We start from the raw sequence: 461,373 nt of genomic DNA, 5'->3' as shown, positions 1-461,373 counted from the left end.
TATCGCTCATCAAGAAAAAGCACCTGCTGATGCCTGCAAAGCATGCCATTAACTCACTAAAAATCTAAAGCCAAAAGCCGAAGAATAACTTGTTTTGAATGGAACCATTTGGCAGGATGCCACTTGACCCACCTCCAAGGGTGTTTGCCATCTATTGCTCACAGGTGGCATTTTTTATCCCCGTTTGTATCGCCTTAATGTATATCTAACAACTGAATTCTTCGCTCATATTCCATAAAAATAAAAAAATTTAAGCATCCCAAGTAAACCATAAGACGAGTGTCAAGGTATTGTTCTCAAGAACGCCAAGGCTTTATCTAAATCACGGGTGCGCGCCATCGGCGGCAGGGAGTTTAAAAATGCCTGTCCGTAGGCGCGATTCACAATCCGATTATCACACAGGATTAATACGCCGCAGTCCTTTTCGTCACGGATCAAACGTCCAACCCCTTGTTTGAGCGCAATAATCGCCTGAGGTAATGACACTTGAGTAAAAGGATCGCCGCCCTGACGGCTAATATTGTCGGCGCGGGCACGGTAAAGCGGCTCATCGGGCGAGACAAACGGCAATTTATCAATAATCACGCAGCTTAATAACTTGCCACGCACATCTACCCCCTCCCAAAAACTGCTGGTGCCAAGTAATACCGCATTGCCCAGTTGGCGAAACTTTGTGAGCAAACTCTGTTTACCCGCTTGGCCCTGCACCAGCAACGGATATTGAGTCCGAGTTCGCAATGCCAACGCCGTTTGCTCAAGCATTTTATGGCTGGTAAACAAAATAAAGGTTCGCCCCTGCGCTGCCTCAATCGCTTTGACACATACATCGACTAACTGTTTGACTGCTTGCTGCTGATTCGCCACATTGCCCAGTTGCCTTGGCACACAAAATAACGCCTGACGCGGATAATCAAAGGGACTATCCAAAATATGCGCCTTGGCCTCACTGATCCCTAACTCCTTGGCAAAATGCCCTAGGCTACGGTTCACTTGTAAGGTTGCCGAGGTAAAAATCCAGCTAGTATTGGCCACAAATAACTGCTGACATTCGCGGGCAATATTAATCGGTGAAATCCGTAGCATCACAAAACGGCTACCAAATTCAACACTATAGGCAGCCTGTGGATTGTCACATTGGAAAAACTGATTGAGCTTATGGTTAAGGTCCGCCAGTTTAACGGCAATATCATCTAATAACTCACTGCGCCCCACATGGGCGAGCAAGAGTTTTTGCAGCGCGGTCAACTCTGCGAGTAAATCCCATGATGCTAGCGCAATTGACTTATTGCCAAGCAGCATACGCCAATCCGGCTCGGCAATCGAAAACAATCCATTATGCCAGTCACTCAATTTGGCTAAACAACGCTGACAAAATTGGGCAATCTGCCCCGTATCGCTGAGCTCAGTTTGATAAATCTGCAATAACTTTTGCAGGTAGTCATCAATAGTGCGACTCGAGGATTGCTGGCCAAAATAACTGACGCAGATATCCGGCAGTAAATGCGCTTCATCGAAGATCACCACATCGGGATCGGGTAATAATTCAGCAAAGCCTGTGTCCTTTAACACACTGTCTGCAAAGAATAAGTGATGATTTACGACAATGATTTTCGCATCCATGGCGCGGCTGCGAGCCTTACGGGTAAAACAGGCATCATAAAATTCGCAGCGCTGGCCAAGACAGGTCTCTTTGGTACTGACGACTAAGGGAAGCGCGGGAGAATGTTCAGGCACTGAAGTTAAGCCACCAATATCGCCGTCTTTACTCATGCCCGCCCATTGATTGATTTTGAGTAAATCATCCAACAATCGCGCCTCAATATGGCTGGCCTCCTGCATCTGCCTATCGAGTCGATATTGGCATAAATAGTTATTGCGGCCTTTTAATAGCGCAAGCTTGGGCGCAATTCCAAGCATAGATGTCAATGCGGGTAAATCCTTTAGAAACAATTGCTCCTGCAGGTTTTTACTGCCAGTACTGACAATCACTTGCTTGCCACTTAACATAGCGGGAATTAAATAGGCGAAGGTTTTACCGACCCCTGTACCCGCTTCGATCAGTGCATTGCCCTTACTCGCAATCGCTTCACTGATGATTTGCGCCATCTCAACCTGACTCTGACGCGCACTGTACCCCTGAATATGCGTAGCGAGCACGCCATCGTTGGCAAAAGCGCGCAGCACCTCATTCGTCAATCTGCTCATCGAACGAGGAGCATCAAGCGACTGCTGATTTGATTGCTGATGTTTAGCTTGCCGCGGAGCTGAGCGTCGAGAGTGAGTCAATGGCGAGCGAGTTCCTATAAAAACGATTCAAAAAAGCGGGTTGTGGGTTAAGGCGTTAGCCTTCGCTAAGGAGCATAACGCTGTTGCCGCAGTGTAATTAAGCCCGCCTGATAATACCAATAGTTTTAATCTAGCACCGAGCTTCTTGAGCTAAAACATGGAGTAGCGTAGTTTAAATGATTTAACAACCAAAGGCTTAACTCAACTTTTCCCCGATTGCTTGCTAAGTGATAAGCTGCTAAGTTGCGTTAATGATTGTGCTAATGACTTAATTTTGCACGAAGCTTCAATTATGGATATATAACTCAATTAGGTTTACGTTTATAAACGTTGAGATGATTAAGGATATAAAATGAAAAAGTTCCAATTATTACCGTTAATGTTATTTATTTTATCTACTCCCGTAGTAGCGCAAGTAGCACCAATAGATGAAATGTTTAGAGTGATGTCAATCGATAAACAAATGGCTGGTGGATTTGAAGCTATGTTACCAATAGTAGACCAAATAGCCACTAACTATAAATTAGATAATAAGGCTAAAGAAGAACTTAAGGGTATTTATAGAGCATGGTTTAATGAAGATGTTGATCGTCCCTGAGTGATAAACGAATTAAAAAAACAGTACTCTGAAGCTTTCACAAATGAAGAAATCATTAAAATAACCCAATTTTATCAAACTTCCACAGGTAAAAAACTCTTAGAAAAAACGCCACAATTGATGCAAACTGGAGCACAAATCGCCATGCAAGAAGCACAAGCAAAACAATCTAAATTAATTGAGCGTATTAGACCTTTTCTCGCAAAGCATGGAATTAAAGAATAAAGCTATAACAATTACCTGAACATGAGGTCTGATATTACGACTACGCACTCAGTGGTAAGCATTAGGCGGAGATTAACCATGCCAACGACCTTATCCTTGTCACAATATGTGAAAAAGCGAAATGGTGTTCCACTGGGTGCAAGTCACTCGATGAGGAATATGCTATCACGCGCCCTGGGTGCTAAGTCATTCCCCATTTTTTGGCATTATTGGAATCCGATTTGGGGTTATTATTTATCACGTAATGTCATGCGTCCTAGCAGTCAGTTTCTGCCCATGTGGCTCGCCGTACTCGTCACTTTTTTGATCAGCGGTGCGCTACATGATCTCGCTGTCGCTCTGATTAAATGGTAAGCCATGTTCTTTTTTACCCCCTGGTTCGGCATCATGGGGATTATGGTAATTGCCTCAAATAAATATGGCCTTTCCTACGGCGTATTACCTTGGATTATGCGGGCCTTGATTAATTTACTGTTTATTTTCTCATCATTTGCGTTAACCGAATTCATGCTGGGTCTGTTGAATCCTTAACCCTAATGAACTCGTCCTAATGATGTAAATGATGCTCGCTCAAAAGGATATTTCATGCGATTAACATTAACCTTGGAAACCCTATTATCCCAACTTGGTTCTTTTTCGTGGCACTTGGATGTGTACAAAGCCCTAGAACAACCATTAAGTCCCACAATGTCGGTGTTAATCATTGACGATGAACTTGAAGAGGAGCGCGACCAACAGGATGAACCTCTCTACCCACAAACCCAAAGCTATCAATACGTTTTGAGCATTGCGGACTTACAAAGTATCAAGGCTAATTTAGTGCAACAGCTGCCAAATGCTACCTTGCATGACTTAATTCATGCCGTCAGTTATTACTATCAAAACGATGCTTATATAAATGTAGAGTGTTAACCGCTTTAATTGAGATTTTATAAGATAAATTAAACCCAGTTATTTAAGATAAAAAAGAATCAGATATGGATAAAAAAGCAAAAAGGATTTTATTCTCCACCTATTGGAAGAATGGTTGGATTGACGCCAAAAATAGAAGTCTCCCCGAGTCCGACTTTAACTACGCCAAATCGAAAGGATTAATGTTTGATCCTTTAACTATCTCCCACGATGAATGCATCCTTGCCATCACGGCGCTAGTGAAAGGCATATCGCAAACACAAGTAACAAAAGGATTTTTAAGCAGTCTAACCTCTAGGCGATTGGATTGGCGCTCATCCCTTGCATCCTATGCGATCGCCCAAAAAATCCCATCACACCAATATGCGCCCATCATTTCAGGCACTTCTTATACGGATGGCAAACCAACGGCACACTCCTATACCTGTGGCATTTGCCGAGACAGTCAATATGGCATCCGAGGAAGTGAATCCTATAACGAGATGGATATTAACGTATTCAATTTCGAGCGCATTAAATGGGGCGGCGTGCGCCATGGGGATATTTTGTATACCTATTTTGATTTAAACCAATTTATCAAGGCCGATATTCCAGAGCCGACGTCTGAAGATATTGTCTGTTTCAGGGAGATATTAACGATTATCGAAACATCTGAGCCGAACGATTATCCCAGCGCATTGGAGAAAAGATTAGCGAGTGTAATAAAATCGAGCAAAGCTGAACGACAAATATTAATCGAAATATTAGCCAGTCTGGGAATATTAAAATCCAATACTGTCGATAGACAACGGCAAGGCAAAAATGACTGGGTATTTGCCGAATATTGGCGTGGTGAAGATAAATATTGCCAACAGACAGTTGAACATCTGTTTGGAAAATATTTAGCACAATAAAAAGGATGTCACAGCACTAATCCTGCATTAGCGCTGTGACTGACACTCATCCGCACTCGCCAGTCTAGAGAATACTACTAGATAAAATCTGCCATCCTTGCCGCTATTCTAGCTGCCGAACGGTTCTAAACGTAGAGTCAGTTTTCTGTCCATCCCTAGCAAACCTCAAGTCGTCCCCTCTTGCAATCGGTTGATTTACCTCCAGCGATCATCAAGATGAAACATTTTCATAAAGCGCATAAATATTCTTATTTAGTTAAAATTAGCTGTTGCAAACGGCACAGAAAGCGGTTAGCTTAAAAAAACGTTCGATGGATAAGTATCCATCAGCACCGAATTCAACAGAATACAGAGTATAGAGAGTCATATGAGCCCATTACTGAACGCTATCCACCATCATCACCACCATATGCGGTAGCCTTCGGACGCTCACTGCCGGAGGACTGTATCCTTCTGGCGGACTGATTCAAAGATGATCACTAACCCCTGGAAGGAATTCCGGGGGTTTTTGCTTTTAGGCTTTTTAACTTACAACTTAACCCGTGTTTAGTATGTAATTTCAATATGTTAGCTAGATAAATACCGGCCAAACATAGAAACCAGTTAAACCATGCGACAAAAGAATATCATTTTGAATTTGTTAACTTTGAGCGAGACAAGACTATGACTGAATCAAACCGTTTACGCATCGCCATCCAAAAATCTGGCCGTTTATCCACCGACTCACAGCAATTACTCAAGAGCTGCGGCGTTAAGTTTTCCATTAACGAACAACGTCTTATCTCGCACGCAGACAACATGCCTATCGATTTACTCAGAGTGCGTGACGATGATATTCCAGGGCTGGTGATGGATGGCGTGGTCGATTTAGGCATTATTGGTGAGAACGTGCTCGAAGAAGAGCAGATTGAGCGTCAAACCTTAAATAAACCCGCCGAGTTTGTGAAATTACGCCAACTGGATTTCGGTGCCTGTCGCCTGTCGTTAGCTGTGCCAACCGAATTTAGCTATGCCGATGCCTCATCCTTGGAAGGCTTGCGAATTGCCACCTCCTACCCCAACCTACTGCGCCGTTTTATGCAACAAAAAGGCATAAGTTATCGCGACTGTATGTTAAAAGGCTCAGTTGAAGTCGCGCCGCGTGCCGGGCTTGCCGATGGCATTTGTGACTTAGTCTCCACCGGCGCCACCCTTGAGGCCAACGGTTTATACGAGACCGAAGTCATCTACCGCTCCATGGCCTGTATTATTCAATCGACCCAAACCCAAACGCCGAGCAAACAAGCGCTAATCGACAGAATTTTATCCCGCGTAAACGGCGTGATCCGCGCCCGTGAAAGTAAATATATTTTGCTGCACGCGCCCACTGAAACCTTAGATCAAATTGTCGCCCTGCTGCCCGGCGCCGAAAACCCGACTGTGCTGCCATTAAACGACGATACTAATCGAGTGGCCATCCACGCCGTCAGTACTGAAGATTTATTCTGGGACACCATGGAGCAGCTCACCGCGCTAGGTGCCAGCTCTATCCTCGTAATGCCAATTGAAAAAATGATGGGGTGATCTATGGATATTTTGACTTGGGCAGCATTATCCACCGATGAACAAAAAGCCGCGCTCCAACGCTCACCTTTAATTGGTGACAGCGGCTTAGAACAAAGTGTTCGGGCGATTGTTGATGCCGTGGCTAGCCGTGGCGATGCGGCGCTGAAAGAGTTTAATCAAAAGTTTGATGGCGCCAAGCTTGTAAATATCAGTAGCGCCAATATCGACAGTCTGCGCTTAAGTGAAAGTGAGATTAGCGCCGCCAGTACGCGAGTCTCGTCAGAACTTAAAGCCGCCATTGCCCAAGCGATGGCCAATATTGATGTGTTCCACAGCGCGCAGCAATTTCGCCCCATAGAGATTGAAACACAAGCGTGTGTTCGCTGCGAGCTTCGTAGCGAACCGATTGAAAAAGTCGGTTTATATATTCCCGGCGGCAGCGCGCCCCTCATTTCGACCGTGATGATGTTGGCTCTGCCAGCCAAAATCGCCGGCTGTGAAAAACGCGTATTGGTGAGTCCGCCGCCGATTAACGATGCGATTGTGTATGCGGCAAACGCCTGTGGGATCACTGAAATTTATCAAGTGGGCGGCGCGCAAGCCATTGCCGCACTCGCTTTTGGTACTGAAACGATTCCTAGCGTCGATAAGATTTTTGGCCCGGGTAATCGTTATGTCACCGAAGCCAAACGCTTAGTCTCTCAAGATAGTCGCTGCACTGTGTCTATCGATATGCCAGCGGGACCCTCCGAGGTGTTGGTGATAGCAGATAGCGATGCCAATAGCGCATTTATTGCTGCGGATTTACTCTCACAAGCGGAGCATGGCCCAGATTCGCAGGTCATTTTAGTCACAGATTCTGAGCCATTAGCACAAGCAGTCAATCAAGCGCTCGATTCACAACTGGCCGCCCTGCCGCGCCAAGAGATTGCCGCAACCGCCCTAAAAGGCAGCCGCACCATTTTGGTAAAAGATATGCAAGAAGCGGCGCTCGTTTCAAATCGCTATGGGCCAGAACACTTAATTATTCATACCCGTTTCCCACGGGACGTGCTAAATCATATTCGCGCCGCAGGCTCAGTGTTTCTAGGGGCCTATACACCTGAATCGGTTGGGGATTATGCCAGTGGGACTAACCATGTATTGCCAACTTACGGTTATAGCCGCGCGGTATCTAGCCTCTCCTTGGCAGACTTTAGCCGCCGCTTTACGGTGCAAGAGCTCAGTGCCAAGGGTCTACTCGGACTCGGGCAAGCGGTAATGACCCTTGCCAGCAATGAGTTACTCGATGCCCATAAAAATGCGGTCGCGATACGCTTAGCCAGTCTTAAGGACTGATGGAAAGAAGTAACGCAATCAACAGTACGCTTAATTAAAGCCATAGCAAGACTTAGGACGAATAGGATGAGCCAAGTGCCAACTAGCCAAGCACCAACGAGTAATGTGCCTGTGACAAACATTCCGAGCGCCAATTGCGCCAGCAATACTCTCGATAACAATACTCTCGAAAACATAAGCATCGAGCCAACAAGCCTTGCCACCCGTCTTGCACGGCCCGAACTGCTCGAGTTAACGCCTTACCAAAGTGCTCGCAGGCTGGGTGGTCGTGGGGATATTTGGATCAACGCTAACGAATCGCCCTTCAATAATGTGGCTGTTGCCGAACTCGATTTATCTAAGTTAAATCGTTACCCCGAGTGCCAACCGCCCGCGTTAATCAATGCCTATAGCCAATATAGCGGTGTTGCGGAGAGCAAAATTGTCGCCAGCCGCGGCGCCGATGAGGCCATCGAGCTACTTATTCGTGCTTTTTGTATCCCAGGTATCGACTCAATTGCCACCTTTGGGCCCACTTACGGCATGTACGCCATTAGCGCGCAAACCTTTAATGTGGGCGTTAAGGCATTAAGCTTAACGGCTGAGTACGGTCTCCCAGCCGACTTTGCGACAGCCGCACGCAGCGCTAAGTTAGTGTTTATCTGCAATCCCAATAACCCAACCGGCACTGTGATTGACAAGGCGCGCATAGAGCAAGCCATCCAAGCCCTGCCCGATGCCATTGTTGTCGTCGATGAGGCTTATATCGAGTTTTGCCCAGAATATAGCGTCGCCAATTTACTCGAGTCTTACCCAAACCTTGTGGTGCTGCGCACCCTTTCAAAGGCCTTTGCCTTAGCGGGCGCACGCTGCGGCTTTTTGCTCGCCAATGAAGAAATTATCGAAATCATCATGCGGGTTATTGCGCCCTATCCAGTGCCACTGCCCGTGAGTGAAGTGGCCGTGCAAGCTCTATCACCTGCAGGAATTGCGCGAATGAAAACCCAAGTCAAAGCGCTCAATGCGCAGGGCGAGCGACTCGCGGCGGCGCTGAATTTGTACTGCGAGCAATGGGGCGGCGCCGTACTAACACCCAATGGTAACTATGTGCTCGCCGAATTTGACGATGTGGCCAAAGTGGCACAGCTGCTTATCGACAATGGCATTGTCGCGCGGGCCTATAAGGACCCTAGATTGGCTAAAGCCATTCGTTTTAGCTTTAGCTCTGAGGCTGACACCGACCGCTTAGTGTCGCTATTTGAATCGCAAAAGCTGTGAGCATTTAGCGCAAGTATAAACGCAGCATTGGCCTAATAGACTGATTTTATAAAGATAACAAACTGAATTGAAAGGTAGCAGCATGAACCCAGTATTTACCCCAAATGTCGCCCAGAAAATACTTTTTATCGACCGCGATGGCACCTTGATTGAAGAGCCCATCACCGACAAACAGGTCGATAGCCTCGCCAAACTGGTATTCGAGCCCCAAGTGATCCCCGCCTTACTGCGCCTGCAAAAAGCTGGGTTTAGGTTGGTTATGGTCAGCAATCAGGATGGACTCGGTACCCCTTCCTTTCCGCAGGAAGATTTTGATGCGCCGCACAATATGATGATGCAAATCCTCTCCAGCCAAGGGGTTAAGTTTGAAGATGTACTCATCTGCCCGCACTTTAACGATGAAAACTGCAGCTGCCGCAAACCTAAACTTGGGCTGGTAAAAGACTTTTTGACCCAAGGCACCATCGATTTTACTCAGTCTGCCGTGATTGGTGACAGACACACAGATGTGGAACTGGGCAATGCCATGGGGATTAAAAGCTTTCAATATCAGCGTGGCAGTCTTGGCTGGGACACGATTGCCGATGCCTTACTCAACAAGGGCCGCACCGCGACTGTGGTACGCACCACCAAGGAAACCGATATTCGCGTGACTGTCGATCTCGACAATGCCAGCAAAGGCGTCATCAACACTGGCATTGGTTTCTTCGACCATATGCTGGATCAAATCGCCACCCACGGAAACTTCAAAATGGAGGTGAATGTCGATGGTGATCTGGAGATAGACGATCACCACAGCGTTGAAGACACGGCATTGGCGATTGGGGATGCACTGCGCCAAGCGCTTGGCGATAAACGCGGTATTGCCCGTTTTGGTTTTAGTTTGCCGATGGATGAGGCCAAGGGCGAATGCTTACTCGATCTCTCCGGCAGGCCGTTTATTAAATTCGCCGCCCAATTTGAACGGGAAAAAGTCGGTGAAATGGCCACCGAAATGGTACCGCACTTTTTCCGATCTTTTGCCGATGGCCTACGCTGCACCCTGCATGTAGCCGCCGAGGGAGACAACGATCACCACAAGGTCGAAGCACTATTTAAAGTGCTGGGCCGCGCGCTGCGTCAGGCAGTCAAAGTTGAAGGTGATGTGTTGCCATCGAGTAAAGGCGTGCTCTAACACCGTACTCAACCTGAGTTAGGTGCTTAATGACCTAATACAGATTGATTAGCGAATAATACAAAGCCTGATGATTTTAACGAGGGGCAGTTTCGGGAATGTGGCGAAAAACCACTTCCCCACTGACCCATCAATAGGAAAACCCAATGTCAGCAAACATAGATGAATTTGATGTTGTCATCATAGACACAGGTTGCGCCAACTTAAGCTCGGTCCGGTTCGCCTTTGAGCGCCTCGGCGCTAAGGTGTTAGTCACCGATGACAAGGCCAGCATTAAAGCCGCCAAACGTGTAGTACTGCCAGGTGTCGGCAGCGCTGGCGCCGCGATGGCTTCATTATCTGAAAAAGCCTTAGTCGAATTAATTCAAGGGTTAACTCAACCCGTGCTGGGTGTCTGTTTAGGGATGCAAATGCTCACGCTGCTCTCTAAAGAACGCGGCGGCCAAGCGCTGGATTGCCAAACTTTAGACTGTAAGTGCTTAGGCATTATTCCAACTGAGATTGACGAGCTAGACCGTCAAATACTTAAGGTCGAAGATTTACCTCTGCCGCACATGGGCTGGAACCAACTGACCTTTAGCAATCCGTCTCAGGTTCACCCGTTGTTTGCCGGTGTTCCGTCCGGCAGTTATGTGTATTTTGTGCACAGCTACCGCGCGCCATTAAGCGACTACACCTTGGCACAATGCCGTTATGGTGAAGACTTTAGCGCCGCCATCGGTAAAGACAACTTTATGGGCGTGCAATTTCACCCCGAGAAGAGCGCCGCCGTGGGCGCACAAATCCTAGGTAACTTTTTAAAAATGCAGTAAATGCAATCGCTTATTAGCTTTTGACTGAGCTAAGTGTGTGGAAGCTAAGTTTCTGGAACCTAAGTTTGGCTGAGCCAGCTTTTTTCAGCCACAACATTCAGCAATAAGGCGCGGCAGCAAATACGCCAAAGAATTTAAGGACAACAGATGATCATTCCAGCAATTGATTTAATTGATGGCAAGGTAGTTAGGCTCTACCAAGGGGATTATGGGCAGCAAACTACCTTCGATTTAAGCCCGCTGGCCCAGTTGCAATCCTACCAAGACCAAGGGGCAAACTGGCTGCATATCGTAGATTTAACTGGCGCTAAAGATCCTACAAAACGCCAAACGGCTTTGATTGCTAAGCTGACTGCGGGGCTTAACGCCAATATTCAAGTGGGCGGCGGGATCCGCACTGAAGAGCAAGTCGCCGAGTTATTATCCCTTGGGGTTAAACGCGTGGTGATAGGCTCGCTCGCCGTCAAAGAGCCCGAGTTAGTCAAAGGCTGGTTTAACAAGTTTGGCAGCGAGGCCATTTGCCTCGCACTGGATGTGAATATCAATCAGAGCGGCGAGAAAATCGTTGCGGTTTCTGGCTGGCAAAGCGGTGGAGGTAAGAGTTTAGAATCTATCGTTGAAGACTTTAGCCAAGTGGGACTTAAACATGCGCTAGTAACTGACATCAGCCGTGATGGCACCCTCACAGGCGCCAATACCGCACTCTACCGTGAGCTATCCAGCCGCTATCCCGATATCGCGTGGCAAGCCTCTGGCGGCATTGCCACCCTTGAGGATGTTGCCGCCGTCAGAGACAGTGGCGCCGCGGGGATCATTATCGGTAAAGCTTTACTTATCAATCAGTTTAATGTGGCGGAGGCAATCCAATGCTGGCCAAACGAATAGTCCCCTGTTTAGATGTGAAAGATGGCTGCGTGGTCAAGGGCGTACAGTTTCGCAACCATGAAATTGTTGGCGATATAGTGCCACTCGCGGCGCGTTATGCCGCTGAGGGCGCCGACGAACTGGTGTTTTACGATATCACCGCCAGTGCCCACGACCGAGTAGTCGATAAGTCTTGGGTGAGCCGAGTGGCGGAGCAAATCGATATCCCCTTCTGCGTCGCCGGCGGCATTAAAACCATCAGTCAGGCCCGGGAGTTACTGGCCTTTGGCGCGGATAAGATTTCGGTCAACTCTCCTGCCCTTAGCGATCCGAGTTTAATCTCACGCCTGCAGGATGAATTTGGTCGCCAATGCATAGTGATCGGCATAGACTCGTTTTATGATGCGGCAAGCGACAGTTATAAAGTGAAGCAATTCACCGGCGATGAAGCAGCCACCAAAGAAACCGCTTGGTACACCCAAGACTGGGTTGAGGAAGTACAAAAACGCGGCTGCGGCGAAATCGTGCTCAACGTGATGAACCAAGATGGCGTGCGCGGTGGTTATGATATCAAACAGTTAAGCCTAATACGCCAGCTGTGCGACGTGCCTTTAATCGCCTCGGGCGGCGCGGGTACGATGGCCCATTTTCGCGATGTGTTTATCGAGGCTAAGGTGGATGCAGCGCTGGCGGCCAGCGTGTTCCATAAAGCCATTATCAATATCGTCGAGTTAAAACAGTATTTAGCGGCCGAAGGCATCGCGATTAGACGCTAGAGCGGTTCTAGGTTCTAGGTTCTAGGTTCTAGGTTCTAGGTTCTAGGTTCTAGGTTCTACAAATAGATTAAGAGTGAATACTATGTCAACGCAAACAAACACTAAGTCAGATTTGAGCGAGCTGGATTGGGACAAACAGGATGGGCTTATCCCTGCTGTTATCCAAAACCACTTATCAGGCAAGGTATTAATGCTCGGGTATATGGATAAAGCCGCGCTGGAACAAACTCTGGCAACAGGTGATGTGACGTTTTTTAGCCGCTCTAAGCAACGTTTATGGACCAAGGGAGAAACCTCAGGTCATACCCTCAAATTGGTTGCCATCGATAAAGACTGTGATAACGACAGCCTGTTGGTACAGGTGTTGCCCAATGGCCCAACCTGCCATAAAGGCACCGAAAGCTGCTGGCTCGATGGCCAAGCTCACCCGTTTTTAAACAATCTGGCCGAGCTTATCGCCTCACGTAAAGGGCAAAGTCCAGAATCGAGCTACACCGCCTCCTTATTTGCCCGTGGCACCAAACGCATCGCCCAAAAAGTCGGTGAAGAAGGACTAGAAACCGCGCTGGCCGCTGCGACTCACGATAAAGAAGAGCTGATTAATGAGGCATCAGATCTCATGTACCACTTATTAGTGCTGCTTGAAGATCAACAACTGAGCTTAAGTGATATCACGGCTAATCTACTCGCTCGCCATCAAAAAGCACTGCGAAAATAACCCTGAAACGTCAACACGCCCTAAGCACTACTGCACCCGTATCTGCCGCAAGCCTTTTTGGTCTGCGGCAGACAACCTTCTATTTACGCAGTGTTAGCCAACACCACATCCCCCCCCTATCATGCGCCTTACAACCCTTCCCCCCCCAAATAGTGAATCCTAAAACCGTATACCTTCTCATCAGCCATCACATCGTAATTGACAAAAAATCAGCAAAATACTGTTGTAATGGTTGACAAGTACACCTTAACTGCCTATCGTAGCCAGCGTACTCGATATTGGCATCGAGGCGTTGACTCAACTTATTAACATTTAAGACAAATTTTAAAAACAGGCCGAATTGCCTTCGTTATGTGATGTGACCAAGCAATTAGATGTGATGAAGTCATTAGATGTAATTTAAGTGTCGAATTAAACCCAATCAAAGGCGCGTTTTATGTGTATTACAACAACAGCTTATTATCCCTATCTGTAGCCGCAATGGCATAGATAGGCACACTCGCCAGACCTTCCATTGTGGCCATATCCCCAACGATCCGCAGATTGCGCCACGATCCCAATGCTTTGTACGGGTACAAGTACAGTTCTCAGCCGCCGTATCGCGCCGCCATTCTGCTTAAGCCTTTATCTCTTTTAACTGAGATATTCGAGCCATTCATTAAGACGTTTGAGCGTAAGTTATGACACAAAATAAATTTTTCGGCAGTTTACTGCTGATCGCAGGCACCACCATTGGCGCGGGCATGCTCGCGCTCCCCATCGCCTCAGCAGGACTCGGTTTTGGTGTATCGAGCATGATTATGCTAATCCTCTGGGCATTGATGGCCTACACCGCTCTACTTATGGTCGAAATCCATCAATTTGCCCCGAGTGATGCCAGCCTCAACCAATTAGCCCGCACGCTTTTGGGCGCTAAGGGCCAAGTGGTTGCCAGTATCGCGTTAATGTTTTTACTCTACGCGCTGTGCGCCGCCTATATCGCGGGTGGCGGCGAGCAAGTCAATCAAAAGCTCAATGCTTGGTTAGGATTAAATCTGCCGCCACAGGCGGGCGCCATCTTATTTACCCTCCTAGTTGGTACGATTGTGGGTTTAGGCACCCACTGCGTCGATTTAATTAACCGCCTGCTCTTTAGCTTAAAAATCATTGCGTTGATCTTGATGCTGGCGTTATTACTGCCGCAGGTGGAAGGCACACATTTACTCGAATTGCCGCTGGAGCAAGGGCTTATTGTGTCGGCCATCCCAGTGATTTTTACCTCGTTTGGTTTTCATGGTTCGATTCCATCCGTGGTGCGCTACTTAGGCGTTGAGGTTAACAGCCTGCGCAAAATCATGTTGCTCGGCTCGGCATTACCGCTGCTGATTTACCTGCTGTGGCAACTGGGCAGCCAAGGCGTGCTCAGCCAAAGCCAACTGATGACAAATCAGAGTCTTTCAGGCTTTATCAATCAGTTAGCCAGTGTACTGCACAGTCAATCCTTAAGCTCAGCGATCAGTGTGTTTGCCGATCTGGCGCTGGCAACCTCCTTTTTAGGGGTGAGCCTAGGTCTATTTGACTTTATAGCCGCCAACTTAAGGCAAGAAGATAATGCGACGGGTCGCAGTATTACCGCGGCGATCACTTTTGTGCCGCCATTAGGCTTTGCCCTTTTTTACCCACAGGGATTTATTACCGCACTAGGTTATGCGGCAATTGCCCTAGTGATCCTCGCGATTTTTTTACCTGTTTCCATCGTATGGGTACAAAGAAAACAACGGGATAACGCCAATCTTCCCCAAGGCTACCGCGTCGCAGGGGGAACATTAGGCTTAGTGCTTGCACTCGTGTCAGGCCTTGCCGTCATTGGCGCCCAATTATTAGGTTAACATCAGTTTAGGTCACTACAGAATAAGTGCCTGTAAAATCAAGATGATTGAGTAGGCACTCAACCTCATTTGCCCATAGCAAGACCCATCGCAAAATTAGTCAGCCACGTAGTGGAGTGTTAAACTGGCGTTCATCCCACGCCCCTTTATCGCTGGTATTCAATCGCCAGCACTAGAGTGAACGACAGCGCATTGATGATAAGGATGATATTCGACTCACATGGTTAAGACGCCAATACCACTGAAAAAGGCTAGCGCCGAACGCGCACCGCAGGCGAGCTCGGCTGCTACGTCACATTCCCAAGCGGTAGAAACTGGCGTGCCTAGACGCAAAACAACAATCAAAAAGCGCGTCAAACAAAGCCTTATCGCCACCACAGTGGCAGGTATGTTAGTGGGTATTGCGCTTACTGTATGGATTGTCAATAGTGAGACCGAAACCCTTATTCTGCGTGCCGCCAATTATGCCTTAAGCGGCATGGACAGTGAGCTAACCGATATTCGCTTAGGAAAAATGGGCTTAGCACATTGGCAAGTCAGTTCAGCTAACCTGCGCGTGCATGACTCGCACTTAGTGGTAAAAAATCTGGATATTCAACTGGCATTAAGCTGGCCCCAAAGTATTGCAGAACTACTCCAGTTGGCCCAGCTTGATGTCTTGAGCCAAAAAATCAAACGCATTAGTACAGGTGAGATTGAAGTGGAGCTCGGTCAATCACTCTTTGAGCGAAGCCCCAACATTGCCGATGAACAAACGCCCGCAATACCATTAAATATCAACTCATTACCCTTAATTGAGATAGGTAAAACCACACTGAAGCTAAAGGCACAAGCCAATCACAGCGCCTATCAACTGGTGATGGAAAAACTTAGCCTTAATCATTATGGACAATTAACCACCGCCTTTAGCCATGAAGACGAGCCTCTTATCAGCTTAGCTGCAACACTCGGCAGCGATGAATGGACGTTAAAAAGTGAACTGAACATCGCGCCGCTGCTGGAGAGCCTGCATCAAATTAGCCTGCGCCAAACGCCAACCAGTATTCTTAGCCAATTGATACAATGGGATCAACAATGGCAAGCGCTTGGCATGACACTGAGTGGTCAGTTATTCTCGCAAAGTACTTTCAAGCTCACGACGGGCGATATAAAGAGTGAGCACCAGTTTATCCAGCCGAGTGTCACTTTGGCGCATTTTGCAGACTTCACCTTAGCACCACAACCAACACTGGCGTTTAATGTCAGTGGTCCATTAGCAGCACTGAATCTAACACTCGAGCCTTTTAGCCTTGCGTTAACGCCCAATGCCGAGCAACAAGCGCTGTTATTAGATGCCCTAAATCACTCTTTGCAGTTAAATGATACTGACTATCAAGCGCTTAACACTTTACTCTCAGGGCTTAAAAGCACCCAGTCCCCCATTGGACTGGCATTCTTGATGACTGAGCCGCTGCATTATGCATTAGCAAAATCAGATGAGCCGTTAACCTTACCCACGGTGGAATTATCCACCTTAGGCAGTAAACTCGAGACGCACATTCGCCTAACAAACACTCGCTTAAATAACAAGCACTTAACCAAAGAGTCGGATACATGGATGTTGCAAACGCAGTGGCACATCGCGCTTAAACAAAATACTCCGCTCAACTTACGTGACCTTGACTTACACAAGCGCTGGCAAGATGCACCTCAAGCGTTAAATTGGGGCTCTGGCGCTTTGCAAACTGCCGGAACGATGGCTCTTAAACAGTCAGTCCAAGGCATCGATTGGCAACTTAAGACAGCGCCCTTCTCTACTGAGTCAACGGATACACTGCAATTAACACTTAGGGATATTCAGCTAGATAAGGCAACACGTGCATCTGATCCTCAAAATAAACAAACCCAGTTGGGTTTAGGCAATATTGAACTAAACGCCAAGGCTCCACTCACATTTAGTTCAACATCATTTTCAGCACAGGATGCGACTACCACGGCGGGGAGTCAATTTGCGCTTAACTTGCCCCCAGTGTCACTCGCGCTGGCACAACTGCGTTTTAGCCAAGCGGTAGAAACACTTGCAATAACCAATACCCATGCACAACACCAAACGCAGGCCTCAAATAACAGCATGAAAACCAGTCTGAGTAGCCGCAGCGATATAACAGTGCAGGATTTTTCCCTTGGAGTATCACAGGGGGTAGCAGTGAATTTCTCGAGCCAAGCCCCTTTTTTAACAGCGATTCAATCGAGCCAAATCAAAAATACACTCCACTGGCAAGCCAAACAGTTATCAATTGAAAAGCAGCTCTCGACGAAGGGACGTACACGTAAACAAACCGTGCTTAAGCTGGATAACTTAGCCCTAGTGCAAGATTTACATTGGAAAAATAGCACGCTTATCGGCGATGAACACTGGCAAGTCGGCAATGTTCAACTACAAAGCCATCACCAATTGCAGTTCGCCAATGCAAACTTGCCGCTGCTGTTAACTGGCCAGTGGGTTGTCGATACCAGCATGACAGAGGCACTATCTTTGCTTAATCAAACCCAGCCGTTACCCGCTGAGTTTAATATGACCGGGCATAACCAATTACAGGCACAATTTAAACTGACACATCAGCCCGAACAAACCCAATTTGCGATGCAAATTACCCAATCGATGACCGAGCTTGAAGGTTTTTACAAAGACACCCTCTTCGAGGGCGGTAAATTACAGGCCCAATGCGAGTTCACTTGGGGACAATCCTATAAAACGCCGCAAGCGCCAGGCTATTTCAGCAGTTTAAGTCGACTGAACTGCCCGCAGAACATGATAAACTTTAACTTGTTTGATCCCGGCTTCCCCTTGACCGATATCGAAGTAGAAGCCGATATTGTCCTAGGCAAAGATGCAGAGAAGCTTCCCGATAATTGGTTGCAACAACTCACGGGTTTAAGTGATACCGACGTGTCGATGACCGCCAAGGGTAAAGTATTGAACGGCCAATTTTTACTACCGGATTTTAATTTAAAACTACAGGATAAATCCCACGCCTATCTATTATTGCAGGGCATGAATCTTGAAGAAGTACTGCGGATCCAACCCCAAATAGGCATTTATGCCGATGGCATATTCGATGGTGTGTTACCCGTGGACTTAGTCGATGGTAAAGTGTCGATCAGCGGCGGCCAATTAGCGGCCCGCGCGCCTGGCGGTTTAATTGCCATATCTGGCAATCCGGCTGTCGATCAAATGCGCCAATCACAACCTTATCTCGACTTTGTATTTTCGGCACTCGAACACTTAGAATACAGCCAGTTATCCAGTAGTTTCGATATGGATCAAACTGGTGATGCCAACCTATTAGTGGAAGTCAAAGGTCGCAGCAAAGGGATTGAACGCCCTATCCACTTGAATTACTCTCATGAAGAGAACATGCTGCAATTATTCAGGAGCCTTCAGATTGGTAACAATCTGCAGGATAGAATCGAAAAATCCGTGAAGTAAAAGGAACCCTCAGTGAAGATCATTCAATTACAGCAAGTTAGTTTAGGTGCATTGCTGCTACTGGGCACATTGCAAGGCTGTGCGCCTACAGTAAAAATTGAACCGCCGGATAAACCGATTGTGATTAATCTCAATGTGAAAATTGAACACGAGATAAAAATCAAAGTGGACAAGGAGCTAGACCAGCTTCTGTCAGATGATAAGTTGTTCTAATCACAAAGAATTAAGGAATATACGATGAAATCAATGTCACTCAAGACCCTGCTACAAAAGCCAACATTACTCCTGTTGCTCGGCCTAGGTTTATTCAGCTTAAACGCCTTTGCCATGTCATTGCAGGAAGCCAAATCCCAAGGTTACTTAGGTGAGCAACTCAATGGCTATTTAGGTCTAGTGCAAAATAATAGCGATGCCAAAGCCGTAATGGATGAAGTCAACAACAAGCGCCGCGCCCACTACGAAACCATCGCCAAAAAGAATAATATTTCTGCCGCAGATGTCGCCAAATTAGCAGGTGAAAAAGCCATCGCGGCTACAGACAAAGGCAACTATGTGCAAAATGCTCAAGGCAAATGGGTTAAGAAATAGCCTGTTTTAATGACAATTGAGCACCGACTAAACCCATCGAAGAACGCCTGCAATTGCAGGCGTTTTGTTTATCGAGATCGACCGCCACGTCCATGGTAATCCTCCTGATGGCTTTGCTCCCTCAAACTAACAGTACTGGTGTTATTTCTGCTCTTTTTCTTGACGTAACAAAGCTATAGCTGACTCAAACTCCACAATCACACCACCCGCTGTTGTTTTGGCAGTATAGGCATCATTAGTCTCTAGACTTCACTTAAGCTCGAATTTGTCATCAAGGAACGGACGTAAATGCACTGAAATTTCCTTACGGATTTTCCAGATCCCAGACTTTAGATCGCGGTATGGTTGAGTCATAAATGCATCGTTTTGTACCACCCTTTTGTACCACCTTAAGGTGCCAAAGGTTGGTGAGCCATTGGATTTAGCAACTATAATTCATAGGTTATGATAGAAAAGAAAAACCCGACCATGTGATCGGGTTCTTAGAATGTGGCGGTGAGAGAGGGAGTCTACTTCATGAGATAACGTATTGAAAAATATAATTAACACATACCTAAAACAGGGCTGCATTACTTTTTGCATTACTTCCGATTTTTGATATTTTTTTCAATTAGACCAATGACTTACCCTGAGAATTCGACTCCTCAATTTCAGTTCAAAATAACAGCGTAAGCATTTGTATTTAAAGGTTTTTGATTAATCTATAAAAAGTCAACAGAAATTTACCACAAATAACGCTGGTCGTCATTTTTAACCAATATTCGCACATCTGTGACTTATTTTGATAGCTTTAATATCTAGATCAGACATCGTTTCAGTAACGACATTATCACTAACAGGCAAGCGTTAAGCTTAAGAAACAATCTCAAACGGTGAAAATAACTAGCCTCTGAACGGCCTCTTTATTTTGAGCCAACACACTTAAGCTACTATACCTGTACGCCTAGCTATACCACCGGATAACATGCATCTCCCCAAAGTGTTTCAGGATGAGTCATCATTATTTCTATAATCAATGGTACAAGTTTGCTGAGTAAACTAGCAGAATCTTTAAGTTGCTTGCGATTAACAGAGCTATTCCATGTTGCGCCACCATGGATTAATTGGTTGCGCATCGTATAGAGGCGGTTAAAAATAACACCAAGCAAAATAGGAGTATTACCACTCGACAAGGCGTGGCTCGCCATCTTTTTACCTTGTTGAAGCCGCTCTTTCCATTTGTCTTCAGTTATTTTACCACTATGAAAATCCCAAAAACTTTGTAGCACAAACGGGGTATCAAGTAAGATACGGATACTGCCTGAAAATTCCCGCCAAACTAACAGATCTATCAGTTTTTGTTTATCTAACTCGCACAGCTTCTCTAAAAAACCTTTAAAAGATTCTTGTTCTGACAACTTAAATCGTTCATCAATCTCAGTGGCATAAGCAGCATTAAATGCTATCCAGAGAAAGATAAAACGACCATCGTCATCATCCGCCATTTCAGCTCGTTGCAACCAGCTTAACGCTCGATGAACTCGCAAGTTGAGATTGGTCGGAGACTGTTCACGTAATATCCTTTGTTGATTTTTTAGCTGTACAAAATCCATTGCTATTGATCCTTAACGATCTTTACCTTATTACCAAGCTTATATAGGATCCAATTTGGTCATAAATAAGCCGTAACATGTCGAAATTACGATTTTAATCAAACACACCGTTACGAGGTTATCAATCCCGTTTCAAGATCCAGTTTCATACGACTAATAATATCTGATTCAAGCAAAGCCTCTTCGCTTACCGCTGCTAATTCCACAATACAGGGATGAATTGCACGGACAAAAAGTTTCGTTCCAGATGGCGCTGCAGGAAAATCAAGTCTGTGGATCAATAACTCAGGATCCCCTTCTTGCATGCCCACTTTAGCTTTCGGACTCACACTGTAACACAGCTTAAAAACCTGCTGAGGCATACTACCCAACAATTGCCACTGTTGATAATCACTAAAGGGGGCCAACTGCGGCGTAAATTGTCCACGACGAATACCGCCCAAATAATAGCGAAATGGCGCTTCATCATGGCTTTCTGTTCTAATCTTATTAATAAGTTTTACTTTCTCACCAGGGCAAAGTCGCAACAAACCGAGTGCAACCCCAGTTTTAGCCGTTGGTGCATGCAAATTATCTTGGTTTACCGCCAAAGGAGGATGAATAACTAATGTTGGACTTCTGCCTTGAAATACCTCTTCAAGCAATGCGTCCCATTCATCACTTTCATTCTCAACCAACGCGGTAATATACCTTGACCGGCTACCATTCCCTGCCAATAGTAAATGTATAGGCCTTGGACCTAATTGTTCAACCACATGGTCTAATTCTACTAAAAAGGCACGTAAACCTTCTTTAATTCGATTAAATAACAAGACATCTAACTTTTGAACATCAAAACTAATCTCACTCTTAACTTTCTGCCCATCCATATTAAGCAAATCTATGGAAGCTTGAGATTGAAGTTGGCTATCAGCATTCTCCATAAATGGGCGTAACTTTGTTCCGAGTAATACAGAGTTAGTTTGCGCCGCTTGAGTTTGTTGGACAAAAACTTCATCGCCGCTAAAGGATTTGCCATCAAGGGGCCGAGTGAAGGGGATCTTATGTTCACGGCAAATGTCTAAATTGTCTTTAAAGGTCTCATAAACAAGGTGTTCGAGTAAATTTTCGCCACCTAAAAAATTATCCCCAGATGAATGAAGCGATTCGAATACTTGCTCATAACCTTCATCCTCCTCGTCAGCCGTTGCCCAGCGCCAAAGACCAAAATCAAAGTCAGTTGTACCACCGCCAAAATCAAATACTGCATACGCAACGCCATCTTCGGTTAACTTAGGCTTGATGCTGCGGCTGTTGCCATTTATCACTGTGCTAGTATCCACAGCGTCTTGAGAGGCTAAATGATGTAACGCCGCTGCGGCATAAGCTGCCGGCTCTGATGCTAATTCTTTTACCTCAAAGTCCCGAAAAACCTCATTTTGAGACACTAACGTGCTTGGTAAGCTACGCTGTAAGCCTCGGCGGAAACTAGCAAGGATTTTATCTTTAGTAGCACGTTCATATTTTGCTGGGAACGTCAGGTGGTATTTAAGATATAAGCCACGTTCACGCCAATTGATGGTCATCCCCAGATACCAAGCATAAAGCTCAACAGGATCAAAGGGATCTGTATCGCTCACTTCCATAGGCTGACCACGCACAGGGTTACGTTCTGTTAATGCCGCGAGGGTGAATTCATAGCCTTGGTAGTCAGTTAACTGTAGTTGTTGCTTCTCGGAGCGCATAGCCCACTGCTTTATACGCGGTAAAATTCTGGCCAGTACTCTAGTATCACCAGGGTTATTTCTAAAGTTTTCCTGAGCCTCGTGGGAAGTATGTAACCAGTTCCAATCAAGCTCTGGCCGGTAAGTTTGGCGTTGCCAGATTGCCCTGAAGCGCTCAAAATCCAATATTTCTAGTACTGTCGGGTTTTCATAGTGGGTGGCTTCTGGTTGCTGGTAAAAATCCCGCACGCCAATGCGCAGTAACTGCCGAGCGCCATGTTGGTCGCAATAGGCAACCACAGTGCTACTCGTACCAAAATCGATAGCCACATTGTGCAACTTAACATCCTGCTTAGGATTACGAGCTACCAACTTAAGCTTAGCCAGTCCTGCGGGTTCGCAACCCCATAGTTCCCACAATCCCTTATTAAGGTCGGTTAACCTCGCCTTTTCTAGTTGAGGTAGCCGACAAGAACGCCAATCCAAGTTACTTAGAATAGTTATCGGATTAACTAAAGAATTCTGCTGATTAACACCTCGTAAATAACATGATTGTTCATTGAGGGTAAGCAACAATTGTTCATGAGAAAAATTCTGCCAACTTGTATCAATAGAAGGATGTATAGTTTTTTGCTTATTAGCAGAAGATAATTTGTATGAATTTTCACCGATCGAAGCTACAATTTCAGCAAAAGTTATCGAATACCAAGCAGAATTGTTTACTATTAGAAATCCAGTATGCTGCGTTGAAGATATTGTCCAATTATCTAAATCAATCAAATTCTCTTGGGTCATCCAAGCAAAATGGTTCAGAATTCGATTCCCTATAATCTCTGGGTTAGCTTTGTTTTGTGCAAATTTTTTAAAATCTAGCATCTTTGGCACATTCCAGCCATTTAGTCCAAGAATGCGAAACTTTGCTGCTGCAATGTTAAGCTTATCTAAGTTACCTTGTATTAGATTGGAGCTTTTCCCCCATGACCATAATAACTTTTGCTTAGTATCAAATATTACATGATGCTCTTGTTTGTCCGTTACCAAGAAAAAAGGATTCGTGTTAAAAAACTCTTGGTAAGTTGAAATTGGCGGGTGTTGCAAACCAGTTTTCGTATCAAATAAACCACATGGTTCTTTGCTACCTAACGGACAAACATGCCAAAATCGCTCGCTAGCCAGAGATTCCATAAAATCGGCCAGCTCATCGTTAAAACGTTGAATAAAATTCGTCACAGCTTTTGGTCTTGAAGATGTGCCAAACGGTAAGCTATTTTTAGTTTCTATCGACCGATAATATTTCTTAGATAGGTTTTGAGTCATATTGCTTTTATCCGTAATAAAATCTAGCAGTGAAAACTAGCAAAAGACTGTAATACTGCATTATATATTGCGAATATTTCAGCCAAATACAGCTATGAGCGTCTGTCTGCTATATCAAAAACGCTAGGGTGTAGTGATAACTAAGGCTTTTTTAAGTAATCGCCCCGCATAATCTCTTATCCCTGGAAGTACCACCGCCTTTATTGTTTCTCCAATCGGTTGGCTGAAGGCTGCGCGCTGCTGTTGGTTAAAATCAAAACTCTGTCCCATCGTTGGCTCAAAGAGCTGATAGGGCTTTTGCTGCCAGTTGTGGTTATGCCAGCCAAGTGCGGTCGCAAGCAATTGGGCCTCGGCTTGGCTGGCGGCTCTATTTTGCTGTTCGCAGCGATCTTTCAGTAAGTCCCATAAGCGTTTAACACTATCGAGTTGGGACATTACCGCAACTGTGCTAATTAAATCTGTACTTGAAGGCTCTTCGCCGCCGGATGCATTAAGTCCCAAATCGGTACTTAAGCTTAAGTCTTGCCTGAGGATATTTTGCACCGGGTGGCTTAATGCTTTGGAAGCAGCCGTTAAGGCCTGTTGGGCTTGTTGATATTGAGCTTCTAACTGCTTTAGTTTTGCGGTAGCCGACGTTAACGCATTTTCTAATGTGAGATTTTTATTCTGCTGCTCGTTAAGCTCCGATTGAAGTTGTTGCAACTGCTGCACGAGTTGGCTATTGGCCCCATGTGCCTGCGATAACTGTTGCTCAAGTGCTTGTAGCTCAACCAAGGCAGTAGGCAAACTGTGCGCCGCTGTTAAGGAAGCATCTGCGGCTAATGTGCTATTAGCAGTAAAGCTGCTGCCGGCATCAGTATTATCGGATGTGTTGCTATGTTTCTGGTGGGCAAGCTGCTGGATCAAACTTTTTAAGGGCACAAAATGTAACAGCAGCAGCTTTAAGTCAAACACGCTTAACTTCGAGCTGCCTGAAAAAAAGCTTATATCCTCTTTAGCCCAGTTGTGACTGAGTTCATCTAAGCGTTTTTGTTCATCAACGGTTAAATGCTTAAAAGAGTTTTCTTCTTGGTGATCAGGCATGTTTATCCGCCTCTAGTTGCTCTATCACACTACGCATTTCAGGGCGCGGCGTTAATTGCTGCCGCTGCGGTAATTCTGAAACAAAACCGACAATTTGGCGTTGATTGTCTATTGGCAGTTTTTTAAATTGTCGCTGCAGCTGGTAGAGAGTTTCTGAACTCGGTTCAGGGTAAGGGTTTGCGATTTTAAAGGGCTCTATCCGTCCGGCTAATAAAGCCAGCTCATTCCCGTCGATAACGGTAAATACCCGAGGAAATAATGCAGGTAGATAACTCATCAACTGCTCTGTATCTACACGACGTAGTATGGCATTTTGAGCCACTAACCGTTCATTCTCCTTCATGATTTGTTCTCTATCACACTGTAATTGCTGTGTTAGTGCTTCATGTTCGCGATGAGTCGCCTCCTGTAATCTCTGGCGCTCAGTAGCGTTATCAGCAGCAAGCAACATGGGCAGGAGCAGCTCAGCGACCAAGCTTTTTTTGGGTAGCTCGGCATTAACAGTCAAAGCACAACGCTTGGCTAAGTGCTCAAAGGAAAGAACCTGCCAACCTCGTTTAGACAATTGAACTAGCAACTTAGGTAGCGCAGCCTCTAGGTTTGGCTGACTCTTTGCATCGTAAATTAGTTGTAACGGATAATCTCCGACAAGACGTGAATCTATATCGGCAAGCGCTTGGCAAAGCCGCTCCCCTTTAATACAAGCTAACCATTGCTTTTCCCCCTCGATGGGGAGTTCAACTGGAACTTGATTAGCGCTTAGCGCCCAAGCGGCAAGGTGGTCTTGTACCCAAAAGATGATCACAGATGTTAACTGGCTGAATTGATGAGATGTCATTGGCCTATTCTTTCATTCTTGATTGGGATTCTGGCAAGCATGGTTTGTCATTGTTATTGTCCTCAAAGGCTTCAAGATCAAATTGCTAAATCTTTTCGACAGTTTCTTCAAAGTCTGCAAACAGTGCGTCTTTTTGGCTTTCAGATTTGTCCGCTGCATTTATTTATCTGCGAAAGCGCGCTGGAAATTGAGCTAAAAAATCCCATTTTTTATTCCTTGTCGATATTATCTGCACTGTTTTTTATGCTGTGCCAGTTATCACTAGCTTTATCAAGAGCTGCAAATAGCGATTGTTTACTCTCAACCACACTGCTATTGACTAAGGCATCTGCCATACCTTCTTCCATGCGGTAAGCATCGCCCGCACTAAGTTTACGTTCAAGATAGCCAAAAATATCACCGCTTAACTTACCTTGCTGAAGTAGCGAATCCATTCGATTAACAGTAAAAAATTCTGGGTTTGCCACAGGTAAAAGCCAGATAGCAGACAATGAGCCAGGTGCTGCCTCAAACTTTTGCTCTAGTCCAAAGGAGCCTACGCCAAGGCCCACAACGAGCCTTTCGACATCATTGCGTTTTTTGGCTTTATCAGGATCAATTTCAAAATTACGCAGTGCTTGAACATAATCGTCAAAATCATCAAACTTTTCAGGTGTAATCCCATCCTGCGCGGCTTGCAGCGCGCGCTCACCCAATTGCTTAACGTCTTCGTCTGGCTTTAAAATCCCTACTGCTTGTAAAAAGTTGTTTGCAAACTGTCCTAGTGCCTCGCCTAGTTTGGGTAAATGAGTCGCGATAGTGCTTAGTACTGGACCTAAACTACTAGCAAACGAACTCAAGGCACTGCCAATAGTGCTGCAGGCTGAACTAATGGCAGTGCTAATGATGCTTAAAAATCCCATAATGACGCTCCTATTAATTAAAATTTTTGATAATTAGATAATTGGTGAAGAACCTTTTTACATTCTCTACTGCTAGATTTTGCCACGTTGAGCTTATTTATCACCTCAGTAGCAGAACTGGTTGCTAGTGTATTAAGCATCGCTGACAGACCCTCACTCCAGATTGCAAAATCGGTTACAGGGAAAGGCCAAATTGCATTTGTTTTCGATTTTGTACGCAGGGTTGGATGACAATCTTGCATCAATGCGAGTAGCAGCACCGTAAAAGGATGAGTTGGCAATGGTAAATTTGCCCCCCTCCTCCATTCATCTTGATTGACGGGATTTTGCGCTGCAAATGGCTGCCATTTCTCTAGCCACTGTATCAATGCCTCAGAAAGTTTTAGCTGTTTTAACTCGGTTATACTCGACGTCCCCAAAATCGATGGCGTTATTTCTAATAAAATATTCAATGCCTTGCGGCCAGAGTGTACAAAATCTGCAAAAGATAATTTTTGTTCATCTTGGGTAAGCCAGCCCAGGTGAGTAAGTGTAGGATAATATCTGGTTCTCTCTTGCCAAAGCTGACTGATTGCCAGTTGATTAATATCATCCTCGGATAATGGATCTCCATCAGTTTGCGCTAGATCTGCGCGGATAGCCCCATGGGCTGGTCCATGCCATCCTCCACAAAAAATAACCGCCTCACCAGTAGCTAAGTTAGGTAAATAATCACGCTGTGCCTCATCCATCATCATGGATTCGCCCATTGCGCGCCTATCGTCCTCAGCAAACAAACGATGGACGATCTTGGTATGAGTATTTTTAATCACATCCGCCACTAACTTGGCAGGGATTTGATCTGCAATGATCAATCCTTCACCGTATTTTCGTACCTCGGCAAGTAAGTCAGCAAAGGCATCAACGGCCATTGCGCGTGCCTTATCGCCAGGCTCTGGTTTCGCCAATAAACGATGGGCTTCTTCTATCAATGTTAAATGGCGAAATTTACTATCTTTTCCATGTCGGTAGCGAATGGCTTCGCTGACCGCGCCCAACAACAGCGCCATCATTAGCGCCTTACCTTCGCCATCTTTAATTTCTTCTAATTCAATAACGACCTTGTTATCAAGTAGCGCATCGACATTCAGCGATTGTGGCACATTGAGAATATCCCCGAGTACGCCATGAGTAAGACTGGTCAAACGTGAAACCAGAGAGCCGCGATATTTTTCTTCAAACTCTTTACCCATTCCTTGTTCAGGGATCAACAGGTCAAGTTGACGGATCATATCTCCCATAGTTGGCCAGACCTGCGCCGCTGGGTCAAAAGGATCATCGCAACAAAAACAAGTGTTATCCGTTAGATCCCAGCCCTTTTCCTCGTAGGCACGCAGAATCGCTTGCTCAACTAAAAAGGGCATAGATGCTTCCATCGGGAAAATCGCAGCAAATACATTTCGTAAAAATGAAGCGTGACTTCGAATATGTTGCTTCGGGTGCACCAATGCGAATGGATTGAGCCGCAAACTACGGTGTTGATCGCCATTAGGACGATAATACGCCACCTGATTAGGCATATGTTGATGTAAAACGCGGTACTCAGTTTTGGCGGGTTCAATCACTAAAAAAGGCAAAGCCGATTCAATTAATAAATTAAGGCAGGTTGTAGTTTTACCCGCTCCAGTGACCCCAGTCACAAAGATATGTTTATTAAAATCAGCCTTGTTGAGGTTGATTGAATTAGTGTGTTGCTTACGACCTCGATCAATAACAGCCCCTAACTTAAGAGCGTCATCAGCCTTAACTCTTGGTAAATCAACAATAAATTCTACTGTTTTGCGTCGGCGCAGCCCTGGTAACTCATGTCGAGGTAATCCAGCAACCATAGCGAGTTCATCAGCTGTCAATAACGTCGCAAACAGGGATTCATGACTGCTAGTGATACTGTGAAACAATGAGTTTCTATATTTAAGTGATTGCTTTAACGTTGGTAACTGTAATAGTTGTGCGGCAGAGGTTTCATAAAGATCGACTACTTCGAGTGGGCTGACAGTGATTTCTCCCCCTTGATAGGTGGAACAAATGGTATTTTTTAAGCGGCGATAACTGGATGGCGTATCTGCCGCAAGGTAAATGGCCGTGCCAAATAAACCTTTAGTCACGCCCTTTTGCAACCTAGGAATAAGGGATTTTTCAATATGATCGAGCAGATGCTGGGCGCGTTTATCGGTCACTTCTTTAGTTAAACCTATATTGTTCCCTGCAGAGCGATTTAGATTATAGGTCTCATTAACACTCGTTGAGTGGCTACTACCTTTAGTATCAGCAATACTGGTACTTGTTCCCCAATTTTTGCCTTGAGTTTCGCCACTAGAGGTACCTGACGAGTAGTTGGATGATGGATTATCACTGGAGTTCTTTCCGGTATTTCTAGTCTGCGAAACACTGTCATTTTTACTGCGAGTATCAGTGCGACCAGTATTGGTACTATCCGATGTCCCCTCGCTGAAACTATTGCCTTTTTGCTCATTGTTATTACTACCCGCTTGAACACTGGTTTTCACCTGAATGGATAGTTCGCTTGCCAGTTCATAGGCACCATCTAGATAAACTCTTGCATCTTTACGAGTTAAAGGTTGCGTCACCACAACCATTTGCCAATTAGCAGAATTGATACTGTCTGAATCACTGCCGCTACCAGAAAGCAAAGTTCTAACAAGTCTTTCAATACCCTGATAGTCTTCTTCGTCACTGTCTTGCTCTTGACTCTTTCCTGTTGGAATACCAAGTACAACACCTTTATGCTTACTTTCTTTTAGACGAGCCATCAAGGGCTCAATGTTTTCTAGCTTAGAAAGATTAATCCCTGGTAATTGGCCCTCAAGCGCCCCGCGTAAATTTTTAAGCGCTTCATGCCCAGGCCCATCAATTGCAGAGGTTAACTGGTTAACCCCAAAATAAAGGGCAACCCCTTCTAAACTAACATCAAGCAAATAAACAAACTGAATTTGATCTTCATGCTCTAATGCAGCATAAACATTAGCCAACGCCAGCCTATATGCGCTTGGATTTTCATCATTAATTCCTTCTACACGTAACAGTTTTAACGATGAATTGGGTAAGGATAATGGCAGCTGAGCAAATTGAGGGGTGGGCATGCAGGCTATGTGCTGCAAAATATTGCTGCGACCCACAACAGAATCAGAAAATTTGGTGATGACTTCTTGAGACATGCAACAATCCTTATCACAAAGCCAGAAATGTAGACTTAGTCAATCCCTGACAAAAAATTAAAAGTACTGATTATCTTACGAAGATATTGGTCAATTTCGATAAACCAGTCTCAATCATCTTTGCAGGACGTTTTTCAAGCGCCCCACCACACTTAGGACATACATCAAACCAGCTGTAGCCACGCGTAATAACATCACTTTTGAACACTACTGTTTTGTGCCAGTCGCAATTAGAACAAATAAATGTCGTGCAAGGGGGAGGAACAGGCATGGTAATCCTTACGCAAGCTTGAATGTGACACATGCTACACGATAAGACTCAACCTTTTCTACTCACTAAGATCATATTTTTAATAAATATTTGCACTATAAATTACGGCGTTTTCACCTTTGCTGTATATGCATTACTCAGCAATACATCTGCAACCACATTGCAGTAAACACATATACCTAACCATCGATTTCATTCGCTTTGGCTATCACCTCTTTTTGTTTTTGAATCGCCTCTTCGATAACTTTTGCAAAAAACTTTCTTTTCTCCCTGGATGATGCGTTGCGCACAAAATCAGAGAATACTGTGGATTTGACTTTGCGACGCTTGGTAATCATTAATACCTCCCAAACCTGCAGCAAGCAGAACAGCCCATATAAGATGAAAAATCGAAAAATTAACTTTTTGTAATAATTGCATAATTTTAAATATATCGTTTATCAGCACAGTTTAAATCACTGTCTCTCACCGATAGTCACTTTGTACATTTATATCAATGATGACTTCTGGATGCGGTCTCAAGGTTTTAAAAATTGTTTATAATCCTTCACAAGCCAGCCACCGGTATCTGAGCGCCCTGGCTTTTAATATAATCCAAGTCAGCTTGGTCTAAATCGAACCACTCACCTTCCCGTCTTTTATTCGCAAATCGGACGTGTAAATCCCGTTCCGCTTTGGAGTAACTATCAAACCAGCTGTAATTGATAAGCTTAATCGGAAACGGCAACTTCACTTCGAATAGACGAGTACGAGATTTTATATTGACCGTCTTACCTATTTTGTAACCGTATTCCGATTCAATCAAGTACACGTAACCGGGTATATCGAGATACTGACCACTATTACCCGCCGATTTAAGGCCAAGGGTTTTACTAAACTCCATGTCATCCAGTTCGGGGAAGTGTTCGGCGAATAAATCTGCAAGCATATAGCGCACGCATACATCGTCAGCGAATTTAAAAAATGGTTTGTTTCGCCAAAACTGCCTGCCGCTTGGATTCGGTTTAAGGGTGATGTCAGCTCGAGCCCAAGAGACTTTGGCACTGCCGTCTTGAACATTAACAGATAGCACTACGCCTAAAGCAACGACATGTCCGACCGTTTCAACTTCGTTCCACTGTGCTAACACCACACAGTGCCGTGGACGCAGTTTTGAATAAAGTTCCGCTGGCGACAACAGACAGCCTTCAAGAATCATAGTGTCTGCTTCTGATTCAGAGTTAGCGGCTAATCTCCAATAGTGGTTCATAAAGTATCCCCATAAACTGTAAGTCAATTGGCCAGTTCGAATATCTAGAAACTGCAAACGCAAGATTGGATGCAATGTACAACTATATTCTCTATAGACAGAACACTCTCATGACCCAGTGCGACATCCAAAGCGCCAGGTCATCATAATTAAGTGCTGTTACCTTTTCTTTGCTATCAATGAAATTAGACCACAGTCATTTGGCTTATCAAACGAAGCGCTTCCACTAATATATTCAGCTATTAGTTTTCCAATTTTGGCAACGGTAGCGGAATCAGTTGAGATAAATCCCAAAGGCAAGGTTACAGGTAAAGACTTTGGTTGAGTGAAATGATAAATAACCGCTACCAATTCATCTTCAAGGTGAAGGATCTCGACATTGCCATCCAAGAAGCCTTCAACAAGCCCTTTAATCTCACCATTAAACTGGCCGAGTTCTGTCTCCCATTGCCTAGCTGCACGGTAATTCCCCTCATCAGATATTGGTAAATACAGGGTCGGCTTATAAAGGCTTTTGTGTTTTGTACTCGACTTGTTGCCAAAATCACTTAAGCAAGAAGTGAAACTCTCACTCTTTGCCCAGTATGGATCTGAAGGCGCAATCCAACGAAATCGAGTACCGCCAGTATCTACTTTTGTCTTGATCCGCTTTGCAAGCACTGGTGCCAGTGCCTTCAGGAGCATATCCCAATTGCTTGTCGAATAAATAGGACCTAGCAAGGTTACTCTTGCTGATTTGGTATGCTCCTCCAACATCTTCAAATCCTCAACAAAGTTAGGATTGACAAGGTTTGTCTTGCTATCAAATACCTTCAAGGTGTCTTCATCACCGAGTGTGACCATTGCCTTAAAAAGGCTCATCATGTTATCAGGTCTTGATAAACGAGATAACTCTATAGTCACCAGCTCATGAACATACTCAGAGCTATTTAGCTCTTCAAAGTCTTCACGTTCGACAGCTTTGCCATCGTTGTCCATCTGAAATTTAGATTTCAAACGCAACGGTAGCTGGCGCAGCTTATTGACCGAGTTGACAGTGTATACAGAAGGGCGTTGATTGCCCGCCAGCGTCAATAGGTTAGGTAGATAGTCCTTATCAAGGATCTGGTTAAACTGATGCTGAAAGTGCTTTTCCACCAGCTTTTCGCTTTGAGATACCGTACTATCGTCAATTTTCAGAAATATACCTGCTTTCCACTTGTCCTGAATATTCTGATTACTAAAGCAGCTGAACGTCGCTAGATCAAATGATAACGAGGCGCCACTATCCTGTATGGTAGAAAGCAATGGGATCTCACCGACATCAGAAAAGTAACCTCTTGATTTTTCAGTTAAAGAAAGCCTGCCATCCGACGACAGTTCCAACTCTCCACGCTGAACAAGATCAGAAACAGCTTCTTCAGTCTCAAGCCGACTTAGTCCAAAATAGTTTGCTACATGTGACTTACTCATTGGAGCAACATGTATAAGCCTCAGCACAAACTCTCTTATAAAAGGCAACCCTTTTTGCGAAATATATGAGAACTGAATATTAAACCTTTGAGCTGGCAGTAAAAAATCAACCTCATGATAAGTAAAAGCATTTTCCGGACTCATTTCAGTTACCTCCCTGCTTAGCTGCAATAAACTTGTACCCAGCTTGCTGACCACCCTCATTCATATAGCGGATAACGGAACCTAACGGAAGTTCCTTGTTAACACCCTTCCAAAGGTCCGCATTACCAACAATTAACAAACGGTCCATGGCTCGAGACATGGCAACGTTAATTCGATTTGGTGCTCGCAGGAAGCCTGGAGAATGTCGCTTATCAGACCGTGTCAATGACAAGACAATTATTCTGTTTTCCTTTCCTTGGTAGCTATCAACTGTGTCAATTTTGACAAGATCCTTAAAGCCATCACTCCAAATTTCTTGATTGAATTTCTGACGAATTAGCCTTTTTTGTTCGGCATACATGCAAATTACACCGATTGCTGCTTCATCTTTATGTATTAGCTTTAAGAGTTCAGCGACGAGCTCAGTATTCTCTGATACCTGTTTGAGCACATTAATAATTTGATCAGCTTCGCAGCGGTTGTAGATACTCATCCCACGGTCTTCTGAATGATGCGACCTCTGCCCCAAGCTAGATGTGTCAAGCCAGGTCACGACACTGCGAATGGCTTGTGGCGCATTCTTATAGACATCTGGTACAACTCGCTCCCCATTTCGCAGTTTTCCGTCGTAAAAGGTCTTGGATACCAAATCACCAATTGGTGGGGCCATACGGTACTGCGTCAGCAACGCTGCGCTGGCCTGCCTACCATAAACAGAGTTAAACGCACGAGCAAAATCACTTTGTAATACTTCATCAATATCTGTTCGCGAATTGTTTATCCCTAATTTCCTTGCCAACGCAGCTTTATGCGCATCGGAATATAACGGAGGAAGCTGCAGGTGATCTCCCACCAATAGAATGCGTCTAGCAGACTGCATCGCAATGGCTAATTCACTCGCAATTGAACGCGCAGCTTCATCAATGATAACCCAGTCATAAATGTTGTCCTGTATACCAATGTGCCCCTGCCCAATACCAACACATGTGCCAACCACCAGCTGTCTGGAGCGTGCATAAAACTCATCAATGTTAACTCGCTCTCCCGACAAGGCATCCTGCATATCCCTTGATATTTTTGCTATCGCTTTGACACGACGAGCCTCATCAGGCCTTACCCCATAATCGGTACACAGCTTGGAAATCAGTAAGTCTTTGGCATCAGAGACCTTAGCTTCAGAATCTAAGCTAATGCCATACGCTGAACTCAGTTTGGAGCGGATAGAAGAGTCGAGTTCTATTGCAACATCCTTCAACTTTCTTCTGTCCGTCTCATCAACCAAGTCATTGACTTGGTATAGCAATGACTCGAGATGGTCAATTTGCTTAAAAAGCTTAAGCTCTGCTAACACAACACTCGAGATAAACTCTGATTCCAGACCAATCGCATCGCTCAAGGCTTCAACTCGGTACTTACTTTCAGCATTGAACAGTTCACGCTTCTCCGTTGTAATCGCATTTGAGTAAACGTCTTTCAGGCCTGGCGATACAGCGCCTTCGCGGTTACTAAATCTAACAACTTCCAAAGGTGTATTCAGGCGAGCACAATGCTTTCTGATCCGCTCTGCCGCAGTATTCACGGCTTCATGTGACTGGCTAACAAGCAAAATTCTTTGGGTGTTCTGCTTTTCTACCAAATAGTGCACAAAAGCGGCAATAAATTCTGTTTTACCAGTCCCTGGTGGTCCCTGTAATAAAGAGAGTGGGCCATTATTGACCAACTTCGCAAAAGCGTCCCGTTGCTGCTCATTCAAACTAATCCTATTTCCGTATTGGTCCTCTCGGTCATACCTGGAGAAATCTGAATCGCTTAAGGTGATACCATAATTTTGAGCAGTAGTTTCACAAGAGGGATCGAAAAGATCGATTAAGTCAGGCATTACTCCTTCACGATCGAGTAGTCGCTCCAAAGCTCGTTTGCGCTTCTGGTACGATGCGCGATCCTGCTTGGTACGAAAAAACACAATATCTGAGTCAGTCAACGTGTAGGCTGCTTGACGGGTTTTGACCAGACGGATCTCCTTTAGCGCAGATTTCTTAAGTGACACTTCGCCAATGAATCGCTCTGTCCCATCTTGATCAACCACTAATGCTTCGACTTCATCGCTACTGCTGAATCCACCAAGAGGGTCTATATCCGTTGAATAAGGGAGCAACAATTCGCCTTTGGCTTCTGCAACAGGAACAATTTCACCGCTGACTTCAATATTGGGATAAGATTCTGTCTCAGTATCCAAAATTGATCGCCAGAGTTTCGTTGTCGAAATTTGTAGCCTTTTTGCCGAAGAAGGTTCCAAAGCTTGTTCGTCTAGCCTTGCGAAAGCTTCCTTTAGCTGAGTAGTAAGGTCGTCTTGTTGTTCTTGCTCGTCTTCAGGTTCTAACTTATCTTCCGGTGCAGTAGCCAGTTCAATCGCACGAGCAAACGACTCTTGATCATTAAGTAGCTTAGTTAAAGCAGACATATCTTGCGGCCGACCGGGAATAATCCTTATTCCCGTATCAATTTCAAACTGACTTTCATCTATATCCTGCTTTCGAATCGATGTACGTGGCCATGGCTTTAACCCAACTTGCAGTACTCTCTGCTTTTTACAGTAAAATGCGGAAAAACTACCACCAATCCCAGAAAAGGTTACTTTGACTTCATTTAGATTCTTCTTACTTGGCTCAACTTTGACGTAAAGGTGTCCATTATCAGGTAAGAGAGTAATAGCTTCATCGGCAAGGCTTACTGTAATCTCTATTATTGATTGCTCTGAAGAACAGATGCCACTGGATATCGCCTTCTTAAAGCGACCCAATCCCCTGAAACCAAATTGAAAGTCCTCCAATTCAGCCCTTATTGCCGTCGCCAAGGCTGGGTAAGTTTCAGACTCGTGCCCCCACGGCAGCCCTAACAACTCACAAGACATCTTCATTACGGCAAAATTATCACGCTCAAAAGATGTGCATCCATCAATACATTCGGGGCTGTAGAGGTGATTTTTCTTATCCTCGCCTGACAGTGAAAAATCTGGAATATCGACCAGGTAAAGAGAGCGGCTTTCAGTCTCAAGCATCACATTACCTGGATGGATATCGCCATGAGATATTCCAAGACCGTGTAAATGCTCTACGGCCGCAACAAACTTACTAATTATCTCAATTTTTTCATCATCAGCAATTTGCGCTTTATCCCAAGTTTCTCCTTGAATTTGATCTGTGACCAGGTACAGACTCGAGGACTTAGACGCAATACCATACTCACGGATTTGCGGCAGATACGTCGGTTTTACTGAGGATAACTTGTCCAAAAGCTTAAGAAACTTCAGAACCAGGAAGTTTGTTGTCGGCTGTTCTCCCAGCCCACCAACATTCAACCATGCCTTTACAAGTCTTCCGTCCGATACATAGACTTCCTTTTCGCCGGTTTCAACTAAAAAATCATCATCTTCGCGATACTGACGCGAGTGGTTGATGGGATGTCGAAAGGGGTCAAGCTCTGCGTCATCAAACGTTGGAAAAGCGTCGCTTTCTGGTTCTGCTTGCTTCAAAGCATCAAATAACTCTGTCGCAGACGTATATCTTGCAGCAACAGCATCCAGCAAGACTTCAGAGTACCATCTATCACTGTTTAGCATATCCTCGTGAATTGTTTCTAAGCTCTTGGGAGACATGCGCTTTGCACTTAGCAAGTGCCATGCAACAAGCCCCAAGGTATGCACATCCTGCTGAAAGGGCGTCAAATCGGTCTGGGCAAGCATGTCTAGTGCTTCAACAGCACCAACAGAAAGACTTTTACGATAATCGCCAACGGTGCCGATAGGTTGGTGGTACGCTGAAATAAAGTTTGAAAGCGCGACTTCTTTTGAAGGAGAGAGCCACAGACTATGATCCGCAATATCTCTGTGAGCGATTTTCATCTCATGCAGATCACCAAACTTGGCAATCAAAAGCTTAGTGATGTTTAAGCGGTCCAAGTCAGAAAATGCATTACCATATTTTCCGATGAATTCGTTAAAGCGGACATGGCCAGGTGGAAGTTCGTATACTTCACAGTATTCCGCGGTAACCGCATCTTTTTGGACGCTTGTCAGCGACCGCAAGCAGTGGTTGTAAAGGTCCCGGTTTTGGTGATTGATATAGTGCAATACTTCACGTTCCCGTGAAACAATCTCAACTCTTCCTTCAGGCGTGTATCCTTTACTTCCAGGGACATTTTTAAAGTTCCAGACACGCAGTAATACATCTGAGCCAGATGATATCTCAGACTTAGCAAGGTACTCCCGATAAACATTTTTCGGATGATCGAAAATTTTTTCTTTGGCTTCATAGCCATCGACTCTGAGCGCTTTGGGTGCAGTTTGAACACCTAAGAATAACGTATCAAAGATAGGAAAATCTTTGTTCAAATTCTGTGCGTTAGGGTGTGGCCTGAATTGGTTATTAAAAACATTTCGATCAGCAAATTTAAGAAAATCGTTCAATGAGACAGTATGAAGGAGCTGATCCGCTGGCAACTGACTAAAATCGGCATTCCCAGTCATCACAACGAAAAAATGCACAAAAGGAGGATAACCTTTGTTTGTAAATTGGTTAGCAAGGCGCTTCAACTTTTTGTCGAGCATGAACTTTTTGTTACGCGTCACACTGACCGGCGAGCGTCCCATATTTTGCTCACCTTTGTACCAATTATCACCTCGTTGCGTCACCGGCAGATGATTCCAGTTTTTCAACTCAACGATGATAACATTGCAGTGAGTGACAATAACTAAATCGAATTCACCTTCTTTTTTCGCCTCAACAAAACGAAATCCTGCGTATCCCTTCCAAGGGAACATTCCATTGCTGCCATTTCCTTTGCGCTGGTCCTTTCCAAATCCAAGGTTTTGCAGTTGATCGCCAAGTGAACCCCCGGCACGTTCCTTTGCCGCCTGAGCATCATTGCCCGAAAAGACGTTTCTAATTTTTTCAATGGCTTCAACTTCGTGTTCTTGAAGACCGCCGTCCCAAATTTCTACTTCCAACGTAAATTCCTTTTAGTATTAACCAAATCGCAAAGAGCCCGGCCGCTGCGAATGAGGGCCCCGCGACTAAAAAAATAAAGCAACGTCTCTTCTGAATGACACCTGTCGCATGCAAACAGACAGATTGGCACCTCTACAGGAAAACATGATGTGCATTGGCATGGGTTTCGTCCTGGAGGCCTGCAGGTGAGCGTTACTCGGGTTGGACGGGTTGCACCACAATCAACCCGAGTCGCTCTCACCTTCCAGAAGGATGCGACAGATGACGTCGCACCTAATCTTTTCAGCGCACCAAGTCCATCAAGCTTTTGAAATTGTTCACCACGTTGTAAGTCACATTCTTTGAGGCAATCTCAGCATTGAGCTTGTTGAAAAAACGCTGAGCACATTCAATCTTTGCTTCTTCCATTCCTTTCAACTGGAGCGATGCCATAGACCCTTTCGTTTCCGCAACGAAGTAGACATGTTTCACAGCGCCCTCTTCGAATGCGATGGCCCAATCCGGGTTATAGTTACCAACGGGGGTTGGAATGAAGAACCCTTTGGGTAACTTGGCGTAAACACTGACCTCTTTTGCCAGCTCCAATCCACCTTGCTCATCTGATTTGGTATCACCAAACACAAACTTCCGCTCAACCTCAGAGTCCGTCACCAGATAATCATAAATATGTTTTTTCAGCGGGTTACCTGCATTAGTGAAGTCTTGCTTAACCTGGCCAGCGGTAAAGATTGAGGTATCAAACCTTTCTTCCAGCAGGTCATAGGTCAAATGCTCGACAACCATAGTCGCTTTCTGCTCATTGATGAGCACAGCCGCCTTACTGATAAAATCTTCCGGATTGTGTTTGAATTGGGCAAACACCGAGGGTTCAATCTGCTGAAGAATCGCGGCTACCGTACTGCGTTTGAGTTTAGTCAGCTCACTTATCTTACCCAGCAGATCATATTTCACTGACGAGTGGACCGAGTGATGGTACTCCTCACGCTCAGTCTCTGAAACCATAAAGCCCTGCCCTGCTTTCAGTTGCTCGGCGGTCGCCCCGTCAACCTGTTCACCGCGAACAATGTTGAAGTGCAATTTTTCCACCCGCAGCTTGGCATCCAGCGCACGACTCGCTTTATTAACCAATTCATTCGAGTCGAATTCAACCTGATAAATGGCTTTGTGGTTTATCCGAGACCAGAGCTCCTGAAACTCTTTTTTATCGAAATTACTGTTAAGTGGATTGATCTTACCTTTGCGGTCATCAGCCACATCAGGCAAACGCTTATCGCTATACACAGCATCAAGGATGTCCACAAGCTGGCTAGCATAAGGCTGCAGCTCCTCAGGCCAAGGGGCCAGAGTGCCAGCTTCTTTTGCTTTCAAATAGGTATCGGTAATCCTGTCCTGCTCATCGGTGTAATCATGCTTAACGAGATAACGTTCAATTTTCCGGGCCATCTCATCAGTGATCTTGATATCGCCTTGCTCTGTATGCAGCACCAACCCCGTAAAATACTTAGCATCCGCTTTTTGCGGCCTGGCAGAGAGCGATTCACTGATGTCTTTTTGCAAGGCTGCAACGAAGTCCTTATAACTCTCGCTCGCCACCACAGTTAAGCGGTTAATATCATGGACTCGCAGAGGATCATCCATGCGGTCACCAAACTGGTTCACGGCCAAACGTAAACCACGCCCTACTTCCTGACGCCGAGAAATCGTATTGTCACTGTGCTTGAGCGTGCAAATTACAAACACGTTGGGGTTATCCCAGCCTTCACGCAGTGCCGAGTGAGAGAAGATAAAACGAGTTGGTTCAGCAAAGCTCAGCAGCTTCTCTTTGTCTTTGAGGATCAGATCATAGGCATAAACATCGTCTGTTTCTGTCGCCTTTTTGCCGACAACTGGGTCAACCAGGCGTTTTGACTTTTTGTCGATAGAGAAATAGCCATTATGGGTTTTCTCAACCGCGATTTCTTTCAGATAGGCCTGATATTCGCCGTCAAATAACCCAAGGTGATTATCTCGCTCTTGCAGGTACTCTTCTTCGAACATCCGGGCGTATTCACCCTTCTCATCCGCCGCTGAATAGTCACGATACTTGGCCACTTCATCGATAAAGAACAGGCTCAACACCTTGATGCCTTGTCCAAACAACTGACGCTCTTTTTCAAAGTGTGCTTTAACCGCCTCACGGATCTGCATCCGGCGCAGCGCCGACTCACTGACATCACCACAGGCATCACCGGCAGTGAGCTCGACACCATTGGTAAAACTGATGGTATCGGTATTGGCGTTAATGTCAGAGACGACAAATCCCTGGTACTGTTCAAGTCCGTTGGACTGCTCAAACAAGTTATAACCCTTGTTGACCTTGCGGATCTCACGTTTTATCCCACCACTGGCGAGGCGAACTTCAAACTCGAGGCGTGCGACTGGTGCTTTTTTCGCTGAAACCTCTATCTGTTCCAAATAGAGGTAGGCATTGGTACCGGCAAGCCCTTTGGTTGTAATCCCACGCACAGCGATTTTCTTTACCAGCTTTTGGTTGTAGGCATCCAGCGCGTCGAGTCGAAAAATTTTGTTATGCTCGGTCTTGTGAGTCGCGGAATAGCGCAGCATAAACAGCGGGTTAAACTCAGCAAAAGAATCGAGCGTTTTAGCCCCTTCCATCTTCTGCGGCTCATCGAGGATCATAATCGGGCGATTGGCCTTAATGATATCGATGGGCTTTCGCGACCGAAAACTGTCAAGCCCTTCAAGCACCTTGGTGCCATCGGCAAGCGTGCGCTCCTGACCATAAATCCTGCGAGCATCGGCACCCCGGGCATTGAAGGCTTGCACGTTGATAACCATCACGTTGATGCCACCATCAGAAGAGAAAGTCTCAAGCTCATGCAATTGCTTGGAGTTGTAAATAAAAAAGCGGGCCTTTTTGTGGTAATCCTCAAGGAAATGCTCAGCGGTAATCTGCAGCGACTTATACACGCCCTCGCGGATCGCAATGCTGGGCACAACGATAATAAACTTGCTCCAGCCAAACTGCTTATTGAGCTCGAAAATGGTTTTCACATAGCAGTAAGTTTTACCCGTGCCGGTTTCCATTTCGATATCCAGGTTCAGCGGGCTTGCTTTACTCGCCACCAGTTTAGTGGATTGCGGCAAATACTGCCGGGCCTGCACCGCCTGAATATTGGCCAAAAGCTGCTCGCCACTTAATTGCAAGTCCGCATTTTTAAAGCCTTCATCAACCACAACCGTGGAACCAATTTGCCCTTTGGGGTCCGAGCCAGGATCGATTCTGTACCGGCGCGCCGCGTCATCATGCCGCTGCCCTTTAAAGCAATCAACGACAGCCTGGACCGAGTTTGCCTGATAGGCCTGGTGTTTAAACTTCAGTTTCATCCCCTCACCCCGTTAGATAGTCTTAACATCGGTGGTAGGGCTTAACTGCTTAAGCAACTGCTCCACATTGATTTTAGCTGCATCGGAAGCAAAGCCTGCATCGCGGAATACCAGTCTAAGTGGTGAAAACGCAGCCAACGCTTTGATAAAGGTCTCATCCACCGCGCCAGTTTTATCAAAACAGGCGACCAGAGCGCCGTGACAATTTTTCGCATCGGCATCGACAAAAAATACTGTCCTACCGGCAAGGGTTTCACGACGAATGGGCAAGGTAAGATCGACTCCCCAGTCCAACATCACCTGAAACAGCAGATCTTCTTCTGTGCGATCGTCTTTAACATTTTCGACTTGAGCAAACAGATCGGTTTGCGTAATCGCATCAGGAGTGTAATAAACATCAGACATATTTGAACTATCAACTTTAAGGGCTCTGAATCCAACATCAATAATGCATTTGCCATTACTTTTTTCTAGAATTTTCTGTCCTGCGCGCTTAATACGCTCTTTTGCGATATCAGCTATATGAGAAAATCCTGCATTAAATATTTCAGATTTTTCATTAAGTTGTTCTGGAAGTTGTACTAAAATCCATTTTATGCTTTGACCTTTTTCGTAATTAAAGTCCATCACAGCGTGTGCAGACGTCCCTGAACCAGCAAAGAAGTCTAATACAATGTCATCACGTTCTACGGAGTGCTCTAGACAATACTTTACGAGACCTGTCGGCTTAGGGGTGTCAAATACCCTCTCGTTAAACAAACTCTTTAATTCAAGAGTCCCAGCTTCATTAGCAAACTCACTTCCCATCCAGATAGACTTTGGCTTAATTCGTTTTTCACCATCGACCCCCTCAGCATAATCGACTTGAAAAATGTCATACCTATCTTCTGCCCCAACTTTTCTGCAGGTTAACTCACTTATACGTTCTTTTGACGTTTCAATCCCCCACCTCCATCGGCCTTCTTCACCATCTGAAAGATATGGAAATACTTCCTCTGAAAAGCCTTCTGTTTTTTCTACAGAAACTTCTAGTGTCGCCGGGTTAACAAAGAATGGGTAAAACATATTGGGCCGGTCAACACGTCGAGCGCTATTTCCCCTTTTTCTTAGTCCTTGCAGCCTATATTTCCGTCCTTGGCTGTCAGTTTCTTTGTAATCTTTTACATATTCTGCTGGTAAAGGTACTCCATAACTAATGAAGTTTGATTTTTTATAGACGATGAGATTGTTATGTGCTGTCGCGTAATATTTATCGTCACTTCGCCCTTTGAGGTTGCTTACAATGCTAAGAATGCCCACTCTATTTGCATCTCCAAAAACCTCATCACACAAAGATATAAGATTAGATAGTTCGTTATCATCTATGCTAATGAATATAATTCCATCATCGCGCAACATGTTTGCTGCCAGCTTCAGCCTCGAATAAATCATACTCAGCCAATCTGAATGAAAGCGTCCATTTGATTCAGTATTAGCAACTAATCGATTCCCGGTTTCGTCTTTTTGATTGGATCTCTCCACATAAGAATCCACATCTTCGGCAAAATCATCGTTATAAATAAAATCATTACCCGTGTTATATGGCGGGTCGATATAGATCATCTTAACCTTACCCAGATAGGTTTCTTGCAGCAGCTTCAGCGCATCCAGATTATCGCCTTCGATAAACAGGTTCTTGGTTGTATCGAAATCCACACTCTCATCACGGCATGGGCGCAACGTTTTGGCAATCGGCGCATTGGCCGTCAGCAGCGCTTCGCGCTTACCGGGCCAGTTGAGCTCGTAACGCTCTTGTGGCCCCTCGACGATATGGGAGGAAAGCTCCTGTTTAAGCAGATCAAAATCGATGGCCTGTTTGAGTTTGCCATCTTTGCCGCGTGATTCGGTTACGCAGCTTGGAAACAAGGCCGCCAATTGCTCGATATTCTGTGCCACCAGGTTGGGGCTATGCATTTTCAGTTTTTCCATTATTGGTTCCATTAATTCTTTCTGCTACTTGGGCAGTGCAGAGCCTCTGCTCTTTGCCACAACTACTCTTTGCAACAGCTAAAAAATACTGACCTATTGCGCCTCAGACGCAGTATCATGTTTGAGTTCGGCAAACTTTGCCGCCATGGTTGGGTTGCCCCGCGTCAGCTTCTTCACTGTGAGGTCTTCAGCCTTGTCATTGGCAAGCCGCAGGTTGTTGGCCGATTTATGCAGCGCTTCTTTGGTTTTTTCCAAATCCTTGATGGCTTCATCGATACGCTTGATCGCCTCTACAAAGCCCTCTGACGCAAGACGCCAGTTACGCCCGAACGCAGATTTAAAGTCGTCAAGCTGGCTTTCGAAATTGGTAATGTCAATGTTCTGCGCCTTCACCAGGGCCAGCTCCGATTTATATTGAAGCGATTTCATCGCTGCGTTACGCAGCAAGGTGATGATCGGGATAAAAAACTGCGGTCGAACCACATACATCTTGGGGTAACGGTGCGACACATCCACTATGCCAGTGTTGTAGAGCTCATTGTCGGGCTCCAGCAGCGATACCAACACCGCATATTCACAGCCTTTTTCGTTACGGTCTTTGTCCAGCTCCTTGAGGAAGTCTTCATTCTTCTTTTTGGTCGCTGTTTCATCGTTCTCGTTTTTCATCTCGAACATGATCGAGACAATTTCCGTGCCGGCTTCATCCAGGTCGCGGAAGATATAGTCGCCCTTGCTGCCAGTGCGCGCATCATTGTCTTTCTCGAAGTAAGCCAACGGAAATGCCGTGGCTCTGAGACGGTTAAACTCAATCTCGCAGTGCTGCTCAAGGGTTTCGCCCACCATTTTGGTCGATAGCTTCGCTTTTAGATCCTTCAAACGCTCGATGGCATCGTCGCGATCCTTAAGCTGGGTCTCGTATTTATCTTTAAGTGCCGTTTCGGCGAGCTGCTTTTCAAGCGCACTTCGCTCAAGCCCGGTTTTCAGTTCGTCGCGCTCCTTTTCGACCACACTGAGCGCTTGAGTGAGAGCAAGCTGCTGCGCGACATCACTTGCATCGAGCTTGGCTTGCAGACTCTGGATTTCGGCATCTTTGATGGCAACAGCATGCTGCAAGTCGCTCAGGCGCTTTGCTTCGGCCAGCTGAGCGGCGGCCTCCTGCTCGTGCTTAAGCTTCTCCAACATGCTCGCCAGTGCATCACGATCCCTTTCAACAGCACTCAGAGCCTCGCTGACGGCGAGTTGCTTAGCGACCTCGCTAGCATCAAGCTTACTCTTGAGCTCCTGAAGTTCAGCGTCTTTGGTTGCGGCCGCTTTTTGCAGCTCGTTCAGGAGTTTAGCCTCCGCCAGTTGAGCGGCTGAATCCTTTTCTTGCTTAATCTTCTCCAAGGCACTTGCCAGCGCATCACGCTCCTTTTCGACTGCTCCCAACGCCTCGCTGACAGCCAGTTTCTGGGCAACCGCACCGGCTTCAAGGTCGGCCTTTAGCTTCTGGATTTCGGAATCCTTTACCGTAGCTGCTTTTTGCAATTCGCCAGTAATCTTGGCCTCTGCCAGGGCAACGGCTTTAAGCTTATCCTGCTCGGCCAACTCTAAGCGCTCATGCAACTGCTGTTCAAAATCGCTATCACGCACTTGCTTTAGGATGTCTGCATAGCCGGCCTCGTCGATCTTGAATGCCTTCTTGCAGTGTGGGCAGATAATTTCATGCATGAATTTTTCCTCTTGCACATTGTCCGTGTGAAATCTACCTAGTCAGCTCATTGCCAGTCTTGACAAAAATGCGAACGCAAACTGTCAATCGCAGAGGGCAATTTCTCCTGACATGTTATCCCCAAATAAGTGGCAGCTCGGGTTGTTCCTACATACAGGTACTTGTCAAACAAGGCCGGTTGCTCGGCTGCGAGCTGGTCAATGCCGATAAAAAATACCGCTTCAAACTCCAACCCTTTGATATGCTGGATATCAAAAACCCGCACACTGCTCTCCTGTCCTACGGCCTGGCCCTCATGACAGGCAACCACCTGAATGTTGTGCTCCGCCAGCACCTGGTCCAGTGCTGCGGCGACAGGTGATACCTCACTCTCGCTGTTAACAAAGATTGCGGTTGACGGTAACTCGCCAACAAACTGCTCGATTTCACGGATACGATCCGCAAGCCAGTTAACGACGCTGTCTGTCGTCCCGGCGTCTTCCAGAAGCGCTGGCGCCACCCCGGTGTTATCCATGTGTGCAGGTAAACTGGCATGTTGCTCGTTACCGCCCATCACCCGGATCATGGCATGAGCTAAATCGTTCAATTGCTGGCTTTGGCGGTAGGTTATTAACACCTCTTTGATGTCAATGTCAGGGAATACCCACTTTAACTCGTCAACTGAGCGTGCCCCCCAGGTGGTGAGACGTTGGTTAAAATCGCCACAGGCAAAGAATGAACGCAGCTGAGGGTGTGTCAGTGCGGCCATACTGGCTAGTTGTACAGGCGAGAAATCCGTCGCTTCATCAACCAGAATTTGGTTGCGATAGTGCCCAAAGATAGGCTTGAGCGCTGACCATGCAGGCTCATCAATATCCCGCTGCACATTAGGGCGACTCAACAATTCCCATGCGGCCCTGAGGCTTGCAAGCAAGACGATGTCGAGCTCCAAAGGATGGATATCACGTGCATCAAAACTGCCTTCCTGATACCAGCGGTTTGCTGGCTGACTTTCTCGCCGGAAAGAGCGATAACGTTTGGGAATACCGTCAAGATAACGTTTAACCGGATTAACGAATCGACGCGCACTGGTCTGTATCAGAAGGCTTGCACCGACTTCAACACTCTCGGCCTGCATTAGGCCCCGCTCCCCCAGCCACTCAATTATCTTGCCATTGCGCGAGTTCTTACTTAGTGCACGTTTTGATGCTGTAGCCTTGGCATGAGCACTGACCGCTGCGTTGTATGCAGCGACAATTTTTTCTATCGGGGTTTTCTGCGTTAAGACTTCCTCTTCCTCTTCGTCCGGGTCTTCATCAAACTCACCGGCGTTGGCTTGCTGTTGCAGACTGTCAACTAAGACACCAAGATTGGTGATAAAGCTTTTGTCACTGTTTAACTGGCGATTTAAAGACCCTTTTATCTTCTTATCGGAAACTTCTTTCAACTGACTGACAATATTCTGTATTTTAGGGATTTCTTGGACCAACATGCTCAACATGGCCGCCATTGAACCTTCAGCCTCTTTTGACACTATGTCTTGAAGGCGCGATCCCAGTCGGTTAACGTCGGAGAGTTGGGTGCCAATCAGCTGCTTCGCGGCATCACGCAACTCCTGTACGAAAGTGTTAAGCTGCCAGGTATTGAACTCATTAAACCACTGAATAGGTTGTTCAATTGCTGGTTGCTGCAGATTGTTCAAATTCTCTCTGAGAATAAAACCGCTACCTGAGGTGCCCCGAAGAACACCGAATGTGTTCCGGGCCAGTTCTCGTTGGTAATCGCGCCATGTTTTAATGTTTGGATCCGGAGCGGCAACACCTTCTCGGGCAAAGGCTTCTTTGAGGTACTGCTTGAGTAGCACTGTCGGGGTAAACATGAGCCAACTGTGAGCATGTGCTGCCCCTTGCTTGGAGGCGACGGTGTCAACCAAGCGTTGTTCTGACTCATCCAGAAAGGCAGTATCGAGCTTTTGGCCCAGACGACGGATCAACGTTGTGGTTTTACCCGTCCCCGGTGGACCTATAATCAGCAAGCGTTGGTCTAATGGAAGACGAAAAATCTCATCCTGGTATTGATCGAGGATAGGCTGATCCCTTAACCCCATTTTGGTAATAACACTACGACGGAGACCCTCTACAATATTGTCTTTGAGGCTTTCATCGGCAAGTAACTGACTCAGAAGGTCTTCTGTAGCCTCTTCACCAATCGTTCTTACGAACAAAGCTCTGATGGATTTAACGGTGGTTGGGCTGAATTCATCCGTTTCAAAAACCGTATTCAACGAATCCCAACCATCGGCGCTCAAAGTTGGGTAAAGTCGCGTTCGCTCTATAACCGTCAAATAGCTTCCATCTTTAAGCTCTAATTCCTCACCTACAGGCAAAGCAGCAAGCCGTCCCTTCTCTGTCAGGTACCCTGTATGGTTAAGAAAGCCTGATAGTGCGGCCGCACGGCAGATATAGTAAGTCTGTCGATGCCCATCTTCATCTTCTGCTACGACTCGAGCAATAGCTGGCTCTTTAACTAGTGTTTGGAAACTCTCACGATTTGCCGCGCTAATCTGTTCAAGGTTTTGGATTGCGTCGGTGCCCATCAAGGTGTTAACACTGGCAAAAGAGTCTGAGCCCACAGTAGACCCACCTTGCAGTTTGCTCTTTGCTTTGTCAGCAATGCGGTCCATCTGATCTAACGCTTCGTCAGAAACAAATTCAATATGTTGCATAGGCTCAGCTTTTAGGTCCAGTGTCATACGTCCTTCCTGTCAGTCAATTGTTCAAGCTCATTTGTCAGCTGCCGCAACAATGAATTCATCTCCACCCTGCGGTTGAATTGCCTTTCTTTGGCAAGTTTACTGGCAACCTTTTCCATCTCACGCTGCTTTGCCTTTACCTGAACGACCCTTTCAAGCAGTTCAGCGAGGGGTTCATATGGTCTTGCTACTATCGGGAGTAGTCGCATCAGGAGTTGTTCGTACAGCAATCCTAAATTGAGTGTCGTCGGCATAGGAGCCCTGACACTGTCGCTTGGTAACCAAGCAGTGGCGAAGTAATCCGACACGACCCAACGATTGGCGTCTGCGTCATGTGTGCGTTTGTACGCAGCAACCACTTGTGTTCTACCTGCAAAACTCAGCTCAAAGATAATCGGATACGGTACTGCGCCATCGATGCAGCGCAGCACATCCCAATTGAGCTCAGGCGTTTTTAGCTGAATGCTAAAAATTTGCAGTTCTGGCACGTCTGGTTTAGCTGGCAGGTTGATGGTTTCCGGCGCAAGTTTGTATTGCCAGACTATCTGTTCAACCTGTTCAATAAACAGCTCTTTTTGCTTCGTATTGGCACCGCTGTGCTCATAAATTTTGTTCTTGGGCACCACACGGCCAAACTCAGCCTGTTTGGGATAGCTAATCAAGGCAGTCTTAGTGACTGCCGCCAGAGCATTACTCATTCAGTCTCCTGAATAACCAAAAAGGTAATAAGCTCAAAATCATCCAATCCAGCGATGGTGTTGGTCAGCGCTGTGGTTTTTCCAACGTTGAAGAGGCTATCGAGATCTTTTTCTGCTTTGACTTCAATCATCGAGCGGATTGCCATGCCAAGTAGCTCAGAGTATGGCTGCATGTCTCTGCCATCATTGGTTTGTTTGTTGAAGAACTGACAGGCAACAGAGATTGGTGCTACTTGCCCCTTGCAGCCACTGCGTATCAGGTCAAGCAGACGCTTTACCTGTGTATGATCGCTGATAATCTTACCATCACGCGCAATGTAGACAAGGTAATAAGGATGTAACCTGTTGTGTTGGTTCACATTCACATCAGGGTTGCGATTTCTAAGAGTAAAAATAACCCCTGGCTCAAGACCTAACGCCGGGTTTGCTGACACAACAGCATGCATGCCATTAGGGATGTGCTTGGGCTCACCATGTGCTTTCACATAGTTGAGTAAATCCATCCTGAAGTCGTTGAGTCCAAGGTCAGTTATTGATACACCGGTTTTAAGATCTTCGAGCTCGATGACCTCTTCCTGAAGGCGTCGCAGTTGTTCTTTGCGATAAGTAACATCATTTGCCTGTGCTGAGAGCACATTATCATCCCCAGTTGCTGTGACGTCGGCAATCATCATCCGGCTCTCAACCCTTTCTTTCAAGTTGATATACTCGTCAAGAGTGATATCCGGCCAATAGTTCACCAGTTGAATACTGGTGTTTAACGAACCAATACGATCTACTCGCCCAAACCGCTGGATAATGCGAACGGGATTCCAGTGGATGTCATAGTTAATCAGGTAATCACAATCCTGAAGGTTCTGACCTTCTGAAATACAGTCGGTACCAATAAGCAAGTCGATTTCGGCGGGTTCGTTGGGCAATACAACGGCCTTTTCTTTGGAGCGCGGTGAGAAAAGCGTTAGCAACTCCTGGAAATCATAACTTTTCTTTAACTGACTGTTCTTTAGCGTTGATTGTGGCGCTCCTTTCCCTGTGACTTTGGCGCTGTGCAAACCCTGATTTGCCAACAACTCAGGCGCCAAATTGGCATAGAGATAGTCTGCGGTGTCTGCAAACGCGGTAAAAATCAATATCTTCTTATTGCCGGGGTTCAAAGGTGTGTTTATTTTACTTAACACCAAGGTCTTTAAGTGTTGTAGCTTAGCATCATCGATTGGTGTAATTTTGTACATCGATGTCAACAGAGCATCAATAATTTCCAAGTCAACTTTCAGCTCATGTTCCCACGAAGGCAAGTCCATGTCTGCCAGACTGATTTTGATCTTTCCGCCAATCTCGGTATCACCAGTCAAAGGCAGATCGTCATCGTCCGCATCCAAGTTCTCCAGCTGATCAGTCAGGTCTCCCACGCTATAGCCGGTCCCAGAAGCTTCTGAGCTCTGATTGTAGGCGCTAATCTTATCTAAGATATTTACATGGTTTGAACGCAAGGACTTGAGCGTTAACCTGAATGACTCAATTGAGCTCTCTAAGCGCTTTAATAGGTTGGTGGTCATCAACGCCTGCAAACTCTTTTCGCGATCCGCTTGCCTGAGTTTACCCTTGCCCCCACTCACCTGGGTGTCGTACATCTCTTCGTATTTTCTGAGTCGACTTGGCAGGACGTAACTAATCGGTGCATACACTGCGAGTTTGAGCTGAGATAATTGCCCAAAAATCTCATTAAAACTCATCACATCAGTTCGATTAGTGAGTGGGCTGTGAAATGATAATGGTTTGCGGCGCTCAGGGAATTGCCCTATGTCCTTGGTATCGTAAAAAGTCTGGATGTGCTTTCGTGATCGTGCAATCGTGACGCTATCGAGCAACTCAAAGAAATCAAAGTCCAAAGAGCCAAGAATCGCCCTAGCTGTACGCTCTTCAGCTGGTAATTTTACCCAAGCATTAAAACTCGCTTGAGCACCACGAAATATCTCTTCTACCGTCTTTTCGGTACGTAGCTTCTTGGTGAGATTTTCGGACTCTCCCTCGTAAGCCAGCGCCAATTGATTACGCAAATCATTAAAGCGGTTATTCACGGGTGTAGCAGAAAGCATCAGCACCTTGGTTTTAACACCCTCCCTGATAACCTTGTTCATTAGCTTTTGGTAACGGGTTTCTTTGTCTTTGTAGGCATCGTTATTACGAAAGTTATGCGACTCATCTATCACCACCAGGTCATAGTTGCCCCAGTTGATACGGTTGAGCGGTGTCCCAAAGGATTCTCCGCTGGTACGACTTAAGTCAGTATGGCAAAGCACATCATAGTTGAATCGGTCACGCGCAAAGATATTGGTTTTAAGGTTACGATTGTAATTCAGCCAGTTGTCTGCAAGTTTTTTGGGACACAACACCAACACCGACTTGTTGCGCAATTCGTAATACTTGACGACTGCCAAGGCAGTAAAGGTTTTGCCCAAACCAACACTGTCGGCCAGAATGCAGCCACTGTAGGTCTCAAGTTTGTTGATGATGCCTGTTGCAGCATCTTTCTGATAGTTAAAGAGCTTGTTCCATATGAGCGTTTCTTGGTAACCAGTACGATCATTGGGTAACACATCTTCATTGATATCATCCAAAAACTCACTAAAGATGTTGTAGAGCATTAAAAAGTAAATGCTCTCCGGTGAGTTCTCCTGATATACCGACTCTATGTGTTCGCATATCTGCGCGGTCACATCCTCCAGTTTCTCTGGATCTTGCCATATCTGGTTAAAAAGATTGACGTAAGTAGCTGTAAACGCTGGTTCGTCCATTTTATTGACGAAGTTGGAAACTGCATTGCCAGGCTGATAACCAAGGTCTACGGCGGTAAATCCATGTAATGGCATGTACGCCGTTAATTCATCACTGGTTTGAACACTCGCAAACTGCTGCATCGGGGCTTTACTGCGATTTGACCTGAACGAAGCCTTACGCCTCATCCAGTCCGCACACTCTTTGGCAATCGCTCGTTGGGTGAGCTTATTCCGCAGTTGGATCTCGAATTCGCTCCCATATAAGCTGCGTTCCCGATCAGCTTTGGGAATGTGAAATTCTCGGCGCTCCTTACGGATCTTGTCTGTCACCTCATTGGCGGTAAACGTCGGTGAAGTAAAGATAAATTGAAGCTCATCAATTTTCTCCAGTTCAGCCTTCAATGCTTCGAACGCATACATAGAAAAACAAGAAGCGGCGATTTTCAGTCGAGCACCCGGTTTAAGGGTCAGCCTTAGGTCATCTCCAAGTAGCCGATTAATGTTATCTATCAGTTCCATTCAGACCTTGCCTCTCTTATTCGACTATTTGTTGACCGCCACTCGTAGTGGTAACTATTAAGATGCAGATTTACTATGCAATAAGATGTGCCCATAACAAGGCTGCATCACTCTTCCAAAAAATAATCTGAATCGATTGCCTTAACGGCGTAAAGCTCACGGGTAGAAACCCCAACATTGTGCTCTATCATGAGCGCCGCGAGTTCACGGCCATCGATGAGCACGATGCGCTTTTCAATTAATGAGACGAACTTGCGGGCGTCTTTACTGAAGCTGGAGGTGGTAATAAATACCCCTTTGCGGGCACGGTGCATATCAAGCGCCCCGGCAAATGCTTGGATGTCCGCCCTACCGACGGTGTTGTCACAATAGCGCTTGGCTTGCAGGTAGATGGAATCGAGTCCGAGTTTATCCTCTTTGATGATGCCATCGATACCACCATCGTTACTGTATTGGGTTGCTTGACCAGCATCCTTTTGACTGCCGCCGTACCCCATGGCTAACATTAAATCAACCACCAACTGCTCGAAAAACTTAGGCGATAGAGTGTGGATTTGTTCAATTAATTCATCGGAAAGTGCTGAGTTTAAGGCGGCAAAGGCTTGCGACATTAACTCTGTTGGGGTTTGAGTATTATCGTTATGACTGATACTGGCATAACGCTCTACTTTGCCTTGTTCTGTTGATTGCTCTTGGTGGGCACTTCTAAAGTCATTAAAGGTATCAAACAGAGATAAGTAATCGTTATTAATAAGCTGACCACTCGCCAGAGCTTCCCTTCCCCTGCTAGTTATCTCGCAGATACCACGCTTAGGTTGATGGATAAGTCCCGCTTTAACCAGGTAGGTTTTAGCCCAACCAACCCTGCTACGAATGTAGGTTTGTTTACCACTGGGCAAGGTGAGCGCAAACTGCTCTTCTGAAAAGCCATATAGGACTGTAACGTCATCATAAACCTGCTTCAGTGGTTTTTGTTGCCCGTCAGCTAGCACCTTAAGCACCGCTGGCATCATCTCTTCATAGCTTGGAATTGTATCGACCATCCCTGTGCCTCACCTTTTATTATTCTTGTGGCAAAAACTGCAATCGTAATCGCCTAATAGCTATTCAATATCATGCACAACAGAGATCAATTAAACCTATTAGATTGATATACATAATTTTAAGATTTTGTCAGAAAAGTTCTATCTAATCCAGAGAGATAGCACACAGTCTTTGTAAAAACACTATTAACGTTAAATTCAGTAAAATGTTGGTCATCTAAGAAGCGATAAGGCAAAAATTACAATACATATATCAAATGTCATTTAGTTCCGCCTTCAATTCATTTTCACGCTGTATCAAAACATCGATGTAGGACATTGCACCTCGGCTAAGTACAAGTCGAAAGTCTGAAACTTTGAAGGCAAATCCCCTTTTTCGAAGGAACTCAACTGCATCTGTCGGTGACTTCAATTTTAATGAGGAAAGAATGGCACTACATTTATCATCGTTCGCCATTGAGTCCAAGTCCTGCGAAGTTAGTCCAACAACTGGATTCTCAAGCAGCTCTAATCGTTGACCTCGGGTGACGATTTCCTTGGATATCAGAGTGAGGATTGCGACAATTTTGATTGATGTTTCGTCAATCTGATCTTCATCACTATCAAAGTCCTTCAGTGGTCGTAACGAATAAAACTCACCGTTGTTATCGTGCAAAAGCTCATATCCTAGATGACGATAGAGTAGCTTGTAATGGTCAAATCTAGACAGCAGTTCTAGGTAAAAAGGTGATTCAGTAATTCTTCCCGTATTCATCATGTATTGGCATTTGTTTATTACTGAACCAGTAGTAAACAACCGGAAAATCTCCTGTGAATACTCTTCCTTTACCTCATAAAACGTGTTGCTCATTTCCATCTTCATGGTCTCTTAATTCACGAGTGACAATTGCCTTACTCGGTAGTTAATTTTGTATTCGTTGTCGGAAACGGTCTTGAACTCGTTGGTGACGAGAATTTTGAACCTAGGATCAGATTGGAGGCTTGAAAGCACTTCAAGCAGATCCGGCATTTTGAAATCTGGAACATGCTTTGAAGCTTCATTCAGAGCAATCTGAAGGCAATCTTCCCCTAGTGGCCAGTGATGGTTCTTCGACCATTTATGTACCGCCAGTGAATGCTGTATCTCCAAAACATTCTTTCTATCGATTAACTCGGACAATAGGATCTCGCCATCTAAAAATTCATTGCTTCGATGTGCTCTTTGCTCAATCTCAATGAATACGTTGTTAAGGTAAGATGGTTCCTTATCGATGCGCAAAGGCATTGGCTTGTTAATTGCGGGCAAGCGGGTAGGCATTGAAAGTTGTTTAAGCTTGCGCAAATCGATGTACTTGTTTCGCATGTCCGTGGAAAGTGTTTGCTGATATGCAGCTTCAAGATCAGCAAATGCCTTCTCAATACCTGACTGTTCAATTAACGCCTCACGGCTCTTCTTGAGGAAAACGCTTATTTCATCAGCGATTTGCTTAATCGGAGTATGCATATCGCAAAACTGTACATGGTAGGTCAGCATCATATCCGCGAGCACACTATCGTCGATTGATTTGAATATCGACGCAAACAACTCTAGGCACTTTGTTATCCCGCTCCCCTGGTCATAATTTGCGTGCCGGCCAAGAAATGTCACAAGAGGCTTTATCTCACGGCGATATATCGAAGATGCGCGCTTAAATATTTCTTTCTTAAGTTCAAATTGTCGTGATATCTCAGTAGATGAACAAGCCTGTTGTTCAATCAACATGCTCATGTTTTGAAGCTTATCGATGTTAGATTTGATCCTGCCGATAAGGTCACTTAGATGGTTAATCAACTCATCTGTCCATTCTTGATAGTCTTCACAGCCCTTCACCAAGGACAACTTGCCTTCAGTATGAGACTTCATCATTGCCCAAATCGGACTCATCGCGTTGTTAAGCGCTTGTACGTTCAGAGAACGGATTAAGCTGGTTTCACAGAGACGAAATAGGCCAATCACATGAGGGTTAAACATAATCACGGAATGACCATCGAGCATTTTCTGATCGGTTAATATTCTTGATTGCTTTAAGTTCTCGATGTCGAACACAGCTAAGAGTTCCTTTGCTGCTTCTTTTATGCTCGACGCGGGCATCCGAAGTACATACTTTTGGAACTCGAACTCGGGTATAGATGATGTTCGATTCACATCCATGTACTTGATCACATCAAACAATACGTCTCGATAGACTAATAATTTTTGAATTGTTTCTACGCAGCCAAATTGCTTTTTAACTTCGGCCATACTAGAACCCCAATTCATCTTGTGTCGAATGGAGCACTCGCCTTAAGTATTCTTGGACTCGGGGGAAACTGACCTTAGCTCTACTCGGATGATATGGTTTGCCGGATGTCATCTCATCCAAAATTTGGAAGTTACCGAATTCAGCAATCATGCCGCCACTTTTACCATGAGTGGTAATCCCAATAATGCTTTGGTCATCTTCGTACAGTAGGTCGATAATCGGTCTGAATTGCTCTGAAGACACCTGACCACATTCATCCATGATAAGTGGCAATGCTAAAGTATAAGCTGATGGCGTGAGTCTATTGAGAAATATCTTGCAGAAATGGATTGACGTGAGAAGCTGTGTGGAGGTTGACTGGGTTTTCTTTTCCCACAGATTTCCAGGCTTTTTACTCTCATAGCCGGCAGACATGATCAGGTTATCTATCAGAAGCTTTCCGTCTAGGGTTACAGCTTCAGATGACATAAACTCCTGCAATCGATTGTACCAAGATGTTGGCAAAGAGTTATTTGGGTCCAAGTCGTCAAACTCAATCCAGGATTTAACTAGGTCCTCAAATGGGCCATTGAGCACAACACTTAGTCTTACACCCTCTAAATCATTGATTGATGCTTCGGCCAGCTCCTGATTAATCCCGTCGACAGTGGACTTAATGGTTTCCTGGGCAAGCTTCATTCTATCTAATCGATTACGGATGTATTTATTGTGGATCTCCGTATCACGCCGCAATTGGTCTTCGTTATCTTCCAACAGATTAAATAAGGTTTCTAGCTCAGTGAAAGTGTTGTGGATTGCTGAGGCCGTTGTTTCTTGTTCTCCTTTCAAGATGCCTTGAGTATCTTCAATTACTCTTTGGGCGCACATGTTCACCAGCGCTTTTATGACAAAATCCCTTGCTTCTTTGGCTTTCTCAATAGCAGTTCTCATGCTTTCAATTTGACAGATTTCTGCTGGCTCAATGGCTGCGATCTCGTGTTCAATGTCTGGTGAGGATAGCTCAATGATTTTTTCAACTCTTGGGTACCGAGGTAGAAACGCATTGATCATCTCAAGCGCACGTTCAAATTTTGCACAAGAGGCTTCCACCTTCTCCTTAGCAACTTGATGTTTTGCTAATTCACTTTTTTGATGCTCAATACTTTTTATCACTTCAGATAATTGGGTAGTCAGCTTTTCATTTTTCTGCATGTAGTTAGAAATTTTCTCATTGGTTTCAGTTAGAGCCTCCCGGTCTGAATCTAGGCGTTTGACTGATTTAAGCTCTCGCTCAGCACTTTCAATGTTTTGTTCCAAGCGCTTAATCTGAGATAGATCATGTAATGTCTGTTTGTCGTTCTGGCAACAGAGGTCATAGAGCTTGTCTTTGAGTTCTTCAATCTGTTGGCTCTCGTTATCAATACGGTCCTGAAGGCTATCTTGCTCTGACAAAAATAAGGCAGAGTGAAGCAGATCGACGTTGAAGAACTTAAAGCCGTTATCCAGAGGGGTAAACAACCCATACATCGAATCGAAAGCTTTCAACTCCGATTCTGAGAGAGTTCTGAGAGGGTTAGCATCAAATAACTTCGGATTAAGGGTCATTAGTAGTTCAAGCTGCTCATCGGGCAGTTGCGACACTAAGCTAAACCCGAAGTTATCTCGCTTCTCAATCAGTATTTTTAGCGATGATTCTCTTGCTTCAATTTTCTCTTTAATATCTCTGACTTTTCTATTTCGAGTGTCGACATCGATGATGATTTGAAGATCCTCCCGGTGTTGCAGAAGTTCCTCTTCAATTATCACTTTAACGGTATCCGCATCTAAACTTGGATAGCGAAGTAGATAGTCTTCAGCGTGTTTTATTCGCTTTTTTATTTTTTCTAAATCCGTATTTGCACCATCAATAAGGGCATCATTAATCCTGATTTCACCTTCTCGCTGAGATTTCATCTCCACATACTCTCGGAGGTGGCTTTGGCGCGGAGTCATTTCACTTATTACCGATGATAGAGAACGGTTGCTTAGCTCAGCCCCTGCACGCTGCTCAATGATCAGCCTTGCCAAAGATATGTCCAGCTCATGCTCTGTTCTCAGTTCTTGGTACTTGGATTTTAGCGCTTCGAACTCCGGTTTAAGGCTTTTGAGATGCCTGATATGTTGCTTTTTATTTTCGATGTCAGTGTGCTCGTGAATTAACTTCTGTACATCAACCATGAATTTATTATCGTTGTTTTGATTGCGCTGATTGACCGCGGCACCCGTCATCATAGTTATCGAGTGGCTATCTTGGTTGAAGATAAGTTTAACCAGCGAACGTACAGACTCAACGGCTGTATCGGAGAGGTCTTTCAAAGGAAATATGACGTAACACGGTTCATGCTTGTTCATGAAGTTCCCAGCGTCATATAGGTGGCGGATCAGGCTTTCTGTTTGTTTAACTTGGATTGCTGAACGGTCCACTTCTTTTAGTGCTGAAAGTAGGTTTCTGCCTGAGATGTTTTTCGGCCGTTCGCCTGCCCCTTCGTCCGTTTTATCCCAAAACAGATGCTGAATATCATCATACGGCTGATTGATGAAATAACGATTGATTTGGTAGTCATTACCACCAGCAATTATCTGACAATGTCGGCGACGGGTGCCATCACTCAACCGATGTTCAACTTCAAGAATTAATCTGCTATGTTCAGATGGAAAATAATGATCCCGAACTTCATCTTTGCTGTAGTAAGCACCCTTCTGGCTAGTGTCCTTTGAAGAAAGAAACGCAAACTTAGTAGCGCAGTTGGCCAACGTCGTTTCGGGGAGCAAGAAAAAGCGCATTGCATTAATCAAGCTGCTTTTGCCCCAGTTGCCAGTGCCAAGAAGAATAATCGTTTCGTCGATAGGAACTTCGATATAAGCGATGGATGCAGAGTCTACGGCAATGAGTTTAGTGGGTTTGACTACAAACAAGTTATTCATGCTTTTACCATCCCGTTTAAGAAAACTTCTTGCTCGACGAAACTAAGGTTTTTTGTGAAAAAATTGGCCATATCATCTAAACCGGCTTCAACGCATAAGCTGTGAGCAGTGAAAAGATCTTCTTGAGATTTCGGCGGAGATGCTCCAATGGTCGATGCACCTGGCAGGTATCTTTGTGGGTGCGATAAAAGCTCATCTGGCAGTACAAATTTTACTTTGTTACCAAGGGCGGATTTGAGCGTTAGAAATATCCTGATCCCCTCAAGGTCGTAATCAGGACAGTAGTAAACAGATTCAAAGTTATTGGCTAAGAATCTCAAAGTTTCGGAGTGGGTAACGCCCTTGCCTTGAGACCAAATAACCACTGCAGGCTTGGTGTTTTCTAACCCCATAGCCCGTAGAAAGTCGTCAGCGTAAGTAAAACACTCACTGTTTTCGATAAGGACCGCATCGGTACAGTCACTAAATTGATGATTTTGACTATAATCAGAATCGGGCGCACACGCTATGGCCACTAATTCACGATTAGGGCGCTTTGCAAACAAATACGACGTCGTTGTACCGACTCTATGTGAATTACCTTTTACGGCAGCTTCTACGCGGTTTACTGGTGGCTTAAATTGAAGCAGCAGTATATTAAACAGGGAACCGTTTATTACATCTACTTTATAGGTGTCGCCCTTTATGTGACGTAACTTACCAAGAGCCTCTAAACTAACATCCTGAGCTTCGAGCATATGCTTAAAACGAGGGCCATTAACGGGCTTGTTTCTAGCGATGGCATCCAAATAACCATACAAGTTCATAATTTATTCATCCTTGAATAGGTACGGTTCAATTTCATGGTAATTTTGCACTACCAATGGGTTTTCCAGCGGTGATGTCTTCGCTTGGTCTTTCCCTATCCGGTAATACTGCAATGTGTAGTCGAGCATGGCTCCACGAACTTTAAATGTAAATGTACCAGACTGGCCATAATCACTTAGCACCAATTCACGAACTGCCGGGTCTAGCTTTGGGTGCGCCTCAACTGTGACTTCAACTTCAGTATGCCAAGCACTATCGTCTGTGGTATCTATCTCGGCCCGCTCACCTAATGTGATGGATTCGATACGAGACAGATTGAAGTCCGAAAATCGATATCTCAAATGGCAATAGGCTCGGCAATGCCATCGGATGCCATCCGAGGCAATAGCATGCGGGGTAATCCGCCTTGTTTGACCTTTAGGTTCAGAACGGCTTCTGTAAAATATCTTTACGTCGCGATGAGTACGGATTGCTTTGAGCAATATGGATGTCGTTTCATGTGATACTTGCGTAACGGCTGGTGGAGCAACGAAGAATGCATTCGAAGAATAAGTCTGTGAAGTGTGCTCTGTACTAACTAGGAGTATTTCCTTTACGTATTCCTCCCAACTTCCCGAAATATACTGCGGCACAAACTCAGAGGTAATGACAAAGAGCTTTTCTGGATCTTTCCCGTTATAAGCCAGATTAAATGGATGTAGCTTTCGGTACCTGACAAGTGCAGCGTTAATTACATTCGACCCAATGGAAAAAATTCGAGATAGTCGAGTCGCATTTACGCCACCTTCCCAAAAGGAAAGTAGCTCTATACATTTGAATCGTTGTAATAGTTGAGGTGTTAAGTCCAATTTGTACCTATTATTATCGTGTATACGTTTTTAAGATATAGATTAATGCTTACTTATTAGACATGTAAAGATGTTTTTTTAAACAGTGGTTTTACAGTCAAAAAACGAACGCTCCAATAGAACAGGGATATATGCCAAATCACCACAGATTTCCTAGACACATTTAATTAGCGAGATTTCCAAAAGTGTCGAATCCGACAATGAATCTTCAAACCAAATTGCATAGACACCGAAGCTCGCGGAACTGAGTCACCTATTCGTCATCACGTTCATTCATTAGTTCTAATTCCTCTCTTCAATCTCATGATGTACCTAAGCTACTGCGCATCAAGTAATATCCCGCAGTACTCCAATCTCGAAATCATTTCAGATATATATCACTCCTGTGCATAAGCCCATTAATGCTTTCAAGGAGTCTGATATGCCAACAAAAGCGACGCACACCAAAACTGAACCAAACCACTCGATAGACCAGCCGATCAACCAATGGCCGCAGACTCCCGATGAGGTTCTCGCCTCTGCCGCCAATATTATTGCCGAACGCTATGTGAAGAAGGACGCCTATACCAACCCTCAAGCCACTAAGGATTTTTTAACTTACAAACTCGGTGGTTATGAGCGGGAAGTGTTTGCGGTAATGCTGCTCGATAATCAGCATCAATTACTCGAGTTTAAAGAGTTGTTCTTTGGCACTTTAGATGCTGCCAGTGTTTATCCACGGGAGGTGGTTAAGGCTGTGTTGGCTGTCAATGCCGCTGCGGTGATTTTTGCCCATAACCATCCCTCCGGGGAGTCTGAGCCTTCAGCAGCAGATAAGCACATCACTCAACGGTTAACCGATGCATTAGCGCTTATCGATGTGCGCGTGCTTGATCATATCGTGGTTGGCCGCACGCCAGTGTCCTTTGCTGAGTGCGGCTTACTCTAGCCAGCGTTTAAACCTATAACGCCAAATCAAGGAGTTCATCATGATTGAATTTACCGATAGCTTTTCACAGGCCTGTGTTGCCGAAGCCTGCGCCGCATTTCCTGAACTGCGTAACCGCTTAGCGGTTGAGCTCATTTTGCCTATGTTTGTGCGGCCACTTAATGCCATGGGTCAAGTGATTGGCAAGCCGATTGTGGCACCGAATCCAAAGCTACATAAAACCGTATTGAGTGTGTTTCACCGTGATGTGGTTGAACACTTGCCCAAGGAGATCAGCTTTTGCCGCTATGTTTGCCCCTGTGATAGTTATGGTGTGCCAACAGGCGAATGGCAAAGGGTGATCAACGGGGTGTACTTTAACCATGGCAGTAATGAACAGCCTAATTGGAGTGTGCATACCTAAAAACGATTACCTGCCCGATATCCAGCTACCTAGCCAGCTGTATTCAGCGTTTGTACTCGCCTTGGCATTTATCACCGCTCTCGCTAGTCCGCTAACAAGCAAGCCATTCCCTTAGTTTCATCGTTCAACCATTGAGGTCACTATGACAACCCTAAAACTTTTCGATATTGAGCACGCCTGGGGCTTGCCCCGTAAAGTGTCCCCCCGCTTTGGTGCGAGACTGATTTTACGCGGTCTACACTTGGATTATCTCCATGACCGCGCCAGTTTTGTTGGTGAATTTCCACCAGCAATTAAACAACAATTTGTCGAGGCCTTTCCCGCTATGGTTAAAGAGCTTGAACGGCTGGTGGCCGAAGGCGAGATTGATGCCACCAAGCAGCACTGCGTGAGCATTGAACACGCTGGCTTTACCTGTGAGGCCGACACACTTGGCAGTCACGGTTATTTGTATATTGCGATTTATCAAACCGAAGATAAGCCACTGACCACCAGCAACCTCGCCCTGACTCGATAACTTGTTCTAACTCGTGAGCCAGTACTAATCCCCTTACTGTAAGCACCTAGCCCTCCCCCCCAGCTTAATAACCCTAACAAGTAGCCCATAGCGACTCACGTTAAACGGCTCGACCAACAACTGTTTTCAAACCGCATAGACAGCAAGAGCTAAGGCGTAACTGCGCCTTAGCTCTTGCTTATGCCCGTTTTTAAATAAGGAATATCCCATGACATTAACCATCAAGCGTAATCAACAGCCAGCGATGCCCGATCGTTTTTACCAAGTGATTGAAAAGGAACTGGCTGAAGTCACACCAAAAGACGCCAACGCCATCACCCTTAATTTTCGAGACCCAGACTACAGCGCCGAAGCGGGTGGCTTTCATCCCGTCGAAGTCAGGCTTGAGAAACAGCAAGATCACTGGCGTTTAGTCTACGTCACCGACTTTGCTTTTCGTGGTCATCCCTTCCCAGAACTGGTTAAAGACATCGATATCTGCTTTAACAGCAACCAGGTTTATAGCCTGTTTAGCGGTTGGATTGGGGAGCGGGAATCACAGGGGCTGATTAAGTTGTTCAGCGATAACTTTGTTAGTTACTACCACATGGAAGTCTATCAAGTGCAGGTGAGTTTGGATTAACTAGCCTCGCCCTCATTTCGCGCGAACATCCTAATCATATCTACCGGTTTCAGTTCTATCGCTATCAACAGGCCAAGCGCATCACTCCCGCGCTAATCAGTCTAATTCATTGCGACAAGCCCCTGTCGTTAACAACCTACCCTGCCCGCAACGCCTGTCGTTCGCGGGCTTTTTTGTTTGGAGTCCACCATGAAAATACATCGCGAAACTATCCTGCCACTGCCAGAGCCTTTTTATGAATTGTTAGAACGGCAACTGGCAGCCCTCAATAACCCTAACCTCAACATCGTCACCCTAAACTACCGGGATCCTGACTACAGCTATGAGAGCGGCGGTTATCACCCCGTCGAAATCAATCTCTACCGCCAAGGTGATTGCTGGTATCTCAATTACTTCACTGACTTTGCCTACTGCGGCGGGCCCTTCCCGGAGCTTGAGAAAGAAATGGAAGTGCTGTTTCAGGAGAAGCAGGTCTACAACAGCTTCTTTGGTCGTTGCTACCTCGAACATGCCGACAGCCTAGTACGGCTGCTGCTGGAGAACTTTTGCAACTACCTCGAGATGGAGGTTTACCAGGTTCAGGTTAGCGCCGACTGAACTTGGTGCCCACAAAGGTATTTTGGGAACCAAGCAATGCAGGCCCGATGCGGGTTGGCGATGTGCTGGTGCCCACATTCATCACATAGCTAATTGAGGGAACCCAGCATGAACGAAGTCGAAGCGGTCAAGAACCGCGACACCATCAAGCTTATCAGTTACCTGCTCGAACGTCACTTTGGTCAGCAGATGGCCGATGTCTGGAATATCGGCCTTAACCTGGCCCTTAGGATCTCGGACTTACTGGCCATCAAGTTCAGCGATATCAACGGCGACCGCTTAAATATCATTGAGCAGAAGACCGGTAAACGCGCCAGCATCAAGCTCAACCCGAAGACGCTGGCATTGATTGAGGCGATCCACCAGCGTCACCCTGAGCATATCTACCTGTTCCAATCCCACCGCTCGAGCCAAGCCAAAGACCTGCAGGCCCCCGCGAAACCCCTGACACGGCGCGCGGTCGCCAAAGCGTTTGCCTTTGTCGGTGACGATATCAAGTTAGCCCTGGGCACCCACTCGATGCGTAAAACCCGCGGCTATCACCTGTATCAAGCCTGCAAAGACATTGGCCGGGTGATGCGCATGCTGCGGCATCAATCAGAAGCGGTCACCCTGCGTTATATCGGCATTACTCAGCAGCAAATCGATAAGGACTTTGTCGAGCTGGAAATCTGAGTCAATCAGCACGTCCATTTCACCCGATGCAACCCATTAGCAGATGCGTCCTAAGGTTATCTGCGTTATTTTACTTGGAGTCCATACCATGTATACATTTCAACCCGGTGATCATCTGGTCACCAATATCGATCCGCTTGGCTTAACCGAACACCACGGCCTGTATGTGGGCCATGGCCATGTGATCCACTTATCTAAACAGGGCATCATCGAAGAAATCGATCTGCAGCAATTTGCTGGTGGTCATAGCGTTAGAGTGAAAAAGTCCAGCCTGTTTCCCCATCAAGCCATTGAGCTTGCACGCAGTCAGCTGGGTCACAGTCCATACGGCGTAGCTACCAACAATTGTGAGCACTTCGTTAATGAATGCTTAGCGGGGAGCAGTACCTCTAACCAAGTGAGTAATCTCACTCACATGGCGCTGCAAGGCTCAGCCAGAGCAGGCTTACTGGGGAGTACCGCTTCAAGGCTGGCAGCGGGGACTGTCGCAAACGTCGTATTAGCCTCTACCGCCATCAAAATGACCGGCGAATACCTTGGGCTACCCGATAACGTTAACACGCTACTAGGGACGCCTGGAGATCTTGTGGCTAAACCTGCTGAATGCCTACTAAAAGGCACTAGCGAAACTCTGGGTGAGAGTTATGCTTGTTTACGCCAAGGTGAAATAACTGATCCGGGGATCAAACTCGTCACTGGCAGTGTAGAAACTGGCTTAAACACCGTGTTGACGACAGCAGAAGTGGGCATCAATGGCGTAAAAGCCGGTGCTGGGCTGATAGCCGATGCATGGCATTGGTTAAGGTCATGATACTTCACCTGCAATATTGAGAATACTCAGTCACACATTAGCCAAACCCTATAAACGAAGCGGCATGTCGCCGCTATCGTTTTTATCCTTATTGCGATTACGTTGAAGATTAGCGTGATGACGGCGTAACATTAGTGCCCAGTTAAGCGATACAAACTATCTTCTATCATCCTTGAGCTTTATGGCGTTGCTCGAGCAGACGAGTAAACCGAGTAATCATTATTTTTTTGTACCACGTTATGCTAAGGTATTACCTAGTAGTACTAAGGATTACCTCTGGAGTAACAGATGAGCACAATCAAACCCGTGTCGGTAAAATTAGATGCCGATATTAAAGCCAGAGTCGAGCATTTAGCCGAAACCCGTAAACGTTCATCACACTGGATGATGCGTGAAGCGATCCGTGAATACGTTGAGAGAGAAGAGAAACGCGAAGCTTTGCAGCAAGAAGCGTTACGCGCATGGGAAGAACACCAGACATCAGGCTTGCATGTCACCGGTGACGAAGTGGTGAGTTGGCTGGAGTCCTGGGGAAGTGAAAATGAACAGGCAGCCCCTACATGCCACAAATAGTCTTCACTGCCACTGCATTACGTGATTTAGAACGCTTACGTGAGTTTCTTCGCAGTAAAAATCCCCCTGCCGCACAACGGGCTGCCAGCGCCATAATCAATACCATTAGAAAACTGGAAAGCTATCCAGACATTGGCCGGCCTATCGATGACAATGACTTTAGCTTTAGGGAACTACTGATCGACTTTGGTGATACGGGTTATCTGGCAATGTACCAGTATGATGGCGGCGAACGATTGACCGTGTTGTGTATCCGCCACCAAAAAGAAGCCGGATATTGATAGAGATGCATCAGCAAAGAGGTTTTCTCATGGATGTGCAATTATGAATATACTGCTGCTCTCTATAAAGACAAAAGCAAGGGATTTGAGCCCCTTGCCCTTTACGTCCCTATTTGTACTAGCAGCAATCATGCTAAGTAAGTTAATCACCAACTTTGTAACCGACCCGAGACACGACTACAACCAAAGTTGTGATTGCCATTCCCATAAATTTTCGTGTCAGTTTTAGCAAAATAACTTAATCTTTTAAACAAGTCTTGGTAAATGTAAGTGAAATCAGCTTGGTTACGGCACAGTAAATATTGAGCATTTTCTGGGAAATGGATCAACCCTTGAACATGGGAAATATCTAACCTTAGTGCACTCGCCCAAGCTTTGTGTATGCGGTTATACATATTAGCCCGACCCAATTCAAACTTTCCTAAACTTTTATACGCATGACCATTGAAGAACAAACAGACATGGTAATGACACTTATCCCTTCCGCTGATCTCTTTAACCCAGATGTAAAATAACTCACTAGCATGAACCTGACCGTCAGTTGTGTTTCGCAGTTTCGCCTGATAATCCGCTTTTAACTGGGCTTTCAATGATTCGAAGAAACGGGTGATCACTGCTGTATCACCCGATTCAAACATATCAGGAAATCGTAGATCAACTCTTACCGCAAATACCTTTGAATAATTCTGCACAACGCAATCCATAACTGAGCGAATGTTAAATAAATACTCTTCAATTGTACCATGCTTAAGTGAAAGTGTGTGTAATCCATCATATTGAGGTGTTGTTAGCACCGTTAAATTTCTATTAAAATCAGTACCCATTTCTAACTCTCCTTTCCCAATCACTATTTTAAGGGTGTAGTTAACCACTCGAAATTAATAAACTAATTCCGATGAATAAAAACACCCATGTAGCACACCAGACAACTAAATTAAAAAATTAAGCAAACAACATATAAAACACAGATATAATACTATTAACACCCTAAATGAAAGCTATCTAAAACAAACCAGATTAAAACAACATTTTAAACTTATGCAATAAAACTAACCGTAACCAACAGTTATAGTCACTCTGAATTAATATGCATAGTATAATAAAAATTAAAGCGATATATTATGATTTAAACAGTACAGCTCATGAATAGCGCGCCAGATTTTCAGCTAGTTGACCATTGTCAGGTTCTAGATCGAAAAATAAATCTATTACCCTAGTCTTACCTATCATAATTTCCTCCATTTTGTTACTTTGCTTTAGATAATCTAATGCGGCTTGTAATTCGGCTTTTTTACGAATACAGTATGGACCGCATTGTAAAAAATAATTTTTCCTCATGTATCTTATTCCAGAAGCAATAAATGGCTTCAGCCATTCGCACAGCGCAAATGCATTTAGCACATATTTAGGTGGAGGACAAAAGACTCACATAAAATCTCTTGAGAAATAACTTAACAACTCAACGGCTAACCACAAGGATTCTACAGATATTTTAAAATCACCCGGATGTTCGAAACAATGGATCAAGGCTGCAACCCTGGCAATGTTCTCTGGCACCTTGGATGCATGGTCTTTTACACATTCATACATGCCACCAGGGCCCATTTTAATTTCGATGTCATTAGCAATATCTAGCCACACATTTTTAGCATCATTTGAGAATGTGACAGTGACCCTGTTCCTATAATCTTCCATAGCAATGACATTTAATAGTAACTGCTTTATTCTATCGTTAAATTTTTCAGTCGCTTTCTTAGAAAACTCAAATCCACTAACTTGTCGGTAACCACATAAAGAGATAGGGCAAGTCACTATTGCTCGAGCAAAAAAAACATTTCCCCTCAAATCATCTTTCGACCGACCAAGAAAATCTTGCAATGCACTCCATTGAGTCATGATATGCATCGTTAGTCTTGCATCAGACACCACAAAAGACTCTAATGTTTTTCTATCTATATTGACATCCCCTCCACTCCAGAATGAATTAATAACTGGGGAATTTCGCATAATAGAACTTTTAAATAAAACCCCACCTTCATCCGAACCTAGAAATGCATTTGGTAAGTTTTCATATAATCCTAAAAGCAATGCTTCTTTGGTTATATCCTGATAAAGAAATTTGGGTGCTCTTGGTTTTATCGGTTCAGCATCACGATGTGCTTGCAATTCATTAAGTGCTAATTCATATTTTTCATCATCTTTTTCCTTTGATAGGCGTCTTCTTAGCCTCACCGTTTCTTCATCATGAATTTCCTTTTCTATTTTATATTTATTAAGTATGCTTCGGAATTCTATCAGTAATTCCTTTTGTGCTGCCTTAAGCCCTTCCATATATTGGCTTTCAACAGTTGATTTTCGCTCACCAGATTCGGCTATCGTAATTGCCAATATTGACACAGGACATATTTTATTAATTGGGAGCAGCACTTAAATTTGGAAAATTTCCATCCGAGATAGGAAAATAATTGGGATATCGGGAATAATTCATAAACCACCTTTATTTTAAAAGTTAATTACTCGTAAGGTCAGAAAAATCTTCTACCTTGCAGCCACTGTTCGACTTCTTGCATGTACCAGCCTACGGCACGAGCGCCAAGACAAACTTTTCGCGGAAAAAGTGGATCAAACCTGGGGGATTTGGGATTGAGTTTATCGAAGATAGTTGAACGCGAAAGCCCTGTAAGCTGAACCAAGGTCTTCAGTCTAATAATGGAATTGCTTGTGAGAGTTGTGTTCATAATCGTCCTCAGAGTTGTGAATAAACGTCTACAACCCTGAGATTAGATGGTTATCAAGCATGAATAAACGGGGTAAAAACGGTCCATTTTGCTCACCTAAAGTGTATTGTTCATTGTATTATATACGTTTTTTTGCCCCCTAAGAAATTTACTCGGTCTTAAAATTAATTCTGCGTATTTAGCATTATCACTCGAAAAACCTTCTTCTTCTCCTTCTTTTCTCTCTAAAAACGCTATAATTTCAGCTGTAATATTTTTATTGTATTTTTCCTGATTATGCCAAAAACGCTCGAGGCAGTAAGTTAAGTATGGAAACTGGCAACCATCTGCAATGGTTTTATCTTTACCGCATAGGCCATCGGGATTAGGGTTGAGAAAAAAAGCCGCCGCTTCTGCCTTTTTTTGAGCATAACCGAGTTGATTCATAATCAACTCTACCAATCCTTTAACTTTGGGCGGATTAGCCGTTTTCCCCCAATAGTAACGGAAGCCTAAGATAGATAATTGGTCCAGATCGGATTTATTACTTAGGAAATCTTTAACATAGTAAGGACTTGTTTCGGGAATGTCAGGAATATCTATCTCTCGTTCGAAAGATTGATTAACAAATGAAAGAATATCACATTCAAAAACATAAACTGAATCTATTTTAGTTGGTAAGTCTTCTAGCTCATTTACAATAAAATGTGTATTGGATAAAAATTTAAAGCTTTTTCTTGTAAAGAAAAATTTAATATTGTAATTATAGTCATAGAAATAAGACTGAGAATTTATCCGCAAATCTTTTGCATTAATAGGTGTTTTGTTTTTCTATATACTGTTCACCACTCATCAATTCAAGTTCAAATTTTTCAGTATAAAAATAGAATTCAGTGATGAATTTCAAATTAACGATTCCGTTTTTTATTAATACGATTAAGTCATCACTCCCTAATCTTAGATATTCTGTTTTCGGAACCAATGTCGCCGGAGTAAATGATTCAGTCTTTTTTTCTCTCTCTGGTAAAATCCTTCCTTGCTTAGAATCCTTTATTGTCCGCATTATAGAGTTTCTAATATTAAGTGAATGCCTTTCATAGACAGCCCAAACATTAATATTAACAGGAGAAAAAATTAAGACAGGTTTATTTTCTTTCAAAAGGTACTGTATAACATCTTCTCGGCTAGCATTTAAGTTCACCTTCGATAACTCTACAATTTTTTGCATTGACACATCCATTTTATCTGCTATTTCTGCTACTAATAGCAGAAATGGCAGATAAAAGGAATTTGTTTGTTAAACTTTTCCTCATCAATTAGCTTAACCTATGAAAATTTTCAACCTGTTATTGTTACTATGTGTAAAAATATACTTAAAGTGGGTTTTCGTAAGTGCCAAAGGTTAGCACTCTACACCTTGGAAGTTTAAGCAAACAAATGCATTTTAGTGATTTCCACTTCAATATAAGAGTCTGGAGGCCTATCACTTTACGCCAGTAACTCAATCCAACTCCTTAATTTGCATCCCAAACTGATCCACTATTTGCATAGAAATGTGAGCCACTGTTCGAAGTCTAAACAGTCGACTATCCTTGATAAATTTCAGACAATTCGGGGCAGTATAAAATGCAAATCATGAACTGAAATGGATCACTTAAGATGCAAGCCAACAATGCGTGATATTGTTGTTCTATTTGGTCTTCCATGACCACTTCGTTAGTCCTTACTTAAGCGGCGCATTTCGATGCAGAAATCTGCAAATGCTTTGCTAGATATCAACAGATTTTGCATCTCAGACATCTTTGAAAAATAGGTAGCCGTTTGTTGATCAATAGTGGATGTTTCGCCGAGAAAGCTTATGAGGCTACGATAGATAATAAGCGGATGCCATGGATTAAGTTTCTTACTCACCCTAGTTCTATCACTCAATATCCAGTCTTTCGATAAAGCTTCCATCAACTCACCAACGAGCAAGTCATAACACCCGTTAGATTTAAGCTGCGGCTGCAATTTAGGATTAACGCTAACAATACAAACGGCTATTGGCCCGTCGATAAGAAGATCGGGGACTTGGTGATCATTTCCATCAATCACAAATCCACAAAATACTCCTGGAGTCCAACCGCTTTCTTCGCTATCAGGATCAGTGTATGAAAATTCCAAGCCTATGCGTCCATAGGCATCATAGCGCCCTCTTGCAGTTTTATTCCTTGGCGGATGACGGTACTGCACATCACGGTTTATTGATTGGCATAAAGGCCATGCCAACTGCTCGCATCGGCGTACCATCTCATATAGCTGCTTATCAATGTTTTTAACGTCGTTATAGTAAGAAATCGCCAAGGGGTTTAAGGGGGTAGAGTTAACTAGGCCGTTACTTTTTAATAAATGCACAAATTCAGTTCTTAGCCATACTGTTTTCTCATCAGCATCACTAACCGAACCAAACAGTTCAACAATCTCATACCAACAAAGCGCTATATTTGGAGATTGCCGATGTTGACCAGAGTGAGCTGTAATCAAAACTATCTGAAAAGGCTTATTGAAATGTTCTTTGGCATAGTCGCGATAATTATCTAATTGGTTGTGATGTAACTCAGACCATACTTTATGCTCAAATATCAAGCAGAAGTCATCATCAGCTGACGTCCACATTAAGTCCGGGAACTTACTGCCAAAATTAACTTGAGTTTCAATATCAACGGATTGAAACATCGATGAAATCTCTTGAGCGTAATTCACTGCCTTCTTCGCCAGCAATTCGCTGAACGCTTTACGTACAGCATCATCATGTTTAAGCAACCAAGCGAACGCTTCGGTGATAAAATTTTCAATCGGTGAATTCTGGTGACTTGCGGCGTACTTACTTACGTTAACTAACAAACTATCCAGCATACAGTTTCATCCTTGTTTTTAATTTAAACGTTACTGCTAACGCAACTTCCCGAGCATGAATTACTAGATGAGCGTTAACTTAATCGCCTTCCAATTATGTCGAGCTTTTGATTTATCCCAACTCAAAATTCTCACAGCACTCACCTGTGACTCATTTTGAATATCTCCGATCAAAAATGCCGGTACAAAGGAATCCTCCACGAATCCAAATCCCTTAGGCGCAATGCGGAGTTGCCCTTCGACATGAGAAACGTCTGCAATCTGACACGACTGACAAGGTATGCACATAACTACCTCTTTTTCGCCATTGGTTTTTGATATCGACAGTTCAACATAATCACCGACCTGTGGTCGTTTACCTTTATAAATCCCCATACGAACAGATAAAGAGGTCGATTTGTTCACAAACACCTGAAATCCCTTACCTGATTTATGAATACTCTCGATAACAGCAGTGATTTTATCCACTGGTCCATGCAAATAATCCAGCGCATCGACAGCCAAGCTTCTTAAATATTCCTTCAGGGATTTTTCGTTAACGCTGGCGTCATACCAAGGCTGCATTGCTAGCTGATTTAGCTCGGGTTTCACTTTCCAACCGTGATTTTGATAGGCCAAAATAGCAGTTTTCAAGCACATCGAAGCCTCTAACCAACGCTGCGTTTGAAGCAGCAAAGGGACTACTTCCTGCAGAAGAGGTAAACTAAATGTCACTTCATGAGCAGAAATGATGCCCTTAGCAAAAAATTTAATGGCTAAATCTACATTTTCATGAAGGAAAGTCTCTGCAAGAACGCTCCATGCCCATGGTTCCTGCTGTTTCTTACGTAAAATGGGTAGAATAAGGGTACGAGCTTGTTCGAATTCTCCTGCAGTGATAAAGCACTTAGCCTGATCGTAATCAAGCCACATCAGATGCTGAGTATCTAAAACCTGCTGTCGGGTGGTGTTGATGAACTCATTTACAAATTTTATGTCGATTCGCCACAATTCACGGTAATTAAGGCATGCGCTCGCCACTTGTCTTGCAGATGAAAGCATTAAACTCGGTAATTCACCTTTTTCAGTCTGAAATGGGGTTTTAGCCTCTTCATCAAACAGCGCAGTTTGATGTAAAAGCACAAAATGGATCAGCGTTGGAAACCATTCGAGGTTTTTCTTAAATTGCACCAACAACATCTTGTACTCTAAACCGCCTAGAGGGATTTTAAAGCTGATGATGGTGCTCAATAGCCGCTCAACTTGCTCGAACTCATAATTGCTTGGACGATAATTCTTCGAAGATGCTCCACGTTTAGCAATCTTTTCTTGATATTGTTTAATGTACTCGTAGCAAACCCAAAATAATGCCCCCTTCAAGTAATTATCTTGCGGAGCATTTTCCAGAGCTTTAAAGCCAAACTCCCACGCGCCTTTTAAATCACCACTCTTTCTCAAATTTGTGACCGTACGATTCACGGACTCGTTCATGACAAGGCTCCGACCTGGCTTAATATCTCATCAATCAAGCTTGCCGAGTTACTCAACTTAGGCATCGGCTGCGCTTTGGTAAACTGACTGTCTTTGTTGTACCAAAACTCAATAACCGCCAACTCTCCCTGCTTCACAATGGAATAGCGTTCACAAAACTCCCTTGGCTCAATCTTATGAATGTCTGCCCCAACAAGGTCAATCTGCGCTTTGACATTGTGATAAAACTCTTCTAAAAAGGGTTCCGCAAAAGTAAATTGTGAAATTTCAGACGAGTCAGGGATATCGAGCAAAGTTCCTTCAACTGGGCCGAGTAGTGCAGTTAGCTCAGCATCAAATCCACTTTGACCAATGCTTTTAATACTTGAAACTTTCCAGTTGCCTTTGTAATTGATACTTATCGAGGCTAGCTCATTCCCACGCTTGAATTGGTAACGTTCTTGGTAGTTATAGTGGAGCACATCTGTTATCGATATCCCGGTGCCCTCAATACATCCACAAACAAGCTGCAGCAATCGTTGCAGTTGTGGTATCTCGACTTTTAAGTCACTCGGCTCAACGTTTTGATAGGTCTCTATATTGTGCGAAGGCATTGGAACAGGATCGGACTGATAACCACCAGCAATAATTAACCCATCCCCCAGTTTTAGTTGAGGCGGGTTCATTACATACAACTTGTCTGAGGCCCGTGTAATCGCCGTATATAGCCATCTAAAGTAGTTTTTGGTTAATACCTTTTGATGTGTTTCGCACTGCAGGAACACATTCTTCCATTCACTTCCTTGTGCTTTATGAGCCGTAATCGCATAACCAAATTTAATTTTAAACGCGTTAAAATAAGGGTCTTGCATCAATGCAACTCTGAGTTTTTTCTCATTACCTTTACGCCGCAGTTCTGGGTGCCGATTCAAAAAATGAACATAAATCGCTTTATGTTCATCCGATGATAAGGAGGGGTGATCGTTATACAGCAGGTTTTCGATAATTTTGGCTTCAAAGAAAAATGGTTCGCCGTAATCATTACGAAAAGCAAGCACAACATCACGAAAACTCAGTTCGACTCTGACTTTCACCATATGGCCGTCGTCACCTTTGTTAGTAATAAACACAGTGACAACTTCAGGTGCAGGAGAGAGTACCTCCTTAATCATGCCAAATTCACCGTTAGTAATAGTGGCATCAGTTCGATAATGGTTTGCCACTGAAATGATTTTATCCCCGCCAACCATTTCCAGTTGACCATTAAAAAAGTGCTCTCTCACCAACCGGTTATACTCACCTACTTGCCGATTTGAGCCAGCTACAATAATGTTTTCACCGGTCTTACTCACTTTGCCAGCACAGGACGATAAGTATGTCTGTAGCAACGCATTTGACGACAGCTTACACACATCATCGCCATTAACATCGAATTGCAACTTATTGAAAATATTCTTGGATAACCCGTCACGCAACATGGCCGCATTGGTTAAAATACCACTTTCACCTTTTTGTCTTACTACTTCAGTCAACGAACCAGACGATATGGTTACTTGATATTTTTCACTTAGATACTGCTCATCTAACGCTGGTGAAGTGCTCATGCCGACTGGTGGTAACTGAGCGTTATCACCGATAAAAATCACCTTTTTGTTATGATCGTTATGGTCAAAATTGATGTACTTCAGCAAATCTCTTAAAAGATACCCAGAGCCAAACCGGAAAAATTCACCATCTGAATATTTATCAGACACCATTGATGCTTCATCAATAATGTAAACCGCTTCTGCAGTGTCAGCGTTGACTTTAAGTTCTGCGTAACAGCGGTAAGTTTCTGAGCCTTCAATCCCATCCACCGCATATTCTTTAACGTTGTCGTAGTTATAAATCATCCGATGAATAGTACAGGCGGTTTGTCCAGTTTTATCCCCAATGACCTTGGCAGCTTTGCCAGTCGGCGCCATGATTGCGAACTGCCGTCCGATTCTATCTAGGTACTGAGTAATTCCCTTGGTCACAAAGGTCTTCCCTGTTCCCGCATAGCCGTTAAGCAAAAACACGTTTTGACTTGTGTCTTTCAGAAAAGTGTCTATCTGTTTAACGATCTGTACTTGCCCATCAGTAAGCACTACATCCTCGAAGCAATCAAAAATATCGATGTTGCGACGGGTCAAATTCATATCAAGATCAAAGCTGGAGGCAGACGCCATACTTGCTACTTTGAAATCTTCGCGAATGCGCGCTACCGATACCTCGTGCTCCACCACGAATAATGCTTGTTGCTTGAGTTCAAGCTCAATTTGCAATAACGCTAGCTCTTTTTTAACGTTGGTAAGTGCATCGTCTTTTGTCGTTAACTCGGCTAAAACCGATTGATGCTCTATAACAGTAGTTAATAGCTCATGTTCGCGCGCATTAATTTCCTGTCGTTGCCGTGCTATCTCTGCCTCTAAGCGAGCCGTATGATCTACTGGTTTTACGGGTTCAACAAACTCAGGAGGAGTAATAGGGTGATTCAGTATCACTTGCGCGTACCAGCGCCCCACCAAATAAGCTTCTTTGATTAGCCAATGCACTTCATTAATTGACACATCAGCTGTACCACTCAACGAATGTGCAGCCTTATTGCCCTTACGGCGCAACACATCCAATTTGGCCAAAATGCCTTTATCACCCACAGCATCAGCGAACTCATAACTTTGCAACCGATTAAATAAATCGTCTTTTTCAGGGGCAATAAGCGACAGTCTGGTGTAAATATCCCCAACAACGAATTCGGTAAAACACCTAAGTTTCACCAACGCCGCCTGCCGATCATCATGACAATAGAGCTCTGCACCTTTACCGAATTCCGCCAATTCAGGCCTTATATCGGTTAAAAAGTTAAAATTACTCATTTGCATCCCTTCTTCATTCCAGTTGCTGAAATTTTTAACCTCAACGCAATGTTACCAGTTCAATATCAACGTAACTAACACTTGGATATGTTTACCACACCCCAGCGCGATAATTGTTAATTTGCATCAAAAACTGATCAACTATTTGCATAGAAATGTGAGCCAAGATTTGAGGTTTAAACCGTCGACTATCCTTGATAAATTTCCGGCAATTCAGGGCAGTATTAAATGCAAATAATGAGCTGAAATGGATCACTACAGGATACAAATCAAAAACAACTAGCAAGATCTATTAAAAACCACCTTGATATGCATCACTGAATTCTTTTCTTTATCTAAGGCAACATTTGGCAATTAGCTGTTTTCTTAGAATGAACAGGCTGACTCTAGTCGACTCATCAATTCAATCTTTAGGAGAGCCTGTGAAAGTCAATCAGACTTTAGTTATTCTTCAAAGATAACCATTCCAACCCCTGCTCTGCAAAGACAAATAAACTATCGCTATAACCTTGAGAGACCACACTACGGATGATCTCAGGGTCAATATTCAAATGATCATGCACCAATGCATTACGCAGGCCTATCACTTTACGCCAGTCATTAAATTCATCGGCTGGTTGTATACCTCGTTGACACAGGATCTCAAATGCTTGGTAGGCATCCTGCGGACTATGCCCAGCCAGTGCCTTAGCCCAATGTTTGGCAATACCAATGCAAGCTTCAATAGAGACCTGTAGTGTTCGCTCTGCGGAGCGATCTTCAAGATTAGATAGGGGACGCTGACTGAGCAATTGGCGCAATTCTCCAAGCTCGGCTTGGTACTGGCTAAGGCTTAAACGCAATGACGTGATATAGGCATTATCCAAAATAATAAAGTGGTTTTGGGCTGAATAATCGAGTTCCAATTGCGACATAATGCGAGACTCTTCTTGCATTCTTCGGCCTTCATCTCGACTAAAGATAAGTTTGTTAGCATTAATGATACTGAAGGCCAGAGGGATTGGTGCTAGATTGATATCGACAACAGAAAGCTTCCCTTCGGCTAGCCCTAATGTTCTTTGCCAATCCATAGCAAGTAGTTCAGCTCTAATTCGAGTATCAAGCACACTGTCCGCCTTTACCGGGTCGAATGCGACGGCTAAATCCCAATCGCTATGCTCGCTAGCATTTCCTTTCGCCTGCGAACCATACAGCCATAATACTGCCACCTCAGAATGGCTTGCAGCTAAAACGTTTAGTTGGTGCAAATGCTGGCTCTGCTCAATAGTCATTGGCTTGGCTTTAAGTTTGTCATGATGTAAGAGTAACAACCCTGAGTCGGAGTTAACAGGTTAGATTCTTGTGTCACGTCCCCTAACCTTTTGACTCATGAAGATAATCTCTATTCGGCCTTACAGGTCATGCCCCTAATTTTCTTGAACCCGCTGTGACTGACAAAGAGCCCACTGCTGCAGTGGCAATATGGTTGCTCCACCACTCTATTAACTTGGTCCGTCGCTCTAGGTAGGTAGTGCGATTATAGGCACTGCGGATTTGGTTTTTATCAACATGGGCTAACGCTGCCTCAATAACATCACCATCAAAGCCTTGTTCATTTAAGGTAGTGCTCGCCAGTGAGCGTAAACCATGCCCCGTTGTTCTTCCCTTTAATCCCATTCGCCCTAATGCTTTGTTGATGGTTTCAGGATCTGTGTGCTTTTTAGGATCTTTAGATGATGGAAAGACAAATTGGCTCTGCTCACTAATCGGCTTAACAGTTTCGATTATCGCGAGCGTATGCGCTGTGAGCGGGATAATATGCTCACGATTCATTTTCATGCGTGATTCAGGAATCGTCCAAAGTTTGGCATCAAAATCGATTTCTTCCCAACGGGCTCCAGCCGCTTCATTTGGCCTGGTCATTGTGTACAATTGCCATTCAATCAAACACCGGGTCGTTAACAATAAATTGGCGTTTGCAATAGTCTGCAGCAACTCAGCTAGCTCTGCTGGTTTTAATGCTTTCAGATGTTCTACTTTGCTCTTTCTAAAAACTTCTCGAATACCTGACAACGGATTAGCATGAATGTAACCAGAGTTAACTGAAAAGTTTCAGCAACTGAGCGGTACGTTTAACCGTTTCAAGATGCCCCTTCTGCTCTAGGGGCTTGAGCGCGGCAATGGCTATGGGAGCCGTGAGTCTGCTAATCGCAATACTCCCCAGTTTAGGGAAGGCATACAGCTCAAGCTTACGCCAATTGCCTTCGATGGTTTTAGGCTTAATGCTTCCCTGCTTAGAGTCCAGCCACATTTGCGCAATATGCTTGAGAGTTTGAGCGTTCTCTGTTGCCGCTTTTAATTTGTTTTCAACTTTAAGTAATTGAGGGTCGATGCCTTCGGCCAAGTTTTTTCGCGCTTCTAGCGCTTTATCTCGCGCCTCAGCTAAGGATACGTCAGGATATGAGCCTAAACCAAAATAGGTGGGTTTGCTGGTGGAGGGACGTATGTATCTAAATTCCCACGTTTTCCCTGCAGTGCGCACATAGAGATAGAGATTGCCACCATCAGACAATCGATAGGGCTTTGCTTCCGCTTTAGCATTGAGCACCGCTTTTGCAGTCAGCTTATTTGTACTCCTTCCCATACAGTTTTACCCTCTCAAATTAAACCCAAAAGTAATGCTTGATTTTGGCATCATTTTTCACTCGAAAATCAAGCATTACTTATCACTGAATAAATTCAGATAAATCAGGATATTGCAAAGTTAAATCTGGACCATAAAATAGAGAAAATCAAGTAAAACAACGGCATAAAAAAAGGGTGTTTTTGAAGCCAAAAGTAATGCCAAAATTTACCAAATTTCCTTGGCATTACTTTTGGCATTACTAAAGATTTCGGATGCAGTAGGATGTCATCAAACAATATAGGATGATAAGTTATTGATTTTAATGAAATACAGATAAGAAAAAAGACGCCCTAGGACGTCTTTAAACTTGAATTTGGCGGTGAGAGAGGGAGTCGAACCCTCGATACGTTTCCGTATACACACTTTCCAGGCGTGCTCCTTCGGCCACTCGGACATCTCACCAGATTGTTATCATTAACTTTTACGTGCCAATGAACACGGTTAATCGAGTTAAATAGTGCTTAACGTGTAAGCTTTCATCGTTAACGGAGCGGTACTGTACGCAAAAGCCTTTGTATGGTCAAGTAAAAAAGAATCAATTTCAGGCGGTTGCACAATTGCTAGACAAACCGCCCTCGTTCAAGGCGCTAAAATTAACCAACGCACTATTTTACAGTAAATTTATGGACTTCTTTAGACATGAGTTCGGAGTCATAGGTCAATGCTTTAGTCAATTCCCTTAGCTCATCGGAGATACGTTGAGTGTTTAAGTAAATATCGCTGATCTTTAACGCATTACGATTTACATCTTCAGACACTGCGGATTGTTCATGGGTGGCTGTCGCAATTTGCTCATTCATGCGGTTAATGATATCGACTTGTTCAACAATACGTTTAAGTTCAATGCCTGCTTGCTCCGCTTCTTGGACGCTGGTATTGGCCTGTGCTAATCCGCGATCCATGGCTTTTACCGCTAAATTAGCGCTGGACTTTAATCTGTCAGTCATATTCTTAATGTCAGACGTCGATGTCTGCGAACGCTGCGCTAAGCTTCTGACCTCATCGGCTACCACGGCAAATCCCCTACCCATCTCACCAGCTCTGGCGGCCTCAATTGCGGCGTTAAGTGCTAACAGATTAGTTTGTTCTGCAATGCTGTTAATTACATCTAATACCACCACAATACCGTGAATTTCTCTATCGAGTTCATTGATGGCCTGTGAGGCACCATTAATATCATCCGCTAGTGCTTTTATTGCTTTGCTGGTTCTGCCAACTTCAAGGTTACCGGTTTTGGCCTCTTGGTTAGCCGAATTTGATGCTTCTGATGCCTGTACAGCATTACTCGCAATTTCGGCAACGGTCGCACTCATTTCGGTCATTGCCGATGCCACTTGCTCAGCCTCACTGTGGCCTGCCATCACATCTTGCTCCATGGCATGGGTGCAAACATCCATTTGTTCAACCGCCTGCTGTAATTTGCTAGCACTGGCACGCACTTGTAAGATAACGTTTTCAAAATCACTCATCATCTCGTTGAAAGCTAAGGCAAGTTCACCAAATTCATCTTGGCTGCTGTGGTTTAACCGAACACTGAGGTCGTAGTGTTTTCTTGCTTGTGTAACCGTGGAATAAAGATGATGCACACTCGTATGTAAGTATCGGATCACCGATAAACTGAGCAAAAGCACAATGATCAGCACCAAGCTTAACGTCGCCAACACAAAAAACATTTGTTGATTGGCAGATGCAAGACGTTCATGGGTGATATTCAAAAGATCAGCTGAAACTTGCTGCTCAAAATCCCGCAAGCTGTCAATCCGAGCTGAAGATTTAGCAAACCAGTCTTCTGGATTTTGTTGTTGAATTTTCTGGTTATCTTGGTCAAATGCAATTTGTCTTAGCGATTCAACGTCTTTAACTTCATTAGAATTTTGAATGCGGTTAATGGCATCAACCAAATTAGGTGTTGCCAATGCAATAAAACGCTCTAAATAGCTATTTTGCTCAGAAACTAGGGTAATAAACTTTGCGTAAACCTTAGGCTTAAACCCTGCTTGTCCAAATGTCGAACTTAATACTGCCCTCTCAATCCCTGCCCGTTCTTTCATTTGTAGGAAGGCACTAAATGCCGCCGCTTTGATGGCAATTTCTTGATTAGCACCCGTTTTAGCAGTCTCATCAACAATCGCAAGTAGCTCTCGGTTGAGCGCCGTATAATAGGCTACTTCATCGGCAACACTGATTGACAGGTTATCAACCTGCGAGCGAATTGAAGCTAATTTACTGAGTTGAGTATTTAGATCGCGCAGTTTCGGTGCAAACACTGCGGGTAAATTGTGGTTTTCAATAAAAGATTGGAAATATTTGAGCTGAGTATCTGTCAATTGCCTTTGACTGGGTATTTTGCCTGCGAATGCCTTGCCCGCTGAGCCTATAAATCCGGCACTCATGCCCCGTTCTTTTTGCAACTCATGGACAAAGTTACTGTTTGTCACCGCCAATTCGCTTAGCTGCACGACGACTTTCAGCTCTTGACGATATTCATACTTTTCGATGAGAAATAGCGCACCATATAAAAAACACGCGAATAAAGGGGGCAATACAACCATGAGTAATTTTTGCTTTAAGCTGAGGTTGCCAATCCATTGCCATTTCATAGGGATATCCTTAATCGACTTAGGGCTAAATTGTTAACCTATTATATAGCACAGGATGTTAATGATAACGATAGAATAACGCTAATTTAGAAAATACTAATTATTATAAAAACAAATGGTTGCAACAATACAAGGCTACAACCGCTTTTCGAGATAAGGCTATAAATAGGCCAACGGAGAAAATTTCGTGTGATAAAAGCAAATGAAAACTGCAACCGCAACAGCGGGAGGAAATGGCCTCCCGCATTCCGATTTTTAGCTAAAAAGTTGTGGGAATAAGCCTTTAATCCCAGCGGCAATGACTTCGATACCAATCGAGAGCATTAATAATCCCATAAGACGGGTAATCACGTTAATTCCTGTTTTACCTAGAATTTTATAGATAATAGATGCCATTCGAAACAGGCCAAAACTCACCAAACCAAAAATAATCACGGTAATAAACATCGCAATAAAATTGGATAATGAATTATGCTCAGCGGCAAACACAATCACCGAGCTAATCGCCCCTGGACCAGCCATTAACGGTAACGCTAGCGGCACAACCGCCACTGACTCCATAGCCGAAGATTCGCGGTCTTCCTCTTGGTTACGTTTTACTTCGCCCAATTTACCCTGCAACATCGACATCGCAATAATCGCGATCAGCGTGCCGCCAGCGATCCTGAAAGCCGAAAGTGAAATGCTAAACATATTCAAAATATGTTGTCCCGCGACTATGGTCACCAACAGGATCACCACCACCGCAAAGTTAGCCACTTTACCCGTATGGTTACGCTCGGCTTCAGTTTGATGGCTGGTTAAGCTCACAAACACTGGCAACAAACCAATAGGGTTGATAATGGCAACCAAGCCAAGAAAAAATTTAACGTAAAGTGTTAACTCCAAGTGACTATCCTTATTGAGCGTGTCACGCCAATTTCATCAAACTAAACTTAAGGGCAAGTATAGTAGCTTAAGCACAGATGACTGAAAAATGAGATTTTTGAGGTTAAATCACAAGTTTGAGTAATATCTGTTTACTGTACTCGGCTTATTTTAGACAAAAAAGACATATAAGATCGCAACTGACGTATTTTTATTACATAAAAACCCTAAATTGACCGCAAGATCACACTTTAGCTTAGGCTTTAGGTGTAATTTTTCACCATAAAGAAGAGTTAGCGAATCGTGCATTCCCTAAATCTTTTTAGGAGTCTTAATCATGACAGTAACCAACGCCCAAGAACTGGATCTCATGGTCGAGCGCGTCGCCAAAGCGCAAGCCGAATATGCCAGTTACAGTCAAGCCCAAGTCGATGGGATTTTCCGCGCTGCCGCACTCGCCGCTGCCGATGCGCGTATATCGCTTGCGAAAATGGCCGCCGCCGAAACCCGAATGGGGGTGATTGAAGACAAAGTGATTAAAAACCACTTTGCCTCCGAGTACATTTATAACAAGTACAAAGATGAAAAGACCTGCGGAATTTTATCCGAGGACCCCACCTTCGGCACCATCACTATCGCCGAGCCCGTGGGCATTATCTGTGGGATTGTCCCCACCACCAATCCCACCTCCACCGCCATTTTCAAAGCATTAATTAGTCTTAAAACCCGTAATGCGATTATTTTCTCCCCTCACCCAAGGGCAAAAGTCTCGACCACCACAGCGGCTAAACTGGTGTTAGATGCCGCCATTGCTGCAGGCGCGCCCAAGGACATTATCGGTTGGATTGATGAGCCCAGTGTGGCGCTCTCAAACCAGTTAATGACGCACCCCAAAGTGAATCTTATCCTCGCTACGGGCGGCCCTGGCATGGTGAAAGCCGCCTATTCTTCAGGCAAACCCGCCATTGGCGTAGGCGCAGGTAACACCCCAATTGTTATCGATGAAACCGCCGATATAAAACGTGCGGTTAGCTCGATTCTGATGTCTAAAACCTTCGATAACGGTGTGGTGTGTGCCTCAGAGCAAGCGGTGATTGTGGTCGATAGCATCTACGAGCAAGTCAAAGAGCGCTTTGCCACCCATGGTGGTTATCTCTTAAATGCGGCGCAAACCGCTGCGATGCAACAAGTCATTCTTAAAAATGGCGGCTTAAATGCCGATATCGTCGGCCAAAGCGCCGCGACCATAGCGCAAATGGCGGGCATTGATGTCCCCCACACCACTAAGGTCTTGATTGGTGAAGTCACCGATATCACTGAGGCAGAAGCCTTTGCCCACGAAAAACTCTCTCCTTTACTTGGCATGTACCGCGCAGCCGATTTTAATGACGCCGTCGATAAGGCTGAAGCTTTGGTCGCCTTAGGCGGGATTGGCCACACATCAGGCTTATATACCGACCAAGATACCCAAACCGAGCGGGTGAAAACCTTTGGTTTTAGAATGAAAACCGCGCGAATTCTAATCAACACTCCAGCCTCACAAGGCGGAATTGGCGACCTGTACAACTTTAAACTCGCCCCCTCACTCACCTTAGGTTGTGGCTCTTGGGGTGGAAACTCGATTTCTGAAAACGTCGGCCCAAGCCATTTAATCAATAAAAAAACCGTCGCTAAGAGGGCTGAAAACATGCTGTGGCACAAGCTTCCTTCATCTATCTACTTCCGCCGCGGCAGCTTACCTATTGCGCTTGAAGAATTGAGTGATAAAAAGCGCGCCCTCATTGTGACCGACAGATTCCTGTTTAACCAAGGTTATTGCGACGAAACCTTAAAGATTTTAAAAGCCCAAGGTCTTGAAACCGAAGTCTTTTACGAAGTGGAAGCCGACCCCACACTAGCCACAGTGCGCCAAGGTGCCAAAGTGGCCAATAGCTTTAAACCCGATGTGATTATTGCCTTAGGCGGTGGCTCCCCCATGGATGCAGCCAAGATTATTTGGGTGATGTACGAGCATCCAGATGTCGACTTTGCCGATTTAGCACTGCGTTTTATGGATATCCGTAAACGTATCTATAAATTCCCTAAAATGGGCGTCAAAGCCACTATGGTGGCGATACCGACCACTTCCGGTACTGGCTCTGAAGTCACACCTTTTGCCGTGGTCACCGATGAACAAACCGGCAAAAAATATCCCATTGCCGACTATCAACTCACCCCTAATATGGCGATTGTTGACCCGAATCTGGTGATGGATATGCCGAAATCCTTAACCGCTTTCGGCGGAATCGATGCGATCACCCACGCGCTCGAAGCCTATGTCAGCGTGATGGCGAACGAGTACAGCGATGGTCAAGCCCTGCAAGCTCTTGACCTGCTGTGCAAATATCTGCCTGATGCTTATCAGCTTGGCGCCGCATCCCCCATTGCCCGTGAAAAAGTGCATAATGGCGCCACCATAGCCGGTATCGCCTTTGCCAACGCCTTCCTTGGGATCTGCCACTCTATGGCTCACAAGCTGGGCGCCGAGTTTCACTTAGCCCACGGGCTGGCGAACGCGCTGCTGATCAGTAACGTTATCCGCTTTAATGCGACGGACTTACCGACTAAGCAAGCTGCATTCAGCCAATACGACAGACCAAAAGCTCTGTGTCGTTACTCGGCCATTGCCGATCATTTAGCCCTAGGTGGCAACTCAGATGCGCAAAAAGTTGAAAAATTGCTGGAGAAAATCGAGCAGCTCAAGAAGACGCTGGGCATTCCTGCGTCAATCCAAGAAGCCGGAGTTAACGAAGCCGACTTCCTCGCCAAAGTAGATATGCTTGCCGAGGATGCCTTCGATGACCAATGTACTGGTGCCAACCCTCGCTATCCGCTAATTAGCGAGCTAAAACAGCTACTACTCGACAGCTACTATGGCCGCCCCTTCACCGAGCAATAGTGCTTAATATAATGTCTAGGCAAGAAAAATCGTTAAATGCAAAAGCCCTCGTTTGAGGGCTTTTATCGTTTTAACTTAAGCAAAATCAATTGATGACGCAGTACACAACGTTACGATTGACTTGCGAGCTTGATATCAAATAAGTAACAAACTCAATTAATTCAGTGCTAACACATAGTCGATGGCACTGGTAATCGCCGCAACTTGAGCTAAATTGCACTCAGCAGGCGTGGCCGATGGGCTGTCGGGATACACTTCCGTTGTCGTGTTATAAATACAGCCCGTCACACTGCTGCATAAACCTAGCGCTTTCAATGGGTAATTGATCACCCCGTGTTGCACTACCGTTGAGCCGATAATCTCGCCCTTGTCATCGGCAGGCGCGATGTGAGTCACTTTGCTCACGCCATCGATAATCGCCTTTTGAAAAGCATCCTGCGGATTTTCGGTATCGCCTACAGCATAAAAACCATCAGGAATGGTGCCGGGGATAAAGTCTTTGCCGTCACGCGCGGCCAAGGCTGGACGAAATTCATCTTCATCCGAGTCAGTGGTTTCATGTAAATCCACATGCACATCAAAACCTTGTGGGACACTTGCCATCAGTGCCATCAATGCTGCCGACTCTTCTGCTGGGCTATTGGCATAAAACGAGCGGTTTGGATCGATAGCTTTCGGGTTCCAGCGATTAATGGTCTCATAACCCCAAGGGCTTACACACACTGCCACCACTAAGTTTACGTGCTCAGCATAGTGAGCCGCGTTGTTAGCCAAAAAAGCCAAGGCGCCATGCACGCCACTGGTTTCGTAGCCGTGTACGCCCCCTGTGACTAATACCGTTATCTTTTTCGGATCAAAGCTTGCTGATTTGACCGCAAATAACGGGTAACGCGCTGGATCAATCGATAAAGCGCCATATTGCACCACATTCAGCCCTAATTCGGCCAGTTGTGACTCCATCGCTTTTAGTGGCGTGACAACATTGTCTTGGTAAGAACGTTTAATTTGCGTGCTAGCAAACCATGCGGCCTTTTCTTCATCGCCCCATTTTTCACCGACTGTCCCGATTGGGTAAAAACTCACATTCGCCATAGGTTCTCTTCTTCTGATTTTATGTTTTGGTCTTATGGTTAAAAATAATATGTATCAAAGCACTAGCTGCATCGGAATATCGCGGATCCCACCGCGCTCGCGAATATCACCTAAGGCGATAAAGCCAAAGCGCTGATAGACAGGTAGCGCATTCACCGCCGAGTTCACGGTAAACGTGCCGGGATTCCCCTTCGCTAGACACTCAGCTTTAGCATGCTCCCACAGCTGACGCGACAGGCCTTGTCCCTTGGCAATATCCGCCACAAATAGATGATAAAGATGACTGTTATCCTTCATACCCACCACACCGACAAGTTCGCCAGTCTCATTCATTGCAACATGATATTGATAACCTAAGGCAAAATAATGAGCCACCGACTCAACCGACATGGCGTTGACTAAGGTTTCTGCGCCCATATTAGTGCACGTGGGAGCGATATAAACTTGTGTAAGCTGCGTGATTAATACGCTTATTGCCTCAATATCTGTTGTACTCGCCGCTCTGATCAGCATCTTCATTCCTTGATAGATAACAGTAGCCAGTATTTAACCCCATTCGTTCAAGGGTGTGATTAGCTGGATACAAACAATCCGATTATTAAAAAGCCAGAACAGGGTTCTGGCTTTGGCAACAAGTTAATGGGACTTAGTACACAGTGGATTTAAGTCCATCATCCTCGATTACTTTTTCGTCCAGCTGTCCATCCAACGGAACACATTCGCATACCATTGTTCTAGATTTTCTGGCTTTAAGATCCAATGGTTTTCATCAGGGAAAATCAGCAATTCAGATGGAATCCCCTTACGCTGCATAAAGCTAAATGCTGCTAATCCTTGACCATAAGGCACACGGAAATCCTTCTCGCCATGGATAACCAGCATCGGGGTTTTCCAGTTTTCGACATAGTTAACGGGGTTGAACTGCTCATATAACGCTTTGTTATCCTGATAAGTGCCGCCAAACTCATGCTCTGGGAACCAGACTTCTTCGGTCACATAGTACATGGAGCGCATATCGAACAGACCCGCGTGGTTAACGAGGCACTTAAAGCCATCGTTCCAGTTACCTTGGATCCAGTTCATCATGTAGCCGCCGTAAGAGCCACCTAAGGCACAGGCATTTTGTGGATCGAGCCATTTTTGTTGTTGGCTCACCGCAGCCAGACCTTTTTGTAAGTCTTCTAATGGCTTACCGCCCCAATCTTGGCTAATAGAATCGGTAAAGGCTTGGCCGTAACCGGTTGAACCGTGGAAATCCACCATCACAACGCCGTACCCCGCACCGGCCCATAACTGGGCGTTCCAACGGCCACTGAAACCGTTACCAAATGAACCTTGTGGACCGCCGTGAACGAGGTATGCAATCGGATACTTTTTGCCTTCTTGGTAGTTGGCAGGTTTGATCCAGTAGCCGTAAACATCTTCGTTATTCCAACCCTTAAAGCTAAATTGTTGGAACTCACCGAATTTAATTTCGGCCAGTTTGTCTTTGTTGACTTCGGTTAGACGTTTCAGGCCTTGGCCGTCGGTGTTGATGCGATACAGATCGCCCGGCTCAACTAAGGTTTTGCTGTCGAAGATCAGTTGATCATCGGCGATCGCAATCAGGCTATTACTTCCGTCGCTGTAGACAGACTGCACATCGCCAAACTGAGTATTCACTTTGAAAATAGACACTTGACCAATGTCCTGCGCCGTCACATACAGAGTGCGGTTATCCGGTGCAAACATCAGCGAGCTTGGGCTTCTATCCCACAGCGGTGCCACTTCCTTCGACTGTCCAGTGCTAGTATCACGCAGCATGATGCGGTAACGATCAGCTTCGAAGCCGGGTTTAGTCATCGCGAGGTACGCCATGTAACGACCATCGCTTGAGAATGTTGGTTGAGCGTCCCAAGCAATGTTATCGGCGGTTAAGTTAGTGGCTTTGCCACCGTTCACACTCACCTGCCACAAATCGTAATTGGTGGTCCAAGCTTGATCTTTGCTTGGCGCCTTGGCGCTGTACACCACATATTGGCCATCTGGGGTGAAAGTCACTTCTTCCATGCCGGAGAATGGTTTAGGCGGCGTTTCGGTGTCTAAGCCTTGAGTGATATCCACCACTTTGGTCAGCTTCTCGCCGTTGAGGGCGCCGACAAATAAGTGGTTACGGGCATGGTCTTCCCACGTATCCCAGTGACGTACCATCAACTGCTTGTATTCACGGCCCGTCGATTTACGCTCTTCTTCAGCCTTAAACTTGTCTTTTGAGCACGCTAAGTCTTTACACTCTGGAAAGACGCGCATACTGAGCACGATTTGCTTGCCATCGTTAGAGAGTTTGTAACCATCAATATCCAATGGCAGATCAGAAACTTGCTGCGCTTCACCACCGGTTAATGGCAGTTGAAACAGTTGGCTTGAACCACTGCGGCTGGCAAGAAAATAAATCGATTTGTCATCGTTTGCGAAGCTGACATCGTGCTCTGTACCCGCAGCGGAGGTGAGCTGCAGCGGTTTCGCATCTGCTTGCGTCAGATCGAGAAGATATAAATCCGAGCTTGCCTCTCCCTTGTTATTAACGGTTTTCAGGCCGTAGACCAGTTTTGTACCGTCGTGAGATACCACGGCCGAATGCAATTTGTTGAGTTTAACCAGCTGTTGCACAGTAAAAGGCTTAGGTTCGGCCGCGTGGGCAGAGCAGGCCAAACCTGCCACGCCAAGCGCCAATAGGAGAGGAGCTATTTTCATTGTTATATCCATCTTTTGTTAAACACATTCGGTAGTTGTACCGAATGAACGGTCAAAACGAACATCAATCGTCTCTATGAAGATAAGTTTGCCACACTAACGAAACAAAAACGCTCAAGCAAGCCAAAAGGCGTACTTGAGCGGATTTTTTTGTGACAAATTGTCAGTCAATCAAGAATAGTCTGATTGAGTACCACTCGCCTCGCTATCTTGCTCAAATCCCGCTTAAAAAAACGACACTTTTGCAAGGATGACATTCGCTTACGCTTTGGCGTTAGCAATATTGACTTTCCAAATTGCAGGACCGGTTTCATGGGCATTCACGCCATTAGAGTCCACCGCCACAGTGACTGGCATATCTTCAACGTCGAACTCGTAAATCGCTTCCATACCTAAATCGGCAAAAGCTACCACGCGGGATTTCTTAATGGCTTTTGACACTAAGTAAGCCGCGCCGCCAACGGCCATCAGGTAAACAGCTTTGTGTTTCTTGATAGATTCAACAGTCGCAGGACCACGCTCAGCCTTACCAATCATGCCCATCAAGCCAGTTTTTTCTAGCATCAGATCGGTGAATTTGTCCATACGGGTCGCGGTTGTCGGTCCTGCAGGACCGACAACTTCATTACCGACGGGGTCAACTGGGCCAACGTAGTAGATAAACTTGCCAGTAAAGTCGACGCCTTCAGGTAAACCTTCGCCGCTTTCAATCAGGCTTTGGATACGCTTATGGGCAGCGTCACGTCCGGTGAGCATTTTACCGCTTAACAGAATGGTTTCACCGCTCTTCCACTGCTCAATATCCGCTTGTGTGACAGTGTCTAAGTTAACACGGCGCACATCGCTGCCCACTTCACGGGTGATTTCTGGCCAGTCGCTGAGTGATGGAGGGGCAAGATCAGCAGGACCTGTACCATCTAAATGGAAATGAACGTGGCGCGTTGCCGCGCAGTTAGGGATCATCACCACAGGTTTGGATGCTGCGTGGGTCGGTGCTGATTTGATTTTCACGTCTAACACTGTGGTTAACCCGCCAAGACCTTGAGCACCAATACCTAAGTTGTTAGCACGTTCGAAAATGTCTAAACGCAGTTTTTCTTCGGTAGTTTGTGCGCCGCGCGCCATTAACTCATGGATATCCACGCTTTCCATTAAAGCTTCTTTGGCGAGCACTGCGGCTTTTTCAGCGGTGCCGCCAATACCGATGCCGAGCATGCCAGGAGGACACCAACCCGCGCCCATCGTTGGCAGCGTTTTTTCAACCCAAGCGGCGATATCGTCAGATGGGTTTAACATCACCATCTTGGCTTTGTTTTCACTGCCGCCGCCTTTGGCGGCGATAGCGACTTCAACATGGTTACCAGGCACCATATCGATATGCACCACAGATGGGGTGTTGTCTTTAGTGTTTTTACGGCTACCGGCAGGATCGGCCACAATCGATGCTCGCAGTGGATTATCTGGGTTGGTATAAGCGCGACGAACACCTTCATCGACCATTTGTTGCACGGTCATATCGGTTTTGTCCCACTTAACCCCCATACCAATCTTAACGAAGGTGGTCACGATACCCGTGTCTTGGCACAATGGACGTTTGCCTTCGGCAGACATACGCGAGTTAATCAAAATTTGGGCAATCGCATCCTTCGCCGCCGCACTTTGCTCACGCTCATAAGCTTCGCTCATGGCATCGACAAAATCTTTGGGATGGTAATAGGAGATGTATTGCAGGGCATCCGCCACACTTTCAATGAAGTCGGCTTGTTTAATCACTACATTTTCAGACGTTTCATGGTGAGATGACATAGTAGGTGCGCTCCAGCAGCCTTTAGGGCCTTACTTGTTTTTTGTGTAATTCTTTCTGGGCCAATATGATACTCTTTCCCATCTTTTTGGGCTACATCACATTTTTAGATAGGGTTAATAGATGGCAAATAGGGCGGCATTACCGCTGGCAGTACGCCAACTTGACTGGACATTCAGCACAGCAGCAATCTTCGAACACTTTGCAGCCGAGCCTTGGGCCATCGTGCTCGACTCCGCCAATGCGCCCCATCAGGACGCTAAATTCGATATTATTTGCGCAAATCCTATTGCCACCCTGATCACCCATGGTGAACTGACCGATATCCTAATTCAGTTGCCCGAATTAACCATACCCACCCAAATGAGTGCAACTGATGATCCCTTTACGCTGGTCAATCAACTATTGCGCCATTGGTACCCACAATCCTTTGCCTGCGATTTGCCCTTTAGTGGCGGCGCTATGGGCAGTTTTAGTTATGATTTAGGCCGCCGAATTGAGCAGTTACCCAGCACAGCGGCTAAGGATATTCACCTCGGCGAGATGAATATTGGCTTTTACGACTGGGCATTGATTTTTGACTATCAGCAGCAAAGCTGGTTTATGGTGCACTATTTAGGCGATGCCGCCCTCGATACTCAATTGAACATAATTGAAGCAAAAATAGCCAACACCGCAAAACAGGCTGAGTTTAGTCTCACAAGCCCTTGGTCGGCGCAACTCACCAAAGCCCAGTACACCTCAAAATTTAATCAAGTACAGGCATATCTACAAAGCGGTGATTGCTATCAAATTAATTTAACTCAGCGATTTGAAGCTGAGTATCAAGGCGATGAATGGCTCGCCTACTGCAAACTGCGCAGTGCCAATCAGGCGCCCTTCTCTGCCTTTATGCGGCTTGAGGCCAACGCGATTTTATCGATTTCGCCTGAGCGTTTTATTCAGCTGCGCGGGGATGATATTCAAACCAAACCGATTAAAGGCACCTTGCCACGTCATGCCGATCCGGAGCGGGATAAACAGGTGGCACAAACACTCGCCAACTCCCCTAAAGATCGCGCCGAAAACGTGATGATTGTGGATTTGCTACGTAATGATATCGGCAAAGTCGCGGCGCCCGGGTCAGTGCAAGTACCACACTTATTTGCCATAGAAAGTTTTCCGGCTGTGCATCATTTAGTGAGTACCGTCACCGCTAAACTCGATCCACAATACCACGCCAGTGACTTACTGCGGGCAGCCTTTCCCGGCGGTTCAATTACCGGCGCCCCCAAAATTCGCGCCATGGAAATTATTGAAGAACTGGAACCCTCACGCCGCAGTCTGTATTGTGGTTCAATAGGCTATATCAGCCAAGATGGGCAAATGGATACGAGCATTACCATCCGCACTATTGTTGCCGAGCGCGGCAAGCTCTATTGTTGGGCTGGCGGAGGGATCGTCGCCGACTCCAATGTCGATGCCGAATATCAAGAAAGCTTCGATAAAGTCAGTCGAATCTTACCCTTGTTAGATAGCCCTCAATAATCGACAGGAATGAGTGGGAAACCTATGGATCAAGCGGAATTTAGACTCAGATTCAATCTACACCCATTAGCTAAGCAAGATCCGGCGGCGCTCCCTCACCAAGGACTGCGAAAAGCGGCGGTGTTAATTCCCTTGCAGGAAATCCGTGGCGAGCTCAATCTGATTTTAACCCAAAGATCCATGCATCTTCGGGCGCACCCAGGGCAAATCAGTTTTCCGGGAGGAAAGATTGAACCCAGTGATCCAAGTGCGATTATGGCGGCATTACGAGAAGCCGAAGAGGAAATTGGTCTTTGCCGAGAAAATGTGGATGTGATAGGTACTTTCCCTGCCCACAATACCTTTACTGGGTTTGAAATTACTCCAGTGGTCGGGATCATCAAGCAAGATTTTACCTTAAGGCTCGATCCGGGCGAGGTTGCCGATTGTTTTACCGTGCCTTTAAGTTTTTTTATCGAACCAAGCCATCGGCATCGTAACGCATTCTTACGCAAAGGCCGTTATTACAGCGTACACTTTATCCCGTATCAACAGCGTTTTATCTGGGGAGCGACAGCGGCGATCATCGATCACCTCTGTCGGCATGTGAGTCTGCCCGAGGAGATGCTGTAAAGCCGCATTGCTCTTTTGGATAATTTAAATCACAAAATGTACATATAAGCCCGCCACTAACGACGTTAACAGCAGCAAGGGAATATTAAACCAATAACCCAGTTTACTGTGGTGGGCAACATAGTAGTTAAACGCCAGACTTATCAGACTGATCGCACCACAGCCCCAGATGATATATTGCAGTAATTCGGTTTCGCTTGGGTCCCAATAGTGCCTGAAGGTTTCACCGCGACTCAAGTAGGACCCGACCTCTCGTTCGGGGCGAGCCTCGCCAAACACCATCAGCGCGTACACCGCCAATGTCCAACCCAAAATAGATAATGTCGCGAGGATGAGCTGGAATATTTTAACTTTTCTCATATCGCCTCCAAACGTTTAACGCACGATAACCAAACAATCTAAAGATGTCGGATTGTGGTTGATTGGGTATATATTGCTTAATAGCGGTAATATTCACCTCAGGATACCTTTTTCAGCTTGAGAAAAGCCACCAGCAAGGTAATATAAACCTCCAAAATTTTCATATAAAACGTTTCGTTGGAGAACTAAGCAACAATGAGTATTGCATCAGTCGCTTCTGTATTTAAAGGTGAGCACGCAGTCGGTTCTACAGTCACCGTACGTGGATGGGTAAGAACTCGTCGTGACTCTAAAGCTGGCATCTCTTTTTTGGCAGTCTATGACGGCTCCTGCTTCAATCCTATTCAAGGTGTCGTGCCAAATAGCTTAGAAAATTACGACAACGAAGTGTTAAAGCTAACTGCTGGCTGCTCGGTGATCGTAACCGGTGAGATTGTTGAATCTCCAGGCGCGGGCCAAGCCTATGAGCTGCAAGTGACTCAAGTTGAAGTGACTGGCTGGGTAGAAGATCCAGACACTTATCCAATGGCGGCTAAACGTCATTCTATTGAGCATTTACGTGAATTGGCGCACTTACGCCCTCGTACCAACATCATTGGTGCCGTTGCTCGCGTACGTAACTGTTTATCTCAAGCCATTCACCGTTTCTACCACGAAAATGGCTTCGTATGGGTATCTACACCGCTGATCACCGCATCTGACTGTGAAGGCGCGGGTGAAATGTTCCGTGTATCCACACTGGATATGGAAAACCTGCCACGCACCAGTGATGGCAAAGTAGACTACGACAAAGATTTCTTCGGTAAAGAGGCTTTCTTAACCGTATCGGGCCAATTAAACGGCGAAACCTACGCCTGCGCCCTGTCAAAAATCTATACCTTTGGCCCGACTTTCCGTGCTGAAAACTCAAACACTAGCCGTCACTTAGCGGAATTCTGGATGGTTGAGCCCGAAGTGGCCTTCGCCACCTTAAGCGATATCGCCAGTCTCGCTGAAGGCATGCTGAAATACGCCTTCAACGCGGTATTAGCTGAGCGTATGGACGATTTGCAATTCTTCGCCCAACACGTGGATAAAACCGTAATTGAGCGTCTGCAATCCTTCGTCTCGAGCGATTTCGCCCAAGTGGATTACACCGATGCAGTAGATATTCTGCAAAAATGTGGCCGTGAGTTCGAATTCCCAGTGTCTTGGGGTATCGACTTATCCTCTGAGCACGAGCGTTATCTGGCCGAAGAGCACTTTAAAGCCCCAGTGGTTGTGAAGAACTATCCAAAAGATATCAAAGCCTTCTACATGCGCCTCAACAAAGACGGTAAAACTGTCGCCGCGATGGACGTATTGGCTCCAGGCATTGGTGAAATCATCGGTGGTTCACAACGTGAAGAGCGTTTAGACGTGCTGGATATGCGTTTAGAAGAAATGGATCTCAACAAAGAGGATTACTGGTGGTACCGCGATCTTCGTCGTTATGGCACAGTGCCACACGCAGGTTTTGGTCTAGGCTTTGAGCGTTTAGTGTCTTACGTGACTGGCGTATCGAACATCCGTGACGTCATCCCCTTCCCACGTGCACCACGTACCGCGAACTTCTAATATCGTTTCTTAGAAAGTTATCCTTAAAACGCGCTAACAGCGCGTTTTTTATTGCTGCCAAACTGCGCTAAAATTCATCACTCAATCAAACAGCTTAGCCAGAGTCCTTGCGCTTTAGGGGCGAAGAAATCTAAGATGGCAGCGGCTAATACAGTGTCGTTATTTTTTAGCCCAGTTGCATGTTAGTGGCGTAGTTGCACGAAGCAACTCAACAGCATTTTGCTCAATCGAGGAATCATAATGTCAAAGATCAATTTACTTTTGCTGTGCGGCGGTGGAAGTGCGGAACACGATATTTCCCTACTGTCGGCTAATTATTTTGAAACCTCGTTAGCAAAATCAGAACAGTTCAACGTACTACGTGTGGTACTGGATAAATTTGGCCAATACCAAACCGCCGCAGGCGATGACTGCGAGCTGACCAATAACCGTGAGATCCGCTTTCGTGACGAGAGCAAAGCCCCTTGGCCCGTGGATTATGTGATCCCTTGTATTCACGGTTACCCAGGTGAGACAGGCGACATTCAGTCTTACTTTAATCTTATCCAACTGCCCTACTTTGGTTGCGAATCCGAAGCGAGCAGTAACTGCTTTAACAAGATCACCGCCAAAATGTGGTTCAGCGCCTTAGGCATTCCCAACACGCCTTATATCTTTTTAAATCAATACGATGATGAAGCCATTGCTCAAACTCTAGCGGCACTTGAAAATTGGGGGTCAATTTTCGTCAAGGCTGCGTCTCAAGGCTCATCGGTCGGTTGCTATAAGGTGGATGAGGCTAGCAAAGTGAGCGAAGTACTCAAAGATGCCTTTGGTTATGCGCCCTACGTGATTGTTGAAAAAACCATTAAAGCCCGTGAACTTGAAGTCGCCGTTTACGAATATCAAGGTGAAGTGATCGCCACCCTACCCGGCGAAATCATCTGCGATAGCAATACCTTCTACACCTTCGATGAAAAGTACGCGAAAAACAGTAAGGCGCGAACCGATGTCGTCGCGCAAAATGTACCGACTGAAATCAGCGATCAGATCCGAGCCTATGCGATTAAAGCCTTTAAAGGCATGAAGTTACGTCACCTGTCCCGTATCGACTTTTTCTTAACCGCGGACAATGAAATCCTGCTGAACGAAATCAATACCTTCCCTGGTTCGACGCCCATTTCGATGTTCCCTAAGATGCTGCAAAATCATGGGCATGATTTCACCCAATACTTAAGTTTAGTGATTAACAGCCAGTTAGCGGCAAAGTAACCACCTTAATCAGACAATAAGAGCGCCAATGGCGCTCTTATTGTTTGAGATGATGCATAGCGATGATGATCAACGCGGCGACATGGCCGCTTGTTTCGCCAGTAATTCAAAAAACGCGGCCTTGGGCATGGGTTTATAAAATAGATAACCCTGAATTTCTTGAATATGGTTATCCATCATTACCTTAAGCTGTTCTTGAGTTTCAACCCCTTCCGCCGTGACTCGCAGATTAAGTGCATGACTTAAGCGTACTATCGCTTCAATCAAGGCAAGATGTCGCTCACCTTCCGCGAGCCTGTCAATAAAGCTCTTGTCGATCTTAATTTGATCAATAGGGAAATTCGCTAAATATGACAACGAAGAATAACCCGTGCCAAAATCATCGAGGGAAATGTTAATACCTCGACCACGTAACTCATTAAGCACTTGAATTAAATGAGTATGTTTTTTCATTAACAGGGATTCGGTGATCTCCAAGGTGATCAACTCATAGGGAAAATCCTCTATCCCTAAACCTTCAATAATATCGGCGAACGAATCACAAAACTCATCCTGCAACTCATGGGACCAAAATTCAAAGGTCGATACGTTAATCGCTAAACTCATCGGCCAACCGAGCGCTTGCATTTCAATAATGGTTTGCATCACCGCTTGGCGTACACAACGGCCAATATTGACAATTAAACCACTGTTTTCAGCAATGGGGATAAACTCATCGGGGGAAATAAACTGTCCTTCATGCTGCCAGCGCAGTAGCACCTCAGCACGCACAATGAGCCCCGTTGTCGCATCGACTATCGGTTGAAAGTACAACTCGAAAGCTTTTTGCTCTAATGCTTGCTTAAGTAGCGTGTGTAAATTAGCAATACGCTCTGCATTTTGTTGCATTTGTTCGGTAAAAAAATGATATCTATTACGGCCATTCGCCTTAGAGATATACATCGCTTGGTCAGCGCAGTTTAACAGTTGCTCTAAATCGAGGGCATCTTCTGGGAATCGCGCAATACCAATACTCACTGAGCTATAAACGCCTTTATCGAGGGATAATTCATAACGTCGATAAACTTGCTTATTGATCTTATCAGCGAGTTGCGACAGTTCTCTTTGAGTCACAACCCCTGGCAGTAGGATGGCAAACTCATCACCACCTAAGCGTGCAAACACCGCCTGCTCGTTCAAACAAGTTTTAACCTGTTCCACCATCTGCACTAAGAGGACATCGCCTTTGTCGTGACCGTAGGTATCGTTTACTTGTTTAAAGTTATCCAAATCCATCAACATAAAGCTAAAGCCAGGCGTTAGGCTATCGGCACAAATAAGCTCTTGGATTTGTCTAAACAGGGCATTACGGTTAGCAAGTCCCGTCAGGGAATCATTATTCGCTTGATATTTGATTAACTGAGCCGCTTTTTTACGCTCACTGACGTCAGAAAATAACCACGCAAACCCATTATCTGTACTATGGGGTTCACGAAAAACCGTTACGGTTAAATCGAGATAAAAGGTTTCACCATTATTCCGCAGACCGACCAGTTCACCCTGCCACATCTTCCCCTCAGCAAGATGCTTAAACAGTGAAGCGATTTCGTGAGGTTCGGAGGGAGAAAAAAATTGCTCAGGATTAAACTCAATACTTTCAGATGGTTGAGAATAAACCATCTGAGTAAAAGCATCGTTTGCATAAAGGACAGAATGGCTAGCATTGGTGATAACGAGAGCAAGGGGCAGCCGATCAAATATTTTCACAGCAAGTCGCTGAAACTCTAACGAACGACTGCGTTCTATGGCTAAACTCGCCAGTCTTGCCGCTTCCGCGATTAAGATTAAATCCGCGGATGTAGGAGATTTAGCCTCTTTGTAATACATGGCAAAGGTACCGAGCACCTTGCCTTGAGTGTCTTTGATAGGCTCAGACCAACAAGCTCTTAATCCATGAACAAGTGCATAGGATTTATACAAGGCCCAATAAGGATGATGTTCGATATCCTCAACAATCACCCTTTCCCCCGTATAGGCCGCGGTACCACAGGAACCGGCCTCAGGGCCAATTTCGACGCCATGGATAGCTTGATTATAACTATCAGGTAAATGGGGTGCGGCCCCCATGAGCACTCTTTTACCGTCCTCACTGAGCAATAAGACCGAGGCGTGGGTACCAAGGCGTTGATCTTCAATTTTTAACACTAAGGCATGGAGAATTTCTGCCAATGGTGCACCATTGAGCAGCATTGAAAGAATACCGTTGTAACACTCGAGGCTAACGTTTTGATTAAACGGGGCACTTAACTTACCAACCGCACCTACAACCTGCATTCCTTCGTCCATAGTACCCTTGTCAGTTAGCGTGTAAGTTAACGACATTACTAAGGTGATTAACCTTTGTAAATTAGAAGTGAATTTTAGGAGTATAAACAAGCTAAAGCAACCTTTCGATGTGTAACCAAAGGTTGCTTTAGTCTAAGGAATATTGACGTTAAAGGATTATTTTTGCCGCAATTGGGTTGCAAGTCCCTACACTAAAAGTCTTTTAAAACCACTCGACCTCCCATAAGAACAACCATACATCACAGTGCATTTCGCGAGCATGCTCTAGCAAGGGCACACTTCATGTAATCTCGAAGCGTCAACCCTCTAGGAAATTAGGCGAATATACTGCGGTTTATTCTTGAATGCGTTCAAGCTTTGCGAGATAAAAACCATCAAAACCAGTATCGGCTGGACTGATCGTTTCATCCTCGAGTAAACGGAAATTGGGATTTTCAGCTAAAAAGGCATCCACTTGACCGCGGTTTTCGCAGGGGAAAATCGAGCAAGTCGCGTACACCACAATGCCACCGACCTTCACCATGCGACTGTAACTGCTGAGAATATGCTTTTGCAGTTCCATCAACACAGGTAAACGTTCAGCGGTATCACGCCATTTGGCGTCGGGATTACGCTTTAATACCCCAAGGCCAGAACAGGGCACATCGAGCAGGACGCGATCGGCGCTAAGTTTTAAGCGTTTAATGGTTTTAGAACCGACAATTAACCGTGTTTCGATATTGTGGGCACCATTACGACGGGCGCGCTCTTTCAGATTGTCGAGTTTCCATTGCTCCACATCCATCGCTAACAAACGCCCTTTACCTTGCATTTGTGCAGCAATATGCAAGGTTTTTCCGCCAGCACCGGCGCAGGCATCAATCACTCGCATACCCGGTTTGGCATCGAGCGCTGCGGCTACCCGTTGTGAGCCCGCATCTTGCTGCTCAAATAAGCCATCTTTAAAGCTATTGGTACGAAACAGTGCCGAATCCGATGTCACTTCAAGGGCAGAATCAACGCTTTCGACCGCTTGAGTTGAGACAAATTCGGCCGCTAATTTTTGCGTTAATTCATCACGGGTGACTTTTAAACCATTAACCCGCAGGAAACGTTTAGGTGGCGTGCTTAAGGCCGCGCGCTCTTTTTCCCACGAAGCCCCCAACTGCTCATGTCCCATGGTATCTAACCATTCCGGGCAACCGTCCCAAAGTACGGGGTTAGTTTTAGCCTGTTCAATACGCGTGGCTAAATCATCAGTATCCACTGGTAGTGAGTACTGCATTTTAGGCAGTTCCAGCACGTGAAATAAGTGCCACACATTAAGTAGCTTTGAGCCTAAACGCGCCATTTCTTCCGGCTTGATGTCGGCTAAGAAACAGTAAAGATTTAAGCGGCGTAGAATATCGCCCGTTACAGTCGCGATCCGCGCCTGCTCGGCGGGTACTAACTTTAATCCTGAAAAATGCTGAGAATAAGCCCGGTCTAAGGGTTTTCCTTCGCTTAGCACCATAGCTAAGATATTGATCACTAATTCATTCGAGCTGGCAGAAAGCGGAGAATTCAACATTTACAGGTCACCGTGAGTAATAAAACCGAGGGATCATAGGAGGTCAGGCACGAATACGCAAGTAAACAGATGCTCAGTTGCTATTAAGCACCGCAAAAGCCCAATAAAAAAGCGATCCACAGGGATCGCTTTCATAAAACACTCAAATGCTATTACATTTTAGAGCCCCGAGCACCATAGAATAGAATAAAACCGTAGCACACCACAGGCAGAATAAATGCCAGTTGGATGCCTAAGTTATCGGCTAACACGCCCTGCAATAATGGCACAATCGCTCCCCCCACAATGGCCAAACAGAGGATACCGCTGCCCTGAGAAGTATGGGGACCTAAATCTCGCAGTGCTAAGCTGAAAATGGTCGGAAACATGATTGAGTTAAATAATCCCACGCCCAAAATCGCCCACATGGCAATGCTGCCACTGGTTGTCATGGCCACCAACACTAACAATGCCGCCATAAAGGCATTGAAGGCAAGCACTGTGCCTGCGGGGATTTTTTGCATCACAGCCGAGCCGATAAAACGTCCGACCATCGCGCCGCCCCAGTAATAGGCGATGTAATGGGCCGCTTGTTCTTCTGGCATACCGACTATGTGTGATTCACCAAGGAAGTTGACTAAGAAGCTACCGATAGAAACCTCAGCGCCCACATAGACAAAAATCCCCACTGCGCCCAGCACTAAATGCGTGCTTTGTAGTGCGCTGGTTTTACCTAAATGGGTTTGAACCCCACCAGTTGTTTCAGTATGTTCACGGATCACCGGCAAATCTAACTTAGCAAAAATGATGGCAAGTACGGCAAGAGCTGCGGCGAGTAACAAGTAAGGCAGTTTAACGACTTCCGCCTCGGCATTGGCTTGCGCTAATTCAGAAGACGCCGTTGCCGCCACCGATAAAATCAAAATAGACCCAAAAAACGGCGCAACTGTGGTGCCAAGTGAGTTAAAAGCTTGTGTCAGGTTTAAACGACTCGATGCAGTTTCTGCGCTACCAAGGGCGTTGACATAGGGGTTGGCTGCCACCTGTAAAATGGTGATGCCTGAGGCAAGCACAAAAAGTGCGCCGAGAAATAAACCGTAGGTTGCAAGGGATGCGGCAGGGTAAAACAAGCCACAGCCGATACTGGCAATCACTAAGCCTGTGACAATCCCTTTTTGGTAGCCAAGTCGTTTAACAAGTTGACCTGCGGGAATAGACACCAAGAAATAAGCCCCAAAGAAACAAAACTGGATCAACATCGCTTGGGTGTAATTGAGTGAAAAAACAGCTTTTAGGTGGGGGATCAGAATATCGTTTAAACAAGTGATAAATCCCCACATAAAAAACAGTGAAGTCAGTGATACTAGCGCAAAACGGTAGTTGCCATTATCCGATCCGCTGACGCTGGTCGTGTGGCTGCTGGTGTTAATAGATGACGCCATAGTTGTGCTCTCTAATCATGTTTTTATTATCTAAAGGGTATGTCCCTTAGGCGTTTGCGTAAAACAACAAGCAGTAACAATCGAGTTGTCACTGCTTGTTTGAGGCCATAGCAGGAAGACCGCTAACTTATACAACCAACTAGACCAATAGTGCATAGAAGCTGGCATAGGCTGAAAATATCAAGTTATCACCCTGTAAGAGTGCGGTTTTTAAACCATGTCCGGTTAATTCTTGCTGTAACTTAAGCCCTGCTAGCGACAACTGAGTCTCAGTGTCTAATAGGTTGAAGCAAACCAATAGCTTCTGTTCCCCAAGTTTGCGCACAAACACTAATAACGGCTCTGGCGCATCGAGAAACTCAATCTCCCCTTCAATCAAAATAGGATAACCTTTGCGCCATGCAAGGAACTGACGATAGCCATGTAACATAGATGCGGGGTCAGCTTCTTGTACATCAACTGCCAGAGCTCGATGCTCGCTCGTCACTGGTAACCAAGGGGTTACTTGACTAAAGCCTGCAAAATCTGCATGTTGCTCCCATGGCATGGGAGTACGGCAACCATCTCGCCCCTTAAACATCGGCCAGAAGGTTTTGCCGAAAGGGTCTTGTAACTCGTGAAATTCAATTGGTGCTTCGGTTAAGCCAAGCTCTTCCCCTTGATAACTACAGACACTGCCACGCAGCGAACAAAGCATAGCATTAAGCATTTTCACCATATCGGGTATTTGCTTACCGCGCCCCCAACGGCTCGCTACCCGCTGCACATCATGGTTACCGATTGCCCAGCAGGGCCAGCCATCGCCAATACTGCCTTCCAGCGCTTCTACCGTTTGGCGAATATAAGTGGCACTGTAGTCATCGGTCAGCAACTCAAAACTGTAAGCCATGTGTAACCGATCTTCGCCCTTGGTATAGGCAGCCATTACAGCGAGTGAGTCTTCAGCAGAAACTTCACCTAAGGTCACAGCGCCTGGATAACGATTGATAAGTTGGCGTAATTCTTCAATAAACTGAATCGTTTGTGGGCGATCGTTATTGTAGTAATGGTACTGATAGGCATAGGGATTATCTTCACTAAATCCCCGCCCTTGGCGTTTATCCTTGGGTTTTGCCGGATTATCTCGAAGCAGCTCATCGTGATAACAGAAGGTAATGGCATCTAAGCGGAAACCATCGACGCCCTTCTTCAGCCAAAACTCCACATTATCTAACACGGCTTGACGTACTTCAGGATTGTGGAAGTTTATGTCGGGTTGGCTGCGTAAAAAGTTGTGCAGATAATATTGTTGCCTGCGCGGTTCCCACTCCCAAGCGCAACCACCAAAGATCGCTAACCAATTATTGGGTGCGGTACCATCTTCCTTCGGATCGGCCCACACATACCAATCGGCCTTAGGATTGGTACGGTTCTCACGACTCTCGATAAACCACGCATGTTGATCCGAGGTATGGCTTAACACTTGGTCGATAATGACTTTAATACCGCGTTGATGGGCTTTTTCAATCAGCTCATCGAAATCCTGCATCGAACCGAATAAGGGATCGACCTCGCGATAATCACTGATATCGTAACCAAAGTCGGCCATAGGGGATTTAAAGAAGGGTGAAATCCAAATGGCATCCACATTCAGGCTGGCAATATAATCCAACTTAGTGATGATCCCGCGAAGATCGCCTACGCCATCACCATTGGTATCTAAAAGGCTGCGTGGATAGACTTGATAAATTACGGCGCCACGCCACCAGGTTAACTCACTCATAATGCCCCTTTATCCTTATTCTTCAGCGAGCTAACCCAAGAACTCACTAACAGGCAGTTACAGTAATGTTACTGCGGAGTAAAGGCGCTACGGCTTGTATTTGTGACAGCGAGCATACGTGAAGAAGGAAATAAGGTTCAATACACCTGCATACGTATGCAAAGGAGATAAGAGATACTAAGCTTCAATCAGGTAAGAATTTAATTTTTATTAACATAGAGTTACGCATATCCATTTATGATTTAGCTAATACATTTTTTATACAAAATCCGACTTTGATCCTGTCTTCAGCCTATTGAATACGTATGCACAATATTGTGAGGCCAAGATTCTCGGGAGTAGTATCTTCACCGTTGCATAACAATTTGGTCATAAACGCAGCACTTATGCAGTCAATTAAGCGCCGAAATACCAAAAAAGGCCGCATAAACAATGCGGTAATAACGATAAAACGCTCTACATAAGCGGTAAAAAGCGACTTCAAGGGGAAGATAGAAATGATGCGATTTAAACCCAGCTTGCTGACCTTAGCACTTGTTGCTGCAGGCGCCAGTATGCACTCCTACGCAGCAGATGCGGTAACAGATAAAGATGTAAAAGCTAAAAAAGATGCAGAAATTGAAGTAATCCAAGTTAAAGGCTTCAGAACCAGTGTAATCAAATCGCTCAATGATAAACGTTTTGGCGATACCGTCGCTGAATCTATCTCTGCCGATGATCTCGGCGCTCTGCCCGACCAATCTATCGCCGATGCGTTAACCCGTTTACCAGGCGTCACAGCGGTTCGTACTGGCGGTCAAGCCAGTGGTCTGAACATCCGTGGTCTCGATGGCGATTTCGTGTTTGCTACTCTAAATGGTCATGAACAAGTCACCACTGGCGGTAAACGTGCCATTGAGTTTGACCAATATCCATCCGAATTAATCAGTCAAGCGGCTGTTTATAAATCTCCAAAAGCCTCGCTGATCGAAGGCGGTGTTGCTGGTACAGTTGAATTAAAAACCACCGACCCGCTTAAAAGTGACAAAGACCAATCATTCAATATCAACACCCGTGGCAGTTTTAACGATCGTGCTGATGAAATCTCTGATGCAGAGCAATACGGCAATCGGTTAAGCCTTGCTTATCAAGGTAAATTCCTCGAAGACACCTTAGGGGTTGCAGTGGGTTATGCCCACCTGTATCAGCCTTACGTTGCGAGTCAGTTCATTGGTTTACGTTTTAATGATGATAAAAAAGACGTTAACGCTGACGGTATCAAGGAAGCAATTAGCGAAGGTTTTGAACTACAACAAAAAGGCGGCGACGATACCCGTGATGGCTATATGGCTGCTATCCATTGGCAACCGACCGATAATCTGAGCCTGAAAGGTGATCTGTTCCACTCTAAATTTACCTCAGAAAACTTTGCCCGTGGTTTCCGCGTTAAATCATTGAAAAATGGCACCATCAGTGATGCCGTTGTCGAAAATGGTTCTATGACAGGTGGTACCGTCTCTACCGACGGCACGGATAACTTTGCGGTTTTCGTGATCAACGATAATGACTCCAAATACTCAGAGCTGACCTCTGGCTCTTTTAATGTTGAATGGAACAACGGCGGCGCACTGACAGTTGCAGCTGATGTGAGCTATTCAAAAGCCGATGGTGAATTCGTTAACGGCGGCACCCGCGCCGTGTTGTATGATGACATTGGTAATGAAGTACGCTCAGCAGAATCGATAACATACCAACTTAATGGTTTAAGTCCTGCCGATATTAGTTTTGACAACGACTATACCAATACTGCCTCTTTGGGCTTAAAAGAAGTGGGAATGTGGCCTTATAATCAGCAAAACGATCTGGTTGCCTACAAACTCGACTTTAACTATGTCTTAGACATGGGCGTTGTGTCTTCTGTTGATTTTGGTGTGCGCTATGCTGAGCGTGAGTTTAACGCTCAACGCTCACAAGCAGGCTACGGCTTTGAATTTGGTAAAAACCCAAGCAACCAACCGGTGCTTAGCCTCAACGGCGATATGGCAAAAGTGGTTGATTTTGGAGGAGAACTCTCAGGTTACCCAAGTTTCCTCGCTATTGACTTTAACAAAGCTGTCGAGCTGGTCAATGCGCAGTTAGCCGCAACGGGTCAATCACCCTTTACTCCAACAGCTAACTGGTCAAATAACTGGACCATGATCCAAAGCGGCGCGGTCAATGAAGATGTATTGGCAGGCTACGTGCAAGCTAACTTGGACTTTGATATCGCTGATATTAAGGTAACTGGTAACGTAGGTGTTCGTGTTGTTAATACCGATCAAAGCAGTACCGGCTTACAGCAAGTAGGTTATGGTTTAGGTGAGGCCATTACCGATGAACTGGGTGTTGTCAGCACAGATTATATCCGTAACAAGGTCGGCAAAACTTATACTGATTACCTGCCATCATTAAACTTAACCTTCCACCTGACAGAAAACGATCAACTGCGTTTTGCTGCGGCATCTGTAATGTCACGTCCACCTATCGATAAGTTAAAGTCTGGTATGGGTTCTTGGTACGACGATTCAGCAACACCAGGATATAAAAAGTACAATGCGTGGGGTAACACCAGTCCGTTATTAGATCCTTTCTATGCGGATCAATATGACTTGTCCTACGAGCACTACTTTGAAGAATCTGAAGGTGCGGTCGTTGTAGCCTTGTTCTATAAAGATATTAAATCTTTCATCAACAACTTCACTATTCAACCGTTTGATTTTGAAGCGAATGGATTTATCGTACCTGATACCATTATCGATAATGGTGTTGAATTCCCAGTTGTAAAAAATGAAGGTCAATATCAAACAGCCATCAACAACGATAAAGGCGGCTATATCCGTGGTATCGAGTTAGGCTATACCCAAGTGTTTGATTTCCTACCATCACCATTGGATGGCTTAGGCTTCACGGGTAGCTACTCTTACTCCGATAGTGAAGTGGAATTTACCACCGATTTAAGTGGTTCAAACCTGACCATTCCATTGCCAGGACTTTCAGAAGATGTGTTGAATACCACATTATTCTACACCCTAGATGGCTTCGATACTCGAGTCAGCATGAGATATCGTAGTGGCTATGTTTCAGAACAAGTTGCTGTTGAATCTCAATTGGCATTCTTCGATGCGGAAACAGTTGTGGATTATCAGGCCTCTTACGCGCTGGATAACGGCCTTAAATTCCTATTCCAAATCAATAACCTCACTGATGAACCAAGCAAAACCTATTTTGGTGAAGAACATCAAACCGGGACGATTCAATACTTCGGTAGACAATATTTCCTTGGTTTAACCTACTCTCTGTAAGACAGAGTAAAAAAAGCCTGCTTCACACTGAAGCAGGCTTTTCATTTTTTATGTATAACAAAAGTGAGATGACACGCCGACATTGATTTCAAAAGTCACTCTTAAAACCTCACCCGATAAAAGGCCCATAGTATGATACGTCACAGTCTACTCTTCGCCCTTGTGTTAACCGCCTCTTCTCCCTTATGTGCTCTAGCACAGACCAGCCATAGCCCCGTCAGCAGTACAGCATCTTTGCATCTTGAGCCGCTCTCTTGGTGGGCGGGCATGCATAATCCTAAGTTGCAATTAATGCTACACAGCAGCGCCCTACCCGCGGATGTAACGCAGCTTAAGGTTGAGATAGTTGGCCAAGATGTGGTGTTTGAAGGGATTGAGCAGACGGATAATCCCCATTATTTGTTTATCAATTTAGACTTGCGCCAAGCCAAACCGCAGACCTTTGACATCCGCATTCTCACTGGCGACAAGCAGCTCTTCCAACTGCCCTACACTTTAGCTGCGCGGGCAGATGGCAGCCGAGAGCGCCAAGGTTTTAGCAATAAAGATGTGATTTACCTTATCACCCCAGACCGATTCGCCAATGGCAACCCAAGCAATGATAATCAAGCCAATATGCTCGAGCATGCGGCGCCAGAAAATTCCGATGGTCGCCATGGCGGCGATATCGAAGGTATTCGCCGGCACTTAGATTACTTAGCCAAACTGGGCGTCACTCAGCTGTGGATCAACCCACTGCTTGAAAATAACCAAGCCCAGTACTCCTATCATGGTTACGCCATTACTAATCTTTATCGGGTCGACCCGCGTTTTGGCAACAATCAGGATTACCAAAGGTTAGTCACGGAGGCCAAACAACGTGGCCTAGGCGTAATTAAAGACGTTGTGCTTAACCATATTGGCTCAAATCATTGGTGGCTAAAGGATTTACCGAGCAGTGACTGGCTCAATTACCCACAGCAAACCAATGTCACTGACACCCAAACGGCTCCTGCGGCCAGTTCTACTAGCCCGAACTTTACCAGTCATAGACGCACCACAGTGCAAGATCCCTACGCCGACACGCAGGATAAACAGGATTTTGTCGACGGTTGGTTTGTCGATTCGATGCCCGATCTCAATCAGCGCAACCCGAAGCTTGCCACTTATCTTATTCAAAACAGCATTTGGTGGGTGGAATACGCGGGGCTTTCGGGCATTCGCGAAGACACCTACTCCTACGCCGATAAAGCCTTTTTAGCCCAATGGTCAAAAGCCTTAATGGCCGAATACCCGCATTTTAATATTGTCGGCGAAGAATGGACCGCCAATCCCATTACCGTCGCCTATTGGCAAAAAGGCAAAATCAATGCCGATGGCTATACCTCAGATTTGCCGAGCCTGATGGATTTTCCACTTTATGAAAAGCTGGTTGAAAGCCTGAACGAACCCGAAGGCTGGGATACTGGTTTTATCAAGCTTTACGAGATGTTAGCGAATGATGTGGTGTATGCAAATCCAAGCCAGTTAGTCCTCTTTGAAGGCAACCACGATACCAATCGGATTTATAGTCTGCTTAAAGAAAACCTGCCGCTGTATCAAATGGCCCTCACCTATGTGTTAACGGCCAAACGCATTCCACAGCTGTTTTACGGTACCGAAGTATTGATGACCAGCCCGACCGAAGGCCGCCACGACGGTGTAGTGCGTAGCGATTTTCCGGGTGGCTTTGCCAATAGCAAGGTCAACGGTTTTAGCGGTAAAGGACTAAACGCAAAACAGCAGCAAGCACTTGCGTTTGTGCGCACCCTACTCAATTACCGTAAACATTCAGCCGTGCTGCAAACGGGCGATTTACTGCACTTTGTGCCGCAAAACGGCATTTATGTGCAATTTCGATGCGTCGCTAAACATGCCACAGTGGAAAATGCCTGCTACCAAGCCGATACGGATAAAGTGATGGTGATTTACAACAAGAATGACCAAGCACAAACGCTGGATTTAAGCCGCTTTAGTAAGGTATTGGCGGGTAATAGCTCTGCTATTTCTGTCTTTTCGGAGGACAAGTTCGAGCTGAATCAATCACTTGTTCTGCCCCATGCTGGCGTTATGCTGCTTGAACTCAATCATCAATAACCCATACTCAATGAAGCAGCTAAGCATGCTTAGCTAACAACGCGGCCAAACTACAGTTTGGCCGCCAAGTCAGTAAAGGAACCTAGGTTGAATTTTCTATTATCTAACAGCAGCAAACGTCGCGCTTATCGCTGGCAACAGGGATTAAGCGTACTGGCCCTCAGCAGCATTAGCACCTTTTGCGCCATGGCTGCACCAGCAATCAGCACTCAAGCAACGGAGTTACAAGCTGTGGCGGCTAAAACCCTGCCTGCCAATCTCAATGTGGCCGAAGGTGAAATCCTGTCAGCCCATCACAATGTCGAGCAAGTAAAAAAGTTTAAACCCGTTGTTTATCAAATTTTTACCCGACTCTATGGCAATAAAAACACCACCAATAAACCTTGGGGCACGATTAGCGAAAACGGTGTGGGTAAATTTAATGATATTGATGACACAGCGCTCAAAAGTATCAAAGACTTAGGCGTTACCCATGTGTGGTATACGGGTGTACCCCACCACGCCTTAATTGGCGATTGCAGTGCAATTGGCGTAAGTCACGATGATCCCGATGTGGTTAAGGGCCGCGCCGGTTCGCCCTATGCGGTTAAAGATTATTACAACGTAAACCCCGATTTAGCTGTCGATCCCGCAAAGCGTTTACAGGAGTTTCAGGCACTTATCGAGCGCACCCACAAGCAAGGCTTAAAGGTGATTATCGATATAGTGCCCAACCATGTGGCACGTAATTACCATTCCATCACTAAGCCCGAGGGCGTGCGTGATTTTGGTGAAGAAGATAATCAAGCCCTTGAATATGCAAAGCATAATAACTTTTACTATGTGACTGATAAAAAGCAATCCTCTGGCTTTCAAGTGCCCGATTTGCCTGATAGCCTCAAACCGTTAGGTGGCGAATCGCATCCCCTAAGTGATGGTCAATTTAAGGAAATCCCCGCCAAATGGACGGGCAACGGCTCACGCCTTGCCAAGCCGGATATGAACGACTGGTATGAAACCGTTAAAATCAATTACGGTGTCCGCCCCGATGGCAGTCATGATTTCCCCGCACTGCCGCCAGGTTATGCTACTCTCGGCGCCGAGCAGCACTATGCTTTTTGGCAGCAACATAGTCATGAATTACCTAACTCTTGGATCAAGTTCAATCAAATTGCCCAGTATTGGTTAGCGATGGGAGTCGATGGATTTCGTTACGATATGGCCGAAATGGTGCCCGTCGAGTTTTGGAGCTATTTAAATAGTCATATAAAACATAGCCATTCCGAAGCTTTTATCTTAGCTGAGGTCTACAACCCCGCGCTGTATCGCGACTATATTCAGCTCGGCAAAATGGACTACCTCTACGACAAGGTCGATCTTTACGACACCCTCAAAGCCATTATGGCAGGGCAAAAAAGTACCGCGCAGATCGCCGCAGATCAGGCCAAAGTGCAAGATATTGACTCGCATATGCTGCATTTTTTAGAAAACCACGACGAACAGCGCATCGCCAATGCCGCCTTTTTAGGTAGCTTAAGTGGTAATGCCTCAACGGATGCGGTCGATCCCCGCTACGCCCTGCCCGCCATGGTGGTGTCAGCAACCTTAAGTACATCACCCACCTTGATTTATTTCGGCCAAGAAGTGGGAGAAGCGGCGACGCAAAACCTAGGCTTTGGCCATGCTTCGCGCACCAGTATTTTTGATTATGCGGGCGTCCCCGCCCATCAGCGCTGGATGAATCAAGGTAAATTTGATGGCGGCCAATCGACAACAACAGAAGCCGCGCTGCGCACCTACTATCAAAAACTATTGAACCTCAGCACGGGGAAAAATGCGCCCGCGCTCTTGGGGCAATATTACTCGCTAGATGCAGCCAACCGTAGCGCGGTATCGGCCGCAAAGCCTAGCAATAAGGCAAACAATGGCAGCGCAACGGGTTATGATGACGCAACCTTCGCTTTTGTCCGCTTTGAGGCTTATTCCGCCGATAGCAAAGGCCAAAAGCTGATTATTGTCAGTAACTTTAGTCAAACCCAAGCCAAGTTATTTTCACTTAAACTGCCCCAATCTCTGATTGCGCAATGGCAGTTAACCGATGCAACCTATCCGCTTAAGGATTTGCTGGAAGACTATGAAGCGCAGTTGGTTGTCGAGCGAGGTGAAGGACAAGTTAAATTGCAGCTAGCACCTCTCTCCTCTGCGATATTTGAACTCGTCCATTAGCCAGATAGCAAAGTAAGATAAAAATCTTAGGTTAGCGCCAGAGTCACACTTAGTTGTGACTCTGGCTTTTTTAAAACACACTAGCGTAAACATCACAGAGGCAAGCCATGTTACTCGGCATTCACCATGCAGCGATTATTTGCAGTGATTATCAAAAGTCCAAACATTTTTATGTGACTATTCTTGGCCTTAGTGTGCTTGCAGAGCATTATCGTGAGGCGCGCCAGTCCTACAAACTCGATTTACAACTACCGGATAAGAGTCAAATCGAGTTGTTTTCCTTCGACAATCCTCCCAAGCGCCCTAGCTATCCCGAAGCCTGCGGCCTTAGGCATCTCGCCTTTCGCGTCGCATCGATTGAAACGGCGATCGAGCATCTTACGGCCCATGATATCGCCGTCGAACCCGTCCGCATCGACGAATACACAGGCAAAAAGTTCACCTTCTTTAGCGATCCAGACGACTTACCCCTAGAGTTATATGAGCTATAACCTGAATCCTCGCTGTATTAAAATGTAAATAAAACAGCGCACTAAAATAGCGGATTCACACAACGATTAAGATGAATAAAGCTTAATTACGCCAAGGGATATTTAGCAGTAGACTCAATTCAGCAGCGCAGCACTAGCTCATCGTTTGACCAAAATGGCACAGTAACAGGTCGGCGCTAAACACTAATCACAGAGGAACTCGAGGTGTTTGATAATCCAGCTTTATTGTTATGGAGTGTCTCGTCCTGAAATACGTTGACATAAAGAGGATTTCTTTATGACAACATCAATTAACTCAAGCCGTAAGCGCACACAACGAGATTACACCTTAGCCTTTAAATTAGGCGTTGTAGAGCGTGTTGAAAAAGGCGAAATGACGTACAAACAAGCCCAAGCCCGTTTTGGTATTCAAGGCCGTTCAACGGTACTCGTTTGGCTTAGAAAACATTGCAGACTCGATTGGTCGAAACCTTTTCAACATCCCCTTATGCCTAAGTCAAAAGAAACCCCTGCCGAAACGATCAAGCGCCTTGAACGTGAGTTAACAGAAGAGAAACTGCGTAACCAAATCCTCAATGGCATGGTTGATATCATGGACAATGAATATGGAGCAGGCCTCAGAAAAAAGTACTTATCCGGTACGTCTGGCAAGCAAAAGGCAACGGAGAAATAAACCTCGCAGCCGCATGTCGTGCTGCGGGTATGTCGAGGCAAGGTATTTATCAGGCAGTTGCGCGAATGGAAAGTCGTAGAGCTGAGCTATCGATCATCAAAGACTGGGTTCAGTACTGGCGTAAATATATGCCAAGGTTAGGGGCCCGTAAGCTCTACACGTTGATAAAATCCAAGCTGGTTGAGCACGATATTAAACTTGGGCGAGATGGGTTCTTTACCTATTTGAGAAGTGAAGATTTACTGGTTAAACCGAAGAAAAGCTACACAAAAACCACGTTCAGCAAACACTGGATGAAGAAGTATCCTAATTTGCTGAAAGAGGAAGGACTGCATGATGCAGAGCATGTACTGGTCAGCGATATCACCTATCTTGAGTCAGACCAAGGTGTGCACTACCTGTCATTGGTCACCGATGCCAGTTCGCGTAAGATAGTCGGTCATCACGTGAGTAAAGACATGAAAGCCGAGAGTGTGGTGAAAGCGTTAAAAATGGCCATAAAAGATAAGCGCTATATCGGCAACGCAGTGCATCACTCAGACAGAGGCTTACAATACTGCTCAGCCGTTTATCAGAATGCGCTTCAGGCGAGCCAAATCCAGCCGTCAATGACGGATGGTTATGATTGCTACCAAAATGCATTAGCAGAAAGAGTGAATGGCATACTGAAGCAGGAGTTTTTACTGCACCGATGTAGGACATTTGCGGAGCTGAAGATACTTGTTAGAGAATCGATAGCAATATACAACGATATGAGACCGCATCTGAGTTTGAATATGGCCTCTCCTAATCAGGTGCACAATAGAAAAGGCCAGCTACTGGAGCTGGCCTAAAAACTGTCAACCTATCTTAGGACGGGACAAGTAGAATAACTACACGTCATGTCTCATTTTGTGAGCATAGGTGTACCGGAGCGAATACATTTTCATCTCGAAACGTTAACTCGCTCTGGTTAATTTACAACTTACTCCTAAATTTAGTGCAATAAAAAGGCCTGCAATGCAGGCCTTTTCAGTATTAATGCTAAGTTAACGATAAATCGTTAAGCAAGTAATAGCTTGTTCAGTGTCTCGCTTGGGCGCATGGCTTTTTCAGCTTTTGCGGCGTCTAAACGATAGTAACCGCCTAAATCCACTGGTGCACCTTGCGCATTGTTGAGTTCAGCCACAATCACTTGCTCATTGGCGCTTAAAGCGTGCGCTAATGGAATAAAGTGAGCTTGTAACTGCTCGTCTTTGGTTTGAGCGGCTAATGCTTGTGCCCAGTACATGGCCAGATAGAAATGGCTACCACGGTTATCTAGCTCTCCAACGCGTCTTGATGGCGACTTGTTGCTATCTAAGAACTGACCGATGGCTTGATCTAAGGTATCCGCCAGTACTTGCGCTTTAGGGTTACCCACAGTTTGGCTTAAATGCTCTAAAGAAGCCGCTAATGCCAGGAATTCACCTAGAGAGTCCCAACGTAAGTGACCTTCTTTTTCAACTTGTTGTACGTGTTTAGGCGCACTACCGCCCGCACCCGTTTCAAACAGGCCGCCACCATTCATTAATGGCACGATAGATAGCATCTTAGCACTGGTACCCAGTTCGAGGATTGGGAACAAATCAGTCAGGTAGTCACGCAGTACGTTACCAGTAACAGAAATAGTATCTTTACCTTCTTTGATGCGCGCTAAAGAGAAACGTGTTGCTTCTTCTGGTGACATGATGCTGATGTCTAAACCGCTGGTTTCATGCTCAGGCAGATATTGCTTCACTTTAACAATCAATTGCGCATCGTGGGCACGATTTGCATCTAACCAGAATACCGCAGGAGTGTTGCTTAAACGTGCGCGGCGAACGGCAAGTTTGACCCAGTCACGGATAGGTGCGTCTTTAACTTGGCACATTCTCCAAATATCGCCCGCTTCGACGTTGTGGCTCATTAACATTTTGCCACTGGCATCAATCACGTTAACTACGCCATCAGCTGGGATTTCGAAGGTTTTATCGTGGCTGCCATATTCTTCGGCTTTTTGCGCCATCAGGCCCACGTTTGGCACACTGCCCATAGTGCTTGGATCGAATGCACCGTGTTCTTTACAGAAAGCGATAGTTTCTTGATACACACCTGCGTAGCAACGGTCTGGGATCAGCGCTTTAGTGTCGTGCAACTTGCCATCTGGACCCCACATTTGGCCAGATGAACGAATAGCCGCTGGCATAGAAGCATCGATAATAATGTCGCTTGGGACGTGTAAGTTGGTGATGCCTTTGTCAGAATCCACCATCGCCAGCGCAGGACGCTCAGCGTAGACCGCCGCGATATCGGCTTCAATTTGGCTACGTACATCGGCAGGTAAGCTGGCGATTTTCGCATATACGTCGCCAAAACCGTTGTTCACATCAACGCCTAATTCAGCAAATAATGCTGCATGTTTATCAAATACCGGTTTGAAGAACACTTTCACGGCATGACCAAACATGATGGGATCAGACACTTTCATCATGGTGGCTTTAAGGTGCAGCGATAACAACACGTTTTCAGCCTTGGCATTGGCAATTTCACGCTCAAAGAAGCTGACTAAGGCTTTTTTGCTCATCACTGACGCGTCGATGATTTCACCCGCGAGCAGTTTCAGACCTGATTTAAGGACGACTTCTTGACCGTCTTTTTGCGCCAGAACGATGTTAACCGTGTCTGCGTTAGCCAAAGTCACTGACTGCTCGCTACCGTAAAAATCACCTTCGCTCATATGAGCAACGTGTGACTTAGAGTCTTTCACCCATTTACCCATAGAGTGTGGGTTCTTTTTCGCGAAGTTTTTCACTGACAGTGGCGCGCGGCGATCAGAGTTACCTTCACGCAGGACGGGGTTTACCGCACTGCCCTTGATCTTGTCATAACGCGCTTTAATTGACTTTTCTTCGTCAGTTTTTGGCTCGTCAGGATAGTTTGGAATGTCATAACCTTTCTGTTGCAGCTCTAAAATACAGGCTTTTAACTGTGGGATTGACGCACTGATATTAGGCAGCTTGATGATATTAGCTTCTGGTTGATTCGCTAGATCGCCAAGCTCAGCTAAGTGATCGCCAATTTTTTGCGCGTCAGTCAGTTTTTCTGGGAAGTTAGCAATCACACGGCCTGATAAAGAAATGTCACGGGTTTCAACCGCCACACCCGCCGCATTGGTAAAGGTCTTGATGATAGGTAACAGAGAAAGCGTTGCCAGTGCTGGCGCTTCATCGGTTTCGGTATAAATAATTGTTGGTGAGTTATCTTTCATGTTACATCCTACATTATTGTAAAATTTAGTATTTTTATAATAATTTTATATCATGACGAACAAACATTGGCACGAAGGAATTCTCTATCGAGGCAATCGTAAACGCCCCTATAAACCTATAAACCCGCTGCAACATCCTCTTTGCGTTCGCCAACGTGGGTAAATCGACTCATTAATACCTAACAAACATTTAGGCGTAGATCACATTTTCAGGCCGACATCATAGAGCATTCACAATAATATTCAAATTCCACTAACGGCGAATGCCAAGTACACTGTGTGCAGATAAATAACACGTCTTCTTTCTGACGTCTGCTAACGGATAGGTTCAGTCGCATATCATCGGCGACAACGTATCTTAAGCGACTATTCGCCACGGTATGAACAACAATTAGTTACTGCATGAACAAAAATAACCCGCTAACCTCTCAGGCAACGCCTCGCACTCGCGGCCAGAACGCATCCACCACGCACCCGCAGCATAGGGCAGATAACCGCAGTAAAGGAAGTAAACCAAGCTCCTTCGCCAAATCTGCCAAAGCAAGTTTGCAGCGCGATACAGGGTCACAACAAAATAGTCCCAAAACACGGCTTCAAAAACACTCATCGGCCTCACGCGTCAAGCCTCAAACTGCGCCTATCATCGTCTTATTTAACAAGCCCTTCGATGTTCTGTGCCAATTTACCGATGAGCAAGGCCGTAAAACCTTAAAAGATTACATCCCTATTCCGGGCGTTTATGCTGCTGGGCGATTAGATCGCGACAGCGAGGGACTGTTGCTGTTAACCAATGACGGTCGACTCCAAGCCAAACTGACTGAGCCAAAAAAGAAAACCTTTAAAACCTATTGGGTGCAAGTCGAGGGGGAACCCACGGAAGCCGATTTAGCCAAACTGCGCCAAGGGGTTGAATTAAAAGATGGTATGACACTGCCCGCGAAGGTCAGCATCATGGCGACGCCGAATGTGTGGCCGCGTAATCCACCAATCCGTGAGCGAAAAAACATCCCAACAACTTGGCTGGAAATTCAAATCCACGAAGGACGCAATCGCCAAGTTCGGCGGATGACGGCCCATATTGGTTTTCCGACCTTAAGACTTATTCGCTATAAAATAGGCCAATGGAGTCTAGATGATTTAGCGACAGGTGAGCATAAATGCATACTGGTGGCTCAAAAGACCGAATAGTCTTGCGCCAACAAGCAATCCAACATCCCTAATCTAGCCGCTCAAAGGTAATCACTGTGACAGTAAAAGTAAGATATAAACCCAATGTAACAGTTGCTTGTATTATCCATGCCCCGACCGAGGACAAGTATCTATTAGTGGAAGAGTGGATTGATGGTGAGCAGCGTTTTAATCAACCAGCAGGACATTTGGAAGCGAATGAAAGTCTTATCCAAGCCTGTGAACGCGAAGTCTTTGAGGAAACAGGCCTTCAACTCAAGCCACAGGGATTGGTCGGGATTTATCAATTTAGCGCCAATCAGGACCTCGCTTTTGTGCGTTTTACCTTTTTGGTGCAAGTCGATACGCTACTCACACCTAAGCCACAGGATGCGGATATTTATGCCGCCCATTGGTTGAGCTTTGAGCAGATCGCAGCTAAAGCTCATCAACTGCGCAGTCCATTAGTGCTCGATTGCCTCAACGATTACCGCAAACAGTTGCAACAAGGGCAAATTCATTCGCTCGAATTACTCAATAGTCAGCGTCTGTAGGGATGTCAAAGATAGCCCCAAGCAACAAGGCGTGATAGAATACGCCCCCGCGTAAATGCGCGATTCGATAAGGCATTTAACTGCGCTTTTGGGTTAAAAATTTGGGGTATTTTAGCATCATGCATCTTGTGCTAATGATGTTGGGCTGATGTATCTCAGATGCTAAACGGATCACCAATAAGCCTGCCCTAACTACGCAGCTAAATAAACGCAGATTTAAAAGTGAGTCATGCACTAATGACAACGGTTCAAGCCACGACTCGCTAACACATATACTCAATGGTTTTAGGATCTATGACATCAATCGAACCCACTCATACAGGTAAAAAAGTCATTGTCGGCATGTCCGGCGGTGTTGATTCATCCGTTTCAGCCTATTTGCTTATGCAGCAAGGCTATCAGGTTGAAGGCCTTTTCATGAAGAACTGGGAAGAAGATGACAACGATGAGTACTGTGCGGCCGCCGAAGATTTAAAAGATGCTCAAGCCGTTTGCGATAAGCTTGGGATCACACTCCACACGGTCAACTTTGCTGCCGAATATTGGGACAATGTATTTGAGTATTTTCTTGCCGAATACAAAGCGGGGCGTACCCCCAATCCCGATATCATGTGCAACAAAGAAATCAAATTTAAGGCCTTTTTAGAGTTTGCCGACGATATTCTCGATGCCGACTACATCGCCATGGGTCACTATGTGCGCCGCCGCGACAATGCCGATGGCACAACGCAAATGCTGCGTGGGGTCGACAATAATAAAGATCAAAGCTACTTCCTATACACCTTAAGCCATGAACAAGTGGCACGCAGCCTGTTTCCGGTTGGTGAACTCGAAAAACACGAAGTGCGAGAAATCGCCAAACAGATGGGATTAATTACCCATGATAAGAAAGACAGCACCGGCATTTGCTTTATCGGCGAGCGAAAATTTACTGAATTCTTAGGTAATTACTTACCCGCACAGCCTGGCAACATCGAAACCGCCGAAGGCGAAGTCATTGGCAAGCACCAAGGTTTGATGTACCACACCTTAGGCCAACGTAAAGGTCTGGGGATTGGTGGCATGAAAAATAGCAATGATGACCCATGGTACGTGGTGGATAAAGATCTCAAACGTAACGTGCTTGTTGTTGGCCAAGGTGGTCACCATCCGCGATTGATGTCCAATGGCATGTTTGTCAATCAACTACACTGGGTCGACCGCAAAGGTCCCGCCGATGGCAGCCAAATTGTGGTGAAAACCCGTTACCGCCAGCAGGATATCCCTTGCACCCTCACCTATCTTGATGACAATACCCTCAAAGTGGTGTTTGATGAGCCCGTTGCCGCCGTGACGCCTGGCCAATCAGCGGTATTTTACGATGGCGAAGTGTGCCTCGGTGGCGGAATTATCGATCAACTGATCAGAGGATAAACCGTGAACGAACAGCTCCATGATCGTACTATGGCCTTTGCAGGAATACTGCAGGCCATTGCACAAGTTCAGTATTTAGCCCGTCATGGTGAAAGCGACACCGATGAGCTAGCTGCCAGTTTACACACCATTTTAGTGACTAATCCAGAAACCCCCGCCGATGTCTACCAAGATAAGACTGGCCTGCACAAAGGCTACCAATTGGTGTTAAATCAACTGGGGGATAGCAGTCAAAAAGATGTGGAAATAACTCGCTATCTGGTGGGAATTTTAGCCCTTGAACGTAAATTAACCCGTTCGAACACCGGGTTAGCTATGCTTGCTGAGCGCATCAATCAAGTGAATCGTCAGCTACATCATTTTGCGATCACCGACGAACAAGTCATTGCCAATCTGGCCAGTATTTATAGCGACATTATCAGTAATCTTGGACCTAAGATTCAGATCTCAGGCAATCCAGTGTGTCTGCAACGTCCAATCGTGCAACAAAAAATCCGCGCCTTGCTGCTTGCAGCCATGCGCAGCGCAGTGTTATGGCGACAACTAGGCGGCAAACGTCGACACTTAGTCTTTGCCCGTAAAGCCATCTTAGACACAGCTAAGAAAAGTCTTACCCTATAATAAAATAAGTTTTCATCAAGGAGCTTCACATGGATCTTTCCGCACTAACTGCTATCTCTCCGGTAGACGGCCGTTACGGTAGTAAAACAGCGTCATTGCGAGGGATTTTCAGCGAGTTCGGTCTTACTAAGTACCGTGTTCAAGTTGAAATCAACTGGTTAAAGTTACTCGCTGATTGCCCAGAAATCACCGAAGTGCCACCATTAAGCGAGTCAGCGATCGCGCTTCTCGATGCCATTAAAGACAATTTCAGTGAGCAAGATGCGCTTCGCGTGAAAGCCATTGAAAGCACCACCAACCACGACGTGAAAGCAGTTGAATACTTTATCAAAGAAAAAATCGCAGACAACGCTGAACTCGCCGCTGTCGGTGAATTTGTTCACTTCGCCTGTACTTCTGAAGATATCAACAACTTAAGCCATGGCTTAATGTTAACTGAAGCCCGCGAGCAAGTGGTACTGCCTTATTGCAATGAACTGCTCAGCGCCATCAAAAAACTGGCCGTTGAATACCGCTCAGTACCTTTGATGTCACGTACCCACGGTCAGCCAGCCTCGCCTTCAACCTTAGGCAAGGAAATGGCTAACGTAGCCGTGCGTTTAGAGCGCCAAATCAAGCAAATCGCGGCCGTTGAAATCATGGGGAAAATTAACGGCGCCGTAGGTAACTACAACGCGCACATATCTGCATACCCAGAAGTGAACTGGCATGCACTGTCTGAACGTTTTGTGACGAGCTTAGGCCTGCACTGGAACGCATACACCACTCAAATCGAACCGCATGATTACATTGCTGAGCTCTTTGATGCGATTGCGCGTTTCAACACTATTCTGCTCGATTTCGACCGTGACGTTTGGGGTTATATTGCCTTAGGTCACTTCAAGCAACGTACCATTGCAGGTGAAATTGGCTCATCAACCATGCCACACAAGGTCAACCCTATCGACTTTGAAAACTCAGAGGGTAACTTAGGTATTGCCAATGCGTTGATGCAACATTTAGCCGCAAAACTGCCCGTTTCAAGATGGCAACGTGACTTAACCGATTCCACCGTACTGCGTAACTTAGGTGTGGGTATCGCCCACTCGCTGATCGCCTACCAAGCGACCTTAAAAGGCATCAGCAAGTTACAAGTGAATGAAGAGCATTTACGTGCCGAGCTCGATCAAAACTGGGAAGTATTGGCTGAGCCAGTACAAACCGTGATGCGTCGCTATGGTATTGAAAAGCCATACGAGAAGTTAAAAGAATTGACACGTGGTAAACGCATCGACGCCAAGCAACTTGCCGAATTTATCGACGGTTTAGCCCTGCCTGAAGAAGTGAAAGCAGAGCTGAAGAAGATGACGCCAGCCAACTATATTGGCCGTGCAGAAGCATTCGTTGACGAACTTAACTAAAGTTCAGTTTACGGCTAACGCTTCGTTTAACGCTAAGCTGACATGCTTAGCTTATTATCTAGCCTAAATAAGGATTGAGGCGGTTACATTGTTAAGGATGTAGTCGCCTTTTTTGACACTATGTATAAACTCAATCTCGATATTGCCCAGTTCCTCAAGGATTACTGGCAACAAAAACCTGTGGTCATCAAAGGCGCTTTTCCTCACTTTGAAGATCCAATCAGTGCCGATGAGCTGGCCGGCCTGGCCTGCGAAGAAGAAATCACTTCGCGCATCGTCGTCACGCAAAAAGATAACTGGGAAGTGATCCAAGGCCCCTTTGAGGATTACGACAATTACGGTGAAACCCACTGGCAATTATTGGTGCAAGCGGTTAACCATTGGTATCCCGACTCACAACCCCTCGTTGAGGCCTTTCGTTTTCTCCCCGATTGGCGATTCGATGATTTGATGGTGTCATTTGCCACTCCAAATGGCGGTGTCGGTCCCCATATCGACAATTACGATGTGTTTATTATTCAAGGCGAAGGTCAGCGCCGCTGGACCGTAGGTGACAACACCCCACAACAACGTCGTGGCGGTAATCCTAATTCACCTCTGGTGGAAGACTTTGACCCCATCATTGATATGGTGTTAGAGAAAGGCGATATGCTTTATATTCCGCCAGGATTCCCACACTGCGGTGAAACCTTAACCTTAGCCTTGAGCTATTCGATTGGTTACCGCGCACCCAGTCAGCAAGAATTAGTCAGCGAAGTGGCCGACTATTTACTCGACAAAAATTTGGGTCAACAGCGTTTTACCTCCGCATCCGAGCCAACAAATCCGGGCATTATTAGCCAAGATCATCAACTCGGCATTATGTCGCTGTTAAGCCAGCTTGCCCAAGATCCTGCGAGTTATCAGGTTGTGCTAGGTAAACTGCTAAGCCAAAACCGATTCGAATTAGATATTTGTGAAGGCGAAGAAGCCTATAGCATCGACGATCTGCAAGATGCCTTTGAACAAGGCGCTGGTGTAAATCGCATTGGCGGTTTAAAAGTACTACGTTTAGAGAATGATGCTCACTCGCGCTTATTCATTAATGGCGAAATCTATGATCTGCCCAATACACCCGAAGCGGTGCTTGTACAGTTAAGCGATCATGTCAGCTTTGATTGCGAAACAGCTCTCGCGTTATGCGAACATGATGAAGTACAACAGCTATTGCTGGAACTGATTAATCAAGGTTTATACTATTTAAGTGATGAAGAAGCGTAATCCTTTAATATGGAATGAAACCGTCGGTATGCTCAACGTAGAACACAACGCTTGAGACAGACTTAAACAACAAAGGCACTCAATCGAGTGCCTTTGGTTTTATGACTCAACACAAGGAAATCTAGCTATTCCACAGTTTTTCATCATTGTGCATACGATATAAACTCTCTGCACGGGAGACTAATAACTGGGCAAATTTTGCCTGGGTTGCATCACGTCTGGTTGCGCCTGAACGGATCAAATTTTCAGCCTGCATTTGCCACATCATCGAGAAATGACGAACCGCATCACGCGCCGTTTTAGCCACTTTGACATCCACAAAATCCGATGGTAAATCGCCTGACATCACCCAATAGGTTTTGGTCGTAGGACGTTTGGATTCCATCTTCCAAATCGCTAAATAAGGTGCAAGATAACGGCTCTCATCGGCTAAAACCTTGCTGGGGATGACCCCTTTTTCCGCTAAAAAACGGTTCGCTTTTTGGAATTGTGTTCTGACCCACTCTTGGCGCAATTTCTCCATTTCTTCAGGAGAGATTGTTGGTTGAGCTTGATCGACAGCTTGTTCAGTCATACTTCCGTCCTATCTTATTGTTATAGCGCGGCTCTCATTCTTGGGACAGCACGCGAATCATACTAATGTCTGAGAATATCATCAGTTAAAACTGGTTTAGCATCTCTAAGCTTACGTTTACGTAAAGTGGAAAGCTAGATTGCCACAAATAATCTATTTATTCGGTCATTATGCATGGTTGAGAGTATCGCTAAATGCTATGGTTCTGCAATAAATATAACGAGCTGTCGATGGGAAGTCGTTCCATCGACGTTTTATTGTGTATAGCGGAGAACTTCACGTGGCTGTATTTAATCATGTATCCTTTGATGAACATGAACAGGTCGTATTCTGTCATGATAAAGAAAGTGGCTTAAAAGCCATTGTTGCCATCCATAACACCAACTTAGGTCCAGCTGTGGGTGGATGCCGGATGTGGAATTATCAATCCGATGATGAAGCCCTGACAGACGTATTACGCCTCTCCCGTGGTATGACTTACAAAAATGCCCTCGCAGGTTTAACCATGGGCGGTGGTAAGTCTGTGATTATTGCCGATCCTAAGCGTCCTGATCGCGAAGCCCTTTTCCGTGCCTTTGGCCGTTTTATCAATAGCCTCGGTGGACGTTACTATTCTGCTGAAGACGTGGGCACCACGACCGCTGATATTATGATTGCCCATCAAGAAACACCTTACATGGCAGGCCTTGAGGGCAAGAGTGGCGATCCATCGCCATTTACAGCATTAGGCACCTATTTAGGGATCAAGGCTGCAGTTAAACATAAACTCGATTTAGACAGCTTAAAAGGCCTTAAGATCGCCGTTCAAGGTGTTGGCCATGTCGGTTACTACCTGTGTAAACATTTGCATGAAGAAGGTGCACAGCTGATTGTTACCGATATTCACCAAGCATCACTGGATAAAGTGGCTACCGACTTTGGTGCCATCGTTGTTGCTCCACAGGATATCTATGCCCAAGACGTGGATGTCTATGCGCCATGTGCACTAGGTGCAACTCTAAACGATGTTACCCTACCACAACTCAAAGCTAAGATTGTTGCGGGTTGCGCCAACAACCAATTAGCCGAAGTCCGCCATGGCGAGCAGTTAAAAGAAATGGGCATTCTGTATGCGCCAGATTATGTGATTAACGCTGGCGGCATTATCAACGTGTCATTTGAAAAAGATTATGACGCAGCAAAATCAGAAGCTAAGGTCAGAGAAATCTACAACACGCTGCTGAAGATTTTTGCTAAGGCCGATGCTGAAAACCGCACGACAGGTGCAGTAGCTGACGAAATGGCCCGTGCCATTTACCAAGCGGCCAAAGCCTAATCATGCAGTAGGCGGACAACGAGTCGTTGTCCGCCTCAACCACTTCCCTCGCTCCACTTATCTATCTAAAAAATAAATTCCTCTCAATACCAATCAGATACCAAAACGCCACGTAAAATTCACTTTTCTGTAGTGGAAAACCCTATATGTCTCTGCTTGAATTAACTACTCGTCAGTCACGGAGAAGGTGCCACTATGGTCAGTTTCAAATATGAGCTTGGGAAAGATTCACTTGAATTACAAGCAAGTGATTGGTCGGGTTTGGAGAGAGTCTATATCAATGGCCAAATGGTTTCGCGCAAACTCAATTTTAGCCATCAAAGTGAACATTTGATCAAATTGAAAGATGGTGGGCAATGCCTATGTAAGTTGTTTATTGACCCCTTCACAAATGAGTTAACTTGCCGTATTTATAAGCGTAATCAGCTAATCACTAGTCTGAAACAGGGAAAAAATAGCTTAATGCAGCGACAACGATTACTACAACAAGGGTTATTACTGGGGTCAAGTTTAGTGTTACTTTTTATGCTACTCCCACTGTAAATAACCGAAAGAAGCACAATAAAACTTACGGATTAGATGACAGTTTATTTATTTTATTCAAAAGCTTAATAAAATAACTTCGTTCATCTTCAGTAAGATTAGCAAGAAACTTTTCATTGACGCGCTCGGCCTCACGGATCAAATCCTGCTCCAGCGCCTTGGCCTCATCGGTGAGAAAAATCTGGAAAGCTCGGCGATTATCGAGTTCTTGATGGCGGGTGATGAGGCCTTGCACCTGCAACTGATCGAGCAAACGGGTCATGGTATAGTTCGCTACATCACAACGTTTTGACAACTCGGTCTGAGTAATCCCCTCCTCCTGCCAAAGCGCGAATAATACTGGCCACAACTTAATGTCGAGCTGATAGCGTTTCAACTGCAAATCGAGTTCATTTTGCAGCTCAATATTTAAGTGCGAAACAAGATAGCCTAAGCTTTCATAACGGTTCAAACAGCACCTCCGAAAACAACATTTAGACCCATCGACAGAGACCTAAACCCGAGTAGGATTGGCTAAGGTTAGTTTTAATACTATCACTTAACCCATAATAAACTAGTCAGCCTCCCCAAGTTATTACAATCAAAATCTTTAAGCACTGAGGCCACCTTCATCGGTTAAATTGAATTCATTCACAAAATTGTAGTAGCAGGCACGGCTCAATTTTCCCCATAGGCCGCGCTCTAGCGGCAGATAAATCCCAAAGTCGGTGAGCTTTAAATGATGGAGTGTCGCCAGAGAATGCTCGGTGCCAATACTACTGTGCAGCGTTAAACCCGATGCTGTCTCATCCTTCATATAATCGACAATCAACAGTGGCGCATCATCCACCTCGACTCGCACCTTTTCGACTGGTGTGATCAGAAAATGTTCGCCATCAATGCCATGTAAAATACTGGCAAATAACTTGGCAAACTTCGTCGGCAATGGGCTGCCCTGATATAACCAGTCACCGGAGAGTTGAATACAAAATAACGTTGTTTGACTACATAGCTCAGTTTGCTGTGCTAAGTCATCATTCTGTTTTGTCTTGCTGGTAAATGCCTGTAGCGTGTCAATAACATTGTCCGTGTGTTTTTCCATAGCGTCCCCTCAATAAAAAAACCAGCCTGACGACTGGTTTAGTGTGGCATTGCCTTAGGGATTATCCAATCCCTAATAAAAAATTGCGTTAAGCCTTAACGAGCTCCAATAAAGCCTCTAATGGATGTTTTGGCTTGTAACCGGCGAAACGTTTCACTTGGCTGCGGCATGAGTAGCCAGAGACTAGCACCTGTGATGCATCCATCTTGCTTAAGGTGTCTTTCCATGACATATCAAACAAGGTCTTAGAACGCTCAAGATTCTCAGCCTCATGGCCGTAGGTACCCGCCATGCCGCAACAGCCCAGATTCACTGCCGTTAATTTAGCGCCAAAGTGAGTGAAGATTTTGCTCCACTCATTGGCGGTATTAGGCTTCGCCGTAGACTCAGTACAATGGCTAAACCAAGTAAATTGTTTATCTTGCATGGCCTTAGTAGGAATATCCTGCAGTATGCCAAGCAGCCATTCGTTAGCCAGTTTAACCTCAAACGCGCCGCGGTTAGCCCCTAAAATTTCTTTATATTCATCGCGATAACAGAGCACTAAGGCGGGATCGATCCCAACCATTGGCATGCCTAACTTATGCACTTGGTTTAAGAAATCCGCACTCGACTGCGCCGTTTTAGCAAATTTACCCAAGAAGCCCTTGATATGGGTCGGTTTACCGTTGGGCTTAAATGGCAGTAGAACGGGTTTTAATCCTAAGGTTTCAATCAATTGGATAAAGCGATACACCAAGCCCGCATCGTAGAAACTGTTGAAGGGATCTTGTACAACTAATACAAATTTTGCCCTCTCATCGGCAGGGATGGCCTGCAATGCCGCCAAATCATAGCCGCGGCTCGCATGGCCATCGAGTCGTTGTTTTAAGGTTGGCACCGACAGCGCTGGCGCATCCACATAGCCAATAGCCTTTTTGATGACCCATTGGCTGAGTGGGTTTTGCGAGGCGAAATTAGTCAGTCTTGGCGCAGCAGCCATCAGAGGTAAGCTGTCTTCTATGCCCGCAACTAGGTAATCCTTGGCCGGACGCAGATAACGTTGATAGTAAATATTAAAGAATTGCGCCCTAAACTTAGGTACATCCACTTTAACCGGGCACTGACTCGAACACGCCTTACACGCAAGACAGCCCTTCAGTGATTCCATCACTTCATGGGAATAATCATAATCACGTTTGGCATTGATGGTGTTTTGCATCCGCTGCAAAATGCCTAAGGGTTTGGCTTTCGCCAGCGCGTTCACATCCACCCCTTCCGACTCAAGCAAACGCAGCCATTCACGCATCAGACCCGCACGGCCTTTGGGGGATTGCACCCTATCGCCAGTCACCTTAAATGACGGACACATAGGCGAGTAGCTACTGTAATTAAAGCACAGTCCGTTACCGTTACAGTTCATCACATCGGGATAGGCATCGCGTACTTCAACGGGAATTTGTCTGTCAAACTTGCCGCGCTTGGTACTATCCACATCAAATGCCAAGCTGCCGACTTGCTTGGGTGCCACTAACTTGCTGGGATTAAGCCTGTTATCAGGGTCAAATAGACCTTTAATGTCTTGCAATACGCCATAAAGTTCATCGCCAAATACCGATGGGCCGTATTCGCCACGCACGCCCTTACCATGCTCGCCCCACATCAGGCCGCCGTATTTGAGCGTCAGTGCTGCAACTTGATCAGAAATCACCCTCAGCAGTTTTTCATCTTCGACATCGCACATATCCAGTGCAGGCCTTACGTGTAATACGCCCGCATCCACATGGCCAAACATACCGTATTGCAAATTGTGACTATCGAGTAGCGCACGAAACTCCATAATATAATCGGCAAGTTTTTCAGGTGGCACAGCAGTATCTTCGGCAAATGCAATGGGTTTGCGACGTCCCTTGGTAGCACCGAGCAATCCAACGGCCTTTTTACGCATGCCATAGATTTTCTCAATACTGGCCTTATCTTGAGTGACTTGATAACCCACGACACCACATTCACCGCGACCAATTTGCTCGGTCAATACAGCCTCAAGATTCGCAAGCTTTTGCTCAACTTCTGCCGTATCACCAGCAAACTCGACCATATTCAGGCCATCGATGACTTTACCCGGCACTTCTTGAATAAGGTCGGAAACCGAATGCCAAACAATGTCCTCGCGGGCAAGATTAAGCACTTTAGAATCCACGGTTTCGACAACCGTTGCCCGCGCAGCCACTAAGGAAGGAGCATGACGCAGCGCAGACTGGAAGGAATCGTACTTAATATTCACCATCGCCCGCTCACTGGGCAGTGGTGTAATGTTGAGTTTCGCTTCGGTGATAACCGCCAGCGTGCCTTCAGAGCCTGTTAAAATGCGTGAAAGGTCGAACTGAGTTAAGCCTTCATTCCAGACATTCTTTAAGTCATATCCGGTTAAAAATCGATTGAGTTTTGGGAATTGTTGCTCAATGAGCGCGCGCTTCTCACGGCATACCTTTGCAATTGCCGAAATCAGTTTTTGTCCAAGCGGATTTTCACTCACGTTATCGGGATTACATAAGAGACCCGCATCGAGGGGACGAGTATCTAACACACTGCCATCTATCAATACGCTACGCAGCGCCAGTACATGGTCGGAAGTTTTACCATACACCAAAGAGCCTGCGCCCGAGGCGTCGGTGTTGATCATACCGCCAATAGTGGCGCGGTTTGAAGTTGAGAGATCGGGACTAAAGAAGAATCCATGGGGACGCAGCGTATCATTTAGCGCATCTTTAATGACCCCTGCTTCAACCCTAACCCAGCCCTGCTCAGGATTCACTTCCAACACACGATTCATATAACGAGACACATCGAGGATCAAACCGTGGGTCAGCGACTGCCCATTAGTGCCTGTTCCGCCACCTCTAGCACTAAAAGTCACACCCACAAACTCTGCTTTCGTAGCAAGTTTAAGCGCTATCTCGATATCCTTTTGGTGTTTAGGATAAAGCACCGCCTGGGGCAAAAATTGATAGACAGAGTTATCCGTGGCTTGCACTAAGCGCGCGCTGTAGCGCTTATCAATATCACCTTCATAGGCACTTTGTTCTAAAGCATCAAGATAGGCCAGATAAACAGGTTCTAAGGTTTGTTGATGTGATAACAGAGGTAACATGGGCGGCTTCAGTCAATTATTGTTATGCGGCCCATTATAAACAAAAAAAAGCCGCTAAAAAGCGGCTTTTTTAACACCTTGATAAAATTACGGCCTAGATCAAGCGTGCGCTTCGGCTAAATATAACCAAGTATCAATTACGGTATCAGGGTTTAACGATACGGTATCGATGCCTTGTTCAACTAACCAAGCCGCGAAATCGGCGTGATCTGAAGGTCCTTGACCACAAATACCGATATAAGCACCCTTGGCCTTAGCCGCTTTAATGGCCATAGACAGCAGGATCTTCACCGCTTCGTTACGCTCATCAAACAAGTGGCTGATGATGCCTGAGTCACGGTCAAGACCGAGTGTTAACTGTGTTAAGTCATTTGAGCCGATAGAGAAACCATCGAAGTGCTCAAGGAACTGATCCGCTAACAGCGCATTTGACGGTACTTCGCACATCATGATGACGCGTAGACCATCTTTACCACGCTCTAAGCCCTGCTCTTTCAGCAGTTCAATCACTTGCTCAGCTTCTTTCACGGTACGGACGAATGGGATCATGACTTCAACGTTCTTCAGACCCATTTCATTACGCACGCGCTTAATCGCTTCACATTCAAGTGCGAAACAATCGCGGAATGATTCAGAGATATAACGGCTCGCACCACGGAAGCCCAACATTGGGTTTTCTTCGTCAGGTTCGTAACGATCACCGCCGACTAAGTTAGCGTATTCGTTAGACTTAAAGTCTGACATACGTACGATCACTTTCTTCGGATAGAAAGCCGAACCAATAGATGCGATACCTTCGACTAAGCGAGCGATGTAGAACTCAACTGGAGAGTCGTAACCGGCGATCATCTCGTTGATTTCTTCCTGCAATGCAGCATCTTGTTGGTTGAATTCAAGCAACGCTTTCGGGTGAATACCGATCATGCGGTTGATGATGAATTCTAAACGCGCTAGACCCACACCTTCGTTAGGTAAACGGGCAAAATCAAATGCACGATCTGGGTTACCCACGTTCATCATGATCTTCATCGGTAATGCTGGCAGTGAGTCAACGCGGTTTGAAATCACTTCAAACTCTTGTTTACCTTCGTAGATGTAACCTGTGTCACCTTCGGCACAAGATACAGTCACTAACTGACCATTTTTGATACGGTCAGTCACATCACCACAACCGACTACCGCAGGTACGCCTAATTCACGGGCAATAATCGCCGCATGACAGGTACGACCGCCACGGTTAGTCACGATGGCGCTGGCGCGCTTCATGATAGGTTCCCAATCTGGGTCAGTCATGTCGGTCACTAACACATCGCCTGGTTGGATTTGATCCATGTCAGCGATAGAGGTTAATACCTTAGCCACACCTGAACCCACTTTATGACCGATAGCACGACCTTCAGAGATCACTGCGCCACGGCTCTTTAAGTGGTAACGTTCAATTAATTGTACGTCTTCACGGCTACGAACCGTTTCTGGACGCGCTTGAACGATATAGAGTTTGCCATCGTTACCGTCTTTCGCCCACTCGATGTCCATTGGACGACCGTAGTGTTTTTCGATAACCATTGCTTGTTTAGCCAGTTCCATCACTTCGGCGTCGTTGATGGAGAATTGACGACGTTTTTCAGCAGCAACGTCTTCAATTTTCACTTGTTTGCCGTGAGCAGCATCATCGGAATACACCATCTGGATGAGCTTACTACCGATATTACGGCGAACAACGGCTTTATGTCCTTGAGAAAGGATAGGTTTGTGGACATAGAATTCGTCAGGGTTTACCGCACCTTGAACAACCATTTCACCCAGACCAAAAGATGAAGTGATAAACACCACATCGTTGTTGCCTGATTCAGTGTCCATGGTGAACATAACACCTGATGCCGCTTTGTCTGAACGAACCATGCGTTGTACGCCGGCAGACAGGGCAACACCGTGGTGCTCATAACCTTGGTGAACACGGTATGAAATTGCACGGTCGTTAAAGAGTGACGCAAACACGTGCTTAATCGCCACGAGTACAGAGTCAAATCCTTTCACGTTTAAGAAGGTTTCTTGCTGACCAGCAAAAGAAGCATCTGGCATATCTTCTGCGGTAGCAGAAGAACGTACTGCAAATGATGCATCGCTAGTTTCAGCGGCAAGTTTATCGTAAGCTTCACGAATGGCTTGCTCTAAAGCTGGTTGGAATGGGGTGTCAATCACCCATTGTCTGATCTGTGCACCTACTTTTGCCAGTGCATTGACATCATCTACATCCAGTGTGGCTAGAATGTCATAAATCTTCTGGTTTACTCCACTTTGTTCAAGGAACTCATTGAACGCATAAGAAGTAGTCGCAAATCCGCCAGGTACTTGAACACCGGCATTAGCTAGATTGCTGATCATCTCGCCAAGAGAAGCATTTTTACCGCCAACCAAGTTGACGTCACCCATGCCTAATTCCTGATACCAGAGTACGTATTGCTGCACAGTTCTATCTCCGCAAGTTTATTTCAGTGGCCCCTTCACACGAGGGCAGCGGCATTTTACACTCCCGCTGAAGAAGCGTAAATCTATAATTTTATTTGTAATTTTATTACTACAAGAGGTCAGTATGGCACCAAAGGTATTTTACATCTCCGACGGCACAGCGATCACAGCAGAGGTTTTTGGGCATGCAGTTCTCTCGCAATTTCCATTAGAATTTGAGTCACTTACAATTCCATTTGTTGAAACATTGGCAAAAGCTGAAAACGTTAAACGACAAATTAATGATTGTTTTATTACAACAGGCGAACGCCCCTTAGTGTTCCATTCAATCGTTAAACCGGAAATTCGGGACATCATTTATTCGAGTGAAGGTCTCGATTACGATTTTTTAAATACCTTCGTCGCTCCACTTGAACAACATTTAGGCGTAAGTGCATCGCCTGTATTACACCGCACCCACGGTAAAGCCAATCAGGGTTATGAAGCCCGTATCGATGCCATCAATTTTGCGATGGATAATGATGATGGCCAAACCATGAAGCATATGGATCAGGCCGATTTGATCCTGCTGGGCGTGTCTCGCTGCGGTAAAACCCCGTCCAGCCTCTATTTATCGATGCAGTTTGGTATTAAAGCGGCTAACTACCCGTTCACCGAAGACGATATGGATAACCTTAAACTGCCCGAAGCCTTAAAACGCAATAAGAAAAAATTGTTTGGGTTGACCATCGATCCGGTACGCTTACATGAAATCCGCCAAAGTCGGATGGAAAACAGTCGCTACTCTTCCTTAAAGCAGTGTCGTTTAGAGGTAAAAGAAGTCGAGATGATGTTCAAACGTGAACGTATTCCCTATATCGACACCACCAACCACTCGGTCGAAGAAATCGCCACTAAGATTTTGGATGTCACCGGCTTAGAACGTCATATGTTCTAATCTTGATGATTTCGAACGAGACAATCGAGTCCCTCGATTTAGGCTAAATAGGTCTAACTTAAATCAAATTCATTGCACAGTTGCCGACAATTAACACAATTGGCACTGTGCAATGCTGTTCGATTCGTTATAATCCGAGGCAATCTGGCGAAAAGCGCCGCACGCAAGCTCGGTATTTTGAATGACCATTAAAACAGACGAATTACGCACTTCCTTATTAGCTAAAGTCATCTCACCTGCACAACTGGCATCTGAGTACCCGTTAACCCAAGATGCAGCCGATTACCTCGTTCAGCAACGTCGTGAAGTTGAAGCCATTATTATGGGCGAAGATCATCGTCTACTGGTGATCATTGGCCCTTGCTCTATCCATGATACGCAAGCTGCCCTCGACTACGCCCGCCGTTTAGCTGTGCTGCATCAAGAGTTAAAGGACGATCTCTGTATTTTAATGCGGGTGTACTTTGAAAAGCCGCGCACCATTGTTGGCTGGAAAGGGTTAATTTCCGATCCTGACTTAGATGGCAGCTTTGAACCCAATAAAGGATTGCGTATTGCCCGTCAGCTACTACAGCAAATCACTGAGCTGAAATTGCCGATTGCCACCGAGTTTTTAGATATGGTGAACGGTCAATATATTGCTGATTTAATCACCTGGGGCGCTATCGGCGCTCGCACCACTGAAAGCCAAGTCCACCGCGAAATGGCCTCGGCACTCTCCTGCCCTGTGGGTTTTAAAAATGGAACCGATGGCAATATCAATATCGCCGTTGATGCCGTTCGTGCCGCCAAAGTGCCGCATATTTTCTATTCACCAGATAAAGATGGCGCCATGTCTGTCTATCGTACCCATGGCAATCCTTATGGGCACATTATTTTACGCGGTGGTAAAAAACCTAATTACTTTGAGCAGGATATTGAACAAGCAAGATTAAAACTTGAGTCTGTCAATGTAACGCCGCGTGTAGTGGTTGATTTTAGCCACGGTAACAGTGAAAAAAATCACCTAAAACAACTGGTCGTTGCTGAAAATATCATGGCGCAAATGCGCGCGGGCAGTACGGCCATTGCCGGCATCATGGCAGAAAGTTTCTTACATGAAGGCAATCAAAAAGTGATTGAGGGTCAACCTTTATGCTATGGCCAAAGCATTACCGATGCCTGCTTACATTGGGATGACTCAGAAAAATTACTGCGAGATCTGGCTAAAGCCTCACGCGATAGGCGTGAACTTCTCGGTAAATAAGTCGATTACCAAACACTAAAGGCTTCCACTGGAAGCCTTTTTACTTTTCGTTTTGTCTTAAAACCTAACGATATAGTCGTTTTATATCATTCAAATTGAAAACTCACTATAATCGCGCCTCTTGAAAATGCATAACCTCAGGTTGCCGTATGCCACATTCACTCGACTCTACTCGCCCTGCTTTTTCCGATGCCATTGAACAACGAATCAATCAATCCGAAGCGCGTGTAATCAAAGCCGTATTTCCTTCTATCACCAATCACCACAATACCTTATTTGGTGGTGAAGCCTTAGCATGGATGGATGAAACCGCTTTTATTGCTGCGACTCGTTTCTGCCGTAAAGCCTTAGTTACAGTCAGCTCTGATCGAATCGACTTTAAAAAACCTATTCCAGCGGGTACCTTAGCAGAGCTTATCGCCCGCGTGATCCATGTAGGTAATACCTCGTTAAAGGTCGAAGTCAATATTTTTGTCGAAGACATGTACCAAGATCACCGTGAGCATGCGATCCGTGGCGTATTCACCTTTGTTGCGGTAGACGAACAACGCCATCCAACCCAAGTGTGGACGGCTGAATAAGATTTATACTACGTAATAACGTACTCTAGCCCTTTAACAGCAAGGTTTTAGGGCTAATTTATTCGTTCATTTAAGCAAGACAAAAGTATAACAACCAGAAACATATAAAAATTTTGTCCTTCTTGCTGCATAAACCAATAGGATCCTCGATTACTTTTCTGTTACATTGGGTTTAATCTTCACGCGCCACGAACATAATCAAAAAAGCCATGAAGCTAGAAAACTTAAATATAATTATTGCCGACGACCATCCATTGTTTCGAAATGCACTACGTCAAGCACTCAGTAGTGCCTTTGAGCGCACCCAGTGGTTTGAGGCTGACAGTGCCGATGCGTTGCAGTCTGTGTTAGATTCACAAAGTGTCAGCTACGATTTGGTTTTACTGGATTTGCAGATGCCAGGTTCCCACGGCTATTCGACGCTTATCCATCTGCGCTCTCACTACCCTGAGCTGCCTGTTATTGTGATTTCGGCCCACGAGGATATCAATACCATTAGCCGTGCTATTCACTATGGTGGTAGTGGTTTTATCCCTAAATCGGCGTCGATGGAAACCTTGAAAGAAGCCCTAACCGCTGTTTTATGTGGGGATTTATGGCTACCTAAAGGTGCTGATATTATACCTATCGAAGATGACAGCACTGATAAAATGGCCAGTAAGCTCTCAGATCTCACGCCGCAGCAATATAAAGTACTGCAAATGTTTGCTGAGGGCTTGCTCAATAAACAAATCGCCTATGACTTAGGGGTTTCTGAAGCAACAATAAAAGCGCACGCCACTGCCATTTTTAGAAAACTAGGCGTTCGTAATCGCACTCAAGCGGTTATTGCTTTAAGTCAGCTTGAAATGGATAAAGTCGATTTGTCATAGTCGTACGTGTCATTTCAATTCTCAACACAATAAAAATGCCGCAATTGATGCGGCATTTTTATTAATTTCACCAATAGTGTAGCTTAATCAACGCATAGGCAGATTTTTATCTGCAAACATCTCATCAATTAATTGCTGATCACGCAATGCGACGGCCTTCTCAACCACATCACGAGTTAAATGTGGCGCAAAGTGTTGAATAAAATCATACATATAACTTCGTAAGAAACTACCCTTCCTGAAACCAATTTTAGTGGTGCTATGGGCAAATAAATGGCCAGCATCGATGGCAACTAAATCTTTATCAATATTTGGATCAATCGCCATAGAGGCAATCACTCCTACACCTAAGCCTAAGCGCACATAGGTTTTCAGCACATCAGCGCTGGTAGCACTAAAGACAACCCGCGGCTCAAGGTTTGCACGATTAAACGCTTTCTCAATTTCCGATGCCCGATCAAACCCAAACACATAAGTCACTAATGGAAAACGAGCTAAATCTTCAATACTAATATGAGTCCGTGTCGCCAAGGGATGATCTTTTGGCACAACGACGGAGCGATTCCAGTGATAACAAGGCAACATAATCAAATCGGAATACAAATGCATCGCTTCGGTTGCAATCGCAAAATCAGCATCACCTCGGGCTGCCTGCTCACTGATCTGCGATGGCGTCCCCTGATGCATATGTAGGTTAACTTTGGGATAACGGTCGATAAACTGGCGAATGATATGGGGTAAAGCATAGCGAGCTTGGGTATCCGTTGTCGCAATATTCAATTCACCTTGATCCGGTTTTGTATATTCCTCAGATACTTTTTTAATACTTTCAACTTTACCTAAGATGTCATTGGCGATATTAATCACCTGCTGTCCAGCTGGCGTCACATGGGTCAAATGTTTACCACTGCGACCAAATATTTGAATACCTAATTCATCTTCCAACATGCGAACTTGCTTACTGATCCCAGGCTGTGATGTGTATAAATTTTCAGCTGTGGCCGATACGTTAAGGTTATGCTTTACGACCTCAGCAATATACCTGAGCTGTTGCAGTTTCATCTTATGTCCTTGTCTCAAACAGGCTGAAATGGATTGGTTAAAATAGCACCACTCAGTATCAGCTATAATCAATCGTTATAGTATATAGTAAAAATTAAAGCAAATAGGAATATAGAGCACAAGTCTTATGTTTCAAACGACAGAAATGATAACCTAGGCTAAGATAACTATGCTAGTTTATTGATTTATTGTAGCATTAGCTCAATTGGATAAATAATGGAACAGCTATGACATTCACCTTGGTTCTGATCCTCATCGGTGCACTATTACTGCTTGTTATCGGAATTAACGTAATACAACAACAAAAAGAACGTGCAGAGGCTGAACGTAGGATTGAATTTGCCCGCCAACGTGCGATTCTTGATGAAACAGAAACCGTATTATCCAATACAGGGATGATACCTTGTAGTACACATATAATGTTAGTGCTCTATCGCCGTGTTCAAGATGCTTTGGAAATGGCAACATCACTGAGCACAAGCCAACAACAAGCTGATTTTCAACGTCGACTTGCCGATATCAAAAATCAAATTGATTCATTACAAGCTAACCCACCTCAAGTCCCGCCGATTGAGAATTTTAGATTGCCTGATAACGACAAACAAACTTTGGTGTTAGTACAAACGTTAAAGAAACTAAAAGCCATTTTGCGTGCAGAGCATAACAAAGGGAGAGTCGACCCAGCGGTGTTTGGTCAGGAAGAAAATCGTATTGATAGTTTACAGCTCAGAATTAACGTTGACTCTATGTTGTCACGTGCTCGCGCCGCAAGTTTTATGAAGCAATACGGATCTTCAAAGCAAATGGTGACTAAAGCATTAGCCACTTTGCATGCGATTAAAGCGCAGACGCCAAACGATCCCTTCATCGCTCGTAAAGTCGATGAAGCCAAAATGCTATTAGATGAAATTATGGGCGCACAAAAACTCACTGCACCCAGTGCACCTAAACCCAAGAATGAAGAAGACGATATCGATATGCTGTTTCAACCGAAAAAGAAATGGTGATCAATCTTTAAAACACAAAAGCCAAGTCAGTGACTTGGCTTTTTTATTGGTTGAAATCTGACTTAAGCAATAACACAACCTAGAGCATATTCACAAAGCGTTCATCCTCAATCAATGACGATTTGTGAACATGCCCATAAGCGCATGTTTATTTCTTCGCTTTCTTCGCTGATGATTCACTTACCCATTTACCATTAACGTAATGGGCAGACCATCCAGTGGCTTTACCGTCGACTTCAGTCGCCACATATTGCTCTTTGGTTTTACGGCTAAACTTCACCGCAGCCTTATTGCCTTCATCATCGGCGATAGGTGCATCTGCAAGATACTGATACTTAGGCCATAAGAGTTCACGGTATTTCACTAATTCTTCAACCAGTGGCGCCCGGGTTTCCCTCGATTTAGGGAAGGTACTGGCCGCTAAGAAAATCCCTGCCGCCCCATCACGCAGCACAAAGTGCGCATCCGACTTACTGCATTTAAGCTCTGGTAAGTAAATAGGATCTTCTTTTGGTGGCGCCGCTTCACCGTTTTTCAGTAATTTACGGGTATTCTTGCATTCCGCATTCGTACAACCGAAGTACTTACCAAAACGACCGTTTTTCAGTTCCATATCATGACCACAGCGGTCACATTCGATTAATGGGCCTTCGTAACCTTTAATCTTAAATTGCCCTTCTTCGACTTCATACCCCTCACAAACAGGGTTATTACCACAAACATGCAGTTTGCGTTTTTCGTCGATAAGATAACTGTCCATCGCCGTGCCGCAGATACCACAGCGGTGCTTGGCACGCAATGCATCGGTTTCGGCATCTTCACTATCGCTGATCGCTTCAATGCCTGGCGTTAAGTTCATGGTGGTTTTGCAGCGCTCTTTTGGTGGCAACTCGTAACCAGAACAACCGAGGAATACCCCTGTTGTGCCGGTACGGATCCCCATTGGGCGACCGCAAGTCGGGCACTTAATATTGGTCATCACCATTTGATTGAGGCGCATACCGCCCTCTTCCGGTGCTAATTCTGCTTTCTCGAGTTGTTTAGTGAAGTCGGCATAGAAACCATCGAGAACTTTTTTCCAATCCAGCTCACCACTGGCAACATCGTCGAGGGTCTGTTCCATGCTGGCGGTAAAGTCGTAGCTCATCAGTTCGGCAAAACTACCGACTAAACGCTCACTGACAATCTCGCCCATTTTCTCAGCGTAGAAACGGCGGTTTTCAACTTTGACATAACCCCGTTCTTGAATCGTCGAAATAATGGTGGCGTAGGTTGACGGACGGCCAATACCGCGCTTCTCTAACTCTTTAACCAATGACGCTTCACTGTATCGCGCTGGAGGCTTAGTAAAATGTTGTTTAGGTTCGAGTTCAACGAGAGATAATACATCCCCTTCGTTCACCGAAGGCAAGGTATTGTCTTCTTCATTTTTCTTTTTCAATGCGGTTTGCACACGAGTCCAACCGTCAAAGCGCAGGATACGCCCTGTTGCTTTCAGCTCGTAGTCACCCGCCTTCACCGTGAGTTTAGTCGCATCGTATTGGGCAGGTGTCATCTGACAGGAGACAAACTGACGCCAAATTAACTCGTAAAGGCGCTGTGCATCACGCTCCATATCGGTTAATGCCGCCGCTTCTACGTGCACGTTTGAAGGACGAATCGCTTCGTGCGCCTCTTGTGCGCCCTCCTTAGAGCCGTAGCGAATAGGTTCGGCAGGTAAATACTTGGCGCCGTATTCCTTGCCGATCATCTCACGCACGCTGTCTAAGGCTTCTTGGCTTAAGTTTGTCGAATCGGTACGCATATAAGTGATGTGACCCGCTTCGTACAAGCGCTGCGCCATCATCATGGTTTTCTTCACCCCAAAGCCTAAACGAGTACTGGCCGCTTGTTGCAGGGTAGAGGTAATAAAGGGTGCAGAAGGTTTACTTTGAGTCGCTTTGTCTTCACGGGCAATCACTTTAAAGCTGGCCGAAGATAAGGCCTGCACCGCAGCTAACGCTTGTTGCTCGTTGGTTGGCTCAAAAGCTGAATCTAAATACTTAACCACTTCCATGCGCAGTGCTTCGCTGGCTGGCGTATTAAGCTCAGCATGCACATCCCAAAACTCTTCTGGCACAAAGGCTTTGATTTCGCTTTCACGTTCCACCACGAGACGCACTGCCACAGATTGTACCCGTCCTGCGGATAAACCACGGGCAACCTTCTTCCACAACAGTGGTGACACCATAAAGCCGACGACACGGTCTAAAAAGCGTCGTGCCTGTTGGGCATTAACCATATTGGTGTCGAGGGAAGAAGGCTTACTAAAGGCTTCTTGAATCGCAGATTTGGTGATTTCGTTAAACACCACGCGCTGATAACGTGAAGGATCGCCACCAATCACCTCTTGCAAATGCCAGGCGATGGCTTCCCCTTCACGGTCTAAGTCCGTTGCGAGATAAATTTGGTCAGCAGAATCGGCTAAGGCTTGCAGCTCTTTAACCACTTTCTCTTTACCCGGTAGAATTTGATATTTAGCCGCCCAGCCCTTTTCAGGGTTAACGCCCATACGCGATACCAGCGCTTGATGATCTTTCATCTTTTTGTATCGCGCCTTTTCTTCTGGCGACATCTTCTTTACTTCGGCGGCAGGTTTCACCTTATCGGTGCCGTCAGATATAGAAGATGTAGGCAGATCACGGATATGACCTACGCTCGATTTAACGATGAATTCTTTGCCAAGATATTTATTAATGGTCTTAGCTTTGGCCGGTGATTCGACAATAACTAGCGATTTACCCATAGTTTGATTTGCGCCAAAAAATCTCAAGAAGGTGGAAATTGGCTCCATATATAGAGGGTTGCATTGAGAGTTTCAAGCTAATCCCTCTTTTATATGTACCAGCGAGTCACTTTTTAATCAAAGTTGAAAAAATGTAAAAAAATAATATTGCGTAATTAAAAACTAATATTTCATTATTTGCCAGCAAGCAAGAAATAGTTATGCATTTATCACGAAAAAGTCGCTTTGAGCACAAAACCGTGCGCTTGTGCCCACAAAAACCTTCAGTATACTGGGTCGCTTCAGGGACCATTTGAATAAATAATAACCTTCCCTATCACAAGGATATGCAATGAAGCACTTTGAAGCGAATTTCGACGGACTCGTTGGGCCAACCCACAATTATGCCGGTTTGTCTTTTGGCAATGTGGCCTCACTCAACAACGCCGCTTTAGTCTCTAATCCTAAAGCCGCCGCTAAACAAGGTTTGCAAAAAGCCAAAGCACTCGCTGATTTAGGGATGATCCAAGGCATGTTAGCGCCACAAGAGCGCCCCGACCTTAACACGCTGCGCCGAATTGGTTTTTCTGGCAGCGATGCCCAAGTTTTACAACAAGCCGCTAAAACCGCGCCTGCACTACTTAATGCCTGTTGCAGTGCTTCAAGCATGTGGACGGCTAATGCGGCTACCGTGTCACCCAGTGCCGACACCCGTGACGGTAAACTGCATTTCACGCCCGCTAATCTAGTCGATAAGTTGCATCGCAGCATCGAGCCCATCACAACGGGGCGCATCTTAACAGCAACTTTCAATGATCCCCACTATTTTCATCACCATAATCATTTACCTGAGCATAATAGCTTCGGTGATGAGGGCGCAGCGAACCACACTCGCCTGTGTCAGGAATACGGCCATGCTGGGGTTGAACTCTTTGTTTATGGACAAGAGGCGACAAATCCTCATGCTCCTAAACCACTGAAATATCCGGCAAGACAAACCCTCGAGGCCTCGATGGCGATAGCAAGATTGCATCAACTCGAAGAGGATAACTGCGTTTTTATTCAACAAAATCCCGACGTGATTGATCAAGGCGTATTTCACAATGATGTGATTGCCGTGGGTAACCAAAATGTGCTTTTTTACCACGAGCAAGCATTTTTAAATACGCAGACAAAATTGGATGAAATAAAACGCAAACTCGATACCGAGTTATATTTTATCGAAGTTCCAACCGCCAAAGTGGCGATTAACGATGCGGTGAAAAGTTATCTATTTAATACCCAAATCATCACTCTCCCCTCAGGAGAGATGGCGATTATTGCCCCAACCGACTGCCAAGAAAACCCCGCTGTTTATGCTTATTTAAATGAGCTACTCACCTTAAATACGCCAATCAAACAAGTGCTGTATTTCGATGTGAAACAAAGCATGCAAAATGGCGGCGGCCCAGCCTGCTTACGTTTACGGGTTGCCATGAATGAGCGCGAAGTTGCCGCAGTAAATCAGCACACTTTACTTAATGATGCTTTATTTGCACGTTTAAACGCTTGGGTAGATAAGCACTATCGCGACCGTTTATCAACTCAGGATTTAGCCGATCCACAACTCGTTATCGAATCACGCACCGCGCTAGATGAGCTCACTCAAATTATGAAACTCGGGAGCGTATATCCATTCCAGCGATAGTGTTTCAGTAAAAAGTAACGTTAGTTAATCGTATAATGAGGCCCCCAATGTTGGGGCCTCATTTTTTGAGTGCTTCGAATTTATCAGGAAAATAATTCAACTGGGGGGTCATTAGGCGTTAGCTGCAACTCGGTTTCAAACGACATGCCTAATTTATTCAACAGCGACTTAGAGGCCTGATTATGTGGGCTGACAATCGCGACAATCCGTTCAATCCCTAAGGTTTTACCGAATTCCAGTGATGCCCTAGCGGCTTCAAACGCGTAGCCTTTGCCCCAATATTGAGGCAAAAAAGCATAACCTAAATCCACATCCTTCAGCGTGGGTCTTTTAATTAACCCGCAGATCCCAATCGGAAAACCATTTTCGGCCAGTACCACGGCAAATAACCCAAAACCATGCTCGCGATAGCTGATAGCAGGCCCATTAGCGATATAATCCTTGGCGTCCTGCAAGCTACGCACTCCTTTATCGCCGATATTGTCGATAAATCCTTGGGTGTTGAGTAGCACCAAAATAAATGACGCATCATCGGGCGTTAACTGCCGCAGCAGTAATCTTGGGGTTTGGGCAACTTGCATACTAAGGACTCCCATTCAGAGGGGATAAACTAGGTTATAGGTAACGGGCGTACTGGCTGCCATCCTTTTGCGGTTTTTTCGGTGCGGCTACCGCTGGGGTGCCAACATATAAAAAGCCGACGATTTGATCCTCTGGCGCTAAGCCTAACGCCGCATTCACATTGGCATCAAAGGCAAAATCTCCCGTGCGCCACACTGCGCCTAATCCTAAGGCAAACGCGGCCTGCTGCATGGCCATCGTAGCGCAGCCCGCTGCAATTTGCTGCTCGAGCACTGGCACTTTAGGATGTTGTTGGGTTTTCGCTACAACCGTAATCACCATGGGCGCACGCATCGGCATCCCTTTGGATTTGTTGATAAAATCTTCATCGGCGCCGCTGGCTTTGGCGGCATTAACATAGATATCCGCTAAGGTGTCTAATCCCTTCCCCGTGGCAATAATAAATTCCCACGGCGCTAACGCGCCATGATCCGGCACTCGAATCGCCGCATCTAAAATGATTTTAAGCTCATGCTCATTGGGTGCTGGCGCGGTTAATCTTGGAGTAGATTGGCGGGTGAGTAAAAGTTCGATAGCGTCCAAGTGATTATCCCTGTTCTTATAAATGGGTGCGTATAAATTGGCTCAAGCATAGCAAATTGCGGCTAAAGAGGTACAAAAAATCCCACGTAAAAGTGGGATTGAAAGCGTTTACAGGCAAGGTCGCTCGGCTTACTTTATGCCATAACGCTTAGCGATAACGTAATCAAGACTGGTATAACGCCCACCACCTAGGCTTAAGAGTGCCAGCAACATAATGAAATAGGTCACCGCAAACTCAATTCCATTATTCAATACAACCAAGTTACCTGAACTGGTTAACCAATCGTAATTGCCGTATTGCTGCAACAGGGATTTGGCCTTATCCAGCTTGTCACCCGCTTCGAGCACCCGCTCATTTGCCAGCCATGAACTGCCATCGGCAATTGCCAGCCAACCATTAGGCCAATGCACGGTAAAAGCGGCCACCAGCATAGTGATCATCAAAGGGATAGAAATCAGTCGCGTGGCTAATCCGAGTAATAACAAAATCGCCCCAAAAAACTCAGTGCCCGCCGCAAGCGCAGCCATTAATGTCGGCATTGGTAGACCCAGCCCCCAGTCGGGATTCGCAAACCAAGCGACGGTGTCTTCAAAATGTGCGAGTTTGTTATACCCCGCCTGCATCAGTACAGGTGCAAGATAGAGCCTAAGGGCTAAGGGTGCGAGTCCATCAAACAGACGGCTAGCATTGAGTGATTTTTGATAAAAAGAAACGAGGGACATGGGCTATATCTTCAACAAAATGACGTTGCTCAATAGACCTTGTCACCAGGATTAATCTTTCATAGTCTAAACAGCCTTTTCGATTCCCTCTTGATTTAATTCGCGAAGATCTTGAATAAGCTTGTTCAGCTTCTTATAAAAATGTTTCGACTGCTTAGGTGTCAAACTAGCATTAATGGCCAGCAATAACGCCCCAAAGGCCTCGGTGTTTTGCCTTAAAATAGCGCGGTGTTTTTCTGATTTAAGCTCGTCTGGCTGTGTCATCAGCAACGTCAAACGCTCGGTCAACAGCGGAATATCGCTGCGCTGCCCGAGGGCTATCTCAAACTGGCGTAGCCATTCATGGCGGTAGTCGAGCCACATATCTAGGGTGGATAACCGCTGTTGATTATATTGATGGATAAGCGCTTTTTGCTCATCCGTTACGCTCCCCAGCCAGTCATCGAATTGCTCGATAAGATTCTCATCGGCCTCTTGTTGTAACTGCTCTGGAGTTTTACCGGCAAATTCCTTAATTAATTCCTGCTCGTCTTTTCGAGACTGGGTAAGAATTTGCTTTACCTGAGAATCCGTTAATGATGCGATGATCGGCAGCATGTCAGGTAGCGCAAACTCAAATAACCTAAACCAATGCCGCTTGGCGAGTGTGACATGCTCAGCCCAAAGCGCAGGGGTTAAGGTATTGGTTTGAATGAGATGTTCAACTTCGGTTAACTGCGACACATAGTGAGCAAGCTCTTCAGATTGATGCCAACGCACAAACTTTTCGATAAGCCGATCCATATTCTTTTGCTGAGTTTTATCTAAAGTGACATAGTCATCTAATTCCCAACCGATAGCCCAATCCAGAAAATGGTAACTAAACTTAGTCGAACACGCGGATACCCCAAACACCAATACCAACAGCAACAAGGTTTTTTTCATCAATTTGCGTCCTTTCTCTCTTTGTCATCCTACGACACCCAAGTTAACAAAAAGTTGCACCAATAACATAGCAGTAAACATCACGCAGTGTTTGACCTTAACTGTTTTGCTTAAGTGGTTTTACAGAGGATAATTGGTGCAAGCATCTTTGACTAAGTGTGGAAGCGTAAAGATGTGTTTAAGCGTCTTAGCTTACCAGCGGCCAAAAGCTATCAAACCAAGCAAGATACGCCTGCTGACGCTCTACATCGGTTTGCGCCGCCATCAGTAGCGCCCAGTAAAGCGCAAACACCCAATACATTTCAATTGCAGCTGGAATCGCCGTTATTGCTGTGGATGTGAGGCCTGGATGTTTTGCAAGATATTGCTGCACTAAAATATGCCGCTGTGCAGGCGTTAATCTGTGGGTCGCCAGCACAGCGGCCAGCTCACATAAAGGATGAGAGGCAGTGGCGTATTCAAAGTCGATACAATACAGCCGGTTATCCTTTATCAGTAGATTATGCGGATTTAAGTCTCGATGGCAAAATTGCGCCGCCACCAAACAATCGGCTAACGCTTTTGTCCAACGATGAATTTGCGGTTGTAAGCCCAACAATGAGTCCAACCGCGTCTGCCAAGCGCTGCCTTTATCGGTTGCAGCAAAGGCTAATAACTGCTGATGATATTGCTGCCACTGCTCAGTCACGCTGATGTGATAAGGCCCAGCGGATTGCAAGCGTAGCTGTTGCAATAATTGCTGCAATAGAGCATGTGCATAATTTGGGCACTGGGATTCAAGTAATGTCAGCGGTGTGAACTCTGCGGCGAAAGACTGAGGTGTGGGAGTCTCGTATAATGCGCACTCAAGATTTTCAGCATGCGCTTGCAGCCACCTTTGCACCCACAATTCTCCATGGGTGAATTCGGCCGCACTACACTGATATTCCAAGTCGTTCCAGTTAACCACGTGATAAAAATCAGCCCCGTCGCCGAGCATTTCCGGCGTCCGAGAAACGTTAACTCGACAGGCAATCTCCTGTGATTCGATAAATGCACTTACATAGTAACGATGATCGCAACTTGCCCATATCAGCTCAGGCGCAAGCTTTGCCTTAGCCAGATTACGCCAATAAAACAACTCCTGCTCTCGAGAACAAAACCGGTCGGCGGCATCGGCATTAAGACGTAATACGTATTGTGCCGCAGATGTTTGGATATGATAGTTATGATTACTTAATCCACCCGCCAACTCGTGGATATGCGTGATATGGCTTAGCCCTGCCTGGCGTAATATCGGAACCAGCCTTGCAAACGCCTCAGCAGATAACGGCTGCATTAACGGCTTACCACTGATGTTGCAGTTAAGATCTTAGGTGTTGGCAGTTGGTCCATATCGGTATTTGTCATCACTTAACCAAGTAACTTAGCGGCACGTTCGCCATTAAGATTGAGACGACTCTCAGCCAGTGCGGTGCGCCATAGGAAATAGCCCACAACCGCTAACCCCACATAAAGCACAAATAATAATGAGGTCAGCATAAGGCCTTTACTCAAGTAGAGGTAAATAGACACCAGATCGATAACGACCCAATACAGCCAGTTCTCCAATACTTTTTTGGCGACTAAATAGGTGGTCATCACCGCAAAACAGGTGGTCGCAGCATCGAGATAAGGAAAAGAAGCTTGAGTAAAGGTCGCCATACCATGACCAATACCAAGGGAAACTAGCGCCGTAGCTGCAATCAACTTTAAATGGGTTTTCAGCGGCCAAGTGGTCACCTTAACACCTTGATGTTTATCACCACCTTGAGTCCAGAGCCAATATCCATAAAGTGCCATGCCCATATAATAGATATTGAGCATCGACTCCATCAGCAATGCTACTTTCCAAAACAACACAGTGTAAATGGCCGTGCTGGTAAATGCCGCCGCCCAGCACCATACGCTTGCTTTCATTGCCAGTAGCAAATACGCCATGGCTAATACCACAGCAAGTGCTTCCCACGCGGTCATCACATGGACTTCCCCAAGGGCGGCATTAACACTACTGACTAGCGTTAACCATAAATCTGTCATTGCCTTACTCTCACGATAAATCGCATTCTAAAAACCTGTAGGCTTGAGCCGTAACTGTATGAACGAGCCTTAAATTAACCACTGATATCGCGCAATGGCTTAGCTCATTAAAGGCGTTACTCGCTGTGGGCTAAATTTAGCTCGCCACCAATAAACTTACACACAAACACGGCTTTGCCCCACTTCTCATGGGCGGCTTGCATTTCGGTGGCCAGCATCGCCATCACGTCAGAATAGTCGCCGCACACTTGGGTCGCCATCGCATTGGTAACACGTTGAATCGTTGGATAACTGTCTAAACGATGAATAAACCATTTAATTGGATCGAGGTAGTTTTCATTAAAAGGATACATGCTAATTTCGGCGGTCAGTTTCATCTTCAATCCTTATTTCAAATACTTATCATAAAAATAGCCGCACCGTGAAACGGTATAGCATGAAGCCTCAAGTCTCTCTCCACAGCGCGGCTAGCTTGGGCACTACATAAACTTAACGTTCAGTGTTACCCCTATTTGGCGTGGATCGCCGTAACGGATATATTGTTTTTCCGCCCAGCCATTATCGGGCTCATTACCAAAATAGAAGCCACGAACGCCATATTCTTCATCAAATAGGTTGCGGCCCCATAAATACGCTGACCACGCACTTGCCTCATAACCTAAACGCGCATTCACAACAGTATATGGCTCGGAGCGCGAATCGTTACTGTCTGAGTAGTAAAACTCGCTCTTACCACTCATATTCAAGTTGGCAAACCAACCCGAATTCGCACGATAAGTGCCGCCTAGGCTATAGGTTAAGTGCGGTGAATGGGCCAGATCGCGCCCCGTTAAATCCACATCAGTACCGTATTTATCTTGATATTGGTAATTACCGTAAGCAGTCTGTAACCAACCAAGGCTTGAGTAAAACTGGAGATTATCCGTGGCATACCAAGTTGCATCTAGCTCGGCACCGTAGTTGTTTGAGCTACCCGCATTTTCAGTGTAGAGAATAAACCGTTGTGGCTTATTAGGATCTTGCTGGGAAGCCGCCACTTGCTGATCCTGTCTATCCATATAGAACAGCGCCAGATTAGTATCGATAAGCCCTTCAAACCAATGGGATTTTAAACCGATTTCGTAGTTGTATAAGGTTTCGGTATCAAACTCTTTTTTATCATTGAGTTCGACTGGCAAGGTCATATTAAAACCGCCCGCCTTGTAACCGCGCGCCACACGGGCGTAGACATTGTGGGACTCATTGAGCACTTTACTCAGCGCAATATGGCCGCCCCACATGGTTTCACTCGGGTCAAAATTATCATTGTTAGTGTCGGAGTAATGACTATTACGACGCTCCACACGCAGCCCAACAGACAAGGCATAGTCAGCACCTAAATCTGTGTCCAGCTGACCAAATACGGCGTAATTGGTTGCTTCATATTTAGAATCTAACACCTCATCAGGCCAGGTATTATATTCAGAATACAATTGGTTATCTTCTTTAAGGTTCATCGCATAAACCCCAATCAACCAATCCGTTGAGTCTGCAAAAATACGGCCTTGGTCGGTCGAGCTTAAGCGGAACTCTTGGGATAAGGTTTTACGCTGACCGGTTTTGTCCCAAAAGTAATCGTACTGACAAGGCGATACATTACCGCCCTCTTCACATTGTTTAGATGCCCAATACTCAGGGTTTGCCCAATCACCATCGTAACTATAGTGGTGATCGGTATTGGCAAATGACGTCAGCGAGGTCAACTCAAACTGCTCTGCCCCCGAATATGTCGCTTTAAAACCTGCGCCCGTGGTGCGCTGGCTATCGACACCCGGTTGATCAGATAGAGTGTTTGTCGGATCGTTGGTCAAACTCCACACATCATAACCGTTATCAAAATCGGCATGCAGCAGAGTTAAATCCAGTTGCAGATCATCGGTGGCATACCAGCGTAATTTCGCGCGGCCAGTAAATTCATCACGGCCATTAGTATCTTCTTTATTTAAATACAGATTATCGCGATAACCGTTTTGCTGATGTTGCTGCAGTGCCACACGGTACAGCAATTTGCCGGAATCGCTTAACGGCCCAGAGCTAAAACCACTGAAGGTTTGTAGATCGTCATTACCTAAAGAAACCTCGGCGCCATGTTCAAACACATCGGTTGGGTCATTACTCTTAAGGTAAATTAAGCCCGCTAACGCATTGGCGCCATAGCGGGTTCCCTGCGGGCCGCGTAACACTTCGACCTGTTGCAGATCGTACATGCTCGACACCATGCCGATACCGGATAAATCAATATCATCAACAATATAACCAACGGATGAGTTAGGTGCGCCTTGATATTGCTCCTGCTCACCCACGCCACGGATCTGAAAATACTTGGGGCGAGAACTACCACCTGACCAGTTAAAGTTGGCGATGGAGTTCATCACATCTTCAAAGTGCTGGGCGCTTTCATCTTGAATTTGCTGGGCATCGATAACGGTAATGCTTGAAGGCATTTTTTCTAGACTGGCACTGCGAAAATCCGCCGTAACCACCATGATTTCCATATCATTATTGGGATCAGGTTTGTCGATAGCATCGGTTTGCGCCCATGGCGACGCACTTAACGCCGCAGAGACGGCCAGCGCTAATGGTGCACGAGTTAACGATATCGTGAAGATTGAAGATTGGTTGTTAGACTTTTTGTTAGACATAGGACCTCAAATACATGTTTGAGATCCGGCAACGAATAAGCGATTCAGAAGTGTGCTGTTGATTGGCCCATTCCTACGCCGGTATTAGCCGGATCAGGTTCTAAGGGTTCGTCTGATGACATCTCAGTCTGCCGAATGTTGGCAAACACCCCTTGGCGGCGCTTAGTATACATGACGAAAATAATAAAGTAGACACACTTGTGCCGGCGATATCCTTAAATATCACTAAAACCTTGTCTTTCTACACAATGTTAAAAATCTTATGCCAAACGCCCGCAATCCCAATGCCTAAAATCGCCAGTCAACTCCTTTGGCCCATTTGACCGTTTATCACGATAATGTTATAGAAGGCCGCCATTTTACATAGGATGAGAGGATCATACTCAATGCAGCTAAAACCGTTAGCCAAAGGACGTTATAGCCAGCGATGGGAGCAAGACTATCCCCTTATTGAAGCGGTGATACTCAGCTGTATCAGCGAAGTTAAAATGCTTAAAAAAGGCGCCCATCTAATGACACAAGGTGAAGCCATGACCTCACTGGTGTTGGTAAAACAAGGGCGCGTGTCGCTTGGCCATACCGCCAGAAATGGTCGATGTTTTCAATTGGGGACTATCGATTGTGATTCGCAACTCTTTGGTGAAATGGAGTTTTTTACTCAGTATCACTGCCAGTTGGATATTATTGCTAATGAAGCCTTAGAAATCATGGTCATTAGCGCCGAAAAACTACAACATTCCCTCGGCCAGCACCCACAGCTAGCGTTATTTTTTGCCAGCGCCATTGCCATTGACTACCAAGACACCGTCGATATTTTTACCCGGCGCCTGCTGTATCCCATCAGCTATAACGTGGCATATGATATTTACCACGAATATTTAAATGATTTACCCGTTGATGGCTTTAGTAAGCGTTATTTAGAAGCGGAGCGATTTGGTACAACCGATCGCGTTTACCGACGGGCACTACAGTTGCTTGAAGAACGTGGCCTGATTGAACGCAATAAAGAAGGCATAAGGATTAAAGATCTCAATGCCCTTAAACAATTTGTTGAAGCTGCGATATAACCAAATTAAAAAAGCCCACTCTCAAGATTATTCATTAGCAATGAGTGGGCCAAATCAATTAACGTCGCAAATGGACTTTAGGCCGCAGCAGGTTTCATTCGGCCTGAAACAATCAGCATGATAAATATCGCAACATAAAGTAGCGGGATAACATACATCACCGTTTGCAATCCAATAATACGTTCAAAGAATGAGCTAATGGCGGGACTAAACATCGCCCCCGTGCTGCCACTGATCAAAATATAAGACACATTTTTACTGCTCGCCTTTTTAACAAAAGACACACCATAAGCAATAAATGCGTTGTAAAGAGCTGCGCACACAAAGCCATAACCATAGGTTAAATAACCTATCCAATTAAGCTTATCAGTTGTCACAATCATAAAGGTGATGACCATAGCAAGGCCGATAATTGCGACTAGAAAATGGTGGATTTTTACCCGAGTCACAATCAGCGTCGAAATTAACGCACCAATCAGTGCGGCTGACCAATATTGAGTAATAATATTGCCCGCGTCTTCAAATGGAATATCAAATTTTTGCTTAACAAATAAAGGGGCCCAGGTTAAAAACGTATACAGCGCCAACATGCCTAAAAATAACCCAATGCCACCGCTAATAATGCCGAAATTCCATTCAGATTGTTGCTTATCTTCCGTATTCGATGATTGCTCACATAGCGAAAAATTAGTGAACAAAGTAATAATCACGGTTCCTAACGCGACTAAACCTACGGCTAAGTAACTGTAACTCCATGACAATGAACTTGTGAGTGCGTAAGTTGTGATTAAAGGGAAAATAACCCCCGCAATATTAAATGTGGCATCTTGCACGACGAGCATGGTGCTTTGTAATTTCTCTTGCCACACTGATACCACTATCGTACCCGCAATACATAGCCCCACACCGCCACAAAAACCAATCAAGGTCATGGCTATCATCACCACTTGTAGCGAAGTGGTAAGATGTAACGCGACAGCACACAATGCCACTAGGCTGTAACTAATTAAGGTAATTCGCTTGATACCCAATTTTTCAATAAAGAAAAAAGCGGCAATAGTCCCCGCCAGTGCGCCGCCATTAAGCAAGGAGAATATTGAAGCAACGTCATTCACGTTTGCTGCAAATTTATCCGCTATGGGTTCAATCAGCATCCCAAATTGAGTGGCAAAGCCCGCCATTATAAAATTAGCGAGAAAACTAATTGCGGTTAAGGTGATTTTATTATTCATGTTGTCATTCCATCAGTGAAATGCTAAGGGTACAAAGGATAGCGTTAACCCTAATTAAGCGCGGTTTCTAAAGCGAGCTCGATCATATTATTAAAGGATAATTGACGCTCTTGCGCCGTGGTTTCTTCACCAGTTAAACAGTGGTCCGACACGGTCAAAATGGCTAAGGATTCAATTCCCTGTTGATGTGCCAAGCCATAAAGTCCTGCCACTTCCATATCAATACCTAACACCCCGAAACGCTCAAGCGCCGGGATCATATCTTCGTCAGGATCATAGTAAAGATCGCCACTAAATACGTTGCCAACTTTCACGCTAATGCCTTTTTCATTGGCTTTGGTATAGGCTTTGTGAAGTAAGGAAAAGGTGGCTGAGGTCGCCATTTGGTAGCCACTGCTGCGTTTAGCATTCGTTGGGGAATCCGTGCCAGCGGCTTGAGCTAAAATCACATCGCGCATTTCGACATGCTGTTGGGTCGCCCCTAAACTGCCGATACGAATAATACGTTTAACGCCGAAAAAATTAATCAACTCATGGCCATAGAGCACCATAGATGAAATACCCATACCATGGCCCATCACCGAAATGCGTTGCCCTTGGTAATAACCTGTGTAACCCAACATATTGCGAACGTTAGTCACTTCTACGGCATCGGTAAGATAGGTTTCTGCAATATATTTAGCCCGCAGCGGATCGCCGGGCATAATAACAGTTTCTGCAAAATCAGTAGGTTGCGCATTAATATGAGCCGTCATAGATCTATCCTCATGTGGTAATATGCAGATAGTAGTGCTCAACCGCGAAATATTTTTAGGACTAAAGTCCGGATCTTCTGTTGCAATCCCCCTTTTTTGTTAAAAGTGGATGATTTATCGCAACGTTTACACTTAGCATCATAAAACTTAATAACAAAATCTCATTTAACACATTGTATTTGATACAAATAAAAAGACTTACTCCCAAAAGAGTAAGTCTTTTTAAATATAGAGAACCCGGCACAGACTCTACTAAAACAAACACCAATCTAGTTTGAATGGGTCTCGCGCACATAAACGTCAAATTTTACCACTTGGGCATTTGGTGCCACAGCCGACACTTGTAACTGTTGTTTGCCGTGTAATTTCACCGATTTCCAACTGGTGGCTTCATCTTCAATGGTAAAACCGCTGGCATCATACCAAGTGAACTTATATTGCACTCGCATATCGCTTGAGGACTTGCTGACGATCAGCGCCGAACCTTGGATAAGATCGCCAACACGGCGCGCCTCAACCCCTTCGACACTGATATCACGGGCAAAACTCTTACTATCGACACGGGTTTCTCCCAGTGAGTTCACCGAAATGCCCGCCGTATTAGTGCAGGCGCCGAGTGTCAGTGCTGCTGCCAAGATTAATCCACTGTAAATTGCTTTCATTTTGTTTTCCCTCACTCACAAAAACCTAGGTGCCGAACAACGGATGGGCAATGACACTACGCGACGCCAGCTGAACTTATGCTTAACGTGCTCATCATGCCCCGCGCTCGCGATTAATCGATCAAAAAGTGCGCCCTTGCGGTAGCGATAAGCTGCTTACGATTGGTTTGCCAACAATTGATATTCACATTGGCGACCCGTCGCCCCTGACGGGTGATACGACATTCGGCGAAGCTGTCTTTATGCAGGCCTGCTCGCAGGTAATCAATCGAGAAATCGACCACTTTTGGCACTTTTGCCGTTTGCATAAACACCATTAATTGCACTATGGCTGACATTTCCATAAAACCAGCAATTACCCCACCATGAATCGCGGGCAGGATGGGATTACCGATATTGTCGTCCTTAGCGGGGAGTTTGAAAATCAGCTCATCGCCAAAGCGCTCGACCTTCATGCCAATAAACTTAGCATAAGGCACATGTTCGAGCAGATGACCAAAGTCGTTCAACTCGGTAGCGCGTTTTACAATTCCCTGCACATCGAGGGTTTTCGGCTCGGCCGGCTTATTTGAGTTCATCTGTCTCTCCTAAAGACGGTACGGCTTCTCCCATCAAGGCTTGTCTAAAGGCATCGCCGACCATTTCTGGGCTGATACGCATAAAGGAGCCCACCGCATGGGCGATAGGATCATCAATGCTGTCCTGATAGGCGATAGCGCGGGTAAAGGCGATATTGGATGACAATTTATAGCACTCGGCAAAGCCATAAACCGGTTTATGGGGCTGCGCGGGCTTCATATAATCGACGCGTAAGTCGAGGGTGGGCGAAATCTCTAAGGATTGATATTTTTGAAAAATCGCACTCACCACCGCGCTGCCACAGGCGGTGTCCATCAGGGTGGTGATCACCCCGCCGTGGATAACGCCAGTATCGGGATAACCAATTAACTCAGTGCTGTAGGGCAACTCAATCAGTACATGGTGCTCACTGGCTTCGAGCACGGTTAACCCTAAGCGACGGCACTGGGCGAGCTGATCGACAAATCGCTGCGCCATTTGAGTCAGCGGAAAAAACTCAGGATTTACCTTCATTGACCTTGGCTCAACATAGGTCCCAGTGGCTCTCCGCCGACGAGATGAATGTGGATATGGTACACTTCCTGTCCGCCATGTTTATTGCAGTTCATGATCAAACGATAACCGTCTTTGGCAATCCCCGCCTCTGCTGCCAGTTTGGCTGCCACAGTCATCATCCGGCCGAGTGCCGGTTCATCCGAGGCTTTCATATCATTTGCGGTTGGGATCAAATGATTCGGCACAATCAGAATATGGGTTGGCGCCTTTGGCGAGATGTCTCTAAAAGCAGTCACCAGCTCGTCTTGATACAGAATGTCGGCGGGAATTTCGCGGCGGATAATTTTGCTGAAAATGGTTTCTTCGGCCATGGGGAGTCCTCCTTGGGTTAATTGGGATAGTATACTAGCAATTCAACGCTTTGTGTCTCCAGATATTTTGCGTTTCATTTGCCTGTTGTGCGCATTTTTGGCAGCATGACGCCCATTAAAACGCAGCGGTTTTACAGGATAAATTATGATCCACTATCACATCATTCCCGTCGATCCCAAGGCGCACTTGTTCGCCGTTACCATGACGGTACAAAAGCCTCACCCTAAGCAAGTTTTTAGCCTTCCCGCGTGGCTTCCCGGCAGTTATATGGTGCGGGATTTTGCTAAGAATATTATCGACCTTAAAGCCACTGGCGATAATGGTGAGACGCTCCACCTCACTCAGCTTGATAAACAAACCTGGTCGGTCGAACATCAGTCCACCCAACTGACCTTAACCTATCAAGTTTATGCTTGGGACCTGTCGGTACGCACCGCGCATCTGGATATGACCCACGGTTTCTTTAACGGCAGCAGTGTATTTTTAGCCGCCCACGGCTTTGAGGCAGGCTTACACACAGTGACGATGGCGGCGCCGACCGAGCCGAGCCTAAATGAATGGCGCCTTGCCACCAGCATGACACGCAAAAGCGGTGATGAATTTGCCTTTGGTGAGTTTTGCGCGCAAAGCTATGACGAACTTATCGATCATCCAGTTGAGATGGGGCTATTCACCCACGCCAGTTTTGAAGCCTGCGGCGTAAGACACGATATCGTGTTAAACGGTCGCCACCGCGCCCATATGCCTAGACTCTGCCAAGATTTAAAGGCGATTTGCGAGTATCAAATCAAGCTGTTTGGCACACCAGCGCCCTTTGAGCGTTATCTGTTTATGACGACAGTACTCGACAATGGCTTTGGTGGTTTGGAACATAGGGCATCGACAGCACTCATGTGCTCACGCAAAGATTTACCGCTGTCGATGGATGCGCCGATAAATAACGACTACCGCACTTATTTATCGCTCTGCAGCCATGAATATTTCCACAGCTGGAACGTTAAGCGCATCAAGCCGGAATGCTTCTTGCCCTATCAACTCGAGGCGGAAACCTATACGCCGCAGCTGTGGGCCTATGAGGGCATCACCTCCTATTATGATGACTTCCTTACCTATCGCGCAGGCTTAGTGGATGAACAAAGCTACTTAGATATGCTGAGCGAAACCTTTACAAGGGTGTATCGCAGTCAAGGCCGCTTTAAACAAAGCATTAAGGACTCGAGCTTTAACGCTTGGACTAAGTTCTACAAGCAGGATGAGAACGCCCAAAACGCCATTATCAGCTATTACACTAAGGGAGCCCTGTTTGCCTTGTATCTCGATTTAACCCTCAGAAGCGAGACTCAAGGAAAATACAATCTCGACGATCTAATGACCATTCTGTGGCAGGAATATGCCCTGCAAAATCGCGGCACCACAGATGAAAGCCATCAAAGGATTGTTGAACGCTTATTGGGGCGTGATTGCCAAGATCTCTTCGCCTATTTAGACAATACCGACGATATCCCGCTGGCACCACTACTGGCCGAGTTTGGGGTTGAGTTGACCTTACGCGCGAGCAATGGTGCGCAGGATGTCGGCGGTGGCACGGCCAAAGGGTATGAGATTGCCTTTGGCGCTAAGACGCAAGCCGCACCAATCGGCCTTAGAGTAACCACTGTCGCCCAAGGCAGCCCTGCGCACCTTGCGGGCTTAAGTGCCGGAGACATCTTAATTGCGGCGGATAATCTACAGGTAACAGCCCAATTTGAAGCGCAGCTTCAACAATACCCACTCGGACAACGCTTAAGCCTGCATTGGTTTAGACGCGATGAATTGATGACGGGAGAACTGATTATTGCAGAGGCGCCTAAGGATACGGTTGCCTTAAGTATCACAGATAAAAACAAACTGCAGGCTTGGTTAGGTCGTTGATCTTTAATGTATTAGTCCTTAATCCATAAAGCACAAAAGGGGCAATCGTATCGACGATTGCCCCTTTTTCATTTGATTCTTAAGTTGTTCAATTGAATATTGGCTCAGCGGCCCCATCAACAACGCGTTACACCACCACATCGTGTAAGTAGGTTTGCGCCCATGCAATGGCTTGCCCACGGCTTGACACACCAATCTTACGGAACACACGGTACAAGTGAGTCTTAATGGTGCTCTCACTCACAAACAATTGATTCGCGATATCGAGGTTAGTGCTGCCAGACAACAGGGCTTGTAACACTTCGCGCTCACGGATGGTTAATGGCTCGGTATCTTCGAACAGTCCAAAGTCATCATTTACCCCATTCACCAATTGGATGGGGATCACTCTGTGTCCACGCAGGATGTTAGACAGGCCAAGGCTGATTTCAGTCAGTCCTGCATCCAGATAAAACACCCCTGCCGTAGTCGAGGCTTGCATTAAAAAACGGGCATCAACCTGTTTAGGGAATTGAATGTAGACGACTCGCACACTCGGGTGTTCACGGGCAAGCAAGCGTTGAAATTGATAGGCTTTTTGAAGATCGACGGTGGAAAGGTCAATCACCACCATAGAGGCTTGGTTATCTTTGATTTGATCGCACATTTCATCTGGACTGACTTGCGACAGCTTCACCAGAAACTCCTGCGGCCAGCGGCCTGCAAGCAATTCCATCAGAACTTGCGATCTTGACACTACAATCCAATGTAATATTTTGAACATCCTGCTCACTCCCTGTCTGGTTAACGATTATTTATTTTGAGAGGAGAAACATCTCTCAATACCACTTCAACATCCGTTCAATAGACTTCCAAGTCTATCGTGCACACGATATTAGCATTAGATAAAACAGATTCAAAAGACTTACGTAAAAAATATTTACCGTACGCAAATCAAAAACTTCTACAACTTTAGGACAAATCATTGTCAAGCAGAAGGCTTAATTTAAACTGAAAATAATGCGCTATTTTTAACAGAAAGGCGTAAGATCAAATCAATACAAAACATAAGGAAATACCATGTCCAGCCAGCAACCAAGCCCTATTGAAATACAATCCTACCCCGTCTGGGACAGACCTACGCGTCTGTTCCACTGGATTAATGTCATCCTCGTACTCTCCCTGCTTATCGTGGGCGGTATAATGATGTTTCGCAGCGACTTAGGTATAACCGAACTCTCCGGTAAAATCGGGCTTAAGACCCTGCACGTCATCATTGGCTATGGCTTTGCGATTAATTTACTGATCCGCTTAGTGTGGGGTTTTATGGGCAATAAATACGCCCGCTTTAGCCATATGTTCCCCAATGCCAATAGCAAGGCCGAGTTACAAACCTATAAAGCAGAACTTGCCGCGGGTAAAAATCCCCAGTATCTAGGCCACAATCCTAAGGGGAAATTCGCCGTACTCGCTATCATGCTCTTATTAGTCACAATTATGATTACTGGGCTGATCCGCGCCGGTACCGATATTTACTATCCACCCCTGGGAAGTGCAGTCCAACAGTACCTTGCGGCCACCAATGTTGATCCGAGTAGCCTACAACCCTACGATGCTACGGGCGTCGATACCGATAAAGCTAACGTGATAAAACCCATAAAAGGTCTTGTAGGAGAGGTACATGTGTATGCAGTGTATTTATTGATACTGTTGATCATGCTGCATGTTTTTGCCGTAATCTACACCGAAGTCAAACGCCAACCTGGCATTATCTCAGCCATGTTTTCAGGCAAAAAGCTTATTCAAGGACAACCGAAGGACGAATGAGGTCAACTCAATGAGCATAAAAAACGCCAGCATTTGCTGGCGTTTTATCAAGCTCAATCTGAAGTCAAACTTACTTCTTCAGAATAGATGCAGGAGTACGGCCATCGTCGTGACAGCTTTCACAGGTAGGTTTTTGACCTACGTTCATATCGTGTGGCGCATGGCAGTCAGCACAGACTAAATTACCATCGTGTGGCTTATGTACTGCGTCCATTTCAGAAAGCTTACCATGGCAGCTTTGGCATTGTTCAAACTCATAGGCACCATCAGCAGATGGCGTACCATCTTTATGACAGCTTTCACAACCACCAGATTCAGCGTGGAAGTCAGATAATTTTTGATCCGCGGCAAATGCGGTTGGCGACAGCGCTAGCGCTGCAAGACTTGCCCCGAAAAGCACACTTAATAGTTTTTTGCTCACAATTGTATCCTCCAATGGTGATTGACAGTGGAAATTCTTGTCAGGGGTGACTTCCATCTTGCAACCAATGTAAATAGCACGACTCGATTTAACTTAGCTAAGGATTGAGTAATAAGCAACACAATCTTATGCAAAGTAACTTTATCAATATACTCAAGGGTAAAATGTGCGCTGCATCATGTAACCACATGCTTATATAAGAGTTTTACATTGTCACAACCTACCAATTACAACTAAAAGCCTCCCTAGCTTAATCATCAGCAAAAGAAAAGCCCTAATAAAAAAGGAGACCCTAGGTCTCCTTTTGGTGAACGTTTGGACTCAATTAACGAGTTTGTAAAGCCGCAATACGCTTCTCTAGAGGTGGATGGCTCATCATTAACTCAGCCATTGAACGCTTGCCGTTAATACCAAAAGCAGACATTTGTGCTGGCATTGCTGAGCTTTCTGGGCCTTGGCGTAAACGCTCAAGAGCTGCAATCATCTTATGCTTGCCCGCTAAGCGAGCTGCACCTTCGTCGGCACGGTATTCACGGATACGTGAGAAGTAAGCCACGATAATTGAAGCCAAAATACCAAACAACATATCAAGAACAAATACCACTGCCATATAAGCAAACATGCCCAAACCTTCGCCTTCTTCATCATTGCTCGAGACGAAGTTGTTGATAATGCCTGCTACAACACGCGCCGCGAAGATCACAAAGGTGTTCACCACGCCTTGGATTAAGGTCAAAGTGACCATATCGCCGTTAGCGACGTGGCTTACTTCGTGGGCAAGTACGCCTTCGACTTCGTCTTGACTCATGCCATACAACAGACCTGTACTTACGGCAACTAATGAGTTGTCCTTACTTGGGCCAGTTGCAAATGCATTCATCTCCGGCGATTGGTAAATTGCCACTTCTGGCATTTTAATCCCAGCTTGCTGGGCTTGGCGGGCAACCGTCTCCACTAACCAACGCTCAGTGCTATCACGTGGGGTGGTGATTACTTCACAACCCATGGTCTTTTTCGCCATCCATTTTGAAATCGCTAAGCTGATGAAGGCTCCGCCGAATCCAAAAATCGCAGCGAACACTAAGAGTCCACCCATAGTAGACGTATTCACGCCTAGAATAGACATTACAATTGAGGCTACTAGCAACACGGCTAGGTTAGTCGCAATCAATAAAAATATACGCTTCATATCAGCTCCTTTACGGCACAAAGGTGCCATTTATTTTGTTCAAAGACATAATATGTCCAATTAATCGAAATTCAAGGGGTAAAGGTAAGAGTTTTTCTAATCGCTAATTTTTCTCTCAATTTAGACACAGCCTTTCATGGCTCGTGAGTCTAGGGACAGTCTATTAAGCCAAACTTAAATCTAGGCGCTGTCAGTGTTACAGCCAAATTCATGTGTGTTTATCTATGTTTATCGTAATTAAACTTTGTTAACATGCCTGCACATTCTGAGATTTAAGGATAAAAAAATGACCGTTAATGCCCTACTGCTAAGCAGTTCACGTGTTGGTGACACGCCTTATCTTTCCCATGCGCTGCCTTTTATCAAACCACTCACCGCTCACGCACAAAAATGGATTTTTATTCCTTATGCAGGGGTAAGCATGAGCTACGACACCTACTTAGCCTCAGTGGTGACGGGACTCAGTGAGCTTAAACTCGATATTAGTGGTATTCATCAACACCCTGATCCGCGCCAAGCGATTAAAGATGCCGACGGTATTTTAATTGGTGGCGGCAACACTTTTCATCTTTTGCATGAGTTGTATAAGTACGATCTTGTGCAGCTTATTCGTAATGAAGTCCTTAGCGGTAAGCCTTACATTGGTTGGAGCGCAGGGTCAAATGTATCTGGATTAAGCATTCGTACAACTAACGATATGCCGATCATTGAACCGCCATCATTCGCGGCCCTAAACATAGTGCCTTTTCAGGTAAATCCACATTATTCAAACTACCGTGCACCAGGACATAACGGTGAAACTCGAGCTCAGCGATTACTCGAATTTACCCGTGTCGATCCGATCACGCCCGTCATTGGCATTGTTGAAGGCAGTGCGCTATGGCGACAGGGAGACACTTTATCACTGTTGGGTGATAACCCTGCCTATTTATTCTGTGGCGAACAGCAGGAGCTCCCAATTCCCGTAGGTAGCGATTTATCTCATTTGCTAAAATAAGATCTCGTTAGCGGCATTCATCGTGGTAAATAGGGTAACATTCACACTAAGCTAACCACTTAACATGCAAATGCCGCTCCTTTAAGAGTTGAACGCGACAAAAGACTACACTGATTATTGGCCTTGCACGCTATCAATATCCTTTCATCATGCAAGGATCGGCATATCTCCCGCAGGAGAAAAAACTTGCACCACTTAAGTATCTGCACTAATTTCGTTGTCGAACACCTTGATAAACAAGATTAATTTTTGCATTTACCCCTAGCTACATTCTGAAACAAATTTTCTAAGTTATTTAAAATTAGGGAGTTATGACCAAGGCACAGGAGTATTTTTTTACCCTTGGTCCATCCAAGTGAGGAGTTTTCATTTTGCGACTGCATTCAACATTGAACCATTCAACCCCGATGAACGGTCATAAAAAGACCAAATTAACACTTTTTTTTGGGTCTATACTGGCCGGCATAATGAGCATCAGTAGTTTAGCCCCCGCCTATGCCGCCACTGCAAGCGATGATAAAAAAGCTAAGGCATTCTCCCATGACACCGTCGTTGAGTTAGCACAGCAACTGGCTCAAAAACCATTCAAAGAAGCTAGAAAGGCTCCAAAGGAACTGATCGACTTAGATTACGCCACTTATGGCAAGATCAATTATCAAGAAAACGCTGCGATTTGGGGCGGAACACCCACTAAATTTTCAGTGCAACTTTTTGCGCCCGGTTTTTTATACAAAAATTTGGTGGATATTGATGTCGTTGAAAACAGCCGAGCTTTTCCTATCGAGTTAACAGAATCTTCCTTTAGTGTGCCCAATGATACCATTGAGAAATTGCTCACGCAGGTAGGACAATATGCAGGCGTTCGACTTCATTACCCTATCAATGACGATGAAGTCAAAGACGAGTTTATTATGTTTCAAGGGGCAAGCTATTTTCGTGCATTATCCAAGGGCCAAACCTATGGATTATCAAACCGCGGGCTAGCCATTGATGTTGCCCAACCTAAAGGTGAAGAATATCCCTTATTTAAACGTTTTTGGATAGAGCGGCCCTCTAAATATCAAACAGCGATTGTGGTACACGCATTGCTAGATAGTCAGAGTGTTACAGGTGCCTATCGCTTTGGTATTTATCCCGGAGCACCGACACGTGTTGACGTCGATGTCACCCTCTTTCCGCGCCGAGATATCGCCCACGTTGGCCTAGCACCACTGACTTCCATGTTTCTTTATGGTGGTTTAGATACGCCTGACAAACCCGATTATCGTCCTGCTGTACATAACTCTGAAGGATTACAAATTGATCGAGGTAACGGTGAGCGTTTATGGCGACCACTCAATAATCCAAACAAACTGCAAATCAGTGCCTTTGGTGACGAAGATATTAAGGGTTTTGGCTTAATCCAACGCCATCGTAACTTCGACTACTATCAAGATCTTGGTGCGAACTACCAACAACGTCCTTCCGCATGGATTGAACCATTAAACGATTGGGGTAAAGGGCAATTAATACTGCTTGAAATTCCATCAAGTGCCGAAACCAATGATAATATCGTCGCCTATTGGGAACCTCAGGTGGGATTAAAGCAGGCTGAGCCCTATCGCTATTCCTACCGCATTACAGCGTCTAATGACAGCCCAAGTTTTACAAACAAAGCACGGGTAATTCGTAGCTCTAAGGGACAAAAACAGGCCAAAGGTAAAGAACTCCTTATCGACTACAGCAATATCAAGCCACAAGATATTGAAAAAATTACAATTGATGCCAGTATCAGTAAGGGTAAAATCCTCTCATCTCGGATAGTAGCTCACCCTGAAATTAATGGTGCTCGGATCTTCATTACGTTTGAGCCTGAAAGTACCAATGTGGCAGAATTGCGCATTCAATTGCGTAAAGATGAAAAACCTGTCGCCGCTACTTGGCTATATCGCTGGAACAGTGATGATTGGCCCTAGGCCGATAAACTAAGACTTTTGCTTAACACCATAAAAATCGCCGGAAATCCGGCGTTTTTTATGGGTAAAATCAATATTTCCACACTCACATTAATAACCTTACAGTTAAGCAGTTTAATATTTCCGATGACTTACCACAGTATTTTTCGGAATAAGTAGGATTATTTTTCTCTAACAAAAATAGGGATTTTCAGTTCCAGTTTTTGAATCCTATTTAGCGTCTCATAACATTTACACCCCAATCCTACGGCGTTATATTAGCCTCTCAAAAAAAGCTGAATATTCACACAAGCTACGTTTTTATAAGATATCTACCTGTTGTGCTCATCCTATTCAGTGTTTAGTTATTTTTCGCATCATCAATATGTTAGAGAAAAAATGAAGTTACCTACATTAAATGCTGCGTATTTTCGTAAGCCAACGACAATATTCTTAATTATAAGTACGTTACTTATCTTATATTATTTATTACCAATGATTGGACGAGCATTTTGGCTAGCCTTAGTGTTACTCAGCTATTTGCTGATTTAACTTGTAAACAAGATGCTAATATGGCGATAAAGGTTAACATTTATCTTAATGTTATCCATTAATCTCGCTTGATCATGCTAAGTTTCTTCAACCTATCAAATCTAGCTGACTCATCATCTAGACGGATATTTATGTTATGCCATTTTCACACTTGAAATCAGTTCTCACGCTTTCGTTACTGTTTCCCCCGAATGTCTTGGCAACTGCCGTCGATTTTAGTGACTATGGTCCTTTACGCACCTATGCGCAATCACCGGCCCAAGCAGGCAGTTTAACACCGATGTTAAGATCAGGGTTTTCGTTACCAGAAGGTCAAAAAGAGCTGCACTTATCCGCAAGTGCAGCCAGTGTTTGGGCTGAAACCGATGACTATTTTGCCGATTACTATCACAACACCCTTGAAGGGGGACTGACTTGGCAAGTCAATGATAAATGGATGATAGATACCAGTTATCACTGGCGTTTTAGTGGCGATAATCACTTAGACTCAGTAACGATGTGGTTTCATGATGCATTTGGTTTTAGTCAAAATGGTCGTGAAGATGCCGCTAAACATAAAAATCAAATATTTTCTAAAGATGGCGTTAATCAGCAAAATATCTCAGGCGAAAACCTCAATAATGTCGTCATACTTTATGTTGGCTACCAATTGTTTGAAAACCAATATCAGGGCTTATCTTTAGGAGGCAGCCTATATTATAACTATGTCGACTCAGGCCCCTTTGAAGATGAAAGCTTTGAACAAGCGTTACAGCTTAATTACAGCTTTCGTTATGAAAAACATCATATTCATTCTACCGCAGCTGTTAGTTTTAGGCAGGGTAATGAGGTTCTTTCGGGGATAAGCTACGATAATCATGCTTATTCCGTCAATCTCGGTTATGAATATTTAACGGGCCGCCATGGCTGGTTGCTTGAATTACATCACTATCAGGGCTTACTCGAAACCGAAAATGATTTTTCAAAAGCCTCTAACGAAATATTACTCGGCTACCGTTACTATTTAGATACCAGTGCAATAGAGTTCTCTATTGTTGAAAACTATTTCAATATGGATAACAGCACTGATATTGCCTTTAATATTGGCTATCGCGTTAAGTTATAATCACAATATTTTGAAACTATGCCAACAAAAACAGAGGCGACATAGCCTCTGTTTTTATATCAAACTTATTATTTGAATAAGCTTATTTCAGCAATAAGGATTGGATATCGATAAAGTTGGCGGCATGCTCCGCATCCGCCTGCTTAAGATGAGGAATACACCCGAGGAAAGGCGATACCATCATCTCTTTAAGCGACGCTAAGTTTTCATCGAACACACTCATATTGGGATCGACACAGTTTGCCACCCAACCTGCGACCGTTAAGCCATCGGCTAATATCGCCTCTTGAGTTAATACCGCATGATTTAGACAACCGAGCTTCATTCCCACCACAAGAATGACGGGTAAATTAAGCTGTTGTACCAACTCAGATAAGTAGCGCCCTTCCCCTAAAGGCAAACGCCAACCGCCAGCTCCTTCGATCAAACAAAAATCCGCCTGCGCAAACGCCGCACGATCAAGCTTGGCCAAAATTGCCTCAGGGGATAAATTAACTCCCTGCTGTTTTGCTGCAATATGCGGTGCAATCGCAGGTTCAAAACTAATCGAATTCACCTGCTCATAGCTCAGTTTAAGGGATGAAGCCGACATCAGTTTTAATGCATCACTGTTACGCAAGCCCTTTTCAGTGATTTCACAGCCTGAGGCAACAGGCTTTACCCCAAGACTTGAGCGCGAAAACCCTGCGCGCAGAGCTTCACGATTGAATGCGGTCAAGAGTGCAGTCGATACTAAGGTTTTACCGCTATCGGTATCTGTTCCTGTTACAAAAAACATGCCTTTTACCTGTTAATCTGTTGGCCAACTATGCGCCAAACCGTTGCTAGAGATTTATACCGAGCCGCCTTGCCGACGCACACGAAATTGGGCGATCTGATAGGTTAAAGGCAGGCCCTGTGCCTCACGAAATTGCTCTGCGCGTTGTTGTAAAGCCTGCCAATCGTGGCGGCCACGCAATTTACCTAAATGGGCATCGGATTCAGAAGAAGTTAGGCTCTGTACTGAGGATTGCACCGATGCGCCCACGCCTTTAATGGAATAGAGTAAGGCTTTAAGATCTTGAAAATAGACGGTCATTGGCATGAGCTTCACATCAAGAAATTGCCAATCTGTGTCGTCAAATGCCGCTTGTAAGCTTTCAAGGGATAAGAAACTGTTGACCCTCAAACCAAGATTGGATAACTGCTCAAGGCTACCTGCCGCTACGATACTCAGATGAGCTTCTCCACCCGATGTTAAGACTCTGGCCATTTCACTGGTTGCCGCCGAAAAATCATGGCACCACTGCAGAGCTAAATTGGAGTAAATATTATCGATGCACGCATCGGCAAAGGGTAATTGCTCGGCATTACCGCACACGCATAGGTAGCTAGGGAAAGTCGCTTGAAGTTGTTGCAGCATCCCTAGGGCGATATCGAGGGCATAAACCCTGATATCTGTGCCTGTGGCATTATGATCAAAATTGGTTCCCGGCCCTGCGCCAATATCAAGAATTGCGCCCTTGGCTACAAATCCCTGCAACAAACTCGCACCGCTTAAACGCTGCAAACAGTTATGCTCTTGATAGCTCTTGGCTGCTGCTGAAAACCGCTCGGCAATATGCGAGAGCTGATCTGCGGGCTCATGAGGATTAAGGCTAACGCCAAGCGGCATGGACATCTCTGGTTATTCTCACTTTTAAATCAAACTCTGATCTTTCAACTCTCAAGATTAAGGCATCGAATCGTCGGCCATAAGCAGTATCGAAAACATTAGCTTATCGCGCAGGACGCTCAGATACCCTAGGTAGTGCAACTTCGGCCAGCACTTGCGCAATGCCCTTAACACAGCACCGAATTGCCGCCTCGCTATGGCATGCACTCAAAGTAATACGTAATCTTGCTGAGCCTACGGGCACGGTTGGTGGACGAATTGCCCCAACCCAAATCCCCATGGCTTTTAGCTTTTGCGCAACCAATAAGGTTTGCTCGGCATCACCGATGATCAGAGGTTGAATCGCGGTATTACTACCAAGAAGTGGAATATCTGCATCTTGGCATAACTGTTTAAAAATCGAGATATTACGCTGCAAATTTTGCATAAGTTCAGGATGAGCTTCACAGTGTTCAACTGCGGCCAAAGCTAGCGCAGCATTGGCCGGTGACAGTGCAGTGGAATAAATATATTCCCGCGCATTACTCACTAAAAACGCAATCAACTCTCGACTACCCAGAATTGCTGCGCCTTGACAGCCTAATGCCTTGCCAAAAGTCACTATCTGGATATCGATAAGGTTGGCAGCTGGCTGATTAAAAATATCAGACACGCCAAAACCATGGGCATCATCGACAATCAACCACGCATTATGCGCGCGGCAAAGTGCAGATAACGCCGAAATCGGCGCAATATCGCCATCCATGCTAAACACACTTTCAGTGATCAGCGCTGAAACCGTGTTTTTGGCTAACAGCCGCTCCGCACTCTCAGTTGAGTTGTGCAAAAAGCGTTTAAAATCTGCGCCACTATCGCGTAAACCATCGATAATAGACGCGTGAACCAGCTTATCCGCCAGCACAACATCTTGCTTATCGAACAGGGTTTTACAGAGCGTACTATTAGCGCTAAACCCTGAGCTAAACAGTAACGCTGACTCAAATCCGGTTATCTGGCACAGCTTGGTTTCCAGCGCTAAATGCGCCTCATTGTAGCCCGTCACCAGTGGCGATGCCCCGCTGCCGACACCATATTGCTGTGCACCGCGGTGTAGCGCCGCAATTAATTCGGGCGCACGGCAAAGCCCTAAGTAGTCGTTACTGCTGAAGTTAAGATAAGTTTGCCCCTCAAAGCAAAACTGCGGCTCAGCGTCGCTTAGCTCGGCATCGGTTGATAATGCTTGACGCTGCCTTAGCAAACCTTGCCCTGCTAAGGCTTGCTGACGGGCGCGGATTTTTGAAGCCAGTTTTGACGCGAGTGGTGAACTCATATTCTCTTGCTCAGGATTTTCTTGCTAAACGTAAGCGCCATAAATCCTTTAGAAGGTAAAGCGCTCCAACGCTTAATGAAGCGCATTTATACACTGTGGTTATAGCGCAGCCGCATCATAAAACTGAGACGCAGCTTTATCTTGGTGAGCCGCAGCTTTAGCTAATACTGCTTGCTCATCATCGATAGTCGCGGCTGCGCCCTGCTCAGGGCGTAAGCCCAGACGACGGAACAGCCCCATATCGTCACTTTCTTCAGGGTTTGGCGTAGTCAGTAACTTGCAGCCGTAAAAAATCGAGTTCGCGCCCGCAAAGAAACACATGGCCTGCAGTTCGTCAGTCATGTTTTCACGGCCCGCCGATAAACGCACACGGGACTTAGGCATTAAAATACGCGCCACGGCGATGGTACGGACAAACTCCAGCGGATCTAAATCATCGAGTTTTTCGAAGGGAGTACCGGCCACTTTAACTAGCATATTGATCGGCACAGAATCCGGATGCTGGGGTAAATTCGCCAGTTGTTGCAATAAACCCGCCCGGTCTGTGGCCTTTTCGCCCATGCCAACAATACCGCCAGAGCAGACTTTCATGCCCGATGCGCGCACATGGCTTAAGGTATCTAAGCGGTTTTGATAGGTACGGGTGGTGATCACATCGCCGTAGTATTCAGGCGAGGTATCTAAATTGTGGTTGTAATAATCAAGGCCCGCATCGGCCAACTCGTTGGCTTGCTCGGCGCTTAACATTCCTAAGGTCATGCAGGTTTCCATGCCGAGGGCTTTCACCTCTTGCACCATTTGCTTAAGGTATGGCATGTCTTTATCTTTCGGGTTACGCCAGGCGGCGCCCATACAGAAACGCGAAGCCCCCGCGGCTTTGGCACTGCGCGCTTCGGTGAGCACGGTTTCCATCGCTAATAGACGCTCTTTTTCAAGGCCAGTGTCGTAACGCGCACTCTGCGGACAATATTTACAATCCTCAGGACAAGCACCGGTTTTGATCGACAATAAGCGACTGATCTGCACTTCGTTAGGATCGTACACTTCACGGTGGATACTGTGTGCTTTAAATAATAAGTCATTCATCGGCAGCGCAAATAAGGCTTCGATTTCTTCCCGCTTCCAATCATGACGAACTTGCAACTGCGACATTGAACACCCTTTTATTTTTGTATTTTACCTTGGCTAGGATAACCTCAGCCCTTAAACTGTCAACGCCAACCAGTGATATAGGTTTACCACTGATTAATTTTCAATCAACACTGTGAGCTTTTATGCGCAATTTACTCGATTTTGATTTTGATAGCGCCCATATTTGGCATCCTTATACTTCCATGACCCGCGCACTTCCTGTTTTTGGGGTACACAGTGCCCAAGGCTGCGAGCTGGAATTGGTCGATGGCCGTAAGCTTATCGATGGCACCAGTTCATGGTGGGCTTGCGTACATGGCTACGGACACCCGGCGATATTAACGGCCATGGAGCGGCAACTGCACCAACTCAGCCATGTCATGTTTGGCGGCATCACCCACGAGCCTGCCATTACACTCTGTAAAAAACTGCTGGCGATGACCTGCGAGCCCCTCACTAAAGTCTTCCTGTGCGACTCAGGCTCAATTGCCGTCGAAGTTGCCATCAAGATGGCGCTGCAATATTGGCAGGGGCAAGATTTGCCTTTAGCGCAAAAGGCCCAAAAACAGCGCATTCTCACGGTGAAGAAGGGATACCATGGCGATACCTTTGCCGCCATGAGTGTCTGCGATCCCGAAGGGGGTATGCATACCATGTTTGGCGAGGCCGTCACGAAACAGTGTTTTGTCGACGCGCCGCAAACGCCCTTCGGTGAACCATTACGCCAAGATGATTTAGCGCCAATGCAGCGCATTTTTCGCGAGCAACATCAAGAGATTGCCGCCGTAATTATCGAGCCGATTATGCAGGGCGCTGGGGGAATGCGATTCTACAGCAGCGAGTATTTACGTGGCCTACGTACCCTGTGTGATGAATATAATGTGTTGCTTATTCTCGATGAAATTGCCACGGGTTTTGGCCGAACCGGTAAGTTATTTGCCTATGAACATGCCGACATCACGCCCGACATTCTCTGCCTAGGCAAAGCCTTAACGGGGGGTTATATCAGTCTTGCCGCCACCTTATGCACAGATAACGTCGCCCAAGGCATTAGCCAATCACCCGCAGGTGTCTTTATGCATGGCCCGACATTTATGGGCAATCCCCTCGCCTGCGCTGCCGCCTGCGCAAGCTTAGATCTGATCAATCAACAGGAGTGGCCAGCGCAGGTTGCCGCCATCGAACAACAAATGCAGCGCGAGCTTGCCGATGCCATCGATATTCCCAGCGTGAAAGAGGTGCGCGTGCTCGGCGCGGTCGGCGTGCTTGAAATGCACCAAGCGGTCAATACCGCGGCGCTGCAGCAGCAATTTGTTGACTTAGGTGTATGGGTTCGCCCCTTTGCCAACCTGATTTATATTATGCCGCCTTATGTGATAAGCCCCGAGCAGCTGACACAACTGACTCGGGCGATGAAGCAAGTGGCAGCGACGATTACGCCGCCACAGGCCGCTCAAACCGAGGCGCTTGCGAATGAAAGCATCACCATCAGTCACGGTTAAATGTGGCTAACACATTGGTCACTAAGCCTTTTTGACAAGACTTGAGATCAAGGCTCGCAGCGCCGCCGGTTTAATCATTTTCGCCATGTAGTGATAACCGCGGCGCTGCACATCCTCCACCAGTTCTTTACGAGTATTGGCGGTGATTAAAATCCCCGGTAACTCTTTGCCATAGAGCGCGCGGATCCCGTCCATCGCATCGACGCCGTTTTGGCCATCGTCCAAGTGGAAATCCGCTAACACTATGTCCGGCGCCACCCCTTTTAGGCCTAACTTTATGCGTGCATCGGCTAAATCCTTGGCACAAATCACCTCACACTGCCAGCGGCTGAGTAGACTCTCAAGCCCCGCCAGAATGGCTTCTTCATTGTCGATACACAGAACTTTAATCCCTGACAAAGGTTGCAATAAGGATGGCAATGCTTTCACTTGCGGCTGACGCACGGTTTCCCCTAGGGGCACGCAGATAGAAAACACTGAGCCTCGTCCCAATTGCGACGACACTTGGATCCCGTGATTCAGCACTCGGCTGATCCTATCGGCAATCGCCAGCCCGAGGCCGAGGCCGCTGACGCTTTTACTACGTGGATTATTTAAGCGCTTAAACTCTTTGAAAATTTCGCGGGTTTCGTGCTCATCAATCCCGCAGCCCGTGTCCAATACTTGGATCTCTAACTCACTGCCACGATGGCGACAGCCAAACAGCACCCGTCCACCACGGGCATAACGGTAAGCATTGGTTAAGAAGTTTTGCAGCACGCGCCGCAGTAGCGAAGGATCGGAGTTAACCGTCGCGCTACAGGGGATCATCTGAAAGCGAATTTGATTGTCCGCCGCCATCGCCTCAAATTCGACTGACAGACCATTGAGCAGCTCGGATATGGCAAAATCGCGGCGATTGACTTCCACCATGCCGGAATCCAGCTTCGAAATATCCAATAAGTCGGTGAGTAACTCGCCAGCGGTTTTGAGCGAGCTATTCACATGGGATAAGGTGGTGCGCGCCTCACGGTCCAAATTAGGATACTGGGACAAGGATGCGGTAAACAATCTCGCCGCATTCAGTGGCTGCATTAAATCGTGCCCCACCGCCGCTAAAAAGCGACTCTTAGAGGCGTTAGCCATTTCTTCCTGTGCTTTGGCCTCAAGTAACTCACTATTTAGCAGAGCTAGTTCGTAGGTACGTTCTTTAACACGCGACTCGAGCGTTTCATTGGCTTCGAGCAACGCCCGTTCTTGCTCTCGATATTGGGTAATGTCGGTAAAGGTCATCACAAAACCACCATCGGGCATGGGATTACCTTGAATTTTAATCACTTTACCGTCTTTACGTTGCCGCTCTGAAGTATGCGGCGTGCCATTACGCATATGCTGCACACGTTTTTCAACCTGTTGCTCTATATCGCCATCGCCACAATAACCTCTGGCGGCATTAAAGCGGATCACTTCACTGATAGGCATTCCTTGCTGTAAAAAGCCTTCAGGATATTGATATAACTCGACATATTTGTAGTTCCATGCAACCAAGTTAAGGTCGCTGTCGATCACGCTCATCCCTTCGTAGGCATGCTCGATAGCGCCGCGCAGCATATCTTGACTAAGCATGATTTTGGATGAGGCTTCATCCACAAGGCTAAAGACTTCATCTAAGGCCAAGTCACGACCTTGTAAAACCGAATCCATAACTAAAGAAGCACTTGAAGCGCCGAGCACGCCAGCGAGTAAACGCTCGGTATGAGCAATCAGTTCTGGAGTCGCGGCCTTATGCCAACTGTCACTTTTAACCGCTTCGGTAGAGAATCGACTAAAACTTTCATAGGCACGGGTTGGACTCACAAAGCGGCTAGCTAAAATCAATAAATCCTGCTGCGAGATAGGGCCGCTTTTCTTATTGGCATTATTTTTAAGCTTACCAGGGCTGACAAAAGCACTGGCCTGAATACGCTCGGCCACCCCGGCCCTGAACCAAATCGAGCCCAACACATAACAGGCAATATTGGCAAATAACGCCGTAAGCGCATCACGCACATTCGGTGTAATAGCATCTAATAGGTCGAAATTACTAGACATTAATGTCGCTGGGCTTTGGTTACCCGTCATACCACTGAGCATGATGTAAAACCACAAGCTAAAACCCACACTGAGTCCTAAAAACACCCCTGCCCGATTGCCGTGTTTCCAGTAGAGTCCACCCACTAACGCGGGTGCAAGTTGGGCAAAAGCACCAAAGGACAGCATCCCCAGATGCGATAGCGAGTCGCTGTCAGCCAGCGCCAGATAACTGCCGTAACCCAACCCAAGGATGATGATAATCGCGAGGCGGCGGGCATTTAATAGCATCTGCGAAAACTGGCTGAAGTTTTTCTCGCGGATATTGCCAGTACGTAACATCACAGGGACGAGCCATTCGTTACTCACCATAACACTGATTGTCACCACGGCCACAATCACCATCCCCGTCGCCGCAGATAAGGTGCCTAACAGCGCAATCACCGCCAGCAGCGGATGATCTAACGCAAGCGGTAAATTAATCACATAGGTATCAGCGGCAACGCTATCGCCCAAGATCAATTTACCCGCTAATGCCAGTGGCCCGACAAATAGACCAAATAAGGCCAAATACAGCGGAAACAACCAACGTCCCTTAGAAAGAACCGACTCATCGGCACATTCCACCACCATCACATGGAATTGGCGCGGCATACACAAAAATGCCGCCATGCCGACAAGCAGTTCAGGCATCAAAGTTTCAATACGGGGGTTTGGGTTATGAATTAACGCTTTATCACTCGCCTGCTGCCAAATATCGCCAAACCCGTCAAATACGCCAAAGCTAATCACCATCCCCACCAGCAAAAATGCTGCCAGTTTCACTAAGGATTCGAATGCGATAGCCAGCATCATCCCGGGATTATGCTCGGTAGCATCGAGCTTACGAGTGCCAAAAAGAATGGCAAAAATGGCTAACAGCGCGGTGATCAGTAGCGCAATCATAATGCCATTTAAGGGGTCATCCGCGGGTTGAAATAGATTTAGGCTGAACACCATCGCCTTAAGTTGCAGCGCAATATAAGGCATGATGCCAAACAACGCTATCAGGGTAACAATGGCCGCCAAGGTTTGCGATTTACCGTAACGGGCGGCGATAAAGTCGGCGACCGAGGTAATATTTTGCGCCTTGGACACGAGGACCATCTTGCGCAACATGCCAAACCCTAAGGTGAAGATAAGAATTGGGCCGATAAAAATCGGAATGAACGACCAAAAATCCTTAGCCGACTGTCCAACCGTGCCTAAAAAACTCCAAGAAGAACAATAAACCGCCAAGCTTAAGCCATAAATGACCACTTGCAGCTTCTTGGTCACGCCGCTAAACCAGCGCTCCGCCCCCCAGGCTAAAAGGAATAAAAGTGATACATAACAAATAGCAATAACGGCGACGACTAAGGTGAGATTCATATTTTTGCTCTTTTTTCCATTATTGTGCGATAAATAATGGCTGAAATCTAGCCAGATTTTCGAGTGCAACAGCCTAAATATAAAGGAAATTTTAAAACTAGACCAAGGTCTAATGGAGTTGACTCCCTCTTGCATACCATACTCAGACCACGCAATTTTTAGAAAGGGAAGCCCTATGAGCTCGCAGTCTCTCTACAAAGTCTCCGGCAATATCGCTGCCAATGCACTTGTAAATAACGATCAATATAAAAAAATGTACCAAGAGTCGATTGTCAATCCAGAGGGTTTCTGGAGAGAGCACGGCAAACGGATCGATTGGATAAAGCCATACACTAAAATCAAAAAAACCACTTTTGACGATCATAATTTATCGATTAACTGGTTCTACGACGGCACCCTAAACGCCTCAGCCAACTGCTTAGATCGCCATCTAGCAGAGCACAGCGACCGCGTTGCCATCATTTGGGAAGGCGATAACGCCAGCGAACAACGTAAAATCACCTACGGTGAGCTGCACACACAAGTGTGTAAGTTTGCCAACGCCCTACGCAGCCAAGGCGTACGCCGTGGGGATATTGTGACCATTTATATGCCAATGGTGCCAGAAGCAGCAGTCGCTATGCTGGCCTGTGCCCGCATCGGTGCCGTACACTCGGTGGTCTTTGGTGGCTTCTCACCCGACTCCATCGCTTCACGGGTCATCGACGGTAAATCAAAAGTGGTTATCACCGCCGATGAAGGTATGCGTGGTGGCCGTGCGATTCCACTCAAACGCAACATCGACGATGCGCTGAAACATCCCGATGTCACCAGCGTTGAGAAGGTGATTGTGCTTAAACGTACTGGCGGCAAGGTTGACTGGGTCGAAGGCCGCGATGTGTGGTGGCACTCTCTGGTTGAAACCGCATCCGAGCACTGCGCCATCGAAGAAATGGGCGCTGAAGATCCGCTGTTCTTACTTTATACCTCAGGTTCAACCGGCAATCCCAAGGGCGTATTGCACACCACCGGTGGTTATATGGTGTATGCCTCTATGACCCACGAGTATGTGTTCGATTACAAACCCGGTGAGATTTACTGGTGTACCGCCGACGTGGGTTGGATCACAGGTCATTCCTACATGGTGTATGGCCCACTCGCGAACGGTGCGACCGTGCTTATCCACGAAGGGATCCCTAATTACCCAAGTCCAGCGCGTTTAGGCGAAATGATTGACCGTCACAAGGTGAATATTCTCTATACGGCACCGACACTTATCCGTGCACTGATGGCCGAAGGTAAACAGCATTTCGACCAGTATGATGGCAGCTCGCTGCGCATCATGGGCTCAGTGGGAGAACCTATCAACCCTGAAGCTTGGCGCTGGTACCACGAAGTTATCGGCCATGAACATTGCCCAATTGTCGATACTTGGTGGCAAACCGAAACCGGCGGCATTTTGATTACGCCATTACCCGGCGCAACCGATACCAAACCCGGCTCAGCGACTCGCCCCTTCTTTGGTGTACAACCGGCGCTCGTGGACAACATGGGTAACATTTTAGAAGGCGCAACTGAAGGTAACTTAGTGCTGCTCGACTCATGGCCAGGCCAAATGCGTACCGTGTATGGCGACCATGAACGCTTCGTGCTGACCTACTTCAAAACCTTCCGTGGCATGTACTTTACCGGTGACGGCGCGCGCCGCGATGAAGACGGTTACTACTGGATCACCGGCCGTGTAGACGACGTGATTAACGTCTCAGGTCACAGATTAGGTACTGCAGAGGTAGAAAGTGCACTGGTATCGCACGAACTGGTCGCTGAAGCCGCTGTTGTGGGCTACCCCCATGATATTAAAGGCCAAGGTATTTACGCTTATGTGACCTTAACCCGCGGCACAGAAGAAAGCGAAGAACTTCGCCAAGAGCTGCGCCAATGGGTTCGCAAGGAAATTGGCGCCTTAGCAACACCAGATCTTATCCAGTGGGCAACAGGATTGCCTAAGACCCGTTCTGGCAAAATCATGCGCCGCTTCCTGCGTAAGATTGCCGCGAACGAAGTGACCAATTTAGGGGATGCATCAACACTGGCCGACCCAGCCGTGATTGAAACCTTGATTGAAACTCGCTTGAATCGCAACGAGTAATCGTTGTCCAACACTTAATCGTGATTTATCACGATTAAGTGTTGCTTTAGCTCCTGTTCATTTGAACACCTGTCCGTTTTAGCAAGTGTTCCTTTCAATCAAGTAAACCCTGTTGAGAAAGTGCCTGATTGCCCCTTTCTCTTAGTTGCCCCTCCAACCAAGGGGCATTTTTTTGGTTCTGTGTTAAGCTTGGCGCTAAACTCAGTCGACCAAGAATATCTAGCAGCGTGTCAGTTAATTCCAGCCCAAGCGTTACCCTCAGGGATTATCAGCAACAAGCAGTCGATGCCGCCATCGCGCATTTCAAAAAAAGCACCGATTCCGCCGTGTTAGTCCTACCCACGGGTGCGGGGAAAAGTATCGTTATTGCCGAGCTTGCCCGCATCGCCAGAGGACGCGTGCTGGTTTTAACCCATGTGAAGGAACTGGTTGCCCAAAACGCGCAAAAGGTGGGATTACTGACGACTGAGGCCAGCATTTACTCCGCAGGGTTAAATCAAAAATCTACTGACGGCAAAACCGTCGTGGCCAGTATCCAGTCCGCCGTGCGCGCCTTAACTCAATTCGATGAGCCCTTCTCGCTGGTGATTATCGATGAATGCCACAGAGTCAGCCTCGAAAAAACCAGCCAATATCAGCAGATATTAAGTCATTTACAGCTGCGTAATCCCAAGCTGAGGTTATTAGGCCTGACTGCCACCCCTTATCGACTGGGCACTGGCTGGATTTACAAACACCACTACCACGGCAAAGTGGGCTCGCCTGAACTTGGGATCTTCGAGCAATGTATTTTTGAGCTCCCCATTAGGCCGCTGATTAAACAAGGCTATTTAACCGCGCCAACCTTGTTCGATGGTTTAAGCGCTCAATATGACTTCAGCCAAATCAAGCCCAATGACAATGGCGAATATCCCGAGGCCCAAGTCAATGCGCTGCTGAATCACGCTGGGCGAGCAACTACGGCGATTGTGAAGCAACTGATTGAACTGAGTCATCAACGCCAGGGGATCATTATTTTTGCGGCGACGGTTCGCCATGCGGAAGAAATTGTTAGCCAGCTCAACAAGCAGCACAGCGAGCAAACGGCAATCGTCACGGCGCAAACGCCAGATAATGAACGTGATGAGCTTATCGGGCGCTTTAAAGCGAGGAAGCTTAAGTTCCTCGCCAACGTCGCGGTACTGACCACGGGATTCGATGCGCCCCATGTGGATTTGATTGCGATTTTACGCCCCACCGCATCGGTGAGTTTGTTTCAACAAATGATTGGCCGCGGTCTTAGGATCTGTGAAGGTAAAAAAGATTGTTTAGTGATTGATTACGCGGCCAATGGTTATGATTTGTATTTTCCAGAAATCGGCCAAGCTAAGCCCAATAGCAAATCTGTTCCGGTCCAAGTGCATTGCCCTGTCTGCCAGTTTGCCAATATCTTTTGGGGATTAACCGACAAGGATGGCGATATTATCGAGCACTTTGGCCGTCGCTGTCAGGGCATTGTCGAGCATCATGGGCAAAAGCAGCAATGTGACTTTCGATTTAGGTCTAAATCCTGTCCCGATTGCGGACAAGAGAACGACATTGCGGCGCGTATTTGCCAGCATTGCCAGTCGACCTTAATCGACCCCGATAAACGCCTTAAGCAAGTATTGAATAAGCAACACCATCATCTGTTCCGCTGCCAGCATATGACGTTAATGGATGATGCGGGCGATCTTAAGGTGCAATATCTAGACATTGACGGAAATGAGTTTAATCGGCACTTTAAGCTGCAAACGCCCGCCCAATGGCGTGCCTTGTATGCGCTGTTTATTTTCCCCCATAGTCGCACGCCAGGCATTAAACCTAAGCAATACAAAAAAGTGTCTGAGCTGATTGCCGATAGTGCCGCCTTTCGGATGCCAGATCTGTTACTGCTGAAAAAGCACAAAAAAGGTTGGGATCTGCTCGAAAGCTATTTCGATTACCAAGGGCGCTATCAAACTGAAAATAAACACATCTGACATTATCAATTCGGTTAGCGCTATGGTATAAAACGCTTAAAGTAATCCTAAGGAGCTATTATGTACGTTGTTATTTTTGGCCGTCCTGGCTGTCCTTATTGCGTGCGAGCAGTACAACTGTCAGAGCAACTCGTTGAAAAACGTGATGACTTTAAATTTAGATATGTAGATATCCACGCCGAAGGGATTTCTAAAGCGGATCTCGAGAAGACTGTCGGCAAGCCAGTCGAAACTGTGCCCCAGATATTCGTTGATGAAAAACACGTAGGTGGTTGCACCGATTTCGAACAATATGTTCGTGATAACAATCTGTTAGGTTAACCCTAATACGAGATAACAAGGAGACCTGAGGTCTCCTTTTTTACTTTTGCATCAGTTGTTACATCAATAATGTTGCAGAGTAAAACAACCTCAATTTTACTTGTTCCATTTTGTGTTTCCCCAGTTGTTATTATTTATCTGCAGCCAATATGGACCATTTAACACGTGAGAAAAACTGACAATAAGTCTATGAGCAAAGTAGAAAATGCAGTGAAATTAATTAAGATTTTTAGTGATGAGTAGCGAAAGAAGATTTTTACTAGTAGAGATAAAGAGTGGTGGGTCGTGAAGGATTCGAACCTTCGACCAATTGGTTAAAAGCCAACTGCTCTACCGACTGAGCTAACGACCCATCGAGTGAACGCTGATTTTACACTTCAGTAAGTGGTGGGTCGTGAAGGATTCGAACCTTCGACCAATTGGTTAAAAGCCAACTGCTCTACCGACTGAGCTAACGACCCATCTAGTGAACGCTGATTTTACACTTCAGTAAGTGGTGAATCATGAAGGATTTAAACCATTCGATTGATTGGTTAAAAGCCAACTGCCCTAGCTTTATAACATAAGCGACTGAACTAACGACCCATCTATTGGATTCTGAATTTTACACTTTCAGAAAAGTGGTGGGTCGTGAAGGATTCGAACCTTCGACCAATTGGTTAAAAGCCAACTGCTCTACCGACTGAGCTAACGACCCATCTAGTGAATGCTGATTTTACACTTCAGTAAGTGGTGAATCATGAAGGATTTAAACCATTCGATTGATTGGTTAAAAGCCAACTGCCCTAGCTTTATAACATAAGCGACTGAGCTAACGACTCATCTAAGAATTCTGAATTTTACACTTCCAGAAAAGTGGTGGGTCGTGAAGGATTCGAACCTTCGACCAATTGGTTAAAAGCCAACTGCTCTACCGACTGAGCTAACGACCCATCTAAAGACTCTGAGTTTTACACTTTCAGAAAAGTGGTGGGTCGTGAAGGATTCGAACCTTCGACCAATTGGTTAAAAGCCAACTGCTCTACCGACTGAGCTAACGACCCATCTAAGGATTCTGAATTTTACACTTCCAGAAAAGTGGTGGGTCGTGAAGGATTCGAACCTTCGACCAATTGGTTAAAAGCCAACTGCTCTACCGACTGAGCTAACGACCCATCTAATCTACAACACTTCAAATACCGTTAACTTATTCTATTTACTAGAGTAAGTGGTGGGTCGTGAAGGATTCGAACCTTCGACCAATTGGTTAAAAGCCAACTGCTCTACCGACTGAGCTAACGACCCATATACTGGTATTTTGCGCCCCGAACGACCTCGCCGTTCCGAGGGCGCCTATAATACCTTTTTCATTTCCCCATGCAAGCGTAAATTCCCAATTTTTTGTCGTTTGCATGAAAAACAGACTAAGAGTATGTTTTTTAGTTAATTACGCTTTAATTGCAGCCAGTTGTTGCTGGGCAATGCGTGCTGCAGCGCTGTTGGCGTAGTCTTTTACTACCTGTTGGTAATATTGAGTTGCACCAGCTTTATCGCCCATTTTCTCTGCGATCATGCCAAGCTTCACTAAACTGTCACCACGTTTGTTGGAATCACTAAAACGGGTCACGACCGTATTGAAAACTTGCTTAGCTTCAGCAAACTCACTTTTATTAAACAGCAATTGTCCTAACCAATAATTAGCATTGGCGGCGTAAACTGAATCTGGATATTGTTTAATGAAAGCGCGAAAGGCTGGGATTGCATCATCATACTTACGCTCTTTCAGCACGAGATTAACTGCGCTTTCGTAGCTAGCCGTTTCACTTAAACTACTGGCGGCCGCATTCGCGGTTGCTGCTGCAGCGGCAGGAGTGGAAGGCACTGAAGCGGCTGGAGTCGCTGCTTTAGAAGATAAATTAGCAATTTCATCATAAAGCTGACGCTGGCGTTGCTGCATCTGCTCTATTTGATAATTTTGTTGTTCAGTCAAACCACGTAAGTCGAGAACTTCTTGCTGCAAAGTATCCAGACGGCGCTGCATATCAATTTCGCTTTGTTGTCTCGATTTTACAATGCGCTCTAAACGAGCAAGTCTGTCATCACCTGAACCACCAGCAAGGTCTTCAACAGGAGCAGGAGCTGCAATTGCAGCTCCTGCGCCGAAGAACATTGCCGTAATTAAGACGGCACGTTTCATCTCGTTACTCTCCGTAATTCAATCTTAGTAAACTAAAACTGCACGACGGTTTTTAGCAAAACCTTCATCGGTACGAGTGAAGTCAAGTGGCTTCTCTTCGCCGTAGCTTACGATGCTCATTTGGCTAGGTTGTACACCCATGCCTTGTAAGTATTTAGCAACAGCTTTAGCACGACGCTCACCCAGTGCGATGTTGTATTCTGGCGTGCCACGCTCGTCGGCATGACCTTCAATCAATACACGAACACTTGGGTGCTCAACTAAATAAGTACCATGGGCTTCGAGGACAGCTGCATATTCAGTTTGAACTTCACTGCGGTCGAAATCGAAGTAAATAATGTGCTCTTTTCTCAACTGCTCGAGTTGCTGACGTTGTTGCTCTTCAGGCGACAACATTCCACCAATACCGCCCGTTTGAACACCACCATTGAGTTCACTACCAGAACCGCTTGTAGAGCCCATAGCATCAGTTTCTGATTCAGAAGTTGAGCTACACGCACTAATAGCCATAATTGGAAGTGCTACCAACATAGCTTTTAACAACTTGTTCAGATCCATTACTTGTTCCTTATAAAATTAAATGTTAATAAATCAAACTAATACACTAGAGAAACGGAGACCAAGAAGGTGATTTCACCTCGCCCTGACCTACCGGTAATCTCGCTTTAAAGCGTCCGTCCGTAGAAACAGCTGCTAAAACTTGCTTGCCTTGATACGTAGTGCCATAAATCACCATAGTACCATTAGGGGCCACACTTGGAGACTCGTCCAAACGTGTCGATGTCAGCACCTGCATAAAGCGCGTACTTAAATCCATACGTGCAATATTAAATTTACCATTTGTGCGATTCACAAAAATCATGCTGCGACCATCAGGGGTAATTGAACCACCTAAATTCCATTCACCTTCAAAGGTTTCACGGGTCACTTTGCCTGAATTTAAATCTACACGATATAACTGTGGTCTACCACCACGCTCGGAGGTAAACAACAATGACTTGCCATCAGGATACCAAGAAGGCTCAGTATCGATGGAATAGTGGTTGGTAATACGTTTAATCGCCTTAGTGGCAATATCAATGACATAAATCTCAGGTTGACCATCCTTAGAGAGGGTCACGGCCAATGATTTACCATCGGGCGAGAAAGAAGGCGCACCGTTAATGCCAGGGAAACTACTCACCTTCGTACGCACTTGAGTGTATAGGTCCTGAACAAAAATCTCGGCTTTTTTGTTTTCAAAACTCACATAAGCTAAACGACGGCCATCGGGTGACCACGCGGGTGACATCAAAGGCTCAGGAGAGCGCAATAACATCTGCTCATTGTAACCATCATAGTCAGCAATCATTAATGAATAAGCCGCTTTTTGACTGTGGTTAACCAATACATAAGAAATACGCGTTAAAAACGCACCACGAATACCGGTCAATTTTTCATAAACGATATCGCTTATACGGTGGCCATACTGACGAAACTGGGTCGCAGAAATCACGGTCTGACGACTATCCATCAAAAATTCAGTTGGACTTGCAGGACCTTTTAGTGCTTGGTTTTGTGCTTTAACCAAATCAATAAGATCAAAGCTCACCAAAAACTGATCCGTGCCGTAAGGCTTAACCGAACCAACCACAACGGCTTCAGCACTAACATTAGCCCAAGCATTGGCATCAAACTGTGCTAAGGCTCCAATACCACGTTGAGGTAACCCTAATTCATCTAAAGGTTTAAACGTACCGCTGCGCACTAAGTCAGACATAACCACATCGGCAATCGCCTGTGGTGGCGCACCAGCACCTTGCCATTGGAATGGCATCACAGCGATTGGTCGCGCCGCATCCACACCTTCGGTAATCACAATATCCAGCGCCGCTTTTGCCGGCATAGTGCAAAGCAGAACTGCCAATGCTAACCATTTTGCCAAAATTTTCATGGGACTCCTTTAATTAAACGTTGGTTCAACGATTAAGTTAATTTCTTTCATCAAGTTATATACCGCAGGGTCTGGAGACACTGGTAACTTACCCGCTTTTAAAATCGCCGCTTTAGCTGCACGACACACATTCGGATCACCACCTTGTGTCTGACTGCTAATCACAAATCCATCATTCGCTAAACGCACAGAAACGGTACACGTTTTACCACGCATCGATTCATCAACCACAAGGTTACGCTGAATCGTTGATTTAATCATCGCGGTATACTTACCGACTTCCGTTTGCATCTGCTTATTCATGGTTTGCGATAAGGCTGCCTGCTCGGCGGCTAACGCATCAGCCATTTCCTGCTCCTGCTGAGCACGGGCTTCAGCATCCGCTTTCGCCTTAGCATCTGCTTTTGCCTTAGCTTCGGCTTTTGCTTTCGCCTCTGCATCAGCCTTGGCTTTTGCCTCTGCTTTGGCTTTAGCGTCTGCCTCAGCTTTTGCCTTGGCTTCGGTTTCTTTCTGCTTACGGTCTGCCTCAGCTTTCGCGGCAGCGGCCTCTTCTACTTTACGTTTTTCCGCGGCTTTTTGGGCTGCATCTTCAGCAAGTTTACGTTCTTGCTCCTTCTGCTTGCGATCGGCTTCGGCTTTTTGTGCTTTTTCCTTTTCCTGTTGCTGCTTCACCTGCGCGGCTTTCGCGGCATCATTGGCCTTTTGGGTCTCAATTTCTTGCTGCTTACGTTCTTCCGCCAGTTTCTTCAACTGTGCTTGTTCACGCTCACGGGCTTGCTTTGCTTCCTGTGCTTTGCGTTCAAGTTCGGCTTGGCGCTCACGTTCTCGGCGCTCTGCATCGCGCTTTTCCTGCTTTAGCTTTTCAACTTGATTAGCGACTTGTTGCTGATCAACCATAACAGCTTTTACTGCAGGGGCGCTAACTTGTTGCACAGGTTCAGGTTTATGGGTGAAATCTATGCCAATGGCCAGAATAATTATCACGCCAATATGAATACCTGCTGAAATTGACAGAGGTAATGCAACATTTGAATTATCCGCCACCTATTTCTCCTTGGGTGAATCCGTCATCAAACCGACTGAGGGAACGCCTGCCTGTTGCAAGGTCACCATCAATTGGATCACGTTATCGTAAGGAATAGTTCTATCGGCTTTAACCACCACAGGACGTTCAGGCTCAGTCACCATAATCGCCGCCACGGCGGTGGCTAACTCTTCCAATTCCATTTCTTCGTTATTGGAACCGCCCTGATTAAGAAAATAAGTACCGTCGGCATCAATAGACGCCACAACCGGCGGCTTACTATCCGCGGGTAGTACTTCGGCCGCACCTTGCGGCAGCTCCACTTTCACCCCTTGGGTCACAATCGGCGCTGTTACCATGAAAATAATCAGCAACACGAGCATGACGTCGATGTAAGGCACCACGTTGATTTCGGCAACAGGGCGACGACGTTTACGCTGATAACCGACTTGCATTATACGCCTTCCTTCTCACTGTATGCTTGGCGATGCAGGATGCTAGAAAACTCTTCCATAAAGTTAGCGTAACCGATTTCCAGCTTTTCAACCTGAGTCGCAAAACGGTTATAAGCGATAACTGCTGGAATTGCCGCAAACAGACCCATAGCGGTAGCAATCAGTGCTTCTGCAATACCTGGCGCTACCATGGCTAATGTTGCGTTTTCCATCGAGCCAATTGCGATAAATGAATTCATAATACCCCATACCGTACCAAACAAACCGATATAAGGGCTAGTCGAACCAATGGTTGCCAATAACGGTAAGTTAGCTTCTAACTTTTCTAATTCACGGGATAAGGTCACACGCATCGCCCGCGAAGTACCATCCATAACCGCATCAGGCACTTTGCTATTTAATTTATTCAGACGTGAATATTCTTTAAAACCCGTCACAAATAATGACTCTAAGCCCGTATTATCTGGACGAGCCGATAATTCTTTATACAGACGATTTAAATCGACGCCTGACCAAAATTTATCTTCAAATTTTGCCGATTTATTTTTTGCAGATGTCAATAAACTACGGCGTTGTAAGATCACCGTCCAAGACATTACAGACAAGCAAAGTAAAGTGAACATAACAAATTTCACTAATAAACTGGCTTGTAAAAATAACCCGACAATCGACATATCAGCTTGCACTGTCAAACTCCTGCACAATATTTAAGGGGATAGCTCGGGGCCGCATACGTGATAAGGCTACACAGGCTACTAGCACTGTGCCTTCACAATAACAGTCTCCCAGATGATCAACCAAACGTTGATGAAATACCAACGAGGCCTTTTTCAACTCTATGACCTTAGTTTCTACAATAAGGTTCTGTTCAAAACGTGCGGCTTTTTTAAAATCCAATTCCGCCCGCTTAACTACAAACGCCGTGTCATCGGCCAACAGTGCAGTCTGACTTACGCCTAAGGCTTTTAACCATTCGGTTCGCGCTCGCTCAAAAAAATTGAGATAGTTCGAATGATAGACAACGCCACCTGCGTCGGTATCTTCGTAATAGACTGAAATGGGCCAATTAAACGTCATGCGAAATCAGTAGATTTTGGTTGAAAAATTGACGCTACTATACCTAGGGAAACAAGACTTGTGAATGACCCGATGAAGATATAGATAGGGATGGCAGGGGTTTCAACGCAATTGAGGGATTTGTAAATAACAATGGGGTCAAACGACCCCATTTAATTAACATAGTTAGCTATTTTGCAAGGGTTTGCGGTAGTGCCAAACCAAAGCTTTGCCACAGGAAGCTATAAATATCGGCAAACTCGTCGATCTTCATCGCGGTTGGTTTACCCGCACCATGTCCAGCATTAGACTCAATGCGCATTATCACGGGTTTATCGCCCTGCTGTTTTTCTTGCATCATGGCGGCAAATTTAAAGCTGTGTAGCGGCACCACACGATCATCGTGATCAGCCGTCATCACCATAGTTGCAGGATAAGCCTGCGCTTTAACATTATGGTAAGGCGAATAAGCTAATAATGCCGGAAACTGCTCTGCATTATCTGCACTGCCATATTCACTAGTCCAAGCCCAACCAATGGTAAACTTATGGAAGCGCAGCATATCCAACACCCCCACTGCTGGTAGCACAGCAGCAAACAGCTCAGGACGTTGCGTCACCGCGGCGCCCATCAATAAACCGCCATTACTGCGGCCATAAGCGCCTAACTTTGTAGTGTTGGTGTATTTTTCGTTGATCAGGTATTCGGCAGCGGCAAAATAGTCATCAAACACATTTTGCTTTTTATCGAACATACCTGCCTGATGCCAGCTTTCACCATAATCCGCGCCGCCGCGTAAACTTGGTACGGCGTAAATGCCGCCCATATCTAACCATGCGATGTTGGCGGGGCTAAAACGCGGCGTCATCGAAATCGCGAAACCACCGTAGGCATACAGAAGCGTTGGGTTTTGACCATTCTTCACCAGCCCTTTTTTGTAGGACAGCATCATCGGGACGCGAGTACCGTCTTTGCTGGTATAAAACACTTGCTCAGACACATAATTATCGGGATTAAATGACACCTGAGGTTTCGCAACAACGGTCGACTGCGCTGTTTTAAAATCAAACTTATAGGTGGTTTCAGGTTGAATATAGCTGTTAAAGACATAGTAGAAATAGTCTTTACTCGCCTTACCGAAAGGCCCGGCGACATTACCTTTACCTGGTAAAGTGACATCTTGACGCTTTTGGCCGCCCATGCTGAAAATCGATAATTGTCCCAATACATCGTGTAAATAGCTGACGACTAAATGGTCATTGATAATGGCGACTTTATTAATGGGATCTTTCGACTCTGGAATAATGGTTTGCCACTGCGATTTCTCACTATTACGGGTATCAATGGCAATCACTTTACCGTTAGGCGCATCTAAATCGGTTTTAAAATAAAATACCGAACCGTCATTACCTAAAAACTCATACTCTGCTTCGAGGTTAAGGATTAATTCCACCACCTGTGCTTTAGGTTCAAACAGTGATTTATAGAAAAAGCGATTACGTTTGTCCGTACCCTGCGAAATCGACAGCAGTAAATATTCGCCCTGCTCAGACACATCGATGCCAAATCCCCAATCTTTGTTTTGTGGGCGTTCGTAAATCAATAAATCTTGGCGCTGATCTGTGCCTAATTTGTGGTAATACACTTTTTGATTAAAGTTCACATCGGCCAGTAAATCCCCACCCGCTGGCGCATCGTAACGGGCATAGAAAACCCCTTGGTTTTCCTTATCCCATACCGCGCTGGAGAATTTAATCCAGTTGAGTTCATCTTTAAGCTTTTTACCCGTGGCAATATCAATAAACTGCCACTGCTGCCAGTCAGAGCCTGACTTAGACACTCCATAGGCTAGAATCTTACCGTCATTACTTACCGATACGCCAGACAACGCCACGGTACCATCGGCTGAGAAGCTATTTGGATCGAGCACGGCTTTCTCAACGCCATCTTTGCCTTTTACATAAAGGACCGATTGCGCTTGTAAACCATCGTTACGGTAATAAAACTGGTTATCGCCATTCTCGAAGGGGGCTGAAATCTTCTCGTAGTTCCACAGTTCAGTGATACGATCAACCACGGCTTGTTTGTTGGGGATCTTCGCCAAGTAAGCCTGACCAAAGGCCTGTTGTTCTTTTACCCAGCTTTCAGTTTCTGGCGTGTTTTCTTCAAGGTGACGATATGGGTCCACTACTGTGACACCATGGATAGTATCAACTAACTCGTCTTTTCTCGTTTCAGGGTAAACCAATTTGTTTGCGCTGACCTGCTGTGCGGCCTCTTCTGGCGTATTGCCACTCTGGCAGGCGGCCAACGCCATGCCCAATGTGGCTACTAATAAACCTTGCTGGGCAAGGCGAAATCTTAATGCCATCTTTTATCGTCCTTTTGGTGATGTCCGGCTTAACGCTCTTTTGCAGCAAGTACTATACAAGCAAAATTTTTCATGGCAATGCTGTAGCAAAAGATGAGGTTTTCTCGCGAAGAAGAAGGATTTAACAAACTGGTAGCAATGATGAGCTTATTGAAGTGTATTTTTATGCAGTAATTATGACTGACAAGTTATTAATCATGCTAAATAGTGACTTAAGTGAGGCAGATCACTTAATCAATCATTAGTTTTGCTAATGTATCGAGGCAATTTTTCTCGTTTGCTAGCCAAATAACAACACACTAGAATGTGCTTGTTTTCAGGAGATATCCGCTAGTGGATATTGAAAACAAAGAACTTTTAAACTGATGTCTTTTAAGTACTTCAGTTCATCCCTGGTTCTTATGCTTGACTTCCTTCCTTCAATTTGTTGATTGCAAATGCATTATTTTGCGGCCCGCTTAGATTAAGCGGGCTTTTTTTTACCCAGAATCAAACATCAAGCGACACTTATCGGCGTTCAGTATTTTTTGTTACATAAAAACCACTGGAGCCTCTCAATAAATAGCGCTTATTTGCGTGTAGCCATCCGAATCAACAGACTGCCATCGCATTTTGAGGCGAATACAAACAGCGTCAATAAGCAACAATGCCAAGTCAGTAGACTTGGCATTGTTAGGTTAAGCTTTGATTTAGAGGGGCTTACTAATTCGGATCACAACTCGGCGGTTTAGCGCCCTTTCCTCAATATCGTCATTTGAAGCCACGTGACGCCGCTCGCCGTGACCCACAGTCACAATTCGATCTTGCGGAATACCGCTTGAGACAAAGAAATCTTTTACCGATTCAGCGCGTTTGTCCGAGACTTTCTGATTCACTGAACGACCACCATAACTATCGGTATAAGCATCGACTAATACTAATTCTACATCTGGATCGTATGACAAATATTCCTGTATTCGCGTAAGCTGTTGCTGTGAGAAGCGAGTTAAATCCGTTCCTCCTTCATCATAATTAAGCACGGTAAAAGCAATATCTTCAAAGCTATAAGGCAATAGGTGCGATAAACACGCCTTAAACTCAGCATATTTTCGGCCAAAATTCGCTGCCGACAGCCCTACAGCAATTTTATTGGACTCATCATACCAATCGGCATAGTAAAATGTCGGCTCCATACCACGGCTTAGCTCGTTTAACATGGACCACGCGGCGCGTTTAGGCACTTCACCATTAAAATACTTTTGGTAACGTAACGAAGTGATTTCTTTTGACACCACACCTGGTCGCCATTTGGGAGCTCGGCTCATCAACTTGGCTTGGGTCACTTGATCAGGTTTTACCCACATATCCAAAGTGAAATTGAGATTTAATTGCTTACCCGCTTCACTGGTAAAAATCGCTTTACCGTAGGAAGGAATATCATGCTCAAGACGGCACACGATCGGACTGTTTTGACTGACTCGCCATTGGGATTCACCCAAAGAGGCCACATAGTGGCGCAACTCTGCCATTGCAGTTGCTGGAACGCATAAAATTGATACTAATATCAGTTTTCGCCACATAGCCCTTACTCGTGTTTATTCGGTTACGAGGTTTTATCGGCAAACTTTTTAGTTCCTTTAGCTCATAAAACCAGCAATCAAACATGACACATCCTAGTTCATTAAGCATAATAGCGCCCTGTGATTTTTCTTGGGTACTTTAATGAGCGATATTTGCGACGCAAACAAATTGAAACACCGATTTCGTGGCTACTTTCCGGTAGTGATAGATGTCGAAACCGCGGGCTTCAACTCTCAAACCGATGCGTTGCTGGAAATAGCCGTCACGCTACTGAAAATGGATGATGAAGGTGTGCTCGGGATTGATAAAACCCTGCATTTCAACATTGAGCCCTTTGAGGGTGCAAATTTAGAACCCGAGGCGCTGGCTTTTAATGGTATCGATCCCACCAATCCATTACGCGGTGCGGTCAGCGAAAAAGAAGCCTTTTTAGAAATATTTAAAGCCGTTAAAAAAGCCCAAAAGGCATCTGATTGTCACCGTAGTATTATTGTGGCGCACAATGCGGCCTTCGATCATGGCTTTGTGAGTAAGGCTATTGAACGTTGTGACTTAAAACGCTCTCCATTCCATCCGTTTGCCACTTTTGATACCGCGACGTTGGCAGGATTAGCGATTGGCCATACGGTATTAGCAAAAGCCTGTATTATGGCAGGCATCCCTTTTGACAATAAAGAAGCCCATTCTGCACTCTACGATACCGAGCGCACTGCTGAACTCTTTTGTTATATCGTCAACCGCTGGAAATCTTTAGGTGGCTGGCCACTCTTAGCCATCAACGAACCTGATGATTCGGATAGCGAAGCATAGCTTTACCAACAATTGCCTAAAACAAGAAAGCTGCCATTTGGCAGCTTTCTTTTTACCTAACTAAAGGTTTGTAAATTACAGAGAGCTTGCGTTTTCAGCTAAGTAAGCCGCAACACCTTCAGTGCTTGCGTTCATACCTTTGTCGCCTTTTTCCCAACCTGCTGGGCAAACATCACCGTGCTCTTCGTGGAATTGCAGTGCGTCGATCATACGCAGCATTTCGTCAACGTTACGGCCTAATGGCAAATCGTTAACCACTTGGTGACGTACCATACCTTCTTTGTCGATCAGGAATGAACCACGGAAAGCCACGCCAGCTTCTGGGTGCTCAACATCGTATGCTTTACAGATGTCGTGTTTAACGTCAGCAACTAAAGTGTATTTCACTTGGCCAATACCACCTTTTTCAACTGGGGTGTTACGCCATGCGTTGTGAGTGAATTGAGAATCGATAGACACACCGATCACTTCAACACCACGCTTAGTGAACTCTTCCATGCGGTGATCAAAAGCGATCAACTCTGATGGACAAACGAAAGTGAAGTCAAGTGGATAGAAAAATACCACTGCAGGCTTGCCTTTGATGGCTGCAGTTAAGTTAAAGCTATCTACGATTTCGCCAGAACCTAATACAGCTGCTGCAGTAAAATCAGGAGCCGGACGGCCTACTAATACGCTCATTTTATATCTCCATCTATGAGTTGAACTAACTATAAAAGTAAAACATCCCTTAAACACGCTTGCACATTTGTGCGAGTGTATTTGAGAGCGCTTACCAATCAAATCTTTAGGCATTATAAGTCGTGCGTTTTGCCTTACAACCTATTTAAGACCAATATCACATTTTTCAAGGGCATTTTGACGTTACTGCTTAAGGATAGAGCAATCTGTGCCATTGATAAGCGCTTTAGCCCACATTCATCTAACACTAAAAGCCCTCTCGATTCACATTTTCAGATATTTTTCAGATTAAGGCTCGGTAAACTGGACAGACACGGCCTTCGCAGTCGAAAATAACCCTTTTGGTTTACAGAATTAAGAATTTGTCTATGAATGCAGTCGTCATTGCTGTGTGTTTAATGTTAGCCCTTAGTTTGGCGAGGGTGAATGTAGTGGTCGCGCTCACCATCAGCGCCCTCGTTGCTGGTTTAGTCGGGGGAATGGATCTGCATCAAACGATTGATGCCTTCAATACAGGACTAGGTGGCGGCGCACAAATCGCCCTGAGTTATGCCTTATTGGGTGCATTTGCCGTAGCATTATCCCATTCAGGCTTGACGACGCTGATCTCCAACTCGATCATTAAAAGCCTTGGCCAAGAACCTAATCCGACCAACACTAATTGGGTGCGCTGGTTACTGCTGTTATCCCTGCTCGTGATGTCAATCGCATCGCAAAATATCCTGCCGATCCATATCGCCTTTATTCCGATACTCGTGCCGCCACTGCTGCATGTAATGACCAAGCTGCATATCGACCGCCGTCTGGTCGCCTGCGTGCTGACCTTTGGTCTTGTGACCACCTACATGATTTTACCCGTGGGCTTTGGTGGTATTTTCTTAAATGATATTTTACTGTCAAACCTCACCAGCAATGGCTTAGTCGCTGTGCGTGACCAAATCCCCCCTGCCATGTTGATCCCCGCAGCGGGCATGGTAGTCGGTTTATTGATCGCAGTATTTGTTAGCTATCGCAAGCCGAGGGTATACGATGAAACTAAAGTGCTCAGTGCCGAGCCCGAAGAGACGCTCAATAAGCGCAATATCGCTATCGCAGCGGTAGCAATTCTTGCAACTTTATTTGTACAGCTTGAGACTGATTCGATGATCTTCGGCGCTTTAGTCGGCTTTATGATCTTTAGTTTCTCTGGCGCACTAAAACACGTTGCTGACCAAGATATCTTTACTCAGGGCGTGCGCATGATGGCCAATATCGGTTTTATCATGATCTCCGCCGCAGGTTTTGCCGCAGTAGTGAAAGAAACTGGTGAAGTTGGCACCCTGGTTTCATCATTGAGTAGTCTGATTGGCGACAATAAAGCCCTCGCCGCCTTTTTGATGTTAGTCGTTGGACTATTAATTACTATGGGTATTGGCTCATCCTTCTCGACCATTCCGATTATTGCGACCATTTATGTGCCCTTGGCGCTAAGTTTTGGCTTTTCAGTACCCGCAACTATCGCGTTAGTCGGGACTGCTGCTGCGTTGGGCGATGCAGGCTCGCCAGCGTCGGACTCAACATTGGGTCCCACATCGGGTTTAAATGCCGATGGTCAGCACGACCATATCCGCGACAGCGTGATCCCCACCTTTATTCATTACAATATTCCACTGTTAGTATTTGGCTGGATTGCCGCCATGGTGCTCTAAGCGTAGGAAAGACATATAGACATAAGCAAAAGCGTGGTAATGCCACGCTTTTTTTTATGATAGGGATTTAAGCATTGAGTATTAGAACGTTACCGCAAAACATCATTTTCATCATCGGATCTTTTTTGTGTCTTATCCGCGTATAACGCCTTATCTGCCGCCAGAAATACCGCCTCAAAGGATGGACAATCCATTGAATCTGCGACACCGCAAGAAACGGTTAGCATATTTAAAAAATGTCGCTGCCGAATGTTATCTTTAAGTCTATCCGCAAGTTGTTGTGCTTTATCAATAGGACAGTTGGCTAAAATCACTACAAACTCATCACCACCAGTGCGGATAATAATGTCGTTTTCTCGAAAAACGGCTCGCATCGCTTCGACAATTTGCATTATTGCCAAATCACCTAATTGATGACCATGTGTGTCGTTAATCGCTTTTATTTTATCGCCATCAATACAAATCACAGCATATTGAGACGCAGTTGCAGCCTTAAAAATAAGTGTTTCATAGATTTTTTTATTGTAGGTCTTCGTAAATGGATCCAACAGCATAGCTTCAGAAAATTGCTGACGCTCAGTACGTAACTGCTTGAGACGCATAAATTTAAGTTGGAAAATAATTGTTAAGCCCGACAGCAATAACCAAAGAGGCAAATATTGCATAAAAAACCTTAACGTACTGATTTTGTATGTTAAAACACTCTGATTATCTAAGTGATTACTCATAGCATAAAACAGAAAGTTGGGCGTGATCCGTGTCCAAAAACTATCTCCGCTAATGACAATCTCAGTGCCATAAGGCGAGTTCTGAGTTTCAAACACTTTTCTTTGCATAAAATCCGTTGCCATAAATGATGTATCAGCAATCACATCCCCCCAAAGATGCTCAGGCGCATGTGAGGATGAAATGGGCGCCGCCATAGAAAGAATAATGTTTCCCGTTACTTCATCACGATAAGGAACGGACAGCACAATATCATCAACTAAGGAGTCCGCAGAGGCATCCTTACTACAATAATGCAGCCGTTGGCAAAACTCATTGGTGAAAGAATTTTCGTGTATTAAGCGACTTTTCACCTCATCAGGAATCGTGGAGGCAAAATATAGCGCATTACTTTTGTATAGACCGATATATATAAACGCATTTCTGACAGGATTCTTATTATTTGAATATAAATAGTCAAAATAGCGCAGGATCAGCTCTTCTTCTGGTGATAAGGCTCCGCCTGAAAGCAATAATAAGCGGGAGGAATCAAGCTTAAATGGTGTCAGTAGCGCACTATCAAAATCAATAATATCGTGTAAAGATAAGCTCTTACCAAGCAACTCTAAATAACTTGGCACCACGTGTTTCGCCCGTACAAATTTGACAAATGCCCTGTGTTCTTTCTCTATTCGCAGGGGTAAAAGGACCAGCAGTAACACAACAAATATCAAGGTAGCCAATGAACAAGATTGGCGAACAAGTGACCAACTTAGTTTTGAAACCATCATAATCCCCGATGATGACCTGAGTTAAATCGATTTATTGCAAACCTACTGCGCCGCGCAAAACGCATTCTGTCAAAAATTAATCTTATCGTTAACTGTAGAACGAGTCGGCAAAAATGGAATCATAAAAAACAAAAAGGGAGCCTAAGCCCCCTTGTCAAATCGAGATAGCATTTAAGCCATCAGAACATTATTTAGTCCCAAAAATCTTATCGCCCGCATCACCTAAACCAGGCAGGATATAGCCCTTCTCGTTTAAGCATCTGTCGATGGCGGCAGTATACAGCTCAACATCCGGGTGAGCCGCTTCAAGGGCTTTGAGCCCTTCTGGCGCGGCAACTAACACTAAGGCTTTAATTGACGTGCAACCGCGTTTTTTCAGCAGGTCGATAGTCGCAATCATCGAGCCACCAGTTGCCAGCATAGGGTCAACGATCAGCGCAATACGCTCGTTCATGTCGCTGGCCAGCTTTTCAAAATATGGCACAGGTTCTAGGGTTTCTTCGTCGCGGTAGATACCCACAACCGAAATACGCGCACTTGGAATATGCTCAAGTACACCGTCCATCATGCCTAAACCCGCACGCAAGATAGGCACAACAGTCACTTTCTTGCCTTTGATCTGATCCACATCTACCGGACCATTCCAGCCTTCAATCGTAACAGTTTCGGTTTCGAAATCTGCGGTAGCTTCATAGGTTAACAAGCTGCCGACTTCAGCGGCTAGCTCACGGAAACGTTTAGTGCTAATGTCACCTTCACGCATTAAGCCGATTTTGTGACGCACTAACGGGTGTTTAACCTCGACAACTTTCATTTTTCTCTCCTACTATTGTTCGCGAATTATCTTAGGCAAATTTTTCAGATTTTAGATGATTTGTTTATTGGGTAAAACATAAAGTTTTTCCATTCGGACTAATCGTGAGCAATATCGCAAGAATTATTACTTATCGCTTAAGATACGCCCACTAACACACTATTTTATGACCAATCACTAGATTGAAAATGTGAAATATCCCCCTGTGAAGCTAAAAAAACTTCAGAGATACTGATAAATCCAAATCATGGCTTTCGACCCCTAGCACAAGCTGGTAGAATACCGCCGCATAAAAATCCAATAACGATGTACCCGAGAGGATCCTCCGTGAGCACTCCTACCCCACTGAGCTATAAAGACGCTGGCGTTGATATTGATGCTGGTAATGCACTGGTAAGTAACATTAAAGCGGCTGTTAAACGTACCCGTCGTCCAGAGGTAATGGGCAACTTAGGTGGTTTTGGCGCATTGTGTGAATTACCCACTAAATACAAGCAACCTGTTTTAGTGTCAGGCACCGACGGTGTTGGTACTAAATTGCGTTTAGCTATCGATTACAAAAAACACGACACAGTCGGTATCGACTTAGTGGCCATGTGTGTGAACGATTTGATCGTTCAAGGCGCTGAGCCGTTGTTTTTCCTCGATTACTACGCAACAGGCAAGCTCGATGTAGAAACAGCAACCTCTGTTGTTAACGGCATCGGCGAAGGTTGTTTCCAATCTGGTTGTGCGTTAATCGGCGGCGAAACCGCTGAAATGCCAGGCATGTATGAAGGCGAAGATTACGACCTCGCAGGTTTCTGTGTGGGCGTAGTTGAAAAGGCCGACATCATTGACGGGAGTAAAGTGGCTGCGGGTGACGCCTTAATCGCCTTAGCCTCAAGCGGTCCTCATTCAAATGGCTATTCATTAGTTCGTAAAGTATTAGAAGTCAGCCAAGCGGATCCTCAACAGGACCTCAATGGCAAGCCATTGATCCAACATCTGTTAGAACCAACCAAAATTTACGTTAAATCATTGCTCAAGCTGATCGAAGCATCGGACGTGCACGCAATGGCGCACATCACTGGCGGCGGTTTCTGGGAAAACATCCCCCGCGTACTGCCTGAAAACTGCAAAGCCGTTATCCAAGGTGATTCATGGCAATGGCCTGCTGTTTTCAATTGGTTAATGGAAAACGGTAACATTGCAGAATATGAAATGTACCGCACCTTTAACTGTGGTGTCGGCATGATCGTTGCGCTGCCAGCCGATAAAGTTGATGCCGCACTGGCACTGCTCGCCGCCGAAGGCGAACAAGCTTGGCTAATCGGTGCTATCGCTGCTCGCGAAGGCAATGAAGAGCAAGTGGAGATCCTGTAATGCCCCAAAGCTGTCGTGTAGTTGTATTAATTTCCGGAAATGGCAGTAACCTGCAAGCCGTTATCGACGGTTGTGACGATAATCTGCAGGCCGAAGTTGTCGGAGTGATCAGTAATAAACCCGATGCCTACGGTTTAATTCGCGCCCATCATAGTGAAATTGATACCAGCTGCGTGATTGCTCATTCAGGTGAATCTCGCTCTGATTACGATGCACGGTTAATGGCAACGATTGAAAAGTACCAACCCGATTTGATCGTGTTGGCTGGATTTATGCGTATTCTGACCAACGATTTTGTGAATCGTTACTTAGGACGCATGATCAATATCCACCCTTCATTGCTGCCTAAATATACCGGATTAAACACCCACCAGCGCGCCATCGATGCCAAAGACACTGAACATGGCGCCAGTGTGCATTTTGTCACCCCAGAGCTGGATGCAGGCCCAGTGATTTTACAGGCAAAAGTCCCTGTTTATGAGGATGATACTGCTGAGATGCTCGCCGCTCGTGTCCATGAGCAAGAGCATGCGATTTATCCTTTAGTGGTAAAATGGTTCAGCCATCAACGCCTCAAGATGCAGGACGGCCAAGCCTATCTCGATGGCACGTTAATCGGACCTAACGGCTACGCCTCCGATTAATCTCTGAATATTGGAAAAAGAGACCCTAAGGGTCTCTTTTTTTTCGTCTTGTCATACAAAATCATTGTTTTCTCGCCTAATGTGGCATTAGATAAGCTAACGAAAAGTGATTTTGTTCGGCATACAAGAGACTATTAGATGAAAAATATTATCTGCGATATCGATGGTGTACTCCTGCACGACAATAAGCTGATCCCCGGCAGTGATAAATTTATCCACCGCGTTCTCGACCAAGGCAATCCCCTCGTTATTCTGACCAATTACCCGGTACAAACGGGCAAAGATCTGCAAAATCGCCTCAGCGCCGCCGGGATAGACGTACCAGAAGAATGTTTTTACACCTCTGCCATGGCCACCGCCGACTTTTTAAAGCATCAGGAAGGCAGTAAAGCTTTTGTGATTGGTGAAGGCGCCCTCACTCATGAGCTCTACAAGGCAGGCTTTACCATTACTGACATTAATCCGGACTTCGTGATTGTCGGTGAAACCCGCTCCTATAACTGGGATATGATCCATAAGGCCGCCGGATTCGTCGCCCGCGGTGCCCGTTTTATCGCCACCAATCCCGACACTCACGGCCCCGCTTACAGTCCAGCCTGCGGCGCCCTGTGTTCTCCGATAGAGCGGATTACTGGCAAAAAACCTTTCTACGTCGGTAAACCCAGTTCGTGGATTATCCGCTCGGCGCTCAACCATATCGATGGTCATTCCGAAAATACCGTGATCATTGGCGACAATATGCGCACCGATATTCTGGCGGGGTTTCAAGCGGGGCTTGAGACCATTCTGGTCACCAGCGGCGTGAGCAAGCTTGAAGATATCGATAAAGAGCCTTTCCGCCCCAATCATGTATTCGCCTGCGCGGGCGATATCGATGTCGTTTAAGCATCAAACTGTCAGCTTCTCAGCACCTTAGCGTGCTGAGAAACACCACTGACCTTAACATTAAGTAACATATTTGCCGTTGGACTTCCCTTGTACCCCATTGTCGCTTGATTCATGATAAGGCACGACATCCCCCTTTGATATTCGCGTTAAACACGCCCTAAAAATAACAGTAGGATCAACCTATGCGACGTTTGTATCCGTTTTGCGCACTAGCCTTGCTCAGTGCCTGTAGCCCCAACTCGGCCCAGCCCGATGCCAACAGTAGTGCCGCACTGAAACCCGTGCAAATGAATGAAGCACGTTTTAGAGACGATATTAAAAACCTGTCTTCCGATGAGTTTGAAGGCCGCGCCCCAACCACTCAGGGTGAAAAACTCACCTTGGATTATTTATCCAAGGCCTTTGCAGAGATGGGACTTAAAGGTGCTTACCAAGGTAGCTTTTTACAACCTGTGCCTATGGTGAGCTATACCGCAGATGAAGCGCAGCAAGTCACGCTGGCAGGATTACCCTTTAAATATCGTCAAGATCTGGTGCTCAGCAGTCGCCATGATAACGGTGGAGTTAACATTGAAAACGCGCCACTGGTATTTGTTGGCTATGGGGTTAATGCACCTGAATATGCTTGGAACGATTACCAAGATCTCGACATGAAAGGCAAAATCGCGGTGATCTTAGTGAACGATCCCGGTTTTGCCCGTCCAGATTCAGGCAAATTTAATGGCAAAGCCATGACCTACTACGGTCGCTGGAGTTATAAATTTGAAGAAGCTAGCCGCCAAGGTGCGCTCGGCGCGCTACTCATTCACGATACTGAACCCGCATCTTATCCTTGGTCTGTGGTCGAAAACAGTTGGACAGGACCGCAGCAGGATTTAGTCCTTAGTAAAGCCGAGCAAGATAGCCGCGTCCAAGTTGAAGGTTGGTTAACCTTAGATACCGCCACAAAACTGTTTGAAAAGGCCGGCCTATCTCTTCCTACGCTAATGGCTCGCGCCGCCGATAGCCCAATTAACTTACCCCTTGAGCAAACGGCCAATATTGCCTTTAAAAACAAAGCAGAATACGCCAATAGCTATAATGTTGTTGCCACTCTTGCCGGTTCACAGCAAGCCGATGAACACATCCTGTTCACTGGCCACTGGGACCATATTGGCAAAGATGACAGTAAAGAAGGCGATAAAATTTACAACGGTGCCATGGACAACGCATCGGGCATTGCGGGCATTTTAGAAATCGCCAGACAACTGGCCGATAACGCTAAACAGGGCCACGGCTTAGCTCGCTCGGTGACCTTTATCGCTACCACGGGTGAAGAACAAGGGTTGCTTGGCTCACGTTATTATGCCGCTAATCCTATCTACCCCATTGATAAAACCGTGGCAGTGCTAAACCTAGATAGCACCAATATCTATGGAAAAACCAAGGACTTCACTATCGTCGGTAAAGGCAAGTCCGAGCTTGAAAACTACTTAATCGATGCCGCCAAACAGCAAAACCGCATTGCTTTGGGTGAAAAGAATCCTGCATCGGGCGGTTTCTTCCGCTCTGACCACTTCAGCTTCGCCAAACTTGGCGTTCCTGCGGTCTTTGCCGGTGGCGGTAGTGAGCCAATCGATGCGGCAACTGCGGACTATAAGACCCAAATGCAGGCGACCATGAAGGGCTGCTATCACAATGTCTGCGATGAATATCATGAAGACTGGGATTTGAGTGGTGCGATTCAAGATCTGGAAATTTACTATCAAGTGACTCGCAGCTTAGGCAACAGCCAAGATTGGCCAGGCTATTATCAAGGTACTGAGTTTAACAGCCTGCGTCCCGCCAAAACAGAACTTGCCACGACCGCAAAGTAAGCACCTGAAAACGATTCATCGCTGAAAAATCCCATAAGGCACCTTGAAAGGTGCCTTATTATGTTATGAGTATTTTATGAGCCGCCCCACTTTACGCTCACTGTTGACCTTGACTGTAGCAACACGGGCAATGACTGCCGATAAGCCGTTCATAAAACCAGCAACATTTACACTTAGATCACTATCTTGCTCACATTTATCATGATTTTCTCTAAAACGGATTTTCTTGAGTCAACATTATGTATTTGCCAATATCCCGCTTTGCAACCAACATCCAAAAACACTTTATGTATAAAAAAGCGAGATTAATTAAATAAACCTCAGTTATTATCATTTTAAACACAGATTAAAATCATCAAAAACACCTAAAAACGAACAAATCATCAAAAATTATATTTGGCAAAATCCCGAATCGCTGGCACATTGATACTCAATTGAGACATCCTCAAATGAAATACAGCGGTTTAGGAGTTGCATTATGTGTTCGATTTTTTCAATTTTAGATATTCAATCCGATGCGAAAGAGCTACGCCAAGTGGCACTGGAAATGTCCAAACTGATGCGCCATCGAGGCCCAGATTGGTCAGGCATTTACGCCAGCGATAAAGCGATTTTGGCCCACGAACGCTTGGCCATTGTCGATATTGAACATGGCGCGCAACCACTGCTAACCGAAGATGGCAGCCTTATCCTCGCGGTCAACGGTGAAATCTATAACCACAAAGAACTCAAAGCCCAACTCGGCGATAAATACAGCTATCAAACCAACTCGGATTGCGAAGTCATTCTGGCGTTGTATCAGGAATATGGCACTGAATTTCTTGATAAATTAAACGGTATTTTCGCCTTCGTACTCTACGACAAAGCCAAAGACGCTTATCTTATTGGCCGCGATCATATGGGTATCATTCCGCTCTACACGGGTCGAGATGCGGCAGGTAACTTCTATGTCGCCTCCGAAATGAAAGCCCTGATGCCAGTGTGTAAAACCGTGGAAGAATTCCAGCCGGGCCAATACTTATTCTCAAGCGATGCTGCAGCAGTGAAATACTACACCCGCGATTGGCAACAGTATGATGCAGTTAAAGATAACGGCGCCAGCCAAGAAGAACTGCGTGAAGCTCTAGAAGCCGCAGTAAAACGTCAATTGATGTCCGATGTACCTTACGGAGTATTACTCTCCGGCGGTTTAGACTCATCGGTGATCTCGGCTATCACCCAGACATTTGCCAAACGCCGTATCGAAGATGACGGTGAAACAAACGCTTGGTGGCCACAGCTACACTCCTTTGCTGTCGGTTTAAAAGGCGCTCCGGATTTAATCGCCGCCAAAAAAGTTGCCGATGCCATTGGAACGATTCACCATGAGATCAACTTTACCTTCCAAGAGGGTTTAGATGCGATTAAAGAAGTCATCTACCACTTAGAAACCTATGATGTGACCACCATTCGTGCTGCCACACCCATGTATCTGATGGCGCGTAAAATCAAGGCGATGGGGATCAAAATGGTGTTATCGGGTGAAGGTGCCGATGAACTCTTTGGCGGCTACTTATACTTCCATAAGGCGCCAAACGCACAGGCCTTCCACGAGGAACTCGTGCGTAAGCTGGATAAACTGCATCTATTCGACTGTCTACGCGCCAACAAAGCCATGGCCGCGTGGGGACTGGAAGCCCGTGTGCCTTTCCTCGATAAGGAATTTATGGATGTGGCGATGCGCATTAACCCTGAGGCAAAAATGTCTAAGGATGGCCGGATTGAGAAACACATTCTGCGCCAAGCCTTTGAGCATAAATTACCTAAAGAAGTCGCCTGGCGTCAAAAGGAACAATTTAGTGATGGCGTAGGCTACTCTTGGATTGATGGTTTGAAGGCCCATGCCGCAGAACAGGTCGACGATTTGCAACTGGCCAACGCGAAGTTCCGCTTCCCGTATAACACGCCAGAAACCAAAGAGGCTTACTTCTATCGCTGTTTCTTTGAAGAGCATTATCCATTGCCAAGTGCTGCCGAAACGGTTCCTGGTGGCAAGTCGGTCGCCTGCTCTACCCCAGAAGCGCTGGCATGGGATGAAAGTTTACGGGGTATTATCGACCCATCAGGCCGCGCCGTGCGCTCAGTGCATGCCGCCAGTTATTAACCACTGATATCCCATCCTAATAATAAAGCCACCCTCGGGTGGCTTTATTACCTTTAACGCTTTGCCCCATTCATTTAGCTTTGCCAAGCAAGCTAAAATACGGCCGAGCAATAATACCTTGAGTGATTCAAGAAGAAGCGAACCAATGATCTAGGCCGAAATTGCCAATGGTAAAACTGGCGTCATATCTTTAGCCTTAGAGATTTGCCAAGAGAACCCAGCAAGAAACGCCTTCCCCGCCTTTATCCCTTGCTGGTAATCAATCCGTAAATCCGCATCTGTGCTACCTAACAGCTTACTCTGTAATGGTGACTTAGCAAAAATCTGCACAATTTCAACATCATCGGGAGGATTTGCAATAAAGTCTAGCTCGGTCTGATAGGCTTGTTCATGCTGCACTAAGTAATCAATGGTCTTAGGGCAAAAACCTGAGACGCAGATCCACGACTTGAGTTTATGTACCCAAGCGGATTGGGCTTGAAAATCCTCATTCACCGTTCTGACCACCACAATTTTACGGGCGCCGCGTCGATACGCTTCACGCACAGGTAGCGGCGCAGCTAAACCGCCATCGAGATAAAAATCCTGCTCTGGCTCAGCCATAACTTCGGCATGATTAGCAGATTCAATCGCTAACCAAGGTGTTAACTTCACCCCTTGTTTATATAAAAAAGGCAATGCGCTAGAGGCTTTAAGTAGTTCACGCCAGTGATCGTGGTTGGTTGGGCTCAAGAAATACCCTTGGCGATCGCTGACTCGCGTGGTGGTGATAAGAAGTTCTCGCCCACGGAGGGATTGACTCGCCGCGGCTAAATCTAGCTTAAAGCTTCCACGTTGAATCTGGTCAAAATACCAGTCGAGATCGATCACATTGGCGCCAATCAGACCTCGTCCTAATTGATAGAAGCGTTTATGACGCGTTAAGCCACGGATAAGTTTTTTAGCGTATCCCTTTTGCCTAGCTAAGAAACTGGTCAAGTTTTGCGAGCCAGCGGAGGTACCAATCAATAAATCGAAAGGGTCGAACTCCGCATCAAGCCAAGCATCGAGTACGCCTGCGGTAAAAATACCGCGCTGACCACCACCCTCTGCAATTAACGCCACTTTAGGCGCGGTAACAGATTGAGAAGCTGAGGATAAATGGTTAATCGGCGGCATAACTGACCTTATCGCAATGGAGAATAGATAAGCCTAGTCTAAACAAAGAAAGCCATAGTAAAAAACGGATAGAATCTATTGTTGTAATCGATAAATATAAGAAGCGTTTTGCGTGAATTAAAGCACTTTAGCAACGATGCAATACTCGCATACATAGTTAAAAGCTATAGGTAACGTTGCTTGTAGATACAATGCGTTGCATATGCAATCTAAGCCCGCGAATCGTCACGCTGGCTTAGATTGCACTTGGGTTAGAACTTATGGCTCAGTTCAAGCGTGACATTGCGCGGCTCGCCAGGGAAATGACCATTGCGTTCACTAAACCCGCTGACAGCATATTCCTTATCGAAGATATTCTTCAGATTTACGCGCACTTGGGTTTGGTCCCACTGGGTCGTCCAGCTCATATCAAACACTGTATGGGGTTTCACCGTTTGACCATTGAGGCTAAATTGCTCGCCCACATAGTCCATCCCAAAAGCAATGGCGGAATCAATCGCTTGAATATCGTAGCGCGTCCATAGCCCGGCTTGATGGCGCGGCGCATTGGCAAAGTGTTTGCCGTCGCCAAAGGTGTTGGTTAGGCTGTCGTTGGTCACGCCCTTGATCACTTCCGTATCGTTATAGGCATAGTTAGCCGTTACGGTAAGGTTATCTGTGAGATCGCCCACCAGCGTCCATTCCACCCCTTGGCTACGTACTTCGCCAAAATTAACTAAATTCGGAATACCATCGTCATCCCCAGTATCTAAAGGGTTAGCCTGGGCCACATTTTGTTTTTCAATGCGATAGAGTGCAAGCGTGGTCATAAACTGGCCATCGAGCCACTCGTTTTTCATCCCAAGTTCTATTTGATTACCAGTTTCGGGATCGAGTGCGCCGTCACTTTTGATGCTCTCTTGATCAGACAATGCTGCCGGATTGAAACTCTCTGAGTAGTTCAAGTAGAAAGACATCGCATCGATTGGACGATAATTCAATCCAGCCCTTGGGGTAATGGCATTATCGCTAAAGGAGAATCCGGTCTTTTTATCGTAATCATCAAACTGGCTGAAGCGTAGACCAGCAATTAAAGACCACTGCTCGTTGAAATGCAGATGCTCTTGCAAATAGAGGCCAAAACGGTTGGCACGGGTACCGTCGGTATCCATGTCTTTTAACTGATAAGCACTTGGGTTTGTTTCACCGTAATTCAGCTCAAAGATATTCAGATTACCCACGCCTTCCTTACTGGTCGCCAACTTGTAATGGTACTCGGTTTCGACGTAGTGATAATCACCACCAAACAGGAACTCATGCTCAAAACCTAAGGCATTAAAACGATAGACAAAATCATTGGTTAAACTGATTTCGTCATTGGCACGGGATTGGACACGATATTCACGTTTGATCGTACCATCTGCGCTGTTTGCCTTGCCATCACCATTCACATCGACCCAACCACGGGATTCGTGATATTGCTGATCGGATTCATTATTCAGGTAACGAATTTGAGTTTTTACCGAAAAATCATCACTAAATTGATGATCGAGAATCGCTTGCAGCACCAAGGCATCCATTTTCTGGAAATCGCTTTTCTCGTTGGCATTGTAGGAAGGATCGACAAGGAAATTACCCGCATCATCCACGGGTACACCACGGAGTCGATTGCCACCCAAATCCTGCCTTATCAGATCGAAGGTGGTGGTGAGCTTGGTATCTTCACTGATTTCATAGAGTAAACCACCTGCCACTTCGGCATTTAAGCTATCGGCATTGTTACGAAAGCTATCTTCCTGCTGATAGTAGCCCCCCAATCGATAGGCTAAATCCTCAGTTAAACCGCCAGTGAAATCCAGCGAGCCGCCCATCATATCGTAGCTACCCGTGCTTAAGGTGAGCTCTTTACGCTCGACAAAGGTCGGTTTCTTCGTCACATAGTTAATCATTCCGCCGGGTTCACCGCCGCCATAGAGTGCCGATGCAGGGCCTTTTAATACTTCAACCCGCTGTACGTTGAACAGTTGTGGCACCGAAAATCCCGAATACGGGTCGCCACGTACACCATCGTAAAACACGTTTGCATCATCGCGAAAGCCACGAAAGGTCACGCCGGAATAGCTAAATTCACTCACACCGGCAATGGAGCGGTATAAGTCAGTGATGTTACGAGCGGCTTGATCGTCAATCAGTTGCTCGGTCAGCACTTGTACAGACTGCGGCAATTCCATCACATTGATTGCCGTTTTAGTGCCGATTTCAGTCTCTTTATCGACATACATCTGCATGGCGCGACCACGCACGACAATTCGCTCTGGCGCCTTAGTCTCGGCTTGTGCTTCGGCCTGAGTGTTGGTTTGTATATCGGCTTGTACCGTTGAAGTACTTTCTTGCTCAGGTTTACTCTCTTGAGCGTTAGGCGCAGCCGCTAAGGCCAAATGCGGCATCAGGGCAAGCGTTAGTATTGAATAGGCAAAACGTGATTTCACAAAGTCCCCCAACCTTGAGCAAACCTGTGGTTTACCCATGTCATCTAAAATGTGCTGTCATTATAAAGTTTGATTGCTAGATGACAATAATTCTCATTTAAATTTACATCGGTCAGGGTTTGTAACAATTGTAAAGAGAGTCTACTCGTTATGTGTGGATATAGCGGCATGACTCTTAGTGCATAGCACTTACTGAATGGCGTTTAACGAAAGCCATCTCCAATAAAAAAGCCAGCATCACTCTGCTGGCTTTTTACTGTTTTTAGTGGCTATACGCTTTGAATATAAAAACTTAAAAAACAGCCTCATCAAGCGTGGTTAGCATCTCACTCGCCTGCTCCAACTGTTTACGCAGGCTGCGGCTCTGCACAGCCCAATACGCCATATAAAAGTCCGCCGTTTTCAGTTTAGCCTGGTAAAACTCCGCCTCTTGAGTGCCATTTGCGAGCGCAGTTAGCGCAATCTTGGCCATACGCGCCCACATCCATGCCAGAGCCGTAATGCCAAATAACTCCAGATACGCCATCGATGCGGCGCCGATAATGTCGGGATTGCTTGCTGCATGGCTCGCTAAATAACCACTCGCCTTTTGTAAATCGGTGGCGCAATCCACTAGCCCACTCACGTAGGGCTGCATTTGCGCATCTTTGCCCTGTGATTGAATAAACTCAGTAACCAGCGCTGACCATTGCTGCATGGCAGCACCGCGATCGCTCAGCAGTTTACGCCCAACTAAATCGAGCGCCTGAATACCATTCGTGCCTTCATAAATCAGTGCAATACGGCTATCACGCACAAATTGCTCCATCCCCCACTCGTGGATATAACCATGACCGCCAAACACTTGCTGCGCATCCACGCAGGCATTAAAGCCTCGGTTTGTGATAAACCCCTTCACCACTGGCGTAAACAAGGCCGCTAATTGCGAGGCCGCTTTAGCTTTTGCAGGATCACTATGGCGCTCAGCCTCATCAAGCCACAGCGCCTGCTGGCCAACAAGTGCACGGGCACCTTCATTGAAGGCTTTTTGCGATAACAACATCCGGCGCACATCACCGTGTACCAAAATCGGGTCGGCAGCTTTTTCAGGCGCTTTAGCGCCACTAATGGCGCGGCTCTGCAATCTGTCCTTGGCATAGGCTAAGGCATTTTGATAGGCGATTTCGGACACGCCTAATCCCTGCATTCCAACCCCCAAACGCGCTTGGTTCATCATGGTAAACATGGCGCGCAGCCCTTGGTGGGGTTCTCCCACTAACTCACCGAGTGCATCCTCAAATACCATCACACAGGTTGAGTTGCCGTGGATGCCCATTTTATGCTCAAGCCCACTGGCATAGAGGCTGTTCGCCTCTCCTAAACTACCATCGCTGTTCACTAACACTTTGGGCACAGCAAACAGCGAAATGCCCTTAACCCCTTCGGGCGCATCGGGCAAGCGTGCTAACACTAAGTGCACTATGTTATCGGTAAATTGATGGTCGCCCGAAGAGATAAAAATCTTCTCACCAGTGATCGCAAAGTAGCCGTCCGCCGCAGGCACGGCCTTAGTACGCAATAGTGCTAAGTCGGTTCCGGCATGGGATTCGGTGAGGTTCATGGTGCCAGTCCATTCACCACTCACTAATTTCGCTAGATACTTCTGTTTAAGTGCCTCACTGCCGTGGGCATGAATGGCCGCATAGGCGCCGTGGGTAAGGCCGGGATACATGGCAAAGGCCATGTTAGTCGAGGTTTGCATCTCGGTGGCGAAAATCCCGACTACTTCGGGCAGTCCTTGGCCACCGTAGGCGGGATCGCAGGTCAGTGTCGGCCAACCATTGTCGACAAATTGCTGATAGGCGTCGGCAAAACCTTCGGGGGTAACCACTTTACCATCCACGAGTTTGCAGCCCTGCACATCCCCCACGCTATTTAACGGCAACATCACCTCAGTACTGAAATCCGCCATACCCTGTAGGATGGCATCAACCAGATCGGGGTCGATTTCATCGAAGCCTTTTAGGGCATCTTGCTGATAAATATGCAACATTTCATCGAGGATAAATTGATAGTCACGCAGTGGTGCTTGATAGACTGGCATAATCGCTTCCCTTTCTTGTTTTATGGCAATGGACTAAGTGCTCTGACCACTTTAGCTAAATCTGTTGAAAAAGGAAGCATCTGAGCCTCTGTGCAGTGACTTTTGTTTGCACAATCGAACAGCAAAACCGTAAATTGATCGCAACAAAGGCTTATGCTCAAGTGCAAAAGTTTGTAAGCTAAGTGTCTGTATTGCTGATACGTCATCAGGTTGAGGATATTGTTACTATGGGTTCTGTTACCACCAAAAAACACGCAAACGGGCTCGATTATGTCGAAGTGAACACTGCGTTATGCCAAGCAAGGATTTTTTTACAGGGCGCGCAAATCGATCATTTTCAACCCGTAGGTAAGCCCCCCTTGTTATGGGTGTCTTCAGCGGATGACTATCAACCCGGTAATGGGATCCGTGGCGGAGTGCCCGTCTGCTGGCCTTGGTTTGGTATGAGCAATCAAGCTAATTTCCCGCAACATGGTTTTGCCCGCACCCGAATTTGGACACTCGAGTCGGTTGAGATGCGTAATCAACTGGTGGATTTACGTTTTAGCTTAGCCATCAGCGAAGAAGATAAGATCTTTTGGCCGCACCATACCCAAGTCAACGTATTCTTTACCTTAGGTGAAACCTTAAGTATCAGCTTAGTTAACACTAACCTTGGCGATGTGCCGGTTACACTCACCCAAGCGCTACACAGCTATTTTCCGATTGAAGATATTCACCAGCTTAAAGCCACTGGTTTTAGCGGTGCTCAATATATTGAGTTTGCCGAAGGGCCTTACCCGCAAACGACGGATGACGTGTTATTTGACCGCGAAACCGACCGTGTGTACACCAACCTAGGTCCAGTACAACACTTACATACGCCCAAAGGTGTGATTGAAGTGAGCCGTGAAAATAGCCACTCGGCCGTGCTGTGGAACCCTTGGATTGAAAAATCGACCCGTCTTGCCCGCTTTAATGACGATGACTATCTCACCATGGTGTGTCTCGAAGCCGCCAATGTGCTTGAAGATAAGTTAACGCTGGCTCCCGGCGAGAGCCACAGTTTAGTTACCCATATTCGCTGGGCAGACTAATCGGTCTTTATCACCTCATCAATGAAAAGCCCAGTGCATGACTGGGCTTTTTTATACTATCAAATTCACTATGGCCAGCTGTTTGGCAATAACCGCCTACTTAGGGTTTTTCTCAAAACGGGCTAACAAGCTTGAGGTGTCCCAGCGATTACCGCCCATGGCTTGAACTTCTGAGTAAAACTGATCCACAAGCGCGGTTAAGGGTAAGTGCGAGCCATTGCGACGAGCCTCTTCTAGGGCAATGCCTAAATCCTTACGCATCCAATCGACGGCAAAACCAAAATCATAGCTTTGGCCCCACATGGTCTTGTAGCGATTTTCCATCTGCCAGCTTTGCGCCGCACCTTTACTGATCACTTCCACCACTTTTTCACCGTCAAGACCGGCCTTCCGAGCAAATTGCAGCGCTTCGGCAAGGCCTTGAACCACACCTGCAATACAAATTTGGTTGACCATCTTAGTGAGCTGGCCGGCACCAACTTCACCTAAACGCTCAGCGCAGCGCGCAAACGCCTCGATAACGGGCTTGACACGCTCGAACACGGCTTGATCGCCCCCGACCATCACGGTCAGTACGCCATTTTCGGCACCAGCTTGGCCACCCGATACAGGCGCATCGAGAAAATCGACGCCTTTTTCGGCCAGCACTTTATGTAATTCACGGGCCACATCGGCAGAAGCCGTCGTATGGTCCACCAATACTGTGCCTGGCGCCATTCCATGGATCACGCCATCATTGCCTAATACCACTTCACGCAAGTCGTTATCGTTGCCTACACAGGTAAAAACAATATCTTGGCCGATTGCCGCCTCTTTAGGCGTTGGGCAGCAGCGACCACCGTAGTTCTCGACCCAGGTTTGTGCCTTGGCAAAAGTGCGGTTATACACAGTAACCTCATGGCCCTTGTTGAGTAAGTGTCTTGCCATGGGGTAACCCATTACGCCTAAACCAATAAATGCGACTTTTGCCATGAGGAACTCCTTTAATTGATAAACAAGGTGAAACGTTTTACACCACACATTTGCACTGCGTTCATTTAACCTCACTGAATTAACACAATAGATTAACGACACACAGGATGCGCGCTTATGTTACTCCGAGAAAGACCCTACCCAAACTAAAAAAATGCGAGCAAGTGTTTCAACTTAAAAGGTCAATCTGTAGCTAAAACGGTGGCGGCAGTGTAGCACTCGATTAGGCGAGCGTCAGAGTAAAAATGCCCTTGGCAACAAACGCAGTGTTCGACAGAAACAACAAAGGCGCACAGAGGCGCCTTTGTTTTTATAACTAACTCAAATCACTTTTGTACGTGTGCTTCCATTTCGGCGCCAATTTTCTTGCGCATTTCCATTAAGCGCAGTGCGGAATCACGCAGATGAATATCATACTCAGTCTGCGGCACCCATTCAGGCACGGGTGTAGGTTGACCATTTTCATCCACGGCAACCATGATGACGATACAGTGAGTGGTGAGATGACGCTCAGAGACCTTAGGATCCCCTGCCCGCACATCAATACCGATGTGCATAGAGGTCTTACCGGTATAAATCACCTTAGCGCTGACTTCGACGATATTTCCCACGAGGATTGGCTGAACAAATCGAATTCCACCCGCATAGGCGGTAATACAATATTTACCACTCCAGCCCGCAGCACAGGCATAAGCCGCAAGGTCAATCCATTTCATCACAGCGCCACCGTGAACCTTACCACCAAAATTCACATCTGCGGGTTCTGACAAAAATCTCAGGGTAATTTGTCTATCGATACCAGCCATATAACCTCAACTTATTCAGCCTCTGTGGCTCAATGATTTTGCAATAAGTTGAGTTTACGATAGAAATGCGCAATAGCGTAAAGATAATTACGATTGCCCCAGTGAAGAGAACCGATTTAGCCAAAGTAACTTATCAGCCCACAGGAGAGTAATAATCCCGGCAACGCCAGGCGATACAACCACAGCTGTAATTGACTGCTAACAAAGCGAGTGCCCTTGCCATAAGTGTAAACACCCAACCCAGCCAAAAACAGCCCAATCACTTCAAATCCCGATGACATATGGTTACTGCCACCGACACTGATGGCGGTCACCAATAAGGCGAACCACACCAACACATATGCCGCAATCGCAAAGGTGAAGGTCTTCATGCCGATATCCATATTAGGATGCCAAGCTTTGGATTCACCACGAATTAATTCGGTCAAATTTGCGGTTACGGCACCAACGATAGGCACAAGCGGGATCACCAGAGGGTTTAACATGACAGATTTCCTTTTAAATAGAATATGCCTGTCATTATCGGCGGCAAAGGGCATTAAACAAGCTTGATGAACAAAGGTTAACTATTTGGATATCAGCAGGTTAGAAAGTGATATTAGGCACAATTCGAGCATAAAAAAATGCGCCAGTAGGCGCATTTTTTATCGAGCTAACCGCTGTTTAGACTTTCTTAAACAGCAATGAACCGTTAGTGCCACCAAATCCGAAGGAGTTACACAGAGCATACTCTAACTTTACATCACGGGCAGTATGCGCCACGAAGTCTAAATCACAGCCTTCGTCTGGATTATCGAGGTTGATGGTCGGTGGTACGGCTTGATCGCGCAGCGCAAGCAGAGTGAAAATCGCTTCAACCGCACCCGCAGCGCCCAGCAAGTGACCCGTCATAGACTTAGTCGAGCTGACAAGCAGGTTGTAGGCATGATCGCCAAACACAGATTTCACCGCAGCCGCTTCAGCTTTATCACCCGCAGGCGTTGAAGTGCCGTGCGCATTGATATAACCAATTTTTTCAAATGGCAGCTTAGCATCATTCACTGCATTGACCATAGCGGCCGCAGCGCCCGCTCCATCACTTGGAGGCGATGTCATATGGAACGCATCACCACTCATACCAAAGCCGACGAGTTCACCATAAATGGTCGCACCGCGCGCCTTCGCGTGCTCGTATTCTTCCATCACCATCACACCCGCACCATCACCGATGACAAAACCATCACGGTCTTTATCCCATGGGCGACTGGCCGCCGTTGGGTCATCGTTACGGGTTGACAGCGCTTTGGCCGCACCAAAACCACCAACACCGAGTGGACAAGTCACATCTTCGGCGCCACCGGCAACCATTACGTCAGCATCGCCATAGGCAATAGTGCGCGCCGCAAAACCGATATTATGCACACCGGTAGTACAGGCGGTAGTGACGGCAAAGTTAGGGCCCGTCATACCGTACATAATCGATAAATGGCCGGCAATCATATTGATAATGGTGCTTGGCACGAAGAAAGGCGAAATTTTACGAGGGCCACCACTTAATAGCGCGCTGTGGTTTTGTTCAATCAACCACATACCGCCCATGCCAGCACCGATTGCGGTACCCACACGGCCAGGGTTTTCTTTGCTCATATCCAGACCTGAGTCTTGGATAGCTTGGATGCCCGCAGCCATACCATACTGAATAAAGAGGTCCATTTTGCGGGCGTCTTTTTTAGTTAAGTACTGCTCAACATCGAAATCTTTTACAGAACCACTGAAACGAGTGGTAAATTCGCTGGCATCAAATTTAGTTATGGGCGCAATCCCACTCTTACCCGAAAGCAGGGCTTTCCAAGTAGTGTCGACAGTATTGCCCACGGGCGTTACTAACCCTAAACCGGTTACCACTACACGACGTTTAGACACGGCAGTCACCTTTTGAATGCTAAATAGATTAAGTTATGACAGACAAATGCGATTCTATCATTAAAATGTCTTCGCCAATCTGCGGCGAGCATCTCATGGATAAATTCAACACAGCTTCCAGAGACGATTGAATGGCACTATTGCAGAATTAGGCGGGGATAAAACAAAAACAGGCGGCATATTTGCCGCCTGTTCTCTAGAATTCAGAATTACTGATTCTTAGAAACGTAATCGATCGCTGCTTGAACAGTAGTGATCTTTTCAGCTTCTTCATCAGGGATCTCGGTATCAAACTCTTCTTCCAGAGCCATAACCAACTCAACAGTGTCCAGAGAATCTGCACCCAGATCGTCAACGAAAGATGCCGCTGGTTTAACGTCTTCTTCTTTAACGCCCAGTTGCTCTACAATGATTTTCTTTACACGTTCTTCGATGTTGCTCATTAGTTTTCTTTCCTATTCAAATTACGCACTTGCGTAAGATTGCGAGTAGTTTATTAGATTTGGCTGACAATGCAAGCTTAGTTTTCGTGGTCTAACCACGAAATTTAGCGACCAATTGATACAGATCACTACTCAGTTGCGACAGTATCCCTGCCATCCGCCCTTAAACCATGTACATTCCGCCATTCACATGCAAAGTCTCGCCTGTGATATAAGCGGCAGAGTCCGACGCCAAGAAGAGTACGGCATTGGCAATTTCTTGCGCTTGCCCTAATCGTTCCATCGGAACCTGAGACATGATAGCTTTTTGCTGATCTTCGGTCAGCTCATCAGTCATATCGGTCTGGATAAATCCAGGAGCGATAGCATTAACTGTAATTTGACGAGATGCAACCTCTCTTGCAAGAGATTTTGTAAATCCGATCAAACCAGCTTTTGCTGCCGAGTAGTTAACTTGACCTGCATTGCCCATAGTGCCTACCACTGAACCGATATTGATGATCCGGCCGAAACGCTTTTTCATCATGGTACGCATCACAGGTTTTGATAGTCTGAACAATGATGTCAGGTTGGTATCGATGATATCGTTCCATTCATCATCTTTCATTCGCATCAGCAAATTATCACGGGTGATACCCGCGTTGTTGACTAGAATATCAACATCACCCGCTTTTTCTTTGATCGAATCGAATAAATCGGTGACGGATTGACTATCGGTAACATTAAGCACTAAACCAAAACCTTTGTCACCCAGATATTCTTGAATTGCTGCGGCGCCCTTCTCACTTGTGGCAGTTCCAACCACAATCGCACCGGCTTCGACTAAGGTTTCGGCAATCGCGCGGCCAATACCACGACTCGCGCCTGTCACTAAGGCAACTTTGCCCGCTAAACTCAGATTGATACTCATACAAACTCCTTATTCAGTTAACGCGGCAAGGGATGCAACGTCATTAACTGCTTGGGCAGAAAGAGATTTATTAATGCGTTTCGCAAGACCTGTTAATACTTTACCAGGACCACACTCAACTAACTGGGTAATACCTTTTTCGGCCATTAATTCAACGGTTTCGCTCCAGCGTACAGGGCAATACAGTTGACGCACCAGCGCATCTTTAATGTCGGCAACCACAGTGGGTGATGCCACATCTACGTTATTAATAACGGTGATGCTCGGCGCATTAAACTGCACATCGTTTAACGCAAGAGCTAATTTATCAGCAGCAGGTTTCATTAATGCGCAGTGTGATGGCACGCTGACAGGCAAGGCTACCGCCATTTTGGCGCCCGCAGCTTTACAGGCCGCAGCGGCGCGTTCAACCGCATCTTTTTGACCGGCGATAACCACTTGGCCAGGGCTGTTGAAGTTAACTGGGCTTACCACTTCGCCTTGAGCGGCTTCAATACACGCATTAGCAATACCGTCATTATCTAGACCGATAATCGCGTACATAGCGCCAGTACCGGCGGGTACGGCTTGCTGCATCAATTGACCACGTAGTTCAACCAGTTTGATCGCATCTTTAAAGTCGATGACACCAGCACAAACTAATGCAGAATATTCGCCTAGGCTGTGACCCGCTAACATCGCAGGCATAGCTTTACCAGAGGCAACATAGGCACGCCAAATCGCCACACTTGCCGCTAATAAAGCAGGCTGAGTTTTATCGGTTTCATTTAAGGTTTCAACGGGGCCGTCTTGCACTAATGCCCACAAGTCATACCCTAACACCTCACTCGCTTCGGCAAAGGTTTGTCCCACAATCGGCTGTACAGCAGCCAGTTCGGCTAACATGCCTAGGGCCTGTGAACCTTGGCCTGGGAATACAAAAGCTACATTTTCCATATCAAATTACCTATGGCGAACTTAATTTATTGAACACTAAACCGTTATCTTGGACGGCTAACCAAGATAACGATGAGCAGGAATTTATTCGTATACAGATACGGTTAAAAACGGACGAGCGCACTGCCCCACGCAAAACCAGCGCCAAAGGCTTCGAGCAGCAAGAGCTGACCACGTTGGATCCGACCATCACGCACAGCTTCATCCAGAGCAATAGGTACCGAAGCCGCCGAGGTATTACCATGCTTAGCAAGGGTTAACACAACTTTATCTAAGCTCATGTCTAGCTTTTTCGCCGTGGCATTAATAATGCGGAAGTTAGCCTGATGCGGCACCAACCAGTCGATTTCCGACTTATCGATATTATTCAGGCGCAAGGTTTCAGTCACGACATGGGATAACTGAGTCACCGCCACTTTAAAGACGTCATTGCCTTTCATCGTCATAAAACCAACCGCTTCAGAGGTTTCCCCCTGACGTGGTGGGAAAGCGCACTTAAGCAAATCGCCTTGACGACCATCGGCATAAATATGGGTTGAAATAATCCCGGGATCATCGGAAGCACCGATAACCGCCGCCCCCGCACCATCCCCAAACAGAATGATGGTGGTACGATCTTCCGGCTCACACAGACGGGATAAAACGTCAGCACCAATCACTAATACTTTTTTCGCGGTACCATTTTTAACGAATTGGTCCGCAACCGATAAGGCATACACAAAGCCTGAACAAGCCGCCGCGATATCGAAGGCTGGAATGGTGTGCACACCGAGCATGGCTTGGATTTCGCAGGCCGCGGCAGGGAATGCATTTGCCGCACTGGTTGTACCGCAAATGATCATATCTAAATCTGATGCCTCAATACCGGCCATCTCTAACGCATTTAATGCCGCCTGATAGCCCATCGTTGAGACAGTTTCGTCTTGCGCTGCAATGCGGCGCTCTGAAATACCAGTGCGTTCAACAATCCATTGGTCACTGGTTTCCACCATTTTTTCCAAATCTTGATTACTACGCACCTGCACCGGTAGGTAACTACCAGTTCCGAGAATTTTTGTATGCATAAGGAGGAATCAGTTATTTATATCTAAAAGAATCGACTCCAAACGATCTTTTATCATTTCGGGGAGTCGACGTTGCGCTTCAGTCACTGCCAAACTAATTGCTTGTAAATAGGCAGTTTCATCCGCATTTCCATGGCTCTTTACAACTATGCCGCGCAATCCTATCAGACTTGCACCATTATAGTGGTCGGGGTTCATCTGGCTGAGAACCGCCTGAATGCGGGGGGCGATGAGTTTTGCCAAAAAACGCACGAAGAAACCTTGGGTTAGGCCCCGTTTTAACTGATGTACCAATAGCTTGGCAATGCCTTCAGAGGTTTTGAGCGTGATGTTACCCACAAAACCATCACAAACGATCACATCAACATTCCCAGAATAGATTTCATCACCTTCAATAAAGCCGGTGTAATTAATCTGATCAGTGTTTTGCAGTATTTGTGCCGCTTGTTGAACCTGATCGTTGCCTTTGATTTCTTCTGTGCCTACATTAAGGAGTGCGACTTTAGGGCGAGATTTTTTATCCACGGCCTCACACAATACTGAGCCCATCACGGCAAATTGGAATAGCGTTTCGGAATCGCAGGAAATATTGGCACCTAGATCCAATAAATAAACTGGCTTTTGCGTCACGGAGGGTAAACAACTGACCAATGCAGGTCTGTCCACGCCGGGCAAGGTTTTTAACAGCACCTTGGCCATCGCCATTAACGCGCCGGTATTTCCCGCACTCACACACGCAGCAGCACGTCCATCTCGCACCAGTTCAATCGATAAACGCATAGAACTATTTTTACGAGTGCGCAAAGCGTGCACGGGCCTGTCAGACATACTCACCACTTCATCGGTGTGAATGACTTCAATACGGGAGAGTAACTCTTGTTCTGCTTGGTGCAGATAGACATCTATTTCAGTCTTATCACCGACTAAAATGATTTTAAGGGAAGAATGAGATTTTAGTGCCCGCAAAGCTGCAGGCACTGTGACGTGGGGGCCATGATCGCCACCCATCGCATCTAACGCGAGCGTCAGACTCGTCATTAGGAAACCAACAAATTACTTGTTGATTACCTTTTTACCGCGATAGAAACCATCAGCAGTCACGTTGTGACGCATATGGACTTCACCGCTGGTAGCGTCTACAGACAGCTGAGCAGTGCTCAGTGCGTCATGTGAACGGCGCATACCGCGCTTTGAACGAGATTTTTTATTCTGTTGTACAGCCATTGGCCCTGTCTCCTAGATTACTTGCTCTTCAGTTTTTCTAACACTGCAAACGGATTTGGACGCTCCTCTTGAGCGGGTTCGATCTCGCCTACAACTATATCCATTGACCCGATATTGCAATCAGTTTCTTCATGCATCGGGATGATGGGCATAGCGACTATCAATTCATCTTCGATCAATTGATGCAGACGTACTTCGCCAATCTCATTGCACTCAATTGGGTCATACGCATCCGGGAGCTCATCGATTTCTGCCTTAGTCCGGCATGGACCGAAGCAAAACTCGACCGTAACCTCAGTGGTAAATAGTGTCATGCAACGTTGACAAACCAGAGTGAGCTCCGTCACAGCCTTCCCTTTCAGGTAGACTATCCCCTGCAAATCTACGCCACATTCAAGCGACACTGCCACATCGGAACAGTCGCCGGCACATAACTCATTTAATCTTTTCAATTGCTGCCCAGGCACAATCCCCTCATAGGTAGAACGGCTCGAGGCGGCGCGAATAGGATCAATTGAAACCGGTATCTTTACTGTTTGCATAAGGCGCGCATATTATAGTTTGAAAACGCTAGAGTCAAAGAAAAATTTCTTACTTAAGTCCCAGTTTGCAACTTAAGCGATTCTCTAGCCCCAACATTGAATTAATGGAAGCGAAATTTTACCCAAGCAGGGGGCGGCACACAAGCGTAAGCCGTCTAAAATAGCCGCATTCACCGAAAGAATCCTCAATTACCTTCCTAAAGTGACGGCTTCTGTTACCACTGCTTGCATTCAATCATCCAGATTGGCGACAATAAGTGAAGTTTTCTAATGGATTATTAATGATGACGCCCCAGTTAATCCTCGCCTCCACCTCCGTATATCGGCAAGCACTGCTGAACAAATTAGGCTTACCCTTTGAGTGCTGCGATCCCAAGGTTGATGAAACCTCACTGCCTAATGAGTCAGCGCAAGCCTTAGTACAACGATTAGCGCTGGCAAAAGCAGAAGCTGGTGCAAAATATTGTCCTGATGATCTGATTATTGGCTCCGATCAGGTTGCCGTGATCGATGGCAAGATCATCGGTAAGCCATTAAATCGCGATAATGCGATTAAGCAGCTCAGTCAAGCCTCGGGGAAAGCCATTACCTTTTATACAGGTCTTGCGCTTTATAATGCTCAAACGGGTGAAATGAATGCCCAAGTTGAGCCTTTTACAGTGCATTTTCGGCACCTTACAGCATCACAAATCAGTGCTTATGTGGATAAAGAGCAACCGTTTTACTGTGCAGGCAGTTTTAAAAGTGAAGGTTTAGGCATTGCACTCTTTAATCGTTTAGAAGGACGAGATCCTAATACGCTCGTGGGATTACCTTTAATCTTACTCACGGAAATGCTGCTCAGCCAAGGCATAGATGTATTAGCATAATGCTTATAAATGCTGAAGGAGCTGCTGCGGTGAATCAATCAATGCTATCGGCTTAGCTTGTCGTAATACCGCCTCACTATGGGCGCCGTAAGTCACACCGATGCTATCGATACCTGCGTTCGCTGCCATGGTTAAATCCAGTAAAGAGTCACCGACCATCAAAGCACGCTCAGGCTGAATGCCCAGCTCCTGCAATAGGCTGATGATCATCTCAGGATGGGGCTTACTCTGCGCTTCATCGGCGCAGCGGGAGGCAATAAAGTAATGCCCTAATCCAGATTGTTCCCACACGCGCACCACCCCAGCTCTCGCCTTCCCCGTCGCCACGGCTAACTGATAACCCTTTGCAGATAATGATTCGAGCAATTGTGGTGCTTGGTCGAAGATTGGCGTTGGCGTGGTATCAAGATGCAAATACTGCGTCTTAAACTCGGCGCGCATCGTGATGTAACACTCTTCAGTGCCGGTGCTGACAGTAGAAGCAGTAGACATATCCTCTTCAGGAAACGCCGAAAATCGCTGTGATGAAGACAATAATCCGCAAGGAAACAACACTTGTAACGCCTGCGTCATCGACAAGCCAATCACATTACGAATATCCGCCTCAGCAGGAACAGGCAGCGCAAGTGCCCTAGCCATATTCTCAATGCAAATAATGATCTTGCCGATGGAATCCATCAAAGTGCCATCCCAATCAAAAATCACTAAATCATATTTACGCAGGGTAGAATGGTTGGCAGCCTTCATGCTTCAAGGTTATCCACGGGTATATAGAGGAGCGGGAATTAAACCCGCTTTAACTTATTCAACAGTTGCTGCAGATTATCATCCAGTGGTGCAGAAACCCGCATCACTTCATCGTTTTCAGGATGGATAAACATTAATTCTGCCGCGTGTAAAAACAATCTACTCAAGCCAAGCGAGCGCATACCGTCATCGAAAGCTTGCTCACTATACTTATCATCACAGGCAATGGGATGCCCGGCATATTGACAATGCACGCGAATTTGATGAGTACGTCCCGTGACAGGACTCGCCTGCACCAATGTACAACCTTGATAACGCTGCACAATTTTAAAACGCGTTTCTGATGGTTTGCCTTCTGCATTGACTCGCACAATGCGCTCACCGGATTTAAGTGTCAGCTTTAATAAAGGTTGTTTGACCACTTTATCCTGCGCCGACCACTCCCCCTTAACTAAAGCTAAGTAATCCTTCTGCATTTTTTTATAACGCAGTTGATCGTGCATATGTTTAAGCGCACTGCGTTTTTTAGCGACTAACAGTACGCCAGAGGTATCTTTATCAAGGCGATGAACCAACTCTAAAAACTTCTGTTGCGGACGTAAGGAGCGCAGCGCTTCAATCACACCATAATCAACACCACTGCCGCCATGAACCGCAATACCCGCAGGTTTATTGAGCACAATAAGATGATTATCTTCATGCAAAATACGATCTTCGAGTTGCGACACTTTGCTCAAGTTAGCCGAAGGCGCAGTCCGATTATCAGACTCAGCCATTCTCACGGGTGGCACACGTACCACATCACCAATTTGTAATTTATATTCTGGCTTAATGCGCTTCTTATTCACCCGTACTTCGCCCTTACGGACGATACGATAAATCATGCTCTTAGGTACACCTTTGAGCGCTGTGATTAAAAAATTATCAATTCGTTGGTCGAGGTGGTCTTCGTCAATGGTGATCAACTGCACCTGTTGCTGTGGAGATTCTATATTCATGATGTGCCATCTGCTTATAACGGCGGCCATTGTACAACAACTCACAAGAATTGTGCCTTTCCATTGCTGAATTTTTTGATTATTGCTATATTTCACCTGCGATTAGGGATAAGCAGTGAATAAAGTGTTCACAAACTCCCTGTCCCAAGTGAAAAGTTTTATAGATCAAAAAAGATTTTCTTGATAGCAACTCATTGATTTGCAAATCGTATACTGAGTAAAAATACCACAAATGCGTTTTTTACGATTAAATCGAGAATCTCACCTTACTTTATCAAGGTTTATCTAAAGCTTTTCTCACCGGATTTCGAAATATATTTTAACTTGTCGTCAGACAAACCGATTCGACTTGGGCATTACCGGAACGAAATTAAAGAATTTATGGGGTTGGTTGATGTTTTACAACGAATTCCTTGTTTTTGTAATCATTAAAAAATAAGCCATAAATAGGATGCGACACGCAGCGACTGCGTCTAACAGTAATGCGCACCTTGCCTAGCTCACCAGCCGTGAGGCTTTGTTCACCACAGCTAGGCCCGTAATGCAACGAAACGCGATTGTTTGATGACCTCCATTTAAAGAAGAATGACGTCATCATGAAACGTATGTTAATCAATGCAACTCAATCAGAAGAGTTGCGTGTTGCCCTCGTTGACGGGCAACAACTGTACGACCTCGATATTGAAAGTCCTGGTCATGAGCAAAAAAAATCAAATATTTACAAGGGTAAGATCACCCGCGTAGAGCCCTCTTTAGAAGCCGCTTTCGTAGACTATGGTGCTGATCGCCACGGCTTTTTACCATTAAAAGAAATTGCCAGAGAATATTTCCCTAAAGGTTATTCATTCCAAGGTCGCCCAAACATCAAAGAAGTCGTCAGTGAAGGACAAGAAGTTATTGTTCAAATTGACAAAGAAGAACGTGGCAACAAAGGTGCAGCGTTGACCACCTTTATTAGCCTTGCTGGTTCTTACTTAGTGTTAATGCCAAACAACCCACGTGCAGGCGGTATTTCTCGCCGTATCGAAGGGGATGAGCGTACTGAATTAAAAGAAGCTATGGCCGATTTGGAAGTCCCTGCTGGTATGGGCCTTATCGTCCGTACCGCTGGTGTGGGTAAAGAGTCGACAGAGCTGAAGTGGGACTTAAAAGTTCTGCAACACCACTGGGCGGCGATCACTGAAGCGGCGCAAACCAAAGGCGCACCTTTCCTCATTCACCAAGAAAGCAACGTGATTGTTCGCGCCATTCGTGACTATTTACGCCGTGATGTCGGGGAAATTTTAATCGACCATCCACGTATTTTCGAAGAAGCCAAACAGCATATCGCACTTGTGCGCCCTGATTTTGTTGAACGTGTAAAACTCTACGAAGCTGAAGTACCGTTATTCACTCACTTCCAAATCGAGTCTCAAATCGAATCAGCCTTCCAACGTGAAGTACGTCTACCATCGGGTGGCTCAATCGTCATTGACCCAACTGAAGCCTTAACCTCTATCGATATCAACTCTGCCCGTGCCACCAAGGGCGGCGATATCGAAGAAACCGCATTAAATACCAACCTTGAAGCCGCCGATGAAATTGCCCGTCAATTACGTCTACGTGACTTAGGTGGCTTAGTGGTTATTGACTTTATTGATATGACGCCAGTGCGCCATCAACGTGAAGTCGAAAACCGCCTACGTGATGCCGTGCACCATGACCGCGCTCGCGTTCAATTAGGTCGTATTTCTCGTTTCGGCTTGATGGAAATGTCACGCCAGCGTCTGCGTCCATCATTAGAAGAATCCGCTGCACATATCTGCCCTCGCTGTCATGGCCAAGGCACTATCCGCAGTACTGAATCTTTAGCGTTGTCGATTCTGCGTTTGATGGAAGAAGAAGCCATCAAAGAAAATACCTCACAAATCGAAGCCATTGTGCCTGTCGATGTGGCTGCATTCCTGCTTAACGAGAAACGTAAAGCGATTCGTATCACCGAACAACGCCATGACGTGGAAGTCTATGTGATCCCAGATCCACATATGATGACCCCAGATTATCGTGTGATCCGTCACCGCACCGACGATGAAATCGATGAATCCAGCTACAAGCGCATCGAACAGCCTGAAGCAAAATTGTACGAGCCACGTAAACTGGAACGTACTGCGGCGCCAGCTCCAGCCCTAAAAGGCTTTGCTGCTCCACAAAAAGTGGAACAAGACACTGCACCAGTTGCCAAAGTTGAAACCGCACAGCCAGGTTTCTTCAGTAAACTCTTCAGTGCAATTGGTGCTTTCTTTAGCTCAAGTGATAACGCAGTCGCAGAAAAGAGCACCGAGACTAAGAAGCCAGACAGTCAAGCCACGAATGCCAGCCGTCGCAATCGTCGTAACGACACTCGCCGTACTCGCAATCCACAAGATACTGAAAAAGCGAAAGAAGGTACTCGCGAACCACGTACTCGTAATGCTAAAAAAGTCGCCGATGCACCACAAGCTCAAGAGCGCCCAATCCGTGAAAAGGATGAAAGTGCGAAACGTGCTAAGCCTGAGCCTAAACCCCGCAATCAAGCAGTTAAAGAAGTGACTGCGGATGTTCAAGACGAAGCACCAAAGCAAGAGGTCGTCCGTGAACGTCGTCAGCGCCGTAATATGCGCCGTAAAGTTCGTATCGACAACACCACAGATGTTGTAGAAACGTCAATTCAGGAAGAAGCGATTTTAGCTGAGTTGGTTGCAATCAATGCGGATGTCACGGTAGAAGTGCAACCGGAAGTGAAAGCGCCGCGCCGCCGCCAGCCACGTAAAGAGGTTATGGTTGCGAATGAGGTCGGCGACACCACAGTATCAGAAGCTGCTGATGTGGTAGAAACTAAGCCAGCCGATGCTATTGTTGATATGCCTGTTGTTGAAAGCCAACCAGACACTCAAGTGGATGCTAAGTTAGACACTCAACCAGCGGTCATTGATGAAGATAACGCCGAAGCAAATGTTGATGCAGATGACAAAGCCAAACGTGAATCCCGTGATGGACAACGTCGTAGCCGCCGTAGTCCTCGCCATCTGCGAGCTGCTGGTCAACGCCGTCGCCGCGATGAAGATGAACAAGGCACAACGGCTCCTGCGCAGTTCATTCCTAATGATGCGTTAGGCGAAGATCAAGACTATCCAGCACCAACTGCAGTTGTTGAAACGGCTAACTTAACAGAGCAAACCGTGGCTGAAACGGTTGCAGTTGAAGTTGAAGTGAAGAGTACAGCAACGCAGCCTGCGCCGATTGTGCACACTGCTGATGTGATCTCCTCAACTGAAGCCGCAGTCTCTCAAAGCATAGCGACTGAAAGCACGGTATCAGATACCACAGTAACTGAATCCTCCGCGGAAATTAAGTCTGATACTGTTGTCGCTGAAGTCACATCTAAACCTGTCGTTAACGATAAGGCCGCTGAAACGGTTAAAGCATCTGATGCCGAGCCACAATCAGCAACAGCACCAGCACCAGCAGTGCAAGCCACAGAGGTTATGCAAATAGTGACTGATATAACTCCTGAAGCAAAAGCCGAAGAAGTGACACCAGTGACAGAAAAGACTGAGCCGAAAGAAGCGGTAAAATCAGTCGCATCAGCACCGATGGCGAAACCTGCAGCGTTTGTTAAACCTCAGGCAAAACCTGTAATGGCGCAAGCTGCTACGGCTCAACCAACGGAAGTTGTCGTCAGCAAACCGAAAGCGTCTAGCCGTTTTGGTGCTATGGTATCATCTGAAATGACTAAACCAACGGTAGAAGTCAGAGCGCAGGTTGAAGTGCCTAAAGGCCGTGAGTATGAAAATACCGCCACCGCTGAAGCCACTGAACCTAAGCTGAAACACAGCAATAGTGCTGAATCGGATATGGCTCGTCCATAGGACCCTTCCACAATCTAAAAAGCCATGCATATGCATGGCTTTTTTATTTTCAGCTAATTAAGGCATATTTCAGGTTTAGCTTAATCAGTTAATTTGGTAGTATGCGCGGCTTATTTTGTCTACACACCAGTAACAGAGGTTTCATGTTCGATCTCTTCCGCCACAAAACATCTGGCTACAAAGCCGATATACTCTCAGGGCTAACCGTCGCACTCGCACTGATCCCTGAGGCTGTTGCCTTTGCTTTTGTTGCCAATGTCGAACCTATGGTGGGCCTCTATGCGGCTTTTATTATGGGATTGGTCACCGCACTGATTGGTGGTCGACCTGGGATGATTTCTGGTGCAACAGGAGCGATGGCCGTGGTCATGGTGTCCTTAGTGGTTGAACATGGCGTGCAATACTTATTTGCGGCTGTCGTGCTGGCAGGATTAATCCAAGTCAGCGCTGGCATCTTTAAACTGGGGAAATTTATTCGCATCGTACCCTATCCGGTGATGATAGGTTTTGTAAACGGCCTCGCCATTGTGATTTTTTTGGCACAACTTGGCCAGTTTAAAGTAAAAGACACTGCTGGAAACTTAGTCTGGTTACCACCAGAGCCGTTGTTGCTGATGTTTGCTCTCGTAGCATTAACCATGGCAATTATTTATTTCTTGCCTAAGCTGACCACTGCAATACCGTCCTCGTTGGTCGCAATTCTTAGCGTCACGGCTATTGTCGTCAGCTTTGATCTTGATACTCGTAACGTATTGGATTTTCTCAAGACTATGAGTGGTGACGAGAATGCGACAATTGCAGGCTCACTCCCAAGCTTTGCAATCCCACAGGTACCTTTTAACCTTGAGACGCTCTATATCATTCTGCCCTATTCCTTTATTTTAGCCGCAGTCGGATTAATCGAATCCCTGTTAACCTTGACGGTTATCGATGAGATGACCCATACCCGAGGACGCAGCAATAAAGAATGTATTGGCCAAGGTGTAGGTAACATCACCAGCGGCTTTTTTGGGGCTATGGGTGGTTGTGCCATGATCGGTCAATCGATGATTAATATTAATTCTGGTGGCCGCGGCAGGTTATCAGGGATTACCGCGGCCATTGGCCTACTGGCATTTATTCTCTTTGGTGCAGCCTTTATCGAAATTATTCCGTTAGCAGCCCTCGTTGGGGTGATGTTTATCGTTGTACTCGGCACATTCGAATGGGCAAGTTTTAAGTTTATGGGCAAAGTGCCCAAACATGATGCCTTTGTGATCGTTCTTGTAACCACAGTAACTGTGTTTACTGATCTCGCCTTTGCTGTATTTGTGGGAGTGGTGGTATCCGCGCTGGTATTTGCTTGGCAGCATGCAAAACACATTAGCGTCAAAGTGACTCAAAACTCTCAAGGCTGGAAAGTCTATGAGCTTAATGGACCACTGTTTTTCGGTTCTGTCGCGAGTTTCCTCGAGTTATTTGATGCTTCACAGGATCCACAGGATGTCGTCATCGATTTTAAGTTTTCTCGCGTAGCCGATCACTCCGCCTTAGAAGCGATTGATACGCTTGCTGAGCGTTATGTGTCCATAGGCAAAAGACTACATTTGGTGCATTTAAGTGCTGATTGTAAAGCCTTACTTCATAAGGCAGGTGATCTTGTTGAAGTGAATCTGTTGGATGACCCACATTATAAAGTCGCGGATGATAAACTCGACTCCTAATGAAGTCACTATCCATCCTTAAGCAACGGTCCACGGCACTGCAATATGGCTGTAGGCTAACAGTTATCGCCCTGAATGTTCGCGTACGTAAATAGTCAATTTTCAAGCCAAACTTATGTATTTATTAATATAGTTAACAGCGAAATAAACAAAATTCACGGGAAAAATGATAACAGCTAACAGCAGATTAATCTGAACGAGATCTTAAAAGTGAGAGAAATGAGAGAAATGGGAGATGTAGGTATTAAGATAAAACAGCACAAATAAAAAGAGCTATGGTAAAAACCACAGCTCTTAAATCCATTGCTATTAGCGCCTAGGCTAACAGCACTGAAAATTAACCGATTACGGTTACGTTTTCAGCTTGAGGACCTTTTTGACCTTGGGTCACAGTGAAAGACACTTTTTGACCTTCATCAAGAGTTTTGAAACCGTCAGAGTTGATTGCACGGAAGTGAACGAATACGTCTGGACCAGATTCTTGCTCGATGAAACCAAAACCTTTGTCAGAGTTGAACCACTTAACTACACCAGTTACTTGAGACATGATATAAATCCTGTAAATAAAAAATTAAAGCCTTAACGGCGGTGGAGCTGGAAAATGCCGGTATTACTTATGTTTACAGGACGAACGGGTCGTATTGAACACATAAATATAAGCCCAACCTTCAAGCTAGTAAAACTATAAACCATTCTAAAGATAAGTCAACATACTGCGACACTTTGAAAAATTTATTTAAACAAAGCCTTTTAAGGTTTTGCTACCGGCTCGCAGAACAATATGTTCTTACGGCTTAAGCGTTGACAGTAAAGCATTTTAAATAATTTATTTCAATAGGTTAAAATCAGCCCCTAGACTGAAATGCGATGTACTTCAATCTGGAAATCTAACTCACAGCTTAATCCGCTCTGAGAAAATGCTTGTTTCTGCTCTGCGGTAAACTTCCACGCATAGGGAGTCATTTCGAGAAAATTGCCGATATCTTTACTGTCATTAAGATCGAGTTGCGCGCTAAGCCGCTCTTGATGTAGGCATTCAAATCCATCAATTCTGGCCTCAGACTCAGGATGCAATCTTGGCTGGTCATAAATCTGTTGTTTTAGCGCAAAATGATGCAAAGGCCCAGGCGATACCGTGATAAGAATGCCGCTAGGTGCCATGATCCGCTGAAGTTCTTCTACTTTTGATGGTGCATAAATTCGAATCGCTAAATCAATGCTATTAGATGGAATCGGCATTTCATAGGCACTCGCTACACAAAAGCTTAAGTTAGGATAGCGCTTGGCTGCATATTTTATTGCCGACTTAGAGATATCAACGCCCTGTAAATAACAAAAATGATGAGCAACAAGGGCATTATATAAACGATGACTGTAGTAACCCTCACCACAACCTATATCAAGGATCTGCTGTGCACTACTGGCATATTGGAGTGCCAGTTGATTAACTCTATCACTTAAGATTTGATAATAACCCGCATTTAAGAACTCCCGACGAGCAAACATCATTTGCTGATTATCACCTGGATCTTTCGAGTTTTTTTTCTGAACGGGAAGCAAATTGACATAACCTTCTTTCGCCATGTCAAACTTGTGTGCCTGCGGGCATCCCCAAGTTCGTTGTGTTAGGGTGAGGGGTAACGCGCACAAAGGACATATATATTGCATTGATTAACTCTATTTAAAATGGGGGATGTCAAGCTTATATCTCATCTTCCATTAATCGCTCGACCATTTGCAGTAATTCAGGAGAAGCGAGCAGCTCAAAACACTCAAGTTTCCTTAAGGCTTTGTCGATATTCTGACTATCATTTGCGGCGCGACTAAAGCTCGGGCGCTCAAACATGTGGGTATAAGTTCGAAAAAGCCATTGGCGCTTTTGTTGTAGTAATGGATCTAATCGTACGGCCTCTTCAGCTAAGCCAGTATGGTATTGACCAAGTTCACCCCGTAAAAATGCTTGTAACTCCAATCTTATCTGCTCAATTTCGGTGAGGTAAACCGCAAGGGATTCCGATGTCGCACCGTAATCGTACTCCCTAGCAAGAATAGCCTTAGCCATCATCAGTACTCTCGGCTCATGTAAGCCTCTGACGTCGGATTCAAGTGTTACAAACTCGAACTTTGATGCCGATTGCAAAGAGAATGTTACACTTTCTCTCACATCAACTTTAATTAAAATTCCTGCCCGAAGCTCTTGGGCAACAAATTTAGGGGCAGTCCCCATTCGATGATAAAGCCGTACGCCTTGACCCAAGTACCTTGATACAGGAGCACTTAGCCCTGCGTCTACAACAGAAGTTGTGTTTAGTGTTAGCCCTAAAATCGGTTGAAGGCGCACTGCAATCTGTGGTGGCGTTTGTGAAACTACAATCAGCTCAAGTAGGGGAGCTCCCATCGTTTCAAGCACAATAAAATCACTCATGTTGCTTGGTAACGTTATGATCAATGACGACGTCTGTACGACATCGAGTATCATAGGTTGATTGAGATATTGATGATGCATAAGACTGATCCCCTGTTCAATGGGAATTGTAACTGCCAATCGTGGTAAAGATCACCTGTTAAGCGCTTCTCTTTTCAATATAATTTATCCATCAAGGTTTTTGCTGATCAATATTGGGGTGAGTTTAACGGCTAAGATGCTATCATTCGACAAAACCGTCATTTGATTGAAATTATGTATACAGCATCTCAGCCAAGTATTTTTTGGCACGACTATGAAACATTCGGTGCCAACCCAGCCCAAGATAGACCCGCCCAATTTGCCGGGGTCCGTACCGATTTAGATCTTAACATTATCGGTGAGCCAGAGACTTTTTACTGCAAACAATCAACGGATTACCTGCCCTCACCCGAAGCGATTTTAATTACAGGGATCACGCCACAACTAGCCAATTTAAAAGGTTTACCTGAAACCGAGTTTATGGGGCGTATCCATACTCTCTTCAGCCAACCTAATACCTGTGTCGCTGGCTATAACTCGTTACGATTTGACGATGAAGTCACCCGCTATGGCTTTTACCGTAACTTTATCGATCCCTATGCCCGCGAATGGCAAAATGGCAATACGCGTTGGGATATCATTGATTTAGTGAGGGCTTGTTATGCCTTTAGACCCGACGGTATCCATTGGCCATTAAAAGAAGACGGTTCACCCAGTTTTAAACTGGAACATCTGACCCAAGCTAATGGTTTAAGCCATGAAAAAGCACACGATGCCATGTCAGATGTTTACGCCACCATCGCAATGGCAAAACTGATAAAAGAAAAGCAACCTAAGTTATACCAGTACTATTTTGAATTGCGCCGTAAACAAGCCGTCAGCGCGCAAATTGACGTATTAAATATGCTACCGCTTGCCCATGTCAGTTCGAAGATAAGTGCAATGCACGGTTGTACAACCCTTATCGCCCCCGTTGCACACCACCCAAGTAACAAAAATGCCATTATTTGCGTGAATTTAGCGATGGATTTAAGCCCACTGTTTGAGCTGGATGTCGAGCAGATAAAAACGCGCATGTACACGCCCAGAGCGGAGCTTGCCGAGGATGAGTTACCCATCCCAGTTAAACAGGTGCATCTTAACAAATGCCCTTTTATTACTTCGGCCAAAATTTTAGATGATGTGCAGGCAGAAAGACTCAACATTGATAAAGCCTTTGCCAGAGAACAATACAAACGCTTAAAGTCTCACCCGGAATTACGGGAGAAGCTGGCGCAACTGTTTGAGCATGATGGCGAAGTAACCACCACGGATCCTGACTTAATGTTGTATTCGGGTGGATTTTTCAGCCCTGCCGATAAAGCTAAGATGGAGATCATTCGCCATACCTTACCTCAAAATTTAGCCGCACTTGATTTGCAATTTGATGATGGACGCATCCCAGAAATGCTATTCCGTTATCGGGCGCGCAATTATCCCGAATTACTTGATGATCAAGAGTCCCATCGCTGGCGCACCTTCTGTCAGCAGCGTTTGGCCGATCAGGATTATCTGCTCAAACTTGAAAATTTGTTGCAAGATACCGAAGGCGATGAGCATAAACAAAAACTACTCGCCGCCCTGTGCCACTATTTGCGTGGATTGTAGACCACAAAATAGCCCATGTTTTTTGTTGATTTAGCGCCTATGATTGATAACTTCTTTCAGATGTTAACTAACAGGCGCTTAATTGAACCATAAACGCGAACTAACTCGCATTTATACTGTAACAAAATTACTAGAATGTTCTTCCATGAACTTAACAAACAAGGAGTCGGGAAATGCAAGATAGATTTATCCGAAGCATAACCCAGCTGCCAACCCCGTTGGCTGACGCATTAATTCCCTTATTACATCAAGGTTTTGCGGGACATATCGATGCACAGCAACTGGCAGAGTTAGTCAAAAGCAGCAATATGACCGAATCAGAGGTGTTACTGGCTTTGTTACCTATTGCCGCCGCCTTGGCCAAACCACCCATTAGTGAGTTTTATGTTGGTGCAATTGCCAAAGGAAAAAGTGGCGACATTTATATGGGTGCCAACTTAGAGCTGCCTGGCGAAGCCCTCTTCCACTCAGTACACGCAGAGCAAAGCGCTATTAGTCACGCGTGGCTTAGCGGCGAAAGCCAGATTGTGGATATGATAGTGAACGCCAGTCCCTGCGGTCATTGCCGTCAGTTTATGAATGAATTAGTCGAAGGCGGCCAAATCAAGATCCATTTGCCATCACAGGATAGCCATTTATTGTCCTATTATCTGCCCTATGCGTTTGGACCAAAAGACTTAAATGTTCAGTCACCGCTGTTAGTCAAGCAGGAAACTGAATTTGCACTCGATAGCAGTGATCCTATGGTAATTGAAGCCTTAGATCATGCGGGCTTAAGCTATGCACCTTATACCCAAAGCTATGCGGCGGTTGTATTAGAAACCGCGGATGGCGCAACCTACTGTGGTCGCTACGCTGAAAACGCCGCGTTTAACCCATCGATGCTCCCAATGCAAATGGCGCTATCGAATCTGACTCGGCATAATCGTGATTTTGGCGAGATCCGCCGCGCGGTATTGGTGGAATCCTCCCAAGGTAAAATCAGCTTAGTGGGCGCAGCGATGGATGCATTGCATGCTGTTGCCGCGATAGAACTCGAACATATTGTGGTTGATCCTATCTAGCCAGTTAACGCGGCGCTTCTGTTTTTATACTTCGGTATTGACTTAAGTAGCGCCGCGATGCTTTGGCCTATTTTAGCTACTAGGGCGTTTTGCCATAAAAATGGCTTTGCGCTCAGCCATTTTAAGATAACATGCGCTTCGCTGCGCCTCTGTCATGTTTCGCCACGCCAAAATCTCCTTAAGATGCCTAAAACACCCCATGCAGATATCCTGCTGATCGAGACAGCAATTTCGTACACAGGGCTGATAAATACTGTTATTCTGACCAGACCGCATATTCATTGCCCGCAGGCTCGATAAAATGGAAACGTCGACCACCTGGGAAGCTAAAAATCTCAGTGCTAATGGTGCCGCCAGCCGCGATCACGGCGGCTAAAGTTTCTTCCAAGGTCTTACTGTATAGCACAATCAGGGGACAGCCCTTTTCTAGGGTAAAACAAACATCAGCTTGATAAAAACCACCCGTTATTCCCGCATCGATAAAGCAACTGTACTGTGGGCCATAATCCTCAAAACGCCAACCAAATACAGTATTGAAAAACGCTTTAGAACAATCAATATCAGATGTTGGAATCTCTAAATAATTGATAGTGTGATGACGATTCATAATCTTCCCTGCCCAATGAATAACTTAATCAATAAAAAAGGGAGCCATTGCTCCCTTCGCGATAGTGGCTAATCTCAGATTAGCCCTGTACTAAGGCGGCGACAAGTCCGATGGCTCCACCAAACACACCGCCCCACACCACGAGCCAACCTAAATGCGTCTGGATCATCTCCTGAACTATCTGCTTAACCATTTGTGGTGTTAATTCATTTAAGCGTTGCTCAACGATATTAGCAATCTTATTTTGCAGATCGGCCATCACATTTGGCTGTTCAAGCTCTTGCTTCAATAGACTGCGGAATTGTTCACTCTCGGCCATATCGACCAATGAAGCTTTCATCTTCTCAATAAAGGGTTCTTTTAGCGGCATTAGCGCCTCAGTCCCACCAAACATGGCTAACATGCCACCAAATGAAGATTGTGCCACAGTATTGACTAAGGCATCGAAAGACGGTGCTAAGTCGACTTTCTCAATCACAGGCGCTAAATCGATTTGGCTTATGCCTTCTTTTTCAGACAAAAAACGATCAATGTTTTCAGCGGTAAAAAACTGTTTCATCATCAGATGAGCAATGCCGAGTTTAAATTCTTCAAACCGCGAAGGCACCACACCAGAACCATACAAACCAGGGACTTTTTCAAACAACATATACACCGCAAGCCAGTTGGTTATCGCACCAGATAATGCAAACAACCCAACATTAAATAGAATGGGTAAGCTCAGTGCGTATCCCAAGATCACACAAATGGCTGCCAACACATTGGTCACTAAACTCTTATTCAATCGTTAATCCCCCTATTACGCAATTTCATCGATTGCAAATGGCGCTAGTTTAGCAAGCGAAGGGGAGTAAGGTCTAATGCTGTAAAACAATACTAACACCACCAATCAGCCGCAAAACAGAGCGCAAACTCCGCAAATACTCAGCGGAGCGGCACAAGCACAACATCAAGACAAACTCGATAAACAGATTTTTGTTATTTCATTAATTAACATTAACTTAGTTTAATGATTTACAGCAGAAAATAATGTCACATTTCTGGATCTGCTTAGGAATTATTGAAAAGCATCGTCTACACTCAAAATACTAATCGCCTCGCCACAAGGCTCAATAACATAAAGGACGCGCTTATGGACTCTGCATTTAATACCGCTGGTGCCTTAGGCTGGCATGAACTCACGACCCACAACACTGAAGAGGCCATGCGCTTTTATGGTGAAGTATTTGGCTGGCAATTTAGAACGGTCAAGATGCCCCATGGTCAGTACCACTTGATTGAAAATCAAGGTGTAGGTATCGGCGGTATCACTGATAATCAGCTCCCGACGCTACCTTCGCACTGGACAGGTTATGTCACGGTCGCCGATGTCGACTTGGTCGCGATTAACGCTAAAAAACTTGGTGGCGATATTCTGTTTGGTCCAGAAGATATTCCGAAAGTGGGTCGCTTTTGTTGGATAAAAGATCCACAAGGCGCCGTCATCGCCGCAATAAGTTATCTCACCACTTAAACTAAGCTATTCGTATTAAAAAGCTTAGCGGTCATAAAATGCCCACTGGAGACACAACATGTTACCCTCGTAAAACGAGGGTTATGAGTTAACATACATTCTGACTCACATTGGTTGCCATACGGTAACACTCAGATTTAATTGACAAAACACCAAAAAAATCATGCAGAGATAAGCATTATTCGCTAGAATAACCACATTTATTGATAGATTTCGCGCCAGCGTGCGTATTGGAGCATTAATCTGACTATGCTAACTCAACTATCACGGTTAAAACTCGTGTTTTTTAGTCGCCCCCGATACCAACGAGTTCTCGTCTATTTAACCATTACCTACTTAAGTTACCTTATCGCCCTCGGATTAATACTCCCCAAGGCTATCGTCGCCTTCGCCCCAGAGAAGCTTTCACAGCTATTAGGACGTCCGGTCAGTTTACAGGGTATGCATATCAATCCTTTTAACTACCGCGTCAATATCGACCAGCTCGCCGTTAAAGAGAAAGATAATCGGGATTTTGCCGGATTAGCACAGCTCCAATTTGAGGTGCATTTTTGGCAGTCTATATTCAATCAAGCCTTAGTGATTGATCATATTCAGTTGCAAACGCCCTTTGCTCATATCCAACGGTTTAAAACTCATGGGGCAACTCAGTTTAACTTTGACGACATCGTTACCACCCTCAACCAAGCTAAAACCGCCAGCAAACCAGACACGAGTGCTGAACAAACACGCCCTTTGCGCATCATCTTAGGTGAGTTAACCGTCAGTGCTGCCCAGTTCAAATTTGATGACAAGATAACCAAGGCGCAAATTGATTACCCCAATATCAACTTCAAACTCAGTCAATTAGATACTGAATACCTGATGTTACCTAATCCTGCTAGCGTAGCTAAGACGTCATCAACCAAAGATGCGGTGACAAACAATGCCGTTCCAGCAACAACTACGGCGAATACTACTCCAGCAACATCGGCGACAAATGCCACTACGACTATCGTGCATAACCAATTTGTCGCCCAGTTGCAGGATGCCCACGCAGGTGAAGTGAGCCTTGCCGGACAATTTCAGCTCTTTCCCTTTAAGCTCGTCGGGGATGTACAGCTTGCCAAACTCAAACTTGTGCCGCTCTGGCAATTTGTTGCCGATCAATTCAATGTCAAATTGGGGACAGGTGAGCTCAGTATCAACGCCCATTACCAAGTCGATTTACCCGAACAAGGTGAATTACAACTCACTGCCGAACGTGGGCAAGTGATTGTTGAAAAAGTGAATTTGCTCAATGGTGACCAATCAGTTATCACCTTACCTTTGCTGGCTGTAGATGGGATCAGCGCTAATCTGGCCAAGCAGCGGGTCAATATTAAGCAAATCCACACTGAAGGCTTAAGTCTTAAGGCTAAGCTAGATGAACAAGGTATTGATTTAGTTAAACTATTAATGCCAAAATCTATGGCTGCCAGCACTGATACCGCAACGCCGAACTCGCCTGCAGAAGCGCAAACAGCAGAAGCGTCAGCTGAAACGAACACGTCAGCCGCATCGCCTTCACAAGCAACCTCGGATAAGAGTGTTACTGAACAGCAAGATGCCTGGTTAGTGACACTGGGCGGACTGAATGTCGAAAACTATGATATTCAGCTTGAGGAGCACAAACTCAGCAAAACGGCGCAGCAATGGCGAATCTATCCATTAGATTTTGCGACTCAAACCATAGTGAGCGATTTAAAAGCCCCGATTGAATACCAACTCTCCTTTGGACTAAACGATAAAGGCCATTTTACCTCCAAGGGGCAAGTCGATGTCCTTGGGCAAGCCATCAGCGCTAACCTCAAAGTGGAGCAGTTGGCCTTAGCCCAATTTCAACCTTACCTTGAGCCCTATGTCAATATGCAGCTAAAAAGCGGCCTATTCAGTAGCGATGGCGAGGTTCATGCCGATGGCAAAGGCAAAGCCATTTATCAAGGTAACGTTGAGCTGGATGATTTGAATATCCTCGACAGCATCCGCAAAGCGCCATTGGTGAAATGGCAAAAAATGCATATTAATCAGCTCGATTTTGACCAGCAACAGAATCAAATCAAGATTGATCATTTAAGTTTTGAGCAACCTTATGCCAAGGTTGTTATCGCGAAGGATCGTACAACCAATATCAGCAATCTGATTATTGAACAGCAAGCCATTGCCGAGCCTAAAGTCACTGGACAAATGGCGCAAACTGGCATTCAAGCCGAAATCAGCACCAATACAGTTGCACCATCCCAAACCGCAGCTAAAAAGCCCGAGTTAAGCGTAGATATTCAAAAAATTAGCTTTAACCAGGGATCGGCATTTTTTGCCGATAATTCGCTAACACCTAACTTTGCCTCAGGCATCGAGCAGCTAGAAGGTTATATCAGTCACCTATCCTCCAAGCCGGGTACTAAGGCATCTGTCGATATTAAAGGCAAAATTGACCGCTATGCACCAGTGACATTAAAGGGGGATATTAATCCCTTGTTAGATAAACCTTATCTTGATTTAGACTTGGTTTTTAAGAGTGTTGAGCTGACGTCAGTAAACCCATACTCTGGCACCTATGCGGGCTATTACATTGATAAAGGGCAATTATCGTTAGCACTTAACTACAAACTTGAGCAAAACCAACTCAAGGGCAGCAACCACCTAGTGATTAATCAACTAAAACTGGGGAAACGCAGTAACAGTGATTTAGCCACCAGTTTACCCGTAACGTTAGCGATTGCATTATTGCAGGATCGCCATGGCGTAATTGACCTAGGAATGGAAGTCTCTGGCGATCTAGACTCACCCAGCTTTAGTGTTGGCAGCATCATCATGACAGCCATTACCAATGTGATTACTAAAGCCGTCACTGCCCCCTTCTCTTTCCTTGCAGGTCTCATTGGCGCTGATGATACCTTAGATAAAATCCCCTTTAATCCCGGGCAATTTACCCTCACTTCCCGTGAGCAAGAAAGCCTAGATAAGCTCGCCAAAGGATTAGAGGATAGACCCATGCTACAGCTCAGTCTTGAGGGCAGTGTCGATGCAATAAACGATAGCCAAGCAATTAGCGAGCGTATGATGAAACGCAAGCTGGCTGCCTTAGCGAATATTCAGCTGACGGAATTGCCGGCAGATCTCAGCCCGAGTCAGTTTCCGACTCAAGGACCTCTAGCCGATGCCCTTCTCAAACTCTATGAGCAGGAAGTTAAAGCCAATCCTGATGATGTGAAAGACAATATTATTGCTGAAACCAAAGATACACCACTGAGTAAAGAGGAACTGACCACCCGATGGCATATCGCGCTTTATAACCTTTCGCTAAAAGCGCAAACGGTCGGTCAAGACAGGTTGGGAGATTTAGCGCAGGAGAGAGCGAAATCAGTCAAGGCCTACCTTGTTGATAGCAAGGGCATCGCACCTGAACGCATTTTCCTACTCGAAAGTCGCGTCACCCTCAATCAAGATGCTGCCCAAGTGAATATGAGCATCGAAGCTAAATAACGCGTTGTAGAAGACCATAGAGAATCAAATGCCCAGTATTCACTGGGCATTTTTATTGGTTGATTAAGATAGCGCCCCCTCGTTCTATTACTTGGCCTAAAACATCCATTAGGTTAAACTCTGCGGCTTTATGCGAGCGGAATCACATTCCGCGCGTCTATCCCCTTTCGCACAGCCAATATTGCGGCGCGCTAAAACACTTTTACTCGAGGTAGTTATGTTCATTATTCGCTGGATTTTAGGCCGGATCATTTTGTTGCTTAACTTTGTGTTCGCCCCAAAGAAACTCAAACGCCCATCAGCAGAACAACAAAAAATCGATGCGCAAACTCAAGCACTGGCGCTATATCAGTACAATGCTTGTCCTTTCTGCGTAAAAGTGCGCCGAGCTATGCGCCGTCAAGGGCTGAATATCCAAACCTTGGATGCAAAAAAATCCCCACATAGAGACGAGCTCATCGCCCAAGGTGGCAAGCAACAAGTGCCCTGTTTACGGATTGAAGACAATGGTCAAGTGCAATGGCTATATGAATCTAAGGATATCATCAGCTACTTAGAACAACGTTTTGCCTAGCACAACAATGCGCGCCCCACGGCGCGCTTTTCATTTACGCCACAAGTACTCACGGTCAGAATAATCAAACAACCATTGGGGTTGATACACCACCAACAGCGTCACCGCCATGCCGTTGAGCAACGCCTCAGGAAAGGCTAATAACGGGATTAACATCAGATAGTTATCAACTAACATGCTCCAGTCATAATCCGCCGACAACCAAAGCCAAAATGCCCAACTAAATTGATGAAAAACCGTCGATAATCCTGCATTAATAAAGGCGCCAACAAAAATAAACACAAAAAGATGCTTAGGAAATAAATGGTAACTGCGGCTGTAAAGCATAAACGCACAGAATAACGGGAAGGCTATTGCAAACAAGCCAAATGCACCAAACTCACCAGGCTGCTTTAGGACAAATATGCTGAAAAACGCACTTGGGAGGAGTAAGGCAACCGTCGCTAAGCGCCAACCAAACATCAATAGACAAGTGACTATCCCTAGAAAATGTAAATGAATTCCGACTTGAATACTGGCATTGAGGAGCCATAAGGTATTTACCGCAATCAGCGTTAACAACAACCGCCATTGCAAGCCTTTATCCTTAACAACCTGCAGTAACTCTTCCTTAGGCCAAATAGCATAAATCCACAGTCCCAGCAGTAGCAGGCTTACCCCCTGTAATGGGCTGATATTCCAGTCTATTTCAGCAAATCGCTTGGCCCAAAAATCCAGCATCAGTAAGGCTCCGGAGTAGATGCCCATTCAACCTATCGCGACAAGTTTCAGAGCAGATTCAAGTTGTTTCGGTATTAGGGTGATTAACCAACCTATTCGGGCGAATAAACTTCTTTACCAGTATATCGCGAATAAAACCGATAATTGCATGATATTGAGCGACATATTAAGGTATTCTTCGCTAAGTAAATCATCTAAGAGTAATCCTTGATATGCCATTGAGATCGATAAGCCTGACATTATTGAGCTGCTTAACATTACTCGCTTGCAGCAGCGCTCCGATAGACCCCTCTGAATTTGCAGGTAAATTTAAAGACAAACTCACCACTGATATCCGCGCAGATGGCCTTAAACTCTTTACCTATCAGGCAGGTTTTGCGGAGGAATACTCACCAAGAGATGTCACCGAACGCCCCTTCCCCCACGAAGAACGTATGCGTCAAGTCGCGCAAGATCCCCGCGAGCAGCGTCGTTTATACCAACAACAAGCGGATGCACTCGATATCTGGGGCAGACAAGTTGAATTGGGACTCGAGAAAACCTTAGAAATGACAGGTTACTGCCGCGAAGGTTACTTTGAGTTGAGCCGAATAATAGAATCAGGACGGGGAGAAATACGTGGTGAATGTAAAGAAGGCGCCACTGAGGAAGATAAACAAAAGTTTGTGCGCTTTTAAGTCATGAAAAGGGCGAGATGATCGCCCTGTTCTCTACACTTATGCACGGCGGTGTCGCAAGTACACGACTTAGCTCAAACCGTTAAGTTCAATAACGCTGAGTTTTATGCCTAAAAATCAAACTGCTTCATTTAACGGTAAGGCACGATTTTCCAATAACACTGGGATGCCATCGGTAATGGGATAAGCTAATTTGTCCGCTTTACAAATCAATTGCTGCGCCGCCTTATCGTACTCCAACTTTCCTTTACATACTGGACAAGCAACGATATCTAACAGTTTTTTATCAAACGCCATGGGATTTTCCTTTTTTAGCTGCAGCCACAGAGCGTAATCGGCTCAGCAACTGTTGATCAAATTGTGGCGATAGCTTGGCATCGACAGCCAAATACCACCAGTTTTCTTGTGCAAAATCGCGACATTTAACCGCATCTTTTTCAGTCATCATCAAGGGGCGAGATGCTGCAAGCTCGCATAACACGTGTTTATCGTAGGCTTGGTGGTCATCAAAACCATGGGATAACGCGAGTTGAAAACCTTGCTGCGTTAAGGTTTCAAAAAAACGCGCCGGATGACCAATACCCGCCATTGCCACCACGGGCTGGGTCGGATCAAACACGGCCTCAGCCTTAGGATTTACCGGCAACACCGCACTTGGGCTCAGCTGCATCTCATATTGATTCGCCTGCGCGGGTCCACTATTGACCACCACAAAATCCACTTGATTAAGACGCCAAGCACCTTCCCGTAGTGGGCCTGCTGGAAGCAAATGACGATTCCCTAAACCGCGCTTTCCATCAATCACCACCAGCTCAATATCACGGCCGAGGGCGTAATGTTGCAAGCCATCGTCACAGATAATCACATCCACGGCAAACTGCGCCAGCAAGGTTTTTGCGGTATCAACACGTTTAGGGCCCACCACCATAGGCACACCAGTACGCGCCACAATCATAGCTGGCTCATCGCCCACATCAGTTGCAGCATCCTTTACGCTAACGACTTTTACCCCTTGGATATGCGCGCCATAACCACGGCTGATCACACCCGGATTAAACCCCTGTTGACGCAGCAGTTCAATCAAATAGATGACTGTGGGGGTTTTACCACTACCGCCAACGGTAATATTGCCCACCACGATCACGGGGACTGGCAGTGTGGTTTGTGATTTAATCCCTAAGCGAAATAAACCACGGCGAATTGCGGTAATAAGCGCAAACAACGCAGAAAAAGGCAGTAAGAGCCACCGTAATGGGTGGCCTTGATACCAAATTTTATTCACTAACGCCTGCATTTAGCTACCAAACTGCATTTGGTATAACTTGGCATACATGCCGCCAAGTTCGAGTAGAGATTTGTGGGTGCCACGCTCAACGATGCGACCTTGATCGACTACTAAAATTTGATCGGCACTTTCAATCGTTGATAAACGGTGAGCAATCACAACCGAGGTGCGGTTTTGGCGCAAATTGTCTAATCCCTGCTGAATCGCTTTCTCAGATTCAGTATCAAGGGCCGATGTCGCTTCATCCAGAATAAGCACTGGTGCATCACGTAACATTGCCCGCGCAATCGCAATCCGTTGCCTCTGACCGCCTGACAATAGCACGCCGTTTTCACCGACTTGGGTATCTAAGCCATCGGGCAATTGCTCAATAAATTCCATCGCATGAGCTAAGGTCGCCGCCTCAATAATCTGCTCGCGGGTGACTTCGCCCGGATAGGCATAGGCGATATTATTGGCAATAGTATCGTTAAACAGTGTCACTTGCTGCGATACCAAAGCCACTTGACTACGTAATGATTTCAATGAGTAATCATAAATACTCACATCATCAAGCAGAATATCGCCAGACGCTAGTCCGGTGTAAAAACGAGTCACCAAGCTTGCAATCGTCGACTTCCCCGACCCAGAGCGCCCGACTAAGGCTAAGGTTTGCCCTTGGGACACTTCAAAGTCAATTTTATCTAAAGCGCGGCGCTCCTGGCCTTCGTAACTAAAGGAAACATTATCAAAACGTAAGTTGCCCTTAGCACGCTTGACGGTATAAGTACCAGTATCCGATTCTGGCAAAGTGTCTAACAGTTCAAATACTGTGGTGCACGCTGCAATACCACGTTGAAATTCGGCATTCACACGCGTGAGGTTTTTGATGGGTTGCAGCATGGCCATCATCGCGCCAAGAATCGTCGCGAAGGTACCTGCTGTCAAATCGGCTTTCATGCTATCTAGGCTCGCCGCATACAGCACAAAGGCCAAGGCAAAGGAGCCAATCACCATGATAAGCGGCTGGCTGATAGCCTGTGCGATCGCAAGTTTCATATTTTGATGGCGGTTTCTGTCATTAATTTTGGCAAAGCGAGCCGTTTCTGTTTCTTGTCCACCAAAGGCCAGTACGTTTTTATGACCTTTGATCATCTGCTCCGTTGCGGCACTGACATCCCCCATCGCCGTTTGGATTTGTTTCGACACCTTACGGAAGCGGCGACTCACAATAGTCATCACTAATCCCATAATCGGACCTATCACTAAAATACACAGTGAAAGCTTCCAAGAGTTATAAAACATCAATCCCAGCATACCGATAACGGTCACACCGTCACGAACAATCGAAATCAAGGCACTGCCCGATGCACGGGCAATTTGCTCGGTATCGAAGGTCACTTTTGAAATTAAATTGCCCGTGTTTTCCTTATCCATGTAACTCACGGGTAAACTTAGATAATGTTGAAACACTTGCTGGCGCATATCCATAATTAACCTAGCGCTCATATAAGAAATGCCGTAGGTGGATACGAAGTTTGCAAAGCCGCGCAGGGAGAACATTAAAATAACCACGATAGGCGCCATTAATAGCACTTGGTTATCGGCATGAAAGCCTTGGTTCGTGGGGAGTGCAATACCGTTACTGATCGCTGGTGTACTGCTGGAAAACCCTTTATCGATAAAAGGGCCTATAAAAGAAATAAAAGCCGCATCGACAAGCCCATACACAATAAGGCCAGCAACTGAAAGCAAAAACATGCCCTTCATCGGTTTGAGATAGGCCAGTAATCGCTTGAATACGGTCCACATTTCGTCTTTAGGATATGCTGTCATTGGTAACACTAAATTATGGCAAAGTGCTCATTCTACTCTGGATTAATCAAGTCACCAAATCTAAACAAGCGGTTATACCAAAATGGAGCTAAATCTTGCCGATAGGTTTTTACGTCGAGTCGCCCTTGTTCAAAAGTAACGCTAATTTGTCCTTCAATCCCGGTGGTTAAGTGGTTTATCTGCAAAGCTTGGTAGCGGGCAACGACATCGGCTTTAGGAAAGCCATAACGATTATTCAACCCCGCTGGAAAAAGTACTAACTCCGGTGCCACCCTTTCAATAAATGCCAGCGTAGATGAGGTGCGGCTTCCATGGTGTGGAGCAATAAGCACCTGACTTTTAAGTATAAAGCCCGCTTGCACTCGCTCAATCAATATACTCTCAGTTTCCTTTTCAATATCACCGCTCAGTAATAGACTTTGCTGACCATCATCAATCCGCAGCACACAAGAAGCATTATTGCCACCCGCCTGGGTTTGTGGGGAAATAAAGCGTAAGGTAAGTTGTTGCCAATCAATCTGTTGTGGCAAACAAGGCTGAGCATTTAAGTGGTCAACATCAGTAATCCATTTTGCCTGAGGATACGCTTTTGCCAGTACTTGAGCGCCTCCAGCATGGTCGTTATCGCCGTGGCTGATCACAATAAAATCGATATCAGTTAATCCTCGAGTATTAAGAAAAGGGATAATCACACGGTCACTGTAGCTAAAATCATCGCCAAATGCGGCGCCCGTATCATAGATAAGTGCCCTATCATCCTTTTCAACCACCACGGCTAATCCTTGCCCGACATCAAGTAAATGTAGCGTCCATTGAGTGGTTTTCGATGCTGTAATGCGCTGAAAAACAGACAATGCCAGAGGAAGAAACAGTAACCCTATCAACAAATGCCAGTGCCAATATTGGCGCCGATGAGGAACATATCGCCACAGAATCAACGCAAAAAGTGCGCACAGGCCGCCTGCTAATAATGTCTCGGAAACCACATGCCAATGGGCGGGTAAATCGACGCTGAGTTCAAGTAACTTGCCGTAGGGAAATAGTGCTAAATCCGCCAAATTGAATAATCCCAGCCACGATTGCCCCAAAAACGTACCTAACCACCAGATGATAAAAGCCAGCATCGATAGCGGAATGACGATAAGACTAAACCAAGGCACCACCAGCATATTCATCCACAAACTATGGATACTCACACCACCAAAAAAGATGGCTTGCAGCAGTCCCAATATCAGGCTTAAGCGCCATTGTATTGACCAAAACTGTATGACTCTGACTCGCGACTTGGCTAAAAAAGTTGTTTTACTATCAACAGACTGTGTAAATTTGGCACTTTCTAAGGTATATAAAATAATCGCCAAAGCACAAAAAGAAAGCCAAAATCCAGCACTTAAACAAGCGAGAGGATCAATGAGTAACACCACAAATAAGGCAAACAGCAAACGGTCCCATGCGCTTGAGTAGCGTCTTAATAAAATCAACAGCATAACCAATAAAATCATCACTAACGCACGCTGTGTTGACACGGCAAAACCGGCTAAATAGCTATAAAATAGAGCACTCACTCCTGCTAAAATGAGCGCAATAACTATATTTCGTCGACTTGGATGTGGCGCCAAACGCGTAAGAAAAAACAAAGCGCAAGCATAGACCCAAGCGGTGATCACCGATAAATGTAATCCCGATATCGCCACCAGATGGCCCGTGCCCGTTTGCCTTAGCGCCTGCCACTTAGTTTGCGAGATAAGTTGTTTATCCCCGAGGATTAACGCCAGCAGAATATCCCCCTGTGTTAACGCAGATAACTTTGGAGCAAGTCGTGTGATTAAGTGATGTCTTAACGAAAAACGCTCAGCTTGAAGCCTTGCATGCATAACGCGGCCTTTACCGACAATATGCTGACTAATCAATTGCTTTTGTTCGTTATATCCTCCTTGATTGAGTACACTGGATATACTTTTAGGCATAAAAGTGAAATCCCAAACTTGCCCAACTTGCAGTGTCGCCTCGGATTGCCAGGTTAAACGCAACTTAGCCGTTGGCCCAAAGATTAAATTTGGTTTATCGACAACAATATCGAAGCTAACCCAGTCGCTGTTTTGACTAACTAGTGATATGATTTCGCCCCTCACCTGTATAGGCTGTTGGGATAAAGGAAGATCCTGCCGAGATAACACTAAGCAAAATCCTGTTAGCCAGAACATCGCAAAGAGTGTGCCAGATAAGCTAGGTGCTTTTTTGAATAAGATGAGAGCCCCAAAGCAAAAGTAGGGTAGATAAGTAATTGGCGGCAGCGAAGGCCATAACATCGCTGACAGTAAGGTGGCACTAAAGCCAAACATGAATCCATTCATAGTGAATTAAGTTAAGACAGCAATTTCAGCCTATGCCAAAAAAATTAATAAAAAGATTTATGCCTAAGCCTGAAACCCTGCGTGAGCACAAACACCTACGCATTTTCGGTCGCTTATTACACAATCCTAATCTTTGGGCGCTTAATCGACGCTCTGCGCCGGGGGCCTTTGCCATAGGCTTGTTTGTCGCTTGGATCCCAATGCCTTTTCAGATGGTGGTCGCCGCGGCCTTTGCAATCCTTTTTAATGTCAATATTCCCGTTTCCGTCGCTTTAGTCTGGATCACCAATCCACTTACGATGCCAGTTATGTTTTATGGGGCTTATTTATTAGGTGCAAAAATTCTTGGCCACGCACCGCAGGAATTTGCCTTTGAGGCAAGCTGGCAATGGATAGAAGCCTCATTAGCCACAATTGGGCCAGCATTCCTACTAGGTTGCCTAGTATTAGGGATCGTGTTTTCCACTGTAGGATATTTAATGATCAGTAACCTCTGGAAATACTCGATCATGTTTAAGTGGCAAAAGCGTAAGACCAAATAATTGCGACTTTCAGATACAATGGCTTAACTTGTTTTATGTTAGAGAAATTAACTTTCCTAATTGAACAAGTTAAGCATTAACACCTTTTTAGCGTTTGCATCCCTGTATTTCCTTTACGTCCTCTATTGTAATTTATTCTACTTTATCAATAGATTAAACCACGACGATAAGACTATCTTTATCCCTTCACCCGGACACTTACTTACAAGCTACTCATAAGTAGATATATACATTCATTTAATTTACAGCTTAAAATACTTTTCGTGTTTCACTACTACGCTGTCATTATGTTGAATATTGATGAACCTGCACATTTACAACCTAAACTACCGCTTTTCCGCTTAGGTTTTAGACCTTTCTTCTTATTTGCGAGTCTATTTAGTCTATTAAGTTTAGGGATCTGGGGAGGATTTCTTTCCGGTCTGTCATTACTTCCTAACAACATCAATCCTTTATGGTGGCATGGTCATGAGATGATTTTTGGGTTTGCCTGTGCCGTCGTCGCAGGTTTTTTACTCACCGCAGTACAAAACTGGACAGGGCAACCTGGGTTGAAAGGCTTACCCCTTATAGGGCTATTTACTGTCTGGTTACTACCAAGACTTTTATTTATATTGCCGCTAGATATTCCGTTTGTGGCGATCATGATCATCGACTTGATGTTTTTACCCTTAACCGCAATTGCATTATCAATATCTGTGGTTAAAGTACGCCAATGGCGTAACTTTGTGTTTATCCCTATTCTCAGTTTACTCACGCTTTTTAATGGATTTAGCTATTACGGTTTAATAACTAATCAATTACAGTGGGCTAATAATGGTCTTTATGCAGCAGTCATCCTTGTTGGGGTAATTGTTGCTCTGCTTGGTGGTAGAGTGATCCCATTCTTTACTGAGCGCGCCACCCAATGGCAAAGACACTCCGCCATTCCCGTACTGGAGTGGTTAAGTTTTGCTAGCCTATTAGCGCTTGTTGCGAGTCTCTTTTTACCGCAGATAATATTACTGACGCGCGCTCTGGCTGGTATAGCGAGTCTGGTATTGTTACTACGTTGGTCTCGTTGGGGATGGCAGGCAAGTTGGTCTGTGCCGCTGTTATGGTCACTGCATTTAAGTTACTTATGTATTCCCATTGGTTTGATACTGATTGCTACAGGACTACCACTTTCCGTAGGAATGCATGCCATTACTGTTGGAGGACTTGGCGGCATGATCCTCGCAATGATGTCGAGGGTATCGCTAGGTCATACCGGCAGACAACTAAAACCCGCTAGGCCAATGACACTGGCTTTTGGGTTAATGTTACTGGCTACAGTGTTCCGTGTCTTAGCGGGTTTACCCAGTGCATGGTTTATTGAATTAATGCTCGCAGCCATTATTTGTTGGATGCTGGCTTTTGGGTGTTTCTGTTACTACTACGCACCAATGCTTTGTCGCGTCAGAGCCGATGGGCGGCCAGGCTAAGCAAGGTGACTCGAGAAAACTCATGGCGCGATGCCTTTAGCAGACAACCAATTACTATCTTGTGAATTGAGTCACAGAGAATCGCGTCTCTTTTCCCTAACTAAAGTATTTTTACTGTTACTATTTACAAAAATATTGAGTAGGGAGTACCCATGCCATTTTATCGTCAATATGGTGCCAAAGGCTTAAAAGCAGTTGAGCATCTCGTCTTAATCATCATAGCAATAGCGACTGTGGTTGCTATTGGTCAAGAAATTGTCCATGTATTTAATGTCGGCGCAGTCGCCCTTGCCGATCTGTTGTTATTGTTTATTTATCTCGAAGTACTGGCCATGGTTGCTAATTATGCAGAATCGGGAAAATTGCCCGTGCGCATGCCGCTGTATATTGCCATTGTTGCTCTTGCACGTTATTTGATCTTAGATATGAAGAGTATGGATGACTGGCGCATCGCCGCAATTTCGCTTTCAACTTTGATCCTTGCGGCAACGGTCATCGTGATCCGTTGGGGCCAATTAAAAATGCCCTATCCTAAAAATCAAGAATACGATAACTAATTGCTACTGGGCGCCATTGCCAACCAAGCTCAATGGCGCCATTCTTTACCTGCAAAATCCTTCCAAATCCCTCGCTTTCAGATTGGTATTCTGCCAAAAAGCAATTATGCTAGTTTTACTGAGATCAATTATTTACGGGACAATTGAGTTATGGGTGAACATCCAGTTGGATTTGAAGAAAAACGCAGCTCACTTCGAGTAGATATGGAAGCTGAACGCGTGCTCTTGCATTGGACTGATAAGAATGGCGTTGAACATACGGACGAAGGCGTATGTATCGATTTAGCCCGCAGAGGCATTCTGTTTGATTATAAAAACCCATTTGAACTCGGTGAATTAGTTAACGTGACATTCAATCCAGAAACATCCCGACAAAATAGCGTAAAAGGCCAAGTTTGCCGCTGCTCTAAACGTCATGATCAAAGTTATCATGTCGCGATGCAATTGCTTTAATTTCAATCTAGCTACGCAGGGTCGATTGAGCTGTTCTACACTGAATTAGTTGAACTATTCGTACAAAGGACATTGCTATGATATTGCTGGTGGGTGGAGAGAAAGGTGGCAGTGGCAAGAGTTGCCTCGCGCAAAATCTTGCGGTTTATATAAAGCAAAAATTTGCCGCCAATGTAAATGTACTAATGGTAGACTGCGATCCCCAACGTACAACATCCGATTGGATCCAAGCTCGAAACAACGACCCTAGCCTCCCTGCAATCAATTGTATTCAGCTCTACGGCAAAATACGTAACGATCTGCTCAGTCTTAATGAACGCTTCGACTACGTCATTGTTGACTGTGGCGGTCAAGATAACCTTGCCATGCGCGCCGCCATGTCGGTGGCCACTTACGTAGTTATCCCACTTAGACCCAAACGTCGCGATCTTAAAACCTTACCCCATATGGAAGATATGCTCAGCACCTGTAAGATGGTTAATCCCAAAATGGTGGCAACCATTGTGCTAACCCAATGTCCCGCTTTGCCCACCCAAGTAAAGCGTATTTTAGAGGCCAAAGAAGTGGTCCAATCCTTTGGATTACGCGTACTCAATTCGGTGACTTTTTGCCGAAATATCTACGATGACAGTGAGGAAAAAGGATCGTCCGTAATGGAAATTGAGCCAGATGGGAAAGCGGCCGACGAGATCCGCGCCATAGTGGATGAGCTGTTCACCTTACCACCAGAAAATAGTTATGAGCTTAACTGATCTTAAACGCAAGAAACCAAAACAAGTTATCAAAACGGTTTCTATTGAGGATTTTATCGAAGATGCCAATAACTATGCTTTAGGTAAAGCGAGTATTTTAGCGGTGCCTCCCGCAGAGCCAAAAGGCTTAGATAAAAAGTCAGCCAAAATTTATCGCCATGCCACCTTTACCTTAACGGAAACCAGTATTACCCAATTAGATGGGCTCGCTAAAGGAACTAAAATCGCCAAATCACGCTTATTGCGGATCTTGATTGATGAATTCAGTCAAAAAACAACTGCAGAACAGCTTGAAGTGGTAAATAAAAGTAAGCAGGATGAGCATTAATCTTCATGGCATCAAGGTAAACCAATCCGCTGATCACCCTTTCTTTAACAGCAAGTTATGGCCTATGACCCCAAGCTATTGCGCGGCTCATAGACCAGATTAGCCATACTTAATGATGAGAATGATGACACTGCCGCCCAGCAACAAGGGCGAGCCCTTGCGCTGATTCTGCCATTTTCCCTTTACTCAACAACAAAAAAATTAACTCCTCCGCAGTAAGGTTTTCGGCACTACAAGTGTGATAACGCGCTGCTTCACCAAAGGTTTCAGTCATCAGAGCAATAAACTGAGGCTTTAAAACGGGATGAGCTTGCGCTACCATCAGCGCCATAACGTCATGACCGTGAACAGAATCGGACATAGTCTCTCCAAAAGATGCAAATAAGATTAGGCTTTATAACCGAACTGTTGAATTTTAACCCTGATCTCGCGCACATACTGCCAATGTCAATAACTGCGCTGACCGCTGTGACGATAAAGTGAGCCACTATGTCCTTGATCTTGCTACTGACCCAACAGATGTCACTTTATTTAGTGATTGTTTATTTAGTCAGTAAAACACCTCTTTTTAAACTGTTTGCAGAAACATCACCGCGCCTACCTCATAAAATATTTATTTATCTGGTTTTTTCTAGCTTTTGTATCATGGCGACCTATTTTGGTGAGCAAACTTCAGGGGCCATTGCCAATACTCGCGCCATGGGTGCCGTGCTAGGCGGTTTACTCGGCGGTCCTGTCACCGGATTTTTAGTCGGATTCACTGGCGGTTTACACCGCTACAGCATGGGTGGCTTTACCGATTTAGCCTGCGCGATTTCAACCACTCTCGAAGGACTCTCCGCGGGAATGATCAGTTTTTACCTACGCCGCGCGGGTAAAAGTGAACTTATCTACAATCCTCTCTTAGTCTGTTTGGTGACCTTTTACGCCGAAATGATGCAAATGAGCATTATTTTGCTGATTGCACGCCCGTTTGATGCCGCATGGGAATTAGTGCGGCAGATAGCTCCGCCTATGCTGTTGGTTAATTCCATTGGCGCAGCGCTGTTTATGAGCATGATCCGCGACCAAAAAACCATGTTTGACAAGCTCTCCTCTAGTTTCTCAACCAAGGCGCTTAAAATTGCCGAGCGCAGTGTTGGGCTGCTTTCTAAGGGGTTTAACGAAGAAAGCAGCGGCAAGGTCGCGCAAATTGTCATTGAAGAAACCAATGTGGGTGCTGTTGCCATTACGGACAGAGAAAAACTTTTGGCCTTTATCGGTATTGGTGCCGACCATCATATCCCTGGAACACCGATTTCCTCAAAAATCACCCTTGAGGCCATAAACCAAAACAAGGTGATGTTCGCCGATGGGGTGGAGATGCCCTATTCCTGCTCGATTTCGAGCCAGTGTAAACTCGGTTCGAGCCTTGTGATCCCACTTCGCAGCGACACCGAAGTCATTGGCACCATCAAGTTATACGAGCCAAAAAATAAACTATTTTTGAACATTAACCGCACCTTAGGGGAAGGGATTGCTCGGCTATTGTCGAACCAGATCCTCTACGGCCGTTTTGAACAGCAGCAAAACCTACTCACCCAAGCGGAATTAAAATTACTGCAAGCTCAAGTGAATCCACACTTTTTATTCAACGCTCTCAATACCATCAGTGCGATTATTAAGCGCGATCCCGATATGTCAAAACAGCTATTACAGCAATTGTCGCAATTTTTACGGATCAATTTAAAACGCACCACGGGTTTAGTCACTCTCGGGGATGAGCTCGATCACATAGCGTCTTATCTCACTATTGAGAAAGCGAGATTTATTGATAAATTACAGGTCAACATTGCTATACCTGAATCACTTTACCACTGTAAAGTGCCTGCATTTACCCTACAACCCATCATTGAGAATGCGGTAAAACATGGCACCTCCCATATGATTGAGCAAGGACAAATCAAGGTCACTGGACGTATGGATGACCATATATTAGCCCTTGAGGTGACAGATAACGCTGGCCTTTATCAACCCTCAATAGATTCTGAGGGATTGGGGATGAATTTAGTTCATAAACGGATACAAAATCTGTTTGGCGAACAGTATGGCATCCAAGTTGAATGCAAACCGGATGAATACACCAAGGTGACCATCCGCTTACCCATAGAACAGACGGAAACTAGCACGTGATCACTTGTTTGATTGTCGATGATGAATTGTTTGCCCGCGAGGAACTTGCGGATTTGCTCGGCCAAGAAGCCGACATTGAGATTATTGGCCAATGCAGCAACGCCATAGAAGCATTGCAAACCATTGCCAAAGAAAAGCCTCAATTAGTTTTTCTCGACATCCAAATGCCACGTATTTCAGGCATGGAACTGATTGCTATGCTCGATCCCGACACCTTACCTAAAATCGTGTTTGTCACTGCATTTGATGAATTTGCCGTCAAAGCCTTTGATAATCATGCCTTTGATTATTTACTTAAGCCAATAGATGCCGATCGACTCAGCCAAACCCTAAAACGTGTTCGTAAGGACCTCACTCCGCAAGCCGTGAATCTGATCGCGCCTCGATGCCTCGAGCACCTACCCTGTTACAGCGGTAGTAAATTAAAAGTGATCCCCATTCAAGATGTTGAGTATGTTTTTAGTGATTTAAGCGGTATTCATGTCGCCTGTACCAAGGGCAAAGTCCATACCCAACTTACCCTTAAAGTGCTGGAAGAAAAAACACTGCTAGTGCGTTGCCATCGCCAATATCTGATTTCACCCAAAGCCATTGCCGAAATAGAGCTGCTCGATACTGGCGCCGAAGTCACGACTCTGCTTGGCGACAAAGTGCCCGTTTCTCGCCGTTATTTAAAAAGTCTTAAGCAATTGTTCGGCTTCCAATAGCCCCATTGTTAACCACTAATGCGCGTATCTAAGCCGCTGGAGGCGGTTAATACTTATGAATGACATCCTCATACAACCGCTCGCCCCATTCTATTGCCGCTGAGTCAGCATTATCGACCTCTCACCCAGTTACCCCTGTTTTATGTAAACAACTTGTTTACACTCTGCACAACTCAAAATGGGGAGATAACTAAAATGATGTGGTTCCTACTCTGTGTCGGTCTATTGATCGGCGGCTACTTTATCTACGGTACCTTTGTCGAAAAGGTATTTGGTATCAACGAAAAACGTCAGACACCGGCTTTTACCCAAACCGACGGTGTGGACTATGTGCCTATGTCGAAAGGCAAAGTGTACTTAATCCAATTATTGAATATCGCGGGTGTGGGTCCAATCTTCGGTCCAATCCTCGGGGCGCTCTACGGTCCTTCAGCGATGTTGTGGATTGTGATCGGCTGTATCTTCGGAGGAGCGGTGCACGATTACTTCTCCGGTATGTTGTCGGTCCGTAATGGTGGGCAATCTGTACCAAACCTTGCCGGTAAGTATTTAGGCAAAAGTGCCAAGCACTTTATGAATGTGTTTGCCATCATTCTATTATTGCTCGTAGGTGTGGTGTTTATCTCTGCGCCAGCAGGCCTGTTAGGCAAACTAACGGGTTGGGATGTTAGCATTTTTGTTGCGATTATCTTCGTTTACTACCTGATTGCCACTGTGGTACCCGTCGATAAAATTATCGGCCGTTTATATCCTTTCTTTGGCGCGCTGTTGTTCTTCATGTCATTTGGTTTAGCCTTTGCGATCATGTTATCAAGCGAACATACGCTACTGCCCAATGTGCAAGCGGGCGACTTCTTCCAAAATTTAAACCCTAAAGATATGCCATTATGGCCTGCGCTGTTTATCACCATCGCTTGTGGTGCGATTTCAGGCTTCCACGCCACGCAATCACCACTGATGGCACGTTGCGTTGAAAACGAAAAGAACGGTCGTTTTGTGTTCTTTGGTGCCATGATCGGTGAAGGTATCATCGCCCTACTCTGGTGTGCGATTGCACTGTCTTACTTCCACGGTGTTGAAGGATTAAGCACAGGCATGGCGGGTAACCCTGCAAACGTTGTATACGAAGCATCAACTGGTCTGTTAGGCGCAGTGGGTGGCTTTATGGCAATCCTTGGTGTGATCATTCTGCCAATTACTTCAGGCGATACGGCTTTCCGCTCTGCTCGTCTGATTTTGGCTGAATTCTTTAACATGCCGCAGGTGGCTTTACCTAAACGTTTAGTGTTAGCTATTCCATTGTTTGTGATTGGTGGCTTACTGACTCAAGTCGACTTCGGCGTGATCTGGCGCTACTTCGGTGTGGCTAACCAAGCGACAGCTGTATTAATGCTCTGGACGGCCTCAGCTTACCTACTGCGTCACAATAAACTGCACTGGATCACCACCATTCCAGCCATGTTTATGACCACAGTAGTTATCACCTTCCTACTTAACTCTGCAACTTTAGGTGCAGGCTTACCGATGACCTTATCCACCATCGCAGGGACTGTTTCAACGCTAGTCATCACAGGCTTACTGATTGTGAAAACCAAAGGTAAAGGTGAAGTTGATAGCGACAGCGAATTACCCGATGAAGCTTAATTTCCAACAATATTGATATACAAAGCAAACGGGCACTGATGAGTGCCCGTTTTTTTATCTATGATTTTAGTCAATCGGTATAATACTGGTATAATCCGATTATTGTTCACGGTAATTTATACAAAATGACTCAAGAAAATAACCCATTACACGGCATCAAACTGGAAACCATAGTCACACAACTCGTTGAGCACTATGGCTGGGAAGAACTCGGAGCTCGCATCAAGATCCGCTGTTTTACCGAAGATCCGAGTATCAAATCGAGTCTACGATTTTTAAGAAAAACCGATTGGGCACGGGAAAAAGTAGAATATTTATATTTAAAAACCAATAAACTGCCGTTGCCCGCCGCGAAAACATCCAATGCACCAGCGAAGACATCGGCCAAAAAACCTGCAAAACCAGCACAGAAACCAGCTCAGGCAAGTACGGCTACATCAATAGCCGCAACAGATGGCCAGATTAATAGCCATATCTGGGGCAAGCGCGACTAAATTTCGTGTGAATATTCAAACGCATACTCACAAGAACAGACAAAAATGCGCGGAATAATTAATTCAATTTCAATTATCCCGCGCATTATTTTTTAATCTGTCTATCAGCTAGATTAGCGCCAATCCAATATCCTTCGGTGGGCAACCATGATTGGCAAGAGTCCCCTGCTAATCAAGCCAACGGCTAAGAATAAGCGTTTAAGACTTCACCTATTGGCTACTTTGTCTGCGGATAAGTGACGCGATAGATTGCCCCTGCATAATCATCCGACACGAGTAAACTGCCATCGGCCAATTCAGCAAAGGCCACTGGGCGACCAAAGGTTTGCTCGCCCTGCATAAAGCCAGTTAAAAATGGAGTGTATTTGACCACCTTGCCTTGCTCTATCGTCGCCACGGCCACTTTATAACCCGCTTTCTTAGTGCGATTCCATGAACCATGTTCAGCGACAAACAACTGCTGTTGATAGCCGCTAGGGAACTGTTTACCAAGATAAAAATGAATGCCTAGTGGCGCCACGTGAGCCCCTAAGGAGAGCGCAGGAGCGGTGTACTTGGTAGGATCTTTACCTTGGCCAAACTCAGGGTCAAGAATTGTACCTGCATGCACATAGGGGAAGCCAAAATGTTCACCCAAGTAACTGACCTTATTGATTTCGCAGGGAGGAATATCATCGCCCATCATGTCGCGGCCATTATCGCTAAACCAAAGGGTTTGAGTGCCGGGCTGAAAATCAAATCCGACCGAATTACGAACTCCTTGGGCAATGGTGGTTAATTTTTTAGTCTCGAGATTGAGCGAGAAAATACGTCCATAGCGTTCATTCTCCTCGCACACATTACAAGGCACGCCTACAGGAATGATTAACTCGCCTGTCGGTGAAACCCCTAGTACTTTCCAGCCATGGTGGGTTTCAGTTGGAAACCCATCAAAGACCACCTCAAATGTTGGTGAGTTTAAGTGGTTATCAATATCCTTGAAGCGAATGATGCGCTCCACTTCGGAGACATAGAGGTCGCCATCTTTGATCACCACACCTGATGGTAGCTTTAGTCCAGAGGCAACCAGAATTTTGTCATCGGCAACACCGTCCTGGTTACGGTCGATAAGGGCATAAACATTCCCGGCCTTCATCGAACCCGCATAGACAATGCCCTTTTCGGATACGGCAATTGCGCGCGCATTGTCAACATTATCTGCAAATAAGCTCAGGTTAAAGCCTTCTGCAACGGTCAGTTTATCTAAAATATTTTTAGCCATCGCAGGCACACTTATTCCACTCAAAGCCAAAAATGCAGCGCATGTTATTTGTAGTTTACGAGCCATATCTTTCATATCCTTATCAGTCAAAAAGTGAACGACCTTAACCATTAATCCCCTAACCTATCCTAGATACGCCTTTTGTATCAAATAGGATGCTTAGCACTTAAGTTTTTTATCTCAAGGCCGATAATTCGATAAATAACCTTCAGGTACTTATGGAGCCTATCGTGAACATTAATGGATTAAATACGACCGCAAATAGCAGCGCCTTCAAATCTGTTTCCAGCGCTTATATCACCACTACGCCAACAGCTAGCTCAGCTTCTGAGAATTCGTCGGCAGAGACCAGCACGCAAGAAACGGTCAATATATCCAATGCCGGAAGACAAGCTCTCGCTACCGAAGTAGGCGCTTCTCTCAGAGGTCAAACCGCGGAAAAACGGCAACAGACGGAAAGTGCTGAGAATGAAGAACCCAAATCTATCATTGATGAACAAATTAAGCGTCTGAAAGAGCAAATCAAAGCTTTGCAGGAGATGCTCACGAAACTGGAAGGAGATGATTCCGAGGCCGCGGCTCAGCAACGTAAGCTATTGCAGGAACAAATTATGCAACTCGGTAACCAAATTGCCGTGTTAATGGACCAGAAAATGCGCGATGCACAAAAAGCCGCAGGCTAATCTGAGTACAGAATCATTTTCAATCTTGGTAGCTGTAAACTAGATTGGGAAACTAAACAATAAACGCCAAATATTTAACCCGTCGCCGGTTCGATAACTGATGCCAATTCTATCTATGCCGAGGAGATCGCCGCCCAAAGGCTTAGAAAATGCCAGTGTGGCACCAAACTCATAGCTTCCGGAGACTATGGTTTCATCTTCAGCATCTTGGCTAAAATCCAGCTCGTTGAAGTACCAATAACCGACCGCAAATAATCTAGGTTGCATTTGGATATTCAACCATTGCCAGCGCGGCGAAAGGCCAATATCTACCCCAGTTTGCAATACCGCAAATTGGTCGGTTAATTTTCCTACCCGTTCACTGTAGCCCGCAAACCTTAACCTCGATACCCAGACGCTGTCTTCACCCGCGAGACTAAAATCATACAAGGTGCTTACACCTGAGGCTAAAATCGCCACATTCGCATCGGTCTCAAAATTTGTCCCAAAGCCCACATCCAAATAGGCTTCCATCCGCGTATTTGCCGTTGCCTGCCAATGGTGCTCAATGCCGGGCGTTATCGTCATGGTGCCGACTGACGATGGCAATTCGCCGTCGGTGATGTCTTTGGCTAAGTAGTCAAAAAAACCGAAAGATAAGGGTAAACGCAGCCAAGTCTGACTACTATCATCCTTCAAAAAATCAAAGTTTAACGGAACACTAACGACGGTGGCATTTTGCTCAGCAGCTCGATATACCCCTGTGCCAAGGTAGCTGCCAAAGGCATAAACAGAGTTAGGATTATTTTTCCCATCAATCGGCGTTTCAGGGCTAATCTTCGAAAACGCTTGGGAAGATTGGGGGGCAAATGCAGCAAAATCTTGCGGGTGACTGGAGTTTGAAACAGGCTCTGTCGACGCCAACAGCGGGAAAACAATCCCCATTGATAGCGCCGAAATGGAGCAGAGGTTGACGATAAACCGACTAAAAATGATATTCAATTTACGCAAACAGATCCTAATTTGCAGCCTAATCGGTAAATTTATTGCACTAAGAACTACTGTTCATCCGTAAAATGATACTCAGACATCATATGCCCAAGCTCAGTGGACTTAGTCTTTAAGTAAGCCTCATTATAGCGATTTTTACCGACTTGTAAGGGTACGCGCTCAACCACTTCGATGCCGATGTCTTTCATCGCTTTGACTTTGCGAGGGTTATTGGTCATTAAGCGTACATGCTTTACGCCAATCTGCTCAAGCATAGGCTGGATCATATCGTATTTACGCATGTCCGCAGGGAAACCTAACTGTTCATTCGCCTCAACCGTATTGGCGCCTTTATCCTGCAACTCATAGGCGCGGATCTTATTTAGCAGACCAATACCACGACCTTCCTGACGCAAATATAAGATAAACCCACTGCCGGTCTCGGCAATGTTTTGCATCGCGGTTTGCAGCTGGAATCCACAGTCACAGCGTAAGCTGAATAAGGCATCGCCAGTGAGACACTCAGAGTGAATACGGCCTAAAACAGGAGCATCGCTACTTAGGGTGCCAAATGTGAGGGCAACATGCTCTTTACCGGTTTCGGTATCTTCAAAACCGTGCATGGCAAAAACGCCCCAGGGAGTGGGTAATTTTGACGTCGCGACATATTTTATCGACATGACTTAACCTTAACGACAACTCTCATTCCATGAGACGGAAGGAACATCCATAAACAAAACAATGATTAGGTACTTAGCCTACGGCGCACCTATTCTAAAGTGTTTTCAGCAATCGCGAAATACTTTAGTAATTTAATCAACTACAAAACTAAGCTATTAACTGGGTGACTCATTCAGCTCAGTGGGTAATATGTCGAGCCAAGGCGCTGCAAAATAGATAAGTGTTCTATTTTGCAACTCATTGAATAACTTAGCAATGTAGCTTAAAATTTTGCTGGTGCAAAACCTGTTACTTCAGTCAAGCCCATTTCGCGCCCTAAAGCAGTCATTGGGTGCACAACAACTAAGCCTTTTACTGACTTTTTCAGTTGACCCATATCGGCTTGCTCGGCTTTGGTGAGGGCACGATGAAATGGCAAGTGCTGAATATCCACCCCTTGCTTTTGTAATAAACGCGACTGCTGCGTTTTTACGCTATTGATTTGCTTAGTAACAGCCTCAATCTCGCGTTTAAACTGCGCCACGATGACAACATCGCCACGTTGCTCTGCCGCCGCCAGTTTACGACGAAACTTATCTAACTTATCGTTTAGCTGCTGCAGTTCTTGCTTTAAATTCATTATGTTACCTTAAATTACTTTAGTGAGTCCCGACCGATATTGACCTAATTTTTGGCCTGTTTGTCTGGGTCACTGTGTCAAGGTGTGGGATTATAACAGCAAGTTAGCGATCCTCGTTACCGCTTTTATAAGAAACGGATCACCTGATTACTGCTACCCCGATATGGAAGGCTCGGATCTGCAAGATGTTGCTCGAATTTGCCATCCACCAGCACATCTACATATTCCAGCACCGCACGCTGTTTATCGCTCAATTCATTCCATACATAGCCCGTCCACAGCCAAATATCTTTACCGGGACATTCAGCTTTGACGCGCTTAACAAGCGCCAAAATCCCCTCAAGATTGGCGGGTAAAAGTGGATCGCCGCCAGAGAGTGATAATCCACGGCGAACGATCCGCGTATCCTGCAAATCGGCGATGATATTATCTTCCATTGCCTTATCAAATAAATGGCCAGAGCGCACATCCCAAGTACTTTGATTATAGCAACCACGGCATTGGTGCTCACAGCCTGAAACAAATAAGGTGGCCCGAGTGCCTGGGCCGTTGACCACATCAACGGGATAATATTGCTGATAGTTCATTGTATAAGTCCAATACGAAATACAAGGAGCGCCAGACTGGCTAAAAATCAAAGCACAGTCCCATGCTAAGCGACTGTGCTGATATCAGTGTAACAAACACAATAAGGCAAAAATGTTACAAGTGTTTGATCCTACGCTTCACTTCTTCTTGCTTACCATGGTTGAACGGTCTGGCATCGGGACTACCTAAGTAACCACACACACGGCGCGTAACAGACACTCGACTTGGCTCATGGTTGCCGCATTTAGGGCAAGTAAATCCTTTACTAGTACAGCTAAATTCGCCGGTAAAACCACAATCATAACATTCGTCAATCGGCGTGTTAGTACCGTAGTAAGGTACACGGCTATAGCTGTAATCCCAGACATTTTCGAGCGCTTCGATATTGTGCTGCATATTAGGATATTCGCCGTAGCAAATAAAACCACCATTGGCGATGGCGGGATATGGCTGCTCAAAATCGATTTTATCGTAAGGATTCACGTGCTTTTCCACATCTAAATGGAAGCTATTGGTGTAATAGCCCTTATCGGTTACCCCCGCAACCACACCAAACTGGCGCGCATCGAGCTTACAAAAACGACTGCAGAGACTCTCACTTGGGGTGCTATAAAGGCTGAATCCATAACCCGTTTCGGCCTTCCATGCGTCGGTAGCCGCTTTAAGATGCGCAACAATCGCCACCGCTTTTTCACGAAGCTTAGCATCATCAAACACATGGGTTTCAGTGCCATAGAGCGCATTAATGGTTTCATGTAAACCGATATAACCTAATGAAATCGATGCCCGACCATTTTTAAAGATTTGGGCGATATCATCATCGGCACGCAAGCGCACGCCACAGGCACCTTCCATATACAAAATCGGCGCAACTCTGGCTTTCACTCCGTTTAACCGTTCGATACGCGTATCTAATGCACGGCGGGCAAGTAATAGCCGCTCATCCAGAATACGGTAGAACTCAGCCTCATCGCCATTCGCTTCTAGCGCAACACGTGGCAAGTTTAAGCTAACAACACCAAGGTTATTGCGCCCTTCATGGACGAGTTCACCATTTTCTTTATAGGAACCTAAAAAGCTGCGGCAACCCATAGGGGTTTTAAACGAACCCGTCACTTTTTCCACTTGCTCATAGTTCAAAATATCTGGATACATGCGCATACTGGCGCATTTAAGGGCCATTTGTTTTACATCGTAATTGCAATCGCCGACTTTGTGGTTAATACCATCACGGATGGCAAACACCAATTTAGGGAACACCGCTGTTTTACGATTTTTACCTAACCCCGCCATGCGTACTTTCAGCATCGATTGTTGAATTAAACGCGACTCCCACGAAGTACCTAGACCGAAACCAAAGGTCACAAACGGGGTTTGTCCATTAGCGGTATGTAAGGTATTCACCTCATATTCAAGGGATTGGAAAGCATCGTGGCATTCTTTTTCAGTCTGAGCAGTGGCATAGGCTTTAGCATCTTTAATCTGCCAATTCAGTGCCACTTGATAATGTTTGTCATAACTCTTGGCCACAAAAGGCGCTAACACTTCATCAATACGATTAATCGTGGTACCGCCATAGATATGGCTTGCCACTTGGGCAATAATTTGCGCCGTCACAGCCGTAGCGGTAGAGATCGATTTTGGGGTCTCAATTTCGGCGTTGCCCATCTTAAAGCCATGGGTCAACATGCCCGCCAAATCAATCAACATACAGTTAAACATCGGGAAAAAGGGCGAGTAATCAAGATCGTGATAGTGGATCTCACCGATTTCGTGCGCAGCCACCACATCCTTAGGCAGAATATGGCTCTTGGCATAATGTTTAGCCACGATGCCCGCCAGCAGATCCCGTTGAGTTGGGATCACTTTAGAGTCTTTATTGGCGTTTTCATTTAACAGCGCGGCATTGCTCTGCTCGACTAAACCACGGATTTCAAGATTGAGCTTACTGGTAGCATCGCGGCAAATGTCTCTGTCGTGACGATATTCAATGTAGACCCGTGCCAATGATTTATAAGGGCCTTCCATTAATAGGTTTTCAACCGCATCCTGTAGATGGTGGATTTCAACTTCTGCCATATTCGCCACTCGTTCTCTCACACAAGCGGCTACCGTCGCGGCATAATCTGCGTCCTCTATCCCAACCGAGTTTGCAGCAGCGACCACTGCATCTCTTATCCTTGTTTCATCAAAAGGTGTGCGGCAACCATCCCGCTTGATCACGACTGGCATTGTTTAATTCCTCTCCATCCCGATTAAAATTAACACTATATATAGTGATTAAATAATCTATCAACACAATATGTAGACAATTAAGCGGCATCGACACCTAAAATTCCATGATCCAGATCATGATTTATCCGATGGATAAAAAGAACAAATAAGAACTGCTGCCAAACCCAATGATCTCAGTTTTAGGCCTTGACCTTGATGCTAAAGCAAGATAGTAGACGCAGGAAATGGCGCTAATAATGACAAAAGACTTTGACCCAGAAGCCAAAGTCTATTGTTTTTGAAAGAATATTGTAAATAAGACTAGCGCTTAGCTAAGGCAAGATAACTGCTCAATTGTCCCGACGCTGATTGCTGCATCCCCATGGATGAAGCCACCTGCATCGTTGATTTAAGTCCCTGCCATAACTGTTTTTGACTATCGCTCATGGTGGGGTTGCTATTCAAATAATCCGTTAATTGACCAAACACTTTAGTCGCCTTTTGTGCCAGCACTGGCGACTGGGCATCATCCATGTTTTTTAACACATTTTTAGCATCCACTAACGTGTTGATCATCGGGCTATTAGGCGATTTTTCAGCCAAAGACTTTAGCTCATCATCGATAAAATCCTGCAAAGACTGTTTATTGGTACTTTGGCTTGGCAAACTAATGCCGTTTTGCGAGAGCCGTTCTACCTGTGCATCGGAAAGAATACCGTCTTTTTGTAACCGCGAGACTAAAGCGGGTATCTCAGCCACGCTAAATTTGCCATCAGCAAAAAAGTCTTTCGACATGGCCTGAATTTTTTGTGCTCGCAGTGCCCGTGGTGACAGCGCTATCTCGTCACTCGGTTTAGTATCAACCTTAGGGGGTTCTTTGGCTGAGGAGTTTGACTCCGTACTCGATTCAGTTTTACCTGTCTCCGTCTTTTTGCTATTCAGGCCATAAGCTTCAGCGGCACTGCTACGATTTAGATTAAGGGCATTTAAAAGAGAATTCATCGTCAATAATTCGGCGTCTAATACTGATTAATGGTTTTAAAGCAAAAACTAAGCCAATCAAGCAGTAAGTAGTGTCATATCGTAATCAACAGATAAATTCATCCTGACATTTTTAGCCTTTCCAGATCGCAGCTTCAATTAAATGTGCAACTTTTGCCACGGCAGCTTCACCTGCTGCAATGGCTTCAGCTGCTCGGTGGAACTCCATGGTGCCGATATTAGCCACTTCGGGTACAACACAGATATCGGGAGGGTCACCCATTAAACGCGCCCGTTTATGCCGCTGCTCTAAAATACTCATCGACTGGGACATCACCGCAATCATACCGGGATTAGATTTAGTCCCTAGGGAAAACTTATCGGTTAAGCTACCGACATATTCTCGCCCGCGGGCGAATAAATCCATAAAACCCGTTTCTTGGCGCGCGGGCATTTGGGTTTCATCTTTAGGTGCCCGATGGCTGGTCATATTAACGGGTAAAACTTGTAATCGACCGGTATGAAAACCTTGTAAATCAACGGCAATAACGATATCTACTCCCATAGCACGGCTCACCGAAACGGGGACAGGATTAACAACTGCACCATCTACCAACCAACGCTCACCTTGGCGGACAGGCGCTAATATCCCAGGCATAGAGCAAGAGGCCCGTACGGCTTGGCGTAAATCACCATGGCGAAACCAGATTTCCTGACCTGAATACAGATCCGTAGCAATGGCCGCAAAGGGACGCTCTAAATCCTCGATATTGATATCACCAATCCGCGATTGCAGCACATCGAATACTTTTTCGCCGCCAATTAGCCCACCTTTACGCCAACGAATGTCCATCAGTCCCAACACATCCCAACTAGAGAAGCTGCGCACCCACTCTTCAAGTTCCGCTAAATGATTATGAGCATAAGCAGCGCCAACAAGGGCGCCGATTGAGCATCCAGCGACCTTATCGGGTTTAATTCCCATGGCGGCGAGTCCATTGAGTACGCCAATATGCGCCCAACCTTTGGCTGCACCACTGCCTAAGGCAATACCGATCGTCGGAGTTGTCCCCTTACTCATAATAAATTCCCTTAATAAATCGATGATTTAAAGAAGCGCTATGACGTGAAAAAGCTAAATTCCAGCCAAAGTGTTGTCAATCATTAGACAACATAAACCGTTATGCTAGCCAGTCATTAGATACATTTATATGGTTTACGCTCGGCCTTATCCCCTTGCCATACTCAAGGGCAGAGAGTAACCACATCGTCGCTTGATATCCTGTAAGTTCATAGCCAATTTGGCTAAACATAGCACTCGGGGCAAATATCGAGCGTGACACAAGCCAAGCAAATAAGTGGCTATTTAGATGATTACGCAAGATTATGCCCAATCAAGATAGCTGACCATAGTGATTTAGCGCTATAATCTGCCCTCACTCAGATTTAGGGGATATACCTTTGCAGTTTACTGATTTTTCTCTGGACCAGCGTCTGTTACAAAGCTTAAAGCATATGGGGATTGCAACCCCAACCGCCATCCAGGAACAAGCATTACCTATCGCATTGGCAGGTAAAGATTTAATGGCATCATCAAAGACTGGGTCAGGTAAGACCTTGGCATTTTTGCTGCCCGCATTGCAAAGGGTTATCTCCACCCGCGCCCTCAGTAAGCGCGACCCTAGAGTATTAATTTTATTACCGACCCGCGAATTAGCCCATCAGGTGTACAGTCAGTTACGCTTATTGGTGGCCAATACCCAATATAAAGCGATTAGTGTATTGGGCGGTGAAAACTTTAACGATCAGGCTAAAGCGCTGGCAAAAGAGCCGCATTTTATTGTGGCAACGCCAGGGCGAATCGCTGATCACTTAGAACAAAAAAACTTATTCCTCAATGGATTAGAGTTGTTAGTTTTGGACGAAGCCGACCGTATGTTGGATTTAGGCTTTGCGCCACAGTTAAAAGCTATCAACGAGGCGGCCGATCATAAACGTCGTCAGACCTTAATGTTTTCAGCAACCTTAGATCATAGTGAAATCAATGAGATTGCGGCGGCATTACTTAAAAATCCATTACATGTGGCAATAGGCACGGCCCACAGTGAACATCAGGATATTTCGCAGCGAATTTATCTGTGTGATCATTTAGATCATAAAGAAGCCCTACTCAGTCGTTTACTGACGGATGAATCGCACAAGCAAGTGATTATTTTTACCGCCACCCGTGCCGATACAGAGCGGTTAGCCGCTAAGCTCTCGGCTCAAGGTTTTGCAACCGCCGCCTTAAGTGGCGAGTTAAAACAAACGGCACGTAACCAGATCATGGACCAATTTGCCCGTGGTCAGCAGCAAATATTGGTGACCACAGATGTGGCATCCCGTGGTTTAGACTTACTGAATGTATCCTTAGTCATTAACTTCGATATGCCCAAATTTGCCGAAGAATATGTTCATCGCATTGGCCGCACTGGCCGCGCGGGCGCCAAAGGTGACGCAATCTCCTTAGTTGGTCCTAAGGATTGGGATAACTTTAAAAAAGTACAACTTTTTTTAAGAAAAACTTTCGAAATCAGTGTAATTAAAGGGCTCGAAGCTAAATTTAGTGGTCTAAAAGAAAAGCCAAAGTCCGTCGCGACTAAAGGTGTAGTAAAGGCAAACACCAAAGCCAAATCTAAACCTAAGTCGCACCTTGTTAAAGCAGCGCCATCCCGTGATAAACGCTTTATCACGGGTGTTGATGTCGGTGATGCGCCAATGCGCAAAAAACCTGCGGCACAACTGCTACAAGATAATGACGACGAGATCTAAAAATAACGCAAAAGATAGCTCAAGTCCGTGAAACTTGAGCGCTCAAAATGAGTGACTCGCTGGAGCGATTTTTCCGGCGATACATAAGTAATTTGAAATAGTTAAAGGTGTAACATGCGAATTTGTGGTGTTGAATTAAAAGGTGGCGAAGCCATCATCAGTCTGCTCAGTTACGAAGGTGAAACCTTCAACGTACCCAGCTGCCGTAAAGTGTCTTTTAGCATTGCACAGTCGGCATCGACGGAGGCAATTCGTGAGTTTCACTTTGCTTTCCATAAGTTGATGGAAGATTATAAGATCGATGAAATTGTAATTATTGAGCGTGAGCAAAAAGGCAAACTGGCTGGTTCTGCTACTAGCTTCAAACTCGAAGCCGCAATTCAATTAGGCGAGCTGCCTGTAACCTTGCTATCTCCAGTGGCGATCAAGGAACAAAATAAGCGCAATCCACCTCAGGTAGACTTTGATAGCTTAGATCTGAAACGCTTCCAACAACCCGCCTTTGAGGCTGCCTACGCTCAGCAAAATCGCCATATTTTTGGTAAAGCTTAAGTGCTCTTGCTTGGCGCTATCACTTAGCGCCAAGCCACTTAGATATCGCAAGAATCATGCAAAACCTAAAATATGTCAGTGGTTATAGCCTAGATATCCAACGCCAAGTTGAACAGCTTTTACAAAGTGGCAAGCTTGGGGAAGTATTGCTTCGCCGTCATCCGCACATTCATCATATCCGCAGTGATAAAGCCCTTTACGACTATACCCAAGGGATAAAAAATCAGTTTTTACGCCAATCCTCTCCCCTATCGAAAGTGATCTTTGATGACAAAATTAGCATGAGTCATCATGCACTTGGCTTACATTCCTACGTCTCTAGAGTGCAAGGTAACAAAATCAAAGCGAAGAATGAAATTCGTATATCTTCTCGCTTAAAACGTGTGCCTGAACCTTTGTTACGAATGGTAGTGGTGCACGAACTCGCCCACCTAAAAGAGAAGGATCACAATAAAGCTTTTTATAATCTGTGTACTTATATGGAACCAGATTACCACCAATTTGAATTTGATCTGCGCTTACTGCTGACCTGTATTGATGCCAATCAATCCCCTTATATCGCGCACTCAATAGACTCAGTTTGAGTACTTATTTTTATTGACCCAAGAGTTGACTGATAATAGTTTTCATTTAGAATAATCATGTATTATCTGTCACGTACTTAGGCTGTATGAAAACGCAAAATATTGGTAGAAAGCTAGAAAAATGGTGTAAGAAACAAGCCAAGAAACTGCAAAAGCAACAGGCAACATTATCCAATGCAGCATCAGTTAACTATGCAGCAAAATCATCTTTCTCAGCGGAGCCAATAAAACAGACTACTGCAACCAAAAGTAAAAAAGCACAACGCAAGCACTTAAATCAATTATTGGCTGAGTATATTGCCAAACAACACATTCAAGATCTTGATAAAGCCGCACGTAAGCAGCAATTAAAATTAGCCAAAGCGCATTTTAATGCCGCAAATGATGCACAATTTTTATCCATTGCAGCCATCAAACGCATTTCCCCCTTACCGACAGAGCGAAGCTTTGCACTTCGTCCTTATAAAAAGTCTCCCTGTGGAGGATGTCCTGCATTAAAGGGGCGTCTATGTAAATGTGCGTTAAAAGCGATGCAGAAACGCCAGGCAAGTTAATATTGTTTATCGATCTTGATTAAATAAATTTGAAGATATCTCAAAATAAGAGTGGTTAGATATTTTCTGCTGGCTATCTTCGCTATTCACACGTCATTCAATCAATACCTGTACGCTCACTAAAAGCCTAAAGAGGCTCGATTTATTATTTTAAATACCGATAACAAGGGCGAAATTTAATCAAATTTAAGCAAGCAGTCTTATCCAAGCATATGCAGCCAAACAACAAACCCAACAAAAAGCCTGACAAATACACCACTCAAATCATTTAGTTGCTGAGGCACATTCAATAGAAATACAAACGCCGATGAATCAGTATTCATCGGCGTTTTTATACTCAGAACGGGACAAACGAAAATGAATTAACCTAAATTCATCAACGACTGACGACTATTGACCATATTCGTAAAGCTACGCAACCCTTGGTTTGCTAATTGGCTCGCCATAGGAATATCGGCTTTCATTGGATCGACGGGTTTACCGTTTACATGGAATTCATAATGTAAATGCGGACCAGTTGAACGCCCAGTATTACCAGATAAGGCAATCACTTGACCGCGTGTGACTCTCTGGCCTTTACGCACTAATGCCTTTGAAAGGTGTAAATAGCGGGTGCTATATTTACCACCATGTTCAATCACAATATATTTACCTGCAAATTGGTGATCCGTTACTAAACTCACCACGCCATCACCAGGCGCTATAACCTTAGTACCAATAGGGACAGAAAAATCAGTACCATTATGGGGAGAAATACGGCCAGTGATCGGATGTTTACGAGCAGGGTTAAAACGTGAACTCATGCGAGGCTGTTTAGCCAATGGAATACGCTGGAAAGCACGCACTAAACTGCGCCCTTTTGCATCATAATAACTGCCATCGGTATGCTGAAAGGCACTGATTTCTGAACGCCCAGTTTTAATGCTAACACCTAATATTTGACTGCTACCGGTTGCTTCGCCTTCAACATATTGATCATTTACCAAAACAGAAAATTTATCTCCTGCATGTAAATCCCGTGCAAAATTCACTTTTTCTTTGAGTAAATCTTCAATCCGCTGAATATCAGCTGCCGCTAAGCCCATTTTTTGAGCCGATACGTAAAATGAGCCTTTAATATCACCAGTAATAATGCGGTTTTGCCAAACGCCTTCAACGTTAATTTCTTCAACGTTGAAGCTACCATCTTCATAACGAGTAAATACGACTTGGCGTGCGGCGTTAAAATAAAGCTCCAACTTTTGCAGTTGGCCATCATTATCGAGCCAAAACTGAATCCGGTTCCCAGGTAATAAGGTATCGAGTGCCAAAATATTTAAATCGGCCTCTAGTACTTTATACATCGTTAGCTGGTCAACACCCGCCTTAGAGAATAAAGCGCTTAGAGTATCACCGGAGGCAATAACACGCTCAAAATCAGGGGTATTGTCAATAACAGTGGTAGAATCAACAGGCTCAGAAACTTGCGGTAAAACAGTTTCAATGTCGAGAGCTACGGGAATTCGTTGTGCTGTGGGTACGACATGATTAGCATTCGGCATTAACATCGCCGCACCGATCAATAAACCACCTACGAGGAGAATATTTTTATGGGCTGAAGATAAATTCTGCAAACGAATTTGCGGAAAATTAGCCAAATTGGGTTTGCCTGTCTGCAACGCTTTCACCTTTTGTTATCGTTTTTGCGTTATATTTTTGAACCAGTCCCACCTAGGGAAGCCCGAATTTTCCCAACTTATCCCAAAAAACCGATTATGACAAACGCTATTTTGCACTTTAACAGCACTATTTCCCAAAAACATGCGTCAGTTGGCACTTTAAATCGATTGTGCGTTCTGTATCTATATGTTAAACAGCACAAAGCAACGCATTAAATTACAATAAAAACAACAAGTTAAACAAACTACCAATCCCTTTAACTGACACTAAGGCAAAATCACCTTGATTTCGCTCCCATGGGAGGTTTTCAACAGATCTATTCGAGTGTTTATCTGCTCTTTCATCTCAGAAACATGAGATATCACGCCGATCATCCTACCCGCCGATTGCAAATCCATTAAGGTACGGATGGCAAGTTCAAGGGAGTCCTGATCTAGGCTGCCAAAACCTTCGTCGATAAATAACGTATCAAGTTTTATCCCACCGGCGTAGGCTTGCACCACGTCTGATAAACCCAGCGCCATAGATAAAGCTGCCATAAAACTCTCCCCACCACTTAAGGTCGCCACGGGACGCACTTTTGCGGTATAAGCGTCTTCGACTTCAAGCTCAAGCCCTGATGCCTTATTTCCCTTCGCTCTGTCTTCTTTACGCAATAATCGATAACGACCTTTACTCATCAGGTGTAATCTCTGAGTTGCTGCGAGTAAAACATCATCGAGTAATACGCTTAATACAAAACGTTGCAGAGAAATCTTGTTGCCAGTATTGCCATTGGCCACATCGGCCAAGGTGCCAATAATGGCGTATTCATCCTCAAGGGCTTTCGCTTTTTGATCGACAATACTGAGCTGTGTTTGAGTTTGTTTAAGCAAAGAGAACCGTGTATTAAGTTGGCTCCATGTAGCTTCAGCGAGATTATGTTGTTGGTGCTTTTCTGCAAGCATGGCTTCTAGGGCATCAAGGTCGGGCACGCTGACATCAGCAAGCTCAGTTCTTAGCTGATCAAGCTGTGATTGATTTAAGGCGCACTGTCGATGATAGGTTTCAATACGCTCGCCCAACGCTTGAATTTGTTCATCGGCTAATAATGCCGCCCTTAATGCGTCCCTATCAGTAAAACCCGCTAAATGCAGTTGTGAGTTAAGGTCGCCATCGGCCAAAGCCTGCTGCTCATCTGCGCTATGGCAGCGTTGTATCGCAGCCTCTAGCGCCGTTTGCGCTGCCACACAATGCTCAGATGCCTGCTTTAGTGAGTTTCTAAGAGCATGAATCTGCTCACGACTCTTCTCAAGCTGCCGTTGATTATCATTAATCGCTTGATTTAACGCAGTAAGCGAGCGGTATTCGTCAGGGATCCGAAGCGCCTTTTCCGCTAATTGACCGGATAGACGCGCCACTTCACCTTCTTGTTGATGATACCGCTCACGCTCAAGCTCTAATTGTTGCGTCAATACTAACTCTTGCTGCTGCAACGCTTTGATTTGCTGCTGTAACCGCTGTAATGCTTGGGTGGCGACTTCAGCTTGTTTTGCTTGGCGTGTTAATTCCTCAAGCCGATGGACATGCGATTCAAGTGGTAACTCAACCGTATCCCCCAGCGAGGAGGCCAGTTCATTTGCCTGCGACTGCTGTGCTTCTAACTGTTTTTGTAGCCCCCGATACTCTGCCCTCGCTTTGCTGAGCTGTTCGAGTGCATTCACCTCGGCATCCTGCGCAGCTTGCAGCTGTGCGTCCGTTGGATGATCATGACTGGTTGCAGGATGAGGATGCTCGATACTGCCGCAAACTGGGCAGGGTTCATCGAGTTTGAGTTCCCTCGCTAAAATGGCTGCTTGACCTTGAAACCAGTTGAGCTGTAAAGACTTATAGTCACTTAGCGCTGCCTGATGCTGCGCGTTCAGCATCTTTCCTTGTAATCCTGCTTGTACAAGTGCCTCTTCGGTTTGTGCAACTTTGGCGCAGATTTGTTGCCATTGTTTGAACAACTCAAGTAAGTGGCGCTGTTGCTGCAAGGCTTGTGCGGTCGCGAGTTGACGCTCACTTTGCTGTTGTAATGCTGGCAATTGATTTTCATAGGTGCTGCGCTGATCAACTAAGCTTACAAGCGCCGTCTTAGTCTCTTGCCCCTGCTCTTTGGTTTGTTGCTGTATCTCTTTTGCCTGCGATAAAGCTTGTTCAAGGCTAGAAAATTCTGCCAACTGCGGTACTAACGTGCTGAGTTGATTATGTTGTTGATCAAAATCGCGCAACTGTTGTTCAAGGGGAATAAGTTCCTGCGCCTCGATCTCAGCTTTGGCAAGCGCAAGCTTTGCCGTATCGAGAGCCATTTGGGCATGGCTGCGCTGATCATTAGCAATTGTCGCTTCGTGTTCCCTCGATAACGCATTATCTAATAAGGGCTTTAGACGCTGCGCTTGCTTTGCCACATTCAGGCGAGCCGTTTGCGCTGCAATATCTGCTTGCTGTTCATGAAGCAAAGTGGCTTGGGATTCCAATTCACTTAAACGGGTAAATTCAGCAAACCGTTGCCGCGCACTGTCATGCTGTTTTAACGCCTGTAGATGCGCCGCCGTGCTACGTTCTTTCGCGGCGATAGCGGCCGCCAATTCGGGTTCTATTCGACTAAATTCAGCGGCAAGCTCGTCGTCACTCGCTAGCTCCGCGGTTTGTAGAATGCCATCGCGACGCGCACGCTGCTCTTTAACCAAGCCGCGGATATCGGCCGCCTTCGCCTTTAAGATATCTTCAATACGTTTATAGATATGGGTTTGAAATAATTGACTAAAAATTTGCTCACGCGCCTTGGAGTCAGCCATGAGTAATTCACGAAACTTCCCCTGTGGCAGCACCATAACCTGACGAAATTGTTCTACGTCTAAGCCCGTTAACGCTTCAATTTCAGCCGTTGCATCTGAGACTTTACTGGCGACTAATAGGGTTTCAGTACCATCGGGAGCGATCTTAAACAGCTGCGCCTCGCTCTTTTGGACTGTCGAACCCTCGCCATTCTTTTTGAGTCTGTCCTGTTCGGGCACTCGGCGAATACGATAAGCAGTGTTACCCAATTTAAAACTAAAGGTCACTTCAGTAAGCAGATTATCATCGGCCATATCGCAGCGCATTTGGCTGCCTTCACGCTCATTGCCGGTGGTTTTTCCATACAACGCAAAGCAGATACCATCGAGCAGAGTCGTTTTACCCGCGCCAGTTGGCCCGTTGATCAAAAATAACGGATTATCACCAAGTTCAGTAAAATCAATGGTCTGAGTCGAAGCAAACGGGCCAAAAGCCGACATGGAAAGTTGTAGTGGCTTCATTCTGCCTGCTCCTCTTTTACGTCACGATGTGTTTCGCTGCGTTCAAGTTCGTCTCGATGAAGCTGGGTTAGGATATCCTCCATTACCGCCTGCTGCGCCGGCGTTAATTCATCCCCCGAGACTTGGGCAAAAAAGTCATGAAACATGGCCATTTCACCTTTTTTTATATGATCTCGATTGAGCACCACCGCCTGATCGCCCGCCATCAATCCGGTGCGTTCTAAATGCAGCACATTGGGATAAACACTGCGCAGTTTGCCCATGGCATCTAAAATGGCGTGTTTATCGAGCAGACGCACCATTAAATAATCCTCACGCTTGGCATCGGTTTTCCCTACTGCTAATAAATGTGCCAATTCACCTTCAATTATCCGCACATCACGTAGCGCAGTTAAGGGCAAGAGTTGGATTTGAGCAGGAGATTGCGCAGCGATATCCACTAAGGTGACAGACTTATGCTGGTGTTGCTCACTAAAGGAATATTTTAGGATTGAGCCTGAGTAGCGCACCTGTTCGCAGCCTTTGTATTGCGGACCATGTAAATGCCCTAGGGCGACATAGTCAAACTCACTAAACAGCCGTGGGGAAATTTTATCCGCGCCGCCGATACTTAATGGCCGTTCGGATTCAGACTCGCTGCCACCATCCAAAAAGCAATGACTCACCACCACTTTAGGTAAACCTTGGCTATCATGGGAGCGAACCTGTTCTAGCAATAACGCCATCGCCTCTTCATGGCTCGATACGCTAAGGCCTTTGGCATCGGTTTCAAAAACTTGGCGCACGGTAGCAGGTTCAGCGTAAGGCAGCGGATAAAAGTAAGCGTCGCCACTGGCACTGGTTAAACGAGTAGGTACTAATTCGGCTTGTAGCGGCCCAATAATATGTAAACCACTGGCAGCCATTTGTTTAGCAGCAAATCCCAAACGCTCATGGCCATCGTGATTGCCAGCAATCATCAGCACTTGTATACCCAATTGGTTAACAAGGCGATTAAGCACATCATTAAGTAAAGCGACGGCACTGGCGGGTGGAATCGATCTATCGTAAATATCCCCCGCAATAATCACCGCATCAACACTGTGCTGCTGCGCCAATGCAACAATTTGATCAAGTACATAAGCCTGATCATCCAGTAATGATTGATTATGTAACTGACGGCCAATATGCCAGTCTGAGGTGTGAATAAATCGCATTATTGCTGAACCTTAATGGATGCTAAGCCAACGCTATGGCGCGGAATGCTTGTCGTTAAGTTATTTGTCAAAGCTGCTTGTCGGATAATCTCGCCCAATGACTCGCCAATAAACCCTAAAAACACTTTAAAAAATGCTAGGTTATCCTAAAAAATGCCGCTGAGTATAGTCAATACAATGGGAGTGGAGAGATTTACAGCAAAGAGGTCGAAGACTGCGCTAACAGATCACCATTAGCGCAAATAAGGTCAGTGCTCAGCTTGAAGAAAGTTGATCCGTACCAAAATCATCATCAAAACAGTTGGTATTGGCTGGCGAGCAATTTCACACTCATGGCCAGCGACATGGTCACTACTAAGGGCTTAATGATCTTTGTGCCCTTAGTGACTACTAAACGTGATCCCAAGGTTGCACCAATGGCTTGGCCCGCTAACATCACTAAGCCGAGTAACCAAATGACTTTTCCGCCAAGGGCGAAAAAAATCAGCGAGGCAATATTGGTCGAAAAATTCAACACCTTTGCGTGAGCCGTCGCTTTGGCGAGGCCAAAACCCGCGAGGGTAACAAACGCCAACGCAAAAAAGCTGCCAGTCCCTGGACCAAAAAAGCCATCATACAAGCCCACACCTAACGCGGCAGTAAAAGCAAAGGCGGTAGGGGTTAAGACTTGGTGGCGATCATCTTCCGAAATCTTTTTCGAGAACAAGAAGTAGCAACCAATAGCGAGGATTAAAAACGGTAATACTAACTCAAGGATTTTGGTATCCACTAACTGCACCAACACTGTACCTAACGCCGCACCGACAAAGGCACAAAACAGCGCGAGTTTGACAGTTTTGAGATCAACCAATCCCTTACGTACAAAGTACAAGCTCGCAAAAAAGCTGCCACCGCATGCCTGTAACTTGTTAGTGCCAAGGGCGACCGCTGGCGGTAACCCTGCCCACATTAACGCAGGAATCGTCAGTAATCCCCCACCTCCAGCAATAGAGTCGATAAAGCCCGCCACCATAGCCACGCCAAACAGTAATGCTGCAACTTGTAGAGTTAATTCAAATTCCATGATTTTTATAATTGAGTTATAGGAGCTAAGGCTTCGCATTAGACTGCGTTTGCCTTATAAATGCAAAGGAGTTATTGTCGCGCTAGCGTGAGCAAAGCTCACACTAAACCGTTTGTTAAACACCTTGATTTGGATATGAATATGTTTACTAGCTTGCCACCGCTCAATGCATTACGGGCATTCGAGTCTGCTGCCCGCTTAAAGAGTATGACGCTGGCGAGCAAAGAACTGCACGTCACCCATGGCGCAATCAGTAAACAAATCATGGTATTAGAAGATTTTTTAGGTTTCGCCCTCTTTGTTAGGCTACATAAAAAAGTCGAACTCACTGACGAAGCCAAGCGTTACTTCCCCCACGTACAAGCGGCGCTGCAAACCTTATCGAGCGCCACCGCCGATTTGCGTAGCCAAGGTTCTCAGCCACAAACCTTAGCCATCAATGTATTACCAAGTTTAACCATCAACTGGTTAATCCCTCGTATGGAGCAATTTAAGTCGCGTTATCCACATTTATATGTGGATCTCTCGATAGGTGACTTTGCCGTTGACTTCAGCCAAGGGCGCTACGACATCGCGATCCGCAGTAGTACCAAGCAGCCTAAGGGAGTGAATTACATCAAACTCATGGATGAAGATTTGTGCTTAGTTTGTGCGCCGTCATTGGCCCCAAAACTGAAATGTATTGAGGATATTAATCATGTCACCTTACTCAAACACACCACTCGCCCAGAACTTTGGGATTATTGGGCTGAAAAGGTAGGCTTAACACTCACGCAAGAGCAAACCTTTGGCGTGGAGCATTTTTACATGTTGAGTCAGGCGGCTGCCAGTGGCATGGGCGCGGCGCTGATCCCACGCTTTTTTATTGAAGAACAATTAGCTAATGGCAGTTTAGTCATTCCCTTTCATGCACCGTTTACCAGCCCATACGTTTATTACCTACTCACACCTAAATCCCCAAGCTTGCCGTTAAAAGTGCAAGCATTTATCGAGTGGATGCTCGACCTCTTCGCTCCTTATCGCAATGCATGCTAAAAACAAAAAACCACCCGAAGGTGGTTTTTACGTCAGTCATAGTAACCACGTTACATGGTTGCCATTGTCCAGTAATCGAGACGCTTTTGAGGATCAGCCAGTAAGTTTTTACACTCTTCTTTATATTTCCCCATCAATACCCCGAGATTACTAGAGCCACCCAGGCTTTGTATTTGACGAGCTTTGGCATCGGCAACCGCTTGGGTCACCTCGGCTTCTGACTGGTATTTCTTCGCCAGATTTTCGGCTTCAACTTTAGACGCTTTTAAGCGTTCACCCACCGCTTGCATTTGTGGGGCATTCATGGCGCCAATCGCTTCAGAGCTAATTTGATAATAGGCTGCACATTCTATGGCTTCTTTAGCCAGAGCCTGTTGGGCTTCATCCGCAAACACGCTGTGGCTCATCGTCAGCATAAGACCTGCAATAGCAAAAGCTTTTAACATTGATATTGTCCTTTTTATTAGTAATTAAGAGTAAGCGACTTAAGCTAAGGATTTAGCTCAAGTTCATAGGTTACAAATTGTTGATCGCGCACAAACCCAAGTGCTTCATAAAGCCCTTGAGCACGTAAATTCTCTTTTTGGGTTTCGAGCACTAAATAACGCGCTCCTTGGCTACGAGCATAGTCTGCTGCCCGTTGTACCAGCGCCCGACCTAGCCCGACACATCGCGCATGCTGCGTGACAAATACATCATTCAGAATAAAAATCGGCGCTAAATTAAGGGATGAAAAACTGGGATATAACTGCACAAAACCCAAGCCTAAACCTTGAGGTGAGCGCGCAAAAAAAATCACCGATGACCCTTCATGCAAACGAGTTCGGATAAACAGCTCACCGGCCTCTACATCATCCTTACAGCCATAAAACTGCCGATACTCATTAAATAAAGGAGCAATATCATGACTGTGGGACTCATTAGCTTGAATGATTCTATTTGCCATCGGCTTAACCAACCTTAAGTCCATATCCATATTGACGCCTTATCAAGCTATATCTACTCATATTAGATATGCGCGATACGCATCATTCCTTACACTACCAGTCGCTGTTGTAAGCGAAAGATTAAATGATGTTTCACCGTCGCCCACTCAGAATCAATAATGGAATAAACCACAGTGTCCCGAATGGTGCCATCCTTAAGAATTTTATTATTCCGTAAAACCCCATCTTGCTTGGCTCCTAAACGAGCGATGGCTTGGCGCGAAGCTTGATTGTGCCAATGGGTTCTAAACTCCACCGCAATGGCCTCAAGGGTTTCAAAGGCAAAGGTGAGTAGTAGCAATTTAGCCTCGGTATTAATACCTGTGCGCTGGGCGCGCTTAGCATACCAAGTGTAACCAATCTCTAAATGGCGGTGTTCACGCTCCCAATGGCAAATGCGCGTACAACCTACAATCTCACCAGAAACTTTGTCTCGCACCGCAAAGGGAAAACTTTCCCCACGGGATTTTTCAGCTAAGGCTTTCATTACATAAGCTTTCATCTCACTCGGCTCAGGCACACTGGTAAACCATAAACGCCACAGTTCACCATCGGTGACCGCTAAGCTAAGTGCCGCCACATGGGATAACGACAAAGGCTCTAGAACGACATATTCACCATTTAAACACGCTGAAAGATCATCATTGCCCATTATCTCGTCTCCATTAACGCGGTAAAAAGTGTGCTATTGCGCACACTTTTTACTAGCCTATCATTTATATAAAATAAAAAAACCTCTATTTTCAACATGATTATATAAATTTTATTCCTGACAATAGCTAAGTTTCTCTTAAGCTTCACCGTTGAAAATGACAGGTTAATGAATCGGTGCATAAGCCTGCCATGGTTTAGCACATGGCACGCTGTAGCCTAGGGCTCCAGCCTATTTAGATCGTGTAAATATAAGGCCGACCAACACATCTATGTATTTAGGGCGTGTTGACGTTTCGAGATTAAATTTTGTTCGTTCTGGCAAGCTCGTGCTCGCGAAACGAGGAATGATGTGTCGTTATTCTACTCAAATGACGAGCGGCTCTTACGACAGAAAGTAAGTATGACAGAAAGTAAGAGCAAGGGCTGGCCAGACGAACCCTTCGGGCAGCATTTGTCTGACGTTTCTGCTGCGTGATCGTCCGTTTATGTAGAAGAACTACACAGCACGGACTTTGCCTTGCATAAACGCCAGCCTAATTGCTGCAAAAATAACCATGAAACGTCAACACGCCCTAGTAGGCCTTTTGATGTATCCCACTCGCTTTAGCAGGCGCGATAACCTTACACTATGGGTTAATACTATATTTTTCGTTTTATTCTATTAGCCGAGTACGGCAAGTAGTATCCCCGCAGCGACTGCAGAACCTAGCACGCCAGCAACATTCGGTCCCATAGCATGCATTAATAGAAAGTTATGCTGATTAGCCTCTAATCCCACTTTATTCACTACCCTTGCAGCCATAGGCACAGCCGATACTCCTGCCGCCCCAATCAGCGGATTAACCTTACCGCCGGATAACTTACACATCAGTTTTGCCATCAACACTCCTGCGGCAGTACCTATACCAAAAGCAAGGGCACCAAGAACTAAGATCCCCAAGGTTTCTACCCGCAAAAACTGCTCGGCCGATAATTTAGAGCCAACAGCTAAGCCCAAAAAAATCGTCACGATATTAATCAGCTCGTTTTGTGCTGTTTTTGAGAGCCTATCCACCACGCCCGATTCGCGCATTAAGTTACCAAGGCAAAACATCCCTACCAGTGGCGTTGCCGCGGGTAAAAACAGAATGGTTAAGCCTAATACCATCAGCGGAAAAATAATTCGCTCCTTTTTACTGACTTCCCGTAGCTGCTCCATTTTTATCTCACGTTCCGCTTGGGTTGTGAGTAAACGCATGATCGGCGGCTGAATAATCGGCACCAACGCCATATAGGAATAAGCCGCCACAGCAATCGCTCCCAGTAACTCAGGCGCAAGCTTAGAGGCAAGGAAAATAGCCGTTGGTCCATCCGCGCCACCGATAATGGCAATGGCGGCGGCATCCTGCATAGAAAATTCAAAGCCTGGCACCAGATTTAGGGCGATAGCGCCAATTAAGGTCGCGAAGATCCCAAACTGCGCTGCGGCACCGAGCAACAACGTCTTTGGATTGGCAATAAGGGCACTAAAATCTGTCAGTGCTCCGACCCCCATAAAGATCAGCAGTGGAAAAACGCCGGTTTCAATCCCCACATGATAGACGTAGTAGAGTATTCCCCCCTCTTCGGTAAAGCCTGCGTTGGGAATATTCGCCAGCACTGCACCAAAGCCAATAGGCAACAGCAACAAAGGCTCAAATCCACGCACGATAGCGAGGTATAACAGCAACATGCCAACGGCCATCATTAAGACTTGCCCTGCGGTAAAATGGGCTATGCCCGTTTCGGCCCAAAACGCCAGTAAACCATCCATATAGACTCCTAGGCTAAGGCCAATAATTGAGAACCCACGACAACCGAATCACCTTCTTTCACAAAGAGATGGGTAATAACACCATCCCCCTGAGCGCGGATCTCTGTCTCCATTTTCATCGCCTCAAGGATGATCACCACATCGCCGGCGAAAACCCTGTCGCCAATCCCTACATGCACTTTAAAGATATTGCCCGATAGCGGCGCACTCATCTTCAGCTTAATCTCGGCGGATTGAGCCAATGGAGCACTGTTTGAATGAGAAGTAGGGGCATAATTAAGCTGCGAAGCTACCTGTCCTTGAGGTTGGATCTGACTAATTTCGCCGCCCTCGGCAACCTCAACCACATAAGTTTGCCCTTCAACCGTGACGGTATAGGTTTCGGCCTCACGCGGCGTAGCTGGTAAGATTGGCGCAAGTTCAGGTTTAGGCTCAAATGCCGCCGGATTATGGCGATTCTTCAAAAACTGTAAGCCAATCTGTGGGAAGAGCGCATAAATGAGTAAATCATCGTCCGAAGGCTTTTTCTTACTCTCTAAGACGAGACTAATCCCTTGATCCTGCGCCTTTGATAATAACTCTGCACGCAACTTGTCTAACTCTGGTACGAGTAAATCCGCAGGACGGCAGGTGATCGCCACCTGTCCATTAAGTACTCTTGCCTGCAACTCTGAATTCACTGGCGCTGGCGTAGCGCCATATTCGCCCCTTAGCACGCCTTCAGTCTCTTTCGTCAACGATTGGTATCTTTGTCCCATCAGTACGTTGATAACCGCCTGAGAGCCAACAATTTGCGAGGTTGGCGTGACCAAAGGCAGAAAACCTAAATCTTGGCGTACCCGAGGGATCTCCTCCAGCACCGCATCTATCTTATCTAGTGCACCTTGCTCTTTGAGTTGACTCTCCATATTTGTCAGCATGCCGCCAGGGACTTGAGCACGTAGAATGCGGGGATCAATCCCCTTTAGCGCACCTTCGAATTTGGCGTATTTTTTGCGAACCTCACGAAAATAAGCGGCAATCTCCTCAAGTAATACAAGATCATAGCCTGTTGCACGTTCAGTATCTTCCACCATAGCGACTACCGTTTCAGTTGCGGTATGGCCATAGGTTTGACTCATGGAAGAAATGGCGGTATCGAGCACATCGACCCCCGCCTCAATAGCCTTTTGATAGGTCGCCGTACTCAGCCCCGTCGTAGCGTGGCAATGCAATGAGAGCATGAGTTGAGTTTGTGATTTTAGGCGGCTGATAAGCTCAAAAGCTTCCATAGGCTTGAGTAAGCCCGCCATATCTTTAATACACAGCGAATGACAGCCCATGTCCTCAAGACGCTTTGCCATATCAACCCAAGTATCAACCGAATGAACAGGGCTAGTTGTATAAGAAATTGTGCCTTGCGCGTGCCCACCGACATCACGCACCGCTTTAACTGCCATCTCTAGGTTACGCACATCATTCATCGCATCAAAGATACGGAAGACATCGACACCATTGGCATGCGCACGCTCGACAAAACGTGTCACTAAATCATCGGCATAATGGCGATAACCCAATAGATTTTGACCACGCAATAACATTTGTTGAGGCGTATTGGGCATTACCTTTTTCAGTTCGCGGATCCTATCCCAAGGATCCTCACCTAAATAACGGATACAGGCATCGAAGGTCGCTCCGCCCCAAGACTCTAGCGACCAAAATCCCACTTTATCTAAGAGCGGTGCAATCGGAAGCATGTCATCTATGCGTAAACGCGTCGCTAAAATAGACTGATGTGCATCCCTCAAGACGACATCAGTTAACTGTAATGGCTTAGACGCCACTATCGAATTTACTCGGTTCATATGGCGCTCCATTATTTAGCCTGAGAACGATACTGCTGGACGGCTAAGCTGATCGCAGCCACCAATTTAGGATCTAAAGTGTTTACAGCTCCGGTTGAGCTCGCATCATTGACCTTTAACGGTTCTACTGCTTTGTGCTCTTCACGACACCACTTAGCAACCAGATTCACAGCTAATATCAATACACTTAAAAATAAATAGACCAGCCCCATCCCCAATAACATGATGCCAACAGCGTCTAATAACTGTTGCGTTAGCTCCCCTTTCACTGCCCTACCTCCTTCGCCCTTAACCAACATTCGCGTTTTAAATTAACAACCACACAACATCTGCATTGATAACAAATTTAATCGACGAATGTAAATTGGTAAGACCAATTTACATAAGATCAGCAGCAAGTGTCTGAGGGATCCTTAGTGAACGACCGATAAAATGAATATTCGTTAATGAAACGGCAAAGCAGAAATTTTTATTGAGGAGTAATGACGAAATGAAGATACCAGCCAAGATGAAACCAAAAGCAAACATGGGCTGACAATAAGGTTCTGACTCCCCCTTAAACGAGCATACGAAGAGTACAAGCTTTAAATTTACTGATTAGTCCTATAAGGACAAAAATCAAAGGGGTCTCAATGCACTAAAGTATTTAGACCAAGCAGCCATTTAAATGAATGATGCTAAAGGTGTTGGAGAATGAAGAAAACAGAGCAATGAGGGGCTCTCTGTTTATATTCCGTATGAGGCGAAAAATTAAAGATACTTAGAGAAGTATTGTGAAGAATAGAACGTTGAAATTGAAAACACTAAAAACAAAAAAGCCAGCTTATTCAGCTGGCTTCATTGTTTAGTTAGGCGCTTGGCGATGACCTACTCTCACATGGGGAGACCCCACACTACCATCGGCGCGATTGCGTTTCACTTCTGAGTTCGGGATGGGATCAGGTGGTTCCACAAGGCTATTGTCACCAAGCAAATTTGGTATTTACTTACCCGTCTTATCTCACGCAGGCAGTAAATTAATTCGGAAAGCTGTATTGAGTACCACTTCTTAAGTGTTTCTATTCAAGCTAAGTGCTACTTAGCAAAACCCATCTGGGTTGTATGGTTAAGCCTCTCGAGTCATTAGTATCAGTTAGCTCAACGCCTCACAACGCTTACACACCTGACCTATCAACGTCCTAGTCTCGAACGGCTCTTTAGTGGACTTAAAGTCCAAGGGATGACTCATCTTGGGGCTCGCTTCCCGCTTAGATGCTTTCAGCGGTTATCGATTCCGAACATAGCTACCGGGCAATGCCATTGGCATGACAACCCGAACACCAGCGGTTCGTTCACTCCGGTCCTCTCGTACTAGGAGCAACTCCCCTCAATCATCCAACGCCCACGGCAGATAGGGACCGAACTGTCTCACGACGTTCTGAACCCAGCTCGCGTACCACTTTAAATGGCGAACAGCCATACCCTTGGGACCGACTTCAGCCCCAGGATGTGATGAGCCGACATCGAGGTGCCAAACACCGCCGTCGATATGAACTCTTGGGCGGTATCAGCCTGTTATCCCCGGAGTACCTTTTATCCGTTGAGCGATGGCCCTTCCATTCAGAACCACCGGATCACTATGACCTACTTTCGTACCTGCTCGACGTGTCTGTCTCGCAGTTAAGCTGGCTTATGCCATTGCACTAACCGTACGATGTCCGACCGTACTTAGCCAACCTTCGTGCTCCTCCGTTACTCTTTGGGAGGAGACCGCCCCAGTCAAACTACCCACCAGGCACTGTCCTTACCCCAGATAATGGGGCCAAGTTAGAACATCAACACTACAAGGGTGGTATTTCAAGGACGACTCCATCAGAACTAGCGTTCCAACTTCATAGTCTCCCACCTATCCTACACATGTAGGGTCAATGTTCAGTGCCAAGCTATAGTAAAGGTTCACGGGGTCTTTCCGTCTAGCCGCGGGTATACGGCATCTTCACCGCAATTTCAACTTCACTGAGTCTCGGCTGGAGACAGCGTGGCCATCATTACGCCATTCGTGCAGGTCGGAACTTACCCGACAAGGAATTTCGCTACCTTAGGACCGTTATAGTTACGGCCGCCGTTTACCGGGGCTTCGATCATGAGCTTCTCTTGCGATAACCCAATCAATTAACCTTCCGGCACCGGGCAGGCGTCACACCGTATACGTCATCTTGCGATTTTGCACAGTGCTGTGTTTTTGATAAACAGTTGCAGCCACCTGGTATCTGCGACTCCCGTCAGCTTAGAGAGCAAGTCTCATCACCAACAAGAGCGTACCTTCTCCCGAAGTTACGGTACCATTTTGCCTAGTTCCTTCAGCCGAGTTCTCTCAAGCGCCTTGGTATTCTCTACCCGACCACCTGTGTCGGTTTGGGGTACGATTCCCGCTAACCTGAAGCTTAGAAGATTTTCCTGGAAGCATGGCATCAACTACTTCATCCCCTTGGGGACTCGTCATCAGCTCTCAGTGTATAGTGACCCGGATTTGCCTAAGTCACCCACCTACCACCTTAAACGCGGACTACCAACGCCGCGCTAGCCTAGCCTTCTCCGTCTCTCCATCGCAGTTAGCGGAAGTACAGAAATATTAATCTGTTTCCCATCGATTACGCCTTTCGGCCTCACCTTAGGGGTCGACTCACCCTGCCCCGATTAACGTTGGACAGGAACCCTTGGTCTTTCGGCGAGGGGGTTTTTCACCCCCTTTATCGTTACTCATGTCAGCATTCGCACTTCTGATACCTCCAGTGTGGGTTACCCCTTCACCTTCAACGGCTTACAGAACGCTCCTCTACCGCGCAACTCTAATGAATTGCACCCGTAGCTTCGGTGGTATGTTTAGCCCCGTTACATCTTCCGCGCAGGCCGACTCGACTAGTGAGCTATTACGCTTTCTTTAAATGATGGCTGCTTCTAAGCCAACATCCTAGCTGTCTAAGCCTTCCCACATCGTTTCCCACTTAACATACACTTTGGGACCTTAGCTGACGGTCTGGGTTGTTTCCCTTTTGACGACGGACGTTAGCACCCGCCGTCTGTCTCCCGAGTAGTACTCATTGGTATTCGGAGTTTGCAAAGGGTTGGTAAGTCGGGATGACCCCCTAGCCTTAACAGTGCTCTACCCCCAATGGTATTCGCTCGAGGCGCTACCTAAATAGCTTTCGAGGAGAACCAGATATCTCCCGGTTTGATTGGCCTTTCACCCCCAGCCACAAGTCATCCGCTAATTTTTCAACATTAGTCGGTTCGGTCCTCCAGTTGATGTTACTCAACCTTCAACCTGCCCATGGCTAGATCACCGGGTTTCGGGTCTACGCCTTGCAACTAAACGCGCAGTTAACACTCGGTTTCCCTACGGCTCCGCTATTCGCTTAACCTCGCTACAAAACGTAAGTCGCTGACCCATTATACAAAAGGTACGCAGTCACGGTCTCAAGAACCGCTCCCACTGCTTGTACGTATACGGTTTCAGGTTCTATTTCACTCCCCTCACAGGGGTTCTTTTCGCCTTTCCCTCACGGTACTGGTTCACTATCGGTCAGTCAGGAGTATTTAGCCTTGGAGGATGGTCCCCCCATATTCAAACAGGATATCACGTGTCCCGCCTTACTCGTTTTCATCAAAGGTTAGTTTTCGTGTACGGGGCTATCACCCTGTGCCGCTGGACTTTCCAGACCATTCCACTAACACCCCTCTGACTTAAGGGCTAATCCCCGTTCGCTCGCCGCTACTAGGGGAATCTCGGTTGATTTCTTTTCCTAAGGGTACTTAGATGTTTCAGTTCCCCTCGTTTGCCTCACTACACTATGTATTCATGCAGTGATAACAGCTTATGCTGCTGGGTTCCCCCATTCGGACATCGTTAGCTCAAATGCTTGTTACTAGCTCGCCAACGCTTTTCGCAAGTTACTACGTCCTTCATCGCCTCTGACTGCCAAGGCATCCACCGTATACGCTTAGTCGCTTAACCATACAACCCAAATAGGTTTCACTTACGTGAGCCACTTGCGCTGTTGCGACCAGCTGGTTTTACTTGTCTCATCTTCGACCAAGAAGATGGACTCGCCTTAGACTTGAATATTCAAGACACTTAACAAGTGTTTTAAGAACTCAATTTTTTTCGTATTAACACAACGACAGACATCATTGTGTTAATTACTATCAGCTTTCCAAATTGTTAAAGAGCGGGCTTAAAAAAGCCAAAGATAATGTTTAAGTTTATCTTTGGCATCTCTAACCATAATGCAGTAAATGGTGGAGCTATGCGGGATCGAACCGCAGACCTCCTGCGTGCAAGGCAGGCGCTCTCCCAGCTGAGCTATAGCCCCATTTACATGCAGTGCGAGTAAATAAGATGTTCCAAACCTCTTAAAGGATTGGTTTGCCAATCATTTCTTATCAAGGCGGACAGTGGCGACGTTTAGTTCACTAAACGAGTCACTTTCCAACGCTGAGAAGGAAGGATTGGTGGGTCAGAGTGGACTTGAACCACCGACCTCACCCTTATCAGGGGTGCGCTCTAACCAGCTGAGCTACAGACCCATCTTTTACTCTATCTTCTATCAAGCAAATCTGTGTGAACACTCAACAAACATCGAGTTAGTCGTATAGGTAAGGAGGTGATCCAGCCCCAGGTTCCCCTAGGGCTACCTTGTTACGACTTCACCCCAGTCATGAACCACAAAGTGGTGAGCGCCCCCCCGAAGGTTAAGCTACCCACTTCTTTTGCAGCCCACTCCCATGGTGTGACGGGCGGTGTGTACAAGGCCCGGGAACGTATTCACCGTGGCATTCTGATCCACGATTACTAGCGATTCCGACTTCATGGAGTCGAGTTGCAGACTCCAATCCGGACTACGACGAGCTTTGTGAGATTAGCTCCACCTCGCGGCTTTGCAACCCTCTGTACTCGCCATTGTAGCACGTGTGTAGCCCTACTCGTAAGGGCCATGATGACTTGACGTCGTCCCCACCTTCCTCCGGTTTATCACCGGCAGTCTCCCTAGAGTTCCCACCATTACGTGCTGGCAAATAAGGATAGGGGTTGCGCTCGTTGCGGGACTTAACCCAACATTTCACAACACGAGCTGACGACAGCCATGCAGCACCTGTCTCACGGTTCCCGAAGGCACAAGTCCATCTCTGGTCTCTTCCGTGGATGTCAAGAGTAGGTAAGGTTCTTCGCGTTGCATCGAATTAAACCACATGCTCCACCGCTTGTGCGGGCCCCCGTCAATTCATTTGAGTTTTAACCTTGCGGCCGTACTCCCCAGGCGGTCTACTTAATGCGTTAGCTTGAGAGCCCAGTGTTCAAGACACCAAACTCCGAGTAGACATCGTTTACGGCGTGGACTACCAGGGTATCTAATCCTGTTTGCTCCCCACGCTTTCGTGCATGAGCGTCAGTCTTTGTCCAGGGGGCCGCCTTCGCCACCGGTATTCCTCCAGATCTCTACGCATTTCACCGCTACACCTGGAATTCTACCCCCCTCTACAAGACTCTAGTTCGCCAGTTCGAAATGCTATTCCTAGGTTGAGCCCAGGGCTTTCACATCTCGCTTAACAAACCGCCTGCGCACGCTTTACGCCCAGTAATTCCGATTAACGCTCGGACCCTCCGTATTACCGCGGCTGCTGGCACGGAGTTAGCCGGTCCTTCTTCTGTAGGTAACGTCACAGATGAGCCGTATTAAGACTCACCCTTTCCTCCCTACTGAAAGTGCTTTACAACCCGAAGGCCTTCTTCACACACGCGGCATGGCTGCATCAGGGTTTCCCCCATTGTGCAATATTCCCCACTGCTGCCTCCCGTAGGAGTCTGGGCCGTGTCTCAGTCCCAGTGTGGCTGATCATCCTCTCAGAACAGCTAGGGATCGTCGCCTTGGTGAGCCATTACCTCACCAACTAGCTAATCCCACCTAGGTTCATCCAATCGCGAGAGGCCCGAAGGTCCCCCTCTTTCCCCCGTAGGGCGTATGCGGTATTAGCAGTCGTTTCCAACTGTTATCCCCCTCGACTGGGCAGATCCCTAGGCATTACTCACCCGTCCGCCGCTCGCCACCTCATAAGTAAACTTACTTGTGCTGCCGCTCGACTTGCATGTGTTAGGCCTGCCGCCAGCGTTCAATCTGAGCCATGATCAAACTCTTCAATTAAAGTTTTTTGTTTAACTCGCGTTAAACGACTCAATGAATTCTACTGTTTTGATTCGCTTTGCTCACTAAGAAGCATCGCGTTTCAATTCATACATTACTGTATGTACATATTGCTATGAACACTCATTCATTGATTTAATTCTTTGATTACTCGCCAAACGGCAGAGTAATTTCGATTAACTCAACACCTGTGAGTGTCCACACAGATTTGCTTGATAAATTGTTAAAGAGCGTGGTTATTCACCTTAAGCATTTAGCGCTTTTGGCTTTCACCGCTGACCCCTCTGGGCCAGTGGATGCGCATTATAGGGATGTCAGATTTTACCGCAACCCCTTTAGGCAAAATAATTAGAAAAAGCGATGTGAATGCGCATTTTTTAAACCAAACCTAGGTTTTAGCGCCTAATTCGCTGTAATTTCCATCACGTTGGCTATCTTTATCGCCTGATAACGCCGTTAGCATCGGTCACTAAGCAAAACGATAAAGCCAATACCGCACTTTTTGTTGTTAAGCTCGCGCTTCAAGTTCAATCTCACGGTTCAAATAGATTGATGCACGCTTTAAGTTGCAAGAATAGGCTATTTCTTTAAAAAACCCGGTACATCGGCAATGCTATCGAGCACCATAGACGCCTCGCTATCATTAGCAATGGCTTTACCAGTACGGACGAGGATACGTGTCGGCACCCCTGCAGCTTTGGCCGCGAGCATATCGTCGGCTTTATCTCCTACCATCACAGATTGGGACAAATCGATTTTCAAAAATTTTGCCGCGTCGAGTAACATTCCTGGTTTGGGTTTGCGACAGTCGCAATCAACTTTATATTCACCAATCCCTTTTTCATTATGGTGCGGGCAATAATAGATACCATCGAGGTCGACACCTTTATCGGCAAAGTTCCAATCCATCCATTCGGTGAGACTGTGGAATTGGTCTTCGGTATACATGCCACGGGCAATTCCCGACTGATTAGTGACCACCACCAATTTGTATCCCATTTGCTTTAATGCAAGGCACGCCTCAAATACGCCTTCAATATATTCAAAGTCATCTACCTGATGCACATAACCATTATCTTTGTTGATCACACCATCACGGTCCAAAAAAACGGCTCGATTGACTGCACTCACAGTACTACTCCACTCACAAAAAACAGCGCTTAATGCGTAATTTTACTATTATTCCATCCATTGCAAAAAATTGCACCGCGAAGTTGACGGATACCACTTGGCAATTTGAGCTTGATTCATATTCTGACAATTCATTTGCCATAGTAACGCCTATAAATGGTCGATTAACACATCTTTAAGGGCGAATTCGTCCGCGAATAATTGTTTTAGCCATCTAGTCGATACGCAGCTCAATCGAGCTTTCCCTTTATTTGTGCTGTTTTTAACGGTAATCTTGCACGGATAACAATAAAACACCTAAAAATAGACGGTCATAATGAGTCGAACTACGCCTATAGTCCATAAAACCCGCACCCAGTTAGTTGTAGAAGTGCTCAGAGAGAAAATACTTTCGGGTGATATAGCCGCAGGAGAACCACTCAGACAAAGCGCACTAGCCGAAGCATTGAATGTTAGCCGCATTCCGGTAAGAGAAGCCTTGCTGCAACTTGAAGCTGAAGGGCTGGTAAAATTCGAACCCCATAAAGGGGCTACAGCGACTGAATTATCCGTTGAACAAGTGACCGAGCTGTTTGAGTTGCGCGCCATGATCGAGACGGATCTGCTCGCCAAAGCCATTCCACGACTTCAAGAAGAAGATTTAATAAGAGCTGAACGCGTATTAGAACAATTGGAATCAGCCTTTAAACATGAAGATGCAGTCGCCAGTTGGAGCGAGCTAAATACACAGTTTCATACCTGTTTATACCAAGCCGCCAATCGCCCACATACGCTAGAGGTCGTGCATGGCCTTAATACCAACTGCGATAGATATATTCGTTTGCAATTACTGCTCGCAGGAGGCATTCCCGCAGCAGAGCACGAGCACCGCGAACTGCTCAATTATTGTAAGCAAAGAGAAACAGAGAAAGCCACGGCGTTACTGCGACATCATATTTTGCATGCCGCAATGACAATTCGGGATCTGGTCGCCAAACAGGTGGTATAGATCACGGACTGTCATTCGTTATACCGATAAGCTTTGTTGTCGATTTAAGGCAGCACTAAAGGTTCTGCCTTTTTTATTTGAGAGAAAACACCATGCAGTACGCCACAATCACTGGCTGGGGAAAATGTGTTCCACCCGCCACTTTGACTAACGATGATCTTGCCACTTTTATCGAAACGTCCGATGAATGGATTAAATCACGCACAGGGATCAGTCAACGTCATATCAGCCATGTGAACACCTCGGAATTAGCCTCAGTTGCCGCCAAGCGTGCGCTTGCAGCGGCTGGGATTGAGGGCAGCGAAATTGATATGATCATTTTAGCCAGCGCTAGCCCAGATACTTTGATCCCCAATATAGCCTCAACAGTGCAGGCCAATATTGGTGCAAGCTGCGCAGCCTTTGATATCAACGCCGCCTGCAGTGGTTTTTTGTACGGCTTAGGTTTAGCGAGCTCACAGATCAAGAGTGGTCAATGCAAGAAAGTCCTCGTTGTGGGCGCCGAACGCTTATCTTTCTACCTCGATTGGTCTCGCCGTGAAACCGCCGTATTGTTTGGTGATGGCGCAGGCGCAGTTGTCGTGGAAGCGACCGATGTTCCCGGTGGCGTATTAGGTTATGAGCTGAATAACGATCCCGATGGTAGAGACATCCTCAAAGCGGGTTTCGGTACCGCGATGGATCGATTCTCCGCCGAATCATTAGACTTTTACATCCAATTTGATGGCCAAGAAATTTTTAAACGCGCCATTAATGGTATGAATAAGCTAAGCACTCAAGTGCTGGAAAAATGTGGCGTCGATAAGGATGAAGTTGATTTAGTGATCCCACATCAAGCGAACGAGCGCATTATTGATACCCTCGTTAGCCGCATGAAGATCCCTAAAGAAAAAGCCTTTGTGAATATTGCTAACTATGGCAATACATCAGCGGCAACGATTCCAATTGCGATTTGTGATGCACTCGAAAAAGGGTTAATTAAACCTAACCAAACCATTCTTTCTTGTGCCTTTGGTGCGGGATTAACCTCTGCTGCATTGCTATTGCAATGGGGTGAACGTGTCACGCCAGTGCAAATCAGTGATGCCCAATTACCGCCTTGCGATCAAACTGGCATTGAGTTAGTAAAACGCGCTGTAGATTATTTCTGTAAGTAAGTTTATGCATATAAAGGCCATCATTGGATTAATGCCGATCAGTTAAGACAGATCGCTTGACGATCTCGCTGAAAAGATCAAAATCCGATGACCTCATGTCATCGGATTTTTTATGCAACTCTCAGAAGCACTCGCCCGTACTCATATTACCCGCCTAACCGAATTCACCTGCTTAGCTGATGTGTTAGAACCTGAGTTAATTCAATCTTGCCTAAACTCTCAGGGCGTTGCGACGTTAAGACGGCGTAAATTGCCGATGGACGCGATGATTTGGGCCGTTATCTGAATGGCTTTGTTCCGAGGGGAGTCTGTTCGGTCACTCATCAACAAACTCGACATTGTTTTGCCGCAAGAGATTGATTATGTTGCACGCAGCGCCGTGACTCAGGCGCGTAAACGATTGGGCAGTGAGGTTATTAGAGAAGTATTTAGCCGCAGCGCCAATACCTGGCACGCGAGAGCTGAACATCCTCATTGGTGCGGCCTTAACTTGTATGGTGTTGACGGTGTCGTGTGGCGGACACCCGATAGTGTTCAAAATCAAGCCGCCTTTGGACGAACCGCCAACGCTTCAGGCGAAGCGGCTTATCCGCAAATTCGCATGGTTTGCTTGATGGAATTAAGCAGCCATTTATTGGTCAACAGCGCCTTTGATTCGGTTGCCGAAAATGAAATGAACTTAGCGTCCCAGCTCATTCCTAGCATTCCTAATCACAGCCTAACCCTATTTGACCGAGGATTTTACTCGCTCGGCCTGCTGCACGCTTGGCAGCAAGCGCAACCTGATAGCCACTGGTTGTTGCCATTGAAGAAAGGCACTCAATATGAGGTGGTGCGAACGCTAGGAAAGCATGACCAGAGGGTGAAACTCACCACGACACCTCAAGCCAGAAAGAAATGGCCGCAGCTCCCTGAAACTCTTGAAGCGCGTTTATTGACTAAGACAGTGAAAGGTAAGTCAGTCGCCATTTTGACCTCGTTGATAGACCCGATGCGTTACCCCAGCGAAGACATCGTCGACTTATATGCCCATCGATGGGAAATCGAACTGGGCTATAGAGAGATGAAACAACATCTGTTGGAGAGTCGTTTTACGCTTCGCAGTCAACTACCGGAGCTGGTGACTCAAGAGTTATGGGGCGTGCTACTGGCCTATAATCTCATTAGATATAAGATGTTGCTGATGGCTAAAAGCTTGCCATCGGTCCATCCCAATCAACTGAGTTTTCGGGATGCGGCGAGTTATATCATCTTCAAGTTGACACAACTGTCATCACAAACACCGGGGAATGTCCCGAGAGACGTATTGGATATAGAACGAAATGCACGGCAATTTAAGCTGGATGGTAAACGGGAAAGGGCATATCCACGAGTCCTTAAAATGAGCAAAAACAAGTTTCCGGTTAGACCAAAGAAAAATGCCGTTCACTCTTAAGTGAACGGCATTACATCATTGGATGGCCTTTATATATCTGTAAGCGCTGATGCTAAATGCATTTCATCCCAGTAAATCCCCTGCCCAAAATAAGCTGCGAGTTTTTGATTTAACTCATTAAAGCTTTTAATCGCTCGTTCTTCACCGCACAAACATGACCACACAAATCGGTGGCAATTATTGTCAAACAGGTCATATTCACGGTACTGATAAATCGCCCGCTCGGCCCGATTAACAATGGTATTGGCGATAAGCGGTTGATGTTGATGATTACAGGCAATAAAAATTTGGCTACCTGTACGACCCGCTAAAAATCGCTTTACCGATACGGCTCGAACAAGCCCTGAGCCATGTAACTCCACAATGCAATCATCAGCTAACCAAATCCCAGTATGCTCAATCACCCCAAACACATAACAACAAACGATACTCCCAGGTTGTGGCGTGACTTGCTTAAAACCCTTTTGCCATTGGCTCGGCGCAGTAATCATCGCCTGCTTTGTGCTTACTTGGCGAGGAACGCTGCCTAATAGTCGGTTGCGTTCAAGCTGTTGTCGCTTTTCGCGTTCATCGGCGAGCATCAATGCGCCCATCGCTGCACCGCCAATCCATAGTAACGGTAGTGGCATGATCTTCTCCTATTCGCTTAACACTCTATACAACGCAGTAATACTCGCGTGCACCACTTGCTCAACACAACTTGGCAATAGCAACCAATCACCGTATAAGCTAAGCAATCGCAAATGCCTCTCTAGTAGTGAGTGTAGTCAATGAGCCATTAATCAAATATGAAAAGCCTTCTGTTCCAGAAAAGATTGCGAATGAAGTGGCTTAACGTGATTAGGTCAGTAAATCCCCGACCGAAATATCTGCACCTCCCCCCATGGCCGCAACTTGTGCTAATAATAACTCCGCACAGGCTAATGCATCGGTTAATGCACTATGGGCACCGTAAATCGGTAAGTGATAACGCTCTCGACAGGCTCCAAGCCTTAGACTTCCTTCTTTAAGTACCGAATGCTCACGTAATAACCGCTGTTTCTCAAGTACTAAGGTATCTATAGCGGGGAGTAAAACGGCTTGATGGTAGATAGCCAATATATCTTGTTGTAAAAAACGACAATCCAGTGGGGAGTGATGGGCAACTAATACTCGGCCACGGGTTTGAGCAATAAACCATGCCATAGCCTCCTCAATGCTCACCGCTTGGATTAAATGGTTGTCGAGAATCCCATGAATCGTCGCACTTTGGCCGACACTGCCCTTAATTTGCACTAATTTTTGCTGCGCCTCACCAAGGGGGATCACTCCATTTTCAATGGGGACTAAGCCAATGCTTAAGATTTGATCCTGAAGGGGATCTAACCCTGTCATCTCCAAATCCATCGCCATCAAGGGAGCACGATTGATGGGCAGCGCCATCAGCGGGATTAAGGACTGATAATAATCCTTAAATAATTGATGCTGACAGCGCAGTGCTCGCCATTGCAACTTAGCATTAATCAACCAAGCGCCCATTAAAAGCTCCGCATAAATTTCATCTTCATGCCCGACTGGGCGTCATGAACCACCTTGAAGGCATCCCGTAATTGATGCCGAACTAAAGAAGATAAATGTGCGGGTAACAGATAGTTACTAATCTCAAGTCCCTGCGTATGTTGATAACCTTGGTTTGATAACCGCATATGGGCGATAAACTCATGGGCATCGGCTAAGTTAAGCGCATCCTTACGATTAAGAATATTAGCGTCCATCAGTGCCCTAATGCGTTTGGCGGTATTTACTTCTTTAATGCCCGCAGACAGGGCATATACGCGAGCAATATCATTGATCAAAGCATTACCCTTATGCTTTAAATCAATGCCTTTTACCTCACTGCCATCGCGCTCTAACACAAATTTTCGAAAGAATCCTAAGGGCGGAGACTCGATTAAGGAATTGCCAGTCAAACCCGCGAGAAAAATATCGTTGTCTTTGGTCTGTGCCAACACCTTATCCTGCAATGCATCAAATAATGATAATGGACCAAATACCGAACGCATATCGAAGAAAATACTTGCATGCATCAATGCCTTAGGCTCTGGCGTGACAACCCACTTTTCAAAAACCTGCTGCCATTCTTTGAGCGACATACGCCACTTGGGATTTTGCGCCATGATATTACCAGGGCAATACGCATAACCACACTGATCAAGCCCTGCACAAACCGCATGGGTTAACGCATCGAAATACCCTTTCGCATAATCATCCATTTCCTCGGCCACCAGCAAGCCGTTATCTTGATCCGAACAGGCCGCTTGGTCTTGCCGCCCCTGCGAGCCAAAGGCTAACCAACAAAACGCCATCGGCGCCTCACCGAGAATTTGCTGATTTAGCACAATCAAGCGCCGGGTTAAGGCATCGGTGACCGAGGTCAGCACGCGACCAATCTCCTCAGCCCGTGCATCAGCACTGATTAAATTTTGCAATAACAAGGGGATTTGTTTACTAACGCTAATGAGACTAGCGAGATCACGTTGGCGCTCGATTTCACCAATGAGGAGTAATGGCTGCGAACCTTGACCGCGTAAAATGTCGGTACTGGTCACCATGCCAATGGCTTTCACTTCCTCACTATTTTGCTCATCAATAATCGGCAGATGGTGAATATTATGTTCACTCATCAATAGCATAGCTTCAAAGATCAAGGCATTCGATGAAATCGAAATCGGTGAAGTCGTCATGGCTTGATGCACGGCAATTCGGCCATCAAGCCCTGCGGCGAGCACTCGATTGCGTAAATCTTTATCGGTTAAAATCCCCACCAGCTTACGATTATCGGTGACGAGTAAAGACGATACCCGCGAGTTACGCATCAAAAGGGCTGCTTGCGTTACACTTGCGTGGGCGTCGATCATAATCGGTGAAGATGACATTAAGGTACTAATACGACTGGTGGTCGTCAGATCTTTAGCCTTAAAACGCGCTTCATGGCGTAACCGTTTGGCAAAAGCACGGGTAAAAAATTTATCAAAGTGCCTACTCTCACTTCGTAGTTGATCGAATAATGCCTGTGGTAAGTGGTAAACCAAACTGTCTTCAAGAATGGCGACCCGATTGACTACCTTCTCCCCTGACAATAGCGTCGAAAAACCAAAAAACTCCCCTTCGGCGACTCGATCCACTAATACTCCTTCGGGATCGCGCACCTCAAAGGCACCGCTGCGGACCAAATACAATTTCGGCGCATCGGCATCAAAGGTCACAAACCCTGAGGCTTTACTGTAATACCCGACGATGACTGACTTAGCACAATGGCGAATGGTTTCATCGGGCAAAGTATCAAAGGGAGCTGTAGACGTTAAAAACTGCACAACGGGTTGTAATTCGCTGGCGTTCATAGCAACACCTTATTTTAGGTGAATTTTATCCCACTATAACGCGCTCGATTGTTAGGCCATATACGACTAAAGTCAGGCTCAAACTCTGCACTGACACCACCAAAAACAAAAGGACGCAAACGCGTCCTTTTCTCTTAATCTAGGTGAAAGTTAGTGGCCGCTGGCCTCACCCGCCCCTTTAGGGAAACGGATAGACTCAACCATTTCCTGCACATGAGCTGGTGCCGCTGCGGTCAGTTTGCAGACAATAGCTGCTACCACAAAGTTCACTAGCATGCCCACCATACCGATACCTTCAGGCGAAATACCAAGAAACCAGTTCGCAGGCACGTTTGCAGTAGGATCAACAAACTTGAAGTAGATGATATAACCAGCGGTGAAGAATAAGCCAAGCACCATACCTGAAATAGCACCTTCTTTATTCATGGTCTTAGAGAAGATCCCCATGATGATTGCAGGAAACAGAGATGACGCAGCCAAACCGAAGGCGAATGCCACCACCGCCGCCACGAATCCTGGAGGGTTAACCCCGAAGTAACCCGCAATAACAATACCAATACCAGCAGCAAGTCGAGCGTACATTAACTCTTTCTTGTCAGAAATATTTGGCATCAGGTTTTTCTTCATTAAATCGTGTGACACTGATGTTGAGATAACCAACAACAAACCCGCAGAGGTAGATAGCGCCGCAGCGAGACCACCCGCAGCTACCAGCGCAATCACCCAAGCTGGCAGATTCGCGATTTCTGGCGTTGCTAATACGATGATGTCGTTGTCGATTTTCATTTCGTTAGGGCTAGCAGCATCTTCCATTTTGCCTTTGGCATAGTAGATTTTGCCATCACCATTTTTGTCATCCCATTTGATCAGGCCGGTTTTTTCCCAGTTTTTGATCCAATCAGGCGCAGTTTCATAGGCAACACCCTTTTGATCTGGGCCGTTAATGGTTTCGATCATATTGACGCGAGAGAATGCCGCTAATGCAGGAACTGTGGTGTACATGATGGCGATAAACACCAATGCCCAACCCGCTGATATACGAGCATCTTTCACTTTCGGTACGGTGAAGAAACGCACAATAACATGGGGTAAGCCCGCTGTACCGACCATCAAAGCACCAGTAATACAGAACACGTCGATCATGCTCTTAGAACCATCGGTGTAAGGGGCAAAGCCTAAATCCACAGAGAGATTATTCAGTTTCTCTAACAGATAAACGCCAGAATTATTCCCCGCAGCATCGAGTAACTCAGCACCAAAACCAATTTGAGGAATGATATGACCCGTCATCATCACAGACAGGAAGATTGCAGGCACCATAAAGGCGAAGATCAGTACGCAATATTGGGCCACCTGAGTATATGTAATCCCTTTCATACCACCGAGTACCGCATAGAAAAACACTACGGCCATACCAATATATACGCCGGTATCTACCTCTACCTCAAGGAAGCGCGAGAATACCACGCCCACTCCGCGCATTTGGCCAGCAATGTAAGTAAAGCAAATGAAGATGGCGCAAATAACAGCTACCGTGCGCGCCGCTTGGGAGTAATAACGCTCACCCACGAAATCAGGCACGGTAAACTTACCAAATTTACGTAAGTATGGCGCCATACACAGGGCTAATAAAACGTAACCGCCGGTCCACCCCATCAAGTACACACTGCCGTCATAACCGACGAAAGAGACAATACCCGCCAACGAAATGAAAGATGCCGCAGACATCCAGTCGGCGGCGGTTGCCATGCCGTTTACAACGGGATGAACACCACCACCCGCTACATAGAACTCTTTAGTTGAACCTGCGCGAGTCCAGAGCGCAATCCCAATATAGAGGGCAAACGACAGCCCCACAATCAGATAAGTTAATCCTTGTACACCCATCTCTGTGCTCCTTAGTCTTCTTGTACGTTATATTTTTTATCTAAGGCGTTGGCTTTTGCCGCGTAGACAAAAATAAGCGCAACAAAGACATACATCGATCCCTGTTGAGCAAACCAGAAACCTAATTTGAATCCCATAAAATGGATTTCATTGAGTACATCAACCAATAGAATGCCACATCCAAACGAAACTGCGGCCCAAATAGCTAATAGGCCCAAAACCAGACGTAAATTCTCGTTCCAGTAACCTTTTGCTTTATCATTATTTTCAAACGCCATAGCGACTCCCCTGTGCTGTTTTATTTTTAAGTCTCGTTAAATCTAGCAACAGCTGGAGTGACCACAATCAAGACCTTAGTCTAATTTGCGAAATACCTCACATAGCAAAATACAAAATATCATTTAGAACCATCAACTTAACAATGTTTTTACATTTTGTTGTAAAAGTCGTTTTTTGAGCAACTTAGACCAATGTCGAAGAACTTAAGGCTAGAAAGAGACAAATTAGCGTGATAAGTGGAACAACTAGAAAGTAGTAATAGCCTGTCATGTAAACAAAATATCGTATTACTTCGAGTGTAATACGAGAGCTATCATCTCAATCTACACCACTTAGATTTGTCAGCAGACAGGCAAAAAATAACCCAGCATGGCTGGGTTATGGGAAACTGGTAAATTGGCGCCAGCATAGACGCCAGTATCAACGTTATTATTTAGCGGCTAAGTACTTCACTAACTCAGCCAATTCTTCAGGAGTATGAACCCGAGACGTGACTAAATAACGGCCATTTACCAATAATGATGGCACACCTTTAATCCCGGCCAATTCCGCTTGCGAATCGTAACTCATCAGTGAAAATTTAGCGTCAACAGAATTCATCGCCGCATCCACATCATCAGCTTTAGCACCTTGAGCCACAAAAAAGGCTTTCACTTGCTCAGGGCGGGTAAATTGCTCACCCTTGTCATGAATTTGTTTAAAAATCGCCTCATGGACTTGCTTGGTCATATTGAGCTTTTGCGCGATATAATAAGCCAATTGGCTCAGTTCCCACGCAGGACGCCCCGCCCCCACAGGCGTACGCTCAAAGGCAACATCCTTGCCCAAGAGTTTTACCGTGGAAGCGACAAAGGGTTCCTGTTTGTAGCAATGTGGGCAGTTATAGGAAAAAAACTCTCGCAGCACAGGCTTTTGCGCCTCGCTCATTCCTGCGACAGTGACATAATCCTTCCCTTCTTCAAAACTGGCCGCTTGCAGCGCAAAACTGGCGCTTAAGACCAATCCACAGGCCAAAGCAGCCAAAGGTCGAACAAGATTAGTTAGGGTTTTCATATATTCTCTTCTTATTAGTGAATGATTAACACGCATCATTGAATCGTAAGTCGTTTGCAACAGGCACGAGCCATTAAGATACCTCAAAATATGGCCATTGTTCTTAAACATTTGTTAACAATAGGTGGTAAATCCGCCGCTAACAGGCCGCTAGCATCGTAAGTGGGGAGGTAAATTGATACTTAAATCCCAGATCGCAGACGATTTTATCCCCCAGAATAACTTTGCTGGGTTGCAGCTGGGTATTAAATTGCGGTTCAGCCAATCCCAGTGACAGAGCCGCAGCACCGTAAAATTCGCTTCTCGATGGATGCTCTGGCGCGCATAGATTATAGATAGAGGCGGTCTTCTCTCCCTTTAGCTTAGTGTCGATAATTAAACTCACTGCCGCGACGCAATCCTGTAAATGCACGAGATTGACTGCAACATTACCACCAGCCACATCGGTTTTGCCTGCAAAAAAACGCCCCGGATGACGCTTTGGTCCAACGAGTCCAGCAAAACGCACCACGCAAGTATTAGATTGGTGAGCAAATAAAGCTTCAGCATCCAGCAACACCTGCGCTGAAGGAGACTCGGCATGAGCATCCGCTTCGCTCATGGATTTATCAAAAGAGGGATAAACGCCCGTGGTACTAATAAACACTATGCCTTGATATTGCCAGCCTTGGGTTAAGTCGATGAGTTGTTTTAGTTCGTTAAGATAAGCTGTATTACCATGCTTTAGACGAGGAGGAATATTAACAACAAGAAAGTCTGTCTGAAATAAGTCTTGCAACAGCTGTACATCGGGAACAATATCAGCCTCATCACCAAGTTGTAGTTGGAATGCCTCAATACCCGCGTGTGTTAACGCCGGAAGATCCTCACTCTGGCGCTTAGCCCCAGTCACGCGATAACCGGCTTGAACAAGTTGTTTTGCGAGCGCAAAACCGAACCACCCACAGCCTACAACCGCAACACTCTTTTTCTCCACCACAGTGTGTTCCATTATCTCTGACCTACTTACTGCTAATAATATATTTTGGCCAATAGCATACGGAACTCTGGCAAAGGGATTCAAGCTTGTAAAGAACTAAAATAAAAACTAATCCCCTTATCGACCTGCAATGTTCGCCTTGCGCCCTCAGTTAAATCTTCAACTCGCAAAGACTTTTGCACTGTCACGCCCTCATCACTTAAAAAGCGTAACGATGCGTCACTACCATCTTCTTTACAGGCCCACACCTGAGGCTGACTCACCTCTTTCGTGGTCATAATGACTTTTGCAACGCTATCATCCGATAGCTTAACTAAGGTCCCTGGTGGATAAATACCTAATATCTTGACTAAGACAGAAATCAACGATTCCGAATGTTTACTGGCTCTATTTTTAAATAAGTAACCGAGGGCAACTTGAGGAGAAGAAGCTTGCTGACCACTCAGTTGCTGATCGTAATCATTTGCTAGACTAACGATTTGAGTCACGATGGGAATTTTATGACCTGTGAGCCCATCAGGGAAACCCGAACCATCAACAAACTCATGGTGATGTAACACGATATTTAGTACTTCTTTGGGGAACAGCCCTGAACGATTAAGCATGTCATAGCCAAAATTAGGATGCATCTGTAAGTAATTAGCTTCATGGGGAGTCAGAGCACCACGCTTTCGACGGATCACATCGGGCACTTTTAGCTTACCAATATCATGGAATAAACTGCCAAGGGCAATATCGCGCAAATCCCTCGCTGGTAAATCCAGTGCATGACCTATCATCATGGCGAGCACCGCTACTGATATCCCATGCTGAGTCACACTCACATCCTTTTCGTCCATCCCGACTAAGGTTAAAAAGGGTTTTTCCACCTCTTGTAAATGACTGAGTAAATCTTCAACTAACGCTGCAGACAGGCGATATGCTCCTTCAGGATCGCTCACTATCTTGCCATACATATTACGGCACTGATTAACACTCTCTAAAAAACGTTTTTGACTTAAACGCATCGATTTACGGGTATCTGCTTTTAAATCTCGCTCTGGTGGCGCGGCTTCAATATCTTCAATGTCTTCCTCTTCTTCAGCAGTATCAATCTCATCATTACTGCCAGAAATGAGGTAAACATAGGGAACACCAAGCCCCCGGATCATCTCAATCTGAGCCGCACTATTGATATCAACTCGGTTAAATAAGAATGGGTGATTTGTCCACGACAAAGGCAACTTAACCCGCATACCGGGCTGAAGTTCTGAGAGTAGTAATTTTTTATGAGCTGCTTTTGCCACGCAATATGACTCCTTTCATGCACGCAAGAATGCAATATGACTTCTTGGCGCGTACATTTAAGCTAAGTACATATAACTATAGATGATTCAGCAAAATCAGTAAGCTGTTGGTGAAAAAATGCTTATCAAACTGAGGGATAGAACACATAAATTATGCTAACTTCATCGAATAAGACATAAAAAACAGTAATAACAAAGAGATGTAGACTACTATGTTATTTAAGTTTTTATTTCCTTCGGCCAATCCGTGAGGTAATAACGCAGTCGTTTTGACTGATAGACATAAAGACAGGACCAAAACAACACCAAGGCATCGAGTGCCAAACTCCAATGGAATAAAAACTGTCCGTGAATTAACCGCTGAGACAGTAAAACCGCATCAACTAATAACAATAACCACAGTCCCCATTTGAGATGGACAAACAACGGCCGAATCCATGAGGGCGAGCGGCGCCGCTCCGCGAGTACGACAAAATAAAGCACTACAGCACCAAGACCTGCCGCAAGTGCAAGTAAAAAGTCTGATTTTTCAGGATAAAAGAGCCTTACCAATTCAGCTCTATCACTGGCTTGAGTCAAGGAGGCGATAAAAATACACCAGCCTCGCGCGAGGAATGCCAAAATCACATATAAAAAAATCGGCGGTTTAATATGGCCTTTATCATCAAGCCAAGTGATGTGACTAAAATTCAACGGCAATCCATTAAGTAAAAACTTAAGCAATAAATATTAAATGGTGCCTATTGGCGTAATTTCAATGGGAGGGATAAACAAATCAAGCACACTCAACGGTTAGGTCAACATTTCCGCCGTGTGCGCTACCCCATACTCCCTGCGATATGTAGATTTAACCATTTGAACTTAATAAGAATAAGGTCGAAGGATTAGCCCCATCGACCTGAACATGACAACCCGCCATAAAATTTCAAAAAGGCACATTAATTTACCGTCATATATGGCCAAATAATTGCCGCGGCGATGCTCCACATAGTCAACCAAATAAAGCGATCTAAGTATCGCCACGCCGCTGGACGACTAAATATCGGCGCCAATAAACGCGCACCAAAACTTAAGCTAAAGAACCAAATAAACGAAGCCAGTACCGCGCCCGCACCAAACCAAGGACGATGGGCATCTTCGAACTGAGTACTAATGCTCCCCAGCAGCACCACTGTATCTAAATAAAGGTGTGGATTAAGCAGGCTGATCCCAAGTGTGGTCAGCATGGCCTTACGCAAAGTGTCGGCATTTTGCGCATTATCCATCTCCATCCCTTTAGCGACAAACGAGGCTTTAAGTGCATTCGCACCATACCAAATCAAAAAGGCGGCACCACCAAAACTAGCCACATGTTTGATAGTCGGAAAGGCTTCAATAATATGCCCAAGCCCAGCAACCCCCGCAGTGATCATTAAGGCATCGATGATTGAACAAAGCAGCGCAATCGGCAAAGGATAAGCTCGCTTAATCCCCTGCTTTAGCACAAATGCATTTTGCGCCCCTACGGCAATGATCAAACTACCACCAATGCCCATACCTTGTATAAACGCCGTTTGCATAACTACCTCTCATGTCTGAAGAAGGCGCTAGCATAGACAAAACAACAAAATTAATATAACTAATGTTTTTTATGTATCATAAGTAAAATTAATAACCTTAAGGACGGCAATCATGTTGGAATACGCCAATCTTAAAGCGCTTGCGGTCGTCGTCTCCGAAGGCGGCTTCGAGCGCGCCGCAAAAGTGCTGCACATTACCCAATCAGCAGTGTCACAACGCGTTAGGCAATTAGAAGAACGAGTCGGCCAATCCTTACTTATCCGCTCAACACCTGTGGTGGCGACCCCAACAGGGAAGCGTTTATTGCGCCACTATTCACAGGTGCAACTACTCGAGAGTGAATTGAGAGCCGAGTTAGATGCCGATGACCCAAATCATCCAACGACGGTGCGAATTGCAGTCAATGCCGACAGTTTAGCGACATGGTTTTTGCCCGCATTGGCCGATATGTTCAGCCGACATGCTTGGCTGCTCGAATTGATTGTCGATGATGAGTCCTACACCCATCACCTACTGAAAAACGGTGAGGCCGTCGGTTGCGTGACCACGACAGCCAACCCCATGGCCGGTTGTAGCAGCGAGTTTTTAGGAACCATGGAATATATGTGCGTCGCCACCCCAGCATTTGCGGCGCGTTATTTCGAATGGGCAAAAAATAGCGATAATGTCGGCGCTCAAATAACCCAAGCGCAGCTTGCGAAAGCCCCGGCTGTGGTGTTTTCGACCAAAGATAAAATGCATGAAAAGTATCTCGCCCAGTATTTTCAAATGTTGCCAGGTCAATGGTGGCAACACAGCATTCCCTCATCGGAGAGTTTTTTAGAGGCGATTAACTTAAGTCTGGGTTACGGTTTAGTGGGTCACTTACAGGCAAAACCCTTGATAGACAAAGGCATATTAATTGAGCTCACCCCAGAAAAACGCATTCGGGTGCCCCTCTATTGGCAGCATTGGAATATCAAAGCCAAACAAACCACTTTGGTTTATCGGGCGCTTGCCGCCACCGCACAGCATCTATTACAGCAATAATGAGTGCAGCAAGAGTGAGTAAAACAATTGTTAGTACAAATAGTTAGCGGATAAAAAAACTGAGCACTCGTGCCCAGTTTTGAACTATTAGTTTTTACCTATTACCAGCGGCTTAGGCTTCTGCCGAATCCGCCTTCACCTGCGCTATCGCCACAGGTTCAATCTCGGTTTTAGGCCAAGCATTGATCACCGCTTTCACCAAGGAGGCTAATGGAATGGCAAAGAACACACCCCAAACGCCCCATAAACCACCGAAAACTAACACAGCAGCAATAATGATCACCGGATGCAAATCCACCGCATCGGAAAACAGGATAGGTACAAGTACGTTACCATCCAAGGCCTGAATAATGCCGTAACCTAGCATTAAATAACCAAACTCAGAGCTAAAACCCCACTGGAAAAAGGCCACCAGCATAATGGGTAGAGTCACTAAGGTCGCGCCCACATAGGGAATCAACACCGACAACCCGGTCAACACCCCCAGTAAGGCCGAGTATCTCAGCCCCATAAACGCAAAGAAGATGTAGCTCGCCACCCCGACTATCACAATCTCAATCACTTTGCCGCGAATATAGTTAAAGATCTGTTGGTGCATTTCAAACCACACTTTTCGAGCCAACTGACGATTGGTGGGGAAAAAACGCTTACTACCGCGGATCAGTTGATCTTTATCCTTAAGAAAAAAGAACACCAACAATGGCACTAAAATAGCGTACACCATCAGCACCAATAATGACGCAGAGTAACCAATCAGCTGTTTCGCAATGTCGAGCACATGTTGGGTATCAAGTAATTTCTTCAACTCGGAGACCATTAAATCAAGCTGTTCAGTACTTATAAATTTAGGATACTGGGTCGCTAACCCCTGCAAGGTCAGTAGCCCTTTATCTATCATATTCGGTAAATCCGTCATCAGACTTACCCCTTGACGCCACACGCTGGGGATTAGCCCAAAGGTCAGCAGCACCACTATCCCTAAAAACAGCACTAGCACCAAAGAGGCACCCGTTGTGCGATTAATCCCCAATTTCAGCATTTGCGCCACGGGCCATTCGAGTAAAAAAGCCAACACCAGAGCAACAAGTAGCGGGGCTAACAAACCACCAGCAAAATAAAGTACTAACGCTAAACCCACTAGAATGGCCAATAAGGTGACGGCCTGTGGATCACTAAATCGCTCTTGATACCAACGAGAAAAAAAACTAAACATGCATTCATTCCAATGGGGGTTGGCTTTCCCAACAGGCAGGAAAGTGACTATGAGTTAACCTTATCGCAGTAGATTAACTGTGTATATGCTTGAAAATCAGTTAACTGCTAACTATGACTGACAAGCCTAGGTTAAGTTGCAGTCAGCTAGCTAACTCGCCATTTTGACTGCGGCATTGAATCATGCTTTGTGTATGATTATCCCTGCGATAAATCAACTTTTGTAATTAATAGGCCTAACTGGCTCGCATCATCGTGTAACGTCACGACCTGATGCCCCTGTTTTTTTAAAAAAGTGGGAACATCTCGGCGGGAACCTGGGTCTGAGAGTAGGATATGTAAGCTGTCACCAGCAGACACAGACTTCAACGCAAGTTTGACCTTAACCAAGGGAACGGGACAGCGCAATGATGTTAAATCAATAAAAATCATAATGAACTTGCTATGAACGAACTTGGGCTATTATCCTAAGTTGCAATTAAAACTACAAGCTAAGGGCTACCTAAGCCTTAGTTGAGACAATTAAAAGAAATAAAGGATCCACTTGCGTAATTTGACGTTTTTGACCCGATGTAAACCCCTTGCGGCGAGTGTGCTTTCATTAATGTTACTCGGTGGAGCCGCAAAGAGTTTTGCCAACAACGACTTGCCCGATCTGGGTACCGCCGCCGTCAATACCTTCAGCCTAGAAAAAGAAATGGTCTATGGCGATGCCTATATGCGCGTTATTCGCTCATCGGCGCCCATGCTGAACGATCCGGTATTGAGCCAATATTTAACTGAACTGGGCAACAAATTGGTCGCCCACGCCACGGGAGTCAAAACGCCCTTCTATTTCTTCTTGCTGCAAAATGATGAAATCAACGCCTTTGCCTTCTTTGGCGGCCACGTTGCGGTGCACACAGGGCTATTTCTTAATGCTGATAACGAAAGTGAACTGGCCTCAGTATTAGGCCATGAAATCACCCACGTGACCCAGCGTCACTTAGCACGCTCCCTCGAAGCGCAGCAAAAAACCGGACCAGCGACCGTAGCTGGTTTACTCGGCGCCATTTTATTAACGATCGCCGTTCCTCAAGCAGGGATGGCCGCGTTGGCAACCACCCAAGCCATGGCGACACAATCAAAAATCAACTATACCCGCCTGCATGAAAAAGAAGCCGATCGTATCGGCATGCAAATTTTAGTCGATGCGGGATTTGATCCTAATGCCTCCGCCGATTTCTTTGGCAAACTCGCCAGTCGTTACCGTTTTACGACTACGCCACCGCAAATGCTGTTAACCCACCCTTTACCTGAATCACGGATTTCCGAAGCGCGGGATCGTGCCCAGCAATATCCCCACCGTTATGTGCCGGATAATCTGAACTTCCAGCTAGCTAAAGCCCGTATTCAGGTGCGTTTTTCCAGTTATAGCGACGATGCGGTATTGAGCATGTTTGAAAAGCAGCTCAATAAGCAAACCTACAGCTTTAAAGAGGCGGCCCTCTACGGCAAAGCCTTAGCACTGTTTAGATTGAAGAAGTTTGATGAATCCGAAAAAATTGTCGATGATCTATTAAAAATCGATGATAACAACTTGTTTTATCTCGATACTAAGACGGATTTGCTTAACGAACGTAAGGATTATGCCCAGGCAACTAAGTTACTCGAAACTCAGCGGAAGATGAAACCCACTTCGCAGGTGATCAACGCTAACTTAGCCAATATCTATATCGAGGCTGGTGATCCCGCCAAAGCGATTCCGCTGCTCGAAGATATGATTTTCCTCGATAAGCAGAATCAACTGCCCTATCAGTTGCTAAATCTTGCCTACAAGAAACTTGGTAACCAAGGGATGGAGTATTTCTCCAATGCCGAGTTAATGGCGCTAGGCGCTAACTATAAGGGTGCTATCGATCAGCTTAACTTTGCCTACCGCGCCTCGGAAGGTAATCCATTACAACTGGCGCGAATCGAAGCACGTATCCGTCAATTTAAACAAGCGGATAAAGAGATGGATGCTCTGAAGTAAAATCGGCTCTGTTATTTAATCTATTGCTAATCCCTGATAATCGCGCCCCGAACACCCTGACGGGGCGCTGTTTTTTCTGCTATCATCCGCGCCATTGTTTTAGCCGATTGAGCATGAGAACTATGACCCAAGCAACGATTTACCATAACCCACGTTGTTCAAAGAGCCGCGAAACCTTAGCCCTACTCGAGCAACAAGGCTGCGATATCACAATAGTGGAATACCTTAAAAATCCTCCAAGCGCCGCTGATATTCGTGGAATTTTAGCCACGCTCAAACTCAGCGCCCGTGAGTTAATGCGCACTAAGGAAGACGAGTATCAAGCACTAGGTCTTGCCAATCCGGCTTTAACCGAAGAACAACTTATCGACGCCATGGTCAAAACGCCAAAATTGATTGAACGCCCAATCGTACTGGCTAATCAACAGGCAGCCGTTGGTCGTCCACCGGAAAATGTACTGAATATTCTCTAAGTTGTTCAGGCTATTTCACCACTGTTCCAAGATGTTTAGATTAGGAAAATCATGACCTCAAGCTCTCTACTGACACTTAGCCGCTTAGGCTACCTTGCCCTTGTTCTGCTGCTGGGCGGCTGGTTTATTGGTCAAGGCGTAAATGGGGAATATACATTATTATTCAGCCTATTATGGATAGTGCCTTTATTGCTTCCTATCAAAGGCATTTTAAAAGGTAATCCTTACACCTACGCATGGGCGAGCTTTATTTTATGCTTATATATGCTGCACGCCCTCACCTTGTTGTATGTCACGACCGATGCATTGGCCTTTGCCATTATTGAGGTCCTGCTCATTAGCGCACTGTTAGTCGCGTTCCCGTTTTATGCTCGTATCCGTGGACGTGAACTCGGCCTAGGCCTGAAGAAAAAATCCGATAAGCAAGACTAATATTCCGAATATAATAAAGCGCGGTTGATTTACACCGCGCTTTTTATTGCCCGACACACCCTCGGCGCCAGTCCATCCGTTTTTAGTCAAAATGATCAATGCCCCGCCTATCTCCAATAATCACTACAAACAATCTATAACATTTAAGCTACCTTCGATCGCTTTTTGTAACTAAAAGAGCGTGCTATAGTCATTTTTTGTGCCAATAAATGACGGTGAATCGTGCCTGTCAAACAACAAAAACAAACAATAACAGCGAATTAATTGGAGTGAGTCATGATGGAAATATGGGGCCCAATTCGTCGATTCAGTATCATAGCCGCAGCAGCAACATTGAGCGCCTGTGGCGGCGGAGGTGATAGCAACAGCGATGGCGGCACCGTTACGCCTCCCACAACCAATGTGCCACGTTGTACCTCAGTCACACCATTAGTGACCACAGATACTGGTGCAATTCGGTTTAAGACGGAATCTCAATATGGTGTAGGACAATCCGGTGCCATTATTGCCAGCCTAGGTAATCGCGATTCGCAGGATCTCACCTTCCGTTGGCAACAACTCGAAGGCCCCAGCATTGAACTCGTTAGTCAAAATAGTCCTGTATTAGCGATGGAGCTCCCGGCCGTGGGCAGCTACCGCTTTCGCTTACAAATCACCGGCGCCAATACCAATGTGACGGGTGACATCAGCATTAATGCCGATAACAACACGGGCGGATTGCTGAATATTCGTCAAGACCATCAAGCCGTTGAGGGTAACGATGTGAGCTTGCGAATTGGTCAGCAAGCCGGCCTCAGTGCCGCCAATGTCAATTGGTGTATCGCCGAAGGCCCCGATGTCAGCCTTGACATAAGCGATCCCTTTAGACCCCTCTTTACCGCACCCGCTGTTGCTCAAGATACCTTAACCCGTCTTAGGGCATCAGCCACGATTAACGGTAATGCAGTGACAGATGAAGCCTTTGTATTAACCACGGCAGCGCCCACGATAAGCTCCAGTTACTTTGATACGCCACTTGCGCGTACTCATGCTTATCATCCAACCTCACCTTATGCCAGTGCGTTAACGAGCTGTATGTACTCGAATCAGTTAAAAGAGGCTTGTACAATCAATCAATTGCCACTCATAGGCCAAGTTTCAGATAACCTTGATGTCGATACGATTCTTGATCGGGTATTAGTGTCCCACGATTGGATGGGGGACAATTTTGCCGCATTTTTACGGCAGATGGATCCTAATAGTGACTTTGCCCGCCTGCTACAATCGGTCACCGCAGTGGTGATTAGTTATGATGTGCGCCCATCTTTCTATTGGGTTGTGACAGGGGCGATTTATCTCGACCCCAACGACCTTTGGCTGACACCTATGCAGCGCGATACCATCAACGAAGCGCCAGATTATCGCAGTAGCTTTGGCAATGAGCTGAATTTTATCATGCCATGGCGTTACGTTAAAAATAATCAATATGCTTCACAGGGCTTCCCAATCACTACGCGCGCCACACGGACTCTGGCCCAAATTAACCCTGACCTCGCCTCACTCTTATACCATGAGCTCGCCCACGCTAATGACTTCTTCCCAAGAAGCGTGCACGCATCACTTACAGGTCCAAGACTATTGGATGACTATAGTCGCCGAAATGCCAGTAAGAGTTTGATTTCAGATCAAGTAAGCCGCAGTTATCCCCTCACGAGTACCGAAATGACTGGGCTTGCTGGAGTGAGCTTCTTGGGTGCGAAAGCCACTGCCACCCAAAAAGCCTACCAACCTTCGGATGTCAGTACGTTTTTCTCCGGTGATATCGCCAATGATTTTTACAATTATTCCAGCACCCGCGAAGACACTGCAATGCTATTTGAAGAAGCGATGATGAGCTATCGCTATCAGATCCTGCGGGATGTAGCAGTGACAAATGCACCCGATGTAATCACCGCGGATACGATTATCGTCAACTGGGGACAAAGAGGCCGCATTGGCGCCGATAATTTGCTCAACCGTGCCGCCTTAGTGATCGATGGTATGTTACCCGAGTTAGATGGTATTACCTTGCTAGCAAGCCTGCCCGAACCCATCCCGATGACCCAAGGGCAAAGCTGGCGTCAAACATTAGGGATATCGCCCAATGCTGCCATTGTGAAAGGACAACAAAGTAGTACCGCAGCAAGTCGCGATAGCATAGCCGAGCCAGAGCTGCGCTTCAGTGGCGATCGTCATCGCCATCCGCAGCAGTAGTCACTTGATCTAAGCGAGCAGATAGACAAGATTTCAGTATTTCAGCTCATTTGGAGATATAAAAAAGCCCGTCGTAATTATGCGACGGGCTTTTTGCTAATACGGTATCGGCTCAGAGGTGCAGCATTTCTTTTGCAAAAGGAATGGTGAGTTTGCGCTGATGCACTAAAGATGCTTTATCAAGTTTATCTAACACATCAAACAGAGTACGAAGGTCTCTTGCCATTCGATTGAGCAAAAAACGTCCAACATCTTCAGGTAATTGTAGCCCACGCATGGCAGCACGGCGTTGCAATGCTGCGAGTTTTTCATCATCAGCCATAGGCTGGAGTTGATAATTGAGTCCCCACTGCATTCTTGAGACTAAATCGGGTAATAAAAACCCTGCATCCGCAGGCGCAGACCGACCACTCACCACCAGCGCGCAATGTTTATTTTCAGCAACACGATTATACAGATCAAAAATCGCCTCTTCCCAAACTGGGTGGCCTGCGATGTCGTCCACATCATCAATGCAAATCAAATCAAGTTGTTCCAAACCTTCTAATAGCGCCGTCGAAATACTCGCATGGATCCCAAGTGGCAGATAAAAGCTGCGGCGGTCGAGCTCATTCGCATGGGCACAGGCGGCATGCATTAAGTGAGTACGTCCAGATTTTACGGGTCCCCAAACATAGATAGCCGCTTCACCATGCCCCTCAGCATTAGCGCGCAGCTTTTGAATAAGTTCATCATTACCCGCTGCAGGATAATAACTATTAAAAGTTTCATCGTCTGGCAGATAAACCGGCAATGAAAGTTGTAGCGGTGAGTTTAATGGCACTCGTACGTCTCAATATCAATAAATTATCAACCCCACGCGACTGGGTAGAGTATTTCCCAGCCTCTACGAGGGAAGTTTAAGGTAACCGCCATTGATAGACAGTTTTACCCGCAGGGCTCGCACTGGCGGAAAACTCTCCAGGAGCGACCACCGAAATTCTCGGCTCTAAACTTAATAAACGCTCAAAGTCTGTCTGTGAGCCAAATAGATCTAACGAAAAAGTCACAGTGTTACCTTGAATGCGCGACAAAGTCGCATTCTTAACCGCACTCAGTTGTTTTAAATACTTTTCTACCTCGACAACTTGTGCCATTTTATCAATGTTCACAAAGGTCACACTGGCGCCAACCTGCTCACCAGTATCCGCAATAGCATACTTAGTAAAATAGTAATCCCCTAGGGCAGCCATCATCGCTGTGATCGCCTGCGCACTATTTTCGGCACTGCCATTAAAACTAAACAATGGCGGCGTTAATGAATCAATCGTAGTTTTAGAATACAGATTTAAGCGATAACGTACCTGGTTCCCTGCTGGCTCAATGGCAACAAGCGCTAAGAAATCAGCTTGATAACGTCCAGAGACACTGGCCACGATATCTGCAAACATGCCTTTGACATCGTTCGGGTTAATCCCCATGAGTTCATCAAGATCGAGGATAGGCAATAGCACAGGTATCCCACGTTCATCAGAGAAAGAGCTAAACGCCTGACGCTCGGTCGATGTGGAAGAATCACTTAATAGAATGGTGTCACCTTCACTGGGCATCGCCACCCAAAACAGGGTCAATGGACGCTGGGTGCCCCATACAGGGAGTTGTGCTTGACGCAACAAGGACACAATTCGTCTATGCTCGAAATTTGCTTTCAGCAGCAATTGACCATTTTGTTCAACATAACCAAATTGACTTAGCAAGGCATCAGGATTGGCCAACTGCGATTGAATGACGCTATTGTCCAAAGAACGGGCCGTCCCCGTGTTTTTAATGATCACTTTTTCTAAAGCGGTTTTCAGCGCGCTATTACGCTCTGGAACCGCACGGGAAGTGACCGGTACATCGGCCTCATCTAATTTACTCACTTCAACAGCTTGCAGGCTATTAACGGTAAACAGGCAGTATAAAAACGCGACTAAGCTTGGCTTTAATAGAAATTTCAGCATCTTTGGGTAGTTGAAGTAACATCAGATAGTGCAAATTGTACCATAGTTCGCGCCTTTAGCGAGTCTTAGCCTTATTCGATACTCTGAATAAGGATCGCTACTCTGACAAGCCATAAAACAGTGATCGCCACCCGCAAATACATCATTTAATAAAGATCATATTGCAACAAACTGTTATCATCTCGCGGTTTACCCTAAATTTACGAGAATAATAAATGAGACGACTTGCTATTCCATTGCAGGGCGCACAAATGCTGTTTGTCGCATTTGGCGCCCTGGTACTGATGCCACTGTTAACCGGGCTCGACACCAGTGTTGCACTCTTTACCGCAGGTATTGGTACCCTACTATTTCAATTAATCACTAAACGCCAAGTGCCTATTTTTCTGGCTTCCTCCTTCGCTTTTATCGCCCCGATTCTTTACGGGGTACAAACTTGGGGGATCCCATCAACCATGGGCGGTATCATGGCCGCAGGCGCGGTCTATGTATGCCTAGGCGCCTTAGTTAAAGTACGCGGCACTGACTTTATTCATCGGCTGTTACCACCTGTAGTTGTAGGACCCGTCATCATTATCATTGGCCTGGGCTTAGCACCTGTTGCCGTGAATATGGCGCTGGGCAAAAGTGGCGACGGCAGTCTAACCTTAGTCGCAACCAATACGGCATTAATCATTTCGCTTGTATCCCTTTGTACCACCATTGCCGTAGCGATTTTTGCTAAAGGGTTACTCAAGGTGATGCCCATTCTTGCTGGCATTATCGTTGGCTACAGCCTGAGTCTAGCATTTGGTATCGTCGATTTTGCGGTAGTCACTGCAGCAAGTTGGATCGCCATTCCAAAATTTGTCGCCCCCGAATTTAACTGGCATGCGATTGCGTTTATGATCCCTGTTGCCATTGCTCCTGCGGTTGAACATATCGGTGACATCTTGGCTATTTCCAATGTCACAGGTAAGGATTTTATGAAAAAACCTGGCCTGCACCGCACCTTAACTGGTGACGGCGTAGCAACAATCGCCGCAGCGGCCTTCGGTGGTCCACCAAACACCACCTACTCAGAAGTCACAGGTGCAGTCACCTTAACCCGTAACTTCGACCCAAGGATCATGACATGGACAGCCATCACTGCCATTACCTTGGCGTTTGTAGGTAAATTAGGGGCTCTGATGCAAACTATCCCCGTTCCAGTTATGGGCGGCATTATGTGTTTGTTATTTGGTTCAATTGCCGCTGTAGGATTAAATACCTTAATCCGTAATCACGTGGACTTATCCGAGCCGCGTAACTTAAGCATTGTCGGTGTCACCTTAGTCTTCGGTATTGGCGGTATGGCCTTTGGTATTGGTTCCTTTAGCCTTACAGGCATTAGTCTTTGCGGGATTGTCGCCATTACCATGAATCTGCTATTACCTGCGAGCAAACACCACGATCGAGGTGCGGCATCACACTAAGTGTTGCCCTTCAATTCCTGACTCAGTAGGAATATGGCAATAAAAAAGCCGCTAAGTTATTCACTTAGCGGCTTTTTGTTATTCTTCATCGCTCTGTGACGAGTAATTACTCTGCAGTTTTGTACTTTTCTGCAGTCGCTTTGATTAATGGCTGTAATTCGCCTTTTTGGTACATATCAACCACGATATCACAGCCACCAATCAGCTCGCCTTCAATCCACAGTTGTGGGAAGGTTGGCCAGTTTGCATACTTAGGTAATTCAGCACGAATATCTGGGTGCTGGAGAATATCCACAAACGCAAACTGCTCGCCGCAGTTAATCATGATTTGGGCTACCTGAGATGAAAAACCACAGCTAGGTAATTTAGGAGAACCCTTCATGTATACAATGATTGGGTTTTCAGCGATCTGCTGTTTAATTTTCTCTACTGTTTCCATTTTAATTCCTAAGTATGATGACATTGACTCAATGCTGGCTATTGTACGACAGCTAAGCACAGAACAAAATCCCACAGTTTGTAAGGTTATGGCCTGCAATTAGTTTTTCGATGAAGCCTATCTAATCAATTAGCCAAACAATGATTCACATCACAAATTTTATCGGTACAATAGTGTCCAGTGAGCACGTTTAAAAAACGATAACCTAAGACCATGGAGAGATACTAATGGCTTTCGAATTACCCGCATTACCATATGCAAAGAACGCACTAGAACCACACATTTCTCAAGAAACCATTGAATACCACTACGGCAAGCATCACAACACCTACGTTGTTAAGCTAAACGGTTTGATCGAAGGAACCGATTTCGCAGGTAAATCTTTGGAAGAAATCATCAAAACTTCTACTGGTGGCGTATTTAACAACGCAGCTCAAGTTTGGAACCACACTTTCTACTGGAACTGCTTAGCGCCTAACGCTGGCGGTGAGCCAACAGGTCCTGTGGCTGATGCCATCAACGCGGCTTTCGGCTCATTCGACGCATTCAAAGCACAATTTACCGATTCTGCGGTAAACAACTTTGGTAGCGCTTGGACTTGGTTAGTGAAAAAAGCCGATGGCACTGTTGCTATCGTCAACACTAGCAATGCTGCAACTCCTCTGACTGACAGCACTGTGACACCAATCCTGACTGTTGACGTGTGGGAACACGCTTACTACATCGATTACCGTAACGTACGCCCTGACTACTTGGCCCACTTCTGGCAATTAGTTAACTGGGACTTCGTGAACCAAAACTTCGCGGGTTAATCTTCTCTCAGCGATCCTTAAAAAGAGCCCAAGTGGCTCTTTTTTATTACCTCAAAAATGATCCATCTTCGACTTCCCATTAAACTTCACCTGATAACTACAAGTGCAATAATTGCAATTGCAATCATTTGTTATTGTTTTTATTTGATATTTTTTGACACAGCAAGCAAGTTTGTGTCTAAGATTAGTGTAGGAAACTGAAAAATCAGTTATCCCTTCCATAACATCACTGGCGTTTCAGGGGGTTTATATGGGCATTTTCGAGCATTACCAAAAGCGCTACGAACAAAAACTCGATGAAGAATACACTTTGCAGGAATTTCTGGATATCTGTAAAGAAGATCGCAGTGCTTATATGTCAGCATCTGAGCGATTACTGCTCGCCATCGGTGATGCTGAAATTATCGATACAGCTAAAAATCCAACCCTAAGCCGTATCTTTTCGAATCGTCTCATCTCACGCTATCCCGCATTTAAAGACTTTTACGGTATGGAAGATGCGATTGAGCAAATCGTCGCCTACCTAAAACATTCGGCCCAAGGCTTAGAAGAATCTAAGCAAATTTTATACTTACTCGGCCCAGTGGGTGGCGGTAAGTCATCACTGGCAGAAAAACTTAAATCATTGATGCAAAAAGTGCCCATTTATATTCTGAGCGCTAATGGGGTAAGAAGCCCGGTGAATGATCATCCCTTCTGTCTCTTTGATGTGGACGAAGATGGTCAACTATTGCGGGATGAATTCAATATTCCCAGCCGTTATCTCAAAACCATCATGTCACCTTGGGCGGTGAAACGTCTGCACGAGTTTGGTGGCGATATTTCTAAATTCCGCGTGGTCAAAGTCTATCCCTCTATTCTCGATCAATTGGCAATTGCCAAAACTGAGCCTGGGGATGAGAACAACCAAGATATTTCCTCTTTGGTGGGTAAGGTTGATATTCGTCAACTGGAACATTACTCCCAAGACGATGCCGATGCCTATGCCTACTCTGGCGCATTATGCCGCGCTAACCAAGGGATAATGGAGTTTGTGGAAATGTTTAAGGCGCCGATTAAGGTGCTACATCCACTGCTGACCGCGACGCAAGAAGGTAACTATAACGGCACGGAAGGCTTGTCTGCCCTGCCCTATAGCGGGATTATTTTGGCACACTCTAATGAGTCAGAATGGTCAACCTTTAAAAATAACAAGAACAACGAAGCCTTCCTCGACAGGGTTTATATTGTCAAAGTGCCCTATTGTCTACGGGTATCGGAAGAACTGCAGATTTACAAAAAGCTCATACAAAATTCCGAGCTATCTCAAGCACCTTGCGCCCCCGGAACCATAGAAACCCTAGCGCAATTTAGCGTACTATCAAGGCTCAAAGTCCCAGAAAACTCTTCTATCTACTCGAAAATGCGAGTTTATGATGGTGAGAGCTTAAAAGATACTGATCCTAAAGCAAAATCCTACCAAGAATATCGCGATTATGCAGGCGTCGATGAGGGAATGAACGGTCTTTCTACCCGTTTTGCCTTTAAGATCCTGTCACGGGTATTTAACTTTGACCATTCCGAAATTGCCGCTAATCCAGTGCATTTATTCTATGTGCTTGAACGGCAAATTGAGCAGGAGCAATTCCCTAGCGATACCGCCGAACGTTATCTGGAGTTTTTAAAAGGCTACTTAATTCCTAAATATGTCGAATTTATCGGTAAAGAAATCCAAACCGCCTATTTAGAGTCCTACTCTGAATACGGCCAAAATATCTTCGACCGTTATGTCACCTATGCCGATTTTTGGATTCAGGATCAAGAATATCGCGATCCAGAAACGGGCCAGTTGTTTGACCGCGCCGCACTGAATGCCGAACTTGAAAAAATCGAAAAACCTGCGGGCATCAGTAATCCAAAAGATTTCCGTAACGAAATTGTCAACTTTGTCCTGCGCGCTCGCGCAAGTCATGAGGGCCATAACCCACTGTGGACCAGCTATGAAAAACTACGCACGGTGATTGAGAAGAAAATGTTCTCGAATACAGAGGACTTACTGCCAGTCATTTCCTTTAACGCCAAAACCTCGACTGACGATCAACGTAAACACGATGATTTTGTCAATCGAATGATGGAGAAAGGCTATACCAAAAAACAAGTCAGACTCCTGTCTGAGTGGTATTTACGGGTTCGTAAATCCTCTTAAAACTTGCGCTCACTAAAAACGAGGCTTTGGTCTTGCCAAAGCCTTCGCTGGGATTTGGGAGGTGCGTATGGCGAACTTTATCGATAGGCGATTGAATGCGAAAGGAAAAAGCACAGTCAACCGCCAACGCTTTATCAACCGATATAAGCAACAAATCAAAAAAGCCGTCAGCGATGCCGTCACGCGTCGCAGTGTAACGGATGTAGATAAAGGTGAAAAAATCAGTATTCCCACACGGGATATCAGTGAACCTATGTTCCATCAAGGTAAAGGAGGCGTAAGAGACAGAGTTCACCCAGGGAATGACCAATTCACCCGTGGCGATAAAATTGACAGACCACCGGGAGGTGCTGGCGGCGGAGCGGGTAAAGGTGATGCCTCCGATTCAGGTGAAGGTAATGATGACTTTGCATTTGAAATCTCAAAGGATGAATACCTTGAGTTGTTATTTGAAGATTTAGAGCTACCGAATCTACAAAAAAACCGTCTCAACAAGCTCGTTGAGTATCAAATCTACCGTGCGGGATTCACCAATGATGGGGTGCCTGCCAATATCAATATTGTGCGCTCACTGCGTTCATCCTTGGCGCGCCGTATCGCCATGTCGGCGAGTAAAAAGAAATTGCTCAAAAAGTTGGAACAGGAACTGGCAGAGCTTGAAAATATACCTGGAACAAAAGCTGAGCTGATTTTGGATTTAAAAGCACAAATTGAGGAGTTAAAGCAGAAGATTGCTAAAGTACCGTTTATCGATACCTTTGACTTACGCTTCAACAACTTTGCAAGGCGCGAGGTGCCCTCAAGCCAAGCGGTCATGTTCTGCTTAATGGACGTGTCAGGCTCGATGGATCAAGCGACAAAAGATATGGCGAAACGTTTCTATATCTTGCTGTACTTGTTCCTCACTCGTACCTACAAAAACCTCGAGGTGGTCTATATCCGTCACCATACCCAAGCGAAGGAAGTAGACGAACATCAGTTCTTCTATTCCCAGGAAACTGGCGGCACCATAGTGTCGAGCGCCTTGAAATTAATGCACGAAATTCAACAGGCGCGTTACCCTGCCAATGAGTGGAATATTTACGCCGCGCAAGCATCCGACGGCGACAATTGGGCCGACGATTCACCAACCTGTAGGCAATGGTTAGAACAAAAAATATTGCCACTGGTGCGCTATTACAGCTACATCGAAATCACCAATCGTGCTCATCAAACCCTGTGGCGTGAATACGAATCCCTAAAACAACACTACGACAACATAGCGGTACAACATATTCGTCAAGCCGAAGATATCTACCCTGTCTTTAGAGAATTATTTAAAAAACAGGCGGTTTAAGGGGGCTCTATGGGGATTAAAGAAGCAAAAACACGTACAGCCTTAAGCGATGGTCCAGACTGGAGCTTTGAGCTGCTACAAAGTTATTTAAAGGAAATTGAACGGGTGGCAGCAATTTACAAATTAAACGCCTATCCGAATCAAATCGAAATCATCACCGCAGAGCAGATGATGGATGCCTATGCTGGTATTGGGATGCCCATAGGCTATACCCATTGGTCTTTCGGCAAACGCTTTATTGAGACCGAACAAGGCTACAAACGTGGGCAAATGGGGCTCGCCTATGAAATCGTGATCAACTCCAACCCTTGCATCGCCTATCTCATGGAAGAAAACACCATCACGATGCAAGCATTAGTGATGGCGCACGCCTGTTTTGGACATAATAGTTTTTTTAAAAACAATTACCTATTTAAAACCTGGACCGATGCGAGTTCGATTATCGACTATTTGGTGTTCGCTAAAAACTATATCAGCGATTGCGAGCAAAAATACGGTGTCGAGCAAGTTGAAAGCGTGATTGACTCCTGCCACGCCTTAATGAACTATGGCGTTGATAGATATAAACGCCCTGCTGAAATCTCTTTTAGGGAAGAACAAGCGAGGCAAAAAGACCGCGAAGCCTATCTGCAAAGTCAAGTAAACGATCTGTGGCGAACCATTCCTACCTATCAACAACAGCAACCTTCAACCACAAAACGCCGATTCCCTGCGGAACCGCAGGAGAATATTCTGTACTTTATCGAAAAAAATGCACCGCTACTGGAGCCTTGGCAGCGGGAAATTATCCGGATCGTACGCAAAATGGCACAATATTTTTATCCGCAAAAACAAACACAAGTCATGAATGAGGGGTGGGCAACCTTTTGGCACTACACTATTTTGAATCATTTATACGATGATGGTGTTGTCACTGACCGCTTTATGATGGAGTTTTTGCAAAGCCATACGGGCGTCGTAGCGCAGCCTGAATATAACAGCCGATACTACAGCGGTATCAATCCCTATGCCCTAGGGTTTGCGATGTTTACCGATATTAGGCGCATCTGTGAGGCTCCGACTGATGAAGACAAAGCCTGGTTTCCGGATATTGCGGGGAGTAATTGGCTCGAAACCCTACACTTTGCGATGCAGAACTTTAAGGATGAGAGTTTTATCAGCCAATACCTGTCACCAAGAGTGATCCGTCAATTCAAGCTGTTTGGCATCCATGATGATGAAAAACGTAACTATTTATCCGTATCCGCCATCCACGATGAACAGGGCTATCAAGATATTCGTAACTTATTATCGCAGCAGTACAATTTGTCTAATATTGAACCCAATATTCAAGTGCATAATGTTGAAATAAACGGCGACAGATCCCTTACGCTAAGGTATGTTCCCAACAAAGATATCCCGCTTGCTAATAGCTACAAAGAAGTGCTCAAGCATCTGCACCGTCTTTGGGGTTTTAGTGTTAGCCTTGAACAAGCCAACGCTGATAATAGTATTACATTATTAGCTACATGCCCAGAGCAGCCCAAAGCGGACTGATAACCCGTGGTAAGACAACATACAAAAAAGCCGTTTTAGCGAAAACGGCTTTCATATTTTATTTGACCTGATGTTAACAAGCACCCAGATAGTGAATGCTCAGTGTCAGCTACGAATGCGAATCCTGTTGAGCAATTGAAGACGGCATATCATCACGCAATTGCAGCCACATTTTGCCACTATTGATCCCATAGGTACGCATTAATGCAGGCACATCGAGATAGTTTTTCGCTTTCGCTAACAGTTCTAACTCTTTATAAAAATTAAGTGCCAACTGACGAGCCTCTGGACTACTAAAATAGTAACGCCCAACTCGACTATATAGTCCCTTAAAGCCATTCAAGATCAATACATAAAGCGGATTACCCGATGAGAACGCTAACGTATGATGCAACAGATAATCATACTCGGCAAAAGATTCAGCGGTATCCTCTAACTGATGGATTTTAGCCAATACTTCCATCGCAGTATCAGGGCTGTTGCGCAGTGCGCCACGGAAATAAATTGCACTCACATTGGTACGAGCAGAGAGTAATTGGTCCACTAGTACAGGGAAGCCCTCAGGGTTGAGATCTGCAATCGTCTCAAGAATATTCAGACCCGAAGTTTCCCAAAAATTATTGACACGAGTCGGCTTGCCATGTTGAATTTTCAACCAACCATCACGCGCTAAACGCTGTAACACCTCACGCAACGTCGTCCGGGTCACGCCGATCAATTCAGAAAGCTCACGTTCAGCCGGTAAAATGGACCCTGGAGGAAACTTATTTTCCCAAATCGATCTTACAATATACTTCTCTGCAAAACTTGCAGGTCCTTTGGCATTGATAATCATCAGCCCACTTATCCAGTTGTTGTGCTTTAATAATGGTCACTGATCATACCAGAGAGGTAAAAAATGGAAACCATTGACTGAAACTCCCCGCTTCATCAGCGTACAATTGTCACAAAAATGTTTAATAAATCGACACAAATCAATAGCAATTGTACCAATTTTGCCGATTAGCTCCGCTTTTTGAAATCTGGGTTTGAGTAACTCGTTACATTAGCATTCTCTTTAGGCTAGACTGAATCCTAAAACATATGTCACTAACAATAACTTGTGAAATTTAAAACATAATTAGAAGAGAGGATGCCATGCCGATGACAATGAGTCAGGCGTTTATTGGAAACTTCTTAGGTAACTCACCTAAGTGGTACAAGATCGCAATACTGTCGTTTTTAATAATCAATCCAATACTCTTTTTCTATGTCAGTCCCTTTGTGGCTGGTTGGGTATTAGTGCTTGAATTTATTTTCACCCTAGCAATGGCGCTAAAATGCTATCCATTACAACCCGGCGGTTTGTTAGCCATCGAAGCGGTTGCAATTGGCATGACTTCAGCCAGTCAAGTGCTACACGAAATTGAAGCTAACCTTGAAGTGTTATTATTGCTAGTGTTCATGGTGGCTGGCATTTACTTCATGAAGCAACTGCTGCTATTCGTATTTACTAAGATGATCACCAAAGTCCGATCTAAAATCTTAGTGTCTTTAATGTTTTGTTTAGCTTCAGCATTCCTATCCGCCTTTTTAGATGCTTTAACCGTTATTGCAGTAATTATTACCGTTGCAGTGGGCTTTTACTCTATTTACCACAAAGTTGCCTCGGGTAAAGATTTCTCTGCTGATCATGACCATACCTCAGAAGATAAAAACGAGGAAGGTGATGCCCAACTCAACGAAGCTGAGCTGGAGTCTTTCCGTGGCTTCTTACGTAACCTATTGATGCACGCAGGCGTCGGTACCGCATTAGGTGGCGTGTGTACTATGGTGGGCGAACCACAAAACTTAATTATTGCCGCCCAAGCTAACTGGCAGTTTGGTGAATTTGCAATTCGTATGTCACCAGTTACCGTGCCGGTCCTGATTGCTGGTATCTTAACCTGCTACTTAGTCGAAAAATTCCGTATCTTTGGATACGGTGCGCAATTACCTGATGCTGTTCATAAAATCCTCTGTGACTATGCAGCCTATGAAGATTCACGTCGTACCAATAAAGATAAAATGAAGCTTATTGTTCAAGCCATTATTGGGGTTTGGTTGATTGCAGGTCTTGCGTTACATTTAGCCTCTGTCGGCTTGATTGGTTTATCCGTGATTATTTTAGCCACTGCGTTTAACGGTATTACCGATGAACATGCCCTAGGAAAAGCCTTCGAAGAAGCTCTCCCCTTTACGGCGCTGTTAGCGGTATTCTTTGCCGTGGTCGCAGTGATTATTGATCAACAACTATTTGCTCCCGTGATCCAATGGGCGCTGAACCACGAAGGCAATACCCAATTAGTGATTTTCTATATTGCTAACGGTTTACTCTCTATGGTCAGTGATAACGTGTTTGTGGGGACGGTCTACATTAACGAAGTCAAAGCGGCTTTGATTAATGGTCAAATTACCCGCGATCAATTCGACCTGTTGGCTGTGGCGATTAACACTGGAACTAACTTGCCTTCAGTTGCAACACCCAATGGTCAAGCTGCATTCCTGTTCTTACTGACATCAGCACTTGCACCACTCATCCGCTTGTCCTACGGCAGAATGGTATGGATGGCATTGCCTTACACGATCGTCCTATCGGTTGTGGGTGTAATGGCGATTCAAATGGGTTTCTTAGAGCAAATGACGCAGTATTTCTATGATTCCCATGCAATTTTGCACCACAGTGTTAAGGAAGCCTTAGCGCCTGCGGCAGCTCACTAACATAAATATCAGAGTTGACTGAACTTTATGAGTTCAGTACAGTCAAACAAACGCCCTATCTTCAAGGGCGTTTTTTGTTGATATGGAGTTCACTTTTGACAGCATTCACTCGCTTTGCCCATTCCCGTGCATCTTGGTTTATTCTGACAGGCTCTGCGATTGTCCTTGAAGCGGCCGCTTTATATTTTCAATACGTGATGAAATTAGATCCCTGTGTGATGTGTATCTACCAAAGACTCGCTGTATTCGGTATTTTGGCTGCAGGACTTGTGGGAATGACGGTGCCAAAGTACCGTATCGTTCGAATTTTGGGTGCACTGGGTTGGGCAATAAGCGCCACATGGGGCCTAAAGCTAGCATTAGCCTTAGTGGATATGCAAAACAATCCCTCACCATTTTCTACCTGCTCGTTTTTACCCGAATTTCCAGCCTGGATGCCACTGCATGAATGGTTTCCTGCCATCATGATGCCGACGGGTATGTGTACCGATGTACCATGGCAATTTATGGGAGTGACAATGGCCGAATGGATGGTCGTTGCCTTTAGTGGTTATCTAGTGATGTTATTACTATTTATTGTGCCAATTCTCAGCGGCTCAGATAAGCCGTCACTCTATAAATAAGTTTCAATAGGCAGACTTAAGGTCTGCCTTATTTTTATGCCTCTCCATTTATAACTTTAGTTAGTGTTATGACTTAACTTTGATTTAAGCCAATGGCAATTAGATCAAAAAAAGCTAAACTGGCTCAATGATCGCGGCATTTGGACCCCGTATAACATGGATAAACGGCCTATCATTGCGCCACAAGCCTCGTTAACCCAATGGCAAAAAAGCCTGCCGTTTAAGCTCAGCTTGCTCCAACTCATCATCGCCAGCATACTGATTTTCAGTACTGCTTGGGTCATCCTTAATATCCAGACCCAACAAATCAGTGAGCAACAGACGTTGCTTAATCAGAATCACGGTCAAATAATTATTGCTAAACTGCAGGAGATGACCTCACAAGTCGAAAATCAAGTGAATGCGATTAGTCAAATCGCCATGCTCTACCGCCATGAACCTGAACAGCTCAGTAAAAGTATTCCCGTTTTACTTTCGATAGAAAGTCAAAAAGACATCATCTCTGGTGGCGGTATTTGGCCTGAGCCAGGCGCATTTAATCGGCAAAAGTTCCGTGACAGCTTGTTTTGGGCGCACAATATTCGCGGTGAGTTGGTTGCGATAGACAGCTACAACAGTGATAACTTCCCAAGTTATCACACTGAAGAATGGTATCGACCAACCCGTTTTTTCCCCGCAGGTAAAGTCTTTTGGTCTAAATCCTATGTCGATCCCACAACCCATGAACCTATGGTTACCGCATCAAGCGCCATGTGGGTAGATCATCAATTTATCGGTGCAGCTACCACGGATATTAGTCTAGAAAAACTCAACCAGCTGTTACGCAATGCCATGTTGGATGTCAGTGGCTATGTCGTGGCTATTGACCATCAAAATCAAATACTGGCTTTTCCTAATCGTGATAATACACGCCAATCTCAGTCTGATACGACACACCATTTAATGAGCTTTGATGCGTTAGCTAAAGTAGAGCACGCTTTTACTCCTATAGCATCAGCGCTTCAGTTGGCAGATCGCAGTTTTATCGACCAAGCAATTGCTGAGCGCGTTTTTACTCAAGAGCAAATGGATAATCTCACTCGATTAAGCAGCGATAATGAGCGAGAAATGCTCTCTGCAATTGTGAATGACAACGCGAAAAACCATTTCACAACCCCCCGACGTATCGCTTCAATCGCATTGACAATGGATCCTGTCCTAAAGGCGCCTTCACTCGTTTCTGTTTTTCTTATGCCCCATACTTATTGGAAAATTTTAGTCGTCACACCAGTCGCACCGTTACAAGACACCGCTAAAAAACTGATTGAAAAGGTGGGGCTTTCTTTAGTCGCAATCCAAATGCTAGGCCTTATATCCTTGTTCATACTGCAACATAGGCTAATCATGGCTCCTATAATGGAAATGGTCAGAGCGCTTAAACGCAATGACTCTGCCTCCATCGAACTCAAAGCCAAAGAGCGCCATGACGAAGTCGGATTACTCGCAAAGACTTTTTTATCGCGTACTCAACAGCTTGAAATCGCTATGGCGAGTTTAGATGCCAGCAATCTCGCACTGGAACAACAGTTACTTAGTCAACAACATGTTCAACAGGAATTGAATCGACATAAGGAACAATTAAGATCTTTATTAGACTTTGCATCTACCATCATTTATATCAAAGACTTAAATGGCAGATACACCTTGGTCAATCATAAATATTGTGAAGTACTCGGTATCGAACGGCGAAAAATTATTGGTGCCATGGATTTTGAACTCTTCCCAGCTCCTCTCGCTCAACTCTACCAACAGAACGATCAACGGGTAAACCATCGCCACGATGCTCTGCATTTTGAAGAGCCAATACCAACTCCCCGTGGTGAAATTATTTACCAGATGACTAAGTTTGATATCCGAGATGATGAAGATAATTCTATTGGCGTTGGTGCAATTGGCTTTAATGTGGATCTCAAAAAGCGCCAAGAGAAAGCACAAGAAAAACTGCTAGAACAACAACAGCAACAAATGAAGGAACAGCAACATCTAACTCAGTTAGCCCAGCAAGAACTCGCCTTAATGAGGGAGCAGATAGGTGAGCTCAATCATGAAATTACACAGCAAATCCAACTCAACCTCAATAAACAGCAAAGTCTAAAACTCATGCAGCACTTCCTCGCCGAAGTGATTAATCAAATGATGCAAGAGCAGGATCGCCTCCTCGCTCAAGTATGTCAGATTCGTCAAGATGAATATATCGACCAGTCTGCTAAAGCGGTGCATCTCATGAGTCAACAGGCCGTAAGATTAAGACAAATATCGCAGCTATTTACTGATCAACATAGTGAAATACGCCCGCTCCATTTAGCACAGTTTCTCCAACATTTGCTCAGCCTATTACAGCCACAATTACTCAAAGCACAGGTGAAAGTAAATCTTAACTGCGATGAACTATTAATTATCGATGGTAATGCTTGGCAGTATTTGCAGTTTTTCTATCGATTGCTTAATAACACTCTACAACACGCATTTAAAGAGCATCATCAACATCGCGAAATACTGTTGCAACTCGATAAACGAGGTAATGAATTACATATACTGCTACAGGATAATGGTGTGGGGATCTCGACAGCTCATCTTGAGCAACTCAGGCATGACATACTTCAAAGACAATGCACAGGAACGCTATCCTGCCTCAATTTGTGGATAAAATATGAGTTAAATGGCGAGCTAATCGTGAACAGCGAACTCAATCTAGGCACTCAAATCGAGTGCCATTGGCCGTTGGCTACGGTGTAACAGCTCTTTGCCGCCCTGCTCTATGCTTTACAAATTAAGCATCAACAATCCGAGCAGTTACTCTCTGTTACAGTGCAATCACTTTGGCGTCGTCTAGCCATTCCTTAGCCAGTACACGCTCATTTTCGCCAAAGACTTTAACCGGACAAGGCAACATAAAAGCTAACGTATTGACCATAGTCCCAAGCATTTGCGTGTCCGCAATCATCACTACCCGCGCGAAATCACTGAAATGGAACACACTGAGTAAAGCATCGTCCCAAAGTGCTCCAACTGTAATACCCATAAAATCAGCACTAAATTCATACCATAAACGAATACAAGCATGATCCAATAACTTGGCTTCAATGGCCGGAAACAAAATGGTTTCAATATCCTGATGCGTTACCTGACCGGAAACAGCAATGGTTAATAAATCATCGGCATAGCTAGGACATATGGTTAACATCATGCATCTCCCTTCGTATATCACCCAAAAATATCGTTATAGAGTAAAGATATACCCTGTAAGCAAAGATGCTTAAACAACTGGTGATTTTTCTACGACTCGGAAAGCAAAATAAGCAGAGTGATAGCTTATCTCCCCTAACCACATAGGCTTTTGTGCGAATATCGACAGAAAACAGAAAAATGAGCACAAAGGGTTGTTACTAACAACGGCAATCAATCCAGTGTGAAGAGACAAGCCATGATGGAAAAACCAATATGCAATTGCTGAAGGCAAGGAACGGGATTAAAACACGACTCCAATTCCCAAGAGCTAACGACAAGCAATGGGAGTAACCCGATGACTAGACTCAAACATTAAGCATGGGATTGAAATTTTGCGATCTCTTGATCGAATAAATTTTTGATGAGTCCTGAAAATTCAGTGATAAACAGCGTTTGCTCAGGTGTTGCCCTATGATTGGCTACAGAGGCGAGAATTTCCTCGAGATCATACACAATGGCATCGACCTCACGGATAATGGTATTACGCTCACTAAAGGAGAGTGACGGATTTTGACCACAGACCATAATAATCTGCGCGGATAATTGTTCCTCAAACAATTCCATCACAGTATCGTCGGACACATTTTGGGTATCAGGCGTTTCGAACAAGCCAAGATGCTCAGTCAAATACTGGATTAAATGCATGTAACCGTCTTTATCTGTGACCATTTTTAACCCTTAAAACAACTAAATCGAGCGCCATTAAGGACACTGTTAACATCTAAAAAGCCTCAACATCCACCCATTAAGTGGTCAGTATGAGCATTATACGTCAGCCACCTCATAACCTTATCTTAAATACAACAGCTGACGTATTGATCTAAACCAATCTTATTGTTGTTACTGAGTTAAGGTTAGTACAAACGACACCGGAACGGCTTGGCTAATACTAGATAAACCTGCAATATCACGCAACTTATCAACCCCTGCAACCAAGCCAAATTCATTGGCATTGATAATTATCGGCTGAAAACTACTAACCATCAGTTTATTATCAGATACTTTGGTCAAAATTACCGAAAAAGTTTTTGTTTGCTGTTTTCCATGCAGGGCAATTTTGCCCTCGATGTCAACAACCTTTGACTCATCCACTGCAAGCGCTTTGAGCATTTGACTATCGACTTGGGCACTCAAGTTAAGTTCAGGATACAATGACACTTCAAACAATAAGTGCTGCATACGCTCATCACGCACATCAATACCCGTTGCTACGCTTATCAGCGGAATTGTTAGCTCAAATTGGCCAGTATCCTTCAGAGTACCTTTTAGCTGCTTAAAATGATGAACCTCAGCAATATCCCCCTTTTTTACCGACACGAAACTGACCCTAGAATCCTGCTCAATCACTTGCCATTGGGCAACGGAGCTGAAGCTGATCAACGTCGATAATGCCGCGATTCCTATCCATTTATTCATCGTATCCATCCTCAATTGTGAGTTGTAAGACCCAGCAGCAGCTCCTTGTTATGAAGTACAAAGCTGCTCAGCACTTAGCAAACCGTGACAAAGATCACCTAAGCTTCACTAAAGATACTCTTTTTATTGATTAGCGACCAGTGAACTATCATTTTACCCGCACAAGCCATTTGTCTAAACTATTGGCAAAAGCCTGCTTATCGGCCGCAGACAAAGTATCAGGTCCACCTGTATGTACACCCGATGAACGTAAATCTTCCATAAAATCACGCATCGTAAGCTTTTGGCGAATATTGTCAGTGGTGTAGAGTTCACCGCGGGGGTTGAGCGCCAGCGCGCCCTTTTCGATCACTTGCGCCGCCAACGGGATATCGGCAGTGATGACTAAATGTGTGGCCTCAACATGGTCGACAATGTATTGATCCGCCACATCAAAGCCTGAGCCAACACGCACTTGACTGATATACGGTGACGGTGGCACCCGTAGCATTTGGTTCGCCACCAGCACTAGCGGCAGCGCCTTTCGCTCAGCTGCGCGAAATAAAATCTCTTTAATTGGGTTTGGGCAAGCATCGGCATCCACCCAAATCTTATACTGTTCCACATTAAGCTCCTAAAGCCATTAGGGTGCTAAACGGTCAATCATCCATTCATCCGCTTGGCGAGTGTAGAGAAAGCGGTCATGCAAGCGATGCTCTCCACCTTGCCAAAACTCAATACTTGACGGCTTAACTAAGTAACCGCCCCAAAAGCTCGGCAATGGTACATCGCCCTTAGCAAATTTCGCTTTCATTTCAAAGAACTTACCTTCGAGCACTTGTCTGGCACTCAGTTTGCTCGACTGCTGCGAAACCCAAGCGGCAATCTGGCTATCCTTGGGGCGGGTCATAAAGTATTTCAGCACTTCGGCGGTAGAAAGCGGCTGCGCCTCACCGAGAATCGACACTTGGCGTTCAATCGGATGCCAAGGAAAATGTAGACTCACTTTATTATTGGCCGCAATCTGCTGTGCCTTGCGACTGCCCAAGTTAGTGAAGAACACAAAACCTGTTTCATCAAAACGCTTTAACAGTACAATTCGTTGAAAAGGTTGGCCATGTTCATCCACTGTGGCAACACACATCGCGGTAGGATCACTCAGCTGCGCATCTCTGGCTTGTGTCATCCACAATTCAAATAACTGCATCGGGTTTTGGGGTAAATCGGCGCGTCTTAAGCCACCTTTGGTGTATTCACGGCGAATATCACTGAGATCTGTCATAGGTTTTCCTTTTTATAAGCGCACAATGATTGCTATCGGTGCAATCCGCTGATAGATCAAGTTTATCATGGCTCCGCCAGAAAACCGCGCCCAATCAAGATGAACCCTCAACAAAAACGCCTTGCTAAGCAAGGCGTTTTACTCATCAAATCAAACTTAGGTATTGGCAGCGAGCAGCGCGAGCAATTCGTCTTCGCCAATCACCTTCACGCCTAGCTCCTGCGCTTTGGCAAGCTTGGAGCCTGCAGCTTCACCCGCCACTAAGCAATCGGTATTTTTCGACACACTGCCCGCGACTTTGGCGCCTAAGGCCTGTAACTGCGCCTTAGCATCGTTACGGTTGAGTTGATTTAAGGTACCCGTTAACACCCAAGTCTGCCCCTTCAATGGTTGTTCATCGGCACTTGGCGCTGCAATCGCAGGCCAGTTGACACCAGCCGCAATCAAAGCATCGATCACCTCTAGGTTATGGGGCTGAGCAAAGAAATGCGCTACGTGCTGGGCAACCACTTCACCAATATCTTCAACTTGAATGAGTTGCTCAATGGTAGCTACGCGCAGTGCCTCTAGACTACCAAAGTGAGTCGCAAGGTTCGCCGCTGTGGCCTCCCCCACCTCTCGAATGCCTAAGGCATAGAGGAAACGAGGCAAAGTCGTGGTTTTAGCCGCTTCAATCGCCAGCGCAAGATTGGTGGCCGACTTCATTCCCATACGGTCCAGCATAGTCATCATAGAGGCGGTAAGTTTAAATAAGTCCGCCGGGCTTTGAACCAACTCCTTATCAATCAACTGCTCGACGATTTTATCGCCCATGCCGTCGATATCTAATGCCTTACGGGAGGCAAAATGTTTGATCGCCTCTTTACGCTGCGCCTCACAGAATAAGCCGCCGCTACAACGCGCCACGGCCTCACCTTCTAATCGCTCAACCAAACTGCCGCAAACGGGACAATGTTGCGGGAAGGTAATCGCCTTAGCATCTTCAGAGCGACGCTCTGGCACTATGGCCACAATTTGCGGGATCACATCGCCGGCGCGGCGGATAATCACGGTATCGCCCACCATCACACCTAAACGCTCGATTTCATCGGCATTGTGCAAAGTGGCGTTCGATACCGTCACGCCGCCGACAAACACAGGTTTTAGGCGTGCGACCGGCGTCACCGCGCCGGTGCGGCCCACTTGAAAATCTACGCCTTCGAGCAGCGTCATTTCTTCTTGCGCGGGGAATTTATAGGCAATTGCCCAGCGGGGAGATTTGGCCACAAACCCTAAGGTTTGCTGCTGTGCGATATCGTTCACCTTCATTACCACACCATCGATTTCAAAGGGTAAATCGCTGCGGCGAGTCAATATATCTTGATAGTAGGCAAATACTTGGCTGAGTTCGTCGCAGACTTTAATCTCGCTACTGACTGGCAGCCCCCAAGATTTAAGTTGCTGCAATTGCTCGTAATGCGTCTTAGCTAACTCGTGGGAAGTCGGCTCCACCACACCTAAGGCGTAGGCATAAAAAGACAGCGCCCGTGACGCGGTAATTTTACTGTCGAGCTGACGTAAGCTGCCCGCCGCCGCATTACGCGGATTCACAAACAGTTTTTCATCCTTTAAGCGTGCACGCTCATTTAGCGCCTCAAATGCCGCCTTGGGCATAAAGGCTTCGCCGCGCACTTCAACCAATTCGGGATAGTTGTCACCACGCAGTTTGAGCGGAATAGACTTAATGGTTTTAACGTTTTCGGTAATATCTTCGCCAACGGTACCATCGCCACGGGTCGCGGCGCGCTCAAGCAGCCCATTGCGATACAAAATGCTCACCGCCAAACCATCGAGTTTCGGCTCACAGCAAAAACTCACTTGCCCCACTCTGTCGCTGACACGCTTATGAAATGCGCTAAAGTCCGCCTCATCGAAGGCATTATCAAGACTTAACATGGGTTTAAGGTGAGTAATTTGTTCAAACTTTGCCAGCGCCATGCCGCCCACTCTTTGGGTAGGCGAATCGGCAGCAACAAACTGAGGATACTCGGCCTCAAGCTGTTTCAGCCGCTGCATTAATCTGTCGTATTCTGAGTCAGTAATGCTTGGCGCATCGTCGACATAGTAACGAATATTGTGTTCATTCAGAGATTGGCAGAGCGCCTGCATCAATGGCTGCGCATTTTCCGACGTAACAGCTTGTGAAAGCAGTTCAGATAGGCGTTTATCGAGTTGAATGTCTTGCATATTCATTATCCAGAATTCTTAAGCATCAAAAAGTTGCAAAAAATGAGGCCGCATTTAGCGGCCCCATCTGTCCATCACCGCGGTCTCGCGGCGGTGCATTAAGCGTTTGCGCGAATGCGGTGTAAATAATCTTGCTTAGTAAACTCGCCCCAAGGTTGACGCTGACCATCGAGCACAACCGCGTCGATATCATCCGCCAATTGGCGCGCCGAGTTAAGCATGATAGAGAAATTCATTAGCGCATCGCCGTAGCAAGGTAAAGTCATAAAGAACACCACGCCTTGGGTGCTGAATTGTTCCATATTGTCTGGGTCAAAAACACCAGGTTTTACCATATTAGCAATGGAGAACAACACCTTATCATTACCCGCATTATCCACATGACGATGGAAAATATTCATATCGCCATATTTAAAGTTAAGGGTTAAAAAGCAAGGTAATAATTCGGCACCATTAAGTTGCTGACCTTCTTTCGCCACTACGTGCAGTACGAGTACATCACGTGGTTCACCTAAATCATCATCGGCCTGTTCAACGGCTTTAGGTTGCTCTTCTTCATACGCCTCTTCATCATCAAACAACGCGGTTTGGGTAGGCATTTGCACTTGGGCACGTTGCTCTTCAGCCGCCTTTTGCGCCACTATCGCCGCATGGGATTGGCCAACGTGAGCTTGATTTAAATGCGCTGTATGGCTTTGCAATACTGGCTCTTGGCGCGATGCTTTAGGGCCGCGGTGTTGCTCTTTCACACTCGGTGATTGCAAATTAAAGTCGGGCTGCGCCATGCTTGGTTCTTGCTTAAACAGTGGTTTAGGTTCAACTTGAACGGGTTCCACTGGTTGCGGTTGTGCTTTGGCTTCTTGCTTTAAATAAGGGTTAAACGCAGGTGCCTCTGGGGTATGAGCTTCATTCGCTTTACGAACTCTGACGGCGCCTATACCATCGGCGTCGAAACCATCGGCATCGATACGCTTGGGGGCAGCCTCGCCACGCTCTGCCTGCTTTTTGTAGAAATTGCCCATCGGACTATCTTTCAATGACTTAGGCTGTTGTCTTCTGATAGACCAAAATCCATGCACCAGCACAGCAACTATGGCTATGGCGCCTAAAACGAACAAAACTAGTTGCAAATCTTCCATTGGTTACCCTGTCTTTCTTCTAGTTATCACGCGTCGGCCATCGCCACCGCTTGCTCTAAATCTACTGCGACTATACGGGATACACCCGGCTCATGCATAGTCACACCGATAAGTTGATCAGCCATCTCCATCGTAATTTTGTTATGGCTGATATAGATAAACTGTACGCTCTGCGACATCTCCTTCAATAATCGGCAGAAACGTTCTACGTTGGCATCGTCTAAGGGCGCATCCACTTCGTCTAACATACAGAAGGGAGCTGGATTCAACCTGAAAATCGCGAATACCAATGATAAAGCCGTTAGGGCTTTTTCACCACCGGAAAGAAGATGGATTGTGCTGTTCTTCTTACCTGGCGGCTGGGCCATGATGGTCACGCCCGTTTCTAATAAATCGTCTTCCGTTAGCGCAAGGTAGGCACGCCCGCCACCAAACACCTTGGGGAACAATCGCCCTAAATCCTCGTTGACAGCATCAAATGTGGCTTTAAAGCGGGTGCGGGTCTCCTTATCGATTTTACGAATGGCTTCTTCTAGTGTTGCAAGCCCTTTATTGAGATCTTCATCTTGATGATCCAAATAGGATTTTCGCTCACTTTGTTGCTCAAATTCTTCGATCGCCGCGAGGTTTATCGCACCTAAACGGATAATTTTTTGCCGGATCTGATCCAAATCACGCTGCCACTTATCTGGCTGACCATCGCTAGGCAGCGAATCAATCACCTGAGCAAGCACAATTTGCTGTTCCGCCAGGGCTGCCAACTGGCTGTCAGCCTGCCCTTTTAATCCCTCACGACGTAACTTTAACGTGCTGAGGCTTTGAGTCAAGCCCTCAAGCTTACCAAGCTCTTGTTTTTGCTTTAATCCTATACTGTTTAGCGTTTCAGTGAGCGAACTTTGTTGTGCCCTGAGCGTTTTAAGTGCCTGTTGCTGACTCTGTTGCTGATTGAGTAGCTGCGCCAGTTGTTCACTCAGCTTTGCCGTTTGCTGATCACCCTGCTGTGCGACAACACTGGCAAGTTGGGCTGACAGTGTTTCCTGTGAGTGGACTAATTCACTGACACGTACCCGCTGTAATTCAATTTGTTCTGTGCTCACCGCCATCCGAGTAGTGACCGATTGCAGACTAGCATTGAGACTCGCTAAGCGGCGCTCGGCATCGCTAATTTGTGCCTTTAGCGCTTGGTGACGTGCTAAATCCCCTTGGGCTTCAAGGCTTTGTTGTTGCTGTTTCTCAAGGCTTAACGCTAGCGCCTCCGCCAATTCATCCTCTTGTTCCGAAAGCAGCATTAACTGCTCAGCCAGCTCGGCTAACTCATTGCGCGTTCGCGCAACGGTTTCTGCTAGTTGTCCCCGTTTAACTTCGCGCTGCTTGGCCTGGGCCTCTACGTTATTAAGCTGGGTAGATTTGGTGGCTTTATCGAGCTGTAATTGGTGTAAGCGTTTGATACCTTGGCTTAAGCTGTCACGCACTTGGGTTAATTGCTGCGCCAACGCATCGAGCTTTGACTGCTGTATTACCCGCGCCTGCTCACACTCATTAATCGCTTCGCTTAATTGAGTTTGTTCTTTACTCAGTTGCACTAACGATTGGCTATTGTCTTGTTTGGCAATCAAAAAACCTTTGCCGAGCAGATAACCATCAGCGGTCACAATTCGCTCATCGGCCGCCAAGCTCGACAGCTGTGCTTGTGCGCTGGCCAGATTATCGGCCCATTTAAGTCCCTTAAGCCAAGGGGCAAGGTTCAATTTTGTCCCTAAGATGGGAGAACCATCGAGATGCGCATCCGCCGCCAAGGCAGCATCGGCATAAAACCCTATCTCATTGGCGTCAACGCCCACGGGCAGCGTCATTAATCCCTGCAGCGCCAGCTCTGCCGCGGCTTCCCAGCCGTTTTCCACTTGAATGCTTTGCCACAGCTGCGGCTTATCACTTAACTCTTCTTGTTTTGCCAGCCATTGTTCAACCAGTTCGAAGCGCGCCCGCATCGAAGTTAAACGCTGCGATAACAGCTCAAACTCACCTCGCGCCAAATCTAACGCGTGAGTATCGGTAGCCAGAGTGGATTCAAACTCTTGATTAATTGCAACTTGTTCAGCTAATGCTTGCTCTAACTGGGTAATCTCGTCATTGAGTGATGCGCTGTTATCTTCAAGGGCATGCTCATTGAGTGAGGCTAACTCTTGCTGTTGTTCTTGGTGTAACTGGGTTTTATGGGCATTTAATTGCTGCTGATGCGCCAGTTTGCTGCGGTGTAATTCTAATTGCAGCTTATGCTGAGCGGTTGCCGCCGCCAGCACTCTGGCGCTTTCACTCTGTGCCTCACTGCGCGAAACACTCATCTCCCACTGGGCTTGCAGCTCATCGAGCATTTCTTGCTGCAACTCATGTTGCGGCGCAAGTTGGCTAAGCTCTAGCTCAAGCGCTTGAAAACTGGCTTGATAAGCGGCTAATTTGGCTTGGTTTTGGGTGATTTGCTCGCTCAATTGCTCGAGCTGAGTATTTAGCTGGGCGTCGCGCTGCTTTTGGCTCTGTAACTGTTGCTCAAGCTTTGCGATTTCAGTACCCGTTAGATAATAGGCTTCGACCGCCTGCTGCTCTTGCTCGGCTAACTGTGAAAGCGTAACTTGCAGCTCAGTGCTTTCTAACTCACTAGTTTGCGCTAAGGATTGCGCTGCCGCTTGTTGCAGCTCGAGCGAGCTAATCTGCTCCGATAAACTCGTCATCTGGCTTTGCAGCTCTTGGTAGCGCATCACCAGCAATTCAGCATGGGTTTTACGCTCAGCCTGCTTTAGCTCGCGATATTGTGTTGCGGCTTTAGCCTGCTGACTGAGCTTTTCCAGTTGTTTGGCTAACTCACTGCGAATATCCCCTAAACGCTCTAAGTTTTCACGGGTGTGACGAATACGATTTTCCGTTTCACGCCGCCGTTCTTTATAGCGAGAAATCCCCGCAGCCTCTTCGATAAAAGTACGTAAGTCTTGGGGTTTAGATTCGATTAAACGTGAAATCGTGCCCTGTTCGATAATGGCATAGCTGCGCGGTCCAAGCCCGGTGCCCATAAATAGATCTGTGATGTCTTTGCGGCGACACTTTTGGCCGTTGAGAAAATACCAAGACTCGCCGTCACGGCTCACCTGACGTTTTACCGAGATTTCTTCATAACTGGCGTATTGGCCCGCAAGGCGGCCTTCTTTATTTTCAAACACCAGTTCAACGCCTGCCACAGACACAGGTTTACGGGCGCTGGAGCCGTTAAAAATCACGTCACTCATGGAGTCGCCGCGCAAATGTTTGGCCGAGCTTTCGCCTAACACCCAGCGCACAGCGTCAATCACGTTCGATTTACCGCAGCCATTTGGGCCAATAATGGCGCTTAATGCCTGTAAAAACGGAATTTTGGTGGGATCGACAAACGACTTAAAGCCGGCAAGTTTTATTTGTTTTAATCTCATAGTGCCAGTTAGCGCGTCTCAGTTTAAAAAGCCATCAGGGCGATGGCAGATATCGGTGCAGGCCAATATTAGCCCGAGTCGTGTCATAGAATTCTGAGGCCAACTTTAGCAAAGCAAGCTGCATTTTGTAACGCTTTTTATTGAATTCATGCGGCTTTTAGCTTGTCATCTCGCGACGAGTTGATCACAATCGCAGTTATCTGTCTCCCGCGCTGTATCTCAACTTTTTGGAATGACGATATGACACAGAAATTTCCCTCGCCCTCACAGGCTAAAAGTGGTGTGAATTATTTTCTCGATGGCTTTGGTTTGATCACACGTAAAGGTCTTCGTACTTTTGTATTTATTCCTTTAATGATTAACCTGTTACTTTTTGCCGCCGTAATTTATGTGGCTGTCGGTCAGCTCGATCTGCTCTTTACTTGGATGAATGCCCAACTGCCTGAGTATTTAAGCTGGCTTAACTTTCTGCTCTGGCCACTGGCGGTTGTCACTATGTTGGTGATGCTAGCCTTTGTGTTTAGCTCAGTGATGAACTGGCTAGCCGCGCCTTTTAATGGCTTACTGGCCGAAAAGGTTGAACAACTATTAACCGGCAAACCCATGCATACCGGTTCAGGCATGGACTTAGTCAAAGACTTACCGCGCATTCTTGGCCGTGAATGGATCAAGCTGAAATACTATCTGCCCCGTGCATTGGTATTTTTACTGCTATTTTTAGTGCCAATGGTCGGGCAAACCTTGGCGCCTATTCTGTGGTTTTTATTCAGCGCTTGGATGATGGCGATTCAATACTGCGACTATCCCTTCGATAACCACAAGGTGAGCTTCAAGGATATGCGCTTTGCACTGAATCAAACCCGCGGCACCAGTTTCAGCTTTGGCGCAACAGTGACACTGTTTTCGATGATCCCTGTGGTGAACTTTATTGTGATGCCTGTGGCTATTTGTGGCGCCACCGCCATGTGGGTCGATAAGTACCGTGAAGCCTACCGTAATCCTGTGGTCGCACCTGAATAATCCTCCTTATCGCACTGGATGCATGCCATCCAGTGCGCTTTGGCTCTAACTCAATCCAATTTAAATACAATCCTTGTAACAATTACTCATTCTTGTTAACTCAAAACTTCTGGCACACTGCGCGTAATTTACGGATTATTTTGGGCCCAGTTGTTGAAGACGTTTCTCCCCTTTCTGCTATCGAGCATGATGTTTCTGAGCTTACCGAGTCAGGCCGGCTCAGTTAGCCAATTTCAGTTAACGATTCCAACCTTAACGGATACCGCCGAGATTGATGGTGAATTTGATGAGGCAGTGTGGCAGCAGGCGGCGCTGGCCGAGTTACGCTATGAGACTCAGCCCGGAGAAAACACTGCCGCTCCGGTTTATACCGAGGCCAGAATCTACGCCACCCAAACCAGCCTATTTGTGGCCTTTATCGCCAAAGACAGTCAGCCTCAACGCATTCGTGCCACTCTCAAGGACAGGGATAATCTCTGGGGTGATGATCTGGTGGGGATCAAACTCGATACCCTCAATAACGCACGCTTGGCCTATCAGTTTTTTATCAACCCGCTGGGCGTGCAACTAGACTCGATAGAGAATGAACTCACTGGCGAAGAGAGCGAAGCGTGGGATGGTATTTGGAAAACCGCCGGTAAAATCACCGCCGATGGCTATCAGGTGGAAGTCGAACTGCCATTACGGCTATTCAACTTTGACGATAAAAAGCCTATTCAAGACTGGGGATTTGAGCTTATTCGCTACTATCCACGTAATGAAAACCATCGTCTCTCCACCCATAAAATTGACCGCAACATCAGTTGCCAGCTCTGTCAGCTCGGTGTCGCCACAGGTTTAGCTTCAGCCAAGCAAGGGCAAGATCTGCAAATTACTCCCGCTTTTGTAGCAACTCGCAATGAACATAAAACTGCACATGGTTGGCAAACAGATACGGACTATGAACCGGGGTTTGATTTACGCTGGGGAATGAATGCCCGCACCTTGTTGAATGCAACCATTAACCCCGATTTCTCTCAAGTCGAATCCGATGCTGGTCAGCTCGATATTAACAGTACTTTCGCATTGTTTTACGACGAAAAACGCCCCTTCTTCCTCGATAATAAAGACTACTTCGATACCCAAGTGAATCTGCTACATACCCGCAATATCGTATCGCCGGATTACGGACTCAAACTCACCAGCCAAACCGAGCAACACACCTGGGCACTGCTGGCCGCCAATGACAGCCAAGCCACCTTTTTAATGCCGGGTAATTTAAGTTCAGAGGTCGCCTCATTAGCAGAGGAAAGCCTCAATCTGGCTGCGCGTTACCGCTTCGATATGGATAAAACCTTTTCCTTTGGGGGTCTTATTACGGCCAAGAGCAGTGCCGACAATCAACTGACTGAATTTGCTGCACAAACCGATGATAATAATGATTACCACAATTATGTGATAAGTTTAGATGCCAAATACCAGCCTACTGAGCAAGATATACTTACTGCTCAGGTCGCCCATTCCCAGACACGTTACCCCACAGCCCTGTACCAACAATTTTGTGGCAATGTGGAGGGAGAACTCACAGAAGGGCTACTCTGCGGTCAAACACCCTTAAACTGTGAATTTGGCCTATGCCAAGTGAATGAACAAGTATTACGTAGCCAATCAGATGAAGATTTTAGTGGCGCCTTGTATCAACTTACCTATGAACACAATGCCCGCGATTGGTTTGCCTACAGCGAATATCACGATGTTTCCCCTCATTTTCGTGCCGATTTGGGCTTTGTAGAGAAAATTGACTATCGCACCTTTATGGCTGGCGGTGGCTTAATTTGGTATCCGCAAGTGGTGTTTAACAAGATAAAATTTGGCGGTGACTGGGATATCACCCACAATCAAGCGGGAGAACAGCTCGAGCAAGAATTTGAGATCTTTTGGGAAATGTATGGCGCACTACAAAGTGAATTGTCCTTTGGGGTAGAAACCCGTGAGCGGGTCGGACCACGCCATAATACAGCGCAACTCGCCGTAATAGGTAACAGCAATCAATATGAGGAAACTCAAGGCTGGCTTTATGGAGCCATTACGCCGATTTCAGCCCTCAGCCTTGAGCTGGAGATCCATTACGGCGATGAGATTGATTTTCTCAATGATAGATTAGGCACAAAGACCTTAATCAATCCAATATTGAACTGGAAAATCGCCAACGGTTTATCGGTGGAGATTTCTCATCTTTATCAACATATGGAGGTCGAGCAGGATAAACTCTTTACCGCAAACCTTTCGGATGTGCGCCTGCACTGGCAACTGAGTCTGCAGAGCTTTATTCGCCTATCGAGCATTTACACCCAAATCGAGCGTAATCTTACGCAGTATTTGTATTCGTCGCCCGATAGCGAAGCGGCGCACTTAGGCAATGAAATCCTCTACGGCTACAAACTTAATCCCCAGAGCGTGTTCTATTTGGGCTATTCCGACAGTTTAACCTCGGATGATGAACTCACGCGGCTCACTCGGGACGAGAAGACCTATTTTATGAAGCTAAGCTACGCTTGGTTGCTCTAGGCTGAAAGGTTTAGCATAAAGCCCACAACAAGGCTTGTGGGCTTAAATCGGGATTCTAACTAAGACTCATGGATACCCAATAAGCTTGGGCTGGGAAGCGCAATCCCCATTGCGGTGAGCTCCACTCCCCAATGCCGCAGCAGCGCAAGATACGCCTGTTCAAAGGGATAGCGTGGCCGCGGGAATGCCCACGCTGAAGGAAAACACCATTCCTCCTCACTCTCATCAATCGCTAAATAGGCGGCAAAATCATGCTTTGTCTCGCTCAGCGCAGCGATTAAATTCGTCGCCATCGCGACCCTGTGGACGGAGGTAAATCCCAACTGTTCACCAAACTCATCAAATACATAAGCATCGTACAGCGCTTGCAGCTGCGCGGGATCTAAAGGATCGTAGCGATTGAGTATTTCCCCGAGCGTTTCCTCGCGGTCATAACAATTAAAGGCGCCAAGAAACCAGCCAGGATTGGGATGGAACGGAATATCCGAATCGGGATAAAAAAGCGTCATCGTTATTGGCTCTGGTATCTGAATTGAGGCTATAAAGAAAGTGCTATCAAGACTGCAAACGGTCTAGTACTGATTAAAGGCATTTTCGGTTAAGGTACGGCATCAAGCCGTTTAACCAATGTGCTGATATAAAAGCAAAAGCCCCATTGCTGGCAATGGGGCTTTTGTCGATTTAGCGTTTTTGCAAAATCACACTACCGATGGAGTAACCCGCACCAAAAGAGCTTAATAGCCCTAAATCGCCCGCATTAAAGTCAGCGGAATATTTATGGAAAGCAATCACAGAGCCAGCGGAAGCGGTATTGGCATACTCATCGAGCACCACGGGTGCCTGATCGGGCGTCACCTCATCACCTAGTAGTTTTTTCACCACAAACAGGTTCATATTGATGTTGGCTTGATGCAACCACAAACGCTTAAAGGACTGCGGCGTGAGGGATTGCTCGGCCAGATGCTCATCTAAATGCTGATAAATCATCGGCAACAGTTCTTTAAAGACTTTGCGTCCCTGTTGGTGGAATAGCTTATCTGCCTGATGCGCCGAGCTTGGATCGCAGCGATTGAGAAAGCCAAAATTACTGCGAATATTGTTCGAGTAGTCGGTAAAACAACGGCTTGAAACAATATTAAAGCCCTTATTAGCGGCCACTAGGCTTTGCTCTTCAAGCACCATAGCGGTCGCGACATCCCCGAAGATAAAGTGACTATCACGGTCACGATAGTTAACCTGCGCCGAACAAATTTCGGGATTAATCACTAACACGCGCGACGCCGAGCCCGTCACAATCGCATTGGCGGCAGCCACAATGGCAAAGGTGGCCGAAGAACAGGCAACCTGCATATCATATCCATAGCCACGGGTACCGAGTGCCCGCTGGATTTCAATCGCCATCGCCGGGTAAGCGCGCTGCGTATAAGCACAGGCAACGATCACTAAATCGATTTGCTCGGCCTTCACGTCCGCTTGTTTCAGTGCCATCAATGCCGCCTCAACCCCAATTTCGGCCTGCATGGATAACTCGTCACTGCTGCGCTCAGGGATAAGCGGCATCATGATTTCAGGATCGAGAATACCGTCTTTAACCATCACATATCTGTGCTTGATGCCCGAGGCTTTCTCGATAAACTCACTGGAAGAATAAGACAGCGGCGCGACATGGCCCTGCTCAATTAATCCTGCATTTTCAAGGTTAAACATATCTACATAGGCGTTGAAGCTCTCCACCAAAGCTTCATTTGAAATACTGTGTGGCGGCGTAAATAAACCGCTGCCAGAAATAACGACCTGTTTCATAGGTGCTCCGAACGGGTGCTTGTTGTAAGGTGAGCAGACGTCGCATTATTCTGTGTTGGCACGGCGGCTAATGCGTGTTCAGCCTGCGCCTGTTGCTGCTCTAATTGTTGCTTTTTATGCATTTGCGCTAAGTCTATCACGACTGTGGAAGATATTTTATCTTGGATCCCCTGCCGATTGGCATCCCAAAAGATCTGGATAAAGCCAAGTAAGCCTGTCGTAAAGCCCGCCGCATAGCCACCATAACGGCCAAAAGCGGTCCAGAGGCTGATTTTAGCGCCATCAAGTTGAATAACGCGAATACCTAATAGTTTTTTACCTAAGGTCTGACCATCAAATTTGGCGGTAAACACGGTAAAGTAAAATGCTGCCCAACCAAACCCTAAGCCCATATCGCTCATAAAGCCTTTAATCCACGCCAGCACACTGCGGGTATCACTTTCTTCCTCATCGGCGTTTTCGATGTTGTTACTTTCCGCTTGACGCACGGAATTAAGATCTCCATCTGCGGCTTGTTTATCGGTATGCGCGTTAGCTAATCCATCGGCTTGTGGTTCAGACACTGGGTTCGCCCCACGTTCAAGCTTGTCATCAAGCAAATGACTTGGCTTTGGTGATTGTGAGGGTGTTGTTGAATCCGTGGCTGAATCGAGAGTAACTTCAAACACTTTCACCTCGGGCCAGAGAGTGCCCGCCATGATTTCATCACGTAACTGTGTTTTATCAGCCTCGGATAAATCCGTGCTCGCTAAAGCATCTAATACCATATCGCGGCGCTCAGCTGCCGCCATGCCCTCAATGGGTACATTTTCCAGTGTCTGAGTTTCGAGCGTCTGTTGCAAAGAACGGATTTGTTCACGGGCACAATCCGTATTTTCACAGAGTCCGAGGGAGACAAGACCAGGAATCGCCTTAACAACAGCCTTACTATCCTGGGGTGCGGAGACCTTTTCGCGGGTGGATTGATTGGATTGATGCAAATCCCACAAATTCCCCGCCGAGCTAAAGAGCATTAACCCTAGCATGGCAGCATAGAGGCCCCATTTGAGAAAGCGCCCAAACTGCCGGCTACGTTTTTCGATATAAATAATCCCCACCACCAGCAGAACAAACAGCCAATCCATTTGCTCGGCTAAAATAGTGATAAATAAACCATCGATTAATATCGCTAGCGCCCGCTTAAATGGTGTTGCTAACGGGGTATAAAGTACCGATTCGGCAATAGTAAATGCCTTAGGGGTGACCATAGTTCTAGGATCTTTGCCCAAATCTGTTTGTTGTTGCTTCATAATGGTTGAAATCCGATTCCGATAAGCGCTTTTATCACCAAAACATCAAATGACTGTTCTCGTTCTATTGCAATTTTTATTGATGTTAGCAAGAGGTTAACACAGTTAAACCCACGACCAATCTGGCTTTACGAATAACAGCAACATCTTTAATAACTAAATCGAATAAAGAAGAACAAACAATCACTTCTAAATACGCCACAGGCGATTATGATTCAATAGTGCAAACATAGGAGCAAGCAATCCATGAGCAAAATTTTCGAAGACAATTCATATACTATTGGCAACACTCCGTTAGTGCGTTTAAACCGCGTAAGCCAAGGTAAAGTGCTAGCAAAAGTCGAAGCACGTAATCCAAGTTTCAGTGTCAAATGCCGTATCGGTGCCAATATGATTTGGGATGCCGAGAAAAAAGGCCTGCTCACCAAAGATCATGAACTGATTGAGCCTACCTCAGGTAACACCGGGATTGCCTTAGCTTATGTAGCCGCCGCCCGTGGTTACAAGCTGACGTTAACGATGCCAAACACTATGAGCCTAGAGCGTCGTAAGCTGCTTAAAGCCTTAGGTGCAAACCTTGTACTGACTGAAGGCGCAAAAGGCATGAAAGGTGCGATTGATAAAGCGGAAGAAATCCGTCAATCAGCGCCTGAAAAATACATTATGCTGCAACAGTTTAATAACCCTGCTAACCCAGAAATCCATGAAAAAACCACAGGTCCAGAGATTTGGAACGATACCGATGGTGCTGTGGATGTGTTTGTTGCGGGTGTAGGTACTGGCGGTACCATTACAGGTGTGAGCCGTTACCTGAAGAAAGTTGCAGGCAAAGCCATTACTTCTGTCGCGGTAGAACCCGCAGATTCACCAGTTATCACCCAAACCTTAGCGGGATTACCCGTACAACCTGGTCCACACAAAATTCAAGGTATTGGCGCAGGTTTTATCCCTGGTAACTTAGATCTTGAGTTAATCGACCGCGTTGAAACCGTCACTAACGATGAAGCTATCGACATGGCACGCCGCTTAATGCAAGAAGAAGGCATTTTAGTCGGTATTTCTTCGGGCGCTGCTGTGGTTGCTGCTAACCGTATCGCTGCCCTGCCAGAGTTTGCGGATAAAAACATTGTGGTTATCCTGCCTTCGGCTGCCGAGCGTTACTTATCATCAGTATTGTTCCAAGGCCAATTTGGCGACGAAGAAAATATTCAGTAATCTCATCGCTTGTTGATAAAGATACCCAGCTCCGTCTGGGTATTTTTATGTCTGTCAGTTAATTCTTGCCATGCATATCTCTTTCGAACGAATATTGTTTCTATCAAGAGCCTGATTTATTGGTGAAATTGGACACAGTTCATAGTTTTTCCGTGCAATGCTAGCTTTAACAATTCAGTCCGCTATAAATAGCCCTCTCCAAGATTAACGTCAGTCTTTTATGTCTTTTTACCAAAATCCAAAAGCGCTAAGCGCCTTTGATGCTAAGTTTGAGGCACAGAAAATTGCCTTTGGACCCGTGAGTTTTCAGGTCGCGCATTGTCTACTCAAATTTGAAGTGCTCGCCACTATTGATAAGGCTGGTGAGCAAGGGGTGACCTTAGCGAAATTAGCCCAAACGAACCTGTTGAGTGAATACGCCCTTGGGGTGTTATTGGATATGGGACTAAGCATGGGGCTGGTATGGCTTAACGAAGACGCCTATGTCCTCGATAAAACAGGTCATTTTTTACTGCATGATGATATGGCAGCAATCAACCTCAACTTTGTGCAGGATGTATGTTATCAGGGATTATTTACGCTGGATAAGGCGCTACTCACTGGTAAACCCGCGGGGCTGAGTGTATTTGGTGACTGGCAAACTATCTATCCCGCATTGAAAGATCTGCCTTACGCCGCAAAAGAGAGTTGGTTTGCATTTGATCATTATTATTCTGATCATGCTTTTCCGCAGCTTTTACCCTTAGTCTTTGCCCATAGTCCAAAACACTTAGTCGATATTGGTGGTAACACCGGAAAGTGGGCTCTAAGCTGCTGCAAATTCGATCCTAAGGTTGAAGTGACCCTGATGGACTTTCCAGGGCAATTAGCCATTGCCAAAGAAAATGCTGCAAAACATGGCGTTACCGATAGAGTCCATACCTTTGCCACCGACTTACTCGATGAGTCGCGCCCTTTTATTGAAGGTGCTGATACCTATTGGATGAGTCAGTTTCTTGACTGCTTCTCTAAGGCGCAAATCTTGAGCATTTTGCAACGCACCGCAAATGCGATGACAGCCAATAGTCAGTTGTTTATTGTCGAAACCTTCTGGGATAGACAGCCTTCTGCCGCCTCGGCCTATTGTGTTAACGCCACGAGCTTGTACTTCACCGCAATGGCCAATGGCAATAGTCGAATGTACCACTCTAAGGACTTGATGGCCTTGCTGCATCAAGCAGGTTTATACGTCGATGAGGATACTGACAATATTGGGCTTGGGCATACTTTGCTTCGTTGTAAACGAAAACCTTGCTAGTTAATAAAAACTGAATCAATGAGTAAAATTAATCAATTTTATTTATTTACACCTTAGTCATACACTGACATTAACAAATAGATACATCGAATTAATGTCAGTGTTGAGAGGTAAGTAATATGACTTCAAAGCGTAAACGTTGGACCGCACAGGCCGCAAAATTACCTAGCCCTATGGGCGGACTCGCACTCGCAATCGCAAGCTTAGGGTGGACTTGGGAAAGTGTAATGCCTTCACTGAATGGCTGGGGTCAATTAATCGGTGCAATTATTGCCTCAGCACTGTTACTAATGCTAGCCGGTAAGTTTTTGCTGCATCCTACAGTGCTCAAAAATGAACTTAGCCATCCCGTCGTCGGCAGCGTAATACCGACTTTTGCCATGGCATTAATGGTAGTGTCTAACCTGCTCGGTCACTATTTTCCCCATGCGGGATTAGCCCTTTGGTTAGCCGCCATTGCGATTCATATCGTATTTTTAGGCGCCTTTATCTACTATCGTGCTATCGACTTTAAACTCGAACATATGGTGCCTAGCTGGTTTGTGCCACCCATTGGCATCATAGTGGCTGCTGTGTCTTTCCCCAGCAATGGTGAACCTTGGTTAGTTAACACCATTTTAGCCTTCGGTATGATCGCCTATTTAGTCATGCTGCCACTGATGCTCTATCGCTTGATCTTTTGTCAAGCGATTCCTGACGCAGCTAAGCCCACTATTGCCATCCTTGCTGCTCCCGCAAGTTTATCACTTGCAGGCTATTTAACGGTTTGTGAGCAACCATCAATCGCCTTAGTCGCCTTATTAGCAAGTATTGCTATTTTGATGACAGCGGTTATCTACCTTGCTTTTTTCCATTTACTTAAATTGCCCTTTAGCCCTGGTTATGCAGCCTTTACTTTCCCCATGGTGATCGGTGCTACTGCACTCTTTAAAACCGCTCACTGGCTTGAGCAATTTAGTCACATGACCGATCTCACTCAATGGGTAAGGTTGTTGGCAGATTTTGAACTCGGTGTAGCCACTGTCGTCGTTGCCTACGTCGCTCTTCGGTATTTGACTCATTATCTACCCAACCCAATGGCCAATATTGACACAACTATAGTTGAACTTAAGTAATAGGCATAAAATACGGTAAGTGTATTTGGCTACTTAACGTACTAAATAAAAATTTAATAACACAACATACAGAATAAAATAAGGAGTGAATTTATATTCACTCCTTTTCAAATTAAAATCCACACCATCAATTCACTCACAAAACTTTAGACTGACAAAGTAAAAAGAACTCTCAAAAATTTAATAAAGGCTATAACAGCTTTATAAAACCATTCTTAAATCCTTTCGTTAAGATATTTTCAATATTAAAGACTCCAAAATACCGCATAAAAATCTGTATATTTAATATTGCTTAAATTTAAATCTACACATACTGAAAAAGTATGATTATTTTTTTATTACAAATGCTTTCAATTTTTACAAATAAAAAACAAATTAACAAACAAAAATAAACAAAAGCCATGTTTTCATTAGCAAAAAAGATTAAACGCACCCTAAGCCAGTAATAAACCAATAAAAAACAACTTAAGACAAACATTTTTGCAACAAAACACCTTTACACATCGTAACCAACATCAATATCAACTGTTGCACTTGTTATTTTCTTGTGGTTATATCTGGAGCCTAATTAAATAGGCACTTATTTCCTATAACGTTCCGTATTTAATTAAAATAACAACTAAACAAATAACAAGTGTTAAGGGAGAATGATATGCGCGCTAATTCAACATTGGCCAAAGCGGTTCGCTTTGCGTTAATTGGTGGTGCTACAACAGCTGCTTTATCTAGTATGGCTGTTTACGCTGAAGAAGGAGATAACGCTAAGGTAGAACGCATTGAAGTAACAGGTTCACGTATCCAAAGAACGGATATGGAATCAGCGTTACCAGTAACAGTTTTATCTGCTGAAGATATTGCAAAAACAGGTTTAAGCGATGTTTCTGCTGTTTTAGCACAAATGCCATTTAACACTGCCGGTAGCTTCATTAGCGATGCAGGTAGTTCTGCAAGTAACCATGCTAGCTCAGGTATGCGTGGTTTAGGCTCAAACCGTACGCTAACCTTGATCAACGGTCGCCGTATTGCGCCATCTGCTACATTTGGTGGTGATGCCACTAACCTCAATTTAATTCCAATGGATGCAATTGAACGTATTGAAATTTTACGTGACGGTGCATCAGCAATTTATGGTTCAGATGCTATCGGTGGTGTAATCAACATCATCCTTAAGAAGACTTTCGACGGTTTAGCATTTGATGCAAAATTTGGTAGCCCAACTCAAGGCGGAAGAGATGAAAAGTCGGCTTCTATCACTTTTGGTAATACCAGTGATAAAAGCAGCAGCTTAGTAATCATCGAACACAAGCAATTTGATCCACTGCAAGGTGGCCAACGTCCTCACTTAACCGCTAACTGGGATAAGAAATACGGCCGTAGCGGCTTGTATGCGCCAGAAGGCACATATCGTCCAGTTGAATCTCGTCCAGTGAAAGGCGCAGATGGCACATTCGGCACACCTGTCTATACCGGCTTACAGGTTCCAGGTAAAGATTGTCCAGCCGATCGCATTGTAACCACCAAAGACGGTTCAGCTTGTGGTTTTAACCAGTTTGACGGTACTGACTATCTCCCAGATCAAACAAAAGACTCTGTATTCTCTAATATGACTTACCGTATTACTGATGAATTAGAGTGGTTTGGTCAAGCTATCGTAATGCGTGATAAATCCATCACATCTTCTACTGCGCTGTGGACTCCTAACCTATACATAGCAGCCGATAACCCATTAAACCCAACGTTCGGCACAGCTAATGCGTCAGAAGTTCAAGCTTATCATCGCTTGAAAGGCGTAGCAGACCGTTCAACGGAATTCGACTCAAATGTAGTTGACATAGTAACAGGTTTAAACCTTGAGTTAGATGCAGGCTCTCTGAGCTGGTACGTTCAATACTCAGATCAAATTGTAAACATTGAAACTGACTCTTATGTCTTCGAAGATAAGCTGCAAGAAGCGGTTGATAAAGGTTTGTATAACCCATTCGTTGAAGGTGGCAACGCAACTCAAGCCACTTTAGATACTTTCTTACACACAGCTACTCGTAAAGCAACCTCAAATACAACCGGCACCGGATTGTCATGGGCGGCACTTGCTCCAATTTCCTTACCTGGCGGTGACTTAGGTTATGCTGTTGGTATGGAATACCAAAAAATTGAATACAAAGATTCCCGTGACGCTCAACAAGCAGCTGGTAACGTATTAGGGACTTATGGTGGTGATTCTGCTGGCGATAGAAGCTACAAAGCGGCATTCGTTGAGTTAGAGTTACCAGTTTTAGATCACTTGAACGTGAAGCTCGCAAGCCGTTACGACCAATATAGCTTACCAGATGTTGGTCAGCTTTCTAGCTCTGTAAACGTACGTTACGAAGCCTTAGATAACTTAGTGCTACGTGCATCTTATGGCCAAGGCTTTAGAGCACCATCACTAGATGACCTGTTAGGCAAACCAGCAACTAGTTACGATAGAGTCACAGATACTACTCTGTGCCAAAGTCTACCACCTGATCAACAAAACGGTAATCCTGCTTGTGAAGATAACCAATATCTGCGTAAGAGTTCAGGTAATAAAGACCTAGATCCAGAGAAATCTGCTCAATACGCTTTCGGCGCAGTGTGGAATATTACTGAGAATATCGATTTTGTTGTTGATTACTACAACATTGAAATCACTGATCAAGTAAGCTACATCGGTGCACAAACTATCGTTGACTTAGAAGCAATTGGTGGCTTAGGTGCCTATGACCCTAAATACATCTATGTTAAACGTAAAGCTGATGGCACTATCGATGAGATTGGTGCAGGCAACATCAACATGGACGGCGTACAAACTTCGGGTCTTGACGTATCTTTCACGTCAAACTTCGATTTAGGGGAAATTGGTACATTTAAGTTTGCAGTTGAAGGTACTTATGCCCTGGAATACACCGAACAAGCAAGCCCAATTGCTAAACGTTATGATGTGTTAGGTACTAAAGGTTATCCGCCACTACGCTTCAACACGACATTTAGCTATGCAATTGATGACTTCTCTGCATCTTTGATTGCTAAGTACATTGATTCTTACGATGGTGAAACGCCACAACAACAAGAAGTTGGCACGAATAAACAAGACTTCTCATCTTTCACCACGTGGGATCTGACACTGAACTACGACTTCGACAGCTACGGTAAAGTCACTGTAGGTGCTCGTAACCTGTTTGATGCAATGCCAACTGTTAACTACAGCTTAGGCTATCCAGGATACGATACAGATACTCATAACATCTTAGGTCGTGTCGTATTTGCAGGATACAAAGTGAAATTCTAATTTCCCTTTAGGAAGATAGAAAACCACAACAAAAACGGCATCCTCGGATGCCGTTTTTTTATATACTTTTGAACCAATATGACTAAGTCAAACCTTAGCTCCTATTTACCCCGCTGCTTCAGGTTACCCCTAGCGCCTAGCTAAATTCTCGCACCTAGTTAAATCCAAGATAATGCGCGCCAATCACCAGTACGCTTGAGACCAGCATCAGCAGCAACATAAAGCGCCATACAAATTTCAGCCAGTTACCCCAATCGACGCGGCATACGCCAAGAGTGGCCATCAAAGACGCTGAAGTGGGCACTATGATATTGGTGAGGCCATCGCCTAATTGAAAGGCCAATACCGCCACTTGGCGCGTCACACCAACGATGTCAGAAAGAGGTGCCATCAGTGGCATAGTCAAGGCAGCCTGCCCTGACCCTGAAGTCACAAAAAAGTTGAATACGGATTGAAACAGCAACATAAACCACGCCGAGAGCGCATCCGGCAGATGGCCAATCACCCCGCCAGCACTGTTAAGTACCGTATTTAACACGCTCGGTTCAGTCGGTGCACCGCCGCCAAGGAGCAGTAAAATCCCCGAGGCACATCCCACTAAAAGAGCAGGCTCTAACATGGTTTTAGCGCCGTCCTTAAAACTCTGCGCCACCTTGTTAAGCGTCAATCCATTAAGTTTAAACACGCAGCCAATGACGCCAGCTACCATACCCATGGTAAAAAACTGACTGGCAATCTCAGGGATAAACCAAGCTTTTACCACTACGCCCCAAATCACCCATCCCATAGTGAGCACTAACAATGCTAAAACCAGTATATCGCCAAGATTAAAGCGACTCTCTAATGTCGTATTGGCATGATGCTCTCGAAAATAAGCATCGGACTGAAAACTATGGGATAAACTGGGTTGCTGCTGAATGCGATGGGCGTAACGCATGGTAAAAACAATCCCGAGCAAGGTGAATCCAAGCCACATAGGAAAGCGAAACTCACTGCCTGAAAGAACCGGTATTCCCGCAATACCCTGGGCAATCGCCACACTGAAGGGATTCATCCAAGAACTGGCAAAACCAATTTGAGTCGCCACATAGGTCACCATCACAGTGGTGATGCCGTCATAGCCCAAACGGATCATTAATGGGCAGATGATAATGGCAAAAGCTATGGCCTCTTCTCCCATGCCAAACACGGCGCCACCAAGGGAAAACAGCGTAAATATCACCGGAATGAACAACTTTTCATTGCCACGGGTTTTATCGATTAACTTTAAGATGCCGTTATCTATGGTGCCTGTGGCCATCACCACTCCAAAGGAGCCGCCAATCACCAGCATAAACATGATCACGCCAATCGCACTGCCCCATTTAGATCCTGAAGTTAGGCCCTCAAAGGCGAAGTTAAAAAAGCCAACCCCGCCCTCGCCTTTAAACAATGCCACGGGTTGTAACCTAGGCTCGCCCGCAGCATCCAATTGATAAGCAAAAGAAGTAGGGTCGACCACCGTCCGCGCTTTATCGACACCATCAGCCAGATAATGCACCTCTTGGGTTTGAAACGACCCGATTGGGATAAAGTAAGTCATTAATCCCGCAAGCAATGCCACAAAAAAGATGATCACTAAGGTATCGGGCATTTGAAATGGTGAGGGAGTGTGTGAAGCGGATGATGCCGGAGCAGTCTGAGCTGCTTCTGTTGGCTGATTCGTCGAAGGTGGAGTCGTCATAGATGCGCCATTTTATGTCAAACGGAAAAGGCCGCACTATAAACTAAAGCGCCGTAAATCAGTATATAAAATCTTCATTCACTTGCATGAATATGCAAAATGGTCACATCTATCACAAACAAGTAATCTGCATAAAAAAGCCTTTGCGGTGAAAAAACAAAAAAATGCCCAGTAAAACTGGGCATTTTTTTATGAGCCTAAGGCAAATATCACTCACAGAGAGACTCACAAACCTAAGTGCCTTACTCTCTTGATTACTTTCTCTTAATTACTTAGTCCCTTAATGACTTAGTCTCTTGGCTATTTTTCGCCTTTTCAGTATGCAATGGTGACGCGAAAAAATGGGCCTGATGGGATTTTTGTGGATCGGGTAAGGCAAGTTGTCCTTGCTCAATCCACCAATAGCCGAGGCCAACAATCACGCCGCCGCCGACGATGTTGCCTAAGGTCACAGGAATTAAGTTATTGAATACAAAATTTGTTACGGTTAAATCGGCAAATTGTTCTTGGGTAATACCTAAGGAAGCAAAAAATTCCGGACTTGCCACAGCTTGAATTGTTATCCCAAACGGCACCATAAACAGGTTTGCAATGCTGTGCTCAAAACCGCTACTAACAAACATGGCTACAGGTAGGATCAATAAAATGGCTTTGGTTAGTGATTCGCGACTGGCGAAGGTCATCCAAATACCAAGACATACCAGCATATTACATAAAATACCTAAGCTAAATGCTTGAATCCATGTATGGTGCAGCTTGTGTTGTGAGACCTTTAAAGCATTTAGTCCCCAATTTCCGCCATCAAGCTCATATAAGCCCGCCGCCATAATCAAGCCGACCATCAACATGGCGCCGACAAAGTTGCCTAGGTAAACTCGCGTCCAACATTTGAGTAACTCACTGGTAGTCACTTGTTTTTGCGCCCAAGCCACGCTGCTTAAGACTGAACTAGTGAACAGCTCGCCGCCGCAAATCACGACCAAAATTAACCCTAAGCTAAAGGCGATACCGCCCACAAGACGTACTAAGCCCCATGCACTATCGCCCGCGCCCGTGGTGACTGTCAGGTAAAACACAAAGGCTAAAGCAATAAAGGCTCCCGCAAACACCGCTAAACCAAAGGATTGCCAAGGCGCCTTAACCACTTTACTTTTGCCATAGATTTCGGCTTGGTGATAACAACTAAAATGCGAAGAAACCTGCACAGGCTCATAGCCATTTGATGATGTCTGTGGAGCGTTAGCATGTGAGTCTTTCATAACCGTACTCCCAAACCCGATAAACAAACGCGAACTTGCAACATAGGTCTCTCCTACAGCGCCGAGGCGCAGATCAAACCAATCAAAATTTACATTAAGACTTGCTTAAATGATGACTCACTAAAGTCACGCTTTGTAACATACAAATCGTGTTCGCCGTGAAGCAGAGTTTGCCAAAGCGTGATGTTATTCACAGGTAAAATGTAAAATTTTTGAAGAGGTAAACACAATAGGTTAATTGGTCATACCAATTTTGTTTGCATTTTACCAATTTATCACCGCCCATCTAAGCATTATTCACTGACTAGATTAAGCAGATTTAACCTTATACAGAGTGAGTGAAGCATAAGTATCCTTCACTGAGATGGCAGCTTGTTGACTAAGTGCTGCAATCTTTTAAATAGCAGCTCAACAAGAAATCACAGTATTCGAAGCCCAACACAACAATATTCCGCATCAACCTCCATAACTTTAAATGCTTTAGCACCGCCAAGCATTCCGTATAATCAGGCCTTTTTCATCGCAGCTTTACCTGCCAATTGGAGATTAAATCGTAACCATTAAAAATCAATCGATACGGTGATAGCTTTCGCCGGTTAAAAGCGCGACAGTCTGTTAAATAAGCGATAGCTTCAGCCCGCAATGGGCCAACAAAAGCGTGCTTTAATCCTTATTGTGCTAAAAAAATGCTACCTCGCTAGCAAATTTAAGATTAACAGAGGACAAACTCGCCCGTTTAAGATGCGAGACAGTAAGAGCTATGTTAATATGCTTATGGATAATTGGTCTTACCAATTTATAAAAAGAGTTATCGATAGCCGATAATCCACGTTAAACGTATATTTGTCATCTTATCGGGTATCAATAGACAGACACTTGGCGCGATAAACATCCCCAAGTTCCAGTTCCCATCATAGGGCGTCATCTTGAAGGGAGCTTTAATCAGGAAATAGCAATTGGCCTATACTCAACATGGCTTACCCCATGAGCGCCAATGACCTTTATCTCAACCAAAAGGTATTAGTACGATGACCGACAAAACTGAACTGTTTGCCAACGCATGGGAAGGTTTTACCCCTGGCGATTGGAAATCTGAAGTCAATGTACGTGACTTTATTCAACAAAACTATGCTCCCTATGAAGGTGACGAGTCATTCCTAGCCGGTGCCACCGAAGCCACAACCAAGTTGTGGGACAAAGTGATGGAAGGCATCAAGCAAGAAAACCGTACCCATGCGCCAGTTGATTTCGACACTAAGATGGTTTCAACCATCACTTCCCACGACGCGGGTTATATCAATAAAGATTTAGAAACTATCGTTGGTTTACAAACTGATGCGCCGCTCAAACGCGCTATGTTGCCTAACGGTGGTATTCGTATGGTGGAAAGCTCATGCGCCGCCTACGATCGCGTACTAGATGAAGATGTTAAATACATTTATTCAGAACTGCGTAAAACCCACAACCAAGGCGTATTCGACGTCTATACCCCAGAAATCATGGCGTGCCGTAAATCTGGCGTATTAACCGGTTTACCCGACGCCTATGGCCGTGGCCGTATCATCGGTGACTATCGCCGTGTTGCACTTTACGGTATCGACTTCTTAATGAAGGATAAATTTGCCCAGTTCAGCTCACTGCAAGCCCAGTTTGAAGCCGGCGAAGATTTATCTAACGTTATCCAACTGCGTGAAGAAATTGCCGAGCAGCACCGCGCACTGGGCCAAATGAAGAAAATGGCCGCAAAATACGGTTTCGATATTTCTCGCCCAGCCGCAAACGCCAAAGAAGCGATCCAATGGACATATTTTGGCTACTTAGCTGCGGTTAAGAGCCAAAACGGCGCGGCCATGTCTTTAGGCCGTACTTCAACGTTCCTGGATATCTACATTGAACGCGATCTGAAAAACGGCGTGATCACTGAGCAACAAGCTCAAGAAATGATTGACCATTTCGTGATGAAACTGCGTATGGTGCGCTTCCTACGTACTCCAGAATACGATGAGTTATTCTCAGGCGATCCAATTTGGGCAACCGAATCTATCGGCGGTATGGGCTTAGATGGCCGTACACTGGTGACCAAATCAAGCTTCCGCTTCTTGAACACGCTATACACCATGGGCCCAAGCCCTGAGCCAAATATCACTGTGCTCTGGTCTGAAAAACTGCCTGTTGGCTTTAAAAAGTACTGCGCAAAAGTGTCTATCGACACCAGCTCAATTCAGTACGAAAACGATGACTTAATGCGTCCAGATTTCCAATCTGACGATTACGCGATCGCTTGCTGCGTGAGCCCAATGGTTGTGGGTAAACACATGCAGTTCTTCGGCGCCCGTGCAAACCTCGCCAAAACCATGTTGTACGCAATTAACGGCGGCGTTGACGAAAAACTGAAAATCCAAATCGCGCCAAAAGCCGACCCAATCACTGACGAAGTGCTGAACTTTGATGATGTGATGAATCGCTTAGACGGTTTAATGGATTGGTTAGCAACACAATATGTCACAGCACTGAACGCCATTCACTACATGCACGACAAGTACTCCTACGAAGCTGCGCTAATGGCGCTGCACGACAGAGATGTACGTCGCACAATGGCCTGTGGTATCGCAGGGCTTTCAATCGCAGCCGACTCACTATCAGCCATCAAGTACGCTCAAGTTAAACCTGTACGTGATGAAAATGGCATTGCCGTTGACTTTGAGATCAGTGGTGACTATCCAAAATTTGGTAACAACGACCCACGTGTTGACGATATCGCCTGTGACTTAGTTGAACGTTTTATGGCGAAAATTCGCGACCGTAAAATGTACCGCAACGCGATCCCAACTCAGTCAATTCTGACCATCACCTCGAACGTGGTTTATGGTAAGAAAACCGGTAACACACCAGACGGTCGTCGTTCTGGTGCGCCATTTGCACCGGGTGCAAACCCAATGCATGGCCGTGATGAAAAAGGCGCAATCGCCTCGTTAACCTCAGTGGCTAAACTGCCTTTCGCCCACGCTCAGGACGGTATCTCTTACACCTTCTCTATCGTACCTAATGCTCTAGGTAAAGATGAAGATGGTCGTCGTACCAACTTAGCAGCGTTGATGGACGGATATTTTGCCCACAACGAAGGACACGAAGGCGGTCAACACTTGAACGTGAACGTGATGAACCGTGAAATGCTCGAGGATGCGGTTGTCAACCCAGACAAGTATCCACAACTGACCATTCGTGTTTCTGGTTATGCAGTTCGCTTCAACTCACTGACTCCAGAACAGCAACAAGATGTGATCACGCGTACGTTCACAAAAGGTCTGTAAGCTAAATTAGGTAAGGCTGTAGTACAATGTGCTACAGCCTCACTTATTTCAACAGGAGTCACAATGGCAGTTACTGGTCGGATCCACTCAGTGGAATCCTTTGGCACAGTGGATGGTCCAGGCATACGGTTTATCACCTTTATGCAGGGCTGTTTAATGCGCTGCCAATATTGCCACAACCGTGATACTTGGGAGCTCGATGGCGGTAAGGAAGTACAAGTCGACGAGTTAATGAGCCAAATCATTAGCTACCGCCCCTTCCTCGATGCCAGCAACGGCGGTGTCACCGCTAGCGGCGGCGAAGCCATATTACAAGCGGAGTTTGTCGCCGAACTCTTTAAAGCCTGTAAAAAAGAAGGCATTCATACCTGTTTAGATACCAATGGCTTTGTGCGTAAGTACACGCCAGTGATTGATGAGCTACTCGATAATACCGATCTGGTTTTGCTCGATATCAAACAGATGAATGACGATAAACACATTGAACTGACCAAGGTTAGCAACCACAGAACGCTGCAATTTGCCGAGTACCTCGCCAAACGCAATCAGCCAACTTGGATACGTTATGTGGTCGTGGGTGGATTTACTGATGATGAAGCCTCGGCATTACAACTGGCCGAATTTATCAAACCCATGAAGAATATTGAAAAAGTTGAACTCCTGCCCTACCACGAGCTGGGTAAACACAAGTGGGAAGCGATGGGAGAAAGCTATCAACTCGATGGTGTCGCACCACCTAGTCGCGAAACCATGGAAAAAATTAAAGCCGTGTTTAGCTCACAGGGGATTAACGCGGCATATTAAGCGCCAAGGGAGGCTTAAAGCTCCTCCCAATAACTGGCATCTAAGCGCTCAAAGGCTATTTTTAAGATGAGCGCCATATCAAGGTAACACGCCTTAGCGCCCAAGGATTGGCAATGAATGCCCATGGCAGACAATTTCGCACTCAACTGATTACTCCAGTCGAACAGCGATAACGGTAATGGATGGCGCGCACGCCAGCCTAGCCATAACAAGCCCTGCAATGGCAGGCTGATAAAAAACAATGCGATCGTGAGTGCTTGGGGTAAAAATCCCCAACCATAGGTATAGAGCTGACTCACACTCGCTAAAACTGCCAATACTGGCATCACCAGAATGGCAAGCTGAGTGGCGCGTACCACCCGATACTCAGGAAAATACAAACCCAGTTGTCTAACCATAGGCCACGTCTTCATATAGCGACGACCGTCACCTAAGGTTTTGAGAATATTGAGACTCAATTTTAGACACCTACTACAGAGGAATACTGCTTTTACCATAGCACAATCTGGCACTACGCCCCAAGACTGTGATGGCAAATTACTCGCGTGTTCCCAAGATTTTGAATCGTTAACTTAAACACAATGGCAAAAGGTTTACACATGTCTAATAAACTGGTTTTAGTACTCAATTGCGGTAGCTCTTCACTCAAATTTGCCGTCATTGACGCGCAAACAGGTGACGATCAGATCTCTGGCCTAGCCGAGTGTTTTGGCTTAGAAGACTCGCGCATTAAATGGAAAATCAACGGTGAAAAACATGAGTCCTCTTTAGGTGCATTCACCGCTCACCGTGAAGCCGTTGAATTTATCGTCAATAAAATCCTTGCCGGTCAACCTGAATTAGCCGCACAAATTCAAGCCGTAGGTCACCGTATCGTACACGGTGGAGAAAAGTTCACCCGCTCTGTGATCATCGACGAGCATGTGATCAAAGGTATTGAAGAGTGTTCTTCACTGGCACCGCTGCATAACCCTGCGCACCTTATCGGCATTCGCGCCGCCATTGCGTCTTTCCCTAAACTGCCCCAAGTGGCAGTGTTCGATACTGCGTTCCACCAAAGCATGCCAGAACGCGCTTTCATCTACGCCCTGCCATACAAATTGTACCGTGAGCACGGTATCCGCCGTTATGGCATGCACGGCACTAGCCATCTATTTGTCAGCCGTGAAGCCGCTAAAGTGTTGAACAAGCCTTTAGAAGAAACCAATGTGATCTGCGCGCACTTAGGTAACGGTGCCTCTGTGACAGCGGTTAAAGGCGGTAAGAGCGTTGATACCTCAATGGGACTGACGCCGCTTGAAGGCTTAGTCATGGGCACACGCTGTGGCGATCTCGACCCATCGATCATCTACCACTTAGTACACCAACTCGGTTACACGCTGGAAGAAGTCAACAACCTGATGAACAAGCAAAGTGGTCTGCTGGGGATTTCTGAACTCACTAACGACTGCCGTGGCATCGAAGAAGGTTATGCCGATGGCCATAAAGGTGCAACCTTAGCACTGGAGATTTTCTGCTACCGTCTAGCGAAATACATTGCTTCTTATACTGTTCCACTTGGTCGTTTAGATGCCGTAGTCTTTACCGGTGGTATCGGCGAAAATTCCGATATTATCCGCGAAAAAGTACTCAACATGCTGCAAATCTTTAATTTCCATGTTGATAGCGAGCGCAACAAAGCGGCACGTTTCGGTAAGAAAGGCATTATCACCGCCGACAACAGTACTGTCGCCATGGTCATCCCAACCAACGAAGAGTGGGTTATCGCCGAAGATTCAATTAAACTCATTAGTAAATAATAAGACTCATTAAGCCGTTTGCGTCGTCAAACGGCTTTATTATTAGTGACCTACAACTAACAAACACAAGCAAATCCGCAGAGACTACTCTGCCAAAAACCATCGAACTTAGAGGTTTTTATGTCTCGAAATATTATGTTAATCCCCATAGGTACAGGAGTCGGCCTGACCTCCTTAAGCCTTGGTATGGTGCGCGCATTAGAGCGCCACGGGGTAAAAGTCCAATTCTTTAAGCCTATTTCACAGCTTCGTCCGAATGATAACGGTCCAGAGCGCTCAACCACGATTTTAAGCAAATCGCCAACGGTTAATCCGTTAGAGCCCTTCGATATGGCCCATGCTGAAGCGTTGATCCGCGCCGATCAAACCGATGTGCTGATGGAGCAAATCATTGCCCGCGCCGCAGAATGCGCCAGCAACACCGAAACCCTGATTGTTGAAGGTCTGGTACCTACCCGCAACCATCCCTTTGCCGATGACGTTAACTACGCTATCGCTAAAGCCATGGATGCTGACGTGATTTTCATTGCCACTCCTGGCAGTGATACTCCAACAGGGTTAATGAATCGCCTCGAAATTGCCTACAACTCTTGGGGTGGCAAAAACAACAAACGTCTGATTGGTGCCGTGATCAACAAGATTGGTGCACCGGTGGACGATGAAGGTCGTGCACGCCCTGACTTATCAGAAGTGTTTGATCATCAAGGTGTACAACGCTCTGATGCCTCTATCATGTTCCAACTGCCGGGTAAGAGCCCACTGCGCATTTTAGGTAGCGTGCCTTACAACCTAGACTTAGTCGCACCACGCGCCTCTGATTTAGCTAAACACTTACGCGCACGGATTCTTAATGCCGGTGAGATGAATATTCGCCGTCTACGTAAAGTCACCTTCTGTGCTCGCAGCTTACCTAATATGGTCAACCATATTAAGACAGACTCTTTACTGGTGACTTCTGGCGATCGCTCCGATGTGATCGTATCTGCGTGTCTTGCAGCCATGAACGGCGTGAAGATTGGTGCCCTGCTGCTGACAGGTAGCTACGAGCCTGAGCCAGAGATCCTTAAACTCTGTGAACAAGCTTTTGAGACAGGTTTACCGGTTTTCCTGATTGATACCAATACTTGGCAAACCTCATTAAATATCCAACGCTTCGACCATGAAGTGCCAGTGGATGATGCCGTTCGTATCGACTTAGTGCAGGAATATGTCGCTAGCCATATCGACCAAACGTGGATTGAGAGCGTCACGAAAAACTCTCCGCGGGAACATCGCTTGTCACCACCAGCGTTCCGTTACAAGCTAACCGAGCTTGCCCGTGCCGCCCACAAAACCGTGGTGCTGCCTGAAGGTGATGAACCTCGTACGATCAAAGCCGCGGCCATTTGTGCTGAACGTGGTATCGCGCGTTGCGTGCTATTAGGTAAAAAAGATGAAATTCTGCGTATAGCGGCTCAGCAAGATGTCGTGCTGGGTGAAGGCGTTGTTATTGTCGACCCCGATGAAGTACGTGATCGCTATGTAGAGCCAATGTTGGATCTACGCCGTAGTAAAGGCTTAACCGAAGTCGTTGCCAAAGAGCAGTTAGAAGACAACATGGTGCTCGGCACTATGATGCTGGCACAAGACGAAGTCGATGGCATTGTCTCTGGCGCGGTTAACACCACCGCCAACACCATTCGTCCACCGCTGCAATTGATCAAAACAGCCCCAGGCTCGAGCCTTGTTTCTTCCATCTTCTTTATGTTGATGCCGGATCAAGTGCTGGTTTACGGTGACTGCGCGATTAACCCCGATCCTAATGCTGAACAACTGGCCGATATCGCGATTCAGTCGGCAGAATCTGCTAAGGCCTTCGGTATCGAGCCTAGAGTAGCGATGATCAGCTACTCAACGGGTAACTCAGGTACTGGTTCAGATGTGGATAAAGTGCGTGAAGCCACTCGTATCGCCAAAGAAAAACGTCCTGATCTGGTTATTGACGGTCCACTGCAATACGATGCGGCCGTTATGCCAAACGTGGCTCGCTCTAAGGCACCTAACAGCCCTGTAGCAGGTCAAGCCACTGTGTTTGTGTTCCCCGATCTCAACACGGGTAACACTACCTACAAGGCTGTACAACGTAGTGCTGACCTGATCAGTATTGGCCCAATGCTACAAGGTATGCGTAAACCTGTGAACGACTTATCCCGCGGTGCGTTAGTGGATGACATTGTCTACACTATCGCCCTCACGGCAATTCAAGCGTCACAAAACGATGCCAAAAAATCGTAAATTGAGTTAACAACACGCTCAACCTAAAAGCACTGACTTGTTCAGTGCTTTTTTATTTCCAGAGGCAAATGGTCGCAAAATAGACAGCATTAAACGCTTAAATCAAGGCCAAAATACGGTGAAAATGTTGCTGATGAAAAACAAATGCTGTGAATAGACTGGAAAGTTTTATAAAAATATCCACAAGGAAAGGCCAGAAATAAGGCTTAACAGAAAGGCGTCACTTTTTAACCAGCAAATAAAGCGCTAGAGTATCAGACACTTATAAAGTATCCATCTAGTCTTCAACATACTTTTCCACAGATTCTGTGGATAACCTAAAAAGCGAATCCTTTAAGGTATGCCACAACCATTAGACAGGAGTCAAGACATTCTCGCCAAAGATGCCCATTATTACAAAACTTGAACATAGCCGCTAAAATCGCGATACTCGTGACAAATTCCTATAACTAAAAGCCATGAGAACCTTATTTTTCCTTTCATTACTGTTTTTGTTTGGCTGTGGCGAACCCACAGACAAAGAACAACACGTGCTCACGCCCGAAGAAGTCAGCCTAGGCTTTTTTAGCGCCATTTATGTTGACCGAGATGTAGAAAAAGCAAAGCTGTATGTCAATGAGCAGCTCAAAGAGGTACTCACCCACTACTATATCGCTGCCGCAGTACAACGTAATGTGCTTAGCCTGTCTATGACTAATGTCGAAATGGAAATTGATGATATTGATATCGACTTTTTCCGTAAGTTCACCAAAGACGTTATGGTGGTCGTCAAGATGAAGGGCTTAAAGGGAGGGCAACCTTGGATTGATGACAGAACCATTCGCCTACATAAAATTAATGGTAAATGGATTATCGTTGAGATTATGCCCGAAAAACGTAAGGTCAATGGCTAATAGGTTGATAACGCATCAATCTAATATCCGAACTCAGATAAAAAAATAGCAACCCTAAGGTTGCTATTTTCATGTGCTTGTATTTGTTACTTCAGACTCAGAATTGTAACTGTAAGCGAATGGCTTACAGTACTTAGACCGCTTCTTCTTCGTTCTGCGCAGGTAAAGACGTCATCACATCGTCTTTAACTTGGTAGTAAGCGTTTTCGTATTCATGAACTTCCATAACAACTCCTGCTCGATTTTGTAAGGTCGCAAAGGCATGTCGTTCTATGCAGACATTTTGCCCATGAGGAAAGGGAATTTCCGTGGCGCTGAGTATACCAAAGCAAAATCAACAATTACAGAAAACTTTCAGTTTTGTTTCCAACTTAAAGATGAAATCGGTGCTTTATCGTTGCAAATGCCAAAAAGCAGTATTAAACCATGAAAGACTTTCAGCCGATGTAGGATGATGTGCTAAAGAATTGTGGTTGATAAATAAAGCATATAAGAAGATGAGTGCAAACTGGGAGCAATTGCGTAGAAAGATAATATGGGTGCTATAAAAGTAGTCATCAAGGCCACTTAACCCTGATGACTACTGTAGTTTACGCTTTTAAACGATACCGCAGCACCTTTAATGATTTCTCCTCAGAGATGTCTGCAAAGGATGCAGGGTTAGGTAAACGTTCAAGGTATTCAAGCTCAGGAGCCGCCTCCTCAACCTGCTGACGCAAAAATTGAGTGTCAAGCTCTGGCGCATTTAAGCAAAGCAAGACTTCAGCATTATCGGCTAACAACTCGGGTAAATGCCTGAGCAAACGCACATAATCCTTAGTTGCTACAAAACTGCCCTTTTGATTACTCGGCGGATCAGCAACCACGATGTCATAGGGGCCTAACTTACGCAATTTACCCCACGATTTAAAAATATCGTGCCCTAAAAAACGCGCGCCAGCGGTAAAGCCATTCAGCAGATGATTCTGCTTACCTATCGCAAGAGCCCCCTTACTCATGTCCATATTCACCACTTCATCGGCGCCGCCCTGCAGTGCTGCCACCGAGAATCCACAGGTGTAAGCAAACAAATTCAGCACTTTCTTGTGGCGTGCATTGGCTCTGACCCATTGACGGCCATTGGCCATGTCGAGGAACAAACCGTGGTTTTGACCACGCAGTAAATGTACCTGAAACCTCGCACCATTTTCAGTCACGATATGAGGCTCTGGCACGTCACCCGCCAGTAATTGACTAAAGGTTTCGCCACCACTGCGGTATTGATACACCAAATTTAATGGCTGATTGGGTTGTATCACTTGCCAACGTGCCGTAATGGCCTGTTGGCAAAGGGCGAGCTCAGCTGCCTCAAGGGCCGAAAAACTGGTCAATAACAATACGGGCGCAAACCAGTCTAAGCAAAGATGCTCGCAACCTGGATAATGTCCACCGCGGCCGTGGAATAAGCGCGTGGCATCTTCACTGACTTTTATTGTCGCCAGTGCATCTATAAAACCTTGCATTATCTACTACTTCTTATCAGTTGGATGAGTATCGACAGGTTCAAAAACCGGAGTAGTACTTGTCGATTGGCTCACCAGTTTATCATCCACATCATCGGACAATAAAATGGCTAACCAGCTACCACTCTTACTGGATTCAAGGGCAATTTTAACCACCATGGTTAAGGGAACCGACAATAACATACCTACAGATCCCAACAACCAGCCCCAAAAAATTAACGATAGAAATACCACTAAAGTGGAAAGCCCGAGACCGCGGCCCATAAATTTAGGTTCGACCACATTGCCCATCACCATATTCGCGCCGATGTAAAGCAGCGCGGTTCCGCCTGCTGCGGCAGGGCCTAATTGGATAAAGGCCAGCAATACAGCAGGAATAGCGGCAATAATTGAACCGATATTGGGAATATAGTTGAATAAAAAGGCGATAACCGCCCAAAGCAACGCGTAATCCACACCGATAAAGGCCAGTCCAATACCGACTATCAAGCCCGTCGCTAAACTAACGAGGGTTTTAATCACCATATATTGATTTACCGATTGCAGAAAACGGTCAATCTGTTGCAGGCGCATATCCGGGTCATCCAAGGCCAAGTGCAATTTTTTCGGTAAAGACTGCGCTTCAAATAGCATAAAGACGATGGTCAGGATGATAAGGAACAAATTCGCCATCACATTACCCACACCCGACAACATATTGGTGGTCATAGATAGCGCCATGCCAGGGTCAAAATAGGCTAACACTTGCTCCTTAGAGATTTGAATATTGAGTGCCTGTAACTTATGTAGCACCCAAGAAAACTGCTCCACCAGCTGATCGCGATATTGCGGTAACTGCTTAGAAAACTCATTGATTGAACTGCCCACTAAAGAGGCGAGCCACAAGCCCATCAACACGATAAACCCCATTAGCAGGATCACGGCAAGCCATTTAGGCAACCGATATTTAGTCATCAAGACAATCGCTGGATTACAAATCACCGCAATAAAACAGGACAAAACAAAGGGAACAACAATCGGGCTGGCGGCCTTTATCCCTGCCAAAATAATCACTACAAAAGCCATAACTGCAAAACCTTTATAGGCGGCAGTCGGCGAATTGGATCGTGTCATGGAGTAAAAATCCTTCTTGATCTTCGATAAAGTTGTTAGGCTAGCCTAAGAAATGTCTCAAACTCAATCACCTAAGCATTAGATACTAGATTGTTATTATGAAACCAGAAACCGCGATTATACGCATTAAAAACTTAAGACTGCGCACTTTTATCGGCATAAAAGAAGATGAAATCCAAAATAGGCAGGATGTAATCATTAATGTCGTTATCCATTACTGCGCCGCCAAAGCTCGCAACAGCGATAATGTCGATGATACGCTTAATTATCGTACTATCACAAAAAAGATCATTGAGTTGATTGAAAACAATCGCTTCTCACTACTTGAAAACCTTACCAGCCAAACCTTAGCCATTGCCAGCGAACATCCTTGGGTTGAATTTGCCAGTGTCGAAATCGATAAGCCCCATGCCCTGCGCTTTGCTGATTCGGTATCGATGGAACTGTGTTACCAAAAAAATCAATAAAGTGATCCCCACTTGTCCGTTGTCGTATATTGCTTATAAGGTTTGAAATAAAAGATAGCCACCCTCACCTAAGGATTTGACGATGAAGATTTTGATAACGGGAGCAAGTGGGTTTATTGGTCAGCAATTAGTGGCCCATTTAGCCAACCATCACCAACTGTTATTGCTGACTCGCCATCCTGCCAATAGTCGGCAATTATTGGGCCCACAGCATCAATATCTAAGCTCCTTAGACGAAATTGATGATTTGAATCATATCGATGCCGTGATCAATCTCGCCGGAGAACCGATTGTTGCTAAACGTTGGAGTGCGCAGCAAAAACAACGCATCTGCGATAGTCGCTGGAATATCACCGCAAGACTAAGCCAACTGATTTTGCAAAGCAGTAATCCACCTCAGGTGATGATAAGCGGCTCTGCAATTGGCTTTTACGGCCGTCAAGGCGCGAATACGATTGACGAACACGCAGCCCCAAACCCTGAATTCAGCCATGACATTTGTAAAGAATGGGAGCGACTCGCGCTAGAGGCTGCAACTAAAACCCGTGTTTGTATCCTACGCACGGGTATAGTGCTTGGGCATGGCGGTGCGCTAGCTAAAATGCTCCCGCCCTTTAAACTCGGCCTTGGTGGGCCTATAGGCCATGGTCGTCAAGGGATGAGTTGGATACATATCCACGATATGGTGGCCCTGATCGACTTTCAACTTTGTAATGAAACTTGCCAAGGCATATTTAATGCCACAGCCCCCCATCCTGTCAGTAATGCTGAATTTTCTAAAACTCTTGGTAGAGTATTAAACCGTCCAGCCTTTATGACAGCACCTGCACCAGTTTTACGACTCGCAATGGGTGAAATGGCGGATCTGCTGATCGAAGGCCAATTTGTTCTCCCCAAACATGCGCTCGACGCAGGCTTTAGTTTCCGTTTTGCTCAACTTGAGCCAGCACTTAAAGACCTACTCACAAGTTAATCTGTTTTATGGCGTCATTCATACCCCGTAACTGGCTTGGTAATAAAATGTTATCAAGCCAATCGGCAAGCGTTAATATGATGCTGAAGAATGACTTAGAAATCAGAGATAAAAAACCAAGTATAGAATTTGTTTATCAGCCTAGTGCAACAAGGCTGATTAGACCGATTTGGCAACAGCATCAAAACATAAATGCAACACAATGATTCTAAAGACTATTTAGCGACATCAACCCGTTTTTCTGTTACACTTTCGCCTCTTGCTTATCGATATTGTCGTGTTAGCACCCGCACTGAAGCACAGTTAACGCCCCAAGCAAGACCATTATCTTCAGTACTCGCCCACTCAGTGGCGATGCTGATCAACTATACCAATACGGTTCATATTCGCGCTTAATATTTCTTCTCCAACCTTGGGGATTGACAAGAATCGGTCCTTAGATCGCGCGTTTAACACTTAGCATTAGCGAGAGCTAAACAATGAGATGGGTCACCCTAACTCACCTTGAGTCGAGCGGTATTCCCACACAAACCATTTGTAAGGAACTATCATGCACACCACTTACACAATTGGCGAACTCGAGTCGTTCTTAATTGCTATCTTCGTGCTGTTTATTGGCCATTCCATCAATCGCCATGTGCGTGTTTTTAAACAATACAATATTCCAGAGCCTATCGTAGGTGGACTGGTCATCGCCGCAGTCGTTGCCTTTTTACATTTCCAAGACATCACTCTCATCTTTAGTTTACCCATGCAAAATACCTTAATGCTGATGTTTTTCAGCACCATAGGTTTATCGGCTAACTATAAGCTACTGCTTAGTGGCGGCAAGAAAGTGTTTATCTTTCTCGGCGTGGCCTCGGTCTATATTATTATTCAAAATGCGGTTGGCGTGAGTCTCGCGAGCCTCCTTGGTTTAGACCCTATCTTAGGACTTATCGCAGGCTCGATTACCCTCTCTGGCGGCCATGGAACAGGTGTTGCTTGGTCACAAACCTTTGCCGAAAACTACGGTATCAACACCTTAGAACTTGCCATGGCGGCGGCGACCTTTGGCTTGGTCATGGGCGGTATTATCGGTGGCCCTGTCGCGCAGCGACTCATTGGCAAGCACAATCTGATATCTAGTTACGGTATGGGCCGTAAGCACCACGCCACGCATCCACAACTGGTAACCTATGATCAGCTCGAAGAGGACCAAGTTACCGCCAAGACAATCATCGAAACCCTGTTTGTACTGCTGATCTGCGTTGCGGGGGCAAAATGGTTTACTGTGTTTGTCAGCGAATATCAGCTGAATTGGCTCAAGATGCCAGACTTTGTCTATGCCCTGTTTCTTGGCGTTATCATCGCCAACATCACCGAAGTCACCCGTGGTTATAAACCGCATACCGAGAGTATCGATGTGATAGGCACAGTGGCACTGTCGTTATTCCTCTCTATGGCATTGATGAATCTCAAGTTGTGGGAAATTTTAGATCTAGCGATCCCACTACTGATTATCCTGTTGGTGCAAACCGTCGTGCTGGCGCTGTTCGCCTATTTTGTAACCTTTAAAGTGATGGGCAGCAATTACGATGCAGCTGTGATCACTGGCGGTCACTGTGGCTTTGGTATGGGCGCCACCCCAACCGCAGTGATGAACATGGGCGCACTGGTATCGCGCACTGGCCCTTCTCCTCAGGCCTTTATGGTGGTACCGATTGTCGGCGCCTTCTTTATCGATATCGTCAATTTGATTGTATTGCAGGGCTACCTCAGTTTTATAATGTAACCATACAAGACTTTGTAATGAAATGAACGGTAAAGTCATCATCGTTGTCATCCAATGATAGAAACGATTTCACCGCCAATAAAAAAGCACTGGGTTATGCCAGTGCTTTTCATTTTACAAATGGGGTGTTACAGCGTTTGCCTCAGCTCCAAACTGACCTCATCTTAAGTGCCCACTTTTAATAATTCAGCGCAGGATTGATTGAGTAATTGGCGGCAGCGCCATACCCCCAGCAGCGCGACCAATAAGGCGCCGCAGACTGGGGCAATCCCCCACCAAGGCCAGTGCATATACACATTCAGCTCAAACACTTGGGTCTTTAACAGATACAGCGCAAATTCCGCCACTATCACTGCAAGCACCCCAGCTATCCCCCCCAGTAAGGCAAATTCAAGCCCAGTGGCACTACGCAGTAACCAGCCCGAGGCGCCAAAGGTACGCAGCACCGCGAGTTCACGCTGGCGCGTCGCCATTCCCGCCTCGGTTTGGGCGATAAGCACTAAGGAACTCGCTAGTAAGACGAGGATCAAGACTAACGTCAGCGACAGTGACACCTGCTCAATGATCTGCCGCAATTGCCCCACCATAGCGCCAACATCGATAATCGATACCGTAGGGAACTGCTGAATAAGTTCGAGGATCACTGTGTTCTTCGGTGCGCCACTCCCTTGCACATCCGCATTTTTGTCGTCGAGGTAGAAGCTTGCCATCGAGGTATAGGCAAAGGGCGCCAACGCTTCTTGGGTGAAGATCATAAAGAAGTTTGGCTGTAATGTTTCCCAGTGCACGGCACGAATACTGGCGACCTTAACCCTTAGCTCTTGGTTATCAATCATATAAGTCAGCGTATCGCCCAGTTTTAGCCCTAAACGATCGGCAACACCGGATTCCACCGACACCTCATCAGCAACTTGATTAAAATGCCCTTCAATCAACTCGTTGTTGGCAGGCAAGCTATTGCGCCAAGTGAGATTAAGCTCGCGGGAAATCCCTACTCGCCCCTTCTCTCCGGCCTCGGCCTGCTCGTTAGAGATCAAGGTCTCACCATTAATTTGCGTCAGCCGGCCACGAATGACGGGGTAGATATCCGTGGCTGCAATGCCCTTTTGTGCCATAAAGTCGTTTAATGGTTTTGTATCGTCAGGGGCAATATTGACTAAAAAGTAGTTCGGGGCATTCTCGGGCAGCTGTTTTTGCCACTCGTTGAGTAAATCCTGTCTAAGCGCCAAAATCGTCAGTAACAATACCAAAGCCGCACTAAAGCCCACCAATTGCACCGCATTTTGCCGCGCACGGCGGCGTAACCCCGCAAGTGCCAGTTGCAATGGGTTGGTGGTTTTCATGCCAACACTGTGGCCAAGGCGGATCATCACAAAACCTAAAATACTGAGCAATACGCCGAGTAGCAGCACAGCCGCGACTACCGTCAGTGTCAGCGCCCAGCTTTGGGAATACAGATATCCCAACAGGGCCATCGCCCCTAAACTTAAGAGTAAATGCAACCACATGCCGAGCTGCAAGCCTTCGAGTTGCCTTTGTAAGACTCGCAGTGGCGGAATCGCCAGCAGACGCATTAAAGGATAGGCCGAAAACATAAAGGCGCTGATAAGCCCTGTGCTGATCCCAAGCAGTAGCGGCCGCGTCAACGGCGGCGAATAGGCAGCGATTTCAGGGGGTAACAGTTGATTAATGCCTAAATCCAGCAGTGCCCCGCCGATTAACCCCAACACAATACCAAACAGCGTCACGAGCAGTAAATGGATGCCGAATAGTCGACGGATTTGAGTTGATGAGGCGCCAAAGGTTTTAAGCATAGCCACCACATCATAATGACGTTGGCAGTAACGCTGGGCGGCAATCCCAATCGCGGCGCAAGCAAGGGCAATACCGAGCAAGCTTGCCAGCAGTAAAAAACGCTCCGCCCGCTTCACCGCGCCCGCTATCGGTGAGTCGCCAGACTGCACATCGACCCAGCGCTGGGAATTATTCAGCAGCGGTTTAACGCTATTTTCAAAGGCGCTTAAGGCGCTTTCTTCACCCACAAATTGATACAGATACGTCACACGGCTGCCGGGTTGGATAACCCCAGTCTTGGCGACATCTTCTATCCGCATTAATACCACGGGGGAAGAAGCAAACGGATTAAAACCCGCATCGGGTAAGCGGCTGATTTCTTGACTTAAACGAAACTCACTGTTGCCTAATTCCAGTGTTTGCGGGTATCCCAAGAGTCCCCCTAAGCGACTCTCGAACCACACCTCATCGGCGTGGGGCAAGTCTTGGGCTTTTACATCTTGGCCATTGGCCGCTTTAAGTTCGATGTCTCCCTTAAGTGGATAACCGGACTCAACCGCACGCACTGTGACTAACTGAAACTTATCCCCCGCATACACCATGGAATTAAATTGCATATTGGTGACATGCTTAAGGCCAAGCTCATCGGCCTTGGCCAGAATGCTGGCGTCAATTTGAACGGGAGAGTCGATAATACGATCGGCGGCGATAAACTGAGTCGCTTGTCCGTTGATTGCAACTTGCAAACGCTCACTGACCCGCGCAAGACCGCTAACCGACAGCACCGCCAAGGTAATGGCGAGGATAATCAATAACAACTGCCCCTGTTGCAACTCGCGCTTAAACAGGCGCCATGCCAAATTAAGCTCCATGGGTTAGGCCTCCTTGGCGCTTAATTCAAGGTTGTCATTCACATTGTGCGATTGGGCCGAATTCAACTCTTCCTGCAAGTGGCCGTTGTCCATAACCAGTTGCCTTTGGCAACGCTTCGCCAGCTGTAAGTCATGGGTGACTAGGATGAGTGTGGTGTGGCTCTCTTGGTTGAGCTCAAACAACATATCGGCAATTTTATGGCCGTTAACACTGTCCAAATTGCCGGTTGGCTCGTCGGCAAATAGCACTTTAGGTTCACAAATAAAGGCCCTCGCAATCGCAACCCTTTGCTGCTCACCGCCGGATAACTGTTTAGGTAAATGGGTCAAACGGTGGGATAACCCCACGCGCCCCAGCATGGTCTCGGCTTTCTCCTTGGCATTTTTAACCCCGGCAAGCTCGGCCGGTAGCATCACATTTTCAAGGGCGGTTAAGGTATCAACTAACATAAAAGATTGAAAAATAAAGCTCACTTTTTGCTTACGCAGCGCGGCTTTCTGTTCTTCATTGAGCGGTGATAGGGCCTGGCCATCGAGCCAAATCTCCCCCGCCGTTGGGGTGTCGAGCGCGGCGAGTAAGCCAAGTAGCGTCGATTTACCCGAGCCGGAGGGTCCTAATATCGCAACACTTTCGCCCTGCTTGACATCTAAGTTAATGCCCTTGAGGATAGTGAGCGAACCTTCCTGAGTAGTCACCGATTTTTCGAGGTTAACCACATTAATGGCACTATTTTTTGAAACGACGTTAGACATAGGATCCTTCTTATACAAATCGTTCTTGCGTCAATTGCTAAGATGCAAGCCTATGGCAAAGGCCGTGAGCGCCTGCATCCTGTTAAGTCTATTTATAACCACGCCAGTTCAGGCGGCGAAAGTGTTGATCCTCGGCGATAGCTTAGGTGCCAGCTATGGCATGTCGGAACAAGTAGGCTGGGTGGCGCTGCTGCAAAAAAACTTACCCGAGCATGAATTTACCAACGGTTCGGTGAGCGGTGAAACGACAGCGGGCGGTTTGCGTCGTTTGCCTGCGCTGCTCGATTCCGTTGCCCCCGATTTGGTAGTAGTCGAACTCGGTGGTAACGATGGTCTACGTGGATTCCCCCCGACGCAACTCAAAAATAACCTAACCCAAATCATTACCCTAGCCAAAAATAGCGGTGCTAAAGTGCTACTGACCGAAATCATGGTACCGCCTAACTATGGCCCTCGCTATAGCCAAAAGTTCACCCAAGTGTATCAAGAGATTGCAAAAGATGAGGATATTGACCTTATCCCCTTCTTTATGCAGGAGGTCGCTCCCCATCCAGAGTTGATGCAAAGAGACGGTATTCATCCCAATGAAAAGGCCCAAGAGAAGATAGCCACTTGGATGCAACCTTGGATTGAAAAAGCCTTAACTCAATAAAATCGCTGCAATTTTAAGCTAATAAACAGCTTGCTGATGTAAACTTGCATTTAAGCGATAAAAACATGCTCCAACGCAACATTAACGCCTGAGATAAACAGTAAAATTCGTGTTAGCAAATGGTTAACCCAACAAGGAGTCAATATGTCCCTTAGCCATCAGCAAAAAGTGTACATACCTAAGGAAGCTCGTACCAATCAGTACATCACCGCCGAAATTAAAGTCACGGATGAATTACTGGCACAATACCCCGATTACCATAGCTGTTATCAAACCTTAAGCCGCATTATTTTTAATTTGGCAGAACAACACGATCTCCGTAACGTCCATGTGATCACTAACGATAAACTGCCAGTCGTGCGTTACCATACCGAAGCGTATTGTTTCCAAACCGCTGAACAAATTCTGTTTTTTTACAATCCCGCCTATCACGAGGCACAAAATCTGTTCACTGCGGACAACTACCGCGCCCGCAAACTGCGTATTGTTTTCTTAGCGACTGGCGATGAAATCCGCAGCAACTCAGCTAATTTCCATACCCGTGTACGGGAGCTATTAAACGAATTAATGCCTAAGCTGCCGATTAAAGATCTTAAGGTAAAGATCCGCGACCACCAGCATTTATCCTATGATTTATTCGCCAAATCAAAAGGTAATAAAGAAACCTACGGCTATAAACTCAGAGCCATTGCACCAAGATACAAGGCCAGAAAATGTGACCTGCCGGAAAATGTCAGTTCACTCACCTATGTCACCGTCAGCCTGCCGCTGAGTCGCAAACTCAAACAAGGTTTACTACCAGAGTCAGCAACTGACTTTAGCCCGTTATATCAACACCTTGAGGATAATTTCATCAAGGCGGCTACCAATAAGCAATTAACACGCTTGGCTATGATAGCCAACGGCTTAACTCCCTTAGTACGTAACAGTAAGTTTGAAAAACTCGACAGCAAGGCCGAAGTGCAGATGATTGGTTTTGACCCGAACGCAACTGAGCAGCAAGTAATTCGCCGCTGGGATGCTGATAACTTAGTCGAAGCCGCGCATTTTACTATTGTCGCGGGTGCGAAGGACTGTGATGACTCAGGCTATGGCCGTTTTATGAATAACGTTGAAGCCGCATTGAAAACCTTTGCCGCCGAGATTGGGCTAGACCCAGAGCGTGAAGATCTCGTGGTGCGCTTCCACCAGCACATTAGCTACCAGCTCTAATTATTCGCTGTAGCACGACCTAAACAAAGGGCGCATTTGCGCCCTTTTATCTTTTATTCCAAAGTATTACGCTTATACCATACCCTGCACTAAAGCCCTCTAACTTGACTTCAGCCAACCTTTTATCAACTTGACCACTTTATCGTAATCGTCATCAAAACTGTGGCCACCGCTTAATTCCATCACAGTGACATTGGGCTGCTTGACCTCTGGGCATAAATGCAGCGGCGCATCGTCCTCTTTACCGTACAGACAAAGCATAGGCACAGTGGTTTGTTTGTTGACTTCGGGCAAGGTTAAGTAACGAGCCGATTGGTTATCCGAGGTGACAATCTCACTTACATGGATTTCAAAATCCGAGGATTGTGAAGGAGAAAGCAGCACAGAGCCCAAGACATTCTGCCGATATTGAGCGGGCATATCATTTAACACAAAGGGAATCACTTCGGCCCCGAAGGAATAACCAATCAAAATCACTTTTTGCGTGCCAAATTCCGCCTGGTACTTATCAATAATCGCTAAGGTATCTTGGGTGACCTCTTTAGGATCTTTCTGTTTCCAATAATATTTCAGCGAGCTCCAGCCGACGACAGGCCAGCCCTGCTGTTGCAAAATGCCCCCTACGGCTTTATCAAGCGTTGCCCAGCCACCGTCACCACTCAAAAAAATCACCAACGGTGGTTTGGCATGGGATGACGCAGCTTTTACCTGAGTTGATGATTCGACAGGCAATAGGGTCAGCCCCAAATTATCGGCAAACTCATCAGCAAAGACGTTAGCAGTGGAACATAAAAGTAAAACGCTCAGTAGCTTGATTAAGGATTTCGTCATCTCGCACCTACTTTTTAAACACGCCAGTTGTACCACGACTCGTTAAGGTCACAAGACTGCCCACCACTACAGGTAAAGAGAGCCCACCATAACAAATCAAATACTTAGCCTCCCACCTTGGATTAAACTTATCCTTATACCTTCTAAGCCCCTGAAAGTTGTAAAATTTATTCCCCTTCTTATAAACCGTTTTGGCAAGCTTAGTCCAAAATGGCACCAAGGCTCTATCAGTCAATCCAGACATGGGCGCCATGCCGAGATTAAACTGCTGATATCCTTGCTGTTTTCCCCATAGCAAGAGTTCTGTAAACAAAAAATCCATAATATTACTGCCCGATAAACTAGGCTCATAGCGCATCAAATCAACCGAAAACTCTATTTTGGCCGCACTGGCCCACACATTGGAAAAAGCTACAAGCTCGTCGTTTAAATACACTAAGGCCATCGGCGTGGCGCACAGGTAAGCAGCAGAAAAATACCCAACTGAAAATCCCTTTTCTCGACCTTGCTTCGCCTTAAGCCAGCTCGAAGAAATAACCTCTAACGTTGGCAATAGGGCCTTCACTTCACTGGCCTCGATAATTTTAAACCGTAACCCTTCCCTTAAAGCCTTCGCATGACTTTGACGCAAGCTACGATACTTACTCGACTGTAAATCAAATTCCGCCAAGGGCACTATGGCCTCCTCGCCGAGTTTATATAGGCTCAACCCTTGTTCTAAAAAGTGGGGTAAATACTTTTGCGTGACTTGATAAAATACTGGCCAACCATCGTAAGCATCGCATAACTCCCTAAACTGCCAGAGTAAATCATCAAATTTATCTGGATTTCCAATCGGATCGCCCATCACAACCCAGCAATGTCCTGCGCGGGCATACATTAAAAATGCATCGTTATCTTCATTAAATAACAATGACTTATCTTGAACTAAAGCAAGAAATCCGTGGCTACTTGGAGCGTTAGCGACGATATCCATAGCGCAGCTTAAAGTATGCTCATCCAATAGACGGGTTTGCGGTCTTCTCATCGCTAACACGTAGCGAAATGCAAAAATCAACAAGATCACTAGGACAACCGCCCCACCCCGCAATGCACGGGACACATGGCTATCTTGAGAAAAAGTAAACCAAAGTGAATGATCGTAATCCACATCCTGATAGGCAAAAAATAGCACCCACATCATCAAAAATAATGCCGCCGCCAGCGATAAGGCCCAACCAAAAGAATATTTAATTCCCACAATAGAACCTTGGCGATAAAAAACCTGCTCGCAGGGCAGCATTAATAAATAGATAAGACCAAGTGCGAGGGATATCTGCCACTGAGCGCCCTTTAGTACAATAAACACCATGGCTACCAATAAGAGTTTTTGCGTTAACTCAAACGCTTTTTGATAACGTTTAAATAGACCGTGTGATAATAGCAAGAGTAAAATAGCACTCGCACTCAATATCAAACTTGATAGTTCCACAATTGGTAGCGGCACTATCTCACCTAGCCAATGATATTTATGAATAATGGAAGGGTTAACAACCGATAGCAACAACACTAAGCCAACGCCAAAAACACTAATGCTTAATAATGGTGGCAATAATTGCCTGACAATCTGTAAATTAACATTTAACTTAGAAAACTTATCCTTATTAGTTAATACTAAGGTTGCCACAAAATACATCAGCGCTAAAACAAATGGCACTATGTAATACATTAATCGATAAATAATCACTGAACTTAAAATTTGTTCGGCAGGTAAATATTGCGATAAGGTAACAGTAACTACCGTTTCAAATACGCCAATCCCTCCAGGCACATGGGCAAGCACCCCGATTGCATTGGCTACAAAAAAGATGCTAAGGACCTGTAAATAACTTAATCCATCCACCTCAGGTAGTAGAGAGTAAAATAATGTCCCCACAACGATCCAATCAATACTCGATACTAGAAACTGCTTTAGAGATAAGGAAAAAATCGGTGGTGCCAATTCGAACCCACGAAAATGAATAGACCTTTTCCACATCAGGCTAAATACAAAATAACTAATGACACCCAGCAACATCAAGATACCAATCACTCGATTAAGAGAGAAAAACCAAGTTGGCAACGGTAAGTCGGAAAGTTGCTCTGCAGGAAAATTAATCAGAGCAAGTCCGCAGATAAAGAAAAGTCCAAGGAAAAATGTCACTGAGCAAGCGAGTACAACCTGGGTAATATTATTGCCACTCAAACCTAATTCAGAATAAAATTTGTAGCGTATAGATGTGCCGGTCAATAATGAAAAACCTATCGTATTAGAGAAGGTAAATGCCAGGAATGAAACAGGAGCTATCTGTTGATAACTTAAAGGCGATTTTAGTTTTCTAATGGCAAGATAATCATATAATGTTAATAGTAGATAACTGACCAACGTCAATAAAACCGCTAATAAAATTTTTGATGGTGCAAATTGTTTAATCTCTAAAAAAATATCATTTAACTGATAATCCTGCTCTAAGTTATATAGCAGAAACAACGAGACTGTGAATATTATCAAACTAATAATCACACGGATCCGCCTACCCATTTTACTCTCCAAGCGCTGTTTAATCTGCAAATAAAATCAACAATAAGCATTGATAGGACATTAAAATAAAATTAACTTTATTTTATTATTCAATCCTATTTAATCGAACGATTTTTAACATAGTGATTTTGGAGAGGCAATCTAATTAATCATTCGCTTCATGATGTTTTATTCATCTTGTAAACACTTTGTTCTAATCTGGCTTAAATATCACCCGAATAGTTTAAAACAGCCATTAAGTGGTCAGCTTTTTTGGCTTAACCATTCTAAAAAAATGAATAGGTTGCATGTCCTATCCTTCACTGTACACGGCATGATTTTGGCCATATTTCACATTGCCTTTTTCAGCTCCGAGCGCATCCTGTTAACGAAATTATAACAAAAGCAGGAGCACCTATGTTCAACAAGACGACACACCCACTCTCACGCAAGGGCATTAAGGCAAAATCACGCCAGCTCTGGCCGAGCAACTCCCACAGAAATATAACTCAAGGTAAAGCGAGCTGGCTAATGCCTACAGGCATAGCTCTATTAATGGCATTCAATCTAACAGGTTGTTTTTCTGACGATGATCCCGCACCAGTGGTAACGCCACCCGTGGTGCAGCCACCTGAAACTGGACCCACCTTTCCCGAAGGTGCAATCAAAATCCCCGCTGGCGATAACCTCACGATGCGTATTCAAGAAGCCTTAATTAACGCGCAAAGTGGTGCAGTGATCGTGCTTCCTAAAGGAACCTTTAATATCGACTCAACTTTGCTGTTCGATGGCGATGTAGATGGGGATGGCAGTTATGCCAAAAACGTCACTATCATGGGCTACGGGATGAAGGACACTATCCTTAATTTCGCCCAAGCGAACTCGGGAGATGGTATTTTCGTCCAAAACGCTCTCAACATTACCATTCAAGATCTGTCGGTTAATGAGGCAAAAAACAATGGTATCAAACTTAAAAACACTAACGGCATTATCCTGCGCCGCGTTAGTGCAGTATGGGAAGGCGAACTCGATAAAGATAATGGTGCCTATGGTTTGTATCCGGTTGAATGTGAAAACATTCTGATTGAAGACAGTTATGTTCGCGGCAGTGCCGATGCGGGGATTTATGTTGGGCAGTCCCAATATATTGTGGTGCGTCGCAATATCGCCAAAGAAAACGTGGCGGGGATTGAAATCGAAAACTCCAAATATGCCGACGTGTATAACAACGAAGCGATGGGCAATACGGGTGGAATTTTAGTGTTCGACTTGCCGATCAATAACCACAGATACGGCTCTAGCGTGCGGATTTTCAACAACAAAGTGTATGACAACAACACGCCTAACTTCGCCAATGCTTCTGCTAACCCCGCAGGTGTGCATATTGTGCCGCCGGGCACTGGAGTGATCATTTTATCCACCGCAGATGTGGAAATTTTCAATAACCAAATTACCCGTCACGACACCCTAGGAGTGACTGTGAGTAGCTTTTTTATTGCAGAACCCGATATGACCTCCTTTGTCGGCAACTATGGTCAACCAGGTCAAGCCATTGAAGATGGCTGGCGCCCAGTGCCGCGCAATATTTACTTGCACGACAACGTGATCACTGACTATGGCAGCAAGCCTAAAGGTTATTTAATTCAAGATATTATCCGTGCATATGTTATCAGTCACGGCACCTTGCCCGGCGTGCTCTACGACGGCTTAGGGGAAATGCTTGCCAATAACGGCACCGCTGCTTACCTAGGTTTGAAAGAGGCGCCCTTTGCCGCAGATGGCAGTGATAACGTCTGCGCCAGTGATAACGGTGATGTGTCCTACGGCAGACTCTATGCCAACAGCAACACCGACATCAGCATCGCCGATGTGCAATACGAGAAAACCCAGAACAACCTGCTGAAATGTACCCAGGTGAGCCTACCCGTACACACAGTTACCTTCGCGGGCCAAGTGTTTGGCTGCGGAGTTGACGATAATACCGCAGGCTGTGATGGCGGCGTGCTCGTTGGCGGCGGTGGCACTATCGGTGAAGGCGAAGGCGGTTTAGTGGGTGATGGTGACCAAAGTCTTTGTCAGGCGACGGGTTCAAACGTCAGTTGGGATGCGCTGCTAAAAGCAAACTGCCCTAAACTGTCGGATTACAATCTGTTCAGCGATGCCAAAAACCCCACGACAGGCCCCAATTCGGGCGGTGTCCCTTACGATCTTAACACTCAGCTCTTTACCGACTACGCCAGCAAATACCGCTTTGTGTATTTGCCTTCGGGACAAAAAGCCAGTTACTCCGAAAACGAAGCGTTTGATTTCCCAGTGGGTAGCGTTATCGTCAAAACCTTTGCCTTGCCAAGCGATACCAGTAAGCGTGGGATCAGTAACGAGAGTTTGATTGAAACCCGTTTGCTGATCCATCGTCCAACGGGTTGGAGCGCCCTGCCCTATGTGTGGAATGCCGATAAGACAGATGCGACGCTGGCGAAAGCCGGTGCGATTAGCAGTCAAACCTTAAGCCATAAAGGAGAAAGCCTCACCTTTAATTACATGGTCCCGAGCATGAACCAATGTAAGCAGTGTCACCAGTTTAAAGCTGATAACAATAGCAACGCCGTGTTTGTGCCTATTGGTCCTAAGGCGCGCCATTTGAACCGCAATTTCAGCTATCAAGACGGCAGTATGAACCAACTGCTGAAATGGGAAAGCCTTGGTATTTTGCAAGGATTGCCCAACCTAAGCCAAGTACCACAAGTGCCCGCCTACCACGATGGTGACGAAGCGACCGTCGCAAGCTTAAGCGATACAGCATTAATGCAAACGGCTAAGGGTTATCTCGACATCAACTGCGCCCATTGCCATAGACCCGAGGGCAACGCCTCTAATACTGGCCTAAAACTCGAGTACTGGCGTGGCTACAGCGATGATGCAGGTTTCTCCCATGGCACCTGTAAATCACCGGTTGCCTATGGCGGTGGAAACTTAGGTTTCGATATAGTCCCAGGCAATGCCGCTGAGTCCATCCTGCACTTTAGAATGCAAAGCACGACTCCGGGCGATCGTATGCCTGAAATTGGCCGAAGCTTAGCCCATGATGAAGGCGTCGCGTTGATCAGCGAATGGATTAAACGTCTACCCGCAGCAAGCTGCTCACGCTAGCGTTAACGTAATAGTGGGTGAAAGCATGCTTGCAATCACCCACTTGCTTACCACTTCAAGACAGAGCGACATCCTGACAGAGAAGACCAACTTAGGTCTTCTTATTTCAAGCAACAGCTTAAAGAGCGGATAATCCATGAAAAATCGCCAAACACTTTCGTTGGTGTTGATTATCACTGTGCTGCTCACAGCCTGCGGCGGTAGTGACAGCCAAAGCAGCGATAGCGGCCAAACACCGCCGCCCACGACCCCAACTAATCCAACGATACCAACTAGCCTTTGTGTGAATACTTCAGGGCAAGTTAACTGGGCCGCCTTGATGGCAGAAGACTGCCCAGTGTTAAGTCAATATGGTCTCTTTATCGACCCAACTAACCCAACCATACAGCCACAAACTCCGGGGTTTAGCTATCAGCTCGCTATGCAGCTGTTTTCTAACTATGCCAGCAAATACCGCTTTATCTATTTACCCGCGGGCAGCAGCATACAGTACCAAGCGCAGGAGGCATTTGAGTTTCCAACTGGCGCCGTGCTGGTTAAAACCTTTGCTCTTCCACAGGATACGGCTATCACAGGCATAGCCAACGAAACGCTAATCGAAACGCGGCTATTGATAAAACGCCCTCAAGGTTGGACGAGTCTGGTTTATCAATGGCAACAAGGTGAGGCAAAGCTGCTTACCGCCGGCGCAAGCGTGCATCATACCCTGATTAACCAAGGCCAAAGCCAAAGCTTCGATTACAACATACCGAGCCGCGCCGAGTGCAAAATTTGTCACCAAACCAACCAAGATAACAGCAGCCAAATCATTCCGATTGGCCTTAAAGCCCACTTATTGAATCGCGACATCGTCGACCAAGGACAAAGGATCAATCAACTAAGCCTGTGGGCCAAACAAGGTAAACTAGAGCAATTACCCGAGTTAAGCGAAGTGGCCAAAACCTATGCAATTGACAACCCTCAAGCCGATTTAACCGCCCGCGCTAAGGGCTATTTAGATGTAAACTGCGCCCACTGCCATAGCGCTAAAGGCTTTGCCAGTATCTCTGGATTACGCCTCGGTTTTTATATCGATCACACCAGTTATCAATATGGGATCTGTAAGCAGCCTCCGGGATGGGATGGCGGCGCGAAAGGACTCGATTACGATATTGTCCCCGGCAATGCTGAACATTCGATTTTGCTGTATCGCCAAACGCTCTCTGAACCGAAAGACCGCATGCCACCTATCGGTCGCAATCTTGAGCACCAAGAAGGCGTTGAATTAATTCGTCAATGGATTGATTCACTGGCACCGAGTTTAGGTAATTGTATTTAGGGAAGTGCTGAGTAGTACTAGGGCGTGTTGACGTTTCAGGGTTATTTTTGCAGCAATGTGGCTGGATTTTATGCAAGGCAAAGTCCGTGCAGTGTAGTTATTCTACATAAACGGACGATAACGCGGCAGAAAAGCCAGCCAAATGCTGCCCGAAGGGTTCATCTGGCAAGCCCTTGCTCTTACTTTCTGTCATAAGAGCCGCTCGTCATTTGAGTAGAATAACTACACATCATTCCTCGTTTCGCGAGCACGTGCTTTCCAGAACGAACAAAGTCTAATCTCGAAACGTCAACACGTCCTAATGCCACTCACATTGCATAGGCAATGGAGTGACGTTAAACAAAAATAAATGGGATAAACAAGGATGAAATTGAATATAGGATAGCGCCGTTTCTCTTAAAGTATCGCGTCCGTTTTAACCAATTAAGCTAGTTCACTATCCTTTAGCCGCAGTTAAGCCGACTAAAATATCCTGGCGGATGGCCAATCCAGTGCTTAAAGGATTGACGGAAATGGCTCACATCGCAGTAGCCTAAGGTCTCGGCAATCGCCTCAATATCTAGCTTGTTGGCTAAAATCAACTCGACCGCCCGTTGACAGCGCACCTGATCAACGAGACGCTGATAACTCGATCCAAGCTGAGCAAGTTTACGCCGAAAACTGCGGTCGCTCATATGCAGCTGCGCCGCCATTTCATCTAAATGAAGTACATGGGGAAAATGTGCGCGGATCGCTATCAACACGGTTTCGATAAAGGAGGTGGTAAAAGCTGAAGGCGTTACCTCTGCAAATTTAGGGAAAGGATAGTTTATTGCAAAAGCAAGATAATTAAGGGAAATACTCCATTCGTAATATTCGCAATTAAACTGCACTTTCGCCCCCGTTGCCTCCTCTAAAAAACGGCAGTCTCGACCTGACTCAACCAAATTAATTTGACTTAGCGTTATCGCCTCCCCAGTCAGCTCTCTGGCGAGCCCCAATAGTGACCCAATACTGTGTAAAAACTGAAATCCGTATTGTGCTTTATCAATACGACCCGTATTAAGCCAACGAATGCAAACACTGTCATCTGTTAGACGTACCAAAGAATCAGTAAAACTACCAACTAAACTCGGGTGATTAATCACAAACTGTAAGCAGGCCTGCAATGAGCTAAGTTGAGCAAGATGGGGCAACAATACATCTAAGCTACTCACCCGATAACTCAGCCCTAATTTAGTACCAATATCGGGATCTCCACCCTGTAAGCGTAAAAACTCCATCGCATATTCCACCTGCCAGACAAAGACAAACTGGCAATGATTAAGCTCAGTCCGGCCAACACCAATATGACCACAGACTTGCTGTAAGGCTTTTTCGCCTAACTGTGAGGCAATAAAGTCGAGAATATTACGCAGCTCAAATGCGGGATAGGTTTGATCGCCTACCATCAGGTTCGTCTTGTAATCGACGCGCTGTAACATGGAATATCCTTAATGTGATTTGTTCAGCTTTTAATTCCCTAGGTGATTAGTTGTATAAGATCTCGCTTATTTTGAATAGTCTTAAACCAAACTTAATGTTAAAAAAATGTATTATTTCATTTCGCGCCCAAACAAAACAAAAACGCCTGCATATTCGCAGGCGTTTTCATCGGTATTAAGTCAGTGCGTCGGCTTACATGGGACGATTTTTCTCAACTAATCGATTAAAAATCGCATTTACCGACAGGGACGCACCATGGGCGATTTTATCAGCTAGTTTCTTGCGCACCTGATAACGCAGCTTATACACGGTACGTTCGCCCGCTAACTGCATTAACACATCATCACTGGTTGAAATCGCATCGATAAGGCCTAATTCAATCGCCTGTTGACCGTACCAATGTTCACCAGTGGCCACCTTTGCCAAATCGAGCTGAGGACGATATTTTGTTACAAAAGCTTTAAACAGCTCATGGGTTTCTTCGAGCTCCTGTTGGAACTTCTGTCTGCCCTCGTCAGTATTTTCGCCAAAGACGGTCAAGGTGCGCTTAAAGTCACCGGCTGTGTGTTGTTCATAATCAATTTCGTGCTTTTTCAGCAAACGGTTGAAGTTAGGCAACTGAGCAACTACCCCGATAGAACCCACGATGGCGAATGGCGCGGCATATATTTTATTGGCGACACAGGCCATCATATAACCACCGCTGGCGGCAACTTTATCCACGCAAACTGTTAATGGAATGTCAGCCTGACGCAGACGATCGAGCTGGCTCGATGCCAATCCATAACCATGCACCATGCCACCGCCACTTTCGACATTGACAATAACTTCATCACCCTTTTCGGCGATGGTTAAAATCGCGCTGATTTCTTCGCGCAGAGAAGCCACTTCGGCGGCATCAATACTGCCTTTAAAATCAATGACAAAAACCTTGCCTTTGTGGTCTTCTTCGGCCGCTTTTTCCTTCGCCTTTTCGTCTGCTTTCAGCTGTTTTTCGTAGGCTTTAAACTGCTTCTTCGTCAGCAGTTCCTCCTTCAAACTGTGCTTTAGTTCTTCCAGTTCTTCTGAAAGGTTAGTGATCCTCAGTTCACCTTTATCCGATTTGTGCTTCACAGTGGACGCGAGGACGACAATAATCACAGCAACAATCGCAACAACAATAGTCACAGCTTTGGCCAAAAACATGCCATATTCGTATAGAAATTCCAAAGTACTCTCCGTTGGGACCTAAGGTGATCCGGTTTAATGCGCGCTATTCTAACAGCCTAAAGCGCCATAAAAAAACCCAGCAAAGGCTGGGTTTTTAGGATTTAACTCGGATTAGTTAGGACAAGTCGCGATCACACTTGGATCGGTGACGTAAATAGTCGCCTCACCTTTACCCGCAGTCGATGCATAGGTGGCTACTTGAGTCTGCATCTCTACCGTTGCCGCAGCTGCCATACCATCTGTAGAACTCTTCTCACTTGGGTCAACAATAGAACTGTGATGACCCTTGGCAAAACGCACCACACCAAGCCCTTTCGTCGTAGCATCGACGCAAGGTAAACCCATTGCAGAGATCAGCGGTTCAGTACCTGATAATGGGAAGTTATCGACACTATTAGGTAACACTTGATCCGCTAAGTTACCATTACCATCACCGGCGACTTCAATTAAGTGCACAGGTAATCCTGTTGCTTTTAACATGCCAGCATGGTTAACCGGATCTGCTGAGTCCACCGCCGTTTGCACAGCAAAGGCAAAAGTAGGAATAAATTGTGCGTAAACCGCCTGAACTAATGCCGCATATTCAGGGCTGCCTGGCTCATATCCTGCCGTATTAGCCTTATCGACTAAAGCTTTGAATGTCGCCGAAGCAGTGACATTATTAAACAGTACGGGACCGAAGGTGGCTGAACCGGCAAAAGCGCCAGCTAAACCACCAGCAGGAGCAACCAAAGAAGCCGCATTAATCACATAAGGGTTAGGTAAGGCTTCACCCGTGGTTGGATTTCTCATCCCCGTGCTGGCATAGGTAGCAAAATCGGTTCCCACAATCGCACCTAAACTTAACCCCTGCGCACTAATCTTAGAGACATCAAATACTTGTGGTTGATTAGCCTGCGCAAGTCCTTGTGCTAAGCCAGTTAAGGCTAAACGCACGCCAAGGTGATCCATGGTTGCCTGACGGAAGTTATCTCGCACAGATAGCGTGCTTGAGATATTGACAAAGACTAACGGATTACCATTTTTAAAGGCATCCGGGGTACCAATCACATTGCCAAAAGAGGGATCGGTTGCCGAAACTTCGTAAATACCATCCCCGTTAGCATCGAATGAACGAGCACCATGTAAAGGCATATCGATAGCTACCGTTGCCACGCCCATGGCCGCATAAGAACCCGCATAAGCTAAAGACATTTCCTTACCACCACCTAAACCATGCAACGCAATCGTGGTTGGCCAGCCTGAGGTTGGTGGTGTAAAGGTTAAGCCTTGCTGCTGATAGAAGGCCGCGAGTTTAGTGGCATTAGGCATAGAAATCAGTACAGGTACCGTTTCATAACCTTTAATCGCAGGGATTGGGTTAAATTTGGTCAAATGTTTGGTTTTATCAACCGCAGTACCATCGTCTAATAGCCAGGTTTTACCTGCCATTAGCGAAGGATTAGCTAATGCATCAGCGGGGTTAGCAATACCATTAGCGACAGCCTGCATACCAAAGTTAGTTTGGCTTAAGGTGCCCGCTTGCAGCGCTAATAGCACAGAAACGGGGCTATCGCCTTGGGCTTTCCAACTCCCATTTATTAATGGTTTACCTTCTGCAGATAAACAACTGACAGAAGAACAATCACCGTAAATTGGCAATTTAATTTTTGCAGTATAGACATCCGCTAAATTTGAAACCACGTAAGCCATACCATCTGCTGGTTTTAATCCCGCAGCCTGAGCCACAGTTAACCCAGTAGGAGTCGGCATTTGTGCAAAACTAGGTGCATAGGGAGCGCCTCTTGCCATCAACAGTTTTGTGGTTTCATAAACATTTGCGACTGATTGAGTAGTGAACAAGCCAGAGTAGGTAATTGTTGAAGTATCAACATTATGTGCAGCAGCAATCCCCTTCTCATAACTATTGATTAAGGTTTGCAACATCAGTTGATCTGGCGTTTCTAGAGGCAGCGTATTGATATCCATCTTCAACGTACCATAGGTTGTTGAAGGGGCAATGCCGCGTCCCTCTGAATCCTGAATTAACTTAGTGGTCGCATAAATATAAGACTGACCCGCTTTAAGCGGTTTTAGTGGAATAATGACGACTTTATTGCCTGAGGCAGTAGAAACAAAGTCCACACCAAATTGTAATTCAGCCCCTACTTTACAAGCTGATACTGACGGTTTGGCTTTACACTCAGGATCAGAGGACAAAGCGCCCCCCACGGTAGCCTCAAACATTCTTACCGCGCCAGGCTGGGCAACAGATGCCGCCATCAGGGTGAGCTGGGTGCCATCATGATCTTTTGCTAAATCGATATCGATTGAAATGGGCGACGTAGTTGACCATCCATCTAATGCACCGAGTGCAATCTGAGGATCGGTATAATTACCAGAACTTTCACCCGGTATAGATAAAGTACCATCCTTAGTGCCGCTGAACAGGAGGTCATTTGGCAAAGGAACTTTAGAGTTAGCAGGGTCGAATACCATATGGGATTCAGGGATGAGCGGCTCCGTCTTATCCTTGAGTTCGTTATAACTGTCCTCGCCACATCCTGTGAGGCCCAGTGCTGATGCAATCGCAACACACAAAATGAGTCTTTTCATTTTTTTTCCCCAAATCTTGTTGTAATAGTTTTGTTTTCCCCAAGAAATTAGTCACAATAGCGCAAAAGCTATGACTAATAGGGCTTATGTTAGCCCCTAACTCATTTCAAGTTAACGTAAAAATATTGAGTTAGCCACAAGTTTGTCACAAAGATTTTAGCTATTTATAACAAAGTTTCATTCATTTGTTTGAAACATGCGTTTAGCAGTTCAGCGACTCTAGAAGTGGCGGGCATTTTCGCCAAGAGGAATAAAAGGCTCATGTTGGAATATCAAGCAGCAAAAGATTTACTTAAAGGTAAAACTATTTTAGTCACTGGTGCAGGAGCAGGCATTGGTCGCGCGGCGGCTATCGAATTTGCCAAGCATGGCGCCACGGTGATTTTACTCGGTAAAACCGTTAAAAAACTCGAAGCCGTTTACGATGTTATCGAGCAAGCGGGTTATCCGATGCCAGCCATTGTGCCACTGGATTTAAAAGGTGCGACCGAACAAAACTACCGTGATATGGCCGACACGATCAGCGAACAGTTCGGCCATTTAGATGGTTTACTGCATAATGCCAGTTTACTCGGCGCCCTAGGTCCGTTTGAACACATCGATATTCCTTCACTTGAAGATGTACTTAAAGTCAATGTCACCGCACAAGTGATGCTAACCAAGGCATTACTGCCAGTGCTACGCCAAGCACCAAGTGCCTCGATTATTTTCACCTCAAGCAGTGTTGGTCGTCAGGGCCGCGCCTACTGGGGGCCCTATGCCTTCTCGAAATTTGCCACCGAAGGCATGATGCAGGTACTCGCCCACGAATGTGATGGCACTTCAGTCCGCGTGAACAGCATTAACCCAGGCGCAACGCGCACCGAAATGCGTGCTAAAGCATACCCTGCCGAAAATCCATTGGATTTAAAAACGGCCGAAGAAATCATGCCGACTTACTTGTATTTAATGGGACAGGACTCTAGCGATATTAACGGTCAGCAATTCAATGCCCAGTAAGTAAGGCTCACTAAACGCTGTGGTATAAAAGTAAAGGGAACCGAATGGTTCCCTTTACTTTTACTCAGTCGCTGAGTCTAATTTTAGCAAAGTAAATCATTGTTTTAGACTTCTCTTGCAAGTTATCACTTTGGACTTGAATATTATCGGGAACCGATACCTGCTCGTGACTAGAATAATAGCTCACCCAAAGATGATCACCTTTCAGAACAATGCCAGCATAACTAGTATCGCCCTGCGAAGGTAACGTGAGCCTCTCATGAATAGCGCCCGTCTCTTGATTTATTTCAATAAGTGCAGTGCGAATGTTCCCTTCATAAAGACGTACAACCGCCATCAAACGGGATTGATAGACAAACAGCACTGGCCCACCAATGCGTTTATCGAGTGTTTGCCAAGTCCATTGCTTGAAAGGTGGCAAGCTGTGACCCAGTAAACCTAAAAACTCGTCACTCCACACGGGATCGCGCCTTAATAAACAAAAACAACTCCCTTGGTGAAATACCAGCGAACTTTCATTTACATAACCTTGGTCGTTAAAAACAGGCATCCAAGGCGTAAATTCGGTACCATCATTACTTTTATACAGGCGAGTGTCTCCATCAGGCCCCGCCCGATATCCCACACCATAGAGTGCATCTTGATACTCAGTTAAACGCCATAACCAGTAACCTTTATCAGCTACCGCCTGCGGCTCGGACCAATTTACGCCATCCTTTGAGCGCCAAAGATAGGATTGTAAACCTGATTTATTGTGCAAAGTACCACCACCCAATAGCAACAACTCACCTCGAAATTCAATTAATTTGCCATCCCGTAAATCAGCATGAGCCGAAGTCAGCAGCGCCACACTTTGCCAATTTTCCCCGGCATCATGGGAGCAAAGAATACGTAAAGCACCATCAGGAGATACGTGAGCAGAGCCTTCTCGAAATACACAAAATAACGCCCCTTGGTATAACACCAGATCGGTAAAAGCATTATGCTCACCTTGCTCCCAAATACGCTTGACCGATATTAACTCCATGGTTCATCTCCTCGTCATCTTTAGGCTTGTTATAGCATAACCATAGGCAACAGAAAGCAAAAAAGGCCGCAAGCGGCCTTTTAACTGGGTAACATAAACCGATTAACTACGTTGACGCGTTGGCTTCGGTTTACCCGTTGAGGTGACTTTATGCTTACGTACAGCGCGGCGAATTTTGGCACTCTTCACCTGCGCACGAGCCACACTGTGTTTATCTGCAGCCAGCATAGTACGAGTTTCAGGTTCAAGACCCGCTAATTGGCGCAGGTAGTTAACTTGCTCAATTGGCAATTCAATCCAACCACCACGGGGTAAGGATTTAGGCAATTCCACCATACCGTAACGCACACGGATAAGACGGCTGACTTGCACCTCTTGAGATTCCCATAAACGACGCACTTCTCGGTTACGGCCTTCACGTAAACACACGTGCCACCATTGGTTCATACCCTCACCACCCGCGGCTTTAATGGCATCAAACTGCGCCATACCGTCTTCTAACATCACGCCGGTACGCAGACGTTGTACCGCAGCCTCTGGCACTTCACCAAAGGTACGAACCGCGTATTCGCGTTCAACTTCGTTAGACGGGTGCATCAAACGGTTTGCCAGTTCACCATCAGAGGTAAACAGCAATAGGCCTGAAGTGTTGATATCCAGACGGCCTACCGCAACCCAGCGCGAATCACGCACTTTAGGCAAGCGATCAAACACAGTTGGACGACCTTCAGGGTCTTTACGGCTACAAATCTCACCTTCGGGTTTGTGATAGGCCAGCACGCGGCAAATCACATCATCGGCAGACTTGAGCGATATGGCTCGACCATCGATACGTACTTTTGCATCAGCTTCGATACGATCGCCAAGATTGGCAATCACGCCATCAATACTAACTCGGCCTGCAGCAATCCATGCCTCCATCTCACGACGGGAGCCATGGCCTGCACGGGCCAAGACTTTCTGCAATTTTTCACTCATTAGTTATATCTTCAATAAAATTCTTTTTGAAAACAAGGGTTTTGTCACCTCGCATTCTGTATATTTTGTTTGCATGTACACAGCCATGTACACAGTTCCAAAAGTGGTATAATTATACGTTAATTGCAGTTGGTCGTACAGTGAGCCCTATTTTAATGGATATGAAACACAACAGAACATTAAAAACTGTGATAATTTAATGTTTGATTGGTATGTAATTTATTGATAATTGCATAATTAATGATTAGAAAAATTTCGTGAGGATTTTATGAAACGTTTAGCGCTGATGGCTTTAATGGTTTCACTCGCAGGATGCGGTGGTGGTGGAGATGATGATGCTGGTGCAGATATCAAAAATTTGATTTCAAGCACAAATGCAGTTGACGGGAAAACGGTTAGACCAAGTGATGCAGATTTGCCGCTGGTGATCGCTGTTGAGTCTCACTCTGCTGATATAGACAAAATCTTGTTGTCATTAGAACGTATCGAGCAAGTGGCCGGTTATCAGATCATTCGATATTCAAATGGCACAGAGCAAGCTGACATCACGATTAAATCATCAAATGTGGGCTGCCTTACTTCAATCCCTCTCGGTAATTGGCAATACACAATTGAAGTTGGCGACATGGAATCCTGCCCTAATGTCACTTTTGATTTGGTGGCTTATAAGATTTTTGGCTTAAATCGAACCGATAAAGACTCTTATCGAGTACTTAAAGCGCAGAGCACATTGGCTGATAGCGCTTTGGCGACGATTTACAATAATCCACCCAACACCCCTATTTCTGAGTTGAGCGTTATCAGTAAATAACTACTGCGGGAAGTTACCCAAGTTTGGGAACTGCTCATAGTAAGACGCATCAATAACAGCGTAATTCATTACATCTGCAGGTTGATAACGAGAAGGGCCACCTCGTGGCCCTTGAGTTTGTAGTGTCCATCCGTGCTGATAGCCGCCCTCACTACTGTTGTAAAACCCATTAAATCGAGAGTACTCAACATAGTACTGCCCTGGCGTTCCTGCGTATTCAGAATCTACTCTGGCAATGGTTGGCTTGCAGGCTGGCTTAAAGCTGCAGTTGGTCCTGTGCTGGCCTTGCGAATAAATCACTTCGCCAAGCAGTTTTATTGATACCGGAGGTCTAGCGCTGTGAAAGCGCACATTTCCTGCAGTGTCATAAATGGCTAAGCCATACTTCGGCAAATTAATTGCTTTTGCCGACGCAAAGACATACACCCTAGCGGTACCGGAATACATCCAAAAATTAACTAATCCTCTCCATGTGCTGGCGGTTCCATCTAAAGTAACATGCAGCGCTCTAAGGTATGGGTATTGCTCTCCTTGGGTGTTGCAGTAGGTATAAATCTGAATATCGTAACCAACCGGAATACCAAACAGATCGATATAGGTATCAGTACCATTGGTGTGGGTTACGTCCTTATATCCCCAATACATAAAGGTAGTTTCATAGGTACCTAAAAATAACGAAAGGTCTTTATTGCGAATTTCGACACCGTACATAAATCACCGTGAATAAAAAAATGAAAGCAATATAGATGAAACACCAAACGCATCTTGCTCTAACGTAAATGTTACGGTGTTGCCTGTGATAGTCAGGCTGTTTATTTTTACTCTGAAAGTGCTACCTAAAGACACTTCTTGATCCGGAGTGCTACGCTCTAATCCCCAAACGAACGAAAGCTTACCACCAATACCATTTGACGGAAGCGTGACTGAGTGAACTCCTGGATAAAGGTCTTTTACACGTAGACACCAAAACAAGTTATATGGTGTCGCATTGTAAAGAACTTCTTTCCCACCGTTATAAACAGCCAGCGCATAACTCATGTTAATTTACCCATTCTGCAAACTAAATTTCCGCTACTGTCATAAACATCTATTCGATTATTTGATATTTGCATGCGTCCTTGCCCAGCTGTAGAACCATTAATCTCAAATACTCCAGCTTTATCTAATTTCCAGCCTGTTGTTTGTGCAACATAGTTTGTTGACTGGATATAGTTACCGATCTTAGCGTTGCTGATAGTGCCATCACCAATAATCGCGCTATTAATAAATACCTGACCACCTTGAACAGCAAACGGCGTAGTGATAGTTGTTGCACCAGTGATTTGATTCACAATTGCAAATCTATCAGCAGTAAAGAGAACTTGCGATTGCATGCCTTCTGGCGTGTTCTCAATACCGATCGCCATGCCTGCGCCGTAATATTTACCGTCGGCCGTTACCCCAACCTTAATCGAGTACATGGCTTGCAGTTTGCCATCTAACTCAGCTAATGCAGTTGATGTTTGTTGTACAGCGGCAGTGTTAGCCCCTGCTGTGGCCTGCACGGTATCAATGCGCTGACCTAAGGCGCTGTCGGCATTGGCGCGGACTGTTTGTTCTTGCTGGATTGCTGCAGTGTTAGCACCAGTTGTGGCTTGCACTGTATCAATGCGTTGACCTAAGGCGCTATCAGCATCCGCGCGGGCTGTTTGCTCTTGTTGAATTGCTGCCGTGTTAGCCCCAGTTGTGGCTTGTACAGTATCAATGCGCTGGCCTAAAGCACTGTCGGCATTAGCGCGGGCGGTTTGCTCTTGTTGAATTGCTGCAGTGTTAGCCCCTGTTGTGGCTTGCACGCTATCAATGCGTTGGCCTAAGGCACTGTCAGCATCCGCACGGGCGGTTTGCTCTTGTTTAATAAGCGCAGCATTGCCGTTTACTGTGGCGGATATGCTGATGATTTGATTTCCCAGTGATTCATCTGCTGTGGCTCTCGCCATTTGCTCTGTGATGATTGCAGCTGTGTTTTTATCAATGGTAGCGGCAACAGTTTCAATACTTTTTCCCAATGCCTCATCAGCGGCAGCTCTTGCATATTGCTCAGACCACACACCAGCAAACACCACAGTTGACCCAGCATTCCAGCCAGTATCGCCAGCCAATGGCGGATTAACCTGAGCAAAAATACCATCAATACGAGATGATTCAGCCGTCAGTTTTCCGTCAATGGTTTCAATTGACGTTTCAACGGTATCCACTCGGACAGTTAATGCAGCAAGCGCCTCACCGATGGTTGAGTACTCGCCTATTTTTGTCCAATAAGTCGAGTTTGTTGGCAGCGTTCCTGCGGGAACATCTTGCTTAGCCGAATACAATTTGCCTTGATATTTAACCAACTGCCCAGTGAGATAGCTGGCGGTGTTATCCCAATCCGGTGCGCCTGCAATATCGGCGATCTCGGCTTGCATTTGCTGAATTTTGTTTTCGGCTTCAGTAATGCTGACTTCAATATCAGGGATTTTGTCTGTTTCAATTTTGATGATTGGGATCAGCTCAATCTCTGATAGCAACTCTTGCCCGAGTGCTGATGATGTAATGCGCTCGCTGAAGTACTCATCATATTTGGTTTGGTCGGTTGAGCTTTGACCGTTTACAAAGTTAGACCATGGGCCCACGTTGCCAGTGCGGTCAACTAAACGCGCTCTAAACCAAAAGCTAACCCCTGCGCTCAGGCCTGTCATTGTGTGGCTGCTAAGCGGGTAGGCAAAATCCCCTAACTTGATCATACCGCTGTCGTTATTGTTGGGGCCGTACTCAATTTCTGTGCGCAAGGTATCCTCTGCACCAGCAGGAAATAACCAATTTAAGGCGATGCCAAACACTAACGGCGTAGTGGTAAATGAGGCTACCGCAGGCGGCAAGCCAGTTTTACCCGTGATATTGGTCAGATCAGAGGACTTAGGCACTGACGACACATCAACAGAGTTGATTGCGCGAACTCGAGCAATATATTGCCCGGTGTAAACGCCGCGAATATCAACCGAGGTACCGCTGGTTTTTGGCAGCTTAACCCACTCGCCTGAGTCCTTGCGCCATTCCACTTCGTAAGCCACGGCATTTTTAGCTGTGGCCCACTGAATTGTCATAGTCGTGACTGACAGTGTTTGCTCAGTAAATGTTGACTGGCTGATGGTCACTGTAGCCGGTGCTTCTTGAGCCACAACTGGCAATTTACTAATTGGCCTATCTTCTAGTCGTGCGCCTGTATCGATATAGGGGTATTTACTTGGGTTATGCTCAACTGCGGTGATCTCGTACTCAATGCTATCGCTATTGGCTTTGGCGACACGCAGCACTCTAAATTGCTGTAGCTTTAGCTCGTCTGACTCAACCGACCATAACAGCTGTGGCAATGGCGTTTCGCTGTATTCAGTAGTTACCGTTACCATTCGGCCATTAATGGCCTCAATGGTACGCGCCTGAGCCTTGCCGCTTGGCAAGTTAATAATCAAGCGATCGTTAACAGCGATAGTGGCAGCACGGTCTAAGGTGACCTGTTTGCCATTCACTGCCGAGATTCGCCCACCAATGCGGCTACCAGCAATCAGTTGATCGGCTACACCAATCACATAACCAGGTAACGGGATGCTGCCATCCATTCCAACCTTAAAATTAACCGCGCGGTCATTGTTATTGGTATAGATTGCCCACTTACCGCGGCGCTGCGCCTCTGATTCGCGGGTGCAACCTAAGGCGGATAATTCGACTACGTTGTCGCCATAACGGCGCTGTAAGGCTTGATCGGATACCGAGGTAACATCGGACTCATAGGCGTTATCTGGATTATCCCAGCTGACCAAGGCGCGAGTGTATTTAACCTTTTCGCTGCTCGACGAATAGCTAAATTTACCGTCGATCACGTTGGCATTGGTGTAGATAAAATCCATATCGCGAGGCATGTCGGCTACTGAGTACATTTGGCCGTTTGACCAATAGGTCATGCCTCGGTAGATAGACGCCAAATCACGCAGCACTTGCCACGCCTCTGTTGCCTGCTGAATATAAATATTGCAGATATAGCGAGGCTCCGTGCCGCCTTTGCCGTTTGACACCAGCTGATCGCAATACTGGGCAATTTGGTAAAGTTCCCATTTGTCCACCAGCGACGCATTGATCCTCTTGCCTGTGCCAAAGCGATCATCAAGGATAATGTCGTAACTCACCCATGCTGGATTATCGGTCCATGCGATTTTAAAGCTACCGTCCCAAACGCCCGTATATTCGCGGGTAAGTGGATTATAGTTTGTTGGTACCCTTACCTTGCGCATAAAGGGTTCACACGAAACCACTGGGATGTTTTGGAATTGGCTGGCGTCAAACTCCACATAAAGCAATGCCGTATTTGGGTACTTTAGTTTGCGGTCAATCACATCGGTAATCGCCGCGATTTGCATTAAATCGGCCACACGATTGTTATTCTGGTTTGGGGTTAGGCGTCGAATGCGTATCTGCCAGCTGTTACCCGCAGGTAGGTCAATACGATGGCTGCGCTCATAGGGCTGGGTAGTTTTACCATCAACCGCCGTGCTTAATACCGTTTGATAGCTACCACCATCGGTTGACAGATCAATAGCGTACTCAATGCGATAGCCGTTTACATCACCGTTATCTAATTGCTGTTGCAGCGCTGGCCAGCGAAAGCGAACCCGCACAGCAGAGAGCAGTGAGTTTGTGATTGCGCGGGTGTAAGGCTGCTCAGATTTTAACTCAATCCCTAAGGCAACCTCATTTTCGACCGATGGCAAGCCAGGAATATAGGTTTGATGTACAGAGCCAGGGCGAAAGTCCCAAATAACACCGGGGAAATTTTCAGCGCCATTGGCATCGAGCAAAGGAGTGCCATCTAAAAACACATTTTGGCCGGATAATTGGCCCTCAAATTCACCTTCGCCGATTGCCAGCAAGATTTTAGCCTTGGCGATGGAGCGCAGATCATCAGGCGATTCAACCGGAGTACGCTGCTCGCTTTCGCCTGCTTTAGCCCCATGGATAACGAGTTGTTTTAATGCGGGAATACCCATGTAGTTAAGGCTCCTGTTGATTGCCGTTGCCATTACCGCCGCCTGATTGAATTGGGCGTTTTGATGTAGCAATATCTTCGGCATAAATACCTGCGCTAATAATGGCGCCACCAATACGGCGCTTGCCGTAACCAATACCAACAGGGTTACCAGCAGCAGTGGTGTTAACCGCACCACCAAAGGCATAGCTTGGGGCGTTCTCCGCGGCTTCCCTGCCCTTTAGTCCTTTTGCTTGCGGAGATAGCATTTGCACCACGCCACCAGCGACTAAACCCACGCCAGCCTGAACTAGCCACCCTTGGCCAAAATAAGCCCCAACAACGATCATCACTGCGCCAATGATGGTTTGCAGAATACCGCCGCGCTTACTGCCTGCGATTACAGGCACAATGCGAATTTCATTGGTACCGGCTAACTCAAATTCATCCATTCCGGTATTGCGTCCATTGCGAAAAATCGCATAGCGTAGGCCGAGCTTTGCCTGTTCTTTGATGAATAGCTCAAATCCTTGAAGGGTATTTTTTAACGCGCTAAAAGCTTCGGTTGTGGTCCCAGTTTCGAGTAAGCGCTGGTGAACGCGGCCAAACCTAGAAGCTAATGATCCTGATAGTTTGATAGTGGTATGTGTGCTCATGGTGTTTCCGCGAAAACATGAATTTGAGGTAATAAAAAAGCCACCGATTTGGTGGCTTTAGTAGAAGGTATTTTTCCGCATATTTATGGCAGGATAAGTCTTATATCGCTTTGAATAAATCGTGTTTTACTTACCATGGTAACGCACTATCAAGCGGGTATTGCGCTGCCAGTATCCACCGTAAATATCATGGCGGCTAAGGCGTCCATATAGATGATGCAGGATCTTGCCTTCGCCAACATAAACGGCGGCGTGATTAACTCGCTGACTTTGAATTTGCATTAAGATGCCGTCGCCAATTTGCAGATCGGCTAGGTCGATATTTGGCAGCGCCACAAATCCTGCCTTGGCAAAGTTATCTAGGTATAGCTCTTGCTCGCCTTCCCACCAGCCGTCTTGGCGCTCAAAGTCTGGCAAATGGATTTGTTGCACCTCACGGTACCAATCGCGAACGCAGCTATAGCAATCCCATACACCATGGACAAACGGACGGTTTAGCAGTGGCTTACGCTCACCCGTTGGCACTATGGTACGTAAGTCACCATCAGGCCAACTGAGGATATGCCAAGGTAAGCCGCTAGCCTCACACATGGCGCGATCGCGCTCACTGGGTTTGCTACTGGCGTCTGGGTGGCTGTGGCAAATGCCTATGATTGCGCCTTGTTCGTCAATATCCGCGTATTGCTGCGGATCAATCACAAACTCATCGGCTTTGTTAGTCGCCTTGTTTTCACATGACACATATTGCGCTTTATTACCAAGCTGGATCAGCAACCCACAACATTCGTGAGGGTAGCAACTAGCCGCATGCTGACTGAAGGCATGTAAAATGGTTGGATGCATAGGGACCTGCTTAGTGTGTTAGACCATTTTGCTGACGGCGGGAAAATGCTTTTAACGTATTAGCCGAACGCTTGGGAAGCCGCCATGGGGTAATTCATTATTTTCGCCAAAGCGTAAGGTGCAGCCTTTTATTGTGCCTGAGCACTGGTCTAGCGCTGGGTTATCGGTTGGTTGATCTTCATCGGTAAACATGGCTTCGCCAGTGTAGCCACAATCCGCGCCGCGATATTCACCCCGTTGACACCAGTAGCAATAGGCGGTCATTTGCCTACCGATTTTATAGCCTGATAAATCTGCTGGGTTGGACAGTTCAAAGGTAACGGCGACATTATCCTCATTTACTTTTTTATCAACATACCAAATCTCAACCGCTTCTTGGGTTGGATCCGCTTCGCTATTGCCACTGGGGAAGTTGGTCGCATCAAGGTATTTTGCCAGTGTTCGGCGAATCGTGACCTTGGCTTGTTCCATGTTCTGAAAGTACAAACACAGGGCGCTAATGCTGCCATCGAGGTTGGCCACCGTTAGCGTTGGAGTGCTGGGCGAGCCATCTGAGTTAACTTCAACCCCTTCTAACTGCGCTGGCCACGGGCTGTATTCTTCACCCTGCCAATAAATTACTTTTGCTGCTAACGGTTGCTGTGTTTGTGCGGCTTGGGTTAACTCAGCTTCGGTGTATGTCAGATTATGGGGATGAAAGCGCAGGATATCGGCACCAAAGGCGGTACCGTCGATTTCATAGAGAATAATCTCATTGCCCGGTTCGAGGGTTTGAATATCAGCACTAAGCATCGCCGGCACCTTTGGTCCATAGCTTGCCTTGTTCGATAATCGCTAAGCTATGCGCCTGGCGAATTTGCTCAACAGTAACCACCGCTTCGGTGTTATCTGCTAAACGCCAAATGGTGGAGGTAATCCCAGCATCCTCAGATGCGTGGATTGCGGCCAACATGCGGCGTTGTGATTGCTCGTCACCATCAAAGACGAGTCCATCGACTTCAACAGTGATTGAGTTAACGGCAGCAGTTCGTTGGGTGCGGAATAGGTACTCGTCAATGCTGATGCCATCGATTAAAATTTCAGCGCGATATTGCTCGATGGTTTTAAGTTCAGGACGAACAGGTTCAGGCTCTGCAAATAAAGGCTGCTCAATCGCTTGCTGATCTTGCGCATCTATTGGTAACGCTGGCGCATTAAGCTCAGCATCTGTTTTACGCGCAAGCCATGCTTGATACTGCTCGAACCAATCCCATTTGAGCGTGACAGCGTACAACTCAATAAACTTATCGATGACATAATGCATTGCGGGATTAGCAGCATGTAGGCGAGTGACTAAAAGCACATCGGCCAGAGCTTTTGACTCTGGCCGATGGCGTATTACTGGCTGTTGGTGTTCATCTAGCACTGGCGAACCCGACTTATCGAGTTCGTAAAACATACTTAAGTCCATAGTTAAACCTTGTTCTTAATCCAGCCGATTGGCTCTTTGAGTTTCGCCGTCCCCACTAAAACAGTATTGCCATTTAGGTCTGTCTTGGTGGCTTGGTTATCGACAATCGTTACCTTGCCATCATCACCCCAGCTTGATCCGTTATGCTTTAACTCGGTGAAAGCAAAATGAGGAACTGCTTGCTGGTTGATATTAGCGAGATAGCTAACCGCCTTAAACGCTGGTGAATTATTTGCTGGCGCTCCAAGCGTTAATGCTGGGTGAGTAACACCATCGAAATTTGTCGCAGAGGTTAATTTGCCAGATCCATCAATGGCGCATGATGATAGCGACTTATTATTAACTGTTACACCTGAATTGTTTTTCAACACTTTGCCAATTAACGACTCACCCAGCAGAGCACCGTTTTCAGGACGGTAGTCAGAAGATGCAAAGACGTTGTATGGAACTAGGCAAGCTAGCGTAGCATTAGGTGCAGGCTCAGTTTGGGTAGCTAAGGCTGAGTATTGAACTATCATTACTAAGCTTTCACTTCCTTTTGTAATGTAATTATTTACTGCATCAATATTTGACTCTTCAAAACTCCAACTAACACCATTATTTATAGTGAATATTTTGCTTATTGATTGAGATACGACATCTCTACTTAAATAATATTTATCCACAAATGGATTAACCCAATTACCTTTCCATCCATTTGTAAGCTGTGGTGTTGATAAAATATTTAATGGGTCGCCAATAACATCGTTTTGTAAAAACGATCCTCCAACTGGCTCATTCAAAGCTTTCACCGTTATGAAATAATATGTTGAATTTAAATCAGTTAGCGGAATGCCTGACAGTTTTGTAACTATTGGGAATCTAGTATTTAGGATTTTCGAGCCAAAAAGCACAGCTTTTGTTTCTGTTGATATTGCAAAAAATGAATCTCCTACAGATAAACCTAAATCATTAGAATCTCCAAGGTCAAACTGACTAGCATTAAAATTTAAATATACATTTTTACTATTAAAAGGTTTGCAGAAGTATATTTTTTCACAACCTCTATATTTACTATTTTTTACTTGTATAAGCGCTTCTTCGAAATCTACAGCATCTAACGAAATTGAACTATAACGCATATCACGACAAACACCTCCATTGCCATTCGAATAAATAGCATTGTGTGATTTATTGTCTTTGCGACCAGAACCGCCACCAGCACCACCAATAACACCTGAATCTGGATAAATGATCCCATCCAAAAAAGGATATCCAGAAGTTGGAAGAATAAAGCAACTCTGCTCGCTTTCAATGTTTCTAACATTTGACGCATTCCAAGAAACAGCCGCTCCACCATCCTGACTGCATGCTTTAGATGCTCCACTATTATTCCAACTTGGATGATATACGCCTTGGTTTAAACGGTTAACGGTGCCGCATACTAGGAAGTAACACTCCCCATTTATAGACCTTTGTGAATCTTTCCCTGTGGAAAAACACCCAATTTCATTTTGCCCATTTGGATGTTTTGTAGTTAGGTATATATCATTTTCTGAGACTGAAGATGGCGCAGGTACATCATAATATCCCTGTGCTCCGACATAAATACCGCCTTTAAAATTCAAAGCATCTACTATGGTATTTTCAATTCTATTCCAATCTCCATTGCCAGGTCCTGAAAACTCTCGCCCACGCAATACCCACTGAATCAGGCGGCCATCGTCCGAGTAATACAAGTTGTTTTTAGGATCGGCTAACACCTTTTTCTTTTGCGCATCGGATAGCGCAAAAAAATCAACCTTTTTGGCCTTCTTACCTAAAAAACCAAAATAGCTAACAGGGCGGGCGCTATCACTTGTAGGGATACCATTCATCGAGGTAAACAGGTCACTAAATACGCCCTGCGGGTAAATTTCCGGATTAGCCGGTGTCACTTCCTGCGGGAATGCTTCAAAGCCCCACATATCCACACGGTTAATCACCACCTCAACATTGACAGGATCGGCGGCCTGCGCGTTAAATGCGGCGGCAACCGTGGCATGATTGGTTATTACCCCCGTAATTTTGTTATAAGTGGTTTTGCCATCCGGCGCTCGTGCTAGCCTAATTGGATACGCTAACGGCAAGTGAAAAATCACGCCCGCCATACACAGCACACCATGATCAGTTTTAGAACCACCCACCCCGCCAGCTTTACCAATCAGCAAGGTGTTTGGTGTAGTGAGTGATGTATAAAGCCCCGGCTTGCATTCGTTGACTTGTTTGCCGGCTTCATGATTACCAAAACTAACCCAAGCACTCGCGGCATAGCGTTCTTTATTCTGCGCCCGAATCGCTTCAAACTGCGCTTGTGACATTGCGGCGGAGAGTACTTCTGCGGCTAAAAAGTTGCGGTTGGTTTTTTCAAATGCGGAGCGAGCGGTATCGCCACCCGTGCCCGCTGGTTGGGTGCCTAGATTAATTGTTTCAAATGCCATTGGATTACGCCCTAATTAAGGATGAAATGCTTGTTCGAAAGTGGCGGCGATGCGATACATACCGCCGCCTAATGGGGTGTTAGTGACCTGTTTAACTTGCCATAGCGATGCAGTGCCTAGGGGCGGCGTCCAGATAAATGACTTAGCGCCTTGGTGTTCGTCAAAAAAGGCGACTATCGCCTCGGCGGTGGCTTTGTTTTTGGTAAACGTCAGCGGCCAGCTTTGCACCTTGCTGTTAATGCCATCGCCTACTGATTGGCGGTAGCCATCACCAAACTGAGCGGTGCGAGTACGATATTGGGTGTCGCCTGTGGCGCCGTTATCTGGTGTCCATGTGAATGTTTGCGGCATTAGCGATACCCTCCCGCCATAGTGCGGCCTATCTGGCCGTTAGGCCGCAAATCCTTTGCTAATAGCTCGCGATATTTTTGCTCAACAAACTTTCCGAGCTCGCTGCCGAACTGGCTTAATGCTGGCGTATCGGCCGTGGTGGTGGCGTTGCCACTTTGGTCAATATTTACCTCAACATGCACTACACCCGCGCCAGCCATGGCAGCGGCTGGCACACCGTTATAGGCTGCGCCGCCTGCTACACCGCCGTCCGCATAGCCTTTGTGACCTTTGCGCATGGCTTCTACCGTGGCCACACCACCCGCACGGGCAACATCGCGTTGCGACCAAACCACTTCACCACGGTGGACTATGCCTGCAGGCTCATATTTGCCACCTGCGCCAGTGTAACCGCCTGATGAATAGCCAACGGCACCACCTTCTGCGAAGCCACCAAAAATACTGCTTGCCATACCTGCAATGGCTTTTTGCATTGCGATTTTGGCAAGGTCAGCGATGATGGATTTAGCTAGCCCGGCAAAGTCAGCCTTACCCGTCATTACAAAATCGGTAAGCGCGTCGGTCATGCCACCAAAGGCGTTATCAAAGAGTTTTTCAGTTTGGCCTGCCATATCCGCTGCTGCATCAATGTAGTTTTGCATTGATGAACGGGCACCATTTGTCCAGTCGGCTTGTTTGGCGTCGAGGGCGATATAGTACTCGTCCTGCGCGGCTAATCGGTCGCTGAGGTTTTGCTTAAGCATCGCAAGCTGGGCTTGGTACTCTTCGGCAGTGGTGCGGCCTGCAAGGTTATCCGACAGGGCTTTACCCTGAGCGCGTTCAATATCGCGCTCAATGCTTTGGCGATCACCTAGGCGTTGCTGGGCTTTATCGCCTAAGCCAAAGCTGGCGAGTTTGTCGGCATTGCGTTGTTGTTCTGCGGCCAAGTTGGCGGCAAGGTTGGCACTATAGCTTTGTAGCCGCAGCGCTTCGTTACGCTTTTTAAGTTCTTCATCGATGGCAACGTTTTTTTCAAGCTGGGCACGGATCACCGACTGTTCAGCCAATAAGCTTTTTTGCTGAGCGGTGAGTACATCTTTGTTTTTGATGTCAGCGATTTGTTGCTCAAACTGCAATAGCTCTTTTTGTGATTGCGTGAGCTTAGTGTTGCTATCTAGCTGGCCTTGCAAGCCTGCTTGGGTTTCACGCAGGCGCATAAGGTAGCTAGTTGCTGCGTCATCGGCAAAGGCCTTTTTGGCAGTGTCTTTAAACTTTTCTCTAATCGAGTCGAGATCTCGTTTGATTTTATCGGCATTGAGCAAGGCGCTATTGGGATCGGCTTTGCGCACCTTCTCGATATTGTCGTTGTATTCCTTAATCGCCTTATTGCGTTTTTGCTCGTTGGTAAGGGTTTCTTCGGTAACTTTAGCAATGGCACGCTGGGCTTCGATGGAGTCTTGGTTTAGTTTGGCTCGCTTTTCCTGCTCTGCGCTGCGGTCACGTTCAGCCTTCATCAGTGACATCACTGAATCACGCTCCGCTTCCAGTGCTTTTAATTCTTCTCTAGCTAGACCGTAACCCCATTCACCTTGCTTTGTTTTTGGGCGCAGATCTTCGATACGTTTTGATAATGCGGCATACTGCTGTTCGAGCGTATCGGCACGACCGATATTGAGTATTTGATCCCACGACTCAACCGCACCTGATTTAATTGCCTTCCATGCTTTTTCAATCGTGCCTAGGTTGCCGGTGATCTCCTTAGTGCGCTGATCAATGGCATTGCTATAGGCACTAAAGGCAAGTTCTGCTGCTTCAGTGGACTTACCCGCTTCTTTTAAGGCGGCAATTTGCTCAAAAGTCGATGCGCTGAGGAAGTTAAACTTTTTGTTGAGTTCTTCGGCGGCTTTTACCGGGTCATCGGCTAGTTTGACAAATTCCGCAACCGTATCGGCAACGGCTTTACCCGTGGTATTTTCCATTTGCACAGCGGCAAGGCCGACTAACTCAATTTGGCTGGCGGTAAACTTGCCAGTATTGGCGACCTCTGCCAGTGCTGCGGCAGCTTGGCGTTGGGTACCGCTAATGGCATCAATACGCTTGGCGGCGCTCATGAGTTGGTCAGAGGTTGCACCTGCTGAGTTACCCGTTAATATCAGCGCATTGCGTAGCCTATCTGCCTCGATACTGCCCTGATAATAAGCCAATGCCATTACACCCGCTGCAGAGGCCGCAATAGTAAATGGGTTAATTAAACCCATAATATATCCGCCCATGGCTTTAGCAGCAGGACCAACACCACCAAACATATCTTTTAACTGACCGCCTTGCTGCAAGAATACCGTCATCGGGTTTTGTCCTGCTTGCAAGGAAACCGCGATATCGGTGAACTGTGCTGGTAAGCCTCGAGTGGCAAACGCCATTTGCTTGGCTGACATACCTGTCTTGTCATACTCAACCCCAGCTTTAGCTACTTCACTGCGCATCTGCGCAATTTTTTTGCTGTAGGTATCGTATTCCGTTTGCCCTAGCGAGCCTGATTCACGGTGGCGGCGCAGCTGCTGCTCCATTTTGTCGAGCTTGCTGTACTCAGCAACTAGCGGATCAATTTGCCCAAGTAAGCGGTTAAGTTCGGCTTTTTGTTTGGCTGCTGCAGCTTCGGTTTTTGCTAAAGCGCGTTCTGCCTTAGTTTGGCCTTCAACAAAGCTGCCTGTTTCGGCAACCATGTTTAGCGTGAGTGTGCCGAGTGACTTATTCGCCATGGGGATTCCTGCTTGGTGTTTTGCTTTGTGGGTGGCCGTCCTTGGCCTTATTGCTGTTAATCGGTTTACTTTTTAATCGCGCTGGCTTTGAGCATCAGTAACACATCGTCAACGGTGGCTTCTGGCTGATCTGCCTCGTCTAACTGGCTGAAGATCATAAAATCTTCAAACTTGGCTTTGCCGCCGTGAATGGTGTTGAGGTGATGCATTTGCGCTGCGGCAATGCGCTCTTGCCGCGCTTGAACGCTTAAGGGGCCAAACTTTGCTCGGTAGGCGATCCAGTCGATGACTTCTCGGTGCGTGAGGTTTTGCTGGGCTTCTTCGATAGTTCGTCCGCCGACTCCTGCGAGCACGAGCTCGTGCCAGAATTCGTGGTCGGCGGTAAGGTTTTTGGGTCTGGCTTTAACCCGATACCGTTAACCTCGTTAATGGCGCCAATTAACGCCATGCCTAATGAATCGCAAATGGGCCCGTGAGCCTCATTGCCAAGAATGTCGTCAATCTCAAACAGGGGCTTGCCCTGCTCATCAACAACACTTGAAACAATGCGAGACGTGAGCGAATCGACTCCATTGTTATAATTGTTGGCTTCGATATTGGCGGTAGCGAATGACTTTTTTCGGATGAATACAGTAGCTTTACAGGTTTCACCTGCTGGGTTTATCCACGAAATTTCGCGGCGTTCTGGCTTTGCGGGAGAATAGGAACCCGACTGAATAAGGCTTGCAACACTTAATTCCATGATTATTCCTTAGGATTAAGTTAGTTAAGATGACAAAGCAAAAAGCCCACGGTTAGGTGGGCTTTTGTATGGGTTAACTGAAATTACGGCGTTGTTGATGCAGGAGTCAGCACAGGATCGCCTGATACTTGAATACCAATGGTGCTTTTAACCACATCGTTTTGCGCAAAGGCAAATGGGTAGGCAGTCATAAAGCCTTCGAAGGTGATCCATGTACGACTTGTCGGCAACACAAAGGCTTTGCTGGTAACGGTTGGCGGAACATCTTTAGCATCTGACCAACCAAGCGCCCACTTAAGGGTAGTACCTGCGGTTTTGAGTTGGTGCAAACGTAAGTGTGCTTCGTGCTTTGGGTCTACGTTAATGCCAAATGTCGCCGCGCCTGGTGACTTTAAACCAGCCACAAATTCACGGGCATCAGCTTCAAGCGGTGTGGTTTCGATTGGGTCAACTGGGCTATCAATCCCGTCGATACTTGTCACGGCAATGATGGCTAAAACAGAATCATCTGCCGGATCTAGTGCATAGAGCTGGGTGCCCTGCGTTTTCATACTCATGTTGTTGCTCCTAACAATAGCCTTGCGGCAGATACAAAAAAGCCCCTGCGGTTGCAGAGGCTTTTGGTTTTAAGTGCGGGATTTGTGAGAGTGGCTAACGGGTGACTAGCCAATCAATATCAAAGCTGTGACGGTAATTGCCTGTTTCTTTATCTCGGTCATCACCGTTGTAATTGGTGGTGTATGCATCCAGTTCGATGGCGTGGCGAATCGCATCACCCACTGCTGAGGCTGTGGCGCCTGAGTCGGCGTATACATCTACCTGCAGGGTAAATGCATCGGTATCTGGTCTGCCGGCTAAATAGTTTTCAGGGCTACCGCCGATCACTTGCCAAACGGCATAGGGCTTTGGCTCGTTTTGTGGTGCTTGCCCAAATGGATAAAGCCTTACTGGGTTAGTGCCCAGCAGCGCGGTGACCTCAGGGCTATTACTGCAAACCACAAAAATAGGCGCGGTGCTCATGAGAGTGCCTTATCGAGTTCTTTATCAAATTCAAAGGTAAAGCTGTTTATCACTTGGTTGATATTGTTAGCCAATGCTGGGCGCATAAAGGGCTGGGCTTGGGCGCGTTCTGTACCGAACTCCACTAAATGCCAATGCGGGGTATTGCCGCGCGCGCCTTCGTCGGCATTGGGTGTTGGAATACGGCCGCGATTGGTTGCCACCCCCACGCGATACATGATCACCCCGTCGCGTTGAAATAGTCGGCTAGCAAACTGCAGGGTGATGTTGTCGCGGATCCTGCGCCCTGTTTTTGGGTCATCCACTGCCAGCGCGTTTTGTTGCGCCGCTTTTTTTACAATACCAGCGGCTTTGCGTAGTGCTGATCGTGTGCCTGTATCAAGCACGGTTTGGCTAACCCTGTTCATTTTTGCTTTGACTTCTTTTAAGCCAACAATGCTGAAATCTGAGGTTGCCATGGTTAACCTGCTTTGCTTTGGTTGTTTAAGTACTCAACTGTGACGTGGCCATAACACGTTTTGCAGATCACTTTCTTTTTATGTTTATGGACTTTAAGTGGCTGAGGACAAAACACTACCTTGCCCTTTTTGGTATCGGCATAAATGCAGTGGTCTAGTTTTTTACCGTTTAAAAACACCTCGACGGGTTTACCCATTTCACTGGTATTTTCAATGGTGAAAATGTGAGGCTGGTTCATGGTTAAATGCCCTGATTCACGCCATCTTTGCAGCGTAAGCGCCACTCTTGACGGCCTGTTAAATCCGTTTCTATCGAGTAAATATCGTAAGTTCTGCCGTCCCATAAAATTCGGCATTGGTAAAACAAGCTGAGATCAATTGGAAACCATCTAAGGTTGATTCTGGCGCTGGTTTCAGCTTGTTTTGCATCTGCTGCATAAAATTCACGCCCAGCCCCTGTTAATACCTCGGCGGCAACCTTATCAAGCGGCTTAGTACCTAAGGTGAGGGTTTGCCACGATATTGAAATTGCACCTGTGAGCGGATCCTGCTGCTTTACTGGCTGTTGCAGGTGGATTCGATGCCGTAAACGATAGGCGAGCATTAAATCCCCCAGCCAATACGATAAGGTGTTAACTTGATTTCAGCGGCGTTGCGCAGTTTAAGCGCGTCATCAGGTGACGCTTGATAACTCGATTGCAGCAATATCATTACGCCAGTGATGACGCTTGCAGGTAGTTTGCCCGTTGCTTCATCAAGCAAAGCGCTTAGGGATTCCATTCCCAAATATTGGCTTGCTTCGTCCTCTGCCCCATCAAGCAGCAGCTGCAAATTTGCATCATCTTCATCGTGAAACACATTTAGATTTTGCTTTGCTTGTTCTATGGTGATGATACTCACAGAGGACTCCTGTACTACTGATTACGCTTTGGCTTTTTTGGCTGCGGCTGCAGCGGCCTTAGCATCTGCTTCTTCTTTTGCCTTTGATTCAGCTTCAGCAGCAGCCTTAGCATCTGCTTCAGCGGCATTAACGTCTGCTTCGGTTGCTTCTTCTGGTGCGCGAGCAACTAAGCCATTGTGTTTTAGCTCGTTAAAGTGATGTTCATCTACTTCAAACGGTTTTGATGAAGTGGTTTTTACTTCGGTGTCCAAGTAAAAAGATTTGAGTGCAATGGCGAGTATTTTAGCCATGGTAATTCTCCAAGAGTGTATGCCACTAAAACTAAAGGCCGAATTTCGGCCTTTAGTGCTTTAGTTATCAGTTAACTGATTTAAGCAAAGGTAAAGTTGCCAGTGACAAAGGCTTCTGGACGGTAAACCGCTAGCGCTAAACGCTCTTCTGCACGGATACTGACCATGTTGTTTTCAAAGTCTTTGTCGTTCTCGGTAGAGATTAAAACTTCGATATCCATGCGGTCATAGATCTGTGCGCCCATTTGGAAGGCACCGACTAAAAACTCGTTTTGCACAATAGATTGGGTTTCAACTACTGGGCGGTTCCACAGTGTTGGGCTGGTCTGCCCTTGTGGCTTGCCGATCAAGTAGTTTTTATTGCTGTCCTTCAGCGTTTCAATCACCGCCCAATCAATTGGGTTTAGCACAATGCCATCAGCCGCATATTCGGCTAATGCCGCTTGCAGTAACGCTAAGCGAATGCGGTCAATATGCTGCTCGGTATCAACCGTTGCGCCAGTTGGTTTAACGTAAGCGCTTGCCTGAGGAATAATGCCGTGCAAATTGGCGCCAGTGTTGTTGCCGTATAACAGCTGGGTTTCTTCTTTAAGCATTAAGCCGTAACGTGCACGGGCATTGATAAAGCTTTGCAGTTGTTTTGAGTCATCCAAAATCTGGCGGCTGGCTTTAAATAAATGTGCAATAGTACGCACACCGGCACTGACTAGGCCAAATGTGATTTCAGAGTAAGGCTTAGCTGCACCTTCAGCTACAGGAGCCGCGTTATTGGTAAATCCTGTCTCTTTAACGTATTCAATGCTGTTGCTTTCGGTTTCACCTGGAGCAATTAGGTCACGAATAGTTAAACGACGCTCTGGACCTGCAACAATGCCAGCCATACGATCCGGACGAACTAAACCAGCACCAGAACCAGTGGCAGAGGTGATTGCCGAACGTGGCATACCAACTCGACGGCTACCACGGAATGAGCTGTTAACGCCTTCCATTTCCTTGTCGTTAACCACACGCTCACCGATTGACTGTTCGCGCTCTTGTTGGTTGCTTTGGGCGCCTTTTAGCAGCTTTTGCTCTGCTTCTTGCAAGCGAGCTTGCATTGAGCCTTGCTCTAAAAGCAGCTTATCGACCTTATCGCGGGTTTCGGCATGCATTTCACCAGAAGCCTTGATCTGCTTGTTGGTTTCTTCTGCAGCGGCTTTAATTTGATCACCAATCTTGGTTAGATTGGCACCTAATTCTTCTACTTGCTTCTCAAAATTTGGGTTTGGCATAGTCGCCTCCAGTTATTTAGATAAAATGATTTTTGATGCGTTGATTAGCGCGGTTAGATCGGGGGCGATAGCGTTTTGCGTATCGGACACATCAGCATTTAGCGTGATGCCGCCAGCAGCGCTCGGCGTACTGGACTTTAAATCTTGAAGTAGTTGACGGCGCTCGCTGCGCGGTACGCCAGCCTTTGCCATGGCCGCATCCACTTTACGCAGTGAGTTAGCGTTAGTGTTTTCGGTGGCTTCACCAATTTCATCGGCTGATAAAGTGTCAGCAGCAAAGCCAAGCTCTACGGCTTTTTTGCCACGGATAAAGGTTTCTTCATCCATCATAGTGGCAATGGTTTTTTCACTTTGTCCGCAACCCTCTACGTACAAGTCCACCATGGCAGCATCAAACTCTTCCATATCGTCGGCGATGTTACGTAGAGCGTGGCGGTTACCGATGGCAAACACCCAGCAGTTGTGGATCATAAGGAAGGCCGAACTTGCAACGAATCGTGCATCATCCTCGCCAGCCATATAAATGACTGATGCCGCAGAGGCTGCGAGGCCAAGTACTTTAGTGGTGACTTTGCCTTTGTGTTCGCGCAGACGGTTATAGATAGCGATACCTTCGAACATATCGCCGCCTGGGGAATTGATATAAACAGTGACGTCTTTTTCATTACCGATGCTGCGTAAAGCTGCATCGATACGCTTTAGCGTGACGCCTTCGCCGTACCAATCTTCGCCAATGATGCCGTAAACAGTAATGGTTGATTCAGTGTTTTCTACTGCGGCTTTAATAGCTGGGTTCCACAGCTCTTGCGCGCGCGGAGAAATATCGCAGCGCACTCCGCTCTGCGAGAAGCTTTTTGGAAATGGCATGGTTTACCCCTAGTTATCTTGATTAAGCCAGTTGTTTAGTACGGCTTGGACTTTTGCAGATTCTGATTGCGTACCAAGTTGATCGATTGGTGCAAGGTTGGTTTGAACAGTTAACACATCGGCATTGCCACCACGGCGCGGTAAATTTTCTTTAACCCGGCAATCATCACGGGTGTAGATGCCGTTTTGAGTCATTTTGCTGTAAAACTCTGCGCGTGAAGCGCTATCGCCACGCAGTAACGCTTCCAAGTTATATTGTGCGTACTGAGTTTGGCGCTGGGCTGGTGTGAGCAAATTAATAGAGATTGATTGCTCGATGCGGCGGATCCAAGACGATAGCGTTAAGGTGACAAAGCCAATCATCTTTTGCTCTAGCCCAGTGCCCCAATTGCTGTCTTTTCCGCCAAAGCCGATGAGTGACGGATCAACCAAAAACCAACGGCAAATCTCTTCTACGCTGTAGTTTCGTGACTCGAGTAACTGCGCATCAATTGGGTTAATGCCGATTAACTCAGGGGTAATGCCCTGCTCAAGCACAGGCGATCTTCCTGCATTCATTGCGCCTGTAATCGTTTTTACATATTCGCGAAATTCTTCACGCTGAGGTTTAGTCATTACGCGATCAACTTTGAAGGCGACCGTTTTTGTCATACCGTTTTTAAAGGTACTGGCGCTCACATCCTCTGCCGACATAGCACCACCAAACACATTGGCACCGTAAGAGATGGTAGATAAACCAATCAAACCATCTAACGAGAATGCAGGAATGTGCATCATGTTTTGCTTTTTGATTTGACGGCGGGGGCCGTTTCTTGGCGTGTACCAGTAGATCAAGCTGCCGCTATCATCTAAGTCGATATCCATGCGATGCGGCATAAGAAAATCGAGGGCGATAATCTCACCACCTGATCGGTGGATCTCAATAAACGCATTGCCCTTAAGTAGCAATGATGCGAGCACTGCTTCCCAAAACTGCATGGCCGTCATATCTGCATTGGGCTTAATGCTCAATACAGTAGAAAGGCTGTTTTGAACTTGGATTCGTCCACCATCACTTTGGCGCTCGTATAAGCCTAGTGGCAGCATGGCAACAGTTTCTGAAATACGGCGAACACAGGCCCATACTGCAGCCAATTGCATAGCTGTATTTACATTGACCGTTTTGCCGCTTTTAGACGTAGCCATTAGTTGTGCCCAAAAATCACCGTCCGTTAGCCTTAAGGTTTTACCCATAAAGTTGTCGAGTGACGCAAATGGCTGACTTGCGGCTTTGGCAATGACCAAAGCAAGTGATTTTGATTGTTTCACGCTGTCATTCCTTTACGTAAAAATGAAGCGCCTGCAAACGATAGAATCGAACCAGATAACAGCGACCAACCGAGTCCAAACAGGATATAAACGCCAGCTACAGCCATTAAAGAACCTGTAAGTGCAAGAAAGATGAATAGTGCAAGTGGTGTATTCATTAGTAAATTGGGTCCTTAATTGCTGCTAGCCAATCTTCGGTATCATCGACGCCATCAGACTCTAATGCCGTTCCCACTGCCATAGCTGAGGCGACTACGCCGTCGATACGACCTGTGGATTTTTTCTTGGTAAAAATACGGTTGTCTTTGGCGTCGGCCTCAAGCACGGCGCTTGCGGCGTTCCACCTTAGGCATGGATTGGTTTTGATTCTGATCTCTTTACTGGTGATCAGCTTTTCGAATAACTCAATTGAGCGCGGCATCCATAGGTTTGACTCTGATGCTTTGTAATAACCTTGCCCGTGTTTAACCAGCGGGATAAATACGTTTGCCTCGGCGAGTTCTGGCTCGAGGTAGTGGATCCGGTATTGGTCAAAGCCGATGCTTTTTATCTCAAACAGTGCTGACAGCTCGGCAACGCGTTCGGCCACAAAGCTGTAGTCCACTGCGTGACCGGGTGGCGCATGAATAAAACCTTGCCTTAGCCATGCCGAGTACGGCACGTTATCGGTGCGCTCGCGATCAAGTAGCGTGTCTTTGGGTGTCCAAAAGTCCACTAACAGCGTTTTTACTCGCGGGAAGTAAAGCGCTAAGGCGGTTAAGTCGCGGGTACCGGATAAGTCGAGCCCGCCGAAGCATTCTTCGCCGTAGAGCTCGCTGATATCAAAATCATCTTCGCAATCCATCCATGTGTCGGCGGATAGCCAAGGTGAGGCACTATCTACCCACTGACAGAAGTTTAAGCGCCGAACAATGCTCTCTTTGGCTGGCATGCCCTTGGCTTGGGTGACCTGTTCACGCAGGTATTTATGCGTGAATGTGTGCCCCAGTGATGGGTTGGCCTTTTGCCAGCAACTTTCGTCATTAATCGGGTCGTCACCTTCGTCGAGCGAACAGATAAAGGCGAAGAACGAATCATCTTCTTTGGTACCCGCACAAATGGCCTTGCCGTATTCGTGGTACGAGTAACAAACGCTAGTGCGGTCGTGGCCTGAGTTGGTGATCATGAAGATCAACGCTTGCTTGCGGCCTTTGGTACCCGCACGCATCATTTCAACGACGTTGTTGTTTTTGTGTTCGTGTACTTCGTCAATCAGCGCCATGTGGGGACGCGGCCCTGATTGGCCGTTGTCGGAGCTGATGGGTCTAAAAAATGAGTTTTTAGCGAGATAGGCAAGGTTCCAAACGCTTTGCCCGGTACCTGACGGTTTTAGCCTTGCACTAAGTTGTGGCGACTGCCTAAACATTGAAACGGCGTCGCGGAACAACACCATGGCCTGATCTTTTTTTGTGGCCGCTGCATAAATTTCGGCGGAGGCCTCACCATCTGCCACTAAACCGTAAATCCCAATACCTGCGGCTAAAGGGGATTTACCAGAGCCTTTGCCACTTTCGACATAGCACATGCGAAAACGGCGGGTACCGTCGGCATCCTTCCAGCCAAATAGCGACCCCACAATAAATGCTTGCCAGTCGAGCAGATGGAATGGCTTGCCTTCGTGATCGCCACCACTTAAGCGCAATACTTTTGGGAAAAAGCTAATTGCGCGGTTGGCGGCGGCTAAATCCCAAGTAAGACCACGTTCATGGCCTGTTTCTAAATCTTTTAAGTGCCGCTTACAGGCGTTGCGGATATCGGGGCCAGCGAGGAACTCCCCTGAGGCGACTTGTTTTGCCCAACGAGTGACGCGATCTTCTATATCATCCGAAGAATTCGTCGATCTCGTCTTTTTTCTTGTCGCCATCAGTTACCTGTACTTTGCTACGGGCCGATGGAGTTAGCCCAAATTCTACGAGATAGGCCTTAAATCGCCTGTCGGCATCGGCCAGCATTTGCACGGCTGGGTTTGCCTTCATTAGCATTTGCTCGACTTGGGTGACTTCGCGGGTATCTTCGTCGATGTTTTCGCCGATGATTTTGATGCTTTGGTACGTTCGGCCGTTTTGTTTTATTTCGTCCCTCAGGTCGAGGATTTCGGAATAAACATCACATAACCGCTCAAGCGCCATACCGTCGGCCAGTGTGAGCACGCCCATGTCTTTAAGCAGTTTTGTTAGCTTTTTCCATGCTGCTTTTGCTCTTGGGCTGAGATAAGCCGGCATTCGCGGGATCCCCGCTTCTAGCTTTGGCTCTTTTTTATTGAGCGGCCTTTTACCGGGGTTTCCTGTAACTAGCTTGAGCGCGGTTGGCGTGGTTTTTCGTCCTACTGCCACGTTTTACCTCACTACTTGTTCCAATGGTGATTTGGGTCTGTTGGTTTGCCGCTTTCATCAGCGCCAAGCTTTACCCCTCTGCTCTCCATTACTTTTTTGGTGCTATCGTGGCAAGTCTTGCACAGCGGTTGCCAGTTGTTGGTATCCCAAAATAGGGTTGTGTCGCCTTTGTGTGGGATTTTGTGGTCCACTACCGTTGCGGCGGTGATAATGCCTTTTTGCTCGCAGAAACAGCATAGCGGATGGCGCTTTAAGAAGGTTTCACGGGCTTTTTGCCAGCGTCCACCGTAACCACGCTCGGCGGTTTTGCGTTTGTCATCGCGCCAGCTTGGTTGGCTCATAGCTCACCGGAGCCGTCCAGATAGAGCGAAGATCCATCTTGCTGTTCGTCTTCGGTAGCCATCATCTGATCGACAATATCCAGATTGCTGTTAACCAGTTGGCTAATTGCATTGGTTTGGGCGGTAATGGCGGCGGTTAGCGCTTGCATCGACTCAATTAAATCGGCTTGCTTGCTTTGCTCGATAACTGGCGGCTTAGTTTTTCCCTGAAATGTTGGGTATGCGGCGTTTAATGCGGTTACCTCAACCCAATCAGCAGGAACCAGTGGCACTAATTTTGTTTGACCATTGCCAATATCAGACTCAACAGCAGGCACAGAAACGATGGCGCCATTGAAGATAACGACGACTTTACCCATTGCTATCGTCCATATTGATTACGTTTAGGTTTCCAGCTTTGATCGCGGCCATTCTGGCTTCGTGAAATTCGCGGTTTTGCCGTTTCTTTTCTCTTGAGAGGCGATATTGAACAACGAATAAAACGATTGTTGATGCGATACCGAGCAATAACGCAATCTTATCGAGTGATAGAAAACCGCCAATTGCCGTAGAGATTGAAGCGATATAGCTCCCAGTTGTCGTTGCTTTATCCATAATTGGCGCCAAGGGTTTGATATTCATTGTTAGCCTCCGATCACTCGGTAGACAGTTTCGACTTTTGCTCGTTTATCCAGCTTTCTAGCGATAGCCAATCGAGATCGCATAGAGAAATCACTTTCATCAACGAGTTGGTGTATTCAGAAAGATCTTGGTTTTTCTTGCTGGAATACGGCGGAACGATGCACTGACTGATCAGTTCCTTGGGCGGAAAAACATACTGAATCTTGGTTACGGTAACGGTTCGCACATCTGGCGGACTGCTCGAGCACGCTGTTAACAGCATCAGGGATACCAGTAGCGCCCCAAGTAAGCGTTTTTTCATCGCTGGACCTTTCGAATACCTGAGTTAACTCTTTGGTGGATTGCTCGAACTCGCGCTTAATCTCGTTTCGTGACCGTTCACGATCGCTCAAGGCCTTTGCTAGCAATGCAAGATTGCCTAGCAAGGTTTGTTTGTCTTTTTCTGCAGACTCAAGTGATGAAGTGACCGAGGATAAATTTTTTTGCAGCTCTGAACGGGCCAGCTCCGATTTATCCAAATTTGCATTTAATAGTGCTATTTGGCCCTTATTGATCACAAAAAAAGCACTGAATGCGCCTATCAAAACAACCAACAAAACGATAAGTAAGGCAATGATTTTACTTGATATTGTCGAGAGCATTTTTAACGCCTAAATTTGCCAGAAAAAAAGGTCTCATTTCGCGGTTTTGCATAAAACTGTATGCGCACGGTCAGTTAGGCAAAAGCCCTGAAGTTTTGACCCGCCCCACCCACCAAAGAGCAAACACCTTAATTATCAGTAATTTGCACAAATCAATTGAGAGCGTCGAGGCAGTCGCGGTGCCGCTGCTGCGCCCGAAGCCACACGCCATAGCAGCGCTTGTTGCCAGGCGTTGAGCAGTCATAACCAGCGACGGTGCGATACTCTGGCAACAGCAATGCATCACATGATTGTTGGTATTCACCTTGGATAAGATGGCCACGCATCGGCGAGGCTAACCAACGGCCGATGCCGTATTGGTACGTCCAATCGATGTATAAATCGTAAGATGCTTGGTTAAGCTCCACGTTCGGCAGGCTTGCTCGAAAACGTTGCTCATCCTTATCGATATGAGCCTTTGCGGTTTTAAGTGCGTTAATTGGGGTAGTGGTTTCGCCTAGCTTTACTGGCCGTCCATCTGCGTGATAAGTTGACCCAAAACCAAATGTAGGCCGATCACCTTTAACAGGGATCTCGGCAACTGGCGAGAATCCCTCAGATGAAACTAAGGTGATCAGTGCAGCAGCTGATAAGCTCAGGCCTGTGACTAATACCTTATTGCGCATGACAAACCCCAAAACAAAAAGCCCCGGCGATGGCCGAGGCTTGAATAAACTGAAAGGTCTAGATAGCAAAAAGCCACCAGATAGGTGGCTTTAGATGCTATAACCCGCATTGTTATAGCAGGATAGTAAAACATAAGGCTTGGGTAAATCATTTTATTCTACCAAATTGTTTGCTTCTTCAGCTTCATTAAACGGTATCATCATCCGGTCTTTGTCGAAACTTTGAGTAGACTCATTCCAGCTCTCTTGCTTCATCGTATGGTAAAAAGTCTCTGCAACAACGACACCATCAAACAGCTTCATGAAACTATATCTGCCATCGATTAACTGTTCTTGGCTAAGAGAATCAACATTTTCATTTGACGACACAGGCAATAAGTTACCAGTTAGCATAGGTTGTGGAAACTTGGCTGCAAAACCTAAGTTCATGTAATCATCTTCTGTTACCAAATCAAAATAAATTCCATACTCACTTTTTGCTCCTGAGAGAAAGCTGGTATCTACATTTAAAAGATAAAAAGACGGTGAGTAGTAAAAGTCTTCATTAACTTTAACGTGTGGCGGATTATGAATGTAATTTACCCCAATTAAATCGAAAAACTTTGCCCATTGTTTTTCCTGCAAACTTCTAAATCCCATAAATTCCTCTTCATCCTTGTTTATGTTTTACTTATCACTTAACTGATTTTAATTCGACCGAACTCATCCTTAATTCCGAAATAAACAATTGAACGGCCTTCATCACAACAAAAGCACCAACCTTTAAATTTGTCTCTGTTAGCATGGTTAAGTCTGGCAAGAAGCTTATTTGCTGCACGCCAGTACACCTTAAAAGGATCCTCTTTAGATGTAGGAAGCATTGTGTTAACAAGGGCGTCAATGCTGATAGCAAAAGACTCACCCACATCAACACCGAGGACGTCATTTATCAGTTTTTCAATCTGATTTTCAAAATGCACATCCACGGCAACGATATCTTCTGCGCCAATGGTGTAATTACGTTCGTTATTCATGATTTTTAGCTCTTAAATTTCACTATCACGATACTAAACTCATACCTCGCTCAATGTCTATTCCAGTTGGAACAAAGACGATCTTAAGCCCTATCTTCTTGGCGTAGTAATACTCGGCGGTGGCGCCGGCAGACCTGCGCCAACCTGGCAGCTTCACAATCTCATTGCAAGCACGGATCATGGCGTAACAGATATCCATATACTGGGCTTCTGTGAGCCCAACGGGCAACCCTGCAGAGTGCAGTACTACTATGCCTGTTGCATCCAGTCGGTATGCTTTAAGCAGAATCAGCTTTTTGTGGAATTAAAAAACCACGATTTTATATTCTGTTTGTGCGCTTGATATGTGATTATTAAATTTGTTCAATTACGTCTTTAACTACTCCTTTAACAACTCCTTTAACAACTAATGATCCTCCATGATTATAAATATCACCAATTACCATACCATTTACTTCTAAATAGCCGCCATTTTTGAGAGTTACTGATTTCGTAGCCATTCCATTAAGAATTAGATGAGCACCATTTTCTACAGTAACATTTCCGGTGAACATTCCATTCATTTGCAAACGATCATTAATGATTACATCACCTTCAATTTTTCCATTCTCCGTTTTCATTATTTATTCCTTTATATACTTTTAGTGTTATTAAATTCGGCTTTATAGATTAGCACATAATGCTATCTTAATTATCTAGCAACACATTTATACTAAACTAATACCTCGTTCAATGTCTATGTCCGTTGGAACAAAGACGATCTTAAGCCCTATCTTCTTGGCGTAGTAATACTCGGCCGTGGCGCCTGCAGACCTGCGCCAACCGGGCAACATCACAATCTCATTGCAGGCGCGAATCATGGCGTAACAGATATCCATGTATTGGGGTTCGGTTAGGCCGAACGGCAGGCCAGCAGAGTGCAACACTACTCTGCCAGTTCCCTCCAGTTGCTCAGCCGCTTTAAAGAATGCCTGCTTGTTGATCTCGACATTTCCGCTTATTGGGCCAGCGATGTAGGTGGTTATCATTAATCGTCACCAGGCGGAGATTGATTAGCCGTGGCATTATCTAACGTATGCTCACGCCACGCATATTTACAGCACCGGCATGTTTTTAATAGATGCTCTTTTTTACAAACGATTTGGTAGTCAAATGTCCTTGCCACATAGCGAATAAACTCACTCATCTTTCCTTGTTCTTTGCATGTACCTAAATTGGCACCATCTTCTACAAACTGAAATTCTATTGAACTAGATCCGCACTTCACGCATTTACACATGAGTCACTACCTCTTGAATGTGGAAAACACCGTCAAGATAAAACCCCTTTACTGTGCCTATGACATCATTCCCTTCGCACTCGTCGTAAACAAACTCCTTTGCCGTAGCCGGGATAAAATTAGAAGGGTATTGACTGACTGCTTTTTTAATAATTTCTGCGTCTAGCCATTGCATAAAGACCTCACTTGATCACTGTTAACTTTTTGCCTGATTCGATTGCTTTCAGCACTTCGATTCGACCAAGCCCACTATTTTGGTACTCGTTCCATTCGCTGTGATGCTGTGGGCAATAATGCATATCCTTACCAACGGTTTTCGCGCATTTGCGGCACAGTTTGCGATCACAAGTTTTATCGTTTCCTACTGGGTAATCACATAGGAATTCTGCTGCAGGGAAGTTATCTCCACATTCGCTGCAGTCGTCCATGTTGATCTCATCTTCTGAGAAGTCTCCACAAATAAAACCGACTGTTTGACCATTACTTCTTATTATTGAGCAAGCCATTACTCTGCTCCTGCTTGCTCAATTGCATCGCGCACTGCCTCAGGCCATTCGCCAACTAACAGCTCGGTGCCGTCATCAAAGTGAATCTTGGTACCATTGAAGCCATTACTGCTATGCATACTAAAATGCTTGATTCTATCCAGAACAACAAAGCTGTTTTCACCGTGATAGAAAGGTTTAAAAGATGCTACTTTACTCATTAAATATCTTCCTCTTTTGAAGATGCATAAATTGCCTTGCAAGCCATGCCCCACAAGGCTTTAAGCTGTTTTGCTAATATTTTCCATCTTGAAACTGTCTTGACTTAATCGCTCTGCAAATAGATGGTGTATCGACAGCAAATGCTTATGCCATAGCTCGATAGCCTCCCGCTTTTGGTCAGCTAAATAGGTGTGAATATAGGCTTGGTCTAGCTTGGTCATGGAATGGTTTAGCATCTGCTCGGCCACCATGTAATCGATACCCAAATCAGCCCAACATGAGCGAGCCAGTTTGCGTAAATCGTGGGCCGTCCATTCACCACCACTCACCTGTTTAACCAAGCTATTGGCACCACGTTCATCTAAGCCGGTGTTACGGCATGGGTGCGGAAATAGGTACCCGCCGCGATAACCTGCAGCAGCTTGCATTAACTTATGCCAGCGTAATACATCGGCCATCAGTCCAGAGATAGGGATAGTCAATTGAGCATGGGTTTTGGTGATATTGGCGGGGATCACCAACTTAGCATTGGGTTCGTCGTAATAGCTCCACTTAAGCAAGCGGGTTTCCCCAATGCGGGTACCGTAGGCCAACATAATAAACACCAGCAACGCAGCACTATCACTGGCGGTATCAAGGTCACTAAGTAGCTTAGGCAAATCCGTTGCCTGTAATTGAGGTGGTTTGGTGGCTATGGGTGTAGCGATAAAATCCGTAAAGCTTAGTGATGCCAACGGATCTTCAGTAATCAACTTAAGCACTGTCGCTTGCTTAAATGCCTTGCGCAGCACTGCGTAATACTGGCGAACACTGCCAATAGAATAACGCGCCTGCAGCGGCCAAATTAATAGCTCATCGACTTTATGATGATTGAGCTCACTCAGCATCACCTCACCCAGCACAGGCAATAAATGCTTAACGATGGTGCATTTAATATTGCGGCGCCGTTTAATCGATAAGCTGGTATCCGCCTGTGACCGGGTTAAATACCAATTCAGCAAGCCGCCGCAACTTAACCAGGTATTCACCTTCACGCTTTGATCTTGCCGATGCTGAATGCTCAATGTGGGTAAATCATCAATGATCGCCTTAGCACTCACCAGCGGCCAGTTCGCCACCTTTGACCAATTCGTCTTTCCCTCTTTATTGGTGACTAAATACCAACTGCCACGACTGCGCGAACTACCCAATCGCAACCGTAGCGGATAACGTGGGTCCCTAATTTCGGTAATCGAGTGATCGGCCACAGCCCGTTTAATGGCCGCATCACTTAAGGCAATACAGGCGATAGCCATCAGTCGCACCTCATGTTAGTGCGGCAATCCGCGTAGAAATACTCAACCGATATCGCCTCTTTATCAGCAGCTGACAACCCCACCTTAAACAGTGCAGCGGTCAGTTTTTCAATCAACTCAAACTCAGCCAGTATCAACGCTTGCTGCAACTTAATCAGCTCGCCATTAGCCGCTAAATCAACGCCAGAACCGCCGCATTTATCACAAGGATACAGCTCGAACATTGGCTTAACTTTGCCAACACCACGGCAGGCATTGCACTTAGGCAACGCATTAATCTGCTGATGAATGGCGTTTTTAGTACTAACCAAAGCCTTGTATTCAGGCGTTGATAACACCAGCTTTTTACAGTGCAAATCAAACCGCTCATTAATAGATGACTGCGTTGCTAACACCGACATTAAGCGCTTATTTATCCGCTCCAATGGCTCAATCCGGTGATAATCGGCATTACCAATGGGCAGGTGGCCATCGAGTTCATTACTGATCACTCTTACCGCCGCTTCAACACCGCAGGCCAGATCAACCGAGCCCATCGACTCAAGTTGTTCTGCCTCTTCTTTCAGCCGTTTAACTAAGTCGCTTACCGTTTCAATCATTGGGATAAAGCCTTTTTTCCAAATCGCTGTTATGCGCCTTTATCGCGCTTACACACTCTTCAACACTTTCAAATTGATAGACAAATTCACGGCTGCGACCTTGATCATGGGCATAAAAGTAAGCAAATGCGGTTCTGCGCTCTATACGGCTTGCTAATTCAATAGCTTGCTTGCTCCAACGCCGAGTTGTTCTTGTTTCAAGTACTCTGCCTTGAGTCCATGCCACGTCTTTAAATTTTTCTCTGTTGTCAGGTGCTTTCATCAACCCGCTAGCCCCATTTCTTCGCCAACCATCCGCAGCACTTTTTTAGCAAAGCGAGCGGCATCATGTTCGTGCTGATGTAGTGCATCTACGCCACTCATATACTTGTCGTAAAAATGCTGGCTAAATTGCTCTGTCGTGATCTTGGCGCCACTCAAATCACAAAACGATTTAGTCAGCTGCTCAACGGTGTTCAACATCTTTCCGGTACCGCTGCAGTGCTTACACTCACCATTGCGGTGATAGTTGAGTTTTGTTCCCTTGCACTCAGGGCAAACACGGGTACCGCACACTTCATTTACGGCAAGCTTTGCCAAGGCCGAAGCGGCAACAGGCCTAAAATCGACTTCATACTGCTTGCATAGCGCCTTTACGAGTACATCCTCAGCATCTACATCGCCGCAAATGGTCGCCTCTAACACCTTCACCCCAACTGGGTACTTACCCTGCACCTGCGCAACAACACCCATAGCATCCTCCTTACTAAAAACCCCTTTACCACAAGCCGCACCAATCGATAACCCGCGTGGAGATAGCAGCTCAAACAAGCGCTCAATTGAAATCATTTATCTGCCATCTCCTTGGTGGTTAGCTGCAGCACGGGCAGCGGAATGAATAATGCTCAGTGCCATGCTTGATACACGGCTTTCGGCCGACTCAAGCGGATCTTGGCGCGATACAGTGCTCATTGGCTTACGTTCTGGCTGCTTGCGCAGCAATCCACGGGCACTTAGCGCATCGCCTAAGGTTTGATTGCCAACCTTAGCTTGGCGTGAGGCCGCAAAAATCGTGGCGCCAGCTACATACAAGGCAATCGCTTGCTCCAAGTTGGCGGCGCTCTTTTCGGCCGTTTTACGCAGTAAATCGCGCTCTCTTAATATTTTTAACAGGCTGACTTGCCCAACCCCCGCCTTGCTTGCGGCGTTATAAGCCGAAAGCTTTTCATCAACATAAAATTTGATGGCCTTTTCTAATCTTTCGCTGACTTTTTTAGGCTCCTTGCGCAATAAGCCGCGATCCTTAAGCTCTTTTGATAGTTTTTTACGGCACACAGGCGCGGCTGCAGAACTCTCTATCAGCGTCATCTTTTGGTTTACATACAACTCAACACCACGCGCCAAGCGCTCAGCAAATGGGGCTTTTAACGGCATAATTCCCCCTTACCAAACAAGGCGATCAACGCAGCATCACGAGTATCGGCATTGCTGCGGCCAGTCCAGCCGGTGATCTTGTTAAAATACACACTGCTATCCTTGGCCTTTTTCACAGGTCCACGCAGCGGTTTAACCAAAGTCACGGTAATCCCTTTGTCCTCGAGTACTTCTTTAATCAATCTGGCGGTGGCTTTCACTTTGCCCAAGTCCTCAGCCTTGCTCATATTGATCTTAAATTCACTACCGCCTTGGCTTGGGGCATGGCCAACGTAAGCCAGCAATGGATTTTGGCCTTTGGCAGTCCGCTTTAACTTGCTAGCGAATACTGGATTTTTGTTATCCACATCCTCAAGCAGCACAACGCAAGGCGAACTGGCAGCACTGCTAACTACAAACTCAATCAACTCGCTAAATCCCATGCTCTTAAGCAGCAGTATCTTGCCGGCTACCACAGTGGCCACGCCGCTTTTTGTGAGATCAGGATCAATGCCAATAATTAGCTTCATGCTGCCTCCGCATTACCAGCGCAATACTTAGCAAACGCATCAGCATAAAAATCAGCATCTTGTTCGATGCCAATGTAATTACGCCCAGTGTTCATGCTGGCTATTCCGCTTGAGCAACTACCAAAGCAAAAATCAAGAACGGTCTCTCCATGATTGCTATATGTGTTGATAATCCATTCGCACAGCGCTACTGGTTTACGAGTAGGGTTAATTCTTTCGCCCTTCCTTTTTTGCTTATCTGATGAGAAAAACTGAACAGAACGTGGGTAACGGCTAGTGCTGTCGTAAACAGACCCTTTTGAGCCTTCTCCATAGCACTCACTGCCTGTTTTACTTCTTGATGCTGTTTTTCTTGGATGACCATGCGTCATTTGTGGGTTGTAAGTGCCAACTCCATTACAAAAAATAAGCACATGCTCATGAGCTCTCATTAGTTGCTTTTTGGCATTGTAAAAACCTGTCGCATTACCTTTTTCCCAAACTATTTCTTCTTTAAACCAAGGTAAGTTTGAGCATGTTAAAACCGAGGTGAATGGCTGTGCTGCATGCATTGCAATAACACCATTAGGCTTAATAATTCGTTTAAGCTGCTCCCACATTGGAATTAGAGGAATAACTTCATCCCATGCGCAGCGAGTCGTTCCGTAAGGAACATCTGCATAAATCAAATCAATGCTGTTATCAGGTATGCCTTTCATCAGCTCGAGGCAATCTCCATGTAGTAATTTAAAGTCCATACTGCTAAACCCCTCTAAACCGCTTTGACTGTCTCACTAAAAACTGATTGGCTTGTTTACGTCCAAGGCGCCCACCAATGGCAAATAAACGCTCATACTCGATTGATACGGAATGTTTAAACTCCGCGGGGATAACCGACATATGCTTTACAATCTTCTCCATATCCGACTCACCACCGCGGCAATGCCACATTTGCGGTAGTTCGCGTTCACGCAATAACCCTTGGGCCCGTAACTCAGCGGCTGTCACCGCTTTTGGTACAAATAACTCCGCATCGTTAACCGCCTCTTGCACGACTTGACTAGCAGCAGTATCAACAGACATAGGCGCCACAATCGCGCTATAAAAATCCGGTGCATCATCTGGTAAGTGTTTAATTGCCAGAGCCATTGGCAGTCCTTAGCCCAAACTTTTGGCGCAGTGAGGCGATAATCGAGCAAGCCTTTTGGCTTTCAACAGGCTTGTTTACTGGGGCGGCAAGCGCCTTAGGAATGCATGCATCAAAGCTTTCACCCTTAACTGCACGGCGGCACATCACCTCGTAATTGCGTTTAAACAACGGCCATGTTTGCTGTTCTGTGCGGTTTTGCAGCTCATACCAACCCGTTTCACGGCCAGCGGCAAACACCGCGCCATGGCTCCAATTGTGCTCACTCGGCCACCGACCATGGGAGCAACACTCGCGGTAAGCCTGCTCGGCGCTGGGTAATCCAAGTTGCTCAGGTGTAGGCGTACACATCGCCACAAACTCAGCGGGGTTAACGCTCCAAGGCGCAGTTGCAGCACGTTGTTTAAAGGCCTCAATGCCAATCATCACCTCAGCCACACTCAAGCCAGCCTCACCGATTTGCTTAACAAACTCCTGCACTACGCTGCCTAGTTCAGCGCCAAAGCGATTGCTAAAATCACGGCTGTACAGGTTCATAGTCGGCATCAATTGTGTTGCCACCACCGTGGTGATCTGCTGAATGCTCGAGTTGCTCTGCCATTTCACGCAGTTCGCGGAATACTCGTGCTGTGGAGTGTTCATAGCGTGCAGGGTTTGCGGTAGCAGTTGTTGTATTGGCTTCATGTGATGATCTCGCTAGCAGTTTGGCGTTTAGTTTGTCCCATTGTTTACGGAGGGTTTTTGGGCATAACACATTGCTCGCCCAAAACGAGTCGGTATTGGCAAACTTAAACAGCTTGCAGATGTCGTGGTGAGTGCGCTTGTCTTGCACACGCATCAAGCGCACTTGGTTAGCCCAATCAGGCCAATTCGGTTGCTTTGCAGTGGGGTTAACAATCAGCACTTTGTTGAAGATGTACTCAGCACAGGTTAAATCGTCTTGAGTGCCCCAAAGCTTGCCGTTAGGAGTTTGAATCGCAGCATCGGGTTTTATCTGTGTGTCGGCCATTGCGTCAGCAATGTTCGACGAAGAGATCTTTTGTATTTCTTTTGTATTAATGTCTTTCTTTTGTGGGGGTCTATCTAGACAGTTTTTACTGTCAGAATAGACAGTCTCGCTGTCAGAATTGACAGGTTTTACTGCCAGAATAGACAGTGAATTTTTACTGTCAGAATTGACAGTTTTTGCCTTTGCTGGTTTATCAGTCCAAGAAGAAACCGTTGGGTTAACCCCAATTTTCTTGCCATCTTTGATCAGCACATTGCGCTTTAATAAGCCGCCAATCACCCGCGATACGTTGTCAGTATCGATATCCGTCATTTCTTCTATTTGACTGTAAGATACCCAGTCAGTGGCCTTGCCGTAGCCATAGGTTCTACGGATAACCGCAAATACCACCCGACTCTCACGATCGCTTAATTTCGTGCGGCACAGGGCGTCCACCAGCGTATTGGAGAGTCGTAAATAACCATCTTCCAAATCTGCTTTCACCACCCCACCCCGCGTTTGCTGTTTGTGCTCAGCAACGGGCCGTAACGGCACCACATTACTGCCACCAGCGCCATGATTGACGCTATCAATTGATTCCAGTACCATTGTTTTTGCCTCTCTTTGGTATTAAGCCCACAGCCTCCATAGCTATAGTGGGCTTTCTTATTTCAAGCGCACTGCACTACCCGAAAACTGATACCCCGCATCCAACACTCGCGCCGCAATCGCCTCAGCACTCGTCGTCGGTGACGTGCGAATCACGTTAGCTAGCAAGGCAATATCTTGATTGCGCTCAATGCGAGCGAATTCGGCATCTTCTTCTGGTGTGTAAGGGATATCTGCGTACTTGCCGCTAAGATGGTTGCAGACCTCATTTAACGCCTCAAAATTTGGGAATTCTGCTTTATTAGTGGTGCACTTATCAGTTAACTGATTTGGCTTAACCTTTACCGCAATCACCGGGTCATAAGCTCTCATCACACTCTCCCATTGGCCTTTAACCGCTCATAGTCATGGCGGCAGTCGGCATCACAAAAATGTTGATTAGTTGAAACAGTTGCCTTGCAGTAATGGCACTGGCCAATAAAAGGCAGTGTTGGTTGACGAACAGTTAAAGCGGCCTTGATATGCGCTTCATGCTCTAATGCCGCATCATAAATAACATCACTCATGCTGCGCGCTCTTTGTTATTGACACAGAGTCATTAATTGAAAAAATCTGACTAGGTTGTAACTCAACGCTGAAAGGGTTTGCTTTTGGCAGATCCCGCACTTGGCTACTCACTACCGCTTTAAGCGACAGCACTTCACGCACGGTTTTGGTGAGCTCACGGCTAATGCATTCAAACTCATCAGGGGTGATCACCCCATCCGCGCGGGAGTCGCGGATCTCGGCAAGTGCAATGCCCATTTGCTCGCTAATCAGCAGTAGCTGATCGCTTAACTCTTCATCGCAGTTAACCGACTCAGGCAGCTTTACAAACACCCCGCCGCGGCTATGGCACCACGCAGAGAGAATGCGGTCATCGTCGGCCAGCTCAGTCAGGTGTATCGCATCACGCAAATAAAGGTGATTGCTGTCGTTCTCAGGGTTTAACTTGTTGTACATCACCCCGGGCTGCTGGAATAAATCCTTAGCCAGCTTATCCACCCCGTAATCGTGCCCAAGCGCATGGGCGGCATAGAGTGGATCTGAGCATGAAAGCGATTCGCGCTTTAATGTGTTTTTAGTCATAGAGTTAGATATCCTTGTCATTAACAAGAGCAGTTAAGCAACCCGAGGTGAAGACGTAGACTCAATGGCTTTATCAGCATGAACCTTCAACTCACCGCCCGTTAAGCGCTCAAGCTGAAACGCACGAAGCTCAGGAACCTCTTCGCCCCACTGAGAAACAGCAGACTTATTAAGTCCAAGCGCCTCTGCGAGCTTGATGCTCGAACCGAAGTACTTAATCGCGTCAGTTTTTTTCATATTAAATTCCAGCTTGGAAGTGACGTTTAACGAATTGAACAGAAGTTTAGATCAGTAAACTTATTTTGTATAGGACTTTCAACCTTAAAAGGTTTAGATTGCTTAACATGGACACGTCAGAACGAATCAAGAGGCGGATGCGAGCACTAGGCTTGAAATCCGTTGACTTAGTAAAACAAACAGGTGCATCTAAAGGTGCGATTAGTCATTGGGTAAATGGCACAACACAACCTTCTGGTGAGAACTTATTATCGCTGGCTAAATGCTTAAAATGCTCCCCTGATTGGCTGCTAAGCGGAGAGGCAGAAAAGCTCGAGGTGCGAGAATCAAATGCTGAGTGGCATGCAGGCTTTGAGCTATGGGATGGCGATACACCATTAAGGGATGATGAAGTGGCACTACCGTTTTACCGTGAAGTAGAATTAGCTGCAGGCAGCGGATCTACATTTGTACAAGAGAACGGCGGCTGCAAACTCCGATTTGCAAAATCTACCCTTAAAAAGAGCCGAGTCGAACCGCACCACGCGGCCTGTGTGACCGTTAGCGGCAATAGCATGCTGCCAGTGCTGCGCCACGGCACTACCGTTGGCGTCGATACCAGTAAAAAATCGATTATCGATGGTGAGATGTACGCCATTGATCACGATGGCATGTTACGAGTAAAAATGCTCTATCGCACCCCTGGTGGTGGCATTCGCATTAAAAGCTATAACAACGATGAATTCCCCGATGAATTTATCTCCCCAGAAAAAGCCGCAGACATTAAAATTATCGGCTGGGTGTTCTGGTGGTCAGTGCTAAACGTTTGGAATAATTAAATTAGTAAAAGGATTTTGTATGAGACTTATCACTGCCTCAACATTAATAGCCCTGCTCACTGGCTGCGCCACCTCAGCTGTAACAATCGACAAAGCCAAGCCTGCACCAGCAGAAAGAGTGCTAATCAACAACGTCGACAGTAAAGAAGCCAAAATCACCATAATTCGTGATAGCGGCTTTATGGGTGGTGGTTGCTATGTCGATGTTTTCTTAAATGACAACCTAGCAGCCAAGTTAGATACCGCTGAAAAAGTCACCTTTAACATAAAATCAGGTGAGTTGATCTTAGGTTCAAAGCTATCAGGTAGCGCCCTATGCGGTGGTGCAAGTATTCGCCATTTTGAAACCAGCATTAGCCAAGGTCAGCACAAACTATATCGCGTGATGACTGACCAGAACGGCAATCCACAAATCATATCTGGCGGTATTGCGCCAAACTAAAGTTGAATAACAAGGAATAGTGATGATCAAGCTAGAGCTAACTGAAAAACAATTTGAGGCGTTATCGAAAAAGAAACTGGCCGATGTTGTTACCCTATGCGCCACTGTAGACAGTTTAAAGCAAACCAATCCAGCGATGGCGCCATTTTTAGATAAATTCCTGAGCAATGAAACCATCGAAGTTATCTATAACGGCGGATCAAATGCAGGTAAGCCACGTAAGTTGATTTTGCAAAACATTAAGCCAGATGGTGCATTTACTGCGTTTTGCATTGACTCTGACGCCAGCAAATCATTCAAGCTAGAAAAGGTCGAGCTAATCGACTAACCACCATTTATCACCAGCCTTTATAGCCACCTTCTAGGTGGCTTTTTTGTATCTGCAATTTGCTTCCCTAAACAAAAAGTTTATTTTATTAAACTTTCCCATTGACACGAAAGTTTATTCAACTAAACTTTGAGCATCGATTAGAACGAAAATGAAAAGATTCTAATCACGCTCTTTAACAGAATGGCCCATGAACAACTAACCTTGGCACCCTCATTTGTGAGGGAACCAAGCTAGGTTACTCCGAGGATCACGCGGCGGAGGATAGTAATCCGCGTAAACAGACCTATACACCGCTATTGGCGACCGGACTGTTTGAGTGGGAAGAGCCCATAAGAACAGGTACTAAATGGTTTTACTGCGAGCATGACCCAAATATGTGTATAGCCCCGCCAACCATCGGCGGTGTGGTAGATGGACAAGGCCCCTTACCTTAACAGTGAGGGCGCATTGGGAAGCAGTTTGCACAATCGGTTAAATAGCACGGGGCGCAACGTGCTGAGTTACGGCGTTACAACGCGCTGGTGTACAGCGAAAGCTCGGAAGGCCGTACACAAACTGCTTCACCAATGCGAACAACAAGGAGAACGCCATGCAAACTTATGGCAGAAGTTCATTAGAAATTGCCGAAGATAACCTGCTTGAGCTGGTTGTCCCCGTTCACAACGTAAGCAAAAAAGACGCTAAACGCCTGTGCATCCACCGCCGCGAAATCGGCGCTGAATACCGCAAAGCAGGTCAAGAGTTGCTTGATGCCTGGGAAGGAACAAAGGAACAGATTGAAAGCGTTAACACCCTGTCACTTGCAAAGCAATTAGCGGTTTTGAAATCACACTAATCACGCCAATCAGACTTACAAGCCAGCCTGCGGCGTCAGTAGGAATACCAACAGAGGACAAGCCCATGTGACTAACTAGCCGTTAGAAGCGGCCACTTACAAGCGCAGGTTATGACTGCGACCCGAGTCGAGCGTAGTTCTCGAGCCAGCTTTGGATCTGGTTAGGGTTAATAAGCAAGGGTCCACTGGTAAAGCAGCGCGAACGCCTGAAAGTCGCGCACCAGTTATTAGCGGCAAGATTGCGGCAGATGACGGGTTCAGGCCGCCGGATGACGTAACCGGCACCGTTTACACCGCAACCATCCGGAATTACCGGATAGTTGCCACCGTAAAACCGCATGGAGCAATACTATGAAAGCCCAACAACCTGATTTTATAGACTTAGTGCTAATGCTATTAGCCAAGCTAATCCCCTTCGACGTGTTCTAACCAACCCGCTTTACCCAACCAAGCAACCCTTAACCCAATACAACCCATGCGAGGTGACCTATGTCCCACCCAATCGCAGCGCATCACAGCGCCACACTGCTACCCGTAGAATCGCAACTGCTGTTACACCTCAGCATTGCCTGTCGCCTCGCCCAATTACCCGAGCTGATGCATTGCCCAACGGTGATCCAGCGTAAAAACGAACTCGAGGCCTACTTGCAAAGCCATGTTTGCAGCTATGCCTTCCGCGAGCGTTATCACGTTACAAAATTGGATGACGGCCCGTTAAAAACCACCGCATTAAACGAAGTGGCCAACATCCAAGTCAGCCGCAGCGGTCGCGTAAAACTCACCCGCATCGCCGAGCCACCAGCAATCAATATCACGGTAAGCGATAGAACTATCAGCTGGCTCAACCGCAGCGCTCATCACACAAGCCATCACGCAAGCCAGCTAATGATTAATAAGGCAGATAGCCATGTTTGATGCACAGGCCCACGCCACCAGCGACGCCCTAGTCGCCATGCTGGGTAAAGAGCTTGAGCAAGAACGCCAAGCTAAAGGCAACGCCATTGCAGCTTATTGTGATCGCTCAATAGCCGAATTGAACCAGCTGATCATCGACTATCCCGAATCAAAACACACTTGGTTGCGCCTTATCGATAGCTGGCAGCAGATAAAGCAAAAGCACGGCTACAGCAGCGCACAAGATCTGCTTGATTCCCAGTATGCACAACTCGCCAGCCAAACCAGTCAAGCACACAAGTTGAACGTGTAAGTAATCGTTACACGTTCAACGCCAATCGTCTTACATCATCCAGTGAGTAATCACCATGAAAACCAAATTCAACATTGAATACCTGCCAATGCTGGCAGCGTTCGCCGCAAAAAATGATGTTCGTTACTTTCTCAACGGCTTTCACGTAAAGCCGCACCCCGAAAAAGGCGTGATACTTACCGCCACTGACGGCCATTGCCTCGTCACCATCCATGATGAGGACGGCTTTACCGATGGCGATTACATTTACCCAATCAGCAAAGAGTTGCTAAAAGCCGCCAACAAAAAAGCATTACCGTCTATTCAAAACATCTTTATCAACGATGGCGTGGCCATGCTCACATCGATTTACGACATCCTTGATACCTTCACCACCTTTGAAGCGTTGGACACTCAGGAACGTAAGTTTATTACTCACATTGAGTTTATTAACCCAATCGATGGTCGTTACCCAAATGCAGGCAAACTCTTTAAATCACGGCTAAGTGATGAAAACTTAAAGCCAGCATCAACAATTGGCATGAATGTTAACCTGCTCAGCCGCCTATCAAAATTGAATTACTGCAAGATTAACGGTGCTGTTTTGCACCTAGCAGAAAAGAATTCTCTGATTGCAGTCATGGGCTTAAAAAAAGAAATCGTCGCAATAATCATGCCCATGACCTTGGACGAATCAGAGCGAGCTCATCCAGCAGAGTTTGTTTACTTTGCAGGCCATCAGCCAGTCGATCCAGCTCCCGAATCCGCCACTCAAACCACCTCACCCGAGCCTGAACAGTCAAGCGCCGCTTGATTGCCGTCGCCATTCACGAAAGAAGGAATAGAGCATGAGCTACTTCAAAATCAGCAACCAAACCGCAGTGCAAGCATTTAAAGACTTTAACGCAGCGAAAGCGGCCTTAATTGAGCAAGCCACTGTACTGGCTAACCACTTTGGCGGTGAACCCATTTTTAGCAACCGAGTTGATCAAGTGTCGTTTGCTGGTATCAACTTTCACAACTTTAACCAGCTAGAAAACAACCACTTATGGTTTAAGCCGAAAGCGACGAACTGCTTTGCTTCTGAGCCTAAATGGGGCAAACCCAAAGCCGCAGACCGTGAAGCGCTAGAAGCAATTAAAGCCACTTATAACGCCATGAAGCCTAAGCCTGTTTCACGCGAACCGTTGCTAACCGCACTCGGCGTAAGTTATGGGGATTGCCTATTTAGTCGGCTGGATATGTTCCTGCACAACGACGTTATTTACCTCGATACATGGCTAAAGCCTATCGATTCAATCGAGATACTCGGCAGCGAATACGCATACGCAAAAAACGAGTATACCGCAGGCAAAAAAGCCTCCAACCAACCAGCACAAGCTAGCGCCGCTTGATAGTTGCCGCCATTCACGAAAGAAGGAATAGAGCATGACACAACGTATCGAATGCAGTCGCCGCACCTGTCGCTGGACAGGCAGACATTCAGAGTTAAGCAAGATCGCAGACCCTAAATACGCTTCTAAGTCTTTTGCTGTTTACAAAGGCGTTTGCCCTAAATGCGGCTGCGAATCTTATTACGAATTGCCGGAGCCAATCATCACCGAGCGCGTAGAACACGCTAACGCACTCATCAAAGTGATATCAGAACATGGCCGCAAGTTCTTCGACTACAAAGGCACCATAGCAACACTTGAACTCGATAAAAACGGCAAGGTTTGGGTGGTTGATGAATATACCAAAGCACGGATTTACACCCATTCCCAAGGTAGTTGGCGCGGTTTTCACCATGGCGGGACCTTACGCGAATTAGTGTGTGCAATGCGTGATTACATCACCAAAGGCAAGCAACTATCGATTGAATGGATAGCGCCTACTCGTTGGAATCCAGATAACGGCGACATTTGGGGCTATGGCAAAGAAGCCGCAGCAGCCGTCCGCGCAGCAGCTGCACAACTGCCAATCATCAAGCAGGAGGACGCAGCATGCTAACCCACGACAAACCCCAACACGCCGATATCAAGATCGGCGTCGGCCATATCGTCGCCGACAAAAACGGTTGGATGTTACCAGGTGGCAAGTTCACCACCAACCGCGCCGTCGCCATTCGTGCCGCTAAAGGCCTGCATCGTTTCTTGGTTAAAAGATAAGGACGTCACCATGAGCCAACAAATTGAAATCCCTGCATTCTTGCTCGAAATGTCACAGCAAATGCACCAGCAGCAAAGCCAGTACATCATAGAACCAATCTGGCAAGTACGCTGCAAGCGCTATCTAGTTACAGAAGAAGGCTATAACGATCATCACTGGGAGATTATTGATGCTGATAGTTATGGACGTGCGCTATATCGTTCAGATCTAAATCCTCGTTTCAAAGCAACGCTGGCCGAATGGTTAGCTGACAACGATCATCAATGGTGTAGCAATTGGATTTTTGATAACGACATCGAAACCAAAAATCCAGACCTTACTCATATCCATGACCCTGAATTTGATGAAGTGTTTATTGAAGCATTTATCGATAAATTTGATGTTGAGTCAGATTACGACCAGCTACCTGACCCGCTTAGAAAGGTTTATTTTCAAGAAATTGAAGCAGTCATCAAAACCTGCCTAACTGAAGCCGATGCTTTGGCATTTATCTCCCATAAGCAGCACGACTATCCAAAGCTTTACACCCATGTCGAATCAATGGTGTTTTGCCCACAGATGATCCAGTTGCGCCATTGGATCATGTCACTCACCACGCCAGAGGTGAAAGCATGAGCCAACAACTCACACCAAAGCAAATCGCGGCAAGGGCGTACTACCAAGCGCATAAAGAAAGTATCAAAGCGCAAAAACGGGCTAAATACGAAACTAAGGCGCGTAAGCCAAAGGTGATGAAGGTCGTTAACTCATCGACTTCTCAACCTTCAACCGCTGCACCTAAAGCTAAAACAGTCAGATTCCAAGAGGAAAATGAGCCAGTCATCCAGTCAATTAGGATATCGGCCGAGGATAAAGCGCGCTTGGCTAAACGCCGCTGCATCGAGGACATGAAGCTAGCCAAAGAGCTGGGCTTAAGCATCGAGGATTTTGAATGATGAGCCAATTATTCTACCTGCGCGACTCGCGCACCAATGTCGGCACCTCTTGCCTATTTTGGGCACATCATGGCTGTGGCTATACCAGCAATTTAGATAAGGCGCATGTTTACACGCTTGAAGAAGCACAGCGCAAATTTAATAGCCGTCACACTGATGTGCCGCTTTGCAAAGAGCTTGTTGATGAACTGTCAACAGTGCGAGTTGATTGTCAATACCTGCCATCAGATGGCGAAAAAGCCGGATGTGATGAGTACGTTATCTCACCAAAAGGCAAGTGGGACGGTAACGATGTTTACTGGCTAGGCGTTGATATGTTCAGCGTTAACTATAAAAGCGCCTTTGTATTCAGCTACCGCAGAGCGCTTGAACGTATCGATGAACTTGGCATTGAGGCAAACATCTTCGCCAAAGCAGAAATCGACGCCATCGCTCGCCGGACTTTTCAAGCGTCCAATATCAACGAACGCAAGATGATCACCGCCGCTGGCATCCGCAAACCTAAGCGCAAACGCCACCGCCAAACCACGGGCAAAACTCGCGGCAACTGCCCACATTGTGGCGCCATCACTTGGGGATTCAACCCATACGAAGCTTACACCTGCGCCCAAGCCGATGCAGAAGACCGTGGCTTTAACCTTTATGACAATTGCAAAGAGGTGAAGTTAGCCAAGCAAATGCGCAAGGCCAAGATTGAAGGAGAAGCAGCATGATCCCTAATTCAGTGATTTACACACCAGAAGACATTGCCGCTTGGAATAAAGCCCTTAATCGTCACTTCTGCAATATCCGTCACACAGCAATCTTATTTGTGCCAAAAAACACTGATGATGCGGTGATTTACGATAATTCTGAAAACCACGGCATCCTCTGCGCCATTGGCGATGTTGGGATTGAAATTGATCCAAACACTCGCCCAGGCATTTACGAAGCTGAAGTCGAATATTGGAGCGAACAAAGCTTCGAAGGTGAATGGGATGGCGGCGTGGTTGTCCATAGCATGCTGCCTTACAAAGCTAGCGACTCACTCTATAAACAGATCGCCAAAGAGGCTGAGGCCAGAGTTCAGAAGGTTTATCGTGATAATGAATGGTCAGGTATCGAGGCTTATCACTATAAAGAACTTTGTAAAAAGTACGGCTTTCAAGATAACGCTAATTACAGCGACATGGAGCGCGTCGCCTACTTACTTGGCGCAGTTGGCCGCTTAATTTGTTATCAGCCAAAAACAGATGCTGAAAACGAATATAACTATGTCGCTGGCATCGAGTTAATTGCAGAGCTAACAGGTTGGTACAACAAAACCGACGACCAGCTAAAGCAAATCTCAATTGCTTTTATCGAGCAAGGCCTCTACGACAAAGCAGCGCTAACGCTTGCCCTGCTTTCAAGCAATCAAGGTAAGTATCAAGGCGGTGAAGCATGAGCCAATTTGACTACATCAAACAGCATTACGGTGTTCCTGCCGAAATTGGCCGCTTAGTTAAAGTAAATGGCCGCGCTGGCATCATCGTAAAAGATTTAGGTCATCACCTTGGCGTTAATTTTAACGACGATAAGCCGGGCGTTGTTCGTCATTGCCACCCCACTTGGGAAGTTGAATGCGGCGGAATTGGCCGCATTCGCAAGCAGACAAGATCGCAGGCGCGTTATCAACGCTATTTAGAGTACGGCGATGGCTTCAACAACTTCATCGATTACTGTCGATGGGACTCAAGCCCAAATCGTTCTTGGAATGGAGGTCTGCATGAGCGCCCCTAAATCATCCCGCGAAATGCTTTACCTGCTGGCAGGCAGCGAGCCAGAGCGAAAAATCGACTTGCTGCTATCGCTAACGCGCATCACCTCCGAGCCAACCATTGCCGCATTAAAGCTGCACTACACCACAGGCTTAGACGCAGAACGCTGCGCCGCTCGCCACCGTATCGAGCTATCAAACCTGATGCGCGCCCAAACCACGCTCAACAGCATCATGGGCGTGATTGAGGCAATCAAAGAACTCGACTGGGAAAAGCATCTTGCCAAGCTGGCCGCAGCCAACGCGCGGATCGCTGAACTCGAGCAGTTAGTTAGCAGTGCCGCCAACTATCTGTATGCAATAGGAATGAATGAAGAACTTGAGCAGCAACTTAGCGCTGCTATCAGTGATTCAAAGGAGAAAGCGGCATGAGCAAAAAATATCAGCTGATATACGCGGATCCGCCATGGGCCTTTAGCAACCAAAACACGGGCGGCTCGATGAAATCCAGCGCCCAAGCCAAGTACACCGTGACTAGCACCGAGGACTTAAAACGCCTCGATGTTAACAGCATTGCCGACGACAACTGTGTACTGGTGATGTGGTATGTGGGCGCCATGCCGCAGGATGCCATTGATCTGGTTAAAAGCTGGGGCTTCACCCTTAAAAACATGAATGGCTTTGTCTGGAACAAGCTAACGGTCAACAACAACCCATTTTTTGGCATGGGCTTTTGGACCCGCGCAGGCAGCGAGTCGGCCATTGTCGCCATAAAGGGCAAACCAACGCCAGCTTGCCGCAGCGTTCGCGCCGTGGGTAATTACGATCCACAAAGCCTTGATGAAGTGCTCGCCCACCTCTGCTACGTGGGCACCTATCAAAACATTCGCCACAGCCAAAAGCCAGATGAGTTTCGCGATAAATGCGTCGAGCTTATGGGTGATGTCCCTCGCCTTGAAATGTTCGCCAGAACCAAAACCAAAGGCTGGGATGTGTTTGGGAATGAGACCGTTGATTCAATCGATATTCCACTTAAATCAGCTGAGCAAACTAATCTCCCTAAGCCCAAAAAAACTAGGAAGAAACGAAATCCAGCAGAACAGCTTGATATCGAGGAACAAATTGCGCGGGACAGCACAGCAACAAACAGCGTTTGGCCGATTGAAGTGATGAACATTGCCAAAGAGGTATTCGAGCTTTGTGGCATAACGGAAACCACTGAAATCCAGTTGCAAGAGCTGTGTGAAGAAGCCAACCGCCAGCGGTTAGAAGGTTATCCAACCGACTCAATCATCGATGACCTAGTAATGAATATGCCAACGGAGAAAAAACCATGCGCGGCTTAATCGTAGATAACTTCGCCGGTGGCGGCGGTGCTTCAACTGGTATGGCTTGGGCACTGGGTCGCAGCGTGGATATCGCAATCAACCATGATCAAGATGCTATCGCAATGCACTCGGCCAATCACCCTGACACCCTGCACTATTGCGAGTCGGTGTTTGATGTGGATCCAGTGCAAGCGACTGCAGGTAAGCCAGTTGATGTGGCATGGTTTAGCCCTGACTGCACTCATTTTTCCAAGGCCCGTGGTGATACGCCAGTAAAAAAAGAAATACGCGGCCTAGCGTGGATCACCATTCGTTGGATCTTGAGAACCCGCCCGAAATTAATCCCATTAGAAAATGTTGAGGAATTTAAAACGTGGGGGCCGTTGATTGGTGAAGGTTCAGAAAATCAACGCCCCGATCCTGCTCGCAAAGGTGAAACGTTTGAAGCCTTTAAAGCCATGCTTACTACTGGTGTCGATGCTGATCACCCTGCTTTAGCTGAGTGCGTTGAAACCTTAGGGTTAACTCATTCAGATAGATATAAGTTGATAAAAGGGCTCGGCTATAAAGTTGAATTTCGTGAGCTACGCGCCCGTGACTATGGCGCCCCAACTATCCGTAAACGCCTAATTATGATTGCCCGTTGTGATGGCCGGGCGATTGTGTGGCCAGAACGGACACATGGTGCCCCGCATGATCCTCGGGTTATTCGTGGTGAATTAAAGCTGTGGGTGACAACGGCTAAAAAACTTGATTTTTCTTTGCCATGCCCAAGCATATTTATGACCAAAGAAGAAGCTAAACAGCAAGGGCTTAACGTTAAACGCCCTTTAGCTGATGCGACATTAAAACGAGTGGCCATTGGCACGATTAAGCATGTTTTAGAAAACCATAACCCATTTATTATTGAGATCGCTAACTGGTCAGGTAAAGGCACTAAGAGCGTTAACGAGCCCATCAAAACAATCACCGCTTATCCTAAAGGCGGATCATTCGCTCTTGCTGCGCCTATTATGGTTCAGGCTAACGGTGGATTTAATACCACCCATGCTTACTCAGTTGAAGAACCATGCAGCACGATAACCAACACAGGCAGCCAGCAGCAAATAGTCTCGGCCTTTATGGTTCACTTGCGTAAAAACATCAAACCGACTTCTTTAAGTGACCCTATGCCAACTATTACTGCAGGCGGTACACACCATGCTGAGGTTAGGTTAACTCTTGTTGCACCAGGCGACAGCGGATTAACGGCAGAGCAAGAGGCTGGCGCCGTACAAGTCAGCGCGTTTTTAATGCGTTATTACTCAAACGGTGGCCAATGGAGTTCACTCAACGAGCCATTAGCCACTATCACCACTAAAGAGCGTATTGCATTAGTAACCGTCACTTGGAATAAAAAAACCATGGTGATCGTGGATATTGGTTTAAGGATGCTTACTGCTCGAGAGCTTTTCAGCCTGCAAGGCTTCCCTGATGACTACATCATTGACGGCTATAACGGCAAAACAAACAAAACTCAGCAGGTCGCAAGGTGTGGCAATTCGGTACCACCACAATTTGCAGAAGCTATTATCCGCGCAAATCTCCCCGAGCTTTGCACACAAACAGCCGAAGCAGCATAGGAGGCAGCATGAAGCAATCAACCGCAATCCGCGAAGCGCTTAAACAGTGGTACGCCCTGCCAAGAAAACAAACAGGTAGCTGCCAACAATTTATGAAACAACTCGCCGAAGAATTGAAGAAGGAAGGTAAGTGATGACAACCAAACGCAGAGTATTATTAGATGGCAACGGCTCAAGCCAAATCAACGTAGAAGGCCTTGGGGTTTACGTTCCTGCCAGCGAGCTCGCACAGCTTAAGCAAATGCTGGGTACCGAGATTCAGCAATTAACGGACCAAGTTAGAGCCATGGAATTGGATCGCTCAACCCATATCGATGATATAGGCATCGACAGATTCACTAATGCGATGCGCCTAAAAATGTCCTATTCCAGAGCTAAAGGCCGCAGCGGTTGGGATGATCCAGCGCAGTGTTCAGGCGAGCAATTAGCGGCGGCATTAGTCGAGCACTTAAGCAAAGGCAATGCAGGTACATTCGAGGACGTTGCCAACTTCGCAATGATGCTGCACCAGCGCAAAGAATCGCCAAGTTTGTTGGCTGATGCAGTAAATGAAACGCGCGCCAAAGCTGTAATGAACTTTGCCGAGGTTAACCGTGGTGCTTATCTAAGTGGTTTTGTAACTGCTGATCTGACCGTTTATGACGTTTATCAGTCAGCACGTAACCACGTTAAAGATAACTATGGCTATGACACAAAGCCATGGGTTGGTGATGACGCAGACAAAGCAAAGGGCGCTACTTGTGAAATCATTGCGCTTGCTCTCGAGTCGATCAATCCAATTGAATTTGTCGCAATGGCATTAAGGCATACAACTGTTAGCGGTGAATTTGACTATCAAGACGTCAAAGACGCATTTAAGTATTTTGCAGATGGCTACCGCCAAGCGGCTAAGGATGGTGCGAGATGATCAACGCACTCACCGCAGTGATTAGCTGTTTCGCCATTTCCATATTAATTACGCTGACTGTTGTCGTGGTAGTTAAATTTTATACAAAGCGCGGAATACGTAAAACATTTAACAATGGATATAAGCATTGGCAATTTTGGATAAGAGTTTTGTTTAGTCCATTAATGCTCTTTTTCATAATTATTGAGTGGGTTGGAAATAAAGGTTATTACCAACTTTATTCAAGATTGCCATCAATCCCACAATGCAATGAGGTGCATGATGACTATAAATGACCGCATGAATTTGCTTATCGCGGAGAACGAGCAGCTAAAATCTGAACGGCTTGAAATGCTGACTAAATTTGGTGAGTTAAATCGAGACAAACTAAGGCTTGATCTTCTTGATGAGATTAACGCTGCTTTCAATAAAGAAAACGGCACTTTATACGGTTGGGTTGTTGACTGGAATCATAACAGGATTTGCCTAAGAGATAGCGACCCAATGAAGAAGTCAGTTAGACAAGCAATCGATGAGTTTGCCATAAGAGTAAATAAGGCAGGTGCAGCATGACTCTAGATATCGGAGAAGCGTACCAGTTTAAAGGTGTGCGAGATCAAATCATCTATGTTGGTAAAGAAGGAAATTGGCACCAGTTCGAGCTTAATGGAGAGCCTGGTGTTATTTGGTGCGAGTTGTTAGATACCGATTTGCATTTAATTGAAAAGGCAGGTGCATAATGTTTCAGCAAGAAATAGAAGCTATGCAAGGTAAAGTGGTGCAGCAGTTTTTCTCGCCAGCTCAACTTGCAAAGGCGTTGGGGATTGGCACAACCAAGCTATACCAACTGTTTAAGTTGGAAGACTTCCCAAAGCCAACAACTAACCCACACTTTAAAAACAAGTACAACTTTCAAGAAGTTAAATCGTGGATTTACGAGAACGAACAATGAGGCCGTTACTGCGCGGCCTTAAGTTCAACTACGTTGTGGTAGGCTGCGGGATCTTTGAGGCGCTGCAGCTTCTGCCACCAAATTCGATATGCCTTAGCTTGTTCTTCTAAATAGTCGTAGTGATCATAAATCGACTGAATCCCGCTCAGCTTATGCCCCAGCATGGTTTCGGCCACTTCTGTAGTAGTAATTTTACTCATGTTAGTGCGCTGCGTTCTGCGCAAATCGTGCAAATACCACTCATTTAACGGTGTACCATTCAGCTTAGCCCACGTATTAATTGGGTTAGACATGCGTGTTGTCGCCGCCTGCGAATATATCCCGCCTTTCTCTGTCGGAAAAACTAGCTCGTTAGGGCTAAGTGAAAATGCTAGCTCAAGCAATGGTACTATCTCGTCGATGATCGGCCGCAATAGCGGCCGCTGCATCTTGTACCCTGTTTTGTGGTTTTCAACTGGCACGGTCCAGATCATCTTAGTAAAATCAAAATGCGCTTTCTGCGCCAATCGTAATTCACCAATCCTACAGCCAAAGAATAATGCCATGAAAACCATAATCCGGTTACCAAGGCGCTGCCGTTTGGCGTTATCAATGGCTTGCAAAATAATCTTGAGTTCATCATCGCTAAGCGTGCGTTTACGGCTTTTGCGAGAAATATTTAAGTCCTCTTTCGACTCAATCCCCATCAACTCATTTGTGCTAATTATTCGCCGACGAACAGCCCATTTAAGCGCCCTGCGACTCACTGTTAACGTTAGATTGGTAATGGTTGGCTTCTTGGCTGCGATAGACTCAAACAAATCTAGCCACTGATGCAGCGTGACTTGTTCTACCTGCTTTTTGCCAAGCACCGGGAAAACATTAATTTCCAGTGCGCGCAAATACTCATGCGCGGTACTGTCTTTTACACTGGCACGGCCATCACTAAACTGTGACTTATGCCAAGCTCTAAAAACCTGCTCGACTGAGCCTTCGTTTGATACGGCCTTTGCCGCTTTATCGCGTTTGTATTCCCGCGGATCTTGGTTATCCAGTAGCAACTTGCGGTAGACTTCACACTGTTCTCTGGCTTCTTTAAGCGAGAGCAAAGGATAAGGCCCAATATCAACCCGCGCCGCCTTGCTTGCCCAGCGGTAGCGCATTTGAAAAGTAATAGCGCCCTTAGCGGAAACCCGAACACTAAGGCCGTCACGATCTGCTTTCTCATAAGGCTTATCAGCGACTTTGTTCAGGTTTGCTTTTAACCATGAGTCAGAAAGTGCCATAACCTTTCTCCATCTTGTACATGAGTCTTTCATGTACGCAAATATGTACACAAATATCAAGAATAGAATCGAACGAAAGTGAAAAACTTTTCAATAAAAAATCCATTTTTACTAATAGTTTCAAAGAGAATTAGCGGAAAAACGTAAGACAATGAATGATACTGAAACAACAGTGTTTAAATCACTCATTAGTATCTTGCTCTTCTGACTGTTCAGGCGTTACTTTCAAACCCGAAAATACCGCCTGCAATGACTCAGTATCCGTAAGCGCGGGTAAATCCGCGAGGGTATCTAAGCCAAAATAGGCTAAAAATTCTAAGGTCGTGGCGTAGAGTGCGGGTCGCCCCGGGACTTCTTTATGGCCAACGACTTTAATCCAATGTCTATCTGACAAACTTTTGATGATGTGGCTACTAATGGCCACACCACGCACCTGCTCAATATCACCACGGGTCACAGGTTGACGATAGGCGATCACCGCCAGAGTCTCTAATGTTGCCCGCGAATACTTAGGTGCTTTTTCCTGCCACAGGGGTTGCAAAAACGGACTCAGGACTTCCAAGGTCTGGAAGCGATAACCTCCAGCCACTTTCACAAGTTGAACACCCCGTTCCTGATAATCCTGTTGCAACTCGTCCAATGCGGCTTTGATTTTGTCTCTGGAAACACTGAAATCCGCCAATACGGTTTCTTTCAACATTTTCACCGACAAGGGTTTCCCCAATACAAACAGACTCGCTTCAATAAGCTGTTTTAATTGAATTGGATTTATCTGCATCAATTAATAGGCCTTTACATAAATAGTTGAAAACGGCTCTGTTTGGTACAATTCCACTAATAATTCTTTGACCAATTCCATTAGCGCTAAAAAGGTCACCACCACACCGGCGCGGCCTTCTTCGACACTGAATAAACACTCAAAGGGCGTAAACGTCTCGCTATTAAGCATGGCTAAAATTTGGCTCATGCGCTCGCGGGTCGATAACTGTTCACGCTTAACATGATGATCTTCATTGGCATCGATACGTTTAAGCACCTCGCCAAAGGCGCGGGCGATTTCAAATAACGATACATCAGGCGGGATCACCAAAGGTTTGATATTCGGTGAAGGTGCCGCGATTGCTTGAAACACATCGCGTTCAAGCCGAGGTAAATCATCAATTTTTTGCGAGGCTTCCTTGATTACCTCATAGGCCTTCAATTGACGGATCAACTGGGCCCGTGGATCTTCTTCTACCTCATCTTCCACCACCATACGCGGCAGCAGCAGACGGGATTTAATCTCGGCCAGTGTAGCCGCCATGACCAAATAATCAGAGGCCAGTTCAATACGCGCCTGAGTGAGCATCGCGATATATTCTAAATATTGCGCGGTGATCTGAGAAATGGGTAAATCGACAACATCTAATTTTTGCTTACGGATCAGATATAAAAGTAAGTCTAGCGGCCCTTCAAAGGACTCTAAAAACACTTCTAGCGCCTCAGGTGGAATAAACAAATCCTGCGGCATTTCGGTCATCGCCTGACCACGAACAACGGCTAAGGGTAAACTTTGTTGCGTGCCCTGCATCCGCTATCCCCATGTAAAACAATCACCTTGAAACCGCCATTCCCAAGCAAACAGTATCAGTCTCATTAAGTCGAGTTGACTCGCTTCTTCGCAAACGCGCGATTATACCCGTAATTTAGTGTCGATAAAACTGCCAAATGACGGTTTTATCGGGCTAACATACGCTGCCACACACTATCGCTGAGACAAACCTGATTTTACAGAAACGGAGTCACATCCCCAGCGCCTTCACGCAGGACTTCGAACCCATCTTCCGACATATCGATGACTGTAGTTGGCTTTTCACCTAAATAACCACCATGAATAATCACATCCACTTGATGCTCTAACAGGTCGCGAATATGTTCAGGGTCCGACTCGGCAAATTCTGCGTTTGGCATCACCAAACTGGTCGACATCAACGGCGCATCTAACGCCTCGAGCAGTGCTAAGGCAATCACATTGTCTGGCACGCGGATACCAATGGTTTTTTTCTTGTCATTTTGCAGACGACGGGGGACTTCCTTACTCGCCTTAAAAATGAAAGTGTACGGCCCTGGCGTACAACTTTTTAGGATGCGATAGGCCTGATTATCCACCTTGGCGTAGGTCGCTAATTCAGATAAGTCACGGCACATTAACGAGAAATTATGATCGTGTTCGATTTGACGAATGCGAGTAATGCGCGTCATTGCGTCTTTCTCACCGATCATGCAACCGAGGGCATAACCCGAATCGGTTGGATACACAATTACGCCGCCGGACTTCAGCACAGCCACGGCTTGACTAATCAAACGTGTCTGTGGATTTACTTCGTGTACATAAAAAAATTGACTCATGGTCGTTCCACCCAAGATCCCGACTGCCAGACCCAATCAATACCTTGAGGCTGGTAGAGATTTTTACCTAATTCAATCCAATTGCTTGGAAAGTGAAAATCACTTCCTATCGATGCAAGCAACTGATTTTGGACACTCAGCGCCACTAAATTGGCCCTATCATCCACCGTTTGCTGGCCGAGCACCACTTCCATGGCATCCCCACCAGCTTCTTTAAATTCTCGCACTAAACGCTTTAACCACTTGGCAGACAGCTTATAACCACTCGGATGTGCCAATACCGCGAGCCCGCCCGCGTTGTGGATCACCTTAATTGCGCTGGCCATATCGCCCCAATTATTGGGCACATAACCCGTCTTACCACGGGCTAAGTAACGCTTAAATACACTGGGCATATCCACCGCATAACCGTGATCGGCAAGCCAACGAGCATAGTGACCACGGCTTAACGCTGCGCCTGCCGCAATTGCTTTTGCGCCCTCATAGGCGCCTTCGATCCCGGCTTTAGCCAATCGATGGCCGATTTCTTCGGCGCGAAGCTCACGTAACTCACGCTGGTTTTCTAAAAACGTTAATAACTCTGTGTGGGTTTCATCGAAGTTGAGCGCCACAATGTGAATATCGTAACTATTCCAGCGGGTTGAAATCTCAACCCCAGAAATCAGCTTTAACGGTTCGGTCTGCGCTTGATTGAAGGCGCGGGCTTCACTTAAGCCTGCAACCGTATCGTGATCCGTTATCGCAAATAACTGCACGCCCTTTTCAAGGGCTCTGGCGACCAGCTCGGACGGCGTGAGATGACCGTCAGATGCGGTCGTGTGGCTGTGCAAGTCAGCCAAGATGCTTTGAGTATTCATGCCGTTATTGTACGTTAATTTAAGATGAAATGTGCATTTATCTCACACTTTATCCAGCAGGAACCGCATTTGACACAGTGAGTTAGCCACATGAATCCATCATTTTGAAAAATATTCAATTGACTTTCGCCTCAGGCTCATGTTTTCTATAGCTCAACTAACGAATTATTGAGACCCTTTTGAATGACCCATACTAACGCTTCTTTCAACATCATTTGGTGGTGGCACTTCCCAACGTAGCGGGTGGTGTGAAGCTCTGTGCTCATTTGAAAGTAACAGAATCAACAAAAGCCCGCAGAAATGCGGGCTTTTTTGTTGGTGCGAAAAATGTCTGCAACGCGGTAAACGGATAAAAGCGAGATAACAGCATGACCCTAAAGACATTTAATCAGGTTACCCAAGCCGATGGAGGGAATTTCCCCTCGCCACCGCAGACATTTGCACGTTCACACACGATCAAGGCCACCTTGGCATACCATAGCGATCCGCTGCGTTTGTACCAACACATCACTCAAAATGCGCCCCATACCATGTTGTTGGAATCAGCAGAAATAAACAGCAAGGAAAATCTTAAGAGCATGGTGATGACCCATGCGGCGCTGATGATCCGCTGCGACGGGTATTGTTTACGCTTTAGCGCACTGAGCGACAATGGTGCCAGTTTACTTGCCCCCATCGAGCAATTTTTTAGTGCTCGCTCAAGCCAAACTCAATGCCAACACGATGGCCATAACCTAGTGGTCACGCTGCAAAAGGATACCGAGCTTAAGGACGAAGATGCCCGCTTAAAGTCCACCTCGCCACTTGATGGTTTACGCTTGTTTGTTAAACATATCGACTGTGGTCAAACGCCGGCATTCGAAGACTTATTTTTAGGTGGCGTACTTTCCTACGATTTAATTGATACAGTGGAGCCACTGCCTAAAGCACCAAATGGTGCAAATGATTGCCCTGATTATTTATTTTATCTCGCCGAAACCTTAATTCTTATTGATCACAAGCAAAAACAAGCCGAAATCATCACCCACAATTTTAGTGAAGGTTCTGCAAAACAGGTTGAGGTGACCCAAGCCTTAGCCAAACGAGCTAGCCACATTAGCGCTGACTGCCAAACCTTAGCCAATGATATTGAACCTGCGCCCGCACTGGTTGGGATAACAGCGACTGAGCAAGTCAATATCAGTGATGAGGCCTTTAAACAAACCGTTATCGATTTAAAAGAACACATTGTTGCGGGCGATATCTTCCAAGTGGTGCCCTCACGCAGTTTTAGCCTGCCTTGCCCTAATACCTTAGGTGCTTACCGCGCACTGCGATTAACCAATCCCAGCCCGTATATGTTTTATTTCAGAGGACATGACTTTACCCTGTTTGGTGCCTCGCCAGAGAGCGCGCTGAAGTTTGATTCCAGCAATAATCAGGTCGAGGTTTATCCCATCGCAGGTACCCGTAAGCGCGGCAAAACCGCCACTGGCGAGATTGATTTCGACCTCGATAGCCGTATCGAACTCGAACTGCGTTTAGATAAAAAAGAGCTCTCCGAGCACTTAATGTTGGTTGATTTAGCCCGTAATGATATCGCTCGAATCAGCCAAAGTGGCAGTCGTAAAGTGGCCGAGTTACTTAAAGTCGACCGTTATTCCCACGTAATGCACTTAGTCAGCCGCGTTACTGGCCAATTACGCCAAGACTTAGATGCGCTCCACGCCTACCAAGCCTGTATGAACATGGGCACTTTAGTTGGCGCGCCCAAAGTACGTGCCTCGCAATTGGTGCGTCAGGCGGAAAAGACCCGCCGAGGCAGCTATGGCGGCGCCGTAGGTTACCTCAACGCCCTTGGGGATATGGACACTTGCATTGTGATCCGCTCCGCCTTTGTGAAAGACGGCGTAGCCCATATCCAAGCGGGAGCTGGCGTAGTATTTGACTCAGATCCTCAAAGTGAAGCCGATGAAACCCGCCAAAAGGCGCAGGCAGTGATTTCAGCCATCAAAATGGGCGCAGGCTTGGATGAAAGCCATCAAGCAACTGCGACCACTTCGACTGAACAACAATGATAAGGAGCCTAAGATGAAACTCTATTTACTCGATAACTTTGACTCCTTCACCTACAACTTAGTCGACCAATTTAGAAGCCTTGGCTGTGAAGTAGTGATCTACCGTAACGATGTTGCCGCCGACTATATTGCCGACAAGCTGTTGGCGGAAACCGAGCCTAGCGCCTTAGTCTTATCGCCAGGCCCAGGTGCGCCCCATGAAGCGGGCTCCATGATGGAGCTAATAGACAAAGTCGCGGGCAAAGTGCCTATGCTGGGGATCTGTCTAGGTCATCAAGCCATGGTGGAATATTACGGCGGTAAAGTGGAGCGCGCGCCTTTTGTCGTGCACGGTAAAGCCAGTCCCACCTTCCATAATGGTGAAGGCGTGTTTGCTAACTTACCTTCGCCCTTACCTGTCGCCCGCTACCACAGCTTAGTGGCCACAAAAGTACCTGATTGTCTTGACGTTATTGCCACCACAGAAGATATGCCCATGGCGATTTTGCATGCAAAGCACAGGGCGGTGGGTTTTCAGTTTCACCCTGAATCCATTTTAACGACCTTGGGCAGCACATTGTTAACCCAAACCTTAAGCTTTTTGACTCAAGACATCGCCCACAATACCGCAGGAGCGCAATAATGAATGCAACATCGATTCAGCCCCTGCTCGATATTTTGTTTCAGGGCAAGGCATTAACACGCGAGCAAACCGCCAGCCTCTTTAGCGCCCTTATCCAAGGTGAAATGAATGAAACCGTGATGGCGGGCATGTTAATGGCGCTTAAAATTCGCGGCGAAACCATTGCCGAAATCAGTGGCGCTGCCGATGCGATGCGCGCCGCCGCTAAGCCATTCCCCTACCCAGCCTCAAGCCGTAGCCAAGGAATTATCGATATCGTCGGCACCGGTGGTGATGGTTTTAATACCATCAATATTTCCACCACAGCCGCCTTTGTCGCGGCAGCCGCTGGCGCCAAGGTCGCAAAACACGGTAATCGTTCCGTCTCGAGCAAATCGGGCTCGTCAGATTTACTCGCCCAATTTGGCATCGATTTAACCATGTCACCCGAGCAGGCGAGCCGCTGCCTCGAATCACTCAATCTGTGCTTCCTGTTTGCGCCCCACTACCATGGCGGTGTCAAACATGCAGTGCCTGTGCGCCAAGCCCTGAAAACTCGCACCTTATTCAATGTGTTAGGGCCATTGATTAACCCAGCGCGCCCAGAATTTATGTTGCTTGGGGTATATAGCCCAGAGCTGGTGACGCCTATCGCCCGCGTACTGCAAGCCCTTGGCACGCAAAGAGCCATGGTAGTACATGGCAGTGGTTTAGATGAAGTGGCGCTCCATGGCAGCACCCAAGTCGCCGAACTCAAAGACGGTGAGATTATTGAATATCAATTAACGCCGGCGGATTTTGGTGTGCCGCAGGCCCAAATTAGTGAGCTTGAAGGGGGCGAACCTGCGCAAAACGCCCAAATCACGCAATCAATTTTGCAAGGACAAGGCAGCGATGCCCACACCCATGCGGTTGCCATCAATGCGGGTTGTGCCTTATATCTGTGTGGCCTATCGGACTCAGTCAAAACCGGCACCGCCCTTGCGCTCAATACCATAAAAAGCGGCAAAGCCTTTGAATTACTGAATCAACTCGCTAAAGTCAGCAGCGAAGCACAGGAATAATGACCATGGCACAGGTTCAACAACCCGACGCGCATCGCTCGGAAGATAATCAAGCATCGCAGGATGTAAGGGGTAGCATGCAAACCAGCACCGCAAAAGCCAACGTTTTAACCCGTATCGTCGATACTAAGGCCGCCCATATCGCCGCACTTAAGTTGCGCTTTCCTGAAGACAGCTTAACCCCAAAAATCTCGGACCGTAGTCTATTTGCCGCCTTAAAAGCCCCGAAGGCGGGTTATATTTTAGAGTGCAAAAAAGCCAGTCCATCCAAAGGCTTAATCCGTAAAGACTTTGATGTCGAAGCCATCGCCTCGATTTATGCCAAGTATGCTGCGGGGATTTCGATCTTAACCGATGAGCAATTTTTCCAAGGGGACATGGGCTATATCCCGAAAGTGCGGGCCAAAGTGAGCCAACCGATTCTGTGTAAAGACTTTTTTGTTGATGAATATCAAATCAAATTAGCGGCTCATCAGGGTGCCGATGCGATTCTGTTGATGCTTTCTGTGCTCGATGATGAGCGATATCAGCAACTTGCCAGCGAAGCGGCCAAGTATCAACTCGATGTATTGACCGAAGTCAGTAATGAGGAAGAACTAAGACGAGCCATCGCCTTAAATGCACCGATTATTGGTATTAATAACCGTAATTTGCGAGATTTAAGTACCGATTTAGCCACCACAGAAGCCCTTGCGCCACACATTGGCAGCGATCGCGTGGTGATCAGCGAATCGGGTATTTACACTAACGATCAAGTACGCCGCTTAAGTCCATTGGTCGATGGCTTCTTGGTCGGTAGCTCGATTATGGCCGAAGAAGACATTGATTTAGCCTGTCGTAAATTGATCTTCGGTCACAATAAAGTCTGCGGTCTCACCCGCCTTGAGGATATTCAAGCAGCAGCCACTGCGGGCGCAGTTTATGCTGGACTCATTTTTGCTGAAAAATCACCACGCGCGCTCACTAAAGATGCCGCCAAACAGTTAGTCGAGCAATACCGTGCCGCCAACTTGCCCGCCATTGAGTTTATAGGGGTGTTCGTTAACAGCGAGCCAGAGCTAATCGCAAGTATCGCCAAAGCATGTGATTTAGCCGCAGTGCAACTGCACGGCAATGAAACCGAGTTAGAAATTACTGAGCTAAGCCAATTGTTACAACAGGCAGGACTGAACACCCAAATTTGGAAGGCGGTCAGTGTTGATGCCCAAAGCAGCGAACTTGCTGCTATGCCAAGAGGTGTGCAGCGTTATCTCTTCGATAGCAAGAATGACGCAGGTTTTGGTGGTACTGGGCAAGCCTTTGATTGGCAACTCCCCATTGCCCATAAAGCCGAGGCCATGCTCGCGGGTGGCCTCAATGCGGACAATGCTGCCCGTGCCAATGCTCAAGGTTTTTACGGTTTAGATTTTAACTCTGGCCTCGAAACCGCCCCTGGCATTAAGTCGGCAGAGAAGATCCAAGCGGCATTTAGTCAATTACGACTCTAGACCCACTTTTATAAAAAACTGTGCAAAGCACAGGCTAGCAAGAATTGAAACTCGATGGCGTTAACCTAAACAGCAATCGAAACAAATAAATAGGATAAGGAACAAGGTATGTCACAGTTAAAGCTTAACCCTTATTTCGGCGAATACGGTGGTATGTATGTACCACAGATTTTAGTCCCAGCCCTCAAGCAACTCGAAAGTGCCTTTGTTGAAGCGCAAACCGATGAGTCCTTCCAAGCCGAGTTTACTGACTTACTAAAAAACTACGCGGGTCGCCCCACCGCGCTCACCTTAACCCGCAATTTAAGCCCCAATCCCATGGTTAAAATCTACCTCAAGCGGGAAGATTTACTCCACGGCGGCGCCCATAAAACCAACCAGGTATTAGGCCAAGCGTTACTGGCTAAGCGTATGGGTAAAAAAGAAATCATTGCCGAAACGGGTGCAGGCCAACACGGTGTTGCCACCGCCCTTGCCTGTGCACTGCTGGGATTAAAATGCAAAGTGTATATGGGCGCGAAAGACGTTGCCCGCCAATCACCTAACGTATTTAGAATGCGGCTGATGGGCGCCGAGGTTATCCCTGTAACCTCTGGTTCTGCCACCTTAAAAGACGCCTGTAACGAGGCGATGCGCGACTGGTCTGGTAGCTACGAAAAAGCCCACTATCTGCTCGGCACAGCTGCTGGACCACATCCGTTCCCGACCATAGTGCGTGAATTCCAACGTATTATTGGTGAAGAAACCAAAAAACAAATACTTGAGCGCGAAGGTCGCCTGCCCGATGCGGTCATCGCCTGTGTCGGCGGCGGCTCCAATGCTATCGGGATGTTTGCCGACTTTATTGATGAAGCCAATGTTGAGCTGATTGGCGTCGAGCCTGCGGGTAAAGGTATTGATACCCATATGCACGGCGCGCCGCTAAAACATGGTAAAACCGGGATTTTCTTTGGTATGAAAGCCCCATTGATGCAGGACAACGAAGGCCAAATCGAAGAGTCTTACTCGATTTCAGCAGGATTAGACTTTCCCTCGGTCGGCCCGCAGCATGCCCATTTGAACGCCATCGGCCGTGCCCGCTATGAATCGGCCACCGATGATGAAGCCCTAGAAGCCTTCCAATTACTGGCTCGCAGCGAAGGGATTATTCCGGCGCTCGAATCGGCCCACGCCCTAGCCTATGCAATGCGTCTGGCGAAAGAGTGCACCAAAGAGACCATTTTGGTTGTCAACCTCTCAGGCCGAGGCGATAAGGATATTTTCACTGTGTCAGACATTTTAAACGGTAAAGAGGAATAACTAAGATGAGCAGCATTTCAAACCAAACTATCCCTCATCAAGCTGGCCGTTATCACGCCGCTTTTAGCCGTTTAAAAGCCGAAGGCCGCGGCGCTTTTGTGCCCTTTGTTACTTTGGGTGATCCTAGTCCTGAGCTGTCACTGAAAATTATCGACACCTTAGTGCAAAACGGTGCCGATGCGCTGGAGTTAGGCTTTCCCTTCTCTGATCCGCTCGCCGATGGCCCCGTGATCCAAGGCGCAAATCTCAGAGCCTTAGCCGCGGGTACAACACCAACAGCCTGCTTTGAATTGCTGGCCAAGATCCGCGCTAAATACCCTGAACTTCCAATTGGGTTATTGCTGTACGCGAACCTCGTATTCGCCAATGGGATCGATGCTTTTTATGCCAAAGCGCAGCAAGCGGGCGTGGATTCAGTGTTAATTGCCGATGTGCCAGTTGAAGAAGCTGCACCATTTGTTCAAGCGGCCAAAGCCCATGGCATTGCGCCAATTTTTATTGCGCCGCCCAATGCCGACAGTGACACCCTTGCGAAGGTCAGCCAAAGTGGTGAAGGCTATACCTATCTATTGTCCCGCGCCGGTGTAACAGGCACAGATACTAAGGCTGGTACGCCCGTTGAAGACATTTTAGCTAAGCTGCAAGCATTTAATGCGCCGCCACCGCTATTAGGCTTTGGGATTGCAGAGCCTGCTCAAGTGAGCGCCGCCATTCAAGCAGGCGCCGCGGGTGCGATTTCTGGCTCAGCCGTAGTTAAAATTATCGAAACCTATCAACAGGATGAAGTGAAACTACTAGCAGCATTAGGCGATTTTACCCGCGCGATGAAAGCGGCAACCTAATCTATTCATCTGAATAACATCCCGATTTAGGGCCAAATCAGCAGAGTTGGCCCTTTTTTATATATTCCCCATAGCAGTAACAACCATGGCTAGCACAGAATCAACAGCATCTTAAAACTGTCAAACCCAAGGCTTATATTAGGATCTGTGTCTCATGCGTTTACGAGATAAATGTTAATATAGCGCAAATAATATCGACGCTTTTGTTATGGTAAATGGACTTTATATGCAGTATCGGATCTATATTCTCGACGTCACACCTTGGGGCTGTGGTTTTCAAGGTGAAGTCGCCGCCCAATGGGATAATGGCGCTCCAGTGTGGTTTTACTATCAAGGCAATGATCAACAAGCTAAGCAACGTTTCCCCGTCAATCAATGGGTGACGGTTGAACTGTTTGGCCGTTTAGCCAAGGCAAATTTGCAAACCGACATTATTGAACATCGCCAAAGTCTGCAATTCCCCAAACATAATTGTCACTTTGAGGCCTCGGGACAAATTGTTGAAATCACCCAAACGCCTGATGATACTGTATATTTACTGCAATCAAGTTTCACCCTACCCTTTGATAATGAACTTGGTACCTCACCAATTTCTCGCGGTCATTGGGTCAACGTTACCGGGGAATTATGGGCAACCAATTGGCAAACCTAGGCGATAAAACGATTAGTTCTGATTATTCACCCAATGCAAAACGACCAGTATCGGTCTGTATCACCATAGCTTTTGCCGTGTTTTGCTCCTAAAATGGCGAACGGATTGCGCTTTGGGTTTACATAAATACATGTAAATCTTAAGCACTAATCAGCAAGCTCTTTCGCCTAAGTCACCCCCTGTTGAGGTTTCCATGTCCAGCTTACACTCTGTAACAACAAATAAAAGCCGCACTATTTTTGGTACACCAAAGTTACCCGCAAAATACGCCACAGTTGTGATGCCATTTTTTCTTTCTATTTTAATGAGTTGTATCGTTTCTGGGATCAGTACTTTTAATGGTGTCGGCGCATCAGCACAATTTGTTGAGCTCTGGTTGAGCGCATGGTTTATCTCTTGGGTGGTGGCATTCCCGACTCTGCTGATGGTATTGCCCCTAGTGCGTAAACTTACCGCCGCTTTTGTGCAATTACCTTAGGCCTTTGCTTCTCCCTCTGCTTTTGACTCCACAAAAAGCCATTTTTAAGATGGCTTTTACGTTTGCTTATCCAATCTTTTATAGCTGACTAGCAGTGTTAATTGACGAACTAATTCGGATTTACAGTCGATTTACACTCAGCAGTTATTCACACTTTCGTTGCCTCCTCAAAAGCCACTAAAAGCAATTAGGGCAAAATATCACCAACCAAAAAAAACAACTTAATCAACTGTTTTTAAATAAATATTATTTTTGGTGATACATTTAGACACCTCTTAGACCTTCCTTCTTCCCCATTGATCAACTCACCGACAAACCGTATTTCAGCCTTTTATTTAACAGTCAAAAGTACGACTCATCCGACAAGCACTAAATGAGAATGATTTGCATTTGTAATTTTTATGATGCTAATTTATTCCTCGTTGCACTGAGCGAGTAATAGCAAAACAAGCGGTAAAGCTCCTGTTCGGCAGCACAAAAGAATGATTCATAAAGCAACTTTAGAGAGGTCCACTCATCTACTCATCCATCAGTCGATGGTGGCTGCAACCGTTTTAATAGGAATTCAAGGAGGCGTAAGTGACTACCCCAAAAAAGGAAACTGATCGTACGATTTACGATCTACTCGGCATTGGCATAGGCCCATTTAATTTAGGACTGGCGGCTCTATGTGAACCTCTTAATAACTTCAGCTGTTTATTTTTAGATGCTAAAACCGAGTTTGATTGGCACCCGGGTATGCTGATCAACTCCTCTCGATTACAAACACCTTTTATGTCCGATTTGGTCACTATGGCCGATCCGACAAGTCGTTTTAGTTATCTTAACTTTGCCAAACAAACAGGCCGACTCTATTCCTTTTATATCCGTGAAAACTTCTTTCTCCCAAGGCATGAATATAACCAATATTGCCAATGGGTTAGCACACAACTATCCAATCTGAGATTCAGTTTTAAGGTCACACAATTAGATTACAACGCCGGTGAAGGCATCTACCATGTTACGGGAGTAGATAGACGCAGTGGTAAACCCCACACTTATCGCTGCCGCAAACTGGTATTAGGTACTGGCACGACTCCCTATCTACCCGATAATTGCCCAATTCAAGACCCGCGTGTCATGCACAGCGCCAGCTATATCCGGCAAAAAGCCTACTTGCAAAGCCAAAGCGCCATTACCGTGATTGGCAGTGGCCAAAGTGCAGCGGAAATCTTTTACGATCTTCTACAAGACATTGATATTTATGATTATCAACTAAATTGGATGACCCGCTCGCCACGCTTTTATCCGCTGGAATACACCAAACTCACCCTAGAGATGACCTCACCAGATTATGTGGATTATTTCCACGAACTGTCGCCGGAAAAACGCCATCACTTAATCGCAGAGCAAAAGTCCCTCTACAAGGGGATCAATGCCGAGCTAATCAACGATATTTATGACCTGCTTTACCAAAAGCGTTTAGTCAGCGATATCCAATGCCAGCTGCTGACTAACGTGGCACTGACAGCAATCGATACCTCGGGCGACAAGCTGACACTCAAGTTCAACCACCTCGAGCAAGAATATGCCTTCGAGCAACTGACAGGTGCCGTCGTCTTAGGCACTGGCTATCAATATCGTTTACCCGAGTTTATTCAAGCGATTAAATCACAAATCGAATTTGATGATCGTGGCCAACTCGCCATCCAGCGGGATTATGGCATCGATGTCAGAGGCGATATTTTTATCCAAAATGCGGGCCTACATACCCATGGCATTAGCTCACCCGATTTGGGTATGGGCTGCTATCGCAATGCCATCATTCTGCAAGCGGTTTTAGGTTACGCCCCCTATCCGATTGAAACGCGGATCGCCTTCCAAACCTTTGACCCCAACAACATCAACGACGCGAAAAACCAACCCGTCGAAAGCAACACTCACTCAGCGGTTACATCTTCTAAGCCTTGTCAGGAGTCAAATCCGTCAGCCAAGCCCACGCAACAACCCAGTAATGAGCCACAAACCGTGCTGCGGATAAGTCCTTCAGGAGGCAGTGTGTCGGTCTTGATGGCGCCGAACAAGGAGGCGCAGTAATGACCAGCCAATGGAGTCGCCACTGTGCGGCCTCACTCTCAAAACCCATTGTGGTCAATGAGTTTGTGTTTAAACCACTCAATCTCCCGCAACAGCTGTCTATGTTGCAGCACTGGTTTAACCAAGACTATGCCCGCTTTTGGGGGATGCAGGGGATGAGTCTCGATGCACTTGCTCAAGCGATGGCGCCAAGCGAGCACAAGCTCGCGCTGATCGGTGAATGGCAAGCCAAACCGCTGTTTATGGTGGAGTTATACGATCCTGCCCACGATGAAGTGGGTGAGCATTACGCCGTAGAGCGGCTCGATTGCGGTATGCACCTCATCCTCGCGCCACTTGAGGGCAAGCCTGTTCATGGCTTGTCTGGCCAAGTGATGCAGGCTATTGCCGAGCTTATTCTCGACAAGTTCGCCTTTAAACGAATGGTGGTCGAGCCGGATCAGCAAAATCACAAGATCCACCGCTTAAATAGCCAAATTGGGATCCGCTACCAAAAAGCCATTCAAATGCGCAGCAAAGCCGCATTCCTCGGTTTTTGTAGCGCCGAGAGTCGCCAATTAGCGCAAAAGACCAGCACACCTTTTATGCCGCGCACTGTCCCCCTAGCAACTCAAGCAACTCAAGCAACTCATGCGACCCACGCAACCGCTGTTAACCCTATCATTTTGCAGGTAAACCGATGAACTTAGCCACTAACCGCGCATTATTCAAGCCATTCACTCAAGCCGAATTCCCCACGCTGGAGGCCGCTGCCCACACGCACGTCCCCGCCCACTTAATGCCGGAATATTGGCAGGCAGCCAATCGCCATTTAGTGAAGAAAATCCTCTGCGAATTTACCCATGAGAAGATAATCACCCCACAAATTTATCGCCAAGCGGCAGGTATCAATCACTATGAACTTAGGCTCAAGGACTGCACCTATTACTTCAGCGCGCGCCATTATCAGCTCGACCACCTTGATATCGCGACAGATTCTATCCGAGTCACCAGTGCGGGCACTGAAAGACCCCTCGATGCCATGAGGCTGATAATCAGCTTAAAGAATGTGCTTGGCATCAGTGAAACCCTGCTGCCCACTTACCTTGAGGAAATCACTAGTACCCTCTACAGCAAGGCCTACAAGTTGGCCCATCAAGCCATCCCCGCCGCTACACTCGCTAAGGCCGATTATCAAACTATTGAGGCGGGCATGACCGAGGGGCATCCGGTATTTATTGCCAACAATGGCCGCATTGGTTTTGATATGCAGGACTATTACCAATTTGCCCCCGAGAGTGCCAGCGCGCTTCAGCTAGTGTGGATTGCGGTACGTAAGGACAAAACCACCTTCTCCGCTCTCGAAGGATTAGACCATGATAGTTTGTTAAAACAAGAGCTTGGTGAACAGTTCACCGAGTTTCAACAACACTTAAGCGCACTGGGACAAGCGGCCGATAGCTTTTATTTTATGCCCGTTCATCCGTGGCAATGGCGCGAAAAAATTGCCCGCACCTTTGCTGGCGAAATCGCCCGCGGCGACATTATTTACCTAGGCGAAAGCCAAGATTGCTACCAAGTTCAGCAATCGATCCGCACCTTCTTTAACTTAAGTGCGCCGCAAAAATGCTACGTCAAAACCGCGCTTTCTATCTTAAATATGGGCTTTATGCGCGGGCTTTCGCCGCTGTATATGAGCTGCACCCCGCAGATCAACGCTTGGGTAGCCAAGCTTATAGAAAGCGACAGCTATTTTGCCGAGCAAGGTTTTGTGATCCTCAAAGAAATCGCCGCGATTGGTTATCACCACAGGTATTACGAAGAGGCTCTCACCCAAGATAGCGCCTATAAAAAAATGCTGTCAGCGCTGTGGCGCGAAAGTCCACTGCCGCATATTGAGCCGCAGCAAAACCTGATGACCATGGCGGCGCTATTACACATAGATCATCAAGAACAGGCACTTATTGCTGCGCTAATTGAGCACTCAGGCTTAAGCGCCAAGGAGTGGGTTACGCGTTATCTCAATCTCTACTTATCGCCATTACTGCACGCCTTCTTTGCCTACGATCTGGTGTTTATGCCCCATGGCGAGAACCTGATTTTAGTGCTCGATGCTGGCATCCCGGTCAAAATATTGATGAAGGACATCGGCGAAGAAGTCGCGGTATTGAACGGTAGTGAACCATTGCCGCAAGAGGTGCAACGCCTTGCGGTCGAGCTTGAAGAAGAGATGAAGCTCAACTATATCTTGCTCGATATTTTCGATTGTATTTTCCGTTACTTAGCGCCAATTCTGGATAAGCACACCGAGGTGAGCGAAGCGCTGTTTTGGGCGCTTGTGGCTGATAATGTGCGCGACTATCAAGCGCAGCATCCGCAGTTGGCGGACAAATTTGCACAATACGATCTCTTTAAAGACAGCTTCGTCCGCACTTGCCTGAATCGCATTCAGCTCAATAACAACCAGCAGATGATTGACCTTGCCGACAGGGAAAAAAATCTGCGCTTTGCGGGTGGACTTGATAATCCGCTGGCCGCCTTTAGGCAAAGCCATGCCTTTGGAAATCAGAAGCTTAAACCCAAATCCTAAATCACTTTTAACCTTGAGTGGGCCTTACGCCCACTCTGGGCACGCGTCTGTGCCCAAAAACAACCTAGTCAATCAAACAGCCTAAATGGAATTTAAGATCATATTATGAAAACCTTCCCCCTCAACCATCTCGCGGCGCACTACCAACTCGCCATCACACGCCCTGAGCTTATCCTCTGCTCTGCCATACTCAGCATGCCCTATGCTTATGCCGATGCCAGCGATACCCAGAAAAAATCCACCAAAGACATTGAAATCATTAATGTCGTTGGCGCTAAGGATCTCCATGATAATCGTTACAAAACTCAGGCGATGAACACGGCAACGGGTCTAGATTTGTCCTATTTAGAGACGCCGCAATCCGTCACCTCTGTCACCAGTCAAATGATGCATGACCAACAACTAAACAGCGTCATCGAAGCCATGACCAGCGTAGCAGGCATCAATGCTCGGCCGATGGACAACGACAGATACAGCATCAGCTCGCGGGGAATTGCGGTCACTAGCATTCTTTACGATGGCGTGCCCACCACCTATGACACCCGTTTTAACTACGGCGATAACCTTATCGACACCGCCATCTACGAGCGGGTGGAAATTGTCCGTGGCGCCACAGGATTAATGACAGGTGCGGGTAATCCTTCGGCCGCGATTAACCTTATTCGTAAACGCCCGACGCAAGAATTTATGGGCAGCACCTCAGTGAGTGTCGGCTCATGGAACAATCTGCGCGGTATGGTCGATTTATCCAGCGGCTTAAATGACAGTGGCAGCATTCGTGGCCGGGTTGTCGCCGCCTATCAGGATAAAGAATCCTTCCAAGACAGATACGAGCAACAACGCACCACCCTCTATGGCATTGTTGAAACCGATATTACCGACAGCACACTGCTGACCTTAGGAGTGGATTACCAAGACACCACGCCCGAAGCCACTATGTCCGGCGGTCTGCCGCTGTTCCACAGTGATGGCAGCCGTACAAATTACGATCGTGCCACTTCTACCGCCCCCGATTGGGCCTCGGCGCATACCCAAGGGCTCAATACCTTCGCCAGCCTTGAACATCGTTTTGATAACGCTTGGGAGCTGAAAGGCACCTACAGTTACGGCGATAACTCGCTGAAATATAATGTGCTGTGGGCTACGGGTTACCCAGACCCAGTGACTAATCTTGGCGCAACCGCAGGCTCAATCGCCTATGTCGACGGTAGCCGAACCCAACATAACCTCGACTTACGGGCGCAAGGAATGTTTGCCCTGTTTGGCCAAGAACATCAGCTCACTTTTGGCTGGACGGGTCAGCGCCAAGAGTTTGCCAACCCTTACTATTATCCTACGGCCGCCGTGCCGCCCTTGGGAGATTTTCGCGATCCCAACTTCCAGTATCCAAAACCTCAGTGGAAAGAGACTCACACCACAGGTTCCTTCGGCGACACCGAGCAAAGCGCCGCCTATGTGGCCACGCAGCTTAATCTAACCGATGCCTTGGCATTGCTCGCAGGCCTGCGCCTTAACCAGTGGCAAACCGACCAAGATAACTTTGGCAGCATGTATGATTTTAAGGTCGACAATGAGCTCACCACCTATTTTGGCCTGACCTACGCGCTCGGTGAGCAATACTCGCTTTACGCCAGTTATACGGATATTTTTGCGCCGCAAACCTTGCAGCGCATCGATGCCAGTTATATCGACCCCGTTAAAGGCAAAAACTACGAGGCGGGTATTAAGGCCAGCTTGATGGATGAAAGCTTAGATATGTCGTTGTCGGTATTTGAAATTCGCCAAGATAATGTTGGTGAACGCACCGGAGATGTATTGCCTGGCACCACTATCCCAGTGTATCGAGAGGTTAACGGCACTAAGACCCAAGGCTTTGAGTTTGAATCCACAGGCAAAATCACCGATGACTGGAATATCTACTTCGGCTACACCCAATTCAGTACCGATGATCCTAAGGGCAATCGCATCAACACAACGTCACCTCGCCAGCAGCTAAAACTCTTTACCACTTATACCTTCAGCGGCGATTGGAACAAGTTGCAGCTAGGCGCTGGGGTTAATTGGCAAAGCAGAGTCTATCAAACCGTGAACTCACCCTTAGGCAGAGTCGAGGTAGAGCAAGACTCCTATGCATTGGCCAGCCTAATGGCAAGTTATGCCTTTACCGAGCAGCTAAAGCTGAGCGCCAATGTGCACAACGCCTTAGATAAAACCTACTACAGCCAAGTGGGGCAATATAGCCAATTCCAATATGGCACCCCACGCAGCGTGAGCGTGAATGTAGATTATCGCTTCTAACAGACTGATGATAACCAGCTGTTAATCAATGAAAGCTGCGGTGAGTCTAGCGTTCACCGCAGTTTAATCAATTCAAGCCAAAGGAGTGATTATGGCGCACCAAAGGGATACGGTACCGACCTTAGTCAAGCTTTCCAGAGGAACTCAACCTGATCATACCGAGCACAGCCATAGCAAATGCTCGCAAAGTTTAAACACTGTGAGCCCCAAACAAACAGAACTCGATTTAATAAAGAGCCAAATGGATTTAACTCAAGTAGCTCAGGAGTTTAATCAACGACTGGCGCTGCGCGCCCCATTTTATGCCCAGCACTTTGTGGCAACCACCAAGCCCCAAGGACTCAGTTTTGATACTTGGAGTCAGCCAGCCGTTTATCAGCAGCTTTTACTGGATTTTGCCAAGGCCTATCCACCTTTGGGAAAAACCTCATCTTTCATCACGTTAGAAAATATTCCCGAGCAGATATTGCTCAGCCATAGCCATAATTCCAAAGCCCTTCACTCGCTCTCGGGACAGTGGTATTTCGGTCTGTTAGTCCCGCCCATGTTGGAATGGATTATTAGCGCGCCGCACTCGCTCGCGAGCACCATTGAGCAGATTGAGCAAATTGAGCAGCTTGATATAGCGCCTGAGCATTTTTATCTTCGGCCCCACGATTCAGGCAGAGTCGCAGGTTTTGAGTTTCAATTAACTCCCACTCCTCGGGATAAAGTCGCCATAGTTAAAACCACTGTCTTAACGCCAACCCGCGAGCGACGACTTATCCTGTGGATTCAAAGCCATCTAATCCCTAGCGTTGAACGATTAACCGGTTTAAGCCCAACACCCGCAAAGCTGTATTGGAGCCATTTAGGCTATCTTATTCACTGGTATTTAGGCGAAATGGCATTGCCAGAAATTGAGTTTGAACAGCTTAAGACGCAGCTGTTTAACACTAAATCCTTTAAAGATGGCGAGGTTAATCCACTCTATAACAGCATTAATCTGCTACCCGCCCCAGTTGCTGACGTGGGCAATATTCGCCGCGTGTGCTGCTTAAGGTATCAACTCACGAATAGTCATCGCTGCGGCGATTGCCCGTTAGCCACGCGCGCCCAAGCAAAATGTGCTCCTCACGCTTAGCCTTATCGGTCGCAGCTCGCAGACTTGATGGACTATATGGATTACAACAGCCGTTGCCGCCGCTTTCATGCAACAGTTAGCAATCGGTCACCTTTCACGGCTTTTTCCCTCTAGCCCCCCGTGCTACACTCAAGCCCACGTCTTCTTAACACGATTATTTATGAAACAACTGCTTGATTTTTTGCCACTCGTTATCTTTTTTGCCGTCTATAAATTTTTCGATATTTATATCGCCAGTGGCGCCTTAATCGCAGCCACCGCACTGCAATTAGTCGTGACCTATGCGCTGTATAAAAAATTGGAGAAGATGCACCTGATTACCTTCGCTATGGTGACAGTGTTTGGCACCCTCACCTTAGTGTTCCATGACGATGCCTTTATCAAGTGGAAAGTCACTATTATTTATGCGTTATTTGCCCTAGCCCTTGGCGTGAGCCAACTACTCGACAAGTCGATTTTAAAGTCCATGTTGGGTAAAGAGATGAAGGTGGCCGATAATATTTGGGCACATGTAACTTGGTACTGGGTAAGCTTTTTTGCCATCTGTGGCCTAGTCAATATCTATGTCGCCTTTAGTCTGCCATTAGAAACTTGGGTGAACTTTAAAGTGTTTGGCCTCACCGCCTTAACCCTGATTAATACCGTAATCACCGTCTTTTACCTTTATAAACATCTTCCCGAAGATCAACGCAAGGAACTCAAATAATGTGGTATATGATTTCAGCTCAAGATGTTGAGAACAGCTTAGAAAAACGTTTAGCGGCGCGCCCTGCGCATTTAGCACGCTTACAGGAACTGGCCGATGAAGGTCGTTTGCTGGTTGCGGGTCCACACCCCGCTATTGATAGCGAAAACCCTGGCGATGCGGGTTTTAGCGGCTCATTAGTGGTTGCGGATTTCGATTCGTTAGCCACAGCTCAAGCCTGGGCAGATGCCGATCCTTACTTCGCGGCGGGCGTATATCAAAGCGTTGTGGTAAAACCCTTCAAACGAGTTCTGCCTTAATGAAAATCGTTTCTTTCAATATCAATGGATTGCGTTCTCGCCTGCATCAATTGCAAGCGTTAATCGACAGCCATCAGCCCGACATTATCGGCCTGCAAGAAACCAAAGTGCACGATGAAGCCTTCCCGCTCGCCGAAGTTGAGGCCATGGGTTATCACGTGCATTACCACGGTGGCAAGGCACACTATGGCGTAGCTATGCTCTCCAAAGTTGCCCCGCTTAAGGTGCAAAAGGGTTTTGCAACCGATGAAGAAGATGCCCAGCGCCGCATGATTATCGGCACCTTTGCTCAGGCAAATGGCCGTCCGCTAACTGTGCTGAATGGTTATTTCCCTCAGGGCGAAAGCATTGACCATCCGACTAAGTACCCTGCTAAGCGTAAGTTTTATCAGGACTTAATGGCGCATTTGCACGCTAATCATAGCAACGATGAAGATATCGCCATTATTGGGGATATCAATATTTCGCCCATCGATTTGGATATCGGCATCGGTGAAGTCAACCGCAAGCGTTGGCTAAAAACCGGAAAATGCAGCTTCCAACCCGAAGAGCGTGAATGGCTCAAAACCCTGCAAGATTGGGGATTGGTGGATACCTTCCGTCAACTGCACCCCGACCGCTGCGAACGTTATTCATGGTTCGATTACCGCAGCAAAGGATTCGATGATAACCGCGGTCTTCGCATCGATGTGATCTTAGCCACGCCGTCACTGGCCGCACGTTTAATCGAATCCGACGTCGATTACGATCTGCGCGGTATCGATAAACCCTCAGATCACGCGCCAATTTGGAGCACCTTTAAAGAAGCCTAACTCGCTTGAGTAACTTCTTTAATCGATATAAAAACATCGGCCTAAGCCGATGTTTTTGTTTTAGAGCTTAGCATTTGAGGACAAAAGCGTGATACCCCTTTGCACTAACTCGTCAGTTTCGGATTAAAATTTCTATTTAGATAACGCTCCAAAAAGGAGCAAAAAAGTTTTTTAAAATAAACGATGTAGGAGCAAAACCAACTATTTTTTATCCCACTGATTTGGCTTGTTACATGCACTTTTGCAGTTTTAGCACAAAGGTTTCGCCATCCATTTCCGCTGGAATAATAATCTCTGTAGAGTATTGGGGAATAGAGCCTTCTTGTCCTGTTTTGTACTGTAGCAAGCCAAATAGATCCCAAAGACTAGATAAAAAAGCATCAAGAGCCTCATCATTAAGGCTTACACCGCATAGTGTACCCGAAAGCACGGTATGCGCATCATTGTGAGATAACACTTTGTTTCTATAGTTTTTTAAACCACTAGTTTCAAATCTACCCATAATATCCGACAAGCTACTTTTTATATCAGAGTCTTCTGATAGTGAATACGTATTTATGATGTATGCGAATGACAGGTTATCTTTACCACAAGAACTCTTAGGATCTAGCAATCGAGCCAATTTGAAATAGATATTGTTAATTAAACATTGTTGATAATTAGCAAATACCCAGTCACTGAACTCTCTTAGGACTTTTACATTTTGGTCAGAACCAAATATCTGCCGATAATACGTCAAATCAGTCGATACATCTGCGAGCAAATTCTTCAATTGTAACAATGAGTTCAACACATACTCCTTGCAATACATCCGCTAATAAATTCAACCACACATTTTAAATCAACAACATAATGCACTTTCCGTTTACCTACAACTTGTAAAAGTTAATATTGCTTAAAAAAGAACCATCAAAGTCGCAGGGACAGCATCTAAGGCAATAAATTGCGCTAATTTATTAAAAAATATGGGGATTTTAGACAAGTTATATCGTCCCATCGTGCTTGGGAGGCATTTGTATAAGACATCTTTCGGAGTAATGTAAGTCGTTGTCAGTTGATGTGAAAATGATGACTACTTGCCGCAAAGTGCCGTCGTCGCTTTTCGATATGTTCGCAATAATAGGTCAAATCTAGCACAGTGCTCGCTGGGTCATGAAGGCTTTATGCCCAAAGTTAATGGCTTCTGTTCTTATGTTCTGTCCATTAAAATTTGGGGAAATTACTGAAAATACATGAGTAACAAAACCAATAGTGCTCCAATCACAACTGCGCTGCCCATAAAAATGTACTCCTTAATTTCAGCAATCAAAGAAGGATTACCTAGTTTAGACCAATTAGTTAGTAATTTGACTAATGAAACTGTCATTCCTCCTAACCCAAATGCAAACGAGCAGAAACCAAAACTAAAAATGTAAAGATAAAGATCGTCACATTTTCCAGTTATCGGGTTAGAATCAATAACAGTTAAGTATATAGGCCTGATAAATGACTTGGCTCCGATGATTGTCATCAAAATGATTAATAAAAAATACGAAAAATAGTTAATTCCCCTCCCTCTGATTAGAGATATAAATTTTTTCATATTATAGAAAAATCCTATTGAAAAATCCGGCCATCCATTTTAGCTCAACAACATAATGCACTTTCTGTTCTTCCACAACCTACACAGGCCGAAATAGCTTGGATAAGAGTCATCAAAAGTCGCAGGACTGCATCTGAGGAAAAATCGAGCTAATTCATTAGAAAAAAGTTGAGACTGACATAACTTCCAAGTCGCACTAGCGACTTTGGCTTTCTATCTCGACAACGTTACTCGCCCTATTACCTTTGAATAGCAAAACGACATGGGTATAAATTTTTGGCCAAATGTACAGTCAATTGACAGTTAAACTAAATCAACGATATTGCCTATTTTAAGAATATAAAAATGGCGGTTACATCAAATGTAACCGCCATTTTTTAGCTATTACGCTTCGCCAAAAGATAGAGCGTTAAGCTTCAAAACTAATGAGGATTCATAAACCTAATTCACATAAAGCAATCGCTTAGCTGGTTCGATACTGCTTTAAAATGCCTTCAAGCTGAACCGAAGCCTGCTGCAAATCATGCGCTAGGGTGACACTGCGCTGCGCCGTCTGTTTAATGGTATCGGATTGATGGCGGATCTCATTAAGCTGGCCAGCGATATCACGGGCGGCAACACTTTGTTCTTCCGCCGATGCAGCAATTTGGCTACTCATATCAAAGACGGCATTTACCGATTGCGCCATCCCTTCAACATCGTTACCCACTTCAACAATGGCACTGCGGCCTTCATCGGCGCGGTCCACAATCTCGGTGGTGATATTGGAGAGCTGACGAGTGCCCGATTGCAATCCTTCGATCATCGCTTGGATCTCAACTGTCGCTTGTTGAGTACGTCCCGCTAAGGTACGCACTTCATCGGCAACCACCGCAAAACCGCGACCTTGCTCACCTGCGCGCGCCGCTTCAATGGCCGCATTCAGCGCCAGCAAGTTAGTCTGCCCAGAAATACTATTGATGGTTGTCACTACCGCATCAATAGCCGCCGCATCCTTAGATAATTGTTCTACCGATGAAAAGGCTGCACCAATTTTGGTTGAGAGCAAACCAATACTGTCCACCGTATGGCTAATACGCCCTTGGCTGGCACTCATTTGGCTGGCGTTATCTTTAGTCTGTAGTGAAGTGTTACTGGCATTAACCGACACTTCTTCAATCGCCGAAGTCATTTGCGCCATGGCCACAGCCACTGAATCTAAAAATTGATGCTGGGCACCAATTAACTCACCGCTGATTTTTGCTTGCTGATTAAACTCATCAGCAGCGAGGGAAAGTGTTTGGGCATTATTGCGGATAGCGCTCACCATTTCGCTCATGTTATCGGCACAGCGGTCAATTTCGCGGGCGATTAAGCTGAAGTCATCGGTACCGAAAAAGTTTAATCTGAAACTTAAGTCGCCATCGGCTAAGCGTTTGATGGCCATGTACATATCCCACAGACCACCGCCGAGGGAGGTTGAAATCCAATAGCTTAGTTGGAATAAGGGCAATAAACCGATTAACGCGAGCCAAAACATTAAGTTGGCATCGCTGCGACCGTCGCTTTCCCATTGGGCAACATTTTGCGACAGCTCAAGTGCGCCGCTTGATCCCACGCTGGCGCTGGCAGTCACATTATCCCTTTGGCGCTGCGCCTCTGCTTGGCGAGTGACAACACTTAAACCATTGTCACGGGCAAACTGTGACAGGGCATCACCTTGCAATTTTTGCGCATTCGCGACTTGGGCAAAGGCATCAACAGTCGCCTGTACCCGAGCCAGAGAGGCGGCTTCGAGGTTACGGTGAGCATGTTGGTAATTGATAAGTGCGATGGTAGCCGTGATTAACGCCACCATAGAACAGACAATCCAAAATTTGCCGTTAAGACTGAACTTGATCAATATGGCATCAATGGTGCGAAACTGGATTTGTTTCATCTTGATATTTCCTAAGACCTAAAGCTATCGGGTACTAAATCAGCATTATAGCTCATCTATTCGATCACTCAGTTACCGCATGGCTATCATGCGAACACAAAAGTGATGGAAGATTAATCGGCACTGGCGATTTCAGAACCTGTTGATGCTGACCATTTTTGGCGAAGGGTGATTAACTGCGCCGTCAATAAGCTCATGCAAAAACCTAACAGGGCGCCTAACACTAAAGGCGGCACAATATTGGCCACATCCCCAGCCATAGCAAAGGTAATACAACAGCCGATAAAGGCACCGGGAATAAAACTGAGTTTTTGATAACTGGCCTGTAGGCACATTGCCGAGGTAGCGATACCCGTAAACAGATAACCCGCCACAGGCGATACGAAAAAACTGCTACCGCTGATAATGAGCCAAGCCCAAAACACACCGGAGATATTGGTGCACCACGCCATCATCACGCCTTGAAAACCGGCCTTCGGCTGAGCAAAAAACGTGCTACAACCTAAAAAGCCAATCCAAGTAACAAGATGAAAAGTATCTGCGATACCACACCATATTGCGGCTAATAACCCCGCAGAAATAGCGACCTGCCAACGATTTTCCATGATGACCCCTTTATTGTTTTCACGGAAGTTAACTACTCAAATGCGCTCAAGGTGCGGCTGTATTATGGTGTTATAGCGCCCTTCACTTCCGTGTCGATCAATTTTTAGTAGGGATCTGCAATCGAAAACTGACTCACAGGCCGACTAGTAACCGATTCAAATGAATGTGTACGCGAGTCCGCATACCTTAGGTCACTTGAGTAAACATATTGGTTAAATTACCTCAAGTTCGGTAACAAAAACCTGATCTATTGCTAATTTTCGGCATTAATGCCCGTAAATTTGCTAACAAGCAATTTATTTGTGGTAAAAAAACGAAAAAAGCGCTTATTAGGCGCTTTTTTGCTCACTCAGGTGTCGTTTACAGCATCACACCTTTAACTGTTTATTAACCGGCAGGTCGCGGATCCTAAGGCCTGTTGCGGCAAATATCGCATTGGTCAGACTAGGCGCCACTGGCGGTACGCCGGGCTCACCTACACCCGCAGGCGGCGCATCCGAGTCAATAATGATGATCTCCATCTCTGGCACTTGGGGTAAACGCAGCAGCGGATAATCATGAAAGTTAGACTGCACAACCTTACCCTCTTGATAACTGATTTCCCCCATCAGTGCTAAGCTTAAACCAAATACAATCGCGCCTTCGGTCTGCGCTTTCACCCTGTCGGGGTTAACCACAGTGCCGGCATCAATCGCTGCAATGGCATTCAGCACTTTAAGCTGC

General features: G+C 46.0%; 404 protein-coding genes, 12 tRNA genes, 3 rRNA genes, 3 pseudogenes, 1 riboswitch and 1 other annotated feature (2 of these 424 running past the window's edge). Of the genes and pseudogenes, 170 read left to right on the top strand and 252 right to left on the bottom strand.

Annotation, left to right across the window (positions count from 1 at the left end; all coding sequences use genetic code 11):
* Positions 1-52 carry the final stretch of a cytochrome c3 family protein gene (locus KXJ80_RS12170; RefSeq protein ID WP_218738564.1) on the top strand. 239 nt of this gene lie to the left of the window's left edge, so 52 of the gene's 291 nt are visible here — the last part of the coding sequence; the start codon falls outside the window, past its left edge; it ends in the stop codon at positions 50-52.
* A 230-nt stretch (positions 53-282) separates the two neighbouring features.
* On the opposite strand, the gene yoaA is transcribed toward KXJ80_RS12170, so the two are convergent.
* Positions 283-2,205, bottom strand: a complete 1,923-nt coding sequence (yoaA, locus tag KXJ80_RS12165; RefSeq protein ID WP_192937938.1) for a DNA repair helicase YoaA — start codon at positions 2,203-2,205, stop codon at positions 283-285.
* Between the two features lie 433 nt (positions 2,206-2,638).
* Here yoaA and KXJ80_RS12160 point away from each other — a divergent pair, with 433 nt between their 5' ends.
* The 17 genes and pseudogenes from KXJ80_RS12160 to KXJ80_RS12080 all read left to right on the top strand — a co-directional run bounded on the left by KXJ80_RS12160 (position 2,639) and on the right by KXJ80_RS12080 (position 19,323).
* Positions 2,639-2,884, top strand: coding sequence for a hypothetical protein (locus tag KXJ80_RS12160; protein WP_259474421.1), 246 nt, complete (start codon positions 2,639-2,641; stop codon positions 2,882-2,884).
* Entirely contained in the window at positions 2,885-3,109 is a 225-nt protein-coding gene (locus tag KXJ80_RS12155) for a DUF2059 domain-containing protein (protein WP_259474420.1), read from the top strand. It abuts the gene before it with no gap.
* 78 nt (positions 3,110-3,187) lie between these two features.
* A pseudogene (locus KXJ80_RS12150) lies at positions 3,188-3,640 on the top strand (acyltransferase).
* 54 nt (positions 3,641-3,694) lie between these two features.
* On the top strand, positions 3,695-4,021 hold the full coding sequence (locus KXJ80_RS12145; RefSeq protein ID WP_218738565.1) for a DUF7716 domain-containing protein: 327 nt from the start codon (positions 3,695-3,697) through the stop codon (positions 4,019-4,021).
* Between the two features lie 65 nt (positions 4,022-4,086).
* Positions 4,087-4,914: a hypothetical protein gene (locus KXJ80_RS12140; protein ID WP_218738566.1), complete on the top strand. Its 828-nt coding sequence runs from the start codon at positions 4,087-4,089 to the stop codon at positions 4,912-4,914.
* A gap of 663 nt (positions 4,915-5,577) precedes the next feature.
* Positions 5,578-6,477 (top strand): ATP phosphoribosyltransferase, encoded by a 900-nt coding sequence (hisG, locus tag KXJ80_RS12135; protein ID WP_218738567.1) that lies wholly within the window; start codon positions 5,578-5,580, stop codon positions 6,475-6,477.
* Positions 6,478-6,480: 3 nt separating this feature from the next.
* Positions 6,481-7,797 (top strand): histidinol dehydrogenase, encoded by a 1,317-nt coding sequence (gene hisD / locus KXJ80_RS12130; RefSeq protein WP_218738568.1) that lies wholly within the window; start codon positions 6,481-6,483, stop codon positions 7,795-7,797.
* Between the two features lie 66 nt (positions 7,798-7,863).
* Positions 7,864-9,054: a histidinol-phosphate transaminase gene (hisC, locus tag KXJ80_RS12125; RefSeq protein WP_218738569.1), complete on the top strand. Its 1,191-nt coding sequence runs from the start codon at positions 7,864-7,866 to the stop codon at positions 9,052-9,054.
* Positions 9,055-9,136: 82 nt separating this feature from the next.
* The gene (gene hisB, locus KXJ80_RS12120; protein WP_218738570.1) at positions 9,137-10,228 is read left to right on the top strand and encodes a bifunctional histidinol-phosphatase/imidazoleglycerol-phosphate dehydratase HisB; all 1,092 of its coding nucleotides are present in this window, start codon (positions 9,137-9,139) and stop codon (positions 10,226-10,228) included.
* A 146-nt stretch (positions 10,229-10,374) separates the two neighbouring features.
* On the top strand, positions 10,375-11,040 hold the full coding sequence (gene hisH / locus KXJ80_RS12115) for an imidazole glycerol phosphate synthase subunit HisH (protein WP_218738571.1): 666 nt from the start codon (positions 10,375-10,377) through the stop codon (positions 11,038-11,040).
* A gap of 147 nt (positions 11,041-11,187) precedes the next feature.
* A complete protein-coding gene (hisA, locus tag KXJ80_RS12110; RefSeq protein WP_218738572.1) occupies positions 11,188-11,925 on the top strand; it encodes a 1-(5-phosphoribosyl)-5-[(5-phosphoribosylamino)methylideneamino]imidazole-4-carboxamide isomerase in 738 nt (245 codons plus the stop codon).
* Positions 11,907-12,680, top strand: coding sequence for an imidazole glycerol phosphate synthase subunit HisF (hisF, locus tag KXJ80_RS12105; protein ID WP_218738573.1), 774 nt, complete (start codon positions 11,907-11,909; stop codon positions 12,678-12,680). The genes hisA and hisF overlap by 19 nt, the downstream gene beginning before the upstream one ends.
* A gap of 82 nt (positions 12,681-12,762) precedes the next feature.
* Positions 12,763-13,398, top strand: a complete 636-nt coding sequence (gene hisIE / locus KXJ80_RS12100) for a bifunctional phosphoribosyl-AMP cyclohydrolase/phosphoribosyl-ATP diphosphatase HisIE (RefSeq protein WP_218738574.1) — start codon at positions 12,763-12,765, stop codon at positions 13,396-13,398.
* A gap of 680 nt (positions 13,399-14,078) precedes the next feature.
* Positions 14,079-15,266: an aromatic amino acid transport family protein gene (locus KXJ80_RS12095; protein ID WP_218738575.1), complete on the top strand. Its 1,188-nt coding sequence runs from the start codon at positions 14,079-14,081 to the stop codon at positions 15,264-15,266.
* A gap of 220 nt (positions 15,267-15,486) precedes the next feature.
* Complete coding sequence (locus KXJ80_RS12090; RefSeq protein ID WP_218738576.1) at positions 15,487-18,735, top strand: intermembrane phospholipid transport YdbH family protein; 3,249 nt, start codon at positions 15,487-15,489, stop codon at positions 18,733-18,735.
* Positions 18,736-18,747: 12 nt separating this feature from the next.
* Positions 18,748-18,948, top strand: a complete 201-nt coding sequence (locus KXJ80_RS12085) for a YnbE family lipoprotein (RefSeq protein WP_011072131.1) — start codon at positions 18,748-18,750, stop codon at positions 18,946-18,948.
* A gap of 24 nt (positions 18,949-18,972) precedes the next feature.
* Positions 18,973-19,323: a YdbL family probable chaperone protein gene (locus KXJ80_RS12080; protein ID WP_203431807.1), complete on the top strand. Its 351-nt coding sequence runs from the start codon at positions 18,973-18,975 to the stop codon at positions 19,321-19,323.
* Positions 19,324-20,270: 947 nt separating this feature from the next.
* Here KXJ80_RS12080 and KXJ80_RS12075 read toward each other — a convergent pair.
* From KXJ80_RS12075 to KXJ80_RS11970, 22 genes are all read right to left on the bottom strand, one after another.
* Positions 20,271-20,915 carry a HEPN domain-containing protein gene (locus KXJ80_RS12075; RefSeq protein WP_218738577.1) on the bottom strand — a complete coding sequence of 215 codons (645 nt, stop codon included), beginning with the start codon at positions 20,913-20,915 and terminating at the stop codon, positions 20,271-20,273.
* A gap of 110 nt (positions 20,916-21,025) precedes the next feature.
* Positions 21,026-23,935, bottom strand: a complete 2,910-nt coding sequence (locus tag KXJ80_RS12070) for an acetate and sugar kinases/Hsc70/actin family protein (RefSeq protein ID WP_218738578.1) — start codon at positions 23,933-23,935, stop codon at positions 21,026-21,028.
* 123 nt (positions 23,936-24,058) lie between these two features.
* On the bottom strand, positions 24,059-25,018 hold the full coding sequence (locus KXJ80_RS12065) for a hypothetical protein (protein WP_218738579.1): 960 nt from the start codon (positions 25,016-25,018) through the stop codon (positions 24,059-24,061).
* A complete protein-coding gene (locus tag KXJ80_RS12060; protein ID WP_218738580.1) occupies positions 25,011-25,856 on the bottom strand; it encodes a hypothetical protein in 846 nt (281 codons plus the stop codon). The genes KXJ80_RS12065 and KXJ80_RS12060 overlap by 8 nt, the downstream gene beginning before the upstream one ends.
* 209 nt (positions 25,857-26,065) lie before the next feature.
* Positions 26,066-26,758, bottom strand: a complete 693-nt coding sequence (locus tag KXJ80_RS12055) for a hypothetical protein (protein WP_218738581.1) — start codon at positions 26,756-26,758, stop codon at positions 26,066-26,068.
* A gap of 17 nt (positions 26,759-26,775) precedes the next feature.
* Entirely contained in the window at positions 26,776-29,973 is a 3,198-nt protein-coding gene (locus KXJ80_RS12050; protein WP_218738582.1) for a serine-rich family protein, read from the bottom strand.
* A 450-nt stretch (positions 29,974-30,423) separates the two neighbouring features.
* Positions 30,424-30,582, bottom strand: coding sequence for a hypothetical protein (locus tag KXJ80_RS12045; RefSeq protein ID WP_218738583.1), 159 nt, complete (start codon positions 30,580-30,582; stop codon positions 30,424-30,426).
* Positions 30,583-30,791: 209 nt separating this feature from the next.
* Positions 30,792-31,493, bottom strand: a complete 702-nt coding sequence (locus KXJ80_RS12040; protein ID WP_218738584.1) for a GIY-YIG nuclease family protein — start codon at positions 31,491-31,493, stop codon at positions 30,792-30,794.
* 159 nt (positions 31,494-31,652) lie between these two features.
* Entirely contained in the window at positions 31,653-33,089 is a 1,437-nt protein-coding gene (locus KXJ80_RS12035) for a hypothetical protein (protein ID WP_218738585.1), read from the bottom strand.
* Position 33,090: 1 nt separating this feature from the next.
* A complete protein-coding gene (locus tag KXJ80_RS12030) occupies positions 33,091-38,094 on the bottom strand; it encodes an AAA domain-containing protein (RefSeq protein ID WP_218738586.1) in 5,004 nt (1,667 codons plus the stop codon).
* 283 nt (positions 38,095-38,377) lie between these two features.
* Entirely contained in the window at positions 38,378-41,482 is a 3,105-nt protein-coding gene (locus tag KXJ80_RS12025; RefSeq protein WP_218738587.1) for a type III restriction-modification system endonuclease, read from the bottom strand.
* A 12-nt stretch (positions 41,483-41,494) separates the two neighbouring features.
* Complete coding sequence (locus KXJ80_RS12020) at positions 41,495-43,450, bottom strand: site-specific DNA-methyltransferase (RefSeq protein ID WP_218738588.1); 1,956 nt, start codon at positions 43,448-43,450, stop codon at positions 41,495-41,497.
* Between the two features lie 93 nt (positions 43,451-43,543).
* Positions 43,544-45,160 carry a DUF2130 domain-containing protein gene (locus KXJ80_RS12015; RefSeq protein ID WP_256931107.1) on the bottom strand — a complete coding sequence of 539 codons (1,617 nt, stop codon included), beginning with the start codon at positions 45,158-45,160 and terminating at the stop codon, positions 43,544-43,546.
* A gap of 47 nt (positions 45,161-45,207) precedes the next feature.
* Entirely contained in the window at positions 45,208-47,892 is a 2,685-nt protein-coding gene (locus tag KXJ80_RS12010; RefSeq protein WP_218738589.1) for an ATP-binding domain-containing protein, read from the bottom strand.
* Positions 47,889-48,590 (bottom strand): DUF4391 domain-containing protein, encoded by a 702-nt coding sequence (locus tag KXJ80_RS12005; RefSeq protein ID WP_218738590.1) that lies wholly within the window; start codon positions 48,588-48,590, stop codon positions 47,889-47,891. Before KXJ80_RS12005 ends, KXJ80_RS12010 begins: the two co-directional genes overlap by 4 nt.
* Complete coding sequence (locus KXJ80_RS12000) at positions 48,587-51,886, bottom strand: helicase-related protein (RefSeq protein ID WP_218738591.1); 3,300 nt, start codon at positions 51,884-51,886, stop codon at positions 48,587-48,589. Before KXJ80_RS12000 ends, KXJ80_RS12005 begins: the two co-directional genes overlap by 4 nt.
* A 107-nt stretch (positions 51,887-51,993) precedes the next feature.
* On the bottom strand, positions 51,994-52,929 hold the full coding sequence (locus KXJ80_RS11995) for a restriction endonuclease (protein ID WP_218738592.1): 936 nt from the start codon (positions 52,927-52,929) through the stop codon (positions 51,994-51,996).
* Between the two features lie 253 nt (positions 52,930-53,182).
* Positions 53,183-53,785, bottom strand: coding sequence for a condensin complex protein MksE (locus KXJ80_RS11990; protein WP_218738593.1), 603 nt, complete (start codon positions 53,783-53,785; stop codon positions 53,183-53,185).
* 12 nt (positions 53,786-53,797) lie between these two features.
* A complete protein-coding gene (locus tag KXJ80_RS11985; protein WP_218738594.1) occupies positions 53,798-55,189 on the bottom strand; it encodes a hypothetical protein in 1,392 nt (463 codons plus the stop codon).
* Position 55,190: 1 nt separating this feature from the next.
* The gene (locus tag KXJ80_RS11980; RefSeq protein WP_218738595.1) at positions 55,191-58,133 is read right to left on the bottom strand and encodes a hypothetical protein; all 2,943 of its coding nucleotides are present in this window, start codon (positions 58,131-58,133) and stop codon (positions 55,191-55,193) included.
* On the bottom strand, positions 58,130-58,939 hold the full coding sequence (locus KXJ80_RS11975) for a Wadjet anti-phage system protein JetD domain-containing protein (protein ID WP_259474419.1): 810 nt from the start codon (positions 58,937-58,939) through the stop codon (positions 58,130-58,132). The genes KXJ80_RS11980 and KXJ80_RS11975 overlap by 4 nt, the downstream gene beginning before the upstream one ends.
* Before the next feature lie 3 nt (positions 58,940-58,942).
* Complete coding sequence (locus KXJ80_RS11970) at positions 58,943-59,788, bottom strand: WYL domain-containing protein (protein ID WP_218738597.1); 846 nt, start codon at positions 59,786-59,788, stop codon at positions 58,943-58,945.
* A gap of 421 nt (positions 59,789-60,209) precedes the next feature.
* Between KXJ80_RS11970 and radC the strand changes: the two genes are divergently transcribed.
* The 9 genes from radC to KXJ80_RS11925 all read left to right on the top strand — a co-directional run bounded on the left by radC (position 60,210) and on the right by KXJ80_RS11925 (position 65,195).
* Positions 60,210-60,716, top strand: coding sequence for a RadC family protein (radC, locus tag KXJ80_RS11965; RefSeq protein ID WP_256931108.1), 507 nt, complete (start codon positions 60,210-60,212; stop codon positions 60,714-60,716).
* A 40-nt stretch (positions 60,717-60,756) separates the two neighbouring features.
* The gene (locus tag KXJ80_RS11960) at positions 60,757-61,119 is read left to right on the top strand and encodes a hypothetical protein (RefSeq protein WP_076500087.1); all 363 of its coding nucleotides are present in this window, start codon (positions 60,757-60,759) and stop codon (positions 61,117-61,119) included.
* Positions 61,120-61,261: 142 nt separating this feature from the next.
* Positions 61,262-61,636, top strand: coding sequence for a type IV toxin-antitoxin system YeeU family antitoxin (locus KXJ80_RS11955; protein ID WP_218738598.1), 375 nt, complete (start codon positions 61,262-61,264; stop codon positions 61,634-61,636).
* 208 nt (positions 61,637-61,844) lie between these two features.
* Entirely contained in the window at positions 61,845-62,258 is a 414-nt protein-coding gene (locus tag KXJ80_RS11950) for a DUF2787 domain-containing protein (protein ID WP_218738599.1), read from the top strand.
* 189 nt (positions 62,259-62,447) lie between these two features.
* Complete coding sequence (locus KXJ80_RS11945; protein WP_218738600.1) at positions 62,448-62,855, top strand: DUF2787 domain-containing protein; 408 nt, start codon at positions 62,448-62,450, stop codon at positions 62,853-62,855.
* 108 nt (positions 62,856-62,963) lie between these two features.
* On the top strand, positions 62,964-63,530 hold the full coding sequence (locus KXJ80_RS11940) for a site-specific integrase (protein ID WP_218738601.1): 567 nt from the start codon (positions 62,964-62,966) through the stop codon (positions 63,528-63,530).
* Positions 63,531-63,618: 88 nt separating this feature from the next.
* Positions 63,619-64,341, top strand: a complete 723-nt coding sequence (locus tag KXJ80_RS11935) for a lecithin retinol acyltransferase family protein (RefSeq protein WP_259474805.1) — start codon at positions 63,619-63,621, stop codon at positions 64,339-64,341.
* Positions 64,342-64,629: 288 nt separating this feature from the next.
* Positions 64,630-64,914: a CopG family ribbon-helix-helix protein gene (locus KXJ80_RS11930; protein WP_011716807.1), complete on the top strand. Its 285-nt coding sequence runs from the start codon at positions 64,630-64,632 to the stop codon at positions 64,912-64,914.
* Entirely contained in the window at positions 64,902-65,195 is a 294-nt protein-coding gene (locus KXJ80_RS11925; protein WP_011071641.1) for a type II toxin-antitoxin system RelE/ParE family toxin, read from the top strand. The genes KXJ80_RS11930 and KXJ80_RS11925 overlap by 13 nt, the downstream gene beginning before the upstream one ends.
* 146 nt (positions 65,196-65,341) lie before the next feature.
* Here the strand turns inward: KXJ80_RS11925 and KXJ80_RS11920 are convergent, their stop codons facing one another.
* The 14 genes and pseudogenes from KXJ80_RS11920 to KXJ80_RS11860 all read right to left on the bottom strand — a co-directional run bounded on the left by KXJ80_RS11920 (position 65,342) and on the right by KXJ80_RS11860 (position 81,306).
* Entirely contained in the window at positions 65,342-66,019 is a 678-nt protein-coding gene (locus tag KXJ80_RS11920) for an inovirus Gp2 family protein (protein ID WP_259474804.1), read from the bottom strand.
* 316 nt (positions 66,020-66,335) lie between these two features.
* Positions 66,336-66,533, bottom strand: coding sequence for a hypothetical protein (locus KXJ80_RS22520; protein WP_510770854.1), 198 nt, complete (start codon positions 66,531-66,533; stop codon positions 66,336-66,338).
* Positions 66,534-66,620: 87 nt separating this feature from the next.
* Positions 66,621-67,583 (bottom strand): YfjI family protein, encoded by a 963-nt coding sequence (locus tag KXJ80_RS11915; protein ID WP_259474803.1) that lies wholly within the window; start codon positions 67,581-67,583, stop codon positions 66,621-66,623.
* Positions 67,584-67,720: 137 nt separating this feature from the next.
* Positions 67,721-67,933: a helix-turn-helix transcriptional regulator gene (locus KXJ80_RS11910; protein WP_259474802.1), complete on the bottom strand. Its 213-nt coding sequence runs from the start codon at positions 67,931-67,933 to the stop codon at positions 67,721-67,723.
* Positions 67,934-68,029: 96 nt separating this feature from the next.
* On the bottom strand, positions 68,030-68,713 hold the full coding sequence (locus KXJ80_RS11905) for a hypothetical protein (RefSeq protein WP_259474801.1): 684 nt from the start codon (positions 68,711-68,713) through the stop codon (positions 68,030-68,032).
* A gap of 10 nt (positions 68,714-68,723) precedes the next feature.
* Complete coding sequence (locus KXJ80_RS11900) at positions 68,724-69,140, bottom strand: hypothetical protein (protein ID WP_259474800.1); 417 nt, start codon at positions 69,138-69,140, stop codon at positions 68,724-68,726.
* Between the two features lie 488 nt (positions 69,141-69,628).
* Positions 69,629-70,807, bottom strand: coding sequence for a PD-(D/E)XK nuclease family protein (locus KXJ80_RS11895; RefSeq protein ID WP_069455089.1), 1,179 nt, complete (start codon positions 70,805-70,807; stop codon positions 69,629-69,631).
* Positions 70,808-70,870: 63 nt separating this feature from the next.
* Positions 70,871-72,277 carry a DUF7017 domain-containing protein gene (locus KXJ80_RS11890; protein WP_259474799.1) on the bottom strand — a complete coding sequence of 469 codons (1,407 nt, stop codon included), beginning with the start codon at positions 72,275-72,277 and terminating at the stop codon, positions 70,871-70,873.
* Positions 72,274-75,153, bottom strand: a complete 2,880-nt coding sequence (locus KXJ80_RS11885) for an AAA family ATPase (RefSeq protein WP_259474798.1) — start codon at positions 75,151-75,153, stop codon at positions 72,274-72,276. The genes KXJ80_RS11890 and KXJ80_RS11885 overlap by 4 nt, the downstream gene beginning before the upstream one ends.
* 440 nt (positions 75,154-75,593) lie before the next feature.
* Entirely contained in the window at positions 75,594-76,424 is an 831-nt protein-coding gene (gene hepT, locus KXJ80_RS11880; protein WP_259474797.1) for a type VII toxin-antitoxin system HepT family RNase toxin, read from the bottom strand.
* A gap of 127 nt (positions 76,425-76,551) precedes the next feature.
* Positions 76,552-77,776: pseudogene (locus KXJ80_RS11875) on the bottom strand (tyrosine-type recombinase/integrase).
* 356 nt (positions 77,777-78,132) lie between these two features.
* A tRNA-Ser gene (locus tag KXJ80_RS11870) sits at positions 78,133-78,220 on the bottom strand.
* Positions 78,221-78,423: 203 nt separating this feature from the next.
* A complete protein-coding gene (locus KXJ80_RS11865) occupies positions 78,424-80,418 on the bottom strand; it encodes a methyl-accepting chemotaxis protein (RefSeq protein ID WP_169547702.1) in 1,995 nt (664 codons plus the stop codon).
* A 255-nt stretch (positions 80,419-80,673) separates the two neighbouring features.
* Positions 80,674-81,306: a YchE family NAAT transporter gene (locus tag KXJ80_RS11860; protein WP_011072194.1), complete on the bottom strand. Its 633-nt coding sequence runs from the start codon at positions 81,304-81,306 to the stop codon at positions 80,674-80,676.
* A 316-nt stretch (positions 81,307-81,622) separates the two neighbouring features.
* On the opposite strand from KXJ80_RS11860, the gene adhE reads away from it, so the two are divergent.
* Positions 81,623-84,223 carry a bifunctional acetaldehyde-CoA/alcohol dehydrogenase gene (gene adhE, locus KXJ80_RS11855; RefSeq protein WP_259474796.1) on the top strand — a complete coding sequence of 867 codons (2,601 nt, stop codon included), beginning with the start codon at positions 81,623-81,625 and terminating at the stop codon, positions 84,221-84,223.
* 156 nt (positions 84,224-84,379) lie between these two features.
* Here adhE and KXJ80_RS11850 read toward each other — a convergent pair whose 3' ends face one another.
* The 4 genes from KXJ80_RS11850 to KXJ80_RS11835 form a co-directional block, all read right to left on the bottom strand.
* A complete protein-coding gene (locus KXJ80_RS11850) occupies positions 84,380-85,315 on the bottom strand; it encodes a M14 family metallopeptidase (protein WP_259474795.1) in 936 nt (311 codons plus the stop codon).
* 54 nt (positions 85,316-85,369) lie between these two features.
* Positions 85,370-85,828 carry a GNAT family N-acetyltransferase gene (locus tag KXJ80_RS11845; protein WP_259474794.1) on the bottom strand — a complete coding sequence of 153 codons (459 nt, stop codon included), beginning with the start codon at positions 85,826-85,828 and terminating at the stop codon, positions 85,370-85,372.
* Between the two features lie 168 nt (positions 85,829-85,996).
* Entirely contained in the window at positions 85,997-88,048 is a 2,052-nt protein-coding gene (locus KXJ80_RS11840; RefSeq protein ID WP_259474793.1) for a dipeptidyl-peptidase 5, read from the bottom strand.
* Positions 88,049-88,309: 261 nt separating this feature from the next.
* Positions 88,310-89,854, bottom strand: a complete 1,545-nt coding sequence (locus KXJ80_RS11835) for a fumarate hydratase (protein ID WP_172590119.1) — start codon at positions 89,852-89,854, stop codon at positions 88,310-88,312.
* Positions 89,855-89,975: 121 nt separating this feature from the next.
* On the opposite strand from KXJ80_RS11835, the gene pabB reads away from it, so the two are divergent.
* Together pabB and KXJ80_RS11825 are read left to right on the top strand one after the other, a co-directional pair.
* Positions 89,976-91,379, top strand: coding sequence for an aminodeoxychorismate synthase component I (gene pabB, locus KXJ80_RS11830; RefSeq protein ID WP_259474792.1), 1,404 nt, complete (start codon positions 89,976-89,978; stop codon positions 91,377-91,379).
* A gap of 24 nt (positions 91,380-91,403) precedes the next feature.
* On the top strand, positions 91,404-91,991 hold the full coding sequence (locus KXJ80_RS11825; protein ID WP_259474791.1) for a CoA pyrophosphatase: 588 nt from the start codon (positions 91,404-91,406) through the stop codon (positions 91,989-91,991).
* 24 nt (positions 91,992-92,015) lie between these two features.
* On the opposite strand, the gene KXJ80_RS11820 is transcribed toward KXJ80_RS11825, so the two are convergent.
* Positions 92,016-92,351 (bottom strand): hypothetical protein, encoded by a 336-nt coding sequence (locus KXJ80_RS11820; RefSeq protein WP_037418216.1) that lies wholly within the window; start codon positions 92,349-92,351, stop codon positions 92,016-92,018.
* 195 nt (positions 92,352-92,546) lie between these two features.
* Here KXJ80_RS11820 and asnS point away from each other — a divergent pair, with 195 nt between their 5' ends.
* Positions 92,547-93,947: an asparagine--tRNA ligase gene (asnS, locus tag KXJ80_RS11815; protein WP_259474790.1), complete on the top strand. Its 1,401-nt coding sequence runs from the start codon at positions 92,547-92,549 to the stop codon at positions 93,945-93,947.
* A gap of 240 nt (positions 93,948-94,187) precedes the next feature.
* Positions 94,188-95,198, top strand: a complete 1,011-nt coding sequence (locus KXJ80_RS11810) for a D-alanine--D-alanine ligase (protein ID WP_259474789.1) — start codon at positions 94,188-94,190, stop codon at positions 95,196-95,198.
* A gap of 69 nt (positions 95,199-95,267) precedes the next feature.
* On the opposite strand, the gene KXJ80_RS11805 is transcribed toward KXJ80_RS11810, so the two are convergent.
* The 4 genes from KXJ80_RS11805 to KXJ80_RS11790 all read right to left on the bottom strand — a co-directional run bounded on the left by KXJ80_RS11805 (position 95,268) and on the right by KXJ80_RS11790 (position 102,255).
* On the bottom strand, positions 95,268-97,523 hold the full coding sequence (locus KXJ80_RS11805) for a sensor domain-containing phosphodiesterase (RefSeq protein WP_259474819.1): 2,256 nt from the start codon (positions 97,521-97,523) through the stop codon (positions 95,268-95,270).
* A gap of 334 nt (positions 97,524-97,857) precedes the next feature.
* Positions 97,858-99,072, bottom strand: coding sequence for an RsmB/NOP family class I SAM-dependent RNA methyltransferase (locus tag KXJ80_RS11800; RefSeq protein ID WP_259474788.1), 1,215 nt, complete (start codon positions 99,070-99,072; stop codon positions 97,858-97,860).
* 152 nt (positions 99,073-99,224) lie between these two features.
* Positions 99,225-100,493: a sugar MFS transporter gene (locus tag KXJ80_RS11795; RefSeq protein ID WP_037418202.1), complete on the bottom strand. Its 1,269-nt coding sequence runs from the start codon at positions 100,491-100,493 to the stop codon at positions 99,225-99,227.
* Positions 100,494-100,632: 139 nt separating this feature from the next.
* Positions 100,633-102,255 (bottom strand): alpha-glucosidase, encoded by a 1,623-nt coding sequence (locus KXJ80_RS11790; protein WP_099458212.1) that lies wholly within the window; start codon positions 102,253-102,255, stop codon positions 100,633-100,635.
* Between the two features lie 497 nt (positions 102,256-102,752).
* Between KXJ80_RS11790 and KXJ80_RS11785 the strand changes: the two genes are divergently transcribed.
* From KXJ80_RS11785 to KXJ80_RS11765, 5 genes are all read left to right on the top strand, one after another.
* On the top strand, positions 102,753-105,575 hold the full coding sequence (locus KXJ80_RS11785) for a TonB-dependent receptor (RefSeq protein WP_259474787.1): 2,823 nt from the start codon (positions 102,753-102,755) through the stop codon (positions 105,573-105,575).
* Positions 105,576-105,707: 132 nt separating this feature from the next.
* Positions 105,708-107,690 (top strand): glycoside hydrolase family 13 protein, encoded by a 1,983-nt coding sequence (locus KXJ80_RS11780; RefSeq protein WP_259474786.1) that lies wholly within the window; start codon positions 105,708-105,710, stop codon positions 107,688-107,690.
* 87 nt (positions 107,691-107,777) lie between these two features.
* Positions 107,778-109,895: an alpha-amylase family protein gene (locus KXJ80_RS11775; RefSeq protein WP_259474785.1), complete on the top strand. Its 2,118-nt coding sequence runs from the start codon at positions 107,778-107,780 to the stop codon at positions 109,893-109,895.
* A gap of 107 nt (positions 109,896-110,002) precedes the next feature.
* Positions 110,003-110,386 carry an SMU1112c/YaeR family gloxylase I-like metalloprotein gene (gloA2, locus tag KXJ80_RS11770; protein WP_218738646.1) on the top strand — a complete coding sequence of 128 codons (384 nt, stop codon included), beginning with the start codon at positions 110,003-110,005 and terminating at the stop codon, positions 110,384-110,386.
* A gap of 277 nt (positions 110,387-110,663) precedes the next feature.
* Positions 110,664-111,892 (top strand): IS3 family transposase gene (locus tag KXJ80_RS11765; RefSeq protein ID WP_259474784.1). Its coding sequence is split into 2 segments (ribosomal slippage): positions 110,664-111,015 and positions 111,015-111,892, totalling 1,230 coding nucleotides; the frame shifts between segments, so codons are not numbered across the junction.
* Between the two features lie 209 nt (positions 111,893-112,101).
* Here KXJ80_RS11765 and KXJ80_RS11760 read toward each other — a convergent pair.
* Entirely contained in the window at positions 112,102-114,327 is a 2,226-nt protein-coding gene (locus tag KXJ80_RS11760; protein ID WP_218738732.1) for an NADP-dependent isocitrate dehydrogenase, read from the bottom strand.
* 402 nt (positions 114,328-114,729) lie between these two features.
* Here KXJ80_RS11760 and KXJ80_RS11755 point away from each other — a divergent pair, with 402 nt between their 5' ends.
* The 6 genes from KXJ80_RS11755 to KXJ80_RS11730 all read left to right on the top strand — a co-directional run bounded on the left by KXJ80_RS11755 (position 114,730) and on the right by KXJ80_RS11730 (position 120,742).
* Complete coding sequence (locus KXJ80_RS11755; RefSeq protein WP_218738733.1) at positions 114,730-115,515, top strand: rRNA large subunit pseudouridine synthase E; 786 nt, start codon at positions 114,730-114,732, stop codon at positions 115,513-115,515.
* 56 nt (positions 115,516-115,571) lie between these two features.
* The gene (locus tag KXJ80_RS11750) at positions 115,572-116,048 is read left to right on the top strand and encodes an NUDIX hydrolase (RefSeq protein WP_037419334.1); all 477 of its coding nucleotides are present in this window, start codon (positions 115,572-115,574) and stop codon (positions 116,046-116,048) included.
* A 294-nt stretch (positions 116,049-116,342) separates the two neighbouring features.
* On the top strand, positions 116,343-117,461 hold the full coding sequence (gene mnmA, locus KXJ80_RS11745) for a tRNA 2-thiouridine(34) synthase MnmA (protein WP_218738734.1): 1,119 nt from the start codon (positions 116,343-116,345) through the stop codon (positions 117,459-117,461).
* A gap of 3 nt (positions 117,462-117,464) precedes the next feature.
* Positions 117,465-118,082: a high frequency lysogenization protein HflD gene (gene hflD / locus KXJ80_RS11740; RefSeq protein ID WP_218738735.1), complete on the top strand. Its 618-nt coding sequence runs from the start codon at positions 117,465-117,467 to the stop codon at positions 118,080-118,082.
* A 29-nt stretch (positions 118,083-118,111) separates the two neighbouring features.
* Positions 118,112-119,482, top strand: a complete 1,371-nt coding sequence (gene purB / locus KXJ80_RS11735; RefSeq protein ID WP_047538893.1) for an adenylosuccinate lyase — start codon at positions 118,112-118,114, stop codon at positions 119,480-119,482.
* 120 nt (positions 119,483-119,602) lie between these two features.
* Positions 119,603-120,742, top strand: a complete 1,140-nt coding sequence (locus KXJ80_RS11730; protein WP_069455130.1) for a ribosomal protein uL16 3-hydroxylase — start codon at positions 119,603-119,605, stop codon at positions 120,740-120,742.
* 121 nt (positions 120,743-120,863) lie between these two features.
* Here KXJ80_RS11730 and KXJ80_RS11725 read toward each other — a convergent pair whose 3' ends face one another.
* A complete protein-coding gene (locus tag KXJ80_RS11725; protein WP_037419348.1) occupies positions 120,864-121,316 on the bottom strand; it encodes a DUF4826 family protein in 453 nt (150 codons plus the stop codon).
* A 280-nt stretch (positions 121,317-121,596) separates the two neighbouring features.
* On the opposite strand from KXJ80_RS11725, the gene KXJ80_RS11720 reads away from it, so the two are divergent.
* Together KXJ80_RS11720 and KXJ80_RS11715 are read left to right on the top strand one after the other, a co-directional pair.
* The gene (locus tag KXJ80_RS11720) at positions 121,597-122,631 is read left to right on the top strand and encodes a Glu/Leu/Phe/Val dehydrogenase dimerization domain-containing protein (protein ID WP_037426528.1); all 1,035 of its coding nucleotides are present in this window, start codon (positions 121,597-121,599) and stop codon (positions 122,629-122,631) included.
* 195 nt (positions 122,632-122,826) lie between these two features.
* A complete protein-coding gene (locus tag KXJ80_RS11715) occupies positions 122,827-123,174 on the top strand; it encodes a hypothetical protein (protein ID WP_037419354.1) in 348 nt (115 codons plus the stop codon).
* Positions 123,175-123,199: 25 nt separating this feature from the next.
* On the opposite strand, the gene KXJ80_RS11710 is transcribed toward KXJ80_RS11715, so the two are convergent.
* From KXJ80_RS11710 to ppsA, 4 genes are all read right to left on the bottom strand, one after another.
* On the bottom strand, positions 123,200-123,625 hold the full coding sequence (locus KXJ80_RS11710) for a MarR family winged helix-turn-helix transcriptional regulator (protein WP_037419357.1): 426 nt from the start codon (positions 123,623-123,625) through the stop codon (positions 123,200-123,202).
* A gap of 138 nt (positions 123,626-123,763) precedes the next feature.
* On the bottom strand, positions 123,764-124,255 hold the full coding sequence (locus KXJ80_RS11705; protein ID WP_218738736.1) for a DUF1285 domain-containing protein: 492 nt from the start codon (positions 124,253-124,255) through the stop codon (positions 123,764-123,766).
* An 88-nt stretch (positions 124,256-124,343) separates the two neighbouring features.
* Entirely contained in the window at positions 124,344-127,385 is a 3,042-nt protein-coding gene (gene ydiJ, locus KXJ80_RS11700; protein WP_218738737.1) for a D-2-hydroxyglutarate dehydrogenase YdiJ, read from the bottom strand.
* Between the two features lie 99 nt (positions 127,386-127,484).
* Positions 127,485-129,854, bottom strand: coding sequence for a phosphoenolpyruvate synthase (ppsA, locus tag KXJ80_RS11695; protein ID WP_047538908.1), 2,370 nt, complete (start codon positions 129,852-129,854; stop codon positions 127,485-127,487).
* A 124-nt stretch (positions 129,855-129,978) separates the two neighbouring features.
* Between ppsA and ppsR the strand changes: the two genes are divergently transcribed.
* The 4 genes from ppsR to KXJ80_RS11675 all read left to right on the top strand — a co-directional run bounded on the left by ppsR (position 129,979) and on the right by KXJ80_RS11675 (position 133,490).
* Positions 129,979-130,791 carry a posphoenolpyruvate synthetase regulatory kinase/phosphorylase PpsR gene (ppsR, locus tag KXJ80_RS11690; RefSeq protein ID WP_011072591.1) on the top strand — a complete coding sequence of 271 codons (813 nt, stop codon included), beginning with the start codon at positions 129,979-129,981 and terminating at the stop codon, positions 130,789-130,791.
* A 181-nt stretch (positions 130,792-130,972) separates the two neighbouring features.
* Positions 130,973-132,037, top strand: coding sequence for a 3-deoxy-7-phosphoheptulonate synthase (locus KXJ80_RS11685; RefSeq protein ID WP_069455136.1), 1,065 nt, complete (start codon positions 130,973-130,975; stop codon positions 132,035-132,037).
* Between the two features lie 149 nt (positions 132,038-132,186).
* Entirely contained in the window at positions 132,187-132,618 is a 432-nt protein-coding gene (locus KXJ80_RS11680) for an acyl-CoA thioesterase (protein WP_037419524.1), read from the top strand.
* Positions 132,619-132,827: 209 nt separating this feature from the next.
* Positions 132,828-133,490 (top strand): response regulator transcription factor, encoded by a 663-nt coding sequence (locus KXJ80_RS11675; protein ID WP_037419521.1) that lies wholly within the window; start codon positions 132,828-132,830, stop codon positions 133,488-133,490.
* An 87-nt stretch (positions 133,491-133,577) separates the two neighbouring features.
* Here KXJ80_RS11675 and cysB read toward each other — a convergent pair whose 3' ends face one another.
* Positions 133,578-134,552: an HTH-type transcriptional regulator CysB gene (gene cysB / locus KXJ80_RS11670; protein ID WP_011622367.1), complete on the bottom strand. Its 975-nt coding sequence runs from the start codon at positions 134,550-134,552 to the stop codon at positions 133,578-133,580.
* Between the two features lie 227 nt (positions 134,553-134,779).
* Here cysB and zomB point away from each other — a divergent pair, with 227 nt between their 5' ends.
* Positions 134,780-135,559, top strand: a complete 780-nt coding sequence (zomB, locus tag KXJ80_RS11665; protein WP_037419518.1) for a flagellar motor control protein ZomB — start codon at positions 134,780-134,782, stop codon at positions 135,557-135,559.
* 148 nt (positions 135,560-135,707) lie between these two features.
* Here the strand turns inward: zomB and topA are convergent, their stop codons facing one another.
* A complete protein-coding gene (gene topA / locus KXJ80_RS11660; protein WP_218738738.1) occupies positions 135,708-138,344 on the bottom strand; it encodes a type I DNA topoisomerase in 2,637 nt (878 codons plus the stop codon).
* Positions 138,345-138,675: 331 nt separating this feature from the next.
* Here topA and astB point away from each other — a divergent pair, with 331 nt between their 5' ends.
* Complete coding sequence (gene astB / locus KXJ80_RS11655) at positions 138,676-140,010, top strand: N-succinylarginine dihydrolase (protein WP_259474783.1); 1,335 nt, start codon at positions 138,676-138,678, stop codon at positions 140,008-140,010.
* 83 nt (positions 140,011-140,093) lie between these two features.
* Here the strand turns inward: astB and KXJ80_RS11650 are convergent, their stop codons facing one another.
* The 8 genes from KXJ80_RS11650 to KXJ80_RS11615 form a co-directional block, all read right to left on the bottom strand.
* Positions 140,094-140,591: a GNAT family N-acetyltransferase gene (locus KXJ80_RS11650; RefSeq protein ID WP_069455139.1), complete on the bottom strand. Its 498-nt coding sequence runs from the start codon at positions 140,589-140,591 to the stop codon at positions 140,094-140,096.
* 34 nt (positions 140,592-140,625) lie between these two features.
* Positions 140,626-141,174, bottom strand: a complete 549-nt coding sequence (locus tag KXJ80_RS11645) for an NAD(P)H nitroreductase (protein ID WP_218738740.1) — start codon at positions 141,172-141,174, stop codon at positions 140,626-140,628.
* A gap of 129 nt (positions 141,175-141,303) precedes the next feature.
* Complete coding sequence (locus KXJ80_RS11640) at positions 141,304-141,897, bottom strand: HvfX family Cu-binding RiPP maturation protein (protein ID WP_047538935.1); 594 nt, start codon at positions 141,895-141,897, stop codon at positions 141,304-141,306.
* Between the two features lie 66 nt (positions 141,898-141,963).
* The gene (locus KXJ80_RS11635) at positions 141,964-142,821 is read right to left on the bottom strand and encodes a DUF6279 family lipoprotein (RefSeq protein WP_218738741.1); all 858 of its coding nucleotides are present in this window, start codon (positions 142,819-142,821) and stop codon (positions 141,964-141,966) included.
* Positions 142,822-143,008: 187 nt separating this feature from the next.
* Complete coding sequence (locus KXJ80_RS11630; RefSeq protein ID WP_218738742.1) at positions 143,009-144,139, bottom strand: phosphotransferase; 1,131 nt, start codon at positions 144,137-144,139, stop codon at positions 143,009-143,011.
* Positions 144,140-144,213: 74 nt separating this feature from the next.
* Positions 144,214-144,879 carry a nicotinamide riboside transporter PnuC gene (gene pnuC / locus KXJ80_RS11625; RefSeq protein ID WP_218738743.1) on the bottom strand — a complete coding sequence of 222 codons (666 nt, stop codon included), beginning with the start codon at positions 144,877-144,879 and terminating at the stop codon, positions 144,214-144,216.
* Between the two features lie 116 nt (positions 144,880-144,995).
* Positions 144,996-145,256 (bottom strand): hypothetical protein, encoded by a 261-nt coding sequence (locus KXJ80_RS11620; RefSeq protein ID WP_037427460.1) that lies wholly within the window; start codon positions 145,254-145,256, stop codon positions 144,996-144,998.
* Positions 145,257-145,358: 102 nt separating this feature from the next.
* The gene (locus KXJ80_RS11615; protein ID WP_218738744.1) at positions 145,359-147,560 is read right to left on the bottom strand and encodes a TonB-dependent receptor; all 2,202 of its coding nucleotides are present in this window, start codon (positions 147,558-147,560) and stop codon (positions 145,359-145,361) included.
* Positions 147,561-147,613: 53 nt separating this feature from the next.
* A riboswitch (TPP riboswitch) is annotated at positions 147,614-147,723 on the bottom strand.
* A 223-nt stretch (positions 147,724-147,946) separates the two neighbouring features.
* Here KXJ80_RS11615 and KXJ80_RS11610 point away from each other — a divergent pair.
* Complete coding sequence (locus tag KXJ80_RS11610; RefSeq protein ID WP_037427464.1) at positions 147,947-148,627, top strand: Crp/Fnr family transcriptional regulator; 681 nt, start codon at positions 147,947-147,949, stop codon at positions 148,625-148,627.
* 77 nt (positions 148,628-148,704) lie between these two features.
* Here KXJ80_RS11610 and tsgA read toward each other — a convergent pair whose 3' ends face one another.
* The 6 genes from tsgA to hinT form a co-directional block, all read right to left on the bottom strand.
* The gene (tsgA, locus tag KXJ80_RS11605; protein ID WP_047538945.1) at positions 148,705-149,859 is read right to left on the bottom strand and encodes an MFS transporter TsgA; all 1,155 of its coding nucleotides are present in this window, start codon (positions 149,857-149,859) and stop codon (positions 148,705-148,707) included.
* Positions 149,860-149,909: 50 nt separating this feature from the next.
* Entirely contained in the window at positions 149,910-150,614 is a 705-nt protein-coding gene (deoD, locus tag KXJ80_RS11600; protein WP_037427467.1) for a purine-nucleoside phosphorylase, read from the bottom strand.
* Positions 150,615-150,883: 269 nt separating this feature from the next.
* Positions 150,884-151,276, bottom strand: coding sequence for a YcfL family putative periplasmic lipoprotein (locus KXJ80_RS11595; protein ID WP_037419484.1), 393 nt, complete (start codon positions 151,274-151,276; stop codon positions 150,884-150,886).
* Positions 151,277-151,389: 113 nt separating this feature from the next.
* Complete coding sequence (locus KXJ80_RS11590) at positions 151,390-151,854, bottom strand: PaaI family thioesterase (protein WP_037419481.1); 465 nt, start codon at positions 151,852-151,854, stop codon at positions 151,390-151,392.
* Positions 151,841-152,368 carry a PaaI family thioesterase gene (locus KXJ80_RS11585; RefSeq protein ID WP_037427471.1) on the bottom strand — a complete coding sequence of 176 codons (528 nt, stop codon included), beginning with the start codon at positions 152,366-152,368 and terminating at the stop codon, positions 151,841-151,843. Before KXJ80_RS11585 ends, KXJ80_RS11590 begins: the two co-directional genes overlap by 14 nt.
* Positions 152,365-152,721, bottom strand: a complete 357-nt coding sequence (gene hinT / locus KXJ80_RS11580) for a purine nucleoside phosphoramidase (RefSeq protein WP_011623075.1) — start codon at positions 152,719-152,721, stop codon at positions 152,365-152,367. The genes KXJ80_RS11585 and hinT overlap by 4 nt, the downstream gene beginning before the upstream one ends.
* 145 nt (positions 152,722-152,866) lie before the next feature.
* Here hinT and KXJ80_RS11575 point away from each other — a divergent pair, with 145 nt between their 5' ends.
* The gene (locus KXJ80_RS11575) at positions 152,867-154,633 is read left to right on the top strand and encodes a M61 family metallopeptidase (RefSeq protein WP_218738745.1); all 1,767 of its coding nucleotides are present in this window, start codon (positions 152,867-152,869) and stop codon (positions 154,631-154,633) included.
* A 127-nt stretch (positions 154,634-154,760) separates the two neighbouring features.
* Here KXJ80_RS11575 and KXJ80_RS11570 read toward each other — a convergent pair whose 3' ends face one another.
* The gene (locus tag KXJ80_RS11570; protein ID WP_011717426.1) at positions 154,761-155,396 is read right to left on the bottom strand and encodes a LuxR C-terminal-related transcriptional regulator; all 636 of its coding nucleotides are present in this window, start codon (positions 155,394-155,396) and stop codon (positions 154,761-154,763) included.
* Between the two features lie 296 nt (positions 155,397-155,692).
* Between KXJ80_RS11570 and KXJ80_RS11565 the strand changes: the two genes are divergently transcribed.
* Complete coding sequence (locus KXJ80_RS11565; RefSeq protein ID WP_037427475.1) at positions 155,693-156,439, top strand: cytochrome b/b6 domain-containing protein; 747 nt, start codon at positions 155,693-155,695, stop codon at positions 156,437-156,439.
* 70 nt (positions 156,440-156,509) lie between these two features.
* Here the strand turns inward: KXJ80_RS11565 and cctA are convergent, their stop codons facing one another.
* Positions 156,510-156,860, bottom strand: coding sequence for a tetraheme c-type cytochrome CctA (gene cctA / locus KXJ80_RS11560; RefSeq protein ID WP_037419470.1), 351 nt, complete (start codon positions 156,858-156,860; stop codon positions 156,510-156,512).
* Positions 156,861-157,185: 325 nt separating this feature from the next.
* Positions 157,186-158,049, bottom strand: a complete 864-nt coding sequence (gene htpX, locus KXJ80_RS11555) for a protease HtpX (protein ID WP_037419467.1) — start codon at positions 158,047-158,049, stop codon at positions 157,186-157,188.
* 286 nt (positions 158,050-158,335) lie between these two features.
* On the opposite strand from htpX, the gene pepE reads away from it, so the two are divergent.
* The 3 genes from pepE to KXJ80_RS11540 all read left to right on the top strand — a co-directional run bounded on the left by pepE (position 158,336) and on the right by KXJ80_RS11540 (position 162,637).
* On the top strand, positions 158,336-159,046 hold the full coding sequence (pepE, locus tag KXJ80_RS11550) for a dipeptidase PepE (RefSeq protein WP_037419465.1): 711 nt from the start codon (positions 158,336-158,338) through the stop codon (positions 159,044-159,046).
* 371 nt (positions 159,047-159,417) lie between these two features.
* The gene (locus KXJ80_RS11545) at positions 159,418-161,001 is read left to right on the top strand and encodes a glucan biosynthesis protein G (RefSeq protein WP_218738746.1); all 1,584 of its coding nucleotides are present in this window, start codon (positions 159,418-159,420) and stop codon (positions 160,999-161,001) included.
* A 667-nt stretch (positions 161,002-161,668) separates the two neighbouring features.
* The gene (locus tag KXJ80_RS11540) at positions 161,669-162,637 is read left to right on the top strand and encodes a DUF3187 family protein (RefSeq protein WP_218738747.1); all 969 of its coding nucleotides are present in this window, start codon (positions 161,669-161,671) and stop codon (positions 162,635-162,637) included.
* Between the two features lie 82 nt (positions 162,638-162,719).
* Here the strand turns inward: KXJ80_RS11540 and bioD are convergent, their stop codons facing one another.
* From bioD to bioB, 4 genes are all read right to left on the bottom strand, one after another.
* Entirely contained in the window at positions 162,720-163,415 is a 696-nt protein-coding gene (bioD, locus tag KXJ80_RS11535) for a dethiobiotin synthase (protein ID WP_259474782.1), read from the bottom strand.
* Between the two features lie 54 nt (positions 163,416-163,469).
* Complete coding sequence (bioC, locus tag KXJ80_RS11530; RefSeq protein WP_099458260.1) at positions 163,470-164,297, bottom strand: malonyl-ACP O-methyltransferase BioC; 828 nt, start codon at positions 164,295-164,297, stop codon at positions 163,470-163,472.
* Positions 164,298-164,394: 97 nt separating this feature from the next.
* Entirely contained in the window at positions 164,395-165,600 is a 1,206-nt protein-coding gene (locus KXJ80_RS11525; protein ID WP_259474781.1) for an aminotransferase class I/II-fold pyridoxal phosphate-dependent enzyme, read from the bottom strand.
* A 99-nt stretch (positions 165,601-165,699) separates the two neighbouring features.
* Positions 165,700-166,752 carry a biotin synthase BioB gene (gene bioB / locus KXJ80_RS11520; protein ID WP_037427489.1) on the bottom strand — a complete coding sequence of 351 codons (1,053 nt, stop codon included), beginning with the start codon at positions 166,750-166,752 and terminating at the stop codon, positions 165,700-165,702.
* Between the two features lie 122 nt (positions 166,753-166,874).
* Between bioB and bioA the strand changes: the two genes are divergently transcribed.
* Complete coding sequence (gene bioA, locus KXJ80_RS11515) at positions 166,875-168,233, top strand: adenosylmethionine--8-amino-7-oxononanoate transaminase (RefSeq protein ID WP_218738752.1); 1,359 nt, start codon at positions 166,875-166,877, stop codon at positions 168,231-168,233.
* 21 nt (positions 168,234-168,254) lie between these two features.
* On the opposite strand, the gene KXJ80_RS11510 is transcribed toward bioA, so the two are convergent.
* Positions 168,255-171,692 (bottom strand): hybrid sensor histidine kinase/response regulator, encoded by a 3,438-nt coding sequence (locus KXJ80_RS11510; RefSeq protein WP_218738753.1) that lies wholly within the window; start codon positions 171,690-171,692, stop codon positions 168,255-168,257.
* A gap of 175 nt (positions 171,693-171,867) precedes the next feature.
* Here KXJ80_RS11510 and acs point away from each other — a divergent pair, with 175 nt between their 5' ends.
* The 3 genes from acs (at position 171,868) to KXJ80_RS11495 (ending at position 176,141) form a co-directional block, all read left to right on the top strand.
* Positions 171,868-173,820, top strand: coding sequence for an acetate--CoA ligase (acs, locus tag KXJ80_RS11505; RefSeq protein ID WP_218738754.1), 1,953 nt, complete (start codon positions 171,868-171,870; stop codon positions 173,818-173,820).
* 227 nt (positions 173,821-174,047) lie between these two features.
* A complete protein-coding gene (gene radD / locus KXJ80_RS11500; RefSeq protein WP_218738755.1) occupies positions 174,048-175,820 on the top strand; it encodes a DNA repair helicase RadD in 1,773 nt (590 codons plus the stop codon).
* A 60-nt stretch (positions 175,821-175,880) separates the two neighbouring features.
* The gene (locus KXJ80_RS11495) at positions 175,881-176,141 is read left to right on the top strand and encodes a GrxA family glutaredoxin (RefSeq protein ID WP_011072684.1); all 261 of its coding nucleotides are present in this window, start codon (positions 175,881-175,883) and stop codon (positions 176,139-176,141) included.
* 276 nt (positions 176,142-176,417) lie between these two features.
* Here KXJ80_RS11495 and KXJ80_RS11490 read toward each other — a convergent pair.
* The 18 genes from KXJ80_RS11490 to motY form a co-directional block, all read right to left on the bottom strand.
* A tRNA-Lys gene (locus KXJ80_RS11490) sits at positions 176,418-176,493 on the bottom strand.
* Positions 176,494-176,526: 33 nt separating this feature from the next.
* Positions 176,527-176,602, bottom strand: a tRNA-Lys gene (locus KXJ80_RS11485).
* A gap of 33 nt (positions 176,603-176,635) precedes the next feature.
* A tRNA-Lys gene (locus KXJ80_RS11480) sits at positions 176,636-176,726 on the bottom strand.
* A gap of 36 nt (positions 176,727-176,762) precedes the next feature.
* Positions 176,763-176,838 (bottom strand) — tRNA-Lys (locus KXJ80_RS11475).
* Between the two features lie 33 nt (positions 176,839-176,871).
* A tRNA-Lys gene (locus tag KXJ80_RS11470) sits at positions 176,872-176,962 on the bottom strand.
* Between the two features lie 35 nt (positions 176,963-176,997).
* Positions 176,998-177,073, bottom strand: a tRNA-Lys gene (locus KXJ80_RS11465).
* A 35-nt stretch (positions 177,074-177,108) separates the two neighbouring features.
* A tRNA-Lys gene (locus KXJ80_RS11460) sits at positions 177,109-177,184 on the bottom strand.
* Positions 177,185-177,219: 35 nt separating this feature from the next.
* Positions 177,220-177,295: transfer RNA gene (locus KXJ80_RS11455), tRNA-Lys, on the bottom strand.
* Positions 177,296-177,349: 54 nt separating this feature from the next.
* Positions 177,350-177,425, bottom strand: a tRNA-Lys gene (locus KXJ80_RS11450).
* A 142-nt stretch (positions 177,426-177,567) separates the two neighbouring features.
* Positions 177,568-178,317 carry a tol-pal system protein YbgF gene (ybgF, locus tag KXJ80_RS11445; protein ID WP_037419433.1) on the bottom strand — a complete coding sequence of 250 codons (750 nt, stop codon included), beginning with the start codon at positions 178,315-178,317 and terminating at the stop codon, positions 177,568-177,570.
* A gap of 24 nt (positions 178,318-178,341) precedes the next feature.
* Complete coding sequence (pal, locus tag KXJ80_RS11440; protein WP_037419429.1) at positions 178,342-178,875, bottom strand: peptidoglycan-associated lipoprotein Pal; 534 nt, start codon at positions 178,873-178,875, stop codon at positions 178,342-178,344.
* A gap of 46 nt (positions 178,876-178,921) precedes the next feature.
* Positions 178,922-180,250, bottom strand: a complete 1,329-nt coding sequence (tolB, locus tag KXJ80_RS11435; RefSeq protein WP_037419426.1) for a Tol-Pal system beta propeller repeat protein TolB — start codon at positions 180,248-180,250, stop codon at positions 178,922-178,924.
* A 9-nt stretch (positions 180,251-180,259) separates the two neighbouring features.
* A complete protein-coding gene (gene tolA / locus KXJ80_RS11430) occupies positions 180,260-181,294 on the bottom strand; it encodes a cell envelope integrity protein TolA (protein ID WP_037427498.1) in 1,035 nt (344 codons plus the stop codon).
* On the bottom strand, positions 181,295-181,729 hold the full coding sequence (tolR, locus tag KXJ80_RS11425) for a protein TolR (protein ID WP_037419420.1): 435 nt from the start codon (positions 181,727-181,729) through the stop codon (positions 181,295-181,297).
* The gene (gene tolQ, locus KXJ80_RS11420; protein ID WP_037419415.1) at positions 181,729-182,415 is read right to left on the bottom strand and encodes a protein TolQ; all 687 of its coding nucleotides are present in this window, start codon (positions 182,413-182,415) and stop codon (positions 181,729-181,731) included. Before tolQ ends, tolR begins: the two co-directional genes overlap by 1 nt.
* Positions 182,405-182,806 (bottom strand): tol-pal system-associated acyl-CoA thioesterase, encoded by a 402-nt coding sequence (ybgC, locus tag KXJ80_RS11415; RefSeq protein ID WP_011072691.1) that lies wholly within the window; start codon positions 182,804-182,806, stop codon positions 182,405-182,407. The genes tolQ and ybgC overlap by 11 nt, the downstream gene beginning before the upstream one ends.
* 169 nt (positions 182,807-182,975) lie before the next feature.
* On the bottom strand, positions 182,976-185,156 hold the full coding sequence (locus KXJ80_RS11410) for a prolyl oligopeptidase family serine peptidase (protein WP_218738756.1): 2,181 nt from the start codon (positions 185,154-185,156) through the stop codon (positions 182,976-182,978).
* A 689-nt stretch (positions 185,157-185,845) separates the two neighbouring features.
* On the bottom strand, positions 185,846-186,715 hold the full coding sequence (gene motY, locus KXJ80_RS11405) for a flagellar protein MotY (RefSeq protein ID WP_037419408.1): 870 nt from the start codon (positions 186,713-186,715) through the stop codon (positions 185,846-185,848).
* A 142-nt stretch (positions 186,716-186,857) separates the two neighbouring features.
* On the opposite strand from motY, the gene rnt reads away from it, so the two are divergent.
* Complete coding sequence (gene rnt / locus KXJ80_RS11400) at positions 186,858-187,526, top strand: ribonuclease T (RefSeq protein WP_037419405.1); 669 nt, start codon at positions 186,858-186,860, stop codon at positions 187,524-187,526.
* A 75-nt stretch (positions 187,527-187,601) separates the two neighbouring features.
* On the opposite strand, the gene KXJ80_RS11395 is transcribed toward rnt, so the two are convergent.
* A complete protein-coding gene (locus KXJ80_RS11395; protein WP_011623136.1) occupies positions 187,602-188,207 on the bottom strand; it encodes a peroxiredoxin in 606 nt (201 codons plus the stop codon).
* 368 nt (positions 188,208-188,575) lie between these two features.
* Here KXJ80_RS11395 and KXJ80_RS11390 point away from each other — a divergent pair, with 368 nt between their 5' ends.
* Positions 188,576-189,895 (top strand): Na+/H+ antiporter family protein, encoded by a 1,320-nt coding sequence (locus KXJ80_RS11390; protein ID WP_259474780.1) that lies wholly within the window; start codon positions 188,576-188,578, stop codon positions 189,893-189,895.
* An 89-nt stretch (positions 189,896-189,984) separates the two neighbouring features.
* On the opposite strand, the gene KXJ80_RS11385 is transcribed toward KXJ80_RS11390, so the two are convergent.
* On the bottom strand, positions 189,985-191,391 hold the full coding sequence (locus tag KXJ80_RS11385) for a GGDEF domain-containing protein (protein ID WP_218738757.1): 1,407 nt from the start codon (positions 191,389-191,391) through the stop codon (positions 189,985-189,987).
* 187 nt (positions 191,392-191,578) lie between these two features.
* The gene (gene upp / locus KXJ80_RS11380; protein WP_023267861.1) at positions 191,579-192,205 is read right to left on the bottom strand and encodes a uracil phosphoribosyltransferase; all 627 of its coding nucleotides are present in this window, start codon (positions 192,203-192,205) and stop codon (positions 191,579-191,581) included.
* 327 nt (positions 192,206-192,532) lie between these two features.
* Between upp and purM the strand changes: the two genes are divergently transcribed.
* The 5 genes from purM (at position 192,533) to asnB (ending at position 199,101) form a co-directional block, all read left to right on the top strand.
* Positions 192,533-193,570: a phosphoribosylformylglycinamidine cyclo-ligase gene (purM, locus tag KXJ80_RS11375; protein ID WP_011623139.1), complete on the top strand. Its 1,038-nt coding sequence runs from the start codon at positions 192,533-192,535 to the stop codon at positions 193,568-193,570.
* The gene (gene purN, locus KXJ80_RS11370; RefSeq protein WP_218738758.1) at positions 193,570-194,214 is read left to right on the top strand and encodes a phosphoribosylglycinamide formyltransferase; all 645 of its coding nucleotides are present in this window, start codon (positions 193,570-193,572) and stop codon (positions 194,212-194,214) included. Before purM ends, purN begins: the two co-directional genes overlap by 1 nt.
* Positions 194,215-194,352: 138 nt before the next feature.
* The gene (locus KXJ80_RS11365) at positions 194,353-195,099 is read left to right on the top strand and encodes an HAD-IIA family hydrolase (protein ID WP_011626525.1); all 747 of its coding nucleotides are present in this window, start codon (positions 194,353-194,355) and stop codon (positions 195,097-195,099) included.
* A 185-nt stretch (positions 195,100-195,284) separates the two neighbouring features.
* On the top strand, positions 195,285-196,958 hold the full coding sequence (locus KXJ80_RS11360) for a M28 family metallopeptidase (RefSeq protein WP_218738759.1): 1,674 nt from the start codon (positions 195,285-195,287) through the stop codon (positions 196,956-196,958).
* Positions 196,959-197,436: 478 nt separating this feature from the next.
* Complete coding sequence (asnB, locus tag KXJ80_RS11355; RefSeq protein ID WP_055648383.1) at positions 197,437-199,101, top strand: asparagine synthase B; 1,665 nt, start codon at positions 197,437-197,439, stop codon at positions 199,099-199,101.
* Positions 199,102-199,251: 150 nt separating this feature from the next.
* Here asnB and KXJ80_RS11350 read toward each other — a convergent pair whose 3' ends face one another.
* The 3 genes from KXJ80_RS11350 to KXJ80_RS11340 form a co-directional block, all read right to left on the bottom strand.
* Entirely contained in the window at positions 199,252-200,259 is a 1,008-nt protein-coding gene (locus tag KXJ80_RS11350) for a patatin-like phospholipase family protein (RefSeq protein ID WP_099458273.1), read from the bottom strand.
* A 251-nt stretch (positions 200,260-200,510) separates the two neighbouring features.
* Positions 200,511-202,727, bottom strand: coding sequence for a TonB-dependent siderophore receptor (locus tag KXJ80_RS11345; protein WP_218738760.1), 2,217 nt, complete (start codon positions 202,725-202,727; stop codon positions 200,511-200,513).
* 292 nt (positions 202,728-203,019) lie between these two features.
* Complete coding sequence (locus KXJ80_RS11340) at positions 203,020-204,810, bottom strand: acyl-CoA dehydrogenase C-terminal domain-containing protein (protein WP_218738761.1); 1,791 nt, start codon at positions 204,808-204,810, stop codon at positions 203,020-203,022.
* A gap of 227 nt (positions 204,811-205,037) precedes the next feature.
* Here KXJ80_RS11340 and KXJ80_RS11335 point away from each other — a divergent pair, with 227 nt between their 5' ends.
* Positions 205,038-205,886 carry a D-hexose-6-phosphate mutarotase gene (locus KXJ80_RS11335; protein ID WP_218738762.1) on the top strand — a complete coding sequence of 283 codons (849 nt, stop codon included), beginning with the start codon at positions 205,038-205,040 and terminating at the stop codon, positions 205,884-205,886.
* 96 nt (positions 205,887-205,982) lie between these two features.
* On the opposite strand, the gene KXJ80_RS11330 is transcribed toward KXJ80_RS11335, so the two are convergent.
* The 11 genes from KXJ80_RS11330 to yceD form a co-directional block, all read right to left on the bottom strand.
* A complete protein-coding gene (locus tag KXJ80_RS11330) occupies positions 205,983-206,858 on the bottom strand; it encodes an NAD(P)-dependent oxidoreductase (RefSeq protein WP_172590644.1) in 876 nt (291 codons plus the stop codon).
* 326 nt (positions 206,859-207,184) lie between these two features.
* Positions 207,185-207,664, bottom strand: coding sequence for an acyl-CoA thioesterase (locus KXJ80_RS11325; RefSeq protein WP_037419717.1), 480 nt, complete (start codon positions 207,662-207,664; stop codon positions 207,185-207,187).
* Between the two features lie 116 nt (positions 207,665-207,780).
* Complete coding sequence (locus KXJ80_RS11320) at positions 207,781-208,149, bottom strand: hypothetical protein (protein ID WP_037419714.1); 369 nt, start codon at positions 208,147-208,149, stop codon at positions 207,781-207,783.
* Between the two features lie 178 nt (positions 208,150-208,327).
* Positions 208,328-209,566, bottom strand: a complete 1,239-nt coding sequence (fabF, locus tag KXJ80_RS11315; protein ID WP_037427243.1) for a beta-ketoacyl-ACP synthase II — start codon at positions 209,564-209,566, stop codon at positions 208,328-208,330.
* A gap of 209 nt (positions 209,567-209,775) precedes the next feature.
* Positions 209,776-210,009, bottom strand: a complete 234-nt coding sequence (gene acpP / locus KXJ80_RS11310; protein ID WP_006081231.1) for an acyl carrier protein — start codon at positions 210,007-210,009, stop codon at positions 209,776-209,778.
* A gap of 163 nt (positions 210,010-210,172) precedes the next feature.
* A complete protein-coding gene (gene fabG, locus KXJ80_RS11305) occupies positions 210,173-210,919 on the bottom strand; it encodes a 3-oxoacyl-ACP reductase FabG (protein WP_011623152.1) in 747 nt (248 codons plus the stop codon).
* 9 nt (positions 210,920-210,928) lie between these two features.
* Positions 210,929-211,855, bottom strand: a complete 927-nt coding sequence (gene fabD / locus KXJ80_RS11300) for an ACP S-malonyltransferase (protein ID WP_099458278.1) — start codon at positions 211,853-211,855, stop codon at positions 210,929-210,931.
* A 104-nt stretch (positions 211,856-211,959) separates the two neighbouring features.
* Positions 211,960-212,919 carry a beta-ketoacyl-ACP synthase III gene (locus KXJ80_RS11295; RefSeq protein ID WP_099458279.1) on the bottom strand — a complete coding sequence of 320 codons (960 nt, stop codon included), beginning with the start codon at positions 212,917-212,919 and terminating at the stop codon, positions 211,960-211,962.
* A 9-nt stretch (positions 212,920-212,928) separates the two neighbouring features.
* Positions 212,929-213,957 (bottom strand): phosphate acyltransferase PlsX, encoded by a 1,029-nt coding sequence (plsX, locus tag KXJ80_RS11290; protein WP_037419691.1) that lies wholly within the window; start codon positions 213,955-213,957, stop codon positions 212,929-212,931.
* A gap of 15 nt (positions 213,958-213,972) precedes the next feature.
* Positions 213,973-214,143, bottom strand: a complete 171-nt coding sequence (gene rpmF, locus KXJ80_RS11285) for a 50S ribosomal protein L32 (protein WP_011072715.1) — start codon at positions 214,141-214,143, stop codon at positions 213,973-213,975.
* Between the two features lie 17 nt (positions 214,144-214,160).
* Positions 214,161-214,685, bottom strand: a complete 525-nt coding sequence (gene yceD, locus KXJ80_RS11280) for a 23S rRNA accumulation protein YceD (protein ID WP_011072716.1) — start codon at positions 214,683-214,685, stop codon at positions 214,161-214,163.
* A 284-nt stretch (positions 214,686-214,969) separates the two neighbouring features.
* Here yceD and KXJ80_RS11275 point away from each other — a divergent pair, with 284 nt between their 5' ends.
* The gene (locus KXJ80_RS11275; RefSeq protein ID WP_218738903.1) at positions 214,970-215,554 is read left to right on the top strand and encodes a Maf family protein; all 585 of its coding nucleotides are present in this window, start codon (positions 214,970-214,972) and stop codon (positions 215,552-215,554) included.
* A gap of 3 nt (positions 215,555-215,557) precedes the next feature.
* On the opposite strand, the gene KXJ80_RS11270 is transcribed toward KXJ80_RS11275, so the two are convergent.
* Both KXJ80_RS11270 and rluC read right to left on the bottom strand, forming a co-directional pair.
* Positions 215,558-216,301: an HAD-IA family hydrolase gene (locus KXJ80_RS11270; RefSeq protein ID WP_218738763.1), complete on the bottom strand. Its 744-nt coding sequence runs from the start codon at positions 216,299-216,301 to the stop codon at positions 215,558-215,560.
* Between the two features lie 38 nt (positions 216,302-216,339).
* Positions 216,340-217,299, bottom strand: coding sequence for a 23S rRNA pseudouridine(955/2504/2580) synthase RluC (rluC, locus tag KXJ80_RS11265; protein WP_218738764.1), 960 nt, complete (start codon positions 217,297-217,299; stop codon positions 216,340-216,342).
* 596 nt (positions 217,300-217,895) lie between these two features.
* Here rluC and rne point away from each other — a divergent pair.
* Together rne and KXJ80_RS11255 are read left to right on the top strand one after the other, a co-directional pair.
* Positions 217,896-221,186: a ribonuclease E gene (rne, locus tag KXJ80_RS11260; protein WP_218738765.1), complete on the top strand. Its 3,291-nt coding sequence runs from the start codon at positions 217,896-217,898 to the stop codon at positions 221,184-221,186.
* A gap of 143 nt (positions 221,187-221,329) precedes the next feature.
* Positions 221,330-222,889 carry a SulP family inorganic anion transporter gene (locus tag KXJ80_RS11255; protein WP_218738766.1) on the top strand — a complete coding sequence of 520 codons (1,560 nt, stop codon included), beginning with the start codon at positions 221,330-221,332 and terminating at the stop codon, positions 222,887-222,889.
* Between the two features lie 337 nt (positions 222,890-223,226).
* Here the strand turns inward: KXJ80_RS11255 and KXJ80_RS11250 are convergent, their stop codons facing one another.
* From KXJ80_RS11250 to KXJ80_RS11240, 3 genes are all read right to left on the bottom strand, one after another.
* Positions 223,227-223,436, bottom strand: a complete 210-nt coding sequence (locus KXJ80_RS11250) for a cold-shock protein (protein WP_011072720.1) — start codon at positions 223,434-223,436, stop codon at positions 223,227-223,229.
* Between the two features lie 305 nt (positions 223,437-223,741).
* The gene (gene rlmA, locus KXJ80_RS11245; protein WP_172590641.1) at positions 223,742-224,557 is read right to left on the bottom strand and encodes a 23S rRNA (guanine(745)-N(1))-methyltransferase; all 816 of its coding nucleotides are present in this window, start codon (positions 224,555-224,557) and stop codon (positions 223,742-223,744) included.
* A 34-nt stretch (positions 224,558-224,591) separates the two neighbouring features.
* Positions 224,592-225,395 carry a hypothetical protein gene (locus KXJ80_RS11240; RefSeq protein ID WP_218738767.1) on the bottom strand — a complete coding sequence of 268 codons (804 nt, stop codon included), beginning with the start codon at positions 225,393-225,395 and terminating at the stop codon, positions 224,592-224,594.
* Positions 225,396-225,569: 174 nt separating this feature from the next.
* On the opposite strand from KXJ80_RS11240, the gene sbcB reads away from it, so the two are divergent.
* Together sbcB and cdd are read left to right on the top strand one after the other, a co-directional pair.
* On the top strand, positions 225,570-226,982 hold the full coding sequence (gene sbcB / locus KXJ80_RS11235) for an exodeoxyribonuclease I (protein WP_144345693.1): 1,413 nt from the start codon (positions 225,570-225,572) through the stop codon (positions 226,980-226,982).
* Between the two features lie 173 nt (positions 226,983-227,155).
* Positions 227,156-228,046 (top strand): cytidine deaminase, encoded by an 891-nt coding sequence (cdd, locus tag KXJ80_RS11230; RefSeq protein ID WP_037419666.1) that lies wholly within the window; start codon positions 227,156-227,158, stop codon positions 228,044-228,046.
* Between the two features lie 72 nt (positions 228,047-228,118).
* Here the strand turns inward: cdd and KXJ80_RS11225 are convergent, their stop codons facing one another.
* The 3 genes from KXJ80_RS11225 to KXJ80_RS11215 form a co-directional block, all read right to left on the bottom strand.
* A complete protein-coding gene (locus KXJ80_RS11225; RefSeq protein WP_218738768.1) occupies positions 228,119-228,328 on the bottom strand; it encodes a DUF1289 domain-containing protein in 210 nt (69 codons plus the stop codon).
* On the bottom strand, positions 228,303-228,653 hold the full coding sequence (locus KXJ80_RS11220; protein ID WP_203433419.1) for a VOC family protein: 351 nt from the start codon (positions 228,651-228,653) through the stop codon (positions 228,303-228,305). The genes KXJ80_RS11225 and KXJ80_RS11220 overlap by 26 nt, the downstream gene beginning before the upstream one ends.
* Before the next feature lie 79 nt (positions 228,654-228,732).
* Positions 228,733-229,437, bottom strand: coding sequence for a DUF445 domain-containing protein (locus tag KXJ80_RS11215; RefSeq protein ID WP_099458287.1), 705 nt, complete (start codon positions 229,435-229,437; stop codon positions 228,733-228,735).
* Between the two features lie 348 nt (positions 229,438-229,785).
* Between KXJ80_RS11215 and KXJ80_RS11210 the strand changes: the two genes are divergently transcribed.
* The 3 genes from KXJ80_RS11210 (at position 229,786) to KXJ80_RS11200 (ending at position 234,244) form a co-directional block, all read left to right on the top strand.
* Positions 229,786-230,166 carry a VOC family protein gene (locus KXJ80_RS11210; protein WP_037419655.1) on the top strand — a complete coding sequence of 127 codons (381 nt, stop codon included), beginning with the start codon at positions 229,786-229,788 and terminating at the stop codon, positions 230,164-230,166.
* 249 nt (positions 230,167-230,415) lie between these two features.
* Entirely contained in the window at positions 230,416-233,670 is a 3,255-nt protein-coding gene (locus tag KXJ80_RS11205; protein ID WP_218738769.1) for a DUF748 domain-containing protein, read from the top strand.
* Between the two features lie 217 nt (positions 233,671-233,887).
* Entirely contained in the window at positions 233,888-234,244 is a 357-nt protein-coding gene (locus tag KXJ80_RS11200) for a glutaredoxin family protein (protein WP_037427267.1), read from the top strand.
* Between the two features lie 30 nt (positions 234,245-234,274).
* Here KXJ80_RS11200 and KXJ80_RS11195 read toward each other — a convergent pair whose 3' ends face one another.
* On the bottom strand, positions 234,275-234,964 hold the full coding sequence (locus tag KXJ80_RS11195) for an energy-coupling factor ABC transporter permease (RefSeq protein WP_037427312.1): 690 nt from the start codon (positions 234,962-234,964) through the stop codon (positions 234,275-234,277).
* A gap of 212 nt (positions 234,965-235,176) precedes the next feature.
* Between KXJ80_RS11195 and KXJ80_RS11190 the strand changes: the two genes are divergently transcribed.
* Positions 235,177-235,641, top strand: coding sequence for a hypothetical protein (locus tag KXJ80_RS11190; protein WP_037419646.1), 465 nt, complete (start codon positions 235,177-235,179; stop codon positions 235,639-235,641).
* Between the two features lie 117 nt (positions 235,642-235,758).
* Here the strand turns inward: KXJ80_RS11190 and KXJ80_RS11185 are convergent, their stop codons facing one another.
* From KXJ80_RS11185 to KXJ80_RS11170, 4 genes are read right to left on the bottom strand one after another with little or no spacing between them, the layout of a single operon-like run.
* Positions 235,759-235,938 (bottom strand): Trm112 family protein, encoded by a 180-nt coding sequence (locus KXJ80_RS11185; RefSeq protein ID WP_037419644.1) that lies wholly within the window; start codon positions 235,936-235,938, stop codon positions 235,759-235,761.
* Positions 235,928-236,935 (bottom strand): tetraacyldisaccharide 4'-kinase, encoded by a 1,008-nt coding sequence (gene lpxK, locus KXJ80_RS11180; RefSeq protein ID WP_037427268.1) that lies wholly within the window; start codon positions 236,933-236,935, stop codon positions 235,928-235,930. Before lpxK ends, KXJ80_RS11185 begins: the two co-directional genes overlap by 11 nt.
* Positions 236,936-238,741, bottom strand: a complete 1,806-nt coding sequence (msbA, locus tag KXJ80_RS11175; protein WP_037419637.1) for a lipid A export permease/ATP-binding protein MsbA — start codon at positions 238,739-238,741, stop codon at positions 236,936-236,938.
* Positions 238,742-238,773: 32 nt separating this feature from the next.
* Positions 238,774-241,095 carry a DNA internalization-related competence protein ComEC/Rec2 gene (locus tag KXJ80_RS11170; RefSeq protein WP_218738770.1) on the bottom strand — a complete coding sequence of 774 codons (2,322 nt, stop codon included), beginning with the start codon at positions 241,093-241,095 and terminating at the stop codon, positions 238,774-238,776.
* A gap of 32 nt (positions 241,096-241,127) precedes the next feature.
* On the opposite strand from KXJ80_RS11170, the gene KXJ80_RS11165 reads away from it, so the two are divergent.
* From KXJ80_RS11165 to KXJ80_RS11140, 6 genes are all read left to right on the top strand, one after another.
* Complete coding sequence (locus tag KXJ80_RS11165) at positions 241,128-241,637, top strand: DUF2062 domain-containing protein (protein WP_037419631.1); 510 nt, start codon at positions 241,128-241,130, stop codon at positions 241,635-241,637.
* A 287-nt stretch (positions 241,638-241,924) separates the two neighbouring features.
* Entirely contained in the window at positions 241,925-243,100 is a 1,176-nt protein-coding gene (locus KXJ80_RS11160) for an NnrS family protein (protein ID WP_218738771.1), read from the top strand.
* Positions 243,101-243,252: 152 nt separating this feature from the next.
* A complete protein-coding gene (locus KXJ80_RS11155) occupies positions 243,253-243,657 on the top strand; it encodes a phosphate-starvation-inducible protein PsiE (RefSeq protein WP_011623180.1) in 405 nt (134 codons plus the stop codon).
* A 150-nt stretch (positions 243,658-243,807) separates the two neighbouring features.
* On the top strand, positions 243,808-244,110 hold the full coding sequence (locus tag KXJ80_RS11150; protein WP_037419625.1) for a PilZ domain-containing protein: 303 nt from the start codon (positions 243,808-243,810) through the stop codon (positions 244,108-244,110).
* Between the two features lie 77 nt (positions 244,111-244,187).
* Positions 244,188-244,862 carry an AAA family ATPase gene (locus KXJ80_RS11145; RefSeq protein ID WP_218738772.1) on the top strand — a complete coding sequence of 225 codons (675 nt, stop codon included), beginning with the start codon at positions 244,188-244,190 and terminating at the stop codon, positions 244,860-244,862.
* Complete coding sequence (locus KXJ80_RS11140) at positions 244,849-245,190, top strand: hypothetical protein (RefSeq protein ID WP_037419622.1); 342 nt, start codon at positions 244,849-244,851, stop codon at positions 245,188-245,190. The genes KXJ80_RS11145 and KXJ80_RS11140 overlap by 14 nt, the downstream gene beginning before the upstream one ends.
* Positions 245,191-245,299: 109 nt before the next feature.
* Here KXJ80_RS11140 and KXJ80_RS11135 read toward each other — a convergent pair whose 3' ends face one another.
* Complete coding sequence (locus tag KXJ80_RS11135; protein WP_037419620.1) at positions 245,300-245,551, bottom strand: YecH family metal-binding protein; 252 nt, start codon at positions 245,549-245,551, stop codon at positions 245,300-245,302.
* 128 nt (positions 245,552-245,679) lie between these two features.
* Between KXJ80_RS11135 and KXJ80_RS11130 the strand changes: the two genes are divergently transcribed.
* The 4 genes from KXJ80_RS11130 (at position 245,680) to KXJ80_RS11115 (ending at position 250,207) form a co-directional block, all read left to right on the top strand.
* Positions 245,680-247,362: a sensor histidine kinase gene (locus KXJ80_RS11130; protein WP_037419617.1), complete on the top strand. Its 1,683-nt coding sequence runs from the start codon at positions 245,680-245,682 to the stop codon at positions 247,360-247,362.
* Positions 247,359-248,069, top strand: coding sequence for a two-component system response regulator BtsR (btsR, locus tag KXJ80_RS11125; RefSeq protein WP_069455182.1), 711 nt, complete (start codon positions 247,359-247,361; stop codon positions 248,067-248,069). The genes KXJ80_RS11130 and btsR overlap by 4 nt, the downstream gene beginning before the upstream one ends.
* Before the next feature lie 195 nt (positions 248,070-248,264).
* Positions 248,265-249,713, top strand: coding sequence for a carbon starvation CstA family protein (locus KXJ80_RS11120; protein ID WP_037427281.1), 1,449 nt, complete (start codon positions 248,265-248,267; stop codon positions 249,711-249,713).
* 125 nt (positions 249,714-249,838) lie between these two features.
* The gene (locus tag KXJ80_RS11115; RefSeq protein WP_037419609.1) at positions 249,839-250,207 is read left to right on the top strand and encodes a VF530 family protein; all 369 of its coding nucleotides are present in this window, start codon (positions 249,839-249,841) and stop codon (positions 250,205-250,207) included.
* A gap of 217 nt (positions 250,208-250,424) precedes the next feature.
* On the opposite strand, the gene KXJ80_RS11110 is transcribed toward KXJ80_RS11115, so the two are convergent.
* Positions 250,425-251,534 (bottom strand): PQQ-dependent sugar dehydrogenase, encoded by a 1,110-nt coding sequence (locus KXJ80_RS11110; protein WP_259474779.1) that lies wholly within the window; start codon positions 251,532-251,534, stop codon positions 250,425-250,427.
* 164 nt (positions 251,535-251,698) lie between these two features.
* Between KXJ80_RS11110 and KXJ80_RS11105 the strand changes: the two genes are divergently transcribed.
* Positions 251,699-252,151 (top strand): FlxA-like family protein, encoded by a 453-nt coding sequence (locus KXJ80_RS11105; RefSeq protein ID WP_218738777.1) that lies wholly within the window; start codon positions 251,699-251,701, stop codon positions 252,149-252,151.
* A gap of 39 nt (positions 252,152-252,190) precedes the next feature.
* Here the strand turns inward: KXJ80_RS11105 and KXJ80_RS11100 are convergent, their stop codons facing one another.
* The 7 genes from KXJ80_RS11100 to rssA form a co-directional block, all read right to left on the bottom strand.
* Complete coding sequence (locus tag KXJ80_RS11100) at positions 252,191-253,075, bottom strand: hypothetical protein (protein ID WP_218738904.1); 885 nt, start codon at positions 253,073-253,075, stop codon at positions 252,191-252,193.
* Positions 253,076-253,188: 113 nt separating this feature from the next.
* Entirely contained in the window at positions 253,189-253,800 is a 612-nt protein-coding gene (gene ribA, locus KXJ80_RS11095; RefSeq protein WP_069455185.1) for a GTP cyclohydrolase II, read from the bottom strand.
* Positions 253,801-254,063: 263 nt separating this feature from the next.
* Entirely contained in the window at positions 254,064-254,420 is a 357-nt protein-coding gene (locus tag KXJ80_RS11090) for a YibL family ribosome-associated protein (protein ID WP_037419602.1), read from the bottom strand.
* Between the two features lie 125 nt (positions 254,421-254,545).
* Positions 254,546-255,007, bottom strand: coding sequence for an anaerobic ribonucleoside-triphosphate reductase-activating protein (gene nrdG, locus KXJ80_RS11085; protein ID WP_218738778.1), 462 nt, complete (start codon positions 255,005-255,007; stop codon positions 254,546-254,548).
* Positions 255,008-255,122: 115 nt separating this feature from the next.
* Positions 255,123-257,240, bottom strand: coding sequence for an anaerobic ribonucleoside-triphosphate reductase (gene nrdD, locus KXJ80_RS11080; protein WP_037419596.1), 2,118 nt, complete (start codon positions 257,238-257,240; stop codon positions 255,123-255,125).
* Positions 257,241-257,543: 303 nt separating this feature from the next.
* Positions 257,544-258,224 (bottom strand): hypothetical protein, encoded by a 681-nt coding sequence (locus tag KXJ80_RS11075; RefSeq protein ID WP_259474778.1) that lies wholly within the window; start codon positions 258,222-258,224, stop codon positions 257,544-257,546.
* Positions 258,225-258,336: 112 nt separating this feature from the next.
* Positions 258,337-259,284 (bottom strand): patatin-like phospholipase RssA, encoded by a 948-nt coding sequence (gene rssA / locus KXJ80_RS11070; RefSeq protein WP_037419588.1) that lies wholly within the window; start codon positions 259,282-259,284, stop codon positions 258,337-258,339.
* Positions 259,285-259,664: 380 nt separating this feature from the next.
* Between rssA and KXJ80_RS11065 the strand changes: the two genes are divergently transcribed.
* The 4 genes from KXJ80_RS11065 (at position 259,665) to KXJ80_RS11050 (ending at position 262,704) form a co-directional block, all read left to right on the top strand.
* Complete coding sequence (locus KXJ80_RS11065) at positions 259,665-261,014, top strand: DEAD/DEAH box helicase (RefSeq protein WP_099458297.1); 1,350 nt, start codon at positions 259,665-259,667, stop codon at positions 261,012-261,014.
* Between the two features lie 114 nt (positions 261,015-261,128).
* Positions 261,129-261,566 carry a DUF3010 family protein gene (locus KXJ80_RS11060; RefSeq protein ID WP_037419582.1) on the top strand — a complete coding sequence of 146 codons (438 nt, stop codon included), beginning with the start codon at positions 261,129-261,131 and terminating at the stop codon, positions 261,564-261,566.
* Positions 261,567-261,622: 56 nt separating this feature from the next.
* Entirely contained in the window at positions 261,623-262,150 is a 528-nt protein-coding gene (locus KXJ80_RS11055; protein WP_037427302.1) for a M48 metallopeptidase family protein, read from the top strand.
* Positions 262,151-262,236: 86 nt separating this feature from the next.
* Complete coding sequence (locus KXJ80_RS11050) at positions 262,237-262,704, top strand: hypothetical protein (RefSeq protein ID WP_144376453.1); 468 nt, start codon at positions 262,237-262,239, stop codon at positions 262,702-262,704.
* A 362-nt stretch (positions 262,705-263,066) separates the two neighbouring features.
* Here KXJ80_RS11050 and KXJ80_RS11045 read toward each other — a convergent pair whose 3' ends face one another.
* From KXJ80_RS11045 to KXJ80_RS11030, 4 genes are all read right to left on the bottom strand, one after another.
* Positions 263,067-264,362: a peptidoglycan DD-metalloendopeptidase family protein gene (locus KXJ80_RS11045; protein WP_259474777.1), complete on the bottom strand. Its 1,296-nt coding sequence runs from the start codon at positions 264,360-264,362 to the stop codon at positions 263,067-263,069.
* A gap of 267 nt (positions 264,363-264,629) precedes the next feature.
* Entirely contained in the window at positions 264,630-267,683 is a 3,054-nt protein-coding gene (locus KXJ80_RS11040; RefSeq protein WP_259474776.1) for an SbcC/MukB-like Walker B domain-containing protein, read from the bottom strand.
* Positions 267,680-268,879, bottom strand: a complete 1,200-nt coding sequence (locus tag KXJ80_RS11035) for an exonuclease SbcCD subunit D (protein ID WP_218738781.1) — start codon at positions 268,877-268,879, stop codon at positions 267,680-267,682. Before KXJ80_RS11035 ends, KXJ80_RS11040 begins: the two co-directional genes overlap by 4 nt.
* A gap of 292 nt (positions 268,880-269,171) precedes the next feature.
* Positions 269,172-269,942 (bottom strand): TSUP family transporter, encoded by a 771-nt coding sequence (locus tag KXJ80_RS11030; RefSeq protein WP_037419568.1) that lies wholly within the window; start codon positions 269,940-269,942, stop codon positions 269,172-269,174.
* A gap of 141 nt (positions 269,943-270,083) precedes the next feature.
* Here KXJ80_RS11030 and KXJ80_RS11025 point away from each other — a divergent pair, with 141 nt between their 5' ends.
* Entirely contained in the window at positions 270,084-270,977 is an 894-nt protein-coding gene (locus KXJ80_RS11025) for a LysR family transcriptional regulator (protein WP_218738782.1), read from the top strand.
* A gap of 50 nt (positions 270,978-271,027) precedes the next feature.
* Here the strand turns inward: KXJ80_RS11025 and KXJ80_RS11020 are convergent, their stop codons facing one another.
* From KXJ80_RS11020 to gmhB, 12 genes are all read right to left on the bottom strand, one after another.
* A complete protein-coding gene (locus KXJ80_RS11020) occupies positions 271,028-271,423 on the bottom strand; it encodes a hypothetical protein (protein WP_037419558.1) in 396 nt (131 codons plus the stop codon).
* A 44-nt stretch (positions 271,424-271,467) separates the two neighbouring features.
* Complete coding sequence (locus KXJ80_RS11015; protein ID WP_037419745.1) at positions 271,468-271,923, bottom strand: GNAT family N-acetyltransferase; 456 nt, start codon at positions 271,921-271,923, stop codon at positions 271,468-271,470.
* Between the two features lie 89 nt (positions 271,924-272,012).
* Positions 272,013-272,615, bottom strand: a complete 603-nt coding sequence (locus KXJ80_RS11010; RefSeq protein WP_055647196.1) for a GNAT family N-acetyltransferase — start codon at positions 272,613-272,615, stop codon at positions 272,013-272,015.
* 663 nt (positions 272,616-273,278) lie between these two features.
* Positions 273,279-274,409, bottom strand: a complete 1,131-nt coding sequence (locus KXJ80_RS11005; protein WP_218738783.1) for a sodium ion-translocating decarboxylase subunit beta — start codon at positions 274,407-274,409, stop codon at positions 273,279-273,281.
* 8 nt (positions 274,410-274,417) lie between these two features.
* Positions 274,418-276,253 (bottom strand): sodium-extruding oxaloacetate decarboxylase subunit alpha, encoded by a 1,836-nt coding sequence (gene oadA / locus KXJ80_RS11000; protein WP_218738784.1) that lies wholly within the window; start codon positions 276,251-276,253, stop codon positions 274,418-274,420.
* Positions 276,254-276,264: 11 nt separating this feature from the next.
* Positions 276,265-276,552, bottom strand: a complete 288-nt coding sequence (locus KXJ80_RS10995) for an OadG family protein (RefSeq protein ID WP_203433382.1) — start codon at positions 276,550-276,552, stop codon at positions 276,265-276,267.
* A 555-nt stretch (positions 276,553-277,107) separates the two neighbouring features.
* Positions 277,108-277,223 (bottom strand): 5S ribosomal RNA (rrf, locus tag KXJ80_RS10990).
* Between the two features lie 131 nt (positions 277,224-277,354).
* Positions 277,355-280,247, bottom strand: a 23S ribosomal RNA gene (locus tag KXJ80_RS10985).
* A 282-nt stretch (positions 280,248-280,529) separates the two neighbouring features.
* Positions 280,530-280,605 (bottom strand) — tRNA-Ala (locus KXJ80_RS10980).
* A 137-nt stretch (positions 280,606-280,742) separates the two neighbouring features.
* Positions 280,743-280,819 (bottom strand) — tRNA-Ile (locus KXJ80_RS10975).
* Positions 280,820-280,889: 70 nt separating this feature from the next.
* Positions 280,890-282,432, bottom strand: a 16S ribosomal RNA gene (locus KXJ80_RS10970).
* Together the 16S, 23S and 5S rRNA genes with 2 tRNA genes alongside form the textbook arrangement of a ribosomal RNA operon.
* Before the next feature lie 579 nt (positions 282,433-283,011).
* Entirely contained in the window at positions 283,012-283,563 is a 552-nt protein-coding gene (gene gmhB, locus KXJ80_RS10965) for a D-glycero-beta-D-manno-heptose 1,7-bisphosphate 7-phosphatase (protein ID WP_218738785.1), read from the bottom strand.
* Between the two features lie 316 nt (positions 283,564-283,879).
* Here gmhB and KXJ80_RS10960 point away from each other — a divergent pair, with 316 nt between their 5' ends.
* The 3 genes and pseudogenes from KXJ80_RS10960 to KXJ80_RS10950 all read left to right on the top strand — a co-directional run bounded on the left by KXJ80_RS10960 (position 283,880) and on the right by KXJ80_RS10950 (position 287,143).
* Positions 283,880-284,551, top strand: a complete 672-nt coding sequence (locus KXJ80_RS10960; protein WP_037419935.1) for a GntR family transcriptional regulator — start codon at positions 283,880-283,882, stop codon at positions 284,549-284,551.
* A 92-nt stretch (positions 284,552-284,643) separates the two neighbouring features.
* Complete coding sequence (locus KXJ80_RS10955; RefSeq protein ID WP_055646937.1) at positions 284,644-285,708, top strand: ketoacyl-ACP synthase III; 1,065 nt, start codon at positions 284,644-284,646, stop codon at positions 285,706-285,708.
* Positions 285,709-285,820: 112 nt separating this feature from the next.
* A pseudogene (locus KXJ80_RS10950) lies at positions 285,821-287,143 on the top strand (IS4 family transposase).
* Between the two features lie 29 nt (positions 287,144-287,172).
* Here the strand turns inward: KXJ80_RS10950 and KXJ80_RS10945 are convergent.
* The 10 genes from KXJ80_RS10945 to KXJ80_RS10900 all read right to left on the bottom strand — a co-directional run bounded on the left by KXJ80_RS10945 (position 287,173) and on the right by KXJ80_RS10900 (position 297,566).
* Positions 287,173-287,772, bottom strand: a complete 600-nt coding sequence (locus tag KXJ80_RS10945) for a lecithin retinol acyltransferase family protein (RefSeq protein WP_047533632.1) — start codon at positions 287,770-287,772, stop codon at positions 287,173-287,175.
* Between the two features lie 211 nt (positions 287,773-287,983).
* Entirely contained in the window at positions 287,984-288,661 is a 678-nt protein-coding gene (locus tag KXJ80_RS10940) for an exonuclease domain-containing protein (protein ID WP_047533629.1), read from the bottom strand.
* Positions 288,661-290,523, bottom strand: coding sequence for a DUF294 nucleotidyltransferase-like domain-containing protein (locus KXJ80_RS10935; protein ID WP_218738786.1), 1,863 nt, complete (start codon positions 290,521-290,523; stop codon positions 288,661-288,663). The genes KXJ80_RS10940 and KXJ80_RS10935 overlap by 1 nt, the downstream gene beginning before the upstream one ends.
* 150 nt (positions 290,524-290,673) lie before the next feature.
* Positions 290,674-292,410, bottom strand: coding sequence for a sodium:solute symporter family protein (locus KXJ80_RS10930; protein ID WP_037419920.1), 1,737 nt, complete (start codon positions 292,408-292,410; stop codon positions 290,674-290,676).
* 11 nt (positions 292,411-292,421) lie between these two features.
* Positions 292,422-292,688 carry a DUF4212 domain-containing protein gene (locus KXJ80_RS10925; RefSeq protein WP_011622295.1) on the bottom strand — a complete coding sequence of 89 codons (267 nt, stop codon included), beginning with the start codon at positions 292,686-292,688 and terminating at the stop codon, positions 292,422-292,424.
* A 430-nt stretch (positions 292,689-293,118) separates the two neighbouring features.
* On the bottom strand, positions 293,119-293,742 hold the full coding sequence (locus KXJ80_RS10920) for a thiol:disulfide interchange protein DsbA/DsbL (RefSeq protein ID WP_037419917.1): 624 nt from the start codon (positions 293,740-293,742) through the stop codon (positions 293,119-293,121).
* A 139-nt stretch (positions 293,743-293,881) separates the two neighbouring features.
* Positions 293,882-294,733, bottom strand: coding sequence for an SDR family oxidoreductase (locus tag KXJ80_RS10915; RefSeq protein ID WP_218738787.1), 852 nt, complete (start codon positions 294,731-294,733; stop codon positions 293,882-293,884).
* 68 nt (positions 294,734-294,801) lie between these two features.
* Positions 294,802-296,007, bottom strand: coding sequence for an HD-GYP domain-containing protein (locus tag KXJ80_RS10910; protein WP_218738788.1), 1,206 nt, complete (start codon positions 296,005-296,007; stop codon positions 294,802-294,804).
* A gap of 219 nt (positions 296,008-296,226) precedes the next feature.
* Complete coding sequence (locus tag KXJ80_RS10905; protein ID WP_037426787.1) at positions 296,227-296,700, bottom strand: DUF2919 domain-containing protein; 474 nt, start codon at positions 296,698-296,700, stop codon at positions 296,227-296,229.
* A gap of 245 nt (positions 296,701-296,945) precedes the next feature.
* Positions 296,946-297,566 (bottom strand): LysE/ArgO family amino acid transporter, encoded by a 621-nt coding sequence (locus KXJ80_RS10900; protein ID WP_023266289.1) that lies wholly within the window; start codon positions 297,564-297,566, stop codon positions 296,946-296,948.
* A gap of 112 nt (positions 297,567-297,678) precedes the next feature.
* Here KXJ80_RS10900 and KXJ80_RS10895 point away from each other — a divergent pair, with 112 nt between their 5' ends.
* Positions 297,679-298,596 (top strand): LysR family transcriptional regulator ArgP, encoded by a 918-nt coding sequence (locus KXJ80_RS10895; protein WP_037426785.1) that lies wholly within the window; start codon positions 297,679-297,681, stop codon positions 298,594-298,596.
* Between the two features lie 112 nt (positions 298,597-298,708).
* Here the strand turns inward: KXJ80_RS10895 and KXJ80_RS10890 are convergent, their stop codons facing one another.
* Together KXJ80_RS10890 and KXJ80_RS10885 are read right to left on the bottom strand one after the other, a co-directional pair.
* Complete coding sequence (locus tag KXJ80_RS10890) at positions 298,709-299,809, bottom strand: AI-2E family transporter (RefSeq protein WP_037419898.1); 1,101 nt, start codon at positions 299,807-299,809, stop codon at positions 298,709-298,711.
* Positions 299,810-300,006: 197 nt separating this feature from the next.
* Entirely contained in the window at positions 300,007-300,240 is a 234-nt protein-coding gene (locus KXJ80_RS10885) for a sulfurtransferase TusA family protein (protein ID WP_037419895.1), read from the bottom strand.
* 112 nt (positions 300,241-300,352) lie between these two features.
* Here KXJ80_RS10885 and bepA point away from each other — a divergent pair, with 112 nt between their 5' ends.
* The 4 genes from bepA to KXJ80_RS10865 all read left to right on the top strand — a co-directional run bounded on the left by bepA (position 300,353) and on the right by KXJ80_RS10865 (position 304,959).
* On the top strand, positions 300,353-301,822 hold the full coding sequence (bepA, locus tag KXJ80_RS10880; RefSeq protein ID WP_086904487.1) for a beta-barrel assembly-enhancing protease: 1,470 nt from the start codon (positions 300,353-300,355) through the stop codon (positions 301,820-301,822).
* Between the two features lie 122 nt (positions 301,823-301,944).
* Positions 301,945-302,295, top strand: coding sequence for an arsenate reductase (glutaredoxin) (arsC, locus tag KXJ80_RS10875; protein WP_047535240.1), 351 nt, complete (start codon positions 301,945-301,947; stop codon positions 302,293-302,295).
* A 51-nt stretch (positions 302,296-302,346) separates the two neighbouring features.
* Positions 302,347-302,727: a DUF2069 domain-containing protein gene (locus KXJ80_RS10870; RefSeq protein ID WP_218738789.1), complete on the top strand. Its 381-nt coding sequence runs from the start codon at positions 302,347-302,349 to the stop codon at positions 302,725-302,727.
* A 279-nt stretch (positions 302,728-303,006) separates the two neighbouring features.
* The gene (locus tag KXJ80_RS10865; RefSeq protein ID WP_218738905.1) at positions 303,007-304,959 is read left to right on the top strand and encodes a hypothetical protein; all 1,953 of its coding nucleotides are present in this window, start codon (positions 303,007-303,009) and stop codon (positions 304,957-304,959) included.
* A gap of 112 nt (positions 304,960-305,071) precedes the next feature.
* On the opposite strand, the gene hda is transcribed toward KXJ80_RS10865, so the two are convergent.
* A complete protein-coding gene (hda, locus tag KXJ80_RS10860) occupies positions 305,072-305,782 on the bottom strand; it encodes a DnaA inactivator Hda (protein ID WP_037419883.1) in 711 nt (236 codons plus the stop codon).
* Positions 305,783-305,858: 76 nt separating this feature from the next.
* On the bottom strand, positions 305,859-306,941 hold the full coding sequence (locus KXJ80_RS10855) for a DUF2066 domain-containing protein (RefSeq protein ID WP_218738790.1): 1,083 nt from the start codon (positions 306,939-306,941) through the stop codon (positions 305,859-305,861).
* Between the two features lie 215 nt (positions 306,942-307,156).
* Between KXJ80_RS10855 and KXJ80_RS10850 the strand changes: the two genes are divergently transcribed.
* Positions 307,157-308,395 (top strand): uracil-xanthine permease family protein, encoded by a 1,239-nt coding sequence (locus tag KXJ80_RS10850; RefSeq protein WP_218738791.1) that lies wholly within the window; start codon positions 307,157-307,159, stop codon positions 308,393-308,395.
* A gap of 106 nt (positions 308,396-308,501) precedes the next feature.
* On the opposite strand, the gene KXJ80_RS10845 is transcribed toward KXJ80_RS10850, so the two are convergent.
* Complete coding sequence (locus KXJ80_RS10845; RefSeq protein WP_007649079.1) at positions 308,502-308,834, bottom strand: Grx4 family monothiol glutaredoxin; 333 nt, start codon at positions 308,832-308,834, stop codon at positions 308,502-308,504.
* Positions 308,835-309,061: 227 nt separating this feature from the next.
* Here KXJ80_RS10845 and sodB point away from each other — a divergent pair, with 227 nt between their 5' ends.
* From sodB to KXJ80_RS10825, 4 genes are all read left to right on the top strand, one after another.
* On the top strand, positions 309,062-309,646 hold the full coding sequence (gene sodB / locus KXJ80_RS10840) for a superoxide dismutase [Fe] (RefSeq protein WP_011622352.1): 585 nt from the start codon (positions 309,062-309,064) through the stop codon (positions 309,644-309,646).
* Between the two features lie 250 nt (positions 309,647-309,896).
* Entirely contained in the window at positions 309,897-311,831 is a 1,935-nt protein-coding gene (locus KXJ80_RS10835; protein ID WP_037419872.1) for a PrkA family serine protein kinase, read from the top strand.
* Positions 311,832-311,898: 67 nt separating this feature from the next.
* Positions 311,899-313,167, top strand: coding sequence for a YeaH/YhbH family protein (locus tag KXJ80_RS10830; RefSeq protein ID WP_218738792.1), 1,269 nt, complete (start codon positions 311,899-311,901; stop codon positions 313,165-313,167).
* Positions 313,168-313,176: 9 nt separating this feature from the next.
* Positions 313,177-314,703 (top strand): SpoVR family protein, encoded by a 1,527-nt coding sequence (locus KXJ80_RS10825; RefSeq protein ID WP_037426773.1) that lies wholly within the window; start codon positions 313,177-313,179, stop codon positions 314,701-314,703.
* A 109-nt stretch (positions 314,704-314,812) separates the two neighbouring features.
* Here KXJ80_RS10825 and fadR read toward each other — a convergent pair whose 3' ends face one another.
* Positions 314,813-315,538: a fatty acid metabolism transcriptional regulator FadR gene (gene fadR / locus KXJ80_RS10820; RefSeq protein ID WP_037419862.1), complete on the bottom strand. Its 726-nt coding sequence runs from the start codon at positions 315,536-315,538 to the stop codon at positions 314,813-314,815.
* 302 nt (positions 315,539-315,840) lie between these two features.
* On the opposite strand from fadR, the gene nhaB reads away from it, so the two are divergent.
* The 3 genes from nhaB (at position 315,841) to KXJ80_RS10805 (ending at position 320,840) form a co-directional block, all read left to right on the top strand.
* Complete coding sequence (gene nhaB / locus KXJ80_RS10815) at positions 315,841-317,442, top strand: sodium/proton antiporter NhaB (RefSeq protein ID WP_218738793.1); 1,602 nt, start codon at positions 315,841-315,843, stop codon at positions 317,440-317,442.
* 95 nt (positions 317,443-317,537) lie between these two features.
* The gene (gene dsbB, locus KXJ80_RS10810) at positions 317,538-318,065 is read left to right on the top strand and encodes a disulfide bond formation protein DsbB (RefSeq protein ID WP_055646943.1); all 528 of its coding nucleotides are present in this window, start codon (positions 317,538-317,540) and stop codon (positions 318,063-318,065) included.
* Positions 318,066-318,221: 156 nt separating this feature from the next.
* Entirely contained in the window at positions 318,222-320,840 is a 2,619-nt protein-coding gene (locus tag KXJ80_RS10805) for a PAS domain-containing protein (RefSeq protein ID WP_259474775.1), read from the top strand.
* 67 nt (positions 320,841-320,907) lie between these two features.
* Here the strand turns inward: KXJ80_RS10805 and KXJ80_RS10800 are convergent, their stop codons facing one another.
* The 8 genes from KXJ80_RS10800 to smc all read right to left on the bottom strand — a co-directional run bounded on the left by KXJ80_RS10800 (position 320,908) and on the right by smc (position 330,829).
* Positions 320,908-321,288: a SpoIIAA family protein gene (locus KXJ80_RS10800; RefSeq protein ID WP_241406966.1), complete on the bottom strand. Its 381-nt coding sequence runs from the start codon at positions 321,286-321,288 to the stop codon at positions 320,908-320,910.
* A 356-nt stretch (positions 321,289-321,644) separates the two neighbouring features.
* Complete coding sequence (locus KXJ80_RS10795) at positions 321,645-322,001, bottom strand: DUF3802 family protein (protein WP_037419846.1); 357 nt, start codon at positions 321,999-322,001, stop codon at positions 321,645-321,647.
* Positions 322,002-322,172: 171 nt separating this feature from the next.
* Positions 322,173-322,748: a YceI family protein gene (locus KXJ80_RS10790; RefSeq protein ID WP_037419949.1), complete on the bottom strand. Its 576-nt coding sequence runs from the start codon at positions 322,746-322,748 to the stop codon at positions 322,173-322,175.
* Between the two features lie 148 nt (positions 322,749-322,896).
* A complete protein-coding gene (locus KXJ80_RS10785) occupies positions 322,897-323,352 on the bottom strand; it encodes a YaiI/YqxD family protein (RefSeq protein WP_055648128.1) in 456 nt (151 codons plus the stop codon).
* An 18-nt stretch (positions 323,353-323,370) separates the two neighbouring features.
* Positions 323,371-324,009, bottom strand: a complete 639-nt coding sequence (gene pdxH / locus KXJ80_RS10780) for a pyridoxamine 5'-phosphate oxidase (protein WP_055648129.1) — start codon at positions 324,007-324,009, stop codon at positions 323,371-323,373.
* Positions 324,010-324,165: 156 nt separating this feature from the next.
* Entirely contained in the window at positions 324,166-326,235 is a 2,070-nt protein-coding gene (gene ligA / locus KXJ80_RS10775) for an NAD-dependent DNA ligase LigA (RefSeq protein ID WP_218678707.1), read from the bottom strand.
* A gap of 98 nt (positions 326,236-326,333) precedes the next feature.
* Positions 326,334-327,374 carry a cell division protein ZipA gene (gene zipA, locus KXJ80_RS10770; RefSeq protein WP_259474774.1) on the bottom strand — a complete coding sequence of 347 codons (1,041 nt, stop codon included), beginning with the start codon at positions 327,372-327,374 and terminating at the stop codon, positions 326,334-326,336.
* Positions 327,375-327,400: 26 nt separating this feature from the next.
* Entirely contained in the window at positions 327,401-330,829 is a 3,429-nt protein-coding gene (gene smc / locus KXJ80_RS10765) for a chromosome segregation protein SMC (protein ID WP_218738796.1), read from the bottom strand.
* Positions 330,830-331,069: 240 nt separating this feature from the next.
* On the opposite strand from smc, the gene cysZ reads away from it, so the two are divergent.
* Both cysZ and KXJ80_RS10755 read left to right on the top strand, forming a co-directional pair.
* Positions 331,070-331,849: a sulfate transporter CysZ gene (cysZ, locus tag KXJ80_RS10760; RefSeq protein WP_037426752.1), complete on the top strand. Its 780-nt coding sequence runs from the start codon at positions 331,070-331,072 to the stop codon at positions 331,847-331,849.
* A 186-nt stretch (positions 331,850-332,035) separates the two neighbouring features.
* A complete protein-coding gene (locus tag KXJ80_RS10755; protein WP_218738906.1) occupies positions 332,036-334,396 on the top strand; it encodes a carbohydrate binding family 9 domain-containing protein in 2,361 nt (786 codons plus the stop codon).
* 59 nt (positions 334,397-334,455) lie between these two features.
* Here KXJ80_RS10755 and KXJ80_RS10750 read toward each other — a convergent pair whose 3' ends face one another.
* From KXJ80_RS10750 to KXJ80_RS10740, 3 genes are all read right to left on the bottom strand, one after another.
* Positions 334,456-334,905 (bottom strand): hypothetical protein, encoded by a 450-nt coding sequence (locus tag KXJ80_RS10750; RefSeq protein WP_218738797.1) that lies wholly within the window; start codon positions 334,903-334,905, stop codon positions 334,456-334,458.
* 172 nt (positions 334,906-335,077) lie between these two features.
* A complete protein-coding gene (locus KXJ80_RS10745; RefSeq protein WP_218738798.1) occupies positions 335,078-336,199 on the bottom strand; it encodes a beta-ketoacyl-ACP synthase III in 1,122 nt (373 codons plus the stop codon).
* Complete coding sequence (locus KXJ80_RS10740) at positions 336,196-337,488, bottom strand: RDD family protein (RefSeq protein ID WP_259474773.1); 1,293 nt, start codon at positions 337,486-337,488, stop codon at positions 336,196-336,198. Before KXJ80_RS10740 ends, KXJ80_RS10745 begins: the two co-directional genes overlap by 4 nt.
* A gap of 246 nt (positions 337,489-337,734) precedes the next feature.
* Here KXJ80_RS10740 and cysK point away from each other — a divergent pair, with 246 nt between their 5' ends.
* The 4 genes from cysK to KXJ80_RS10720 all read left to right on the top strand — a co-directional run bounded on the left by cysK (position 337,735) and on the right by KXJ80_RS10720 (position 344,422).
* Positions 337,735-338,703, top strand: a complete 969-nt coding sequence (gene cysK, locus KXJ80_RS10735) for a cysteine synthase A (RefSeq protein WP_011622282.1) — start codon at positions 337,735-337,737, stop codon at positions 338,701-338,703.
* A gap of 220 nt (positions 338,704-338,923) precedes the next feature.
* Entirely contained in the window at positions 338,924-340,000 is a 1,077-nt protein-coding gene (locus tag KXJ80_RS10730) for a methyltransferase (protein WP_037426743.1), read from the top strand.
* Positions 340,001-340,119: 119 nt separating this feature from the next.
* Positions 340,120-341,115 carry a TDT family transporter gene (locus KXJ80_RS10725; RefSeq protein ID WP_172590618.1) on the top strand — a complete coding sequence of 332 codons (996 nt, stop codon included), beginning with the start codon at positions 340,120-340,122 and terminating at the stop codon, positions 341,113-341,115.
* A gap of 652 nt (positions 341,116-341,767) precedes the next feature.
* The gene (locus tag KXJ80_RS10720) at positions 341,768-344,422 is read left to right on the top strand and encodes a TonB-dependent receptor plug domain-containing protein (RefSeq protein WP_047537372.1); all 2,655 of its coding nucleotides are present in this window, start codon (positions 341,768-341,770) and stop codon (positions 344,420-344,422) included.
* A gap of 154 nt (positions 344,423-344,576) precedes the next feature.
* Here the strand turns inward: KXJ80_RS10720 and yfcC are convergent, their stop codons facing one another.
* On the bottom strand, positions 344,577-346,145 hold the full coding sequence (gene yfcC, locus KXJ80_RS10715; protein ID WP_203433365.1) for a putative basic amino acid antiporter YfcC: 1,569 nt from the start codon (positions 346,143-346,145) through the stop codon (positions 344,577-344,579).
* 272 nt (positions 346,146-346,417) lie between these two features.
* Positions 346,418-347,404, bottom strand: coding sequence for a formate transporter FocA (gene focA / locus KXJ80_RS10710; protein WP_037426738.1), 987 nt, complete (start codon positions 347,402-347,404; stop codon positions 346,418-346,420).
* 1,028 nt (positions 347,405-348,432) lie between these two features.
* Between focA and pflB the strand changes: the two genes are divergently transcribed.
* Together pflB and pflA are read left to right on the top strand one after the other, a co-directional pair.
* Positions 348,433-350,715, top strand: coding sequence for a formate C-acetyltransferase (gene pflB, locus KXJ80_RS10705; RefSeq protein WP_203433363.1), 2,283 nt, complete (start codon positions 348,433-348,435; stop codon positions 350,713-350,715).
* A 63-nt stretch (positions 350,716-350,778) separates the two neighbouring features.
* The gene (pflA, locus tag KXJ80_RS10700; protein WP_259474772.1) at positions 350,779-351,519 is read left to right on the top strand and encodes a pyruvate formate lyase 1-activating protein; all 741 of its coding nucleotides are present in this window, start codon (positions 350,779-350,781) and stop codon (positions 351,517-351,519) included.
* A 14-nt stretch (positions 351,520-351,533) separates the two neighbouring features.
* Here pflA and yfbV read toward each other — a convergent pair whose 3' ends face one another.
* Positions 351,534-351,977, bottom strand: coding sequence for a terminus macrodomain insulation protein YfbV (yfbV, locus tag KXJ80_RS10695; protein ID WP_218738800.1), 444 nt, complete (start codon positions 351,975-351,977; stop codon positions 351,534-351,536).
* Positions 351,978-352,118: 141 nt separating this feature from the next.
* On the opposite strand from yfbV, the gene ackA reads away from it, so the two are divergent.
* The 3 genes from ackA (at position 352,119) to KXJ80_RS10680 (ending at position 356,485) form a co-directional block, all read left to right on the top strand.
* Positions 352,119-353,318 (top strand): acetate kinase, encoded by a 1,200-nt coding sequence (ackA, locus tag KXJ80_RS10690; RefSeq protein WP_037419788.1) that lies wholly within the window; start codon positions 352,119-352,121, stop codon positions 353,316-353,318.
* 120 nt (positions 353,319-353,438) lie between these two features.
* A complete protein-coding gene (gene pta, locus KXJ80_RS10685; RefSeq protein ID WP_037419786.1) occupies positions 353,439-355,592 on the top strand; it encodes a phosphate acetyltransferase in 2,154 nt (717 codons plus the stop codon).
* 458 nt (positions 355,593-356,050) lie between these two features.
* The gene (locus KXJ80_RS10680; RefSeq protein ID WP_037419778.1) at positions 356,051-356,485 is read left to right on the top strand and encodes a hypothetical protein; all 435 of its coding nucleotides are present in this window, start codon (positions 356,051-356,053) and stop codon (positions 356,483-356,485) included.
* 590 nt (positions 356,486-357,075) lie between these two features.
* Here KXJ80_RS10680 and KXJ80_RS10675 read toward each other — a convergent pair.
* On the bottom strand, positions 357,076-357,987 hold the full coding sequence (locus KXJ80_RS10675; RefSeq protein ID WP_140907285.1) for a class I SAM-dependent methyltransferase: 912 nt from the start codon (positions 357,985-357,987) through the stop codon (positions 357,076-357,078).
* 6 nt (positions 357,988-357,993) lie between these two features.
* Positions 357,994-359,100: an AI-2E family transporter gene (locus tag KXJ80_RS10670; RefSeq protein ID WP_037426731.1), complete on the bottom strand. Its 1,107-nt coding sequence runs from the start codon at positions 359,098-359,100 to the stop codon at positions 357,994-357,996.
* Positions 359,101-359,198: 98 nt separating this feature from the next.
* On the opposite strand from KXJ80_RS10670, the gene folX reads away from it, so the two are divergent.
* The 4 genes from folX to gltS all read left to right on the top strand — a co-directional run bounded on the left by folX (position 359,199) and on the right by gltS (position 362,314).
* Positions 359,199-359,567, top strand: a complete 369-nt coding sequence (gene folX, locus KXJ80_RS10665) for a dihydroneopterin triphosphate 2'-epimerase (protein WP_218738801.1) — start codon at positions 359,199-359,201, stop codon at positions 359,565-359,567.
* Positions 359,568-359,649: 82 nt separating this feature from the next.
* Positions 359,650-360,540: a TIGR01777 family oxidoreductase gene (locus tag KXJ80_RS10660; RefSeq protein WP_218738802.1), complete on the top strand. Its 891-nt coding sequence runs from the start codon at positions 359,650-359,652 to the stop codon at positions 360,538-360,540.
* A gap of 192 nt (positions 360,541-360,732) precedes the next feature.
* On the top strand, positions 360,733-360,936 hold the full coding sequence (locus tag KXJ80_RS10655) for a hypothetical protein (RefSeq protein ID WP_139122675.1): 204 nt from the start codon (positions 360,733-360,735) through the stop codon (positions 360,934-360,936).
* 154 nt (positions 360,937-361,090) lie between these two features.
* Positions 361,091-362,314 (top strand): sodium/glutamate symporter, encoded by a 1,224-nt coding sequence (gene gltS, locus KXJ80_RS10650; protein WP_037426727.1) that lies wholly within the window; start codon positions 361,091-361,093, stop codon positions 362,312-362,314.
* Positions 362,315-362,478: 164 nt separating this feature from the next.
* On the opposite strand, the gene KXJ80_RS10645 is transcribed toward gltS, so the two are convergent.
* Together KXJ80_RS10645 and KXJ80_RS10640 are read right to left on the bottom strand one after the other, a co-directional pair.
* Positions 362,479-364,980: an ABC transporter permease gene (locus KXJ80_RS10645; RefSeq protein WP_218738803.1), complete on the bottom strand. Its 2,502-nt coding sequence runs from the start codon at positions 364,978-364,980 to the stop codon at positions 362,479-362,481.
* 3 nt (positions 364,981-364,983) lie between these two features.
* Positions 364,984-365,733 (bottom strand): ABC transporter ATP-binding protein, encoded by a 750-nt coding sequence (locus KXJ80_RS10640; protein WP_218738804.1) that lies wholly within the window; start codon positions 365,731-365,733, stop codon positions 364,984-364,986.
* A 52-nt stretch (positions 365,734-365,785) separates the two neighbouring features.
* On the opposite strand from KXJ80_RS10640, the gene KXJ80_RS10635 reads away from it, so the two are divergent.
* Positions 365,786-366,385 (top strand): arylesterase, encoded by a 600-nt coding sequence (locus tag KXJ80_RS10635; protein ID WP_169547874.1) that lies wholly within the window; start codon positions 365,786-365,788, stop codon positions 366,383-366,385.
* A gap of 144 nt (positions 366,386-366,529) precedes the next feature.
* On the top strand, positions 366,530-367,597 hold the full coding sequence (locus KXJ80_RS10630) for a DUF3083 family protein (RefSeq protein ID WP_037419975.1): 1,068 nt from the start codon (positions 366,530-366,532) through the stop codon (positions 367,595-367,597).
* 99 nt (positions 367,598-367,696) lie between these two features.
* Here KXJ80_RS10630 and KXJ80_RS10625 read toward each other — a convergent pair whose 3' ends face one another.
* On the bottom strand, positions 367,697-368,428 hold the full coding sequence (locus KXJ80_RS10625; protein WP_218738805.1) for an AcvB/VirJ family lysyl-phosphatidylglycerol hydrolase: 732 nt from the start codon (positions 368,426-368,428) through the stop codon (positions 367,697-367,699).
* Positions 368,429-368,435: 7 nt separating this feature from the next.
* A complete protein-coding gene (gene mprF / locus KXJ80_RS10620; protein ID WP_218738907.1) occupies positions 368,436-370,988 on the bottom strand; it encodes a bifunctional lysylphosphatidylglycerol flippase/synthetase MprF in 2,553 nt (850 codons plus the stop codon).
* Positions 370,989-371,384: 396 nt separating this feature from the next.
* Here mprF and KXJ80_RS10615 point away from each other — a divergent pair, with 396 nt between their 5' ends.
* Both KXJ80_RS10615 and KXJ80_RS10610 read left to right on the top strand, forming a co-directional pair.
* A complete protein-coding gene (locus tag KXJ80_RS10615; protein WP_218738806.1) occupies positions 371,385-374,117 on the top strand; it encodes an SO2930 family diheme c-type cytochrome in 2,733 nt (910 codons plus the stop codon).
* Between the two features lie 136 nt (positions 374,118-374,253).
* Positions 374,254-375,435: an SO2930 family diheme c-type cytochrome gene (locus tag KXJ80_RS10610; RefSeq protein ID WP_218738807.1), complete on the top strand. Its 1,182-nt coding sequence runs from the start codon at positions 374,254-374,256 to the stop codon at positions 375,433-375,435.
* A gap of 443 nt (positions 375,436-375,878) precedes the next feature.
* On the opposite strand, the gene KXJ80_RS10605 is transcribed toward KXJ80_RS10610, so the two are convergent.
* The 3 genes from KXJ80_RS10605 to KXJ80_RS10595 all read right to left on the bottom strand — a co-directional run bounded on the left by KXJ80_RS10605 (position 375,879) and on the right by KXJ80_RS10595 (position 380,703).
* A complete protein-coding gene (locus tag KXJ80_RS10605) occupies positions 375,879-376,898 on the bottom strand; it encodes an AraC family transcriptional regulator (RefSeq protein ID WP_218738808.1) in 1,020 nt (339 codons plus the stop codon).
* A gap of 193 nt (positions 376,899-377,091) precedes the next feature.
* The gene (sohB, locus tag KXJ80_RS10600; protein WP_218738809.1) at positions 377,092-378,108 is read right to left on the bottom strand and encodes a protease SohB; all 1,017 of its coding nucleotides are present in this window, start codon (positions 378,106-378,108) and stop codon (positions 377,092-377,094) included.
* 111 nt (positions 378,109-378,219) lie between these two features.
* Positions 378,220-380,703, bottom strand: a complete 2,484-nt coding sequence (locus tag KXJ80_RS10595) for a VolA/Pla-1 family phospholipase (RefSeq protein WP_218738810.1) — start codon at positions 380,701-380,703, stop codon at positions 378,220-378,222.
* 261 nt (positions 380,704-380,964) lie between these two features.
* Between KXJ80_RS10595 and KXJ80_RS10590 the strand changes: the two genes are divergently transcribed.
* Positions 380,965-381,702: a YciK family oxidoreductase gene (locus KXJ80_RS10590; RefSeq protein WP_037419993.1), complete on the top strand. Its 738-nt coding sequence runs from the start codon at positions 380,965-380,967 to the stop codon at positions 381,700-381,702.
* 64 nt (positions 381,703-381,766) lie between these two features.
* Here KXJ80_RS10590 and KXJ80_RS10585 read toward each other — a convergent pair whose 3' ends face one another.
* Both KXJ80_RS10585 and rluB read right to left on the bottom strand, forming a co-directional pair.
* Positions 381,767-382,729, bottom strand: coding sequence for an exo-alpha-sialidase (locus KXJ80_RS10585; RefSeq protein ID WP_218738811.1), 963 nt, complete (start codon positions 382,727-382,729; stop codon positions 381,767-381,769).
* 102 nt (positions 382,730-382,831) lie between these two features.
* Positions 382,832-383,707 carry a 23S rRNA pseudouridine(2605) synthase RluB gene (gene rluB / locus KXJ80_RS10580; protein WP_037419997.1) on the bottom strand — a complete coding sequence of 292 codons (876 nt, stop codon included), beginning with the start codon at positions 383,705-383,707 and terminating at the stop codon, positions 382,832-382,834.
* Between the two features lie 268 nt (positions 383,708-383,975).
* Between rluB and KXJ80_RS10575 the strand changes: the two genes are divergently transcribed.
* The gene (locus KXJ80_RS10575) at positions 383,976-384,518 is read left to right on the top strand and encodes a hypothetical protein (RefSeq protein ID WP_259474771.1); all 543 of its coding nucleotides are present in this window, start codon (positions 383,976-383,978) and stop codon (positions 384,516-384,518) included.
* Here the strand turns inward: KXJ80_RS10575 and KXJ80_RS10570 are convergent, their stop codons facing one another.
* The 53 genes from KXJ80_RS10570 to KXJ80_RS10315 form a co-directional block, all read right to left on the bottom strand.
* Entirely contained in the window at positions 384,519-385,229 is a 711-nt protein-coding gene (locus KXJ80_RS10570) for a hypothetical protein (protein WP_259474770.1), read from the bottom strand. It abuts the gene before it with no gap.
* Between the two features lie 3 nt (positions 385,230-385,232).
* Complete coding sequence (locus KXJ80_RS10565) at positions 385,233-385,556, bottom strand: hypothetical protein (RefSeq protein WP_259474769.1); 324 nt, start codon at positions 385,554-385,556, stop codon at positions 385,233-385,235.
* Positions 385,553-389,659: a TipJ family phage tail tip protein gene (locus KXJ80_RS10560; protein WP_259474768.1), complete on the bottom strand. Its 4,107-nt coding sequence runs from the start codon at positions 389,657-389,659 to the stop codon at positions 385,553-385,555. The genes KXJ80_RS10565 and KXJ80_RS10560 overlap by 4 nt, the downstream gene beginning before the upstream one ends.
* Positions 389,580-390,209 carry a tail assembly protein gene (locus tag KXJ80_RS10555; RefSeq protein ID WP_259474767.1) on the bottom strand — a complete coding sequence of 210 codons (630 nt, stop codon included), beginning with the start codon at positions 390,207-390,209 and terminating at the stop codon, positions 389,580-389,582. The genes KXJ80_RS10560 and KXJ80_RS10555 overlap by 80 nt, the downstream gene beginning before the upstream one ends.
* Before the next feature lie 126 nt (positions 390,210-390,335).
* A complete protein-coding gene (locus KXJ80_RS10550; RefSeq protein WP_259474766.1) occupies positions 390,336-391,052 on the bottom strand; it encodes a C40 family peptidase in 717 nt (238 codons plus the stop codon).
* 51 nt (positions 391,053-391,103) lie between these two features.
* On the bottom strand, positions 391,104-391,844 hold the full coding sequence (locus KXJ80_RS10545; RefSeq protein WP_259474765.1) for a phage minor tail protein L: 741 nt from the start codon (positions 391,842-391,844) through the stop codon (positions 391,104-391,106).
* The gene (locus KXJ80_RS10540; protein WP_259474764.1) at positions 391,837-392,502 is read right to left on the bottom strand and encodes a DUF4376 domain-containing protein; all 666 of its coding nucleotides are present in this window, start codon (positions 392,500-392,502) and stop codon (positions 391,837-391,839) included. Before KXJ80_RS10540 ends, KXJ80_RS10545 begins: the two co-directional genes overlap by 8 nt.
* A 2-nt stretch (positions 392,503-392,504) precedes the next feature.
* Positions 392,505-394,961 (bottom strand): hypothetical protein, encoded by a 2,457-nt coding sequence (locus tag KXJ80_RS10535; protein WP_259474763.1) that lies wholly within the window; start codon positions 394,959-394,961, stop codon positions 392,505-392,507.
* A 15-nt stretch (positions 394,962-394,976) separates the two neighbouring features.
* Entirely contained in the window at positions 394,977-395,312 is a 336-nt protein-coding gene (locus KXJ80_RS10530) for a phage tail protein (RefSeq protein WP_259474762.1), read from the bottom strand.
* Positions 395,312-398,050 (bottom strand): phage tail tape measure protein, encoded by a 2,739-nt coding sequence (locus KXJ80_RS10525; protein ID WP_259474761.1) that lies wholly within the window; start codon positions 398,048-398,050, stop codon positions 395,312-395,314. The genes KXJ80_RS10530 and KXJ80_RS10525 overlap by 1 nt, the downstream gene beginning before the upstream one ends.
* Positions 398,051-398,115: 65 nt before the next feature.
* A complete protein-coding gene (locus KXJ80_RS10520) occupies positions 398,116-398,403 on the bottom strand; it encodes a phage tail assembly protein T (RefSeq protein WP_186293684.1) in 288 nt (95 codons plus the stop codon).
* Positions 398,298-398,792: a phage tail assembly chaperone family protein, TAC gene (locus tag KXJ80_RS10515; RefSeq protein ID WP_259474760.1), complete on the bottom strand. Its 495-nt coding sequence runs from the start codon at positions 398,790-398,792 to the stop codon at positions 398,298-398,300. The genes KXJ80_RS10520 and KXJ80_RS10515 overlap by 106 nt, the downstream gene beginning before the upstream one ends.
* Before the next feature lie 83 nt (positions 398,793-398,875).
* Positions 398,876-399,349 (bottom strand): phage tail tube protein, encoded by a 474-nt coding sequence (locus KXJ80_RS10510; RefSeq protein WP_259474759.1) that lies wholly within the window; start codon positions 399,347-399,349, stop codon positions 398,876-398,878.
* Positions 399,350-399,443: 94 nt separating this feature from the next.
* On the bottom strand, positions 399,444-399,812 hold the full coding sequence (locus tag KXJ80_RS10505) for a DUF3168 domain-containing protein (protein WP_259474758.1): 369 nt from the start codon (positions 399,810-399,812) through the stop codon (positions 399,444-399,446).
* Positions 399,809-400,270: an HK97-gp10 family putative phage morphogenesis protein gene (locus tag KXJ80_RS10500; RefSeq protein WP_259474757.1), complete on the bottom strand. Its 462-nt coding sequence runs from the start codon at positions 400,268-400,270 to the stop codon at positions 399,809-399,811. Before KXJ80_RS10500 ends, KXJ80_RS10505 begins: the two co-directional genes overlap by 4 nt.
* A gap of 2 nt (positions 400,271-400,272) precedes the next feature.
* The gene (locus KXJ80_RS10495; RefSeq protein WP_259474756.1) at positions 400,273-400,509 is read right to left on the bottom strand and encodes a hypothetical protein; all 237 of its coding nucleotides are present in this window, start codon (positions 400,507-400,509) and stop codon (positions 400,273-400,275) included.
* Between the two features lie 2 nt (positions 400,510-400,511).
* Positions 400,512-400,874, bottom strand: coding sequence for a phage head closure protein (locus tag KXJ80_RS10490; RefSeq protein WP_259474755.1), 363 nt, complete (start codon positions 400,872-400,874; stop codon positions 400,512-400,514).
* Positions 400,874-401,170, bottom strand: a complete 297-nt coding sequence (locus KXJ80_RS10485) for a head-tail connector protein (protein ID WP_259474754.1) — start codon at positions 401,168-401,170, stop codon at positions 400,874-400,876. The genes KXJ80_RS10490 and KXJ80_RS10485 overlap by 1 nt, the downstream gene beginning before the upstream one ends.
* A gap of 21 nt (positions 401,171-401,191) precedes the next feature.
* Positions 401,192-401,461 carry a hypothetical protein gene (locus KXJ80_RS10480; RefSeq protein ID WP_259474753.1) on the bottom strand — a complete coding sequence of 90 codons (270 nt, stop codon included), beginning with the start codon at positions 401,459-401,461 and terminating at the stop codon, positions 401,192-401,194.
* Positions 401,462-401,541: 80 nt separating this feature from the next.
* Positions 401,542-402,732 (bottom strand): phage major capsid protein, encoded by a 1,191-nt coding sequence (locus tag KXJ80_RS10475; protein ID WP_259474752.1) that lies wholly within the window; start codon positions 402,730-402,732, stop codon positions 401,542-401,544.
* 12 nt (positions 402,733-402,744) lie between these two features.
* On the bottom strand, positions 402,745-403,599 hold the full coding sequence (locus tag KXJ80_RS10470) for a head maturation protease, ClpP-related (protein ID WP_133178985.1): 855 nt from the start codon (positions 403,597-403,599) through the stop codon (positions 402,745-402,747).
* A 9-nt stretch (positions 403,600-403,608) separates the two neighbouring features.
* Positions 403,609-404,907: a phage portal protein gene (locus tag KXJ80_RS10465; RefSeq protein WP_259474751.1), complete on the bottom strand. Its 1,299-nt coding sequence runs from the start codon at positions 404,905-404,907 to the stop codon at positions 403,609-403,611.
* Positions 404,904-405,065: a hypothetical protein gene (locus KXJ80_RS10460; RefSeq protein WP_011072870.1), complete on the bottom strand. Its 162-nt coding sequence runs from the start codon at positions 405,063-405,065 to the stop codon at positions 404,904-404,906. The genes KXJ80_RS10465 and KXJ80_RS10460 overlap by 4 nt, the downstream gene beginning before the upstream one ends.
* Entirely contained in the window at positions 405,065-406,810 is a 1,746-nt protein-coding gene (locus KXJ80_RS10455) for a terminase large subunit (protein ID WP_259474750.1), read from the bottom strand. The genes KXJ80_RS10460 and KXJ80_RS10455 overlap by 1 nt, the downstream gene beginning before the upstream one ends.
* On the bottom strand, positions 406,767-407,279 hold the full coding sequence (locus KXJ80_RS10450; protein WP_140906804.1) for a phage terminase small subunit P27 family: 513 nt from the start codon (positions 407,277-407,279) through the stop codon (positions 406,767-406,769). The genes KXJ80_RS10455 and KXJ80_RS10450 overlap by 44 nt, the downstream gene beginning before the upstream one ends.
* An 11-nt stretch (positions 407,280-407,290) precedes the next feature.
* A complete protein-coding gene (locus KXJ80_RS10445; RefSeq protein WP_259474749.1) occupies positions 407,291-407,620 on the bottom strand; it encodes an HNH endonuclease in 330 nt (109 codons plus the stop codon).
* Positions 407,617-407,979, bottom strand: coding sequence for a hypothetical protein (locus KXJ80_RS10440; RefSeq protein WP_259474748.1), 363 nt, complete (start codon positions 407,977-407,979; stop codon positions 407,617-407,619). The genes KXJ80_RS10445 and KXJ80_RS10440 overlap by 4 nt, the downstream gene beginning before the upstream one ends.
* A complete protein-coding gene (locus KXJ80_RS10435; protein ID WP_259474747.1) occupies positions 407,972-408,241 on the bottom strand; it encodes an HP1 family phage holin in 270 nt (89 codons plus the stop codon). Before KXJ80_RS10435 ends, KXJ80_RS10440 begins: the two co-directional genes overlap by 8 nt.
* Before the next feature lie 13 nt (positions 408,242-408,254).
* Complete coding sequence (locus KXJ80_RS22505; protein ID WP_445772415.1) at positions 408,255-408,443, bottom strand: hypothetical protein; 189 nt, start codon at positions 408,441-408,443, stop codon at positions 408,255-408,257.
* Entirely contained in the window at positions 408,358-408,882 is a 525-nt protein-coding gene (locus KXJ80_RS10430) for a hypothetical protein (RefSeq protein WP_259474746.1), read from the bottom strand. Before KXJ80_RS10430 ends, KXJ80_RS22505 begins: the two co-directional genes overlap by 86 nt.
* A 152-nt stretch (positions 408,883-409,034) precedes the next feature.
* On the bottom strand, positions 409,035-409,547 hold the full coding sequence (locus KXJ80_RS10425) for a glycoside hydrolase family protein (protein ID WP_259474745.1): 513 nt from the start codon (positions 409,545-409,547) through the stop codon (positions 409,035-409,037).
* A gap of 153 nt (positions 409,548-409,700) precedes the next feature.
* Positions 409,701-410,186 carry a hypothetical protein gene (locus KXJ80_RS10420; protein WP_259474744.1) on the bottom strand — a complete coding sequence of 162 codons (486 nt, stop codon included), beginning with the start codon at positions 410,184-410,186 and terminating at the stop codon, positions 409,701-409,703.
* Between the two features lie 38 nt (positions 410,187-410,224).
* Entirely contained in the window at positions 410,225-410,560 is a 336-nt protein-coding gene (locus KXJ80_RS10415) for a hypothetical protein (RefSeq protein ID WP_259474743.1), read from the bottom strand.
* A 25-nt stretch (positions 410,561-410,585) separates the two neighbouring features.
* Complete coding sequence (locus KXJ80_RS10410; protein ID WP_259474818.1) at positions 410,586-410,828, bottom strand: DUF4406 domain-containing protein; 243 nt, start codon at positions 410,826-410,828, stop codon at positions 410,586-410,588.
* Between the two features lie 85 nt (positions 410,829-410,913).
* Complete coding sequence (locus KXJ80_RS10405) at positions 410,914-411,180, bottom strand: hypothetical protein (protein ID WP_259474742.1); 267 nt, start codon at positions 411,178-411,180, stop codon at positions 410,914-410,916.
* Between the two features lie 87 nt (positions 411,181-411,267).
* Positions 411,268-411,588 (bottom strand): DUF4406 domain-containing protein, encoded by a 321-nt coding sequence (locus tag KXJ80_RS10400; protein ID WP_259474741.1) that lies wholly within the window; start codon positions 411,586-411,588, stop codon positions 411,268-411,270.
* A gap of 243 nt (positions 411,589-411,831) precedes the next feature.
* A complete protein-coding gene (locus KXJ80_RS10395; RefSeq protein WP_259474740.1) occupies positions 411,832-412,014 on the bottom strand; it encodes a hypothetical protein in 183 nt (60 codons plus the stop codon).
* A 7-nt stretch (positions 412,015-412,021) separates the two neighbouring features.
* Positions 412,022-412,345, bottom strand: a complete 324-nt coding sequence (locus tag KXJ80_RS10390; protein ID WP_259474739.1) for a hypothetical protein — start codon at positions 412,343-412,345, stop codon at positions 412,022-412,024.
* Complete coding sequence (locus KXJ80_RS10385; protein ID WP_259474738.1) at positions 412,345-412,545, bottom strand: hypothetical protein; 201 nt, start codon at positions 412,543-412,545, stop codon at positions 412,345-412,347. Before KXJ80_RS10385 ends, KXJ80_RS10390 begins: the two co-directional genes overlap by 1 nt.
* A 60-nt stretch (positions 412,546-412,605) precedes the next feature.
* Positions 412,606-413,841, bottom strand: coding sequence for a tyrosine-type recombinase/integrase (locus KXJ80_RS10380; RefSeq protein ID WP_259474737.1), 1,236 nt, complete (start codon positions 413,839-413,841; stop codon positions 412,606-412,608).
* The gene (locus KXJ80_RS10375; RefSeq protein WP_259474736.1) at positions 413,841-414,440 is read right to left on the bottom strand and encodes a hypothetical protein; all 600 of its coding nucleotides are present in this window, start codon (positions 414,438-414,440) and stop codon (positions 413,841-413,843) included. Before KXJ80_RS10375 ends, KXJ80_RS10380 begins: the two co-directional genes overlap by 1 nt.
* Positions 414,433-414,702, bottom strand: coding sequence for a hypothetical protein (locus KXJ80_RS10370; RefSeq protein WP_259474735.1), 270 nt, complete (start codon positions 414,700-414,702; stop codon positions 414,433-414,435). Before KXJ80_RS10370 ends, KXJ80_RS10375 begins: the two co-directional genes overlap by 8 nt.
* On the bottom strand, positions 414,702-415,268 hold the full coding sequence (locus KXJ80_RS10365; RefSeq protein ID WP_259474734.1) for a TIGR02642 family protein: 567 nt from the start codon (positions 415,266-415,268) through the stop codon (positions 414,702-414,704). Before KXJ80_RS10365 ends, KXJ80_RS10370 begins: the two co-directional genes overlap by 1 nt.
* On the bottom strand, positions 415,269-415,853 hold the full coding sequence (locus KXJ80_RS10360) for a hypothetical protein (RefSeq protein WP_259474733.1): 585 nt from the start codon (positions 415,851-415,853) through the stop codon (positions 415,269-415,271).
* Positions 415,844-416,362, bottom strand: coding sequence for a hypothetical protein (locus KXJ80_RS10355; RefSeq protein WP_259474732.1), 519 nt, complete (start codon positions 416,360-416,362; stop codon positions 415,844-415,846). Before KXJ80_RS10355 ends, KXJ80_RS10360 begins: the two co-directional genes overlap by 10 nt.
* Positions 416,359-417,099 (bottom strand): DNA-methyltransferase, encoded by a 741-nt coding sequence (locus tag KXJ80_RS10350; protein ID WP_259474731.1) that lies wholly within the window; start codon positions 417,097-417,099, stop codon positions 416,359-416,361. The genes KXJ80_RS10355 and KXJ80_RS10350 overlap by 4 nt, the downstream gene beginning before the upstream one ends.
* Positions 417,100-417,103: 4 nt before the next feature.
* Positions 417,104-417,490: a hypothetical protein gene (locus KXJ80_RS10345; RefSeq protein ID WP_259474730.1), complete on the bottom strand. Its 387-nt coding sequence runs from the start codon at positions 417,488-417,490 to the stop codon at positions 417,104-417,106.
* On the bottom strand, positions 417,474-418,025 hold the full coding sequence (locus KXJ80_RS10340; RefSeq protein ID WP_259474729.1) for a replication protein P: 552 nt from the start codon (positions 418,023-418,025) through the stop codon (positions 417,474-417,476). Before KXJ80_RS10340 ends, KXJ80_RS10345 begins: the two co-directional genes overlap by 17 nt.
* Positions 418,006-419,085 (bottom strand): replication protein, encoded by a 1,080-nt coding sequence (locus KXJ80_RS10335; RefSeq protein WP_259474728.1) that lies wholly within the window; start codon positions 419,083-419,085, stop codon positions 418,006-418,008. The genes KXJ80_RS10340 and KXJ80_RS10335 overlap by 20 nt, the downstream gene beginning before the upstream one ends.
* Before the next feature lie 57 nt (positions 419,086-419,142).
* Positions 419,143-419,457, bottom strand: coding sequence for a hypothetical protein (locus tag KXJ80_RS10330; protein WP_259474727.1), 315 nt, complete (start codon positions 419,455-419,457; stop codon positions 419,143-419,145).
* A complete protein-coding gene (locus KXJ80_RS10325) occupies positions 419,457-419,651 on the bottom strand; it encodes a hypothetical protein (RefSeq protein ID WP_259474726.1) in 195 nt (64 codons plus the stop codon). The genes KXJ80_RS10330 and KXJ80_RS10325 overlap by 1 nt, the downstream gene beginning before the upstream one ends.
* Positions 419,644-420,213 carry a phage regulatory CII family protein gene (locus KXJ80_RS10320; protein ID WP_259474725.1) on the bottom strand — a complete coding sequence of 190 codons (570 nt, stop codon included), beginning with the start codon at positions 420,211-420,213 and terminating at the stop codon, positions 419,644-419,646. Before KXJ80_RS10320 ends, KXJ80_RS10325 begins: the two co-directional genes overlap by 8 nt.
* Before the next feature lie 33 nt (positions 420,214-420,246).
* Entirely contained in the window at positions 420,247-420,450 is a 204-nt protein-coding gene (locus KXJ80_RS10315) for a Cro/CI family transcriptional regulator (RefSeq protein WP_240129183.1), read from the bottom strand.
* 107 nt (positions 420,451-420,557) lie between these two features.
* Between KXJ80_RS10315 and KXJ80_RS10310 the strand changes: the two genes are divergently transcribed.
* From KXJ80_RS10310 to KXJ80_RS10200, 23 genes are all read left to right on the top strand, one after another.
* A complete protein-coding gene (locus KXJ80_RS10310) occupies positions 420,558-421,268 on the top strand; it encodes a S24 family peptidase (RefSeq protein ID WP_259474724.1) in 711 nt (236 codons plus the stop codon).
* Positions 421,269-421,287: 19 nt separating this feature from the next.
* The gene (locus tag KXJ80_RS10305; RefSeq protein WP_259474723.1) at positions 421,288-421,710 is read left to right on the top strand and encodes a hypothetical protein; all 423 of its coding nucleotides are present in this window, start codon (positions 421,288-421,290) and stop codon (positions 421,708-421,710) included.
* Between the two features lie 22 nt (positions 421,711-421,732).
* Entirely contained in the window at positions 421,733-422,038 is a 306-nt protein-coding gene (locus KXJ80_RS10300; protein WP_088211468.1) for a hypothetical protein, read from the top strand.
* Positions 422,039-422,630: 592 nt separating this feature from the next.
* The gene (locus KXJ80_RS10295; protein WP_259474722.1) at positions 422,631-422,876 is read left to right on the top strand and encodes a hypothetical protein; all 246 of its coding nucleotides are present in this window, start codon (positions 422,631-422,633) and stop codon (positions 422,874-422,876) included.
* Positions 422,877-423,365: 489 nt separating this feature from the next.
* On the top strand, positions 423,366-423,791 hold the full coding sequence (locus KXJ80_RS10290; RefSeq protein ID WP_259474721.1) for a hypothetical protein: 426 nt from the start codon (positions 423,366-423,368) through the stop codon (positions 423,789-423,791).
* Entirely contained in the window at positions 423,784-424,083 is a 300-nt protein-coding gene (locus KXJ80_RS10285) for a hypothetical protein (RefSeq protein ID WP_259474720.1), read from the top strand. The genes KXJ80_RS10290 and KXJ80_RS10285 overlap by 8 nt, the downstream gene beginning before the upstream one ends.
* Positions 424,084-424,138: 55 nt before the next feature.
* The gene (locus tag KXJ80_RS10280; RefSeq protein ID WP_259474719.1) at positions 424,139-424,876 is read left to right on the top strand and encodes a beta clamp domain-containing protein; all 738 of its coding nucleotides are present in this window, start codon (positions 424,139-424,141) and stop codon (positions 424,874-424,876) included.
* A 34-nt stretch (positions 424,877-424,910) separates the two neighbouring features.
* On the top strand, positions 424,911-425,456 hold the full coding sequence (locus tag KXJ80_RS10275; protein ID WP_259474718.1) for a Mu-Gp12 family protein: 546 nt from the start codon (positions 424,911-424,913) through the stop codon (positions 425,454-425,456).
* A 34-nt stretch (positions 425,457-425,490) separates the two neighbouring features.
* Positions 425,491-426,051, top strand: a complete 561-nt coding sequence (locus KXJ80_RS10270; RefSeq protein WP_259474717.1) for a YoqU family phage-derived protein — start codon at positions 425,491-425,493, stop codon at positions 426,049-426,051.
* Positions 426,045-426,209, top strand: a complete 165-nt coding sequence (locus KXJ80_RS10265; RefSeq protein ID WP_259474716.1) for a DUF1317 domain-containing protein — start codon at positions 426,045-426,047, stop codon at positions 426,207-426,209. Before KXJ80_RS10270 ends, KXJ80_RS10265 begins: the two co-directional genes overlap by 7 nt.
* 10 nt (positions 426,210-426,219) lie before the next feature.
* Positions 426,220-426,825, top strand: a complete 606-nt coding sequence (locus tag KXJ80_RS10260; protein ID WP_259474715.1) for an ead/Ea22-like family protein — start codon at positions 426,220-426,222, stop codon at positions 426,823-426,825.
* Positions 426,822-427,145 carry a hypothetical protein gene (locus KXJ80_RS10255; RefSeq protein WP_259474714.1) on the top strand — a complete coding sequence of 108 codons (324 nt, stop codon included), beginning with the start codon at positions 426,822-426,824 and terminating at the stop codon, positions 427,143-427,145. Before KXJ80_RS10260 ends, KXJ80_RS10255 begins: the two co-directional genes overlap by 4 nt.
* A complete protein-coding gene (locus KXJ80_RS10250; protein WP_259474713.1) occupies positions 427,142-427,858 on the top strand; it encodes a hypothetical protein in 717 nt (238 codons plus the stop codon). Before KXJ80_RS10255 ends, KXJ80_RS10250 begins: the two co-directional genes overlap by 4 nt.
* Complete coding sequence (locus tag KXJ80_RS10245; RefSeq protein ID WP_259474712.1) at positions 427,855-428,571, top strand: hypothetical protein; 717 nt, start codon at positions 427,855-427,857, stop codon at positions 428,569-428,571. Before KXJ80_RS10250 ends, KXJ80_RS10245 begins: the two co-directional genes overlap by 4 nt.
* The gene (locus KXJ80_RS10240) at positions 428,568-428,906 is read left to right on the top strand and encodes a hypothetical protein (RefSeq protein ID WP_259474711.1); all 339 of its coding nucleotides are present in this window, start codon (positions 428,568-428,570) and stop codon (positions 428,904-428,906) included. Before KXJ80_RS10245 ends, KXJ80_RS10240 begins: the two co-directional genes overlap by 4 nt.
* Positions 428,893-429,315, top strand: coding sequence for a hypothetical protein (locus KXJ80_RS10235; RefSeq protein WP_259474710.1), 423 nt, complete (start codon positions 428,893-428,895; stop codon positions 429,313-429,315). The genes KXJ80_RS10240 and KXJ80_RS10235 overlap by 14 nt, the downstream gene beginning before the upstream one ends.
* Positions 429,312-430,229, top strand: a complete 918-nt coding sequence (locus tag KXJ80_RS10230; RefSeq protein WP_259474709.1) for an MT-A70 family methyltransferase — start codon at positions 429,312-429,314, stop codon at positions 430,227-430,229. The genes KXJ80_RS10235 and KXJ80_RS10230 overlap by 4 nt, the downstream gene beginning before the upstream one ends.
* A complete protein-coding gene (locus tag KXJ80_RS10225) occupies positions 430,217-431,833 on the top strand; it encodes a DNA cytosine methyltransferase (protein WP_259474708.1) in 1,617 nt (538 codons plus the stop codon). Before KXJ80_RS10230 ends, KXJ80_RS10225 begins: the two co-directional genes overlap by 13 nt.
* A gap of 8 nt (positions 431,834-431,841) precedes the next feature.
* A complete protein-coding gene (locus KXJ80_RS10220) occupies positions 431,842-431,967 on the top strand; it encodes a hypothetical protein (protein WP_259474707.1) in 126 nt (41 codons plus the stop codon).
* Entirely contained in the window at positions 431,967-432,740 is a 774-nt protein-coding gene (locus tag KXJ80_RS10215) for a hypothetical protein (protein ID WP_259474706.1), read from the top strand. The genes KXJ80_RS10220 and KXJ80_RS10215 overlap by 1 nt, the downstream gene beginning before the upstream one ends.
* A 258-nt stretch (positions 432,741-432,998) precedes the next feature.
* Positions 432,999-433,292: a hypothetical protein gene (locus KXJ80_RS10210; protein ID WP_259474705.1), complete on the top strand. Its 294-nt coding sequence runs from the start codon at positions 432,999-433,001 to the stop codon at positions 433,290-433,292.
* On the top strand, positions 433,289-433,459 hold the full coding sequence (locus tag KXJ80_RS10205) for a hypothetical protein (RefSeq protein ID WP_259474704.1): 171 nt from the start codon (positions 433,289-433,291) through the stop codon (positions 433,457-433,459). The genes KXJ80_RS10210 and KXJ80_RS10205 overlap by 4 nt, the downstream gene beginning before the upstream one ends.
* Positions 433,459-433,671 (top strand): hypothetical protein, encoded by a 213-nt coding sequence (locus KXJ80_RS10200; protein ID WP_259474703.1) that lies wholly within the window; start codon positions 433,459-433,461, stop codon positions 433,669-433,671. Before KXJ80_RS10205 ends, KXJ80_RS10200 begins: the two co-directional genes overlap by 1 nt.
* Positions 433,672-433,676: 5 nt before the next feature.
* Here the strand turns inward: KXJ80_RS10200 and KXJ80_RS10195 are convergent, their stop codons facing one another.
* The 5 genes from KXJ80_RS10195 to rnm form a co-directional block, all read right to left on the bottom strand.
* On the bottom strand, positions 433,677-434,936 hold the full coding sequence (locus tag KXJ80_RS10195) for a tyrosine-type recombinase/integrase (RefSeq protein WP_249554181.1): 1,260 nt from the start codon (positions 434,934-434,936) through the stop codon (positions 433,677-433,679).
* Positions 434,937-435,117: 181 nt separating this feature from the next.
* Positions 435,118-435,714, bottom strand: a complete 597-nt coding sequence (gene scpB, locus KXJ80_RS10190) for an SMC-Scp complex subunit ScpB (protein ID WP_037419998.1) — start codon at positions 435,712-435,714, stop codon at positions 435,118-435,120.
* Positions 435,715-435,717: 3 nt separating this feature from the next.
* Positions 435,718-436,506 carry a segregation and condensation protein A gene (locus KXJ80_RS10185; protein ID WP_218738812.1) on the bottom strand — a complete coding sequence of 263 codons (789 nt, stop codon included), beginning with the start codon at positions 436,504-436,506 and terminating at the stop codon, positions 435,718-435,720.
* Positions 436,507-436,703: 197 nt separating this feature from the next.
* Positions 436,704-437,324 carry an L-threonylcarbamoyladenylate synthase gene (locus tag KXJ80_RS10180; protein WP_037420004.1) on the bottom strand — a complete coding sequence of 207 codons (621 nt, stop codon included), beginning with the start codon at positions 437,322-437,324 and terminating at the stop codon, positions 436,704-436,706.
* Positions 437,321-438,181 carry an RNase RNM gene (gene rnm, locus KXJ80_RS10175; protein WP_037420012.1) on the bottom strand — a complete coding sequence of 287 codons (861 nt, stop codon included), beginning with the start codon at positions 438,179-438,181 and terminating at the stop codon, positions 437,321-437,323. Before rnm ends, KXJ80_RS10180 begins: the two co-directional genes overlap by 4 nt.
* A gap of 210 nt (positions 438,182-438,391) precedes the next feature.
* Positions 438,392-438,497, top strand: a sequence feature (Trp leader region).
* Between the two features lie 52 nt (positions 438,498-438,549).
* Here rnm and KXJ80_RS10170 point away from each other — a divergent pair.
* The 16 genes from KXJ80_RS10170 to xthA all read left to right on the top strand — a co-directional run bounded on the left by KXJ80_RS10170 (position 438,550) and on the right by xthA (position 456,544).
* Complete coding sequence (locus tag KXJ80_RS10170) at positions 438,550-440,238, top strand: anthranilate synthase component 1 (protein WP_218738813.1); 1,689 nt, start codon at positions 438,550-438,552, stop codon at positions 440,236-440,238.
* A gap of 13 nt (positions 440,239-440,251) precedes the next feature.
* Positions 440,252-440,860: an aminodeoxychorismate/anthranilate synthase component II gene (locus tag KXJ80_RS10165; protein WP_218738814.1), complete on the top strand. Its 609-nt coding sequence runs from the start codon at positions 440,252-440,254 to the stop codon at positions 440,858-440,860.
* Positions 440,860-441,903, top strand: coding sequence for an anthranilate phosphoribosyltransferase (gene trpD, locus KXJ80_RS10160; protein ID WP_218738815.1), 1,044 nt, complete (start codon positions 440,860-440,862; stop codon positions 441,901-441,903). Before KXJ80_RS10165 ends, trpD begins: the two co-directional genes overlap by 1 nt.
* A 77-nt stretch (positions 441,904-441,980) precedes the next feature.
* Entirely contained in the window at positions 441,981-443,390 is a 1,410-nt protein-coding gene (trpCF, locus tag KXJ80_RS10155; protein WP_256931166.1) for a bifunctional indole-3-glycerol-phosphate synthase TrpC/phosphoribosylanthranilate isomerase TrpF, read from the top strand.
* Positions 443,391-443,498: 108 nt separating this feature from the next.
* Entirely contained in the window at positions 443,499-444,689 is a 1,191-nt protein-coding gene (gene trpB / locus KXJ80_RS10150) for a tryptophan synthase subunit beta (protein WP_218738817.1), read from the top strand.
* Between the two features lie 5 nt (positions 444,690-444,694).
* Positions 444,695-445,531 (top strand): tryptophan synthase subunit alpha, encoded by an 837-nt coding sequence (gene trpA / locus KXJ80_RS10145; RefSeq protein WP_218738818.1) that lies wholly within the window; start codon positions 444,695-444,697, stop codon positions 445,529-445,531.
* Positions 445,532-445,757: 226 nt separating this feature from the next.
* Entirely contained in the window at positions 445,758-446,183 is a 426-nt protein-coding gene (locus tag KXJ80_RS10140; protein ID WP_218738819.1) for a glycerate kinase, read from the top strand.
* 193 nt (positions 446,184-446,376) lie between these two features.
* Entirely contained in the window at positions 446,377-446,661 is a 285-nt protein-coding gene (locus KXJ80_RS10135; RefSeq protein ID WP_218738820.1) for a DUF2798 domain-containing protein, read from the top strand.
* 579 nt (positions 446,662-447,240) lie between these two features.
* Positions 447,241-448,737, top strand: coding sequence for a lysine N(6)-hydroxylase/L-ornithine N(5)-oxygenase family protein (locus KXJ80_RS10130; protein WP_218738821.1), 1,497 nt, complete (start codon positions 447,241-447,243; stop codon positions 448,735-448,737).
* Positions 448,737-449,420, top strand: coding sequence for a GNAT family N-acetyltransferase (locus tag KXJ80_RS10125; protein WP_218738822.1), 684 nt, complete (start codon positions 448,737-448,739; stop codon positions 449,418-449,420). The genes KXJ80_RS10130 and KXJ80_RS10125 overlap by 1 nt, the downstream gene beginning before the upstream one ends.
* Positions 449,417-451,306, top strand: a complete 1,890-nt coding sequence (pubC, locus tag KXJ80_RS10120; protein WP_218738823.1) for a putrebactin synthase — start codon at positions 449,417-449,419, stop codon at positions 451,304-451,306. The genes KXJ80_RS10125 and pubC overlap by 4 nt, the downstream gene beginning before the upstream one ends.
* Before the next feature lie 105 nt (positions 451,307-451,411).
* The gene (locus tag KXJ80_RS10115) at positions 451,412-453,604 is read left to right on the top strand and encodes a TonB-dependent siderophore receptor (RefSeq protein WP_218738824.1); all 2,193 of its coding nucleotides are present in this window, start codon (positions 451,412-451,414) and stop codon (positions 453,602-453,604) included.
* A 91-nt stretch (positions 453,605-453,695) separates the two neighbouring features.
* Complete coding sequence (gene fhuF, locus KXJ80_RS10110; RefSeq protein WP_259474702.1) at positions 453,696-454,727, top strand: siderophore-iron reductase FhuF; 1,032 nt, start codon at positions 453,696-453,698, stop codon at positions 454,725-454,727.
* A 160-nt stretch (positions 454,728-454,887) separates the two neighbouring features.
* Positions 454,888-455,433 carry a septation protein A gene (locus KXJ80_RS10105; RefSeq protein ID WP_037420040.1) on the top strand — a complete coding sequence of 182 codons (546 nt, stop codon included), beginning with the start codon at positions 454,888-454,890 and terminating at the stop codon, positions 455,431-455,433.
* Entirely contained in the window at positions 455,433-455,732 is a 300-nt protein-coding gene (locus tag KXJ80_RS10100; protein WP_011072939.1) for a YciI family protein, read from the top strand. The genes KXJ80_RS10105 and KXJ80_RS10100 overlap by 1 nt, the downstream gene beginning before the upstream one ends.
* Entirely contained in the window at positions 455,732-456,544 is an 813-nt protein-coding gene (gene xthA / locus KXJ80_RS10095) for an exodeoxyribonuclease III (RefSeq protein ID WP_047538039.1), read from the top strand. Before KXJ80_RS10100 ends, xthA begins: the two co-directional genes overlap by 1 nt.
* A 229-nt stretch (positions 456,545-456,773) precedes the next feature.
* Here the strand turns inward: xthA and KXJ80_RS10090 are convergent, their stop codons facing one another.
* The 4 genes from KXJ80_RS10090 to KXJ80_RS10075 all read right to left on the bottom strand — a co-directional run.
* The gene (locus KXJ80_RS10090) at positions 456,774-457,334 is read right to left on the bottom strand and encodes a hypothetical protein (protein ID WP_172589121.1); all 561 of its coding nucleotides are present in this window, start codon (positions 457,332-457,334) and stop codon (positions 456,774-456,776) included.
* Between the two features lie 1,255 nt (positions 457,335-458,589).
* Positions 458,590-460,044, bottom strand: a complete 1,455-nt coding sequence (locus KXJ80_RS10085; protein WP_259474701.1) for a methyl-accepting chemotaxis protein — start codon at positions 460,042-460,044, stop codon at positions 458,590-458,592.
* A 113-nt stretch (positions 460,045-460,157) separates the two neighbouring features.
* Positions 460,158-460,649 (bottom strand): DUF1097 domain-containing protein, encoded by a 492-nt coding sequence (locus KXJ80_RS10080; protein WP_259474700.1) that lies wholly within the window; start codon positions 460,647-460,649, stop codon positions 460,158-460,160.
* A 369-nt stretch (positions 460,650-461,018) separates the two neighbouring features.
* Positions 461,019-461,373 carry the 3' portion of a xanthine dehydrogenase family protein molybdopterin-binding subunit gene (locus tag KXJ80_RS10075; protein ID WP_259474699.1) on the bottom strand. The gene runs 1,892 nt beyond the window's last position, so 355 of the gene's 2,247 nt are visible here — the last part of the coding sequence; its start codon lies beyond the right edge, outside the window; the stop codon is at positions 461,019-461,021.

This window comes from Shewanella xiamenensis (assembly GCF_024971755.1).
Classification (GTDB): Bacteria; Pseudomonadota; Gammaproteobacteria; order Enterobacterales; family Shewanellaceae; genus Shewanella; species Shewanella xiamenensis.
This window is presented reverse-complemented; position numbering and strand designations above follow the sequence as displayed.

Excerpts from the sequence above, each read along its gene's own strand:
- KXJ80_RS11395 (WP_011623136.1), bottom strand. The coding sequence starts at position 188,207 with ATGAGCGTATTAGTAGGCCGTCCGGCTCCTGATTTTACTGCAGCAGCT.
- KXJ80_RS10395 (WP_259474740.1), bottom strand. The coding sequence starts at position 412,014 with ATGCAATGGCTAGACGCAGAAATTATTAAAAAAGCAGTCAGTCAATAC.
- KXJ80_RS10225 (WP_259474708.1), top strand. The coding sequence starts at position 430,217 with ATGCGCGGCTTAATCGTAGATAACTTCGCCGGTGGCGGCGGTGCTTCA.
- KXJ80_RS11685 (WP_069455136.1), top strand. The coding sequence starts at position 130,973 with ATGACCATTAAAACAGACGAATTACGCACTTCCTTATTAGCTAAAGTC.
- rssA (WP_037419588.1), bottom strand. The coding sequence starts at position 259,284 with ATGAGTAAGGGGACAACTCCGACGATCGGTATTGCCTTAGGCAGTGGT.
- KXJ80_RS11040 (WP_259474776.1), bottom strand. The coding sequence starts at position 267,683 with ATGAAGCCACTACAACTTTCCATGTCGGCTTTTGGCCCGTTTGCTTCG.
- KXJ80_RS10125 (WP_218738822.1), top strand. The coding sequence starts at position 448,737 with ATGACCAGCCAATGGAGTCGCCACTGTGCGGCCTCACTCTCAAAACCC.
- KXJ80_RS10515 (WP_259474760.1), bottom strand. The coding sequence starts at position 398,792 with ATGGAATTAAGTGTTGCAAGCCTTATTCAGTCGGGTTCCTATTCTCCC.
- KXJ80_RS10540 (WP_259474764.1), bottom strand. The coding sequence starts at position 392,502 with ATGGACTTAAGTATGTTTTACGAACTCGATAAGTCGGGTTCGCCAGTG.
- bioC (WP_099458260.1), bottom strand. The coding sequence starts at position 164,297 with ATGTCCATGCCGCTTGGCGTTAGCCTTAATCCTCATGAGCCCGCAGAT.
- trpD (WP_218738815.1), top strand. The coding sequence starts at position 440,860 with ATGAATGCAACATCGATTCAGCCCCTGCTCGATATTTTGTTTCAGGGC.
- KXJ80_RS22520 (WP_510770854.1), bottom strand. The coding sequence starts at position 66,533 with ATGAGGAAAAATTATTTTTTACAATGCGGTCCATACTGTATTCGTAAA.
- KXJ80_RS10430 (WP_259474746.1), bottom strand. The coding sequence starts at position 408,882 with ATGCTCTCGACAATATCAAGTAAAATCATTGCCTTACTTATCGTTTTG.
- KXJ80_RS10375 (WP_259474736.1), bottom strand. The coding sequence starts at position 414,440 with ATGATTGAAACGGTAAGCGACTTAGTTAAACGGCTGAAAGAAGAGGCA.
- KXJ80_RS11360 (WP_218738759.1), top strand. The coding sequence starts at position 195,285 with ATGCGACGTTTGTATCCGTTTTGCGCACTAGCCTTGCTCAGTGCCTGT.
- acs (WP_218738754.1), top strand. The coding sequence starts at position 171,868 with ATGAGCTCGCAGTCTCTCTACAAAGTCTCCGGCAATATCGCTGCCAAT.
- KXJ80_RS10355 (WP_259474732.1), bottom strand. The coding sequence starts at position 416,362 with ATGAAGCTAATTATTGGCATTGATCCTGATCTCACAAAAAGCGGCGTG.
- KXJ80_RS11900 (WP_259474800.1), bottom strand. The coding sequence starts at position 69,140 with ATGCAAAAAATTGTAGAGTTATCGAAGGTGAACTTAAATGCTAGCCGA.
- KXJ80_RS10625 (WP_218738805.1), bottom strand. The coding sequence starts at position 368,428 with ATGACGAAATCCTTAATCAAGCTACTGAGCGTTTTACTTTTATGTTCC.
- lpxK (WP_037427268.1), bottom strand. The coding sequence starts at position 236,935 with ATGCAGGCGTTAGTGAATAAAATTTGGTATCAAGGCCACCCATTACGG.
- KXJ80_RS12145 (WP_218738565.1), top strand. The coding sequence starts at position 3,695 with ATGCGATTAACATTAACCTTGGAAACCCTATTATCCCAACTTGGTTCT.
- ppsR (WP_011072591.1), top strand. The coding sequence starts at position 129,979 with ATGGCACCAAAGGTATTTTACATCTCCGACGGCACAGCGATCACAGCA.
- KXJ80_RS11225 (WP_218738768.1), bottom strand. The coding sequence starts at position 228,328 with ATGAATATGCGGTCTGGTCAGAATAACAGTATTTATCAGCCCTGTGTA.
- KXJ80_RS10865 (WP_218738905.1), top strand. The coding sequence starts at position 303,007 with ATGGAAATATGGGGCCCAATTCGTCGATTCAGTATCATAGCCGCAGCA.
- pepE (WP_037419465.1), top strand. The coding sequence starts at position 158,336 with ATGACCGTTAATGCCCTACTGCTAAGCAGTTCACGTGTTGGTGACACG.
- KXJ80_RS10560 (WP_259474768.1), bottom strand. The coding sequence starts at position 389,659 with ATGCCGAAGATATTGCTACATCAAAACGCCCAATTCAATCAGGCGGCG.
- KXJ80_RS10605 (WP_218738808.1), bottom strand. The coding sequence starts at position 376,898 with ATGTTACAGCGCGTCGATTACAAGACGAACCTGATGGTAGGCGATCAA.
- KXJ80_RS10300 (WP_088211468.1), top strand. The coding sequence starts at position 421,733 with ATGATCAAGCTAGAGCTAACTGAAAAACAATTTGAGGCGTTATCGAAA.
- KXJ80_RS11200 (WP_037427267.1), top strand. The coding sequence starts at position 233,888 with ATGTTCATTATTCGCTGGATTTTAGGCCGGATCATTTTGTTGCTTAAC.
- KXJ80_RS11850 (WP_259474795.1), bottom strand. The coding sequence starts at position 85,315 with ATGGCGAATGTGAGTTTTTACCCAATCGGGACAGTCGGTGAAAAATGG.
- KXJ80_RS10835 (WP_037419872.1), top strand. The coding sequence starts at position 309,897 with ATGGGCATTTTCGAGCATTACCAAAAGCGCTACGAACAAAAACTCGAT.
- KXJ80_RS10080 (WP_259474700.1), bottom strand. The coding sequence starts at position 460,649 with ATGGAAAATCGTTGGCAGGTCGCTATTTCTGCGGGGTTATTAGCCGCA.
- KXJ80_RS12040 (WP_218738584.1), bottom strand. The coding sequence starts at position 31,493 with ATGAACCACTATTGGAGATTAGCCGCTAACTCTGAATCAGAAGCAGAC.
- fadR (WP_037419862.1), bottom strand. The coding sequence starts at position 315,538 with ATGATTATCAATGCCAAAGGACCTGCAAGTTTTGCAGAGAAGTATATT.
- yceD (WP_011072716.1), bottom strand. The coding sequence starts at position 214,685 with ATGCAAACAGTAAAGATACCGGTTTCAATTGATCCTATTCGCGCCGCC.
- KXJ80_RS11960 (WP_076500087.1), top strand. The coding sequence starts at position 60,757 with ATGATTGAATTTACCGATAGCTTTTCACAGGCCTGTGTTGCCGAAGCC.
- ybgF (WP_037419433.1), bottom strand. The coding sequence starts at position 178,317 with ATGAAACGTGCCGTCTTAATTACGGCAATGTTCTTCGGCGCAGGAGCT.
- KXJ80_RS11025 (WP_218738782.1), top strand. The coding sequence starts at position 270,084 with ATGTTTACTAGCTTGCCACCGCTCAATGCATTACGGGCATTCGAGTCT.
- KXJ80_RS11725 (WP_037419348.1), bottom strand. The coding sequence starts at position 121,316 with ATGACTGAACAAGCTGTCGATCAAGCTCAACCAACAATCTCTCCTGAA.
- bioB (WP_037427489.1), bottom strand. The coding sequence starts at position 166,752 with ATGTCGCAGTTGCAAGTTCGTCATGATTGGAAGCGGGAAGAAATCGAA.
- KXJ80_RS10215 (WP_259474706.1), top strand. The coding sequence starts at position 431,967 with ATGACAACCAAACGCAGAGTATTATTAGATGGCAACGGCTCAAGCCAA.
- KXJ80_RS11055 (WP_037427302.1), top strand. The coding sequence starts at position 261,623 with ATGCAAAACCTAAAATATGTCAGTGGTTATAGCCTAGATATCCAACGC.
- KXJ80_RS10755 (WP_218738906.1), top strand. The coding sequence starts at position 332,036 with ATGATGTTTCTGAGCTTACCGAGTCAGGCCGGCTCAGTTAGCCAATTT.
- KXJ80_RS10445 (WP_259474749.1), bottom strand. The coding sequence starts at position 407,620 with ATGAGCCAACCAAGCTGGCGCGATGACAAACGCAAAACCGCCGAGCGT.
- adhE (WP_259474796.1), top strand. The coding sequence starts at position 81,623 with ATGACAGTAACCAACGCCCAAGAACTGGATCTCATGGTCGAGCGCGTC.
- KXJ80_RS11155 (WP_011623180.1), top strand. The coding sequence starts at position 243,253 with ATGCCATTTTATCGTCAATATGGTGCCAAAGGCTTAAAAGCAGTTGAG.
- KXJ80_RS10545 (WP_259474765.1), bottom strand. The coding sequence starts at position 391,844 with ATGCTTAGTGCTGATATTCAAACCCTCGAACCGGGCAATGAGATTATT.
- KXJ80_RS11885 (WP_259474798.1), bottom strand. The coding sequence starts at position 75,153 with ATGAGTAATTTTAACTTTTTAACCGATATAAGGCCTGAATTGGCGGAA.
- trpA (WP_218738818.1), top strand. The coding sequence starts at position 444,695 with ATGAGCAGCATTTCAAACCAAACTATCCCTCATCAAGCTGGCCGTTAT.
- KXJ80_RS12095 (WP_218738575.1), top strand. The coding sequence starts at position 14,079 with ATGACACAAAATAAATTTTTCGGCAGTTTACTGCTGATCGCAGGCACC.
- KXJ80_RS11165 (WP_037419631.1), top strand. The coding sequence starts at position 241,128 with ATGCCAAAAAAATTAATAAAAAGATTTATGCCTAAGCCTGAAACCCTG.
- folX (WP_218738801.1), top strand. The coding sequence starts at position 359,199 with ATGAAACCAGAAACCGCGATTATACGCATTAAAAACTTAAGACTGCGC.
- sodB (WP_011622352.1), top strand. The coding sequence starts at position 309,062 with ATGGCTTTCGAATTACCCGCATTACCATATGCAAAGAACGCACTAGAA.
- KXJ80_RS10645 (WP_218738803.1), bottom strand. The coding sequence starts at position 364,980 with ATGGAGCTTAATTTGGCATGGCGCCTGTTTAAGCGCGAGTTGCAACAG.
- KXJ80_RS10350 (WP_259474731.1), bottom strand. The coding sequence starts at position 417,099 with ATGGACTTTAAATTACTACATGGAGATTGCCTCGAGCTGATGAAAGGC.
- KXJ80_RS10505 (WP_259474758.1), bottom strand. The coding sequence starts at position 399,812 with ATGAGCACCGCGCCTATTTTTGTGGTTTGCAGTAATAGCCCTGAGGTC.
- KXJ80_RS10830 (WP_218738792.1), top strand. The coding sequence starts at position 311,899 with ATGGCGAACTTTATCGATAGGCGATTGAATGCGAAAGGAAAAAGCACA.
- nhaB (WP_218738793.1), top strand. The coding sequence starts at position 315,841 with ATGCCGATGACAATGAGTCAGGCGTTTATTGGAAACTTCTTAGGTAAC.
- pdxH (WP_055648129.1), bottom strand. The coding sequence starts at position 324,009 with ATGACAGATCTCAGTGATATTCGCCGTGAATACACCAAAGGTGGCTTA.
- KXJ80_RS10850 (WP_218738791.1), top strand. The coding sequence starts at position 307,157 with ATGAGACGACTTGCTATTCCATTGCAGGGCGCACAAATGCTGTTTGTC.
- KXJ80_RS11840 (WP_259474793.1), bottom strand. The coding sequence starts at position 88,048 with ATGAAAATAGCTCCTCTCCTATTGGCGCTTGGCGTGGCAGGTTTGGCC.
- KXJ80_RS10805 (WP_259474775.1), top strand. The coding sequence starts at position 318,222 with ATGGATAAACGGCCTATCATTGCGCCACAAGCCTCGTTAACCCAATGG.
- KXJ80_RS11510 (WP_218738753.1), bottom strand. The coding sequence starts at position 171,692 with ATGAATCTCACCTTAGTCGTCGCCGTTATTGCTATTTGTTATGTATCA.
- KXJ80_RS10920 (WP_037419917.1), bottom strand. The coding sequence starts at position 293,742 with ATGAAAACCCTAACTAATCTTGTTCGACCTTTGGCTGCTTTGGCCTGT.
- KXJ80_RS11350 (WP_099458273.1), bottom strand. The coding sequence starts at position 200,259 with ATGCCGCCGATTAACCATTTATCCTCAGCTTCTCAATCTGTTACCGCG.
- KXJ80_RS12005 (WP_218738590.1), bottom strand. The coding sequence starts at position 48,590 with ATGAGTAATGCTCTGGCGGCAGTCACTAAGACTGCCTTGATTAGCTAT.
- KXJ80_RS12025 (WP_218738587.1), bottom strand. The coding sequence starts at position 41,482 with ATGAAACTGAAGTTTAAACACCAGGCCTATCAGGCAAACTCGGTCCAG.
- KXJ80_RS11210 (WP_037419655.1), top strand. The coding sequence starts at position 229,786 with ATGGACTCTGCATTTAATACCGCTGGTGCCTTAGGCTGGCATGAACTC.
- rluB (WP_037419997.1), bottom strand. The coding sequence starts at position 383,707 with ATGAGTGAAAAATTGCAGAAAGTCTTGGCCCGTGCAGGCCATGGCTCC.
- KXJ80_RS10615 (WP_218738806.1), top strand. The coding sequence starts at position 371,385 with ATGTTCAACAAGACGACACACCCACTCTCACGCAAGGGCATTAAGGCA.
- smc (WP_218738796.1), bottom strand. The coding sequence starts at position 330,829 with ATGAGATTAAAACAAATAAAACTTGCCGGCTTTAAGTCGTTTGTCGAT.
- KXJ80_RS11335 (WP_218738762.1), top strand. The coding sequence starts at position 205,038 with ATGGGTTCTGTTACCACCAAAAAACACGCAAACGGGCTCGATTATGTC.
- KXJ80_RS10390 (WP_259474739.1), bottom strand. The coding sequence starts at position 412,345 with ATGGCTTGCTCAATAATAAGAAGTAATGGTCAAACAGTCGGTTTTATT.
- htpX (WP_037419467.1), bottom strand. The coding sequence starts at position 158,049 with ATGAAGCGTATATTTTTATTGATTGCGACTAACCTAGCCGTGTTGCTA.
- KXJ80_RS11135 (WP_037419620.1), bottom strand. The coding sequence starts at position 245,551 with ATGTCCGATTCTGTTCACGGTCATGACGTTATGGCGCTGATGGTAGCG.
- KXJ80_RS10295 (WP_259474722.1), top strand. The coding sequence starts at position 422,631 with ATGCAAACTTATGGCAGAAGTTCATTAGAAATTGCCGAAGATAACCTG.
- astB (WP_259474783.1), top strand. The coding sequence starts at position 138,676 with ATGAAGCACTTTGAAGCGAATTTCGACGGACTCGTTGGGCCAACCCAC.
- KXJ80_RS12020 (WP_218738588.1), bottom strand. The coding sequence starts at position 43,450 with ATGGAAAAACTGAAAATGCATAGCCCCAACCTGGTGGCACAGAATATC.
- KXJ80_RS11810 (WP_259474789.1), top strand. The coding sequence starts at position 94,188 with ATGTCAAAGATCAATTTACTTTTGCTGTGCGGCGGTGGAAGTGCGGAA.
- KXJ80_RS11075 (WP_259474778.1), bottom strand. The coding sequence starts at position 258,224 with ATGAATTCTCTTTTAAATGCCCTTAATCTAAATCGTAGCAGTGCCGCT.
- KXJ80_RS10210 (WP_259474705.1), top strand. The coding sequence starts at position 432,999 with ATGATGACTATAAATGACCGCATGAATTTGCTTATCGCGGAGAACGAG.
- KXJ80_RS10635 (WP_169547874.1), top strand. The coding sequence starts at position 365,786 with ATGGCAAAGGCCGTGAGCGCCTGCATCCTGTTAAGTCTATTTATAACC.
- KXJ80_RS11115 (WP_037419609.1), top strand. The coding sequence starts at position 249,839 with ATGACTCAAGAAAATAACCCATTACACGGCATCAAACTGGAAACCATA.
- KXJ80_RS10935 (WP_218738786.1), bottom strand. The coding sequence starts at position 290,523 with ATGAACGCCAGCGAATTACAACCCGTTGTGCAGTTTTTAACGTCTACA.
- KXJ80_RS10655 (WP_139122675.1), top strand. The coding sequence starts at position 360,733 with ATGCAACACAATGATTCTAAAGACTATTTAGCGACATCAACCCGTTTT.
- KXJ80_RS11195 (WP_037427312.1), bottom strand. The coding sequence starts at position 234,964 with ATGCTGGATTTTTGGGCCAAGCGATTTGCTGAAATAGACTGGAATATC.
- KXJ80_RS10890 (WP_037419898.1), bottom strand. The coding sequence starts at position 299,809 with ATGTTTAGTTTTTTTTCTCGTTGGTATCAAGAGCGATTTAGTGATCCA.
- KXJ80_RS11980 (WP_218738595.1), bottom strand. The coding sequence starts at position 58,133 with ATGAATAACTTGTTTGTAGTCAAACCCACTAAACTCATTGCCGTAGAC.
- KXJ80_RS11565 (WP_037427475.1), top strand. The coding sequence starts at position 155,693 with ATGTCCAGCCAGCAACCAAGCCCTATTGAAATACAATCCTACCCCGTC.
- KXJ80_RS11150 (WP_037419625.1), top strand. The coding sequence starts at position 243,808 with ATGGGTGAACATCCAGTTGGATTTGAAGAAAAACGCAGCTCACTTCGA.
- KXJ80_RS11575 (WP_218738745.1), top strand. The coding sequence starts at position 152,867 with ATGATCCACTATCACATCATTCCCGTCGATCCCAAGGCGCACTTGTTC.
- KXJ80_RS10185 (WP_218738812.1), bottom strand. The coding sequence starts at position 436,506 with ATGCAGGGCACGCAACAAAGTTTACCCTTAGCCGTTGTTCGTGGTCAG.
- KXJ80_RS10925 (WP_011622295.1), bottom strand. The coding sequence starts at position 292,688 with ATGGCGTTTGAAAATAATGATAAAGCAAAAGGTTACTGGAACGAGAAT.
- KXJ80_RS10370 (WP_259474735.1), bottom strand. The coding sequence starts at position 414,702 with ATGAAAGCACCTGACAACAGAGAAAAATTTAAAGACGTGGCATGGACT.
- hisG (WP_218738567.1), top strand. The coding sequence starts at position 5,578 with ATGACTGAATCAAACCGTTTACGCATCGCCATCCAAAAATCTGGCCGT.
- KXJ80_RS11170 (WP_218738770.1), bottom strand. The coding sequence starts at position 241,095 with ATGAATGGATTCATGTTTGGCTTTAGTGCCACCTTACTGTCAGCGATG.
- asnS (WP_259474790.1), top strand. The coding sequence starts at position 92,547 with ATGAGTATTGCATCAGTCGCTTCTGTATTTAAAGGTGAGCACGCAGTC.
- KXJ80_RS11715 (WP_037419354.1), top strand. The coding sequence starts at position 122,827 with ATGGTCAGTTTCAAATATGAGCTTGGGAAAGATTCACTTGAATTACAA.
- plsX (WP_037419691.1), bottom strand. The coding sequence starts at position 213,957 with ATGACGAGTCTGACGCTCGCGTTAGATGCGATGGGTGGCGATCATGGC.
- KXJ80_RS12055 (WP_218738581.1), bottom strand. The coding sequence starts at position 26,758 with ATGGGATTTTTAAGCATCATTAGCACTGCCATTAGTTCAGCCTGCAGC.
- KXJ80_RS11250 (WP_011072720.1), bottom strand. The coding sequence starts at position 223,436 with ATGTCTCAAGTAACTGGTGTAGTTAAGTGGTTCAACTCTGACAAAGGT.
- KXJ80_RS10470 (WP_133178985.1), bottom strand. The coding sequence starts at position 403,599 with ATGCCATTTCCAAAAAGCTTCTCGCAGAGCGGAGTGCGCTGCGATATT.
- KXJ80_RS11330 (WP_172590644.1), bottom strand. The coding sequence starts at position 206,858 with ATGGCAAAAGTCGCATTTATTGGTTTAGGCGTAATGGGTTACCCCATG.
- KXJ80_RS10535 (WP_259474763.1), bottom strand. The coding sequence starts at position 394,961 with ATGGCATTTGAAACAATTAATCTAGGCACCCAACCAGCGGGCACGGGT.
- KXJ80_RS11825 (WP_259474791.1), top strand. The coding sequence starts at position 91,404 with ATGGATCAAGCGGAATTTAGACTCAGATTCAATCTACACCCATTAGCT.
- msbA (WP_037419637.1), bottom strand. The coding sequence starts at position 238,741 with ATGACAGCATATCCTAAAGACGAAATGTGGACCGTATTCAAGCGATTA.
- KXJ80_RS12015 (WP_256931107.1), bottom strand. The coding sequence starts at position 45,160 with ATGCATGAAATTATCTGCCCACACTGCAAGAAGGCATTCAAGATCGAC.
- KXJ80_RS10310 (WP_259474724.1), top strand. The coding sequence starts at position 420,558 with ATGGACACGTCAGAACGAATCAAGAGGCGGATGCGAGCACTAGGCTTG.
- KXJ80_RS12160 (WP_259474421.1), top strand. The coding sequence starts at position 2,639 with ATGAAAAAGTTCCAATTATTACCGTTAATGTTATTTATTTTATCTACT.
- acpP (WP_006081231.1), bottom strand. The coding sequence starts at position 210,009 with ATGAGCAACATCGAAGAACGTGTAAAGAAAATCATTGTAGAGCAACTG.
- KXJ80_RS11785 (WP_259474787.1), top strand. The coding sequence starts at position 102,753 with ATGATGCGATTTAAACCCAGCTTGCTGACCTTAGCACTTGTTGCTGCA.
- KXJ80_RS11635 (WP_218738741.1), bottom strand. The coding sequence starts at position 142,821 with ATGAAAAAAACCTTGTTGCTGTTGGTATTGGTGTTTGGGGTATCCGCG.
- KXJ80_RS11630 (WP_218738742.1), bottom strand. The coding sequence starts at position 144,139 with ATGCAGCCGTTATCTGCTGAGGCGTTTGCAAGGCTGGTTCCGATATTA.
- rnt (WP_037419405.1), top strand. The coding sequence starts at position 186,858 with ATGAGCGATATTTGCGACGCAAACAAATTGAAACACCGATTTCGTGGC.
- KXJ80_RS11340 (WP_218738761.1), bottom strand. The coding sequence starts at position 204,810 with ATGCCAGTCTATCAAGCACCACTGCGTGACTATCAATTTATCCTCGAT.
- KXJ80_RS10435 (WP_259474747.1), bottom strand. The coding sequence starts at position 408,241 with ATGAATATCAAACCCTTGGCGCCAATTATGGATAAAGCAACGACAACT.
- KXJ80_RS11985 (WP_218738594.1), bottom strand. The coding sequence starts at position 55,189 with ATGGCCGAAGTTAAAAAGCAATTTGGCTGCGTAGAAACAATTCAAAAA.
- KXJ80_RS11890 (WP_259474799.1), bottom strand. The coding sequence starts at position 72,277 with ATGAACGAGTCCGTGAATCGTACGGTCACAAATTTGAGAAAGAGTGGT.
- KXJ80_RS10235 (WP_259474710.1), top strand. The coding sequence starts at position 428,893 with ATGAGCGCCCCTAAATCATCCCGCGAAATGCTTTACCTGCTGGCAGGC.
- KXJ80_RS11185 (WP_037419644.1), bottom strand. The coding sequence starts at position 235,938 with ATGGCGTTTGATAAAAAACTGTTAGATATCGTTGCTTGTCCAGTATGT.
- nrdD (WP_037419596.1), bottom strand. The coding sequence starts at position 257,240 with ATGCCAGTCGTGATCAAGCGGGATGGTTGCCGCACACCTTTTGATGAA.
- KXJ80_RS10640 (WP_218738804.1), bottom strand. The coding sequence starts at position 365,733 with ATGTCTAACGTCGTTTCAAAAAATAGTGCCATTAATGTGGTTAACCTC.
- KXJ80_RS11640 (WP_047538935.1), bottom strand. The coding sequence starts at position 141,897 with ATGTCCCTCGTTTCTTTTTATCAAAAATCACTCAATGCTAGCCGTCTG.
- KXJ80_RS10740 (WP_259474773.1), bottom strand. The coding sequence starts at position 337,488 with ATGAAGCAACAACAAACAGATTTGGGCAAAGATCCTAGAACTATGGTC.
- fhuF (WP_259474702.1), top strand. The coding sequence starts at position 453,696 with ATGGCGCACCAAAGGGATACGGTACCGACCTTAGTCAAGCTTTCCAGA.
- KXJ80_RS11585 (WP_037427471.1), bottom strand. The coding sequence starts at position 152,368 with ATGAAGGTAAATCCTGAGTTTTTTCCGCTGACTCAAATGGCGCAGCGA.
- KXJ80_RS11275 (WP_218738903.1), top strand. The coding sequence starts at position 214,970 with ATGACGCCCCAGTTAATCCTCGCCTCCACCTCCGTATATCGGCAAGCA.
- KXJ80_RS11270 (WP_218738763.1), bottom strand. The coding sequence starts at position 216,301 with ATGAAGGCTGCCAACCATTCTACCCTGCGTAAATATGATTTAGTGATT.
- KXJ80_RS10750 (WP_218738797.1), bottom strand. The coding sequence starts at position 334,905 with ATGACGCTTTTTTATCCCGATTCGGATATTCCGTTCCATCCCAATCCT.
- KXJ80_RS11160 (WP_218738771.1), top strand. The coding sequence starts at position 241,925 with ATGTTGAATATTGATGAACCTGCACATTTACAACCTAAACTACCGCTT.
- KXJ80_RS11790 (WP_099458212.1), bottom strand. The coding sequence starts at position 102,255 with ATGAGTGAGTTAACCTGGTGGCGTGGCGCCGTAATTTATCAAGTCTAT.
- KXJ80_RS10180 (WP_037420004.1), bottom strand. The coding sequence starts at position 437,324 with ATGAGTCAATTTTTTTATGTACACGAAGTAAATCCACAGACACGTTTG.
- KXJ80_RS11910 (WP_259474802.1), bottom strand. The coding sequence starts at position 67,933 with ATGAACACAACTCTCACAAGCAATTCCATTATTAGACTGAAGACCTTG.
- KXJ80_RS10240 (WP_259474711.1), top strand. The coding sequence starts at position 428,568 with ATGAGCCAATTTGACTACATCAAACAGCATTACGGTGTTCCTGCCGAA.
- KXJ80_RS12035 (WP_218738585.1), bottom strand. The coding sequence starts at position 33,089 with ATGAGTCCGGAAAATGCTTTTACTTATCATGAGGTTGATTTTTTACTG.
- KXJ80_RS10915 (WP_218738787.1), bottom strand. The coding sequence starts at position 294,733 with ATGGAACACACTGTGGTGGAGAAAAAGAGTGTTGCGGTTGTAGGCTGT.
- KXJ80_RS10385 (WP_259474738.1), bottom strand. The coding sequence starts at position 412,545 with ATGAGTAAAGTAGCATCTTTTAAACCTTTCTATCACGGTGAAAACAGC.
- pta (WP_037419786.1), top strand. The coding sequence starts at position 353,439 with ATGTCTCGAAATATTATGTTAATCCCCATAGGTACAGGAGTCGGCCTG.
- KXJ80_RS11930 (WP_011716807.1), top strand. The coding sequence starts at position 64,630 with ATGAGCACAATCAAACCCGTGTCGGTAAAATTAGATGCCGATATTAAA.
- cysB (WP_011622367.1), bottom strand. The coding sequence starts at position 134,552 with ATGAAACTGCAACAGCTCAGGTATATTGCTGAGGTCGTAAAGCATAAC.
- KXJ80_RS11925 (WP_011071641.1), top strand. The coding sequence starts at position 64,902 with ATGCCACAAATAGTCTTCACTGCCACTGCATTACGTGATTTAGAACGC.
- KXJ80_RS10555 (WP_259474767.1), bottom strand. The coding sequence starts at position 390,209 with ATGAGCACACATACCACTATCAAACTATCAGGATCATTAGCTTCTAGG.
- KXJ80_RS11895 (WP_069455089.1), bottom strand. The coding sequence starts at position 70,807 with ATGCTGGATAGTTTGTTAGTTAACGTAAGTAAGTACGCCGCAAGTCAC.
- KXJ80_RS10500 (WP_259474757.1), bottom strand. The coding sequence starts at position 400,270 with ATGGCAACCTCAGATTTCAGCATTGTTGGCTTAAAAGAAGTCAAAGCA.
- KXJ80_RS10115 (WP_218738824.1), top strand. The coding sequence starts at position 451,412 with ATGAAAACCTTCCCCCTCAACCATCTCGCGGCGCACTACCAACTCGCC.
- KXJ80_RS11385 (WP_218738757.1), bottom strand. The coding sequence starts at position 191,391 with ATGATGGTTTCAAAACTAAGTTGGTCACTTGTTCGCCAATCTTGTTCA.
- KXJ80_RS12070 (WP_218738578.1), bottom strand. The coding sequence starts at position 23,935 with ATGACTCAAAACCTATCTAAGAAATATTATCGGTCGATAGAAACTAAA.
- ydiJ (WP_218738737.1), bottom strand. The coding sequence starts at position 127,385 with ATGTTACCTCTGTTATCACATCAACAAACCTTAGAACCTGTTTATCTG.
- KXJ80_RS12090 (WP_218738576.1), top strand. The coding sequence starts at position 15,487 with ATGGTTAAGACGCCAATACCACTGAAAAAGGCTAGCGCCGAACGCGCA.
- hisIE (WP_218738574.1), top strand. The coding sequence starts at position 12,763 with ATGTCAACGCAAACAAACACTAAGTCAGATTTGAGCGAGCTGGATTGG.
- KXJ80_RS12060 (WP_218738580.1), bottom strand. The coding sequence starts at position 25,856 with ATGACATCTCATCAATTCAGCCAGTTAACATCTGTGATCATCTTTTGG.
- KXJ80_RS10415 (WP_259474743.1), bottom strand. The coding sequence starts at position 410,560 with ATGAATAACGAACGTAATTACACCATTGGCGCAGAAGATATCGTTGCC.
- KXJ80_RS10510 (WP_259474759.1), bottom strand. The coding sequence starts at position 399,349 with ATGAGTATGAAAACGCAGGGCACCCAGCTCTATGCACTAGATCCGGCA.
- KXJ80_RS10100 (WP_011072939.1), top strand. The coding sequence starts at position 455,433 with ATGTGGTATATGATTTCAGCTCAAGATGTTGAGAACAGCTTAGAAAAA.
- KXJ80_RS11620 (WP_037427460.1), bottom strand. The coding sequence starts at position 145,256 with ATGAAACTGACCGCCGAAATTAGCATGTATCCTTTTAATGAAAACTAC.
- fabG (WP_011623152.1), bottom strand. The coding sequence starts at position 210,919 with ATGAGTATCAATCTGAGTTTAGCGGGCAAAGTTGCCTTAGTGACAGGC.
- KXJ80_RS10195 (WP_249554181.1), bottom strand. The coding sequence starts at position 434,936 with ATGGCACTTTCTGACTCATGGTTAAAAGCAAACCTGAACAAAGTCGCT.
- upp (WP_023267861.1), bottom strand. The coding sequence starts at position 192,205 with ATGAAAGTTGTCGAGGTTAAACACCCGTTAGTGCGTCACAAAATCGGC.
- KXJ80_RS11100 (WP_218738904.1), bottom strand. The coding sequence starts at position 253,075 with ATGGGGATTGTTTTCCCGCTGTTGGCGTCGACAGAGCCTGTTTCAAAC.
- KXJ80_RS10420 (WP_259474744.1), bottom strand. The coding sequence starts at position 410,186 with ATGGGATTTAGAAGTTTGCAGGAAAAACAATGGGCAAAGTTTTTCGAT.
- KXJ80_RS10680 (WP_037419778.1), top strand. The coding sequence starts at position 356,051 with ATGAGAACCTTATTTTTCCTTTCATTACTGTTTTTGTTTGGCTGTGGC.
- xthA (WP_047538039.1), top strand. The coding sequence starts at position 455,732 with ATGAAAATCGTTTCTTTCAATATCAATGGATTGCGTTCTCGCCTGCAT.
- KXJ80_RS10400 (WP_259474741.1), bottom strand. The coding sequence starts at position 411,588 with ATGATAACCACCTACATCGCTGGCCCAATAAGCGGAAATGTCGAGATC.
- KXJ80_RS11990 (WP_218738593.1), bottom strand. The coding sequence starts at position 53,785 with ATGGAAATGAGCAACACGTTTTATGAGGTAAAGGAAGAGTATTCACAG.
- KXJ80_RS11950 (WP_218738599.1), top strand. The coding sequence starts at position 61,845 with ATGACATTAACCATCAAGCGTAATCAACAGCCAGCGATGCCCGATCGT.
- KXJ80_RS10900 (WP_023266289.1), bottom strand. The coding sequence starts at position 297,566 with ATGCAAACGGCGTTTATACAAGGTATGGGCATTGGTGGTAGTTTGATC.
- KXJ80_RS11390 (WP_259474780.1), top strand. The coding sequence starts at position 188,576 with ATGAATGCAGTCGTCATTGCTGTGTGTTTAATGTTAGCCCTTAGTTTG.
- KXJ80_RS11120 (WP_037427281.1), top strand. The coding sequence starts at position 248,265 with ATGATGTGGTTCCTACTCTGTGTCGGTCTATTGATCGGCGGCTACTTT.
- zomB (WP_037419518.1), top strand. The coding sequence starts at position 134,780 with ATGACATTCACCTTGGTTCTGATCCTCATCGGTGCACTATTACTGCTT.
- KXJ80_RS11805 (WP_259474819.1), bottom strand. The coding sequence starts at position 97,523 with ATGGACGAAGGAATGCAGGTTGTAGGTGCGGTTGGTAAGTTAAGTGCC.
- KXJ80_RS11730 (WP_069455130.1), top strand. The coding sequence starts at position 119,603 with ATGTATAAACTCAATCTCGATATTGCCCAGTTCCTCAAGGATTACTGG.
- nrdG (WP_218738778.1), bottom strand. The coding sequence starts at position 255,007 with ATGAACTATCAGCAATATTATCCCGTTGATGTGGTCAACGGCCCAGGC.
- KXJ80_RS11540 (WP_218738747.1), top strand. The coding sequence starts at position 161,669 with ATGCCATTTTCACACTTGAAATCAGTTCTCACGCTTTCGTTACTGTTT.
- KXJ80_RS10730 (WP_037426743.1), top strand. The coding sequence starts at position 338,924 with ATGTCTTTTTACCAAAATCCAAAAGCGCTAAGCGCCTTTGATGCTAAG.
- motY (WP_037419408.1), bottom strand. The coding sequence starts at position 186,715 with ATGTGGCGAAAACTGATATTAGTATCAATTTTATGCGTTCCAGCAACT.
- KXJ80_RS11410 (WP_218738756.1), bottom strand. The coding sequence starts at position 185,156 with ATGGCATTAAGATTTCGCCTTGCCCAGCAAGGTTTATTAGTAGCCACA.
- KXJ80_RS11835 (WP_172590119.1), bottom strand. The coding sequence starts at position 89,854 with ATGTCATCTCACCATGAAACGTCTGAAAATGTAGTGATTAAACAAGCC.
- KXJ80_RS10315 (WP_240129183.1), bottom strand. The coding sequence starts at position 420,450 with ATGAAAAAAACTGACGCGATTAAGTACTTCGGTTCGAGCATCAAGCTC.
- KXJ80_RS10320 (WP_259474725.1), bottom strand. The coding sequence starts at position 420,213 with ATGACTAAAAACACATTAAAGCGCGAATCGCTTTCATGCTCAGATCCA.
- KXJ80_RS10495 (WP_259474756.1), bottom strand. The coding sequence starts at position 400,509 with ATGAACCAGCCTCACATTTTCACCATTGAAAATACCAGTGAAATGGGT.
- KXJ80_RS10205 (WP_259474704.1), top strand. The coding sequence starts at position 433,289 with ATGACTCTAGATATCGGAGAAGCGTACCAGTTTAAAGGTGTGCGAGAT.
- KXJ80_RS11795 (WP_037418202.1), bottom strand. The coding sequence starts at position 100,493 with ATGGCGTCATCTATTAACACCAGCAGCCACACGACCAGCGTCAGCGGA.
- KXJ80_RS12080 (WP_203431807.1), top strand. The coding sequence starts at position 18,973 with ATGAAATCAATGTCACTCAAGACCCTGCTACAAAAGCCAACATTACTC.
- KXJ80_RS10255 (WP_259474714.1), top strand. The coding sequence starts at position 426,822 with ATGAGCCAACAACTCACACCAAAGCAAATCGCGGCAAGGGCGTACTAC.
- KXJ80_RS11615 (WP_218738744.1), bottom strand. The coding sequence starts at position 147,560 with ATGTCTAACAAAAAGTCTAACAACCAATCTTCAATCTTCACGATATCG.
- KXJ80_RS11800 (WP_259474788.1), bottom strand. The coding sequence starts at position 99,072 with ATGTTGAATTCTCCGCTTTCTGCCAGCTCGAATGAATTAGTGATCAAT.
- KXJ80_RS11920 (WP_259474804.1), bottom strand. The coding sequence starts at position 66,019 with ATGGGTACTGATTTTAATAGAAATTTAACGGTGCTAACAACACCTCAA.
- focA (WP_037426738.1), bottom strand. The coding sequence starts at position 347,404 with ATGAAAGACTCACATGCTAACGCTCCACAGACATCATCAAATGGCTAT.
- KXJ80_RS11365 (WP_011626525.1), top strand. The coding sequence starts at position 194,353 with ATGAAAAATATTATCTGCGATATCGATGGTGTACTCCTGCACGACAAT.
- KXJ80_RS11820 (WP_037418216.1), bottom strand. The coding sequence starts at position 92,351 with ATGAGAAAAGTTAAAATATTCCAGCTCATCCTCGCGACATTATCTATT.
- KXJ80_RS10725 (WP_172590618.1), top strand. The coding sequence starts at position 340,120 with ATGACTTCAAAGCGTAAACGTTGGACCGCACAGGCCGCAAAATTACCT.
- asnB (WP_055648383.1), top strand. The coding sequence starts at position 197,437 with ATGTGTTCGATTTTTTCAATTTTAGATATTCAATCCGATGCGAAAGAG.
- KXJ80_RS10105 (WP_037420040.1), top strand. The coding sequence starts at position 454,888 with ATGAAACAACTGCTTGATTTTTTGCCACTCGTTATCTTTTTTGCCGTC.
- bioD (WP_259474782.1), bottom strand. The coding sequence starts at position 163,415 with ATGTTTTTTGTAACAGGAACAGATACCGATAGCGGTAAAACCTTAGTA.
- KXJ80_RS10595 (WP_218738810.1), bottom strand. The coding sequence starts at position 380,703 with ATGAAAAGACTCATTTTGTGTGTTGCGATTGCATCAGCACTGGGCCTC.
- KXJ80_RS10330 (WP_259474727.1), bottom strand. The coding sequence starts at position 419,457 with ATGAGAGCTTATGACCCGGTGATTGCGGTAAAGGTTAAGCCAAATCAG.
- KXJ80_RS11325 (WP_037419717.1), bottom strand. The coding sequence starts at position 207,664 with ATGGCTGGTATCGATAGACAAATTACCCTGAGATTTTTGTCAGAACCC.
- KXJ80_RS11760 (WP_218738732.1), bottom strand. The coding sequence starts at position 114,327 with ATGAAAGATAACTCACCAACAATTATTTATACCGAAACCGATGAAGCG.
- KXJ80_RS10795 (WP_037419846.1), bottom strand. The coding sequence starts at position 322,001 with ATGGTCACAGATAAAGACGGTTACATGCATTTAATCCAGTATTTGACT.
- KXJ80_RS10490 (WP_259474755.1), bottom strand. The coding sequence starts at position 400,874 with ATGCTCGCCTATCGTTTACGGCATCGAATCCACCTGCAACAGCCAGTA.
- cdd (WP_037419666.1), top strand. The coding sequence starts at position 227,156 with ATGCAAGATAGATTTATCCGAAGCATAACCCAGCTGCCAACCCCGTTG.
- KXJ80_RS10585 (WP_218738811.1), bottom strand. The coding sequence starts at position 382,729 with ATGGAGTTAATATCGGTCAAGCGTATTTGGGAGCAAGGTGAGCATAAT.
- fabD (WP_099458278.1), bottom strand. The coding sequence starts at position 211,855 with ATGGAAAATGTAGCTTTTGTATTCCCAGGCCAAGGTTCACAGGCCCTA.
- KXJ80_RS10270 (WP_259474717.1), top strand. The coding sequence starts at position 425,491 with ATGACACAACGTATCGAATGCAGTCGCCGCACCTGTCGCTGGACAGGC.
- pubC (WP_218738823.1), top strand. The coding sequence starts at position 449,417 with ATGAACTTAGCCACTAACCGCGCATTATTCAAGCCATTCACTCAAGCC.
- KXJ80_RS10550 (WP_259474766.1), bottom strand. The coding sequence starts at position 391,052 with ATGCATCCAACCATTTTACATGCCTTCAGTCAGCATGCGGCTAGTTGC.
- hisD (WP_218738568.1), top strand. The coding sequence starts at position 6,481 with ATGGATATTTTGACTTGGGCAGCATTATCCACCGATGAACAAAAAGCC.
- topA (WP_218738738.1), bottom strand. The coding sequence starts at position 138,344 with ATGGGTAAATCGCTAGTTATTGTCGAATCACCGGCCAAAGCTAAGACC.
- KXJ80_RS11060 (WP_037419582.1), top strand. The coding sequence starts at position 261,129 with ATGCGAATTTGTGGTGTTGAATTAAAAGGTGGCGAAGCCATCATCAGT.
- KXJ80_RS11680 (WP_037419524.1), top strand. The coding sequence starts at position 132,187 with ATGCCACATTCACTCGACTCTACTCGCCCTGCTTTTTCCGATGCCATT.
- KXJ80_RS11650 (WP_069455139.1), bottom strand. The coding sequence starts at position 140,591 with ATGCAAGTTGCCCAAACCCCAAGATTACTGCTGCGGCAGTTAACGCCC.
- KXJ80_RS11610 (WP_037427464.1), top strand. The coding sequence starts at position 147,947 with ATGCAGCTAAAACCGTTAGCCAAAGGACGTTATAGCCAGCGATGGGAG.
- rluC (WP_218738764.1), bottom strand. The coding sequence starts at position 217,299 with ATGAATATAGAATCTCCACAGCAACAGGTGCAGTTGATCACCATTGAC.
- KXJ80_RS11995 (WP_218738592.1), bottom strand. The coding sequence starts at position 52,929 with ATGGTCGATACAATTCCAAGCTATGAAGAGATGATGCCAGCGGTGCTT.
- KXJ80_RS11570 (WP_011717426.1), bottom strand. The coding sequence starts at position 155,396 with ATGTTCAAAATATTACATTGGATTGTAGTGTCAAGATCGCAAGTTCTG.
- pflA (WP_259474772.1), top strand. The coding sequence starts at position 350,779 with ATGGCAGTTACTGGTCGGATCCACTCAGTGGAATCCTTTGGCACAGTG.
- hinT (WP_011623075.1), bottom strand. The coding sequence starts at position 152,721 with ATGGCCGAAGAAACCATTTTCAGCAAAATTATCCGCCGCGAAATTCCC.
- KXJ80_RS10720 (WP_047537372.1), top strand. The coding sequence starts at position 341,768 with ATGCGCGCTAATTCAACATTGGCCAAAGCGGTTCGCTTTGCGTTAATT.
- KXJ80_RS11495 (WP_011072684.1), top strand. The coding sequence starts at position 175,881 with ATGTACGTTGTTATTTTTGGCCGTCCTGGCTGTCCTTATTGCGTGCGA.
- KXJ80_RS12075 (WP_218738577.1), bottom strand. The coding sequence starts at position 20,915 with ATGGATTTTGTACAGCTAAAAAATCAACAAAGGATATTACGTGAACAG.
- KXJ80_RS10530 (WP_259474762.1), bottom strand. The coding sequence starts at position 395,312 with ATGCCGCAAACATTCACATGGACACCAGATAACGGCGCCACAGGCGAC.
- KXJ80_RS11295 (WP_099458279.1), bottom strand. The coding sequence starts at position 212,919 with ATGCATACAAAAATTCTCGGAACTGGTAGTTACCTACCGGTGCAGGTG.
- gltS (WP_037426727.1), top strand. The coding sequence starts at position 361,091 with ATGCACACCACTTACACAATTGGCGAACTCGAGTCGTTCTTAATTGCT.
- KXJ80_RS10275 (WP_259474718.1), top strand. The coding sequence starts at position 424,911 with ATGAGCTACTTCAAAATCAGCAACCAAACCGCAGTGCAAGCATTTAAA.
- KXJ80_RS11755 (WP_218738733.1), top strand. The coding sequence starts at position 114,730 with ATGAACAAAAATAACCCGCTAACCTCTCAGGCAACGCCTCGCACTCGC.
- tolB (WP_037419426.1), bottom strand. The coding sequence starts at position 180,250 with ATGAAAATTTTGGCAAAATGGTTAGCATTGGCAGTTCTGCTTTGCACT.
- KXJ80_RS10855 (WP_218738790.1), bottom strand. The coding sequence starts at position 306,941 with ATGCTGAAATTTCTATTAAAGCCAAGCTTAGTCGCGTTTTTATACTGC.
- KXJ80_RS10570 (WP_259474770.1), bottom strand. The coding sequence starts at position 385,229 with ATGTACGGTGTCGAAATTCGCAATAAAGACCTTTCGTTATTTTTAGGT.
- mnmA (WP_218738734.1), top strand. The coding sequence starts at position 116,343 with ATGACATCAATCGAACCCACTCATACAGGTAAAAAAGTCATTGTCGGC.
- KXJ80_RS10425 (WP_259474745.1), bottom strand. The coding sequence starts at position 409,547 with ATGCGCAATAAGGTATTAGTCACAGGCCTGAGCTTATCAGCTGCTGCA.
- KXJ80_RS10480 (WP_259474753.1), bottom strand. The coding sequence starts at position 401,461 with ATGGCTAAAATACTCGCCATTGCACTCAAATCTTTTTACTTGGACACC.
- KXJ80_RS10870 (WP_218738789.1), top strand. The coding sequence starts at position 302,347 with ATGACCTCAAGCTCTCTACTGACACTTAGCCGCTTAGGCTACCTTGCC.
- KXJ80_RS10995 (WP_203433382.1), bottom strand. The coding sequence starts at position 276,552 with ATGTTGGTTAAGGGCGAAGGAGGTAGGGCAGTGAAAGGGGAGCTAACG.
- KXJ80_RS10800 (WP_241406966.1), bottom strand. The coding sequence starts at position 321,288 with ATGTTAACCATATGTCCTAGCTATGCCGATGATTTATTAACCATTGCT.
- KXJ80_RS10940 (WP_047533629.1), bottom strand. The coding sequence starts at position 288,661 with ATGGGCGCTTGGTTGATTAATGCTAAGTTGCAATGGCGAGCACTGCGC.
- KXJ80_RS11035 (WP_218738781.1), bottom strand. The coding sequence starts at position 268,879 with ATGCGATTTATTCACACCTCAGACTGGCATATTGGCCGTCAGTTACAT.
- KXJ80_RS11145 (WP_218738772.1), top strand. The coding sequence starts at position 244,188 with ATGATATTGCTGGTGGGTGGAGAGAAAGGTGGCAGTGGCAAGAGTTGC.
- KXJ80_RS10325 (WP_259474726.1), bottom strand. The coding sequence starts at position 419,651 with ATGAGTGATGTTATTTATGATGCGGCATTAGAGCATGAAGCGCATATC.
- KXJ80_RS11220 (WP_203433419.1), bottom strand. The coding sequence starts at position 228,653 with ATGAATCGTCATCACACTATCAATTATTTAGAGATTCCAACATCTGAT.
- ybgC (WP_011072691.1), bottom strand. The coding sequence starts at position 182,806 with ATGACGTTTAATTGGCCCATTTCAGTCTATTACGAAGATACCGACGCA.
- sbcB (WP_144345693.1), top strand. The coding sequence starts at position 225,570 with ATGTATACAGCATCTCAGCCAAGTATTTTTTGGCACGACTATGAAACA.
- KXJ80_RS10340 (WP_259474729.1), bottom strand. The coding sequence starts at position 418,025 with ATGAACCTGTACAGCCGTGATTTTAGCAATCGCTTTGGCGCTGAACTA.
- cysZ (WP_037426752.1), top strand. The coding sequence starts at position 331,070 with ATGACACAGAAATTTCCCTCGCCCTCACAGGCTAAAAGTGGTGTGAAT.
- trpCF (WP_256931166.1), top strand. The coding sequence starts at position 441,981 with ATGCAAACCAGCACCGCAAAAGCCAACGTTTTAACCCGTATCGTCGAT.
- zipA (WP_259474774.1), bottom strand. The coding sequence starts at position 327,374 with ATGGAAGATTTGCAACTAGTTTTGTTCGTTTTAGGCGCCATAGCCATA.
- KXJ80_RS10945 (WP_047533632.1), bottom strand. The coding sequence starts at position 287,772 with ATGCCACTACCGTTACTATGGATTGGCGGTGCAGCGATGGGCGCATTG.
- KXJ80_RS10135 (WP_218738820.1), top strand. The coding sequence starts at position 446,377 with ATGTCCAGCTTACACTCTGTAACAACAAATAAAAGCCGCACTATTTTT.
- KXJ80_RS10790 (WP_037419949.1), bottom strand. The coding sequence starts at position 322,748 with ATGAATAAATGGATAGGAATCGCGGCATTATCGACGTTGATCAGCTTC.
- KXJ80_RS10260 (WP_259474715.1), top strand. The coding sequence starts at position 426,220 with ATGAGCCAACAAATTGAAATCCCTGCATTCTTGCTCGAAATGTCACAG.
- KXJ80_RS10590 (WP_037419993.1), top strand. The coding sequence starts at position 380,965 with ATGTTGGAATATCAAGCAGCAAAAGATTTACTTAAAGGTAAAACTATT.
- KXJ80_RS11240 (WP_218738767.1), bottom strand. The coding sequence starts at position 225,395 with ATGCATCATCAATATCTCAATCAACCTATGATACTCGATGTCGTACAG.
- KXJ80_RS10525 (WP_259474761.1), bottom strand. The coding sequence starts at position 398,050 with ATGGCGAATAAGTCACTCGGCACACTCACGCTAAACATGGTTGCCGAA.
- KXJ80_RS11190 (WP_037419646.1), top strand. The coding sequence starts at position 235,177 with ATGCCATTGAGATCGATAAGCCTGACATTATTGAGCTGCTTAACATTA.
- KXJ80_RS12050 (WP_218738582.1), bottom strand. The coding sequence starts at position 29,973 with ATGTCTCAAGAAGTCATCACCAAATTTTCTGATTCTGTTGTGGGTCGC.
- deoD (WP_037427467.1), bottom strand. The coding sequence starts at position 150,614 with ATGACGGCTCATATTAATGCGCAACCTACTGATTTTGCAGAAACTGTT.
- KXJ80_RS10440 (WP_259474748.1), bottom strand. The coding sequence starts at position 407,979 with ATGGGTAAAGTCGTCGTTATCTTCAATGGCGCCATCGTTTCTGTGCCT.
- KXJ80_RS11935 (WP_259474805.1), top strand. The coding sequence starts at position 63,619 with ATGTATACATTTCAACCCGGTGATCATCTGGTCACCAATATCGATCCG.
- pnuC (WP_218738743.1), bottom strand. The coding sequence starts at position 144,879 with ATGACAGATTTATGGTTAACGCTAGTCAGTAGTGTTAATGCCGCCCTT.
- rne (WP_218738765.1), top strand. The coding sequence starts at position 217,896 with ATGAAACGTATGTTAATCAATGCAACTCAATCAGAAGAGTTGCGTGTT.
- KXJ80_RS11845 (WP_259474794.1), bottom strand. The coding sequence starts at position 85,828 with ATGCTGATCAGAGCGGCGAGTACAACAGATATTGAGGCAATAAGCGTA.
- KXJ80_RS10610 (WP_218738807.1), top strand. The coding sequence starts at position 374,254 with ATGAAAAATCGCCAAACACTTTCGTTGGTGTTGATTATCACTGTGCTG.
- KXJ80_RS11090 (WP_037419602.1), bottom strand. The coding sequence starts at position 254,420 with ATGAATTTAAAGCAAGAACTGCAGCAGCTAAACGATAAGTTAGATAAG.
- KXJ80_RS10280 (WP_259474719.1), top strand. The coding sequence starts at position 424,139 with ATGAAAACCAAATTCAACATTGAATACCTGCCAATGCTGGCAGCGTTC.
- tsgA (WP_047538945.1), bottom strand. The coding sequence starts at position 149,859 with ATGAATAATAAAATCACCTTAACCGCAATTAGTTTTCTCGCTAATTTT.
- KXJ80_RS11010 (WP_055647196.1), bottom strand. The coding sequence starts at position 272,615 with ATGGGCAATGATGATCTTTCAGCGTGTTTAAATGGTGAATATGTCGTT.
- arsC (WP_047535240.1), top strand. The coding sequence starts at position 301,945 with ATGACCCAAGCAACGATTTACCATAACCCACGTTGTTCAAAGAGCCGC.
- KXJ80_RS10360 (WP_259474733.1), bottom strand. The coding sequence starts at position 415,853 with ATGCCGTTAAAAGCCCCATTTGCTGAGCGCTTGGCGCGTGGTGTTGAG.
- KXJ80_RS10200 (WP_259474703.1), top strand. The coding sequence starts at position 433,459 with ATGTTTCAGCAAGAAATAGAAGCTATGCAAGGTAAAGTGGTGCAGCAG.
- KXJ80_RS11030 (WP_037419568.1), bottom strand. The coding sequence starts at position 269,942 with ATGGAATTTGAATTAACTCTACAAGTTGCAGCATTACTGTTTGGCGTG.
- KXJ80_RS10290 (WP_259474721.1), top strand. The coding sequence starts at position 423,366 with ATGTCCCACCCAATCGCAGCGCATCACAGCGCCACACTGCTACCCGTA.
- KXJ80_RS11255 (WP_218738766.1), top strand. The coding sequence starts at position 221,330 with ATGTTCGATCTCTTCCGCCACAAAACATCTGGCTACAAAGCCGATATA.
- KXJ80_RS11865 (WP_169547702.1), bottom strand. The coding sequence starts at position 80,418 with ATGAAATGGCAATGGATTGGCAACCTCAGCTTAAAGCAAAAATTACTC.
- pflB (WP_203433363.1), top strand. The coding sequence starts at position 348,433 with ATGACCGACAAAACTGAACTGTTTGCCAACGCATGGGAAGGTTTTACC.
- hisB (WP_218738570.1), top strand. The coding sequence starts at position 9,137 with ATGAACCCAGTATTTACCCCAAATGTCGCCCAGAAAATACTTTTTATC.
- mprF (WP_218738907.1), bottom strand. The coding sequence starts at position 370,988 with ATGGGTAGGCGGATCCGTGTGATTATTAGTTTGATAATATTCACAGTC.
- KXJ80_RS10455 (WP_259474750.1), bottom strand. The coding sequence starts at position 406,810 with ATGGCGACAAGAAAAAAGACGAGATCGACGAATTCTTCGGATGATATA.
- KXJ80_RS11525 (WP_259474781.1), bottom strand. The coding sequence starts at position 165,600 with ATGAGTTCACCACTCGCGTCAAAACTGGCTTCAAAAATCCGCGCCCGT.
- KXJ80_RS11020 (WP_037419558.1), bottom strand. The coding sequence starts at position 271,423 with ATGTTAAAAGCTTTTGCTATTGCAGGTCTTATGCTGACGATGAGCCAC.
- KXJ80_RS11005 (WP_218738783.1), bottom strand. The coding sequence starts at position 274,409 with ATGGATGGTTTACTGGCGTTTTGGGCCGAAACGGGCATAGCCCATTTT.
- rlmA (WP_172590641.1), bottom strand. The coding sequence starts at position 224,557 with ATGCAATATATATGTCCTTTGTGCGCGTTACCCCTCACCCTAACACAA.
- KXJ80_RS10895 (WP_037426785.1), top strand. The coding sequence starts at position 297,679 with ATGTTGGAATACGCCAATCTTAAAGCGCTTGCGGTCGTCGTCTCCGAA.
- KXJ80_RS11975 (WP_259474419.1), bottom strand. The coding sequence starts at position 58,939 with ATGAACTTGTATGGTTATTTGGATGCCATCGCTAGAAACAAGCCCGTT.
- pal (WP_037419429.1), bottom strand. The coding sequence starts at position 178,875 with ATGGATCTGAACAAGTTGTTAAAAGCTATGTTGGTAGCACTTCCAATT.
- KXJ80_RS12065 (WP_218738579.1), bottom strand. The coding sequence starts at position 25,018 with ATGCCTGATCACCAAGAAGAAAACTCTTTTAAGCATTTAACCGTTGAT.
- KXJ80_RS12140 (WP_218738566.1), top strand. The coding sequence starts at position 4,087 with ATGGATAAAAAAGCAAAAAGGATTTTATTCTCCACCTATTGGAAGAAT.
- KXJ80_RS11955 (WP_218738598.1), top strand. The coding sequence starts at position 61,262 with ATGACAACCCTAAAACTTTTCGATATTGAGCACGCCTGGGGCTTGCCC.
- rnm (WP_037420012.1), bottom strand. The coding sequence starts at position 438,181 with ATGAATACTCAAAGCATCTTGGCTGACTTGCACAGCCACACGACCGCA.
- KXJ80_RS12010 (WP_218738589.1), bottom strand. The coding sequence starts at position 47,892 with ATGACACTGGACCTAAAAGCTGAGCCTATGCAACATATTGAATTTGTT.
- rpmF (WP_011072715.1), bottom strand. The coding sequence starts at position 214,143 with ATGGCTGTACAACAGAATAAAAAATCTCGTTCAAAGCGCGGTATGCGC.
- KXJ80_RS10670 (WP_037426731.1), bottom strand. The coding sequence starts at position 359,100 with ATGACACGATCCAATTCGCCGACTGCCGCCTATAAAGGTTTTGCAGTT.
- KXJ80_RS10660 (WP_218738802.1), top strand. The coding sequence starts at position 359,650 with ATGAAGATTTTGATAACGGGAGCAAGTGGGTTTATTGGTCAGCAATTA.
- KXJ80_RS10170 (WP_218738813.1), top strand. The coding sequence starts at position 438,550 with ATGACCCTAAAGACATTTAATCAGGTTACCCAAGCCGATGGAGGGAAT.
- hisA (WP_218738572.1), top strand. The coding sequence starts at position 11,188 with ATGATCATTCCAGCAATTGATTTAATTGATGGCAAGGTAGTTAGGCTC.
- hisC (WP_218738569.1), top strand. The coding sequence starts at position 7,864 with ATGAGCCAAGTGCCAACTAGCCAAGCACCAACGAGTAATGTGCCTGTG.
- oadA (WP_218738784.1), bottom strand. The coding sequence starts at position 276,253 with ATGAACCGAGTAAATTCGATAGTGGCGTCTAAGCCATTACAGTTAACT.
- KXJ80_RS11015 (WP_037419745.1), bottom strand. The coding sequence starts at position 271,923 with ATGGCAAATAGAATCATTCAAGCTAATGAGTCCCACAGTCATGATATT.
- KXJ80_RS10575 (WP_259474771.1), top strand. The coding sequence starts at position 383,976 with ATGAAACGTTTAGCGCTGATGGCTTTAATGGTTTCACTCGCAGGATGC.
- KXJ80_RS10265 (WP_259474716.1), top strand. The coding sequence starts at position 426,045 with ATGCTAACCCACGACAAACCCCAACACGCCGATATCAAGATCGGCGTC.
- KXJ80_RS10405 (WP_259474742.1), bottom strand. The coding sequence starts at position 411,180 with ATGAAAACGGAGAATGGAAAAATTGAAGGTGATGTAATCATTAATGAT.
- KXJ80_RS10745 (WP_218738798.1), bottom strand. The coding sequence starts at position 336,199 with ATGAAACAGGTCGTTATTTCTGGCAGCGGTTTATTTACGCCGCCACAC.
- KXJ80_RS11130 (WP_037419617.1), top strand. The coding sequence starts at position 245,680 with ATGTCCTTGATCTTGCTACTGACCCAACAGATGTCACTTTATTTAGTG.
- purN (WP_218738758.1), top strand. The coding sequence starts at position 193,570 with ATGCCCCAAAGCTGTCGTGTAGTTGTATTAATTTCCGGAAATGGCAGT.
- KXJ80_RS10245 (WP_259474712.1), top strand. The coding sequence starts at position 427,855 with ATGATCCCTAATTCAGTGATTTACACACCAGAAGACATTGCCGCTTGG.
- KXJ80_RS10250 (WP_259474713.1), top strand. The coding sequence starts at position 427,142 with ATGATGAGCCAATTATTCTACCTGCGCGACTCGCGCACCAATGTCGGC.
- KXJ80_RS11595 (WP_037419484.1), bottom strand. The coding sequence starts at position 151,276 with ATGAAAGCAATTTACAGTGGATTAATCTTGGCAGCAGCACTGACACTC.
- KXJ80_RS10335 (WP_259474728.1), bottom strand. The coding sequence starts at position 419,085 with ATGGTACTGGAATCAATTGATAGCGTCAATCATGGCGCTGGTGGCAGT.
- KXJ80_RS10475 (WP_259474752.1), bottom strand. The coding sequence starts at position 402,732 with ATGCCAAACCCAAATTTTGAGAAGCAAGTAGAAGAATTAGGTGCCAAT.
- KXJ80_RS11940 (WP_218738601.1), top strand. The coding sequence starts at position 62,964 with ATGAACGAAGTCGAAGCGGTCAAGAACCGCGACACCATCAAGCTTATC.
- KXJ80_RS11945 (WP_218738600.1), top strand. The coding sequence starts at position 62,448 with ATGAAAATACATCGCGAAACTATCCTGCCACTGCCAGAGCCTTTTTAT.
- scpB (WP_037419998.1), bottom strand. The coding sequence starts at position 435,714 with ATGCAGATAAATCCAATTCAATTAAAACAGCTTATTGAAGCGAGTCTG.
- yfcC (WP_203433365.1), bottom strand. The coding sequence starts at position 346,145 with ATGACGACTCCACCTTCGACGAATCAGCCAACAGAAGCAGCTCAGACT.
- ribA (WP_069455185.1), bottom strand. The coding sequence starts at position 253,800 with ATGTCGATAAAATATGTCGCGACGTCAAAATTACCCACTCCCTGGGGC.
- KXJ80_RS11110 (WP_259474779.1), bottom strand. The coding sequence starts at position 251,534 with ATGGCTCGTAAACTACAAATAACATGCGCTGCATTTTTGGCTTTGAGT.
- KXJ80_RS10885 (WP_037419895.1), bottom strand. The coding sequence starts at position 300,240 with ATGATTTTTATTGATTTAACATCATTGCGCTGTCCCGTTCCCTTGGTT.
- KXJ80_RS12045 (WP_218738583.1), bottom strand. The coding sequence starts at position 30,582 with ATGATTACCAAGCGTCGCAAAGTCAAATCCACAGTATTCTCTGATTTT.
- KXJ80_RS11675 (WP_037419521.1), top strand. The coding sequence starts at position 132,828 with ATGAAGCTAGAAAACTTAAATATAATTATTGCCGACGACCATCCATTG.
- KXJ80_RS10305 (WP_259474723.1), top strand. The coding sequence starts at position 421,288 with ATGAGACTTATCACTGCCTCAACATTAATAGCCCTGCTCACTGGCTGC.
- hisH (WP_218738571.1), top strand. The coding sequence starts at position 10,375 with ATGTCAGCAAACATAGATGAATTTGATGTTGTCATCATAGACACAGGT.
- KXJ80_RS11320 (WP_037419714.1), bottom strand. The coding sequence starts at position 208,149 with ATGTTAAACCCTCTGGTGATCCCGCTTGTGCCTATCGTTGGTGCCGTA.
- KXJ80_RS10460 (WP_011072870.1), bottom strand. The coding sequence starts at position 405,065 with ATGAATACACCACTTGCACTATTCATCTTTCTTGCACTTACAGGTTCT.
- trpB (WP_218738817.1), top strand. The coding sequence starts at position 443,499 with ATGTCACAGTTAAAGCTTAACCCTTATTTCGGCGAATACGGTGGTATG.
- KXJ80_RS10230 (WP_259474709.1), top strand. The coding sequence starts at position 429,312 with ATGAGCAAAAAATATCAGCTGATATACGCGGATCCGCCATGGGCCTTT.
- KXJ80_RS10140 (WP_218738819.1), top strand. The coding sequence starts at position 445,758 with ATGCAGTATCGGATCTATATTCTCGACGTCACACCTTGGGGCTGTGGT.
- KXJ80_RS11705 (WP_218738736.1), bottom strand. The coding sequence starts at position 124,255 with ATGGAAAAACACACGGACAATGTTATTGACACGCTACAGGCATTTACC.
- KXJ80_RS10675 (WP_140907285.1), bottom strand. The coding sequence starts at position 357,987 with ATGCAAGGTTTTATAGATGCACTGGCGACAATAAAAGTCAGTGAAGAT.
- KXJ80_RS11205 (WP_218738769.1), top strand. The coding sequence starts at position 230,416 with ATGCTAACTCAACTATCACGGTTAAAACTCGTGTTTTTTAGTCGCCCC.
- KXJ80_RS10380 (WP_259474737.1), bottom strand. The coding sequence starts at position 413,841 with ATGGCTATCGCCTGTATTGCCTTAAGTGATGCGGCCATTAAACGGGCT.
- bioA (WP_218738752.1), top strand. The coding sequence starts at position 166,875 with ATGCGCAATTTACTCGATTTTGATTTTGATAGCGCCCATATTTGGCAT.
- KXJ80_RS10825 (WP_037426773.1), top strand. The coding sequence starts at position 313,177 with ATGGGGATTAAAGAAGCAAAAACACGTACAGCCTTAAGCGATGGTCCA.
- KXJ80_RS10165 (WP_218738814.1), top strand. The coding sequence starts at position 440,252 with ATGAAACTCTATTTACTCGATAACTTTGACTCCTTCACCTACAACTTA.
- purB (WP_047538893.1), top strand. The coding sequence starts at position 118,112 with ATGGATCTTTCCGCACTAACTGCTATCTCTCCGGTAGACGGCCGTTAC.
- KXJ80_RS10930 (WP_037419920.1), bottom strand. The coding sequence starts at position 292,410 with ATGGGTGTACAAGGATTAACTTATCTGATTGTGGGGCTGTCGTTTGCC.
- hepT (WP_259474797.1), bottom strand. The coding sequence starts at position 76,424 with ATGACTATTGAGCAGAGCCAGCATTTGCACCAACTAAACGTTTTAGCT.
- KXJ80_RS10345 (WP_259474730.1), bottom strand. The coding sequence starts at position 417,490 with ATGGCTCTGGCAATTAAACACTTACCAGATGATGCACCGGATTTTTAT.
- KXJ80_RS11050 (WP_144376453.1), top strand. The coding sequence starts at position 262,237 with ATGAAAACGCAAAATATTGGTAGAAAGCTAGAAAAATGGTGTAAGAAA.
- KXJ80_RS11140 (WP_037419622.1), top strand. The coding sequence starts at position 244,849 with ATGAGCTTAACTGATCTTAAACGCAAGAAACCAAAACAAGTTATCAAA.
- yoaA (WP_192937938.1), bottom strand. The coding sequence starts at position 2,205 with ATGAGCAGATTGACGAATGAGGTGCTGCGCGCTTTTGCCAACGATGGC.
- KXJ80_RS11590 (WP_037419481.1), bottom strand. The coding sequence starts at position 151,854 with ATGAACTCAAATAAGCCGGCCGAGCCGAAAACCCTCGATGTGCAGGGA.
- KXJ80_RS11780 (WP_259474786.1), top strand. The coding sequence starts at position 105,708 with ATGATACGTCACAGTCTACTCTTCGCCCTTGTGTTAACCGCCTCTTCT.
- KXJ80_RS10085 (WP_259474701.1), bottom strand. The coding sequence starts at position 460,044 with ATGAAACAAATCCAGTTTCGCACCATTGATGCCATATTGATCAAGTTC.
- ackA (WP_037419788.1), top strand. The coding sequence starts at position 352,119 with ATGTCTAATAAACTGGTTTTAGTACTCAATTGCGGTAGCTCTTCACTC.
- ligA (WP_218678707.1), bottom strand. The coding sequence starts at position 326,235 with ATGCAAGACATTCAACTCGATAAACGCCTATCTGAACTGCTTTCACAA.
- radC (WP_256931108.1), top strand. The coding sequence starts at position 60,210 with ATGCCAACAAAAGCGACGCACACCAAAACTGAACCAAACCACTCGATA.
- cysK (WP_011622282.1), top strand. The coding sequence starts at position 337,735 with ATGAGCAAAATTTTCGAAGACAATTCATATACTATTGGCAACACTCCG.
- KXJ80_RS10365 (WP_259474734.1), bottom strand. The coding sequence starts at position 415,268 with ATGATTTCAATTGAGCGCTTGTTTGAGCTGCTATCTCCACGCGGGTTA.
- KXJ80_RS10630 (WP_037419975.1), top strand. The coding sequence starts at position 366,530 with ATGTCCCTTAGCCATCAGCAAAAAGTGTACATACCTAAGGAAGCTCGT.
- hisF (WP_218738573.1), top strand. The coding sequence starts at position 11,907 with ATGCTGGCCAAACGAATAGTCCCCTGTTTAGATGTGAAAGATGGCTGC.
- KXJ80_RS10960 (WP_037419935.1), top strand. The coding sequence starts at position 283,880 with ATGAGTCGAACTACGCCTATAGTCCATAAAACCCGCACCCAGTTAGTT.
- KXJ80_RS10565 (WP_259474769.1), bottom strand. The coding sequence starts at position 385,556 with ATGAGTTATGCGCTGGCTGTTTATAACGGTGGGAAAGAAGTTCTTTAC.
- pabB (WP_259474792.1), top strand. The coding sequence starts at position 89,976 with ATGGCAAATAGGGCGGCATTACCGCTGGCAGTACGCCAACTTGACTGG.
- tolR (WP_037419420.1), bottom strand. The coding sequence starts at position 181,729 with ATGCAAGTCGGTTATCAGCGTAAACGTCGTCGCCCTGTTGCCGAAATC.
- KXJ80_RS10285 (WP_259474720.1), top strand. The coding sequence starts at position 423,784 with ATGTTTGATGCACAGGCCCACGCCACCAGCGACGCCCTAGTCGCCATG.
- KXJ80_RS10220 (WP_259474707.1), top strand. The coding sequence starts at position 431,842 with ATGAAGCAATCAACCGCAATCCGCGAAGCGCTTAAACAGTGGTACGCC.
- gloA2 (WP_218738646.1), top strand. The coding sequence starts at position 110,003 with ATGTTACTCGGCATTCACCATGCAGCGATTATTTGCAGTGATTATCAA.
- KXJ80_RS12000 (WP_218738591.1), bottom strand. The coding sequence starts at position 51,886 with ATGGAACTGATAGATAACATTAATCGGCTACTTGGAGATGACCTAAGG.
- KXJ80_RS10955 (WP_055646937.1), top strand. The coding sequence starts at position 284,644 with ATGCAGTACGCCACAATCACTGGCTGGGGAAAATGTGTTCCACCCGCC.
- KXJ80_RS10845 (WP_007649079.1), bottom strand. The coding sequence starts at position 308,834 with ATGGAAACAGTAGAGAAAATTAAACAGCAGATCGCTGAAAACCCAATC.